This window comes from Streptomyces sp. NPDC008139 (assembly GCF_042957025.1).
Taxonomy (GTDB): domain Bacteria; phylum Actinomycetota; class Actinomycetes; order Streptomycetales; family Streptomycetaceae; genus Actinacidiphila.
In genome coordinates this window covers 1-461373 of record NZ_JBIBHM010000004.1, presented here as the reverse complement: position 1 = coordinate 461373, position 461373 = coordinate 1, and the positions used below count along the sequence as shown (strand labels likewise).

At 72.3% G+C, this 461373-nt stretch carries 393 protein-coding genes, 2 tRNA genes and 7 pseudogenes (1 of these 402 only partly in view); 213 read left to right on the top strand and 189 right to left on the bottom strand.

The genetic code is table 11. The features are described from left to right. Positions 1-2525 carry the 5' portion of a tetratricopeptide repeat protein gene (locus ACFZBB_RS10920; RefSeq protein WP_391119993.1) on the bottom strand. It extends 709 nt beyond the left edge of the window, so the window shows 2525 of its 3234 coding nt (coding positions 1-2525); it begins with the start codon at positions 2523-2525; its stop codon lies beyond the left edge, outside the window. 166 nt (positions 2526-2691) lie between these two features. Here ACFZBB_RS10920 and ACFZBB_RS10915 point away from each other — a divergent pair, with 166 nt between their 5' ends. Then, positions 2692-5124: a tetratricopeptide repeat protein gene (locus ACFZBB_RS10915; RefSeq protein ID WP_391119991.1), complete on the top strand. Its 2433-nt coding sequence runs from the start codon at positions 2692-2694 to the stop codon at positions 5122-5124. Positions 5125-5566: 442 nt separating this feature from the next. Here the strand turns inward: ACFZBB_RS10915 and ACFZBB_RS10910 are convergent, their stop codons facing one another. Beyond that, positions 5567-6715, bottom strand: coding sequence for a hypothetical protein (locus ACFZBB_RS10910; protein ID WP_391119989.1), 1149 nt, complete (start codon positions 6713-6715; stop codon positions 5567-5569). Positions 6716-7173: 458 nt separating this feature from the next. On the opposite strand from ACFZBB_RS10910, the gene ACFZBB_RS10905 reads away from it, so the two are divergent. The 4 genes from ACFZBB_RS10905 (at position 7174) to ACFZBB_RS10890 (ending at position 11887) form a co-directional block, all read left to right on the top strand. Beyond that, a complete protein-coding gene (locus ACFZBB_RS10905) occupies positions 7174-9720 on the top strand; it encodes a DUF4118 domain-containing protein (protein ID WP_391119987.1) in 2547 nt (848 codons plus the stop codon). A 44-nt stretch (positions 9721-9764) separates the two neighbouring features. Further along, a complete protein-coding gene (locus tag ACFZBB_RS10900; protein WP_188282663.1) occupies positions 9765-10448 on the top strand; it encodes a response regulator in 684 nt (227 codons plus the stop codon). A gap of 173 nt (positions 10449-10621) precedes the next feature. Continuing rightward, positions 10622-11020 (top strand): OB-fold nucleic acid binding domain-containing protein, encoded by a 399-nt coding sequence (locus ACFZBB_RS10895; protein ID WP_188282613.1) that lies wholly within the window; start codon positions 10622-10624, stop codon positions 11018-11020. A 114-nt stretch (positions 11021-11134) separates the two neighbouring features. Next, a complete protein-coding gene (locus tag ACFZBB_RS10890) occupies positions 11135-11887 on the top strand; it encodes a DUF3159 domain-containing protein (protein WP_391120152.1) in 753 nt (250 codons plus the stop codon). 88 nt (positions 11888-11975) lie between these two features. Here ACFZBB_RS10890 and ACFZBB_RS10885 read toward each other — a convergent pair whose 3' ends face one another. Then, positions 11976-12659: an NAD-binding protein gene (locus ACFZBB_RS10885; RefSeq protein ID WP_391119985.1), complete on the bottom strand. Its 684-nt coding sequence runs from the start codon at positions 12657-12659 to the stop codon at positions 11976-11978. Further along, on the bottom strand, positions 12659-13324 hold the full coding sequence (locus tag ACFZBB_RS10880) for a TrkA family potassium uptake protein (protein ID WP_355338509.1): 666 nt from the start codon (positions 13322-13324) through the stop codon (positions 12659-12661). Before ACFZBB_RS10880 ends, ACFZBB_RS10885 begins: the two co-directional genes overlap by 1 nt. A gap of 244 nt (positions 13325-13568) precedes the next feature. On the opposite strand from ACFZBB_RS10880, the gene ACFZBB_RS10875 reads away from it, so the two are divergent. Together ACFZBB_RS10875 and ACFZBB_RS10870 are read left to right on the top strand one after the other, a co-directional pair. Beyond that, positions 13569-15632 (top strand): amino acid permease, encoded by a 2064-nt coding sequence (locus tag ACFZBB_RS10875; RefSeq protein ID WP_391119983.1) that lies wholly within the window; start codon positions 13569-13571, stop codon positions 15630-15632. Between the two features lie 155 nt (positions 15633-15787). Next, a complete protein-coding gene (locus ACFZBB_RS10870) occupies positions 15788-17119 on the top strand; it encodes a TRAM domain-containing protein (protein ID WP_391119981.1) in 1332 nt (443 codons plus the stop codon). Here the strand turns inward: ACFZBB_RS10870 and ACFZBB_RS10865 are convergent. From ACFZBB_RS10865 to ACFZBB_RS10845, 5 genes are all read right to left on the bottom strand, one after another. Next, positions 17104-17820, bottom strand: a complete 717-nt coding sequence (locus ACFZBB_RS10865; protein WP_391119979.1) for an FCD domain-containing protein — start codon at positions 17818-17820, stop codon at positions 17104-17106. The genes ACFZBB_RS10870 and ACFZBB_RS10865 overlap by 16 nt on opposite strands. Positions 17821-17968: 148 nt before the next feature. Continuing rightward, positions 17969-20737 (bottom strand): fibronectin type III domain-containing protein, encoded by a 2769-nt coding sequence (locus ACFZBB_RS10860; protein WP_391119977.1) that lies wholly within the window; start codon positions 20735-20737, stop codon positions 17969-17971. A 52-nt stretch (positions 20738-20789) separates the two neighbouring features. Then, complete coding sequence (locus ACFZBB_RS10855; protein ID WP_391119975.1) at positions 20790-21716, bottom strand: ABC transporter permease subunit; 927 nt, start codon at positions 21714-21716, stop codon at positions 20790-20792. Continuing rightward, positions 21716-22609, bottom strand: coding sequence for an ABC transporter permease subunit (locus ACFZBB_RS10850; RefSeq protein ID WP_391119972.1), 894 nt, complete (start codon positions 22607-22609; stop codon positions 21716-21718). Before ACFZBB_RS10850 ends, ACFZBB_RS10855 begins: the two co-directional genes overlap by 1 nt. Positions 22610-22757: 148 nt before the next feature. Then, entirely contained in the window at positions 22758-24056 is a 1299-nt protein-coding gene (locus tag ACFZBB_RS10845; protein WP_391119970.1) for an extracellular solute-binding protein, read from the bottom strand. Between the two features lie 183 nt (positions 24057-24239). On the opposite strand from ACFZBB_RS10845, the gene ACFZBB_RS10840 reads away from it, so the two are divergent. The 4 genes from ACFZBB_RS10840 (at position 24240) to ACFZBB_RS10825 (ending at position 27820) form a co-directional block, all read left to right on the top strand. Next, positions 24240-24980, top strand: coding sequence for an FCD domain-containing protein (locus ACFZBB_RS10840; RefSeq protein WP_391119968.1), 741 nt, complete (start codon positions 24240-24242; stop codon positions 24978-24980). Positions 24981-25116: 136 nt separating this feature from the next. Further along, on the top strand, positions 25117-25851 hold the full coding sequence (locus tag ACFZBB_RS10835) for a glucose 1-dehydrogenase (protein ID WP_391119966.1): 735 nt from the start codon (positions 25117-25119) through the stop codon (positions 25849-25851). A gap of 26 nt (positions 25852-25877) precedes the next feature. After that, positions 25878-26729: a fumarylacetoacetate hydrolase family protein gene (locus tag ACFZBB_RS10830; protein ID WP_391119964.1), complete on the top strand. Its 852-nt coding sequence runs from the start codon at positions 25878-25880 to the stop codon at positions 26727-26729. Further along, positions 26726-27820: a mannonate dehydratase gene (locus ACFZBB_RS10825; RefSeq protein ID WP_355338542.1), complete on the top strand. Its 1095-nt coding sequence runs from the start codon at positions 26726-26728 to the stop codon at positions 27818-27820. Before ACFZBB_RS10830 ends, ACFZBB_RS10825 begins: the two co-directional genes overlap by 4 nt. 148 nt (positions 27821-27968) lie before the next feature. Here the strand turns inward: ACFZBB_RS10825 and ACFZBB_RS10820 are convergent. After that, positions 27969-28367, bottom strand: a pseudogene (locus ACFZBB_RS10820) (DUF2785 domain-containing protein); the annotation flags it as partial. A 292-nt stretch (positions 28368-28659) separates the two neighbouring features. After that, positions 28660-29295, bottom strand: a complete 636-nt coding sequence (locus ACFZBB_RS10815; protein ID WP_391119962.1) for a DUF1697 domain-containing protein — start codon at positions 29293-29295, stop codon at positions 28660-28662. A 158-nt stretch (positions 29296-29453) separates the two neighbouring features. Here ACFZBB_RS10815 and ACFZBB_RS10810 point away from each other — a divergent pair, with 158 nt between their 5' ends. The 7 genes from ACFZBB_RS10810 (at position 29454) to ACFZBB_RS10780 (ending at position 37627) form a co-directional block, all read left to right on the top strand. Beyond that, the gene (locus ACFZBB_RS10810; protein ID WP_391119960.1) at positions 29454-30749 is read left to right on the top strand and encodes an AAA family ATPase; all 1296 of its coding nucleotides are present in this window, start codon (positions 29454-29456) and stop codon (positions 30747-30749) included. Beyond that, the gene (locus tag ACFZBB_RS10805) at positions 30746-31096 is read left to right on the top strand and encodes a nucleotide pyrophosphohydrolase (RefSeq protein ID WP_355338553.1); all 351 of its coding nucleotides are present in this window, start codon (positions 30746-30748) and stop codon (positions 31094-31096) included. The genes ACFZBB_RS10810 and ACFZBB_RS10805 overlap by 4 nt, the downstream gene beginning before the upstream one ends. 122 nt (positions 31097-31218) lie before the next feature. Then, a complete protein-coding gene (locus ACFZBB_RS10800; RefSeq protein WP_391119958.1) occupies positions 31219-31623 on the top strand; it encodes a DUF6099 family protein in 405 nt (134 codons plus the stop codon). Positions 31624-31656: 33 nt separating this feature from the next. After that, positions 31657-32580 carry a TIGR03560 family F420-dependent LLM class oxidoreductase gene (locus tag ACFZBB_RS10795; protein ID WP_391119956.1) on the top strand — a complete coding sequence of 308 codons (924 nt, stop codon included), beginning with the start codon at positions 31657-31659 and terminating at the stop codon, positions 32578-32580. A gap of 7 nt (positions 32581-32587) precedes the next feature. After that, a complete protein-coding gene (mmuM, locus tag ACFZBB_RS10790; RefSeq protein WP_391119954.1) occupies positions 32588-33496 on the top strand; it encodes a homocysteine S-methyltransferase in 909 nt (302 codons plus the stop codon). 52 nt (positions 33497-33548) lie between these two features. Then, positions 33549-35087 carry a 3' terminal RNA ribose 2'-O-methyltransferase Hen1 gene (locus tag ACFZBB_RS10785; RefSeq protein ID WP_391119952.1) on the top strand — a complete coding sequence of 513 codons (1539 nt, stop codon included), beginning with the start codon at positions 33549-33551 and terminating at the stop codon, positions 35085-35087. After that, a complete protein-coding gene (locus ACFZBB_RS10780) occupies positions 35084-37627 on the top strand; it encodes a polynucleotide kinase-phosphatase (protein WP_391119950.1) in 2544 nt (847 codons plus the stop codon). Before ACFZBB_RS10785 ends, ACFZBB_RS10780 begins: the two co-directional genes overlap by 4 nt. Before the next feature lie 105 nt (positions 37628-37732). Here the strand turns inward: ACFZBB_RS10780 and ACFZBB_RS10775 are convergent, their stop codons facing one another. Next, a complete protein-coding gene (locus ACFZBB_RS10775; protein ID WP_391119948.1) occupies positions 37733-38629 on the bottom strand; it encodes a hypothetical protein in 897 nt (298 codons plus the stop codon). After that, positions 38626-39663, bottom strand: coding sequence for an SPFH domain-containing protein (locus ACFZBB_RS10770; RefSeq protein WP_391119946.1), 1038 nt, complete (start codon positions 39661-39663; stop codon positions 38626-38628). The genes ACFZBB_RS10775 and ACFZBB_RS10770 overlap by 4 nt, the downstream gene beginning before the upstream one ends. A gap of 177 nt (positions 39664-39840) precedes the next feature. On the opposite strand from ACFZBB_RS10770, the gene ACFZBB_RS10765 reads away from it, so the two are divergent. After that, complete coding sequence (locus ACFZBB_RS10765) at positions 39841-41064, top strand: arginine deiminase (protein ID WP_355338574.1); 1224 nt, start codon at positions 39841-39843, stop codon at positions 41062-41064. Positions 41065-41239: 175 nt separating this feature from the next. Continuing rightward, positions 41240-42238, top strand: a complete 999-nt coding sequence (gene argF, locus ACFZBB_RS10760) for an ornithine carbamoyltransferase (protein ID WP_391119944.1) — start codon at positions 41240-41242, stop codon at positions 42236-42238. Between the two features lie 47 nt (positions 42239-42285). On the opposite strand, the gene ACFZBB_RS10755 is transcribed toward argF, so the two are convergent. Next, entirely contained in the window at positions 42286-42735 is a 450-nt protein-coding gene (locus ACFZBB_RS10755; RefSeq protein WP_391119942.1) for an ATP-binding protein, read from the bottom strand. Positions 42736-42992: 257 nt separating this feature from the next. On the opposite strand from ACFZBB_RS10755, the gene ACFZBB_RS10750 reads away from it, so the two are divergent. Further along, positions 42993-43820, top strand: a complete 828-nt coding sequence (locus ACFZBB_RS10750; protein ID WP_391119940.1) for an enoyl-CoA hydratase family protein — start codon at positions 42993-42995, stop codon at positions 43818-43820. A 2-nt stretch (positions 43821-43822) separates the two neighbouring features. Further along, positions 43823-46249 (top strand): bifunctional salicylyl-CoA 5-hydroxylase/oxidoreductase, encoded by a 2427-nt coding sequence (locus tag ACFZBB_RS10745; protein ID WP_391119938.1) that lies wholly within the window; start codon positions 43823-43825, stop codon positions 46247-46249. A 16-nt stretch (positions 46250-46265) separates the two neighbouring features. On the opposite strand, the gene ACFZBB_RS10740 is transcribed toward ACFZBB_RS10745, so the two are convergent. Both ACFZBB_RS10740 and ACFZBB_RS10735 read right to left on the bottom strand, forming a co-directional pair. Then, positions 46266-47114 (bottom strand): PaaX family transcriptional regulator C-terminal domain-containing protein, encoded by an 849-nt coding sequence (locus ACFZBB_RS10740; RefSeq protein ID WP_391119936.1) that lies wholly within the window; start codon positions 47112-47114, stop codon positions 46266-46268. Between the two features lie 19 nt (positions 47115-47133). Beyond that, positions 47134-48786: an AMP-binding protein gene (locus ACFZBB_RS10735; protein ID WP_391119934.1), complete on the bottom strand. Its 1653-nt coding sequence runs from the start codon at positions 48784-48786 to the stop codon at positions 47134-47136. Positions 48787-49026: 240 nt separating this feature from the next. On the opposite strand from ACFZBB_RS10735, the gene ACFZBB_RS10730 reads away from it, so the two are divergent. Continuing rightward, positions 49027-50160 (top strand): acyl-CoA dehydrogenase family protein, encoded by a 1134-nt coding sequence (locus tag ACFZBB_RS10730; RefSeq protein ID WP_391119932.1) that lies wholly within the window; start codon positions 49027-49029, stop codon positions 50158-50160. After that, complete coding sequence (locus tag ACFZBB_RS10725) at positions 50157-50555, top strand: Rid family hydrolase (protein WP_391119930.1); 399 nt, start codon at positions 50157-50159, stop codon at positions 50553-50555. Before ACFZBB_RS10730 ends, ACFZBB_RS10725 begins: the two co-directional genes overlap by 4 nt. Before the next feature lie 47 nt (positions 50556-50602). Here the strand turns inward: ACFZBB_RS10725 and ACFZBB_RS10720 are convergent, their stop codons facing one another. Next, positions 50603-51754 (bottom strand): enolase C-terminal domain-like protein, encoded by a 1152-nt coding sequence (locus tag ACFZBB_RS10720; RefSeq protein ID WP_391120150.1) that lies wholly within the window; start codon positions 51752-51754, stop codon positions 50603-50605. Between the two features lie 235 nt (positions 51755-51989). Between ACFZBB_RS10720 and ACFZBB_RS10715 the strand changes: the two genes are divergently transcribed. The 6 genes and pseudogenes from ACFZBB_RS10715 to ACFZBB_RS10690 all read left to right on the top strand — a co-directional run bounded on the left by ACFZBB_RS10715 (position 51990) and on the right by ACFZBB_RS10690 (position 58266). Next, positions 51990-52244, top strand: coding sequence for a hypothetical protein (locus tag ACFZBB_RS10715; protein ID WP_391119928.1), 255 nt, complete (start codon positions 51990-51992; stop codon positions 52242-52244). A 130-nt stretch (positions 52245-52374) separates the two neighbouring features. Continuing rightward, positions 52375-53310: a hypothetical protein gene (locus ACFZBB_RS10710; protein ID WP_391119926.1), complete on the top strand. Its 936-nt coding sequence runs from the start codon at positions 52375-52377 to the stop codon at positions 53308-53310. A 146-nt stretch (positions 53311-53456) separates the two neighbouring features. After that, a complete protein-coding gene (locus ACFZBB_RS10705; protein WP_391119924.1) occupies positions 53457-55928 on the top strand; it encodes a molybdopterin-dependent oxidoreductase in 2472 nt (823 codons plus the stop codon). Continuing rightward, a complete protein-coding gene (locus ACFZBB_RS10700) occupies positions 55925-56416 on the top strand; it encodes a hypothetical protein (RefSeq protein WP_391119922.1) in 492 nt (163 codons plus the stop codon). The genes ACFZBB_RS10705 and ACFZBB_RS10700 overlap by 4 nt, the downstream gene beginning before the upstream one ends. A 201-nt stretch (positions 56417-56617) precedes the next feature. Further along, positions 56618-56993: pseudogene (locus ACFZBB_RS10695) on the top strand (iron-containing redox enzyme family protein); the annotation flags it as partial. A 76-nt stretch (positions 56994-57069) separates the two neighbouring features. Further along, positions 57070-58266, top strand: coding sequence for an amidohydrolase (locus tag ACFZBB_RS10690; RefSeq protein ID WP_391119920.1), 1197 nt, complete (start codon positions 57070-57072; stop codon positions 58264-58266). Between the two features lie 491 nt (positions 58267-58757). Here ACFZBB_RS10690 and ACFZBB_RS10685 read toward each other — a convergent pair whose 3' ends face one another. The 4 genes from ACFZBB_RS10685 to ACFZBB_RS10670 form a co-directional block, all read right to left on the bottom strand. Next, entirely contained in the window at positions 58758-59735 is a 978-nt protein-coding gene (locus ACFZBB_RS10685) for a YhjD/YihY/BrkB family envelope integrity protein (protein WP_391119918.1), read from the bottom strand. A 196-nt stretch (positions 59736-59931) separates the two neighbouring features. After that, complete coding sequence (locus tag ACFZBB_RS10680; RefSeq protein ID WP_391119916.1) at positions 59932-61551, bottom strand: FAD-dependent oxidoreductase; 1620 nt, start codon at positions 61549-61551, stop codon at positions 59932-59934. Between the two features lie 120 nt (positions 61552-61671). Beyond that, positions 61672-62142 carry an SRPBCC family protein gene (locus ACFZBB_RS10675; RefSeq protein WP_391119914.1) on the bottom strand — a complete coding sequence of 157 codons (471 nt, stop codon included), beginning with the start codon at positions 62140-62142 and terminating at the stop codon, positions 61672-61674. Positions 62143-62173: 31 nt separating this feature from the next. Continuing rightward, on the bottom strand, positions 62174-62974 hold the full coding sequence (locus ACFZBB_RS10670; RefSeq protein ID WP_391119912.1) for an SDR family NAD(P)-dependent oxidoreductase: 801 nt from the start codon (positions 62972-62974) through the stop codon (positions 62174-62176). A gap of 134 nt (positions 62975-63108) precedes the next feature. Here ACFZBB_RS10670 and ACFZBB_RS10665 point away from each other — a divergent pair, with 134 nt between their 5' ends. Beyond that, on the top strand, positions 63109-63660 hold the full coding sequence (locus tag ACFZBB_RS10665; protein ID WP_391119910.1) for an isochorismatase family protein: 552 nt from the start codon (positions 63109-63111) through the stop codon (positions 63658-63660). 250 nt (positions 63661-63910) lie between these two features. Here the strand turns inward: ACFZBB_RS10665 and ACFZBB_RS10660 are convergent, their stop codons facing one another. Continuing rightward, on the bottom strand, positions 63911-64228 hold the full coding sequence (locus tag ACFZBB_RS10660; RefSeq protein ID WP_391119908.1) for a hypothetical protein: 318 nt from the start codon (positions 64226-64228) through the stop codon (positions 63911-63913). 50 nt (positions 64229-64278) lie between these two features. Between ACFZBB_RS10660 and ACFZBB_RS10655 the strand changes: the two genes are divergently transcribed. Together ACFZBB_RS10655 and ACFZBB_RS10650 are read left to right on the top strand one after the other, a co-directional pair. Beyond that, on the top strand, positions 64279-64494 hold the full coding sequence (locus ACFZBB_RS10655) for a hypothetical protein (protein ID WP_391119906.1): 216 nt from the start codon (positions 64279-64281) through the stop codon (positions 64492-64494). Between the two features lie 361 nt (positions 64495-64855). Beyond that, complete coding sequence (locus ACFZBB_RS10650) at positions 64856-65155, top strand: plasmid stabilization protein (protein ID WP_391119904.1); 300 nt, start codon at positions 64856-64858, stop codon at positions 65153-65155. A 236-nt stretch (positions 65156-65391) separates the two neighbouring features. On the opposite strand, the gene ACFZBB_RS10645 is transcribed toward ACFZBB_RS10650, so the two are convergent. From ACFZBB_RS10645 to ACFZBB_RS10615, 7 genes and pseudogenes are all read right to left on the bottom strand, one after another. Beyond that, positions 65392-66180 (bottom strand): DNA-formamidopyrimidine glycosylase family protein, encoded by a 789-nt coding sequence (locus tag ACFZBB_RS10645; RefSeq protein ID WP_391119902.1) that lies wholly within the window; start codon positions 66178-66180, stop codon positions 65392-65394. A gap of 153 nt (positions 66181-66333) precedes the next feature. Further along, a complete protein-coding gene (locus ACFZBB_RS10640) occupies positions 66334-66459 on the bottom strand; it encodes a hypothetical protein (RefSeq protein WP_391119900.1) in 126 nt (41 codons plus the stop codon). 147 nt (positions 66460-66606) lie between these two features. After that, positions 66607-67173, bottom strand: a complete 567-nt coding sequence (locus tag ACFZBB_RS10635; RefSeq protein WP_391120148.1) for a DUF488 family protein — start codon at positions 67171-67173, stop codon at positions 66607-66609. Positions 67174-67315: 142 nt separating this feature from the next. Then, positions 67316-67480, bottom strand: a pseudogene (locus ACFZBB_RS10630) (ubiquinol-cytochrome c reductase iron-sulfur subunit); the annotation flags it as partial. A gap of 450 nt (positions 67481-67930) precedes the next feature. Next, positions 67931-68155 carry a hypothetical protein gene (locus tag ACFZBB_RS10625; RefSeq protein ID WP_391119898.1) on the bottom strand — a complete coding sequence of 75 codons (225 nt, stop codon included), beginning with the start codon at positions 68153-68155 and terminating at the stop codon, positions 67931-67933. A gap of 295 nt (positions 68156-68450) precedes the next feature. Continuing rightward, positions 68451-68654 (bottom strand): cold-shock protein, encoded by a 204-nt coding sequence (locus ACFZBB_RS10620; protein WP_010982331.1) that lies wholly within the window; start codon positions 68652-68654, stop codon positions 68451-68453. Between the two features lie 487 nt (positions 68655-69141). Next, positions 69142-70671, bottom strand: coding sequence for a UDP-N-acetylglucosamine 1-carboxyvinyltransferase (locus ACFZBB_RS10615; protein WP_355338602.1), 1530 nt, complete (start codon positions 70669-70671; stop codon positions 69142-69144). 320 nt (positions 70672-70991) lie between these two features. Between ACFZBB_RS10615 and ACFZBB_RS10610 the strand changes: the two genes are divergently transcribed. Beyond that, positions 70992-71510 (top strand): hypothetical protein, encoded by a 519-nt coding sequence (locus ACFZBB_RS10610; RefSeq protein WP_391119895.1) that lies wholly within the window; start codon positions 70992-70994, stop codon positions 71508-71510. A 15-nt stretch (positions 71511-71525) separates the two neighbouring features. On the opposite strand, the gene ACFZBB_RS10605 is transcribed toward ACFZBB_RS10610, so the two are convergent. The 3 genes from ACFZBB_RS10605 to ACFZBB_RS10595 form a co-directional block, all read right to left on the bottom strand. Further along, on the bottom strand, positions 71526-72755 hold the full coding sequence (locus ACFZBB_RS10605; RefSeq protein ID WP_391119893.1) for a hypothetical protein: 1230 nt from the start codon (positions 72753-72755) through the stop codon (positions 71526-71528). Further along, positions 72752-73609 (bottom strand): class I SAM-dependent methyltransferase, encoded by an 858-nt coding sequence (locus tag ACFZBB_RS10600; protein ID WP_391119891.1) that lies wholly within the window; start codon positions 73607-73609, stop codon positions 72752-72754. Before ACFZBB_RS10600 ends, ACFZBB_RS10605 begins: the two co-directional genes overlap by 4 nt. A gap of 103 nt (positions 73610-73712) precedes the next feature. Further along, a complete protein-coding gene (locus ACFZBB_RS10595) occupies positions 73713-74309 on the bottom strand; it encodes a hypothetical protein (RefSeq protein WP_391119889.1) in 597 nt (198 codons plus the stop codon). A 363-nt stretch (positions 74310-74672) separates the two neighbouring features. Here ACFZBB_RS10595 and acnA point away from each other — a divergent pair, with 363 nt between their 5' ends. The 14 genes from acnA (at position 74673) to ACFZBB_RS10525 (ending at position 95122) form a co-directional block, all read left to right on the top strand. Beyond that, positions 74673-77387 carry an aconitate hydratase AcnA gene (acnA, locus tag ACFZBB_RS10590; RefSeq protein WP_355338617.1) on the top strand — a complete coding sequence of 905 codons (2715 nt, stop codon included), beginning with the start codon at positions 74673-74675 and terminating at the stop codon, positions 77385-77387. Positions 77388-77872: 485 nt separating this feature from the next. Further along, positions 77873-79270 (top strand): N-acetylglucosamine/diacetylchitobiose ABC transporter substrate-binding protein, encoded by a 1398-nt coding sequence (gene ngcE, locus ACFZBB_RS10585; RefSeq protein ID WP_391119887.1) that lies wholly within the window; start codon positions 77873-77875, stop codon positions 79268-79270. Between the two features lie 81 nt (positions 79271-79351). Further along, positions 79352-80284, top strand: a complete 933-nt coding sequence (locus tag ACFZBB_RS10580; protein ID WP_355338623.1) for a sugar ABC transporter permease — start codon at positions 79352-79354, stop codon at positions 80282-80284. A 13-nt stretch (positions 80285-80297) separates the two neighbouring features. Next, complete coding sequence (locus ACFZBB_RS10575; RefSeq protein WP_188282656.1) at positions 80298-81254, top strand: carbohydrate ABC transporter permease; 957 nt, start codon at positions 80298-80300, stop codon at positions 81252-81254. Between the two features lie 261 nt (positions 81255-81515). Next, positions 81516-82730: an ROK family protein gene (locus ACFZBB_RS10570; RefSeq protein ID WP_188282657.1), complete on the top strand. Its 1215-nt coding sequence runs from the start codon at positions 81516-81518 to the stop codon at positions 82728-82730. Between the two features lie 139 nt (positions 82731-82869). Beyond that, on the top strand, positions 82870-83955 hold the full coding sequence (locus ACFZBB_RS10565; RefSeq protein WP_391119884.1) for a substrate-binding domain-containing protein: 1086 nt from the start codon (positions 82870-82872) through the stop codon (positions 83953-83955). 230 nt (positions 83956-84185) lie between these two features. Continuing rightward, positions 84186-84974: an ATP-binding cassette domain-containing protein gene (locus ACFZBB_RS10560; protein WP_188282659.1), complete on the top strand. Its 789-nt coding sequence runs from the start codon at positions 84186-84188 to the stop codon at positions 84972-84974. Beyond that, positions 84971-86278: a sugar ABC transporter permease gene (locus ACFZBB_RS10555; protein WP_391119882.1), complete on the top strand. Its 1308-nt coding sequence runs from the start codon at positions 84971-84973 to the stop codon at positions 86276-86278. Before ACFZBB_RS10560 ends, ACFZBB_RS10555 begins: the two co-directional genes overlap by 4 nt. 302 nt (positions 86279-86580) lie before the next feature. Then, positions 86581-88506, top strand: a complete 1926-nt coding sequence (gene dxs, locus ACFZBB_RS10550) for a 1-deoxy-D-xylulose-5-phosphate synthase (protein WP_391119880.1) — start codon at positions 86581-86583, stop codon at positions 88504-88506. Between the two features lie 220 nt (positions 88507-88726). Beyond that, positions 88727-90232, top strand: a complete 1506-nt coding sequence (locus ACFZBB_RS10545; protein ID WP_391119878.1) for an amino acid permease — start codon at positions 88727-88729, stop codon at positions 90230-90232. Beyond that, a complete protein-coding gene (locus tag ACFZBB_RS10540; RefSeq protein WP_391119876.1) occupies positions 90233-91780 on the top strand; it encodes a glycosyltransferase in 1548 nt (515 codons plus the stop codon). Between the two features lie 43 nt (positions 91781-91823). Continuing rightward, complete coding sequence (locus ACFZBB_RS10535; RefSeq protein WP_391119874.1) at positions 91824-92690, top strand: thioredoxin domain-containing protein; 867 nt, start codon at positions 91824-91826, stop codon at positions 92688-92690. Between the two features lie 180 nt (positions 92691-92870). Next, on the top strand, positions 92871-94133 hold the full coding sequence (locus tag ACFZBB_RS10530; protein WP_391119872.1) for a peptidoglycan-binding protein: 1263 nt from the start codon (positions 92871-92873) through the stop codon (positions 94131-94133). Continuing rightward, a complete protein-coding gene (locus ACFZBB_RS10525; RefSeq protein ID WP_391119870.1) occupies positions 94130-95122 on the top strand; it encodes an SPFH domain-containing protein in 993 nt (330 codons plus the stop codon). The genes ACFZBB_RS10530 and ACFZBB_RS10525 overlap by 4 nt, the downstream gene beginning before the upstream one ends. Positions 95123-95215: 93 nt before the next feature. Here ACFZBB_RS10525 and ACFZBB_RS10520 read toward each other — a convergent pair whose 3' ends face one another. From ACFZBB_RS10520 to ACFZBB_RS10500, 5 genes are all read right to left on the bottom strand, one after another. Continuing rightward, complete coding sequence (locus ACFZBB_RS10520) at positions 95216-97342, bottom strand: 3-hydroxyacyl-CoA dehydrogenase NAD-binding domain-containing protein (protein WP_391119868.1); 2127 nt, start codon at positions 97340-97342, stop codon at positions 95216-95218. Continuing rightward, entirely contained in the window at positions 97339-98559 is a 1221-nt protein-coding gene (locus tag ACFZBB_RS10515) for an acetyl-CoA C-acyltransferase (RefSeq protein WP_391119866.1), read from the bottom strand. The genes ACFZBB_RS10520 and ACFZBB_RS10515 overlap by 4 nt, the downstream gene beginning before the upstream one ends. A 294-nt stretch (positions 98560-98853) precedes the next feature. Further along, positions 98854-100110: a ribonuclease D gene (locus tag ACFZBB_RS10510; RefSeq protein WP_355338660.1), complete on the bottom strand. Its 1257-nt coding sequence runs from the start codon at positions 100108-100110 to the stop codon at positions 98854-98856. Between the two features lie 215 nt (positions 100111-100325). Further along, positions 100326-100991 (bottom strand): LuxR C-terminal-related transcriptional regulator, encoded by a 666-nt coding sequence (locus ACFZBB_RS10505; protein WP_188280408.1) that lies wholly within the window; start codon positions 100989-100991, stop codon positions 100326-100328. Positions 100992-101238: 247 nt separating this feature from the next. Further along, positions 101239-101871, bottom strand: coding sequence for a DUF3000 family protein (locus ACFZBB_RS10500; protein WP_391119864.1), 633 nt, complete (start codon positions 101869-101871; stop codon positions 101239-101241). Positions 101872-102551: 680 nt separating this feature from the next. Here ACFZBB_RS10500 and hemE point away from each other — a divergent pair. Further along, the gene (hemE, locus tag ACFZBB_RS10495; protein ID WP_391048758.1) at positions 102552-103592 is read left to right on the top strand and encodes a uroporphyrinogen decarboxylase; all 1041 of its coding nucleotides are present in this window, start codon (positions 102552-102554) and stop codon (positions 103590-103592) included. Between the two features lie 4 nt (positions 103593-103596). Here the strand turns inward: hemE and ACFZBB_RS10490 are convergent, their stop codons facing one another. Further along, on the bottom strand, positions 103597-104733 hold the full coding sequence (locus ACFZBB_RS10490) for a DUF4349 domain-containing protein (RefSeq protein ID WP_391119862.1): 1137 nt from the start codon (positions 104731-104733) through the stop codon (positions 103597-103599). Positions 104734-104881: 148 nt separating this feature from the next. Here ACFZBB_RS10490 and hemG point away from each other — a divergent pair, with 148 nt between their 5' ends. Together hemG and hemQ are read left to right on the top strand one after the other, a co-directional pair. Then, complete coding sequence (gene hemG, locus ACFZBB_RS10485) at positions 104882-106294, top strand: protoporphyrinogen oxidase (RefSeq protein WP_391119860.1); 1413 nt, start codon at positions 104882-104884, stop codon at positions 106292-106294. 83 nt (positions 106295-106377) lie between these two features. After that, entirely contained in the window at positions 106378-107130 is a 753-nt protein-coding gene (gene hemQ, locus ACFZBB_RS10480; RefSeq protein ID WP_391119858.1) for a hydrogen peroxide-dependent heme synthase, read from the top strand. Here hemQ and ACFZBB_RS10475 read toward each other — a convergent pair. Then, on the bottom strand, positions 107079-107885 hold the full coding sequence (locus ACFZBB_RS10475; protein ID WP_391119856.1) for a TIGR04222 domain-containing membrane protein: 807 nt from the start codon (positions 107883-107885) through the stop codon (positions 107079-107081). The genes hemQ and ACFZBB_RS10475 overlap by 52 nt on opposite strands. Before the next feature lie 256 nt (positions 107886-108141). After that, positions 108142-108921: a peptidyl-tRNA hydrolase gene (locus ACFZBB_RS10470; protein ID WP_391119854.1), complete on the bottom strand. Its 780-nt coding sequence runs from the start codon at positions 108919-108921 to the stop codon at positions 108142-108144. Positions 108922-108979: 58 nt separating this feature from the next. Here ACFZBB_RS10470 and ACFZBB_RS10465 point away from each other — a divergent pair, with 58 nt between their 5' ends. Beyond that, complete coding sequence (locus tag ACFZBB_RS10465) at positions 108980-110620, top strand: ATP-binding cassette domain-containing protein (protein ID WP_391119852.1); 1641 nt, start codon at positions 108980-108982, stop codon at positions 110618-110620. Positions 110621-110885: 265 nt separating this feature from the next. Here the strand turns inward: ACFZBB_RS10465 and msrB are convergent, their stop codons facing one another. The 4 genes from msrB to ACFZBB_RS10445 form a co-directional block, all read right to left on the bottom strand. Then, a complete protein-coding gene (msrB, locus tag ACFZBB_RS10460) occupies positions 110886-111290 on the bottom strand; it encodes a peptide-methionine (R)-S-oxide reductase MsrB (RefSeq protein WP_355338679.1) in 405 nt (134 codons plus the stop codon). A gap of 10 nt (positions 111291-111300) precedes the next feature. Then, positions 111301-112695 carry a UDP-N-acetylmuramate--L-alanine ligase gene (gene murC / locus ACFZBB_RS10455; RefSeq protein ID WP_391119850.1) on the bottom strand — a complete coding sequence of 465 codons (1395 nt, stop codon included), beginning with the start codon at positions 112693-112695 and terminating at the stop codon, positions 111301-111303. Positions 112696-112971: 276 nt separating this feature from the next. Continuing rightward, positions 112972-113439 carry an indole-3-glycerol phosphate synthase gene (locus ACFZBB_RS10450; RefSeq protein ID WP_355338685.1) on the bottom strand — a complete coding sequence of 156 codons (468 nt, stop codon included), beginning with the start codon at positions 113437-113439 and terminating at the stop codon, positions 112972-112974. Positions 113440-113649: 210 nt separating this feature from the next. Next, on the bottom strand, positions 113650-114411 hold the full coding sequence (locus tag ACFZBB_RS10445; RefSeq protein WP_391119848.1) for a dihydrofolate reductase family protein: 762 nt from the start codon (positions 114409-114411) through the stop codon (positions 113650-113652). A gap of 181 nt (positions 114412-114592) precedes the next feature. Between ACFZBB_RS10445 and zapE the strand changes: the two genes are divergently transcribed. Then, on the top strand, positions 114593-115630 hold the full coding sequence (gene zapE / locus ACFZBB_RS10440; protein ID WP_391119846.1) for a cell division protein ZapE: 1038 nt from the start codon (positions 114593-114595) through the stop codon (positions 115628-115630). Positions 115631-115649: 19 nt separating this feature from the next. Next, positions 115650-116618, top strand: coding sequence for a PPK2 family polyphosphate kinase (locus ACFZBB_RS10435; RefSeq protein ID WP_391119843.1), 969 nt, complete (start codon positions 115650-115652; stop codon positions 116616-116618). A 43-nt stretch (positions 116619-116661) separates the two neighbouring features. Here the strand turns inward: ACFZBB_RS10435 and ACFZBB_RS10430 are convergent, their stop codons facing one another. The 5 genes from ACFZBB_RS10430 to glgX all read right to left on the bottom strand — a co-directional run bounded on the left by ACFZBB_RS10430 (position 116662) and on the right by glgX (position 124829). Beyond that, on the bottom strand, positions 116662-116814 hold the full coding sequence (locus ACFZBB_RS10430; protein WP_223186409.1) for a hypothetical protein: 153 nt from the start codon (positions 116812-116814) through the stop codon (positions 116662-116664). Then, the gene (gene treZ / locus ACFZBB_RS10425) at positions 116811-118577 is read right to left on the bottom strand and encodes a malto-oligosyltrehalose trehalohydrolase (protein ID WP_391119841.1); all 1767 of its coding nucleotides are present in this window, start codon (positions 118575-118577) and stop codon (positions 116811-116813) included. The genes ACFZBB_RS10430 and treZ overlap by 4 nt, the downstream gene beginning before the upstream one ends. 213 nt (positions 118578-118790) lie before the next feature. Beyond that, complete coding sequence (locus tag ACFZBB_RS10420; RefSeq protein WP_391119839.1) at positions 118791-119741, bottom strand: GNAT family N-acetyltransferase; 951 nt, start codon at positions 119739-119741, stop codon at positions 118791-118793. Between the two features lie 273 nt (positions 119742-120014). After that, on the bottom strand, positions 120015-122537 hold the full coding sequence (gene treY, locus ACFZBB_RS10415; RefSeq protein WP_391119838.1) for a malto-oligosyltrehalose synthase: 2523 nt from the start codon (positions 122535-122537) through the stop codon (positions 120015-120017). Positions 122538-122690: 153 nt separating this feature from the next. Continuing rightward, a complete protein-coding gene (gene glgX, locus ACFZBB_RS10410) occupies positions 122691-124829 on the bottom strand; it encodes a glycogen debranching protein GlgX (RefSeq protein ID WP_391119836.1) in 2139 nt (712 codons plus the stop codon). 275 nt (positions 124830-125104) lie between these two features. On the opposite strand from glgX, the gene ACFZBB_RS10405 reads away from it, so the two are divergent. Both ACFZBB_RS10405 and ACFZBB_RS10400 read left to right on the top strand, forming a co-directional pair. Next, positions 125105-126334 carry an SAV2148 family HEPN domain-containing protein gene (locus ACFZBB_RS10405; RefSeq protein ID WP_391120145.1) on the top strand — a complete coding sequence of 410 codons (1230 nt, stop codon included), beginning with the start codon at positions 125105-125107 and terminating at the stop codon, positions 126332-126334. 125 nt (positions 126335-126459) lie between these two features. Then, a complete protein-coding gene (locus tag ACFZBB_RS10400) occupies positions 126460-127167 on the top strand; it encodes an exonuclease domain-containing protein (protein ID WP_391119834.1) in 708 nt (235 codons plus the stop codon). A gap of 496 nt (positions 127168-127663) precedes the next feature. Here the strand turns inward: ACFZBB_RS10400 and ACFZBB_RS10395 are convergent, their stop codons facing one another. Beyond that, positions 127664-128530: a phosphotransferase gene (locus ACFZBB_RS10395; RefSeq protein ID WP_391119832.1), complete on the bottom strand. Its 867-nt coding sequence runs from the start codon at positions 128528-128530 to the stop codon at positions 127664-127666. Positions 128531-128870: 340 nt separating this feature from the next. Between ACFZBB_RS10395 and ACFZBB_RS10390 the strand changes: the two genes are divergently transcribed. Next, positions 128871-129092, top strand: coding sequence for an STAS domain-containing protein (locus ACFZBB_RS10390; protein WP_188280389.1), 222 nt, complete (start codon positions 128871-128873; stop codon positions 129090-129092). Here the strand turns inward: ACFZBB_RS10390 and ACFZBB_RS10385 are convergent. The 16 genes from ACFZBB_RS10385 to ACFZBB_RS10310 all read right to left on the bottom strand — a co-directional run bounded on the left by ACFZBB_RS10385 (position 129051) and on the right by ACFZBB_RS10310 (position 146730). Next, on the bottom strand, positions 129051-130082 hold the full coding sequence (locus ACFZBB_RS10385; RefSeq protein WP_391119830.1) for an RNA polymerase subunit sigma-70: 1032 nt from the start codon (positions 130080-130082) through the stop codon (positions 129051-129053). The genes ACFZBB_RS10390 and ACFZBB_RS10385 overlap by 42 nt on opposite strands. A gap of 258 nt (positions 130083-130340) precedes the next feature. After that, positions 130341-132590, bottom strand: coding sequence for an MMPL family transporter (locus ACFZBB_RS10380; protein WP_391120143.1), 2250 nt, complete (start codon positions 132588-132590; stop codon positions 130341-130343). A 212-nt stretch (positions 132591-132802) separates the two neighbouring features. After that, positions 132803-133555: a CbiX/SirB N-terminal domain-containing protein gene (locus ACFZBB_RS10375; RefSeq protein ID WP_391119828.1), complete on the bottom strand. Its 753-nt coding sequence runs from the start codon at positions 133553-133555 to the stop codon at positions 132803-132805. Further along, positions 133555-134490, bottom strand: a complete 936-nt coding sequence (locus ACFZBB_RS10370; protein ID WP_188282352.1) for an ABC transporter permease — start codon at positions 134488-134490, stop codon at positions 133555-133557. Before ACFZBB_RS10370 ends, ACFZBB_RS10375 begins: the two co-directional genes overlap by 1 nt. Then, positions 134477-135271, bottom strand: coding sequence for an ABC transporter ATP-binding protein (locus ACFZBB_RS10365; protein WP_355338723.1), 795 nt, complete (start codon positions 135269-135271; stop codon positions 134477-134479). Before ACFZBB_RS10365 ends, ACFZBB_RS10370 begins: the two co-directional genes overlap by 14 nt. A gap of 78 nt (positions 135272-135349) precedes the next feature. Then, positions 135350-136495: an aliphatic sulfonate ABC transporter substrate-binding protein gene (locus tag ACFZBB_RS10360; protein WP_391119825.1), complete on the bottom strand. Its 1146-nt coding sequence runs from the start codon at positions 136493-136495 to the stop codon at positions 135350-135352. Between the two features lie 261 nt (positions 136496-136756). Further along, complete coding sequence (locus ACFZBB_RS10355) at positions 136757-138121, bottom strand: GTP-binding protein (protein ID WP_391119823.1); 1365 nt, start codon at positions 138119-138121, stop codon at positions 136757-136759. 2 nt (positions 138122-138123) lie between these two features. Then, entirely contained in the window at positions 138124-139059 is a 936-nt protein-coding gene (gene cysD, locus ACFZBB_RS10350; protein ID WP_391119821.1) for a sulfate adenylyltransferase subunit CysD, read from the bottom strand. Beyond that, positions 139056-139595, bottom strand: a complete 540-nt coding sequence (cysC, locus tag ACFZBB_RS10345; RefSeq protein ID WP_391120141.1) for an adenylyl-sulfate kinase — start codon at positions 139593-139595, stop codon at positions 139056-139058. Before cysC ends, cysD begins: the two co-directional genes overlap by 4 nt. 95 nt (positions 139596-139690) lie before the next feature. Further along, entirely contained in the window at positions 139691-140395 is a 705-nt protein-coding gene (locus tag ACFZBB_RS10340; RefSeq protein WP_188282347.1) for a phosphoadenylyl-sulfate reductase, read from the bottom strand. Continuing rightward, positions 140392-140571 carry a hypothetical protein gene (locus ACFZBB_RS10335; RefSeq protein WP_355338738.1) on the bottom strand — a complete coding sequence of 60 codons (180 nt, stop codon included), beginning with the start codon at positions 140569-140571 and terminating at the stop codon, positions 140392-140394. The genes ACFZBB_RS10340 and ACFZBB_RS10335 overlap by 4 nt, the downstream gene beginning before the upstream one ends. Further along, a complete protein-coding gene (locus ACFZBB_RS10330) occupies positions 140568-142292 on the bottom strand; it encodes a nitrite/sulfite reductase (protein ID WP_391119818.1) in 1725 nt (574 codons plus the stop codon). Before ACFZBB_RS10330 ends, ACFZBB_RS10335 begins: the two co-directional genes overlap by 4 nt. 155 nt (positions 142293-142447) lie before the next feature. Next, a complete protein-coding gene (locus ACFZBB_RS10325; protein WP_355338823.1) occupies positions 142448-142531 on the bottom strand; it encodes a putative leader peptide in 84 nt (27 codons plus the stop codon). A gap of 127 nt (positions 142532-142658) precedes the next feature. Continuing rightward, positions 142659-143210 carry a GNAT family N-acetyltransferase gene (locus tag ACFZBB_RS10320; protein ID WP_391119816.1) on the bottom strand — a complete coding sequence of 184 codons (552 nt, stop codon included), beginning with the start codon at positions 143208-143210 and terminating at the stop codon, positions 142659-142661. 229 nt (positions 143211-143439) lie between these two features. Beyond that, positions 143440-144717: a GAF domain-containing protein gene (locus tag ACFZBB_RS10315; protein WP_391119814.1), complete on the bottom strand. Its 1278-nt coding sequence runs from the start codon at positions 144715-144717 to the stop codon at positions 143440-143442. A 375-nt stretch (positions 144718-145092) separates the two neighbouring features. Beyond that, positions 145093-146730: an acyl-CoA dehydrogenase family protein gene (locus ACFZBB_RS10310; RefSeq protein ID WP_391119812.1), complete on the bottom strand. Its 1638-nt coding sequence runs from the start codon at positions 146728-146730 to the stop codon at positions 145093-145095. Between the two features lie 18 nt (positions 146731-146748). On the opposite strand from ACFZBB_RS10310, the gene ACFZBB_RS10305 reads away from it, so the two are divergent. Together ACFZBB_RS10305 and ACFZBB_RS10300 are read left to right on the top strand one after the other, a co-directional pair. Then, positions 146749-147996 carry a YhjD/YihY/BrkB family envelope integrity protein gene (locus tag ACFZBB_RS10305; RefSeq protein WP_391119810.1) on the top strand — a complete coding sequence of 416 codons (1248 nt, stop codon included), beginning with the start codon at positions 146749-146751 and terminating at the stop codon, positions 147994-147996. A 54-nt stretch (positions 147997-148050) separates the two neighbouring features. Then, positions 148051-148755 (top strand): helix-turn-helix domain-containing protein, encoded by a 705-nt coding sequence (locus ACFZBB_RS10300; protein ID WP_391119808.1) that lies wholly within the window; start codon positions 148051-148053, stop codon positions 148753-148755. Here the strand turns inward: ACFZBB_RS10300 and ACFZBB_RS10295 are convergent. After that, entirely contained in the window at positions 148730-149146 is a 417-nt protein-coding gene (locus ACFZBB_RS10295; protein WP_391119805.1) for a VOC family protein, read from the bottom strand. The two genes, ACFZBB_RS10300 and ACFZBB_RS10295, sit on opposite strands and share 26 nt — an antisense overlap. Before the next feature lie 501 nt (positions 149147-149647). On the opposite strand from ACFZBB_RS10295, the gene ACFZBB_RS10290 reads away from it, so the two are divergent. Together ACFZBB_RS10290 and ACFZBB_RS10285 are read left to right on the top strand one after the other, a co-directional pair. Further along, positions 149648-150892, top strand: coding sequence for a ThuA domain-containing protein (locus tag ACFZBB_RS10290; RefSeq protein WP_391119803.1), 1245 nt, complete (start codon positions 149648-149650; stop codon positions 150890-150892). Between the two features lie 190 nt (positions 150893-151082). Next, on the top strand, positions 151083-151331 hold the full coding sequence (locus tag ACFZBB_RS10285) for a sigma factor (protein WP_355338762.1): 249 nt from the start codon (positions 151083-151085) through the stop codon (positions 151329-151331). Between the two features lie 43 nt (positions 151332-151374). On the opposite strand, the gene ACFZBB_RS10280 is transcribed toward ACFZBB_RS10285, so the two are convergent. The 9 genes from ACFZBB_RS10280 to rhaI form a co-directional block, all read right to left on the bottom strand. After that, entirely contained in the window at positions 151375-152490 is a 1116-nt protein-coding gene (locus tag ACFZBB_RS10280; protein WP_391119801.1) for an ATP-binding cassette domain-containing protein, read from the bottom strand. Next, positions 152487-153347, bottom strand: a complete 861-nt coding sequence (locus tag ACFZBB_RS10275) for an ABC transporter permease (protein ID WP_391119799.1) — start codon at positions 153345-153347, stop codon at positions 152487-152489. The genes ACFZBB_RS10280 and ACFZBB_RS10275 overlap by 4 nt, the downstream gene beginning before the upstream one ends. Then, a complete protein-coding gene (modA, locus tag ACFZBB_RS10270; protein ID WP_391119797.1) occupies positions 153344-154183 on the bottom strand; it encodes a molybdate ABC transporter substrate-binding protein in 840 nt (279 codons plus the stop codon). Before modA ends, ACFZBB_RS10275 begins: the two co-directional genes overlap by 4 nt. Positions 154184-154309: 126 nt before the next feature. Beyond that, entirely contained in the window at positions 154310-154954 is a 645-nt protein-coding gene (locus tag ACFZBB_RS10265; protein ID WP_391119795.1) for an LUD domain-containing protein, read from the bottom strand. Continuing rightward, positions 154951-156444: an LUD domain-containing protein gene (locus tag ACFZBB_RS10260; protein WP_391119793.1), complete on the bottom strand. Its 1494-nt coding sequence runs from the start codon at positions 156442-156444 to the stop codon at positions 154951-154953. Before ACFZBB_RS10260 ends, ACFZBB_RS10265 begins: the two co-directional genes overlap by 4 nt. Then, positions 156441-157265, bottom strand: coding sequence for a heterodisulfide reductase-related iron-sulfur binding cluster (locus ACFZBB_RS10255; protein ID WP_391119791.1), 825 nt, complete (start codon positions 157263-157265; stop codon positions 156441-156443). Before ACFZBB_RS10255 ends, ACFZBB_RS10260 begins: the two co-directional genes overlap by 4 nt. A gap of 61 nt (positions 157266-157326) precedes the next feature. Further along, positions 157327-158832, bottom strand: a complete 1506-nt coding sequence (locus ACFZBB_RS10250; protein ID WP_391119789.1) for an FGGY-family carbohydrate kinase — start codon at positions 158830-158832, stop codon at positions 157327-157329. Positions 158833-159276: 444 nt separating this feature from the next. Further along, on the bottom strand, positions 159277-161331 hold the full coding sequence (locus ACFZBB_RS10245) for a bifunctional aldolase/short-chain dehydrogenase (protein WP_391119787.1): 2055 nt from the start codon (positions 161329-161331) through the stop codon (positions 159277-159279). 303 nt (positions 161332-161634) lie between these two features. Further along, positions 161635-162801: an L-rhamnose isomerase gene (gene rhaI / locus ACFZBB_RS10240; RefSeq protein WP_188282894.1), complete on the bottom strand. Its 1167-nt coding sequence runs from the start codon at positions 162799-162801 to the stop codon at positions 161635-161637. Between the two features lie 299 nt (positions 162802-163100). Here rhaI and ACFZBB_RS10235 point away from each other — a divergent pair, with 299 nt between their 5' ends. The 6 genes from ACFZBB_RS10235 (at position 163101) to ACFZBB_RS10210 (ending at position 169538) form a co-directional block, all read left to right on the top strand. Further along, on the top strand, positions 163101-164621 hold the full coding sequence (locus ACFZBB_RS10235) for a sugar ABC transporter ATP-binding protein (protein WP_355350157.1): 1521 nt from the start codon (positions 163101-163103) through the stop codon (positions 164619-164621). Then, complete coding sequence (locus ACFZBB_RS10230; protein ID WP_391119785.1) at positions 164618-165673, top strand: ABC transporter permease; 1056 nt, start codon at positions 164618-164620, stop codon at positions 165671-165673. Before ACFZBB_RS10235 ends, ACFZBB_RS10230 begins: the two co-directional genes overlap by 4 nt. Further along, positions 165666-166775 carry an ABC transporter permease gene (locus tag ACFZBB_RS10225; protein ID WP_391119783.1) on the top strand — a complete coding sequence of 370 codons (1110 nt, stop codon included), beginning with the start codon at positions 165666-165668 and terminating at the stop codon, positions 166773-166775. Before ACFZBB_RS10230 ends, ACFZBB_RS10225 begins: the two co-directional genes overlap by 8 nt. Before the next feature lie 80 nt (positions 166776-166855). Then, entirely contained in the window at positions 166856-167959 is a 1104-nt protein-coding gene (gene rhaS, locus ACFZBB_RS10220; RefSeq protein ID WP_391119781.1) for a rhamnose ABC transporter substrate-binding protein, read from the top strand. Positions 167960-168040: 81 nt separating this feature from the next. Then, positions 168041-168361, top strand: a complete 321-nt coding sequence (locus ACFZBB_RS10215; RefSeq protein WP_188282885.1) for an L-rhamnose mutarotase — start codon at positions 168041-168043, stop codon at positions 168359-168361. 160 nt (positions 168362-168521) lie between these two features. Continuing rightward, complete coding sequence (locus ACFZBB_RS10210) at positions 168522-169538, top strand: substrate-binding domain-containing protein (RefSeq protein WP_391119779.1); 1017 nt, start codon at positions 168522-168524, stop codon at positions 169536-169538. A 24-nt stretch (positions 169539-169562) separates the two neighbouring features. Here the strand turns inward: ACFZBB_RS10210 and ACFZBB_RS10205 are convergent, their stop codons facing one another. Continuing rightward, complete coding sequence (locus ACFZBB_RS10205) at positions 169563-170504, bottom strand: aldo/keto reductase (protein ID WP_391119777.1); 942 nt, start codon at positions 170502-170504, stop codon at positions 169563-169565. 372 nt (positions 170505-170876) lie between these two features. Between ACFZBB_RS10205 and rsgA the strand changes: the two genes are divergently transcribed. Further along, positions 170877-172034, top strand: coding sequence for a ribosome small subunit-dependent GTPase A (gene rsgA / locus ACFZBB_RS10200; RefSeq protein ID WP_391119775.1), 1158 nt, complete (start codon positions 170877-170879; stop codon positions 172032-172034). A 37-nt stretch (positions 172035-172071) separates the two neighbouring features. Here the strand turns inward: rsgA and ACFZBB_RS10195 are convergent, their stop codons facing one another. The 5 genes from ACFZBB_RS10195 to ACFZBB_RS10175 form a co-directional block, all read right to left on the bottom strand. Further along, entirely contained in the window at positions 172072-172209 is a 138-nt protein-coding gene (locus tag ACFZBB_RS10195; protein ID WP_188282881.1) for a hypothetical protein, read from the bottom strand. 236 nt (positions 172210-172445) lie between these two features. After that, positions 172446-173492, bottom strand: a complete 1047-nt coding sequence (locus tag ACFZBB_RS10190; protein ID WP_391119773.1) for a substrate-binding domain-containing protein — start codon at positions 173490-173492, stop codon at positions 172446-172448. A gap of 192 nt (positions 173493-173684) precedes the next feature. After that, on the bottom strand, positions 173685-174071 hold the full coding sequence (locus ACFZBB_RS10185) for a PPOX class F420-dependent oxidoreductase (RefSeq protein WP_355350185.1): 387 nt from the start codon (positions 174069-174071) through the stop codon (positions 173685-173687). 155 nt (positions 174072-174226) lie between these two features. Then, a complete protein-coding gene (locus ACFZBB_RS10180; RefSeq protein WP_188282878.1) occupies positions 174227-174709 on the bottom strand; it encodes a DUF456 domain-containing protein in 483 nt (160 codons plus the stop codon). Positions 174710-174956: 247 nt separating this feature from the next. After that, positions 174957-175952: a helix-turn-helix domain-containing protein gene (locus ACFZBB_RS10175; RefSeq protein WP_391119770.1), complete on the bottom strand. Its 996-nt coding sequence runs from the start codon at positions 175950-175952 to the stop codon at positions 174957-174959. Between the two features lie 367 nt (positions 175953-176319). Between ACFZBB_RS10175 and ACFZBB_RS10170 the strand changes: the two genes are divergently transcribed. Both ACFZBB_RS10170 and ACFZBB_RS10165 read left to right on the top strand, forming a co-directional pair. After that, on the top strand, positions 176320-179187 hold the full coding sequence (locus ACFZBB_RS10170; RefSeq protein WP_391119768.1) for a protein phosphatase 2C domain-containing protein: 2868 nt from the start codon (positions 176320-176322) through the stop codon (positions 179185-179187). A gap of 86 nt (positions 179188-179273) precedes the next feature. Then, positions 179274-181016: a pyruvate dehydrogenase gene (locus ACFZBB_RS10165; RefSeq protein ID WP_391119766.1), complete on the top strand. Its 1743-nt coding sequence runs from the start codon at positions 179274-179276 to the stop codon at positions 181014-181016. Here ACFZBB_RS10165 and ACFZBB_RS10160 read toward each other — a convergent pair. From ACFZBB_RS10160 to ACFZBB_RS10150, 3 genes are all read right to left on the bottom strand, one after another. Then, positions 180898-181575, bottom strand: a complete 678-nt coding sequence (locus ACFZBB_RS10160) for a hypothetical protein (protein WP_391119764.1) — start codon at positions 181573-181575, stop codon at positions 180898-180900. The two genes, ACFZBB_RS10165 and ACFZBB_RS10160, sit on opposite strands and share 119 nt — an antisense overlap. 203 nt (positions 181576-181778) lie before the next feature. Further along, complete coding sequence (locus ACFZBB_RS10155) at positions 181779-182546, bottom strand: helix-turn-helix domain-containing protein (protein WP_391119762.1); 768 nt, start codon at positions 182544-182546, stop codon at positions 181779-181781. Between the two features lie 153 nt (positions 182547-182699). Continuing rightward, complete coding sequence (locus ACFZBB_RS10150) at positions 182700-184166, bottom strand: hypothetical protein (RefSeq protein WP_391119760.1); 1467 nt, start codon at positions 184164-184166, stop codon at positions 182700-182702. 507 nt (positions 184167-184673) lie between these two features. Between ACFZBB_RS10150 and ACFZBB_RS10145 the strand changes: the two genes are divergently transcribed. Next, positions 184674-185129 (top strand): ATP-binding protein, encoded by a 456-nt coding sequence (locus ACFZBB_RS10145; protein WP_391119758.1) that lies wholly within the window; start codon positions 184674-184676, stop codon positions 185127-185129. An 81-nt stretch (positions 185130-185210) separates the two neighbouring features. Here the strand turns inward: ACFZBB_RS10145 and ACFZBB_RS10140 are convergent, their stop codons facing one another. The 3 genes from ACFZBB_RS10140 to ACFZBB_RS10130 all read right to left on the bottom strand — a co-directional run bounded on the left by ACFZBB_RS10140 (position 185211) and on the right by ACFZBB_RS10130 (position 188502). Beyond that, positions 185211-186278 (bottom strand): DUF2637 domain-containing protein, encoded by a 1068-nt coding sequence (locus ACFZBB_RS10140; RefSeq protein WP_355338847.1) that lies wholly within the window; start codon positions 186276-186278, stop codon positions 185211-185213. Between the two features lie 175 nt (positions 186279-186453). Next, complete coding sequence (locus ACFZBB_RS10135; protein ID WP_391119756.1) at positions 186454-187329, bottom strand: (2Fe-2S)-binding protein; 876 nt, start codon at positions 187327-187329, stop codon at positions 186454-186456. Between the two features lie 189 nt (positions 187330-187518). Continuing rightward, a complete protein-coding gene (locus ACFZBB_RS10130; protein ID WP_391119754.1) occupies positions 187519-188502 on the bottom strand; it encodes an acetylxylan esterase in 984 nt (327 codons plus the stop codon). 279 nt (positions 188503-188781) lie between these two features. Here ACFZBB_RS10130 and ACFZBB_RS10125 point away from each other — a divergent pair, with 279 nt between their 5' ends. After that, positions 188782-189648, top strand: a complete 867-nt coding sequence (locus ACFZBB_RS10125) for an FCD domain-containing protein (RefSeq protein ID WP_391119752.1) — start codon at positions 188782-188784, stop codon at positions 189646-189648. A 265-nt stretch (positions 189649-189913) separates the two neighbouring features. Here the strand turns inward: ACFZBB_RS10125 and ACFZBB_RS10120 are convergent, their stop codons facing one another. Both ACFZBB_RS10120 and ACFZBB_RS10115 read right to left on the bottom strand, forming a co-directional pair. Continuing rightward, complete coding sequence (locus tag ACFZBB_RS10120; RefSeq protein WP_391119750.1) at positions 189914-190666, bottom strand: hypothetical protein; 753 nt, start codon at positions 190664-190666, stop codon at positions 189914-189916. 222 nt (positions 190667-190888) lie between these two features. After that, a complete protein-coding gene (locus tag ACFZBB_RS10115) occupies positions 190889-192550 on the bottom strand; it encodes a PucR family transcriptional regulator ligand-binding domain-containing protein (RefSeq protein WP_391120139.1) in 1662 nt (553 codons plus the stop codon). Positions 192551-192823: 273 nt separating this feature from the next. On the opposite strand from ACFZBB_RS10115, the gene ACFZBB_RS10110 reads away from it, so the two are divergent. From ACFZBB_RS10110 to ACFZBB_RS10085, 6 genes are all read left to right on the top strand, one after another. Continuing rightward, the gene (locus ACFZBB_RS10110; protein ID WP_391119748.1) at positions 192824-193729 is read left to right on the top strand and encodes an FAD binding domain-containing protein; all 906 of its coding nucleotides are present in this window, start codon (positions 192824-192826) and stop codon (positions 193727-193729) included. Then, positions 193720-194196, top strand: a complete 477-nt coding sequence (locus tag ACFZBB_RS10105) for a 2Fe-2S iron-sulfur cluster-binding protein (RefSeq protein WP_391119746.1) — start codon at positions 193720-193722, stop codon at positions 194194-194196. Before ACFZBB_RS10110 ends, ACFZBB_RS10105 begins: the two co-directional genes overlap by 10 nt. Positions 194197-194198: 2 nt before the next feature. Then, positions 194199-196613 (top strand): molybdopterin cofactor-binding domain-containing protein, encoded by a 2415-nt coding sequence (locus tag ACFZBB_RS10100; RefSeq protein ID WP_391119744.1) that lies wholly within the window; start codon positions 194199-194201, stop codon positions 196611-196613. Between the two features lie 135 nt (positions 196614-196748). After that, the gene (locus ACFZBB_RS10095; RefSeq protein ID WP_391119742.1) at positions 196749-198215 is read left to right on the top strand and encodes a solute carrier family 23 protein; all 1467 of its coding nucleotides are present in this window, start codon (positions 196749-196751) and stop codon (positions 198213-198215) included. A gap of 43 nt (positions 198216-198258) precedes the next feature. After that, entirely contained in the window at positions 198259-199455 is a 1197-nt protein-coding gene (locus ACFZBB_RS10090; protein WP_391119740.1) for an XdhC family protein, read from the top strand. 275 nt (positions 199456-199730) lie between these two features. After that, the gene (locus ACFZBB_RS10085) at positions 199731-200846 is read left to right on the top strand and encodes a DNA glycosylase AlkZ-like family protein (protein ID WP_391119738.1); all 1116 of its coding nucleotides are present in this window, start codon (positions 199731-199733) and stop codon (positions 200844-200846) included. A gap of 20 nt (positions 200847-200866) precedes the next feature. On the opposite strand, the gene ACFZBB_RS10080 is transcribed toward ACFZBB_RS10085, so the two are convergent. The 6 genes from ACFZBB_RS10080 to ACFZBB_RS10055 all read right to left on the bottom strand — a co-directional run bounded on the left by ACFZBB_RS10080 (position 200867) and on the right by ACFZBB_RS10055 (position 209474). Then, positions 200867-202858 (bottom strand): sigma-70 family RNA polymerase sigma factor, encoded by a 1992-nt coding sequence (locus ACFZBB_RS10080; RefSeq protein WP_391119736.1) that lies wholly within the window; start codon positions 202856-202858, stop codon positions 200867-200869. A gap of 195 nt (positions 202859-203053) precedes the next feature. Then, positions 203054-204478, bottom strand: a complete 1425-nt coding sequence (locus ACFZBB_RS10075; protein ID WP_391119734.1) for a cellulose binding domain-containing protein — start codon at positions 204476-204478, stop codon at positions 203054-203056. A gap of 54 nt (positions 204479-204532) precedes the next feature. Next, on the bottom strand, positions 204533-206119 hold the full coding sequence (locus ACFZBB_RS10070; RefSeq protein WP_391119732.1) for a family 20 glycosylhydrolase: 1587 nt from the start codon (positions 206117-206119) through the stop codon (positions 204533-204535). 113 nt (positions 206120-206232) lie between these two features. Continuing rightward, positions 206233-206982: a carbohydrate ABC transporter permease gene (locus ACFZBB_RS10065; RefSeq protein ID WP_355339482.1), complete on the bottom strand. Its 750-nt coding sequence runs from the start codon at positions 206980-206982 to the stop codon at positions 206233-206235. Between the two features lie 143 nt (positions 206983-207125). Continuing rightward, the gene (locus ACFZBB_RS10060; protein WP_391120136.1) at positions 207126-208121 is read right to left on the bottom strand and encodes an ABC transporter permease subunit; all 996 of its coding nucleotides are present in this window, start codon (positions 208119-208121) and stop codon (positions 207126-207128) included. 54 nt (positions 208122-208175) lie between these two features. Further along, positions 208176-209474, bottom strand: a complete 1299-nt coding sequence (locus ACFZBB_RS10055) for an extracellular solute-binding protein (protein WP_391119730.1) — start codon at positions 209472-209474, stop codon at positions 208176-208178. Between the two features lie 395 nt (positions 209475-209869). On the opposite strand from ACFZBB_RS10055, the gene ACFZBB_RS10050 reads away from it, so the two are divergent. Further along, the gene (locus tag ACFZBB_RS10050; RefSeq protein ID WP_391119728.1) at positions 209870-210712 is read left to right on the top strand and encodes a UTRA domain-containing protein; all 843 of its coding nucleotides are present in this window, start codon (positions 209870-209872) and stop codon (positions 210710-210712) included. Positions 210713-210781: 69 nt separating this feature from the next. Here ACFZBB_RS10050 and ACFZBB_RS10045 read toward each other — a convergent pair whose 3' ends face one another. Beyond that, positions 210782-211285: an SAV_915 family protein gene (locus ACFZBB_RS10045; RefSeq protein WP_391119725.1), complete on the bottom strand. Its 504-nt coding sequence runs from the start codon at positions 211283-211285 to the stop codon at positions 210782-210784. A 220-nt stretch (positions 211286-211505) separates the two neighbouring features. Here ACFZBB_RS10045 and ACFZBB_RS10040 point away from each other — a divergent pair, with 220 nt between their 5' ends. Beyond that, entirely contained in the window at positions 211506-212090 is a 585-nt protein-coding gene (locus tag ACFZBB_RS10040) for a putative glycolipid-binding domain-containing protein (protein ID WP_391119723.1), read from the top strand. Positions 212091-212120: 30 nt separating this feature from the next. Here ACFZBB_RS10040 and ACFZBB_RS10035 read toward each other — a convergent pair whose 3' ends face one another. The 4 genes from ACFZBB_RS10035 to ACFZBB_RS10020 form a co-directional block, all read right to left on the bottom strand. After that, complete coding sequence (locus tag ACFZBB_RS10035) at positions 212121-213362, bottom strand: MFS transporter (protein WP_391119720.1); 1242 nt, start codon at positions 213360-213362, stop codon at positions 212121-212123. 350 nt (positions 213363-213712) lie between these two features. Continuing rightward, the gene (locus ACFZBB_RS10030; protein ID WP_355338913.1) at positions 213713-215251 is read right to left on the bottom strand and encodes a DHA2 family efflux MFS transporter permease subunit; all 1539 of its coding nucleotides are present in this window, start codon (positions 215249-215251) and stop codon (positions 213713-213715) included. A gap of 256 nt (positions 215252-215507) precedes the next feature. Further along, complete coding sequence (locus ACFZBB_RS10025; RefSeq protein WP_391049584.1) at positions 215508-216155, bottom strand: LysE family transporter; 648 nt, start codon at positions 216153-216155, stop codon at positions 215508-215510. A gap of 134 nt (positions 216156-216289) precedes the next feature. Beyond that, positions 216290-217111 (bottom strand): LuxR C-terminal-related transcriptional regulator, encoded by an 822-nt coding sequence (locus ACFZBB_RS10020; RefSeq protein ID WP_391120134.1) that lies wholly within the window; start codon positions 217109-217111, stop codon positions 216290-216292. A 210-nt stretch (positions 217112-217321) separates the two neighbouring features. On the opposite strand from ACFZBB_RS10020, the gene ACFZBB_RS10015 reads away from it, so the two are divergent. After that, a complete protein-coding gene (locus ACFZBB_RS10015; protein WP_391119718.1) occupies positions 217322-218998 on the top strand; it encodes an AMP-binding protein in 1677 nt (558 codons plus the stop codon). Continuing rightward, on the top strand, positions 218995-220641 hold the full coding sequence (locus tag ACFZBB_RS10010; protein ID WP_391119716.1) for an AMP-binding protein: 1647 nt from the start codon (positions 218995-218997) through the stop codon (positions 220639-220641). The genes ACFZBB_RS10015 and ACFZBB_RS10010 overlap by 4 nt, the downstream gene beginning before the upstream one ends. Before the next feature lie 87 nt (positions 220642-220728). Here ACFZBB_RS10010 and gcl read toward each other — a convergent pair whose 3' ends face one another. From gcl to ACFZBB_RS09990, 4 genes are all read right to left on the bottom strand, one after another. Next, complete coding sequence (gcl, locus tag ACFZBB_RS10005; RefSeq protein ID WP_391119714.1) at positions 220729-222516, bottom strand: glyoxylate carboligase; 1788 nt, start codon at positions 222514-222516, stop codon at positions 220729-220731. 226 nt (positions 222517-222742) lie between these two features. After that, on the bottom strand, positions 222743-223489 hold the full coding sequence (locus tag ACFZBB_RS10000) for a hypothetical protein (RefSeq protein ID WP_391119712.1): 747 nt from the start codon (positions 223487-223489) through the stop codon (positions 222743-222745). Between the two features lie 249 nt (positions 223490-223738). Beyond that, positions 223739-224638, bottom strand: a complete 900-nt coding sequence (locus tag ACFZBB_RS09995; protein ID WP_355338928.1) for a 2-hydroxy-3-oxopropionate reductase — start codon at positions 224636-224638, stop codon at positions 223739-223741. 77 nt (positions 224639-224715) lie between these two features. Then, on the bottom strand, positions 224716-225552 hold the full coding sequence (locus ACFZBB_RS09990) for a TIM barrel protein (RefSeq protein WP_391119710.1): 837 nt from the start codon (positions 225550-225552) through the stop codon (positions 224716-224718). A 733-nt stretch (positions 225553-226285) separates the two neighbouring features. Between ACFZBB_RS09990 and ACFZBB_RS09985 the strand changes: the two genes are divergently transcribed. The 9 genes and pseudogenes from ACFZBB_RS09985 (at position 226286) to ACFZBB_RS09945 (ending at position 243078) form a co-directional block, all read left to right on the top strand. Further along, a complete protein-coding gene (locus tag ACFZBB_RS09985) occupies positions 226286-227332 on the top strand; it encodes a BTAD domain-containing putative transcriptional regulator (RefSeq protein ID WP_391049444.1) in 1047 nt (348 codons plus the stop codon). A gap of 5 nt (positions 227333-227337) precedes the next feature. Next, a complete protein-coding gene (locus ACFZBB_RS09980) occupies positions 227338-229647 on the top strand; it encodes a TOMM precursor leader peptide-binding protein (RefSeq protein ID WP_391119708.1) in 2310 nt (769 codons plus the stop codon). Further along, positions 229644-231782 carry a TOMM precursor leader peptide-binding protein gene (locus ACFZBB_RS09975; protein ID WP_391119706.1) on the top strand — a complete coding sequence of 713 codons (2139 nt, stop codon included), beginning with the start codon at positions 229644-229646 and terminating at the stop codon, positions 231780-231782. Before ACFZBB_RS09980 ends, ACFZBB_RS09975 begins: the two co-directional genes overlap by 4 nt. A 138-nt stretch (positions 231783-231920) precedes the next feature. Then, a complete protein-coding gene (locus ACFZBB_RS09970; RefSeq protein ID WP_391119704.1) occupies positions 231921-233516 on the top strand; it encodes a nitroreductase family protein in 1596 nt (531 codons plus the stop codon). A gap of 125 nt (positions 233517-233641) precedes the next feature. After that, positions 233642-236449, top strand: a complete 2808-nt coding sequence (locus tag ACFZBB_RS09965) for a lantibiotic dehydratase (RefSeq protein ID WP_391119702.1) — start codon at positions 233642-233644, stop codon at positions 236447-236449. Beyond that, positions 236446-237615 (top strand): lantibiotic dehydratase C-terminal domain-containing protein, encoded by a 1170-nt coding sequence (locus ACFZBB_RS09960; RefSeq protein WP_391119700.1) that lies wholly within the window; start codon positions 236446-236448, stop codon positions 237613-237615. The genes ACFZBB_RS09965 and ACFZBB_RS09960 overlap by 4 nt, the downstream gene beginning before the upstream one ends. Positions 237616-239192: 1577 nt before the next feature. Continuing rightward, positions 239193-240107, top strand: a pseudogene (locus ACFZBB_RS09955) (ABC transporter ATP-binding protein); the annotation flags it as partial. 125 nt (positions 240108-240232) lie between these two features. Further along, positions 240233-240994 carry an ABC transporter permease gene (locus ACFZBB_RS09950; RefSeq protein WP_188281751.1) on the top strand — a complete coding sequence of 254 codons (762 nt, stop codon included), beginning with the start codon at positions 240233-240235 and terminating at the stop codon, positions 240992-240994. Next, complete coding sequence (locus tag ACFZBB_RS09945) at positions 240991-243078, top strand: TOMM precursor leader peptide-binding protein (protein WP_391119698.1); 2088 nt, start codon at positions 240991-240993, stop codon at positions 243076-243078. Before ACFZBB_RS09950 ends, ACFZBB_RS09945 begins: the two co-directional genes overlap by 4 nt. Positions 243079-243185: 107 nt before the next feature. On the opposite strand, the gene ACFZBB_RS09940 is transcribed toward ACFZBB_RS09945, so the two are convergent. Then, a complete protein-coding gene (locus ACFZBB_RS09940; RefSeq protein WP_093711265.1) occupies positions 243186-243374 on the bottom strand; it encodes a thiazolylpeptide-type bacteriocin in 189 nt (62 codons plus the stop codon). Between the two features lie 176 nt (positions 243375-243550). Here ACFZBB_RS09940 and ACFZBB_RS09935 point away from each other — a divergent pair, with 176 nt between their 5' ends. From ACFZBB_RS09935 to ACFZBB_RS09900, 8 genes and pseudogenes are all read left to right on the top strand, one after another. After that, a complete protein-coding gene (locus tag ACFZBB_RS09935) occupies positions 243551-245038 on the top strand; it encodes an amidohydrolase (RefSeq protein WP_391119696.1) in 1488 nt (495 codons plus the stop codon). A 22-nt stretch (positions 245039-245060) separates the two neighbouring features. Further along, entirely contained in the window at positions 245061-245330 is a 270-nt protein-coding gene (locus tag ACFZBB_RS09930) for a hypothetical protein (protein ID WP_355338956.1), read from the top strand. After that, positions 245327-245722 (top strand): helix-turn-helix domain-containing protein, encoded by a 396-nt coding sequence (locus ACFZBB_RS09925; RefSeq protein ID WP_391119694.1) that lies wholly within the window; start codon positions 245327-245329, stop codon positions 245720-245722. Before ACFZBB_RS09930 ends, ACFZBB_RS09925 begins: the two co-directional genes overlap by 4 nt. Before the next feature lie 102 nt (positions 245723-245824). Further along, a pseudogene (gene uraD / locus ACFZBB_RS09920) lies at positions 245825-246316 on the top strand (2-oxo-4-hydroxy-4-carboxy-5-ureidoimidazoline decarboxylase); the annotation flags it as partial. A gap of 110 nt (positions 246317-246426) precedes the next feature. Next, positions 246427-246804: a hydroxyisourate hydrolase gene (gene uraH / locus ACFZBB_RS09915; protein ID WP_391119692.1), complete on the top strand. Its 378-nt coding sequence runs from the start codon at positions 246427-246429 to the stop codon at positions 246802-246804. Between the two features lie 5 nt (positions 246805-246809). Next, positions 246810-247748 (top strand): factor-independent urate hydroxylase, encoded by a 939-nt coding sequence (pucL, locus tag ACFZBB_RS09910; protein ID WP_391119690.1) that lies wholly within the window; start codon positions 246810-246812, stop codon positions 247746-247748. An 11-nt stretch (positions 247749-247759) separates the two neighbouring features. Next, the gene (locus tag ACFZBB_RS09905; protein WP_391119688.1) at positions 247760-249130 is read left to right on the top strand and encodes an 8-oxoguanine deaminase; all 1371 of its coding nucleotides are present in this window, start codon (positions 247760-247762) and stop codon (positions 249128-249130) included. 314 nt (positions 249131-249444) lie between these two features. Further along, a complete protein-coding gene (locus ACFZBB_RS09900; RefSeq protein ID WP_391119686.1) occupies positions 249445-250302 on the top strand; it encodes an NAD(P)H-binding protein in 858 nt (285 codons plus the stop codon). Here ACFZBB_RS09900 and ACFZBB_RS09895 read toward each other — a convergent pair. From ACFZBB_RS09895 to ACFZBB_RS09885, 3 genes are all read right to left on the bottom strand, one after another. Continuing rightward, complete coding sequence (locus tag ACFZBB_RS09895; RefSeq protein ID WP_391119684.1) at positions 250283-250771, bottom strand: GNAT family N-acetyltransferase; 489 nt, start codon at positions 250769-250771, stop codon at positions 250283-250285. The genes ACFZBB_RS09900 and ACFZBB_RS09895 overlap by 20 nt on opposite strands. Positions 250772-250847: 76 nt before the next feature. Then, positions 250848-252467, bottom strand: coding sequence for a malate synthase A (gene aceB / locus ACFZBB_RS09890; RefSeq protein WP_391119682.1), 1620 nt, complete (start codon positions 252465-252467; stop codon positions 250848-250850). A gap of 129 nt (positions 252468-252596) precedes the next feature. Next, positions 252597-253262 carry an NTP transferase domain-containing protein gene (locus ACFZBB_RS09885; protein WP_391119680.1) on the bottom strand — a complete coding sequence of 222 codons (666 nt, stop codon included), beginning with the start codon at positions 253260-253262 and terminating at the stop codon, positions 252597-252599. A 118-nt stretch (positions 253263-253380) separates the two neighbouring features. Between ACFZBB_RS09885 and ACFZBB_RS09880 the strand changes: the two genes are divergently transcribed. Both ACFZBB_RS09880 and ACFZBB_RS09875 read left to right on the top strand, forming a co-directional pair. Continuing rightward, positions 253381-255063, top strand: coding sequence for a hypothetical protein (locus tag ACFZBB_RS09880; protein WP_391119678.1), 1683 nt, complete (start codon positions 253381-253383; stop codon positions 255061-255063). 72 nt (positions 255064-255135) lie between these two features. Then, positions 255136-255453 (top strand): DUF5955 family protein, encoded by a 318-nt coding sequence (locus ACFZBB_RS09875; protein ID WP_391119676.1) that lies wholly within the window; start codon positions 255136-255138, stop codon positions 255451-255453. Between the two features lie 440 nt (positions 255454-255893). On the opposite strand, the gene ACFZBB_RS09870 is transcribed toward ACFZBB_RS09875, so the two are convergent. Continuing rightward, positions 255894-256670 carry an IclR family transcriptional regulator C-terminal domain-containing protein gene (locus tag ACFZBB_RS09870; protein ID WP_391119674.1) on the bottom strand — a complete coding sequence of 259 codons (777 nt, stop codon included), beginning with the start codon at positions 256668-256670 and terminating at the stop codon, positions 255894-255896. Between the two features lie 208 nt (positions 256671-256878). Between ACFZBB_RS09870 and allB the strand changes: the two genes are divergently transcribed. Next, a complete protein-coding gene (gene allB, locus ACFZBB_RS09865; RefSeq protein WP_391119672.1) occupies positions 256879-258240 on the top strand; it encodes an allantoinase AllB in 1362 nt (453 codons plus the stop codon). 73 nt (positions 258241-258313) lie between these two features. Here the strand turns inward: allB and ACFZBB_RS09860 are convergent, their stop codons facing one another. The 4 genes from ACFZBB_RS09860 to ACFZBB_RS09845 are packed head-to-tail and all read right to left on the bottom strand — an operon-like array spanning position 258314 to position 262901. Next, a complete protein-coding gene (locus ACFZBB_RS09860) occupies positions 258314-259669 on the bottom strand; it encodes a GH1 family beta-glucosidase (protein ID WP_391119670.1) in 1356 nt (451 codons plus the stop codon). A 19-nt stretch (positions 259670-259688) separates the two neighbouring features. Then, positions 259689-260558, bottom strand: a complete 870-nt coding sequence (locus ACFZBB_RS09855; protein WP_391119668.1) for an ABC transporter permease subunit — start codon at positions 260556-260558, stop codon at positions 259689-259691. Then, positions 260551-261549, bottom strand: a complete 999-nt coding sequence (locus tag ACFZBB_RS09850) for an ABC transporter permease subunit (protein WP_391119665.1) — start codon at positions 261547-261549, stop codon at positions 260551-260553. Before ACFZBB_RS09850 ends, ACFZBB_RS09855 begins: the two co-directional genes overlap by 8 nt. A gap of 11 nt (positions 261550-261560) precedes the next feature. Continuing rightward, positions 261561-262901 carry an extracellular solute-binding protein gene (locus ACFZBB_RS09845; RefSeq protein ID WP_391119663.1) on the bottom strand — a complete coding sequence of 447 codons (1341 nt, stop codon included), beginning with the start codon at positions 262899-262901 and terminating at the stop codon, positions 261561-261563. Between the two features lie 148 nt (positions 262902-263049). Between ACFZBB_RS09845 and ACFZBB_RS09840 the strand changes: the two genes are divergently transcribed. Beyond that, on the top strand, positions 263050-264357 hold the full coding sequence (locus ACFZBB_RS09840; RefSeq protein ID WP_391119661.1) for an ROK family protein: 1308 nt from the start codon (positions 263050-263052) through the stop codon (positions 264355-264357). 95 nt (positions 264358-264452) lie between these two features. Further along, entirely contained in the window at positions 264453-265271 is an 819-nt protein-coding gene (locus ACFZBB_RS09835) for an AIM24 family protein (RefSeq protein ID WP_391119659.1), read from the top strand. 50 nt (positions 265272-265321) lie between these two features. Here the strand turns inward: ACFZBB_RS09835 and aroA are convergent, their stop codons facing one another. The 3 genes from aroA to ACFZBB_RS09820 all read right to left on the bottom strand — a co-directional run bounded on the left by aroA (position 265322) and on the right by ACFZBB_RS09820 (position 268535). Continuing rightward, positions 265322-266557, bottom strand: a complete 1236-nt coding sequence (gene aroA / locus ACFZBB_RS09830) for a 3-phosphoshikimate 1-carboxyvinyltransferase (protein WP_391119657.1) — start codon at positions 266555-266557, stop codon at positions 265322-265324. Between the two features lie 98 nt (positions 266558-266655). Next, positions 266656-267855: a cytochrome P450 gene (locus tag ACFZBB_RS09825; protein ID WP_391119655.1), complete on the bottom strand. Its 1200-nt coding sequence runs from the start codon at positions 267853-267855 to the stop codon at positions 266656-266658. Between the two features lie 56 nt (positions 267856-267911). Further along, positions 267912-268535 (bottom strand): bifunctional 4-hydroxy-2-oxoglutarate aldolase/2-dehydro-3-deoxy-phosphogluconate aldolase, encoded by a 624-nt coding sequence (locus tag ACFZBB_RS09820; protein WP_391119653.1) that lies wholly within the window; start codon positions 268533-268535, stop codon positions 267912-267914. Positions 268536-268973: 438 nt separating this feature from the next. On the opposite strand from ACFZBB_RS09820, the gene ACFZBB_RS09815 reads away from it, so the two are divergent. After that, positions 268974-269324: a hypothetical protein gene (locus ACFZBB_RS09815; protein WP_391119651.1), complete on the top strand. Its 351-nt coding sequence runs from the start codon at positions 268974-268976 to the stop codon at positions 269322-269324. Here ACFZBB_RS09815 and ACFZBB_RS09810 read toward each other — a convergent pair. The 4 genes from ACFZBB_RS09810 to ACFZBB_RS09795 form a co-directional block, all read right to left on the bottom strand. Continuing rightward, positions 269296-270102, bottom strand: a complete 807-nt coding sequence (locus tag ACFZBB_RS09810; protein ID WP_391119649.1) for an arylamine N-acetyltransferase — start codon at positions 270100-270102, stop codon at positions 269296-269298. The two genes, ACFZBB_RS09815 and ACFZBB_RS09810, sit on opposite strands and share 29 nt — an antisense overlap. Before the next feature lie 46 nt (positions 270103-270148). Continuing rightward, the gene (locus ACFZBB_RS09805) at positions 270149-271048 is read right to left on the bottom strand and encodes an aminoglycoside phosphotransferase family protein (RefSeq protein ID WP_391119647.1); all 900 of its coding nucleotides are present in this window, start codon (positions 271046-271048) and stop codon (positions 270149-270151) included. A gap of 113 nt (positions 271049-271161) precedes the next feature. Next, a complete protein-coding gene (locus ACFZBB_RS09800) occupies positions 271162-272709 on the bottom strand; it encodes a lysyl oxidase family protein (protein ID WP_391119645.1) in 1548 nt (515 codons plus the stop codon). A 159-nt stretch (positions 272710-272868) separates the two neighbouring features. Beyond that, entirely contained in the window at positions 272869-273414 is a 546-nt protein-coding gene (locus ACFZBB_RS09795) for a CchlQ (protein WP_391119643.1), read from the bottom strand. 188 nt (positions 273415-273602) lie between these two features. Between ACFZBB_RS09795 and ACFZBB_RS09790 the strand changes: the two genes are divergently transcribed. Beyond that, positions 273603-274736 carry a Rieske 2Fe-2S domain-containing protein gene (locus ACFZBB_RS09790; RefSeq protein ID WP_391119641.1) on the top strand — a complete coding sequence of 378 codons (1134 nt, stop codon included), beginning with the start codon at positions 273603-273605 and terminating at the stop codon, positions 274734-274736. 160 nt (positions 274737-274896) lie between these two features. Here ACFZBB_RS09790 and iolD read toward each other — a convergent pair whose 3' ends face one another. The 5 genes from iolD to ACFZBB_RS09765 form a co-directional block, all read right to left on the bottom strand. Continuing rightward, positions 274897-276762, bottom strand: a complete 1866-nt coding sequence (gene iolD / locus ACFZBB_RS09785; RefSeq protein WP_391119639.1) for a 3D-(3,5/4)-trihydroxycyclohexane-1,2-dione acylhydrolase (decyclizing) — start codon at positions 276760-276762, stop codon at positions 274897-274899. After that, complete coding sequence (gene iolB / locus ACFZBB_RS09780; protein ID WP_391119637.1) at positions 276759-277655, bottom strand: 5-deoxy-glucuronate isomerase; 897 nt, start codon at positions 277653-277655, stop codon at positions 276759-276761. Before iolB ends, iolD begins: the two co-directional genes overlap by 4 nt. Next, positions 277652-278614 carry a 5-dehydro-2-deoxygluconokinase gene (gene iolC, locus ACFZBB_RS09775; RefSeq protein ID WP_391119635.1) on the bottom strand — a complete coding sequence of 321 codons (963 nt, stop codon included), beginning with the start codon at positions 278612-278614 and terminating at the stop codon, positions 277652-277654. The genes iolB and iolC overlap by 4 nt, the downstream gene beginning before the upstream one ends. Positions 278615-279012: 398 nt before the next feature. After that, on the bottom strand, positions 279013-279861 hold the full coding sequence (locus ACFZBB_RS09770; RefSeq protein WP_391119633.1) for a TIM barrel protein: 849 nt from the start codon (positions 279859-279861) through the stop codon (positions 279013-279015). Between the two features lie 60 nt (positions 279862-279921). Beyond that, positions 279922-280962, bottom strand: a complete 1041-nt coding sequence (locus tag ACFZBB_RS09765; RefSeq protein WP_391119631.1) for a Gfo/Idh/MocA family oxidoreductase — start codon at positions 280960-280962, stop codon at positions 279922-279924. A gap of 131 nt (positions 280963-281093) precedes the next feature. Here ACFZBB_RS09765 and ACFZBB_RS09760 point away from each other — a divergent pair, with 131 nt between their 5' ends. The 15 genes from ACFZBB_RS09760 (at position 281094) to ACFZBB_RS09690 (ending at position 294011) form a co-directional block, all read left to right on the top strand. Further along, positions 281094-281927 (top strand): UTRA domain-containing protein, encoded by an 834-nt coding sequence (locus ACFZBB_RS09760; RefSeq protein ID WP_391119629.1) that lies wholly within the window; start codon positions 281094-281096, stop codon positions 281925-281927. A 253-nt stretch (positions 281928-282180) separates the two neighbouring features. Further along, entirely contained in the window at positions 282181-283152 is a 972-nt protein-coding gene (locus ACFZBB_RS09755) for a substrate-binding domain-containing protein (RefSeq protein ID WP_391120132.1), read from the top strand. A 41-nt stretch (positions 283153-283193) separates the two neighbouring features. Further along, positions 283194-284228: an ABC transporter permease gene (locus ACFZBB_RS09750; protein ID WP_391120130.1), complete on the top strand. Its 1035-nt coding sequence runs from the start codon at positions 283194-283196 to the stop codon at positions 284226-284228. Further along, on the top strand, positions 284225-285082 hold the full coding sequence (locus ACFZBB_RS09745; RefSeq protein WP_391119627.1) for an ATP-binding cassette domain-containing protein: 858 nt from the start codon (positions 284225-284227) through the stop codon (positions 285080-285082). Before ACFZBB_RS09750 ends, ACFZBB_RS09745 begins: the two co-directional genes overlap by 4 nt. After that, positions 285079-286218: an ROK family glucokinase gene (locus ACFZBB_RS09740; RefSeq protein WP_391119625.1), complete on the top strand. Its 1140-nt coding sequence runs from the start codon at positions 285079-285081 to the stop codon at positions 286216-286218. The genes ACFZBB_RS09745 and ACFZBB_RS09740 overlap by 4 nt, the downstream gene beginning before the upstream one ends. Further along, positions 286215-286850: a hypothetical protein gene (locus ACFZBB_RS09735; RefSeq protein ID WP_391119623.1), complete on the top strand. Its 636-nt coding sequence runs from the start codon at positions 286215-286217 to the stop codon at positions 286848-286850. The genes ACFZBB_RS09740 and ACFZBB_RS09735 overlap by 4 nt, the downstream gene beginning before the upstream one ends. Positions 286851-286971: 121 nt before the next feature. After that, positions 286972-288243 carry an alpha/beta fold hydrolase gene (locus ACFZBB_RS09730; RefSeq protein ID WP_391119621.1) on the top strand — a complete coding sequence of 424 codons (1272 nt, stop codon included), beginning with the start codon at positions 286972-286974 and terminating at the stop codon, positions 288241-288243. 125 nt (positions 288244-288368) lie between these two features. Continuing rightward, on the top strand, positions 288369-289001 hold the full coding sequence (locus tag ACFZBB_RS09725) for an MBL fold metallo-hydrolase (protein ID WP_391119619.1): 633 nt from the start codon (positions 288369-288371) through the stop codon (positions 288999-289001). Positions 289002-289050: 49 nt separating this feature from the next. Further along, positions 289051-289830: an exodeoxyribonuclease III gene (locus tag ACFZBB_RS09720; RefSeq protein WP_391119617.1), complete on the top strand. Its 780-nt coding sequence runs from the start codon at positions 289051-289053 to the stop codon at positions 289828-289830. A gap of 96 nt (positions 289831-289926) precedes the next feature. Next, positions 289927-290367, top strand: a complete 441-nt coding sequence (locus ACFZBB_RS09715) for a DUF6278 family protein (RefSeq protein WP_391119615.1) — start codon at positions 289927-289929, stop codon at positions 290365-290367. A 175-nt stretch (positions 290368-290542) separates the two neighbouring features. Further along, on the top strand, positions 290543-290794 hold the full coding sequence (locus tag ACFZBB_RS09710) for a TfoX/Sxy family DNA transformation protein (RefSeq protein ID WP_188285422.1): 252 nt from the start codon (positions 290543-290545) through the stop codon (positions 290792-290794). Between the two features lie 8 nt (positions 290795-290802). Then, positions 290803-291546 (top strand): amino acid ABC transporter ATP-binding protein, encoded by a 744-nt coding sequence (locus ACFZBB_RS09705; RefSeq protein WP_188285421.1) that lies wholly within the window; start codon positions 290803-290805, stop codon positions 291544-291546. 17 nt (positions 291547-291563) lie between these two features. Then, on the top strand, positions 291564-292511 hold the full coding sequence (locus ACFZBB_RS09700; RefSeq protein ID WP_391119613.1) for a transporter substrate-binding domain-containing protein: 948 nt from the start codon (positions 291564-291566) through the stop codon (positions 292509-292511). 16 nt (positions 292512-292527) lie between these two features. Continuing rightward, on the top strand, positions 292528-293172 hold the full coding sequence (locus tag ACFZBB_RS09695; RefSeq protein WP_391119611.1) for an ABC transporter permease subunit: 645 nt from the start codon (positions 292528-292530) through the stop codon (positions 293170-293172). Further along, entirely contained in the window at positions 293169-294011 is an 843-nt protein-coding gene (locus ACFZBB_RS09690) for an ABC transporter permease subunit (protein WP_391119608.1), read from the top strand. Before ACFZBB_RS09695 ends, ACFZBB_RS09690 begins: the two co-directional genes overlap by 4 nt. A 22-nt stretch (positions 294012-294033) precedes the next feature. On the opposite strand, the gene ACFZBB_RS09685 is transcribed toward ACFZBB_RS09690, so the two are convergent. Next, positions 294034-295674, bottom strand: coding sequence for a CocE/NonD family hydrolase (locus ACFZBB_RS09685; RefSeq protein ID WP_391119606.1), 1641 nt, complete (start codon positions 295672-295674; stop codon positions 294034-294036). 284 nt (positions 295675-295958) lie between these two features. Between ACFZBB_RS09685 and ACFZBB_RS09680 the strand changes: the two genes are divergently transcribed. The 4 genes from ACFZBB_RS09680 to ACFZBB_RS09665 are packed head-to-tail and all read left to right on the top strand — an operon-like array spanning position 295959 to position 300844. Further along, the gene (locus tag ACFZBB_RS09680) at positions 295959-297833 is read left to right on the top strand and encodes a transketolase (RefSeq protein WP_391119604.1); all 1875 of its coding nucleotides are present in this window, start codon (positions 295959-295961) and stop codon (positions 297831-297833) included. Continuing rightward, on the top strand, positions 297830-299020 hold the full coding sequence (locus ACFZBB_RS09675; protein WP_391119602.1) for a cation diffusion facilitator family transporter: 1191 nt from the start codon (positions 297830-297832) through the stop codon (positions 299018-299020). Before ACFZBB_RS09680 ends, ACFZBB_RS09675 begins: the two co-directional genes overlap by 4 nt. Positions 299021-299040: 20 nt before the next feature. Continuing rightward, a complete protein-coding gene (locus tag ACFZBB_RS09670) occupies positions 299041-300036 on the top strand; it encodes a GDSL-type esterase/lipase family protein (protein ID WP_391119600.1) in 996 nt (331 codons plus the stop codon). A gap of 55 nt (positions 300037-300091) precedes the next feature. After that, positions 300092-300844, top strand: coding sequence for a ZIP family metal transporter (locus ACFZBB_RS09665; RefSeq protein ID WP_355339086.1), 753 nt, complete (start codon positions 300092-300094; stop codon positions 300842-300844). On the opposite strand, the gene ACFZBB_RS09660 is transcribed toward ACFZBB_RS09665, so the two are convergent. Beyond that, the gene (locus ACFZBB_RS09660) at positions 300813-301589 is read right to left on the bottom strand and encodes a hypothetical protein (RefSeq protein WP_391119598.1); all 777 of its coding nucleotides are present in this window, start codon (positions 301587-301589) and stop codon (positions 300813-300815) included. The genes ACFZBB_RS09665 and ACFZBB_RS09660 overlap by 32 nt on opposite strands. Positions 301590-301698: 109 nt before the next feature. On the opposite strand from ACFZBB_RS09660, the gene ggt reads away from it, so the two are divergent. After that, the gene (gene ggt / locus ACFZBB_RS09655; protein ID WP_391119596.1) at positions 301699-303669 is read left to right on the top strand and encodes a gamma-glutamyltransferase; all 1971 of its coding nucleotides are present in this window, start codon (positions 301699-301701) and stop codon (positions 303667-303669) included. A 24-nt stretch (positions 303670-303693) separates the two neighbouring features. Here ggt and ACFZBB_RS09650 read toward each other — a convergent pair whose 3' ends face one another. Together ACFZBB_RS09650 and ACFZBB_RS09645 are read right to left on the bottom strand one after the other, a co-directional pair. Next, a complete protein-coding gene (locus ACFZBB_RS09650; protein ID WP_391119594.1) occupies positions 303694-304260 on the bottom strand; it encodes an isochorismatase family protein in 567 nt (188 codons plus the stop codon). 68 nt (positions 304261-304328) lie between these two features. Then, on the bottom strand, positions 304329-304766 hold the full coding sequence (locus ACFZBB_RS09645) for a MarR family transcriptional regulator (RefSeq protein WP_391049525.1): 438 nt from the start codon (positions 304764-304766) through the stop codon (positions 304329-304331). A gap of 150 nt (positions 304767-304916) precedes the next feature. On the opposite strand from ACFZBB_RS09645, the gene ACFZBB_RS09640 reads away from it, so the two are divergent. The 7 genes from ACFZBB_RS09640 to ACFZBB_RS09610 all read left to right on the top strand — a co-directional run bounded on the left by ACFZBB_RS09640 (position 304917) and on the right by ACFZBB_RS09610 (position 313828). Further along, positions 304917-306554 (top strand): hypothetical protein, encoded by a 1638-nt coding sequence (locus tag ACFZBB_RS09640; protein ID WP_391119592.1) that lies wholly within the window; start codon positions 304917-304919, stop codon positions 306552-306554. A 177-nt stretch (positions 306555-306731) separates the two neighbouring features. Further along, positions 306732-307574, top strand: a complete 843-nt coding sequence (locus tag ACFZBB_RS09635) for a nitrilase-related carbon-nitrogen hydrolase (protein WP_355339104.1) — start codon at positions 306732-306734, stop codon at positions 307572-307574. A gap of 3 nt (positions 307575-307577) precedes the next feature. Next, positions 307578-308936, top strand: a complete 1359-nt coding sequence (locus ACFZBB_RS09630; protein WP_391119590.1) for an aminotransferase class III-fold pyridoxal phosphate-dependent enzyme — start codon at positions 307578-307580, stop codon at positions 308934-308936. Further along, complete coding sequence (gene hydA, locus ACFZBB_RS09625) at positions 308933-310339, top strand: dihydropyrimidinase (RefSeq protein WP_355339110.1); 1407 nt, start codon at positions 308933-308935, stop codon at positions 310337-310339. Before ACFZBB_RS09630 ends, hydA begins: the two co-directional genes overlap by 4 nt. A 28-nt stretch (positions 310340-310367) precedes the next feature. After that, entirely contained in the window at positions 310368-311381 is a 1014-nt protein-coding gene (locus tag ACFZBB_RS09620; RefSeq protein WP_391119587.1) for a TIGR03842 family LLM class F420-dependent oxidoreductase, read from the top strand. A 141-nt stretch (positions 311382-311522) separates the two neighbouring features. Then, on the top strand, positions 311523-312401 hold the full coding sequence (locus ACFZBB_RS09615; RefSeq protein ID WP_391119585.1) for an inositol monophosphatase family protein: 879 nt from the start codon (positions 311523-311525) through the stop codon (positions 312399-312401). Between the two features lie 11 nt (positions 312402-312412). Continuing rightward, positions 312413-313828, top strand: coding sequence for an FAD-dependent oxidoreductase (locus tag ACFZBB_RS09610; protein WP_391120128.1), 1416 nt, complete (start codon positions 312413-312415; stop codon positions 313826-313828). A gap of 307 nt (positions 313829-314135) precedes the next feature. Here ACFZBB_RS09610 and ACFZBB_RS09605 read toward each other — a convergent pair whose 3' ends face one another. Continuing rightward, positions 314136-314933 (bottom strand): DUF4037 domain-containing protein, encoded by a 798-nt coding sequence (locus ACFZBB_RS09605; protein WP_391120126.1) that lies wholly within the window; start codon positions 314931-314933, stop codon positions 314136-314138. A gap of 211 nt (positions 314934-315144) precedes the next feature. Between ACFZBB_RS09605 and ACFZBB_RS09600 the strand changes: the two genes are divergently transcribed. Beyond that, positions 315145-315612, top strand: a complete 468-nt coding sequence (locus ACFZBB_RS09600; RefSeq protein WP_391119583.1) for an SCP2 sterol-binding domain-containing protein — start codon at positions 315145-315147, stop codon at positions 315610-315612. Here ACFZBB_RS09600 and ACFZBB_RS09595 read toward each other — a convergent pair. Beyond that, on the bottom strand, positions 315585-316478 hold the full coding sequence (locus ACFZBB_RS09595) for a TIGR02569 family protein (protein WP_391119581.1): 894 nt from the start codon (positions 316476-316478) through the stop codon (positions 315585-315587). The two genes, ACFZBB_RS09600 and ACFZBB_RS09595, sit on opposite strands and share 28 nt — an antisense overlap. 233 nt (positions 316479-316711) lie before the next feature. Between ACFZBB_RS09595 and ACFZBB_RS09590 the strand changes: the two genes are divergently transcribed. Beyond that, a complete protein-coding gene (locus tag ACFZBB_RS09590; RefSeq protein WP_391119579.1) occupies positions 316712-316855 on the top strand; it encodes a hypothetical protein in 144 nt (47 codons plus the stop codon). A 7-nt stretch (positions 316856-316862) separates the two neighbouring features. Here ACFZBB_RS09590 and ACFZBB_RS09585 read toward each other — a convergent pair whose 3' ends face one another. Then, entirely contained in the window at positions 316863-317366 is a 504-nt protein-coding gene (locus ACFZBB_RS09585) for an NUDIX domain-containing protein (protein WP_391119577.1), read from the bottom strand. Between the two features lie 133 nt (positions 317367-317499). On the opposite strand from ACFZBB_RS09585, the gene ACFZBB_RS09580 reads away from it, so the two are divergent. Further along, the gene (locus ACFZBB_RS09580) at positions 317500-318669 is read left to right on the top strand and encodes a glycerate kinase (RefSeq protein ID WP_391119575.1); all 1170 of its coding nucleotides are present in this window, start codon (positions 317500-317502) and stop codon (positions 318667-318669) included. A gap of 120 nt (positions 318670-318789) precedes the next feature. On the opposite strand, the gene pssA is transcribed toward ACFZBB_RS09580, so the two are convergent. The 8 genes from pssA to ACFZBB_RS09540 all read right to left on the bottom strand — a co-directional run bounded on the left by pssA (position 318790) and on the right by ACFZBB_RS09540 (position 328818). Beyond that, the gene (gene pssA, locus ACFZBB_RS09575; protein WP_355339129.1) at positions 318790-319623 is read right to left on the bottom strand and encodes a CDP-diacylglycerol--serine O-phosphatidyltransferase; all 834 of its coding nucleotides are present in this window, start codon (positions 319621-319623) and stop codon (positions 318790-318792) included. Positions 319624-319660: 37 nt separating this feature from the next. Next, complete coding sequence (locus tag ACFZBB_RS09570; protein WP_355339132.1) at positions 319661-320317, bottom strand: phosphatidylserine decarboxylase; 657 nt, start codon at positions 320315-320317, stop codon at positions 319661-319663. Positions 320318-320510: 193 nt separating this feature from the next. Continuing rightward, on the bottom strand, positions 320511-321722 hold the full coding sequence (locus ACFZBB_RS09565; RefSeq protein WP_391119573.1) for an acyl-CoA dehydrogenase family protein: 1212 nt from the start codon (positions 321720-321722) through the stop codon (positions 320511-320513). A 3-nt stretch (positions 321723-321725) separates the two neighbouring features. After that, positions 321726-322232 (bottom strand): MaoC family dehydratase, encoded by a 507-nt coding sequence (locus tag ACFZBB_RS09560; RefSeq protein ID WP_355339138.1) that lies wholly within the window; start codon positions 322230-322232, stop codon positions 321726-321728. Between the two features lies 1 nt (position 322233). Beyond that, positions 322234-324249, bottom strand: a complete 2016-nt coding sequence (locus tag ACFZBB_RS09555; RefSeq protein WP_355339141.1) for a protein meaA — start codon at positions 324247-324249, stop codon at positions 322234-322236. Then, positions 324246-325622, bottom strand: a complete 1377-nt coding sequence (gene ccrA / locus ACFZBB_RS09550) for a crotonyl-CoA carboxylase/reductase (protein ID WP_355339144.1) — start codon at positions 325620-325622, stop codon at positions 324246-324248. The genes ACFZBB_RS09555 and ccrA overlap by 4 nt, the downstream gene beginning before the upstream one ends. Positions 325623-326021: 399 nt before the next feature. Further along, complete coding sequence (locus ACFZBB_RS09545; protein ID WP_391119570.1) at positions 326022-326813, bottom strand: TetR family transcriptional regulator; 792 nt, start codon at positions 326811-326813, stop codon at positions 326022-326024. Between the two features lie 166 nt (positions 326814-326979). Continuing rightward, positions 326980-328818, bottom strand: coding sequence for a 3-hydroxybutyryl-CoA dehydrogenase (locus ACFZBB_RS09540; protein WP_391119568.1), 1839 nt, complete (start codon positions 328816-328818; stop codon positions 326980-326982). 536 nt (positions 328819-329354) lie between these two features. Here ACFZBB_RS09540 and ACFZBB_RS09535 point away from each other — a divergent pair. Then, the gene (locus ACFZBB_RS09535; RefSeq protein ID WP_391119566.1) at positions 329355-329861 is read left to right on the top strand and encodes an adenylosuccinate lyase; all 507 of its coding nucleotides are present in this window, start codon (positions 329355-329357) and stop codon (positions 329859-329861) included. A gap of 23 nt (positions 329862-329884) precedes the next feature. Here ACFZBB_RS09535 and ACFZBB_RS09530 read toward each other — a convergent pair whose 3' ends face one another. Further along, the gene (locus ACFZBB_RS09530) at positions 329885-330952 is read right to left on the bottom strand and encodes an Rv2578c family radical SAM protein (protein ID WP_391119564.1); all 1068 of its coding nucleotides are present in this window, start codon (positions 330950-330952) and stop codon (positions 329885-329887) included. A 144-nt stretch (positions 330953-331096) separates the two neighbouring features. On the opposite strand from ACFZBB_RS09530, the gene ACFZBB_RS09525 reads away from it, so the two are divergent. Beyond that, entirely contained in the window at positions 331097-331543 is a 447-nt protein-coding gene (locus ACFZBB_RS09525) for an SRPBCC family protein (RefSeq protein WP_355339159.1), read from the top strand. Positions 331544-331746: 203 nt separating this feature from the next. Next, on the top strand, positions 331747-334236 hold the full coding sequence (locus ACFZBB_RS09520; protein ID WP_391119562.1) for a DHA2 family efflux MFS transporter permease subunit: 2490 nt from the start codon (positions 331747-331749) through the stop codon (positions 334234-334236). A gap of 214 nt (positions 334237-334450) precedes the next feature. On the opposite strand, the gene ACFZBB_RS09515 is transcribed toward ACFZBB_RS09520, so the two are convergent. Further along, positions 334451-336157 carry an MFS transporter gene (locus ACFZBB_RS09515; RefSeq protein WP_391119560.1) on the bottom strand — a complete coding sequence of 569 codons (1707 nt, stop codon included), beginning with the start codon at positions 336155-336157 and terminating at the stop codon, positions 334451-334453. 282 nt (positions 336158-336439) lie between these two features. Here ACFZBB_RS09515 and ACFZBB_RS09510 point away from each other — a divergent pair, with 282 nt between their 5' ends. The 7 genes from ACFZBB_RS09510 (at position 336440) to ACFZBB_RS09480 (ending at position 346351) form a co-directional block, all read left to right on the top strand. Further along, a complete protein-coding gene (locus ACFZBB_RS09510; RefSeq protein WP_391119558.1) occupies positions 336440-338959 on the top strand; it encodes a SpoIIE family protein phosphatase in 2520 nt (839 codons plus the stop codon). Positions 338960-339166: 207 nt separating this feature from the next. Then, positions 339167-339889 (top strand): methyltransferase domain-containing protein, encoded by a 723-nt coding sequence (locus ACFZBB_RS09505; protein WP_391119556.1) that lies wholly within the window; start codon positions 339167-339169, stop codon positions 339887-339889. A gap of 97 nt (positions 339890-339986) precedes the next feature. Beyond that, complete coding sequence (locus ACFZBB_RS09500) at positions 339987-340820, top strand: M55 family metallopeptidase (protein WP_188281247.1); 834 nt, start codon at positions 339987-339989, stop codon at positions 340818-340820. Beyond that, on the top strand, positions 340813-342183 hold the full coding sequence (locus ACFZBB_RS09495; RefSeq protein WP_391119554.1) for a M20/M25/M40 family metallo-hydrolase: 1371 nt from the start codon (positions 340813-340815) through the stop codon (positions 342181-342183). The genes ACFZBB_RS09500 and ACFZBB_RS09495 overlap by 8 nt, the downstream gene beginning before the upstream one ends. Beyond that, on the top strand, positions 342180-344174 hold the full coding sequence (locus ACFZBB_RS09490; RefSeq protein WP_391119552.1) for an LpqB family beta-propeller domain-containing protein: 1995 nt from the start codon (positions 342180-342182) through the stop codon (positions 344172-344174). Before ACFZBB_RS09495 ends, ACFZBB_RS09490 begins: the two co-directional genes overlap by 4 nt. A gap of 110 nt (positions 344175-344284) precedes the next feature. Then, positions 344285-345208, top strand: coding sequence for an LD-carboxypeptidase (locus tag ACFZBB_RS09485; RefSeq protein WP_391120124.1), 924 nt, complete (start codon positions 344285-344287; stop codon positions 345206-345208). Positions 345209-345292: 84 nt separating this feature from the next. Then, complete coding sequence (locus ACFZBB_RS09480) at positions 345293-346351, top strand: NAD-dependent epimerase/dehydratase family protein (protein ID WP_391119550.1); 1059 nt, start codon at positions 345293-345295, stop codon at positions 346349-346351. A 301-nt stretch (positions 346352-346652) separates the two neighbouring features. Here the strand turns inward: ACFZBB_RS09480 and ACFZBB_RS09475 are convergent, their stop codons facing one another. Together ACFZBB_RS09475 and ACFZBB_RS09470 are read right to left on the bottom strand one after the other, a co-directional pair. After that, positions 346653-347771 (bottom strand): HAMP domain-containing sensor histidine kinase, encoded by a 1119-nt coding sequence (locus ACFZBB_RS09475; RefSeq protein ID WP_355339181.1) that lies wholly within the window; start codon positions 347769-347771, stop codon positions 346653-346655. Further along, positions 347764-348561 carry a response regulator gene (locus ACFZBB_RS09470; protein WP_391119548.1) on the bottom strand — a complete coding sequence of 266 codons (798 nt, stop codon included), beginning with the start codon at positions 348559-348561 and terminating at the stop codon, positions 347764-347766. Before ACFZBB_RS09470 ends, ACFZBB_RS09475 begins: the two co-directional genes overlap by 8 nt. A gap of 277 nt (positions 348562-348838) precedes the next feature. Between ACFZBB_RS09470 and ACFZBB_RS09465 the strand changes: the two are divergent. From ACFZBB_RS09465 to ACFZBB_RS09455, 3 genes and pseudogenes are all read left to right on the top strand, one after another. After that, positions 348839-349480 (top strand): annotated as a pseudogene (locus ACFZBB_RS09465) (glycosyltransferase family 2 protein); the annotation flags it as partial. A gap of 251 nt (positions 349481-349731) precedes the next feature. Continuing rightward, a complete protein-coding gene (locus ACFZBB_RS09460; RefSeq protein ID WP_391119546.1) occupies positions 349732-350427 on the top strand; it encodes a DUF2064 domain-containing protein in 696 nt (231 codons plus the stop codon). Beyond that, a complete protein-coding gene (locus ACFZBB_RS09455) occupies positions 350424-351098 on the top strand; it encodes a methyltransferase (protein WP_391119544.1) in 675 nt (224 codons plus the stop codon). Before ACFZBB_RS09460 ends, ACFZBB_RS09455 begins: the two co-directional genes overlap by 4 nt. Before the next feature lie 57 nt (positions 351099-351155). On the opposite strand, the gene ACFZBB_RS09450 is transcribed toward ACFZBB_RS09455, so the two are convergent. The 3 genes from ACFZBB_RS09450 to ACFZBB_RS09440 all read right to left on the bottom strand — a co-directional run bounded on the left by ACFZBB_RS09450 (position 351156) and on the right by ACFZBB_RS09440 (position 353338). Further along, on the bottom strand, positions 351156-351593 hold the full coding sequence (locus ACFZBB_RS09450; RefSeq protein ID WP_391119542.1) for a hypothetical protein: 438 nt from the start codon (positions 351591-351593) through the stop codon (positions 351156-351158). 66 nt (positions 351594-351659) lie between these two features. Further along, the gene (locus ACFZBB_RS09445) at positions 351660-352184 is read right to left on the bottom strand and encodes a hypothetical protein (RefSeq protein ID WP_391119540.1); all 525 of its coding nucleotides are present in this window, start codon (positions 352182-352184) and stop codon (positions 351660-351662) included. Beyond that, positions 352181-353338, bottom strand: coding sequence for a molybdopterin-dependent oxidoreductase (locus ACFZBB_RS09440; RefSeq protein WP_391119538.1), 1158 nt, complete (start codon positions 353336-353338; stop codon positions 352181-352183). Before ACFZBB_RS09440 ends, ACFZBB_RS09445 begins: the two co-directional genes overlap by 4 nt. A 189-nt stretch (positions 353339-353527) precedes the next feature. Here ACFZBB_RS09440 and ACFZBB_RS09435 point away from each other — a divergent pair, with 189 nt between their 5' ends. Further along, a complete protein-coding gene (locus tag ACFZBB_RS09435; RefSeq protein ID WP_391119536.1) occupies positions 353528-355003 on the top strand; it encodes a glycosyltransferase 87 family protein in 1476 nt (491 codons plus the stop codon). A gap of 171 nt (positions 355004-355174) precedes the next feature. Next, positions 355175-356425, top strand: a complete 1251-nt coding sequence (locus ACFZBB_RS09430) for a M14 family zinc carboxypeptidase (protein ID WP_355339205.1) — start codon at positions 355175-355177, stop codon at positions 356423-356425. Here the strand turns inward: ACFZBB_RS09430 and ACFZBB_RS09425 are convergent. Beyond that, positions 356394-356969 carry a GNAT family N-acetyltransferase gene (locus ACFZBB_RS09425; protein ID WP_391119533.1) on the bottom strand — a complete coding sequence of 192 codons (576 nt, stop codon included), beginning with the start codon at positions 356967-356969 and terminating at the stop codon, positions 356394-356396. The two genes, ACFZBB_RS09430 and ACFZBB_RS09425, sit on opposite strands and share 32 nt — an antisense overlap. Positions 356970-357141: 172 nt before the next feature. Then, positions 357142-358545: an MFS transporter gene (locus ACFZBB_RS09420; RefSeq protein ID WP_391119531.1), complete on the bottom strand. Its 1404-nt coding sequence runs from the start codon at positions 358543-358545 to the stop codon at positions 357142-357144. A gap of 373 nt (positions 358546-358918) precedes the next feature. Between ACFZBB_RS09420 and ACFZBB_RS09415 the strand changes: the two genes are divergently transcribed. Continuing rightward, entirely contained in the window at positions 358919-359872 is a 954-nt protein-coding gene (locus ACFZBB_RS09415; RefSeq protein ID WP_391119529.1) for a helix-turn-helix domain-containing protein, read from the top strand. Positions 359873-359940: 68 nt separating this feature from the next. After that, the gene (locus ACFZBB_RS09410) at positions 359941-360198 is read left to right on the top strand and encodes a lipopolysaccharide assembly protein LapA domain-containing protein (protein ID WP_391119527.1); all 258 of its coding nucleotides are present in this window, start codon (positions 359941-359943) and stop codon (positions 360196-360198) included. A gap of 78 nt (positions 360199-360276) precedes the next feature. Here the strand turns inward: ACFZBB_RS09410 and ACFZBB_RS09405 are convergent, their stop codons facing one another. Continuing rightward, positions 360277-360768 carry a GNAT family N-acetyltransferase gene (locus tag ACFZBB_RS09405; RefSeq protein WP_391119525.1) on the bottom strand — a complete coding sequence of 164 codons (492 nt, stop codon included), beginning with the start codon at positions 360766-360768 and terminating at the stop codon, positions 360277-360279. Positions 360769-360857: 89 nt separating this feature from the next. On the opposite strand from ACFZBB_RS09405, the gene ACFZBB_RS09400 reads away from it, so the two are divergent. The 10 genes from ACFZBB_RS09400 to ACFZBB_RS09355 all read left to right on the top strand — a co-directional run bounded on the left by ACFZBB_RS09400 (position 360858) and on the right by ACFZBB_RS09355 (position 369223). After that, complete coding sequence (locus ACFZBB_RS09400; protein ID WP_391119523.1) at positions 360858-361670, top strand: exodeoxyribonuclease III; 813 nt, start codon at positions 360858-360860, stop codon at positions 361668-361670. A 276-nt stretch (positions 361671-361946) separates the two neighbouring features. After that, positions 361947-362684 (top strand): Mut7-C RNAse domain-containing protein, encoded by a 738-nt coding sequence (locus ACFZBB_RS09395; RefSeq protein WP_391119521.1) that lies wholly within the window; start codon positions 361947-361949, stop codon positions 362682-362684. Between the two features lie 237 nt (positions 362685-362921). Continuing rightward, positions 362922-363599, top strand: a complete 678-nt coding sequence (locus ACFZBB_RS09390; RefSeq protein WP_391119519.1) for a helix-turn-helix domain-containing protein — start codon at positions 362922-362924, stop codon at positions 363597-363599. Continuing rightward, positions 363596-364141: a dihydrofolate reductase family protein gene (locus ACFZBB_RS09385; protein WP_391119517.1), complete on the top strand. Its 546-nt coding sequence runs from the start codon at positions 363596-363598 to the stop codon at positions 364139-364141. Before ACFZBB_RS09390 ends, ACFZBB_RS09385 begins: the two co-directional genes overlap by 4 nt. 73 nt (positions 364142-364214) lie before the next feature. Beyond that, complete coding sequence (locus ACFZBB_RS09380) at positions 364215-364943, top strand: SRPBCC domain-containing protein (RefSeq protein WP_391119515.1); 729 nt, start codon at positions 364215-364217, stop codon at positions 364941-364943. Positions 364944-365121: 178 nt separating this feature from the next. Then, entirely contained in the window at positions 365122-366156 is a 1035-nt protein-coding gene (locus ACFZBB_RS09375) for a thaumatin family protein (protein ID WP_391119511.1), read from the top strand. A 266-nt stretch (positions 366157-366422) separates the two neighbouring features. After that, positions 366423-367109: an alpha/beta fold hydrolase gene (locus ACFZBB_RS09370; protein WP_391119509.1), complete on the top strand. Its 687-nt coding sequence runs from the start codon at positions 366423-366425 to the stop codon at positions 367107-367109. 141 nt (positions 367110-367250) lie between these two features. Then, complete coding sequence (locus tag ACFZBB_RS09365; RefSeq protein WP_391119506.1) at positions 367251-367613, top strand: DUF1304 family protein; 363 nt, start codon at positions 367251-367253, stop codon at positions 367611-367613. A 5-nt stretch (positions 367614-367618) separates the two neighbouring features. Next, positions 367619-368206, top strand: a complete 588-nt coding sequence (locus ACFZBB_RS09360) for a TetR family transcriptional regulator (protein WP_391119503.1) — start codon at positions 367619-367621, stop codon at positions 368204-368206. A 216-nt stretch (positions 368207-368422) separates the two neighbouring features. Next, positions 368423-369223, top strand: coding sequence for a L,D-transpeptidase family protein (locus ACFZBB_RS09355; RefSeq protein ID WP_391119500.1), 801 nt, complete (start codon positions 368423-368425; stop codon positions 369221-369223). Between the two features lie 328 nt (positions 369224-369551). Here the strand turns inward: ACFZBB_RS09355 and ACFZBB_RS09350 are convergent, their stop codons facing one another. Beyond that, on the bottom strand, positions 369552-370157 hold the full coding sequence (locus ACFZBB_RS09350) for a DUF4291 family protein (protein WP_391119497.1): 606 nt from the start codon (positions 370155-370157) through the stop codon (positions 369552-369554). 284 nt (positions 370158-370441) lie between these two features. Here ACFZBB_RS09350 and ACFZBB_RS09345 point away from each other — a divergent pair, with 284 nt between their 5' ends. Next, positions 370442-370831 carry a DUF4440 domain-containing protein gene (locus ACFZBB_RS09345; RefSeq protein WP_391119493.1) on the top strand — a complete coding sequence of 130 codons (390 nt, stop codon included), beginning with the start codon at positions 370442-370444 and terminating at the stop codon, positions 370829-370831. A gap of 3 nt (positions 370832-370834) precedes the next feature. After that, complete coding sequence (locus ACFZBB_RS09340) at positions 370835-371788, top strand: LLM class flavin-dependent oxidoreductase (RefSeq protein ID WP_391119490.1); 954 nt, start codon at positions 370835-370837, stop codon at positions 371786-371788. Between the two features lie 104 nt (positions 371789-371892). Here the strand turns inward: ACFZBB_RS09340 and ACFZBB_RS09335 are convergent, their stop codons facing one another. The 3 genes from ACFZBB_RS09335 to ACFZBB_RS09325 all read right to left on the bottom strand — a co-directional run bounded on the left by ACFZBB_RS09335 (position 371893) and on the right by ACFZBB_RS09325 (position 374192). Beyond that, a complete protein-coding gene (locus ACFZBB_RS09335; protein WP_391119487.1) occupies positions 371893-372969 on the bottom strand; it encodes a Ca2+-dependent phosphoinositide-specific phospholipase C in 1077 nt (358 codons plus the stop codon). 189 nt (positions 372970-373158) lie between these two features. Beyond that, positions 373159-373482, bottom strand: a complete 324-nt coding sequence (locus ACFZBB_RS09330; protein ID WP_391119484.1) for an AzlD domain-containing protein — start codon at positions 373480-373482, stop codon at positions 373159-373161. Further along, positions 373479-374192, bottom strand: coding sequence for an AzlC family ABC transporter permease (locus ACFZBB_RS09325; protein ID WP_391119481.1), 714 nt, complete (start codon positions 374190-374192; stop codon positions 373479-373481). Before ACFZBB_RS09325 ends, ACFZBB_RS09330 begins: the two co-directional genes overlap by 4 nt. Positions 374193-374271: 79 nt before the next feature. Between ACFZBB_RS09325 and ACFZBB_RS09320 the strand changes: the two genes are divergently transcribed. Next, complete coding sequence (locus ACFZBB_RS09320) at positions 374272-374907, top strand: helix-turn-helix domain-containing protein (protein ID WP_391119477.1); 636 nt, start codon at positions 374272-374274, stop codon at positions 374905-374907. Between the two features lie 69 nt (positions 374908-374976). Here the strand turns inward: ACFZBB_RS09320 and ACFZBB_RS09315 are convergent, their stop codons facing one another. Beyond that, entirely contained in the window at positions 374977-376167 is a 1191-nt protein-coding gene (locus ACFZBB_RS09315) for a hypothetical protein (protein ID WP_391119474.1), read from the bottom strand. 148 nt (positions 376168-376315) lie between these two features. Between ACFZBB_RS09315 and ACFZBB_RS09310 the strand changes: the two genes are divergently transcribed. Further along, positions 376316-377074: a crotonase/enoyl-CoA hydratase family protein gene (locus ACFZBB_RS09310; protein WP_391119471.1), complete on the top strand. Its 759-nt coding sequence runs from the start codon at positions 376316-376318 to the stop codon at positions 377072-377074. An 86-nt stretch (positions 377075-377160) separates the two neighbouring features. Then, on the top strand, positions 377161-377679 hold the full coding sequence (locus ACFZBB_RS09305) for an AAA family ATPase (protein WP_391119468.1): 519 nt from the start codon (positions 377161-377163) through the stop codon (positions 377677-377679). A 51-nt stretch (positions 377680-377730) separates the two neighbouring features. Here the strand turns inward: ACFZBB_RS09305 and ACFZBB_RS09300 are convergent, their stop codons facing one another. Then, on the bottom strand, positions 377731-378225 hold the full coding sequence (locus tag ACFZBB_RS09300; protein ID WP_391119465.1) for an anthrone oxygenase family protein: 495 nt from the start codon (positions 378223-378225) through the stop codon (positions 377731-377733). 369 nt (positions 378226-378594) lie between these two features. Here ACFZBB_RS09300 and ACFZBB_RS09295 point away from each other — a divergent pair, with 369 nt between their 5' ends. From ACFZBB_RS09295 to alc, 3 genes are all read left to right on the top strand, one after another. Beyond that, positions 378595-379647 carry a cupin domain-containing protein gene (locus ACFZBB_RS09295; protein ID WP_391119462.1) on the top strand — a complete coding sequence of 351 codons (1053 nt, stop codon included), beginning with the start codon at positions 378595-378597 and terminating at the stop codon, positions 379645-379647. A 122-nt stretch (positions 379648-379769) separates the two neighbouring features. Continuing rightward, positions 379770-380693 (top strand): LysR substrate-binding domain-containing protein, encoded by a 924-nt coding sequence (locus tag ACFZBB_RS09290; RefSeq protein ID WP_391119459.1) that lies wholly within the window; start codon positions 379770-379772, stop codon positions 380691-380693. Between the two features lie 60 nt (positions 380694-380753). Then, on the top strand, positions 380754-381971 hold the full coding sequence (gene alc, locus ACFZBB_RS09285; protein WP_391119455.1) for an allantoicase: 1218 nt from the start codon (positions 380754-380756) through the stop codon (positions 381969-381971). 88 nt (positions 381972-382059) lie between these two features. Here the strand turns inward: alc and ACFZBB_RS09280 are convergent, their stop codons facing one another. The 4 genes from ACFZBB_RS09280 to ACFZBB_RS09265 are packed head-to-tail and all read right to left on the bottom strand — an operon-like array spanning position 382060 to position 384674. Beyond that, positions 382060-382689 (bottom strand): hypothetical protein, encoded by a 630-nt coding sequence (locus ACFZBB_RS09280; protein WP_391119453.1) that lies wholly within the window; start codon positions 382687-382689, stop codon positions 382060-382062. Then, on the bottom strand, positions 382686-383111 hold the full coding sequence (locus tag ACFZBB_RS09275; protein WP_391119451.1) for an ankyrin repeat domain-containing protein: 426 nt from the start codon (positions 383109-383111) through the stop codon (positions 382686-382688). Before ACFZBB_RS09275 ends, ACFZBB_RS09280 begins: the two co-directional genes overlap by 4 nt. 9 nt (positions 383112-383120) lie before the next feature. Then, positions 383121-383831 (bottom strand): hypothetical protein, encoded by a 711-nt coding sequence (locus ACFZBB_RS09270; RefSeq protein WP_391119449.1) that lies wholly within the window; start codon positions 383829-383831, stop codon positions 383121-383123. Positions 383832-383864: 33 nt separating this feature from the next. Then, a complete protein-coding gene (locus tag ACFZBB_RS09265) occupies positions 383865-384674 on the bottom strand; it encodes a maleylpyruvate isomerase family mycothiol-dependent enzyme (protein ID WP_391119447.1) in 810 nt (269 codons plus the stop codon). Between the two features lie 274 nt (positions 384675-384948). Between ACFZBB_RS09265 and ACFZBB_RS09260 the strand changes: the two genes are divergently transcribed. Further along, on the top strand, positions 384949-387012 hold the full coding sequence (locus ACFZBB_RS09260; RefSeq protein ID WP_391119444.1) for a DUF5107 domain-containing protein: 2064 nt from the start codon (positions 384949-384951) through the stop codon (positions 387010-387012). 60 nt (positions 387013-387072) lie between these two features. On the opposite strand, the gene ACFZBB_RS09255 is transcribed toward ACFZBB_RS09260, so the two are convergent. Then, a complete protein-coding gene (locus ACFZBB_RS09255) occupies positions 387073-388068 on the bottom strand; it encodes a 2-dehydropantoate 2-reductase N-terminal domain-containing protein (protein ID WP_391119441.1) in 996 nt (331 codons plus the stop codon). A 147-nt stretch (positions 388069-388215) separates the two neighbouring features. Here ACFZBB_RS09255 and ACFZBB_RS09250 point away from each other — a divergent pair, with 147 nt between their 5' ends. Next, positions 388216-389286, top strand: coding sequence for an RNA ligase (ATP) (locus ACFZBB_RS09250; protein WP_391119438.1), 1071 nt, complete (start codon positions 388216-388218; stop codon positions 389284-389286). Between the two features lie 107 nt (positions 389287-389393). On the opposite strand, the gene ACFZBB_RS09245 is transcribed toward ACFZBB_RS09250, so the two are convergent. After that, on the bottom strand, positions 389394-390032 hold the full coding sequence (locus ACFZBB_RS09245; RefSeq protein WP_391119435.1) for a GNAT family N-acetyltransferase: 639 nt from the start codon (positions 390030-390032) through the stop codon (positions 389394-389396). Between the two features lie 138 nt (positions 390033-390170). On the opposite strand from ACFZBB_RS09245, the gene ACFZBB_RS09240 reads away from it, so the two are divergent. Continuing rightward, positions 390171-390602, top strand: coding sequence for an SseB family protein (locus tag ACFZBB_RS09240; protein WP_355339313.1), 432 nt, complete (start codon positions 390171-390173; stop codon positions 390600-390602). 91 nt (positions 390603-390693) lie between these two features. On the opposite strand, the gene ACFZBB_RS09235 is transcribed toward ACFZBB_RS09240, so the two are convergent. Continuing rightward, entirely contained in the window at positions 390694-392160 is a 1467-nt protein-coding gene (locus ACFZBB_RS09235; protein WP_391119432.1) for a phosphatase PAP2 family protein, read from the bottom strand. Between the two features lie 261 nt (positions 392161-392421). Between ACFZBB_RS09235 and ACFZBB_RS09230 the strand changes: the two genes are divergently transcribed. From ACFZBB_RS09230 to ACFZBB_RS09220, 3 genes are all read left to right on the top strand, one after another. After that, entirely contained in the window at positions 392422-393093 is a 672-nt protein-coding gene (locus tag ACFZBB_RS09230; RefSeq protein ID WP_391119430.1) for an HAD-IA family hydrolase, read from the top strand. Between the two features lie 139 nt (positions 393094-393232). After that, positions 393233-394546 carry an aminotransferase class I/II-fold pyridoxal phosphate-dependent enzyme gene (locus ACFZBB_RS09225; protein ID WP_391119427.1) on the top strand — a complete coding sequence of 438 codons (1314 nt, stop codon included), beginning with the start codon at positions 393233-393235 and terminating at the stop codon, positions 394544-394546. Between the two features lie 272 nt (positions 394547-394818). Further along, complete coding sequence (locus tag ACFZBB_RS09220) at positions 394819-395835, top strand: MBL fold metallo-hydrolase (protein ID WP_391119426.1); 1017 nt, start codon at positions 394819-394821, stop codon at positions 395833-395835. 56 nt (positions 395836-395891) lie between these two features. Here the strand turns inward: ACFZBB_RS09220 and ACFZBB_RS09215 are convergent, their stop codons facing one another. Next, the gene (locus tag ACFZBB_RS09215) at positions 395892-396518 is read right to left on the bottom strand and encodes a VTT domain-containing protein (protein WP_391119424.1); all 627 of its coding nucleotides are present in this window, start codon (positions 396516-396518) and stop codon (positions 395892-395894) included. Continuing rightward, positions 396515-397321, bottom strand: coding sequence for an MBL fold metallo-hydrolase (locus tag ACFZBB_RS09210; protein WP_391119421.1), 807 nt, complete (start codon positions 397319-397321; stop codon positions 396515-396517). Before ACFZBB_RS09210 ends, ACFZBB_RS09215 begins: the two co-directional genes overlap by 4 nt. Before the next feature lie 275 nt (positions 397322-397596). Between ACFZBB_RS09210 and ACFZBB_RS09205 the strand changes: the two genes are divergently transcribed. Further along, positions 397597-399651 carry an alkaline phosphatase family protein gene (locus ACFZBB_RS09205; RefSeq protein ID WP_391119419.1) on the top strand — a complete coding sequence of 685 codons (2055 nt, stop codon included), beginning with the start codon at positions 397597-397599 and terminating at the stop codon, positions 399649-399651. Positions 399652-399893: 242 nt separating this feature from the next. Here the strand turns inward: ACFZBB_RS09205 and ACFZBB_RS09200 are convergent, their stop codons facing one another. Next, entirely contained in the window at positions 399894-400625 is a 732-nt protein-coding gene (locus tag ACFZBB_RS09200; protein ID WP_391119416.1) for a methyltransferase domain-containing protein, read from the bottom strand. Positions 400626-401088: 463 nt separating this feature from the next. Here ACFZBB_RS09200 and ACFZBB_RS09195 point away from each other — a divergent pair, with 463 nt between their 5' ends. Next, the gene (locus tag ACFZBB_RS09195; RefSeq protein ID WP_391119413.1) at positions 401089-401841 is read left to right on the top strand and encodes an SLATT domain-containing protein; all 753 of its coding nucleotides are present in this window, start codon (positions 401089-401091) and stop codon (positions 401839-401841) included. Positions 401842-401894: 53 nt separating this feature from the next. Here the strand turns inward: ACFZBB_RS09195 and ACFZBB_RS09190 are convergent, their stop codons facing one another. After that, entirely contained in the window at positions 401895-403721 is a 1827-nt protein-coding gene (locus ACFZBB_RS09190) for an AMP-binding protein (protein WP_391119411.1), read from the bottom strand. A 321-nt stretch (positions 403722-404042) separates the two neighbouring features. Next, positions 404043-404912, bottom strand: coding sequence for a LysR substrate-binding domain-containing protein (locus tag ACFZBB_RS09185; protein WP_391119409.1), 870 nt, complete (start codon positions 404910-404912; stop codon positions 404043-404045). A 235-nt stretch (positions 404913-405147) separates the two neighbouring features. On the opposite strand from ACFZBB_RS09185, the gene ACFZBB_RS09180 reads away from it, so the two are divergent. Further along, entirely contained in the window at positions 405148-406203 is a 1056-nt protein-coding gene (locus tag ACFZBB_RS09180) for a bile acid:sodium symporter (protein ID WP_391120122.1), read from the top strand. Then, positions 406118-406651, top strand: coding sequence for a DUF664 domain-containing protein (locus tag ACFZBB_RS09175; RefSeq protein WP_391119407.1), 534 nt, complete (start codon positions 406118-406120; stop codon positions 406649-406651). The genes ACFZBB_RS09180 and ACFZBB_RS09175 overlap by 86 nt, the downstream gene beginning before the upstream one ends. 89 nt (positions 406652-406740) lie before the next feature. Here the strand turns inward: ACFZBB_RS09175 and fdhD are convergent, their stop codons facing one another. After that, positions 406741-407586 carry a formate dehydrogenase accessory sulfurtransferase FdhD gene (gene fdhD, locus ACFZBB_RS09170; protein ID WP_355339355.1) on the bottom strand — a complete coding sequence of 282 codons (846 nt, stop codon included), beginning with the start codon at positions 407584-407586 and terminating at the stop codon, positions 406741-406743. Positions 407587-407663: 77 nt separating this feature from the next. Between fdhD and ACFZBB_RS09165 the strand changes: the two genes are divergently transcribed. The 5 genes from ACFZBB_RS09165 to ACFZBB_RS09145 all read left to right on the top strand — a co-directional run bounded on the left by ACFZBB_RS09165 (position 407664) and on the right by ACFZBB_RS09145 (position 411117). After that, positions 407664-408017 (top strand): chorismate mutase, encoded by a 354-nt coding sequence (locus ACFZBB_RS09165; RefSeq protein WP_391119403.1) that lies wholly within the window; start codon positions 407664-407666, stop codon positions 408015-408017. Positions 408018-408140: 123 nt separating this feature from the next. Further along, positions 408141-408806: an NAD(P)H-binding protein gene (locus ACFZBB_RS09160; protein WP_391119401.1), complete on the top strand. Its 666-nt coding sequence runs from the start codon at positions 408141-408143 to the stop codon at positions 408804-408806. Positions 408807-408956: 150 nt separating this feature from the next. Continuing rightward, a tRNA-Leu gene (locus ACFZBB_RS09155) sits at positions 408957-409041 on the top strand. Positions 409042-409177: 136 nt separating this feature from the next. After that, positions 409178-410191: a DUF5954 family protein gene (locus tag ACFZBB_RS09150; protein ID WP_391119399.1), complete on the top strand. Its 1014-nt coding sequence runs from the start codon at positions 409178-409180 to the stop codon at positions 410189-410191. A 212-nt stretch (positions 410192-410403) separates the two neighbouring features. After that, positions 410404-411117, top strand: coding sequence for a DUF4232 domain-containing protein (locus ACFZBB_RS09145; RefSeq protein WP_391119397.1), 714 nt, complete (start codon positions 410404-410406; stop codon positions 411115-411117). Positions 411118-411270: 153 nt separating this feature from the next. Here ACFZBB_RS09145 and ACFZBB_RS09140 read toward each other — a convergent pair whose 3' ends face one another. Next, positions 411271-411849: a TetR family transcriptional regulator gene (locus tag ACFZBB_RS09140; protein WP_391119395.1), complete on the bottom strand. Its 579-nt coding sequence runs from the start codon at positions 411847-411849 to the stop codon at positions 411271-411273. Positions 411850-411935: 86 nt separating this feature from the next. Here ACFZBB_RS09140 and ACFZBB_RS09135 point away from each other — a divergent pair, with 86 nt between their 5' ends. Further along, positions 411936-412817: an NAD-dependent epimerase/dehydratase family protein gene (locus ACFZBB_RS09135; protein WP_391119393.1), complete on the top strand. Its 882-nt coding sequence runs from the start codon at positions 411936-411938 to the stop codon at positions 412815-412817. A gap of 114 nt (positions 412818-412931) precedes the next feature. Here ACFZBB_RS09135 and ACFZBB_RS09130 read toward each other — a convergent pair whose 3' ends face one another. From ACFZBB_RS09130 to ACFZBB_RS09115, 4 genes are all read right to left on the bottom strand, one after another. Then, the gene (locus ACFZBB_RS09130; protein WP_391119391.1) at positions 412932-413783 is read right to left on the bottom strand and encodes a helix-turn-helix domain-containing protein; all 852 of its coding nucleotides are present in this window, start codon (positions 413781-413783) and stop codon (positions 412932-412934) included. Next, the gene (locus tag ACFZBB_RS09125) at positions 413780-414556 is read right to left on the bottom strand and encodes a helix-turn-helix domain-containing protein (RefSeq protein ID WP_391119388.1); all 777 of its coding nucleotides are present in this window, start codon (positions 414554-414556) and stop codon (positions 413780-413782) included. Before ACFZBB_RS09125 ends, ACFZBB_RS09130 begins: the two co-directional genes overlap by 4 nt. A gap of 333 nt (positions 414557-414889) precedes the next feature. Then, a complete protein-coding gene (locus ACFZBB_RS09120; protein ID WP_391119386.1) occupies positions 414890-416554 on the bottom strand; it encodes an ATP-binding cassette domain-containing protein in 1665 nt (554 codons plus the stop codon). Positions 416555-416956: 402 nt separating this feature from the next. Then, a complete protein-coding gene (locus ACFZBB_RS09115; protein ID WP_391119384.1) occupies positions 416957-419155 on the bottom strand; it encodes an SNF2-related protein in 2199 nt (732 codons plus the stop codon). Between the two features lie 242 nt (positions 419156-419397). Between ACFZBB_RS09115 and ACFZBB_RS09110 the strand changes: the two genes are divergently transcribed. Beyond that, positions 419398-419808, top strand: coding sequence for a Rid family hydrolase (locus ACFZBB_RS09110; RefSeq protein ID WP_391119382.1), 411 nt, complete (start codon positions 419398-419400; stop codon positions 419806-419808). A gap of 43 nt (positions 419809-419851) precedes the next feature. Next, on the top strand, positions 419852-420643 hold the full coding sequence (locus ACFZBB_RS09105) for an aminotransferase class IV (protein WP_391119380.1): 792 nt from the start codon (positions 419852-419854) through the stop codon (positions 420641-420643). A 57-nt stretch (positions 420644-420700) separates the two neighbouring features. Here the strand turns inward: ACFZBB_RS09105 and ACFZBB_RS09100 are convergent, their stop codons facing one another. Both ACFZBB_RS09100 and ACFZBB_RS09095 read right to left on the bottom strand, forming a co-directional pair. Next, entirely contained in the window at positions 420701-421594 is an 894-nt protein-coding gene (locus tag ACFZBB_RS09100) for a PfkB family carbohydrate kinase (protein WP_391120120.1), read from the bottom strand. A gap of 137 nt (positions 421595-421731) precedes the next feature. After that, complete coding sequence (locus tag ACFZBB_RS09095; RefSeq protein WP_391119377.1) at positions 421732-422688, bottom strand: pseudouridine-5'-phosphate glycosidase; 957 nt, start codon at positions 422686-422688, stop codon at positions 421732-421734. 115 nt (positions 422689-422803) lie between these two features. On the opposite strand from ACFZBB_RS09095, the gene ACFZBB_RS09090 reads away from it, so the two are divergent. Next, positions 422804-422877 (top strand) — tRNA-Met (locus ACFZBB_RS09090). Between the two features lie 87 nt (positions 422878-422964). Here the strand turns inward: ACFZBB_RS09090 and ACFZBB_RS09085 are convergent. Beyond that, on the bottom strand, positions 422965-423240 hold the full coding sequence (locus ACFZBB_RS09085; RefSeq protein WP_391119375.1) for a DUF6343 family protein: 276 nt from the start codon (positions 423238-423240) through the stop codon (positions 422965-422967). A 117-nt stretch (positions 423241-423357) separates the two neighbouring features. On the opposite strand from ACFZBB_RS09085, the gene ACFZBB_RS09080 reads away from it, so the two are divergent. Both ACFZBB_RS09080 and ACFZBB_RS09075 read left to right on the top strand, forming a co-directional pair. Beyond that, the gene (locus tag ACFZBB_RS09080) at positions 423358-424293 is read left to right on the top strand and encodes a GNAT family N-acetyltransferase (protein WP_391119372.1); all 936 of its coding nucleotides are present in this window, start codon (positions 423358-423360) and stop codon (positions 424291-424293) included. Further along, a complete protein-coding gene (locus ACFZBB_RS09075; RefSeq protein ID WP_391119369.1) occupies positions 424271-424864 on the top strand; it encodes a DUF1349 domain-containing protein in 594 nt (197 codons plus the stop codon). The genes ACFZBB_RS09080 and ACFZBB_RS09075 overlap by 23 nt, the downstream gene beginning before the upstream one ends. A 43-nt stretch (positions 424865-424907) precedes the next feature. Here ACFZBB_RS09075 and ACFZBB_RS09070 read toward each other — a convergent pair whose 3' ends face one another. The 6 genes from ACFZBB_RS09070 to ACFZBB_RS09045 form a co-directional block, all read right to left on the bottom strand. Further along, positions 424908-425522 carry a TetR family transcriptional regulator gene (locus ACFZBB_RS09070; RefSeq protein ID WP_391119367.1) on the bottom strand — a complete coding sequence of 205 codons (615 nt, stop codon included), beginning with the start codon at positions 425520-425522 and terminating at the stop codon, positions 424908-424910. A 124-nt stretch (positions 425523-425646) separates the two neighbouring features. Then, complete coding sequence (locus ACFZBB_RS09065; protein WP_391119365.1) at positions 425647-426837, bottom strand: acyl-CoA dehydrogenase family protein; 1191 nt, start codon at positions 426835-426837, stop codon at positions 425647-425649. Next, a complete protein-coding gene (locus ACFZBB_RS09060; protein WP_391119363.1) occupies positions 426834-428831 on the bottom strand; it encodes a biotin carboxylase N-terminal domain-containing protein in 1998 nt (665 codons plus the stop codon). The genes ACFZBB_RS09065 and ACFZBB_RS09060 overlap by 4 nt, the downstream gene beginning before the upstream one ends. Before the next feature lie 101 nt (positions 428832-428932). Beyond that, positions 428933-430522: a carboxyl transferase domain-containing protein gene (locus tag ACFZBB_RS09055; protein ID WP_391119361.1), complete on the bottom strand. Its 1590-nt coding sequence runs from the start codon at positions 430520-430522 to the stop codon at positions 428933-428935. Next, entirely contained in the window at positions 430519-431334 is an 816-nt protein-coding gene (locus tag ACFZBB_RS09050; protein WP_391119359.1) for a TIGR03084 family metal-binding protein, read from the bottom strand. Before ACFZBB_RS09050 ends, ACFZBB_RS09055 begins: the two co-directional genes overlap by 4 nt. Positions 431335-431758: 424 nt before the next feature. Further along, on the bottom strand, positions 431759-432724 hold the full coding sequence (locus ACFZBB_RS09045; RefSeq protein WP_391119357.1) for an acyl-ACP desaturase: 966 nt from the start codon (positions 432722-432724) through the stop codon (positions 431759-431761). A 416-nt stretch (positions 432725-433140) separates the two neighbouring features. Here ACFZBB_RS09045 and ACFZBB_RS09040 point away from each other — a divergent pair, with 416 nt between their 5' ends. From ACFZBB_RS09040 to ACFZBB_RS09030, 3 genes and pseudogenes are all read left to right on the top strand, one after another. Continuing rightward, positions 433141-434781 carry an ATP-binding cassette domain-containing protein gene (locus tag ACFZBB_RS09040; protein WP_391119355.1) on the top strand — a complete coding sequence of 547 codons (1641 nt, stop codon included), beginning with the start codon at positions 433141-433143 and terminating at the stop codon, positions 434779-434781. Between the two features lie 157 nt (positions 434782-434938). Continuing rightward, complete coding sequence (locus ACFZBB_RS09035; RefSeq protein WP_391119353.1) at positions 434939-435331, top strand: hypothetical protein; 393 nt, start codon at positions 434939-434941, stop codon at positions 435329-435331. A gap of 195 nt (positions 435332-435526) precedes the next feature. Further along, positions 435527-435763 (top strand): annotated as a pseudogene (locus ACFZBB_RS09030) (zinc-binding dehydrogenase); the annotation flags it as partial. Positions 435764-435905: 142 nt separating this feature from the next. Here ACFZBB_RS09030 and ACFZBB_RS09025 read toward each other — a convergent pair. Beyond that, positions 435906-438029: a putative Ig domain-containing protein gene (locus ACFZBB_RS09025; protein ID WP_391119351.1), complete on the bottom strand. Its 2124-nt coding sequence runs from the start codon at positions 438027-438029 to the stop codon at positions 435906-435908. A gap of 286 nt (positions 438030-438315) precedes the next feature. Here ACFZBB_RS09025 and ACFZBB_RS09020 point away from each other — a divergent pair, with 286 nt between their 5' ends. Then, entirely contained in the window at positions 438316-439131 is an 816-nt protein-coding gene (locus tag ACFZBB_RS09020; protein ID WP_391119348.1) for a helix-turn-helix domain-containing protein, read from the top strand. 224 nt (positions 439132-439355) lie between these two features. Next, the gene (locus tag ACFZBB_RS09015) at positions 439356-440246 is read left to right on the top strand and encodes a DMT family transporter (RefSeq protein WP_391119345.1); all 891 of its coding nucleotides are present in this window, start codon (positions 439356-439358) and stop codon (positions 440244-440246) included. Between the two features lie 118 nt (positions 440247-440364). Here the strand turns inward: ACFZBB_RS09015 and ACFZBB_RS09010 are convergent, their stop codons facing one another. Beyond that, complete coding sequence (locus ACFZBB_RS09010) at positions 440365-441573, bottom strand: DNA glycosylase AlkZ-like family protein (protein ID WP_391119342.1); 1209 nt, start codon at positions 441571-441573, stop codon at positions 440365-440367. Positions 441574-441611: 38 nt separating this feature from the next. Further along, positions 441612-442394, bottom strand: coding sequence for an enoyl-CoA hydratase-related protein (locus ACFZBB_RS09005; RefSeq protein ID WP_391119339.1), 783 nt, complete (start codon positions 442392-442394; stop codon positions 441612-441614). A gap of 355 nt (positions 442395-442749) precedes the next feature. Here ACFZBB_RS09005 and ACFZBB_RS09000 point away from each other — a divergent pair, with 355 nt between their 5' ends. Then, entirely contained in the window at positions 442750-443220 is a 471-nt protein-coding gene (locus ACFZBB_RS09000) for an ATP-binding protein (protein WP_391119337.1), read from the top strand. Positions 443221-443337: 117 nt separating this feature from the next. Here the strand turns inward: ACFZBB_RS09000 and idi are convergent, their stop codons facing one another. Continuing rightward, positions 443338-444000, bottom strand: a complete 663-nt coding sequence (gene idi / locus ACFZBB_RS08995) for an isopentenyl-diphosphate Delta-isomerase (protein WP_355339441.1) — start codon at positions 443998-444000, stop codon at positions 443338-443340. 55 nt (positions 444001-444055) lie between these two features. After that, entirely contained in the window at positions 444056-445096 is a 1041-nt protein-coding gene (locus tag ACFZBB_RS08990) for a cation diffusion facilitator family transporter (RefSeq protein ID WP_391119335.1), read from the bottom strand. Between the two features lie 369 nt (positions 445097-445465). Here ACFZBB_RS08990 and ACFZBB_RS08985 point away from each other — a divergent pair, with 369 nt between their 5' ends. The 15 genes from ACFZBB_RS08985 to ACFZBB_RS08915 form a co-directional block, all read left to right on the top strand. Next, positions 445466-447397, top strand: coding sequence for a DUF5941 domain-containing protein (locus tag ACFZBB_RS08985; RefSeq protein ID WP_391120118.1), 1932 nt, complete (start codon positions 445466-445468; stop codon positions 447395-447397). Next, entirely contained in the window at positions 447394-448149 is a 756-nt protein-coding gene (locus ACFZBB_RS08980) for a phosphocholine cytidylyltransferase family protein (RefSeq protein WP_355339445.1), read from the top strand. The genes ACFZBB_RS08985 and ACFZBB_RS08980 overlap by 4 nt, the downstream gene beginning before the upstream one ends. Continuing rightward, entirely contained in the window at positions 448137-449198 is a 1062-nt protein-coding gene (locus ACFZBB_RS08975; protein WP_391119333.1) for an iron-containing alcohol dehydrogenase, read from the top strand. The genes ACFZBB_RS08980 and ACFZBB_RS08975 overlap by 13 nt, the downstream gene beginning before the upstream one ends. Next, entirely contained in the window at positions 449176-449955 is a 780-nt protein-coding gene (locus tag ACFZBB_RS08970; RefSeq protein WP_188282694.1) for a CDP-alcohol phosphatidyltransferase family protein, read from the top strand. Before ACFZBB_RS08975 ends, ACFZBB_RS08970 begins: the two co-directional genes overlap by 23 nt. A 44-nt stretch (positions 449956-449999) precedes the next feature. Next, positions 450000-450845: a glycosyltransferase gene (locus ACFZBB_RS08965; RefSeq protein WP_355339541.1), complete on the top strand. Its 846-nt coding sequence runs from the start codon at positions 450000-450002 to the stop codon at positions 450843-450845. Positions 450846-450925: 80 nt separating this feature from the next. Next, a complete protein-coding gene (locus tag ACFZBB_RS08960) occupies positions 450926-451855 on the top strand; it encodes an ABC transporter permease (RefSeq protein ID WP_391119331.1) in 930 nt (309 codons plus the stop codon). Next, positions 451842-452651: an ATP-binding cassette domain-containing protein gene (locus ACFZBB_RS08955; protein ID WP_391119329.1), complete on the top strand. Its 810-nt coding sequence runs from the start codon at positions 451842-451844 to the stop codon at positions 452649-452651. Before ACFZBB_RS08960 ends, ACFZBB_RS08955 begins: the two co-directional genes overlap by 14 nt. Before the next feature lie 306 nt (positions 452652-452957). Then, positions 452958-453848: a squalene synthase HpnC gene (hpnC, locus tag ACFZBB_RS08950; RefSeq protein ID WP_391119327.1), complete on the top strand. Its 891-nt coding sequence runs from the start codon at positions 452958-452960 to the stop codon at positions 453846-453848. After that, on the top strand, positions 453845-454789 hold the full coding sequence (hpnD, locus tag ACFZBB_RS08945) for a presqualene diphosphate synthase HpnD (protein WP_391119325.1): 945 nt from the start codon (positions 453845-453847) through the stop codon (positions 454787-454789). The genes hpnC and hpnD overlap by 4 nt, the downstream gene beginning before the upstream one ends. 144 nt (positions 454790-454933) lie before the next feature. After that, positions 454934-456346 carry a hydroxysqualene dehydroxylase HpnE gene (hpnE, locus tag ACFZBB_RS08940; protein WP_391119322.1) on the top strand — a complete coding sequence of 471 codons (1413 nt, stop codon included), beginning with the start codon at positions 454934-454936 and terminating at the stop codon, positions 456344-456346. Beyond that, complete coding sequence (locus ACFZBB_RS08935) at positions 456343-457413, top strand: polyprenyl synthetase family protein (protein ID WP_188282688.1); 1071 nt, start codon at positions 456343-456345, stop codon at positions 457411-457413. The genes hpnE and ACFZBB_RS08935 overlap by 4 nt, the downstream gene beginning before the upstream one ends. A 108-nt stretch (positions 457414-457521) precedes the next feature. Continuing rightward, complete coding sequence (gene shc, locus ACFZBB_RS08930) at positions 457522-459549, top strand: squalene--hopene cyclase (protein ID WP_391119320.1); 2028 nt, start codon at positions 457522-457524, stop codon at positions 459547-459549. Positions 459550-459552: 3 nt separating this feature from the next. Further along, positions 459553-460155 (top strand): 1-hydroxy-2-methyl-2-butenyl 4-diphosphate reductase, encoded by a 603-nt coding sequence (locus ACFZBB_RS08925; protein WP_391119318.1) that lies wholly within the window; start codon positions 459553-459555, stop codon positions 460153-460155. A gap of 5 nt (positions 460156-460160) precedes the next feature. Continuing rightward, positions 460161-461189 (top strand): adenosyl-hopene transferase HpnH, encoded by a 1029-nt coding sequence (hpnH, locus tag ACFZBB_RS08920; RefSeq protein ID WP_391119316.1) that lies wholly within the window; start codon positions 460161-460163, stop codon positions 461187-461189. Between the two features lie 7 nt (positions 461190-461196). Continuing rightward, the coding region (locus tag ACFZBB_RS08915) for a flavodoxin-dependent (E)-4-hydroxy-3-methylbut-2-enyl-diphosphate synthase (protein WP_391120116.1) at positions 461197-461373 on the top strand (177 nt) is incomplete at its 3' end.

The following is a 461373-nucleotide window of genomic DNA, read 5'->3' as shown; positions in this document are numbered from 1 at the left end:
CGGGTGAATGATTCCAACGCGTTCCTGTGGTCACCCATGTGGAGATAGGCGATCGCCAGATTGTTCAGAGTCCTGGCCCGGTTCCACCGGTCGTCGCCCCTCAGTTCCAGCGATTCCTTGAGGATGGTCACCGCCGCCTCGCACTCACTCACATGCCAGTGCAGAACGCCGAGTTGGTTGAGCGCCTCGGCTGTGGTCGCGTCGTCACCGGCGTCGCGGGCCAGGGCGAGGGCGCGCTCGGCCGCTTCTGCGGACCGCGGGTACTTGCTGGCGCGGGCGTGGACCGCCGCGAGGGAGAGAAGGGCGCGGGACTCGGCTCGGGGGGAGGCGGAAGCGTTCCAGTGGGCGACCGCTGCCTGGTGCATGACGACCGCCTCGTGCCAGTAGCCCTCGGACTCGGCGAAGTCGGCCAGTGCGTGCGCGAGCCACGCGGCTTCGGCGGTGTGGCCCACCCGACGCGCGTGCTGCTCGATGGAGAGCAGGCACTCCATCTCCTCGTCGAGCCAGCCGTGGGCCGCGGCGGCGTCCGGGAAGGTGGGGACGAACACCTGGTGGGCCGGTGCGGGCAGGTCGAGGCGGAAGCGGTGCGGGCGCAGCAGGCGGTCGGCGCGGTCGGCGGTCCGCAAGGCGTACTCGGTGAGACGCAGAAGCGCGTCGGCGTTGGCCGCCTTCTCCGACTCGGCCAGCAGCGTGGCGTACTCGGCGAGCAGGTCGTGGAAGCGGTAGCGGTTCGCCCGCGGTTCCTGCAGGAGATGGCACTCCAGCAGGTCCTCGATCAGCCGCTCGGTGCGGTCCAGCGGTTCGTCGATGATCGCGGCGGCGGCGTACGCGCCGAAGTCGGGGCCGGGATGGAGGCTGAGGCGGCGGAAGGCGGCACGCTGTGGTGCGGACAGCGCGTTGTAGGAGAGTTCGAATGCGGCGGCCATCTCCTGGTGGCCGTCCCGTATTTCGAGCAGACCACCGGGTCGGCGGGACAGGCGCTCGATGAGATGGCCGAGATTCCAGGAGGGCCGTGCCTTGAACCGGCTGGCCACGATTTCCACCGCGAGCGGCAGCAGCGCGCAGCGCTTGACCACTGCCTCGATCTTGACCGTGTCATTCGCGCGTTCCGGTCCGACAAGCCGCCGGAACAGGCCGATCGCGTCGTCGAGCGGGAGAACATCCACGAACATCGGCCGTGCGGACGGGAGTTCGGTGAGGCGGTGTCTGCTGGTGATCAGTACGAGTGAGGCGCTGTCGTCCGGAAGAAGCGGTACGACCTGCTCCGAATTCTGTGCGTCGTCGAGGACGATGACCGCACGTTTTCCCGTGAGAACCGTCCGCCACAGCGCGGTACGTTCCGGAAGATCGTGCGGAATCTCACCCGGCGGGATACCGAACGCGCGCAGGAGCGCGGTCAGTCCCGCCTCGGGCGTCATCGGCGGCCGGGACGCCGAGTGGGTGTGGAGGTCGATGAAGATCTGCCCATCCGGGTACCGGTCGCCGAGCCGGTAGGCGGCATGGAGCGCCAGCGCGCTCTTGCCGACGCCCGCCATGCCGGAGATGGCCTCGATGGTGATGACCGATCCCGCGGTCCCGAGCGCCGCGTCCGCGGTGAGAAGGCGGTTCAGTTCGCCTTCCCGGCCGACGAGTTGCTGGCGGCGGGGCAGATTGCGCGGGCCGCGGACGGCGGGTGATCCCGTGGACTCCTCCGGGCGCAGATCGGGGACGAGTTCGCGCAGCGGAGCCTGGCGGAGAATCAGGCCGTGGGTGTGGGTGAGGCGTTCGCCGGGGTCGGTACCGAGCCGGTCCTGGAGCAGCCGCCTGGTGCGTTGGAACGCCGCGAGCGAGTCGGCGTGCCGGCCGCTTCCGTAGAGCGCCACCATCAGGTGCCGGGCCAGCGTCTCGTCCATGGGATGGGCCTCGGTCAGCTCCGTCAGTTCGGATACCACGTCAGCGAACTGCCCTAGCCTCATGCGCAGTTCGAGCTTTGCGTGGGTCGCCATGAGCCGGCGTTCCGCCATCGCGGTACGCGCCGCGTGCGCCCAGACCCCGGGCAGTCCCGCCAGGGCCTCGCCGACCCACAGGCTCTCCGCGCCCTCGAACAGGGCCAAGGCTCGGGCGTCCCTCTCCGCGTCCTGGCCGGGGCCTGAACCGGTGCCCGCCGCCGCACCGGTCTCCGGGTCGTGGACGGCCCTGGCGTCGCCGGACAGCCGCAGATACCGGTGCCAGTCGATGATCTCCGGATCGGCTTCCAAGGTGTACGAATGCGCGCGCAGCGTGATGACGGCGTCAGGGCGCCGGCCGGTCGCTTCGGCCGCGTCCCGTATGACGCGGCGCAGCCGGGAGATGTAGGTGTGGAGATTCGCGCGCGCGTGCTCCGGGGGTTCCTCGTCCCACAATCGGGTCGCCAGGACATCGCGGGCGACCGGCCGACCGACGTCCAGGGCGAGTGACGCGAGGAGACAGCGTTCGCGGTCGGATCCGAGTCGCGGGACAGTCCCGTTCGCTGATAACTCGACCGCCCCCAGGAGATGAATCTCCATCGTCGCCCCCACCCGTCACACCGTCTCGAAATGTGAGCATGACACGACGGTGCGTCACCGTGCCATACCACCCCGGCCCGTTGCAGGGCGGAAATAGCTCATACTGTGCGCGGGTGACAACTTCATCTGATATATGCGGCCAGTTGGAGCGACGGGGGACCGAACCGTGGACGCGATCACTCTCGACGCCATCGAAGGGGCATTGAGCCGCGCGAGTACGACGGCCCGTGCCACGGCCGCCGCCCTCTTACCGGACCCGCCCCCCGAGTTACCGGATCAGGCGACCGGCGAGGGCGGGTTGGCGCGGGCACTGCTGGACGCGGTCTCAAGGAATCCGGCGCTCCTTCGCGACCTGGCCCACTGGATGGCGGTGGTGGAGGCCGAGGCGCCGCGCGAGGTCTCGACCGTCCGCGTCGACCACCGCAACACGGTCGTCGGCGGCGACCACCGGGCGGGTATCGTCCAGGCCGGCACGGTCGGCGACATCCACTGGCACGCGGCGCCCGCTTCCGTGCCCGTAGCGCTGCCTGTGCCGCGGCAGTTGATCGCGGGGCCTCGGCGGCTCGCGGGCCGCGAACGCGATCTCGAGGCGCTGGACGCGTTGCGCCTCGGCGCGGAGCGGCGGGACGGCCCCTTGGTGGCCGTCGTCAACGGGCCCGCCGGTGTGGGCAAGACGGCTCTGGTGTCGTACTGGCTGCGAGCGCAGGCCGACGACTTCCCCGACGGGCAGCTCTACGCCGACCTGCGCGGGCACGCCCCCGAAGGCCCTGCCGATCCGTCGGAGGCGCTGGGCATGTTCCTGCGGGCCTTCGGGATGAACTCGATACCTTCCGATCTCGCGGAGGCCGCCGCGCTGTGGAGGTCGGTCACCGCGGGCCGACGCCTGATCCTCATGCTGGACAACGTCATCTCCGCGGCGCAGGTCAGGCCCCTGCTGCCGGGCGCGGAGCCGAGCATCGTCGCGGTCACCAGCCGAAGGCGGCTGACCGGCTTGGGGCTTGAGGGCGCCGTTTTCCAGCCTCTCGGCTTCCTCGACGACGACGCGTCCGCCGAGATCCTGCGCCAGCGGCTCGGCGCGCGGCGGGTCGCCGCCGAACCCGCCGCCGCCCGCCGCGTGGTGGACCGGTGCGGCGGCCTGGCACTCGCGGTCTGCGTGGCCGCCGCACGGATGGCCGCCCGCCCGGGACAGCCCCTGGCCGCGACCGCGGAGGCGCTGGACCGCGGGGCGGAACGGCTGACCGTGCTGCGCGTCGGAGAGGGGATCGCCGTGCAGAGCGCCCTCGATGCCTCCTACCGGTTCCTCAGAGAGGATTCCGCGGCCCTGTACCGGTTGCTCGGGGTGCTGCCCTTCGCCGAGTTCACCCCGGAACTCGCGGCGGCGGCGGCCGGTCTCGGCCGTACCGACGCCGAACGGCGGACCGACGCGCTGGCGGAGGTGAGCCTGCTGGAGGAACTCGGCGACGAACGGCACCGCTTCCACGACTTGGTGCGCCTGCACGCCCGCGGCCTCGCGGAGGCGCGCGACCCGGAGCCGGTCCGGACGGCCGCCGTACGCCGGGCGCTGGAGTGGTACCTGGCGACGGCGACGGCCGCGGAGGAGCTGATCAGCCCGTCCCACCGCACCCTGGACCGCGACTACGAATTCCCGCCGGACGCGGAGCCGGGACCCCGTTTCGTCACCGAGAAGGCGGCGCTCGGGTGGCTGGGGCGGGAGCAGCGCCACCTCATGACCGCTCTGCGCACGGCCCTGGACGCGCGGTGGAACGGTCTGGCCTGGCAGCTCGCCGACGCGATGTGGCCGCTCTTCCTGCGGCTGCGCCCGTACGACCTGTGGGTGGAGGCGCACCGGCTGGGGCTCGACGCGGCGCGCCGGGACCGGCACGCGCAGGGGGAGCTGCGAATGCTGACGTCCGGCGGGGCGGGGCTGCGTAACTCGGGCCACCCGGAGGAGGCCGTGCTCTGGTTCGGCCAGGCGCTGGACCTGGCGCGCCTGCACGGCGACCGGTACATGGAGGCCCAGGCTCTGCACGGCATCGGGCAGTCGTACCACCTGGCGGGACGGCTGGACGAGGCCGTGGGACCGTTCGCCGAAGCGCTGGGGATCAGGGAAGCGATCGGCTACCGCAGAGGGGCGGCGCTGTCCCGGCTGTGCCTCGGCGATGTCGCGCTCTCCGGAGGGCGGCCGGGCGACGCGGTCGAGCCGCTGCGCCGGGCACGGGCCGACCTGCTCACGGCGTCGGACCCGTACGACGCCGCCAGGGCGCTGGCGCTGCTCGGCCGTGCGCTCGGCGAGGTCGGTGAGACCGACCTCGCCGAACGCCATCTGCGCAAGGCGGCGGAGGAGTTCCGCGACCGCGGCTCCGCGCACTGGGAAGCACGGTCGTGGGAACTGCTCGGCCTCCTGTACCGGCGGTCGGACCGCCCGGACGACGCCCGGCAGGCGTTCGAGCGGTCACTGGGGCTCTACGAGAGCGTCGGCGCCCCGGACGCGGACCGTCTGACCGAGCGCGTCGCCCACTCCGGCGGCGCTACCGGCACCTCGCCACCCGAGTCCCCAGCCCTGTCGTCCGACGGGCCCCCCGGCCCCGGCGCGAACTGAACCGAGCCGAGGCCGTGCACGAGCAGCCCCACCGGCAGGTCCACCGGAAGGCGGGCCACCAGCCAGGCGTGCAGGAGTGAGCCGACCGCCGCGACCGCGGGCCACGCGCCCGCGGTTCGCAGGCCCGCCCGCGCCGTCAGCGCCAGCGGGGGAGCGGTGGCACAGACCGCCACGCAGCGACCCTGCCCGTACCCCACGCAGACCACCCGCGCTCCGGGACTCCCGCGGAGCACCGCCCCGGCCCGATCGGCCGCGGCGGCCATGGTGGCGGCTTCCTCGGCGTCCCACAGGACGTCGGCGCAGTGCCGCCAGTGGGCATCGTGCCCGCCGTCCAGCCGGGCGCTCACATGCTCGTCGGTGAAGGCGGCGAACGGCGGGGAACCGGCGTCATCGGGCCGGGGAATCCGCAGCATCACCCGTACCTGACGGTGGCCGGACGGCGTCACCACGTGTCACCTCCCCGTACCGTCGCGGTCGGCAGCGGCTCCGGAAGCGGCAGCCGTCTGGTGGACGGCTCGTGCGCGGGTTCGCCCAGTCCCAGGAACCGGTACAGCAGACCTCTCATGTTCTGGTTGAAGCGGCCGGGCTCCGAGGAGATCCGGGTGGAGATGTCGCGGTACGCCCTCGGTTCGTACCGGCCCTCGGCGTAGGCGAGTTGACGGGACAGCGGGTGGGTCGGCGACAGGGCGGGCGCCACGGTCGCCAGCACCGCGGCGGGCGAATGGGGATTGACGTCCTGCTCGACGAATCTGGCCATCACGATCGGGACGTCGCACATCGTCGCGTAGAGCGTCACGGATCCGTGGTCGCCGATGACGAAGTCCGAGGCGATCACCAGCGGGCGCCAGTCGGTTTCCGGGCCGATGAGCGGGACGGCGCCCAGACCGTTGTCCGTGAGCCAGGCCCGCACCTGCCAGCCGCCGTGCCCGGCCCACACATTGGGATGCAGCAGCAGGGCCTTGCGGTAGCCGTCCTCCGGGGCCAGTTCGGTCAGCAGGCGCGGCAGCAGTGCCTCCAGCCGGTTGAAGCTCGACCCGAGGCCCCAGGTGGAACAGACCAGCACCAGCTTCTCCCCGTCCCGCAGGCCCAGCGCCCTGCGGTACTCGTCCCGGCGCCCCAGGCTGCGCGCGATCCGGTCGTAGGAGGCGTCCCCGACCACCTCGGCGATGGGCAGCGCCTCGGGGCAGGACCGCGACAGCAGCGCCAGGTCGTCGCGGTGGGCGAGCGCGTACGCGCAGGGCACGACGCGGTCGCCCCACATCAGGTAGTTCCTGCCGAGCCCGCCGACAGCGCGCTGCGGCCCGTCGCCCGGACGGGACAGCTTCATGTGGCCCGCCCCGTGCGGGACACGGACCAGGGGACCGCGCAGCCGCTCCATCCCCTGGGAGCCCGCGGCGAGGACGAGGTCGAATTCGGTGGCGACCGCCTTGGCCCAGGGCAGCACCTGGGCGTCCAGGGCCTCGAGGAAGCGGCGAACTCCCGGATTGAAGGCGTGCGGTGCCATCGTGAACATCACGTGGACCCGCAGATCGGAGCGGAGCAGCTCGAACACGTCCTGGAGCCGTTGCCCGTAAACCAGGGTGTGGACCACGACCAGGACCTTTTTGCAGCCGGACAGTGTGGCCCACTGTCCGGGATCGCGTATGACCGGGCCACTCGGCCCGCTCACCGTTGACATGGGTGAAACCCCCCGTCGGAACGACGTTCAACGACCGGTGCCCGGCCGCAGGAAGCGGCTTGCCCGGGGCGTCTGGCGGAAGGCATGCCAAACCCTTGCCGAAACCTTGCCCGGCAGGCCGGGGGACGGGCGGACTTGGGACCCGGGGGGAGCGAACGGGCCGCGACGGCGCGAAGTCCGCGCCCGGCGCAGCGTTCTCCGGGTCACGCTCGCGACAACGGCCCGGCCCCGCTCCGGGCGTCAAGACGCCGTCAAGGTCGCCCCGGCGGTGGCCGCGCGCCCGGAATATCCCGTTGCGCGGTTCTAGAGTCGGAGGGTGCGCCTGCCGGGCCGTCCGGGCGAAGGGGGCGGCGGAGCGGGACGATGGAGACATGGCACGCGGGAAGCTGCGCATTTATCTGGGGGCGGCACCTGGTGTGGGGAAGACCTACGCCATGTTGTCGGAGGCGCATCGGCGTGCGGAGCGCGGTACGGACGTGGTGGTCGGGTACGTGGAGCACCACAGGAGGCCGCGGACCGAGGTGATGCTGGCGGGCCTGGAGGAGATCCGGCGCAAGGAGATCGACTACCGGGGGACCGTGTTCACGGAGATGGACGTGGACGCGGTGCTGGAGCGGGCGCCCGAGGTGGTGCTGGTCGACGAGCTGGCGCACACCAATGTGCCCGGGTCGCGGAACGCGAAGCGGTGGCAGGACGTCGAGGAGCTGCTGAAGGCCGGGATCCACGTGGTCTCGAACGTCAACATCCAGCACCTGGAGTCACTCGGTGACGTGGTGGAGTCCATCACCGGGGTGAAGCAGCGCGAGACGGTGCCGGACGAGGTGGTGCGCAGGGCCGACCAGATAGAGCTGGTCGACATGTCGCCCCAGGCGCTGCGCCGCCGGATGGCGCACGGCAACATCTACGCCCCCGACCGGGTCGACGCGGCGCTGTCCAACTACTTCCGCCCCGGCAATCTGACCGCGCTGCGCGAGCTGGCGCTGCTGTGGACCGCGGACCGGGTCGACGAATACCTCCAGCAGTACCGGGCCGACCACCGGATATCGGCCGCGTGGCAGGCCAGGGAGCGGATCGTGGTCGGCCTGACCGGCGGCCCCGAGGGCCGCACGCTGCTGCGGCGGGCGGCCAGGATGGCCGCCAAGGGCTCGGGCAGCGAGATCCTGGCCGTGCACATCGTGCGCAGCGACGGCCTGGTGTCCGGCTCGGCCAAGGAACTGGCCGTCCAGCGGGCCCTGGTCGAGGACCTGGGCGGATCCTTCCACCACGTCATCGGCGATGACGTGCCGGACGCGCTGCTGGACTTCGCGCGCGGCGTCGACGCCACCCAGATCGTGCTCGGCACAAGTCGCCGCAAGGCGTGGCAGTACGTGTTCGGGCCAGGCGTCGGCAGCACTGTGGCCCGCGACTCCGGCGACATCGACGTCCACATCGTCACCCACGAGCACGCCGCCAAGGGCCGCGGACTGCCCTCCGCGCGGGGCGCGAAACTCGGCCGCTCCAGGGTCGTGGCGGGCTGGCTGACCGGCGTCGCGGGCCCCGTACTGCTCGCGGTGCTGCTCACCCGCTGGCACCCCGGCATGAGCCAGGCCACCGAGATGCTGGTCTTCCTGACCATGACGGTCGCCGCGGCCCTGATCGGCGGACTGCTGCCCGCGCTGGCCGCGGCCCTGGTCGGCTCGCTGCTGCTCAACTACTACTTCACGCCGCCGACGCACTCCTTCACCATCGCTCAGCCAGAGAACATCATCGCCATCGCGATCTTCATCGTCGTCGGCGCCGCCGTCGCCTCCGTGGTGGACCTGGCCGCCCGCCGCACCCAGCAGGCCGCGCGGCTGCGCGCGGAGGCCGAGATCCTGTCGTACCTGGCGGGCAGCGTCCTGCGCGGCGAGAGCTCGCTCGAAGCGCTGCTGGAACGGGTCAGGGAGACCTTCGGCATGGACGCCGTGGTGCTGCTGGAACGGGACGACGAGCACGCGGCCTGGCACTGCGCCGCGAGCGTCGGCAGCACCCCCTGCGTACGGCCCGAGGACGCCGACGTGGAGGTGCCCGTCAACGACCGGCTCACCCTCGCGCTCACCGGCCGCGTCCTGCCCGCCTCCGACCGCCGCGTGCTGTCCGCGTTCGCCGCGCAGGCCGCCGTGGTGCTGGACCGCAAGCGGCTGACCGACGAGGCGGCCAAAGCCAGGGAGCTGGCCGAGGGCAACCGGATACGTACGGCCCTGCTGGCCGCCGTCTCGCACGACCTGCGCACCCCGCTCGCCGGGATCAAGGCGTCGGTGTCCTCGCTGCGCTCCGCGGACGTCGCCTGGTCGCCGGAGGACGAGGCGGAACTGCTGGCCGGGATCGAGGACGGCGCCGACCGCCTGGACCACCTGGTGGGCAATCTCCTGGACATGTCACGGCTCCAGACCGGCACCGTCTCCCCGCTGATCCGCGAACTCGACCTGGACGAGGTGGTGCCGATGGCGCTCGGCGGCGTCCCCGAGCAGAGCGTCGCCCTCGACATCCCCGAAACGCTCCCGATGGTCGCCGTCGACCCCGGCCTGCTGGAGCGCAGCGTCGCCAACGTCGTCGAGAACGCCGTCAAGTACAGCCCGGAGAACGAGAAGGTGCTGGTCGCCGCCAGCGCGCTCGGCCACCGCGTCGAACTGCGCGTGGTCGACCGCGGCCCCGGCGTACCCGAGAGCGCCAGGGACCACATCTTCGAGCCGTTCCAGCGGTACGGGGACGCGCCGCGCGGCAACGGGGTCGGCCTCGGCCTCGCGGTGGCGCGCGGCTTCGTCGAGGCGATGGGCGGGACACTGGTCGCCGAGGACACACCCGGCGGCGGCCTCACGATGGTGCTGACGCTGCCCGCCGCGCACGGGGTCCCCGGAGCGCCCGGCGTTCCCGACCGGCCCGCCACGGCCGTCTCATGACCGAGCAGAAGAGCGCACAGAAGAGCGAACAGAAGAGGACGCACATGTACCGGGTGCTCGTGGTCGACGACGAGCCGCAGATCGTCCGCGCCCTCGTCATCAATCTGCGGGCCCGCGCCTACGAGGTCGACGCCGCGCACGATGGCGCCACCGCGCTGCGGGTCGCCGCCGCCCGCCACCCCGACGTGGTCGTCCTCGACCTCGGGCTGCCCGACATGGACGGCGTCGAGGTGATCCGCGGCCTGCGCGGCTGGACCCGCGTGCCGATCATCGTGCTGTCCGCCCGGCAGGCGTCCGACGAGAAGGTGGAGGCGCTGGACGCGGGCGCCGACGACTACGTCACCAAGCCGTTCGGCATGGACGAGCTGCTGGCCCGGCTGCGCGCCGCGGTCCGCCGCGCCACGCCCACCGGACCCGACGACGACGCCGCCGTCATCGAGACCGAGTCCTTCACCGTCGACCTGGCGGCGAAGAAGGTCAACAGGGACGGCGCGGACGTACGCCTCACCCCGACCGAGTGGCACCTGCTGGAGGTGCTGGTACGCAGCCCCGGCCGGCTGGTCAGCCAGAAACAGCTCCTCCAGGAGGTCTGGGGGCCCGCCTACGGCACCGAGAGCAACTACCTGCGGGTCTACATGGCACAGCTGCGCCGCAAGCTGGAGGCCGACCCGGCCCGGCCCCGGCACTTCATCACCGAACCGGGCATGGGGTACCGCTTCGAGCAGTGACCGGGTTCCGAGCCCGACCGGGATCCGGGCAGTGACTGGGTTCCGAGCAGTGACCGGGTTTCGGGCGGCGACCGGGTTTCGGGCGGCGACCCGTTCCGGCAGTGACCCGGCTCTCCCGGAGCCGCCCCTTCGGGGCAATGACCAGGCTCTGACTGGCCGGTACCCTGGGGAATATGAGTGGTGCCATCCGTTCGGACCGACCCGCGGGACGTTTCCGCCGCATGCTCGACCGCCTGTCCTCCTCGCAGGAGGAGCTGCACTCCGAGGAGCTGCAGAAGGACGCCCTGGCCGTCGGCTGCACGAGGATCTGCGACTGCTCCGACCGCCAGATAGTGTCCGTCACCGGTACGCTGCGTACGGTCACCCTCCGTCCCCGGGCCGGTGTGCCCGCGCTGGAGGCGGAACTCTTCGACGGGTCCGCCGCGCTGGACGTGGTCTGGCTCGGCCGCCGCAGTATCAGCGGTATCGAACCCGGCCGTCGGATCATCGCCTCCGGCCGGATCTCCATGAACCGGGGTCGTCCGGTGCTGTTCAACCCCAAGTACGAACTGCGTCCGGTCGGACAGGAGTAACAGGTGGCGTCGATCGACAACACGGATCAGACGGTCCGCGCGGATTCCCGGCCGCCCGGCGGGAGCACGGACAGTACCGGGACCGACGAGGTCACCGGCGAGGCCGCGGGCGGGATCACCGACGAGTCGCGGGCGGTCACCGAGGCCGCGCTCTTCGACGCCTTCGGCGGGCTGCGCGGCATGGTGGAGACCACCGTGCCCGGCCTGGTCTTCGTCGCGATCTACACGGTCAACAAGGACCTCAAGAGCTCGGCCATCGCCGCCCTCGCGCTGTCGGTGCTGATGGGCGTGGCGCGGCTGGCCCGCAAGGACACCCTCAAGCACGCCTTCAGCGGGGTCTTCGGCGTCGCCTTCGGCGCGGTCTTCGCCATGATGTCGGGCAACGCGAAGAACTTCTATCTGCCCGGCATGCTCTACACGCTCGGCCTGGCCGTCGCGTATCTGGTCTCCGCCGCCGCGGGCTTCCCGCTGCTCGGCCTGATCCTCGGGCCGATCTTCAAGGAGAACCTGTCCTGGCGGAAGCGTAATCCCGGACGGCTGCGCGCGTACACCAAGGCGAGCTGGGCCTGGGGCCTGATCCTGCTGGCCAAGTCGGCGATCCTCTTCCCGCTGTACTGGTGGGGCAACGCGACGCAGCTCGGCTGGGTCAAGGTCGCGCTCGGCATCCCGCCGTTCCTGCTGTCGGTGTACCTGACCTGGATCTTCCTGGTGAAGGCGCCGCCGCCGATCGACGTGATCGCGGAGATGGAGGCGGCCGAGGCCGCGGAGAAGGCCGAAAAGGCCGAAAAAGCCGGAATGGCAGAAAGCACGGAAAAGGCCGAGCAGGCGGGCACGACGGGGAAGTCCGCCAAGCACGCCAGGCCGTGACCCGCGCGTCCGTACGGCATGCGAAGGGGGCGGCCCCGGACCTCACCGAGGTCCGGGGCCGCCCCCTTCGCGGGTCGTCAAGGAGCGACTACTCCGTGGCGGCGCCGCCGTCGCCCTGGAGCGACAGCAGATCCTCCAACTGCTCCTCCCGGTGCGGCGCGGCCACGAACAGCAGCTCGTCACCGGCCTCCAACGCGTCGTCCTTGGACGGCGTCAGCACCCGGTTGCCGCGGATGATCGTGACCAGCGAGGTGTCCTGCGGCCACTCCACGTCGCCGACCCTGGTGCCGACCAGCGCGGCCTCCTCCGGCAGCGTGAGCTCCACCAGATTCGCGTCGCCCTGGCTGAAGCGCAGCAGCCGGACGAGATCGCCGACGCTCACGGCCTCCTCGACCAGCGCCGACATCAGCCGCGGGGTGGAGACGGCGACGTCCACGCCCCACGACTCGTTGAACAACCATTCGTTCTTGGGGTTGTTGACCCGGGCGACCACCCGGGGGACCCCGTACTCGGTCTTCGCCAGCAGCGAGACCACCAGATTGACCTTGTCGTCACCGGTGGCGGCGATGACCACGTTGCAGCGCTGGAGCGCGGCCTCGTCCAGCGAGGTGATCTCGCAGGCGTCGGCCAGCAGCCACTCCGCCTGCGGGACCCGCTCCACAGAGATGGAGGTCGGGTTCTTGTCGACGAGCAGCACCTCGTGCCCGTTCTCCAGCAGCTCGCCGGCGATGGACCGGCCGACGGCCCCCGCCCCGGCAATGGCGACCCTCATCAGCGCGCCTCCTCGGGACCCTTGGCGAATGCCGCCTCGACCTCGGCGACCCCGTCGGTCCGCATCATCACGTGCACCAGGTCGCCCTCCTGGAGGACGGTCTGGGACGTCGGCACCATCGCCTCGCCCAGCCTGGTGAGGAACGCCACACGGACGCCGGTCTCCTCCTGGAGCGTGCTGATCTTGTGCCCGATCCACGCGACCGACGTGTGCACCTCGGCGAGCTGTACGCCGCCGCTCGGGTCGCGCCACAGCGGCTCGGCGCCGGACGGCAGCAGCCGCCGCATCATCTGGTCGGACGTCCACCGCACGGTGGCCACGGTGGGGATGCCCAGGCGCTGGTACACCTCGGCACGGCGCGGGTCGTAGATCCGGGCCGCCACGTTCTCGATGCCGAACATCTCACGGGCCACCCGGGCCGCGATGATGTTGGAGTTGTCGCCGCTGCTGACCGCCGCGAAGGCTCCCGCCTCCTCGATTCCGGCTTCGCGCAGCGTGTCCTGGTCGAACCCGACTCCGGTCACCCGGCGCCCGCCGAACCCGGAGCCCAGGCGGCGGAAGGCCGTCGGGTCCTGGTCGATCACCGCGACCGTATGACCTTGCTGTTCGAGGGAGTGCGCGAGAGTGGAGCCCACTCGCCCGCATCCCATAATCACGACGTGCACGACCGTCCTTCCGGCTGTCAAACGTTGTGGCCGGGCTCTTGTGGAGCCCCGCGGAGCACTGTTGGTCAGCACAAGCGTCTCAGACCGCGGCCAAAGCTACACACGCGTGCGGCGGGCGAGAAGGTTGCGCCGACCGGACGCACAACTTCCCCACCGAAGCCGTACCCCGCCCGTCACCAAGTCCCCCACAGTCCTTAGGGCAGTGGGGGGAGCGGCCGTATTGACGATCCCTTAACATCGCGGGGTGTCCAAACTGACCGACCTGCCGAAACGGATCCTGATCGGCCGGGCGCTACGCAGCGACAAGCTGGGGGAAACGCTCCTCCCCAAGCGGCTCGCGCTACCCGTCTTCGCCTCCGACCCGTTGTCCTCCGTCGCGTACGCGCCGGGCGAGGTCCTGCTCGTCCTGTCCATCGCGGGGGCCTCGGCCTACCACTTCAGTCCGTGGATCGCCGTCGCGGTCGTCGTGCTCATGTTCACAGTGGTGGCCTCCTACCGGCAGAACGTCCACGCCTACCCCTCCGGCGGCGGCGACTACGAGGTCGCCACCACCAACCTGGGGCCCAAGGCCGGACTCACCGTCGCCAGCGCGCTGCTCGTCGACTACGTCCTGACCGTCGCCGTCTCCGTCGCCTCCGGAATCGAGAACCTCGGTTCCGCCGTCCCCTTCTTCGCCGACCACAAGGTGCTCGGCGCGGTCGGCATGATCTTCCTGCTGATGGTCATGAACCTTCGCGGGGTGCGCGAGTCCGGCAGCATCTTCGCCATCCCGACCTACGCGTTCGTCGTCGGCGTCTTCTGCATGATCGCCTGGGGTATCTTCAAGATCGCCACTGGACACGACATGCAGGCGCCCACCGCGCACTACACCATCCACGCCGAGACCTCGGGCATCGGCGGCTTCGCGCTGATCTTCCTGCTGCTGCGCGCCTTCTCCTCCGGCTGCGCCGCGCTCACCGGTGTCGAGGCGATCAGCAACGGCGTCCCGGCGTTCAAGAAGCCCAAGTCCAAGAACGCCGCGACCACGCTCGCCGCGATGGGCCTGCTGGCCGTCACCATGTTCTGCGGCATCATCGCGCTGGCCATGAACACCAAGGTGCACATGGCCTCCAACCCGGCGACCGACCTGCTGAACAACGGCGTCCCGGTCGGCTCCGGCTATACGCAGGACCCGGTGATCGCGCAGGTCGCCGAGGCGGTCTTCGGCCACAATTCGATCCCGTTCATCTTCCTGGCCGCCGTCACCGCGCTCGTGCTCTTCCTCGCGGCGAACACCGCGTACAACGGCTTCCCGGTCCTCGGCTCGATCCTCGCCCAGGACCGCTATCTGCCGCGCCAGCTCCACACCCGCGGCGACCGCCTCGCCTTCTCCAACGGCATCGTGCTGCTCGCGGGCTTCGCCGCCGTCCTCGTCTACATCTACGGCGCGGACTCCACCCGGCTGATCCAGCTCTACATCGTCGGCGTCTTCGTCTCCTTCACGCTCAGCCAGACCGGCATGGTCCGGCACTGGAACCGGCACCTGCGCACCGAGACCGACCCGGCCAAGCGCCGCCACATGCACCGCTCCCGCGCCATCAACACCTTCGGCGCCTTCCTCACCGGCCTGGTGCTCGTCATCGTGCTGCTGACGAAGTTCACCCACGGCGCCTGGGTCGCGGTGCTCGGCATGATCGCCTTCTACGCGCTGATGACCGCGATCCGCGGCCACTACACGCGGGTCGCGGACGAGATCGCCGCCGAGGACGAGCCGGGCGACGACTACGTGCGCCCGTCGCGCGTGCACTCCATCGTGCTGGTCTCCAAGCTGCACAAGCCCACCCTGCGGGCGCTGTCCTACGCCAAGCTGATGCGCTCCGACACCCTGGAGGCGCTCAGCATCAACGTCGACCCCGACGACACCAAGGCGCTCCAGACCGAATGGCAGCGCCGCGGCATCGACGTACCGCTGAAGGTCCTCGACTCGCCGTACCGCGAGATCACCCGGCCGATCATCGAGTACGTACGGGGCTTGCGCCGCAGCAGTCCGCGCGATGTGGTCAGCATCTACATCCCGGAGTACGTGGTCGGCCACTGGTACGAGCACGTGCTGCACAACCAGAGCGCGCTGCGGCTCAAGGGGCGGCTGCTGTTCACCCCCGGTGTGATGGTCACCTCGGTGCCCTGGCAACTGGAGTCCTCCGAGGTCGCCAAGGCGCGTGCCAGGCGCCGCGCGGACTGGAACGCGCCCGGTGCGATCCGCCGCGGTCCGGTCGGTCCGCCGCGCCGCGACAGGGAGCACACCGGCAACGGCGGACGCCAGAAGTGACGCCCGGCCCGCGGCCCCGGTCCCGGCCGGGGCCGGGACCGGAATTCCGGCCGGGCGCGGGCACGTAGACTGGAGGGCTTGTCCCCTCGGACACCCCGGCACGCTTGGGGCCCGTCCCCGCGCACCCCACTTTGAAGCTCAGGAGCACCGCCCCCATGCAGACCGAATCCGCACCGTCACTGGTCGGCCAGGAGTACGAGGTCGAGGTCGGCCAGGTGGCGCACGGCGGCCACTGCGTCGCGCGCACCGACGCCGGGCAGGTGCTCTTCGTCCGGCACGCGCTGCCCGGCGAGCGGGTCGTCGCGCGGGTCACGGAGGGCGAGGAGGGCGCGCGGTTCATCCGGGCCGACGCGGTGAAGGTGCTGACCGCGTCCAAGGACCGGGTCGAGCCGCCGTGCCCCTTCTCCGGGCCCGGCCGCTGCGGCGGGTGCGACTGGCAGCACGCGGCGCCCGGCGCGCAGCGCCGCCTCAAGGCGACGGTCGTCGCGGAACAGCTCGAACGGCTCGCCGGGCTCACCCCGGAGCAGGCCGGCTGGGACGGCACCGTGATGCCCGCCCCCGGCGACAAGGTCGCCAAGGGCGAGGTGCCCGCGTGGCGGACCCGCGTGCAGTACGCGGTGGACGCCGAGGGCCGCGCCGGACTGCGCAAGCACCGCTCCCACGAGGTCGAGGTGGTCGACCACTGCCTGATCGCCGCCCCCGGCATCAGCGACCTCGGCGTCGAGGACCGTACGTGGCCGCAGATCGCCTCCGTCGAGGCCATCGCCGCCACCGGTTCGAACGACCGTCAGGTCATCCTCACCCCGCGCCCCGGCGGGCGGCTGCCGATCGTCGAGCTGGACCAGCCGGTGTCGGTGCAGCGGATCGGCGAACGCGACCACGCCGTGCACCGCGTCCACGGCCGCCCCTTCGTCCGGGAGCGCGCCGCGGGCCGCACCTGGCGCGTCGGCGACGGCGGCTTCTGGCAGGTCCACCCGAAGGCCGCCGACCTGCTGGTGGAGGCCGTCATGCAGGGCCTGATGCCGCGCAAGGGCGACATGGCGCTCGACCTCTACTGCGGGGTCGGCCTCTTCGCGGGCGCGCTCGCCGAACGCGTCGGCGACCAGGGCGCCGTCCTCGGCATCGAGTCGGGCAAGCGCGCCGTCGAGGACGCCCGGCACAATCTCCAGGACTTCGACCGCGTCCGCATCGAGCACGGCAAGGTCGAGCAGGTCCTGCCCAAGACGCGGATCGACGAGGCCGACCTCATCGTCCTCGACCCGCCGCGCGCCGGCGCGGGCAAGCAGACCGTCCGCCAGCTCGCCGCCCTCGGCGCCCGCCGCATCGCCTACGTCGCCTGCGACCCCGCCGCCCTCGCCCGCGACCTCTCCTACTTCGCCGAAGCCGGCTACCGCTCCACCACCCTGCGCGCCTTCGACCTCTTCCCGGTCACCCACCACGTGGAGTGCGTCGCGATCCTCGTGCCCGACCGTCAGTCCGTGAAGTAGTCGGGGTACTGCTCGCGCAGGGAGACGCCGTAGCGGCGGACGCGGCTCACGTGGTCGCTGAGCAGGCGCCTGCCGCCGGTGACGTCGGCGGCTTCGAGGGCGTCGACGATGGCCGTGTGCTCGGCGACCAGGGCGCGGACGGTGTCGGGGTCGGGGAGGCTGAGGCGGCGCAGCCGGTCGAGCTGGAGCTTCATCGGCTGCATGACGGTCCAGACGCCGTGGTAGCCGCTGATCACGAAGATCTGCTCGTGCAGGGCCTCGTCGGCGTCGAAGAATCCGGCGAGGTCCTGTTCCGCCTCGCAGCGGACCTGTTCCGCCAGCAGGGTGCGGCACACGCCCAGGCGGCGGTCCGGCGCGGCGCACGCGACGGCGAAGGCGGAGATCTCCAGGCTTTCGCGGACGAACCGCGCTTCCTCGACGTCGCGCAGGCTGATCTTCGCCACGGTGGTGCCGACTTGGGGGATGACGGTCACCAGTCCGTTGTCCACCAGGCGGGCGATGGCCTCGCGCACCGGGGTCCTGCTCACCTGGAGCCTGGCCGACAGGTCGGTCTCGGACAGCGAGGCGCCGGGCGCGATGCGTAACGTCCTGATCGCCGACACCAGTTCTTCGTAGACGCGGTCGGAGGTGCGGGCGCGACCGCGGACGACCGGACGCAGCGGGGAGCCGCCGCCGCGCGCTTCCGCTGGGGGGTTGTTCAACGATCGTTCCACCCTCGCAAGATTTTCGGGCCAAACTCCTCGTCAGGATATCGGGATTGGTCCGTCGGGCAGCGGGTCCCTCGCACACCGCGGCCGGCCGGGTCCCGCGACCCGGCCGGCCGTGTGTCTCATCGATGCGACGCGGCCCTCAGCGCTTCGCGCGCTGCGTGCCGGGCGTCACCGTCCACTGGTCGAAGTCGTACGCGACCGACTCGTCGCCGACGGTCGCGGTGAACGTCGAGCCGAGCTTGTCCTGCTGGAGCCACGGCGTGTCGAACAGCTTGAAGCTGTCGTAACCGATCGCCTGGCCGTTGACCAGGTGGGTCGCGCCGGGCGCCTGGGACGCCTTGTCGTAGGTGAGGTCGAGGTCGTCCCCGGCCAGGCTGTGGTAGACGACGCGCGGGGTGGCGTCGTTCACGTGGCTGGTGTCCAGGCTGGTCTGCGTGGTCAGCGCCGTCGCGAAGGCGTCGAGGTCGGCGTACGCGGAGGCGTCGGCCGTCTCCAGCACCCACGCGTTGGTGTCGGCCTGGCTGCGCAGGATGTCGTAGGTGTAGCCGAGCGTCGCGGTCGGGTGGATCTGCGTCGTCGTCTTCACCTTGTTCGACGGGTCGTTGGGCGTCTGGTGGTACCAGGTGCCGGGCTTCGCCAGCTTGAACGCGAAGTACATCGGCCCGGTGTTGACGACCGTCCAGCCGTCCACCTGCTTGCGCTCCACGATCGAACCGTTGTCGGGGAACATCGCGTTGACGTAGTTCGACGTCTGGTCACCCGACGACTTGTAGATGCCCAGCGCCGTCGGACCGTCCTGCATCACCCGGTGGTTGTCGGGCTGGTCGTACGACCCGATCTGCGCCGTGCCCTGGTCGAGCGAGATCCGGAACAGCGGATTCGCCGCGTTGGACTGCCAGCGCAGCACCATCGGCATGTCCTCGATCCAGTTGTCGACCCTGCGGTACTGCGTCTCGGTGGCCAGTCCCCAGGTGGGCCGCACATAGCTGGTGCGGTAGACGTCCATCGCGTTGCCGCCGGAGTTCTGCAGATTCGACTTGTACGCGCTGTACGACTTGTCGGTCATCTGACCGATCTGCACCGCGAGCGGCGGCGGCGTGTAGGACGTGCCGGACCAGGCCAGCATGCCCACGTACTCCAGGTCGGGCCGGTACGCCGACGGCGCGGTGTTGTCCGACTCGCCCACGCCCTGCTGCGCCCGGTGCTCCCCGAAGTACGTCCAGGCGAGCGTCGTGTGGTCCGCGGACCGCCAGGTCGGGTCGTTGGCGGAGGCCAGGTCGCCCTTGGCGCGGCTCTCCGACGAGATCAGGTAGCCGTTGTCCCAGTCGTTCGCCCACTCGAACCACATGACGTCCATGGCCATCTTGACCTCGGAGCGCAACTGCTGGTCGTCGGACCACTGGTAGATCGCGTTCAGACCGACATACGTCATGATCGTGTACTCGGGGCTCTCGTACTCGGCCCAGCCGCGCCGCACCCCGGCGTTGACCATCTCCTCGATGTTGGCCTTGCTGCTCGCCTTGAGCGCCGCTCCGGAGTTGCCGTTGAGGTCGGCCACGTCCGGGAAGTACTGCCCGACCAGATAGCCGGTGACGTACGTGCTCATCCGCAGGTTCTCGGTCTGCGGGAGCTTCTGGTAGCCGTACTTGGCGAAGTACGCGCGCACGTCCTGGAGCATCGCGGGGCTGAACTGGTCACCCGCCATCAGGTACGTGTACATCTTCGCCATGATCTTGTACTGCTCGTAGTCGTAGCCCTGGTAGAGCTTGTCCAGCTTGCCGAGGTTGGCCGCGACGTTCTGGTGGTCCACCAACTGCGCGGTGTACTGCGCCACGTTGATGGGGCCGTCCTCCTCCTTCATGGCCTTCGTCCGGTCCCACAGCCACTGCGTCCGGGTCTGCTGGGTGCCGGGGTACGGGGCGGGAGCCGCGGGTACGTACGTGGCGGTCGTGACGTGCACGGGGGTGCTCAGCGGGCTGACGTGGCCGAACGCGTCCTTCGCGCGCACCGCGAAGTCGTAACCCGTGCTCGGCATCAGCCCGGTGACGACCGCGGAGGTGCTGGAGCCGCTGACCGAGGAGGCCAGGTAGCCGTCGCGGTAGATGTCGTAGCCGCTGACCCCGGTGTCGTCGGTCGAGGCGTTCCACAGCAGCGGGACGCTGTCCGAGGAGGCCGTCCCGGCGTGCAGGGACGTCGGCGTGGTGGGCGGCGCGCTGTCGGACACCGCGCCTGCGTCGTACACACCGACGTTGTCGACGTCGATCGCCTCGTCGGTGCCGCCGGTGTCGACGCGTACCTGGAAGCCGAGTTCGACGGTCGTCACGAGCCGCTGCCCGCCGTTGGGCACCACGGTGAAGCGGTACTCGGGGATGTCGCTGTCGTCGACCGTCGCCAGGGCGCCCGACGTGCTCTTGTACGCGGCGGTGCCGGTCAGGCTGACGGCCGGTACGGCGAACCGCGGCACCAGGACGTTGTCGGCGTTGCCGAACTGGATCTCCGCGTAGATGTCCTTGGCGACGGGCTTGCTGCTGGCCGCGGCGCGCTTGAGGTCGAACTTCAGGACGAACTGCTCGGCCGGGCTGCCGACCGGCGCTCCGTAGACGGCGTTGACGCGGCTCACCAGCGAGCCGGTGGAGAACCGGTGGTAGAAGTAGCTGGCGAGGTTGGTCCCCTCGGAGGCGTCGCGCAGTTCGAGCGCGTTGTTCCCGCCGACGCTCACGATCTGCTGGCTGCCCCCGCCCGAGGCGGTGGACATGGTCAGCGGACTGGCGCCGCTGTCCATCGTGGTGTCCATGTCCGCCGCGAGCAGGTTGACCTGTGGGTCGTCGGCGGCGACGGCACCTTGGGACGGTGCCGCGAGGAGCACGATGACGCACGCGGACGCCATGGCTCCGTACAGGACTCTCATTGATCATCCTTTCGTTGGCACTGGCTGACTTGCTGACCGTTGAACCGACCGGCTACTTGACCGACCCCGCGACCAGGCCCTTGCTCCAGAAGGACTGCAAGGACACGAACATGGCGACGACGGGCACGACCGAGAGCAGCGCGCCCGTGACGACGGTCGCGTAACCGATCGGATAGCCCTGCATCTCACGCCAGCCGACGAGCCCCACGGTCACGGGCTGGAGCGATCTGTTGGCGAGCATGAGCGAGGGGAGCAGGAAGTTCGTCCAGATCGCGACGAACTGGAACAGGAAGATCGTCACCATCGCGGGCGCCATGATCCGCATCCCCATCACGAAGATGCGGAACTCGCCCGCCCCGTCGATCCGTCCGGCCTCGATCAGCGCGTCCGGGATCGACGACGCGGCGTAGATCCGGCTCAGATACACGCCGAAGGGGCTGACGATGCTGGGGATGAACACCGACCAGAAGGTGTTGATCACGCCGGTGTGGCTGAAGAGCAGATACAGCGGAACGGCGAGTACGGGGGCGGGCAGCAGGACGGCGGCGAGCACCGTGCCGAAGACCGCCTCACGGCCGGGGAAGGAGAACTTCGCCAGCGCGTAGCCGCACATTGTGGCCAGCAGCGTGGAGACGACGCCGCCGCCGACCGCGTACAGCAGCGAGTTCAGCAACCAGCGGGAGTAGATGCCGCCTTGGGCCTCGAACAGCGTCTGGACGTTGTCCCAGAGGGCGAAGTGCGCGCCGAACCAGAAGCCGTTGCCGGAGAACAACTCCCCGCTGCCCTTGGTGGCGGAGACGATCAGCCACCACACCGGGAGCAGGAAGTAGAGGGCGAACAGGCCCATGACGGCCAGCACGAACATCCGCGAGGCCGGGTTCACGGTCGTCAGCGGGCTTCCCGAGGCGCGCTTGGGCCCCGGTCGCGGCTTCGGGGGAGTCGGCGTGGTGGGCGCGGGTGATTCCACGGTGGCGGTCATCAGTCGGTCCTCTTGGCCGACGCGCGGAAGACGGCGACGGAGAGCACACAGATCAGCGCACCGAGCACCACCGACTGCGTGGCCGCGTAGTTGAAGTTGTTGGAGGAGACCGACCGCAGCGTGGCCATGATCGGCGTGTAGGTGGAGGACAGGTTCGGCGCCACGGACTTCATGGTCGCGGGCTCGTTGTAGAGCTGGAACGTGCCGATGATCGAGAAGACCAGGGTCATCAGCAGCGCCGGGCGGATCTGCGGGACCTTGATCAGCCACGCGGCCCGCCACCCCGTGCAGCCGTCCATCGCGGCGGCCTCCATGGTCTCCTCGGGGATCGCCTGGAGCGCCGCGTACAGCAGGATCGTGTTGTAGCCGGTCCACGCCCAGGTGAGGATGTTCGCGATCGAGAACGGCAGCGCGGCGTCGGTGACGAAGCTGGCGTGGACGCCGATCGAGTCGAGCGCGCGGGTGATCGGGCTCAGCGACGGCGCGTACAGGAACGACCAGACCAGTCCCGCGATCACACCGGGCAGCCCGTACGGGACGAAGTAGGCGAGCCGGAAGAACCGGCCGCCCTTGATCGCCGCGGAGTCCAGGAGAAGGGCGAGTACGAGCGCGATGCCGAGCATCACCGGCACCTGGATCACGCCGATGAACGCCACCCGTCCCAGCGAGGCGAGGAAGTCCGCGTCGTGGAACACCTCGACGTAGTTGTCGAAGCCCGCGAAGACGGTCTTCGAGCCGCCGAGCCCGAGGCCGGAGCGCTTCACCGAGAACAGGCTCTGCTCCAGTGAGTACGCGGTGGGGATCAGGTAGACGACGACGAAGAACAGGAGGAAGGGCAGGACGAACGGCGCGGCCCGGCGGAGCTCGCGTAGTCGGCGCCGTTGAGTCGTCACGGAGGACACGGTCACCTTCTCTCTGAAGGAACGTGGGTGCTGGGGGACTTGTCGGGGCGAGGGCGAGGGCGAGGGTGAGGGTGAGGGTGAGTCAGGGGCGGGGGCGGCGGATTCGCGGCCCCCGCGCGGCCCTACTTCCTGGCCCCTGCTAATTGACCGAGAAGCCCTGGGACTTCAGCGCCTTGAGCGTGTCCTTCTGGGCGTTGCCGAGCGCGTTCTCGTACGTGGCCTTCTTCGTGTGCACCTTGCCGAGGCCGTCACCGAGCGTCGTGGCCGAGATCGACATGATCGGCCCCCACATCCAGCCGGAGTTGACCTTGGCCGACTCGGTGCGGAACAACTGGTAGACGGGCTGGCCGCCGTAGTAGCTCTGCGGGGCGTCCAGTGCGGGGTTGGTGAGCCCGGACTTGGACGCGGGCAGGATGGCCGCGGAGGCGATGAGGTTCGACACCGACTCCTTGTCCGTCGACATCCAGGTGGCGAATTCGGTCGCCTCCTTCGGGTGCGAGCAGTCCTTCATCACGGCCGTGGCCGATCCGCCGGAGTTCCCGACCGTGTCGGTACCGGCCCATCGGGGCATCGGCGCGACGGCCCACTTGCCCGCGGAGCCCGAGGCGTTGTCCCGGATCAGGGACGCCGACCAGACGGGACCGACCTCGGCCCAGACCGTCCCCTTGCTCCACGCGGAGTACAGCGCCGCGTCGAAGGCGGGGTACGAGGCGAGCAGCCCCTTGTCGTACAGGCCTTGCCAGTAGTCGCCGACCTTGCGGTTGGCGGCGCTGTCGAACGACACGGACCACGCGTCGTTCTTCACCCCGAACCAGGGGGCGCCGCCCTGCCACGCGAACCCGGCGTAGAGATAGGGGTCGGTGGGCAGGTTCATGATCCGCGACGCCGGGTCCGCGGCCTTCACCGCGGCGGCGGCGGCCGTGAACTCGTCCCAGGTCTTGGGCAGCGCGATGTGCGCCTTCTTGAACAGGTCGGCCCGGTAGAACATCGCCATCGGCGCGGTGTCCACCGGTACGCCGTACGCCTTGCCGTCGACGCCGACGTTGCCCCACACCCAGTCGGGGAACTCGCTCCTGCCGTCCTTGACGTACGTGCTGACGTCCTGGAGCACGCCCGCCGCGAGGAAGCTGGAGAACGTCTCGTACCCGACCTGGGCCAGGCAGGGCGCCTTGCCCGCCTTGGCGGCCGTGAGCATCTTGTCGTAGCCGCCGGCGCCGCCGTTGGTGATGGCCTCGTACTTCACATGGACGTCGGGGTGCGTCTTGTTCCAGAGCGCGACGGACTTCTCGTAGCCCGCGGCCCAGCCCCAGAAAGTGATGTCCGCCGGGCCGCCGGTGTCCGCCTTGGAGCTGCCGCTGCCGTTGCCGCCGCCGCATCCGGTCAGCGCGAGGCTGAGCGCGGCGAGGACCGCGGCGGTGGTGAGTCTTGCCCTGCGCATGATCATGGCGACCTCTCGGTTTGCTGCTGTACAGCGCGGTTCGTGTCTTCGTGCCGTGGTGATGGGGGGCGTTGGCGGGGGCGATGAGGGGGCGATGGGGGAGCGGACATACCGCCGCGGACGACACCGGGTAGGCGACCGGGATACTTGCATACAAGAATACTGGCATGCAAGGATTCGGACGTGAATCCTCCCCGACCAGCACGCATCCAGGAGCAGGCACCCCTCGGCCCCGCCGGAGGGCTGTCGCCGATCACCCGGGACCGCACGCGGAACCGCGCCTCCGACCACGTCTACGACGAGTTGGTCTCCGCGATCCGCAAACTGCGGCTCGCCCCCGGCTCCTCCCTGTCGGAGACGGACATCGCGGAACGGCTGCACGTCAGCCGTACGCCGGTCCGGGAGGCCATCGCCCGGCTCGCCGACACCGGCCTCGTCCACGTCGTGCCGCAGGTCGGCACGCAGGTCGGGCTGATCCGGCTACGCGACGTCGAGGAAGCGCGTTTCGTCCGCGAGAGTCTGGAGGTCTCGGCCTTCGAGGCGGCCTGCGGCAATCCGGCGCTGGACGTCGGCATCCTCCGCGACCTGCTCGAACAGCAGGAGCACGCCTATCGCACCGCCGACTACGACACGTTCTTCCAGGCCGACGAGGCCCTGCACAGCGCGATCTTCACCCTCAGCGGCCACCCCGGCGCCTGGCAGGTCGTCCAGCGGATGAAGCTGCAACTCGACAGAGTGCGCCGGCTCGCCCAACCCGACACCGCCACGATGCGTGACCTGATCGACGAACACCGACTGATCGTCGACGCGTTGGAGTCCCGCGACATCGCGGGCGGGCGCGCCCTGATCAGCCGTCACGCCAGACGCGCGCTCGAACGCGTGCCAGGGCTGCGCGCGCAGTATCCGCACTACTTCACGGCATGACCGCGCGCGGCGGCGTACGACCGGGGGCGGGGACGTACGACCGCGCGGGGCAGCGTCGTATGACCGCCCAATAACGTGCACGACCGCGCATGACAGCCAGGTGCACCGAATCACCGCGACGAAAGGACAACCCCACGTGAACAGGTTCGCCGGACGGACGGTTCTCGTCACAGGCGCCGGTTCCGGCATCGGCCGCGAGATGACGCGCCAGTTCGTGGCGGAGGGGGCGGCCGTCTACGCGGCGGACCTCGACCCCGCCGACGTACCCGACGGCGGCATCCCGCTCACCGTCGACGTCACCGACCCCGACTCGTTCGCCGCGGCCGTCTCCCGGGCGGTGTCGGAGACCGGCGCGCTGCACGTGCTCTGCAACAACGCGGGCCTGGCCTCCAGCACCGACACCCTGGCGTGCAGCGTCGAGGAGTGGGACGCGACCTTCGCGGTCAACACCCGCGGGGTGTTCCTCGGCACCAAACTCGCCCTGCCGCACATGCTCGCCCAGGGCGACGGCGCCATCGTCAACACCGCCTCCGCCGCCGGACTCGTCGGGCTGAAGGACCGCGCCGCGTACTGCGCCAGCAAAGGCGCCGTGATCGCCTACAGCCGCCAGGTCGCCGTGCAGTACGCGGGCACCGGCGTGCGCTGCAACTCCGTCTGCCCCGGCACCGTCGACTCCCCGTGGGTGGGCCGCCTGCTCGCCGCGGCCGACGACCCCGAGCAGGCCCGCGCCCAACTCGTCGCCCGGCAGCCGATGGGCCGCCTCGGCACCCCGGCCGAGGTCGCCGCCGCCGCCCTCTACCTCGCCTCCGACGCCGCCGCGTTCATCACCGGCACCGAGCTGGTCATCGACGGCGGGCTGCTCGCCGGCTGACCATCCCTACCACCGAACGGATCACCGTGAAGCTCATGCGTGTCGGCCCACCCGGGGCCGAACGGCCCGTCGCCCTGCTTCCCGACGGCCGCCACCTCGACCTGTCCGCGCTCACCGACGACATCGACGGCGCCTTCCTCGCGGGCGACGGCCCGGACCGGCTGCGCGACGCGATCGAGGCGGGCGGCCTGCCGGCCGTCGACGTCACCGGGCAGCGCGTCGGCCCGCCTGTCGCCCGCCCCGGCGTCGTGCTCTGCGTCGGCATGAACTACGCGGCGCACGCGGCGGAATCGGGCGCCGCACCGCCCCGGGCGCCGGTCGTCTTCTACAAGTCACCGCACTGCGTCGTGGGACCGGACGACGAGGTCCTGCTGCCGCGCGGCTCGGCCAAGACGGACTGGGAGGTCGAGCTCGCGATCGTCATCGGACGCCGGGCCCGCTACCTCGACTCGCCCGCCGACGCCCTGGCCCACGTGGCGGGTTACACGATCTCCAACGACGTGTCCGAGCGGGCCCTGCAACTGGAGACCAGCGGCGGCCAGTGGTCGAAGGGCAAGAGCTGCGAGACGTTCAACCCGCTGGGTCCCTGGCTGGTCACACCGGACGAGATCGCGTCCCCACAGGCGCTCGGCCTGCGCTCCTGGGTCAACGGCGAACCCCGCCAGGCGTCCGGCACCAAGGACATGATCTTCGACGTCGCCACGCTGATCCACGACCTGAGCCAGTTCACCGTCCTCGAACCGGGCGACGTCATCAACACCGGCACGCCCGAAGGCGTCGCGCTGTCGGGCCGCTTCCCCTACCTCAAGGAGGGCGACACCATGGAGTTGGAGATCGACGGGCTGGGCCGCCAGCGGCAGCGGGTCGGCCAGGCATGACCATACGACTCTCGCTCGGACACATCGACACCTACGACGCGCGGGTGGCGACCTTCGCGCGCCAACTCGGTCTCACCGGCGTCCAGCTCCACACCCCCGACCTGCTGCCCGGCGAGGACGGCTTCTGGAGCGAGTCCGAACTGCGGGCCCTCAAGGACCGTTGCGAAGCCGACGGCCTCGCGATCGACGGCCTGGAGAACGTGCCGCTCGCGCACTTCTGGAAAATCCAGCGCGGACTGCCGGGCCGCGACGAACAGATCGAGAACTACCTCAGAACCATCCGCAACCTCGCCGCCGTGGGCATCGACCTGCTCGGCTACAACTTCCTCGCCACGTACGTCTGGCGCACGGACATGGCGGCGGCGGGCCGCGGCGGCGCCAAGGTCAGCGCCTTCGACCTGGCGGACGTCTCCCGCGGCAACGCGCTCGCCGGATACCGGCTCACCCCCGACCACCCCGTGGACGAGCCGGCCACGGCCGACCGGATGTGGGCCAACCACCAGTACTTCCTCGACGCCGTCCTGCCCGTCGCCGAGGAGGTCGGCGTACGGCTGGCCCTGCACCCCGACGACCCGCCCGTCGACGTGCCGTTGGGCGGCATCGCCCGGATCTTCACCTCGCCCGCCGCCATCGGACGGGCCCGCGACCAGGCGGGCGGCAGCCCGTCCTGGGGCCTGAACCTCTGCCTGGGCACGGTGTCGGAGATGGCGGGCGAGGAGAGCGTCAACGAGGTCATCGACCTGCTGGGGCCGTCCATCTTCTACGTCCACTTCCGGGACGTCCGCGGCACCGTGCCTCGCTTCAGCGAGTGCTTCCTCGGCGAGGGCAACTTCAACCCGGCGCGGGTCATCCGCCGTCTTGAGGACTCCGGATTCGACGGGTTCCTCATCGACGACCACGTCCCGGCGATGATCGGCGACCTCGACACCTGGGGCGACATCTCCTCCGAGGCGTACTGCAGCCGCGGCCGGGCCCACGCGATCGGCTACCTGCAAGGCGTCCTGAACGGCCTCGGGCTCGACCAGCCGGAGGCCCGCCCGCGGGCCGGCCGCTCGGCGACGGTCGGCCGGCAGCCTCAGGCCAGCCAGTAGTACGGCAGGCGCAGGAGGCCGGCGACGCGTGCGGCGACCTCCGCGCGTGCGGCGGGACGCCCTCGTCGGCGATGCCGCGTATCAGGTGCAGATGGAGCGACTGGAGGGTGGCGAAGGTGTTGAACGCCCAGACCGAGACCGCGCCGGGTTCGCCGCCCTCCAGCGCCTTGTGAACGACGGCCAGCCAGTCGGTGGCCTCGTCGGCCGTGAGTCCGGGGGCCTGGAGGATACGGGTGAGCGCGCTGGCCAGCCGCGCGTCCTCCAACTGCGCGTAGCGGTAGTCGGTCTGCTCGGCCGTCATCCTGCGGGCGCACAGCTCCGGCAGGCCGGTGCGGCGCTCCAGCAGGCCGGTGCCGCGCTCCGGCAGGGCCTTCGCGAACGCGGCGGCGATGTCGGCGCCGTGCGCCACGGCGTGCAGCCACCCCCGCGCGTCGTCCCAGCCGCGCGTGTCGCGCTCGGCCGGATACCAGGCCGAGAACCGCGCGTACCAGCGCTCCGCCGCCTCTCGCGGTACGAGCCCGGGCTCGGCGTCGCCCCGCGTCAGCACGGAGCAGATGATCAGCGGCGCGAAGGCGCTGGCCTGAACTTCCGGGTGGGCGAGACGGCCGGCCGCGTCGTCCCCGAGTGTTTCGAGGACGGTGTCGAGACGCCCCTCCCTGATCCAGCGGGCAGCGCCGGTATAGGCGTGGTCGTCGCGCGTCCCGGGGTCCGGGGTCCGGGGACGTCAGCATGGCGGACAGCTCGGCGGCGAGCCACGGCGCGGGGACGCTCTCGGGGAAGGGGAATCCGTCGGCCGCGACCGACGTCCAGTCGACACGATCGGCGTTCATGGCAGCAGGCTATTCCTCGCTCATCGCCACCAGTTTGGTGACCGTGTTCCAGTTGCGGGTGGACGCCGTCAGGCCGAGGCGGCGGTCGGAGAACTGGGCGGCCAGCTTGGAGTTGTGCACGCCGCCGGGGAAGTGGCCGTAGATCTCGCTCCGTCCGGGACGGAATTCGTCCGGCGCGTACGCCGCCGCGTCGATCGCGGCCAGCTTGTCGAGGGGGACGGGGCCCGACAGGAACGTCACCATGAAGCGCGACGGATTCACCCCGTCCATCGGGAACGGGTTGGCGTCAACGACCCGCCGGAGGTCCGCGCCGGTACGGATCAGGCAGGCGACGGTCAGACCCAATTCGTCGCTGATCCGCTGCTCCAAATCCGCCGCCAGCCGCCCCGGATCGGCCTGCGCGTGGGTGAAGACGGCGTTGCCGCTCTGGAGATGGGTGCGGATGTCGGCGGCGCCGATGGAGGCCAGCAGGTCCCTGAGGGTCTGCATGGGCAGCTTGTTCTTGCCGCCGACGTTGATTCCGCGCAGCAGCGCGACGTAGCGGGTATCCGTATCTGTATCCGTGGTCGTGCTCTTACTGGTGCCGGTCTTGACCTTGGTCTTGGTCTTGGTGTTGGTCATGGTGCCGGTGGCCTTGGTCGTCACGATCGCCACGCTAGCGGCCGGCACTGACAATCGGTCGATTCCGGGGGGTGCCGGGGCAAGCGCGGCGTCGCGCGAATCATGCGCGATGTCCCTCGTTCGGAGGACGGTACGGTCGCTGGAACGGTTCGGCAGGCCGGGGCCTGGTTACGTTCGCGCATATGACCAGCATCCATGACAGGCCCGTCGTCACCGAACTGCGGCTGTCGGCCTTCAAATCGCACCGGGGCGCGTCGTTCGGGCTCGGGCCGCTCACCCTGCTCTGCGGGGGCAGCGGCACCGGCAAGTCGAGCGTGCTGGAGGCGCTGGCCGCGCTCGGTCGGCTGGCCTGCGGGGACGGGCTCGACGAGGTCTTCGAGTCCGTGGTGCGCGGTGGCGCGGCGGCGTGCGTACCGCAGGACGCGCAGCCCGACCCGCAGGGACGGCGCGGCTTCCGGATCGGCTGCACGGTCACCGGCCCGGTGGGTCCCGTGCGGCTCGACGTCGCCGTCCAGGCGGAGCCCACGCTGCGGATCGTCGGCGAGCGGCTGACCGGCGCGGGCGAGACGCTGCTGACGACGGCGCTGCGCGACCCGGAACGCCCCACCGTGCAGGCCGCCTGGCACACCGCGGGCCTGGTCGCCGTCACCCGTGCGCCGCTGCCCGACGACCGCCTCGCCACGGCCCTGTTGCCGCTGCGCGTCGCCGGACGCACCGACGGGCAGCGCCTGGTGCTGGCCGCCGCGGAACAGGTCGTGGTGGCGCTGCGCGGGGTCTTCCCGATCGCACCGCGCCCCGAGCTGATGCGCGGCCCCGTCCCGGTCGGCGACGGACGGCTGCGCGCCTCCTGCGACAATCTGTCCGCTGTCCTGGCCAGGACCGAAGGCGAATGCGGCACCCGGCACGCGGCGCTGGTCAACGCGGTGCGCGCGGTGTGCAGTCCGCCGGTGGAGGGGATCACGGCGCTGGCTGCGGGCGCCGCCGCGAGCAGGGGTGCGGGCGGGCGTACGTGCGCCGGTCCGCGTACCGGTGCCGGTACGGCGGAGGGCGCCCGCGCGGGCGGCGGGTCGGTGGCGGAAACGGCGCGGGCGGTGGACTCCGTGATCGCCGCGGTGGACCGAGGCCCGCTCGGCCTGGTCCCGGTGGACCGCCTCGGCGACGGCGAACTCCGCTTCCTCGCGCTGGCGTTGGTGCTGCTCACCGGCCCCGGAGTGCTGGACGTCGACACGAGTACGGAGCTGCTGCCCGCCAGTCAGGTGCTGACCGTGCTGGGCGACGGCCTCGACCACGGCCTGGACCGTCGTCAACTGAGCGAACTGCTGCGGCTGGCGGGCCCGGCGGCGGAACGCGGGCACATCCGGCTGCTGGGCACGGTCCAGGACGCGAGCTTCGCGGAGGGGATCGGCGGTGTCTCGGTCACCGCGCTCGGGGTCCCGAGGCCACGCCGCCGCGAGGATGCGGTAGACCAGTCGGGGTGACCGAAGAAACCGACGCACCCGATCTCGCGGCGCTCCAGCGCCGCCTCGCCTCCTTCGCCGCGGCCCGGAACTGGCAGCCGTTCCACACGCCCAAGAATCTCGCCGCCGCGCTGAGCGTCGAGGCCGCGGAGCTCCTGGAGATCTTCCAGTGGCTCACCCCGGAACAGGCGGCGGAGGTGATGGCGGACGACGGGACCGCGCACCGGGTCCGCGACGAGGTCGCGGACGTGCTGGCGTATCTGTTGCAATTCTGCGAAGTGCTCGGCATCGACGTGCTGGCCGCGCTGGCGGCGAAGATCGACCGCAACGAGCTGCGGTTCCCGCGGGCCGATCCCTCGTCCGGGTGACGAGGTTTTCCACAGGCGCCGAGTTGTCCACAGATCTCCCGAGGAGCCTTTCCGCACCCGCGAAATTCTGTCACTCTGAGTAACGGCGAAGGGATCGCCGCAGCACAGAGGGGGTGCGGGACATGGACGCAGCGCGACTGGTGGCCCAGGCGGAGCGAGTGATGAGCCGATCGCCGCAGCCGGACGACGTCATCGCGGAGGCATGGCAGGCGTTCGAGCTGACCGAGGCCGTGGGACGGCTGCTCACCGCCGATCACGAGCGGCCGGTGGTCCGCGCCGGGCCGGGACCGGTGGTGGGCGCGTCAGGCGGCGACCCGCCGCGGGCCGCACGGCTGACCGGGGTGCGCGACCCGCACGGCACGCTGCGGGCCCTGCGCACGCTGCTCGGCGAGATCGGCCTGTCCCTGGTCGCCATCACCTGCACGGCGGAGGACGAGGCGGCGTACTGGAACTGCATCGAAGCGCTGGACGCGGTGGACGAGGCCAAGGACCGCGTGCGCGCGCTGACCGTGGAGGTGGACCGTTGACGGAGATCGCCGTGATGGGGGCAGGATGGAGGAATGGATCTGCGAATCTTCACCGAGCCCCAGCAAGGTGCCGAGTACGACACCCTGCTCACCGTCGCGAAGGCGACCGAAGACCTGGAATTCGACGCCTTCTTCCGCTCCGACCATTACCTGAAGATGGGCGACGGGACCGGACTGCCGGGACCCACGGACGCGTGGATCACCCTGGCCGGACTCGCCCGCGAGACCAGCCGGATCAGGCTCGGCACCCTGATGACGGCCGGCACCTTCCGGCTCCCCGGTGTGCTGGCGATCCAGGTCGCCCAGGTGGACCGGATGTCGGGCGGACGGGTCGAGTTCGGCCTCGGCGCGGGCTGGTTCGAGGAGGAGCACACGGCGTACGGCATCCCCTTCCCGAAGGAGAAGTTCGCCCGCCTTGAGGAGCAACTGGCCATCGTCACCGGCCTGTGGGAGACCCCGGTCGGCAAGACCTTCGACTACGACGGGACGTTCTACCAGCTCAAGGACTCGCCCGCGCTGCCCAAGCCCGCGCAGGCGAAGGTCCCGGTGCTGATCGGCGGCATGGGCGCCAAGCGGACACCGGAACTGGCGGCGCGCTACGCGACCGAGTTCAACATCCCGTTCGCCTCGGTCGAGGACAGCGGCCTCCAGATCGGCCGGGTGCGCGCGGCGGCGGAGGCGGCCGGGCGCGGCCCCGGCGACCTGGTGTACTCCAACGCCCTGGTGGCCTGTGTCGGCAAGGACGACGCCGAGGTGGCCCGCCGGGCCGCCGCGATCGGGCGGGAGGTGGACGAGCTGAAGGCGAACGGGCTGGCGGGCACGCCCGCCGAGGTCGTCGACCGGATCGGGCAGTTCGCGGAACAGGGCTCCAGCCGCTTCTACCTCCAGATTCTCGACCTGTCCGACCTCGACCACCTGGAGCTGATCTCGTCCCAGGTCAGGACCCAGGTGAGCTGAGGCCGCGATGCCCACGACCCCGCCCGCACCGCTCTTCCCGGCCGCCGCCGGGAGGGCACTGGTCCTGGACGGCGGGCTGTCCAACCAACTCGCCGACCAGGGCTGCGACCTGTCGGACCCGCTCTGGTCCGCCCGGCTGCTCGCCGACGCCCCGGAGCAGATCGAGGCCGCGCACACCGCCTATGTGCGGGCGGGGGCCCGGGTACTGATCACCTCCAGCTACCAGGCCACCTACGAGGGGTTCGCCCGGCGCGGCATCGGGCGGGCCGAGGCGTCCGCGCTGCTGACCCGCAGCGTGGAGCTGGCCCGGCGGGCGGGCGCGGGCCGGACCGACGTGCGGGTGGCGGCGTCGGTTGGGCCGTACGGGGCGATGCTCGCCGACGGCAGCGAGTACCGCGGGCGGTACGGGCTGAGCGTGCGGGAGCTGGAGCGCTTCCACCGGCCGCGGATCGAGACCCTGGCGGCGGCCGGTCCCGACGTGCTGGCCCTGGAGACGGTGCCGGACACGGACGAGGCCGAGGCCATGTTGCGGGCGGCGGAGGGGACCGGCGTGCCGGTCTGGCTCTCCTACACCGTCGACGGCGACCGTACCCGGGCCGGGCAGCCCCTGGCGGACGCCTTCGCGGTGGCCGCGGGCCGCGACGAGGTGATCGCGGTGGGCGTCAACTGCTGCGCACCCGCCGACGCGGACCATGCGGTGGAGGTGGCGGCGACGGTCACCGGCAAGCCCGTCGTCGTCTACCCCAACAGCGGTGAGCGCTGGGACGCCGACCTCCGCCGCTGGGACGGCGCCGCCACCTTCTCCCCGGCCCGCGTGACCGCCTGGGAACGGTCGGGCGCCCGCCTGATCGGCGGCTGCTGCCGAGTGGGCCCGGCCCGGATCAGCGCCCTGTCGAAGGTGCTGGGCAGGCTCTAGCGCCGGGAAAATCCCCTGGTCGGGGGGCGGGCGGAAGGGAATACTCGGGGAGGTGTTCCTGACGATCTCCACCACCGGCACCGCGGCTGCCCCAGCTACTGACCTGGGGTTTCTGCTGCACAAGCACCCGGAGAAGGCGCAGACCTTCTCCACCTCCTACGGCAACGCGCACGTCTTCTATCCCGAGGCGTCGATCGAGCGGACCACGGCCGCGCTGCTGTTGGAGATCGATCCGCCCGCGCTGGCGCGCCGGGGGAAGGGCAAGGGCAAAGGCCGGGGCGGCGCGCCCGACGCCGCGCTCGCGCAGTATGTGAACGACCGGCCCTACGCGGCCTCGTCGCTGCTCGCGGTGGCGCTGCGTACCGTCTTCTCCAGTGCGTTGCGCGGCGAGTGCCGCACGATGCCGGAGCGGGCGGCGGCGCCGCTGCCGCTGCGGATCGAGGTGCCGGTGCTGCCCGCCCGCGGCGGCCCCGCGCTGGTGGCCGGGCTGTTCGAGCCGCTGGGCTGGCGGGTCGAGGCCGAGCCGGTGGCGCTGGACACGCGGTTCCCCGAGTGGGGCGACTCACGGTACGTACGGCTGGTGCTCGAAGGGGAGCTGCGGCTGGCGGACGCGCTGCGGCAGATCTATGTGCTGCTGCCGGTGCTCGACGACGCCAAGCACTACTGGGTGTCGGCGGACGAGGTGGACAAACTGCTGCGGTTCGGCGAGGGGTGGCTGGAGGAGCACCCGGAGCAGAAGCTGATCACCAGCCGCTATCTGGCGCGGCGTTGGGCGCTGACCCGGCAGGCGATGGAGCGGCTTGAGCTGGCCCGGCTGGCGGACGCCGACGACATCGAGGTCGAGGCCATCGACAACGCGGTCGAGGACACCGTCGGCCCGGACGGCGAGGAGGCGGAGGAGCGGCCGACGCCGCTGGCCGTTCAGCGGCGCGAGGCGATCCTCGGGGCGCTGCGCGACGCAGGGGCCACGCGCGTGCTCGACCTGGGCTGCGGGCAGGGCCAGTTGATGGGCGCGCTGCTGAAGGACGTGCGGTACACGGAGATCGTCGGCGTCGACGTATCGGTGCGGGCGCTCGGCAGCGCGGCGCGGCGGCTGCGCCTGGACCGGTTGAGCGAACGGCAGGCGGCGCGGGTCACGCTGTTCCAGGGCTCGTTGGCGTACACCGACGCGCGGCTCAAGGGCTACGACGCGGCCGTGCTCAGCGAGGTCGTCGAACACCTCGACCTGCCGCGGCTGCCCGCCCTGGAGTACGCGGTGTTCGGCTCCGCCCGGCCGCGGACCGTGGTCGTGACGACGCCGAACGTCGAGTACAACGTGCGGTGGGAGTCGCTGCCCGCGGGCCATGTCCGGCACGCCGACCACCGTTTCGAGTGGAGCCGCGAGGAGTTCCGCGGCTGGGCGGCGACGGTCGCCGCCCGGCACGGCTACGACGTCGCCTTCACCCCCGTCGGCCCCGACGACCCCGAGGTCGGCCCGCCCACCCAGATGGCGGTCTTCACGATCGCCGCACCCACGACCGACACCCGTCACACGACCACGAACACGAGCACGAACACGACCACGACCACCGGCAAGGAGGCGGCGGCATGACCGCACCGCGCACGCTGCCCGTCACCGACCTGTCCCTCGTCGTCCTGATCGGCGCCACCGGCTCCGGCAAGTCCACCTTCGCCGCACGGCACTTCAAGCCCACCGAGGTGATCTCCTCCGACTTCTGCCGCGGCCTGGTCAGCGATGACGAGAACGACCAGAGCGTCAGCGCCGACGCCTTCGACGTCCTGCACTACATCGCGGGCAAGCGGCTCGCGGCGGGCCGCCGCACCGTCGTGGACGCCACGAACGTGCAGGTGGAGAGCCGCAGGGAGTTGATCAAGCTGGCCCGCGAGTACGACGTGCTGCCGATCGCCGTCGTCCTCGACGTACCCGAGCAGGTCTGCGTCGCGCGCAACGCCGAGCGCCCCGACCGGGCCTCTCTGCCACGCCACGTCGTGCAGCGGCACCAGCGCGAACTGCGCCGCTCGCTGCGGGGCCTGGAGCGCGAGGGCTTCCGAAAAGTGCACGTCCTGCGCGGCACCGAGGAGATCGACTCCGCCGAGATCGTCACCGAGCGCCGTTACAACGACCTGACGCACCTCACCGGCCCGTTCGACATCATCGGCGACATCCACGGGTGCAGTTCCGAACTGGAGACGCTGCTGGCCGAGTTGGGCTACGTCGACGGCACGCACCCCGAGGGGCGCACCGCCGTCTTCGTCGGCGACCTCGTCGACCGCGGCCCGGACAGCCCCGGTGTGCTGCGCCGCGTCATGGGCATGGTCGAGGCGGGCACCGCGCTGTGCGTGCCCGGCAACCACGAGAACAAGCTCGGCCGCTACCTCAAGGGCCGCCAGGTGCAGCACACCCACGGACTGGCCGAGACCATCGAGCAGTTGGAGCGCGAGGACGCCCGCGACCCGGAGTTCCGCAAGCGGGTCGCGGCCTTCATCGACGGTCTGATCAGCCACTACGTGCTGGACGGCGGCAAGCTGGTGGTCTGCCACGCGGGTCTGCCGGAGAAGTACCACGGCCGAACCTCGGGCCGGGTCCGCTCGCACGCGCTGTACGGCGACACCACCGGCGAGACCGACGAGTTCGGCCTGCCCGTGCGCTACCCGTGGGCCGAGGACTACCGCGGGCGCGCCGCCGTGGTCTACGGCCACACCCCGGTCCCGAACACGTCCTGGATCAACAACACCATCTGCCTCGACACCGGGGCGGTCTTCGGCGGCAAGATGACCGCGCTGCGCTGGCCCGAGCGCGAGATCGTGGACGTACCGGCCGAGCGGGTCTGGTACGAGCCCGTCAAGCCGCTCGTGGTCGAGGCGCCCGGTGGCCATGACGGGCGCCCGCTCGACCTCGCCGACGTCACCGGGCGGCGGATCGTGGAGACCGGGCAGATGGGACGGCTCGCCGTCCGGGAGGAGAACGCGGCGGCGGCCCTTGAGGTGATGAGCCGCTTCGCCGTCGACCCGCGCCTGCTCGCCTACCTGCCGCCGACGATGTCGCCCTGCGCGACCTCGCGGCAGGAGGGCTGGCTGGAGCACCCGGCGGACGCCTTCGCCGACTACCGCGAGAGCGGTGTCGCCCAGGTCATCTGCGAGGAGAAGCACATGGGCTCCCGCGCGGTCGTCCTGGTCTGCCGTGACGAGTCCGCCGCGCGGGAGCGCTTCGACGCGGCCGAGGGCACGACCGGTGCGGTGCACACCCGTACCGGGCGGCCGTTCTTCGACGACGGGGCCGTCACCGAGGAGGTGCTGGCCCGGCTGCGCGCGGCCGTCACGGCGGCCGGACTGTGGGACGAGCTGTCCACGGACTGGCTGCTGCTCGACGCCGAGCTGCTGCCCTGGTCGCTGAAGGCGTCCGGCCTGCTGCGCAAGCAGTACGCCGCCGTCGGCGCCGCGGGCGGCGCGGTCTTCCCCGCCGCCCTCAGCGCGCTCGAAGCCGCGGCGGCTCGCGGCACCGACGTCGCGGACCTGCTGGGCAGACAGCGCGAACGGGCGTCGGACGCGGCGGCGTTCACCGACGCCTACCGCCGGTACTGCTGGACCACCGACGGGCTCGACGGCGTACGTCTGGCGCCGTTCCAGCTCCTCGCCGTCCAGGGCCGCAGCCTCGCCGCGCTCCCGCACGACGAGCAGTTGGCGCTCATCGACCGGCTGGTCGAGGCCGACCCCACCGGGCTGCTCAGGACCACCGGACGGCTGCTGGTCGACACCACGGACGAGGAGTCGGTCGCGGCCGGAGTGCGCTGGTGGCTCGAACTGACCGGCGCGGGCGGCGAAGGCATGGTCGTCAAGCCGCTCGCCGCGCTGGTCCGCACCGAGAAGGGGCGGCTGGTGCAGCCGGGCATCAAGTGCCGCGGCCGGGAGTATCTGCGGATCATCTACGGTCCCGAGTACACCCGTCCGGAGCACCTGGAGCGGCTGCGGTCCCGTTTCCTCGGCCACAAGCGCTCGCTCGCCCTGCGTGAGTACGCGCTCGGCCTGGAGGCGCTGGACCGGCTGGCGGCCGGCGAACCGCTCTGGCGCGTCCACGAGGCGGTCTTCGCCGTACTGGCGTTGGAGTCGGAGCCGGTCGACCCCCGGCTGTGACGCCGTGAGTTGTGCCCGTCATACGGTCGGGTCATACGGTCGGGCCGCCCACACCCCTCCGGTGGGCGGTCCGACCGGGCTCCATCCCCGTGTGCCGAACCGGTCCTACCCCAGCAGCCGCAGCGCCGTCGCCGACCGGCCGAGGCGTACGGTCTGACCCCAGGTCAGCTCCAGCGCGTCGGACTCCATGCCGTCGCCGAAGGCGACCAGACGGTCGGACTCGACGGTCAGCCGGAGCCGGTCGGCCGCGGCCAGCACGCCCGCGACCTGCGAAGTGCCGGTCGCGGGGGAGGGCCAGGCCTCGCGGACGAACCACAGCAGCCGCGGCTCCGTGGGACCCGGCAGCGCCAGGCCGCTGCCGCGTTCCTGCCACAGCGACCGCAGCCAACCCGTGGCACCCGTGCCTGTACCCACCAGAACGCCCGATGACGCCTGGGCTTCCGCGGGCGCGGCGTCGTCGTCGGGCCCGAGCCGGTAGCGGGCGGTCTGGTGTCCCGGCGGTCCGAGGTAGATCTCGTTGAGCGCCAGCAGCCGCTGTGTGTCGTCGGCGACGGCTTCCACCATGGTCAGTTCGTCGGCCCGGCCGCCGCGCGCGGCGGAGTCGAGCAGCTTGCCCGCGTCGCCCGCCCGGTGCCGTACGAGCACGCCCGGATTACGGCCGGGGTCGGTGTCGATCCCCACCACCGGCTGTCCCGCCAGGTACTTGGCGGCGTTGGCGACCAGCCCGTCCTGGCCGATCACCACGACCACGTCCTCCGGTGCGAAGAGGAAGCGGTCCAGATCGGCCCGCTCCACCCGCGCCTGCCGCCACCGCAACGGCACCGCCGCGGCCACCTCGGCGAGCGCGGCCCGCCCGCGCTGATGGCGTTCGCGCACCTCCTGGATGCTCCGGCCGCGCGAGGAGAGGAAGAACGCCGCCTGGCCGTGGGTACCGTGCCGGGCCAGCAACTCCTCGTACTCGCTGACCCGGTGCACCAGCACCGCGCGCGGGGCGAGGCTCACCGCCCCTCACCACCGGAGCCCGGGACCGCGCCGCCGCCGCTGGGGCGCCCGAGCCGTTCCACCAGGCCGGTGAGCAGGTCGGGGGTGAGCGTGAGGCTGTCGATCCGCGGCAGATTCTCCGCGGCCCGGTTGAGCGCCAGCGCGTGCAGCGTCGCCGGATCCACGTCGCCGTGCACCCGCAGCCACCCGGCCTGTGCCTCGGCGCGCGCCGTACCCGCCTCGCGCGCCGCCTCGGCCTTCGCGCGGGCGAGGCGGACGAGCCGGGCGGCCTCGGCCTCGGCGCGCACGGCGTCGGCCGCCGCGTTCTCCTCCGCCTCGCGGCGCGCGTTCGTACCGTGCTGCTCGACCAACTGCTCCTCGCGCCGGGCGAGTTCGATTCGGCTGGCCAACTCGTTCTCGGCGATGGCCCGTTCGCGCTCGACGGCGACGGCCCGCCGCTCGTACGTGGCCCGGTCCGCCTCCTGCTGGATCTGCTCGCGCGCGGGTGTCCGCAGCGCGCGCTCCACCTCGGGCTCCGGCCGGATCGCCACCACGCGCACGGCGACGACCTCGATGCCGGTGGTGGCCAGTCGCGGCTCGGCGGCGAGCCCGTCGGCGATCCGCTGCCGTACCGCCGCCACGCCGTCGACCAGCGCGGACGCCAGCGCGGTACGGGCCAGGACGTCGAGCGCGTGCTGCTGGGCGGTCTCGGTGAGCAGGGTGGCGAGCTGCTCCAGCGGGGCGCCGCGCCAGATCCCGGTGTCGGGGTCGATGGAGAAGTCCAGGCGCTCGGCGGCGGTGGCCGGGGCGCTGATCCGGTACGTCACGGTCGACTGCACGCTGACGTCCTGGAAGTCGGAGGTCCTGGCATGGAAGGACATCGCCAACTCGCGGTCGTCGACCGGCACTTCGGAGAGGGCCGCGGTCAGTGAGCGGTACCAGAAGCTGAGGCCGGGCCCGTCGTGCACGAGCGCGCCGCGCGAGTGGTGGCAGATGTGCACGGTGGGCGCTGAACGCAGATGGCGCCAGCCGAAGCGCCTGGTGATGTCGGCCATGGCGGGACCTCTTTTCGTCAGTGCGACGATATCGAGCGATCCTCTTATCGTCAAGAGGACGAGATGGGGGAGTTCGGCGTACCCGCCGGGGTGCGGGGGCGCGGGCTGACAGGGCGCGCGCGGCGCGTCCTGCCGCCGGGGCGCGTGAATCGCGGGCGCGATGGTCAGGATGGAGGCATGGGATTCCACGTCGACTCCGAGACCGGGCGGCTGCGCCGCGTCATACTGCACCGCCCCGACCTCGAACTGAAGCGCCTGACCCCCAGCAACAAGGACGCGCTGCTCTTCGACGACGTTCTGTGGGTGCGCAGGGCCCGCGCCGAGCACGACGGCTTCGCGGACGTGCTGCGCGACCGGGGCGTCGAGGTCCACCTCTTCGGCGACCTGCTGCGCGAGTCGATGCTGGTGCCCGAGGCCAAGAAGCTGGTCCTCGACCGGGTCTTCGACGCCAAGGAGTACGGCCCGTTGGCCACGCCCCATCTGCGGGAGGCGTTCGACCGGTTGGGGGTCGTGGAGCTGACCGAGGCGCTGATCGGCGGCATGACCAAGCGCGAATTCCTGGAGCGCTTCGCCGAACCCGTCTCCGTCCGCTTCCACGCCATGGACCTGGACGACTTCCTGCTCGCCCCGCTGCCGAACCACATCTTCACCCGCGACACCTCGGCCTGGGTCTACGACGGCGTCAGCATCAACGCCATGCGGTGGCCCGCCCGGCAGCGCGAGACGGTGCACTTCGAGGCGATCTACCGGCACCACCCGCTGTTCTCCGGCGGCGGCTTCCACGTCTGGTCCGAGGGGCAGGCCGACTACCCGTCCACCATCGAGGGCGGCGACGTCCTGGTCATCGGCAGCGGCGCCGTGCTGATCGGGATGAGCGAGCGCACCACCCCGCAGGCCGTGGAGATGCTGGCGCAGGGGCTGTTCGAAGCCGGCTCCGCGCAGACCATCGTGGCCCTGGACATGCCGAAGCGGCGGGCCTTCATGCACCTCGACACGGTGATGACGATGGTCGACGGCGACACGTTCACGCAGTACGCGGGGTTGGGGATGCTGCCCTCGTACACCATCGAGCCGGGCTCGGGCGCGGGTGACCTCAAGGTCACCGACCACTCGCCCGAGCACATGCACCGGGCCATCGCGGCGGCCCTCGGCCTGGACTCCATCGACGTGCTCACCGCGACGCAGGACGTGCACGCCGCCGAGCGCGAGCAGTGGGACGACGGCTGCAACGTCCTGGCCGTGGAGCCGGGCGTGGTCGTCGCCTACGAGCGCAACGCGACCACCAACACGTTTCTGCGCAAGCGCGGCGTCGAGGTGATCGAGATCCCGGGCAGCGAGCTGGGCCGGGGCCGGGGCGGCCCGCGCTGCATGAGCTGCCCGATCGAGCGGGACGCGGTCTGAACGCCCGATCGGAGCTGAGGGGCGGCCTGAACGCCTGGTCGGGGCGGGGCGGAGGCTGAGCGCCTGATCTCGGCGGGGTGCGTGCGCGGCACGGGAGGGGTCTGTATAAGAATGCCGATCTGCGTATAGACTTCCAGTCTTGTTCGTCCCGCCCCCCCGACCTAGGAGTCCCCGCATGGCCGTCGACCTCAAGGGCCGCCACTTCCTCAAGGAGCTGGACTTCACGCCCGAGGAGTTCCGCCACCTGGTGGAGCTGGCCGCGGAGCTGAAGGCGGCGCAGAAGGCGGGCACCGAGGAGCAGCGGCTGCGCGGCCGTAACATCGCGCTGGTCTTCGAGAAGACCTCCACCCGTACCCGGTGCTCCTTCGAGGTCGCCGCCGCCGACCAGGGCGCGTCCACCACCTACCTCGACCCGTCCGGCTCGCAGATCGGACACAAGGAGTCGGTCAAGGACACCGCCCGCGTGCTGGGCCGGATGTTCGACGGCATCGAGTACCGGGGCAGCGGCCAGGACGTCGTCGAGGAGCTGGCCGCCCACGCGGGCGTCCCCGTGTGGAACGGCCTCACCGACGACTGGCACCCCACCCAGATGCTCGCCGACGTCCTCACCATGACCGAGCACAGCGCGAAGCCGCTCACCGGCATCGCATATGCCTACCTCGGCGACGCCCGCTCCAACATGGGCAATTCGCTGCTGATCACGGGCGCGCTGCTGGGCATGGACGTACGTGTCGCCGCGCCCGCCAATCTGTGGCCGCGGGAGTCCGTGGTCGCCGAGGCCCGCCGCCTCGCCGAGATCTCCGGCGCCCGCGTCACCCTCACCGAGGACGTCAGCGAGGCCGTGCGCGGCGCCGACTTCGTCCACACCGACGTGTGGGTGTCGATGGGCGAGCCGAAGGAGGTCTGGGACGAGCGGATCGCGCTGCTCGCGCCGTACGCCGTCACCGCCGACGTCCTCGCCGCCACCGGCAACCCGGACGTGCGCTTCATGCACTGCCTGCCCGCGTACCACGACCTGGGCACCGCGATCGGCCGCGAGATCCACCAGCGCACCGGGCTGACCTCGCTGGAGGTCACCGACGAGGTCTTCGAATCCGACCGGTCGGTGGTCTTCGACCAGGCGGAGAACCGTATGCACACCATCAAGGCGGTCCTGGTGGCGACGCTGGCCTGAGCCCGGTGCCGCCCCGGTCCTGAGCTCACGCCCGGCCGCCCCGGCGCTCAGTGCAGGGTGAACCAGACGGCCTTGCCGGTGCCGGTCAGCCGACAGCCGGAGTCCGCGCTCAGCGCGCGGATCAGGATCAGGCCGCGGCCGTGCTCGGCCAGCTCGTCGTGGCACGGGGGGTCGGGCTGGGCGGGGATCAGGAGATTGAGGCCGACGGGGAACTCCAGGCCCTGGTCGTGGACCTCGACCTGGAAGCCGTGCGGAAGCAACTCCACGAACAGCTCGATGGCGCCCGGCGGGGTGTGCTCCACGGCGTTGGCGACGACCTCGGCGGTGAGGAGTTCCGCGGTGTCGGTGTCGGGGCCGATGTCCTGACCGAGTTCGACCAGGACGGTACGGACCATGGCGCGCGCCAGCGGGACGGCGGCGGGGGAGTGCGGCAGGTCGATCCGCCAGACCGTCGGCCGGTCGGGGAACTCGCCTGCGGTACGGGTGGGGCTGGTCATCGCTGCTCCGATCCGGACGGGGCGGGGGTTCGCTCACCTCGATGTCCTCCACCTTAGGAATCGGACAATACGGTCAGCAGAGGCGTCCGGAAGGAGGCCGTAGGGACCAAAGGCCCGTGAGCGGACGGACTTCCTGCCCGTACCCGGCGCGCGCGCCGTTCTCGTCCGCCCCGTGTTCGCGCCCCCGCCCCCTCCTTGTCTCGCCCTCCTGACGACAGTCACAAACAGGTGATAGCGTCGAGACGAGGAGGCCGCGCATGAGTCCGTATCCCAGCTCCGCGAGCCCCACCGGCCACTGGCGCCATCTGCGCGTCGACCGGGCCGAGGGCGTCGTCACCGTCACCTTCGACCGGCCCGAACGGCTCAATGCACTGACCTTCGGCGCCTACGCCGACCTCCGCGACCTGCTGGCCGAGCTGGCCAGGGAGGGCGGGACCCGCGCCCTGGTCCTCGGCGGCGCGGGCCGCGGTTTCTGCTCGGGCGGCGACGTGGACGAGATCATCGGCGCCACCCTGGCCATGGGCACCGGCGAGCTGCTGGAGTTCAACCGGATGACCGGACAGGTCGTCCGGGCGATCCGCGAGGCGCCCTTCCCGGTGATCGCCGCCGTGCACGGCATCGCCGCGGGCGCGGGCGCGGTGCTGGCCCTCGCCGCCGACTTCCGGATCGTGGAGCCCACCGCCCGCTTCGCCTTCCTGTTCACCCGCGTCGGCCTGTCGGGCGCCGACATGGGCGCCGCGTATCTGCTGCCCCGGCTCGTCGGGCTCGGCCACGCCACTCGACTGCTGATGCTCGGCGACAGCGTCGACGCGGCGGAGGCGGAGCGGATCGGCCTGGTCAGCCAGCCGGCGCCGGAGGGCGGCGCCGACGAGGCCGCCGCCGCGCTCGCCCGCAGGCTGGCGGCGGGCCCGGCGCTGGCCCACCAGCAGACCAAGGCGCTGCTCACCGCCGAGTTGGACATGCCGCTGGGCGCCGCCGTCGAAATGGACGCCGCGGCCCAGGCGTTGCTCATGACCAGCAGCGACTACGCCGAATTCCACGCCGCCTTCACCGCGAAGCGCGAGCCGAAGTGGGAAGGCCACTAGCGATGCCGGGCGGTCACCGGACCGCGGGCGCCCGCCGTCCCGAGCGCGTCGCCGTCATCGGCGGCGGCCCCGGCGGCCTCTACGCCGCCGCGCTCCTCAAGCGCCTCGACCCGGACCGCACGGTCACGGTGTGGGAACGCGGCGCGCCCGAGGACACCTTCGGCTTCGGCGTCGTCTTCTCCGACGAGACCGTGGGCGGCATCGAGAACGCCGACCCGGCCGTCCACGCCGCCATGCGTGAGGAGTTCATCCGCTGGGAAGCGATCGACATCCGGCACCGCGACCGCCTCACCCGCTCCGGCGGCCACGGTTTCGCGGCCCTCGACCGGCGCCGGCTGCTCGCGCTGCTGTACGAGCGCTGCCGCGATCTCGGCGTGGACGTCCGCGTCCGCACCCCGGCCCCCTCCGCCGCCCGACTCGCCCTCGACCACGACCTCGTGGTGGCCGCAGACGGCGCCCACAGTGCCACCCGCGCCGCGCACGCCGACGTCTTCCGCCCCCGCCTGACCACCCACGGCTGCCGTTACATCTGGCTCTCCGCCGACCTCCCGCTCGACGCCTTCCGCTTCGAGATCCTGGAGACCCCGCACGGTGTGATGCAGGCCCACGCCTACCCGTACCGGCCGGGCGCCAGCACCTTCGTCGTCGAGATGACCGAGGACGTCTGGCGGCGCGCGGGCTTCGACCGCGAGGCCGCCGAGGCCGCCCAGGGTGCTGTCGGCGCTGTCGGCGCGGAGGTCACAGCGAACGGGCCCGATACGGAAGCCGCCACCGCCGCCACCATCGCCGCCTGCGAAAAACTCTTCGCCCGCCTCCTCGACGGCCGCGCCCTGCACGCCAACCGCTCCCGCTGGCAGCCCTTCACCACCGTGGTCAACGAGCGCTGGCGGCACGGCCGTACGGTCCTGCTCGGCGACGCCGCCCACACCGCGCACTTCTCCATCGGCTCCGGCACCAAGCTCGCCATGGAGGACGCGCTGGCGCTCGCCGCTTCCCTGCGCGAACAGCCCGACACCGAAACGGCCTTGGCCGCGTACGAGAGCGAGCGGCGGCCGGTGGTGGAGAGCACGCAGCGGGCGGCGCTGGCCAGCCTGGAGTGGTTCGAACGGCTCGGCAGCTACGTGGACCAGCCGCCGACACAGTTCGCGTTCAATCTGCTGACCCGCAGCCGCCGCGTCACGCACGGCAATCTGCGGCTGCGCGACCGGGAGTTCACCGACCGCGTCGAGCGCGGCTTCGGGGCGCCGCCCGGCACACCGCCGATGTTCACCCCCTTCCGGCTGCGCGGCCTGACACTGCGCAACCGCGTCGTCGTGTCACCGATGGACATGTACGTGGCGCGGGACGGCGTGCCCGGCGACTTCCACCTCGTCCACCTGGGCGCGCGGGCGCTCGGCGGGGCCGGTCTGGTGATGACCGAGATGGTCTGCGTCAGCCCGCGCGGCCGGATCACCCCCGGCTGCACCGGCCTGTGGAACGGCCAACAGGAAGCCGCCTGGCGGCGGATCACCGACTTCGTCCACCAGCAGGGCGGCGCGGGTGCGAGCGGCGCCGGCGGAACCGGCGCTGGTGGGACCGGCACCGCCATCGGCCTCCAACTCGGCCACAGCGGCCGCAAAGGCTCCACCCGCCTCATGTGGGACGGCATCGACCAGCCGCTCCCCGACGGCAACTGGCCGCTGGTCGCCCCCTCGCCGCTGCCGTACCGCGAAGGCGTCAACCAGGTGCCGCACGCCCTGCGCGCGGACGAACTCGCGCAGATCCGCGACCAGTTCGCGGCGGCGGCCGAGCGCGGCGCCCGCGCCGGTTTCGACCTGCTCGAACTGCACTGCGCCCACGGCTATTTGCTCTCCTCCTTCCTGTCCCCGCTGACCAATCACCGCACCGACCGCTACGGCGGCGACCTCGCGGGGCGGCTCCGCTTCCCGCTCGAAGTCCTGGACGCGGTACGGGAGTCGTGGCCGTCCGGCCGGCCGCTGACGGTACGGATCTCCGCCACCGACTGGGCGCCGGGCGGCGCCACGGGAGACGACGCCGTCGCCGTCGCCCGCGCGCTGGCCGAGCACGGCGCCGACGCCGTGGACGTCTCCACCGGCCAGGTCGTCGCCGACGAGCGGCCCGCCTTCGGCCGCTCCTACCAGACGCCGTACGCCGACCGGATCCGTAACGAGACGGGCCTGCCGGTGATCGCGGTCGGCGCCATCTCCTCCTGGGACGACGTCAATTCCCTGCTGCTCGCGGGCCGCGCCGACCTCTGCGCGCTGGCCCGCCCGCACCTGTACGACCCGCATTGGACACTGCACGCCGCCGCCGACCAGTCCTACGAAGGCCCCGGCGCGCCCTGGCCCACCCCGTACCTCGCGGGCCGCCGCCCGCCGCCCACCGGCCGTACGGACGCGCCGAAACCCCGCCTGGCGCTGGACTCCTGAGCACGACGGGGCCGGGCTACTGGTCCGCCACGAACCGCGCCCCCTGGTCGCGCAGCAGCACATGCAGGGCCGTGAACACCGCCGCCGAGCGGATGCCCGGCCAGTCCGCGGGCAGCAGCGCCGGGGGCAGGCCGGGGTCGGCGTACGGCAGGCGCCGCCAGGTGTCGAGCGCCCGCAGATAGTCCCCGAAGGCCCGCTCGGGCGAGGGCTCCCCGGCCCCGGCCTCGGATTCAGCCTCGGCCCCGGACTCGGCCGACCACCTCCCCAGCACCGGCTCGTGCGCCGCCAGGAACGTGTGGTGCAGCGCGGCCAGCGCGTCCAGATCCCACCAGCGCCGTACCGCCTCCTCGGTCGCGGTGAAACCGAGGTGCGCGCCGCGGAACAGGTCGACGTACGGGGCCAGTTCGAGCCGCCGCAGCACGTGCCGGGTCTCCTCGTGCAGCGCGCCGGGCGCCACCCACACACCGGGCGCGGCCGTACCGAAGCCGAGTCCGGCCAGCCGGGACCGCAGCAGATGCCGCTTGTGCCGCTCGGACTCCGGCACCGAGAAGACGGCGAGCAGCCAGTCCTCCGGGTCGGGATCGGGCGCGGCGCCGACCCCGTAGATCCGCCCGTCGCCGTCCGCGAGCAGCAGCCGCGCGTCGTCGGACAGCGTGTACGCGGCGGCCCCGCCGACCCGGTCGGGCACGAGGTGGCCGCGCCGCTTGAGCCGGGAGACCGCGGACCGAACCGACGGCGGGTCCACGCCCACCGCCCCCATCAGCCGGATGAGCGCGGCCACCGGCACCCGGCCCGCCAACTCCGCGCGCCCGTAGGCGCCGTAGAAGGTGAGGATCAGGGAACTCGGTGTGTGCTGCTCGGTCACATGATCACCCTAGGGCGTCTCAGTCCAGGTCGCGCAGCCGGAAGCGCTGGAGCTTGCCGGTGGGCGTACGGGGGAGCGCGGCCACGAAACGGATCTCGCGCGGCGCCTTGTACGGCACGATCACACTCTTGGCGAAGTCCCGAAGCGCTCCCGCCGCCCGGTCCCCGCCGTCCACGCCCTCGCGCAGGACGACGAACGCCCGGACGATCTGCCCGCGCTCCTCGTCCGGCACCCCGATCACCGCCGCCTCCCGCACGTCCGGGTGCCGCAGCAGCGCCTCCTCGACCTCGGGCCCCGCGATGTTGTACCCGGCCGAGATGATCATGTCATCGGCGCGCGCCACGTAGTGGAAGTAGCCGTCGGCGTCCCGGACGTAGGTGTCGCCGGTCAGATTCCAGCCGTCGCGCACGTACTCCGTCTGGCGTTCGTCGGCCAGATACCGGCAGCCGGTCGGCCCGCGCACGGCCAGCAGCCCCGGCTCGCCGTCCGGCACCGGCCGCAGGTGCTCGTCCACGATCCGCGCGGTGTAGCCGGGCACCGGCAGGCCGGTCGCGCCGGGCCGGGCCGCGTCGTCGGCGGCGGAGATGAAGATGTGCAGCAGCTCCGTCGCCCCGATCCCGTTGATCAGCCGCAGTCCGGTCCGCTCGTGCCAGCCCATCCAGGTCGCGGCGGGCAGATTCTCCCCCGCGGACACGCAGCGGCGCAGCGACGATACGTCGTACGACGGCAGGTCGCCGAGCATCGCGCGGTACGCGGTCGGCGCGGTGAACAGCACGCTGACCCGGTGCTTCTCGACCGCCGCCAGCAGCTCCTGCGGCCCGGCCCGCTCCAGCAGCAGCGAGGACGCGCCCGCGCGCAGCGGGAAGACCACCAGGCCGCCGAGTCCGAAGGTGAAGCCCAGCGGCGGGCTGCCGGCGAAGACGTCCTCGGGCACCGGGCGCAGCACCCGCGCGGAGAAGGTGTCCGCTATGGCCAGCACATCGCGGTGGAAGTGCATGCAGCCCTTGGGACGCCCGGTCGTGCCCGAGGTGAAGGCGATCAGCGCCACGTCGTCCGCCGAGGTCGGCACCGCCTCGTACGTCTCGGCGCGCCCCTCGGCCAGCCGCAGCAGATCGTCGTCGCCGGTACCGCCGTACGGGGTGATCCGCAGCCCCGGCACGCGCGCCGCCGTCAGCTCCTCCAGATACGCGGCGTCGCACAGCGCGTGCGAGACGCGGGCGATCCGGCCCACCTCGGCCAGTTCATGCGCTCTCTGCGCGGCCAGGACGGTGACGGCCACCGCGCCCGTCTCCAGCACGGCGAGCCAGCAGGCGACCAGCCAGGGGGTGGTCGGGCCGCGCAGCAGCACGCGGTTGCCGGGGACGACGCCCAGCTCGTCGGTGAGGGCGTGCGCGATCCTGGCGGTCGTCGCGCGCAGTTCGGCGTACGTCCACTCCGAGCCGTCGGGCAGCCGGAGGCAGGGGGCCTCGGGGCGGCCGGTGGCGAGGAGTTCGGCGGCGCAGTTGAGCCGATCGGGGTAGCGGAGACCGTCGTCGGCTCCGGGGCCTTCACCGAGGGCGTCGCGGTCGTCGCGGTCGTCGCCGTCGAGGCGGTCGAGGCGCGGCCACTGCTCGGGCGGCGGAAGGTGATCGCGCGCGAAGGTGTCCACATGGGCTGACGGCAGCAGGTCCATGGCGACAGTGCCCCTCGACGAGTAAGCATCCAGCGGACGATTTCAGCGTAACGTGTTGATGACGGCAGTCAACAGGACGCGATAAAGCTGGGAGGCGGGGCGATGGAGGACGGGGTTTCCGGCGGTGCGGATTCCGACGGTCCGGCGGCCGGGGAAGGAGCCGTGGGCGGCGCCGGTGGGGGCGGCGGCGCTGGTGGTGGCTGCGGCGTCGGTGGAGGCGGCGGCGTCGGTGGCACCCGTGTGGCGTTCACCCTCGATCCGGCACGGGCGGCCTGGGCGGACCGGATCAGGGCGCTCGCGGCGGAACGACTGAAACCGCTGGCCGAGGCCGGTGAACCGGGCCGCGTCAACCGGCCGCTGCTGGCCGAACTCGGCGCCCTCGGACTGCTGGCCCGCGTACTGCCGGGAGACGGCGCCCCGGTCTCCGCCCTCGATCTCTGTGTACTGCGGGAATCGCTGGCGCGCGAGTGCACCGAGGCCGAGACCGCCCTCGCCCTTCAGGGCCTGGGCGCCCACCCGCTGCTCACCGCGCCCGCCGTCGCCGCGCGCTGGCTGCCCGAGGTGACCTCGGGCCGGGCCGTGGCCGCCTTCGCGCTCACCGAACCGGGCGCGGGCTCCGACGCGGCGGCGCTGTCCCTGGCCGCCGAGCCGGACGGCGCGGGCCGCTGGCGGCTGACCGGCGAGAAGTGCTGGATCTCCAACGCGCCCGAGGCCGACATCCTCACCGTCTTCGCCCGGACGGCCCCTGGGCCGGGCCCCGGCGGCAGCGGCGCGCGCGGTGTCACCGCCTTCGCCGTCCCCGCCGACCGCCCCGGCCTGACCGGCGAACACCTCGACATGCTCTCGCCGCACCCCATCGGACGGCTGGTCTTCGACGGCGTCCCGGTCGGCGCCGACGACCTCCTCGGCGTGCCCGACCACGGCTTCCGTACCGCCATGGCCACCCTCGACCTCTTCCGGCCCAGCGTCGGCGCCTTCGCGGTCGGCATGGCGCAGGCCGCACTCGACGCGGCCGTCGCGCACGCGGGTGAACGCACCGCGTTCGGCGGCCCGTTGAAGGACCTCCAGGCCGTCGCGCACCCGCTCGCCGAGATGGCCACCCGCACCGAGGCCGCCCGGCTGCTCGTCCACGCGGCGGCCACCGCGTACGACACCGGCGCCGCCGACCTGACCGCCCGCGCGGCGATGGCCAAGCTCTACGCCACCGAGACCGCGCAGTACGTGGTCGACGCCGCCCTCCAGATCCACGGCGCCCGCGCACTGCGCCGCGGCCACCTGCTCGAACACCTCTACCGCGAGGTGCGCGCCCCGCGGATCTACGAGGGTGCCACCGAGGTCCAACGCACCATCATCGCCAGGGAGTTGTACCGATGAGCCTGCGCCGTATCAACCCCGCCGAACTCTCGCCGCCCACCGGCTTCTCGCACGCCGTCACCGCCACCGGCCGCAGCCTGGTGATGCTCGCGGGCCAGACCGCGCTGGACTCCTCCGGCGCGGTCGTCGGCGGCGACCTGCCCGCCCAGTTCGAGCGCGCCCTCGCCAATCTGCTGACCGCCCTGCGCGCGGCGGGCGGCACCCCGGCCGATCTCGCCCGGCTCACCGTGCACACCACCGACGTCGCGGCGTATCGCGCGTGCGCCGCCGAACTGGGCCGGATCTGGCGGGAGTCGGCGGGCCGGGACTATCCGGCGATGGCGGTGATCGGGGTGGTCAGACTCTGGGACGAACAGGCCCTGGTGGAACTGGACGGCATCGCGGTGCTGCCGTAACGCCCTTCTTCGCGTAACTCCCCTGCTGGCCTCAGGACTTGGCGGCACTACGCGTCCACGCCGGTCCGGTAGCTCTCACGCGTCCAGGCGCGGGCCCGGTCGGTGAGGGTGAAGCCGAGGCCGGGGCGGTCGGACAGGTGCATACGGCCGTCCCGGATCTCCAGCCGCTCGTTGAACAGCGGCTCGAGCCACTCGAAGTGCTCGACCCACGGCTCGTGCGGGTAGGCGGCGGCCAGGTGGAGGTGGATCTCCATGGCGAAGTGCGGGGCGAGTTGCAGCCGGTGGTGGTCGGCCAGCGCGGCCAGCTTGAGGAACTGGGTGATCCCGCCGACGCGCGGCGCGTCCGGCTGGATGATGTCGCAGGCCCGCGCGTCGATCAGCGCCACGTGCTCCGCGACACTGGCCAGCATCTCCCCGGTGGCGATCGGCGTGTCCAGCGCGGCGGCCAGCGCGGCGTGCCCCTCCGCGTCGTACGCGTCCAGCGGCTCCTCGATCCAGGTGAGCCCGAACGACTCCAGCGCCCGCCCCAGCCGCGCCGCCGTCGGCCGGTCCCACTGCTGGTTGGCGTCCACCATCAGCGGTACGCCGTCGCCGAGATGGGCCCGTACCGCTGCGAGCCGCTTGAGGTCCTCGGCGCTGTCCGGCTGCCCCACCTTGATCTTGACGCCGCCGATGCCGCGCTCCAGCGAGGCCGTCGCGTTCTCCATCACCTGCTCGACGGGCGTGTGCAGAAAGCCGCCGGAGGTGTTGTAGCACCGCACCGAATCCCGGTGCGCGCCCAGCAGTTTGGCCAGCGGCAGCCCCGCCCGCTTCGCCTTCAGATCCCACAGCGCGATGTCGAACGCGGCGATCGCCTGCGTGGCCAGGCCACTTCGGCCCACCGAGGCGCCCGCCCACACCAGCTTCCCCCACAGCCGTCCGATGTCGTTGGGGTCCTCGCCCACCAACTCCCCGGCCACCTCCCGCGCGTGCGCGAACTGCCCCGGACCGCCGGCCCGCTTGGAGTAACCGAACCCGATCCCCTCGTGGCCGTCCTCCGTCCCGATCTCCGCGAAGAGCAGCGCGACCTCCGTCATCGCCTTCTGCACCCCCGTCAGCACCTTGGCGTCGCTCACCGGCACCGCCAGCGGCAGATAGACGGACGACAATCTGACCGACCGGATCCGGTCACCGGCGGACGGCATCGACACCACGGACATCTCCTCGATCACATATATAAACGACAAGCGCATCCCTGAACGCGCCCAGCATACGGCCGGTCCCCGCTTCCCCACACCCGATGAGTTCGACCGGCCCGCCCAGTCGTACCCAGTACATGAACCCCTACAGAGAGACCGCGCCTCCGAGCTGAACGCGGACCGTGCCCGGCAAGCGATCGTCGGGCACACCCGACGCCTGGCGGAATCAGCCGCCGCGGCCGGGCCCGGGACCGCCGTGCCGACGGCTCCGAAGTGGACGGAGTTCTTCCGGCGTGCGGACATGGAGGACACCAAGATCGGGCGGGGCAGCAAGGACGACCCCGCGCAGGTGGCCCGGCAGGGCTTCGAGGCGCTGATGAAGGAGAAGAGCATGGTCGTCGCGGGATCAGCGAAGACGAAGGCCCAGGGCCACGCCAATGCGGTCCTGCCGGACAGCGCCAAAGCGCAGGCGCACCGGAAGATGGCTGAGCCGGGCTCGGCGGACGATTGAGCGGAATCGTCCGCCAGGGTGTATTCGGTGGGTCTCGGGCCGGGGATCACTGTCGACGCCGTTTCCTGGCCCAGGCAGTGGGTACCCGGCGCCCATGGAGCTTTCTCGCCGGTCGGTTTCCGGCCGTACGGTGCCGCTGCTCGCGGAAGGCTACGGATGGCTGCCGAACCTCATGCGGCGCAGCGGCGGCTCACCGGTCGAGGCCCGGCTCCTGGGCAGGCGGGCGGTGGGTCTGCGGGGCCCGGACGCGGTGGAATTCTTCTACGACGAAAAGAATGTGCGCCGCCACAACGCGGTTCCCGAACCCGTGGCGGGCACCCTGTTCGGCAAGGGCGCCGTGCACACCCTGGACGGCGATGAGCATGCCGCTCGCAGGGCCATGTTCCTGTCTGTGCTGACCGGCCCAGCCCGCATCAGGGCGCTGGTCGACGACGTGACGACCGCCTGGGACGAGGCGGTGACCACCTGGCCGCACCGCTCCCGGATCGTGCTCTTCGACCAGGCGGCCGAGGCACTGACCGCAGGGGTCCACCGGTGGGCCGGCGTACCGCTGGAGGCGTCGCAGACCGGGCGGGGCGCCGATGATCTGGTCGCGATGGTGGACGGTTTCGCCACGCTCGGCCCGCAGCACTGGCGGGCGCGCCTGGCCCGCGGACGCCAGGAGGCCCGACTGGCGGACCTGGTGAAAGGGGCGCGCGGCGAGACAGCCGACGCGGCAGAAGGGTCCCGTACTCGCGGTGGTGGCCGGCCACCTGGACAACCGCTGCCGCCTGCTGGAACCGCAGACGGCAGCAGTGGAACTGCTCAACATCATCCGGCCTACCGTCGCGGTGAGCTGCCGGCCGACCCGAACGAGCTGATTCCCCAGGGCGGCGGCCCGGTCACCGGCCACCGCTGCCCCGGCGAGCCGGCGACGGTAGGACTCCTGGAAGCCCTCGTGGTCCGGCTGGCGCGCCTGGACTACCGCGTCACGCAGCAGCGTCTGGACATCTCCCTGCGCCGCATTCCCGCCCGCCCGCACAGCGGATTCGTGATCACCGACGTCAAGCACGCCGAGCCGACCTGACCACCCTGGACCCGTCGGCCACGCGGAGCGGAACCTCCCGGCCCGGCGGGGCCGTGACCGACCACACCGATTTCGGTTGCCACGCGCCGACCACATGCGGTTGGTAGGCGGCGATGGCGGTGCACACCAACGTGAGGAGTGTCCTGATGGGCCGGGACCGGATCGCAGAGCCGTGGGGCGCGCGTACTCCCTACGGGCGCGGGCAGCGGTGGCCGACGCGTGTCGACACCCACCTGGAGGAGGGCGTCGCCGTCGGTGACGTCGACCGGTGGGTGCAGACCGCGTCGCTGCTGCACTCCAACGGGGACGCCATGGACATCGCGGTCCGCGAAGGCCGGATCGTCGGCGTGCGCGGCCGGCCGGACGACCGCGTAAATCACGGCCGGCTCGGGCCGAAGGACCTGTTCGGGTGGCAGGCGAACGCTTCCCCCGACCGTCTGCGACGTCCGCTGGTGCGCGAGGGCGGCCGGCTTGTCGAGTGCGATTGGCCCACGGCGATGGGGCGGGTCGTCGCCCGCTCCCAGGAACTTTTGGACGAGCACGGCCCTGGCGCGATCGGGTTCTACACCACCGGTCAGCTGTTCCTGGAGGAGTACTACACCCTCGCGGTCATCGCCCGCGCCGGTATCGGGACCAACCATCTGGACGGCAACACCCGGCTGTGCACCGCCACCGCTGCCGAGGCGCTGAAAGAGTCGTTCGGATCGGACGGGCAGCCCGGTTCGTACACCGACATCGACCACGCCGATACCCTGGCCCTGTTCGGCCACAACGTCGCCGAGACGCAGAGCGTGCTGTGGATGCGCATGCTGGACCGCCTCGACGGCCCCCGGCCGCCCCGGCTGGTGTGCGTCGACCCGCGACTCACCCCGGTCGCACGCCGGGCGACCGTGCATCTCGCCCCCAGGGCCGGCACGAACGTGGCGTTGCTGAACGCCCTGCTGCACGAGATCATCCGCACCGACCGAGTCGATCACGCGTATGTCGAGGCGCACACCGTGGGCTACGAGGAACTGCGGGCCCTGCTGAAGACGTGCAGCCCCCGGTGGGCCGCGGACATCTGCGACGTGCCCGCTCGTGCCATCGAGCAGGCCGCGGAGATCCTGGGCACGGCCGAGCGGCTGACCTCGACCGTTCTGCAGGGCGTCTACCAGTCACACCAGGCGACCGCCGCGGCTGTTCAGGTGAACAACCTGCACCTGGTCCGCGGCATGCTGGGCAGCCCAGGCGCGGGCGTGCTGCAGATGAACGGGCAGCCCACCGCGCAGAACACCAGGGAATGCGGGGCCAACGGTGACCTGCCCGGCTTTCGCAACTGGGAGAACGACGAGCACATCGCCGACCTGGCCCGCGTGTGGAACGTGGAACCGTCCGACATCCCGCGCTACGGGCCGCCCACGCACGCCATGCAGATGTTCCGCTACGCCGAGCAGGGCACCATCGGCATGCTGTGGATCTCCGGCACCAACCCGGCGGTCTCGCTGCCTGAGCTGGGCCGCATCCGCGCGATCCTCGGCCAAGAGCGGCTCTTCACCGTCGTGCAGGACCTGTACCTCACGGAGACCGCTCAGCTGGCCGACGTCGTCCTTCCGGCGGCGACGTGGGGGGAGAAGACCGGTACGTTCACCAACGCCGACCGGACCGTGCACCTGTCCGACAAGGCGGTCGAACCTCCCGGCGAGGCCCGCCCGGACCTGGACATCTTCCTCGACTACGCCGCGCGGATGGACTTCCGTGACCGGGACAAGAACCCGCTGGTCTCCTGGCACGACCCGCAGACGGCCTTCGAGGCATGGAAGCGGTGCAGCGCCGGGCGCCCCTGCGACTACACCGGAATCACCTACGACAGACTCCGCGGTGCCAGCGGCATCCAGTGGCCCTGCACCGAGCAGGCCCCGGACGGAACCGAACGCCTTTACGCCGACGGGGTCGCCTGGGCGCATCCGGACACGGCGGAGACGTACGGCAAGGACCTCGTCACCGGGGCATCGGTCACCGCGGTGGAGTACCGGTCCCTCAACCCGGACGGGAAGGCGGTGATCAAAGCCGCCGAGTACCTGCCGCCCCACGAACCGCCCTCAGCCGACTACCCGCTCCAGTTGACGACCGGTCGCACGCTGTACCACTTCCACACCCGGACCAAGACCGGACGGGCACCGCAACTCGACGCCGCAGCCCCGGACGTGTGGGTCGAGGTATCCGCGGCAGACGCCTCGGCCGCAGGCCTCTCGGAAGGAGACCTCGCCGAGGTCGCGACCCCGCGCGGCGCCGTGCACGCCAGGACACGTATCAGCCGGATCCGCGACGGGCTGCTGTTCCTGCCCTTCCACTACGGCTACTGGGACACCGCCCCCGGGTACGGGCCGGGGGCGGGCAGCGCGGGAAGGGCCGCGAACGAGGCCACGATCACCGACTGGGACCCGGTCTCCAAACAGCCGCTGTTCAAGACCTGCGCCGCCCGGCTCCGGCTGATCGCCCGTGGCGACGGCCCCGCCCCCGCGCCCACCACCACCGCCTCGGCGCCGCTCACGCCGGACAGCGTCCCGCCCACCACCGGCGGAACCGCCGCCCTCACGGACGAGCACCTTCCCGGCCACGATGCGGAGGACCGGCGATGAGCGGCATCACAGTGACCTTGCGCGCCCTCCATCAGGGCGAGAACGCACTCGCCCACGAACTGGCGGCGACGGCAGAACGACACACCGCGGAGCACGAGGTCCACCACGTAGCCCTCGACCTCGCGAACTGGTCCGCCCAGCACGGTGCCGTGCTCGCCTCCACCGCGAAACGCTACGGCCTCCAGCTGTCGGGCTCGCCCGACCACAACCCCGAAGGGCTGCCCGCCACGGCGCGCGAGAGGACCCCGGAACTCTTCGGGGGCTCCCCTCAACCAGGCATCGTGCTCTTGCGGGACCTGCGCGACCTCCACCTGGCGGCCACCGAGAACTCCCTCTACTGGGAGATGCTGGGACAAGCAGCCCAAGCCACCAAGGACCAGGACCTGCTGGGCGCCGTCTCGGACTGCCATCCGCAGACACTGCGGCAGATCCGCTGGACGAACACCATGATCAAGGTCCTGTCTCCCCAGGTGCTGTCGGCGCTGTAGCCGGGGGCGGTGTCTCGGCCCTGGCGAGGGAGAACGCGGATCCGACGGAACGCGTCAGGAAGCGGGGTAGGGAGCGGGGTAGGGAGCGCTGCGCAGGCGGCGGCCCAGGTGGGCGCTGTCGGCGGCGAGCGTCTTTTCGCGGATGCCCGGCCAGGCGTCGCCCTCGCCCGCCGCGGGACCCGGTCCCCGCTGTGGGCGCGGGCCCCGGCCGCCGCCCTCGCCACCGTCAACATGATGACCCTGTTCGGGTTGCACCGGGCGCTGCGCGGCGCGCTGGCCGGCCATTCGTCTGCGTCGAGGTCACCTCCTCCCCCGGCTCCCGCCGCCTCGCCGCGGCCATGCGGCGGACCGGGGCGGGCCCGCGGCCGAGCACTTCTACGCCGAGCACGTCGAGGCCGACGCCGTGCACGAACAGGTCGTACGCCGCGAGGTCATCGGCGGCCTGCTCGCCGACGAGCCGCACCTGGAGCCGGACGTGGCCTTCGGCGCGGACGCCACCGTCCTCCTGGAGGACCGGCTGGGCACCCATCTTCTGAGCGCGTGGCGGGCGGGCCGTTCGGCTTTGCGGACCGGCTGACCCGCAGACGGGAACAGGCTCCCGTGTCGGGTAGGCGGGTACGGAGCGGTCCCGACAGCGACTACAGGAGGCATCCGTGGACAGTGGCGAGGATCTGTACGGCGAGGCGGAGCGCGCGGTCGACACCAGGGCGGACGCGTTGTGGGACGTTGCCCTCCGCCTGCACCGCTGCCCGGAGATCGCCTACCAGGAACATGCCGCGGCGCGACTGCTCGGCGACGAGCTCCGTGCCGGGGGCTTCGAGGTGACCACCGGTGTCGCGGGAATGCCCACCGCCTTCGTCGCGCGCGGCGGAGCAGCGTCCCGGCCTGGGGTGGCGCTGCTGATGGAGTACGACGCGCTGCCGGGGCTCGGCCACGCCTGTGGCCACAACCTGATCGCGGCCGCGGGCCTGGGCGCCGCGCTGGCCGCGCGGGAGGTGGCGGGCGCGGCCGGAACGGTTTTGGCGGTCGGCTCGCCGGCTGAGGAGAGCGGCGGCGGCAAGGTGGCGCTGGCGACGGCAGGGGTCTTCGACGACGTCGATGCGGCGCTGATGGTGCACCCGGGTGTGCGTGACCAGACCTGGGCGCCGCTGACCGCCCAGGCGCAGGTCCGGGTGCGGTTCTACGGCCGCTCTGCCCACCCCACCGGCAATCCGGGGGAGGGCGTCGACGCGCTGGCCGCGCTGGTCGAGACCTTCACCATGCTGGGCGCGCTGGGCCGCCGCTTTCCACCGGGATCCCATGTGCAGGGCATCGTCACCCAGGGCGGCGTCGCCACCAACATCGTGCCCGACCTGGCCGAGGGGCTGTTCGGGTGCCGCGGACTCACCGTGGACGCGCTGGCGGACGTCATCGGCGACGTGACGCGCAGCGCGCGGGCAGCCGCTGCTTTCCTCGGCGCGCAAGTCGAGGTCGAGCGGGTCGGAACGGGCTACGAGCACTTCCGCAACAGCGAGCCGCTGGCCGCGCGCTTCGCCCAACACATCCGGCGCGCCGGCCGAGTCCTCCAAGAGCCTCCTGCCGGAACCTTCCTCGGGTCTTCCGATATCGGTGACGTCAGCGGCCGGGTGCCGGCCATCCACCCCTTCCTGGCCATCATGGACGCCGACAGCTCCGACCACACCGCGCCCTTCGCCGAGGCGGCGGCGAGCGAACGCGGCCGACGGGCCATGCTGGACGGCGCCAAGGCCCTCGCCTGCCTGGCGGTGGACACCCTGACCAGTGCCGAGGTACGGGAAGAAGCCTGGCGCTTCTTCCACGAGCACGAGCCGGTGGCGGCCACCGGGCGGTAGAGAGTAGGCGCGTAAGTCCGTTGGTTGCGGGTCCGGCCCGTTGTGCGTCGTTTGCCGCCATCTGTTCGGGGCAGTCGTGGCCGGAGGGGAGTACGCAGCCGATGGGCTCGCCTGTCAGGTTGCCGGGTCGTCCGTGGATGAGCGAAGCGAGGCAGCCCGCGTGCGACCGTCTGACACGGCAAGCGGGACGTCCAGGTGGACAACGTCCCCGACCCGGTCATTCAGGAGGACCCGGCCGGAGCGGGCTGCGGGAGGGGAGCAAGGTCACGCCGCCCGTCGTCGGCCTGGTCGGGCGCCTGCGCGCATGGGGGAGTGCCTGGAACGACCGGGCGTCCGCACGCTTCAATCAGTAGGGAATTCAAGCGTTCGCCTGCATGCCCGCGCCGTCCTGAGCGCCGTCGCCCAGCGATAGCGCTCGGCACGGGGAGTCAGCCTTCGTCGCCGGGGGAGGCTTGCGACGCGCCTTCCGGCGTGAGTGCCACCGTCAGATCTCAGAGTTCGCGGTCGTCACGCGGCTCGACGTACGGCTCCTCCTCTGAGGGGTGGCCTCCCTCAATGGCCCGAGTGCGTTCGGTCTCCGCGTTGAATTCCAGGCCCAGGAGTAGTGCGATGTTGGAGATCCAGAGCCAGACGAGAAAGATGATGATGGCCGCAAAACTGCCGTAGGTTTTGTTGTAGCTGCTGAAATGGGCCACGTAGACGGCGAAGGCAGCGGATGCGACGAGCCAGAGGCCGACGCTCAGCAGGCTGCCGCGGGTCACCCATCTGAAGCCGTGCCGGACGTTCGGCGCCGCCCAGTGCAGGACGGCGACCACGAGCGCGAACAGGACGACCATCACGGGCCATTTGGCGAAGTTCCATACAGTGACCGCGGTGTCGCCCAGGCCCAGGACGCCTCCCGTCCTGCGGGCCAGCTTCCCGGTGAAGACGATGCCCACCGAGACGGCGGCGAGTACGACGACGATGAACACCGTAATCGCGAAGCGGGTCGGCAGCGTCTTCCATACCGGGCGGCCCTCGCCGATGTCGTAGACGGTGTTGCCGGCTCGCATGAAGGCGGCGACATAGCCGGACGCGGACCACAGTGCGACGACGATGCCGACGACCAGGGCGATCACTGCCGACCCCTGGTTGTTCTGCACCTGCTTCACGATGCTGGTCAGAACGGTGCGTACCGGCCCGGGAGCGAGGGTGGCGATGTTGTCGGTCAGCGACCTGACCGCCGAGGGGCCCAGCAGGCCCACGATCGACACCAGCGCCAGTATGGCAGGGACGATCGCCAGTACTGCGTAATAGGTGAGCGTCGCGGCCAAGTCGGCTAGATTGTCGGCCTTGTACTCCTTGAGTGTGCGACGCAAGATCCCGCGCGAGGCCCCCTTCGGTAGATTCGACGGCTTCGCGGGTGCTGTCTCCGCACGATGCGCGCCTTCGGGAGCACCGTCGCCGCGCTCCGGGCTGTCCTCCGCCATCGTTCACCCTCCTGGCGCAACCGCATTCCGAGCCCACCTGAGTCGTTCGGTGGCCGACGATTCGCTGCGCGCGTCGACCCACAGGCGATGCCGATTCCTTCTCATCAGATAGTCGGGGACCGAACTCCGCAACCGTGGTCGGCCACCGGAGCCGCCCCTCGGGGCTCCGCATGCCGATCGCGCGGTCCGGAGGGGATCAGGTGCAGGTCGGTGCGCGCCGGGCCAGGACGCGTTGGACGGTGCTGATGGTGGTTCGGGTGGCGGGACCGTGCAGGGCGGCGCCGGCGGCGTTGGCGCCGGGAGCGCCGTGCACGCCACCGCCCGGATGGGCGGACGAGGAGGCGAGGTAAAGGCCCTTGATGGGGGTCTCGGGGCGGCCGCTGCCGGGAGTGGGGCGGAAGAAGAGCTGCTGGTGGATGGCGGAGGTGCCACCGTTGATGGCGCCACCGCCGAGGTTGGAGTCCAGGGACTGCAGCGTTGTCGGGGCGAGGATGCGGCGGTTCCGGATCAGCTTGCGGAAGCCGGGGGCGTACCTCTCCACCTGGGCCTCGACACGGTCGGCCATGGCTTCCTGGTCCCGCCTGTCCCAACTCCCGGTGATGCCGTCGTGCCCTGCGTCACCTTTGACGTGCTGCGGGACGTGGGTGTAGGCCCACGCGGACTCGGTGCCCTTGGGGGAGCGGGTGGGATCCGTGGTGGTCATCTGCCCGACCAGGGCGAAGGGTCGGTCGGGGACGTGCTGGGTGGCAATCTGCGCGGCGAAGCGGGTCAGATCGTCCACCCCGTCGGCGATATGGACCGTGCCCGCGGCGGACGCCTGCCCGGCCGTCCACGGCACCGGGCCGTCCAGCGCCCAATCGATCTTGAACGTCGAGAAGTCCCACTGGAATCCATGGCGCAGGTCCATAAGCAACTGCGCGGGCAGGTGCTCGGCGGCGACCAGCCGGGTGAACAGGGCCGGCGCGGACACATCGGCCAGTACCGCGCGCCGGGCCCGCACAGCGCCACCGTTCGCGGTCCGTACGCCGACCGCCCGCCCGCCGCGCACCACGACCTCCGTGACGCGTTCACCGCACCGCACGCTGCCGCCGCGCCGTTCCAGGCGGCTGACCAGCGCCGTGGTGAGGGCGGAGGCTCCACCGACCGGAACGGGGAAGCCGTGGGACTGGGCGAGCATGCACATCAGCCAGCCGAAGCCGCCGCCGATCGCGGACTCCGGGGCCAGGTCCGCGTGCAGCGCGTTGCCCGCCAGGAGCAGCCGACCGCCTTCACCGTCGAAGTGCTCCTCGCCGAGCCGGCGGACCGGCAGCAGCATGGTGCGGACCAGCCGCAGCCCGCCGGCCGCCCGCACCTTCGCGAGCAGCTTCAGACCGGAGCGGAGCGGCGGGAAGGGGGCGAACAGGCAGCCGATGAGATCCTCGCCGATCCGCTCCCACAGGTCGTGCAGTTCGCGCCACGCCTGGCCGTCACCGGGCGCGAACGCCTCCAGACTCGACGCGGTCACCTCGAGGTCGCGATCCAGCACGGCACACCGGCCGTCCGGCAGAGGATGGGCGAGCACGCTCGGTGCGTGCGCCCAGCGCAGTCCCTCGTCCTCCAGGCGGAGAGCGCTCAGCACGGGGGAGGCGGCGGCCAGCGGGTAGAACGCGCTGAAGACGTCGCTGACGAAGTCCGGGTCGACACCCCGGTCGCTGCGTACCGCCCCGCCCGGCTGCCGCTGTTCTTCCAGCACCTCCACCGTCCAGCCGGCGTCGGCCAGCACGTTCGCTGCGACTAGGCCGTTGGGCCCCGCCCCGATGACCACGGCGTCCGCCATGAAGCACTCCTGACTCTTCCATCTCCGGTCCAGCGGTCCCGCCGGCCGGGGCTCAGCCGCCCGCGGGCCCAGCTGCTGGTCGGGGCCAGGGGCGTACGCGACCCGTCGGGGTGATCGGCATCAGGAGCCCAGGTGCTCCGGCCCCGGATCGCGCGGTGCGGACTGTTCCACCACGTCCGCCAGCCGCTTGAGCATGCTGCGGTGCCTCACCTGCATGAACGCGTCCACAGCGACGTTGTGGAGCGACCCTGCCGCGCCCCGCAGCGGATGCTCATCGAGAACGACCAGGCTGTCCTTGTCTCCCCACGGCCGCACATCCAGAGCGATCCTGGCGGTACCGAGCAGACCGCTGTCCGCTTCCAGCTCCAGCAGGTGTGGTGCCTCGCTGCGGCGCACGACGGTGCGGCCGCCGCCCTTCCACGGGCCCAGCACCACCTGGTAACCGAGGTCGGAACCGACCTGCGGCCAGTCACCGCGGCCCGGTACGGAATCGGCCACGCCCACCACCCAGTCGGGGTAGCGCGTCGGCTCGGCCAGCACGTCCCATACCTGCTGTGGGGACCGCTCGATCAGTTGGTGCCGAACCGCCATTGCCCCTCCTAGGGGAGTCCGTCCTCCGCGCTCAGGCGCCGCACGGAGGATCTGCGAGCCTCTGGCCAGCATAGGAAAGGTCATCCGGTACCGCCGCCGGAGATCCCCAACCCGAGTGGCGACGAGCGACCCCCCGGCAGCCTGCCGGCCGCGCTCTCACCGGCCGCCCGCTCCGAGCAGGCCCGTCGGCCGCAGCGTCCCCCCGGGCGGACATCTTGGGCAGTCTTCTGCGGGCCGTGCGGGTCACCGCCGCGGGCACGGCCGCGCGCCCGACTTGTATGGCTCTGAGCCAGCCGGGCATGTAGACCGCGCCTGAGCGCCGCTCGGCGGCAGTCGCCAGCCGCGCGGCGACGGCAGGCCCCCGGCCGACATCGCGTGCGGGCCACGGCAGACCGGCCCGCAGTTCACGCATGACGGCGTGTTCGTTCGCGCTGCGTGTCAGCTCGGTGTCGATCCGGTTGAGGTACGCGATCCCGACCGCCACATGCCGGGGGGCGAGTTCGGCCTGGAGGGCGCGTGCGAACGACTCGAACCCGGCTTGGGCGGCGCTGTACGCGCTCATCAGGGGTGACGGGGCCAGCGAGGCCAGGGAGGCGACCTGGAGGTAGTAGCCCTGGTGGGCAAGGAGGTGTGGCAGAAACGTCCGGGCCGTGACGGCGCTGCCCACCAGGTTGACCCCGGCGACGCGTCGCCATGTCGCGGGATCGGATTCGGCGAAGGGGCCGCCCTCGGCGACACCGGCGTTCGCGACGACCACGGAAGCGGTGCCAAGCCGTTCGGCGACGTCGGCCGCGGTGCGGCGCATCGCAACGTCCTCCGAGACATCCACCACCCAGCAGGCGGTACGTCCCGGCCCCTCCCCGCAGCGCCCGCGTCGGTCCTGGAAGCGGTATCTTCTGGACGGCGCTGAGCGCAGCCCCGCCGTGTGGACTCGTGGAACAGGCGTCGGCGAGCAAGGATGGCGATATGGGCCACAACAGCACCGCGACGTGTGCGCTCGTCGTCGTCGACATGATCAACGCGTACGGGCATCCCGACGCGGAACTGCTGCTGCGGTCCGTCCGTGACGTTCTGCCAGGGGTGCGGACCGCCATCGACTCGGCCCGAGCCGCGGGCGTCGACGTGATCTACGTCAACGACAACTTCGGCCGCTGGCGGTCCCACCACCAGGAACTCCTCGACATGGCACTGCAGGGCCCACACGCGGACCTGGTCAAACCTGTGGCGCCCGACGAAGACGCCCTTTTCGTTGTCAAGGCCCGGCATTCCATCTTCTACCAGACGCCTCTGGAGTACCTGCTCCAGCAGAACGGGATCGGCCACGTCGTCCTCTGCGGGCAGGTCACCGAGCAGTGCATCCTCTACTCCGCGCTCGACGCCCACATCCGGCACTTCGACGTGACGGTCGTCGAGGATGGCGTGGCCCACATCCACGCCGACCTGGCTCAGGCGGCGCTGCGGATGATGGAGCGCAATATGGGGGCTCAACTGCGGAGCGCCGAGGACCTGCCCTTCTGAGGACGGGGGCGGGCGGCGCCAGGATTCCCGTTCGGACCAACGCTCAGGGGCCGAGAGCCATGCCTTCCTTGGAGCGATCGGTCCGGTGGGACGGGGGCGCCGCCCCCTCACGAGCCGCGTGGCGCACTTTCAGTGCCGTTCCCCTTCGGGCGCCGGGTGAGCGAGCCCGGTGCGTGATGTCCCCCGCGTGGCCCCTGAACGCGCGGCGTGATCCGGTGGGCGTGCGGGACCTGCCGTCACTGTGAGGGCCTCACTGATCGGCGCTGGGCACCTTCAGGGGATCGCGGGGCGCGGTCGGCTTGGCGGCGGCGAGCTGCTCTCCCAGGTCGGCCAGGCGGTTGCGTCCCAGGGCGGCCCTGCCCTGCGGGAACCACTCCTGTTCCTCCTCCGGGAGCTGACCGGCGGCATCGGCGTGGACAGGGTCATCGACGCGGTGGGCGGCGACGCGCAGGCTCCCGCTCGCGGTCCCGCAGCCCGCCAGGCCGCCGAACGCGCCGACCAGGACGAACGCGAGCGGGAGCCTGCGCGTCGACCAAGCAGCCCCGCAGAGCCATCCCAGCGGCGACACCTGGATGCCGGGCGACGCCCGTCACAGGCGGCCCGCTGGGCGTGCGGGCGGTGGCGAAGGCCGGCACGATCGGCACGGTCGGGGTGTACCCGCCGCAACTGGACAGCTATCCGTTCGGCGAGGCCTTCATGAAGAACCTGACCCTGAAGTCCGGCAACTGCCACCACCGGGCCTACCTGCCGCACCGGGTCTCGCTCGTCGCCACCGGCGCTCTGGACCCGGCCCCGCAGGCCAACCGCTGGCCGGATATCGAGGACGTGATATAGGCGTACGCCTCCTTCGACCGCCGCGAGTCGGGCTGGACCAAGGTCGCCCCGGACTTCGGCGGCGAGGGCCGGATGCCGCCCGCCTCCGGCGAGCACGCCGGCTCGGGTGCCGCCACAACCGCGGGCGCCGCAGGACCCGAGGCCACCGGCTGACCGCCACCTCCGCGTCGCGTGTGTGCCAGTCTCCGTGCGGGTCAAGCGGACAGAGAGAACACACGCACGGGAGGCGAACGATCATGAACGAGCAGCAGGCTGCTCGGCCGACCCACATACCGATGGCCCGTCAGAGCGATGGCCGCAGGAGAGCCGACCGCGTCCGGACCTGACTGCCCGCCCGGGTCGAGCCGGACAGCAGGGAGAGGTGGCGCTATCCCGCCGAGGACCAAGGCGCCGTCGAAACCGGGGGGCCTCGGAGCGCCGCGCCAAGGAGATCGCGGCGCGGACCGTGAACAAAGAGCGCGCCCGTTCGGGTGGGTCCAGGATGTCGAGCCGCACCTCCACCAAGGCCCCGCCGTCCTCCTCCCAGCGCGGCGGCGAACGCTCGCACCGCGGCGCCCAGGGTCCCACTAAGGACCAGCTCTACGAGGAGGCCAAGAAGAAAGACATCGAGGGCCGCTCCAGCATGAACAAGCAGGAACTCCGCGAAGCCGTCGGCCGCTGAGTCACGCTCGTGCCGCCACCGAATCATGCGGAACGAGTGCAGCGCGCCAACGGGGCGAAGTACGACGCGAGCGGCCGGATGGCGCCGACCATCCATCCCTCGGCCGCGCTCAGGGTAGAGGACCGGCAGGCCGTGCAGACCGCCTCGTCACGATCTGCGGGGGGCCGCCCGCCTGTGCACCCTGAGACGGCAGCCCAGGCCCGGGCCGCGGTCCTGGGGCGTTCGGGACCGCGCGATCACCGTTCGGGCTGGCAGTACGGACACCACACGCTCGTTCTGCCTGCGAACTTTCCCCGGAGCAGCGAGCTGCCGCAGCGTGGACACTGCAGCGTCTTTGCTTCGCGATGCCCCGTGAGCCAGGAGCGCCGGGCGGGGACTCGTTGCGCCCGGACCGACAGGTGGAGGACCTGGCGCATGGTGGAGTACAACCGATCGACATCCCTGCCGCTCAGTTGGTTCGCGGCTGTGGCGGGGTGGAGGTGCGCGCGCCAGAGGATCTCATCCGCCAGTAGGTTGCCGAGGCCGGCGAGCGCCGACTGGTCCATCAGCACGGCTTTGACCTTCGCCCGTCGCACGCCCAACTCCCCCCGGAAGTACTCACGGCCCACCGCCAGAGCATCGGGCCCTTGCCCGGCCAGGGCGCGTTCCGCAGCTGCCTGCGAGGTGGCAAGGCGCAGACCCTGGAGTTTGCGCTGGTCCCGGTAGCGCAGCTCGAGGCCGCCGTCGAGAAGGACTCGCACGCGGTCGTGCCGGTGCGGCGGATCCGTGGAGGGGGAGCACAGCAGCTGCCCGGTCATTCCGAAATGCAGCAGCACCACCGCCCCGCCCTCTACCCGTGCGATCAGCCATTTGCCGCGGCGCTCGACCGCGACAAACCTGCGACCCTCCAAAGCGCGGGCAAAGCGGGGCGCGCTCACTCCACGCAGAACCCCGGCATCGGCCACCTCGACCTTCTTGATCTGCCGACCCCGGCCGCACGAGTCAAGGGTCCGGCGAAAGCCCTCGACGTCAGGCAGTTCAGGCACCGCGCGCTCCTTCCGGACAAGCCGCCTCGCCTCCAGCACCTCAATCCCGCCGCGCGGACGGATGACCTGAGCGAGGCACCCGACCCGTCGGTTCGACCGGCTCAGGCGTAGTCCTTGGACTGGCGGGGGTCCTCGGGCGCGTCGTCAGCACCCTCATCGGGAGAAGTTCAGCCCCTTGGGGGTCGGCACGCTCTCGTCGACCGTGCGCCTGCCTTCCTCCCCGCCCCCGCCCTCGCGATCCTCGTCGTCATGCCGCGCGTCGTCATCCTTGCTGGTCATACCTGCCATCCCTTCTCCTGGTCCTCGCACAAGGTGCGCCTTTCCTGCGGCAGCCCCACGAAAACGTCCCGCGACAGGCGCCCGTGCCCGCGCAGCGGGACCGTTTTCTCGGCCCCGGCACGACGGTGGCGGAGGCCGCGCGGTCCGTCAGTTGCGGGAAGAAGCGGCGGTGTCGTCGTAGACGAGCAGAGCGTCGTCGCGCAGTCGTGCACCGGGTGTCGGGCGGTGCGCGGTGAGCCGCCCACCCGGCATCAGGTGGAGGACCGGGACCCCGCGGGCCAGGAGGGCGAAGTCGGCGATGAGGCGGCGGTGGCAGCGCCACCACACGGCCTCGCTGCACATGACCGCCGTTCTCCGGTCAGCGGCTTGCGACAGCAAACGGTCCATCGCGGCAAGGAAGAGCGGATCGCGGGTGTATCCGGCGTAGCCCCTGAAGGATTCATTACGCCACACGACGTCGGGCGAGTCGGCCGCAGGACGGCGGAAGCCGCCGAGGTCCTTCTCCCAGCGGTAGCCGATCCCGTACCCGGGCAGCCACTCCGCCAGCCGTTCTCGGCCGACGTCGGAATTGCGCCGGCTGCCCGGTGCGGTACGGACGTCCACGACGGCGGCGATCCGGGCGCCGAGCAGAAGGCCGGCCAGCTCGGCACGACCCGCGGTGCTGTGGCCGACGGTGATCAGCGGATGAGCAACCACCTCTTCATGGTCCGCCATTCCCGACCAGAGTGCGCTGTGAGCGACGAGATGCCTTCGGCACAGAACACCGAAGGGGCCGCCCTTCTCAGCCGGAGCCACCGACTCCCCCACGGCCACCACGTCCATGGCGGGGCGGGACGTGAACCCGCATACGCCCGGGTCAGGAGTCCGTGGTGCGTGACTCAAGCGGACGTACGGCCGGGCCTTGCAGGACGGTGCCGTCCACGTCGGAGCGGGATCCGTGGCAAGGGCATTCCCAGGTGGTCTCGGCGGCGTTGAACGCCACCAGGCAGCCGAGGTGGGAGCAACGTGCGGAGACGGCGTGCGGCCTGGTAGGCGAGGTCGCCCAGGGCAACGGCCGCCAGGTCCCGGTCTCCGGCCTGGTGCGCAGCGTGAACGGCGGCCTGCCAGTGCCGTTGGGCCGCTGCGTGCTGTCCGGCGTCGAACCGCATCCAGCCGGCCAGGTGCGCGAGGTCGGCTGCCACGGTGTGGAGCCTGCAGTGGATAGCGGCGGGGTAGTTGTCCTGCTCGATGAGGTCGATCGCGGTGTCCAGGTGAGCGTCGACCAGCGTGCGTAACTGCGGGGACGGTCCCGAGGACAGGGCCCGCAGTTCGCCTGCGCGTGCCTCCAGCCAGGACAGCAGCTCCAGGTCGGTCCGCTGGCCGTCGAGGGCGCGGGCCAGGCGGCGCGGCTCCACACCGGCCCATCCGGAAGTAGCAACGCATCGAGCGCCGAGGGAAGCGCTATGCGTGCGGATACGTCAGTTGAGCAGCGTCAGGAGCGGTCGTCCTGTTCGCGTGCTCTCCGCTTCCTGGGCCGAGGGCGTAGGCGGTCGTAGAAGTTCAGGCCGGCCGTAGCCGCGGCGAGGATGATCATGAGGATGGAGAAGATCCGCAGGGCGCCGTGACCGGTGATGGCCTGGTTGGCGAACCAGATTACGGAAACGCTGGTAAGGACGCCGGCGAGAGCCTTGCGAAGGAGATCCATGAGCAGGGTCAACTTCCCACGGGAGCGAGGCGCTGGAGGCTGCCAGCTCGTGAGAGCTTAGGCGGGTGGCTGGATCATCCTGGACGATGGCCCGCATCACGGTCGGGCAGCGTAGGAAAATGGTGGCATCGGATGCGGCAGTCGAGACACGCGGGAATGGGGCCTTCCCCGGTGCCGTGATGGTGGCCGGTCCTCGGACCGGGTCAAGGTCGTTCGTCCTCGGCTTCGCCTGCGGGCGCCTCCACCTTGACCCGGTCCTGCGGCCGGCGAACGCGGCACCTGTCCGGGGAAGGCCCCTTCAGGCATGCTAGGCGGGGGTGATGTTCTCCGCCTGGGGGCCCTTCTGGCCCTGGGTGACGTCGAAGTTCACCTTCTGGCCTTCCTGCAGCTCACGGAAGCCGGAGCTGGCGATGTTGGAGTAGTGGGCGAAGACGTCGGGGCCCCCGCCGTCCTGCTCGATGAAGCCGAAGCCCTTCTCCGAGTTGAACCACTTGACGGTTCCGCTGGCCATTTTGCCCTCCAAGGGGGACTCGAGTTCGGTTCCCGCACCGTGCGGGGACCGTAGGTGATCGCCGTGGCCCTCAGAGACTCTGAACAGCACAATCGCCCGTGCGCATCTCACGGGCGACCGGTACTTCGGAACCAAGACAGCTGGCTCCGACGCTACACCGGCAGCGCGCCCTCAGCGGACCATGCCCGTGCTCGAACTCCGGTGTGCCTGAACGCTGGTGGCACACCGTCACCCGGACCTGCGCCCGCGCCCAGGTGAGGCCCAGGGGAACGGGACAGCGGAACGGACTTCCTGCCCCGCGCCGGTGCACGGGGCAGCGCCGCGATCGACACGATCTTTGCGCAAAGCAGACGGTGAGTTGGGCCTGACGAGCGTGGCCTGACGGCCGCTGTGGGCGCAAAGTCCCTGAGTAGTCCCTGAGCTGCCGCCGCACCCCGCCCCGACCCGCTCAACAGCAGGTCAGACGGGGCGCGGTGGCATTCGCGTGTCAGATGTCGCGGAAGATCTCGATCTGGGCGCCGATGGAGTTGAGGCGCTCGGCGAGGTCTTCGTAGCCGCGGTTGATGACGTAGACGTTGCGGAGGACGGAGGTGCCTTCGGCGGCCATCATGGCGAGCAGGACGACGACGGCGGGGCGCAGGGCCGGCGGACACATCATCTCGGCGGCGCGCCAGCGGGTGGGGCCCTCAACCAGGACGCGGTGCGGGTCGAGAAGTTTGACGGCCGCGCCGAGGCGGGTCAGCTCGGTGAGGTAGATGGCGCGGTTGTCGTAGACCCAGTCGTGGATGAGAGTCGAGCCCTGGGCGGTGGCGGCGATGGCCGCGAAGAAGGGGACGTTGTCGATGTTGAGCCCGGGGAACGGCATCGGGTGGATCTTGTCGATGGGGGAGCGCAGCTTGGACGGGCGGACGGTGAGGTCCACCAGCCGGGTGCGGCCGTTGTCGGCGCGGTACTCGGGAGTCAGCTCGTGGTCGAGCCCCATCTCCTCCAGCACGGCCAGCTCGATCTCCATGAACTCGATCGGCACCCGCCGGATCGTCAGCTCGGACTCGGTGACGACGGCCGCGGCCAGCAGGCTCATCGCCTCGACCGGGTCCTCGGACGGCGCGTAGTCCACGTCGCGGTCGATCGAGGAGACGCCGTGCACGGTGAGCGTCGTCGTACCGATGCCGTCGACGCGGACGCCCAGCTCCTCCAGGAAGAAGCAGAGGTCCTGGACCATGTAGTTGGAGCTGGCGTTGCGGATGACGGTGACGCCGTCGTGCCGGGCGGCGGCCAGCAGCGCGTTCTCGGTCACCGTGTCGCCGCGCTCGGTCAGCACGATCGGCCGGGTCGGGGTGACGCTCCGGTCGACCTCCGCGTGGTACGTGCCGTCCGTCGCGGTGATGTCCAGGCCGAAGTGGCGCAGCGCGTTCATGTGCGGCTGGACCGTACGGGTGCCGAGGTCGCAGCCGCCCGCGTACGGGATGCGGAAGCGGTCGGTGCGGTGCAGCAGCGGCCCGAGGAACATGATCACACTGCGGGTGCGCCGCGCGGCCTCGGTGTCCATCGAGTCCAGGTCGAGGCTGGCGGGCGGCACGATCTCCAGGTCGTTGCCGTCGTTGATCCAGCGGGCGCGGACGCCGATGCTGCCCAGCACCTCCAGGATCCGGTAGACCTCCTCGATCCTGGCCACCCGGCGCAGCGTGGTGCGCCCGGCGTTCAGCAGGGTCGCGCACAACAGGGCCACGCAGGCGTTCTTGCTCGTCTTGACGTCTATGGCGCCGGACAGGCGACGCCCGCCGACCACCCGCAGATGCATGGGGCCCGCGTAGCCGAGGGAGACGATCTCGCTGTCCAGCGCCTCGCCGATGCGGGCGATCATCTCAAGACTGATGTTCTGGTTGCCGCGCTCGATACGGTTGACTGCGCTCTGGCTGGTCCCGAGAGCCTCGGCGAGCTGGGACTGTGTCCAGCCCCTGTGCTGCCTGGCGTCCCGGATGAGCCTGCCGATACGTACGAGGTAGTCGTCGGTCATATCGCCGAGGCTATCTCACATATGAGATGCGGCAACCGCAGATCGGCCGTCCGTGACGGACCCCACTCCGGTCGCGTGCCATCCGGCGTACGCCAGCGCGTACCGCCCGTGCCCGCACCCGCGACCGCCATCACCGTACTCGCGGGTGACGGCCGCGCAACCCGGACGCGCAACCCGGAGCGCTGCCCGGCCGCGCAACCCGGAGCGCTGCCCGGCCGCGAAACCCGGCCCCACAACCCGACCGCGCCGCCCCGGCCCCCGCGACCCGATGCGCACGCCCCGGCCACGCGCCGCCGCGGGCGTACGGCACACTTCCGATCATGCTCACGCCCCTGCGTTCCCCACGGCCCACGCGGCCCCGGCCCGCGCACCGCGCGGCCGGTGCGGGACTGGCCGTCGCCGTACTCGCCCTGGCCGGAGCGCTCGCCGGGTGCGGCGGCGGCGCGGGCCCCTCGCAGGACCAGCCGAAGCTGCCCTTCGGCTGGTCGCCGAGCGGTCCCTCCCGGACACCCCCGACCTGGGCGGAGACGACGGGCGCCGCGGCCACGCGGGGTACGGGATCGCCCTCGGCCGGCTCGACGTTCGCCCTCACGGCGCCGCCGGCCCGCGCGGGCGCGACCGCGGTGACGCCCAGCGTGAGCGGGAACGCGCGCACGTGCCCGACCCCCGGACACCCGTATCGCGTGTGCGGCCACTACAAGCTGGTCTGGCCGACGGTCGACCCGTCCGCGCCGTGCGTCGACAGCGACCAGGGGGTCCACGGCGGCAAGACGTATGTGTGCGTTTACGGCTACTGGGTGGAGCTCCCGAAGGTCCCGGCACCGGCCACGCCGACGTAGCGCGGACGCTGCCCGCTACCGCCCGTGCGGTACGAAGATCCGCTCGTCGTCGGCCGCGCCCCGCGGCGCCGGAACGCCGCGGCGTGCCACCCGCCGCGGCGTACGCGGCAGGACCACGGCCAGCAGGCAGCACACTCCCATGCCGAGCAGCCCGGTGATGACGCCGAGCTTGGTGGCCAGGGAGACCTGCGGCAGGACGAACACGGCGATGTCGAGGCCGAAGGACGCGGCGCTCACCACCGTCAGCGCCGCCGCGACACGGTTCAGCCGGGCGTCCAGCGCCTCCGCGCGCTGCGAGGACGCGGCCAGCAGGGAGTTGCTGACGTAACCGAGGAGCTTGTCGGCGCGCTCCTGGGTGTCGTCGAGCCCGATCACCTGACGCGCGGAGAGATAACTGGCCCGGTGCGCCTGCGTCGACTCGATCCGGTAGCCGTCGAGATGGTGGAAGTCGGCCCACAGACCGTCGAGGAACCGCCGGAAGGCGTGCACATCGGCGGTCTCGGGGTGGCCGTGCGCCAGGTCGGCCAGCACCCACCTCCCGGCGACGAGCGCGCCCACCAGCAGTGACTGCTGCGCCACCGCGATGTCCGTGGGCTCGGTCATGGTCAGCAGATCGTGCAGCGGCGTCGCCGGATCGCGGTCCCAGGCGTACGTGTACGGCAGCAGGATCCGGCAGTCGGGGCCCGATATCAGCGCGGGGACCCGGGCGTCGGCCGCCCACGGCGGGTCCCGCGTCACGAAGTGGCAGTTGTAGCGCGCCGATTGACGGTCGATCGGCGAACCCGTCCCGGCCAGCGCGAGATCGGGCCGCAGCGCGATCCCCTGGACTAGACCACTGGCGACGGCCGCGGCCAGCACCGCCGTCAGGATCGGTGCGTCCGCCTCCCGCAGGGCCTGGTTGACGGTCGCGTCGAGCGCGTCGAGGTCGTGCAGCGCCATCCGCCGCAGATCGGCCTCGTGCCGCAGCGCGTAGACCACGAGCACCGTGCCCGCGGTCAGGATGCGCGCGTGGCAGGCCACGATCTCCGTGCCCGGCAGGCTGATAGCCGGTCCGACCATGCCGGTCAGGTCCATCTCGATGGTGGTGTCCGGGTTGTACGCCAGCGACCGCAGGCCCCCGACTACCGGCCGTAACTCACCGTGGCCCGGCACCGCGACCAGCTCCAACGAGCTGACGGGGGAGCGGTGGTGGAGCGGATACGCCCGGCTCTGGAGGTGCAACACCTCGCTCGCGCCGCCGCTCATGCCGCCGCGCCCGCGCGGCCGGTGCCGGAGCCGGGGGTCCAGGAGACCGCCACGTACTCCGGGATCAGGTCGGACTCGCTCACCGACACCCCGCCCAGATAACGGCGTTGCAGATCCTCGGGGCCCCGGTCCTCGATCGCCGTGCCCAGCAGCGACTCCAGCTCGTCGTGGGTGAGATGGCTCGCGTCCGCGGGCACCGACCTGCGCAGGAACCAGTCGCGCTGCTCGGCCAGGACGCGGCAGCCCGCCGCCGCCGCGGGCCAGTAGCTGACGGCGGTCACCGCCGTCGTACCGAAACCGGCGCCCAGCGTCACCACCGACCGTGCCGCGTCCCCCGGCAGATAGAAGACGACGCCCTCCGCGACGTACGCGATCGGCCGACCGGCCGCCAACTCTCGCGCGGCGGCGGTCACTTCGGCGCGGCCCTCCGCGCTGTTCAGATCGGCCGCGAGATGCCGCACCTCGCGCTCCGGCGCGACACCGGACGCCGTCAGCTCCGCCGCCCGCCGCCGCTTGGCCGCCGCCATCTCCGGCAGGTCCACCTCCAGCGCCGCGGGGAACGGCAGCAGCCAGGGATACGAGGAGAAACCGGCCCCGCACACCACGAGCACCGTGTCCGGGTCGGCGCGCAGCGCCCGCGCGAGGGTGTCCGCGATGTAGCGTCCGCGCAGCGACACCACCAGGTCGTCGTGCGGGTACACCTCGTCGGCGAACTCCCGCCACAACTCCCGCACCGCGGGCCGGTCACCGTCCGGAATCCACGCGCCCGCCAAGGGATCCTCGGCGAGACCGGGCTTGCGCGCCCGCGACTCGTTGACCAGATACGCGGTCAGTTCGACCCCACCATGCTGCATGACCCGTAGACCCCCGAGTGTGTGACGTTGCGTCACCCACCTTGGTATCACGTCCCGTTGCCGTTGTGGATCTCCCCGTCGGCCGTACGACGGGTCCCGCGGGTCAGGCGCGTCGCCGCGCCAACTCCGCTTCCCTGGCGTCGAGATACGGGCCGAGGTCGGTCACGGTCGCCAACCGGACCTGTCCGATGGGCACTTGGTGCCCGACGACGGTGACCGTGACGGATTCCGCATCCGCGTCCGCATCCGTATCGGTATCCGTCGCCGCCTCGATCCGCGCCGCCCACCACGTCCCCTCCGTCAGCACATCGGCCGCCCGCGGCGCACCGCCCACGACGACCTCCGCCCGCGACATACGGCCCGCCCCGGCCTCCCGCGCCGAGGGGTCCTCGTCCGCCCGCGGGTACCCGTCCCGCTCCAGCCGCAGCGACTCGGCCAGGCTCACCGGCGCGGCGTCACGTACCGCGCTGGTCACCCAGAGCGCCGCCTCGTCCTGCCCCGACCGTCCGTGCCGCACGGTGATCCGCTGCCATACGTCGTCTCTCCTGTGGCCCTCGGCGAACCACGCCGGTTCCGGCGCGGGACCGGTCGCCGCGAACACCCGGAAAGGCGGCGCCCCGCGCAGCGCGGCCATCCGCCGCGCCGCCTCGGCCAGGACCTCCGCGACCCTCGCGCCCTCGTCCTCCGTCGCGTACCGCATGAGGACATTGTCCCGGCACCCGTCAAGCGGGCACACCCCCGCGCGAGGCCCCGCGCCCTGTCCCGCGTCCGACCCGCCGCATGGCGCGCCCCGTCCGACCCGCCCGCCCGTCCGACCCGGCGCGCGCCACGCCGCCGTCCCCGGCGGGCCGGGCATGACCCAGCGGCGGTCATGTACTAGAGTTATCTCGACATCGAGATATCTGCTGAGGCGTACGACGACCGCACCGCACGAGGTAAGGGTTACCTAACTAGAGCCCACCTTAGCGGACCGGCCGGCGGGCATGTCACCGACATGCGGCCGGGCGGGGGACCGCGGTGGTACGCGCGCAATGACGCAAGACGACGCATGAAGGAGACTGTCGTGTCGGCGAACAGCTTCGACGCCCGCAGCACGCTGCGCGTGGGCGACGAGTCGTACGAGATCTTCCGGCTGGACAAGGTGGCGGGCGCGGCCCGGCTGCCGTACAGCCTGAAGGTGCTGCTGGAGAACCTGCTGCGTACCGAGGACGGCGCGAACATCACCGCCGACCACATCCGGGCGCTGGGCGGCTGGGACTCCCAGGCCCAGCCGAGCCAGGAGATCCAGTTCACGCCGGCCCGCGTGATCATGCAGGACTTCACGGGTGTGCCCTGCGTCGTGGACCTGGCCACCATGCGCGAGGCCGTCAAGGAGCTCGGCGGCGACGCCGCCCGGATCAACCCGCTCGCCCCGGCCGAGCTGGTCATCGACCACTCGGTGATCGCCGACCGCTTCGGCACCGCCGACTCCTTCGCGCAGAACGTGGAGCTGGAGTACGGCCGCAACAAGGAGCGCTACCAGTTCCTGCGCTGGGGCCAGACCGCGTTCGACGAGTTCAAGGTCGTCCCGCCCGGCACCGGCATCGTTCACCAGGTGAACATCGAGCACCTGGCCCGTACGGTCATGGTCCGCGGCGGCCAGGCGTACCCGGACACCCTGGTCGGCACCGACTCGCACACCACCATGGTCAACGGCCTCGGCGTGCTCGGCTGGGGCGTCGGCGGCATCGAAGCCGAGGCCGCGATGCTCGGTCAGCCGGTGTCGATGCTGATCCCGCGGGTCGTCGGCTTCAAGCTGACCGGCGAGCTGCCCACCGGCACCACCGCCACCGACCTGGTGCTGACCATCACCGAGATGCTGCGCAAGCACGGCGTGGTCGGCAAGTTCGTGGAGTTCTACGGCGAGGGCGTCGGCGCCACGTCGCTGGCCAACCGCGCCACCATCGGCAACATGTCGCCGGAGTTCGGCTCCACCGCGGCGATCTTCCCGATCGACGAGGAGACGCTGAAGTACCTGCGGCTGACCGGCCGGGACGCGCAGCAGGTCGCGCTGGTCGAGGCGTACGCCAAGGAGCAGGGCCTGTGGCTGGACCCGGCCGCCGAGCCGGACTTCTCCGAGAAGCTGGAGCTGGACCTCGCCACGGTCGTCCCGTCGATCGCCGGGCCCAAGCGCCCGCAGGACCGTATCGTCCTGGCGAACGCCTCCCAGCAGTTCGCCCGTGACGTGCGCAACTACGTGACCGACGACGAGGAGGCGGGCAAGGAGTCCTTCCCGGCCTCCGACTCCCCGGCCACCCACAACGGCGTGCCGACCAAGCCGACCGTGGTGACCGCCCCCGACGGCAGCACGTACGAGATCGACCACGGCGCCGTCACCGTCGCCGCGATCACCTCGTGCACCAACACCTCGAACCCGTACGTGATGGTCGCCGCCGCCCTGGTCGCCAAGAAGGCGGTCGAGCGCGGTCTGACCCGCAAGCCGTGGGTGAAGACGACGCTGGCGCCCGGCTCCAAGGTCGTCACGGACTACTTCGACAAGGCGGGCCTGACCCCGTACCTGGACAAGCTCGGCTTCAACCTGGTCGGTTACGGCTGCACCACCTGCATCGGCAACTCGGGCCCGCTGCCCGAGGAGGTCTCCAAGGCGGTCAACGAGGCGGACCTCGCGGTCGCCGCGGTGCTCTCGGGCAACCGCAACTTCGAGGGCCGGATCAACCCGGACGTTAAGATGAACTACCTGGCGTCGCCGCCGCTGGTCGTCGCGTACGCCATCGCGGGCTCGATGAAGGTGAACATCACCGAGGACGTCCTCGGCACCGACACCGACGGCAAGCCGGTCCGCCTCCAGGACATCTGGCCGACCGAGGCCGAGGTCAACGACGTGGTCGCGTCCGCGATCGGCCAGGACATGTTCAACGAGTCCTACCGCGACGTCTTCGCGGGCGACGCGCAGTGGCAGGCGCTGTCGATCCCGACCGGCGACACCTTCGAGTGGGACCCGCAGTCCACCTACGTCCGCAAGCCCCCGTACTTCGAGGGCATGACGATGGAGACCACCCCGGTCACCGACATCGAGGGCGCCCGCGTCCTGGCCAAGCTCGGCGACTCGGTCACCACCGACCACATCTCCCCGGCCGGCGCGATCAAGGCCGACACCCCGGCGGGCAAGTACCTCACCGGACACGGCGTCGACCGCCGCGACTTCAACAGCTACGGCTCGCGCCGCGGCAACCACGAGGTCATGATCCGCGGCACCTTCGCCAACATCCGGCTGCGCAACCAGATCGCGCCGGGCACCGAGGGCGGCTACACCCGCGACTTCACCCAGGCGGACGGCCCGGTCGCCTTCATCTACGACGCCTCGCGCAACTACATCGAGCAGGGCGTGCCGCTGGTCGTCCTGGCGGGCAAGGAGTACGGCTCCGGCTCGTCCCGCGACTGGGCGGCCAAGGGCACCGCGCTGCTCGGCGTCAAGGCGGTCGTCGCGGAGTCCTACGAGCGCATCCACCGCTCCAACCTGATCGGCATGGGCGTGCTGCCGCTCCAGTACCCCGAGGGCGCCTCCGCGGCCTCCCTGGGGCTCACGGGCGAGGAGACGTTCGCCATCTCCGGCGTGACCGAGCTGAACGACGGCACGACCCCGCGCACGGTGAAGGTCACCACCGACACCGGCGTGGAGTTCGACGCCGTTGTCCGGATCGACACCCCCGGAGAGGCCGACTACTACCGCAACGGCGGCATCATGCAGTACGTGTTGCGGTCGCTGATCCGCAAGTAACGATCAAGTGACGTTCCGCTACGGCGGATACGTAGAAGAAACCGCAGGCGGGCCGCGTTCCCCTCAGGGGAGTGCGGCCCGTCCGCTTATGTCCGTACATGCAGACCGGCTCGGCCCGGCTCGGCCTTCACTACTTGAACGCACTTCCGTGACAGTGGTGTTGACTAGTGAATACAAGATCCGGCGCGCTCGGGATCGGTGAGACATCCCACGTTTCGCGGAGGTCTCAACTCGGGAAAGCTTGCCGCCCAAACCCTCATTCGATCTTGCCCTGCCGACTGCAAGTGGACTATACCTGTCGGCGTCCAAGGAACCCGCTCACAGCGGGGCGGGGCGGGGGGGAACGTCGGGCAGAAACACCCGGCGGCCTACGGTGACGTACCCCTCCTCGATGGATGCACGGCATCACTCAAGCTTCAACTGTTCGCGGTCGTCGGCGGATTCCGCTGCACCGCATGAGTCCTGATGAGAGCGAGGACTTGAGCATGGGATCCGAAATGAACCGCCGGGATCTGGTCAAGCGTTCCGCGGCGCTTGGCCTCGTAGCCATTCCGTCGGCCGGTCTGCTGAGCGCCTGCGCGTCCAGCGGCGGTGACAGCAGTAGCGACAAGCCCACCAAGAGCGCGACTGCGGCCTCGAAGGACAACCCCTTCGGCGTGAACGACTCCACGGCCCTCGACATCGTCATCTTCGACGGTGGTTACGGCCACGACTACGCCACCGCGCTCGGCAAGCTGTACGAGTCCAAGCACCCGGGCTCCAAGTCCAGCGTTCTGCCCACGCAGGACATCGCCGGCAAGCTCCAGCCGCGCTTCAACGCCGGCAGCCCGCCGGACGTCATCGACGACTCGGGCGCCCAGCAGATCAAGCTGGACGTCCTGCAGAAGAGCGGTCAGCTCGCGGACCTCACCCCGCTGCTCGACGCGCCCTACATCGACGACCCGAGCAAGAAGATCCGCGACGTGCTCCAGCCCGGCACGATCGAGACCGGCACGCTCGACGGCAAGATGTACTCGCTGAGCTACATCTACACCGTGTTCGGCCTGTGGTACTCGGGCAAGCTGTTCAAGGACAAGGGCTGGACCGAGCCCAAGACGTGGGCCGACTTCATGTCCCTTTCCGCGGAGATCAAGAAGGAGAAGATCGCGCCCTTCTGTCACCAGGGCAAGTACCCGTACTACATCAACGTCGCGATCATGGACCTCATCGCCAAGAACGGCGGCCTGGAGCTCCAGAAGCGCATCGACACGATGGACCCGACGGCCTGGGACGACCCGGCCGTCAAGGCGGGCATCGAGGCGGTCTACGAGATCGTGGACAAGAACTACCTGCTGCCCGGCACCAACGGTCTGACCCACATCGAGTCGCAGACCGCGTGGAACCAGTACAAGGCCGCCTTCATCCCGTGCGGCTCCTGGCTGGAGAACGAGCAGATGAAGGCCACTCCGAGCGACTTCGACATGAAGTTCATGCCGATGCCGTCGCTCACGGGTGACAAGCTGCCCTTCGAGGCGATCCGGGCGGGCGCGGGCGAGCCGTTCATCGTCCCGGAGAAGGCCAAGAACAAGGCCGGCGGCCTGGAGTTCCTGCGCATGATGCTGACGAAGGAGGGCTCCGGCAAGTTCGCCGCCGCCGCCAACTCCCTCACCGTCCTCAAGGACGGCGTCGGCTCCGACGTCCAGCTCCGTCCGGGTACCGCGTCGACCGTGACCGCGCTGACCGCTGCCGGTGCGAACACGTTCAACTACAACTACCCGAACACCAACAGCGAGTTCGATGTCGCCCTGCAGAACCTGAGCGGTGAGCTGATGGCCAAGCGCCTCACCCCCGCCCAGTGGATCTCGAAGGCCAAGGCGCTCGCGGCCAAGGCCAAGAAGGCCTGACCCAGCGACGTCGTGCGGTGCGGGGGCCGGAATCCGTCCGGCCCCCGCACCGGCATAGCCCCTCGATCAGGAGCAGGATCCATGCAGCATCGCAAATACCCCTTCATTGTGGGCTTCCTCATCGTCCCGATCGTCCTGTATGTGACGTTCGTGATCTGGCCGTATCTCCAGACGATCGGCTACTCGCTCACGGACTGGAAGGGCGAGTCCCAGACCTTCAACTTCGTGGGCCTGGACAACTACACGACCCTGTTCCACGACTCCGTCTTCAGGACCGCGTTGTGGCACAACATCCTGCTGCTGATCTTCCTGCCGGTGATCACCATCCTGCTGGCGCTGTTCTTCGCCTTCATGGTGAACGTGGGCGGTCGCAGCACGGCGGGCGGTGTTCAGGGCGTCCGCGGCGCCGGGATCTACAAGGTCGTCTACTTCTTCCCGCAGGTCCTGTCGGTCGCGATCCTGATCGTGCTGTTCGGCGCGGTCTACCGCAGTGACTCGGCCGGTCTGCTCAACGGCGTCCTGGTGAAGCTGCACCTGGAGGACGCCAACAACCCCATCGAGTGGCTGAACGACCCCAACCTCGTGCTCTGGTGCCTGCTGGCGATCCAGGTCTGGGCGGGCGTCGGCTTCTACCTCGTGCTGTTCTCCGCGGCGATGCAGTCCATCCCCAAGGACATCTACGAGGCCGCGCTGCTCGACGGCGCGGGCCGCTCGCAGACCTTCTTCAAGGTCACCCTCCCGCTGCTGTGGGACAGCGTGCAGACCTCGTGGGTGTACATCTCGATCTTCGCGATGGACTTCTTCGCCCTGGTCTCCGGACTGACCCCCGGAACCGGCTACGGCGGTGGTCCCGACCACCACAGCGAGGTCATGGCGACCTACCTGATGCGCAACTTCCTGTCCTTCGGCAAGAGCGGTTACGCCTGCGCACAGGGCGTGATCATCATGCTGGTGACCTTGATCGTTTCCGCTGTCACGCTGCGGGTCTCCCGCCGTGACCGCATCGAGTTCTGAGCGGGGAAGCACCATGACCTCACCCATCACCGAGGCGCAGTCCGGCGGACTGCTGGGCCAGGTACCCGCTCAGGGCGGGCCCGGCAAGAAGCGCAAGGGCAAGGGAGCGGAGGAGGCCGGCTACGACGGAGCCGGCGGCCGGGTGCTCAACGTCTTCTCGCACGGCTTCCTTGCGGTCTGGGCGATCATGATCATCCTGCCACTGGCATGGATCATCCTCAGCTCGTTCAAGAACAACAGCGAGATCGGCTCCAGCGCGTGGTCCTGGCCCTCGCACTTCACCTTCGGCGCGTTCGGCCGCGCCTGGGACAAGGGCATCGGCGACTTCTTCCTGAACACCGTGATCGTGATGGTGTTCTCGGTGCCGCTGACCATGCTCTTCGGCTCGATGGTCGCCTACGTGCTGGCCCGGTACGAGTTCCCCGGCAACAGGTTCATCTACTTCCTGTTCGTCGGCGGCGCGATGTTCCCGTACTTCCTCGCGCTGGTCCCGCTGTTCTTCATGGTGAAGAACCTCGGCATGCTGAACACGTACCAGGGTCTGATCCTGGTGTACGTCGCCTACTCGCTGCCGTTCACGACGTTCTTCATGCACTCGTTCTTCAAGACGCTGCCAACGGCCATCCATGAGGCGGCGGTGCTCGACGGCGCCTCGCACACCCGGACGTTCTTCCAGGTGATGGTGCCGATGGCCAAGCCGGGCCTGCTGAGCGTCGGCATCTTCAACGTGCTCGGGCAGTGGAATCAGTACATCCTGCCGGTCACGCTGATGCAGCCGCAGACCAGTACCGACAAGGACCACTCCATGCTGGCCCAGGGCCTGGTGAACCTCGCGCTGTCGCAGGGGTACTCGGGCGACTACCCGGCGCTGTTCGCCGGCATGGTGATCGCGATGCTGCCGGTGCTGGTGGTGTACCTGTCCTTCCAGCGCCAGGTCCAGGCCGGACTCACTGCGGGCACCCTGAAGTAGCCCACGGCGGCGCCCCGAAGCGTCGTTGAGCAGGCCGTACGCCGCGAGGAGCGGCTCCGCGAAGCCGCGGAGCCGCTCCTCGGCGTTGGCGACCGATTCGCATAACGGTGTGGCTCTCCCCCTTGACGGGACATCACCCCAAACACTCAACTTAGAGTTCACATGTTGTAGACGACGGGGTCTCACCGATGTGGCAGGTACGACATCGGTCCGGGTCCCCGTCCGTGCGGGCAGCCGGGACGCTCCGGCTGCCGGGCAGGAGTGGATGTCGTGGTCGAGACTCCGGGATCGCAGTCGTCGCTGCACCGGGCCAACCTGGAACGCGTCGTGCGTGCCGTACGGCTGGCCGGGTCACTCACCCAGGCGGAGATCGCGCGCAGCACCGGCCTGTCGGCCGCGACGGTCTCCAACATCGTCCGCGAACTGCGGGACAACGGCACGGTGCAGGTGACGTCGACCTCTTCGGGTGGTCGGCGGGCCCGCAGCGTGGCGCTGTCCGGTGACGCCGGCATCGTCGTAGGAGTCGATTTCGGCCATTCGCATCTCCGGGTCGCGGTCGGCAATCTGGCCCATCAGGTGCTGGCCGAGCAGTCCGAGCCGATCGACGTGGACGCCTCCGCCTCCCAGGGCTTCGACCGCGCCGAGCAACTCGTCGCGCGGCTGGTGGAGTCCACCGGGATCAACCCCGACAAGGTGCTCGGGGTGGGTCTGGGCGTGCCGGGGCCGATCGACGTGGAGTCCGGGACGCTCGGGTCGACCGCGATTCTGCCCGGCTGGAGCGGTATCAACCCCCGTCAGGAGCTGACCGACCGGCTCGGTGTGCCCGTCCAGGTGGACAACGACGCGAATCTGGGCGCACTGGGCGAGTTGGTCTGGGGCGGCGGCCGGGGCGTGAAGGACCTGGCGTACATCAAGGTCGCCAGCGGAGTCGGCGCGGGCCTGGTGATCGACGGCAGGATCTACCGCGGACCGGGGGGCACGGCGGGTGAAATCGGCCACATCACCCTCGACGAGTCGGGTCCGGTGTGCCGGTGCGGCAACCGCGGCTGCCTGGAGACCTTCACCGCCGCGCGCTACGTGCTCGAACTCCTGCGCGGAAGCCACGGAGACGGCCTGACGGTCCCGAAGATGGTGCAGCTCGCACGCGAGGGCGACCCCGGCTGCCGTCGCGTGATCGGTGACGTGGGCCGCCACATAGGCATGGGTGTGGCCAGTCTCTGCAACCTCTTGAACCCCAGCAGGGTCGTGCTGGGCGGGGACTTGGCCGAGGCGGGGGAGCTGGTGCTCGGCCCGATAAGGGAGTCCGTGTCGCGGTACGCGATCCCCAGCGCCGCCCAACGGCTGTCCGTGGTGCCCGGGTCGCTGGGTGCCCGCGCGGAGGTTTTGGGAGCACTTGCCCTGGTGCTGAGTGAGATGGGTGACTCTACACTTTTGGATGGAAATGCCCCGGTTGATACACCCGCCTTTTCGGCATAACTGAGCGTTCACACAGCTAACGAAACGGGTCGTTGCCATCTCGTTAAGTGTTTACTTCTTGACGGCATGGCGTCAGCCGGAGTTGACTCACGAGCACCTCGGCCGCGGTGTTGCGGCCCTGTCAGGGAGGCAACCTCACATGAACGCAATGACGCGTCGAATCGCCGTCGGGACGGTCGCTGTTTCGATCGCGCTCACGATGGCCGCTTGTGGCAAGGCGGGCGACAAGTCGTCCGACAGCAGCAGCAAGGACAAGACCATCGGCCTGCTGCTCCCGGAGAACGCGACCACCCGGTACGAGAAGTTCGACCGGCCCCTGATCGAGGCGAAGGTCAAGGAGCTGTGCTCCGACTGCAAGGTCGACTACGCCAACGCCGCCGGTGACCCCGCCAAGCAGGCGCAGCAGGTCAGCAGCATGATCGCCAAGGGCGTCAAGGTTCTCATCCTGGACGCGCAGGACTCGGTCGGCATCCAGTCCTCGGTCCAGGCCGCGGTCGACAAGGGCATCAAGGTCGTCGCGTACGACCGCCTCGCGCAGGGCCCGGTCTCGGCCTACGTCTCCTACGACAACGAGAAGATCGGCGAGCTCCAGGGCCAGGCGCTCCTCAACGCCATGGGCGCCGAGGCCAAGCCGACCTCGAAGATCGTCATGATCGACGGCGACCCGGCCGACCCGAACGCCGCCTCCTTCAAGGCCGGCGCCCACAAGATCCTCGACGGCAAGGTGAACATCGCCTACGAGCAGTCGGGTCTGTGGAAGGACACCGTCGCCAACCAGAAGGTCACCGCGGCGATCACCCAGCTCGGCAAGGCCAACATCAAGGGCGTCTACTCGGCCAACGACGGCATGGCCGGCGGTATCGCCACCGCCCTCAAGGGCGCCGGCATCAACCCGCCGCTGACCGGCCAGGACGCCGAACTGCCCGGCATCCAGCGGATCCTCGCGGGCACCCAGGCCGCGACGATCTACAAGGCGTACCAGCCGGAGGCCGACGCCACCGCCCAGATCGCGGTCGCGCTGCTCGAGGGCAAGGACTTCAAGGACGTCGCCGACACCACCGCCAAGAGCGGCTCGGGTCAGACGGTCCCCGCCCACCTCATCGGCGCCGTCGCGGTGACCAAGGAGAACATCAAGGACACGGTCATCAAGGACAAGCTGTACACCGTGGCCCAGATCTGCACCGCCGAGTTCGCCCAGGCGTGCAAGGACGCGGGCATCCAGTAGTACCCAGGGCCTCGGCCCGCCCCCGAAAGACCTGTCCGGTGCCCCGCCCCAACCATTCCACCCCGCTGCCGGGGCGGGGCACCGGACGGAAACGCTTCCGGGGTAGAGCGTTCGGGGAAGGGGTATGAGCCCGTTCCCCGTTGACTGATGTCATCCCAGTGCTTTATTGCACGTCCCCCGCGGCTGTCCCCCCAGTACGCGGTATCCCCGCCGGTCAGGCGGCGAAGGAGATGGTTCACGTGTCCGCTACGCCCGTGCTGGCGTTGCGCGGAGTCTCCAAGCGATTCGGTGCGGTTCAGGCCCTCACCGATGTCGAGTTGGAGGTCCACGCCGGAGAAGTTGTCGCCCTGGTGGGCGACAACGGAGCCGGTAAGTCCACACTGGTCAAGACGATCGCCGGTGTGCACCCCATCGACGAAGGCGTCATCGAATGGGAGGGCAAGGCGGTCAGCATCAACCGGCCGCAGGACGCCCAGAGCCTCGGCATCGCCACCACGTACCAGGACCTCGCGCTCTGCGACAACCTCGACGTGGTCGGCAACCTCTATCTCGGACGGGAGATCCTCCGGGTCGGAGTGCTCGACGAGGTCACGATGGAAAGGCGTGCGCGCGAGCTGCTCAACACGCTGTCCATCCGGATCCCCAGCGTGCGGATCCCGATCGCCAGCCTCTCCGGCGGTCAGCGGCAGGTCGTGGCCATCGCCCGCGCCCTGATCGGCGAGCCCAAGGTCGTCATCCTCGACGAGCCCACCGCCGCCCTCGGCGTCGAGCAGACCGCCCAGGTCCTCGACCTGGTCGAGCGGCTGCGCGAGCGCGGCCTCGGCGTGATTCTCATCAGCCACAACATGGCTGACGTGACGGCGGTCGCGGACACCGTCCACGTGCTGCGCCTGGGCAGGAACAACGGGTCCTTCCCGGTCAAGGGCACCACGAACGAGCAGATCATCGCGGCCATCACCGGAGCCACGGACAACGCCGTGACCCGCCGTCAGTCGCGCAATGTGGAGGCGGCGAAGTGAGCGACAAGACCACCCTGTCGAAGGCCGACGAGGAGCCGCCGGCCGCTCCGGCCGACGAAATGGCGCCGCCCGCGGTCGAGGTCATCGACCCCCGGCTGCTGGTCCGCCAAGAGGGCTTCAAGGGCTACATCACCGAGTTCAAGCGCAAGCTCAAGGGCGGTGAACTGGGCTCGCTGCCCGTCATCGTCGGCCTGATCATCATCTGGACCGTGTTCCAGCTGAAGGACAGCCTGTTCCTCAGCTCGACCAACATGGTCAACATCAGCTACTTCCTGGCCGCCACCGGCATGATCGCGGTCGGCCTGGTCTTCGTGCTGCTGCTCGGTGAGATCGACCTGTCGGTCGCCTCGGTCAGCGGTCTGTCGGCCGCGATCTTCGCGATCTTCTCCACCACACACGGCATGAACATGTGGCTGGCGATGATCCTCACGGTCCTCACCGGCATCGGCATCGGCGCGATCCACGGCTTCTTCTTCGCCAAGATCGGCGTCCCCGCCTTCGTGGTCACCCTCGCGGGCAACCTCGGCTGGAACGGCCTGATGCTGTGGCTGCTCGGCTCCACCGGCTCGCTGTCCATCCAGGACAAGGGCCCGATGCACATCCTGGGCCAGCGCTCCTTCTTCATGGACCAGGACATCGCCGGCGCCTACATCCTGGCGACCGTCGGTGTCGTCGCGCTGCTCGCCGGTTCGCTGATCGAGCAGACCCGCCGCCGCAAGGCGGGCGTCCCGTTCCGCCCCACCAGCGAGATCGCGCTGCGCACCGTCGCCCTGGCCGTCGTGGCCTACGTGGCCGCGTACGTGCTCAACAAGTCCGCCGGTGTGCCGAACGCCCTGGTGATCTTCCTGGTCGCCCTGGTCATCTGCGACTTCGTCCTGCGCCGCACGCCCTTCGGCCGCAAGGTCTTCGCGGTCGGCGGCAGCATCGAGGCCGCCCGCCGCGCCGGTATCAACGTGGCGCTGATCCGGATCGCGGTCTTCGCGATCTCCGGCGGCTTCGCCGCCATCGGCGGTCTCTTCCTGGCCGCCCAGACCTACACCGCGACGCTCGCCGCCGGTACCGGCAACCTGCTGATGCTGGCGATCGCCGCCGCGGTCATCGGCGGCACCAGCCTCTTCGGCGGTCGCGGCAACGTCTGGTCGGCGCTGCTCGGCATGCTGGTCATCCAGTCCATCCAGACCGGACTCGACCTGCTCAACATGAACACCTCGATCCAGTACATGATCACCGGCGCCGTTCTGCTCGCCGCCGTGGTCATCGACTCGGTCTCGCGCCGTACGCAGAAGACCTCCGGCCGCGCGTAGCGGCACCGCGTACGACGGCGGCGCGCGTAACGGCTCGTAACAACGCGGGCGGACACGCGCACCGCGGCAGCACCTCGAACCGCCGGGCGGACCTGGAAATCCAGGTCCGCCCGGCGGTTCGCCGTTGCCGTGCCGTGACATACATCGCACAGGGCGGCCGACAGCCTTGGAACCGGAAGATTAGACTCGTCGGATCGGCCGTATCGAAGCGATCCGGCCGTGTCGGCGACCACGTCGGCAAACCGTGGGACAGACCTTCGACAGGTGCCGACAGGTACCGACGGCAGCAGAGGGAGGAACGGGTGGCAGTGCTGACCCGTATCAACGGACCGCGCGACCTCGACCGGCTCAGCCAGCAGCAGCTCGTGGAGCTGGCGGGGGAGATCCGTACCTTCCTCGTCGACGCGGTGTCCAAGACCGGCGGGCACCTCGGCCCCAACCTCGGTGTGGTCGAGCTGACCATCGCCCTGCACCGCACCTTCCACTCGCCCGTCGACCGGATCCTCTTCGACACCGGCCACCAGGCGTACGTGCACAAACTGCTCACCGGACGCAAGGACTTCGCGAAGCTCAAGAGCAAGGGCGGCCTGTCCGGCTACCCGTCGCGCGCCGAGTCCGAGCACGACGTGATCGAGAACAGCCACGCCTCCACCGTCCTCGGCTGGGCCGACGGTCTCGCCAAGGCCAACGAGGTGCTCGGCCGCACCGACCACGTGGTCGCCGTGATCGGCGACGGCGCGCTCACCGGCGGCATGGCCTGGGAGGCGCTGAACAACATCGCCGCCGCCCAGGACCGCCCGCTGATCATCGTCGTCAACGACAACGAGCGGTCCTACGCGCCGACCATCGGCGGCCTCGCGGACCACCTGGCGACCCTGCGCACCACCGACGGCTACGAGCGCTTCCTGTCCCGTACCAAGGACCTCCTGGAGCGCACCCCGCTGATCGGCCAGCCGCTCTACGAGACGCTGCACGGCGCGAAGAAGGGCCTGAAGGACTTCATCGCCCCGCAGGGCATGTTCGAGGACCTCGGCCTGAAGTACGTCGGCCCGATCGACGGCCACGACGTGGAGGCGCTGGAGTCCGCGCTGCTGCGCGCCAAGCGGTTCGGCGGCCCGGTCATCGTGCACTGCATCACCGAGAAGGGCCGCGGCTACAAGCCCGCCGAGCAGGACGAGGCCGACCGCTTCCACGGCATCGGCCCGATCCACCCCGACACCGGTCTGCCGGTCGCCGCCGCGGGCGCCGACTGGACGTCCGTCTTCGGTGACGAGATGGTCGCGCTCGGCAAGGAGCGCGACGACATCGTCGCCATCACCGCCGCGATGCTCCAGCCGGTCGGCCTGGAGAAGTTCGCCAAGGCGTTCCCCGACCGGGTCTACGACGTCGGCATCGCCGAACAGCACGGCGCGACCTCGGCCGCGGGCCTGGCAACGGGCGGACTGCACCCGGTCTTCGCGGTCTACGCGACCTTCCTCAACCGCGCCTTCGACCAGGTCCTGATGGACGTGGCCCTGCACAAGTGCGGTGTCACCTTCGTCCTGGACCGGGCGGGCGTCACCGGCAGCGACGGCGCCTCGCACAACGGCATGTGGGACATGTCGATCCTCCAGGTCGTGCCGGGACTGCGGATCGCCGCCCCGCGCGACGCCGACCAGGTACGCGCCCAGCTCCGCGAGGCCGTCGCGGTGGACGACGCGCCGACCGTGGTGCGCTACTCCAAGGGCGCGGTCGGCCCGGCCGTCGCCGCCGTCGGCCGGATCGGCGGCATGGACGTGCTGCGCGAGCCGTCCGAGGGCGAGCGCCCCGACGTCCTGCTGGTCTCGGTCGGCGCCCTCGCGCCGATGTGCCTGGAGATCGCCGGTCTGCTGGACGCGCAGGGCATCACCACCACCGTGGTCGACCCGCGCTGGGTCAAGCCGGTGGACGAGGCGCTGCCCGGCCTGGCCGCCAAGCACCGCGTCGTGGTCACCGTCGAGGACAACGGGCGGGTGGGCGGCGTCGGTTCCGCCGTCGCGCAGGCGCTGCGCGACGCGGAGGTGGACGTGCCGCTGCGCGACTTCGGCATCCCGCAGCGCTTCCTCGACCACGGCTCCCGCAAGGACGTGATGGCCGACATCGGGCTCACCGCGCCGGACATCGCCCGCCAGGTGACCGGCCTGGTCGCCACCATCGACGGCCGCTTCGCGGACGACGCGGACCACGCGCGCGAGATCGCCCGCGACTGATCCCACCGCCCGCCCGCCCCTCGCCGGGGACACGGCGGCGCACCCGTACGACGCGGGGGTCCACCCATATGGGTGGACCCCCCTCTTCCATCGGCGTACGCGTAGGCGCGCCTATTCGGGTGAGACGGACCTCCGGAGTGCAGTAACGCAGTAGCGGCTGCCGACCGACGGAATCGACCGGCCGAACCGACCGGCCGCCGGACGATCTGGAGGTGTGACGGTGGACACCGACACGCGTGACGACACGGCCCCCCGACCCCGGGGGGTGTTCCGCACCAAGAGCATCGAACAGTCGATCGCGGACACCGAGGAGCCGGAACACGGCCTGCGCAAGGAGCTGTCCGCGCTCGACCTGATCGTCTACGGGGTCGGCGTCATCGTCGGCACCGGCATCTTCGTGGTCACCGGCTCGGTAGCCAAGGACTACGCGGGGCCCGCCGTCGCGCTCGCTTTCGTCGTCTCCGCGGTCGTCTGCGGCCTGGCCGGGCTCTGCTACGCCGAGTTCGCCTCGACCGTGCCGGTGGCCGGATCGGCGTACACCTTCAGCTACGCCTCCATCGGCGAACTGCCCGCCTGGATCATCGGCTGGGACCTGATCCTCGAACTGGCGCTGGGCGCGGGCGTGGTGGCGGGCGGCTGGTCCGGCTACATGGCCAATCTGCTGTCGCACTTCGGCATCGACATCCCCAAGGTCCTCACCCACGACGGCGGCGGCTTCGGCTTCGACCTGCTGGCCGCGGTGCTCGTGCTGGTGCTCACCGGCATCGTGATGGCCGGAATGAAGCTGTCCGCGCGGGTCACGACGCTGATCGTCGCCGTCAAGGTGACCGTGGTGCTGCTGGTGATCTTCGCCGGGCTGTTCTTCATCACCGGCAGCAACTACCACCCGTTCCTCCCGGCGTCGAAGGCCAACACCGGCAGCGGCTCCGACCTGCACGCGCCGCTGGTGCAGATGATCTTCGGCTTCACCCCGTCCTCGTTCGGCGTGATGGGCATCTTCTCCGCCGCCGCCGTGGTCTTCTTCGCCTTCATCGGCTTCGACATCGTCGCCACCGCCGCCGAGGAGACCAAGAAGCCGCAGCGGGACATGCCGCGCGGCATCCTCGGCTCGCTGGTGATCTGCACCGTGCTGTACGTGGCGGTCTCGCTCGTCGTCACCGGCATGCAGAAGTACTCGGAGCTGGACACCACCGCGCCGCTGGCGTCCGCCTTCAAGTCGGTCGGCGCGCCCTTCTGGTCCGGTCTGATCAGCTTCGGCGCGGCCGTCGGCCTGACCTCCGTGGTGATGATCCTGCTGATGGGGCAGACCCGCGTGTTCTTCGCGATGAGCCGCGACGGGCTGCTGCCGCGCGCCTTTTCCCAGGTGCACCCGAAGTTCGGCACCCCCTACCGCACCACGGTGCTGCTCGGCGTGATCGTCGCGCTGATCGCCGGATTCTTCACCGTCGGCGAACTGGAGGAGATGGTCAACGTCGGGACGCTCTTCGCGTTCGTCGTCGTCGCCATCGGCGTCGTCGTGCTCCGCCGCACGCGCCCCGACCTGCCGCGCGCCTTCCGCGCCCCCTGGGTGCCCGTCCTGCCGGTGGCCTCGGTGTGCGCGTCCCTGTGGCTGATGCTCAACCTCAGCGTGGAGACCTGGCTGCGGTTCGCCGTATGGATGGTGATCGGCTTCGTCATCTACTTCGGCTACGGCCGCTCCCACAGCAGGCTGGGCCGCGGGCGCTAAGTGCAGCCGACGAGCGCGGTACTGGCGGCGCGGCCGGCCGTACCCGCGGTTGCCCCCGGCCGCCGCGACCGGCGCTACTGGTCGCGGCTGGCCGCGCTGCTCGCGGTGCTCACCGTCCTGCTGCGCCTGCCGTCCTTCGCCCGCCCGGTGTGGAATCCCGACGAGGGCTATCTGGCCGTCCAGGCGCGGCTGCTGGCGCACGGCGGCGTGCTGTACGACACGGTGGTCGACCGCAAGCCGCCGCTGCTGCCGTGGCTGTACCAGGGGCTCTTCGCGGTCTTCGGCGACGGTTCGCTGTGGCCGCCGCGCGCGGCCGCGCTGCTGGCGCACCTGGCGACCGCGCTGCTGCTGGCCGCGGTCGCCCGCCGCCGCTGGGGCGACCGCCCGGGGGCGGCGGCGGGTGCGGGATATCTGCTGCTGTCGATCGGCCTCGCCCCCGAGGACACCCTGGCGGCCACCTTCGAGGTCTTCATACTCCCGTGGACCGCCGCCGCCGTCTGGTGCGCCGACCGGTCCCGCTGGGGACTGGCGGGCGTGGCCGTGGCGGGCGCGGCCCTGACCAAGCAGACCGGCGCGGTGATACTGCTCCCGGTGGCCTGGACGCTGTGGCGGGCGGCGCGGGCCGGACGCGCCCCGGCGCTCGCGGGCGCGCTGCGGCTCTGCCTCGGCTTCGCGCTGCCGGTCGGCGCCGTGGCCCTGCTGACCGGACCCGGCCGCTTCCTGTTCTGGACGGTCACCGGCTCCGCCGAGTACGTCTCGCCGCGCGGCGCCTGGCTGACCGGGCTGAGCCGGGCGGTGGGCGGCGCCAGCGTCCTGGCGGTGGCCGCCGCCGGGATGCTGCTGGCCGCGGGCGCCGCCTGGGCGCTGCGCCGCCGCCCGGTCCCCGCCGACCTGTGGGTGTGGCTGGCCGCCTCCGGGGTGGCCGTGGTCTCCGGCTTCCAGTTCTACGGCCACTACTTCCTCCAGATGGTGCCGCCGCTGGTGCTGATCGGCGTGGCCGCCGTCCGCGCGCTGCCCCGGCTGCGCGCCGCCGTCACCTGCTGGACGGCCCTGGCCTGCGCCGGATTCCTGGTCTGGGACCTGGCCGCGCCGAGCCGCGAGCTGGATCACGCGGTCACCGTCGCCGCCGCGGTCCGCGCGCACACCGCGCCCGACGACCGCGTCCTGGTGTGGGGCATACACCCCGAGACGTACTGGTTCGCCGACCGGCGGCCCGCCAGCCGCTATCTGACCGCGGGCTTCCTCACCAACTTCAGCGGCGGGCGCGGCGGGGTCCGGGTGGGGGAGCGGTACGCGGTCCCTGGCGCCTGGCGTGCCTTCGGCGCGGAATTCTCCGCGCACCCGCCCGCGCTGGTGGTCGACGACTCCCGCGGCGCCCCGTACGCGATCTCGCGCACGCCGACCCTGCGTGACCTGCTGGGTTCCGGCTACCGGCGGGTGGCGACGGTCGACGGCGCGGTCGTCTGGGCGCGCGAGGCCGCAGGACCGGCCGGGCGCGTCGGCGCCCAGGGGGGACCGGCTGGACGTGGCGCATGGGGACGATGGTAAAAAGGCGCGAGAGCTGGTGCGGCAATATCGAGGTGGCGTTGTCATGACGGAGTCCAAGGGACCCGGGAACCAGGACCGTGCGAAGGACGGGGGGAGCAAGCCCAAGCGCAAGTCCCTCCTGGACCGGGTACGGCCCTACGCGGTCGGCACGACCGCGATCGTGGTGGTCTTCGGCGGGTCCGCGCTGATCGGCCAGCACGTACGCAGCACCAAGGACGACAAGGTGCGCGAGCCCTCGGGCGTCATCGCCGCGCCCATCGTGCCCACGGGCCCGGTGGACACCGCGTCGCCCAGCCCCAGCGCCACCCCCACGGGCCCCAAGCTCGGCCTGCCGGTGCGGCCGTCCGTGCCGGTCACGGTCACGATCTTCGTGGACCTGCGCAGCCCCGACTCCAAGGCGTTCGCCGACGAGTACCAGGCCACGCTGACGCAGTTGCTGACGACCGGCCAGGCGGAGCTCCAGTACCGCCTGGTGACCGCCTCCGACCAGCAGTACGGCGGTGAGGGCTCCAAGATCGCGGCCAACGCGGCGGCGTGCGCGCAGGACCAGAGCCGCTTCACGCAGTTCATGAAGGAGGTCTGGAAGCACCAGCCGGACCCGAAGAGCGACAGGCTGACCCACCTGAACTTCCTGAAGGAACTGGCCGTCAAGGCCGGGAAGATCAAGCTCAGCAACTTCGAGCCGTGCCTGGAGCAGGGCGACCACAACGGCTGGGTGCAGCAGTCGCAGAACGACTTCGCGAAGTCCGACCTCGGCTCGATCCCGGTGGTGGAGATCAACGGCACGCCGGTCAAGGACGTGCACTCCACGCTGACCCCGCAGAAGCTGCGCAAGATGGTGCTCGCCGAGGCCAAGCGCGTGATCGCGGTGCAGGCCACGCCGTCGGACACGCCCGCGCTGCTGGGCTGACGGACTGTCGGATTTCTCCGGCCGCTCCGTCTTCCTCACCGTTGTAGCTCCGCTGTCCCGCCGCTCCCCGCGGTCGGGTGTTTCGTGCCCTTGAATCATCGGTATGTCAGATTTCGTCAACTTTTAGGCGAAATCGGGTACTGAAGGCATGTGACCCCCGATCACGGAGGAGTGGTGCGCATGTCCATACCGGTGTTCGATGACGTCGAACCGCTGCCCGCCTGCGGTTGCGAGGAGTGCGCCCGCCGGCGCCTCACCGACTCGATGGCGCGCGACACCGGTGGACCGGCCACCGGCGCGACGACCCGTGTGGTGGTCGTGGCCGCCGCCGCGGGCGCCGCGCTGGGCAGCGCCGCCGGAGCGGTCGCCGCCGTGCCCCTGCCGTCGGAGGCCACCGCCTTCACCACGGGCCACGCCGCGCTCGCCGCCGCCCCCGCCACGGTCCCGGCCGCCACCCCCCTGCGGCTCACCCGCGACCAGATCATCCAGCGCGCCCGCACCTGGGCGGACGCCAAGGTGCCGTACAGCATGACCGCGTACTGGAAGGACGGATACCGGCAGGACTGCTCCGGCTTCGTCTCCATGGCCTGGGGGCTGGGCAGCAGCGCCTGGACCGGCAATCTGGCCAGCTACGGCGTCCGGATCAGCAAGGACGAGCTGATGCCCGGGGACATCCTGCTCTTCCACAACGCCGCCGACCCCGAACACGGGTCGCACACGATCATCTTCGACGGCTGGGTGGACGACGCGCACACCGCGTACACCGGCTACGAACAGACGGTCCCGGCCACCCGGGTCCGGACCACGCCGTACGCATACTGGTCCAATTCTGGGAAATACATTCCCTACCGGTACAAGTATCTGGCGGGTGGCAGCAGTTCGGGATCGGGGTCCGGTGGGTCGTCGGGTTCCACTGCCTTTCCCGGCACGTCCGCCTTCGGCCCCGGCGCCGACAACGCCAACGTCACCCGGCTCGGCACCATGCTGGTCGGCCGCGGCGCCAGCTCGTACTACAAGGTCGGTCCCGGACCGAAGTGGAGCGAGTCCGACCGTGGCGCGACCAGCGCCTTCCAGCGCGCCCAGGGCTGGTCGGGCAGCGACGCGGACGGGCTGCCCGGCCCCACGACATGGTCGTATCTCGTCCAGGACAAGGGCCGCGACATCTCCGGCGCCCCGCGGGCCTCCGGCGGCACCCCCGCCAAGGCCCCGGCCTACCCCGGCGCGGGCGCCTTCCGGCCCGGCCAGACCAACGACTCGGTACTCGCCCTCGGCAAACGGCTCGTCGCCAAGGGCTTCGGCAAGAACTACAAGGCGGGCCCCAGCCGTACATGGGGCGAGGCAGACCGGCGCAATGTCGAGGCGTTCCAGCGGTCCCTGGGCTGGACCGGGCGCGACGCGGACGGCTACCCCGGCCCCGAGACCTGGAGACGACTGTTCACGTGACGACATCTTCCACCGCCGCCGGGACGGGTCTGCCGGAGCAGACCCGCCCGGCCGCGCACAGCGGCGGCACCGAAGGCCACCCCGCCGCCGCCACCCCGCCGGAGCTCGTCGAACGGCCGGGGCCCTGCCTGCCCGGCTGGACCGCGACCGCCGTCGTACTCGCCGCGACCGCCGGCGTCTGCTGGCTGCTGTGGCGCGCCGGCGTCCTGCCCGCCGACGTCGCCGGCCGCCCCCTGCTGCCGCCCCCGCCCGGCGGCGGCTCCGCCAGCGGCCTGTGGAGCGGAGTCCTGCTGCTCGCCGCGGTCGCCGCCTTCGCCGCGGGCGGCCTCACCAGAGGCCGCAACGGCAGCGTCTGGGTGCTCACCCGGCACGGCTCCTACCGCGGCACGGTCCGCCGCACCGGCCTGCTCTGGATCAGCCCGCTGCTCACCCGCCGCAGGATCGACGTGTCCCTGCGGCACTGGCGCAGCCGCCCGATCGACGCGGTCGACGCCAACGGCACCCCGCTCCAGGTCAGCGTCCTGCTGGTGTGGCGGGTCAGGGACACCGCCAAGGCGGCCTTCGCCGTCGACGACCACAACCTCTTCCTGCGCGAGCAGGTCGAGGCCGCCGTCGCGCTGGCCGTCTCCCGGCACCCGGCCGACGACTTCCGCGGCGCCGCGCCCACCCTGCGCGACAGCGAACGGCTTGGCGACCACCTCACCAAGCTGATCGCCGCCGACCAGCGCCCGGTCGGCATCGAGGTCTTCTCGGCCACCCCGGTCCGCCTCGACTACGCCCCCGAGGTCGCCGCGGCCATGCGGCGCGCCCAGATCGCCGCGCTGGACGCCAAGCACCGCAGAGCCGTCCTCGACGACGTCCTGGCCACCGTCGCCGAGACCGTCCGCGGCATCACCGAGCGCGGCCTCGTCCAGCTCGACGACTACGAACGCAAGGCGCTGGTACGGGACCTGACGGTGGCGCTGTGCACGACCGTGCCGAAGAAGTGAGCCGCGCCGGGACCCGCGTGAGCTGAGCCGGAACGGCGAAGCGCCGGACCGCCCCGACGTTCCGGGGCCGTCCGGCGCTTCGCCGCGTCCGTCCTAGGCGGGGACGCTCGCCACGCCCGGCGCCAGGAACGGCTTGCCGTTCACCCGCTGGGACACGCCCTCGCGGTCCAGATACGGGGTGACGCCGCCCAGGTGGAAGGGCCAGCCCGCGCCGGTGATCAGGCACAGGTCGATGTCCTGCGCCTCGGCCACCACGCCCTCGTCCAGCATCAGGCCGATCTCCTGCGCGACGGCGTCCAGCACCCGGTCGCGCACCTGCGCCTCGGTGAGCACCGAGTCGCCCTGCTCGAGCAGCGCGGCGACCTCGGGGTCCAGCTCCGGCACGCCGGAGTCGTAGACGTAGAAGCCGCGCTTGCCCGCCTTGACCACGGCCGCCAGATTCTCCGAGACGGTGAAGCGGTCGGGGAAGGCGCCGTGCAGCGTCTCGGAGACGTGCAGACCGATGGCCGGGCCGACCAGTTCGAGCAGCACCAGCGGCGACATCGGCAGCCCGAGCGGCTCGACGGCCTTCTCCGCGACGGCGACCGGCGTGCCCTCGTCGATGACGTTCTGGATCTCGCCCATGAAGCGGGTCAGGATGCGGTTGACGACGAACGCCGGGGCGTCCTTCACCAGTACCGCGGTCTTCTTCAGCTTCTTCGCCACGCCGAAGGCGGTGGCCAGCGACGCGTCGTCGGTCCGCTCGGCGCGGACGATTTCCAGCAGCGGCAGCACCGCGACCGGGTTGAAGAAGTGGAAGCCGACGACCCGCTCCGGGTGCTCCAGCTTCGAGGCCATCTCGGAGACCGACAGCGAGGAGGTGTTGGTGGCCAGGATCGCGTCCGGGCGCACCACCGCCTCCAGCTCCGCGAAGACCTGCTGCTTGACGCCCATCTCCTCGAAGACGGCCTCGATGACGAAGTCCGCGTCGCCGAAGGCGGTCGCCTTGTCCAGGTGACCGGAGACCAGCGCCTTGAGGCGGTTGGCCTTGTCCTGGCCGACGCGGCCCTTGGCGAGCAGCTTGTCGATCTCGCCGTGGACGTAGCCCACGCCCTTGTCGATCCGCGCCTGGTCGATGTCGGTCAGCACGACCGGCACCTCCAGGCGGCGGGCGAAGAGCAGCGCGAGCTGCGAGGCCATCAGGCCCGCGCCGACCACGCCGACCTTGGACACCGGGCGGGCCAGCGACTTGTCGGGCGCGCCCGCCGGGCGCTTGCCGCGCTTCTGCACCAGGTTGAAGGCGTAGATGCCGCTGCGCAGTTCGCCGCCCATGATGAGGTCCGCGAGCGCCGCGTCCTCGGCGTCGAAGCCCTGCCGCAGATCGCCGTTCTTCGCCGCGGCGATGATGTCCAGCGCGCGGTACGCGGCAGGGGCCGCCCCGTGCACCTTGCTGTCCGCGACGGCCCGGCCGCGGGCCACGGCCTGGTCCCACGCCTCGCCGCGGTCCACCTCGGCCCGGTCCACCTCCAGCTCGCCCTTGAGGACGGCCGCGGTCCAGGCCAGCGACTGCTCCAGGAAGTCCGCCGCCTCGAACAGCGCGTCGGCGATGCCCAGTTCGTACACCTGGGCGCCCTTGAGCTGACGGTTCTGGTTGAGCGAGTTCTCGATGATGACGGTGACCGCGCGGTCCGCGCCGATCAGGTTCGGCAGCAGTACGCAGCCGCCCCAGCCGGGCACCAGGCCGAGGAAGACCTCGGGGAGCGAGAAGGCGGGCAGCGACGCGGACACCGTGCGGTAGGTGCAGTGCAGACCGACCTCGACACCCCCGCCCATGGCCGCGCCGTTGTAGTACGCGAAGGTCGGCACGGCCAGCGACTGGAGCCGCTTGAAGACCTCGTGGCCGCTCCTGCCGATGGTCAGCGCCTCGTCACGCGTCCTGAGCACCTCGACGCCCTTGAGGTCGGCGCCGACCGCGAAGATGAACGGCTTGCCGGTGATGCCGACGCCGGTGATCGCGCCCTCCGCCGCCTCCTTCTCGACCTGGTCGAGCGCCGCGTCCAGGTTGGCCAGCGACTGCGGGCCGAAGGTGGTCGGCTTGGTGTGGTCCAGGCCGTTGTCCAGCGTGATCAGCGCGAAGCGGCCCGCGCCCGGCAGCTCCAGGTGCCGCACCTGGGCCTGGGTGACGACCTCGCCGGGGAACCGCTCGGCCGCCCCCTTCAACAGCTCGGTGGTGCTGCTCACTTGGTGCCTCCGTCGAAGTGGGGGTTCTCCCAGATGACCGTGCCGCCCATGCCGAAGCCGACGCACATGGTGGTGATGCCGTAGCGCACGTGCGGCTGCTCCTCGAACTGCCGGGCGAGCTGCGTCATCAGCCGCACACCGGAGGAGGCCAGCGGGTGGCCGTAGGCGATGGCGCCGCCGTACTGGTTGACCCGCGGGTCGTCGTCGGCGATGCCGTAGTGGTCGAGCAGCGAGAGCACCTGGACGGCGAACGCCTCGTTGATCTCGAACAGGCCGATGTCGCTGATCGACAGACCGGCCTTGGCCAGCGCCTTCTCGGTCGCCGGGATCGGGCCGATGCCCATCACCTCGGGCTCGACGCCCGCGAAGGCGTACGAGACCAGGCGCATCCGTACCGGCAGGTCCAGTTCCCTGGCGACGTCCTCCGCGGCGAGCAGCGAGGCGGTGGCGCCGTCGTTGAGACCGGCCGCGTTGCCCGCGGTGACCCGGCCGTGCGGGCGGAAGGGGGTCTTGAGGCCCGCGAGCTGCTCCAGCGTGGTGCCCGGCCGCATCGGCTCGTCCGCCGTCGCCAGGCCCCAGCCGGTCTCCCCGGTCTCGGGGGTGGTGCGGCGGATCGCGATCGGCACCAGGTCCTGCTGGATCCGGCCGTTGGCGTACGCCTTCGCGGCCTTCTCCTGGCTGCGGACGGCGAATTCATCGGCGCGCGCCTTGGTGAGCTGGGGGAAGCGGTCGTGCAGATTCTCCGCGGTCATGCCCATGAACATCGCGGACTCGTCGACGAGCTTCTCCGAGACGAACCGCGGGTTGGGGTCGACGCCCTCGCCCATCGGGTGCCGTCCCATGTGCTCGACGCCGCCGGCCACCACGACGTCGTACGCGCCGAAGGCGATGCCGCCGGCCGTGGTCGTCACGGCGGTCATCGCGCCCGCGCACATCCGGTCGATGGAGAAACCGGGCACGGTGGTCGGCAGCCCGGCGAGGATGCCCGCCGTCCGGCCCAGGGTCAGGCCCTGGTCGCCGATCTGCGTGGTCGCGGCGACCGCGACCTCGTCGATCCGCGCCGGGTCCAGATCCGGGTTGCGCCGCAGCAGCTCCCGGATGCACTTGATCACCAGGTCGTCGGCCCGGGTCTCGTGATACATGCCCTTCGGGCCCGCTTTGCCGAACGGGGTGCGGACGCCGTCAACGAATACGACGTCCCTTCCGGTACGAGGCACGGTGGGTCTCCCTCTTCGACGATGTGGAACGCGGCGCTGAAGCACGCTTCCTACGGCTCGCCTCACATGCTACTCGCCGGTAACTCATGTGCACAGCTTCCCTCGCGGAAGCGGCGCAGCTCACATCGCACGGATGTTACCGAAGGTTACCTCTGTGGCGGGAGACCCTGAGGGAGCGTCGCGGGCCGGTCGGCCGTTCGACGCGGAACCGCTGACCGCGGACCACCGACGCAGAACCACGGACGGGGAACCGCGACTGCGGACCGCCGGCGGCGGACCACCGCCCCCGGCGGGCTATTCGCCCGGGGGCGGGTCCGCCGGGCGGGCGGTCAGCGCGACTGTCAGCAGCGGGGTGGTCAGCTCGACCTGCCAGGGGCGGGCGCCCATGTCCGCGAGCTGGGCGGCCACGACCTCCTCGCTCGCGTTCGCCGGAGGCGCCCAGCACAGCCGTCGCACCGTGTCCGGGGTGATGAGATTCTCCTGGGGGAGATTCAGCTCCTCGGCCAGCGCGCTCACCGCGGCGCGCGCCGCGGAGAGCCGGGCGGCGGCGACCGGGTCCTTGTCCGCCCAGGCGCGCGGCGGCGGGGGGCCGGTGTACGCGGCGGCGGGCTGCGGCAGCTCCCGCTCGGGCAGCGCGCGCGCCCGGTCGATCGCGGACTGCCACTGGTCGAGCTGGCGGCGGCCCATCCGGTGCCCGAAACCGGGCAGGGCGGCCAGCGCGTGCGCGTTCGGCGGGCTCTCCAGCGCCGCCGTCACGATCGCGGCGTCGCTGAGCACCCGGCCGGGGGAGACGTCCCGCTCACGGGCGGTACGGTCGCGCGCCAGCCACAGCTCGCGCACGACGGCGATCTGCCGACGCCGCCGCACCTTGTGCATGCCCGAGGTCCTGCGCCAGGGGTCGACGCGCGGCGCGGCCGGCGGGGCGGCGGCGATGGCCGCGAATTCCTGGAGCGCCCACTCCAGCTTCCCCTGGGTGCGCAGCTCCTCCTCCAGTGCGTCGCGCAGATCCACCAGCAGCTCGACGTCGAGCGCGGCGTACCGCAGCCACGGGTCGGGCAGCGGGCGGGTGGACCAGTCCACCGCCGAGTGGCCCTTCTCCAGTGCGAAGCCCAGCACGTTCTCCACCATCGCGCCGAGGCCGACCCGGGCGAACCCGGCCAGCCGCCCGGCCAGTTCGGTGTCGAACAGCGAGGTGGGGTGCATGCCGATCTCGGACAGGCACGGCAGATCCTGGGTGGCGGCGTGCAGCACCCACTCGGTGCCGGTCAGGGCGTCGCCCAGGGTGGACAGGTCGGGACATCCCGTGGGGTCGATCAGCGCGGTCCCTGCTCCGGCGCGGCGCAACTGGACCAGATAGGCCCGCTGCCCGTAGCGGTAGCCGGAGGCGCGCTCGGCATCGACGGCGACCGGACCGGAACCCGCGGCGAAAGCCGCGACGACATCTGCGAGAGCCTCCGGGCTGGCGGTCACCGGCGGGATTCCCTCGCGCGGGTCCAGCAGCGGGACCGGCGCCGGGCCTGCTTGGGTTGCGGTCTCTCTGGCGTCGGTCACTTGTTAAGGGTAGCCGGGTACGGCGTGTCAGGTGGAGATCCAACGGACAGGGCGTACCGTACGTCGCCGCCGGGTCCGTGAGCGGCGGGGCCGCGGCACCGCCACGACGGCCGACGCGCTCGCGTATACGGCGGGCGTACGCGCGGATACGGGCGCGCGTATACGAAACGACCCCCGGCGGAACGTTCCGCCGGGGGTCGCTCACGGCCGGAGCCTCAGTGGATGATTCCGGTGCGCAGGGCCACCGCGACCATGCCGGCGCGGTCCCCGGTGCCCAGCTTCCTGGCGATCCGGGCGAGGTGGCTCTTGACGGTCAGCGCCGAAAGGCCCATGGAGACGCCGATCGCCTTGTTCGACTGGCCTTCCGCGACCAGCCGCAGCACCTCGACCTCGCGGCCGGACAGCTCGCGGTAGCCGCTGGGGTGGCCGGGGGCGCCCGGCGGGCGGCGCTGCATACGGGCCGCGGTGGCGCCCAGCGGCGCCAGTCCCGGCCGGGTGGCGAGACCGCCGGGGCTGTTGCGGGTGCCGGTCACGACATAGCCCTTCACCCCCCCGGCAAGCGCGTTGCGCACGGCGCCGATGTCGTCGGCGGCGGAGAGTGCGAGGCCGTTGGGCCAGCCTGCCGCGCGGGTCTCGGCGAGCAGGGTGAGGCCGGAGCCATCGGGGAGATGGACATCGGCGACGCAGATGTCGCGGGGGTTACCGACCCGGGGACGGGCCTCGGCGATGGACGAGGCCTCGATCACGTCGCGAACCCCGAGAGCCCACAGGTGTCGGGTGACAGTGGAACGGACGCGGGGGTCGGCTACGACGACCATGGCCGTCGGCTTGCTGGGGCGGTAGGCGACCAGGCTCGTGGGCTGCTCGAGAAGAACGGACACCGGGCCTCCTGTGGCAAAGGGGACTGAAACGGTCACAATCTCCTTCGGCAGCAATTGCTCCGGCCTTTAGGGAAAGATCACGATTTATTGAGGATCATTTCCGGCAATTCGGACGAGAAATCGAACATGCGAGAAGGGAGTGCGCTGCGCGATACGCCGGGGAGTGCGCGGGGGCGCGCCATTGGGGGCGCGTGACGTCACCGCAGGCCGGGGCGGTGCGCCGACTTACGGAAGCGGTCTGACGGACTCAGGTACGGCGCTTCGGCATCGGCACCACGCCGCTGCCCCCGCGCACCAACGGCTCCGGGCCCTCCGACGGGGGCAGACCCGCGCACGCGCACAGCAGGTCGCACCATGCCGCCAGGTGCGCCGCCACCTCGGGCGCGCCCCCCGCCCGCTCCCTCGGCGTCCACGACGCCCGGATCTCGATCTGCGTGTCATCCACCCGGTCCGCCAGCGCGCCGAAGTAGTGCGACGACGCCCGCGAGACCGTACCGCTCGGGTCGTTGTACGCCGCCCCCCGCGCCGCCAGCGCCCCGGTCAGCCAGGACCAGCTCACCTCGGGCAACAGCGGATCCCCCGCCATCTCCGGCTCCAACTCGGCCCGCACCAACGTCACCAGGCGGAACGCGCCGTGCCACGCCTCATGCCCGTCCGGCTCGTGCAGCAGCACCAACCGCCCGTCGGCCAGCTCCTCGCCGTCCGCCAGCACCGTCGCCTCCAGCGCGTACGCGTACGACGCCAGCCGCTTCGGCGCGGCCGTCTCCTCGATCCTGACCTCCGGCCTCACCCGCACCGAGCGCAGGGTGTCCACCAAGCGCCGAAAGGGGAGGGGGGCGTCGTCACTGCCGTCGCCGAGGTGCCCGTGAACCGCTGCCATGCCCGGAAGACTAAGCCGCCGATGCCCTCCGGGCTCGGAACAACACCCTTATTGCCCCTCGGGGCGCCTTCCCGCTCCCCGCGAGGAGCACCCTTGCGCCCGCCGCGCGCCCCAACCCCGCGGCTGCGCGGCGGCGTTCGCCGCTGGGGTGGCCGTGGGGGGTGAACGTCCGGAGCGCCGTCTTGCGTCAGCTCAGCGTCACGGCGAACCGTGCGTGGGAGCCGTCTTTCCTATGCTCACCGCGATCCCCTTTTTTTGCCGCCCTCTCGCCTCCGGCGGCTTGGATCCGGTGTCGACGGTCTCCCCCAGACTTCGTCCGGGGGTGCCCCCACTTCGACGGTCGCTCGTTCCTCGCTCCCTGCTCATCGTCGCTTTCGACACCGGCGCCGCCTTTGGCTCGCTGGCTACCGGCGAACCCACCTGCGCAGCGGTGCCGTAGGGGCGCAGCCCCTCGCGCAGTCGCACCCTGGCGGCGGACCCCACCTGCGCAGCGGTGCCGTAGGGGTGCAGCCCCTCGTGCAGCCGCACCCTGGCGGCGGACCCCACCTGCGCAGCGGTGCCGTAGGGGTGCAGCCCCTCGTGCAGCCGCACCCTGGCGGCGGGCCCCGGCGCGCAGACGTGCCCTGGGGGCGCAGCCCCCTTGGCGGGGGTGGTGGGGGAGACGTGGGAGGATTCTCGGCGTGAGTGCGCACCAGCAGACCGCTGCTTCCCCGTTCATCCGCGCCTGTCGGCGCGAGCCCGTGCCGCATACGCCGGTGTGGTTCATGCGGCAGGCCGGGCGTTCGCTGCCCGAGTACCTGAAGATTCGCGAGGGCGTCGCGATGCTGGACTCGTGCACGCGGCCCGACCTCATCGCCGAGATCACGATGCAGCCGGTGCGGCGGCACAAGGTCGACGCGGCGGTCTACTTCAGCGACATCGTGGTGCCGCTCAAGGCGATCGGGATCGACCTCGACATCAAGCCCGGCGTGGGCCCGGTGGTGGCGGACCCGATCCGTACGCGGGAGGACCTGAAGCGGCTGCGGGCGCTGGAGCCCGAGGACGTCGGTTACGTCACCGAGGCGATCGGCCTGCTGACGGCCGAACTCGGCGAGACGCCACTGATCGGATTCGCGGGCGCGCCCTTCACCCTGGCCAGCTACCTCGTGGAGGGCGGCCCGTCGCGCAACCACGAGCGGACCAAGGCGCTGATGTACGGCGACCCCGAGCTGTGGCGTGACCTGCTGGACCTGCTCGCCGACATCACCGTGGGCTTCCTGAAGGTGCAGATCGAGGCGGGAGCGAGCGCCGTCCAGGTCTTCGACTCGTGGGTGGGGGCGCTCGCTCCCGTCGACTACCGGCGCTACGCGATGCCCGCGTCCGTGAAGGTCTTCGACGCGGTCGAGGACTACGGCGTCCCGCGGATCCACTTCGGCGTCGGCACCGGCGAACTGCTCGGTCTGATGGGCGAGGCGGGCGCGGACGTCGTCGGCGTCGACTGGCGGGTGCCGCTGGACGAGGCGGGCCGTCGGGTCGGTCCCGGCAAGGCGCTCCAGGGCAACCTCGACCCGTCGGTGCTCTTCGCCCCGACGGCGGCCGTCGAGGCGAAGGCCCGGGAGGTGCTGGACGCGGCCCCGGCCACCGGCCATGTGTTCAACCTCGGCCACGGTGTCCTGCCCAGCACCGACCCGGACGCTCTCACCCGTCTCGTCGACTTCGTGCACACCTCGACCGAGGTGTGACGGCTCAGTCCGTCGGCGGCTCCTCCTCGCGCTCCGGCGCGTCCGTACCCGCCGGGGCCGTGGACGGCGTGCGCTGCGGGTGGACCGGGGGGTACGAGGACGGGCTCCACGGACGCGGCGCCATCGTCGGCGGCTCCTGCCGGGGCCAGCGGCGGCGCACCAGCCGGTAGCCGATGAAGCCGGCCAGCGCGACCACCAGGAACGGCAGCACGGCCGACAGGACGACCAGCACACCGCGGATCGTCACGTAGAAGGCGTGCCAGCCGCCGCCCAGCGCGTGGCCGACCTGCGTCCAGAAACCGTCCTCGGGCTTCGGCTTCGCGGCGACGTGCTTCACCGGCGGCTCGACCAGCCGCAGCGTCACCGTGGCCAGATCCGTCCGCTCCCGCAGCGCCGCCTGCTGCGCCTGGAGGGACTCCAAGTCGGCCTCGCGGGTGCTCAGTTCGCGCTCCAGCGACACCACGTCGCTGAGCGAGCCCGCCTGGTCCATCAGCTTGCGCACCCGCGCCACACTGGCCTGCTGCGACTTGATCCGGCTCTGCACGTCGACCACCTGGCCGGTGACGTCCTCGACGCCGACCTTGCGCTCCATCAGCGTGCCGAGCCCGGCCAGCCGGGTCAGCAGACCGTCGTACGCCGCGGGCGGCACCCGGAGCTGGATTGTCGACTGCTCGTGGCCCCCGGCGTCGACCGAGGTGTCCTCGGTGCCCCCGTAACCGCCCGCGTCGGCGACCATCGCGCGGGCCTTGTCGAGCGCGTCGCCGACCTTCGGGGTGCGGACGGTCAGGTGGGCCGTACGGACGAGGTAGCTGGGCGCGGACGGTTTGGCGCTGTTGCCGGTGGTGGCGGCCTTGTCCGACGCGGAACCGGGCGTACCGGAAGGCGCGTTCCCGGCGTCCGTACCGCTGTCGCCGTTCTTCATCGAGTCGCTGCCGCTGCCGCTGCCGCTGTCGTCCTGGCCGCGGGCCGCCGGGGCGGCGGCCTTGTCGGAAGCGCCGCCGCTTTCGCTGCTGCACCCGGCGACCGCGAGCGAGGCGGCCAGCAGCAGCGCGGCCGGGACGGCGGCCGGCCGCCGCCGTCCGCGCCGGCCGGCGTGGTGTGCGCGCCCGGTGCGCGGCGCTCCGGGTCTGTGTGTCCTCACGTCAATTCCCCCCAGGTGCAAGCCTCGTGAGGCCCGCCTAGTGACCTGTAGTGACAGTTGGACGTAGACGGTCCGCAGCGGGTTGCGGTCCCCCGGTAGCGATGGGATCACGTTCGGAACTCGGAACGGAGTCTGAGACAGTGGACGCATGAGCCAGACGCACAACGGCACGGGCGCTCCTGAACACGCGATCGTCATCGGCGGCGGAATCTCCGGACTCGCCGCGGCGCACCGGCTGGCGGGCGCGGGCGTCCGCGTCACGCTGCTGGAGGCGTCGTCGCGGCTCGGCGGCAAGCTGTACGCCGACGAGATCGCCGGGGTGCCGGTCGACCTCGGCGCCGAGTCGATGCTGGCCCGCCGCCCCGAGGCGATCGCCCTGGCCCGCGAGGTCGGGCTCGGCGACGACCTGGAGCCGCCCGCGGTGCTCGGCGCCGCGCTGTGGACGCGCGGCAAGCTGCGGCCCATGCCCAAGGGACACGTGATGGGCGTGCCCGGCGACCTCGGGCCGCTCGCCTCGTCCGGTGTGCTGTCCGCCGCCGGTCTCGCCAGGCTCCCGCTGGACCACGTACTGCCCCGCACCGAAATCGGCGACGATGTCGCGGTCGGCACCTTCGTCGCCGCCCGGCTCGGCCACGAGGTCGTGGACCGGCTCGTCGAACCGCTGCTCGGCGGCGTCTACGCGGGCAACGCCTACGAGATCTCGCTGCGCGCCGCGGTGCCGCAGCTCTTCGAGGCCATGCGCACCGGGCGCTCCCTGATCGAGGCGGCCCGCGACATCCAGCGCCGGGCCGCAGCCAGGGCGGGCGGGGCGGGACCGGTCTTCAACGGCATCCGCGGCGGTGTCGGACGGCTGCCGCTCGCGGTCGCCGAGGCGTGCCGCGCCGCGGGCGTCACCATCGAGACGGACGCGCCCGTACGCGAACTGCGGCGCACGCCGCACGGCTGGCAGGTCGGCCTCGACGGCCGCGCGCTGGAGGCCGATGCCGTGGTGCTCGCCGTGCCCGCGCCCACCGCGGCCCGGCTGCTCGCCGCCGAGTCGCCCGCCGCCGCGGCCGAACTGGACACCGTCGAATACGCGGGCATGGCGCTGGTCACCATGGCCTTCCGCCGCCGTGAGATGACACGGCTGCCCAACAGCAGCGGCTTCCTCGTCCCGCCGGTCGACGGCCGCACCATCAAGGCGTCCACCTTTTCCAGCCGCAAATGGGGCTGGCTCGGCGAGGCGGGCGGCGACACCGTCGTCCTGCGCACCTCCATCGGCCGCCACGGCGACGAGGCGGACCTCGCCTGGGACGACACCGACCTCGTCCGCCTCTCCCGCGACGACCTGGAGGCCGCCGTGGGCCTGCGCGCCGCCCCGATCGCCGCCCGCGTCACCCGCTGGACCGCGGGTCTGCCCCAGTACCCGGTCGGCCACCTCGCCCGCGTCGCCCGCGTCCGCGAACACCTCACCAAGCTCCCCGCCCTTGCCGCCTGCGGCGCCGCGTACGACGGCGTCGGCATCCCCGCCTGCATCGCCGGAGCCCACCGCGCCGCGGCCGAGCTGCTGCCGCGGGGCTGAACGGCTCCGCGCCGGGCGGCCCGCAGGGCGTCGTGGGGGACCCTGGTGCCGGGAGCATCGGGGGGCGCGGGAGAATGGGGGGTATGACCGACTCGACTGCCGACCGCGCTTCCGATTCCGCCGACGCCACGTCGGCGAAGGCCCCCAACGCGGGGAAGAAGGCCAAGGACCTCAACGAGGTCATTCGCTACACGCTCTGGTCGGTGTTCCGACTGCGCGACACCCTGCCCGAGGACCGCAGCGGGTTCGCGGACGAGGTCGAGGAGCTGTTCGCGCAGCTCGCCGCGAAGGACATCACGATCCGCGGGACCTATGACGTCTCGGGGCTGCGGGCCGACGCCGATCTGATGATCTGGTGGCACGCCGAGACGGCCGAGGAGTTGCAGGAGGCGTACAACCTCTTCCGCCGCACCAAGCTGGGGCGCGCGGTGGAGCCGGTGTGGTCCAACATGGCGCTGCACCGCCCGGCGGAGTTCAACAAGTCGCATGTTCCGGCCTTCCTCGCCGATGAGACGCCGCGCGAGTGGGTCAGCGTCTATCCCTTCGTGCGCTCCTACGACTGGTACCTGCTGCCGGACGAGGACCGCCGCCGGATGCTCGCCGACCACGGCAAGATGGCCCGTGGCTACCCCGACGTGCGGGCGAACACCGTCGCGTCCTTCTCGCTCGGCGACTACGAGTGGATCCTGGCCTTCGAGGCCGACGAGCTGTACCGGATCGTCGACCTCATGCGGCACCTGCGCGCCTCCGAGGCCCGCCTGCACGTCCGCGAGGAAGTCCCCTTCTACACCGGTCGGCGCCGCGAGATCGCCGACCTGGTCGCGGGCCTGGCCTGACGCAGCAGCGCCCGTATCGCGGGGTCGCGCAGCGTGCGCGGCCCACGGGCGGCCAGGGCCGACAGCGGCGGCGCGTCCCGGGGTATCGCCCGGAGCGCCTCCTGCCCGGCCGGGGCCGCCCACCGCGTGTACGGATAGACCTCGACGCGCGCCACCGCCCAGCAAGCCCCCGTCAGCAGCAGCGGCAGCACGTACCAGAGCAGCGCGGGCGTCCCGTCCGGCGCACGGACCGACCCGTTCAGCGCGACGGTCGCCACCGCCATCGCCAAGGTCAGCCCGGTGGCGCCGCGCACCTGCCGCACGCCCGCCGCGAGCCGTTCGCGTGCCGCCGCGGGAACCCCGAGCCCGGCGGCCACCAGCCGTTCGCCGAGTGCGCGTACGGCCTCCGTCCCGGCGTGCGCCGTACGTATCGCGGCCAGCGGAGCCTGGCCGTCGGGGCCGGCCGACGCGAGCAGTGAGCGCTGCACCTCGTGCAGGCCGTCGAGGCCGCCGCCTTCCTCCGGCGCGATGACCGTGACCCAGCCGGTGTGGGCGAGCAGCACCCGCCGCTCACCGGCCAGCGCGACCAGCGCCGTGTCGGTCACCCGCCGCGGGCCTCCGGCCAGGAACGCCGTTTCGTACAGCCCGAGTTCGACGCCGTCCGTGGCCCGCCGTTCTCCGGGCGCTCCACCGGCTGCGGCGACCCCGGCCAGGCACAGGCGCGCGCCGGCGGCGGTCGCCGCGGCACACGCGACGAGCAGCAGAAGAATCCACATGAGAGATTTGTACCGGACTCCGCCGACACCGCGTTCTCGGCCTGTGGATAACTCCGCGGGCGGGTTAGGGCGTGTCCGCGAAGTCGCTCCCCCAGACTCCGTCCGGGGGTGCCCCACCGCCCGGAGGGCGGGGCCGGCGGTGTCTGGTGCGTGCGATCGGCAATGGCGGTGGGGGCACCCCCGGACGGAGTCTGGGGGAGTGCGTGCCAGGCGCCGCAAGCCAGACGAGACTTTGCGGACAGGCACAAGGGCCTGGTCAGGGCGTGCCGGGGGCGGGATGCGCGCGCAGGGACGGGTGGTCGGCGACGACGGTGGCGGAGCCCGGGGCGACCTCGGTGAAGCCCGCGTCGCGGACGACGGGGAGGGAGGAGGCGCTCAGGCGGGTCCACAGGGCGGGGGAGGGGGTGCGGACGGCCAGGGGGAAACCGGCGGCGCGCCAGGCGTCGCGGTCGGCGTCCGACAGCTCCCACCAGGCGAGTTGGGCGCCGTGTCCGGCCTGGGCCATGGCCTTCCCGGCCGACATGGTGACGTCGGGATTCATCCACAGCACGGGGCGCGGGTCGCCGGGTTCGAGCGGTGACGGCGGCTCCGGGTCGTCCAACTCCGTGCCGGAGACCTGGAGTTTGGCCAGTTCCTTCGGCCAGCCGTCGAGCGGCACGGGCGGGTAGACCCGCACTTCGGCGGGCGGCACATCGGCCGTACCCGCTTCCGTGTCCGACCCCGACGCGGACCCCGATCCCGATCCCGTCACCGTGATGCCCGGCAGGGCCGCCGCCCGCCGCCACTCCGCTCCGCGCGCCCGCCGTACGACCTTGCGGATCCTGGCGTCCTGCCAGTCCCGTACGGCCTGCGCCCACTCGCCGTCGTCGGCCGTCGCGCGCTCGTCGCAGAGCAGGGTGAGGACGGCGCGCGCCGCCGTCTCCAGGGCGTCGGTACGGGCCGGGGGCGCGTCGCGCTCGATACGGACGACGAGTGGGAGGACGAACTGGGGTGCCGCGTCGCGGTCGGCGGCCTGGTGCTGGAAGGGGCTGGTCACCGCCCCAGTCTGCCACCCGTCCTCGACGGCCCGGCGGCCGTGGGCGAGGATGGCGGACGTGCGCGACACCACCCGTGAAGAGGGCCAGGGGACTTCGCAGGTCCCGGACATCCCCGGCATCCGGCTGGACGGCGTCGGACGCCGGTACGGCCTCGGCGGTCCCTGGGTGCTGCGCGATGTCACCCTCGACCTGCCGCGCGGCGGGCTCGTCCGGATCGAGGGCGCCAACGGCACCGGCAAGACCACGTTGCTGCGGCTGCTCGCGGGCGTGGACCGGCCCAGCGCGGGCCGGATCAGCGGGCGACCGGCCACCGCCACCGCGTACGTGCCGGAACGTTTCCCGGCCGCACTGCCCTTCCCCGTCCTGCGCTACCTCACCCACCTCGGCGCCGTACGCGGCCTGCCCCGCGACCAGGCCCGCGACCGCGCCCGGCACTGGCTCGACCGCTTCGGCATCACCGGCTACGCCCGCACCCCGCTCGACGAACTCTCCAAAGGCACCTGCCAGAAGGTCGCCGTCGTCCAGGCCCTCCTCGCCGACCCCGAACTCCTCGTTCTGGACGAAGCCTGGACCGGCCTCGACCACGAGTCCCGCACCCTCCTCGACACCGCCTCGCGCGAGCGCGCCGCCGCCGGAGCCACCGTCGTCTTCGTGGACCACGACCCGCGGCGCCTGGCCGACGCTCCGACGCTCGTGCTGCGTGTCACACCGGAGGAAGTGACGACGGTACGGCGGGCGCCGCAGCCGTGGGCGTCCGGGCCCGGCTACCGCAAGCCGGTCGTCCACATCGAGGCCACGGGGGCCGGGGAAGTGCCGTCCGTCCCAGGGGAATTGAGCCGGAACGGCGCCGGGGCGGTGCGGATCGCGGTGCCCCAGGAGGAGTCGGACGCGGCGCTGCGGGCGCTGCTGGACGCCGATCCGCCGTGGCATGTGGCGTCGGTGCGTACGGAAGCGACGGCGGCCACGCCGGAACCGGTGGCGCCCGCCGATGTCGTCGTGCCGAGGCCCCGGCGGGCGGTCGTCGGCGCGCTCCTGCGCTACCAGGCGGATCTTCTGCTGCGCTCGCACCGCTGGCTGCCGCCGCTGCTCTTCTACGGCGCGGTGATGGCCATCGGGGTGGCCGGGGGCGAGCCGCTGCTCGGCTCCCTGGGATACGAGGCGGCGCTGCTGCTGCCCTTCGCGGCCTGGATGGTACGGGTCTGCGTGACGAACGAGCCGGGCGCGGCGCGGGCGTGCGTGGCCTCGGCGGTGGGCGCCGGGCGGGCCCAAGTCGGCTCTCTGGGAACGGCGTTGGGTGCTTCCGCGCTGGTGGGAACCGTCGGGACGGGCGTCGTGGTCGCGGTCAGCGGCGCGCACTCGGACGATTTCCGCACGTCGGTGGCGGTCGGGCCCGCCGCCGTGGCCGGACTGCTCGCGGCGGCCGTCTCCGTACTCGCCGGGTGCGCCGTGGGCGCGGTGACCAACCCTCCGCTGGTACGCGGCGGCGGCTGGTCCGTGCTGTGTACGGTGCTCGCCGCCGGGGCGCTTCTGGTGGCCTCGGGCTCGCCGGCCAATGCCGCTGTCGCGGGGCTGGTCACCGGGTCGCGCACCGGTGCCGTGCGCTATCCGCTGCTGCCTCTTGCCGTCGCGGCCGTCCTTGCCGCGGCTGCCGCCGGGCTCTCCTGCCGTTTTGTCTCCCGCCTCGGCGACACGAGGTGAGGCCGTGAGGGGGGTGCCCCCCGGGCTCTGAGCCGTCGAGGCTGTGGCCTTGACCAGGCCGTGGCTCCTCGCCCTGGACGGCGGGCACGGGCACCCCGCGGGTGGAGCCGGTGCCCCTGCGGGACGGGCGGCCAAGGGGGCGTCTTGCTGTGGGCTGCGCCCCTTCGGGGCCCGTCCCGCCGTGGGGGCTTGTCGCGCAGCGCAGTCCCCGCGCCGCTGAAAGCCTGCCCCCCCCCGCCGGAGGCGCACGGCACCCCCGGAGGGGTTACTCCGTGGGGGTCAAGGTCAGGGAGATGGAGTTGATGCAGTAGCGCTGGTCGGTCGGTGTGCCGTAGCCCTCGCCTTCGAAGACGTGGCCCAGGTGGGAGCCGCAGCGGGCGCAGCGGACCTCGACGCGGGTCATCCCGAGGGTGCGGTCCTCGATGAGTTCGACGGCGTCGGTGTCGGCGGGGTCGTAGAAGGAGGGCCAGCCGCAGTGGGACTCGAATTTGGTGTCGGAGCGGAAGAGCTCGGCGCCGCAGGCACGGCAGGCGTAGACGCCGGTCGTCTTCGTGTCGGTGTACTCGCCGACGAAGGGCCGCTCAGTGCCGGCTTTGCGCAGGACCGCGTACTCCTCCGGCGACAACTCGGCGCGCCACTGCTCGTCGGACTTGCTGACTTCGTAGGACATGGAGGTCTCCTCAGCTGCCGAGGCGGGCGAGAATCAGGGGACCGAGGTCGGTCACGTCGCCCGCGCCCATGGTGAGAACGAGATCACCCGGCTTCGCCATTCCTGCGACCACGTCCGGTACCGCCTGCTTGTCGTGTTCGGCGGTCACGTCGGCACCCGCCGCGCGGGCCGCGTCGATGATGAGTGCGCTGGTCACGCCGGGGATCGGGTCCTCGCGGGCGGGGTAGATGTCGAGGACGACGGAGGCGTCGGCGAGGGCGAGGGCGGCGCCCATCTCGGTGGCCAGCTCGCGGGTGCGGCTGAAGAGGTGCGGCTGGAAGACGACCAGGACGCGGGCGTCCCCGGCGGCGCCGCGGATCGCCTCCAGGTCGGCGGCCATCTCGGTCGGGTGGTGGGCGTAGGAGTCGATGACCTGGACGCCCCCCGCCTCGCCCTTGAGCTGGAGGCGCCGCTTGACGCCGGTGTACTTCGCGAGGGCCGAGGCCAGATTCCGGGTCGGGGCGCCGATCGCGGTGCCCGCGGCGAGCGCGGCGACGGCGTTGTGCGCGTAGTGGCGGCCTGGCACCGAGACGGTGAAGGTCAGCGGGCGGCCGTCGATGACGACGGTGACCTCGCTGGTCAGCCCGCGCGGGTTGATCTTCGTGATGCGTACGTCGGCGGTCTCGGCCTCGCCGACCGTCACGATGGTCAGACCGCCGATGTCCCGTACCCGCTTCGTCAGCTCGACGGCGCCCGGCTGGTCGGCGGAGATCACCAGCGTGCCGCCGGGGCGGATCTTGCCGACGAAGGTCTCGAAGGAGTCGTAGATCTCGTCCATCGAGGCGTAGTTGGCGTGGTGGTCGAGCTCCACGTTGAGGATGATCGCGACCTCGGGCGCGTACGTGTGGAAGCTGCGGTCGCTCTCGTCGGCCTCCGCGACGAAGATCTCGCCGCCGCCGTGGTGCGCGTTCGAGCCGGGCGCGTCCAGGTCGCCGCCGATCGCGTACGACGGCTCGCTGCCGAGCGCCGTCAGCGCGACCGCCAGCATCGAGGTGGTGGTGGTCTTGCCGTGGGTGCCCGCGACCGCGATCGGCCGGGTGCCCTCCATCAGCGCGGCCAGCGCGTCGCTGCGGTGCACGACGGGGACGCCGCGCTCGCGGGCCGCCGCCAGCTCCGGATTCTCCGGGCGGATCGCGCTGGAGACGACCACCGAGGTGGCGTCCTGCGCCAGGTGCGCCGCGTCGTGGCCGATGTGCACGGTCACGCCGAGCGCGCGCAGGGCGCCCGCCGTCTCCGACTCACGTGAGTCACTGCCCGCCACCCGCGCCCCGCGCTGCGCGAGGATCTTCGCGATCCCCGACATTCCGGCGCCGCCGATGCCGATGAAGTGCGGTCGGTCCATGGCGGGGGGAACGGACGGGCTCATACGGAGGTCTCCCGGAGATGTGCGTGGTTCGTTTATTGACCGGGTCCTGATTCTCGCACCTCCGGGCGGGCGGACGACTCTGCCCGCGCGCCCGTGGCACCTCCCGCCGGCGCTGACCGCGCGCTCGTGGCACCTCTCGTCGGCGTTGACCGCGCGCCCGTGGCACCCCCGCCCGGCGAGACGTTTCTGCAAGGGGTGCCCGGGACACACGACGCCCGAGCCGCCGGGCGGCGCGGCGCCGCCTCATCGTGCTCGGCGCCTCATCGTGCGCTGCGCCTAATCGTGCTCGGCGAAGAGCTTCAGCACCGGCACCCCCACCTTGTGCCGCGCCCGCGACGTCCAGTCGCGGTGGAAGAACTCCTCCACGAAGTGCGGCGCGGTGAGCACGATGACCTCGTCGGCGTTGGTCTCCTCGACGACCGTGCGCAGCAGGTCGAGCGGGTGCTTGTCGACGATCCGGCCCACCGCCTCCGCGCCGGAGGCGCGCAGCGCCTCCAGGGAGTGCGCCAGGGCCCGCTCCGCGACCGGGGTGGCGTCGTCGCCCTCCGGTTCGCGGTCCTCGTGCGCGGCGTCATCCAGATAGCCGAGCGCCACGTCGTCCACGGCCCGCAACAGCCGGTCCTGGTCGCCGCGTGGCTGCATGAGCACGACGAAGGAGACCTGCTCGTCGCCGTGGAGAGAGGTGACGAGCTCCACGTCGGCCGGTGCGAGCGGCTTCTCGATCATGAGTACGGTCGTGAACACGGACGCGTCCTTCTTTCTCGTGCTTCGTCGGGGCCACCGGGCCGGCGTTGGAACAATCCTGCCCCGATCTTCGCGGGGCACTCGGGTAAGTGTTCCCGCGCGGAGCGAAACGGAACGAGGGAATCCGCTTTTTTCGGGTGCGGTTCCATCGTGCGGCGCGCCGCTGGTCAGGTGGGTGGCATGAAATGTGTCGGTGGGATGGGCGGGCGGTCAGGCCCGGACGTAACGGGTGAACAGGAAGCCGTCCTCCTCCAGGACGGAGCGCGGGACGAGGCGGGCCGGGCCCGGCACGTCGGGGCCGTGCATGATCCGGGGCGCGTCGCCGCCCCCGAGCACCGGGGCGACGGTCAGGCACAGTTCGTCCAGCGTGCCGGCCGCGGCGAACTGCGCGAGGACTCGCGGGCCGCCCTCGTGGAGCAGCCGCGTGTGGCCCAGCGCGGCCAACTCGCGCACCGCGCGGACCGGGTCGACGCCTTCGCCGTCGCCCGCGACGACCACATGGGCGCCCGCCGCGCGGGCGGCGGCGACGCGGTCGGCGGGCGGCGACGCGCCGGTCAGCACCAGGGTGGGGGTGACCGGCGCGGTGAACAGCGGTGTCGTGAAATCCAGATCGAGGCCGCGGCTGATCACCGCGACGGCGGCGGCCGGGGTCTGACCGTCCGCCGCCCTGCGCGCCGCGAACACCTCGCGGGCCCTCGCGGGCCGGTAGCCCTCCAGGCGAACCGTTTCCGCACCCACCAGCACCACGTCGGCCAGCGCGCGCAGCACGCCGAAGACCCGCATGTCCGCCTCCGACGACAGCGGCGCCGACCTGCCGTCGTACCAGGCCGCGCCGTCCAGCGACGACACCATGTTGGCCCGGAGGTACGGGCCCGCTCCCCGTTCGGGGTACGCGTACGCGTCCGCCAGACCGAGCGGTGTCTCCAGCCCGGCCGAATCGTTCGCTCCCGCTACGGGATAGAGCCGTCGCATCCCCGAAGTCTCCCACGCCGCGCCGCTACGGGCCGGTCGGCGCCCTCGGGCCGCCGCCCCCGTACGCGTGGGGTCGGACACATGTCGGTGGGGGCGGAACCGGGAGGCACTACGCTGGTGAGCTGTGTCGACCTCTGTCGTTTCGTCTGGGAGTGCCGCGATAGGCGGCGATGGCGGGCCCGTGTCACTCAGCGCGCGCACGCCGCATGTGCCGGTGGAGCGGTTGGTGGCGGAGATGGTGCCGCCGCCACGGTTCGACAGCGTCAGGTTCGAGACCTACGTGCCCGACCCGAATCAGCCCAGCCAGGCCGCGGCCGTACGGGCCCTGGCCGGTTTCGCGGCGTCGCTGACGGCCGCGCGGACGCCCAAGCGGTGGTTCCGGCGGGAGGCGCCCGCGCCCGGCGGCCCCGGCGGGGTCTACCTCGACGGCGGTTACGGCGTCGGCAAGACCCACCTGTTGGCGTCGCTGTGGCACGCCACCCCGGCGCCCGCCGAGCGCAAGGCGTTCGGCACGTTCGTGGAGCTGACCAATCTGGTCGGCGCCCTCGGCTTCCAGCACGCGGTCGCGGCGCTCAGCGGCCACCGGCTGGTCTGCATCGACGAGTTCGAACTGGACGACCCGGGCGACACGGTGCTGGTGTCCACGCTCCTCGGCAAGCTCGCCGACGCGGGCGTACGGCTGGCGGCGACGTCGAACACGCTGCCCGGCAAGCTCGGCGAGGGCCGCTTCGCCTCCGCCGACTTCATGCGGGAGATCCAGGGACTGTCCGCCCGCTTCACCAGCCTGCGGATCGACGGCGAGGACTACCGGCACCGCGGCCTGCCCGAGGCGCCGACCCCGCACACCGACGAGCAGGTCACCGCAGCCGCGGCCGTCACGCCCGGCGCCGCGCTCGACGACTTCGGCGCGCTGGCCGCGCACCTGGCCACCGTCCACCCCAGCCGCTACGGCGCGCTCTGCGACGGCGTCGGCGCCGTCTTCCTGCGCGGCGTGGAACCCGTCACCGACCAGGCGACCGCGCTGCGCCTGGTGGTGCTCGCCGACCGGCTCTACGACCGCGAGATCCCCGTGCTGGCCTCCGGCGTGCCCTTCGACCGCGTCTTCGGCCAGGACATGCTGGCGGGCGGCTACCGCAAGAAGTACTTCCGCGCCGTCTCCCGGCTCACCGCGCTCGCACGGGACGCCGAGAAGCTGACCGGCACTGGCGGAGACCGCTGATCCGGCGCAGGATCGGTGCATGGCCAAGAGCGGCGGCAAGGGCAAGGGCAAGCACGGCGCCGAGCACGCGCACGTGGACCATCACGCGCACGAGGACGACCGGGGCGGCAAGCACGCCGACGCCGCCGCCAAGAAGGCGCAGAAGGACCCGGGCCTGCGCTCCCTGCTGCGCGTTCCGCCCGGCGGCGGACCGGTCAACCTGCGGGCGTACGACACCTCCGCGACCCCCGGCGGCCCGCGTGACAAGGCGACGGCCCTGGCCGCGACCGCGGAGCTGCGCGCCCGGCTGGCCGAACTCCAGGAGCGGCTGTGGGCGCAGAGCACCGCGGGCGCCCCGCACTGCGTGCTGCTGGTGCTCCAGGGCATGGACACCTCGGGCAAGGGCGGCACCGTCAAGCACGTGTCCTCCGGGCTGAACCCGTCGGGCATCCGCGTCACCGCGTTCAAGGCGCCCACCGAGGAGGAGCGCCAGCACCCCTTCCTGTGGCGCATCCGCCGCGCGCTGCCCCGCCCCGGCGAGCTGGGCGTCTTCGACCGTTCGCACTACGAGGACGTGCTGATCGCCCGTGTGCGCGATCTCGTGCCGCGCGCCACCTGGAGCCGCCGCTACAGCGTCATCAACCGCTTCGAGCAGTCGCTCGCCGACGACGGCGTCACCGTCGTCAAGGTCTTCCTGCACATCAGCTACGACAAGCAGCGCGAGCGGCTGCTGAAGCGGCTCGACAACCCGGACAAGCACTGGAAGTTCAACCCCGGTGACATCAGCGAGCGCGCGCTGTGGCCCGCGTACCAGAAGGCGTACGAGGTGGCCCTGGAGCGCTGCTCGACCGACGCCGCGCCCTGGCACGTGGTGCCGTCCGACCGCAAGTGGTACCGGAACTGGGCGGTCGCCAAACTGCTGCTCGAACACCTCGAACTGATCGACCCGGCCTATCCGAAGGCCGACTTCGACATCGAGGAGAGCCGTGTCGCGCTCCTCAAGACCTGACCCGCGTGCCCCGGTCCTAGCTAGCGACCCGCTTGCCCCGGTCCTAGCCGGAGCACGCGGTGCGCTGCGCCTCCTGCCACTCGCACACCGGGCAGTACGTCGCGCCGCGGGTGCTCGCCGGATACTCGGTCGGCTCGCCGCACAGCACGCAGTCCGCGAGGGCTTCCGCGTCGGGCGTCGGGGTCGTCTGTGTCACCCGTTCACCGTAGCGCGGGCGCGCAGCACGGCGGCCCCGCGGGGCGGAAGCTGGACGGCCGCGTCCGGGCCCGGCAGCACCTTGCACGACGGCCGGGCCAGCACCACCTCGCACGGCACGTCCAGCGGCACCCGCGCGGGCGCGTCGGAGAAGTTCACGACCGTACGGAAGGGGCCGCGGGCCAGCCGCAGCGTCCGGCCGCCCGCGGTCGCCGCGACCGTGTCGAGCTGGGGATCGGTCAGGGCGGGCTCCGACCTGCGCAGCGCGATCAGCCCGCGGTACCACTCCAGCAGCTCGCGGTGCCCCGCCTTGTCCGGCTCGGCCCAGTCCAGGCACGAGCGGTCCCGGGTCGCGTGGTCCTGCGGATCGGGCACGTCCTCCTCCGCCCAGCCGTGGTCGGCGAATTCGCGGCGCCGCCCGCGCGTGATGGCCGCGCCCAGCTCGGGGTCGTCGTGGTCGGTGAAGAACTGCCAGGGCGTGCCCGCGCCCCACTCCTCGCCCATGAAGAGCATCGGGGTGAACGGCGAGGTCAGGACGAGGGCCGCGGCCACGGTGAGCTGGTCAGGGGCGAGCCGGTCGCCGGTCGCGCGGTTGCCGATCTGGTCGTGTGTCTGCGCGTAGCCCAGCAGCCGGTGGGCGGGCGCGGCGGCCCGGTCCAGCGGGCGGCCGTGGTGCCGGCCGCGGAAGGAGGACCAACTGCCGTCGTGGAAGAAGCCCCCGGTGAGTGTCTTGGCCACCGCGGCGGGCCCGGCGGCGGCGAAATCCGCGTAATAGCCCTGCGCCTCACCGGTGACGGCGGCGTGCAGGGCGTGGTGGAAGTCGTCGCTCCACTGGGCGTGCAGGCCGAGGCCGCCCGCCTGGCGCGGCGCCGTCGTCCGCGGGTCGTTCAGATCGGACTCGGCGATCAGGAACAGCGGGCGGCCGAGCGCGGCTGACAGCCCGTCCACGGCCGTCGACAGCTCCTCGAGGAAGTGCAGGGCGCGCGTGTCGACCAGCGCGTGGACGGCGTCGAGCCGCAGCCCGTCGAGCCGGTAGTCGCGCAGCCACGACAGCGCGCTGCCGATCAGGAAGTCCCGCACCTCGTCGGAGCCGGGCGCGTCCAGATTGACCGCGTCGCCCCAGGGGGTGTGGTGCCGGTCGGTGAAGTACGGGCCGAACGGCGGCAGATGGTTGCCCGACGGGCCCAGGTGGTTGTGGACCACGTCGAGGACGACGCCCAGGCACTGCTTGTGCGCCGCGTCGACAAATCGCTTCATTCCCTCGGGGCCGCCGTACGGCTCGTGCACCGCCCACAGCGACACCCCCTCGTACCCCCAGCCGTTGGTGCCGGGGAACGGGCACACCGGCATCAGCTCGATATGCGTGATGCCCAGCCGGGCCAGGTGCGGCAGCCGCTCGATCGCCGCGTCGAAGGTGCCCTCGGGAGTGAACGTGCCGACGTGCAGTTCGTAGACCACCGCGCCGGGCAGCGCGCGGCCCGGCCACGGCACCGTCCAGGCGAACGCGTCGTGGTCGACGACGGCGCTCGCCCCGTCCGGGCCCTCCGGCTGGCGGCGCGAGCGCGGATCGGGCAGCGGCGGACCGCCGTCGAGCAGATACGCGTACCGCGTGCCCTGCCCGGCGGACACCTCCGCGCGCCACCAGCCGGCCCGCGCCGGGTCGGGGCCGAGGCTGTGCCGTGTGCGGTCGTCGATCAGGATCTCCACCTGCTGGGCATCCGGCGCCCACACCTCGAACAGCACCCACGGCTCCCGTCTCGTCATCCGGTTCGTTCAGCGTCTTCGGTCTTCCGCGCGGCCGTCTTCCGCGCGGCAGTTTTCGGTAAAGCGGTTTTCTGTACGGCGGTCTTCTGTACGGGCGCCCCCGAGGCCGTTCCTCGCGGGTGCCCGGGGCCGTGGCCGCGCCACGGACCCCGGGCACATGCATGCCCACGGAACGGCCTCCCGCATCACCGCGAGCGGATCAGCGGTGGAACATCACACTCCGTCCGGGACGAAGTCGATCCGCTCCTGAACGATCGGATACCCCGCCTTCGCGAAATTCCGCGCCATCGGGACATTCGTCCGGTCGGTGGCCGCCGCGACCTTGACCGCGCCGCGGTCGACCAGGTCGTGAGTGCACTCGACCAGCAGGTCGTACGAGTAACCGCGGCCCCGCTGCTCGGGCACCACGGCGATGAAGCCGATGCACGGGCCGCCCGGATTGCGCGCGGGCACGTGCAGCCCGGCCACCTCGCCGTCCGGGGTGTACGCCACCCGCCGCCAGTCGGCGGGCGAGGGGAACCAGTCGAAGAAGCCGATGGTCTCGTCGAGGGCGGCCTCCAGGCCCTGTTCGGCGATCATCCGGCGGTCGTGGGCGTCGAGCGTGCCCTCCATGATGCGGGCCATGACGGCCCGGAAGGCGGTGTCGTCCGGCTCGGGCCGGTACTCAAGACGCCCGGTGCGCGGCGGCAGCGGGCAGTCCGCCGTCCACTCGTAGCGGTACCGCTCGACCAACTCGCGGAGCCCCGCGGCCTCGACGGCCGCCGCGCGGCTCCGCGCCGCCGCCGTCACGTCGGGGCGCTCGCGCCAGTCGGGCGGCAGCAGCAGGCTGTACTCGGTGTTCAGCGGCGCGGCGCGCAGCAGTTCGGTGGCCGCCTCGGCTTCGCCCTCGGCGAAGTCGAACCAGTCCAGGGCCAGCGGCTCGCTGTCCTCGGGCTTGGCCCACCACGCGGCCCGCGCGACGACCTTCGCGCCGCGCAGCGCGATCCACGACCACTCGGGCCGGTACTCGCCGCCCGCGTCGAGGGTCGCGAAGGACTGGCCGAGCAGGGCGCGGCCGACGAACGCGTCGCCGGTGCCGGTACGGGTGCCGGATGCCGTCTCGGCAAGGGAGTTGAACAGGGCGGACTCGCCCGCGACCAGCGGGCGGAAAACCAGATCGGACATGGTGAAGCGATTCCTTCGGGAGTTCGACGGAGCGCTCCCGGGACCATCTCCCCGTGGATCTACGGACGCCCTGCGGAGGGGCGGGAGCGCGGCACAGTGATGTACGTCATCGCTCTCGCCTCCTTCTCGTCCGGCCATGGGCGTGATCAGCACCCTAGGCGGGCGACGGCCGACAAGGCCACCGGTTTTACGCGGCGGCCTTGTCGGGACGTCGACGCGGGTGCGCGGGAGCGGGCGTGGGCGGCTCAGCCCGCCGGGCTCACCTCTCCGCGCTCACTCCTCCGGGGTCAGCAGGGCCACAGGGCTGCGGCCCAGCAACTCGGCCAGCGGGGCCGCGCCCTCGTACGTCCCGCCGCCCAGGCGGTCGTGCCAGCGGCCCGAAGGGAGCGGCAGCGACGCCTCGCGCCAGCCGCCCGCCGCGGCGAGGCGGGCGGAGAGCCGGGTGACGACGGTGAGGGCGGAGCCGCCGCGCAGGAAGGCGAGGCAGTGGTCACCGGCCGGACCCTGCGCGACGAGGGGGATGTACGAGGCGGTGGGGCCGTACCACTCGGGGCGGTCGCGCCGCAGCCGGAGCGCCACCGCGGTCAGCCGCAGCTTGGCCTCGTCGAAGGAGCCCGGCGCGGCGCCGTCCAGCAGGCGGTCCAGGGTGCGGTCGACGCCGAACCGCTGGGTCCCGCCGACCGGCCCGTTCATGGGGCCGCGGTTGTCCGGGTCGACCAGGGTGTACACCGGGAATTCGGTGTTCTGGTAGACGTCGGGCACCCCCGGCATCGTCAGGTGCACCAGCGCCGCGCCGAGCGCGTTGGCATCGGCGTACGGGGCGAGGGAGTTGACGAATTCGCCGACGTCGTGGACGCCCGCGCCGCACGGGCCCTGCTCGGTGAAGTCGGTGACGGCCTTCTCGTACGCCTCGTCCTGCTCGGTCCACGAGGTGTGCAGGCCCGCCTCGCGGACCGCCTTGAGCGCGGCGGGCACCAGCCGGTCCGGCTGGCAGAAGCCGAGGCCGACACCGGTCTGGAAGACGGTGTACGCGGTGTGCCGGTCGGGCGCGGGCGCGTCGTCGGACCGCTCGGCGCGGGCCTCGCGGGCGCCCATCCACTCCCGCCAGGCGTCGGGGAGTTCGGACAGGACGGCCAGCCGCAGCCGCAGGTCGGCGCTGCGCTTGGTGTCGTGCGTGGACAGGACGGTGCCGGTACCGGGGTGGTCGCGCTGAATCCGCGCGCAATAGGCGTGGAATTCCTCCGGGGCCGTCGCCGGATGCGCCGGGCTGCGGCCGACCTCGCACAGCGACAGCAGCGGCGAGTAGCGGTAGAAGGCGGTGTCCTCGACGGACTTGGCGTGCAGCGCGGAGGCGACCTGCGCGAAGCGGACGGCGAAGTCGTCGGCGTCCTCACCGGGCACCGTCGCTCCCTCGGCCGGGCGGCCGAGTGCCAGGTCCCGCAGCAGGCCGATCGCCGGTGCGAGCCGCCAGCCGGCGCTTTCCGCCGCCCTGGAGGCGGCCTTGGTCACCATCATGGTGTCGCCGGGCGTCGCCGTGGTGCGGGGGCGTACGTACGGGCGGTAGACCGGGATACGGACCAGCAGCTCGCGCAGCGCCTCCTCCAGCACGGCCGTCGCATAAGGCGCCGTGTAAGGGTCGGTCTCCAGGTGCTCGGCTGTTACCGGCCCGGCCGCCCCCTCGGCCCCGCCGCCCGTGCCAGGGTGCTGGGCCCGCTGCGCGCTCGCCGCCAGGCGGGAGACCTCCGCGGCGAGGTCATGACCGACGATGCGGTGGGCGGCGCGCCGCGCGGTCGGCTCCCACCGGCCGCCGCGGCTGTCCTCGACGCCGGTGAACTCCCGGTAGAAGCCGGTCACTTCGGCGACGCCCGCCGGGTCGGTGAACAGCCCGTCGATCCGGTCGAGCGCGTCGTACCCGGTGGTGCCCGCGCACGCCCAGTCGGCGGGCAGCGCCTCGTCGCGCTGGAGGATCTTCTCCACCACCGTCCACCGCCCGTCGCCGGCCTCGGCCAGGCGGCGCAGATAGCCCGCCGGGTCGGCGAGTCCGTCCGGGTGGTCGATCCGCAGCCCGTCGGCGACCCCTTCGCGCAGCAGCCGCAGCACGGTCGCGTGGGTGGCCTCGAAGACGTCCTGCCGCTCGACGCGGACCGCGATCAGGTCGGAGATCGTGAAGAAGCGGCGGTAGTTCAGCTCGGTGCGGGCCTGGCGCCAGTACGCCAGCCGGTACCACTGCGCCTCCACCAGCTCCGGCAGCGGCAGATTCTCCGTGCCCGGCCGCAGCGGGAACCGGTGGTCGTAATAGCGCAGCACCTCACCGCCCGCGCGCTTGTCGGAGACCACCGAGAGCTGCCCGAGGACGTCGGGCAGGGGGTCGCCCAGCACGGGCAGCAGCACCTTGCCGCCCAGTGCGGCCCAGTCGATGTCGAACCAGTCGGCGTACGCGGAGCCGGGACCGTCGCGCAGCACCTCCCACAGCGGGCCGTTGAGGTGCTCGGGCGCGGGCACCGCCATGTGGTTGGGGACGATGTCCAGGATCAGGCCGAGGCCGTGCTCGCGGGCGGTGTGCGACAGCGCCCGCAGGCCCTGTTCGCCGCCCAGCTCCTCGCGTACCCGGGAGTGGTCCACCACGTCGTAGCCGTGGGTGGAGCCGGGCACCGCTTCGAGGATCGGCGACAGATGCAGGTGCGAGACGCCGAGCGAGGCCAGGTACGGCACGTGCGCGGCGGTGTCGGCGAAGGTGAAGCCGGGCTGCACCTGCACCCGGTAGGTGGCGGAGGGCGTCACGGGAAGTCCGGTCATGAGGTCTTCTCTACCCCGGATTCGGCCGGGAAGCGGCCGAACGCGCCCGGGTCTCCCCGGACGCCGTCCGTATCGCCGAAAGCGGCCCGTCCTTCCCCGTGGCAGGCCGGCCGCGCCGCCGACACGCGGGGCACCGGCCGCGCCGCCGGGCCGCTACAGCGCCGGCCGCTGGAGCACCACCATGCTGCGGTCGGCCAGCTCCACCCGGTCCCCGGCCTGTACGCGCTGGCCGGTGCCCGGCGGGACGCCCTCGGCCAACCGGGTGTCCACCACGAGCTGCCACTCCATGCCGTGGTTGACCGGGACCACGAACTCCTGCGGCTTCGGCGCCGCGTTGACCATCAGCAGGAACGAGTCGTCGGTGACCGGCTCGCCGCGCGGCCCCGGCTCGGAGATCGCGTTGCCGTTGAGGAAGACCGACATCGACCTGGCGTGCGCCGCCTGCCAGTCGCGCTGCGCCATCTCCTGCCCCTCGGGCGTGAACCAGGCGATGTCCGACAGTTCGTCGTGCGTGCCCTCGACCGGCCGCCCGTGGAAGAAGCGCCGCCGCCTGAACACGGCGTGGTCGCGCCGCAGCCACACCATCGTGCGCAGGAACTCGTGCAACTGCTGCGCCTCGTCGTTCGGCCCGCCGTCGTCCGGCTTGCCGGGCCAGGACACCCACGCCAGTTCGTTGTCCTGGCAGTAGACGTTGTTGTTGCCCTTCTGGGTGCGGCCGAACTCGTCGCCGTGCGAGATCATCGGCACGCCCTGCGAGAGCATCAGCGTGGCGAGGAAGTTGCGCATCTGCCGCCCGCGCAGCGACCGCACCTTCTCGTCCTCCGTCGGCCCCTCCGTGCCGCAGTTCCACGACCGGTTGAAGCTCTCGCCGTCACGGTTGTTCTCGCCGTTGGCGTCGTTGTGCTTGTCGTTGTACGACACCAGGTCGCGCAGCGTGAAACCGTCGTGGCAGGTGACGAAGTTGACCGAGGCCAACGGGCGGCGGCCGTCGTCCTGGTAGAGGTCGGAGGAACCGGTCAGCCGGGAACCGAACTCGGCCAGCGTGGCGCTCTCGCCGCGCCACAGGTCCCGTACCGTGTCGCGGAACTTCCCGTTCCACTCGGTCCACAGGGGCGGGAAGTTGCCCACCTGGTAGCCGCCCTCGCCGACGTCCCACGGCTCGGCGATCAGCTTCACCTGCGAGACCACCGGGTCCTGCTGGACCAGGTCGAAGAAGGACGAGAGCCGGTCCACCTCGTGGAACTGCCGGGCCAGCGTGGCGGCGAGGTCGAAGCGGAAACCGTCCACGTGCATCTCGGTGACCCAGTACCGCAGGCTGTCCATGATGAGCTGGAGGACGTGCGGACTGCGCATCAGCAGGCTGTTGCCGGTGCCCGTGGTGTCCGTGTAGTACCGCTTGTCGCCGCCGAGCCGGTAGTACGAGGCGTTGTCCAGACCGCGCAGCGACAGCGTCGGCCCGAGGTGGCTGCCCTCGGCCGTGTGGTTGTAGACCACGTCCAGGATCACCTCGATCCCGGCCCGGTGCAGCGCGCGGACCGCCGTCTTGAACTCCAGCACCTGCTGCCCGCGGTCGCCCAGCGAGCAGTACGAATGGTGCGGCGCGAAAAAGCCGATGGTGTTGTAACCCCAGTAGTTCGCGAGGCCCGCGTCCACCAGACGGTGGTCCTGGATGAACTGATGCACCGGCATCAGCTCCAGTGTCGTCACCCCGAGTTCCACCAGATGGCCGATCACCGCCGGGTGAGCCAGCGCCGCGTAGGTGCCGCGGATCTCCTCCGGCAGACCCGGGTGAGTCATCGTCAGGCCCTTGACGTGGGCCTCGTAGATGATGGTCTTGTGATAATCGATCCGCGGAGCGCGGTCGTCGGCCCAGTCGAAGTACGGATTCACCACGACGGACGTCATGGTGTGCGGGGCGGAGTCCAGATCGTTGCGCGAGTCGGGCTGTCCGAAGCGGTAGCCGTAGACCGCCTCGTCCCAGTCGATGCTGCCGCTCATCGCCTTGGCGTACGGGTCGAGGAGCAGCTTCGCGGAGTTGCAGCGGTGGCCGCGGGGCGGGTCGTAGGGCCCGTGCACCCGGAAGCCGTACCGCTGACCCGGCATCACCCCCGGCAGGTAGGCGTGCCGTACGAAGGCGTCCGCCTCGCGCAGCTCGACGGCCGTCTCCGACCCGTCGTCGTGCAGCAGGCACAGCTCGATACGGGACGCCACCTCGGAGAAGACGGCGAAGTTGGTGCCCGCGCCGTCGAAGGTGGCACCCAGGGGGTACGACTGACCCGGCCAGACTTGCATCTCGTGACTCTTCCACTCCCGGACCGGGAGAGCGCGGACCGATTCCGCGCACCCGGCCAGATTCGTTGCCGAATTCGTTGCCGAAGGTGCATCCTCCCACCTGGTCCACCCCAGGGTGACAAAGCCACAACAGCCAGCTACCGCAAGGGTGATGAGCTTGTCCGGTAGTAGTCAAGTAGGGTCAACAGGGCTGCGGGGCACCCTGCACCGCAGTACCCTTCCTTGATCGTGGACGGGGGTGGGAGGCGGGTGGCGTGGAGACGTCCGGAGGTCTGATGCTCCCGGGTGGTGGAGATCAGGAGGACCGTCAGGTCGCGGACGGTGCCGCCGCTGAGGCGGTGCAGAGCGCGGTCACCCTCGCCCAGCCGCTGGAGATCGGAGCGGAGCTGGACTGGGGCGCGGAAGCCTGGTCGGAGGTGCGCACGCGCGCCACGCGCGCCGGGCGTGCCTACGTATGGCTGAACCTCGTGGAACAGCGCCTGCGCTCCGTCGTCAACGCGGTGCTGCGCCCGATCTACGAGCCCGTGCACGGCGAGGAGTGGGTGGTCGCCGCGGCGGGCCCGGCCGGGCACGAATGGGTGCAACGGGCCGTCGCCGTACGGGAAGTGAGCCGCCGTAAGGGCTTCTTGCTCGACCCCGCCGACGACAATGTGCTCAGCTTTCTGACGCTGCCCCAGCTACGCGAACTGGTCGTCCAGCACTGGCCGTGCTTCGAGCCGTACTTCGACGACCGCCGTGACCTCGAACTCGCCCTGGACGAGCTGGAGGTGGCCCGGCACGTCGTCTCGCGCAACCGGGCGCTGTCCAGGACCGTCCTGGACCAGGCCGAGCGGGCCGCCGCCAAGCTGCTGGAGCTGCTGGGCGCGGGACCCGCCCGTACGGCCGCGCAGCGGCTGCCGGTGGACGCCGTCGAGGACCTGGTCGCCGACCGCTACTCCGACGTCATCGGCGTCTACCCGGACCGGGTGCGGCTGCAACGGCAGCTCCCCGTCGAGGACTTGTTCTCCGGCGCGCGCCGGCTCGACGCGATAGGCATCGGCCTCAATCTGCTGGTGCAGAACTACTCGGGGCGGCGCCTGGTGCGGCTCGCCGAGTCCGGCTGCCGGGTCAGACTGCTCTTCCTCAACCCCGCGAGCAGCACGGTCCGCCGCCGCGAGCGGGAACTGGGCCTGGGGCGCGGTGAGCTGGCCAGGTCGGTCGAGATGAACATCATGCACATGCGCCGGGTGCGGGCCCGGCTGCGGGACCCCGACGCCTTCGAGATCCGGGTCTTCGACGAGACCCCGCGCTTCACCGCCTACCTCGTCGACGGCGACACCGGCGACGGCCTGGCCGTCGTGCAGTCCTATCTGCGGCGGGCCCGCGGCATGGAGGTGCCGGTGCTGCTGCTGCGCGGCGGGTCCCGGCAGGTGGTCGCCGAGGAAGGGCCCGCGGAACACGGGCTCTTCGAGGTCTACCGCGAGGAGTTCGAGGGCATCTGGACGGATTCCCGTCCCGTGTCGTGACCTCCGGGGGAGGGGCGGGGACGCCCCGGTAAACGGAACCCCGCCGTCCGGCGCTGTCAGTGGTCCGCGCGATGATGGCAGGGCACACGGGGGTTACGGGGAAATGGGTGGGAAGGATGCTCGCCATGGCATGGCATGAGGAGCTGTTGGTCGGGTTCGACCTGGAGACGACGGGGACGGATCCGCGCCAGGCGCGGATCGTGACCGCGGCGGTCACCGAGGTGAAGGACGGGGAGCCGGTACGGCACCGGGCGTGGCTGGCCAATCCCGGCGTCGCCATTCCCGAGGAGACCACCGCCATCCACGGCATAAGCACCGCCCGCGCGGCGGCCGAGGGGCGCCCGGCGCCGGAGGTCGTCGCCGAGATCGCCGACGCCCTGCGGGGGTACTGGGCGGCCGGGGTGCCCGTCGTCGTCTACAACGCGCCCTTCGATCTCACCCTTCTGGACGAGGAGTTGCGGCGGTACGCGCTGCCGCCGCTGGCCGTTCCCGGTGCCCGCCCGGGGCCCGTGCTCGACCCGCTGGTGATGGACCGCGCCCTCGACAAGTACCGGCGCGGCAAGCGCACCCTGGAGGCCGCCTGCGGCGTCTACGGTGTCGTCCTCGACGGCGCGCACGAAGCGGGCGCCGACGCCCTCGCCGCCGTCCGCGTCGCCCGCGCCCTCGCCGCCCGCTACCCCCAGGTCGCCGACGCCGACCTCTGGGACCTCTACGACGAGCAGCGCGGCTGGTACGCCGACTGGGCCGAGGACTTCGCCTCCTGGCTCCGCCGCAAGGGGTCTGCCGACGCCTCCATCGACCGCGCCTGGCCGCTGCGCGTCTCCGCCGCCTGACCCCTCCGGGGCGGTCCCCCGCCAACGCGCGTCCCGCCCCCCACACCCCTCCGCGTGCCATCGGCCCCTTGCCGTCGCGATTCCCCGGCCCCGCCGCGCCGGAGCCCGCGCTTGGGGTGAGTTCGGCACCGCCGGATCCCGCCGTTTCGCGTCCCGCCGCGGCGGCGGATTGGGGAAGGCACTGCCTCTTCGGCTCACCTGCGTGAGCGGTGAGCGGCTCTCCGGGCCGGGGCTCGTGCTTGGGGAAGGCGCTGCCTTCCCCGCGTCCGGTGGGCGAACGGGGTCCGGCCAACTGGCCGCTGCCGCACGGCAGAGAGCTGGCGCGGGGACGGCGGCTGGCCGAATGGCTGCCGGATGGCGGGATGCGGAAGGCGCTGTCTCCCGGGCGGACCGGTCAACTGGGTGTCGTGCGGAGGGTGACGGGGTGGGGGAAGGCGGCGCCTTCCTTGAAGACCGCCGCGGCGGCGTGCCGGGCCACCGGGGGCGGCGGGCGGGGTTAGAAGGAGTACCAGCGGACGGTGGGGTCGGCGGCTCTCAGGGAAGCGACCCGGCGGCGGAATTCGTTGAGTGCGGCCTGGCTGGCGGGGGCGTGCTGGGCGACCCAGGCGCAACTGGCGGTCTCGCGGGCACCGCGCAGGACGGTGATGCCGGGCCACTCGGTGACGTCCCAGCCATAGGCCGCGGTGAAGGCGTCGTACGCCGCCGCGGGCACCCCGTAGCGGTCACGGCTGAGCGCCTGGACGACGAGGTCGTGCTCGCGCAGGTCGGAGGAGAAGGTCTCCAGGTCGACCAGGACCGGCCCGTCGGGCCCGATGTGCACGTTGCGCGGCAGCGCGTCCCCGTGGATCGGCCCGCGCTCCAGGTGCGGTACGAGCTCGGCCGCGGCGGTCGCGAAACCGTCGCGCCGATTGCGCAGATACGCGGCGTCCGCCGGATCGATCGCGTCCCCGGCCAGCCGCAGCCACCGCTCGACCCCGCCGAGCAGCTCACGCGGCGGCAGCCCGAAGTCCGGCTCGGGCAGCGCGTGCACGAGCAGGAGCAGCGGCGCCACATCGGCGGGCTCCGCGGGCCGCAGCGGATCGGGCAGCCGCTGCCAGTACGTGATCGGATGGCCGTCCACCAGCCGCACCTCGGACTCCGCCGAGCGCACGGCAGGCACATCGTGCTTGGCCAGCCAGTCGGCGGTGCGGACCTCGCGCCGTGCCCGCTCCAGCAGGTCGGCGCTGCGGCCGATCTTGATCACCAGACGCCCGGCGGCGTAGACCGCGTTCTCGCCGAAGGCGAGCAGCTCGGCCTCGTGATGCCCGGCGGCATCCAGCACCGCCCGCGCCCGCTCCCGCGTGAACACCCTCGTGTCCGCCATGCCGAAACCCGAACCCTTCGCCGAATCGCCCGCAGTCCCGAATCGTCCACTGTCCCGTACCGCCGCGCCCGCCCGCGCCCCCCGTACGCCCCCGCCGTGTCACGCGCCGCCCCACCGACGTGCCGCTTTCCGTACCGCATATGCCGACAGCATCGGTCAACGGCGCGGAACTAGGCCAGTGTCGCATCCGCGCGCCCCCTGAACGCGCGTCACCGGCTGAGAATGCGCCGTGAATACGCCCGAATACGTCGGGCGCGGAGCGATGATTCCTGGCCGTCCGGCCGGTCGGTATCCATGAAGGCCCGTCCGGGGGCCAGGTCCAGGAGAGGCGGAGAAGACTGTGACGGCGGCACCCGGCCCGACGGAGCCCCTGGTCGTGGACGTGACCGGGCTCCCCGGCGGCGCGCCCGGCACCATCGGCGCGCTCGCCCGGCTGGGGCTGGCCGCGCACAGGACCGGGCACACCGTGCGGTTGCGCGGCGCCACCGCGGAACTCCGCGAATTGCTCGAACTCGCCGGGCTAGCGGGGCAGTTCGAGTGGGAGGCCGAAAAGCGGGAATAGGTGCGCGGTGTCGAGGAACGCGTTGATGCCGGTGATCCGGCCGTCGGTGATCTCCAGCACCTGGAGCGCCCACGGGTGGTGGCCGCCCTCCGGGCCGTTCGACCGGTACTGCCCGAAGCCGGGCGATCCGTTCGCCCACACGGGCAGCAGCCGAGAGCCCTTGCACTCGATACCGGTGCCGAGGAACCAGTCGCGTATGTCCTGGTGACCCTGGAGCCAGAGCGCGTACGGCGGCATGGACAGCGTGACGTCCTCGTGCAGCAGGGCGGTCAGCGAATCGAGGTCGTAGCGCTCGAAGGCGTCGACATAGCGCGCGAGCAGCTTCTCCTGCGCCTCGTCCATCGGCGCCGCCGCGGCAGCCTTGGCGTAGTCGGCCCCCGCCGTGCTCACCCCGGCCTCGCTGAGCGTGGCGCGGGCGCGCTGCAACGCGCTGTTGACGGACGCCACCGTCGTACCGAGCAGTTCCGCGGTCTCGCTGGCCTTCCAGGCCAGCACCTCGCGCAGGATCAGTACGGCCCGCTGCCGGGCGGGCAGGTGCTGGAGGGCGGCGACGAAGGCCAGCTTGATCGTCTCGCGGGAGACCACGACATCGGCCGGGTCGCCGGAGGACGGCAGGGCGCGGATGTCGGGCACCGGCTCGATCCAGACGCTCTCCGGGGAGGCGGCGGGCAGCGTCGCGTCGGCGTGCGACGCGGGGGACAGGTCCATCGGGCGGGCCCGGCGCTTGCCCGCGTTGAGACTGTCCAGGCACACGTTGGTCGCGATCCGGTACAGCCAGGAGCGGAACGAGGCCCGCCCCTCGAAGCCGCGCTGCCCGCGCCACGCGCGGACCAGCGTCTCCTGCACGGCGTCCTCGGCCTCGAACACCGAGCCGAGCATGCGGTAGCAGTAGCCGGTCAGCTCTGCCCGGTGCTCCTCAAGACGGAGCTCCACCTCGTCGGCAGCCAGGGCGGTACCGCTCCCGGCGCTTTCGCTCTCTCTCACGGTCACGCTTTCCACACTAGGCCCGCCCACTGACAACGAGCCCGGAAAAGGGGCCCGGAGCAACGCCCGGGACGCGCCGGAGCCCCCGTCCCGGGCGGGACAGGGGCTCCGTGACCTGCGGAGAAACGCGGGGTCCGAAATTTCCGAGGTAATTTTCGCGCCAGGTCGAGGCGGGCCGGGCCGGACCCCGGGAACAGGTCCCGGGGTCCAGCCCGGCCCCTGGCCGGAGATCAGACCCGGTCGGGGATCAGACCGGGTCGGGGATCAGACCCGGTCGGGCACCTGGTCCCGGTACGACTCCTCCGGCAGCGCGGCGACCGGCGGCGGGGCCAGGGTCGACTCGTCGTGCGTCATGTCGGGCAGCCGGTGCATCCAGCGCGGCAGGTACCAGTTGCGCTCGCCGAGCAGGGTCATCACGGCCGGGAGCAGCACCCCGCGGATGACGGTCGCGTCGATGAGCACCGCGAAGGCCAGGCCGACACCCATCTGCTTCATGCTCTGCATGGACAGCGTCCCGAAGATCGCGAACACGGCGACCATGATGACGGCGGCGCTGGTCACGACGCCCGCGGTGGTGGTGATGCCGTGCTCGATCGCGCCGCGGGTGCTCATCCCGCGCACCTTGGCCTCGCGGATCCGGGAGACCACGAACACGTGGTAGTCCATGCTCAGCCCGAACAGGATCACGAAGAGGAACAGCGGCAGCCAGGCCACCACCGCACCCGTACCGGTGGCGCCCACCAGCGACGCGCCCCAGCCGTGCTGGAAGACCGCGGACAGGATGCCGTAGGCCGCGCCCACCGAGAGCAGATTCAGCACGATCGAGGTCAGCGCGATGGTCAGCGACCTGAAGGACAGCAGCATCAGCAGGAAGGCGAAGACGGTCACGAAGGCGAAGACCGGCAGCACACTGCTGGTGATCTTGGCCGTGAAGTCCATCGACCCGGCCGTCCCGCCGGTCACCGGCGCCTGGAGGCCGTCGACCTTGCCGAGCGTGTCGGGCCGTACGTGGTCGCGCAGCGTCCGCACGTTGTCCTGGGCCTTGGCGCGGTCGCTGCCGCCGGCCAGCGGTACGTCGATCTGGGCGACGTTCTGCGCGGCGTGCACGGTCAGGGTGACCGGGCCCTTGCTGGCGCCCGAGGACACCGCCTCGGCGCGGAAGGCGGCGATGGCCTTCTTGACCGCGGGGGCGTTGATGTCGTCGGCCTTGACGACCACGTTGGCCTGGTCGGGACCGCCGGGGAACGCCTCGTTGATGTGCTCGTAGGTCTGGATGATCGGCAGCTTGCTGCCCAGTTCCTGCGGCATCGACAGATTCGCGGTCTTCATGCCGAAGGCGGGGAGCGCGATGACCAGCAGCGCGCCGCCCGCCATCACCGTGGCGGTCTTGGGGTGGCTCAGCACCGGGCCCAGGACGGTCTTCCAGAAGCGGCTGCTGGGGTTGGCGGCGCGCCGGGCGGTGTTCTTCCGGCCGCGGTTCAGGAACGGGATGCGGCCCTTCTCGACCCGGTGGCCGAGCAGCGACAGCAGCGCGGGCAGCACGGTGACCGAGCCGAACATCGCGATGGCGACGACGATCATCGTGGCCAGGCCCATCGCCTTGAAGTCACCGATGCCGGTGAAGAGCATGCCCGCCATGGCCACGATCACGGTGATGCCGGAGATCAGGATCGCCCGCCCCGAGGTGGCCGCCGCGATCTTGATCGCGGTCTGTCCGTCGTGCCCCGCGGCCCGCTCCTCACGCTCGCGGCGCAGGTAGAACAGGCAGTAGTCGACGCCGACGGCCAGGCCGACCAGCAGCATCACGGAGTTGGCGGTGTCGCTCATCGGGATGATGTGGCTGACCATCGCCACCACACCGCCCGCGGCCATGAACGCCGTCATCGCCAGCGCCACCGGCAGCAGCGCCGCGACCAGCGCGCCGAACGCGATCAGCAGGATGCCCAGTGCCACGGGCACGGCGGAGAACTCGGCGGTCTTGAAGTCGCTGCCGAAGGCGTCGTTGAGCACCTTCCCGCCGCTCGCGTCGCCGAATTCCTCGATCCGCAGGTCCGTGTGCTGTGACTGGACCTTCTTCACCGCGTCCATGACCGGCTGCACCTTGTCGGGCGCGTCGTCCGCCAGGCCGAGCATGTCGAAGCGGACCAGCGCCGAACGCTGGTCGGCGGAGACGGCCTTGGTGTCATAGGGCGAGGTGACCGCGGTGACCTTGCCTGTGCCCTTGACCGCGGTCATCACATCGGCGACCGCGGTACGGAAGGCCGGGTCGGTCGCGTGACCCGAGCCCTTGGCCTGGATCAGCACCATCTCGCCCGCCGCGCTCTTGAGCCCGGCGTTCTCCTTGATCGTGGCGGCCTGGTTGATCTCGCCGGACATCGACTTGTCCTGGTCGAGGTCGACCCGGCCCGCCGACTGTCCGATGAACATCGCCAGGATGACGAAGAGCAGCCACCCGCCCACCGCCGCCCAGCGGTGCCGGGCGCTCCAACCGCCCATAGCCGCCGCGATGCCCATCCTGCTGCCGTGTGCGCCTGAGCGACTCACGGTGTCCCCCTTGAAGGATCGTCATGGGTGGCGGCCTGACCTGGTGATCCGGGGCCGCTCCGTACGCCTATGACGCTATGGGGACTCGGGGTGCCGACCCATCCGGCCTGCTGGTGACTTCCGGGAGGGCGGGCTCCCCCTCAAGGGTGGGGACAACCCCACCATGACCGGGAAGTTGGCCCTTACACCGACACCAGTCGGCGCGCGGGCAGCAGCGCCTCGTCGTACCGGCGCAGCAGCAGTTCGGCCAGCTCCGGCGCGGCGCCGAGCACCGGCGCGAGCAGGTCGGCGCCCGCCTCCCGCGCGCCGCGGGCGATCCGGTCGGGCAGGAAGCCCGGCGCGATGACGTACGGGGCCACGGCGATCCGGCGGACGCCCTCGGCGCGCAGCGCGCGTACGGCGTCCTCGGTGCGCGGCAGGGCGGCGGAGGCGAACGCGGGCCGCACGGCGCGCCATCCGGTGCGCCGCCACTCCCGCGCGATGGCGGCGATCACCGCCCTGGCCTCCGGGTCGGTGGAGCCCGCGGAGGCCAGCACGACACCGGTCGAGGCACGGTCGCCCGGCCGCAGCCCGGCCTCCGTCAGCCGCCGCTCCAAGGTGGCGACCAGCAGCGGCGACGGGCCGAGCACGTCGGCCTGCGTGATCCGCAGCCGGGAGGGGGCGTCCCGCAGTACGGCGGGGATGTCGGCCTTGGCGTGGAAGGCGCGGGTCAGCAGCAGCGGAAGGGCGACGGTCTCCCGTACGCCCTCGGCCGCGAGCCGTTCCAGCACCTGGGGCACCGAGGGGGCGCTGAAGTCCAGGAAGCCGGTCTCGACCCGCAGACCCGGCCGCGCCGCCCTGACCCGCCGGGTCAGCGCGCGCACGGTCTCGGCGTGCCGCGGGTCGCGGGAACCGTGCGCGATGACGACCAAGGGGGGCCGGGCGGCGGGGCGCACTACTGCTGGGCCCCGGCGGTCAGGCCGCGGCTGCGCAGCACCCAGCGCTCCAGCGGGCTGAAGATGATCTGGTCGATGGCGATGCCGACGAACAGGATCAGCAGGATGCCGAGGAAGACCCCGGCCATGTCGGAACCCTCGCGCATGTTCTCCAGGTAGCGGCCGAGGCCGACGCCCAAGTCCGGTGAGGACGCGATGAGTTCGGCGGCCATCAGGGAGCGCCAGGAGAACGCCCAGCCCTGCTTGAGGCCCGCGACGTAACCGGGCAGCGCGGCGGGCAGCAGGATGAACCAGGCGCCGCGCAGGCCGGTCGCGCCGATGGTGCGGCCCGCGCGCAGGTACAGCGGCGGCACCTGGTCGATGCCGGACACCAGGCCGTTGGCGATCGACGGCACCGCGCCCAGCAGGATCACCGTGTACATCGCCGAGTCGTTGATGCCCAGCCAGATCACCGCGGCGGGCACCCACGCCACCGACGGCAGCGACTGGAGCCCGGACAGGATCGGGCCGATCGCCGCCCGTACGAACGGCACACGGGCCACCAGCAGGCCCAGCGGGGTGCCGATGGCCAGCGCGGCGACGAAGCCGAGCAGGCCGCGCTGCACGCTGGTCCAGATGATGGAGAGCAGGTCGCCCTCGTTCCACCGCTCGGACAGCGCCTGGCCGACGGCGTGCGGGCTGGGCAGCTTCGTCGGGTCGGAGAAACCGCCCCACACCGCGAGCTGCCAGACCACCAGCACCAGCAGGATCGCGGTGACCGGCGGCAGCACCTTCTTGAACAGGATCTCCCAGAAGGGCGCCCGCCGGACCTCGACGGTCTCCAGCGCGTCGAGGCCCGCTTCGAGCCCTGACAGGTCGTGCCGGTCCGCGGCGCCCGGCTCGTCCGTCTTCCCGAGCGGGACGGCGCCTTGCGCGGACGTCTCAGTGCTGGCCATGGCGGCGGATCTCCCCACGCAGTTCTTCGGTGATCTCGACGGACAGGTCCGCGACGGCCGCGTCCTCGATACGGCGCGGCTGCGGGATGTCGATGGTCCACTCACGGGCGATCCGCCCCGGCCGCGACGACATCAGCACGACCCGCTCGGCGAGCCGTACCGCCTCCCGCACGTTGTGCGTCACGAACAGCACCGACAGGTCGGTCTCGGACCAGATCCGGGTCAGCTCGTCGTGCAGCACATCGCGGGTGATGGCGTCCAGCGCCGCGAACGGCTCGTCCATCAGCAGCAGTTGGCTGTCCTGCGCGAGCGCGCGGGCCAGTGCCACGCGCTGCCGCATACCGCCGGACAGCTCGTGCACCCGCTTGCCGTACGCGCCGCCGAGCCGTACGAGGTCCAGCAGCCGCTCGGCCTCGGGGCGGCGCTCCTCACGGGGTACGCCCCGCAGCCGCAGGGCCAGTTCGATGTTCTTGCCCGCCGTCAGCCACGGGAACAGCGCGTGTTCCTGGAACATCAGGGCGGGGCGCCCGCCGGGCGCCGCGATGGCGCCCGCGGACGGCTTGTCGAGTCCGGCGACCAGATTGAGCAGGGTGGACTTGCCGCACCCCGAGGCCCCCAGGAGGCAGACGAACTCACCGGGCCGCACGTCGAGCGTGATGTCGTCCAGCACGAGTTGCCGGGCGCCGGGCCTGCCGAACGCCTTCGACACATGGTCGAGCCGCGCGGCGTACGCCTCGGGCTCCGCGGTCTGCGCGTCGGCACTGGTGAGGGTGTCGGCCATGGGTGTCACCTCCTGGGGTCCTACGGGGGCGGGTGCGGTTGACGCCGTTACGGGTCGTCGGGGGTGTCGCGGGCGGGGCTACTGAGCGCCGAGCCCCGCGGCGTCCACCGTCGGCTTGCCGTCCGCCGTGAGCACCTTGTTGAGCAGCGTCAGGTCGTACAGCCCGTTGAGCTTCGGCGCCTTGAGCAGACCGGCGTCCACGGCGTGCTGCGCCTCCTCGCCCGCGGTCTTCGCCAGCGGGTCGTCCAGCACCTGGATGGACTTCCAGGCCGGGTCGAGGACGTTGGCCGGAAGCGCCTTCTGCGTCAGCTTCTTGAGCTGGTCGTTCGCGTCCGCCTTGGCCTTGTCGGAGTTGGCCGCGATCCACGCGTTGGTGTTCACCGAACCGCGCAGCACCGCCTCGACCACGTCCGGGTGCGCCTTGAGGAACTTCTGCGACACGATCACATTGGTGATCACGAACTTGTTGTCGGGCCACAGCGTGCTCTCGTCCAGCAGCACCTTCGCGCCCTCGGCGACCAGCTTCGACGCGGTGGGCTCCGGCACCCACGCGCCGTCGATGGAGCCCTGCTTGTACGCGTCGGGGGTGATCTTGTTGTCGGTGCGGACCACCGACACATCGCCCTTGCCGCTCTGCGCGTCGACCTTCCAGCCCTTGGACTTGATCCAGTTCAGCAGCGCCACGTCCTGGGTGTTGCCGAGCTGCGGGGTGGCGATCTTCTTGCCCTTGACGTCGTCCAGCGACTTGATCTTGTCGGGGTTGACGACGAGCTTCACACCGCCGGACGCCGAACCCGAGATGATCTTCAGGCTGGCGCCGTTCGACTTGGTGTAGCCGTTGATCGCGGGGGAGGGGCCGATCCAGCCGATGTCGATGGAACCGGCGTTGAGCGCCTCGATCTCCTCGGGGCCCGCGTTGAAGGTCAGTTCCTTGACCGTGGTGGCGCCCAGTTCCTTCTGGAAGATGCCTTCCTTGAGGCCGACCAGCGGGGTGGCGTGCGTCAGGTTCGGGAAGTAGCCGATCCTGACCTGGTCGGCGGAGAGCTTCTTCGCGTCGGCACCGGCACTGGCGGCCGGCGCGGTCGTCGCGTCACTCGACTTGTCGTCGTTGGAGCCGTAGCCGCAGGCGGCGAGAGCGCCGAACAGGATCGGCAGGGCGGCGGCCGCGGCGGTGAGTCTGCGGCGGCGGAGGGCGCGGGATACGGGACGGGACTGGGCAGACACGTGGGTGTCCTCTCGTAAGGCCCGGCGTGTCGCGCTCGTTGTCAGGGCGCGGCCGGAAGTTCGTCAGGTCTTCGAAAGCGGTGCAACGGGGGCCGCTGTGCGCGGCGCTGGGGTACGGCGGCGGTCACGGCGTGCCCGTGGTCCGCGGCCGGGCGCGTCAGCCCACACATCGTGCGACCCCGCCCGTACCCGCGCCGAGCGAGCCGCTGCCGACGCGGCCGCCCTCCTTCGCGAAACCCGAGAAGGCATCCTGAGTCATCGTCAGAAGTCCCAACCCTCGTCGTCGGCCGCGCCACCCGCGGCCGGATCCGTCTTCTCGGCGAACGCCTCGCCCGCCATGCCCGCGGTCAGCGTCGTACCGTCCGCCGGGTCGATCAGCAGGAAGGAACCGGTCAGCCGGGAGTCCGCGTACGCGTCCACCGGCAGCGGCTCCGCGGTGCGCAGCAGCACCGCTCCGATGTCGTTGACCTCCAGCTCGGCGGGCTCGTTGTCGTGCGCGAGACCGTGCGAGAGGTCGATCCGGTACGGCAGGCCCTTGACGATCGCCTTCACCGTCCGGGTGGTGTGCTTGAGCAGTACGCGGTCGCCGATCCGCAGCGGACGCTCGTGCAGATGGCACACCGTGGCCCTGATGTCCTGGGTGATCGCGGGCGCCGTCGCGGTCGGCGCGATCATGTCGCCGCGCGAGATGTCCAGGTCGTCGGCGAGCAGCACCGTCACCGACTGCGGCGCCCACGCGGTGTCGACGGCCTCACCGAGCGCGTCGATCCCGGAGATCGTGGTGGTACGGCCCGACGGCAGCACCGTCACCGCGTCGCCGACGCGCAGCAGCCCCGAGACGATCTGGCCCGCGTAACCGCGGTAGTCCGGGTGCTCCGCGGTCTGCGGCCTGATCACGTACTGCACGGGGAACCGCGCAGGGCAGCCGGTCAGGTCGTGGCTGACCGGGACCGTCTCCAGGTGCTCCAGTACGGTCGGGCCGCCGTACCAGTCCATGTGCGCGGACGGCTCGACGACATTGTCACCGGCCAGCGCGGAGATCGGGATCGCGGTGATCTCCGGGACGCCCAGCGAGGCCGCGTAGGAGGTGAACTCCTCGGCGATGGCGGCGAACACGGGCTCCGCGTAGTCCACCAGATCCATCTTGTTGACCGCGAGCACCACGTGCGGGACGCGCAGCAGGGCCGCGACGGCCCCGTGCCGCCGGGTCTGCTCGATCACGCCGTTGCGGGCGTCGACCAGCACCACGGCCAGCTCCGCCGTCGAGGCGCCGGTGACCATGTTGCGGGTGTACTGCACATGGCCCGGGGTGTCGGCGAGGATGAACCGCCGCCGCGCGGTGGCGAAGTAGCGGTAGGCGACGTCGATGGTGATGCCCTGCTCGCGCTCGGCCCGCAGGCCGTCGGTGAGCAGCGCCAGGTCCGGGGCCTCCTGGCCGCGGCCGAGCGACGCCCGCTCGACCGCCTCCAGTTGGTCGGTGAGCACCGACTTGGAGTCGTGCAGCAGCCGCCCCACCAGCGTGGACTTGCCGTCGTCGACGGAGCCCGCGGTGGCGAAGCGCAGCAGCGTGGTGGCCGACAACTGCTCGGCGGTGAGGGGGTTGGTGGGACCCGTGGTGGCGGTCATGGTTAGAAGTACCCCTCGCGCTTGCGGTCTTCCATCGCGGCTTCCGACATCTTGTCGTCGGCGCGGGTCGCGCCCCGCTCGGTCAGCCGGGAGGCGGCGATCTCGGTGATCACCGCGTCGAGCGTGGTGGCGGCGGAGTCGACGGCGCCCGTGCAGGACATGTCGCCGACCGTGCGGTAGCGCACCTGTCGGGTCTCCACCGGCTCACCGGCCTTCGGGCCGCCCCACTCACCCGCGGTCAGCCACATCCCCGACCGGTTGAACACCTCGCGCTCGTGCGCGAAGTAGATCTCGGGCAGCGCGATCTTCTCGCGGGCGATGTACTGCCACACGTCCAGCTCGGTCCAGTTGGACAGCGGGAAGACCCGTACGTGCTCGCCCGGCGCGTGCTTGCCGTTGTAGAGCTGCCACAGCTCGGGGCGCTGGCGGCGCGGATTCCACTGCGAGAACTCGTCGCGCAGCGAGAACACCCGCTCCTTGGCCCGCGCCTTCTCCTCGTCGCGCCGACCGCCGCCGAACACCGCGTCGAAGCGGTGCTCCCTGATGGCATCGGTCAGCGGCACCGTCTGGAGGGGGTTGCGGGTGCCGTCGGGGCGCTCGCGCAGCCGCCCGTCGTCGATGTACTCCTGCACCATCGCGACATGCAGCCGAAGGCCGTGCTCGGCGACCGTACGGTCCCGGAACTCCAGCACCTCGGGGAAGTTGTGCCCGGTGTCCACGTGCAGCAGCGAGAACGGCACCGCTGCGGGCGCGAACGCCTTCAGCGCCAGGTGCAGCATGACGATCGAGTCCTTGCCGCCGGAGAAGAGGATCACCGGCCGCTCGAACTCGCCCGCCACCTCCCGGAAGATGTGCACGGCCTCGGACTCCAGCGCGTCCAGGTGCGAGAGGGCGTACGGGCTGTCCGTGCTTCCGGAGTGCGCGACGGCGGCGGTCATATGGTGAGCCCCTTCTCGACAAGCAGCGCGTGCAGTACGGAAGCCGACTCCTCGACCGTGCGGCCCTGGGTCTCGATCCGCAGATCGGGGTCGGCCGGGATCTCGTACGGGTCGTCCACGCCGGTCAGACCGGTCAGTTCACCCGCGGCCTGCTTGGCGTACAGGCCCTTGACGTCACGCACCGAGCAGACCTCGACCGGTGTCGCGACATGCACCTCGACATAGCCGGTGCCCTGCTGCTGGTGGCGCTTGCGGACGGCCTCGCGGCTGTCGGCGTACGGCGCGATGACCGGGACGAGCGCCAACACGCCGTGCGAGGCGAGGAGTTCGGCGACGAAGCCGATGCGCTGCACATTGGTGTGCCGGTCCTCGCGGCTGAAGCCGAGGCCCGCGGAGAGGAATTCGCGGATCTCGTCGCCGTCGAGCACCTCGACCCGGCGGCCCTGCGCGCGCAGCCGCTCGGCGAGCGCGTAGGCGATGGTGGTCTTGCCCGCGCTCGGCAGACCGGTGAGCCAGACGGTGGCGCCGGTGGTCATCCCCAACTCCTGACTGGTCGTCACTGCCTCGGTCGTCACCGCGCCGGTCTGCGTGGGGCCGGTCTTCGTGGCACCGGTCCCCGCCTGACCGGCCGTCACAGGTGGATCCCGCACTCGGTCTTGCCCAGGCCCGCCCAGCGGCCGGCGCGGGCGTCCTCGCCCTCCAGCACCCGGCGGGTGCACGGAGCGCAGCCCACCGAGGCGTAACCGTCCGTCAGCAGCGGGTTGGTGAGGACACCGTGCTCGGCGACGTACGCCTCCACGTCGTCCTGCGTCCAGCGGGCGATCGGCGCGATCTTGACCTTCCGCCGCTTCTCGTCCCAGGACACCACCGGGGTGTCGGCCCGGGTCGGCGACTCGTCGCGGCGCAGGCCCGTCGCCCACGCCTCGTAGCCGCGCAGACCCTCCTCCAGCGGAGCGACCTTGCGCAGCGCGCAGCACCGGTCGGGGTCGCGGTCGTGCAGCTTCGGCCCGTACTCGGCGTCCTGCTCGGCGACGGTCTGCCGCGGGCTGATCGTGATGACGTTGACGTCCATCACGGCCGCGACCGCGTCACGCGTGCCGATGGTCTCGGGGAAGTGGTAGCCGGTGTCGAGGAAGACCACGTCCACGCCGGGCAGCGCCCGCGAGGCGAGGTGCGCGACCACGGCGTCCTCCATCGAGGACGTCACGCAGAACCGCGGCCCGAAGGTGTCGGCGGCCCAGCGCAGCACGTCGAGCGCGGACGCCTCCTCCAGGTCGCGGCCCGCCTGCTCGGCCAGGGTGCGCAAGTCCTCGGCGGTGTGCTGTGCGGTGGTCACGAGGCGCCTCCATGCGGGGAGTTGGCGGTCGTTCCCCTGGACAGCAGCCCGAGGAACTTCAGCGTGAATGCGCGATTGCAGGCGTGGCATTCCCACGCACCGTGGCCTTCCTCGGACGGACGCAGGTCCTCGTCCCCGCAGTAGGGGCAGTAGAACGGCGCGGCCCGCTCGCTCATGACAGCTCCTCCGCGGAGGCGCGCGCCGCCCACTGCGCGAAGCGCTCGCCGTCGGTGCGACCGGCCTGGAAGCGGGTGAGCACACGCTCCACGTAGTCCGGCAGCTCCGCCGAAGTGACCTTCAGACCGCGGACCTTGCGGCCGAAGCCCGCCTCCAGGCCGAGGCTGCCGCCCAGGTGCACCTGGAAGCCCTCGACCTGCTCGCCGTCGGCGTCGGTGACGAGCTGCCCCTTGAGACCGATGTCCGCGACCTGGATACGGGCGCAGGAGTTGGGGCAGCCGTTGATGTTGATGGTGACCGGCTCGTCGAAGTCCGGCAGCCGCCGCTCCAGTTCGTCGATGAGCGAGGCGCCGCGCGCCTTGGTCTCCACGATGGCGAGCTTGCAGAATTCGATTCCGGTGCAGGCCATGGTGCCGCGCCGGAAGGGCGACGGCGTGACCTGGAGGTCCAGCGACTCCAGACCCGCGACCAGCGACTCGACCCGGGACTCCTCGACGTCCAGGACGAGCATCTTCTGGTCGACGGTGGTCCGCAGCCGGTCGGAGCCGTGCTCGGCGGCCAGTTCGGAGATCTTCGTCAGCGTCGCGCCGTCGATCCGGCCGACCCGCGAGGCGAAGCCGACGTAGAAGCGGTCGTCCTGCTGCCGGTGCACGCCGATGTGGTCGCGCCACTGCTGCACCGGCTGGTCGGGCGCCGGGCCGTCGGTCAGCTCGCGCTTGAGGTAGTCGTCCTGGAGCACCTGGCGGAACTTCTCCGGACCCCAGTCGGCGACCAGGAACTTCAGCCGGGCGCGGGCGCGCAGCCGTCGGTAGCCGTAGTCGCGGAAGATGCCGATGACGCCCGCCCACACCTCGGGCACCTCGTCCAGCGGCACCCAGGCGCCCAGCCGCACACCGAGCTTGGGGTTGGTGGACAGCCCGCCGCCGACCCACAGGTCGAAGCCGGGGCCGTGCTCGGGGTGCCGGACGCCGACGAAGGCGATGTCGTTGATCTCGTGCGCCACGTCCAGCAGCGGCGAGCCGGAGACCGCGGTCTTGAACTTCCGTGGCAGGTTGGAGAATTCCTTGCTGCCGATGTAGCGGTCGTGGATCTCGTCGATCGCGGTGGTGCCGTCGATGATCTCGTCCTCGGCGATGCCCGCGACGGGCGAGCCGAGGATGACGCGGGGCGTGTCGCCGCACGCCTCCATGGTGGACAGGCCGACCGCCTCCAGGCGGCGCCAGATCTCCGGTACGTCCTCGATCCGGATCCAGTGGTACTGGATGTTCTGCCGGTCGGTGAGGTCGGCGGTGCCGCGGGCGAACTCCTGCGAGATCTCGCCGATCACCCGGAGCTGGGCCACGGTCAGCCGGCCGCCGTCGATCCTGACCCGCATCATGAAGAACTCGTCGTCCAGCTCCTCCGGCTCCAGGATGGCGGTCCTGCCGCCGTCGATCCCGGGGCGGCGCTGCGTGTACAGCCCGTACCAGCGCATCCGTCCGCGCAGGTCGGCGCCGTCGATGGACTGGAATCCGGCCTTGGAGTAGATCGTCTCAATGCGTGTCCGCACATTGAGACCGTCGTCGTCCTTCTTGGTCTGCTCGTTGCCGTTGAGCGGCGTGAAGTGCCCCATGGCCCACTGGCCCTCACCGCGGTGCCGTCCGGCCTTGCGGTGCGACGCGGCAGCCCCGGCGGCGGCGTCTCCGGCCGGAGTCTGGGGCAGGTCAGGGGTGGAAGCCATGGCGATGCGTCCTTCGGGCAGGCTCGAATACGGTCGATTACGCGCGGGAGCACCCTATGGCCTGGGAAAACGCAGGGCTGTGAAACACAGCGAGGCGGCCGGGGACTCCCGGGCATCCACGACGACGGGGATGGCGGGGAGCGGAGCTAAGTCGGTCAGACCGCCGGACAGATGGCGCTGGACACGCGGCAGAAGTCGACGTGCGGCCGACCTACCAAGGCGATTCCAGTGCGTGACATGACGAAAGCGTGGCATGCGGGTCTCCGGAGAGTCCACCGCCATCCATTATGTGGACCAGATAATCTCACCAGGTGAGAAACTGTGGCGTCGGTCACGCCCCGCCCGGCGCGACCGTCGCGCGGACGGTCACGCGCCCGGTGGAGTGGACGGGGAAGCGGCGACCGTCGTGTCGAACACCCGGAAGCCGCGCCGCCGGTAGTTGTCCAGCGCGTACGGCCCGTCCAGCGAGCAGGTGTGCACCCACACCCGCTCGGTCGGTTCCCTTCCCTCCCAGCGGTCGCCCAGGTCCCAGGCCCGCTCGGTGCCGAAGGACAGCAGATGGCCGCCGAGTCCGCGGCCCCTGGAGTCCGGCAGCAGCCCGAAGTAGACGATCTCCACCACGCCCGCGTCCTGCGCCCCCAGCTCCACATAGCCGGCGGGCGTGCCGTGCTCGTACGCCACCCACACCTCGGTGCCGGGCCGCGCCAGATGCGCCCGCCACTGCTCCGGCGGCCACGGCAGCCGGTCCCGCCACTCGCAGTCCGCGCCGACCGCCGTATACAGAAAGCGCCCGAACTCCGCCGACGGGACCTGCGACCGCACGATCCGGACACCCGAAGCCTCGGGCGGCACGGCCGCGGCCCGCAGCTCGTCGGGCGAGGTCAGTTCGAGGGACCAGGTGGTCACGGGCGTACTCATACGGCCCACCCTAGGCGGTGCGGCCGGGCGCCCCGGGCCCGCCCCGGACGCCGCGACCGGGCACCCGGTGGCCGGATCTCACCCCCGTCCCGCGCCCGTACCGCGCTCCGCGCGCCCCCACGGCGCGGACACGTCCTCCTGACGGCCGCGCCGCCGACTCGTTTCGATGGTCATCACACGGATGCGGCCGGGCACGTACGGTGACCGACCGCGCCCGGCGGCCGTACGGTCAGCGGCGCGCGGCCAGCACCGCGGGCGCGAGCGAGTGCGGGAGGAGGTCCAACGGGTGGTGCGGACGGACGAGTTCGACATTCACCCCGTCGGCGAAGCGGTACGGCCGGTGCGCCAGCACGCCCGCCAGATTCCGCCGCAGCCGGGACAGCTCCGCGCGCACCGTCACCGTACGGCTCGGATCGCCGAACAAGTCGGCGGCCAGCTCGGCCGCGGTCCTGCCGCCGCGGTGCACCGCGAGCACGAACAGCAGTTCCGCGTGGCGCGGACTGAGCTGCTGCGCCCAGCTCCCGGCCGCGCCGCTCACCGTCACCATCCAGTTGCGCGGACGGCTCACGTCCAGCACCACCTGGCTCGCGCCCGACGCCCGCTCGCGGCTGCCGAGCCGGACCAGCCAGCCGCCCGGCAGCGGCTCCACCGAGCACAGGCCGAGCGAGGGCAGCCACATCTGCCCGGCGCTGACGGCCGCGGGCAGTTGCAGCCGGTCCGGCGGCGCCATCCCGGCCACCGCGGCCACCCAGCCGTTGGGGTCGACGGCCAGCGCCTGGCCCTCCATCCGGGCCAGCAGCGGCGCGGCCACCGACCGCAGCCGCTCGACCGCCGCCCAGTGCCTGGCCCGCAGTTCGCCCTCGGCGACCCTGGCCACCGCGGAGACCAGCGACAGATTCGCCGGGTGCGCGGTGGAGGCGGGACCGGTCACATTCACCACGCCCAGCAGCCGTCCGTCACGCGGATCGTGCAGCGGGGCCGCGGCGCAGGTCCAGCCGTGCAGATTGCGCACGAAGTGCTCGGCCGAGTGCACCTGGAGGGGGGTGCCGGTCACCAGCGCCGTACCGATCGCGTTCGTGCCGACCGCGTCCTCGGCCCAGCTCGCGCCCTCGGCGAAGCCCAGCCGGTCGGCGAGGGACTTGCGGGACGCGAGGCTGCCGTCGCGCCACAGCACCCGGCCCTCCGCGTCGGTGACGATCATGATGTGCCCGGCCACGTCCGCGACCGCGTGCAGACCGTCGCGCAGCAGCGGCAGCAGACCGCCGAGCGGGGTGGACTGCCGCCGGTACTCCAGCTCGTCGGCGCCCAGCAGCCCGTCGTTGCGACCGGTGTCCGGGTCCAGGCCCCGGCTCAGGGCGCGTGTCCATGACTCGCCGATCACCGGCCGCGGCGGCTTCGGCGGCACATCACCCGCAAGAGTGGCTTCCCGGACCGAGGCCAGCAGGTGCGCGGACGCGCGGGCGTCCATCGCGTCCCTCCGGCCGACCTGGATCGGAAAGTGTGTCACGTCGCCCCCGCCCTGCGTGCTCTCCGTCTTCCACTGCCCATGGTGCCGCCGTACGGGCCCGGCCGTCGCGATTTCCCTCCCCTCCACAGGAGGTCCCCACACGACCTGACGACCTGTGCAACGGGCTGCAACCATTGCGAGCGTACGCGACTTCGACGGAGAGTGACGCGGCGTCACCGGCGCGCGGCAGCCCCCCGCCCGCGCAGCCGGGACGGTCGGCCTGACGGCCCAACAGACCGGGGGTGGTGCCGAGTCGGCGCGGCGCCACCCTCCGTGGGCGCGGCGGCGGAAACCTTTCTGCTCCCCCTTCGGGGGGCGAGCGGAGGGACAGCCGCTGCCGCGCCGTTTTTCGTTCTGTCGCGGCGGGCGAGCGCCTTAGGACTGGACCGGTCGGGCGCGGTCGACGATCGAGGACAGGTCCAGGGTGTGGGGGAGGGTGCCGAAGGTGGCGCCCCAGTCGTGGCCGAGGCGGGAGGCGCAGAAGGCGTCGGCGACCTCGGGGGGCGCGAAGCGGACCAGGAGGGTGCCCTGGAGGACCAGCGCCATGCGCTCGACGATGCGGCGGGCGCGGGTCTCGACACCGTCGAGGTCGGCGAGTTCGCCGAGGAGGTCCTTGACGGCGCCGTCGAGGCGGTGGTCGGCCCCGCGGGCCAGGCCCAGCTCGGCCAGGAAGGCGTTGAGGGCCAGCGGCTCCCGCTGGAGGACGCGCAGCACGTCGAGGGCCTGGACGTTCCCCGAGCCCTCCCACACCGAGTTCAGCGGCGACTCGCGGAAGATCCGCGGCATGCCGGACTCCTCCACGTAGCCGTTGCCGCCCAGGCACTCCAGCGCCTCGGCCGCGACGACCGGACAGCGCTTGGTGACCCAGAACTTGGTGACGGCCACCGCCAGCCGCCGGAAGTGCCGCTCCTGCTCGGTGTCCGCGTCGCAGGCCGCCGCCAGCCGCAGCGCCGTGGTCGTCGCGGCCTCCGACTCCAGCGCGAGGTCCGCCAGCACGTTGCGCATCAACGGCTTGTCGACCAGCGGCCCGCCGAAGGCGGTGCGGTACGTGGCGTGGTGCACGGCCTGCGCCACCGCCTGCCGCATGAGGGCGGCCGAGCCCAGCGCGCAGTCGAGACGGGTCGCCGCGACCATCTCGATGATGGTGGCCACCCCGCGCCCCTCGTCGCCGACCCGCCGCGCCCACGTACCGCTGAACTCCACCTCCGAGGAGGCGTTGGAGCGGTTGCCGAGCTTGTCCTTCAGCCGCTGGATCGCGAAGACGTTACGGGTGCCGTCCGGCAGCACGCGCGGCAGCAGGAAGCAGGTCAGCCCTCCCGGCGACTGCGCCAGGACGAGGAAGCCGTCCGACATCGGGGCGGAGCAGAACCACTTGTGCCCGGTCAGCGCGTACGCGCCGTCCTCCGCCAGCGGCTCGGCGTGCGTGGTGTTGGCCCGTACGTCGGAGCCGCCCTGCTTCTCCGTCATGCCCATTCCGAACAGCGCGCCCGGCTTCTCGCCGCCCGCGACCAGTCGCGGATCGTAGACCCGCGACCCGAGCCGCGGTTCCCACTCGGCGGCCAACGCCGGGTCGGTGCGCAGCGCGGGCACCGCCGCGTGCGTCATCGACACCGGACAGCCGTGCCCGGCGTCGACCTGCGACCAGACCAGGAACCCGGCGGCCCGCCTGAGGTGCCCGTCGGGCCGCGACCAGGCGTCGGTGAGACCGGCGGTGACCGCGTGCCCGAGCAGCCGGTGGTACGAGGGGTGGAAGTCCACCTCGTCGATCCGGTTGCCGTAGCGGTCGTGGGTGCGCAGCACGGGCGAGTACGCGTTCGCCTCCTCGCCCCAGCGCTGTGCCTGGGCGGATCCCGCGGCCTTGCCCAGCTCGCTCAACTCGTCCGTGATCTCCGCGAGCCCGGCCGGATCGGCGTGGCGGGCCACGGCCTCCACGAGGGCGCTGTCGGTGCTGTACACGTCATGGCCGACCAGCGGCGGAGCCTGATTGGTCACCGTGTGAGTGAGGGTGCTCATGGCAGCTAACGTAAGGGGGTGCAAGCAGCCGAAGAAAGAGGCCATCGTCGCCCGAGCAGGTGGCGCCGGGCTCGGGTGGTGTACCGCAACGTCTCCAAGCGCAAGGTCGCTTGGCTGCTGCTGAAGGACACCGTCAACTCCTGCATGGAGTACCGGGTGACCGGCCTCGCCGCCGAGGCGGCCTTCTTCGTCCTGCTGTCACTGCCGCCGCTGCTGCTCGGCCTGGTCGGCGCCCTCGGCTACGTCGACACCGTCATCGGCCTCGACACCATCGACCACATCCGGCACAACATCCTCACGGCGTCCTCCACCGTGCTCTCCGACAAGGGCGTCAACCAGCTCGTCAAACCCCTGGTCGACGATGTCTTCCACGGCCGCCGCCCGGACCTGATCTCGCTCGGCTTCCTGATCGCCCTGTGGTCGGGCTCCCGCGCGGTCAACGTCTTCGTGGACACCATCACCATCATGTACGGCCTGGAGGGCCGCCGCGGCATCGTCAAGACCCGGCTGATGTCGCTGGTGCTGTACGTCGTCGCGCTGATACTGGGCGCCGCCGTACTGCCGCTGGTCGTCGCGGGACCCGACGCGGTGGTCGACATGCTGCCGGGCGGCGAGGGCGCGGTCGCGGTGCTGTACTGGCCCGCCGTCCTGCTCGCCACAATCGCCTTCCTCACCACGCTCTACCACGTGTCGGTGCCGGTGCGCTCCGCCTGGTACGAGGACGTGCCCGGCGCGCTGATCGCGCTGTTGATGTGGGTGGTCGGCAGCTTCGTCCTGCGGATCTACCTCACCCACACCGTCGAGGGACCGACGATCTACGGCTCGCTGGCCGCGCCGGTCGCCGTCCTGCTGTGGATCGGCGTGTCCGCCTTCGCCGTCCTGGTCGGCGCGGCCGTCAACGCGGCCGTGGACCGGGTGTGGCCGTCGCTGGCCACCGCCGCGGCCCGCGAGGAGAACGCCAGGCTGCGGGAGGCCGCGGCGGCCGAGGTCGTCGCGCATGCCGCCGCCCGCAGGGCCGCGTACGCCGGCGACGAGGACGGCGATCCCGACGACGACCCGCCCGCCGAATACCCCGAGCGGTGGGCGGAATTCCTGCCGCACGCCGATGTGCGGTCCCGGCTGCGCCGCCGCCCCGACGTACCGCCGATGGCTCCGGCGCCCCCGCCCGCCCGGCACTCGGCCCCGCACCGCTCGGCCTCCCGGCCCGCGCCTCCGCCGCCCGCCGCGGGCCCGCCGCCGATGCCGCCCTTCCCGCCTGAGCTGTGACGCGCGGGGCGGCTCGGCGGGACCGGCGGCCGGGTCGCGGTGCACCATGGAGGCATGTACGAGGAACGTGCCGCCGCGGTGCCGGGCGTCACCGTGTGGACCCGTGAGAACGGCGGCGGGTCCTACCGCGTGCTGCCCGACGGCTGCATGGACCTGATCTGGTACGACGGCGGCCTGCTGGTCGCGGGCCCCGACACCCGCGCGTTCGTCGCCGACGATCCGCCGGGCGGCTCGTACGCGGGACTGCGGTTCGCGCCGGGGCTCGGCCCGCTGATGCTGGGAGTGCCGGCCCGCGAGCTGCGCGACCGCAGGGTGCCGCTGGACGCGCTGCGGCCTGCGGCGCGCGCCGGACGGCTGGCGGACCGGCTGGCGGACCGGCTGGGCGGCCGGGACGCCGCCGCCGTCCTCGACGCCTGGGCGGTGGCGCGGCTCGGCGCGGCAGGGCCCGTCGATCCCCTCCCCGGCGGCGTCGCCAGGGCGCTGGCCGCGGGCCGCCCGGTGGGCGTGATCGCGGCCGAGACGGGCCTGGGGGAGCGGCAGTTGCGCCGCCGCTGCGAGGCCGCGTTCGGCTACGGGCCCAAGACGCTCGGCCGGGTGCTGCGGCTGCAAGGGGCGCTGGAGCTGGCCCGCCGGGGCACCGCGTTCGCGGAGGTCGCGGCGCTCGCGGGCTACGCCGACCAGGCCCATCTCTCGCGCGAGGTCATGTCGCTCGCGGGCGTGCCACTCGGGCGGCTCATCCGCCCGACGGCTCCGGCATAGCGGCGAAGAGGTCGACGGCGTTGCCGTCCGGGTCGTACACGGCCGCGTAGCGCTGGGCCCAGAAGGCGTCCCACGGCTTGAGGTGGCCCGTGTGCCCGGCCTCGGTCAGCTCCGCGTAGGCCGCGTCCACGCCCTCGGGGGCGCCGCAGTCGAAGGCCAGCGACATACGGGAGCCGGTGGCGGGCGACCAGCCGGGGTCGAAGGAGCGGACGGTCTCCACGGTGTCCCAGGCCAGCCGCAGACCGCCGGGGAGCGTGACCTCGACGTGCGGCTCCCCGTCCGCCGCCGCGGGCAGCTCGATGCCCAGGCGTCGGTAGAAGGCGAGCGAGGCGGCCATGTCCGCGACGACGAGGCCGATCAGATCGATACGGGGCGTGATGGGTGTGTTCATGCCGTCCACGCTAGGCGGGCCGGGCGCCGGGTGTCTTGAACGAAACGGACACCCGGCACCCGACCTGCGGCCCCCCGGCCCCCGCCGGGGTTGTGAGCGTCGCCGCGGTCGCGCACCGTGCTCCGCGGGCGATGCGGTCCGAAGGATCCGATGAGGCCGATGAGAACTGATGAAGGCCGGATGGGGCCGATGGGGCCGGATGAGGCCGATGGGGTCGGACGGGGCCCGACGGGGAGGAGTACGGGCCAGTGGTAAGGGGGAGGTATGCGGTGGTGCGTGGAAGGAAAGCTTCTTGTCCGTTGGTTCGGAAGGATCGCCCCACCGGGCCGCCGCGTCAAGGGCTGGGTCAAGGAAGTGAACGAAAAACAACTCACCCCCCGGTCAACACTGTTACTAGGTCAAGGATTCGACCGCGAGTCATTGACATGAACATAGTCTGGACCTTTCAATCGCGGTACAGGCGCACGTCCCCCACCGTCGCGCACAAGGAAGGTCCCCCACATGATCAGATCCCGTACACAAATACCCTGGTCGCGCACCCTGTTGAGGCTGTTCGCGCTGTTCGCCGTGGTGCTCGGGGTACAGGCGGGGCCCGCGCACACCGCGCAGGCCGCCGACTTCAAGGTGATCGCCTTCTACGACGGCACGTACGACGCCGCCCACATCAACTTCGTCCACGAAGCGAACGCGTGGTTCCCGCAGCACGCGGCGCAGTACGGCTTCTCCTACACCTCGACCAACGACTGGAGCCAGCTCAACACCGCCAACCTGGCCCAGTACCAGGTGGTCATGTTCCTCGACAACGCCCCGCAGACCGCGGCCCAGCAGAGCGCGTTCCAGACCTACATGAACAACGGCGGCGGCTGGATCGGCTTCCATGTCGCGGCCTACAACGACGCGTCGTCCAACGGCTGGTCCTGGTACCACCAGACCTTCCTCGGCACCGGCACCTTCAAGTCCAACACCTGGGGGCCGACCGCCGAGACGCTGAAGATCGAGGACCCGAACCACCCCGCCACCGCGGGCCTGCCCGGCACGATCGCCTCGTCCGTCAGCGAGTGGTATAGCTGGCAGAACGACCTGCGGCAGAACCCGAACATCGACATCCTGGCCTCGATGGACCAGTCGACGTTCCCGATCGGGACCGACCCCAACCAGACCTGGTACAGCGGCTATTACCCGATCGTGTGGACCAACAAGAACTACAAGATGGTCTACAACAACTTCGGGCACAACGCGATGAACTACGACACCAACACCGCGCTGTCGTCCACCTTCGCCAGCGCCCAGCAGAACCAGTTGCTGATCCAGGAGATCCGCTGGGCGGCGGGCCAGAGCGGCCCGGTCACCCCGCCCCAGGGCGGCCCGACCGGCGCCATCCAGGGCTATGGCGGCAAGTGCGTGGACATCGCGGGCGCCAGCAGCACCAACGGCGCGGCCGTACAGCTCTACGACTGCAACGGCACCAACGCCCAGACCTGGGCGGTCGGTTCCGACGGCACACTCAAGGCCCTCGGCAAGTGCATGGACGTCACCTCGGCGGGCACGGCCAACGGCACCAAGGTGCAGCTCTACGACTGCAACGGCAGCGCCGCCCAGAAGTGGACGCGCAGCGGGAGCACGCTGGTGAACGCCGGGTCGGGCAAGTGCCTGGACGCGACGGGCCCCAGCAGCGCCAACGGCACCCGGCTCCAGATCTGGACCTGCGGCACGGGCGCCAACCAGCAGTGGACGCTGCCGAGTTGATCCCCCGGCCGGGCTGATCTCCGCGGCCGGCCGACACCCGAGCGGAGCCGGGCCGCGGCCCGGCTCCGTACTCGTACGCCCCACGCCCACCTGAGGCCACATCCACCCCGGATGAACGCGGCGCGCGCCGGTCGCGTATTACTCCCACAGGGGTTGCGGCGTGCGCCGCCCCCGGGGGAGGGGACGACCGGTGACACCGGAAGAACGCGAAACCGGGCAGCACACCGAGCACTACGAGATGCTGGTGTCGTTCGCCCTCGGCCACGTGCGCGACCGAGCACAGGCCGAGGACGTCGCCCACGAGACGCTGCTGCGCGCCTGGCTGCACCTCGGCCGGATCGAGCCGGGCAGCGCCACCGTCCGCGCCTATCTGCTGACCATCGCCCGCAATCTGCTGGCCGTGACACCGGGGGCCGGTTCGCCGCCGAACTCCCGCTGAGGGCCGCCGCGTCGGTACCGCTGAGCCCCGCCGCCCGGCCGGCTCACGCGGGATAGGCGTGCGTCTGGGCCGCCTTGACCGTCGCCCACACCTGCGCGCCCTCGTGCAGGCCCAGTTCGGCCACGGACACCGCCGTCAGGTCGGCGGTCAGCGGCAGTTCGTCGGCGCTCCCGGTGAGGGCGACACGGATCTGGTCGCCGTGCGACTCCAGGCCGCAGATCCTGGCCCGCCAGGTGTTGCGCGCGCTGGAGTCCGGCCGGTCGGTGGAGAGCGTGACCGCGCTCGGCGGGAAGGCCACGAAGGCGGGCCCCGTCAGCTCCTCCGTGGCGGTCACGGTCAGCTCGGGACCGAGCCGGACCGTGTGCCCCTCGGCCTCGCCCCGGTAGAGATTGAGCCCGACCAGCCGCGCGATGTAGTCGGTACGCGGACGGCGGGCGATCTCCGCGGGCGTGCCCTCCTGCACCACCCGCCCGTGCTCGATCACCACCAGCCGGTCGGCCAGCACCATCGCGTCCAGCGGGTCGTGCGTCACCAGCACCGCCACCGCCTCGAACGCGGCCAGATGGCGGCGCAGCTCCGCCCGTACGTCCAGCCGCGCGCGGGCGTCCAGCGCCGCCAGCGGCTCGTCGAGCAGCAGCAGCCGCGGCCCGGTCGCCAACGCCCTGGCCAGCGCCACGCGTTGGGCCTGTCCGCCGGACAGTCGCCGCGGCTTGACGCCCGCGTGGTCCGCGAGCCCCATCCGGTCCAGCAGATCCGCCGCCCGCGCCCGCGCGTCCGCCTTGGACGCGCCGTGGCAGCGCGGCCCGAAGGCGACATTGTCCAGCGCGGTCAGATGCGGGAAGAGCAGATAGTCCTGGAAGATCACACCGACCGGCCGGTCCTCGGCCGGCACCCGTCGCCGTACCGCCGGTTCCTCCAGCGTCCGTCCGTCGAGGCGCAGATGGCCGCCGGACAGCGGGGCGAGACCGGCCAGCGTACGCAGCGCGGTGGTCTTGCCCGCGCCGTTCGGACCGAGCAGCGCCAGCACCTCGCCGGGCGGCACCGACAGCCGTACGTCCAGCCGGAAGGCGCCGCGGTCCAGGACGAGACGCGCGTCGAGGCCGTCGGTGTCGTCCTCGGCGCCCCGCACGTCGGGCCCGTCCCCCTTGTCGAGTCTCATGACGCGGCCGTCCAGCGTTCGCGCAGCCCGGCCAGGACCGCGACGGAGACCGCGAGCAGGACGAGGCTGAGCGCGATGGCGGCTGCCGGATCGTCCTGGAGCGCCAGATACACCGCCAGCGGCATTGTCTGCGTACGGCCGGGGAAGCTGCCCGCGAAGGTGATGGTGGCGCCGAACTCGCCCAGCGCCCTGGCCCAGGCCAGCACCGCGCCCGCCGCGACACCCGGTGCGATCATCGGCAGGGTGACCCGGCGGAAGGCGGTGAACCGCGAGGCGCCCAGCGTCGCCGCCGCCTCCTCGAACCGCGTGTCGGCCGCCCGCAGCGTCCCCTCGACGGTGATCACCAGGAACGGCATCGCCACGAACGTCTCCGCCACCACCACACCGGCCGTCGTGAACGGCAGCGTGACGCCGAACGCCGAGTCGAGCCAGCGCCCCACCACACCGTTGCGCCCCAGCGCCAGCAGCAGCGCCACACCGCCGACCACCGGCGGCAGCACCAGCGGCAGCGTCACCAGCGAGCGCACCAGACCGCGGCCGGGAAACGTCGTACGGGCCAGCAGCCACGCCAGGGGCACCCCGAACACCAGCGACACGGCGGTCGCCGTCGTCGCGGTCTCCAACGACAGCCGCAGCGCCGTCCACACCTCGGAACTGGTGAGCTGCGACGGCAGGCTCCGCCACGGCGCCCGGATCAGCAGTGCCAGCAGCGGCAGCAGCAGAAAGACGAGCGCGATCAGCGCGGGCAGCAGCAACGGCAGCGGGACACCGCCGCGGCTGCGCACGAAGCGGCGCCGCGGCCGGTGCCCGGGAAGTCCCGGACCGGCCGCGGCGTCCCGCCGCTCCGGACCGGTCACGGGTTGAGGAAGCCCGCCCCGGTGAGCACCTTCTGGCCCTCGGCGGACCGCACCAGCGCGATGAACGCCTGCGCGGCCGTCCCGTTGGGCGCGTTCTTCAGCTCCACGATCGGGTATGTGTTGATCGCCTTCGCCGACTCGGGGAAGTCCACGCCCTGCACCTTGCCGCCCGCGGCCTTCACGTCGGTCTTGTAGACCACCGCCGCGTCGACCTCCTTCAGCTCCACCTTCGTCAGCGCGGCCTTCACATCCTGCTCGTAGCTGACCGGCGTCAGCTTCAGCCCGCTGTCGGTCAGCGCCGTCTGCGCGGCGGCCCCGCACGGCACGGTCTTCGCGCACAGCGCGACCTTGAGACCGGACTTCGTCAGGTCCTTCAGCGACGCGATCTTGTCCGGGTTGCCGGGCAGCGTCGCGATCTCCAACTGGTTGCGCACAAAGGTGGCGGGAGTGCCCGCCGCGTCCTTGGCGTCGGTGACGATCTTCATCGTCTTCGTACTGGCCGCCGCGAAGACGTCAGCGGGCGCGCCCGAGGTGATGCTGGCCGCGAGCACGTCGCTGCCGCCGAAGTTGAACGTCACCTTCGTGCCGGGGTACGCGGTCTCGAACTGCTTGCCGAGCGTCGTGAAGGACTCCTTCAGCGACGCCGCCGCGAACACGGTCACGGAACCGGTGACCTTCGGCGTGGTCGCCGACGCGGAAGCGGAGGACGAGGCGGAGGGGGACGACGACGAGGCGTCGGAACCCTTGTCCGAGGACGAGCAGGCAGTGAGCGCCAGCAGTACGGCGGCGCCGCCGACGGCCGCCACCATGCCGCGGCGCCGTTCGGTACGGATCATCACAGGAACTCTCTCTCTGCCGCGCACCAGGTCATTGTGACGATCATAGTGACGCATCTGCGAGGGATAAGTCTCCTGGCGCATTGCATAAGCCGCACGATCCAGCCGTCCGCCTTGTTTGTGCGATCACACAACCATGATGACGTCCAGGGTGCGGGGGCCGTGGACGCCTTCGACGCGGTCGAGTTCGATGTCGCTGGTGGCGGAGGGGCCCGAGATCCAGGTCTGGGGCAGGGTGGGGTCCAGGCGGGGGAGGGCCTGGGGGACCGAGGCGACGATCTGCGCGGGGGTGATGACGCAGATGTGGTGGTCGGGGACGAGGGTGATCCGGCGGCGGCCCTGGTCGGGGGAGGTGTCGAGCACGATGGTGCCGGTCTCGGCGATGGCCAGCGCGCAGCCGGTGATCACGGTGTCGATCGCGTCGAGGTCGTAGGTGGTCTGCTCGGGCCGGTCGGTGTGCCGCTCGGTGTCCGGGCCGATCGCGTCGAGCCAGTGCGCGGGCAGGCCCTGCGGGGTGACGACGCTGCGGCTGCCGTGCTCGGCGATCAGCCGGGCGACGGTCGCGGGCAGTCCGGCCTCGTCCGTGTGGTGGACGTGGGCCCGGTAGTCGGTGAGGTTCTCCGCGAGCAGGGTCGCGGTCTCCTGCGGGGTGCGGTCGGCGTGGGTGTGCAGGTAGTCCCTGGTGAGGGGGGTGTCGTGCGGGCGGTCGTCGCGGGGGACGTCCGCGAGGGCGTTGCGGATGCGGGTGAGGACGGTGTCGCGGGAGGTCACTGGCCGTTCTCCTGGGTCTGCGGGTGGTCGGCCGGTTGGTTTTTCTGCCACCAGTCGCGGAAGGTCTGTGGGGGGAGGGTGGGGAGGTCGCGGGTGGCGGTCCACGCCTTGCCGGGTCCGGGGAGTCGTTGTGGGTGGAGGCGGCGGGTGCGGGTGGCGAGGCGTTGGCCCTGGCGCATGACGCCCGGGTGGTCGAGTGCCCAGCGGGCGGCGCGCATGGTGGCGCGTTCGGCTGCGTGCCCCTTCGCGGGCTTGATGGTGACGCGTTTGCCGTCCTGGGTGGTGGTGGCGCCTTCGGCGACCCGCTCACGCAGGTGCACCAGCACTTCGGGGATGTTGATGGCGACGGGGCAGACGTCGTAGCAGGCGCCGCAGAGGGTGGAGGCGTAGGGGAGGGAGGCGTCGAGTGGGGTGGTGGTGGTGCGGAGTTGGGGGGTGAGGATGGCGCCGATGGGGCCGGGGTAGGGGGAGCCGTAGGCGTGGCCGCCGGCGCGTTCGTAGACGGGGCAGACGTTGAGGCAGGCGGAGCAGCGGATGCAGCGCAGGGCTTGGCGGCCGGTGGTGTCGGCGAGGGTGTCGGTGCGGCCGTTGTCGATGAGGACGAGGTGGAAGTTTTTGGGGCCGTCTGTGTGGGTGGTGCCGGTCCACAGGGTGGTGTAGGGGTTCATGCGTTCGGCGGTGGAGGAGCGGGGGAGGGTCTGGAGGTAGATTTCCAGGTCCTGGAAGGTGGGGATGACCTTCTCGATGCCGACGACGGAGATGAGTGTTTCGGGGAGGGTGAGGCACATGCGGCCGTTGCCTTCGGATTCGACGACGACGAGGGTGCCGGTGTCGGCGATCATGAAGTTGGCGCCGGAGATCCCGACTTTCGCGCGGAGGAACTTCTCCCGCAGGTGCAGGCGGGCGGCTTCGGCGAGGTCGGCGGGGGTGTCGGTGAGGTTGTCGGGTGCGGGGCGGCCCCAGGTGGCCATCTGGGTGTGGAAGATGTCGCGGATCTGGTGGCGGTTTTTGTGGATGGCGGGGACGAGGATGTGGGAGGGGAGGTCGTTGCCGAGCTGGACGATGAGTTCGGCGAGGTCGGTTTCGTAGGCGGTGATCCCGGCGGCGGTCAGGGCGTCGTTGAGGCCGATTTCCTGGGTGGCCATGGATTTGACTTTGACGACTTCGGTTTCGCCGGTGTCCTGGACGAGGCCGGTGATGATGCGGTTGGCGTCGTCGGCGTCCAGGGCCCAGTGGACGGTGCCGCCGGCGGCGGTGATGTTCTCCTCGAGCTGGAGGAGGTAGTGGTCGAGGTGGCGCAGGGTGTGGTCCTTGACGGCGGCGCCCGCTGCGCGTAGTTGGGGCCAGTCGGCGAGTTCTCCGATGGCTTTGGCGCGTTTGTCGCGGATGGTGTGGGTGGCGTGGGTGAGGTTCGCGCGGAGCTGGGTGTCCTTCGTGGACGAGGCGGCGGCCTTCGGGAACGACGGCAGACCCAGATACGTACCACTCATCGGACCACTCCTCCATTGCGCGCGCCGCCGCCCGTGGCGACATGGACCGGAACCCCGGCGGTCGGGACCGTCAGCGGATGCTCCCGCGTACTGGCCAGGATCTCCGCGATGTGCACCGGGCGGATGGCGGTGCGCTGCCGGGACATCGTGCCCTCCAGGTGCATCAGGCAGGAGTTGTCGGCCGCGCACAGCACGTCGGCGCCGGTCTCCTCCGCGTGCCGCACCTTGTCCGCGGCCATCGCGGCCGAGACATCGGGATTCTTCACGGCGAAGGTGCCGCCGAAGCCGCAGCACTCCTCCGCACCCTCCAACTCCCGCAGCTCAAGCCCCTTCACAGCCTCCAACAGCCGCCGGGGCCGCTCACCGAGCCCCAGCATCCGCAGCCCGTGACAGGTGGGGTGGTACGTCACCGTGTGCGGGAAGTACGCGCCCACATCCGTCACCCCCAGCACGTCCACCAGGAACTCCGTCAACTCGTACGTCCTGGGCACCACGTCGGCCAGCGTCTCGCTCAACTCGTCGCCGCGGCCCTCCTCCCGGGCCCGTTCGCCGAGGCGCGGGTAGATGTCCCGCACCATCGCCGCGCAGGAGCCGGACGGCGTGACCACGTAGTCGTATCCGGCGAAGACCCGCGCCTGGCGGCGCGCCAGGGGCTCCGCCTCGTGCCGGTAGCCGGTGTTGTAGTGCGCCTGGCCGCAACACGTCTGCCCCATCGGGAAGTCCACCTCGACGCCGAGCCGCGTCAGCAGCGCGACGACGGCCTGGCCGGTCCGTGGATAGAGCGTGTCGTTCACGCAGGTGAGAAACAGGGCGGCACGCATCGCGGCTCCCTCGGGGTCGTGCGGGCGGATGGCGGACGGCGGTTGGGCGGATGACGGGAAGTCAGGGGGCGGCGAGGGTGCCGGAGATACGGGCGTCGGCCGCGTCCCAGGCGCGCAGGTCGCCGCGCGGCTCGTACCGGCGCAACTCCTGCGTGTCGGCCACCAGTTGCCGCATCTGGGCCAGATCGCCGACGAGGCCGTGGGTGCGGGCCTGGACGAGGATGTTGCCGAGCGCGGTCGCCTCGGTGGGCCCGGCGATCACCGGCAGCCCGGACGCGTCCGCGGTGAGGCGGCACAGCAGTTCGTTGCGGCTGCCGCCGCCGACCAGATGGATGTGGGTGATCTCCCGGTCGGCCAGTTCGGCGGCCTTGCGCAGCACCCTGCGGTGCGCGAGCGCCAGGCTCTCCAGCACGCAGCGGACCAGCGCGCCCCGGCTCTCCGGCGGGCGCTGCCCCGTACGGACGCAGTAGTCCGCGATGGCCGCGGGCATGTCGGCCGGTGCCAGGAACTCCGGCGCGTCCGGGTCGATCACCGCGCCGAACGGCTCCGCGCGGCCCGCGTCCGCGAGCAGCGACGCCAACTCGGAGGGCTCCCCGCGCGCGGCCCACACCCGACGGCACTCCTCCAGCAGCCACATCCCCATGATGTTCCTGAGATAGCGGAACGTGCCATCGATCCCGCGCTCATTGGTGAAATTCGCGGCCCGCGACGCCGCGCTGAGCACCGGCGCGTCCAGTTCGAGCCCGGCCAGCGACCAGGTGCCGCAGGAGATGTACGCGGAACCCGGCGCGGTGGCCGGTACCGCCGCCACCGCCGAGGCCGTGTCGTGCGAGCCCACCGTGGTGACCCGCGTCCCCGCCGTCAGACCTGTCGCCGCCACGATGTGCGGCAGCAACTCCCCTGCGCTGTCGCCGGGTTGCCGCAGCGCCGGCAGCAACGCCGGGTCCAGGCCGATCCGGTCGGCGAGGTCCCGCGACCACTCGCCCGTACGGGCGTCCAGCAGGCCCGTCGTCGAGGCGTTGGTGACCTCCGCACCGACACTGCCGGTCAGCCAGTGCGTCAGCAGGTCGGGGATCAGCAACAGCGTCCGCGCGGCGGCCAGTTGGACCGTGTCCCGCGCCGCCGCGAGCTGGAACACGGTGTTGAACGGCAGATGCTGGAGGCCGTTGGCCGCGTACAGCTCCTGCGCGCCGATCTCGTCCCGCACCCGCGGCGCCACCTGCGCCGTACGGCTGTCCCGGTAGTGGTACGGGATCCCCAGCAGCGTGCCGTCCGCGTCGAGCAGGCCGTAGTCCACCGCCCACGTGTCCACGCCGACGGACGCCACTGCGGCGCCCGACCTCGCCGCCTCGCGCAGTCCGTCCAGAACGCCGGTGAACAGGCCCGGCAGGTCCCAGTGCAGCCCGCTCGGCAGCCGCACCGGCACATTCGCGAACCGGTTCACTTCCGTCAGGGCCAGTGTCCCGCCGCCCACCCGGCCCACGACGACGCGGCCGCTCGTCGCGCCGAGGTCCGCCGCCGCGAACACGCCTGCGGCTGGGCTTGCGAATGGGGGTTCGCCGATCATGCCTCTCCTTATACGGCCACTCCTGCGGAGTGCGGTGCTTCATTCTTCCCGCCCCGCGCCCCGGGACGGCTCTCCTACCGGGTCGGTAGGCCGACTTCTTTTAGGGGCGCCCCCATGCGGCTCCTTTGCCGGGGGCGGCAGGCCGATCTTTTCGGGGCGCGGCCCGGGGGCGGTGTCCTTGCGCTTGGCGTTGCGCCGATCTTTTCGGGGCGCGGGGAACTGCGCGCTCAGCCACGACGCTCCCGCAGGTCACCACCGGCCCCGGAGGGGCAATTCGGTGGTGTCCCGACCACCGGCCCGGTGGGGGCTTGTCGCGCAGTTCCTCCCCCAGCCTTCGGCCGGGAGGTGCCCCCAGCGCCCCTGACGGGGCACGTCCTGCGCAGGGCGAACGCATGGGTCGTGCCCTTAAAAGCCGGCCCTGCGCAGGGCGGACGCACCGACGGCCTACCGGAGGAAGGCGGCTGCGACGCCCGCGTCGACGGGGATGTGAAGCCCGGTCGTGTGGGTCAGCTCCCCGCCGGTGAGGGCGAAGACGGCATTGGCGACGTGCTCGGGAAGAACTTCCCGCTTCAAGAGCGTCCGCTGGGCGTAGAACTCGCCGAGCTTGGCCTCCTCGACGCCGTAGACGGCCGCCCGCTTGGCGCCCCAGCCACCGGCGAAGATGCCGGAGCCACGGACGACCCCGTCGGGGTTGATGCCGTTGACACGTACCCCGTACTCGCCCAACTCGGCGGCGAGGAGCCGCACTTGGTGGGCCTGGTCGGCCTTGACGGCCGAGTAGGCGATGTTGTTGGGCCCGGCGAAGACCGCGTTCTTGGAGGCGATGTAGACGATGTCGCCGCCCAGCTTCTGCTCGATCATGACGCGCGCGGCGGCGCGGGAGACGAGGAAGGAGCCGCGGGCCATGATGTCGTGCTGGAGGTCCCAGTCCTTGGCGGTGGTCTCCAGGAGCGGCTTGGAGATCGAGATGCCCGCGTTGTTGACGACGAGGTCGACCCCGCCGAAGGCGAGCAGCGCGTCGGCGAAGGCCGCCTCGATCTGCTCCTCGGAGGTGACGTCCACGGTGACCGCGACGGCCTTGTCGGGACCGCCCAACTCCTCGGCCACGGCGGCGGCGTTGTCCGCGTCGAGGTCCGCGACGACCACGCAGGCGCCCTCGGCGACCAGCCGCTGGGCGATGGCCTTGCCGATGCCGGACCCGGCACCGGTGACGAGCGCGATCCGGGTGGCCAGCGGCTTCGGCTTCGGCATCCGCCGCAGCTTGGCCTCCTCCAGCTCCCAGTACTCGATACGGAACTTCTCCGACTCCTCGATCGGCTTGTACGAGGAGACGGCCTCCGCGCCGCGCATCACGTTGATGGCGTTGACGTAGAACTCGCCCGCGACGCGCGCGGTCTGCTTGTCCTTGCCGTAGCTGAACATGCCGACGCCCGGCACGAGGACGATCGCCGGGTCGGCGCCGCGCATGGCGGGGGAGTCGGGCGAGGCGTGCCGCTCGTAGTAGGCGGCGTACTCGGCGCGGTACTCCTCGTGCAGCGTGCGCAGGCGGGCCTCGGCCTCGTCGAGGGCCGTGCCCGCGGGCAGGTCGAGGACCAGCGGGCGGACCTTGGTGCGCAGGAAGTGGTCCGGGCAGGACGTGCCCAGCGCGGCCAGCCGCGGGTGCTCGGAGCGGGACAGGAAGTCCAGCACCTCGGGGGAGTCGGTGAAGTGGCCGACCTGCGGCCGGTCCTGGGAGGCGATCGAGCGCAGCAGCGGTGCCAGCGCGGCGGCCCGTACGCGCCGCTCGGACTCCGGCAGCGGCTCGTACCCGTCGAGCACCGCGCCGAACGGGTCGGCCTTGCCGCGCTCCTGGAGGAAGGTCTCCGCGGTGCGGATGATGTGCAGCGAATTGCGTTCGCACTCCTGCGAGGTGGCGCCCCAGGCGGTGACGCCGTGCCCGCCCAGCACACAGCCGATCGCCTCCGGGTGGGCCTCCTTGACCGCCGCGATGTCCAGCCCGAGCTGGAAGCCGGGGCGGCGCCAGGGCACCCACACCACGGTGTCGCCGAAGCACTCCTTGGTCAGCGCCTCGCCGTCGGCCGCGCACGCCAGCGCGATACCGGAGTCCGGGTGCAGATGGTCCACGTGCGCCGCGTCCACCAGGCCGTGCATCGCGGTGTCGATCGACGGCGCCGCACCGCCCTTGCCGTGCAGGCAGTAGTCGAAGGCGGCGACCATCTCGTCCTCGCGCTCGACCCCCGGGTAGACCTCGGTGAGGGCGCGCAGCCGGTCCAGGCGCAGCACCGCGAGACCGGAGCCGGTGAGCGTACCGAGGTCGCCGCCGGACCCCTTGACCCACATCAGCTCGGTGTCGGCCCCGGTCACCGGGTCGGGCGCGGTGCCCTTGGCGGACGTGTTGCCGCCCGCGTAATTGGTGTTGCGCGGATCGGATCCGAGCCGGTTCGAACGGCCGAGCAGCGCCCCGACCGTGCTGTCGTCGGAACTGGAGGCGGAAGCCATGCGGTGTCCTTCGGAGGAATGAGTACGGGTGCGGGTGTGACGAGCTCGACCGGCTCGGAGGCTCCACTGCGCGTCGCGAAGCCGGTCGGCCGCGTGGGCTCGCCGTCAGGAGGGTCGGCGAGTGAACCGAAGCGGAGCGGTCGCTGTCGAAAGGTGGGGGTACCCCCAGGCGAAGCTCTGGGGGAGCGCGCAGGTTGTGAGGAACGAGCAACCGAGCACGATCGACTGTCGACAGCGACTAAGCGCAGCGGAGGTGAACCGAGCCTTGAAAAACTGGCGCGGTGAACCGAGCCTTGAAAAAAATCAGGCGCCCCAGCCGGCCTGTTCGCCGCCGACGCGTTCCGAGGTGATGCGGGTGGCCCAGCCGGAGCCGCGGTAGGCGGCCATCGGGTCGGGGTCGAGACCCAGTTCGGTGCGGACCTCGGCGAGCAGCGGCCGGACGTCGGTGTTGTAGGCGTCCATCAGTACGGCGTTGGCCTCCAGCACGTCACCGGCGCGCTGGGCTGCGCCGAGAGCGTCGAGGTCGACCAGCAGCGCCTTGGCGGTGGCCTCCTGGACGTTCATCACCGAGCGGATGATCGCGGGGATCTTCGCCTCGATGTTGTGGCACTGGTCGAGCATGAAGGCGACGCCGGTCTCCTGCTTCAGGCCGCCGTTCTTGGCGACCTCGTGCATGATCCGGAAGAGCTGGAAGGGGTCGGCGGAGCCGACCATGAGGTCGTCGTCGGCGTAGAAGCGGGAGTTGAAGTCGAAGCCGCCGAGCTTCTTCTCGCGCAGCAGGAACGCGACGATGAACTCGATGTTGGTGCCCGGCGCGTGGTGGCCGGTGTCCACGACGACCTGCGCCTTGTCGCCGAGCTTGAGGCAGTGCGCGTAGGAGGTGCCCCAGTCGGGGACGTCCGTGGTGTAGAAGGCGGGTTCGAAGAGCTTGTACTCCAGCAGCATCCGCTGGTCGTCGCCGAGCCGGTCGTACACCTGGGACAGCGCCTCGGCGAGCCGGTCCTGGCGGGCGACGATGTCGTCCTGGCCCGGGTAGTTGGTGCCGTCCGAGAACCACAGCTTCAGGTCGCGCGAGCCGGTGGCGTCCATGATGTCGACGCACTCCAGCAGGTAACTGACGGCCTTGCGGCGGATCGCGGGGTCGGCGTTGGTGACCGAGCCGAGCTTGTAGTCGTCGTCCTGGAAGACGTTGGAGTTGATCGCGCCCAGGGTCAGGCCGCGCTCCTTCGCGTACGCGCCGAGCGCCGCGTAGTCGTCCACCAGGTCCCAGGGGATGTGCAGGGAGACGATGGGCGCGACGCCGGTGGCCGCGTGCACCTGGGCGGCGTCGTCCAGCTTCTCGTACGGGTTACGCGGCACGCCCTCCTGCCTGAACACCTTGAAACGGGTGCCCGAGTTGCCGTAGGCCCACGAAGGGGTCTCGATCCGCTGGGACTTCAGCGCCGCCTTCACGGCCGACAGGTCTGTCATGGCAACCTCTGTGAATCGTTTCATTTGACGGCTCACCTTAAAGGCGACACTGCGCCATGTCAATGGTCATGACGAGAACCCGATAGCGGGCCGGTCGCCGTTATTGAATCGTGTCACATGAGCCGGACGCACTGCTAGAGGGTCTCTTTCCAGCCGCGATTGGCCGTCTGTCGGGGGTTGATCTCCGGAAATGGCTTCCACGGACTCTTGACGGCCTGATCAAGCGGGGCTAACGTCCCGGCAACTCCATTGAAACATTTCACCCCGCGGCGCAAGACCGGGAGATCCAGGAGACATCAATGACCGACCCCGAACCGGAACGGACTCCGGTCCTCGCGCTGGAGGGGGTGAGCAAGTCCTTCGGCGCGGTACGGGCACTGCGCGACGTCTCACTGCGGCTGTACGCGGGTGAGGCGCACGCCCTCGCGGGGGAGAACGGCGCCGGCAAATCGACCTTGATCAAGGCACTGGCCGGGGTGCACCGACCGGACACCGGAACGGTACTGCTCGACGGCGCGCCGGTGGTGTTCCACGGCCCGGCCGACGCGCGCGACGCCGGTGTAGCCGTCATCTACCAGGAGCCCACGCTCTTCCCCGACCTCTCCATCGCCGAGAACATCTTCGTCGGCCGCCAGCCGCGCCGCTCGCTCGGCCGGGTCGACCACAAGGCCGTGCACAAGGCCACCGAGCAACTCTTCAAGCGGCTCGGCGTCGATCTCGACCCCGACCAGCCAGCCCGCGGCCTGTCCATCGCCGACCAGCAGCTCGTCGAGATCGCCAAGGCGCTCTCCTTCGACGCCCGCGTACTGATCATGGACGAGCCCACCGCCGCCCTCACCGGCAGCGAGGTCGCCCGACTCTTCGGCGTCGTCAGGGCGCTGCGCGAGGACGGCGCCGCCGTCCTGTTCATCTCGCACCGGCTGGAAGAGGTCTTCGCGCTGTGCCAGCAGGTCACCACCCTGCGGGACGGCGCCTGGATCGCCAGCGAGCCGGTCGACGGACTCACCGAGGACGACCTGGTCCGCCGGATGGTCGGCCGTGACCTGGACGAGCTCTACCCCAAGCAGGACGCCAAGGTCGGCGACGTCGCGCTGAGCGTGCGCAGGCTGACCCGTGAAGGCGTCTTCACCGACGTGTCCTTCGACGTCAGGCGCGGCGAGATCGTCGGCCTGGCAGGACTCGTCGGCGCCGGGCGCAGCGAGGTGGCCCGCGCCGTCTTCGGCGTGGACCGCTGGGACGCGGGCGAGGTCGAGGTCGACGGCCGCCCGCTGAAGTCCGGCGCCCCCAGCCTCGCCATGGCCGCGGGCCTGGCCCTCGTACCCGAGGACCGCCGCGAACAGGGCCTGGTCATGGAGATGTCCATCGAGCGCAACATCAATCTCACCGGCTTCAAGGCCACCACCCGCGCGGGCCTGATGGACCGCGGCGCCGAGCGCAGCCGCGCCGTCGACTGGGCCATGCGCCTCCAGGTGAAGTACGCCCGGCTCGCCGATGTCGTCGGCACGCTGTCCGGCGGCAACCAGCAGAAGGTGGTGCTGGCCAAGTGGCTGGCCACCGACCCCCGGGTGCTGATCGTCGACGAGCCCACCCGCGGCATCGACGTCGGCACCAAGGCCGAGGTGCACCGGCTGCTCTCGCAGCTCGCCGCCGACGGCCTCGCCGTCCTGATGATCTCCTCCGACCTCCCGGAGATCCTCGGCATGGCCGACCGTGTCCTGGTGATGCACGAGGGCCGGCTGGCCGCCGACATCCCGCGCGCGGACGCCACCGAGGAATCCGTCATGGCAGCGGCCACCGGCCGCGGAAGGAACGCGGCATGACCATGACCGCCAAACCGGCGTCGGCCGCGCCGCCGGACACCGCCTCCGCCGGCGGCCTCCTCGACCGGGTGCTGAAGGTCAGGGAACTGGCCATCCTCGTCGTCCTGGTGCTGATGCTGCTGGCCACCCAGCTCGACAACAGCGCCTTCCTGTCCCAGCAGGGCATCAAGGACCTGCTGCTCAACGCGACCATCCTGGTGCTCGTCGCGGTCGGCCAGGCCATGGTGGTGATCACCCGGAACGTCGACCTGTCGGTCGGCTCCACGCTGGGCATCACCGCCTTCGCCGCGGGCGAGTTCCTGCGCGGCGGCGGCAATCCGCTGGTCGCCATCCTGATCGCGGTCGCCCTCGGCGCCGGATTCGGCATCGTCAACGGCCTGTTGGTCAGCCTCGGCCAGGTGCCCGCGCTGGTCGTCACCCTCGGCACGCTCTACATCATCCGCGGCCTGGACTCGATCTGGTTCGGCTCCAAGCAGATCACCGCCGCCGACCTCCCGTCGGGCTTCGGCAGCTTCGGACACGACGGCCTCGGCGCCGTCCCGTATCTCGCGCTGCTCACTGCGGTCGTGCTGATCATCGCCGCGTACTACCTGCGCAGTTACCGCAGCGGACGCGACCTGTACGCGCTCGGTTCGAGCCCGGAGGCCGCGCGGCTGGCCGGTGTGCCGGTCCGCAAGCGCATCCTCACCGCCTACATCGTCTGCGGCGCCCTCGCGGGCCTGGCGGGCGCTCTCTACCTCGCCCGCTTCGGCAATGTCGACTCCGGCACCGGCAGCGGCTACGAACTCACCGTCGTCAGCGCCGTGGTGGTCGGCGGCGTCGCCTTCACCGGCGGCTCCGGCAGCCTGTACGGCGCCGCGCTCGGCGCCCTGCTGCTGACCTCGATCAACAGCGTGCTCCCCTCGATCGGCGTCAGCTCCGTATGGGTGCAGGCCATCGACGGCGTCCTCCTGCTGCTGGCCATCGCCGTCGACCGGGTGGTCGCGCTGCGGGTCGCGGCGGTGCTCCGTAAGCGGGCCGCACAGACAAGGAGTGCGACAACTCATGCCTGAGCCAACGAAATCCACCGGTCCGGCGAAGGCCGCGAAGCCGTCCGCCGGTACGAAGCCGTCCGCGAGCGCGAAGCCCGCCACCGCAGGCCGTACGGCCACCGGCTGGGCGCGGGACGCGTTCCGCTGGGACACCGTCGTCGGAGCCCTGCTCGTCGTCCTGCTGCTCTGCTCCTTCTCCCTGGTCGACAACTTCGGTAACGCGCTGAATCTGTCGTTCCTGATCGGCAACACCCTGCCGATCGCGCTCATCGCGCTGCCGATGACGATGCTGGTGATCTCCGGCGAGATCGACCTGTCGGTCGGCTCCACCGCGGGCCTGTCCGGCGCCGTCATGGGCAAGCTGTGGAACGACGGCATGGCCATCGAGATGATCATCCCGCTGTGCATCCTGCTCGGCGTGGTCTGCGGCCTGGTCAACGGCCTGCTGGTGACCCGGCTCGGACTGCCCTCGCTCGCCGTCACCATCGGCACCCTGGCCGCCTACCGCGGCATCGCGCAGATCGTGCTCGGCTCCAACTCGGTGACCGACTTCCCGCAGCAGTACCTGGACTTCGGCTCCGCGCGGATCGGCGGCACCTTCATCCCGCAGGCCGCCATCCCGTGGGCCGTCCTGCTGGTCATCGCGGTCGTCGTCCTGCACGCCACCCCGGTCGGCCGCTCGCTGTTCGCGGTCGGCGCCTCGCAGGAGGCCGCGCGCTTCGCGGGCATCCGCACCAAGCGGCTGAAGCTGTCGATGTTCGTCGCCACCGGCACGATCTCCGCGCTCACCGGCGTCTTCTGGGCCCTGCACTACGCCAGCGCCCGCTACGACAACGCCACCGGCCTCGAACTGTCCGTCATCGCCGGTGTGCTGCTCGGCGGCATCGACTTCGACGGCGGCAAGGGCACGCTGGGCGGCGCGATCGCCGGAGTGTTCCTGCTCGGCGCGCTCCAGAACGTGATGAGTCTGATCAACGTCTCCGCGCAGTCCCAGATCCTGATCACCGGAGTCCTGCTGGTGATCTCGGTACTGGCACCGCGGGTGGCCCGGCAGGTGGGCAGGGCGCGAGCCCGGCGCAGAACCGCCGACGCGCCACCACCGGCCGCACTGGCCGCCACCTGACCCCCCGCACCACGCACGTCGTCCGAACACCCTCACCTGGTCGTCACCTGCCGCGAGTGCGGCATCGAAAGGACACCCGCATGTCGTACAGAACCGCCCCCGCCCGTCGCGCCGCGGCCGCGGTCGCCGTTGTCGCCGTCGTCGCGCTCAGCGCCGCTGCCTGTGGCGGCACCACCAAGAAGTCCAGCTCGGACTCGGAATCGGCCTCCGCCGGATCCGGTACGAAGGCGTCGGCCTCCGCCGACCCGAACGCGCCCGTCAAGAAGGGCCTGACCATCGCCTACCTGCCCAAGCAGGTGAACAACCCGTACTTCACCATCTCCGACAACGGCGGCAAGAAGGCCGTCGAGGCGCTCGGCGAGAAGTACAAGGAGGTCGGCACCAGCAGCGGCACCGACACCGCGGGCCAGGTCAGCTACGTCAACACCCTGACGCAGCAGCAGGTCAGCGCCATCGCGGTGTCCGCGCAGGACCCGGGTGCGCTGTGCACCGCGCTGAACCAGGCCCGCAAGAACGGCGTCAAGGTCGTCACGTACGACTCGGACACCAACACCAACTGCCGTGACGCGTTCGTCTCGCAGGCCAGCGCGGAGGACCTGGGCCGTACCGAGGTCCAGTTGATGGCCAAGCAGATCAACAACAAGGGCCAGATCGCGATCCTGTCGGCGGCCCAGACGGCCACCAACCAGAACACCTGGATCGACTTCATGAAGGACGAGCTGAAGAAGCCGGAGTACAAGGACATCCAGCTCGTCAAGGTCGCCTACGGCAACGACGACGCGCAGGCGTCGTTCCAGCAGACCCAGGGCCTGCTCCAGCAGTACCCGAACCTGAAGGGAATCATCTCCCCGACCACGGTCGGCATCAAGGCCGCGGCGCAGTACCTGAGCGGTTCCAAGTACAAGGGGAAGGTCCAGCTCACCGGCCTGGGCACGCCCAACGACATGCGCGCGTACGTCAACAACGGCACCGTGCAGTCCTTTGAGCTGTGGGACCCGGCCAAGCTCGGCGCGCTCGCGGGCTACACCGCCGTCGCGCTGGCCTCCGGCCAGATCACCGGCGCCGAGGGTGAGACCTTCACCGCGGGCGACATGGGCACCTTCACCATCGGCAAGGACAGCGTCATCGTCCTCGGCAAGCCGACCGTCTTCGACAAGGCGAACATCGGCCAGTTCAACTTCTGAGCCGACGGCACTACCCAGTAAGGCAGTTGGACCGCCGGCCCTGTGGGTCCGGGCCGGCGGTGTGCGGAAGGAAATTCTCAAGTGCGGCGCGTCTGCTTTGTGTTGAAGGTCCGTCAGGAACGGCTGGACGAGTACCGTGCCAGGCACGCGGACGTCTGGCCGCGGATGCGTGAGGCGCTGTCCGCCGCCGGCTGGCACAACTACTCGCTGTTCCTGCGCGAGGACGGCCTGCTCGTCGGCTATCTGGAGACCGAGGACTTCGAGCGGGCGCGCGCCGCCATGGACGGTACGGAGGTGAACGCCCGCTGGCAGGCGGAAATGGCGGGCTTCTTCGAGGAGTTGGACGGCGTCGCGCCCGACGCGGCGATGGTCCCGCTCACCGAGGTGTTCCACCTTCCGTGAACATGAGAGGTTGGAACGATTCAGTTCGTGCCCGGATCAACCAGCACGCACTGTGCTTGAATAAGTTCAATGCGTTGACTCCGGGTGAACGTCGAGCACGTCGCGCCGACGCCGGATGAGCGTTACGAGGAGCCCTGCCTGCGGCGGGCGGGACGGAGCAGTGGAGCCCATGGTTGGGATCAAGGACGTGGCGCGGCAGGCGGGTGTCTCGGTCGGGACCGTCTCCAATGTGATCAACCGCCCGGACCTGGTGTCCGAGGAGACCAGGACCCGGGTGCAGTCGGTCATCAGCCGCCTCGGCTACATACGGAGTGAGTCCGCCCGCCAACTGCGGGCCGGGGCAAGCCGTATCGTCGCGCTGCTCGTCCTCGACATGGGCAACCCCTTCTTCGTCGACGTGGCCAGCGGCGCCGAGCGCGCCGCCCGCGCCGCCGGACTCGGCGTCATGGTCTGCAACAGCGCGCAGAGCACCAGCGAGGAGGTCGAGTACCTGTCGCTCTTCGCCGAGCAGCGGGTGCGCGGCGTGCTGGTCACTCCCGCCGACGCGACCGGACACAGCCTCAAGACGCTGCGCGGCCAGGGCATTCCGTACGTCCTGGTCGACCGGGTCTCGGCGGACGTCGCCGTCTGCTCGGTCTCGGTGGACGACGTCGTCGGCGGACGCCTCGCCGCCCAGCACCTGATCGCCGCGGGACACCGCTCGATCGTCTACGTCGGCGGCCCGCCCGAACTCCCGCAGGTCCGCGACCGCCGCGCCGGGGCGCTCGCCGCGCTGGCCGAGGCCGGACTGCCGCCCGAGTCGCTGACCGAGGTGTCCGCCGAGCGGCTGGACGTCTCGGCGGGCCGCGACGCCGGAGCCCGGCTGCTCGGCCTGGCGCCCCGGCCCACCGCCGTCTTCTGCGCCAACGACCTGCTGGCCCTCGGCGTCCTCCAGGCGGTCTTCGCCGCCAGGATCGCGGTCCCCGAGGAGATGGCCATCGTCGGTTACGACGACATCGAATTCGCCGCCGCCGCGGCGGTACCGCTGACCTCGGTCCGGCAGCCCGCCGTCGCGATGGGGCGGCTCGCCGCCGAGATGCTGCTGGAGGAGACGGCGGACCCCGAGGGCCACGAGCACCGCCAGGTCGTTCTCCAGCCGGAGCTCGTCGTGCGCGGCTCCAGCCTCGGGGCGCGCTGAGGGAGTCCGGCCGCGCGCCCCGCGTTACGTGAGCGGGGCGTCGTTCGGCCGGGTCGGGACGGCGTCCAGCGCGGCGAGGGTCGCGGCGTCGAGCGTGAGCGCGCCCGCGGCCACGTTCGCTTCGAGGTGGGCGGTGTTCGACGTGCCCGGGATGAGGTGGACGTTCGGCGCGTGGTGCAGCAGCCAGGCCAGGCCGACCTGGGAGGGCGTGGCGCCCAGCGCCCGCGCCGCCGCGATCACCGCCGGTTCCTCGGTCACCTTCGGCAGGCCGGGGAAGGCGCTGCCGAGCGGGAAGTACGGCACCCACGCGATGTCCTGCGCGGTGCAGAGGGCCAGCATGTCCTCGTCGTCGCGCGCCACGAGGCTGTACGCGTTCTGCACGCACGCGATGCCCGCCGGGATCGCCCGGCGCAGATTGTCCAGGCTCACGCTGCTCAGCCCGATCGCGCCGATCTTGCCCTCGTCGCGCAGCGCCACCATCGTCGCGAGCTGGTCGTCGAGTTCGACCACCTGGTCGCCCTCGGCCCGCAGGCCCGGCCCGACATCGGTGCGGCGCAAGTTGACCAGCGGGATCCGGTCGAGGCCGAGGCTCGCGAGGTTGTCCTCCACGGCCGCCCGCAACTCCTCGGGCTTCTGCGCGAGTCGCAGGTGCACCGGGGCGCCGGAATCCGGTGTGGCCCCCACCTTGCTGGCGACCAGCACCTCGTCCTCGGACCTGACCGCCTCGCGGATCACCCCGTTGACGAAGCCGTCGCCGTAGAACTGCGCCGTATCGACGTGGTCCACCCCGAGTTCGACCGCCCGCCGCAGTACGGCGACCGCGGCGGCCCGTCCGGCCCGCTCCGTCAGTTGCATCGCCCCGTACCCGACCCGCGACACCGTCCGCCCGGCCAGCGCCCCCGCCCCTCCGGCCCGCCGCACCCCGCCGGCCGTCGTCCCGTCCGAGGTCATCCCGCTGGAAGCCATGAGCATCCCGTTCCCGTGCGACACCAGAACAAGCGGAGGTCACTCCGCTTCTCCGACCGTACCACTGCCGGAGATCCCTCCGCTTTGCTCCGGCGCTCTCTGCCCGCCCACGGCGGCGGGCATTAATTCGGTGGCGGAGGCGGTGGGGGAGGGGCTACGGTCCCTGGTGTTGGAGCGGGAGCCGCAGAAGTGGCTCGCCGCTGTCGGCTCGTGAGTACGGCCAGGAGGTGTGACTCGATGACTGCCTTTGTGATGGGCGCTGCCCAGATGCGGAAGTTCATTCAGTTCACCTCTGTGGTCTCCGGCTGACCTCTCTTCTTCTGCCGCGCCGATCGGACGCGCGGTGCCGGGGCCCTGTTGGAAGGGTTTCCCTTGTCTTTCTCGTCTTCTTCCTTTTCTTCCCTCTCGTCGTCGTCCTCTTCTTCGTCCTCGCTCGTCCCGTACGGCTGGGACTCGCTGCTGGACGACGCCTTCTCGGCGTACGCGGCGGACGGACTGGTGCCCGCGCGGATCGTGCGGGTCGACCGGGGGATGTGCGACGTCGTCGTCCCCGACGGCGCGGACGGTCTGGTGACGGTCCGCGCCGACACCGATCCGGTGCACTCGCCGGATCCGATGCTCGTGGCGTGCACCGGGGACTGGGCGGCGTTCGACCCGGACCCGGCGCAGCCGAAGGGCCCGTCGGTGCGGGCGCTGCTGCCGCGCAGGACCGCGATCGTCCGGTCGGCGTCGTCCAAGCGCTCCGAGGGCCAGGTGCTCGCGGCCAATATCGACCACGCGGTGATCGCGGTGTCGCTGGCGGCCGACCTCGACCTGGGGCGCCTCGAACGCTTCCTCTCCCTGGCCTGGGAGAGCGGCGCGCAACCGGTGGTCGCGCTGACCAAGGCGGACCTCGTGCCGGACACCACCTATCTGCTGGAGGACGCCGAATCGGCGGCGCCCGGAGTGCCGGTCCTGGTGGTGAGCGCCACGACCGGCGAGGGGATCGAGGAGCTGTCGGAGCTGCTGGCGGGCGGCACCTCGGTGCTGCTCGGCCAGTCGGGCGCGGGCAAGTCCACGCTCACCAACGCCCTGTTGGGGCGCGAAGCGCAGGAGGTGCAGGCCACCAGGGACTCCGACGGCAAGGGCCGGCACACCACGACCACGCGTGACCTGCTGCCGATGCCGCAGGGCGGAGTGCTGATCGACACACCGGGGCTGCGCGGGGTCGGCCTGTGGGACGCGGAGTCCGGGCTCCACCAGGTGTTCTCCGAGATCGAGCAACTGGCCCGCGACTGCCGCTTCCAGGACTGCTCGCACCAGTCGGAGCCGGGCTGCGCCGTCCTGGCAGCGCTGGAGGACGGCACCTTGCAGCACCGCCGTCTGGAGAGCTACCGCAAGCTGCTGCGCGAGAACGCGTGGATCGCCTCACGCACCGACCAGCGGCTGCGCTCCGAGATGCGGCGCGAGTGGAAGCAACGGACCGCGGCGGGCCGGGAGATGTACGAGCGCAAGCGCGGCGGCGGCGGCGGCCACCGCCGCCGGTCCTGAACCCGGGTCCCGTACGGCCGACCGTACGGGGCGGACCCTATCCTGCGCCGCCGCCAGGACCCTGCTGGTGGCGGCGCCGCACCGCGATCGGACTGCCCGCACTCCAGAACGAGCCGACGACACAGGCGACCACGAGCACGACGATCACGACGCCGAGAATCACGCTGTATGCCATGTCGGACCTCCTCGCCTCCGGCACGGCCTTCACCGTGCCCTCACCTTCGCTACCTGTTCGTGACCTTCCCTTCGCCCGACGTTCCCAACCCACAGGTGGGGGACCGGTGTTCGCGTGTGGGTTCGATCCGATGAAGTGACGGTATGTCAGGCGGAGTGGGGCGGTGCCGAGTGCCCTCGGACGTGCGCGGCGCGGTGCTCAGGGGGAAGCGTGGTGCGCGGGCCGGGATTCGGCGCTCAGGCGGAGGCGCGGACCACGAGGTGCGTCGGCGTGACGATGGAGGACAGGGCGGGGACGCTCTGCGGGCCCGTCGGCGGCGCCACCGCGCGCAGGAGGAGGCGGGCCATGAGGCGGCCCATTTCCTCGATGTCCTGGCGGACGGTGGTCAGGGGCGGGTCGGTCCATTCGGCGACGGAGACCATGTCGTCGAAGCCGACGACGGCGATGTCGTCGGGGACGCGGTGTCCTGAGGTGCGCAGGACGCGCAGGGCGCCGGAGGCCATGACGTCGGAGGCGGCGAAGACGGCGTCCAGGTCGGGGCAGCGCTGGAGGAGTTCGGCCATGGCGCGGGCGCCGCCCTCGGGGGTGAAGTCGCCCTCGGCGATCATCCGCGGGTCGGTCTCCGGCAGCACGTCACGGAAGCCGTCGAGCCGGTCCACCGACGCCGTCTGGTCAAGTGGTCCCGCGATGTGGGCGATCCGGCGGCGGCCGATCCCCAGCAGGTGGCGTACCGCGTCCCGCGCGCCGCCCCGGTTGTCGCAGTCCACGTACAACGTGCCGTGGTCGCTGTCGAAATCGGTCCAGCCGGGTCGCCCGCCGATCACCGTGGGCACCCCGGCCCTGCGGGCCAGCACGGGCAGCGAGTCGTCGGTGTGCAGCGAGAAGATCAGCGCGCCGTCCACGTGACCGCCCGCCAGATAGCGGCCCACCCGCTCGTAATCCGCGGCCCCCTCGGTCAGGAGCAGCACCAACTGGTTGTCCCGCGCGGTGAGTTCCTTGCTGATCCCGCGCACCTGCTGCGCGAAGAACGGGTCGGTGAAGAACCGCGTCTCCGGCTCGGCGACCACCACCGCGATGGCGTCGTTGCGCCGCGTCACCAACGTACGGGCCGCCTGATTGGGCACATACCCCAACTCGTCCACGGCCTTGCGCACCCGCTCCACCAGCGGCGCCCGTACCCCTTCGCTGCCGTTGACCACCCGTGAGGCGGTGGCACGCGACACCCCGGCCCGCGCGGCGACGGCCTCCAGCGTAGGACGCGGCGCGAAGCTCGGGTCGGACAAGGGACGTCTCCTTCGCGCGGAAATAACAGAAAACCGGGGGCCGGTACGCGCACAGCGTAACGGGTCCCCCGGCGCGGCGTGAGAGCGCTCTCTGTGTCGGTTCGGCAGGTGAGACGGGTGTGCCTTGTGTGCGCCTTGTGCGGGCCGGGCGGCCGTCGGGCAAGCGACGCCCGGCAGGTCCGGCGCGCGGGGTCAGTCCTCCAGGCCCCAGCCGATGATCGAGTACGGGTGGATCCGGATCAACTCGTCGCTCATCTGCGCGCCGAGGTCGTGCGGGCCCACGACCTGCTCGGCGGTGCCGCGGATCTCGACCCCGCGCACCGTCCACGGGTCGGTGCCCGCGATGTCGTCCACGACCAGCGACACATAGTGGTTCGCCGCCACATTGCGCCACTTCTTCGTGGCGCCCATCGTGTAGCCGCCGATGTCGACCGTGCCGTCCGGGCGCAGGAAGTAGCCGACCGGATTGGCCTGCGGACGGCCCTGCGCGTCCACGGTCGCCAGCCGCCCGAGGCGCTGCGTGCGCAGATAGCGCAGCTCGGCCTCGGTCAGCGCTGTCCTCGGTGTCTTGATTGCCATGCCTTCACCCTCACACGGGTGAGCGCACCGGGCCATTGGACCTTTGACCTATCCGGGACATAGGCCGAGTGGGGACACGCGGTCGTACGGCCATACGTATGTCCGTACGACCGCACACCCCGTACGCCTCCCCCTGCGCGCGGTGCCGGTGCCGGTCAGCCCGCGATCACCGCGCCCAGCCACGCGCCCGCCACGACGAGGCACGCCAGGAGTTCGACCAGGACGGAGCCGCCCACCGCGCGCATCGCGGTGCGGGTCGCGGTCCAGGCGGCGCGGTGGCCGCCGAGGCGTACGCGCTCGGTCGCGTAGATCGTGCCGACGAAGCCGAGGACCGCGCCCAGCACGGGGATCAGGAAGAAACCGGCGATGGCGAAGGAGCCCGCGACCAGCACGGTGTGCCAGGTGATGCCGGAATCGCGGATCCGGCGCGCCGGGAGCAGCCACACCACCACCTGGACGACGGCCAGCAGGCCGGTCGCCCCGGCCAGTACGCCCCAGGTCAGGCTCGTGTGCTCCTGCGTCGCCCACCACATGACGGCGGCCCAGCAGAGCAGCGTCCCCGGCACGCCGGGGGCCAGCACACCGACGAGTCCGAGCAGCATCACCGCGCCGATCAGGCACACCTGTGCGGTCCCCATGAGTCCACCCTGCCCGATGACGCGCCCGTCCGCCGGGCGGATCACCCTCGGGGCGCAAGGCGAGACCTGTCCGAGACCCGTAGGACCACTCGCGTACGCCGCTCGTACGCCGCTCGGACGCCGTTCGTACTCCGCGGCTACGTCGTCGGTCCGCCGCGCCGTCAACCGTCCGGTGGCGCGCTCACCCTTCCGGCGGGACCGTCGGCCCGGTCGCCGGGCATCGCGTCCGCCGCGTACGGCCCCGCGCTCATATGTCCGTGTCGCCGCGCGCCACCCAGCCGCGTTCGTAGGCGTGCCAGCCGAGCTGGAGGCGGGTGGTGACCTCGGCGATCTCCATCAGCCGTTTGACCCGGCGCTGCACGGTGCGCAGCCCGAGGTCGAGCTGCTTGGCCGCCGAGGCGTCCGTCAGACCGGCCAGCAGCAGCGAGAGGATGCGCAGGTCGGTGCTGTCCGGCGCCTCGGGGGACTCCTCGGCCACGGTGCCCGTCCCGTCCAGGCTCAGCGGCATCCCCTGCCGCCACACTCCCTCGAACAGCCCCATCAGCGACTCCAGCAGCCCGCTGGCGTGCACGACCAGCGCGGCGGGCTGGGCGAGGCGGCGGGTCAGCGGCACCATCGCCAACGACCGGTCGGCCACCACCAGTTTGGTCGGCACCCGGTCCACCACCCGCACCTGTTCGTTCCTGCCGAGCGCGGCGGACACCTCCGTGAAACCGCTCGGGCTCGTCACGACGGAACGTTCCAGCACCACGCGGTACGTGACGCCGCGTCGGGACGCCTCCTGCTCGGCGTCGTTCTCCGTACCGGTGATGGCCACCGGGCGGTCGGTGACCAGCGCGCAGACCTCGCTCTCCGCGCCGAACTGGAGTTGCAGGAAGCGCTGCGCCACCGCGTTGGCGCCGGTGACCACCTCGACCAGGTCGTGCACGGCCGGTTCCGTCGCCTCCGCGCGGAACTCGGCGGCCAGGACGGCGGCGGCCAGCTCCGCCTGCTCCAACTCGTGCCGCTGCCGGGTCAGCAGCGCCGACAGCGCCACGGCCGGTGGCGCGGCGACCCAGCGACCGGGCCGCGCCGACGACTGCGCGACCAGTCCGTGCCCCTCCAGCCTGCGCAGGATGCGGCCCGCGTCCTCCTCGTTCAGCCCGAGGCGGTGCGACAGGTCGCCGACCTCGGCCGCGCCCAGGCCGACCAACGCCCGGTAGGTCGATTCCTGCACTTCGTCCAGACCGATGGCGCCGAGCACGGAGCCCCCTCCCTGCGGTGGTGGTGACGGTGGCGGAAATGAGCCACGGCGGTTTCCCGCCTTGGTCATCTTGTACTCCCGCAGGTCCGCTCTGCCAGTGTGATCGACACCGAGCTTTGCGGAGAGCTTCACGGGGAGCTTTTCGGTGGCTTCGCGGGAGGCGGGACGGAAGGCGCCGGGGACGGTTTCCGTGGCAGCCCCCGGAAGAAGTCTCGGACGCGTCCGAAGGTCTCGGTGCGGTCCCCGGAGGATCTTTCCCGAGGTCCCGGCCGGGGACGGCGACTCCGCCGGGCGGCCCTGCTGTGGGGGCGGGGCCGGCCCGGCGGTTCCACGTTTCCCGGCGGCCCGCGCGGTGGACAATAAGGGCATGAGCCAGCAGGGGGACTCCCACAGCAGCCAAGAGGACGACTGGTGGCGTCAGTTGTACGACGACGACGCGGCCACGCCGTCCGCCACGCCGGATTCCGTCGACGCGCACTTCGATACGGCGCTGGACGCGGTGACGCCTCCGCCGCCGACGCCGGCCGCCGACACGTTGCGACTGCGTCGGCCCACTCCGCCGCCTCCGCCCCCTTCCTGGCCGGGGCCGCCGCGCACGCCGGGTGCGCCTCCGGCGCCGGTTCCGACCACGGTGCCGGTCTCGGCTCCGGAGCCCGCTTCGGTGTCGATTCCGGCTCAGCAGGACGCGTCGCCCGAAGTACCGGCCGACGAGGTGCCGGTCGACGAGGTGCCGGTCGACGAGGTGCCGGTCGAGCCGCCGGTCGAGCCGCCGGTCGAGTCCTCGGCCGAACCACCCGCCAAGCCGACGATCGCCGCGCCGGACGCGCCGCCGGTCGATGACCCTCCCGCGTGGGACGCCTGGTCGGCCGAGCCGACCTTCGGTACGGCGCCGCCGCCACCGGAAGAGGCTCCGGAGGCCGGAGCGCCCGAGTCCGCGCCGCCGCCCCCGCCGGAGCAACGCCCTTGGGACGCCTGGTCGTCCGCTCCCACCTTCGCGGAACGCCCCGAGCCGTCGGCCCCCGCCCCGGAGCCCCGCGAGGCGCCGCGCCCCGCGTCCGACTCCTGGTGGACCCGCTCACCTTCGGCCGCCCCCGAGCCGGCCTCAGCTCCGGAGCCCGTCGCCGAAGAGCCGGAGGCGCCGGAGGGCGATACGCCCGGAGCCTCGTGGGACGCCTGGTCGGCCACCCCGACCTTCGCCGTCGAGGACCCCGCACCCGCTTCCCTGGACGAGCCTGCCCTCTGGCCCCGCACCGCCTGGCAGGCCCCGACCCCCGAGACAGCCGAACCGGCACCGGCCGAGCCGGACGATTCCGGACCGCCGTCGCCGACCGACTCGGCACTCGACCAACTCCCGGCAGCCCGCCGCCCCGCGCCCGAGCCGCCCCCCTCCGACAACTCCTGGGCCGCCCCCGAGCCGGACCGCCCCGAGGCCGAGCCCCGCCGCCCGCCTACCGCCCCGACCGGCGCGGCGGACCCCAACTACCCCTGGCCGCCCGCCCCGACCACGCCGAGCACACCCCCGAGCCCGCAGACCGCCCCGCCCGGACCGGACCCCGATCGTTCCCCTTCGGCGGCCCAACCACCCGCCCCTGCGACACCGGACGAGCCCGCCCAGCCAATTCCGCAGCAGCAGTCCGCCCCGCCCGAGCCTCGCCGTCCGTGGGCCCCCCCGACCCAGGCGGAGCCCGCCCCGCCGGGTCCGTCCCCGCAGGCGGCTGACGCCGACCCTGCCCCGGCCGACCGCGAGGCCCCCGCCGCCTCCCCGGAGCCCGGCTCTCCGTGGGCTGTCCCGCCCGGGGCGGAGGTCGATCGCTCCTGGGCTGCCCAGCCGCCCGCCGTACCGGAGCCCGATCAGCCCATTCCCCCGCAGCCGTCCGCCCCGCCCGAGCCCCGCCGTCCATGGGTGGGCCTGACTGCCATGGGCGTGCCGACCGCAGCGCAGAACGATCAGCCGGGTCCTTCTCCGGAGGCACCCGCCGCCGAGGCCGCCCCGGCCGAGCCCCGCCGCCCGTGGGTCGCCCCGGCCGAGGCGGAGCCCGCCCAGCCGGGTCCGTCCCCGCAGGCGGCTGACGCCGAGTCTGTCCCGGCGGCGGCGGGCGAGTCCGACGTATCGGGGCCCGATCAGCCCATTCCCCCGCAGCCGTCCGTCTCGGTCGAGCCCCGCCGTCCTGGGGTGGGGCACGCGGTCGTTGGCGTGCCGGTCGGCGGGCGGAAGGAGCAGGTGGGGGAGCGGGACGGTGCCGCGGCCGGGACTGGGCCGACCGAGGGCGCCGGGAAGGGTGCCGACTCGGCGGCGGGGTGGGGGCGGGAGACGGGGTTCGTGGAAGGGGAGGTGCGGTGGGCGCCGGAACTGCCGCCCGGGTGGGTGGCGGCGGTGGGGGCGCGGGACGAGGTCGCGGAGCCGGAGGTGGTGGGCGGGGGGCCGCCGACGTACGCGGCGGAGCCGACCGCGTGGCCGGAGGCGGAACCGGACGACCTCGGCACCCTGGTGGCGGACACGGTGCTGGACGGCGCGCGGTACGGCCGCATGACGGTCCGGACGGTGTCGCTGCGCGGCGACTCGGCGCGGTACCGGGGCCAGCCCCGCAGGGACGCCCTGCTCACGGCACGCTTCGGCAGCGGCGACGAGGCGCTGCTGCTGGTCGCGATGGCCAGCGGCGCCCGCGCGGCGGACGACGCGCACAAGGCGGCGCAGGACGCGGTGCGGTGGATCGCGGGCGCGGTCGGCCGGAGCAGGAACCGGCTCTCTGACGACCTGCGCGCGGCCCGCAGAGGCTCGCTCAAGTCGGGCCTGCACCGGCTGACCGACCGTTGCTACGGACGCCTGCGGGCCCGCGGCGAGGATCTGGGCCTGGACGAGGGCACGTACACCGCCTCGTTGCGCTGTCTGCTGCTGCCCGCGGACCCGGAGTGCCGGACCCGGCTGTTCTTCGGCGTCGGCGACGGCGGACTGTTCCGGATCAGGGACGACACGTGGCAGGACCTGGACCTGGCGCCGGACGAGACGGCGGCGCCGTTCCGCTTCCGGGCCACCGTCGCCCAGCCCGGCGACGCGCTGGTGATGTGCAGCGGCGGCCTCGCGGAACCGCTGCGGGGCGAGCCCGCGCTGGCCGTCCACCTGGCAGGCCGCTGGGGCGCGGGACCGCCCGGCATGGCCGCGTATCTGGCCGACGCCCAGACCCGAGTCAAGGGCTACGCCGACGACCGGACGGCGGTGACCGTCTGGGACGCGTGACCGGGCGCGCCCCGGCGGTCCCGGATGCGGGGCCACCCACTTCCCGGTGAGATGAGAGGAGTCACCGACGAGGACAGGTGGGCCCGATGGCGAAGCAGACCGTGGCCGAGCAGTTCATCGACGTACTGGTGCGCGCGGGCGTACAGCGCATGTACGGGGTGGTGGGCGACAGCCTCAACCCCGTCGTGGACGCCGTACGCCGTAACCGTTCCATCGAATGGGTGCACGTACGCCACGAGGAGGTCGCGGCCTTCGCGGCGGGCGCGGAGGCCCAGCTCACCGGCAAGCTCGCGGCCTGCGCCGGCTCCTGCGGCCCCGGCAATCTGCACCTGATCAACGGCCTGTACGATGCGCACCGCTCGATGGCCCCGGTGCTGGCGCTGGCCTCGCACATCCCCAGCAGCGAGATCGGCACCGGCTACTTCCAGGAGACCCACCCCGACCAGCTCTTCCGCGAGTGCAGCCACTACAGCGAGCTGATCTCCAACCCGGCGCAGATGCCGCGCGTCCTCCAGACCGCCATCCAGCACGCGGTGGGCCGCGGCGGCGTCAGCGTCATCAGCCTGCCGGGCGACATCGCCGCCCAGGCCGCGCCGCAGCGCAGCATCGAGCACGCCCTGGTCACCCGCCGCCCCACCGTCCGCCCCGGTGACGCGGAACTCGACGTCTTCGCCCGGCTCGTGAACGGCGCCAACAAGGTCGCCCTGTTCTGCGGCAGCGGCACCGCGGGCTCGCACGACGAGGTGATGGCCTTCGCCGAACGTGTCAAGGCCCCGGTCGGCCACGCCCTGCGCGGCAAGGAGTGGATCCAGTACGACAATCCGTACGACGTCGGCATGAGCGGTCTGCTCGGCTACGGCGCCGCGTACGAGGCGATGCACGAGTGCGACCTGCTGATCCTGCTCGGCACCGACTTCCCGTACAACGCCTTCCTGCCGGACGACGTGACGATCGTGCAGGTCGACGTGCGGCCCGAGCACCTCGGGCGCCGCTCGAAGCTGGACCTGGCGGTGTGGGGCGACGTCGGCGAGACGCTGCGCTGCCTGACGCCGAAGGTGCGGGAGAAGTCCGACCGCAAATTCCTCAACCGGATGCTGAAGAAGCACAGCGACGCGCTGGAAGGCGTCGTGAAGGCGTACACCCGCAAGGTCGACAAGCACGTGCCGATCCACCCGGAGTACGTGGCGTCGGTGCTCGACGAAGAGGCCGCGGACGACGCGGTGTTCACCGTCGACACCGGCATGTGCAATGTGTGGGCGGCGCGTTATCTGACGCCCAACGGCAAGCGCCGCGTCATCGGCTCCTTCACGCACGGCTCGATGGCGAACGCGCTGCCGCAGGCGATCGGCGCGCAGTTCCTCGACCGCCGCAGGCAGGTGGTGTCGATGTCGGGCGACGGCGGCTTCACCATGCTGATGGGCGACTTCCTGACGCTCGTCCAGTACGAACTCCCCGTCAAGGTCGTGCTGTTCAACAACTCCTCGCTCGGCATGGTCGAACTGGAGATGATGGTCGAGGGGTTGCCCGCGTACGGCACCACCAACCACAACCCGGACTTCGCGGCCATCGCCAACGCCGCCGGGGCGTACGGCGTCAGGGTCGAGAAGCCGAAGGACCTGCGGGACGCGCTGCGCGGCGCCTTCCGGCACAAGGGGCCCGCCCTGGTCGACGTCGTCACCGACCCGCACGCCCTGTCCATCCCGCCGAAGATCACCGGCGAGCAGATCGGCGGCTTCGCGCTGTCGGTGGGCAAGGTCGTGCTGGACGGCGGCGTCGGCAAGATGGTGCAGCTCGCGCGCTCCAATCTGCGCAACGTGCCGCGCCCGTAGCCCCGTTCGGCTCCGTTATGACCAGGACCGCGCCCGCCTCCGGCGTTCGCCTGCACTCCGAGCGTCGTCTCGTTCGCGTTCGCCTCCTCGCCGCGTCGGCGACGTCCGTCTGGTCGGTCAGCGACTCCTCGGTCTTGTGGGTCGACGTCTCGGACTGCTCGGCGGTCCGCTCCACCAGCGTGCGGCGGGTCGCGGTCTCCACGACCTCGACGGTGCCGCCGGGGCTCAGCCACAGATGGCCGACCGGCGTACCGAGAAAGGTGTCGAACTCGAAGAAGTACGCGCGGAAGAGATTGATCAGGCCGACCGGCGACAAGATGCCCTCGATCGGCGGCGCGGGCAGCGAGAGCGGGGCCGAGTCCGCCTTCCCGACGGTCAGTTCACCGGCCGCGGGGCCGCTGAACAGCGCCCGGTCCAGATCCGCGCCGAGCGCCGCGCCCAGCCTGCTGGTCGCCCCGTATCCGAGCCAGCCCCGCAGCGTCTGGTAGACGCCGAACAGCTCGCTCGCGTACGGGTACGTGCGCTCGGCGGCCGAGCCCTGCACGGTGTGCGTCCACACCTGGTACCAGGTCCCGGGTGCCGGGCGTGGTCAGCGGTGTCCTGCCGGTGAAAGTGGCGACGAGCGCCTTGAGCGTGGCCCCCGGAGTCGTCGCAGGGCGCGGGCGCCGTCACGTACTGCTGTCGCACGCGGTGCCGGTCGCACGTACCGCTGTGGACCGCAGCGTGAGACACGGGCGGGAGCGGTGTCAGCCGGTGTTCCGCTCAGCGGGCCGGAACGTTCGGGTGTTCGGGCGGGACGGCCGGAGAGGGGGCGGAAGCGGGGGAGTGAGAGGGGGAGGGCGCGCGGCGCAGGGCGGCGCCGACGACGCGCGAGGTCCGGGTCAGCGCATCGGCGAGCCTGCTGAGATCCCGGCGCGGCGGCACCACCGCGCACAGCGAGGCGATCACGTCGCCGCGCGGCCCGTACAGCGGCACGGCGGCGCAGCACACCCCCGGCGACAGTTCCTCGTGGTCGAAGGCGGCGCCCCGCTCGCGGATCTCGGCCGCCGCCCACCGCCAGGACGCGGGCATCGGCCCGATCGGCAGGCCGGGCGGCGCGGTGGCCACCAGCACCTTGCCCGCGGCCGTCGACCAGGGCCACATCAGGCCGGGCCGCAGCGGCACCGCGTCCCCCAGCTCGCCCGGCACCCCGGCCACCGCCATCGCCTGGCCCTCGCGCAGCACACTGATCCCCACCGTCGCCCCGGTGGTCCGGGCCAGCCGCCGTACGGGCCCGGTCGCGGCGGCCAGCAGACCCGGATAGGGCTGCCAGGTACGGCCCAGCCGGAAAACCCGGGCGCCCATGCGATAAACGCCACCGGACCGCTCCACGGCGCCGAGCGCGATCAATTGATCGAGTAATCGGTGTGCGCTGGATTTCGGGAGGCCGCTTTCCGCGGCCAGCGTCGTCAGGCCCGCCTCGCCGACCTGCTCCAACGCTTCGAGCAGCGCGAACGCGCCCTCCAGCACACCCCGACCGGCACGTTCCACCGGCTCGCCCCCCGTCCTGGTCCAGCGGTTGCCCAGACAATCAGCCGTCGCTATACAGCCGATAATCTCGGACGCGTCCCGGGCGGCACAGTCATACTTTTACGCCGGACGGGTACCGCGGAACAGAACAGGGGGCCGATGGAGGAAAAGCCGTCAACTCTGGATCAGATCGAACTCCTCCCACTGCCCGATGGCCGCCCGATTCGCGATCAGCGCCGCCGCGCCCCCGTTCTCGGCCGTCACGTACTGGTTGTTGACCCGCGCCCGCAGGCTGACGCTCCCGTCGCCGTTGCGCACGAGCTGGAACTGCTCCCAGGTGCCGACCGCGTCGACCTTGGCGATCAGCGGCGCCGCGCCCGCGTTGTCCGCCGTCACGTACTGGCCGTTGGCGTGCGCGTTGGCGACCGCGTGCAGCTTCCCGTCCGAGCCGACCTTCTGGTAGTTGAGCAGGAAGGTCGCCGACGACTTCAGCAACGGGTAGTACGTGCGCAGGAAGTTGATGTCGCCGGTGGCCAGGTACTGCTGCCAGATGAACAGGCTGATCTCGGCGCCCGAGGTGATGTTCAGGGCGTTCCAGTTGGGGCTGCCCGGCTGGCTGCACGCCGCGTTGGCACCGCTGCCCGGGTCGCCGCCGACGCCCGCCTGGCTGCCCGGCACGGTGCCGCGCATCGAGGCGGCCTCCATGTACAGGTACAAGGTGCGCAGCGTCTCCATGTACTGCGCGGTGCCGTCGGCCGAAGTCGCTTCAAGGACACCGGAGTTGGCCCAGAAGCCGGACCACCAGGACTTCTGGGAGGACAGCAGCGAGGACTCGGCGGCGGTCGCGTCGGAGCCGAGCAGATTCGCGGCTGTGGTCGCCGCGTTGCCGCCGGTCCAGGTCGGGGCGCCGAGGATCACCCGGTAGGAGCCGTCGGCGTTGGGGGTGAACGTGACCTTCACCTGGGTGGAGTTGACCACCGAGGCGGTGACGTTGCGACCGCCCGCGGAGAGCGCGGCCAGCGAGCCGAAGGTACGGCCCGAGGAGCCCGCCTCCTGGTTGTCCACCCAGGTCTCGGCGAGCGTGCCGACGGTGCCCGAGACGGCGGCCTGCGGACCGCGGCCCGACCACAGGCTCAGCGTCACGGTCTGCTGGGCGCCCGGATCGGCGCCGGTGACGTCCACGATCAGTTCGTCCTTGGTCGCCGACACCCAGGACTTGAGGATCATGCCGCCGCCGGACTCGGTGAGCACACTGGTGTAGACGTCGAGCGAGCCCTTGAAGTCGCTCGCGTTCGTCAGCGCGGACAGGCCCGGAATCTGCACCTGGCCCGGCGACTTGCGGCCCGGCAGGGTGTCGGCGCGGTTGAGCTGCGCGGTGAAGCCGCCCGCGGCCCAGGCGGCGGCGCCCAGCGAGCCGTTGCCCAGCGGCAGCGACTGCGCGGCGGCGGTGTTCGGCGAGCCGAGCACGATGTTCGAGCGGCGGATCACATTGGGGGTGTCGACATGGAAGCCGCCGTTCTGCCAGGCCGTGGTCGCGGTCGCCGCCGCGGCCGGCGGGGCGGCGGCGGGGACGAGCAGGCCCGCGGTGAGCAGGCCCGCCGCCAGAAGTGCGGTGGTGACGAGCGCGGGTGGTCGGATCATTCGCCGACGTCCGAGTTTTCCTTGCGGTGGGTACACGGGCCCCTCCCGAGGCAACGGGACGACAACACAGGCGCAACACCCAAGAGACACATGGGATGAGTGCGCCACAGAGTGAGGCCGTGACCGCGTAGTGTCAAGGATTTTCACAACGCTGACTCGGTTATACATCGGACCTCTTCAGGGAGCGGAGGTCAGAGTGCCTGCCTGGGTCGAGAATCCGCGACGGCCGCAGCGCGATCCGCAGACCTCCGATGTGACGTCGGCCGCGACGGGAAGGGGACCGGAGAGGGCCCGCCGGACACCCGCCCGCCGACCGCCCGCCAACCGCCGGGCACCCGCCCGGCAGTGGCCCGGCAGCTTCGGCCGGCGGGCGCGGCGGGCGCGGACCCCGGCGCATCCGGGACACATCAGGGGATCACGCGCGCAGGACTGGAACCTGTGGGGCTGGGAATGCCTATCGGCAAGAAAGTTCGACCGGGGAATCGCGGCGGCGACCGGAGCGGGGCCATGGAAGAGCCCGAAGCAGGGGAACTGGGGGATCAGACGGACATCACGGGGCAGATACTGCGGCATACGGTGCGGCACGCGGACCTCCCGGCCGTGGCCGAGGTGCGTCGGCTGCTGCGCGAGCATCTGCGGGACTGGGGAGTGCCCGTGCTCTGCGACACGGCGGAGCTGCTCGCCACCGAGCTGGTCACCAACGCACTCCAGCACACCACCGACGGGGCGGTGCTCACCGCCACACTCGTCCCCGGACGGACGGCCGGGGAGCGGCTGCGCGTCGAGGTCTACGACGACCTCGCGCGGCACCCGAGGCTCCCGGCTCAGGCGACCGCCCCCGAGGACCACGGCACTTCGGGCCGCGGGCTGCTCCTCGTGCAGTCCCTGGCCGACGCCTGGGGCGCGCACTCACGCGGCAAGGGCAAAGTCGTCTGGTTCGAACTCGACGCCCGCCGCGCGTGACAGCGCCCACGGGGCGGGGACCCGGGTATCTCTCCCCATGCCCCACCACCCGTGGGCGGCAGTCGACAACCAGCGTTCGGATCAGCCGAATTGGCGTTCCATTTCCTCCAGCTTGCGTTCCAGGGAGTCCAGTCGGGGGAGGGTCATCGTGTCGTCCTCCGCCGTCAGGTCGATGGTGAAGGGGGCCGCGGCGTCCTCGCGTACCGGCTGGAGCGCCGGACGGGCGCGGACGGGGAGTTCGGCCGCGTGGGCCTCTATGGCAGGCTCCGATGCGGCCTGGCCGCTGCCGCCCGCGGCACTGGCCGCCGGAGGCAGTTCGACCTGACGGCCGCCCCGGCCGCCACCACGCGGCCAGTTCCTGTGCTGCCGGTTGAGCGCCTTGACGCGCGCCCGCTCCAGGCGGTCGTGGTCACGGCGGCGCATCACGTTCTGCTCGCGCTCCCGCTTGTCCTCCCGGACCTCCTCGACCGCCTCGTCCAGCGTGCGTACGCCTTCGAGGAGCATCAGGGACCAGGCCGCGTACGTCTCACGCGGTGCCCGCATCCACCGCACCATGCGGATCTGCGGCAGCGGACGCGGTACGAGCCCCTGCTCGCGCAGCGCCGCCCGGCGGGTCTGCTTCAGCGCGCGGTCGAAGAGGACCGCGGCCGAGAGCGACATCCCGGCGAAGAACTGCGGAGCACCGGCGTGGTCGATACCGCGCGGCGCGTGCACCCAGTTGAACCAGGCGGCGGCGCCGGCGAACAGCCACACCAGCATGCGCGAGCCGAGAGCCGCGTCACCGTGGCTGGCCTCACGCACGGCCAGCACGGAGCAGAACATCGCCGCGCCGTCCAGGCCGAACGGGACCAGGTACTCCCAGCCGCCGGTCAGGTTGAGGTTCTCCCGGCCGAAGCCGACCAGGCCGTGGAAGGAGAGGGCCGCGGCCACGGCGGCGCAGCAGAAGAGCAGCACGTACGAGGCGCTGCCGTATATCGCCTCCTTGCGGCGACGGCGCTCCTCACTGCGCTCCCACGAGTCCACCTGGGCGCCGTCGGCGCTGCTCGAACTCGCCTTGCGGTTGCGGAAGACGAGGACGCAGGCCACGAGGACGACCAGGCCGATGGCCCCCGAGAGCGCCCAGTCCAGCGAAATGTCCGTAAGTCTCATGTGCGATTCCTAGTGTCGCTTCCGTCGCGCTCGGGCCGCGGGACGGCTTACGAGCGACATCTTTGCGAAGAGCGCGGATGACTGGAGAGGTTATGGCCCAAGAGCACGCCTTTGGATGGATTGCTCGAACTTCCGTGCCACAGCAACTCAGTTGAGCGAGATCGTAGCGTGATCGTCAGGCCGCCGAGACCAGCCGCCTGATCCGGTCCGCGTCGCAGGTCCGCGGGCAGGTGGTGCAGGCATCGGCCGGACTGATCGTATAGAACCGGCAGCAGGTGAGCCGGTCCCGGGTCCGGTCGACGGGCGGTGACGGTACGTCAGTACCGGTCGGGACCGTCAGTTCGCGGAATGCGGCGCCTCCCGCATACGGCGTAGTGCCACCGGGCAGCAGCGCGGCCAGCTCCGCCGCGGCCCGCTCCTCCTCGCCCAGCAACTGCCCCACGCGCCAGAGCCCTTCGGTGATCTCGTCGGTCGCCATGCCCCACAGCGCACGCGGTCCGCGCCGCAACCGCGGCCCGAATCCCTCCAGCAGCGGCGCGAGATGCTCGGCCAGCGCGGCCCGCAATTCGTCGCGCAGTGCCGCCTCGTCCGGCACGACGCGGGCGTGGGGGAGCGCCGCGGCCGGGTCGTCCGGCAGGCAGGCGAAGGAGCGCGGCCGTACGGTCATCCGGCCCGCCGCGCGGTGGAAGGACACGTCGGTGACCGCCAGCCGCGGCACCCGGCGGCTGAGGAACCACGGCACGGTGAAGAGCAGGCACGCGGGCCACGCGTAGCGGTGCAGCGCCAGCGCCGCCGCCACGTCGGGCCGCGGGCGGCGGCCGTGGTCGGCCGTGACCTGGGCGGCGACGGTGTCCGTGAGGGCGTCCGCCGCCGCGCCGCCGTCCGCCAGTTCGCGCGCCCCGACCCAGCCGGGGCCGTGCGGCGTCGGCCGGGTCACGTCGGTCACCTCGGTCACGACGAGGCCGGGGAAGACCTCGGCGAGCCGGTCGTACGCCATGGTCAGTGGCGAGCCGGTCGGTGCGGCGGGCGGCAGGTTTCTGGACACGGGCATGCGGCTCACCATCGGGTGTTTCGAGCGACACGAGATCGTTACGAGGTAAGCCTTACCTTACTCATGGAGAAGGGTCCCTGAGCAAGCCGGCGTGTTTGCCACTACGGCATTCGGGGGAAAGGCGCGCCCGCACGCCCCCCTCCGGACCGCCCCGGCCGCCGCCCGCGCCGGGCGTGTCGCGTCGGTCCGCTACCGCTGGGCCTCCAGGTCGCGGAGCCAGTGGAGTTGGGTGGTGCGGTGCTCGGCGGAGCCGCCCTCGTGGCCGTTCCAGGGGTAGACGCTGATGTCCTTCGTGCTGCCCGACCAGTGGTTGTACGAGGCGAAGACCGTCGACGGCGGGCAGACCTGGTCCATGAGGGCCACCGAGTACAGCACCGGCGCCGTCGCGCGGGCGGCGAAGTTGAGGCCGTCGAAGTACGAGAGGGTCGTGAACACGTCGTCGTCCGTGCCGCGTTGGGTCGCGAGGAACAGCACGATCTCCTGGTACGGGTCCCGGTCGGTGATGGTCAGCGCGCGCCGGAAGTGCGACAGGAAGGGCACGTCGATCAGCGCCGCGGCGACCCCCGGGTGCAGTCCGGCGACAGCGGTCGCGATGCCGCCGCCCTGGCTGCCGCCGGCCACGTACACCCGCCCGGCGTCGACGGCGGGATGGGCCGCCGCCACGTCCACCGCGCGGACGGCGTCGGTGAAGACCCGGCGGTAGTAGTACGCCTCCGGGTCCAGGATGCCGCGGGTCATGAAGCCGGGGGCCTGCGGGTTGCCGCCGCCGTGCGGGTCCGGCGTCGAGCCCGCGCTGTTGCGGCCCACCGCGCCCTGGCCGCGGGTGTCCACCACGAGCGTGGCCCGGCCGGTGGCGGCCCACACCAGATGGTCGTGCGGCAGGCCGCGCCCGCCGCCGTACCCGATGTACTGCACCACGCACGGCACCGGGCCCTCCGCGCCGCGCGGCACCACCAGCCAGGCGGATATCGGGTGGCCGCCCCAGCCGGAGAAGGTCGTGTCGAAGACGTCGACCGCCGTCAACGCGGTGTCGACGGGCAGGAATTCGGCGCCGGGAGCCGATCGCGCCGCCTCGTCGAGCGTGCGTTTCCAGAAGGCGTCGAAGTCGTCGGGCTCGTGGCGCTCCGGCCGGTACGAGCGCAGTTCTTCAAGGGGCAGATCGAACAGGGCCATGCGGACTCCATGGGCGAGAGCGAACCGAGAGTAAACAAGGTCGCACAAGAATAAACGAGACCGCACGCCTGGTCGGCTTCGCCGGCCCGGTCCGTTCTCTAGGACTGGTCCCATGGCGGTGTGGGATAAGGCCGTTGGACCAGTCCACTCATGGTTCCGGAAGCTGACGTTGGACCTGTCCAACGTCAATGTGTCGCACAGAATCCGGTGCGGGGAATTTCCGTCGGCGGGCGGTGACCGGCGCGCGTGCGGCGCTCCGCGTGATACCCCGTAGGGGTAATGCGCGGGCGGCCGGGGGCACCACCGCCGCGGGTTACGCTTACCGCACTGCGCCACCCGAGTGGCGTCACCAGGCGCTGGTCACCGGTCACGGCCAGGACGCCGGTCACGCTCACGGAGTACGGAGAGGGACGCCGCGTGGAACGAGCCGCACCCGGGGGCGCCGAGCAGGTACGCGGCGACCACCCGCACGCCGGGCAGTCGGAGCTGCCCGCGCCGCGGCGCATGCCCGAGCGGCTGTCCGTACGCGACCAGGTGCTCGGAGCGCTGCGGCACGCGCTGGTCAGCGGTGAGCTGCCGCCCGGCACCGTGCACTCCGCGCCGGCCCTCGCCGGCCGCTACGGCGTCTCCGCCACGCCCATCCGCGAGGCCATGCAACTGCTGGCCCGCGAGGGCGCCGTCGAGGTGCTGCCCAACCGCGGCTTCCGGATCACCGAGCGCAGCGCCCGCGACCTGGCGGAGCTGGCCGAGATCCGCGCCCTGCTCGAGGTGCCCGTCGTCCTCCGCCTCGCCCGCAGCGTCACCGCCGACCAGTGGGAGGCGCTGCGCCCGCTGGCCGAGGCGACCGTGACCGCCGCCGCCCTCGGCGACCGGGCCGCCTACGCCGAGTCCGACCGCGCCTTCCACCGCGCGATGCTGGGCCTGTCGGGCAACCTTCAGCTCGTCTCCGTCGCCGACGAGCTGCACCGCCGCGCCCAGTGGCCGCTGGCCGTCCCGCGCCCGCCGCACGCGGCCCGCCCGGCCCCGGCGGAACTGCTCGCCGACGCCACCGAGCACGCCGTACTGCTCGACGCCCTCGTCGCGGGGGACATCGACACCGTCGAGGCGCTGGTCAGGGAGCACTTCTCGGGCGCCGTCCGCGGCTGAGCCGGTCGAGACGGCCGAAGACGCCCGCGTACGCCGGTGAGCGGGTCGGCCATGGTCCGGGGGAGGGCCGCCGCCACCGGCCCATGGTCCGGGAGGGCCGCCGCCACCGGCCGGTGGTCCGGAGAGGACCGAACCGCCCCGCCGGGGCCGGTGGTGGCCTGAGGTCGCGTCCCGGCCGGGGCGCAGTTCCCCGCGCCCCTTAAAAGCAGCTCTTGCGCCGGGACGCCGCGGAGATCCACACGACAGGCCCTGCGAGTCAATACACCTAGGCCGCCTTGAAGGCCGGGGCGAGCCAGGTGGGGACGCCGTCCAGGAGGGCGTAGAGGCGGGCGGCCTCAAGGCGGAGCCGTGCGGCCTCGGGCTCGTCCTCGACATCGGCCAGGGCGAGGAGCGCGGGCGCCGTGCCGACGAGGTGCCCGAGGGAGACGCGGATGCGGAGGGACTCCGCGAAGCCGTGCCGGGCCTCGGCGATCTCGCCGTCGGCGGCGGCGAGCCCGGCGAGGTGACGCCAGGTGAAGGAGGTCAGGAAGACGTCGCCGTGGGCGACGGCGCCGGCGTGGGCGCGGCGGTAGGCGGCGCGGGCGGCAGCCGGATTGGCGGCGATGTTCTCGGCGACCAGGCCGCGCCGGAAGTCCAGCAGCGGCCTGCCGGGAGAGGCGGGGGACAGCAGCGCGGCGGCGCGGCCGAACGCGGAGCTGGCCTCGTCGGCGCGGTCGCGTACGGAGAACAGCGTCGCGCCGTACGCGAGGTACCCCCGTTCGGAGGCGGCGGCGCCGCGCTCCTCGTCGGTGCCCGCCAGCGCTTCGGCGGCGCGCAGCGCGTCCTCCGCCTCGGACCAGCCGTCGAGGTGGTAGAAACACCCCTCGACCAGCAGTTCCGCCCTCCGTAGCGCGGCTCCGGCGTGGTCGGCGCAGAACGGCGCGAGCAGTGTCGCCGCCTCCGCCCAGCAGCCGCGAGCCCGCAGCCGCCATACGTCCGGTTCCCCGACCACCGATTCCGACAGGGCGGTTTCCGCCACAGTCTCTCCCCCAAGCGCGTCGTCGAGCGAGTGCGAGTTCCTGCTTACGTGCAGTGGCCGAAGTCCAACATGGCGCGGGGGTCCACGCCAAGGGGTTGGAGATCACCTTTTGTGAACGGGATCACTAATGCCTGTTCGGCAGGTCGGACGGTCCAACAGGTGAACTTGTGAAGGAGATTCGACGGCCTCTTCGGCGGGCGCGCCGCCCGCCCCGCCGTACCGTCAGCTCATCCGCAGCGCGAGGAAGAAGTCCAACTTGTCCTCAAGACGGGACAGATCACGCCCCGTCAGCTGTTCGATCCGCCCGATCCGGTACCGCAGCGTGTTCACGTGCAGGTGCAGCCGGGTGGCGCAGCGCGTCCAGGAGCCGTCGCACTCCAGGAACGCCTCAAGGGTCGGGATGAGGTCGGCGCGGTGCCTGCGGTCGTACGCGCGCAGCGGGTCGAGCAGCCGGGCGGTGAAGGCGCGGCGCACGTCGTCGGGGACGAAGGGCAGCAGCAGGACGTGGGAGGCCAGCTCCTCGTGCCCGGCCACGCAGACCCGGCCGGGGCGGGCCGCGGCCACCCGGCGGGCGTGCCTGGCCTCCTCCAGGGCGCCGCGCAGCCCCTCGGCGGACTGCACGGCGGCGCTGACGCCGATGGTCAGCCGTCCGTCGTCGGCGAGCCCGCGGCCGAGCGGGCCGCGCAGCACGTCGAGCAGCCGGTGCGCGTGCAGGGCCGCGGGGGAGTCCTCGCCGCCCTCCTGGGCGCCGGGGACCGGCGGGGGCAGCGGTACCAGCGCCATCGCCTTGTCGTCCAGGTGCGCCACCGCGATCCGGTCCGTCGCCTCGGCCCCGGCCGCCGCCGGGTCGACCAGCACTTCCTCCAGCAGGTCCCGCGCCACCGGTCCCGGCGCCAGGTCGCCGCCCGCCCAGTCGACCCGGGCGACCACGATCTGCCACTGCGGGGCGTCGCCCGCGCCCGGCACCAGGACGGGCGCCGCGGCCCGCAGCCGGGCGCCGATCTCGGCGGGCGGCGCTCCGCCGCGCACCAGCTCGAAGACCTCCGCGGCCAGCCGCCGCCGTACCGTACGGGCCGCGTCCCGCCGCTCCCGCTCCACCGCGATGAGCTGCGTGACGCCGTGCAGCAGATCCAGGCGCTCCGCGGGCCACTCTCCGGCGTCCGCCTCGACGGCGAGGAACCAGTCGGACAGTACGGTCGCCCGTACGTCCTCAGCCCCCGCGCGGACCGGGAAGAGCGAGTAGATCCGGCCGCCCTGGACGGCGACGCGGTGCGGTGCGGGCCGGGCGGTGCGGGCGGCGGCCTGCTGGGCGCCGGCCAGCTCGGCGCGGACCGAGGCGGCCAGCGAACGCCCCGAGCCGCCGATCTCCCGGCCGACCGCGGACAGCACCCAGGCGCGCAGGTCCAGGTCGCTGCCGAGCAGGTCGAGCACGGCGTCGGGGCCGCCGCCCGCGGGCCCTGACGACATCAGCCGCCGGTGCCGGTCCACGACCGCCGCGAGATCACCCGCCCGGCCGCTGGAGACCTGCCGGACCACGTACTCGGTGACGGTCGCGAAGGCCACCGTCTCGTCCACCGCGAACAGCGGCAGCCGGTGCCGGGCACAGGCGGCCACCAGATCCTGCGGGATCGTGCTCAGCCCCGCCTCGCCCGCCGCGAGCGCCGCCACCCCGGCTCCGGCCAGCAGCCGGACGAAGGGCTCGCAGTCGCCGGGGCCGCGCCGCCAGGCCAGACCGGTGAGGACCAGTTCGCCGCCGGTCAGATAGCGGCTGGGGTCGCGCAGGTCCGTGGTCATCACCCCGCGGACCGTACGGTCCAGCTCGTCCTCGCCGCCGAGCAGCCGCAGGCCGAGGGCCTCGGTGTCCAGCAGTGCGCGCAGCCGCATAGTCGTCGCCTTGTCCTCTGCCGGTTCGTGGTCGCGGTCCCGGCCGTCGTCGCGGGAGTCCGGGGTCGCAGTGTCGAACACCGGTGTTGCGGGTGGGCTGCCGCGAGGTTTCGGAGCGGACCCTTTCGGAGGAATCTACAAGACCCACCCCTTGGCCAGCCAACCGCTTCATGTTTTCGGTGACTGCACCCGGACGGCCCCACAGCCGTGTACTGGGGCCACGCCGCGTGTACAGGACATGAACAGCCCACTCGGATTCGAGAAGAGAACCCCATGGAATTCCTGCGCCCCGCCAGCTGGGAGGAAGCGCTCGCCGCCAAGGCCGAGCATCCCTCCGCTGTGCCCATCGCGGGTGGCACGGACGTGATGGTCGAGATCAACTTCGACCACCGCAGGCCCGAGTTTCTGCTGGACCTGAACCGCATCGGTGAGCTCCAGGAGTGGGAGGTGGCCGAGGACACCGTCCGGCTCGGCGCCTCCGTCCCGTACACCCGGATCATGGAGAACCTCAGAGCCGAGCTGCCCGGCCTCGCGCTGGCCAGCCACACCGTCGCCTCCCCGCAGATCCGCAACCGCGGCGGTGTCGGCGGCAACCTCGGCACCGCCTCCCCGGCGGGTGACGCCCACCCGGCGCTGCTCGCGGGCGGCGGCGATGTCGAGGCGCAGTCCGTACGCGGCACCCGGCTGATCCCCATCGACGACTTCTACCGGGGGGTGAAGCGCAACGCGCTGGAGCCCGACGAGCTGATCCGCGCCGTACGGCTGAAGAAGGCGACCGGGCCGCAGCAGTTCTCCAAGGTCGGCACCCGCAACGCGATGGTCATCGCGGTCTGCGCCTTCGGCCTGGCCCTGCACCCCGAGACCCGCGAGGTCCGCACCGGCATCGGCTCGGCCGCGCCCACCCCGATCCGGGCGCGGACGGCCGAGGAGTTCCTGGCCGCCGCTCTGGACGAGGCCGGGCTGTGGGAGAGCCGCGGGGTGCTCCCGCCCGCCGTCGCCCGGCAGTTCGCGGAGCTGGTCTCCGGGGCCGCCAACCCGATCGACGACGTCCGCGGCACCGCGTCCTACCGGCGGCACGCGCTGGCCGTCATGGCCCGCCGCACGCTCGGCTGGTCCTGGGAGCAGTACCGCGGCAACGAGCCCCACGAGCTGGACGACAGGAGCAAGCCATGCGCGTGACCTTCACCGTCAACGGCGGTCCGCAGGAAGCCGACGACGTATGGGAGGGCGAGAGCCTGCTGTACGTGCTGCGCGAGCGGATGGGCCTGCCCGGTTCCAAGAACGCCTGCGAGCAGGGCGAATGCGGCTCCTGCACGGTGCGCCTGGACGGCGTGCCGGTGTGTTCGTGTCTGGTCGCCGCGGGCCAGGCGCAGGACCGCGAGGTCGTCACCGTCGAGGGCCTGGCCGGTGAGGGCGGTGAACTCTCCACCGTCCAGCAGGCGTTCGTGGACGCGGGCGCCGTCCAGTGCGGCTTCTGCACCCCCGGACTGCTGGTCGCCGCCGACGAGTTGCTCGAACGCGTTCCCGAGCCGTCCGACGGCGACATCCGCGAGGCGCTGTCCGGCAACCTGTGCCGCTGCACCGGCTACGAGAAGATCCTCGACGCCGTACGCCTGGCCGCAGCCCGTACCGAAGGAGCGGTGTGAGCATGCCCAACACACCCGCGTCCGGGGCCGGTTCGTCCGTCACCCGGACACCCACCAGCCTCACTCAGGGCGCCGCCTCCAAGGGCGGCATCGGCGAGTCCACGCTGCGCCCCGACGGCATCCTGAAGGTCACCGGCGAATTCGCGTACTCCTCGGACCTGTGGCACGAGGACATGCTGTGGGGCTACACGCTGCGCAGCACCGTCGCGCACGCCGAGATCCGCTCCATCGACACCTCGCAGGCGCTGGCCACCTCGGGTGTCTACGCGGTGCTCACCTACGACGACCTGCCCACCGAGGTGAAGAACTACGGCCTGGAGATCCAGGACACCCCGGTCCTCGCCCACGGCAAGGTCCGCCACCACGGCGAGCCGGTCGCGCTGGTCGCCGCCGACCACCCGGAGACCGCGCGCCGCGCCGCCGCGAAGATCCGGGTGGAGTACGTCGACCTGCCGGTCATCACCGACGAGGCGTCCGCCACCGCGCCCGGTGCCGTCCTGGTCCACGAGGACCGCGACGACCACCACATCGGCCATGTTCCGCACCCCAACATCGTCCACCGCCAGCCCATCGTGCGCGGCGACGCGGACGCCGCGGCGGCCCGCGCCGACGTGGTCGTCAGCGGCGAGTACGTCTTCGGCATGCAGGACCAGGCGTTCCTCGGCCCCGAGTCCGGCCTGGCCGTGCCCGGCGAGGACGGCGGCGTCGACCTCTACGTGGCCACCCAGTGGCTCCACTCCGACCTGCGGCAGATCGCGCCGGTCCTCGGGCTGCCGGAGAAGAAGGTCCGGATGACGCTCTCCGGCGTCGGCGGCGCCTTCGGCGGCCGTGAGGACCTGTCGATGCAGATCCACGCCTGCCTGCTGGCGCTGCGCACCGGCAAGCCCGTCAAGATCGTCTACAACCGCTTCGAGTCCTTCTTCGGCCACGTCCACCGCCACCCCGCCAAGCTCTGGTACGAGCACGGCGCGACCCGCGACGGCAAGCTCACCCACATCAAGTGCCGGATCGTGCTGGACGGCGGCGCCTACGCCTCCGCCTCCCCGGCCGTCGTCGGCAACGCCGCCTCCCTGTCGGTCGGCCCGTACGTCGTCGAGGACGTCGACATCGAGGCGCTGGCTCTCTACACCAACAACCCGCCCTGCGGCGCGATGCGCGGCTTCGGCGCGGTCCAGGCGTGCTTCGCCTATGAGGCGCAGATGGACAAGGTCGCGGCCGAACTCGGCCTGGACCCGGTTGAGTTCCGCCAGCTCAACGCCATGGAGCAGGGCACGCTCATGCCGACGGGCCAGCCCGTCGACTCGCCCGCGCCGGTCGCCGAACTGCTGCGCCGGGTCAAGGCCCGCCCGCTGCCGCCCGAGCGCCAGTGGGAGGTGGCCGGGGGAGCCGCCGACGTACGCGCGCTGCCCGGCGGCCTGTCCAACACCACGCACGGCGAAGGCGTCGTACGCGGTGTCGGCTACGCGGTCGGCATCAAGAACGTCGGCTTCTCCGAGGGCTTCGACGACTACTCCACCGCCCGGGTGCGGATGGAGGTCATCAACGGCGAGCCGGTCGCGACCGTGCACACCGCGATGGCCGAGGTCGGCCAGGGCGGTGTCACCGTGCACGCCCAGATCGCCCGCACCGAACTCGGCGTCACCCAGGTCACCATCCAGCCCGCCGACACCCGGGTCGGCTCGGCCGGTTCCACCTCCGCCTCCCGGCAGACGTACATGACCGGCGGCGCGGTGAAGAACACCTGCGAAGCCGTACGCGAGAAGGTGCTGGAGGCCGGCCGCCGCAAATTCGGCACCTACCACCCGGCGTGGGCCACCGCCGAACTCCTGCTGGAGGGCGGCAAGGTCGTCACCGACGGCGGCGAGGCGCTGGCCGACATCGCGGACGTTCTGGAGGACGAAGCCGTCGACCTGGAACTGGAGTTCAGGCACCGCCCGACCGTCGCCTTCGACCTGCGCACCGGGCAGGGCAACGGCCACGTCCAGTACAGCTTCGCCGCGCACCGCGCGGTGGTCGAGGTCGACACCGAACTGGGCCTGGTCAAGGTGGTCGAACTCGCCTGCGCCCAGGACGTCGGCAAGGCGCTCAACCCGCTGTCGGTCGTCGGCCAGATCCAGGGCGGCACCACGCAGGGTCTGGGCGTGGCGGTGATGGAGGAGATCATCGTCGACCCCAAGACCGCCAAGGTCCGCAACCCGTCCTTCACGGACTACCTGATCCCCACGATCCTCGACACGCCGACCATGCCGGTCGACGTGCTCGAACTCGCCGACGAGCACGCGCCTTACGGCCTGCGCGGCGTCGGCGAGGCGCCCACGTTGTCGTCCACTCCCGCGGTCCTCGCGGCGATCAGGAACGCGACGGGGCTGGAGTTGAACCGGACCCCGATCCGGCCGGAGCACCTGACCGGAACCTAGGCGGCCGGGGGGCTCCCGCCCCCCGGTCCCCTTTCTTGTTCGTCTCGGGCCGTCCCCCGGGTCGTGCAGGCCACGCAGATCCCAAATCCCGTACACCGCGTACGAGTGCCCCTGTGAACCTTGGGAGTTGGCACCATGACCCAGACGCCAGTAGAGCCGCGGACGGCGGCGGAGGACGCGGGCGAAGGCTCGCGACAGCCCGCCGGGAGATCCTGGCTCGACCGGTACTTCCACATCTCGGCCCGAGGCTCGTCGATCCCCCGCGAGGTCCGCGGCGGCATCACGACCTTCATGGCGATGTGCTACATCCTGCTCCTCAACCCGCTGCTGCTGTCGGGACCCGACATCGCGGGGCACAAGCTCAGCCACGCCGCGCTGATCACCGCGACGGCGCTGGCCGCCGCCGTCTCCACCCTGCTGATGGGCTTCGTCGGCAAGGTGCCGCTGGCGCTCGCGGCGGGGCTGAGCGTGGCCGGGGTGATCTCCACCCAAGTGGCTCCGAACATGACCTGGCCGCAGGCTATGGGTATGTGCGTGATCTACGGCGGCGTCATCGTGCTGCTGGTGGTCACCGGGCTGCGCGAGATCGTCATGAACGCGATACCGCTGGCGCTCAAGCACGGCATCACCATCGGCATCGGCATGTTCATCGCGATGATCGGCCTGGTCAACGCCGGTTTCGTCGGCAAGGGCGACCCGCACGGCACGGCCCCGGTCGCCCTCGGCGCGGGCGGCCAGCTGCGCGGCTGGCCCGTGCTGCTCTTCTGCGTGACCCTGCTGCTGATCTTCATGCTCCAGGCCAGGAATCTGCCGGGCGCGATCCTGATCGGCATCGTGGCCGGCACCGTCCTGTCCGTGATCGTCAACGCGGCGGGCAATCTCACGGCGGCCGACTGGGGAGGCAGCGCGCCCAAGCTGGAGGGCAGCGCGGTCTCGATGCCGGACTTCGGGCTCTTCGGCCATGTCGAGTTCGGCGGCTGGGGCTCGATCGGCGGTATGACCGTCGGCGTCATCGTTTTCACTCTGGTGCTCGCCGGGTTCTTCGACGCGATGGCCACCATCATCGGCGTCGGCACCGAGGCCCGGCTCGCCGACGACAAGGGCCGGATGCCGGGCCTGTCCAAGGCGCTGTTCATCGACGGCGCGGGCGGCGCGATCGGCGGCGTCGCGGGAGCGTCGGGGCAGACCGTCTTCATCGAGTCCGCGACCGGCGTCGGCGAGGGCGCCCGCACCGGCCTGTCCTCGGTCGTCACCGGCGTCCTCTTCGCGCTCGGCCTGTTCTTCACCCCGCTGGCCCAGATCGTGCCCGGCCAGGTCGCCGCCGCCGCGCTCGTCGTGATCGGCGCGATGATGATGAGCAACGCCCGGCACGTCGACTGGTCCGACCGCGCCGTGGCCGTACCGGTCTTCATGACCGTCGCCCTCATGCCGTTCACCTACTCCATCACCGCGGGAGTCGGCGCCGGCGTCGTCTCGTACACCGCCATCAAGGCCGCGCAGGGCAAGTGGCGCGAGCCGGGCGTGTTCATGTGGATTCTCACGGCCGTCTTCGTCGTCTATTTCGCCCTGCACCCGATCGAGGGCTGGCTAGGCGTCAAGTGACCGCCGGGAAGAGCGAGTTGTAGGAAGAAGGAGCTGGAACGCCATGCTGGACATCGCTGACGAGTTGTACCGCTGGTGCGGTCTCGGGCGTCCGTTCGCCGTCGCGACGGTCGTCGCGACCGGCGGCAGCGCCCCGCGCCAGCCCGGTGCGGCGCTCGCCGTCGACGGCGGCGGCGACGCCATCGGCAGCGTGTCCGGCGGGTGTGTGGAAGGCGCGGTCTACGAGCTGTGCCAGGAGGTGCTGGCCGCGGGCCCCGACGCGGCTGCGGTCCTCCAGCACTTCGGCTACTCCGACGAGGACGCCTTCGCCGTCGGCCTGACCTGCGGCGGCGAGATCGACATCTTCGTGCAGCGGATCGATCCTGCGGTACGGCCCGAGGTCGTCGCGGCGCTGGCCGCGGCCGTCTCCGGCGAGGCGGCGGCGGTGGCCCGCGTGGTCGCGGGCCCGGCGGAGCTGCTGGGCCGGGCGCTGCTGGTGTCCGAGGCCGGGTCCGGGGGTGGGTCCGCAAGCGCGTCCGACCGCTCGTACGCGGGCTCGCTCGGTGACGACGAGCGGGACCGTACGGCGGCGGCCGAGACCCGCGCGCTGCTGGCCGCCGGGCGCACCGGGACCGTCGTGATCGGCGCGGACGGCAGCCGCTGCGGCGCGCCGCTCACCCTGCTGGTCGAGGCCAGCGTGCCGCCGCCGCGGATGCTGGTCTTCGGGGCGATCGACTTCACGTCCGCGCTGGTACGGGCGGGCAAGTTCCTCGGCTACCACGTGACGATCTGCGACGCGCGGCCGGTCTTCGCCACCGCCCGCCGCTTCCCCGAGGCCGACGAGGTGGTCGTCGACTGGCCGCACCGCTACCTGGAGGCCGAGGCGCGGCAGCGGCGGCTGGACGGCCGTACGGTGGTCTGCGTCCTCACCCACGACGCCAAGTTCGACATCCCCCTGCTGGAACGGGCGCTGCGGCTGCCGCTGGCCTACATCGGCGCGATGGGCTCGCGCCGCACCCATCTCGCGCGCCTGGACCGGCTGCGCGACACCGGGGTGACCGAACTCGACCTGGCCAGGCTCCACTCGCCGATCGGCCTCGACCTCGGCGCCCGCACGCCCGAGGAGACCGCCCTGTCGATCGCCGCCGAGATCGTCGCCCACTCGCGCGGCGGCTCCGGCGCCCCCCTCACCGGCGCCCGCACCCCGATCCACCACGAGCCCAAGCCCCCGTCCCGCCGCCTGGGCTCCCCGGCCGCGTAGGACCCGTACCCCGACCGTATTTGGTCCAGACCATTGACCGCTCCGGGCGCGACCGTGCAGGATCGGCGGCAGGCGGCAGGCGGCAGGCGGCAGGCGGCAGGCGGCAGGCGGCAGGCGGCAGGCGGCAGGCGGCAGGCAGCAGGCGGTGGGCCGCCGGGCTCAGAACCGGGCCGCCCACCGCACGCCGTACCCGCTTCGCCGGGCTTCACTTTGCTTCGCCGCACCGGCGCCGTCACGGACAGTTGCTGTCCGCGATGGGCCCTAGCGTAGGAGCCATGCCCAAGCCGCTCGACCGCCGCACCCTCAACCGGACCCTGCTCGCGCGCCAGCTGCTGCTGGACCGGCGGCGGACGGCCGCCGAGGACGCCGTCGCCCATCTGCTCGGACTCCAGTCGCAGCACCCCACCTCGCCCTATCCGGGCCTGTGGACCCGGCTGACCGGCTTCCGGTTCGACGAGTTGGGCACGCTGCTCACCGAACGCGCGGTGGTGCGCGTCGTCTTGATGCGCGGCACCGTGCATCTGGTGACGGCGGCGGACGCGCTGCGGCTGCGGCCGTGGATCCAGCCGATGCTGGACCGGGGATTTCGCGGCTCGCAGTGGGCGGCAGGGGCCGCGGGCGTCGACCGCGCGGAACTGGTCGCCCACGGCCGCGAGGCGCTGGCCGAACGGCCCCTGGGACCGGCCGAGTTGCGTACCGCGCTGAGCGCCCGCTGGCCCGACGCGGACCCCGCCTCGCTGATCAACGCGCTACGGGTGTGGGCGCCGCTGGCACAGGTGCCGCCGCGCGGGCTGTGGGGCGCGAGCGCCCAGCCCGCCTACGCCCTGCTGGACGACTGGCTGGGACAGCCGATGGCCGACCCCGCCGCGACCGCCGCGGAACCGGCCGCGCTGGTCCGCCGCTACCTGGCCGCGTACGGCCCCGCCACCCCCGCCGACATGCAGAAGTGGTGCGGACTCACCGGCCTCAGGAAGGTCTTCACCGCGCTGGACTGCCGGACCTACACCGCCGAGGACGGCAAGGAGCTGTACGACCTGCCGGACGCGGAACTCACCGACCCCGCCACCGAGGTCTCCGCGCGCTTCGTCGCCGACTTCGACAATCTGCTGCTCTCGCACGCCGACCGCACCCGCGTCCTCGCCGACGAGCACCGGCCGCGGGTGATGACCGTCAACGGCATCATCCGCGGCACGGTGCTGGTCGACGGATTCGTCGGCGGCACCTGGCGGTTCGAGCGCGCCAAGGACACCGCGGCCGTCGTCGTCGCGCCCTTCGCGCCGCTGCGCCCGGCCGACCGGGACGCGCTCGACGCGGAGGGCCTGCGGCTGCTGGCCGCCTCCGACCCGCGGGCGCGGACGCCCGAGGTGCGGTTCGAGCGACCCGCGGGGTGAGGCGGCGCGCTGACGACCGCTCAGCGCGCCGCCTCGAACGCCCGCCCCGCCGCCGTCTCCACCGGACCGCTGTGGAACAGCCCGCTGCTCGGCTTGTTGTCGTCGGCGGGCAGCCCGAACCAGGCGTACCGCTGGAGCCACGGCAGCCCGTCGAGCATCTTCGTCGCGGCCGTCACGAAGGCGGCCTGCTGGCTGTCGGTCGGGAAGCGGACGCCGTTGGCGAAGTCGATCAGCGCGAATTCGGTGAGCCAGATCGGCTTGTTGTACCGGTTGTGGACCGCCGTCAGATACGACTTGAGCTGGGAGACCGCGTTCGGCGTCGTGAAATCCCCGCCGTACCAGTGCAGGGCGATGAAGTCGACGCGGTAGCCGCGCTGTTGAGCCCCCGACATGAACCGGTCGAGCCAGCCGCCGGCCGTGTCGCCGCCGTAGGCGACCGCGGGACTGCCGAGCACCTTGCCGTTCGCCATCAACTTCGGCCACAGCGACAGCGCCTGATCCACCGTCATGTTCGCCTGGCCGCCCATGTCCGGCTCGTTGAAGCCCAGCAGGTACGGACCCGCCGCCTTCGCCTGCGCCAGTGCCGTCGGACTCGCGCTGTCACCGCCCCAGATCATCGGCACGAAGCCGGGTCCGCTGATGCCGCCGTGCGTCGTGGACCACGTGTAGTACCAGCCCGCGCCCGACCGGTCGAGCGCGGTGTTCACACCGGGGAAGGACCACACCCCGACGCCCTTGCGGACCGAGGAGACCGGCGCGACCGGCGGCGGCGCCGCGGCCGGCGGCGCGTGGGTCGTCGGCGTGGGCTTGCGCGGCGGCTTCGTCGTCGGCTTGGCGCCGGTCCTCGTCGCGGACGGCGTGGGGGAGGGGGAGGCGGTCGTGGCGGGCGCCGAGATCGTCACCGAAGGACGGATCGGCGTGCTGTCGGCGGCCGGGGTGCCGGCGGACCGGTCGGCCGACAGGTGCACGGCCAGCAGCGCTCCGGCCGCCACCGCCGCGACCGCGCCCATCGCGGCGGCCGGGACGCTCAGCGGACCGTGCAGCAGCCTGCCGCGGATTCCCCGGGGCGCACCGCTCCGCCGTGGGGGGCGGTGTCGCGGAGCGGTGCGCGGGGCCGCCGATTGGGGAGCGGCCTGGGAGGGGGGTATCGGGGAGTGCGCGGGCGGCGGGCCCGCAGGGCCGGTGTGCGGGGGCGCCGCCGGGGCGTGCCCGCCGAAGGGCGCGCCGAACGGCATCCCGAGCGGCACCGGCAGCAGCGGCAGCCCGCTGAGCAGCCGGTCCATCGGCAACAGCGTCCGGCCGCGCTGCCCGCAGTCCGGGCAGCCGCGGATGTGCCGGGCGAAGCGCTTGCGCCACAGCGGGCTCGGCACACCGTCCCAGCCGCCGGTCACATGGGTGAGACCCGCGCAGCCGCCCGCGTCGCCGAGCGCGCGCACCACCGTGCGCGAGGTTTCGAGCTGTTCCTTCATCCGCTGGACCTTCACCGCGGCGTGCTGCCGGGTCAGGCCCAGGGCGTCGGCCAGCTCCGAGCGGCCGAGGTCGCCGGTCTCCTCCAGCCACCACAGCGCGAGCAGCGTACGGTCGTCGCGGTCCAGCCAGCGGGTGGCCTCCGCGATCTCCCGGCGCTGGTCGGTCAGCCCGAGTCGCAGGATCGTCACGGCGGCGAAGTCCGAGGCCGGGTCCGGTATCAGCTCCGCCGCGTCCAAAGCGGTCTGCTGGTGCCACGCCGCCTTGCGGGCCTGCTCGCGGTCGCGCACCTGGCGGACCGCGATGGCCACCAGCCAGGAGCGGAACGCCGCCGGGTCGCGGAGGTCGGACAGGCCGCGGACCACCCGCAGCAGCGTCTCCTGCACCACGTCGTCCACGTCGTCGTGCCCGTCAAGGGCGCGCCCGACGATGTTGTAGACCAGCGGCAGGCACTCCGCGACCAGCCGGTCGAGTGCCGCCTGGTCGCCCGCCCGCGCGGCACTCACCAACGCGGGGTCGGGACCGACCCGGTCGCCTGCGCGCATGCTGCTCACACTCCGTCCTGGCCCGGACTCCGGCCGGGTGACACGTATCTGCCCTCGGACAGGAGACGCTGCCACGACCAGGGGGATAACAGAAACCCGCCGGCCCCCCGGACTTCCCGCGCGGGGAGGTCCGGGGGGCCGGCGACCGGACGGCGGGCCGGGCCCCCGGTCCGGGGGCCCGGCCGCGCCACCGGATCAGGAGGACGGCACGGTGTCCGTGAAGGTGGTGCCCGCCGTGCGGTAGGCCGCGACCTGGGTCTGCACCTGGGCGGGCGTCAGCACCTGGTCCTTGAGGAAGTACACGTAGTCGACCTGCTGGTTGTACGAGCGCGGGGTGTTGCTCGTCTGGCCCGCGAGGTCGATCAGCCAGTGGTTGAAGTCGATCCACTGCGGCGTCTCGGGCAGGTACGGCTCGCCGTGCTGCGCGACCTGGTTGCCGTCGATGTAGTAGGTGATGTTCGTGTTGTCGATGGTGATCTGGAGGTTGTGCCAGCCGTCGAGGCTGCCGTACTGCTGGCCGTGGGTGTTGACCGCGTTCCACGGGTCCGGGTTGTAGGTCTCCCAGGACGTCTCGTACATGATGTTCTGCGTCTCGCCCCAGCCGCCGTTGGGCAGGTACTCGAAGTCCTGCTCGCTGTAGTCCGGGTCCATCGGCGCGTTGAGCGGCGTGAAGGTGAAGAAGGTCTGGTTGACGTGGTCGCCGTCGGGGCCGCCGGTCGGTGTGTCGTTGAACTTGACCCGGGCCGCGTAGGTGCCGTTCTTGAACTTCCTTGCGGTGGTCTGGAGTTCGGTCTCCTTGGTGCCCGCCGCGGTGCCGTCGGTGGTGAGCCGCAGATTCATCACCTTGTTGCTCGCGCCGTCGGCGACGAAGGTCACGTCCTGCGGCGACCAGGTGGCGCCGGCCACACCGGGGCCGCCCTGACCGGACTTGACCGTCCAGCCGTGCTGCTGCACGGCCGGGTCGGAGCTGGAGGTGTAGTTGAAGTCGTCGAACATCGCGGGACCGGTCGGGTTGCCGGTCGGCGGGGTGGTCGGGGGAGTGGTGGGCGGGTTGGTCGGGTCGTTGCCCGCGGGCGCGGTGCCCCAGACCACGGCGCCGCTCTTCTGCACCGTGACCTTGTTCCAGTTCGCGTACGCCGTCTGCGAGCCGTTGAAGGAGTAGTCGTCGGACTGCGTGAGGGTCTGCCAGTCGGCGCGGTAGAAACGCAGTTGCATGTCACCGGTGTTCTGACCCGGCGTCAGCGAACCCGCGCCCGAGGTGAAGCCGATCTCCAGGTAGCGGTCCGCGGTGGCCGTCGGATTGGCCAGCGTCCCGAAGGTGCCGGTGATGTTGCCGCAGCCCTTGACCGCCCACGAGCACGCGAAGCGGTAACTGACGTTCGGGCCATCGGACTTGAAGTAGTACCGCACGGTGACGGTGTTCAACGGCACCGTGGTGCTGCCGGTGTTGGTGACCTCCAGCCACGGCTCCGACTGGTCGGCGGTGGCGCCGGAGGCGCTGGTGCGGTACTGCGCGCTCAGCGAGTCCTGCGCCGCCGAGGCGGGCATCGCGGTGAGCGCGGCGCAGGCGAGACCGGCCGCCGTACAGACGGCCATCGCCGTACGGACGCGGGTCGACATGCGGAACTTTCCTGACACGGTGATCCCTTTCCAGAGGGGGGTGATGGTGCGGGACTACTGGGAGATGGTCCGGGGAGAGGTGGTGCGGGAGGTGGCTCGGGGGGCGTGCGGCGGGACCGCGGGGTGCGGGATCGTCCGGTGGGCGATACCCAGCGCCGCCAGCCGGTCCTCGTGCCGGAGCAGGGCGGGCAGGAAGTCCGTCGACCAGTCGCCCGCCGGATTCCAGGCGCGGTCGGCGAGCGCGCACAGCCGGGGGAAGGCCAGGTACTCGGCGTGCTCAGCGGTCGGCACGAATTCGCTCCAGAGTTGCGCCTGCGTGCCCAACACCCGCGCCGCCGCGGCCGGTTCCCAGTCGGCGGGTACGGTCTCGCCGCCGTGCACGGCCCGCAGGTCGACGACTCCGCCCGCCTGGCCGAGCGGTTCACCCGGCTGTTCGGTCTGCGGGTAGTCCAGATACGTGGAGCGGTGCGGCGCCATGATCACGTCATGGCCGCGCCGGGCGGCGGCCAGCCCGTGGGCGGTGTCGCGCCACGGCATCACGGTGAACTCCGGCGGCAGCGTGCCCGAGTCCTCCGCCCAGCACAGCGGACGCCGTCCCGCCTCGATCAGGAAATCGCCGATCCGCCCGAGAAACCAGCCGCGCAGGTCCTTGGGCGCGGCCAGGCCCAGCTCCGCCGCGCGCCGCCGCGCCGCCGGGCTCTCCTCCCACTCGGTGACCGGGCACTCGTCGCCGCCGATGTGCACGTACGAGGAGGGGAACACGTCGAGCACCTCGCCGAGCACGCTGCGGCAGAAGTCCAGCACCTCGTCGTGGACGCCGAGGATGGTGCGGCACACACCCCACTCGGTCCACACGTCCAGCTCGCGCCCCGGCACGTTCCCCAGGTGCGGATAGGCCGCCAGCGCCGCGCGGGTGTGCCCCGGCATCTCGATCTCCGGCACCACCGTGACGCCGCGCTCGGCCGCGTAGGCGACCAGCGACCGCAGTTCTGCGGTGGTGTACGCCCCCGCGTGCGGCAGGTCGTCGAACCGGCCGCTGCCCGAACGCCCGATCATCGAGCGGGACCTGGCCCCGCCGACCTCGGTGAGCCGGGGGTAGGCGGCGACCGGCATCCGCCAGCCCTGGTCGTCGGTCAGGTGCAGATGCAGCACGTTCAGCTTGTGGAACGCCAGCAGGTCCACGAAGCGCCGCAGGAACGACACCGGCTGGAAGTGCCGGGCGACGTCCAGCATCATGCCGCGCCAGCCGAACCTCGGCACGTCGGTGACCTGCACGCACGGCATGCGCCAGGCGACCCCGCTCGCCGGGCGCTCCGACAGGGCCTGCGCGGGCAGCAGTTGACGGATCGTCTGCACACCGTGCAGCAGCCCGGCCGGCCTGGCCGCCCGCAGCAGCACCGCGTCGGGCCCGACGGTCAGGCCGTAGCCCTCCGCGCCGAGACCGCCGAGTTCGGGGTCGAGCGCGAGCACCACCCGGCCGGTGGGGGAGGGCCGCAGCGGCAGCCCGGTGGCGGGCGCGAGCAGCGTACGCAGCAGGTCCGCCGCGCCCTGGGCGCCGTCGCTCGCCCGTACGGACGTGGTCTCTTCGAAGGTGAAGTGGCCGGGGATACGGGCGAGATGGGAGGGGTGCGGAATGATCACAGCGGCTCCAGTGGGGGCGGCGGGGGTCGGCGGTCGACGGCGTCGAGCGAGGTGACCCGGGAGCGGGCGTGGGGAGCGGTCGCGGGCAGGGGGCGCGGACAGCGGTCGCGAGGTCAGCCCTTCACGGCGCCGGCGGTCATTCCGGTGGTGACCCGGTTCTGCAGGACGAGGAAGACCAGCAGCACGGGCAGCATGAACAGCGAGGAGGCGGCCATCGTGGCGCCCCAGTCGGTACCGAAGACATTGCTGAACGAGGAGAGCCAGACCGGCAGCGTGCGGGCGTCCTGGTTCTTGATGATCAGCGTGTTGGCGAAGGCGAACTCGTTCCACGCCGTGATGAAGCCGAACAGCGACGTGGACAGCAGGCCGGGCGCGAGCAGCGGGAAGGTGACCCGGCGGAACGCCTGCGGCCTTGTGCAGCCGTCCACTTGGGCGGCCTCCTCCAGCTCCACCGGGATCGCCGCGAGGAAGCCGCGCAGCGTCACGATCGTGAACGGCAGCGTCGTCATGAAGTAGACCAGCGTCAGCATCGACAGCTTGTCGAGCATGTCGGTGTCCCGCGCGATCACGTACATCGGGATCAGCAGCGCCTCCCACGGTGCCATCTGCGCGGTGAAGACCAGCAGGATGAAGGCCCGCCGGCCGCGCCAGCGCATCCGGCCGACCGCGAAGGCCGCCAGCAACGCCACCACCAGTGACATCAGCACCGCGCCGAGCGTCACGGTCAGGCTGTTGCGCCAGAAGGTGCCGAAGCCGTCGGCGTGCATGGCCGTGCGGAAGTGCGCGAAGGTGGGGTGCAGCGGCAGGAAGGACGGGGTGTCGGCCTGGATGGCGGTGGTCGGCTTGAAGGCCGTGATCACCATCCAGTAGACGGGGAAGGCGGCGACCGCCAGCGTGAACAGCGCGGCCAGATTGAGCGGCAGCCGCCGCAGGGACCCGCGGCCCGGCCGGTTCCGACGGCCCGCGCCGCCCGCGCGCGGGGCCTTACCAGTCGCGGTGAATGTGGTCACTGCGCGCCCTCCTCACGGAACATCCGGCGCAGGTTGAAGACCAGCACGCCGAGCAGGATCAGGACGGTCAGCGTGGAGACCGCGGACCCGAGGTCGTACTTGTGCAGGGACTGCGCGATCTGGAAGGCGTAGACCGGCAGCGTGGTGGTCGCCCCGTTGGGACCGCCCTCGCTGATCACCCAGATCTGGGCGAAGCACTTGAAGCACCAGATCACCTCAAGGGAGGTGATCAGCGCGAACAGCGGGCGCAGCATGGGGAAGGTGACCAGCCGGAAGGTCTGCCAGGCGCCCGCGCCGTCGATCCTGGCCGACTCGTACAACTCCGCCGGGATCGTGGTCAGGCCGCCGTAGAGGGTCAGCGCGGCGAACGGCACGGACTGCCAGACCACCAGGGTCACCAGGATCGCGAAGGTCGAGCCGCCGTGCGCGAACCAGGTGTAGTCCCGGTACGACTCGAAGCCCAGCTTTACCAGTAGCCAGTTGACCACTCCGAAACGGGACTGGAACAGCCACTGGAAGATCGTGGTGGCCGCGATCACCGGAGTGGCCCAGGCCAGGACCAGACCGCTCATCACCGCGAGCCGCATCCGCTTGCCGAGCTTGACGAGCATCAGCGAGACCAGCGTGCCGAGCACCATGATCAGCACGACGTTCAGCCCGGTCCACCACAGGGTGCGGCGGACCACCGTCCAGAACTCCGGATCATCCAGCACCGTACGGTAGTTGGCGAAGCCGACCCAGGTGGCGCCGCCGCGGATCAGCTCGCCGAGGCCGAAGTGCTGGAACGACATGACGGTGTTTCTGACCAGCGGGTAGACCAGCAGGAAGGCCGTGCCCACCACGGTGGGGGCGACCAGCAGATACGGCCAGACCGCGGCGAGCGGGCGGCGGCGGCGCCGGCGTTCGCGGGGTGGCGGTGGCGGATCCGCGACGGCCGGCCGTGAGGCGGCGTTGGGAGCGGTGAGCACGGCGGTTCTCCTCGGGACGCTGATCGGACGCTGTCGGGCGGACGCGGATCAGATGGGGAGCGGGCGGGGCGTGGCCGGTCAGGAGGCGGTGTTGAGGGCCTTGGTGACGGCCGCCGAGGCCGTCTTGCCCGCCGCGTCCGGGTCGCTGCCGGTGAGCACCTGCGTCATGTACTGCTTGATCGGGTTGTTGGCCTCGACCGCCGCCCAGTTGGGCGAGTTGGGCGTGGCATGGCCGTTGGCCGCGCCGACCGCCATCACCGAGGCGCCCTCGTTGCCCGCCAACACCCCCGCGAGCGAGGTGCGGTTGGGCACGTAGCTCATCTCCTTGGCCATGTCCGTCTGCCACTTGGCGCCCGCGAGCGCCTTGACCACCTCGTAGGCGAGCGCCTGGTGCCGGGACGCCTCGGGGATCACCAGGTCGGAGCCGCCGGTGAAGACCGCGCCCGGCTTGTCGGCGGTCTTGCCGGGGATCGGGAAGAAGCCGATCTTGTCCTTCATCGCCGGATTGGCCTTGACGATGGCGTCGGCGCCGCCGGGCACCGAGATGATCTGCGCGCTCTTGCCCTTGGCGAAGACGTCGGCCTGGAGCGGCTTGGCCTCGTCGGAGTCCTTCGGGCCCTTGCCGAGCGCCTGGAGCCGCTTGTAGAACTCCATGCCCGCCTTGGCCTGCGGGGTGTCCAGCGCGCCCTTCCAGTTGTCGCCGTCCTGGACCGCCAGGTCGCCGCCCTCGTCCCAGATGAATCCGGCCAGCGCGTACCAGGTCTGGCCCGGCAGGTAAATGCCGTCGTTGCCACCGGTGTTGAGCTTGGTGGTGTCCTGGATCCACTCGTCGCGGGTCTTGGGCGGCGCGGCGATGCCCGCCTTCGAGAAGAGGTCCTTGTTGTAGATCACGACGCGGTTGGCCGCGTACCAGGGGATGCCGAACTGCTTGCCGTCGATCTTGCCGGGGTCGGCGAGGCCGGGAATCCAGTCGGCGCCCTGGAGGTCGGTCACCTTGTCGGTGAGGTCCTTGACGCCGCCGCTCGCCGCGTACTGCGCGACCTGCGTGTTGCCGACCTCCATCACGTCGGGCGCGTCGTTGCTGGCCAGCGCGCTGGTGATCTTCTGGCCTATGCCGTCCCACTCCTGGATCTGGATGTCCAGGGTGGTGCCCTTGTGCCCGGCCTCGAAGTCGGACCTGAAGCGGCTGAGGAAACCGTCGGACATGCTGCCGCGCATGATCCACACGGTGAGCTTGGCGGGGGCCGGCGTCTTGGCGGAACCGCCGGTGTCGCCGGAGCCGCCGGAGCCGCCGGATCCGGAGGAGGAGCCGCACGCGGAGAGCGCGGCGACGGCGAGGACGAGCGCCGCGGCGCCGGGAACGAGTCTGGATCTCACGGGGATGTCACCTCGGGCAGGGAGCGAACAGGACTTACCACTTGCCAACTGGTCTGGTGCTGGTCAGTGAAAATGGCATAGACCACTGAGCGCGTCAAGAGTTCGCGCACCCGTCGACCGCCGAACCGCCGCCCGCCGCGCACCCGCCACACGCAGGCCGTATGCGAATGAGGCCCCCGAAAGCCAGGTGGCAAGGAGTGCTGGCATACTGGTCAGCATCTGGATAACCTCAGCTCACCAGCACGTCACATGAACGCACCGGCACGTCCCCCGAACTCACCAGCACGTCGCATGAACCCACCGGCACGTCCCCCGAACTCAGCAGCACGTCATACGAACTCACCCGCACGACGGCGGCACACCGGTGACCCGTCGGCGGCAGGAAGGTGCACCCCATGGCCAGCGAGCCGCCGCGCTCGGCGCTGAAACGCGAACGGGTCCGCGACTACCTGATGGAACTGGTCGAGTCGCGCGCCCCCGGCGACCCGATCCCGTCGGAGCGCACCCTGTGCGAGCAGCTCGGCGTCTCCCGCCCCACGCTCCGCTCCGCCGTGGACGAACTGGTCACCACGGGACTGCTGCTCCGCGAACACGGCCGCGGCATGTTCGTCGCCCGCGCCAAGATCACCCAGGAGCTGGCGCTCGACGGCCAGGCGCACCGCCTCCCGCAGGCGTCCGGCACCTGGGCCAGCCGCGTCCTGGAGTTCACCACCGTGCGGGCGGGCGCCCGCGTCGGCCGCAAGCTGCACATCTCCCCGGCCGCCGAGATCACCTACATCGCCCGGCTCCGGCTGGTCGACGACGAGCCGATGGCCATCGAATACCTGCACGTCCCGGCCGACCTCGTGCCCGGCCTGCACGCGGCGGACATGGAGTCCGGCGACTTCTACGACTTCCTGCGCGCCCGGCACGGCGTCCACGTCCACGAGGCCGTCCAGTCCATCGAGCCCACCGTGACCAACGACGAGGAGGCCCGGCTGATCGGCGTGCCCGTCCTGTCACCGGCGCTGCTCTTCGAACGGCTCACCAAGGACGCCACCGGCCGCCCGGTGGAGTACGTCCACTCCGTCTACCGCGGCGACCGCTACCGGATCGTCTCCCGGCTGGCCCTCGGCGACGCCGCGCCCGCGACCGCGCAGTCCGCCGACCGGCACCACCCGGGCATCCCGCCGGGCGACCTCGCGGGGCGCGGGGACGTGACGGCGCAGATGGTGGGGGAGGTGCAGCCCGCGGGCTGAGGCCGGGGGGTGTACCCGCGGAGGGACGCCGCGGCGCCCGTGACGTCCCAGAGCGTCTCGAACGGCGAACTACGGTGCCAGGCCCGCCGGTTGCTGGCGTATGCCGTCGCCGCCCTCGTCCTCCTCGGCGGCGCCCGCCGCGACGCCGTCGGTGCCGCGCCGCGGGCAGGGGCGGCCCGCCGCCGGATCGGTCCAGGAAGCCGGGGGGCGGGCGGTCAACAGCGGGTCGACGGTCAGATGGCGGGCGCCCAGCGGCTCGGCCATCGCGCGGAGCGCGCTCTCCGAGAGCTTGATCCACGGCTGGGTCGGCCCCAGCACCGAGCGCAGCCGCTGGTCACTGGTGAAGGCGACCGCCGTCCTGCTGCCGACGGGCGTACGCCACAGCCGTACGACATAGCCCGCAGGCCCCTGTCGCACCGGCACATACAGCGGCCCTTCCGGTACGGGCACGGATTCCGCGGTCGGCGAGACCGGCCCGAGGGGTGTCTCGCGGGCCGTCGCAGGGATCGTCTGCTCGTGGGGCTGTCCTTCGGGAGTCCGGTCACCGGGTCCGTCGTGCTGGCTCACGTGCATGCAGCCACCGTAACCCGGCCGCCGGACGCGCATTCGGCGAGGTCGAGGCGTGGACACCGCGCCGACCGGGCCCGCGCGTCGCTTCGGCCGCCCGCCCGCCCCGCGCCCGGCACCCGCCGATCGAGTGACGCGTCCGCCGGTCACGGCCCGGACCGCCGTCCTCCATTTGTCCTCGACACGCATATGGCGTCCGATCCGGGGCGAACGTTACGTTTGCGCCATGACAGCGCCGAACACCGTACTCACCTGGCAGGTCGAGGAGACCGGCGGATACGAGACCGCGTGGGTCGAACTGGCCGCCGGACGGCTGCGCGCGCACGGCCGCGCGGTCGGACTGAAGCCCGAACCGTACTGGCTGAGCTATGAGTTGGACACCGACGCCGGGTACGTGACCCGGCGGCTGCACGTCACCTCGCACACCGTCGACGGCACCTACGACCTCGAACTGCGCCGGGACGAGCGCAGCCGCTGGACGGCCAACGGGCAGGTCGTCCTCGCGCTCGACGGCGCCCTCGACTGCGACCTCGGCATGTCGCCGCTCACCAACACGATGCCGGTGCTGCGGCACCAACTCCACCGCGACGAAGGCCATCAGGACTTTCTGATGGCCTTCGTCCCCGTCCCGACCCTCGCCGTCCGCCCCTCCATCCAGGGCTACACCCACCTGACCCCGCTGATGTCAGGGGCACGGCTCGGCTACGCCTCCGGCACGTACCGCAGCGAGATCGACGTGGACGCCGACGGTCTGGTCGTCCACTACGAGGGCCTGGCCACGCGTCTCAACCGGGCGGCCCCCAAGCTCTGAGGGCCCGCCCGCCGCCCCGCGGCCGGGCGCTCAGACGCCTCCGCCCTCCTTCGCGAGCACGGGGCCCTCGGCCCCGCCCTTCGTCCGCCGCGCCCAGCCGATCGCGACGGCCGCCAGCAGCGGCGGGACCGCAGCCAGGAGGAAGCAGAGCGTCAGCGGCACGCCGGCGACCAGCAGCGCGGCCAGGGCGCCACCGGCCGAAGACCCGGCGTTGACGGCCGAGTTGACCCAGGTGGTGGCGCGGGTGGTGGCGCCGTCGGGCGCCGCGCCCGCCGCCGCGAGATAGGCGGTCGAGAGGATCGGCGCCGTCAAGGTGCCCGCGGCGGCGACGCACAGGCCGAACACCGTGAGTACGGGGGCGGCGGCCGTGACCGAGACGAGCGCGGCCAGGACGAGGAGCAGGCCGGGGAGCCGGGCGGCGGCGGGCAGCCGCCAGGAGATCCGGCCGTACAGCAGGCCGCCGAGCGCGCTGCCCGCCGACTGCGCGGCGAGGATCCAGCCGACCGCCGAGGGGTGGTGGTGCCGGTCGGCGAAGGCGATCACGAACAGCTCCACGCAGCCGAGGCAGCAGCCGATCCCGGCGGCGGCGTACGCGGCCCTGCGGACACCGCCGCCCTTCTCGCCGAACAGCCGCAGCCGCTCGGCCGCCGAAGCGGTCGACTTGTGGCGCGGCGGCAGCAGCCGGGCGGCGGGGGAGGTGACCATCGCGAGCGTGCCGCAGCCGATCAGGGCGCCGGAGAGCACCAGGCCGTTCACCGGGTGCACGGCCACCACGAGCAGCGGCCCGCTGAGGAAGATCAGCTCCTCCGCGACCGTGTCGACGCTGAACGCCCTTTGCAGCAGCGCCTCGTCGGGCGTCAGCGCGTCCCACAGTGCGCGCATCGTCGGCCCGAGCGGCGGACACAGCGCCCCCGCCGCGCCGCTGAGCCCGGCGAACGCCCACAGCGGCGCACCGGGCTCCCGTACGGCCGCGGCCAGGACGAACAGGGTCGTGGCGAACGGCAGCGCCAGCGTGGTCAGGCCCCGCCTGGCGCCCCAGCGGTCCACGAGCGCGGCCCGTGCGGGGCCGAGCAGGACGGACACGGTCGCGAAGAGCGTGGCCAGCAGCCCGCCGCGCGACAGCGACCCGGTGGCGGAGGTCAGGGACAGGACGAGGGAGAGCGAGACGACGCCGTAGCCGAGGCGTCCGAAAAGGGCCGCACCGAAGGTGCGGCGGGCATGGGGAAGGCGGAAGACGGCAGCGTAGGACGCAGCCTGGACAGGCGCGGACATGGTGGTGATCCTCGGGTTTCCGGGGGAAGGCGGGCGGTTTCGCGTATGCCGCGCAGCGCCGTCAACCCGCCGTCAGGGCGGGGCCGGTCGTCTGTGGGCGCTTACCGCTGCCTAGACACGGTGGGGGAGGATCATGCGCCGCACCCTACCCGTCGGACAGGGTGCGGGAAAAGAGAGACCGGCCGCCCGGCCTGTGCGCACGGGGGCGGCGCACGGGCCGGGCGGCCGGTCGGGGGGCCGGGGGCGCCGGGTGTCCCGTCCCCACGATGACCCGGCGGCCCGGTCCCCTTGACCCCGGCCCACTACCGCTCACTGTGGGGCCGGGGGGCTTGGGGAGCCCGGAGGCTTGCCTACATGTGGACGGCCTGGACGGTGGTGTCGCCCTGGCTGGGACGGCCGCTGCGGTACATGAGGGCGGCGAGGACGAAGCCGACGGCGAAGAGGCCCGCCGACCACCAGTAGGCGGTGGAGTAGCTGTGGAGTTGGGCCTGCGCGGCCACGGCCGGGGACGGCTTGTGGCTGGACAGGTAGCTCGTCGCGGCGCTGGCGGCCAGCGTGTTGAGCAGCGCCGTACCGATGGAACCGCCCACCTGCTGCATGGTGTTGACGGCCGCGGAGGCCACACCCGCGTCGTCGGCGGCGATCCCCGCGGTGGCCACGCTCATGGCGGGCGGCAGGGCCAGGCCGATACCGAAGCCGATGACGAGCAACTGCGGCAGGACGTGCGCCGCGTAGGTGCTGTTGAGGTCGAGGACGGTCAGCCAGGCCATACCGGCACCGGCCATCGCCATGCCGAGCGGGACGATCGGGCGGGGCCCGAACCGCGGCATCAGGTTGTTGGTGGCGATCTGCGCGGAGACCATCAGCGCGCCGATCATCGGCAGGAACGCCAGACCGGTCTTGACCGGCGTGTAGTGCAGCGACGCCTGGAGGAAGTAGGTCAGGAAGAGGAAGACGCCGAACATCCCGGCGCCGGAGATCGCCAGCATGATGAAGGACGCGCCGCGGTCACGGTCGAGCAGGACGCGCAGCGGCAGCAGCGGGTGCGCGGCCCTGGTCTGCCACCAGGCGAAGGCGCCGACCAGCACGCCGCCCGCGACCAGGAAGCCCCAGGTCATCGGGGAGCCCCAGTGGTGGGTCTCGGCGTTCGAGAAGCCGTAGACCAGGCCGAACAGACCCGCGACGACCATGACCGTGCCGGGGACGTCGAGCTTGGGGCGGTCGGCGGGAGCGCCCTTGCGCAGGAAGGCCATGCCGCCGACGAAGGCGAGGACGGCGAAGATCAGGTTCACGTACAGCGTCCAGCGCCAGCTCAGGTGCTCGGTGAGCACACCGCCGAGCAGCAGGCCCACACCGCCGCCCGCGCCCGCGATGGCGCCGTAGATGCCGAACGCCTTGGCGCGTTCCTTGGCGTCGGTGAAGGTCGTGTTGAGCAGCGACAGCGCGGCCGGCGCGAGCAGGGCGCCGAACAGGCCCTGGAGGGCGCGGCCGGTGACCAGCACCTCGAAGTTCTGCGCGGCGCCGGCGAGGGCGGAGGCGCCCGCGAAGCCGACGACGCCGATCAGGAAGACGATCTTGCGGCCGATGAGGTCGGCCAGGCGTCCGCCGAGCAGCAGCAGGGAGCCGAAGGCGAGGGAGTACGCGGTGACGATCCACTGCCGGTTTCCGTCGCTGAACCCGAGGGCGTTCTGGGCGGACGGCAGGGCGATGTTCACGATGGTGGCGTCGAGGACGACCATGAGCTGGGCGAGCGCGATGACGCTCAGCACCCACCAGCGGTGGTTCGCCTTCTCGGTCTTCTGCACCGGGCCCGTGGGGCCCGCGCCGAGGGGCCCTGAGGCCGCGGCGGAGTCGCCGACGTGCGCGTCGGCGGTGGACTGGGATGACATGAGGCGGGACTCCTGAGGAGGAACGGGACGGGCAGGAACCGACCGGAACCGCTGCATGAACGAAACGGTTTCGTACTCCAACGACGGTACGACCCGACCTATCGAAACGCAAACGTTTCGTTGCCGCGTGCCCTGTGCCTCTGATCACATCGCCCGATGTACCCGTCCCACCAGGCGCGACGGCCGGGCGGGAGGGGTGAGGGCGCTGGTCCACTGCGCGCGTACATGTCATATCCGGCGCGCCGCGGCCTCCGTGCTACTGGTCGGCGCGCCCCGTGACCGCGACCGTCACGCCCAGGCCGATCATCGCCAGACCCCCGGTGCCGCCGACCGCCGCCAGCCGCCGCGGCGAGCGGGCGAACCAGGTACGGGCCGCCGACGCGGTCAGCGCCCAGACGCTGTCGCAGATCAGCGCGATCACCGTGAACACCAGCCCGAGCAGCAGCATTTGCTCGTGTACGTGCCCCGCGCCCCGGTCGACGAACTGCGGCAGCACGGCCGCGAAGAACACCATCGTCTTCGGATTCGTCACGCCGACCACGAACCCCTCCCAGAGCGTACGGAGATCCCCCCGGGCGGCCCCGGCCGGTTCGTCCGCGCTCATCGCCGCCGACAGCGCCCCCCGCTGCCGGAACGCCTTCACCCCCAGATAGACCAGATACGCGGCGCCCGCCAGCTTCAGCGCCACGAACACCGTCACCGACCGCGCGACGATCTCCCCGAGCCCCACCGACACCGCCGTCACCAGCACATACGCGCCCGTGGCGTTCCCCAGCACACTGCCCAGCGCGGTCCGCCGCCCATGGGCGAGCGCCCGGCCGAGCACGAACAGCACGCTCGGACCCGGAATCAGCACCAGCACCAACGACATCGCCGCGAACCCGGCCAACCGGTCGACCGACATCCCGTCCCCCTCCACGCCTCGACTCCCGCCGTCCGCGCCGTCGGCGCGCCGTCGGCGCGCCGCCGGTCCGACGAGCGTAACCGCGGGCCCCCGGCCGAGGCTCCCCAATAACGCCGCCGTTCATCCGCCCGAGGTCAGGGCAGCAGGCCCTCGCGGCGCGCCGCGACCACGGCCTCAAGACGCGTGTGGGCACCCAGCTTCCGCATCGCGGACCGCAGATAGCTCTTCACCGTCTCGGGCCGCAGCCGCAGCCGCGCGGCGGCCGCCGCGTTGGTGGCGCCCGAGGCCACCGAGGCCAGCACGTCCAGCTCGCGCGGGGTCAGCGGCGCGGGGCGCGGGACCCGCGACGCCGCGCCGGAAGGGACCGCGGCCGAGGCCAACCGGGCGCAGGCGGACAGCAGTTCCTGCCGCAGCCGCACATCGGGGATGCGCGTGGCCAGCGCGCGCAGTTCGAGATGCGCCTCGCGCACCTGCTCCCAGGCCCGGGGGTCGGCGGTCAACGGCTGCTGGCAGAAGGAGAGCAGCCGCTGGGCCTCGTCCCGTACGGCCAGCGCCTGCTCCAGTTCGCGGACCGCGTCGAGGGCGACGGACAGCGGACGGTCGCCCAAGGCATACGGCTGCCGCAGCGCGCCGTACAGCACCCCGCGCACCCGGCGGCGGACGACGACGGGCACCGCGAGCACCGAGCGCAGCCCCTCGGCGGCGACGGGCGGGTCGTACTCGTGGCTGATCACGCGGGACGAGCCGTAGTCGGTGACCGAGCAGGGCCGGACCGTGGCGAGGGCCTTGCCGCCCAGACCGTTGCCGGTGGTGATGGCGAGGCCCCGCAGCGACTCGGTGTCGGTACCGGACATCTCGGAGATACGGAACTGCCGGGCGCCGTAGCCGCCCGCCTGGCCCGCGGCGCCGGTCACCAGCCCGCCGAAGGCCACAGGCAACAGCCCCGACCTGCGCATTCGCAGCAACGCGGCCCGTACCTCGACCGCCTCGCCCCGCTGACCGTCCACCCGATCCACCTCCTCGCCCCCGACCGTCCACCCCGGCCAGGAGCCCGTGACTCCCGGCCGGACGGAATCGGACACCGGCTCTCACCCCCGTCCGGGGGTAGTGAGACCCAGGTCACTACCGCACGATGCTACCGAGGGGTCCATCGATGAGGAGGACAGATGGCGGCAACGGACGCGACCGGTGCTTTCCGGGCCGCCCGTGACTTCCTGCTGCGGCACCGTGAGGACTACCAGGCGGCCCGCGAGGGCTTCCGGTGGCCGGAGCCCGAGGAATTCAACTGGGCGCTGGACTGGTTCGACGCCATCGCGAAGGGCAACGACCGCACCGCGCTGTGGATCGTCGAGGAGGACGGCACCGAGGTCAGGATCTCCTTCGCGGAGATGGCCGAGCGGTCCGCGAAGGTGGCCAACTGGCTGCGGGCGCGAGGCGTCCGCGCGGGCGACCGGGTCCTGGTGATGCTCGGTAACCAGGCGGAGCAGTGGGAGACCGCGCTCGCCGCCATGAAGCTGCGGGCCGTCGTCATCCCCGCCACCCCGCTGCTCGGCCCCGCCGACCTGCGCGACCGTATCGACCGCGGCGCCGCCCGGCACGTCGTCGTACGCGCCGCGGACACCGGGAAATTCGCCGAAGTCCCCGGCGGCTACACGCGGATCGCGGTCGGCGGCGCCCTCGACGGCTGGCTCCCCTACGAGGACGCGTACGCGGCGGACCCCGGCTTCGTACCCGAAGGACCGACCCCCTCGGGCGACCCGCTGATGCTCTACTTCACCTCGGGCACCACCGCCAAGCCCAAGCTGGTCGAGCACAGCCACCTCTCGTACCCGGTCGGCCACCTCGCCACGATGTACTGGATCGGGCTGCGGCCCGGCGACGTCCACCTCAACATCTCGTCACCCGGATGGGCCAAGCACGCCTGGTCGAGTCTGTTCGCGCCGTGGAACGCCGAGGCGACCGTCTTCGTGCACAACTACACGCGCTTCGACGCCGCCCGGCTGATGGCCGAGATGGCACGCGCCAGGGTGACCAGTTTCTGCGCCCCGCCCACGGTCTGGCGGATGCTGATCCAGGCCGACCTCAGCGCGCTCGGCACCCCGCCACGCGAGGCGGTCGCGGCCGGTGAACCGCTGAACCCCGAGGTCATCGAGCACGTACGGCGGTTGTGGGGCGTGCTGATCAGGGACGGCTTCGGGCAGACCGAGACCGCCGTGCAGGTCGCCAACAGCCCGGGCCAACTGGTCAAGGCCGGCTCCATGGGACGGCCGACGCCCGGCTACACGGTCGCGCTCGTCGACCCGGTGACCGGCGAGCCCGGCGACGAGGGCGAGATCTGCCTCGACCTGCGCCAGGGCCGGCCGGTCGGCCTGATGACCGGGTACGCGGGCGAGCCCGAGCTGACCGCCGAGGCGATGGGCGGCGGCTTCTACCGCACCGGCGACATCGGCTCGCGCGACGCCGACGGCTACATCACGTACATCGGCCGCGCCGACGACGTCTTCAAGGCGTCCGACTACAAGATCTCGCCCTTCGAGCTGGAGAGCGCGCTGCTCGAACACGAGGCGGTCGCCGAGGCGGCGGTCGTGCCCGCGCCCGACGAACTGCGGCTGGCCGTACCGAAGGCGTACGTCGTCCTCGCCGAGGGCTGGGCCCCGGACGGAGAGACCGCCAAGGCGATCTTCGCGCACTCGCGGGCCGTCCTCGCCCCGTACAAGCGCATCAGGCGGCTGGAGTTCGCCGACCTCCCCAAGACCGTCTCCGGCAAGATCCGCCGCATCGAGCTGCGCGAACGCACGATGCACGACGGGAGCGGCGAATTCCACGAGGAGGACTACAAGTGAGCGCGGCGGGCGGCCCGGCGGCCCGGAGCGCCGAGCCCTCCTACGCGCACGGGACAGGGGAGACGCCGTTGCTCGGGGACACCATCGGGCGCAATCTCGACAGGGCGATCGCCGCGCACCCCGCACGCGAGGCCCTGGTGGACGTGGCGAGCGGGCGGCGCTGGACGTACGCCCAATTCGGCGCGGACGTCGACCGGTTGGCGCGCGGACTGCTCGGCCGCGGGGTGATCAAGGGCGACCGCGTCGGCATCTGGGCGGTCAACTGCCCCGAGTGGGTGCTGGTGCAGTACGCCACCGCGCGGATCGGCGCGGTCATGGTCAACATCAACCCGGCCTACCGCGTGCACGAACTCGACTACGTCCTGCGGCAGTCCGGCATCGAGGTGCTGATCTCCTCCACCGGCCACAAGACCAGCGACTACCGCGGGATGGTCGGCGAGGTGCGCGCCAACTGTCCGCTGCTGCGCGAGGTCGTCTTCATCGGCGACCCGACCTGGGACGCCCTGCTGGCCGCCGCAGACGGTGTGTCCGAGGATCAAGTCGCCGCCGTCGAGGCCACGTTGAGCTGCGACGACCCGATCAACATCCAGTACACCTCGGGCACCACGGGCTTCCCCAAGGGTGCCACGCTCTCGCACCACAACATCCTCAACAACGGCTATTTCGTGGGCGAGACGGTCGGCTACACGCAGGAGGACCGGGTCTGTCTGCCGGTGCCCTTCTACCACTGCTTCGGCATGGTGATGGGCAACCTCGGCATCACCACGCACAGCGCGTGCATCGTCATCCCGGCCCCCTCCTTCGACCCGGCCGCGACCCTGCGCGCCGTCCAGGAGGAGCGCTGCACCTCGCTCTACGGCGTCCCCACGATGTTCATAGCCGAGCTGGGACTGCCCGACTTCGCCGACTACGACCTGTCGTCGCTGCGGACCGGCATCATGGCCGGATCGCCGTGCCCGGTCGAGGTGATGAAGCGGGTGATGGCCGAGATGCACATGGCCGAGGTGTCCATCTGCTACGGGATGACCGAGACCTCGCCGGTCTCCACCCAGACCCGGATGGACGACGCCCTCGAACACCGCACCGCCACCGTCGGCCGGGTCCTGCCGCACCTTGAGGTGAAGGTCGTCGACCCGGTCAGCGGTGTCACCGTGCCGCGCGGCGAGCCCGGCGAACTGTGCACCCGCGGTTACTCGGTGATGCTCGGTTACTGGGAGGAGCCGGAGCGCACGGCCGAGGCGGTGGACGCCGGGCGCTGGATGCACACCGGCGACCTCGCGACGATGCGGGACGACGGCTATCTCGCCATCGTCGGCCGGATCAAGGACATGATCATCCGCGGCGGGGAGAACGTATACCCGCGGGAGATCGAGGAGTTCCTGTACACCCACCCGAAGATCTCCGACGTGCAGGTGGTCGGGGTGCCCGACGAGCGGTACGGCGAGGAGATCCTGGCCTGCGTGATCCCGCGCGACCCGGCCGACCCGCCGACCCTCGCCGAGATCAAGGACTTCTGCGCCGACCGGCTCGCGCACTTCAAGGTGCCGCGTCACCTGCGGATCATGGACGCCTTCCCGATGACGGTCAGCGGCAAGATCCGCAAGGTGGAGCTGCGGGAGGACTTCAAGCCCGAAGGAGCGTGACCGGCGGGCCCGAAGCCGCGTGACGGCCGGGCCGTGACGGCTCGGACCGCCGGCCCGTGGAGCTGAGACCCGGCGGGCCCGTGGAGCTCAGACCCGCAGCGGCATGACCGCCGTGGGCGCGTGGCCCGGCTCGGTGGCCAGCTCCTCGAATTCCACGACATTGCTGATGTCGGCCGTCGTGCTCATCGAGATGTTGGTGATCCGCTCCAGGATCGCCTCGACCACCACCGGCACCCGGTACTCGGCCGCCAGCTTCTTGGCCTGCTCGAACGCCGCGCCCAGCTCGGCCGGGTCGGTGACCCGGATCGCCTTGCAGCCCAGGCCCTCGACCACCTTGACGTGGTCGACGCCGTAGACGCCCAGCTCGGGCGAGTTGACGTTCTCGAACTCCAGATTGACCTGGAAATCGATGTCGAGACCGATCTGCGCCTGCCGGATCAGCCCCAGGTACGAGTTGTTCACCAGCACGTGCACATACGGGATCCGGTGCTGCGCGCCGACCGCCAGCTCCTCCAGCATGAACTGGAAGTCGTAGTCGCCGGACAAGGCGACGACCTGCGCGTCCGGGTCCGCGGTGGCGACACCGAGGGCGGCCGGGATGGTCCAGCCCAGCGGGCCCGCCTGGCCGCAGTTGATCCAGTGCCGGGGGCGGTAGACGTGCAGCATCTGCGCGCCCGCGATCTGCGAGAGGCCGATGGTGGTGACGTATCGCGTCTCGGGGCCGAAGGCCCGGTTCATCTCCTCGTAGACGCGCTGCGGCTTGATCGGGATGTCGTCGAAGTGCGTACGCCGCTGCAAGGTCGCCTTGCGCTCCAGCGTGGAGTCGATCCAGGCGCGGCGGTCGGGCAGCCTGCCCTCGGCCTTCAGCTCGCGGGCGACCTCGACGAAGAGCGCGAGCGCGGCCTTGGCGTCCGAGGCGATGCCGTAGTCGGGGGCGAAGATCTTGCCGATCTGGGTGGGCTCGATGTCGACGTGCACGAAGGTGCGGCCCGCGGTGTAGACGTCGAGCTTGTAGCCGGTGTGGCGGTTGGCCCAGCGGTTGCCGATGCCGAGGACGAAGTCCGACTCCAGGAACGTGGCGTTGCCGTACCGGTGCGAGGTCTGGAGGCCGACCATGCCCGCGTTCAGCTCGTGGTCGTCGGGGATGGCGCCCCAGCCCATCAGGGTCGGGATGACGGGGGTGCCGGTCAGCTCGGCGAATTCGACCAGCAGGTCGCTGGCGTCGGCGTTGAGGATGCCGCCGCCCGCGACGATCAGCGGGCGCCGCGAGGCCAGCAGCATCGCGAGCGCCTTCTCGATCTGGGCGCGGGACGCGGCGGGCTTGTAGACCGGCAGCGGCTGGTACGTCTCCGGGTCGAACTCGATCTCGGTGAGCTGGACGTCGATCGGCAGGTCGATCAGCACGGGTCCCGGACGGCCCGAGCGCATCAGGTGGAACGCCTGCTGGAAGACGCCGGGGACCTGCGCGGCCTCCAGCACGGTGGTCGCCGCCTTGGTGACCGGCGCGGCGATCGAGGCGATGTCGACGGCCTGGAAGTCCTCCTTGTGGATCACGGAGGTCGGGGCCTGGCCGGTGATGCACAGGATCGGGACGGAGTCGCCGGTCGCCGAGTACAGGCCGGTGATCATGTCGGTGCCCGCGGGGCCCGAGGTGCCGACGCACACCCCGATGTTGCCGGGGCTGGTGCGGGTGTAGCCCTCGGCCATGTGCGAGGCGCCCTCGACGTGCCTGGCCAGCGTGTGGCGGATGCCGCCGGACGCCTTGAGCGCCGCGTAGAAGGGGTTGATCGCGGCCCCGGGCACGCCGAAGGCGACGTCGACGCCCTCCAGCTTGAGGATCTCCACGGCCGCGCGGGCGGCGGTCATACGAGGCATGAGGTCCCTCTCCTGCTTCTGTCGGCGACTACTTTCCTCCACGCTTTCCGCTATGTGGAAAAGTAGTTCTGCGATATGGAATGAACGTAAGCCGTGCCAGTGCGCGCGTCAAGAGGCGTCCCGGGCAGCGAAAAGGCGCCCGGCGCGCGGGAATTCGCGCTGCCGGGCGCCTCGGGGCGCCGTGAAGGGCGTGGGTCAGCCGGGGGTGCCGGAAAGGGGGGACGGGTCAGCCGGAGATGCCGGGGCCCGTCCTGATCAACTCCTCCGCCGCGTCGTTCACCGGCTGCGGGGTGCCGGTCAGATCCATCACGAACAGCGGTACGCCGAGCTGGTCGGCGCGCAGCCGCGCGTCGTGCGCGTAACCGGCCAGTGAGAAGAAGGCCCCCACCGCGTCCTCGTTGGCGCAGTTCAGCCAGAGGCACTCCACATCACGGGCCGCGGTGGGCTGCGTGGTCGGGTCGACCTGGGCGACCAGCCCGTCCCCGCGCAGGTCGATGCCGTTGGCCGTACGGTCCCCGGCCAGCCGTATCCCGCCGAAGCCCAGCCACTTCAGGAACTGCGCGGCGGCGGTCAGCGCGTCCCTGCCGGTCCTGATCGTGACCGGCCGGAAGGGCGGCCGGTCCGTCGGCGGCGGCGGAACCTGCCCGGTGGGCTCGGGCGGCGAATCCGCCTGACGCGCCCCCGCGGGCATGGCCCCGGCCTCCTGCGCGGCCTCGCCCGCCACCGGCAGCCGGATCAGGGCGCCGCAGGCACAGTCGAACTCCGGCTTCGGCCACTCGTCGGCCCGGCCGCAGTCGGGACACCGCAGCCGTACCCACGAGTCGTCCCACGTCTTGTGCCCGATCTGCTCGGGCGCGCCCCCGGACAGCACCGGGAGCGCGAGCGGCGCACCGCACGCGCACGGGAAGGTGGGCGCGGTGTACGTGTGCTCACGGTCGCAGGCCGGACAGCGCACGAGCACCCTCTCTGCCATGTGGACAACTCCCGGTCTGCGGCGGCGGAATGTGCCTATGACAACGTGCACATCCCATAGTGCAGGAGTTTGCCGCACCTGGACCACGGCCGGGAGCACTCCCCGTACGCCAGGGCATGACGGCCCTGTGTTTCGAGCGCGCGCTCGAAAAGAAGTAAGAGGGTGGTACCGCCCGGCGGTGCGTTTGGGCGCGACAGGACAAGTCACGCACCACCGGGCGGAGTTCATGGGGTCAGGACATCGGGTGTGTCAGTCCTCGACCGGGAGGCCGGACAGCCGCTCCACACCGCGCAGCAGCGCGGAGTGGTCGAGACCGCCGTCGCCCTGGGCGCGCAGCGAGGCCACCAGGTTGGCCACCACGGAGCCGACCGGGAGCGCGGCGCCGACGGTACGGGCGGCGTCGGTGACGATGCCCATGTCCTTGTGGTGCAGGTCGATCCGGAAGCCGGGCGCGAATTCGCGCGCGAGGAAGTTGTCCTTCTTCCGGGTCAGCACGGTGGAGCCGGCCAGACCGCCGTTGAGCACCTCAAGGGCGGCGTTCAGGTCGACGCCGGACTTCTCCAGGAAGACCACGGCCTCGGCGCACGCCTGGATGTTGACCGCGACGATCAACTGGTTGGCGGCCTTCACCGTCTGCCCCGCGCCGTGCGGGCCGCACAGGATCACCGTCTTGCCGAGCGCGTCCAGCAGCGGCTTGGCCTCGTCGAAGTCGGCCCGCTCACCGCCGACCATGATCGACAGTACGGCCTCGACCGCGCCCGCCTCGCCGCCGGACACCGGGGCGTCCAGCACGCGGATGCCCTTGTCCGCGGCGGCCTTCGCCAGGTCCACCGAGGTCTGCGGGGTGATGGAGGAGGTGTCGATGAGCAGCGCCCCCGACCGCGCGTGCGCCAGGATGCCGTCCTCGCCGTACGCGATGGCCTCCACCTGCGGCGACGCCGGGACCATCGTGACGATCACATCGGCGTCCCGTACGGCCTCGGCGATCGACCCGGCGGCCGTGCCGCCGTTGGCCGCCAGCCGCTCCAGCTTCGCCGCCTCCAGGGTGTAACCGGTGACGTCGTATCCGGCCTTGATCAGATTCTCGGCCATGGGGGAGCCCATGATGCCGAGTCCGATCCAGGCGACCTTGGGAAGGTGGGTGCTCATGGGGTCCTCTCAGGGGATGGTGGGGTACGGGAGCGCGGCCCGCGCGTCGGGGACACGCCTCTCCTCGCCTGGCGGGCCTACGGGCGTGGCTGCCTGCCGGGAATCCAGCCGAAGGCGCTGCCCGAGCCGTCGGCGCCCGGCTTGTACTCCAGACCGGTCCAGCCGGTGTAGCCCGCCTTCCGCAAGCGGCCCAGCAGCTCCTCCAGCGGGAGGGTGCCGGTGCCGGGGGCGCCGCGGCCCGGATTGTCGGCGATCTGGACGTGCCCGGTCCTGTCGGCGTAGCGGTCGATGACCTCGGGCAGGTCCTCGCCGTTCATCGACAGGTGGTACAGGTCCAGCAGGAAGCGCGCGTTGTCCAGGCCGGTGGCGGCGTTGACCCGGTCGATGACCTCGACCGCGGCCGGGGCGCTGACCAGCGGACAGCGCGGTGACTCGTGCGCGTTCAGCGCCTCGACGAGCAAGGTGGCGCCGACTCGGTGGGCGGCGCGCGCGGCCAGCACCAGGTTCTCCAGCGCCAGCCCGTCCTGGACCGCGGGGTCGACGCCGTCGACCCGGTTGCCGTACAGCGCGTTCAGCGCGGTGCAGCCGACGGACGCGGCGAAGTCCGCGGCGACGTCGATGTTGGCGCGGAAGCGGTCGGACTCGGCGCCGGGCACCGACAGCGCGCCGCGGTCGGGCCCCGGCAGCTCGCCCGCGTAGAAGTTCAGGCCCACGAGTCGGGTCCCGGCCGCTTCGAGCGCGGACCGCAGCCCGTCGAGCCGGGCCTGATCCGGCGTGGGGTCGTCGGTCCACGGCCACCACAGCTCGACCGCGTCGAAGCCCGCCGCGGCGGCGGCCGCAGGCCGCTCCAGCAGCGGGAGTTCGGTGAACAGGATCGAGAGGTTCACATCGAAGCGCGCGTCGGTGAAGCTCACTAGTGTGCGCTCCTTCCGTATTGCGGAAGTTACTTTCTGTCTTGTGGAACATTGAATCAGTCCCTCAGTGGCTGTCAAGTCTCCGCGGCCCCGTCCGCCGCCGGTCCGCACCCGACCGCCCGTCCGGACCTTCTCCCGTGCGCGCGTCCGCGTGAGATCCGGCCGGCGGCGCCCCTCCGCAGCTCAGGCCGGGCGCGGGTGTCACGGAATGGCGCTGGTCTATTCCTCTGGCGAGCGCGCCCGATCAAAATCCGACAGAAACCTGACACGTAAATCAAAGTCGACCCCGGGGTGACGGGCATAAAGCCGCCCGGTGAGGGGTAAGGAGAATGCCGCTTTACGCTCCCGCAATACTGCGAAGTATGTCCGATTGCTCGCATCCGTACCGGAGGGATACGGTCCGGTGTGTCCCGATTCCGGGAGCGAGTTCACATTTTGGGTACACCGACCCCATCTAACAGACCGGTAACCCGGTGTCACGTGATTTTTCCCTGGACAAGGCAAAGAGTGCTGCCGTACTGTCCTCGGTGACCGCCAATAGGTATGACCCTCAGGGGGATTCTGCCTCACTCCGGCCCACTCCCGCCGGGTGTGACAGCGGTCGTAACGGGGCAACGGGGATGGTGGATTGGTGGTCTGGTCCAACGCGCTCGAAAATAGTGCAGGATTACCAACGGCAAAAGGCGATACGCCGCCGCAGGTAGTCCCGCAGACGCGATTCACGGTACTCGGAATGCTGGCCGTCACCGACGGCAGCGAATCCGCGGTGCTTCAGCCGTCGCGGCCCGCCGCACTCCTGGCCGCATTGCTGCTGAATGCCAATTCCGTCGTCTCCGCCGACTTCCTGCAACGCGTCATCTGGGGCGAGGAGACTCCCGCCCAGGCCAAGTCCGCCCTGCACAGTTGCGTCCTGCGATTGCGCCGGCTGTTCGGCAAATACGGGATCGCGGGCAACACCATCGAAGCCGTACCCGGTGGATACCGGCTCACGGCGGACGCCGCGACCCTCGACCTGGTGCAGTTCCGCGAACTCCTCGACCAGGCGTACGCCACCGAGGAGCCCGACGCCGAATTGCGTCTGCTGCGCTCGGCGCTCGCCCTCTGGCAACCGCCGCTGCTGGCAAACGTCCCCTCCGACCTGCTGCACCGCGACGAACTGCCCCGGCTGCACGAGGAATGGCTGCGCGCGATCGAGCGCGTCTTCGACCTCGAACTGGCATGCGGGCGGCACCGGGAGGCGGTGGCCGAGATCTGGCCGACGGCCCGCGCCCACCCGCTGCACGAGCGGTTCACCGAGCAGTTGATGGAAGCGCTGTACCGCGTCGGCCGCCGCGCCGAAGCGCTCGCCGAGTACCGGCGGGTCAAGAACCACCTCGCGCAGGCCCTCGGCGTGGACCCTGGACCCGCGCTGCAACGCCTCGAACTGGCCATCCTGCGCGGTGAATCCGAGCAGAGCCCGCCGCCGCAGGGCCGGCCGGTGACCCGCGGCGACCCGCGCCCGGCGGCATCCGGAGGCCCGGCGGCGGTCCGTGACGCGGGCGCCGACCCGGTCGCGGGCGAACCCGTCGAGGGCGGTCGCGTCCTGGACAGCCTGGTCGGCGCGGGACTGCTCGAAGAGGGCCCGCGCGGTCTCTACCGGATGCACGAACTCCTGCGGGTGTTCACCCGCGCAGCGGCGGCCGACGGGGTCGGCGGCGCCGCTCCCCCCGGACGTACCGGGCACACCCCCACCCCATCGCAGCGGCCGAGCGCCGTGGAACTGCATCCTACGGAGGCGTGACTGACATGGTGTCACCGTATGACGAGATCGCCGACACCCGGCCGCGGATCCGCCGGGACGTGCTCTACACGCAGACCCCGACCGGCGTGCACTTCCACAACGCGCGCGGCGGCTTCAGCGTCGTCATGCCCTCCGCCTACCGCTTCGCGACGCTGATCGTCCCGCACCTGACCGGCGACCACACGGTGGCCGCGCTCTGCCAGGGCCTCGGCGACAAGCAGCGCGAGATGGTGGTACGGCTGGTAGGCACGCTCTACGCGCGTGGTTTCGCCCGCGACGCCGTCCCCGCGCGGAGCGACACCGAACCGCTCGACCCCGCCGTCACCGAGCGCTTCGCCGCGCAGATCGACTACGTCGACCACTACACCGACGGCGCCGCCGACCGCTTCCGGCGCTTCCGGCAGGCCCGCGTGGCCGTACTCGGCGACGACGCCCTCGCCCGCTGGGCCGTCCTCGGCCTCGTCCGCAACGGCTGCGCCGCCGTCGCCGTGCCGCGCGCCGTCGACAGCCCCGGCAACCGCTTCGCCGAAGTCCTCGACGAGGCACGGGCGTTGCGCGCCGAGAACTGCCCGGTCGAGCTGGACTGGCTGGACGGCCCGGCCGACGCGGAGGGCGCGCCAGGCACGTACGGCTGGGAACACCTCGACGGCTACGACACGGTCCTGGTCACCGGTGAACGAGGCCCCCGGCAGATCGCCCGGCTCCTCGACGCGGGCCTGCCCGCCGGCCGACTGCTGCTCCCCGCCTGGACGTTCGGCGAGTCCGTCGTCATCGGCCCGCTCATGGCGACCGACACCGCCGGTTGCTGGACCTGCGCCGCGCTGCGGCTCGGCGCCAACGGCGAGGCGGGCGCCGCGGCCGACCTGTGGAGCGCGGTCGCTCCCGCTGGGCCCCGCGACAGCGCCGCCCCCGTCGTCGGCGGACCGCTCGCCGCGATGATCGGCAACCTCCTGGCGTACGAGGTCTTCCGCCGCACCACCGGCGTCCTCCCGGCCGAGACGGAGAACCAACTCCTCGTCCAGGACATCGACTCGCTCGACACCGTCGCCGAACCGCTGCTCCCGCACCCGCGCTGCCCGCACTGCGGTACGGCGGCGGCCTCGGAGTCGACCACGGCCTCGGATGCGGCTTCCGCGGGCACCCCGCTCGAACTGGCCTCCCTGGCAAGCGAGTCGGCGGCCGAGGTCGGCGCCGCCGCGTCGCCGCTCGGCGGACCCGTCTCGGACGGCGCGGGCGAGGAGGACGCCGCGCAGGCCGCCCTCGCCGAGATCACCGGACGGTCCGTCCTCGTCCAGCGCAGGACGGGCGTCTTCCAGGCGTACGCCGACGAGGAGTGGGCGCAGACGCCCCTGAAGGTCAGCACCGTCGTGCTCGGCACCGGGCACCGCGCCCGGCGGGAGATCACCGCCTTCGACGTCCACCATGTCGCGGGCGCCCGGCTGCGCGCGCTGTACCGGGCGGCCGAGGTCTACGCGGAGCACGTCGTGCCCGTCCAACAAGCCCTGTCCGGAGCGGAGTTGGAGGCGGCGCGCGGCAAGTGGCGGTCCGTCGATCCGGCCGCGCTGAGCATCACCAGCGGACTCGGCACCGCGGCCGGACTGGTCCCGCGCTGGTGCGCGGCCACCTCGCTGCTCAGCGGCGAGACGCTGCTGGTGCCCGCGGCGGCGCTGCGGCCGTTCGGCCCCGACAACCGCGAGCGGATCGTGGAGGCCACCTCCGCGGGCACCGGCGCGGGCGGAACCCCGGCCGAGGCCGCCACCCGAGGTGTGCTCACCGCGCTCGCCCACGACGCGCTGCGCCGTGCCGTCGGCGGATCGCTCGCCGTACAGCACGTCCGCACCGCCGAGTTGGAGGGCGCGGACGCCGAACTCACCTTCCTCGCCCGCTCGGCCGCCGGGCTCGGCGTCGACCTGGAGATCCTCGACCTCGGCGCCCATGAGGAGCGCGTCCTGCCGGTCGTGCTGGCGCGCGCCGCCGATCCGGCGACCGGACAGGCCCGTTGGGCGGTGGCGGCGGGAGTGCGCTGGCGCGACGCGGCGCTCGACGCCGTACGCGACCTGCTCGGCGCCGTGCAGGTCGGCGGCGCGCCCGACGCGGGCGACCCGCTGCTGGCCGACCTCGCCCCCCGCGCCGTCGCGGTGACCGCCGAGACCCGCGCCGACCTGGCCGCCGCCACCGACTGGCCCACGGTCGCCGACCGCCTGCGCGCCACCGGCCGCGACCTGCTGACCGCCCCCACCCACGCCCCCGACCTGGCCGCGGGCCGCGTCCACACCAACCGCGTCCTGCTCACCACCGCCCCGGACCGGCCATGACCACGGATCTCCTCGCGGACGCGTGCACGGCCCTGGCCGATCGCCTCACCGCCGGCCTGGCGGCCCACGCGCCTGTCGCCGACCCAGGCGCCGGGCCCGCCGCGACCGGTACGCCGGTGGCGGCCGGCGCGCGCGGTCAGTCCGGTGGCGTCGCCGGCACGGAAGACCGTGCCTCGGCGCGGGCCGTACCGACTGTGGACGTCGGCGCGGTCGGCGCGCACGGTCAGTCCGGTGGCGTCGCCGGCACCGCCGGTCCGGCACCGGCGCGGGCCGTACCGGCCGTGGTGGTCAGCGCGCTCGGTGTCCGTGACGAACTGACGTTGCCCGCAAGCGACTTCGACGGTCCGTCGACCGAGGCGGTCGGCGTACACGTCTACGGGCACCACACCGTCGTCGGTCCCTTCGCGCCCGGCGGCCGGGCGGGGTGCGGGCGGTGCCTGGCGCGGCGGTGGCAGAGCGTGCGGGCGCGGGCGCTGCGGGAGGCGCTGGAGACGGGTACGGGCACGCGCGCCGCGGGACGGCCGCCGCGGGCCACGGCCTTCGGGGTCGACGGCCTCGCCGCGCTCATCGCGGCCCACCACGAGCGGGGCGGGGCGGGAGGCGGGCGGACCGGCGGCGACAGCCGTCTGCCGTACGCGTTCCTGGTCGACATGGAGACCCTGCGCGTCACCCGCTTCGCCTTCGTGCCGGACGCCGAGTGCCCCCAGTGCGGGGAGCGCGCCGCCGATACGGCCGAGGGTGCGCGGATCGGCTTCGCGCCGTCGCCGAAGCCCGCGCCCGACGTGTTCAGGGCGCGGCCGGCGGACGACTACGACGTGCCGTTCGAGGCGTTCGTGAACCCGGCGGCGGGCATGCTCGGCCCCTCGGTCGTGCCCGATCTGATCTCGGCCTCCACGTCCTCGACGGTCGGCTCCTTCCTCCTGCGGTCCGGCGACTACTTGCGCGAGTGCTTCTGGGGCGGCCACACCCCGCGCTACCGCTCCAGCGAACGCGTCGGCCTGCTCGAAGGACTTGAGCGATTCGCCGGGATGCGCCCGCGCGGCAAACGGACGGACGTCACCGCCGCGTACAGCGAACTCGCCAGCGGCGAAGCCGTGTTGGACCCGCGCACCTGCGGCCTGTACACCGACGACTTCCACCGTGCCGAGCCCGGCGTACGCCCCTTCGACCCCGAGCGGCCGATCCCATGGGTCTGGGGCTGGTCGCTGCGCGACCAACGGCCGGTGCTCGTACCGGAGATCCTGGCGTACTACCACGCGCCCGGCGGCTTGGAGAACCGCTTCGTACAGGAGAGCTCCAACGGCTGCGCGTCCGGCGGGAGTCTGGCCGAGGCCGTGTACTTCGGACTGATGGAGGTCGTCGAGCGCGACGCGTTCCTGCTCGGCTGGTACGCGAAGGCGCCGCTGCCCGAGATCGACGCGAGCGGCAGCGGCAGCCCCGAGACCCGCGCGATGATCGACCGGCTTGCGATGTACGGCTACCGGGCCCGGTTCTTCGACACCCGCGTCACCTTCCCGATCCCGGTCGTCACGGCCGTCGCGGAACGGATCGACGGCGGCCTCGGCCGGCTCTGCTTCGGCGCGGGCGCGGGCCTCGACCCGGAGGCGGCGCTCGCGGCCGGACTGTGCGAGATCGCCACCGACGCGGTCAACCTGCGCCGCAGGACCGCCCGCGACGAACCGCGACTGCGCGCCCTGGCCGCCGACTTCGACCGCGTCCAGGTGCTGCACGACCATCCGCTGCTCTACGGGCTGCCCGAGATGGCCGCCCACGCCGACTTCCTGCTGCGCGGCGACGACCGGCCGCGCGTGGCGCTGGGCGACCTCACCACGACCGGGGTCGGCGCCGTACCGCCCGCCGATGACCTCGCCGACGACGTCGCCGCCTGCGTCGAGGCGGTCGCCAAGGCCGGGTTCGACGTCATCGCCGTCGACCAGACCATGCCGGAACAGCGGGCGCTCGGCTTCCACACGGCCGGAGTCATCGTGCCGGGCCTGCTGCCCATCGACTTCGGCTGGCGCCGCCAACGCGCACGCCATATGAGCAGGACACGGACCGCGCTGCGGGAAGCGGGGCTGCGCGAGCGGGACTTGACGGCCGACGAGCTCAACCAGGCGCCGCATCCGTTCCCTTGAGCCGCCCGCCGCCCGCCGCCCGCCGTCCCCGCAGCTTCACGGAGACCCCGACCGAGCCCCGAGCCCCGACCCGAGACCCCGACCGAGCCCCGAGCCCCGAGACCTGAGCCCCGACCGTCGACCGAGAGAGGAACGCCCGTGGGATTCGCCCATGAGTACGCGACCGCCATCGTCCGGCGGGGCCGGTATCCCATGGAACCCGCCGACTTCGTGCCCGACTGGGCGGACCGGCCGAGGAAGGGCAAGCACTTCCCCGGCGCGGAGACCTTCCCGCTCCCGCGCGACGAGGCACCGGCCGAAGCCACCGTCCAGCAGGGCCTGTTCGGCCCGCGCGGCACCGGCGCCTTCACCCTGCCGCTGCTCGCGGGGATGCTCCAGGAGTCCTACGGCCTGGTCGGCAGGCGTCTTGCCGTACAGGCCAACTCCGACCTCGGCACCCTGCCGATGTACACCCAGGCCAACTGGTCGCGCGGCACCGCCTCGGGCGGCGGCCTCTACCCGATCGGCGTGCACTGGGTCAGCGGCCCCTCCGGTCCGCTCACACCCGGCGTGTACTACTACTCGACGCCCCACCACCACATGCGGCGGCTGCTCGCAGGGGACGCCACGGCGGAGGTCCGCGCCGCGCTCGGCGGCCGACTCGGCGCGGACTGCGACCAGTTCCTCGTCCTCGGCGTGCGCTTCTGGCAGAACGCCTTCAAGTACAACAGCTTCAGCTACCACGTCGTCACGATGGACATCGGCGCGCTGCTCCAGACCTGGCGGATCTGGGCGCGGGCCCGCGGACTGCACATCGGCGCCGCGCTGTGGTTCGACGAGGCCCGGCTCGGACGGCTGCTCGGCCTCGGCCAGGACGAGGAGGGCGTCTTCGCCGTCGTACCGCTGACCTGGGACGGCGCCCCGTCGGCGGCCCCGGCGCTTCCGGCCGGCGACCCGCCGACCGCGCCACGGGTCCGCCACGCCGACCAGGAGCGCTCCCGCACCACCATGACGTTCGAGACCGTACGCCGGATGCACGCGGCGACTCTCGACGGCGCCGCGGACCGGCCGGCCCCCGGAACGCTGGACACCGCGCTCGCGCTGCCCGTGCCCGAGGGCGGCGAGCGGACCGCGCTGCCCGCCCCCCGGCCCCTCGACACCCCCGTCGGGCAGGCGCTGCGGGCCCGGCGCAGCAGCTTCGGCCGCTTCCAGGCCGTCCGCCCGCTGCCCGCCGACGCGCTGTCGACCGTACTGGCCGCGGTCGACGCGGCGAGCAGCCTCGACACCGACACCGAGACCCCCGGCGCCCCGCCCCTCAGCCGCGCCTACGTCTTCGTCAACCATGTGGCGGGCATCGCGCAGGGCAGTTACCTCTACGACCGGGAACACCGTTCGCTGCGGCTGGTCAAGGCCGGGGCGCCGGGCGAATTCCTCCAGCGCAACTACTTCCTCGCCAACTACAACCTGGAGCAGGCCGGGGCGGTGATCGTGCCCGTCGCCCGCACCACCGCCGTGCTCGACGCGGTCGGCGACCGCGGCTACCGGCTGGTCAACGCCGTGATCGGCGCCGTCTCGCAGGCCGTCTACACCGCGTCCGCCGCGGCCGGGCTCTCCTGCGGCGTCGCGCTCGGCTTCGACGCGATCTCCTTCACCGAGGAGTTGGCGCTCGACCAGACCGGCGAAGTGCCGCTGCTGATCATGATGATCGGCCACGAACGGCCCCGCCCGGCCGACTTCCGCTACGAGATCGCCTGACCCGGCGGCAACGGCCGCTGACGGCAGCCGAGTCCGAAACCCCGCACGACCCCGCACGACCTCACACGGCCCCGGGGGCCCGAGGACCGCAGGGGCCTTACGACCGCAGGACAGAAAGGAGCGGCATGAGCGTGATCGCCGACGCGCAGGACACCGAGGCGCCACGGAGTTGGCTGCTGCACCGCCGCTTCATGCTGCGGGTGGCGGGACTGCCGGTCGAGGCCGTCCACCGGCTGCGCTGCCCCGACACCCGGCGCTGGGCCGACCGCGTGCTCGCCGCCGAGGAGCGACTGGCCGCGCTCGCCGCCGAGTTGAGCGACCCGCTGACCGTCCTGGTCAAGGCCACCGAGGACGACACCGAGCGGCGCGCGGTGCTCGCGCTGCGCCGCCAGGTCCATAACGACCGGCTGCCGCGCGATCCGGACGCCGTACGGGACCTCGCCGCCGCGCTCGGCGGCCCGACCGGCGAACTCCTCACCGACTGGTTGGAGTCCCGGCTCGGGCTTGAGCAACTGCGCGGCGACGGAGGTCCGTTGCTCGACCGGGACCTGGCCGCGAGCCGCGCGGAGCTGCGCGGCCTCGCAGGCGAGGAGCGGCTGCGGCTCGCCCTCGCCCTGGCCTCGCCGACGCTGGACGGCCAGCTCGACGCGTTCATCGCCGACCGCGCCGCCGTACCGGACAAGCGGACCAGGAAGAAGGAGCGCTCGCTGCTGGCGTACCTCTACAGGACCGCCTGCAAGACCAGCCCGTTCAGCACCTTCACCGCGGTCGCCGAGGGCCGGTTCCGCGAGGTCGGGCCGGAGGTGCGGACCGGCGGCGACTGGACCAGCCACCCCCGGCTGAACGTCGTGGTGCTCGCCAGGCTCGCCGAGCTGATCGGCGCCGACGACACGCGGCGCGGCGACCTCCCCGTCGCCCTGTCGGCGGGCTGGGAACTGGACGAGAACCGGATCCGCTACGTACGCCGCTCGGTCACCGCGGGCGACGACAGCGCCGCCGTCAGCTTCGACGCGGCCCACGACCGGCTCTTCTTCCTGCGCCACAGCGACATCCTGGAGCGGATGATCGCCCTGTTCCACGGCGAAAAGCCCGTCAGATACGCCGAGTTGACGGCCTGGCTCGCGGCGGAGACCGGAGCGAGCCGGGACGAGGCGGCGCACTACGCCGCGACCCTGCTCGACCTCGGCATCCTCCAGATGACCGGCCTCGCCACCGATGTGCACGCCCCCGACCCGCTGCGGTCCTTCCAGAGCGCCCTGCGCGGCCTCGGCCGCGACTGGGCCGACGCCGTCGCCGACCGGCTCGACGCCCCGGCCGCCCGCGTCGACGCCTGGGCCACCGCCGACGTGCCCACCCGGCGCGCGCTGCTCGCCGGGCTGCGCCGTGACCTGACCGCCCTCCAGACCGAATTGGGCGCCGCCGCGCCGTCGTTGCCGCAGACCCTGCTCTACGAGGACGTCCGCGAGGACGCGGTCGAGGCCGACGTCACGCAGTGGACGGAGCTGGCCGCCGCGCCGCTGCACGCCCTGACCGGCATGCTGCCCGCCTTCGACGTGGCCCTCCCGCAGCGCCTGGTCCTCAAGGGCTTCTTCCTGGCCCGCTACGGCCGCGGCGGCCGGTGCGACGACCTGCTGCGGCTCGTCCACGACTTCCACGAGGACATCTTCACGCAGTACCTCCAGTTCACCTCGATGAAGTCGCCCTGGGCGGCCGACGGCGGCCACGCGCCGGAGGAGAACTGGCTCGGCATGCCCGAGGTCACCGCGGTGGACCGGGCCCGCGCCGAATTCACCCGCCGGATGCGCGACGCCTGGGCCGCGTATGCGGCGACACCCGGCGGCGAACTGCGCCTGGACGAGGACACGGTGGCCGCCGTCACCGCCGAACTCGCCCCGCTGGGCACGTCTTTCGCCCCGCACAGCCACTTCCTGCAACTCGCCCGCCGCCCCGAGGACCCGCTGGTGGTGCTCAACAACTCCTACGGCGGCCTGTCCTTCCCCTTCACTCGCTTCACGCACTGCTTCGACGCGGCGCCTGAGAACGGCGACGCGGCGGCGGACGGCGGCGACGCCGCACCCGGCGGCCTCACCGACCGGCTGCGCGAGACCCTGCGTGAATGGCAGCCGCCCGGCGCGGTGTTCGCCGAGATCACCGCCGGGTCCGCCACCACCAATCTCAACCTGCACGGACGGCTCACCGACCACGAGATCGTCTGCCCCGGCGAGAGCAGCACCGTGCCCGCCGCCGGCCGGATCGACCTGGACGACCTGTACGCGGAACACGACCCGGTCGACGACCGGCTGGTGCTGCGGTCCCGGCGGCTCGGCCGCGAGGTCGTCCCGCTCTACCTCGGCTACCTCGTCCCGATGGTGCTGCCCGAGGTGCCGCGCACGCTGCTGCTCTTCTCGCCGACCTCCCGCGCGGCGGTCGACGTGTGGCGCGGCGTACCCGCGGGTCCCGAGCGCGACGGCGTCACCGCGCGGCCCCGGGTCCGCTTCCGGAGCCTGGTGCTGCACCGCAGGTCGTGGACGGCGGCGCCCGGCGCGCTGCCCGCCCGCGAACCGGGCCTGGACGAGGCCGGGTTCTATCTGCGCTGGCAGCGCTGGCGGCGCGACCACGGGCTGCCCGACCGGGTGTTCGCCACCGTCCACGAGGAGAAGGCCGACGACGCGAGCGGCTTCGGCGCGGTCTTCGGCGGCTCCAAGCCGCAATTCGTCGACTTCGACAGCCCGTTGTCACTGATCGCGCTCGACGGGCTGACCGGCGGCGGCCGTACCAGGACCGTCTTCGAGGAAATGCTGCCGGGCGAGCAGGAGTTGCACGTCCGCTCCCCGCGCGGCCACCACGTGGCGGAACTGGCCGTCGAAATCGTCCCCCGCGCGGCGGAACCGGCCGCGGCGGGCCACCACGGAAGGCAGGACAGCTCCGTATGACCACCTCCGGGGCGCGATCCGCCCCCGTCACCGGCCCGCGCCCGACACCGCGGTCCGCGCCCGAATCCGCGGCCGTGCCCGCACCGGCAGGCGCTTCGGGGCGCGGCGACTGGCAGGCGTTCCACGTCTTCTACGCCGCCAGCCCCCGCCCCTTCCTGCTCCAGTGCGTGCGCCCGCTGGTCGAAGGGCTCACCCGCGACGGCCTGTTGAGCGGCTACTTCTTCATCAACTACTGGCTGGAGGGCCCGCACATCAGGGTGCGGCTGCGCCCCTCGTCACCGCAGGCCGCACCCGTGGTGACCGCGCGCGCCACCTCCGCCGTCGACGCCTTCCTGCGCAAGCGCCCCGCGCTCTACGAGGTCAAGGGCGGCTTCCTCGCCGACCTGTACAACACCCTCTTCGAGCTGGAGTTCCCCGGCGGTGAGCGCAACGGCCTGGTCGACGAGGAGGGCCGCATGCGCCTGCGGCCCAACAACTCCTTCAGCCCCGAGCCCTACGAGCCCGAGTACGGGAAGTACGGCGGCCCGGCCGGGGTCGAACTGGCCGAGTGGCACTTCCAGCGCTCCAGCGACCTGGTCATCGACGCGCTCGCCACCATGAACCTGCACTTGCGGACCGTACTGCTGGGCGTATCGGCCCAGTTGATGATGACCATGTCCGGGTGCCTGCTGCGCGACGACACCGCGCTGCTGGAATTCCTCGACCGGTACCACGAGTTCTGGAACTCCGCCTTCTCCGGCACCAACTACACCGCCCAGGACGGCTACGACCGCGCCTACGGCACGATGGAGGCGCTGCCCAAGCGCTTCCAGGAGATCCGCGCGGCGGTCGCGGAGCCCGCGCCCGAGCGGCTGCCGAAATTCCTCGCCGGGTGGGCCGAACACTGCCTGGAGCTGCGCGAACGCGTCGTGGCCCTGGCGGACGGCGGCGACCTGGTCTTCCGCTCCTGGGACGGCACCCGCGACCTGCCGGTCACCGACCCCGGCCAGGCGCTGCCGATGCTGCTGTCGCCGTACATGCACATGACCAACAACCGGCTGTCCGTCACCGTCCGCGACGAGGCGTTCCTGTCGTACGTCCTGGCCCGCGCGCTGCGCGAACCCCGGACGCCGCCCGGCGCCGAGTCCGACGACCGGTCCGAGCCGCAGCCCTCGGCGGCGCCATGACCACCGGCGGCCTGCTCGAACTGCGGCCCGCGCTGCGCCCCGGCATCCTGGTCGGCCCCGCCCTGATGCGCGGCCCTGCCCTCGTCCATCTGCTCAAGGACCCGGTCACCGGGGTACGGCTCGAAGTCGGCGCCAAGGAGCACTTCATCATCGCCCGGCTCGACGGCAGCCGGTCGCTCGCCGAGATCGGCACGGAGTACGCGGACCGGTTCGGCGCGCGGCTCGGCGACGCGCAGTGGCAGCAGATGCTGCGGCTGCTGTCGACCCGTCAGCTTCTCGACGGCGGCGGCCGGGCGGTCGTCATGCCGGTCGCCGCCAGTGCCCAACCGGCTTTCAAGTCAACGCTGTTGAGCGGGAAGACGCGTATGGTCGCGGACGCCCCCGCGCTCATGGACACCCTGCACGGTGCCACCGCCTTCGCCCGCAGGCGCGCCGTCCTGCTCCCGCTGCTCGCGCTGGCCGTCGCCGTCCTCGCCCTCGTCGGCCTCCGCTTCGGCGAACTGGCCGACCAGACCCGGCGCCTGTACGACCAGCCGGTCGCGCTCGCCGCCGTCGGCTGTGTGCTGTGGGTCAGCCTCGGCCTGCACGAACTGGCCCACGGGCTGGTCGCGCGGGCGTACGGGCTGCGGGTCGGGGAGATCGGGCTCCGCCGGGTCTGGGGCTTCATGACGTACCTCTACTGCGAGGTGCACGACGTCCAGTTCCTCGACCGGCGCGGGCGTCAGGTCGCCGTCGCGGCGGCGGGCGCCGTCATGAACCTCCTCTTCCTCGCGCCCTTCTGGCTCGTCTGGGCCCTTCTGCCGGAACACGCCCAGGCCCTCCCCTTCTTCGGCGGCCTCATCCTCCTCGGCACCGCCATGGCCCTTCTCAACCTCCTCCCGCTCCCGCCGCTCGACGGCTACAAAGCCCTCGGCTACACCCTGGGCACGCTCCAACTGGCCACCGAGAGCCGCCAGTTCCTCGGCGTGACCGCGCGTGCCCTGCTCGGGCGGAGGGCCGACTCCGGCGGGGACGGCGCGGCTGCCGCTGCCGCGACGACAAGCCGGCCCGGCTCGGGCCGGAACGCCCGCGCGCGGCTCGCCGCCTACCCCACGCGGCTGCGCGTCATCTACGGCGGATACGCCGCGTGTTGCGCGGTGCTGGCCCTGGCGGCGCTCGCCGTGGCCGGACTGCTGTGCCGCGCGGCGCTGCCGGACGACTGGCGGACCTGGACCCCGTACCTCCCGGTGGCCCTGGTCGCCGCGGCCCTCCTCCTGCGCCTGCTCGGCCTGCGCGCCGCGGCCATGCGCGAGGGGGCGCTCGCGCGTCGGACGCCGGGGGAGACGGCTGACCTCCGGCCGGGCAGCGGCTCCGAGACGACCGTCTCGGGCACCGTCGGCGCGGGAGTGTCGGCACCCACCGGTTCACCGGCCGGGCGGCGGGAGTCCGCGGCCGACGGGGCGCGACCGTCCGGCGTGGCGCACGCCCTGCCGTCGTCCGCGACGACCGCCTCGGGCGCCGCGGGCGCGGCGGCGGGCGCGAAGGACTTTGAACGGCCCGCGTCAGCGGGGACACCTCAGGAGCGGGAGAAAGGCGACATGAAACGAACCGCACGTCCGACGGGGCCGGCGATCGAACTGGTCGGGGTCAGCAAGCGGTACGGCGAGGTGCACGCGCTCGACGGGGTGTCGCTGACGGTCGAGCAGGGCGAGTTCTTCGGCGTTCTCGGGCCCAACGGGGCCGGAAAGACCACGCTCGTGGAGATCGTGGAGGGGATGCGGAAGGCCGACGCGGGCAAGGTCGCCGTGTTCGGCCAGAGCCCGTGGCCGCGGAACATCGCGCTGCTGCGGCGGATCGGGGTGCAGACCCAGGCGTCGGCCTTCTTCACGCGGCTGACCGCGTGGGAGCACCTGGAGACGGTCGCCGCGCTCCAGGGCGTGGACCGCGCCGCCGCGCGGCACGCGATGGACCTGGTCGGGCTGCGGGACAAGGAGCGCAGCCGGGTCGACGACCTGTCGGGCGGCCAGCGGCAGCGCCTGGCGCTGGCCACCGCGCTGGTCCACGAGCCCGACCTGATCTTCCTCGACGAGCCGACCGCCGCGCTCGACCCCGAGGCGCGCCGCGCCCTGTGGTCGGTGCTGCGGGACCTGCGGGGCGAGGGCCGCACCATCGTCTACACCACGCACTACCTGGACGAGGCGGAGGCGCTGTGCGACCGGGTGGCGATCATCGCCGACGGCCGCGTGGTGGCGCTCGACAGCCCCGGCTCGCTGATCAGGTCGATGGCCGCGCCCGCGCGGCTGCTGATCCCCGCAGGCCGGATCACGCTCGACCAGGCGCGCGCCGTCGAGGGCGTCGACCGGGCGTTCCTTGAGGGCGCCGAGGTCGTCGTCGAGACCCGGCACGCCAACCGGGTACTGGTCGCGCTCGGCGAGTTCGTCGACATGGACGCGATCCAGACCAGGACCGCGACCCTGGAGGACGCGTATCTGCGGCTGACGGGACCGGGAGCCGGGGGAGCCGGAAAGGCGGAAGCCTCGGGCCCCGACACCGGGACCGGCCCCGACACCGGGACCGGGACCGACCTCGACACCGGGACCGCCACCACGACGGCCGCCGTCGGAACGGAGCACCGTCCATGACCACCACCACCGCCTACTCCGCGCTGACCAGGGCCACATACCTGGCGTCGATACGCGACCGCACCACCGTCTTCTTCACCTTCGCCTTCCCGCTGGTCTTCCTGGTCGTCTTCGGACTGCTCTTCCGCGGCCAGTCGGTCGACGGGGGCCTGGCGTACATCAACTACGTGGCACCCGGCGTGCTCTCGTGGGGCGTCGGCAACGCGGCGCTGTTCGGCCCGGCCTTCGCGCTGATGCACTGGCGGCGCGACGACATCCTGCGGCTGATCTGGCGTACGCCGACGCCGCTGCCCACCGTCCTCGCCTCGCGCTTCGTGGTCGCCGTCGTGGTCGGCCTGTCGCAGGCGGTGCTGTTCACGGCGGTCGCGCTGCTGCCCTTCTTCGGCCTTCACCTGGACGGGAGTTGGCCGCTCGCGCTGCCGCTGCTGGTCTTCGGCGTCGCCGCCTTCCTGGCGATGGGCCTGGTCGTCGGCAGCCTCGCCGACACCCCGGAGGCGGTCGCCGCCATCGCCAACTGCGTGATGGTGCCGATGGCGTTCCTGTCCGGCTCCTTCTACCCGGCGGACCTGCTGCCCGGCTGGATCCAGACCATGTCGTGGGTGCTGCCGCTGCGTTACCTCGACCACGGACTCACCGATGTGCTGGCGGGGCGCGCCGACTTCGCCTCGCTCGCCGTCGACTGCGGCGGCCTGGCCGCATTCACCGTCGTCTTCGGGCTGATCGCCGCCCGCACCTTCCGCTGGAGCAACCGGACATGAGCCTCGACACCGCGGTACGGCCCGCTCACGTGCCCGAGGTCCCCGGGCAGACGCCGCTGGAGTCCGCGGGCCGCGACCTGGAACGGCGGCTGGCCGCGCGGGCCGCCCGCGCCACCGCGCCCGCGCCCAGGACCGCCGTCGTCGGCGGCACCGACGTGCTGCGCCCGGAACCGGCCGAGACCGCAGGGCAGCGCGCCCGCGCCACCGTGCACCTGACCGCCGACGCCGTGCTCATCGGCCCCTGGGGAGGCTCGCCCGCCGAGGCCGCCTGTGGCACCTGCCTGGCCATCCGCTGGCAGCGGCTGCGCACCCGTACCGAACGCGAAGCGCTGGAGACGGGCCTCGCCCGTACCGCCGCCGGGCGCTGGCCCGTGCTGCCCGACTTCACGGTCGACGCGGTCTGGGCCCTCTACGAACTGACCCTCGGGCGGAAGGCGGGGACCGGTTCAGAGACCGGGGCCGGAACCGGCGGCCACGACCTGCCCCGGGTCACCCGGTACGACCTGGAGACCGGCCTCGTCCAGACCGTGCCGCTGCTCGCCGATCCGCTGTGCCCGCACCCGCACGGCGCACCGCCCGCGACGACCGCACCGACCGGCCCCGACCTGCCAGCAGCCGACGCAGCGGGCCGCCACGTATCCGGTACCGGCCCGTTCGGGCCCCACCCGTCCGGGCCCCGATCCTTCCTCGCCGCCGGGCCGGAGGCCGAGCCCTTTCCCGTCTCGCGGCACAAGCCCACCCCCGACAGCTACCGGCTGCGGTCACCCGGCGCGTACGCCCTGCCGACCGCCGCGCTCGCCAACCCCGTGTGCGGTGTGCTCGGCGCGGGCACCTGGAGCGATGTCACCTCGCCGACCACCGCGCCCGTCGCGGGCAGCGTCTTCATGCGCGGTTACGCCGGCCTGACCGACGTCACGTGGAGCGGCCAGGCCAACTCCTTCGCGCACAGCAGGGACTTGGCGTTCCTCGAAGGGCTGGAGCGGTACGCGGGCACCCACCGCAGGGAGACCGGCGGCATCGTCACCGACTCGTACGACAACCTCGGCGACGCGGCCCTCGACCCGCGCGACTGCGGGCTCTACACGCCGGAGACCTACGCCGCCGACCCGATGATCGCGCCCTTCGACCCGGCGCGGCCGATCCCGTGGGTACGCGGCTGGTCGCTGCGCGACGAGCGGGAGGTGCTGGTCCCGGCCCGGCTGGTCTACTACAGCGCGGGCACCGCCGCCGACCACTTCGTCTTCGAGTGCTCCAACGGCTGCGCGATCGGCAGTTGCCTGGAGGAGGCCGTGCTGTTCGGCCTGCTCGAACTCATCGAGCGCGATGCGTTCCTGCTCGGCTGGTACGGCAACGCCCGGCTCACCGAGATCGACCTCGGCTCCTGCCGCAGCCCGGTGGTGCGCGCCATGACCGACCGCGCCGCGCTGTGCGGCTACGACGTGCACGCCTTCGACAACCGCATCGACCTCGCCGTGCCGGTCGTCACCGGCCTCGCCGTCCGCCGCGACGGCGGCCCCGGCACGCTCGCCTTCGCCGCGGGCGCCGCCTTCGACCCGGAGACCGCGGTGGAGTCGGCGGTCTCCGAGATCCTGACGTATCTCCCGCACCTGCCACGGCAGGTGACGGAGCGTCCGGCCGAACTGGAGGCGATGGCCGAGGACTTCGACCTCGTCCGCCGACTCCCTGACCACGCGGCCCTGTTCGGCCTGCCGCGGATGAGGGAGCACGTCGGCAGTTACCTGGAGCCGCCCGCCGTAAGGCCGTTGGACGAGGTCTACGCGCGGTGGGAGCGGGACCGGCCGCGCGGGCTCGACCTGCGCGACGACGTCCTGTGGTGCCGGGACGAACTGGCGCGCGCCGGATGCGATGTCGTCGTGGTCGACCAGTCCACCCCGGAGCAGCGGCGGATGGGCCTGCGGACGGTCTGCACGCTCGCGCCCGGGCTGCTGCCGATCGACTTCGGCTGGCCCCGGCAGCGCGCGCTGACCATGCCCCGGCTGCGTACCGCGCAGCGCCGTGGTGGCCTGCGCCCCGACGACCTGCGCGACGACGAGGTGCGCCGCGTGCCGCACCCGTTCCCGTAGGAATCCCAGAGGAATCTTCGAGGCAACCGACGATGACGACGCCGCGACATGACTACTCCGCGGACCGGGGAGGCCGGTCCGCGGAGCGTGAAGCGGGTGGTGGCTCGTCAGGCGGTGCAGCTCGTGGTGCTGGTGGTGCTGGAGCAGGTGCTGGTGCTGGAGCAGCTCGTCGACGAGCCGAGCATGACCTCGCTGGCGTCCGAGTAGTCGGTGATCTCGAAGGTCTCCGACTCGAGCTCCAGGATCTCCTGGGCCAGGGAGGCGAGCGGCGTGTCCAGCTTGGAGATGTCAGCCATGATGACTCCTTCTCAGCAGGGAGCGCGGTCCGCGACGGACCGGCCCCATCTTTCTACGCGCGTCCACTGGCGAATCACCCTGCCGCCCGCTGTCATCCCGCTTGCACCGCCCGCCGCCCCTGTCACGTGACCCGCATTCCGGCACCCCCGCCCCCGACCCCCGCCCGGAGCGCCCGATGAACCCGCCGACCGGACCCGCGCCCGTATCCGGACCCCCCTCCGTACCCACGTCCCAAGCCGCACAAGGAGCCGGACCCGTACCCACGTCCGGACCCCCGCCCGTATCCGCGCCCGTCTCAGGAACCGTCTCCGACGCCGTCCTGACCCGCGCCGCCGAGCTGTATCTCGACCTGCACCGGCACCCCGAGCTGTCCGGGTCCGAGGAGCGCACCGCCGCCCGCTTCGCCGCCGCGCTCAGGGCCGCCGGACTGCGCGTCGAGCGCGGCGTCGGCGGCCACGGCGTGGTCGGGGTGCTGGCCAACGGCCCCGGCCCCGTCGTCATGCTCCGCGCGGAGCTGGACGCCCTCCCCGTACGCGAGAACACCGGCCTGGCGTACGCCAGTTCCGCCACCGCCGCAGGACCCGACGGCGCCCCCGTCCCCGTCATGCACGCCTGCGGCCACGACATGCACCTGGCGTGCGCGGCGGGCGCGGCGGCGTCGCTCGCGGGGGCCGCCGACCGGTGGCAGGGCACGCTCGTCGTCGTCGGCCAGCCGGCCGAGGAGACGCTCAGCGGCGCCGCCGCCATGCTCGCCGACGGCCTCTACCGGCGCTTCCCCGTGCCCGACGACGTCCTCGCGCAGCACGTGGTGCCGCTGCCCGCGGGCATGGTCGCGCACGCGCAGGGCCCGCTGCTCGCGGGCAGCGTCACCCTGGAGATCGTGCTGTACGGCCGCGGCGGCCACGCCTCCACACCGCAGTTCGCCGCCGATCCGGTGATCACGGCGGCGGCCGTCGTCCTGCGCCTCCAGACCGTCGTGTCCCGTGAGACGGGTCCCGGCGAGCCGCTGGTGCTCACGGTCGGCTCGGTACGGGCGGGCACGCCCGGCGCGGGGAACGTCATCGCGGACTCCGCGACCCTCCAGGTGACCGTGCGGGCCTTCTCCGACGCCGCGCTCGACCGGGCCGTGGCCGCCGTCCACCGGATCGCGCGCGCCGAGTCCGCCGCCTCGCCCGACCCGCAGCCGCCCGCCCCCGACCTGCGCGTCCTGTCCCGTTCCTGCCCCACCGTGCCCGACGCCGAGCTGACCACCGCCGTGCGCCGCGCCCACGAGGCCGCCTTCGGTCCGCAGCGCGTCACCCGCTGGCAGCCGTCGACGGCCACGGAGGACTTCGCGCTGTACGGCGACGCGGGCCGCGCGCTGCACGGCGTGCCGGGGATACGCACCGGCTACTGGATGCTCGGCGCGGTCGGCCCCCGGCAGTGGGTCGAGGCGGGCCGCGGCGACACGGACACGGCCGGACGGCTGGCGGCGCTGCCGCCGAACCACTCGCCGCGCTTCGCCCCGCATCCCCGCCTCACCCTCGAAGCGGGTATCGCGGCGATGGCTGTGGCGGTACAGGCCCGTATGCCGTCGGTTAAGGTCGCATCGACCGCGTCGAGCGTATCGACGACGCCGTCCCGGCAGGACCGTCCGGCAGGGCGGGGGACGGCGGGCACGTAGCGCAGCCACCCGAGGGGCCCTGGTGAGACTGAGGCTGGAATTCACGACCGAGCCGTTCGACCTGGACGAGCCGCCCGAGCACGCGGTGGTGGCCCGCGAGGTGGTCGAGGGCGCGTCGCTCGACGCGGTGGACGTCGGCCCGTTCGGCAACACCGCCGAGGGCGAGGCCGACGCGGTCGTCGCGTCCGTCGCGGAGCTGCTGCGGCGCACGCTGGCGGCGGGCGCCACCCGGGTGTCGCTCCAGGTCAACGTGGTCGCGGCGGCCGGGCGGGCGCAGGAGGACGGCAAGTGACGGGCACCGGGGTGCACCCCTTCGCCGCGGCGGTGAAGCCGCTGGTGGACGCGATGGGCGCGGAGATGGTCGCGCCGGACGAGGCGCGCGGCGACGACGTGGTGCTGAGCTGGGAGGGCGAGGAGGTGGTGGCCGTCAGGCTGCCCCATCTGGCCGACTCCCTCGACCACCTGCTGGCCGACCTCGAACGCCGGCACGGCTCGCTGCCCGCCCTGGGCCGCAAGGACAAGCAGACCGTCGTCCGCATCCTGGAGGAGCGCGGCGCCTTCTCCGTGCGGCACGGCGTGGAGACCGTCGCGTCCGCGCTCGGCGTCAGCCGCTTCACCGTCTACAACTACCTGAACAGGGAGAACGCTCTGAACAGCGAGAAGAGCGCCCGCGAGAGCGAGTGACCGGCCGCTGTTTCCTCTTCCGTCCGCTCCCGGACGGCTTTGTTACCGGAAGTTTTCAACAAACTGTTGACGTCGTACGGCGGCGGCTCTTAGCTTGCGACTGTGACTTCCAGCGCATCGCCGGGTCTGTCCCGGCTCAATGAGGCCACCTCGTCAGCGGCGTCCGCGCTGCTCCACGAGGTGTGCGCCAGTACGGCGTGGGCCGCCGCGCTGGCCGCCGGACGGCCGTACGACCGCCTCGACGACCTGCTCGCGGCGAGCGACACCGCCATGGCGGCGCTCACCGCGGACGACCTCGCGCAGGCGATGGCCGGACACCCGCCGATCGGCCGCCCGACCCCGGGCGACGCCACCTCGGCGCGGGAGCAGAGCGGGGTCGGCGCGGCCGAGCGCGAGGAACTGCTCGCGCTCAACCTGGCCTACCAGGACGCGCACGGCCATGTCTTCCTGATCTGCGCCACCGGCAGGACCGGTGAGCAGATGCTGGCCGCCCTCAAGGAGCGGATCGGCAACGACACGGACACCGAACGCGAGATCGTCCGCGCCGAACTGGGAAAGATCAACCGCATCCGGCTCACCCGCCTCGCCGGAGCCGGAGCCGGAGCCGGAGCCGGACCCGGGACCGGACCCGGACCCGGAACCGGGACCGGAGCCACCGCCGGACCCGGAGCCGCACGCGAGGCCGCGTCCGAAGGAGATCCCTCATGACCGACACGTCGGTGTCCACGCACATCCTGGACACGAGCGTCGGCCGCCCGGCGGAGGGCGTGCCCGTCCATCTGTCGGTGCGCGCCTCGTCCGGCGAGATCTGGTCGCCGCACGGGTCGTCGAAGACCGACGGCGACGGCCGCTGCAAGGATCTCCCGGCCCTGCCGGAAGGCACCACCCACGTACGGCTGCACTTCGACGTGGAGCCGTACCTCACCCGCCAAGCCAACGCACAGCAGGACGCCCCCCGCGCAAGGGACAGCGGAGCTTTCTTCCCGGAGGTGGCGATCGTCTTCGCCGTCAGGCCGGGCGAGCACTATCACGTACCGCTGCTGCTCAATCCGTTCGGCTACTCCGTATACCGAGGGAGCTAGCACCGATGACCGCCACTTCCCGCCCGTCCCACCCGGTTTTTCTCGGCCAGAACCAGTACGGCAAGGCAGAGAACCGCGTCGTCAAGATCACCCGCGACGGCGGCACGCACCACATCAAGGACCTGAACGTCTCGGTCGCGCTCTCCGGCGACATGGACGACGTGCACCTGTCCGGCTCCAACGCCAACGTGCTGCCGACCGACACCACCAAGAACACGGTGTTCGCCTTCGCCAAGGAACACGGCATCGAGTCCGCCGAGCAGTTCGGCATCCACCTCGCCCGGCACTTCGTCACCAGCCAGGAGCCGATCAAGCGGGCGCGGATACGGATAGAGGAGTACTCCTGGGAGCGGATCGCCGCCTCCGAGGCGGGCTCCCGTTTCATCGGCGCCGACGAGATCCAGCACTCCTTCGTCCGCAAGGGCCAGGAAACCCGCACCACCGAGGTCAGCTACGACGGCGAGAACTGGCAGGTCGTCTCGGGCCTGAAGGACCTGGTGGTCATGAACTCCACCAACTCCGAGTTCTGGGGCTTCGTCAAGGACGAGTACACGACCCTCAAAGAGGCGTACGACCGCATCCTCGCCACCGAGGTCACCGCTCGCTGGCGTTTCAACTGGACCAGCGACGAGCGGCGCGCCCCGCAGTGGGAGAAGGCGTACGGGCAGGTCCGCACGGACCTGCTGGAGGCGTTCGCCGAGACGTACTCGCTCTCGCTCCAGCAGACCCTCTACGCGATGGGCTCGCGGGTCATCACCAGCCGCTCCTACGTGGACGAGGTCCGGCTCTCGCTGCCCAACAAGCACCACTTCCTGGTCGACCTGGAGCCGTTCGGCCTCAAGAACGACAACGAGGTCTATCTCGCGGCCGACCGTCCGTACGGCCTCATCGAGGGCACCGTGCTGCGTGACGGCGCCGAGCCCCGCATCCCGGTGACGGACTGAGAGGCACCACCATGAGCAACCGCATCGTCATCGAGAACTGCGGCGTCGCGACCGTCGACGCCGACGACACCGAGTACGCCACCGGGCACGTCGTCGTCGCGGACAATCTGATCGAGTCCGTCGGAGCGGGCCCCGCACCGGCCGGCCTGGAGAACGTCACCCGCCGGATCGACGGCACCGGACACCTGGTCACCCCCGGCCTGGTCAACACCCACCACCACTTCTACCAGTGGATCACCCGCGGCCTCGCCCAGAACAGCAACCTCTTCAACTGGCTGGTCGAGCTGTACCCGACCTGGGCGCGGATCGACGAGCCGATGGTCTACGCGGCGGCCTCCGGGTCGCTCGGCGTGATGGCCCGCGGCGGCGTCACCACCGCGATGGACCACCACTACGTCTTCCCGCGCGGCGCGGGCGACCTGCTCGGCGCCGAGATCCGGGCCGCCGCCGAACTGGGCGTGCGCTTCACCGCCGCCCGCGGCTCGATGGACCGCGGCAAGAGCGACGGCGGACTGCCGCCGGACTTCGCCGTGGAGACCACCGAGGGCGCGCTGCTCGCGACCGAGGAGGCCATCGACACCCACCACGACGCCTCCTTCGGCTCGATGCTGCACATCGCCGCCGCGCCCTGCTCGCCCTTCTCGGTCTCCACCGAACTGCTGCGCGAGGCCGCGGTGCTGGCCCGCCGCAAGGGCGTCCGGCTGCACACGCACGGCAGCGAGACGGTGGAGGAGGAGAAGTTCTGCCACGAGCTGTTCGGCATGGGCCCGACCGACTACTTCGAGTCCACCGGCTGGCTCGGCGACGACGTGTGGATGGCGCACTGCGTCCACATGAACGACTCCGACATCGCCGCCTTCGCCCGCACCGGGACCGGCGTCGCGCACTGCCCGTCGTCCAACGCCCGGCTCGCCGCGGGCATCGCCCGGGTGCCCGACATGCTCGCCGCCGGGGTCCCGGTCGGCCTCGGCGTGGACGGCACCGCGTCCAACGAGTCCGGTGAACTCCACACCGAACTGCGCAATGCCCTGCTCATCAACCGCCTCGGCGGCGGCGAGAAGGCGCTGAACGCCCGTCAGGCCCTGCGCCTGGGCACGTACGGCGGCGCGCGCGTGCTCGGCCGTACCGCCGAGATCGGCTCCCTGGAGGCCGGGAAGCTCGCCGACCTCGTGCTGTGGAAGCTCGACGGCATCGCGCACGCCTCGATCGCCGACCCCGTCGCCGCGCTGGTCTTCGGCGCCGCGGCCCCGGTCACCCTGTCGCTGGTCAACGGCGTGCCGGTGGTCGAGAACAACCGGCTCACCCGCGCCGACGAGGACGCCGTCGCGCGGCTGACCAGGACCGAGGCGCAGCGCCTCGCGCGGATCGCGGGCCTGGCGTAACACCGTGGCCACCGCCGCGAAAGCGACCGGTCGGGGAGGGACGGCCCCCGACCGGTAGCCGGGCCCTGTCCTGACACGGGTCCGGCGACACCGCCCCCGGACCGTGGGACCACGGTCGGCCCCACGGCCCCGGGGGCGGCGCCTCCCCGAAACCACAGCCCGCACCCCGGCGCGCGCGCCGGGCCGGGTGCCACGGCGGGTACGCGACGACCTCCCGCTCCGCGCCGTTTACTATGCGTTCAGCCGGACGTCCGCGCCCCGCCGGGTGCGGGGCGCGGCAGGCAGGATCCCGCCACAGCCAGAGGTGAGCGCCCGTGAGCCCGACCGAGCCCGTATCCGCCGAAGGCTCCGCCGCCGAGCCCGGCACGGGGGCCGTCACCCTGGTCACCGGCGGCACCGGCACCCTCGGCCGCGCGCTGGTCGACCGGCTGCTCGCCCTCGGCCGCCCGGTACGCGTGCTCAGCCGCGGCCCGCGCGGGGCCGACGACGCGCGGCCGTGCGAGTGGGCGGTCGGCGACCTGCGGACCGGCGTCGGCATCGACGGCGCGCTCTTCGACGGCGTCGGCACGATCGCGCACTGCGCGACCACCAACGGCCGCGGCGACGTCGAGGCCACCGAGCGGCTGACCGGAGCGGCGGTGCGCGCGGGCGGCGACCCGCACCTGGTGTACATCTCGATCGTCGGCGTCGACCGCGTCCCGCTCGGCTACTACCGCGCCAAACTCGCCGCGGAGACCGTCGTGGAGGAGTGCGGGCTGCCGTGGACGGTGCTGCGCACCACGCAGTTCCACGACCTGGTGGCCCGGCTCACCGTCGCGCAGCGGCGGCTGCCCGCGATCCTGACGCTGTCCGGAGTGAGCTTCCAGCCGGTCGACGTCACCGAGGTCGCGGACCGGCTCGCGGACCTGGCCGGAGGCGAACCCCTGGGCCACGCACCGGACTTGGGCGGTCCGCAGATCCGCAGCGCCGCCGATCTGACCCGCGCGACCCTGCGCGCGGCGGGCCGCCGCAGGCTTGTCGTACCGCTGCGGCTGCCCGGCGCCCTGGCGGGCGCGCTGCGCGCGGGCGGCAATCTGACCCCCGATCACGCCGACGGCCGGATCACCTACGACTCCTGGCTCGCCGCCCGCACCCCGCCCAGGAAGCCGGGGATCACAGCGCCCGGTGCATGACGTGCAGGCCGACATAGCCCAGACGCGGATGCCGGAACCCCTCGGGGACCGTACCGATCACCCGGAAGCCCAGTGACTCGTACAGCTTCACCGCGTACGTGTTGGACTCCACCACGGCGTTGAACTGCATGGCGCGGAAGCCCTCGCGCTCCGCCCAGCGCAGCGCCTCCTCGCACAGCGCGCGACCCACACCGCGGCCGGAGTGCGCGGGGTCGACCATGAAGCTGGCGCTGGAGACATGGGCGGCGTTGCCGCCCTGGTTGGCGTTCATCTTGGCGGTGCCGAGCACCGTGCCGTCGTCGCTGACGGCCACGACCGTCCGCGCGGGCGGCGCGAGCAGCCAGTAGTCCCTGGCCGTCGCCTCCGGGATGTCCGTCGGATAGCTGAAGGTCTCGCCGTCCGCGCAGATCCGCCGCAGGAACGGCCAGATCCGCGGCCAGTCGGCCTCGGTCACATCACGGATGAGCATGCGGAGCAGCATGAACGGCCGCCGGCGCCGGGTGCAAGCGCGTTTCGGCGCGGCGGCCGTTCCCGGGCGCCGGGGCTCAGTCCGCCAGCAACTCGTAGGCGGGCAGCGTCAGGAAGTCGACGTACTCCGCGTCGAGCGCCGTGCGCAGCAGCAGCTCATGGGCCTCGGTCCACTTGCCCGCCGCGAACGCCTCGTCGCCGATCTCCTCGCGGATCGCGGCGAGTTCGTCGGCGGCCACCCGCAGCACGAGGTCGTGGGTCGCTTTCTCGCCGTTCTCGAAGACGACCCCCGCGTTGATCCACTGCCAGATCTGCGAGCGGGAGATCTCGGCGGTGGCGGCGTCCTCCATCAGGTTGAAGATCGCCACCGCGCCGAGGCCGCGCAGCCACGCCTCGATGTAACGGGTGCCGACCTGCACCGCGTTGCGCAGCCCGTCGAAGGTCGGCTTCGCGTCCAGCGAGGCGATGTCGATCAGCTCGGCGGCGGTGACGTGCACGTCATCGCGCAGCCGGTCCTTCTGGTTCGGCCGGTCGCCGAGGACCGCGTCGAAGGAGGCGCGGGCGATCGGCACCAGGTCGGGGTGCGCGACCCACGAGCCGTCGAAACCGTCCCCGGCCTCACGGTCCTTGTCCGCCCTGACCTTCTCGAACGCGACCTTGTTGACCTCCGCGTCGCGCCGCGACGGGATGAAGGCGGCCATCCCGCCGATCGCGTGCGCGCCGCGCTTGTGGCAGGTGCGCACCAGCAGTTCGGTGTACGCACGCATGAACGGGGCCGTCATCGTCACCGCGTTGCGGTCCGGGAGCACGAAACGGGCGCCGCCGTCACGGAAGTTCTTGACGATGGAGAAGAGGTAGTCCCAGCGGCCCGCGTTCAACCCCGAGGCGTGGTCGCGCAGTTCGTACAGGATCTCGTCCATCTCGTACGCGGCGGTGATCGTCTCGATCAGCACGGTCGCGCGCACGGTGCCCTGCGGGACGCCCACGTAGTCCTGCGCGAAGACGAACACGTCGTTCCACAGCCGGGCTTCGAGGTGCGACTCGGTCTTGGGCAGGTAGAAGTACGGGCCCTTGCCGAGGTCGATCAGCCGCTGGGCGTTGTGGAAGAAGTACAGGCCGAAGTCGACCAGGCCGCCGGGGATCTGCTCGCCGTCCACGGTGAGGTGGCGCTCCGGCAGGTGCCAGCCGCGCGGGCGCATGACGACCGTGGCCAGGTCCGCCGGGTCGCCGAGCGCGTACGTCTTGCCCTCGGGGGAGGTGAAGTCGATCCTGCGCTCGTAGGCGTCGATCATGTTGACCTGGCCGCCGATGACGTTCTCCCAGGTGGGGGCGGAGGCGTCCTCGAAGTCGGCGAGCCAGATCCGCGCGCCGGAGTTCAGCGCGTTGATGGTCATCTTGCGGTCGGTGGGGCCGGTGATCTCCACCCGGCGGTCGTCGAGCGCGGCGGGCGCGGGGGCGACCCGCCAGTCGCCGTCCCGGATGTGCGCGGTCTCCGGGAGGAAGTCGAGGGTGCCGGTGCGGGCGATCCCGGCGCGCCGCTCCTGGCGGCGGGCCAGCAACTCGGCGCGGCGGGGCGCGAAACGGCGGTGCAGTTCGGCGAGGAACACCAGCGCCTCGGGGGTCAGCACCTCCTCCGCGCGGGGGACGGGTCCGGCGGCCTCGGAGACGACGGCCGGAGACGGCGCTGATGCGGGCATGCTGTCACTGCTCCAGAGTGCGAGTGTGCCTGGCGCCCGCCGGGGTGCGGGACTGGCACCGGGTGCCAGGGCCGGTCCGAGGTACGGGCGGTTCTGCAAGGTGGAGTATAGATTTCACAGTGCGGAAGTTCAACGCTTTGTGGCACGGGGTGCAGCCGCAGGGTCCGCCCGGTCCGGGGCGGGCCGGAGAAGCCCCAGGTCGGCGGGGGTGTCGATATCGGCCGGGTCGCCGATGTCACCGCACTCCACGAGCACGGTGTGGTCGGCGTGCTCACGCAGATACGTACGCGCCCCGCGGTCCCCGGTGGCGCTGCCCGCGACCCCGGCCCAGCGGGCGCCGCCGATCAGCACCGGGTGGCCGCGCCTGCCGTCGTACACCGCGGAGGCCAGGGCCGACACCAGGGCCTCGCCTCCACCGGCCGCCGCCAGCACGCGGGCGACGGCAGCCGCGCCCACGCCGGGCTGGTCCACCAGGGTGATCAGCGTCGCGGCCGGGGCGTCGGCCGACGCCGCGAGCGAGGCGAGCCCGGCCCGCAGCGAGGAGCCCATGCCCTCCTCCCAGCGCGGATTGCGCACCACCACGCAGCCGGAGAGGTCGGCGCGCTCCGCCACCTCGTCGGCCGCCGCGCCCAGCACCACGTGCACCGGGCCGCAGCCGCCCGCGCGCAGCACCCGTACCGCGTGCTCCACCAACGGCCGCCCCTCGTACGGCAGCAGCGCCTTCGGCCGCCCGCCCAGCCGCCGCCCGCCACCGGCCGCCAGCAGCAGTCCGGCTACCTCGCCCTTTGTGTGCATAACTCCTGCATACCGTGACGGGACCAGGGCCGAACAGGCCGCGGTCGGCATGGCGTGTTCCGGTATCGTCGGCGTGAGGGCCGGAAGGGGCGGTGACCGGCCGAGGGAACGGGGACTGATGGGCGCTCAGCACTTCCAGCCGCTGACGGCCGAGGATCCGACCGGCGTCCCGGGCTACCGGATCAGCGCGCGGCTCGGCGGGCGCGTCTACCTCGCGCACGCGCCGGGCGGCATACCGGTCGCGCTCCGCCTGATCGACCGGCTCCCGCCCGACGTGCACGCCCTGCGGCAGGTCCACGGGCCCTACGTCGTCCCCTTCGTCGACGGCGGCACCGACGACCCCGGCGCGGGCCCCTGGCTCGCCACCGCCTACGTCCCCGGCCTCTCGCTGCGCACCGCCGTCACCACCACAGGGCCGCTCCCGGTCCCCAGCGTCCTGCGGCTCGTCGCCGGAATCGCCGAAGCGCTGCGCACCATCCACCACCGCGGCCTCACCCACGCCGCCCTCACCCCCGCCCACGTCCTCCTCGCCGCCGACGGCCCCCGCGTCAAGGACTTCGCCCTGACGGGTGTGGCCGCATCCGATACGTCAGCCGCCGGATCCGTTGCCGCGGAGGGCTCGCCCGCCGAGGGGCCGGTGCCCGTCTCGCTCATGGGGGAATCCGTCGCCGACGAGCCGCCCGCCGCGGCGGCGTTCTTGGCGCCCGAGCAGGTGGCGGGGAAGGCCGGGGGGCCCGCGGCCGACGTGTTCTCGCTGGGGCTGATCGCCGCGTACGCGGCCGTCGGAGGGGCGGCCGTCGGGGGCGGGGAGGCGGATCTCAACGAGCTGCCGGGGGAGCTGCGGGAGATCGTGACGCGGTGCCTGATCAAGGACCCCGCGCTGCGGCCGTCACCCGCGCAGATCATCGCGATGTGCGCGCAGGCGGCGCCCGACGCGTCGCGGCGGCGGGCGGACCGGTGGCTGCCGCCGGCGCTGCTGGCGGCGATCGTTCCGGCGATGCCGCCGCCCGCGCCGCCGATACCGGTGGCGCCGCCGACCGGGCATCCGGGATCGCTGCACTACGGGTGGGCGCGGCCGACCGCCGGGCACGTACCGTACCGCCCCCACCTGCCGCACTTGCCGCACCTCCCGCGCCCGCCCGCCCGGCGCCGGGGCGGCACCGTCCTGGCGGCGGTCGCCGCCCTGGCGGTCGTGGCCGCCGTCGGGGCCGTCCTCCTCGACCGCTCCGACGACGACCACCGCGCGAGCGGCGCGTCCACCGCGCCCGCCGCGGCGCCCACCACCTCGCCGCCGGACTCCGGCGCCGGTGGCGGGGACGCGACCGGCGCCCCCGAGCAGCCGAGCGGCATCCGTTACGCGGGCATACGGCTCCCGGCGGGCTCGGGCCTTTCGCTGACCCAGGACCCGCCCGTGGTGCTCCCCGGCCCCTTCACCGGGGACATCGGCTTCACCCCGGAGCCCGAGGCGTTCGGTACCGACCCCGCCCACGGCACCGTCGCCCTGCTGGACCCGGCCGCGCCCGACACCCTCGCGGGCTGCCGCGGCGCCGCCGCAAGCCCTTCCATCCCACGGGACTCGGTGAGCGCGGGCTCGCGCGTCTGCGTACAGTCCGCCGACGGCACGGTCGCACTGGTCGTCTTCCGCACGCTGACGCCGGAGGGCGCTCCGGCACCCAGTGCCAGTCTGGACGTCACCGTGTGGCGGACCGAGGGGCGCAGCGCCGAGGCCAACCAGGACGGCATTCCAAACCCACAAGCGCTCGGCACAGTGAGTTTGGCGCATTTTTTGAAGACCGTATAGCGCGACCGGCTCCGCTTCGCGTTAACTGATCGGCCCCGGAGGCCACGTCGGAGAACCGGGGGCGGAGTGGGTGTGAGGCAGAAGTACGCGGTGGGGGAGACACAGGTGGTCGGTGCGCCGGGGGCGGCGGAATTACGGGCGGCGGTGGCTCGCGTTCAACGGGAACTCGCGGCGTATCGCCCGGCGTTGCCGGACCGCGCCGTCGCGGAGGACGAGCTGGCCGTCCTGGCGCGGCTCGCCGCGCAGCCGGCGCCGGCCGCGATACGCGACGCCGAGGCCGTTCGGCACTCTCTTTTACTCGTCGCCGCCGCTCTCGGTTCGGTCAGCGCCCTGACCGAACCGCTCGCGGAGCTGCACGAAACGGTGGAGCGCGCGACGCCGACGTGCTGACGTCGCGGGTGCCGTCCTGTGCGGGTGCCGCCTGTTCGTGGGTCGGTCCCGGTCCGGGGCACCTCCTCGGGCGACGAACCTGCGGGCACCTGCGCCTGCTTCTGGCGTTGCCCGTTCGTCCCCCTGCGGGGGCACCCCGGCCCGTCCCCTCCCGACCGTCGTCGGCCGCCGGTCCGTTGTGATCCAACCGGCGGACCGTCAGTTGCCGATGGGCCGGAGAGGACGGTGCGGGGTGCCCCGCAGAAGTGCGTCGACCGGTCTGCTGTGGCTGAGGGGGAGACGAGTAGCGAGCCGCCGACTGGCCCGAGGGGACGGTGCGGGGTGCCCCCGCAGAAAAGCGGTGACAAGAAGGGCGCCGAATACGCCAGGGCCCGGCAGCCGCATTTCGAGGAGGTGCCCCGGACCGGCACCGACCCATGGACAGGCGGAGGCGGTGCGCCTCAGGAGGACGGCGACGGCGCCGTGGTGGTGGCCAGGGCGAGCGACAGGGCCTGGGCCACGTCATGGAGGACGGGGATGATCTTGTCGGTGGCGGATTCGGTGACGCGGCCGGCCGGGCCGGAGATGGAGATGGCGGCGGCGGTGGGGGAGTTGGGGACGGTGACGGCGAGGCAGCGGACGCCGACCTCTTGTTCGTTGTCGTCCACGGCGTAGCCCATCGCGCGGATGCGGCCGAGTTCGGTGAGGAAGTCGTCCGGGTCGGTGATGGTGCGGTCGGTGGCGGCGGGCATGCCGGTCCGGGCGAGCAGGGCGCGTACCTCCTCCGGGGGAACGTCGGCGAGCAGGGCCTTGCCGACGCCGGTGGAGTGGGGGAGGACGCGGCGGCCGACCTCGGTGAACATGCGCATGGAGTGGCGGGAGGGGACCTGGGCCACGTAGACGACCTCGTCGCCGTCGAGCAGGGCCATGTTGGCGGTCTCGCCGGTGGCCTCGACCAGTTCGGCGAGGTAGGGGCGGGCCCAGGTGCCGAGCAGGCGGGAGGCGGTCTCGCCGAGGCGGATCAGGCGGGGGCCGAGTGCGTAGCGGCGGTTCGGCTGCTGGCGGACGTATCCGCAGCTCACGAGGGTGCGCATCAGGCGGTGGATGGTCGGCAGCGGGAGCCCGCTGCTGGAGGACAGCTCGCTGAGCCCCACCTCGCCGCCCGCGTCCGCCATGCGCTCCAGCAGGTCAAAGGCCCGTTCGAGGGACTGGACGCCCCCGGCGCGGTCAGCAGACACGTGCGATCCCCTCGGCAAGGTCGGCGTTCGTCGGCAATCATGGCGGTGCGCAGTGCGCGAAGGCGTCGGCGGCCAGGTCACCAGCCGTGCCGACGGTGTTGCGAAATGCGGTTTCCGCTCTGCGGAAGCTTACACGCCCTTGACGGTGTGCGGGATCTTCCTGCACATTGCGTTTCAACGAATTGTTGAAGGTGTGGTGGGAGGGTACGTGAAGGACGCGGAGGAACTGATCCTGCGCTCGCGGCGCGTCGTGACGCCGGAGGGCGAACGGCCCGCGGTGGTCGCCGTCAGCGGCGGAGTGATCAGCGCGGTGCGGCCGTACGAGGCCCCCGACCCGGCCGGGGCACGCGTGGTCGACCTCGGCGACGACGTCCTGCTGCCCGGCCTGGTCGACACCCACGTGCACATCAACGACCCCGGCCGCACGGAGTGGGAAGGCTTCGCGACGGCCACCGCGGCGGCTGCGGCGGGCGGCATCACGACGCTGATCGACATGCCGCTCAACAGCGTCCCGCCGACCACCACCACCGCGCATCTGACGGTCAAGCAGGACACCGCGCGCGGCCGGGTGCACACCGACGTCGGCTTCTGGGGCGGCGCCGTCCCCGGCAACGTCAAGGACCTCCAACCCCTGCACGACGCGGGCGTCTTCGGCTTCAAGTGCTTCCTGCTGCACTCCGGCGTCGACGAGTTCCCGCAGCTCGCCCCGGCCGAACTGGAGGAAGCCCTCACCGAGTTGACCCGGTTCGACGCCCTGCTCATCGTGCACGCCGAGGACCCGGGGCTGATCGACGGCGCCCCGCGGCGCGGCGGCCCGCACTACGCCGACTTCCTCGCCTCCCGGCCGCGCGCCGCCGAGGACACCGCCATCGCCGGTCTGATCGCGCTGGCCAAGCGGCTCGGCGCCCGCGTCCATGTGCTGCACCTGTCCTCCTCCGGGGCGCTGCCGCTGATCGCCGCGGCCAAGCGCGAGGGCGTCCGCGTCACCGTGGAGACCTGCCCGCACTTCCTCACCCTGACCGCGGAGGAAGTCCCGGACGGGGCAACGGAGTTCAAGTGCTGCCCGCCGATCCGCGAGGCCGCCAACCAGGACGCGCTCTGGCGGGCGCTGGCCGACGGCACCATCGACTGCGTGGTCTCCGACCACTCGCCGTCCACCGTCGACCTCAAGCGCAAGGACACCGGCGACTTCGCCGCCGCCTGGGGCGGCATCTCCTCGCTGCAACTCGGCCTGCCCGCGATCTGGACCGAGGCCCGGCGCCGCGGCCACACCGTCGCCGACGTCGCCCGCTGGATGTCCGCGGGACCCGCCCGGCTCGCCGGACTCACCGCCAAGGGCGCCATCGCTGTGGGCTACGACGCCGACTTCGCGGTCCTCGCCCCCGAGGAGACCTTCACCGTCGACCCGGCCCGCCTGCTCCACCGCAACCCGATCACCGCCTACGCGGGCAGGACCCTGCACGGTGTCGTACGCGGTACCTGGCTGCGCGGCGAGCGGATCGCCGACCACGGCGCGGTGACCGGCGAGCCCGTCGGCCGGCTCATCGAACGGCCGGCCGACGGGAGTTGAGGCCCGTCAGGGGCGGGCGCGCGGAAGGGGTGCCGCATCCCCGGGACGGCACCCCTCATCCGCGACCGCGATCTCAGGCCGCGCGCCGCACCCGGCGCCGGTGGGCGGCGATGATGTCCGCGTAGCGGCGACCACTGCCCTTGATCGTGCGCTTCTGCGTGGGGTAGTCGACGTGCACCAGACCGAAGCGCTTGTCGTAGCCGTACGCCCACTCGAAGTTGTCCAGCAGCGACCAGGCGTAGTAACCGGCCAGCGGCACCCCGCGGCGGATCGCCCTGGCGCAGGCGGCCAGGTGCTCCTCCAGGTAGGTGGCCCGCTCCGGGTCGTCGACCTGTCCGTCGGGACCGACGGTGTCGTGGTAGGCGGAACCGTTCTCCGTCACGAAGATCCGGCTCGCGCCGTACTCCTCGGAGAGCCGGACCAGAAGCTGCTCCAGGCCGTCGGCGTTGACCTCCCAGTCCATCGCGGTCCGCCGGACGCCCGGCAGGTACACCGACTTGGCGTACGGCGCGGGGCCCGTCGGGTCGTCCGTGATGACATTGCGGAAGTAGTAGTTCAGACCCAGCCAGTCCAGCGGAGCGGCGATCGACTCCAGGTCGCCGTCCTTGATCGGCAGGTCCACGCCGTACAGCTCCACCATGTCCTGCGGGTAGCCGCGGCCGTGGATCGGGTCCAGCCACCAGCGGTTGGTGTGTCCGTCCGCGCGCCGGGCGGCGGCCACGTCGGCGTCGCGGTCGGTGGCGGGCTCGCACGGGCTGAGGTTGTTCACGATGCCGATCCGCAGATCGGAGTGGGCCGCGCGCAGCGCCTGCACGGCCAGGCCGTGGCCGACGTGCAGGTGGTACGAGGCGCGGACCGCCGCCGTCAGGTCCGTCCAGCCGGGGGCCATGGTGCCCTCCAGGTGGCCGATCCACGCCGAGCACAGCGGCTCGTTGAGCGTCGCCCAGTCCTTGACACGGTCGCCGAGCGCCTGCCCGACGACGGCCGCGTACTCGCCGTACCGCTCGGCGGTCTCCCGCTCGGGCCAGCCGCCCCTGTCCTGCTGCGCCTGCGGCAGGTCCCAGTGGTACAGCGTGGCGTTGGGCGTGATGCCCGCTTCGAGCAGGGCGTCGACCAGCCGATCGTAGAAGGCGAGTCCGGCGGCGTTGACGGCGCCGGAACCCTGCGGGATCACCCGCGGCCACGCGATCGAGAAGCGGTAGGAGTCGAGGTCCAGAGCGCGCATCAACTCCAGGTCCTCGGGCCAGCGGTGGTAGTGGTCACAGGCGACGTCGCCGGTGTCGCCGCCCGCGACCTTGCCGGGGGTTCGGGAGAAGGTGTCCCAGATGGACGGGGCCCGGCCGTCCTCGTCCACCCCGCCCTCGATCTGGTAGGCGGCGGTGGCCGCGCCCCAGACGAAATCGGCGGGAAGAGAGCTGAGGTCGTTCACAAGCAGCCTTTCGGTGGGGTCACTTGACGGCGCCGGCGGTGAGCCCGGCGACGAGGTAACGCTGGAGGAGGAGGAATCCGGCGACCACCGGCACACTCACCACGAGCGACGCGGCCATGACCTGGTTCCAGTACACGTCGTTCTGGCTGGCGTATCCGCGCAGACCCACGGCGAGCGTCCTGGTCGAGTCATTGGTCATGACGGACGCGAAGAGCACTTCGCCCCACGCCGTCATGAACGCGTAGACGCACACGGCGACGATGCCGGGGATGGCGGCCGGCACGACGACCCGGAACAGCGCGCCGAGCGGGCCGCAGCCGTCCACCTTCGCGGCCTCGTCGAGGTCGCGCGGGATGGAGTCGAAGTACCCGACCAGCATCCAGATGGAGAAGGGGAGGGAGAAGGTCAGATACGTGATGATCAGGCCGAGCCTGCTGCCGTAGAGCTGGATGCCCGTGCTGTTCCCGATGTTGACGAAGATCAGGAACAGCGGCAGCAGGAACAGGATGCCGGGGAACATCTGCGTCGAGAGCACCGTGACGGTGAAGAACCGGCGGCCGGGGAAGCGGTAGCGGCTCACGCCGTACGCCGCGAAGATCGCGATGACCACCGAGAAGAGGGTGGCGCTCACCGACACGATCAGCGAGTTCATGAAGTAGTGCCCGAGCGGCACGGTCTTCCAGATGTCGACGTACGGCCGCAGGGTGAGGCCGTTCGGTATCCAGTGGAACGTGCCCTGCACGTCCTGCAACCGCTTCAGCGACGAACTGAGCATCACGTACACGGGAGTGAGCACGAAGAGCAGCAGCAGGGTCAGAACGACCCGGCGGGTCCACAGGAAGGACTTCGGGGAGGCCATCGGCGACGGCTGCACGGGGATCCTAGGCATCGACTTCCCGCTTCCGTGTGAACAGCAGGTAGAACGCGGTCACCACGAGCAGGAAGAGCAGCAGGAGCACGGACATCGCCGAGCCCGAGCCGAAGTTCCAGGTGATGAACGACGACTGGTAGATGTGGATGGAGATCAGGTCGGCCGCGTGCGGTGCGGAGTTGCCGAAGAGCACGAACGGCGTGTTGAAGTCGTTGAACGTCCACAGGAAGAGCACCAGGACCAGTACCTGGTTCACCGGCCGCAGCGACGGCAGGGTGATCTTGCGGATCTGCTGCCAGATGCCCGCGCCGTCCATCGCCGCGGCCTCGTACAGCTCGCGCGGGATGTTCTGCAGACCGGCCATCAGGCACAGGAACGCGAACGGCCAGGACTTCCACACCGACACGATGACCAGCGCCCAGAAGCTGTTGTCACCGATCAGCCAGAACGGCTTGTTGGAGGTGAGGTGCAACTGGTCGTGCAGTACGTGGTTCACCAGGCCGGTGTCCTGCTGGAACATGAACGCCCAGGTGATGACGGCCGCGTAGACCGGGAGCGCGTACGGCACCAGGAAGATCGCGCGCATGATCGCCCGGCCGCGGAAGGCGTCCTGCATGAGGATCGCCGCCGCGGTGCCGATCAGCCAGGACAGGCCGACCGACAGGACGGTGAACATGACGGTCACCCAGAACGAGTGCAGCAGCGCCTCGCCGACGGGCTGGTTGAACTTGACCGCCATGCGGTAGTTGTCGAGACCGGTCCAGGGCGCGCTGCCCCAGTCGCGGATGAAGAACTGGGTGAGCCCTTTGAAGCTGATCACGATGCCGACGACCATCGGCACCAGGTGGATCAGCAGTTCCAGGATCAGTGCGGGGAAGAGCATGAGGTACGGCACGCCGACACGGCGCAGCCGAGCGGGAATACGCGGCCGGAGCCGGCCCCTTCCGACGGGCTTGCCGTCGGAGGGGCCGGCCTCGGGAGCGCTCCGAGGAGGGGCAGTGGCAGTCATGGAGCCGATCCTTAGGAAGCGGGCATCTGCTGCTGCGCCTTGGTCAGCGCGGCCTTGACGGAGTCGGTCGAGACGTCCTTGCCTGCCGCGGCGTCCGCGAACAGGTCCTTGACCGCGGTACCGACCAGGGTCTCGAACTGGGCCTCGTTGGCGACCTGCGGCAGCGGGGCGGCGGAGCTGCCCAGCACGCTCGCGAGGGTCTTCAGGTCCGGGGTCTGGAAGGCGGGGTCGCTCTGCGCGGCCTTGACCGGCGGCAGCGAACCGTACGTCGAGTTGAGGGTCTTCTGCTCGGCGTCGCTGGTCATGAAGTTGACGAGCTTCAGGGCGCCGTCGATGTTCTTGGAGTTCTTGAAGACCGCCAGGTTGATACCGGCGACCATCGAGGTCACACCGGCGTCGCCGGTCGCGCCCGCCTGGAGCGTCGGGACGGGAACCACGCCGTACTGGTCGGGGTTCATGCCGTGCGACTTGATCGAGGTGGCGGCGGACTGCCACATCATCATCGCGGCCTTGCCGGTGGCGAAGTCGGTGATGGTCTGGTTCTGCGCGTACTCCGCGTTGCCCTTCGCGGCGATCTTGTCCTTGGCGATGAAGTCGACGTACTGCTTCACCGCGGCGACGTTGTTCGGGCTGTCGAAGGTCGCCTTGCCGGACGCGTCGAACCAGTCGGAGCCCCGCTGCTTGGCCAGCACGAAGGCGTGGTGGATGTTCTCGGAACCGTTGCCGCCCTCGACCGCGAGGCCGTAGTGGCCGTCCTTGGTGAGCTTCTTGCCGTCGGCGACCAGCTCGTCCCAGGTCTTGGGCGGGTTGGCTATGCCGGCGTCGGCGAACATCTTCTTGTTGTAGTACAGGCCGTACGCCATCGAGTACAGCGGCACCGCGGCCGGGTCCTTGCCGGCCGCGCCGGCGGCGGCGATCGACGCGGGCGCGAACTTGTCCTTGCCGCCGATCTTCGCGAAGGTCGCGTCGTCGAAGGGCAGCAGGGCGCCGGTGGCCTGGAGGGAGGCGGACCAGGTGTTGCCGATGTTCAGCACGTCGGGACCCTGGCCGGAAGTGGCCGCCGCGAGGATCCGGTTGAGCAGGTCGGACCACGGGATGACCTCCAGCTTGACCTTGATGCCGGTCTGCTGGGTGAACTTGGCGAGTTCGGGGGTGAGCACCTGCTTGTCGTTGTCCAGGCTGGTGCCCTGGTTGCTCGCCCAGTACGTCAGCGTCTTGCCGCCGCCGCCCGTGTTGGTCTTGCCGCCCTTGTCGCTGCTGTCCGAGCCGCCACAGGCGGAGATGGTGAGACCGAGCGCGGCCACGAGGGCAGTGGCCGCGAGGAGTCTGCTGGAGGTGCTGGAGGTGCGCATAACGGGTCCCTCTCAGAGGTGGGTTCGCTTCAGGAAGTGAACAGCGCCTGTGCCTTAATTCAGGCCGTGATTTAACTTGTGAGAAAAGGTGGCGTCAAGACCCCGTGCAGCGATAGATTCACGCCGGACGAGACGGGAGGGCGACAAAGTGGCTGAACGCGGCAAGCGAACAGTGCGTGACCTGCGGCGGGGCAACCGTGCATCGCTTCTGCGTCATTTGTATTTCGAGGGACCCCTCAGCCGCCAGGAGTTGGGCCGGGACACCGGCCTCAGCGCCGGGTCGATCAGCAACGTCGTCGGCGAGCTGATCGCCGACGGCATGGTCGAGGAGGCGGGTGCCGTCGAGTCCGACGGCGGTCGGCCGCGCATCCTGCTCCAGGTCTCCGCCGGATACGGATACGTGGTCGGCGTGGACGTCGGCGAGACCCGCGTCAGGGTCGAGCTGTTCGACCTCGCGCTGACCGAACGGGCCGCGGCCGACCTGCCGTTGTCCGACAGCGGCCACGACGTCGACCACGTCGTACGGCTCGCGCTCGAAGGCATCGAGTCCGTGGTCCGCGAGGCCGGGATCGACGACAGCGAGGTGCTCGGCGTCGGCATCGGCGTCCCCGGCATCGTCGAGCAGGGCGACAACGCGCCCGGCGAGGGCGACGGCGTCGTCGTGCACGGCCAGACCATCGGCTGGGAAGCCGTCCCCTTCGGCCGCCTGCTGCGCGCCGGGACCGCCCTTCCGCTCTACATCGACAACGGTGCCAAGACCCTCGGCCAGGCCGAGATGTGGTTCGGCGGCGGACGCGGCTCGGGCAACGTCGTCATCGCCCTCATCGGCTCCGGCGTCGGCGCGGCCGTGGTCGCCGACGGCACCCCGTACCGCGGCGCGAGCAGCAGCGCGGGGGAGTGGGGCCACACCACGCTGCGGGTCGGCGGGCGCACCTGCCGCTGCGGCTCACGCGGCTGCCTGGAGGCGTACGTCGGCGCCGAGGCGCTGCTCGGCCGCTGGCCGTCGGCGCCCACGGGGGTCAGCGAGGAGACCGGCCTGGCCGCGCTCATCGCCGCCGCCGACCACGACCCCGAGGCCGGGGGACTGCTCGCCGAGGCCGCCGAATACCTCGGCGCCGGGATCGCCGACCTGATCAACCTCTTCAACCCGCAGCGCATCGTCATCGGCGGCTGGGCGGGCCTGCTGCTCGGCCCCCGGCTGCTGCCCACCGTCCGCGAGGTCGCCGCCGCGTACTCCCTGCACCACCCCTGCGCGCAGACCTCCATCGAACTGGGCAGGCTCGGCGCCGACGCGGTCACCGTGGGCGCCGCGACACTGCCGCTGGCCCGTTTCCTCGACGCGGGCGGCGAGCGGACCGTACGGCTGCCCGCGCAGCCCGCAGGGCCCGACGGCGGCGGCCCGGCACACGGCGGCCCCGCTCCGGCGCGGAACCGGATCGCGCGGGCGATACGTTGACGGTGAGGCACTGGTGGTGTGCCGCGCCGGGGCTACGCTCGGGCCGGCGGCCACCCGCCCGCCGCACCTTGGCCCGTCGTCCTAGGAGTACCGCTGTGACCCTCCAGCAGCAGATCGTCGGCAACGCCATGCAGATGGCCGTCTGCACCCTCAGCCAGGGCCAGACGGTGTACTGCGAGGCGGGGAAGTTCCTGTTCAAGACGGCCAACGTGTCGATGGAGACACGGCTGGGCGGCCCCGGCTCGGGCGGTTCAGGTTCAGGTTCCGGGTCCGGCGGCTCCGGTGTGGGCGGCATGCTCCGGCAGGCCATGGGCACCGCCATGCAGGTCGGCCAGCGCGCCCTGGCAGGGGAGTCGCTGGCCTTCCAGTACTTCACCGCCTCGGGCGGCGAGGGCACCGTCGGCTTCGCCGGTGTGCTCCCCGGCGAGATGCGCGCCCTCGAACTGACCGGCTCACGCGCCTGGTTCGCGGAGAAGGACGCCTTCGTCGCCGCCGAGTCCACCGTCCAGTTCGGCATCGCCTTCGCGGGCGGACGCCAGGGCATGAGCGGCGGCGAGGGCTTCGTCCTGGAGAAGTTCACCGGCACCGGCACGGTGATCATCGCGGGCGCGGGCAACTTCATCGACCTCAACCCCGCCGAGTTCGGCGGCCGGATCGAGGTCGACACCGGCTGCATCGTCGCCTTCGAGGAAGGCATCCAGTACGGCGTCCAGCGCATCGGCGGCCTCAACCGCCAGGGCGTCATGAACGCCGTCTTCGGCGGCGAGGGCCTGTCCCTGGCCACCCTCGAAGGCAACGGCCGGGTCATCCTCCAGTCCATGACGATCGAAGGACTCGCCAACGCCCTCAAGAAGTCCCAGGGCGGCGACAAGCAGGGGCCCACCGGCGGTCTGTTCTCCACGCACGCGGGCTGACCCCGGCCGCCGCCGTTCCGGCCGGGGCGGGGTCCGGCACGGAGCGTCGGTCACACGCCCCAGTCGGCGCGCACCGAGGCGAAGAAGGAGTGGAAGTCGGGGAAGGTCTTCTTGACGCAGCCCGGCTCGTCGAAGGTGGTGCCCGGCGTGCGCAGCCCGGCGACCGCGAAGCTCATCGCGATGCGGTGGTCCCCGTGGCAGGCGATCTCGACGGGCGCGGGGGTCCCCGGCGCGATCTCGATCCAGTCGCGTCCCGTGGTGACGGTGACACCCTGGCGCCGCAGATTCTCCGCGCACGCCTCCAGCCGGTCGCATTCCTTGACGCGGGTGTTGTAGACGTCCTCGATACGGACCGGCCCGTCGGCGAAGGGCGCGATGGCCGCGAGCGTCGGCATCGTGTCCGAGATGTCCCGCATGTTGACGGTGAGACCGCTCAGGCGGCCCGTGCCGGTGACGGTGGTGGCGTCCGGGCCGATCTCGACGTCGGCGCCCATCCGCCGCAGGACGTCCACGAAGCGCAGGTCGCCCTGGAGGGCGTCGGCGCCGAGCCCCGGCACGGTCGCGGTGCGGCCGGACAGCGCGGCGGCGGCGAAGAAGTAGCTGGCCGTGGAGGCGTCGGGCTCGATCGGGTAGTCGACGGCGCGGTAGCCGCCCGGCGGCACCACGAAGGTCGCGCCCTCGCGCGCCACCTCGACGCCGAAGCGCCGCATCATCGCCAGCGTGATCTCCACATAGGGCGCGGAGACCAGGTCCGTGACGTGGATCCGCAGCCCCTCGTCCATCAGCGGCCCCGCGAGCAGCAGCGCCGTCAGGAACTGCGACGACAGCCCCGCGTCCAGGTCGATCGCCCCACCCTTGAGACCGTCCGCGACCACCGTCAGCGGCAGATGCCCCTCGGCCTCCTCGTGCGTCAGGTCCACGCCCAGCGAGCGCAGCGCCGTCGTGAGCGGCGCGACCGGGCGGCGGCGCATCTGCGCGGACGCGTCGAAGCGGTACGTGCCGTGGCCCGCGGCGGCCAGCGCGGGCAGGAAGCGGGCCGCGGTGGCGGCGTCACGGCAGTACACGTCGGCCTCCGGCACGGCGGGCCCCGACGGGCGGCCGGTGATCCGCCACGCCTGCGGGTCACGCTCGACGCGGTACCCGAGCCGGGTCAGGCCCTCCGCGAACCCGTCGGTGTCGTCCGACAGCAGCGGCCGGCGCAGCACAGTGGTGCCCTCGGCGGCGGCGGCGAGAAAGAGCGCCCGGGCGGTCACCGACTTGGAACCGGGGACGGCGACGACTGACACGGGGTGCCTCCTGGCAGGTAAGGGGCGCGCGCGTACGGCTCGGCCGCCGCCGTGATTCTAGAGGCTGCCCCCGCAAGGGCCCTGTCCGGGGAGAGCTGTCAGAAGGTCACCGGGAGGCGGTGCACACCGCGGATGAGGAGGCCGGGGCGCCAGGTGAGGGCGGCCGGGTCGGCGGCGAGCGCCAGGCCGGGGCAGCGGTCGAGCAGGGTCCTGACGGCGATCCGGCCTTCGAGCCGGGCCAGCGGCGCGCCGAGGCAGTAGTGGATGCCGTGGCCGAAGGCGAGGTGCCCCTGCGGGGAGCGGCGGATGTCGAACGTGTCGGGCGCCGGATAGCGGCCGGGGTCGCGGTCGGCGGACGCGAGGGCGATCAGGACGGAGTCGCCCGAGGGGACGCGTACGCCGCCGATCTCCAGGGACTCGCGGGCGAACCGCCATGTCGTGGTCTCCACCGGACCGTCGTAGCGCAGCATCTCCTCGACGGCGCCGTCCAGCAGTCCGGGGTCGGCGCGCAGGGCGGCGAGCTGGTCGGGGTGCCGGAGCAGGGCGAGGACGCCGTTGGCGATGAGGTTGACGGTCGTCTCGTGCCCGGCGACCAGCAGCAGGAAGGCCATGCCCACCAACTCGTCGGACGAGAGCCGGTCGCCGTCCTCGTACCGCGTACGGATCAGCGCGCTCAGCAGGTCGTCGCGCGGCGCGGTGCACCGCTTGTCCTCGATCAGCTCGACCAGGTACTCCGACATGGCCTGGACCGCGTCGGCCTCGGCCTCGGGGCCGGTGGGGCCGACGATCTCGTTGGACCAGCCGCGGAACGCCTTGCGGTCCAGATCGGGCACGCCGAGCAGTTCGCAGATGACGGTCATCGGCAGCGGGAAGGCGAGGGCGTCGACGAGGTCGGCGCTCCCGCCGGGCAGCATCGCCTCGACGAGGTCGTCGGTGATCGCCTGGACCCGCGGGCGCAGCGCTTCGACCCGGCGCGGGGTGAACTCCCGTGACACCAGCTTGCGCAGCCGGGTGTGCCGGGGCGGGTCGGCGTCCAGCATGTGGCTGGCGAAGCCGCCCGAGACGTCGCCGCCGGGCAGCAGCGACTGCCAGTTCTTGCTCAGCCGGGTGTCGGCGAGCGCGGCGCGCGCCTCGTCGTGCCCGACGACCAGCCACATCGCGCCGGCGTCCGCCGTCCGGACGTGGTGGACGGGGCCGCGCTCGCGCAGCCGCGCGTAGACGGGGTACGGGTCGGCGGTGAAGTCCTCCCCGTACGCGCGGGCGTAGACATGCAGATCCACCGTCTCCGGTGTGCTCACAGCTCCCCCTCGGGTCCGCGTCCCCCACGGACCAGCCTAACCAGGAAGCACGGCGTTCAGGCGGTGTCCGCCAGCCGTTCCAGGAGCTCGGTCAGCCGTTTCGTCACGGTCTCGCGGTCGCCCGACGTCAGCGCCGAGCCCATGCCGACCGCGACGGCGCCCGACGCGACCCACGCGGGCGCGTCGGCCACGGTGATGCCGCCGCAGGGCAGCAGGGCCGCCTGCGGCATGATCGCCAGCACGTCGGTGACCCACGCGGGGGTGAACGAGGTGGCCGGATAGAGCGTCAGCGCGTCCGCGCCCAGCTCCATCGCCCGCACCACCTCGCCGGGCGTGGCGACCCCGGGGAACACCGGTACGCCGTACCGGTGGCCGGTCTTCAGCACGTCCTCGTCCAGGCTCGGCGACAGCAGGAACCGCGCGCCCGCGTCGATCGCCATCCGCGCCGACACCGCGTCCAGTACGGTCCCCGCGCCGATCACCGCGTCGTCCCCGACCTCGCGCACCAGCGTCGTCACCGCCTCCAGCGCGAAGGGCGTCGTCAGCGAGATCTCCAGCGTCGTCAGCCCCGCGGACAGCAGCGTGTCCGCCGTCGCCGCCGCCTGGTCGTAACTCTCGCTACGGATCGTGGCGAACACCCGCTGCGCCAGTGCGGCTCGCGTGGTCTCCCAGCGGTACACGGCGTATCGCCGTCCTTCCTGAGGCTGCGGGCTGCTGCGCGGGCGCACCGAAGCGCGCGGGCGCGAACGGACCGTGCGCCGGTGGGGCGGTGCACGCGATCAGCACGGTACCGGCAGCCGCCTCGCCTTTCGGCGGGGGTGGGGGCAGCTGTCACCGCAACGTGACATGAGAGGAGCATGAGACCTGCGGTAAGCCTGCCCCCCATTCCGCCCCGCACCCACCCCCTCCCAGGGCGCGCCCTCGTACCCCCACCTCGCGACGGTGGAGGCGCCCATCTTTCAGCGCGCGGCGTCCCTCAAAGCCTGGACCTGCGCCGGCGGAACGCACCTTCCTGTGCCCCAGAAGGGGGCGGCTCGCCGGGGGGAACGGTTTTGCGGGGAGAGGACGGCGCCGGCCGTAGCTTCGGGGGAGGAGAAGCCGACCTTGGGAGGGGCCGAATGCGCACGCGTACCGCCGCCGTCGCGTTGACGACGAGCCTGCTCGCGGCAGCGACGTGTCTGCCTGACGGAAGCGCCGCAGCCGCGACCGGCAGGTTCTCGTACACGTTCATGACGCGGCAGGGGCCGCTGACCAGTGTGTTGACCGACCCGCCGAGCGGTCAGTGCCTCGTGCTGCCGGAGGTGATCGGGCCGAGGGCGTACGGGGCGGCGTACGCGCCGTGGAACGAGACGGGGGAGACAGTGCGGGTCTATACGGGGGCGGACTGCACCGGCGGGTACGCGACGCTGCGCCCGCACAGCCGTCGCGCCCCGGAGCAGGTCACGCTGCGGGCGGTGTGGGTGGGGTGACGGCGGGCTCTCGGGGGAGGTCGAGCGAGAAGTGCGTGCGGTAGGCGGCGAGCACGGCCTCGGCGTCGGGGAGTTCGCGCTCCTCGCGCGTGCCGGAGGCAGTGAGGACGAGGGTGCGCCCGCTGAGCGTGGCGCGCCCCTCGGGGGTGAGGCGGGAGCAGATGAGGGACGTGCGGAAGTGCGAGACGGGCGAGGTGCGCTGCCACCAGCAGGTGGCCTCGAAGTCCGCCAGCAGCCGGGGCCGCCGTTCCAGCAGATACTGCGGCTCACCGTCGCGCACGACGACAAGATCCCCCGCGTCCGAGTGGGCGTCGGCGTCGGCGATCCGGAACACCCCTCCCGGATCGCCCTGTTCACCCCGCTCGGCGTAGCGCAGCGGAAAGTGACTGTGGCGGCCGAAGCCGACATCGGCCAGCCACGTCTCGCCGTCCGCCGTCCGTACCCGCAGCGCGAGATGGTCGTACGGCGGCCCGACGCGGCCGTCCTTCCCGTACACCCGCGCGGCCAGCAGCTCCACCCCGTAGCCGAGCGAGCGCAGCAGCGCGCTGAAGGCGCCGTTCAACTCGTAGCAGAATCCACCCCGTCGGTCCGTGACGACCTTCTCGAAGAGCGCGGGCTCGGTGAGCACGATGTCCTGGCCGAGGTGGATCGACAGGTTCTCGAAGGGGACGGTGAGCTGGTGCCGCAGGTGCAGATCGCGCAGCCCCGCCGCGTCGGGGACGGCGGGCCGTTCGGCCCCGATGCGCTGGAGGTAGGCGTCGGCCTGCGAGGAGTCCATGCGCTCCTTTATACGTCCGCACGTCGAGGCATCGGGATCCCGGCCCTCAGGCGAGCAGGTCCGCCAGGACATCCGTGGCCCGCACCACCCAGTCCGGATCACCGTGCCGCCGCCCCCACACCGCGGCCGTCACCGCGCGGTACTGCGCCCAGCGGCGGGCCCGGTCGCGGTCGATCCCGGCCGCGTCGGCGAAGACCGCGACGCGGCGCAGCAGGGCCGCCTTGAGGTCGGGCGCCGCCAGCAGGTCCTCGTAGCGGCCACGCAGCAGCGTGGCCGTGTCGTACGCCGGGTCGCCGACGTACCCCTTGGGGTCGATGGCCAGCCACGGCTCGCGTGCGGAGGCCAGCACATTGGTGAAGTGCAGGTCGCCGTGGACGAGGGTGTCCGGCTGGTCGGGGCCCAGCTCCGCGAGGGTGGCGAGCGCGGCGTCGACCGTACGGGCGGGCAGCGGCTGCGCCAACTCGGCGAGGTCCGCGCGCAGTTCGGCCGCCCAGGTCTCCGCCTGGTCGCGCAGCCTGGGCAGTTCGGCGGGCGCGGGCACGGCCAGCCGCCGCGCCAGGGCGCCCGCGAGGGCCACCGCCTCGTCCACGTCGGGGACTTCGGCGAGCGAGCGCGGCTCGGCCCGCTCCAGCAGCATCGCGAACCGCGCGTCGTCGCGCGCGTACAGCCGGACGGCGCCGCGCCCGCGCCACACGGCGAAGGCGTCCGGCTCGTGGACGTTCCCGGGGTGCGGGAAGGACACCTTGAGGACGGCGGACCGGCCCTCGCCGTCGCGTACCGGCAGCACCACGCCGACCTGCCCGTGGACGACGGCCGCCTCCGGAACGCAGTCCCAGCGCTGGAGCAGTTCGTCGACGAGCGTCGGCAGCCCGGCGATCCACTCGCGGCCCCGGTCCGCCTCCCGCGCCACCGTGCCGCGCGCGAAGTCCTCGGGAATCTCGACCATCACGTCACCCTAGGGCCTGCGGCCCGCGCGCGAAGGACGCGAAGGACGCGAAAGAGGGGCCCGGCCGCGAGGAGGGGAGGCGGCCGGACCCCGGATGGTCAACACGCGCTGGATCAGGGCGCGTTGACCAGCTCGTACGCGGGCACCTTGACCGTGCGGTGCCCCGGCGTGCCGCCCAGGATCACCTTGCGCAGCGCCACGTTGTTGCCGTAACTGCTCTCCTTGAGCCGGTGGTCGGGGTTGGCGATCACCTGGATGTAGTACGTGCCGTTCGCCAGCTTGCTGATGTCGAAGGACTGGCCGGGGCGGTACTGCGAGTACGTGTCGCCGTTGCCGACGTCCAGCACCTCGCGCACCGACAGCGCGCTGTGCTCACCGCAGGCGGTCGCCAGATCGGTGTTGTTCGGGTGCCAGTTGGCGTTCTTCACCGTGTAGTCGATGGCGTCGGTGTTGGCCAGGCAGAACGCTTCCTTGCCGCTGCGGACGATCAGCTTCTTGTCGGAGCTCAGCAGCCGGTAGCTGGCGAAGTCCGAGAAGTGCCAGTGCTGGTGGCCGACGCGCGGGTCCCACTCCATGGTGCCGGTGGGCGTGTAGCCGACCTGCTTGCCCTTGGCGTCGTAGAAGTACTGGTAGGCGTCCATCTTCTCCTTGCCGGGCGTGCGGAAGCCGTCCACGACCAGCGGCGCCGGGCCCGCGTCCCACACGGTGGCGCTGAAGGCCAGGTAGTCGGTGCCGGTGGCCGGGGTGTCGCCCTCACCGCCGTCGCTGCCGTCGGTGATCGCGATGCCGTACGCGGGCAGCGCCCGCAGGTCCGGCTTCGGCACGTTGGACGGCACGCCCGCGGCGCCCGTCGGCCGGTGCGCGTCGGCCCTGAGCGTGCGCGGCACGGAGCCCGCGCGCGGCTGTCCGCCCGGCAGCGCGGCCGACATCCGCGACCGCGCCGCGCCCGACCCGTCCTGCACGGTCCGCACGGTCACCTTCACCGTCGGCTGGTCGTTCGGGATACCGAACACGTCCCGGTACTTCTTCGCCACGGAGATCTTCGCGGTGTACGTGCCGGCCTTCAGGTCGACCCCGCCGTCCGGGCCGATGCCCTGCGAGGCCGCCGCCGCCCAGCCCTTCTGGACGCCCCACACCGAGCCGAGCGTGAACGGGTTGTCGGAGCAGCCGTCCGGGTACGGCGAGGTGGCCGGGGCGTCCGGACGGATGCGGCCCGACGCGGAGTTCGGGCAGAAGGTGTCGCTGGTGCTCGCGACCTTCACGCCCTTGCTGTTGGTGATCGTCACCTGGAGGAAGCCCGGCAGCCCGGCGAAGTCCTTGACCAGCCCGGCGGGCAGCTTCTTCGTGACCGTCTTCGAGCCGCTGTGCGTCACCTGCGCGACGACCACCGGGTCCTTGTACGACTTACGCGTCACGCGGAGTTCGAACGGCGCCTTGTCGGCGGTGAGGTACGCGCCGAGGTCCAGGTAGACGCCGGTGTCGCCGTCGTAGCGGTCAGCGGTGATCGAGGTGGAGGCGGCCACCAGCTTCAGCTTGGGGGTCACGGGCGTCGCCGCTCCGGCGCCGGGTGCGGCGCCGACGCCGCCCGCGACCACGGCGAAAACCGCCGCGGCCACGAGAGCCGAGCGCCTGAGACGTCGGCTGCCTTGGGTATGCGTCATCGAATTCCTCGCGTCCAGGTGCGGTTGGGTCTACCTGCGAACAGGGACGCGAGCGCGCACAGGTTGCCGCGCGGACGAAAGAACGCCAATTTCTGTCCGGATAATGCCTTTACGGCATGTCGGGTGTCCGTGGGCCGCGCCGGGTGCCCGTTTCCGGAATCAGCTCGCGCCGAGCGCGGTCCGGCAGATCGGGCACCGGTCCTTGCCGTCCCACTCGGACCAGCCGAAAGCCTCCGGTGAAAGGGAAAGACCTTCCAACTCCCTGCGCACGGCGACCCGGTAGGTCCACACCGCGCCGAGATAGGGGTGATAGACCTCGTGGAAGGCGACGGACGTCGAAGCGGCCCCCGCCGCGACCGCCCGCTGAACGGCGCGCAGGTGCTCGAACATCGCCTGGCCCGCGCCCGCGACGGCGGTGGAGGCGTCGATGAAGAGCCGCTCGCGCGCCTCGTAGATCCCGGCGTCGTCGAGCGCGGCACGCGACGCGGCGTCCACGTCCGGCTCCGCGCCCGGATTCTGGGCGATCCGGCGCAGGCCCGCGTGGCAGACCCCGGTGGCGCTGATGAAGTCGATGTAGACCGCCCGGCGCCGCGCGTCGGTGCCCCGCCCGTCCTCGTGACGGCGGCGCAGGTGGTCGGCGAGCACGGTGCCGGAAATGGCGATGCCACCGCCGCTGAGCGTCGCGACGAGCGTTCCCCAGTCCACATCTGCCCCCAGTGATGTTCCGCGCCGCCGGTCCCCGTGCCGGACCCGGCGGAATTCCGCCGCCGGTCCCGGAGATGATCACGAAATCGGCACCGGAAATCTACGCGTGGACGCGGACTTGACCAAGTCATGACGATTTGGTGGGGCCGCCACGCGAACGTACTGACCGGTACGTTCGTATTTCTGGTATGACGCTCCCGCAGACGAAGCCCCCATTGCGCAAATACCGCGACGTGGCACCGGAGGAGGACGTCCCCACCACCCGCACGACCGGACTCGACCCGGACTTCTGGTATCCGCTCGCCCGGTCCCGCGCCCTCAAGAGCGGCAAGACGCTGGCCGTGAAGTACGCCGGGACGGAGATCGTCCTGGTCCGGCCGGAGAAGGGCGCGCCGTACGCCCTGGAGGACCGCTGCGCCCACCGCCAGGTCCCGCTGAGCATGGGCGTGGTGAAGGACGAGCGACTGCTCTGCGGCTACCACTGCTGGACGTACGACCGCACGGGCGCGTGCGTGAACATCCCCTATCTGGACCGGAAGCGGAAACTGCCCAACGGCGTGCGCAGTTACGCGTGTCGCGAGGCGTACGGATTCGTCTTCGTCTTCCCCGGCAATCAGGAACTGGCCGAGGTCACGCCGATGCCGGAACTGCCCTCGTACGCCGACCGCCGGTACAAGACGCGCGTGCTCGACCGGGACATCGCCTGCCACTACTCGTTCATGCACGAGAACCTGATGGACATGAACCACCAGTTCCTGCACCGCAGTCTGATGGGCCGGATCCGGGCCAAGCTGCTGGACGTCCGCGAGGGCGAGGACTGGCTGGAGGCCGACTACTCCTTCTCGCGCACCGAGGGCAAGCAGTCCCTCGGCGAGCGCCTGATCATCGGCAGCGGCAACGACGACAAGTACGCGGACCTGATGACGATCCGCACCGGCTACCCGTACCAGACGCTGCGTTACTGGACCGACGGCAAGCGCGAGGAGCCCCCGGCCCTCGACCTCTGGAACGCCTACATGCCCACCGACCGGGCCCAGCACCACAATCACACCTACGGCCTGATCATGATCCAAAAGCCCCCGGTCCCCGGCGTGATCCACCTGCTGTGGCCGGTCATCACGCTCTTCACCGAGGGCATCTTCGGCCAGGACCGCGTCATCGTCGAGGCGGAACAGCGCGCCTACGAGACGCAGGGCGCCGACCTCAACAACGAGGTCTTCCCGATCATCCAGTCCCTCAAGTCGCTGCTCGCCCGCAAGGGCGTGCCGATCCCGGCCGCCGCATGCGGCGGTCCGGCCCAGGGCCCCTCGGACACGCCCTAAGGCGTGTCCGGCGGATCACGAACGGCCCCTTCAGCGCCTGGCACGCACGCCCGCCGCGTTGCCGGAATACCCGAATAGCTCCGCTATGAGGCCGTCCCGGCGCCTTGCGCTCGCACGCGCCAGGCGCCGCCTGGACCGCCCGTGATCCGCCGGACACGCCCTAGAGGCGGGGCCGGGTCCCGGGTGCCGGGCGCGCCCGGTCGTACGCCTCGCGGGCGGCCCGCGTGGCCGGGCGGTCCGACACCTCGGCGACCGGGACGTCCCACCACGCCTCGGCGCCGGGTCCGGGCCGCGCGGGGTCGGTCTCGACGTACACGGCCGTCGCCCGGGGCGACTCCCGGGCGGCGGCCAGCGCGGCGCGCAACTCCTTGGCCGTACAGGCGGTGAAGACCTCAAGGCCCAGGCTGGCGGCGTTGGCCGCGAGGTCCACCGGCAGCGGCTCGCCCGCGAAGGACCCGTCAGGGGCGCGGAACCGGTAGGCGGTGCCGAAGCGTTCGGCGCCGACCTGCTCGGACAGGCCACCGATGGAGGCGTATCCGTGGTTCTGGACAATCACCACATTGATCGGGACGCCCTCCTGGACGGCGGTCACGACCTCGGTCGGCAGCATCAAGTACGTGCCGTCGCCCACGAGCGCGAACACCTCGCGGTCGGGCGCCGCCAGCTTCACGCCGATCGCGGCCGGGATCTCGTACCCCATGCAGGAGAAGCCGTACTCGACGTGATACTGCCCCACGTCCCGTGCGCGCCACAGTTTGTGCAGGTCACCCGGCAGGGAACCGGCCGCGTTGACCACCACGTCCCGGTCGTGCAGCACCGCGTCCAGCGCCCCGACGACCTCGCTCTGCGACGGCGGTCCCTGGCCGTCGCCGTCACCGAAGGCCGCGTCCGTACGGGCGCGCCAGTCGGCCAGCGCGCGGCGCGCGTCGGGGGTCCGCGCGGGTGCCTGATGGCCCGTCAACTCGGCGGCCAGGGCGGCGATCCCGGCCCGCGCGTCGCCGACCAGCGCCAGTCCGGCCATCTTGTGGCCGTCGAAAGAGGCGACGTTGAGACTGACGAAGCGCGCGTCGGGCGCGAAGAGCGCACCGGACGCCGTGGTGAAGTCCGTCCAGCGGGTGCCGACGCCGAGCACCACGTCGGCCTCCCGCGCCGCCGCGTCGGCGGGCGCCGTACCGGTGTGCCCGATGCCGCCGAGCGCCTGCGGATGGTCCCACCGCAGCGCGCCCTTGCCCCCTTGCGTCTCGGCCACCGGAATGCCGGTCGCCGCCGCCAACTCGGCCAGCGCGGGCGCCGCTTCGGAGATCCGCACCCCGCCGCCCGCGACGATCAGCGGCCGACGCGCGCCGCGCAGCAGGGCGGCGGCCTCGGCCACCGCGTCCGCGTCCGGCACGGGCCGCCGCACATGCCAGACCCGCTCGCGGAACAGCTCGTCCGGCCAGTCGTACGCCTCCGCCTGCACGTCCTGCGGCAGCGCCAGCGTCACCGCGCCCGTGTCGACGGGGTCGGTCAGCACCCGCATCGCCTGGAGCAGCGAGGCGGGCAGCATCTCGGGCCGCCAGATCCGGTCGAACCAGCGCGACACCGGCCGCAGCGCGTCATTGACGGTGATGTCGTACGCCCACGGCACTTCGAGCTGCTGGAGCACCGGGTCGGCGGGGCGGGTCGCGAAGACGTCACCGGGGAGCAGCAGCACCGGCACCCGGTTGATCGTCGCGAGCGCCGCGCCCGTGACGAGATTGGTCGCGCCGGGACCGATCGACGTCGTGCACGCCATCGCCGAGAGCCCGTGCCGGGTCCGGGCGTAGCCGACGGCCGCGTGCACCATCGCCTGTTCGTTGCGCCCCTGGTGGTACGGCATCGCCTCAGGACCGGCCGCCAGCAGCGCCTGGCCGACCCCCGCGACATTGCCGTGTCCGAAGATGCCCCACATCCCGGCCACCGACCGGTGGCGCACGCCGTCCCGCTCGGTGAACTGGACGGACAGGAACCGGACGAGGGCCTGTGCGACGGTCAGTCTGACGCTCATACGGTGCCGCCCTCCTGCTTCGTGACCGGCGCCTCGTACAACGGCAGCCGGGGGTCGGGGAGTTGGTCCGCCCATGACGCGCGGACCCACGCGTGTGCCGGGTCGTCGCTGATCAGCCAGGCCCGTTCGGCGCCGGGGCCCGCCATCACGTTCAGGTAGTACATGTCGTAGCCGGGGACCGCCATGCTCGGGCCGTGCCAGCCGTCGGGGATCAACACCGCGTCGCCGGTGCGGACTTCGGCGAGGACGTCGGTGGCACCGGCGGGGGAGGGGTAGACGCGCTGGTAGCCCAGCGCTGCCGGGCCGCCGCCGAATTCGTAGTAGTAGATCTCTTCGAGGACCGACTCGTGCGGGCCCGCCTCGTCGTGCTTGTGCGGCGGGAACGACGACCAGTTTCCGCCCGGCGTCAGCACCTCCACCGCGATCAGCCGGTCGCAGGCGAAGACGCCCGCCGCCGCGAAGTTGTTGACCTGGCGGCTCGCGCCGCCCGCTCCGCGCAGCTCCACCGGCACCGCGGAGGCCGGGCCGTACCGCGCGGGCAGCCGCCGCTCGCAGCGCGCCCCCGCCAGCGCCAGGCGGCTGCCGCCGGGGCTCACGACGGTGACCTCCGCGTCGCGCGGCACATACGCGAAGTCGCTGACGCCGGTGAACACGCTGACGCGGCCGCGCAGTTCGAAGGCGGCTTCGGTGCCGTCGGCCTGCGTCACCGTCACCGCGCAGCCGCCCGCCAGCGGCAGCACGATCCACTCGCTGTCCCCGGCCGCGAAGCGGCGCAGGGCGCCCGGCGCCAGGGTCAGGGTCCGCAGGGACGAGTACGACCAGCCCGCGACGGCCGGATCCACCCACAGGTCGAAGCCGTCCTTTTCCGTGGTGCCCGCGGCCAGATGGGTCACTGGGGCTCAACTCCTTCGGCGGGCGCGGTGGGCGCGGCGGGCGCGGTGGGTGGCGCGGGCTCGCGCAGCAGCTCGTCGATCTCCCGGCGGGTCGGCATCGCGTCGGCGCACGCCAGGCGGGAGGCGACCAGGGCGCCGGCCGCGTTCGCCGCCCGGAGCACGTCGGGCAGCGGCGCCCCGGACAGCAGGCCCGCGCACAGGGCTCCGCCGAAGGCGTCACCCGCCCCGAGGCCGTTGACGGCCTTCACCGGGACCGGCGGCACCGAGTGCTGCTCGCGGGCGGTTCTGCCCAGTACCCCGGCCGGGCCCTGCTTGACGACCGCCGTCCGCACGCCGTGCCGCAGCAGCAGCCCGGCCGCCGTCTCCGGGTCGCGGCTGCCGACCGCGATCTCCGTCTCGTCCAGATTGCCGACGGCCATCGTCGCGTACGACAGCGCGCGGGCGTACAGCGCGGGGGCCTGCGCCGGGTCCTCCCAGAAGCCGGGGCGCCAGTCCAGGTCGAACCACACCTCGCCGCCCTCGCGGGCGTCCAGCGCCGCGAAGACGGTCGAGCGCGTCGGTTCCACCGCCAGGGCCGAGCCGGTGATCCACAGGGCCCGCGCCGTCCTGACCGCCGCGCGGTCCAGCGTGTCCGGTTCGAGGCACTGGTCGGGCGCGACCGGGCGCCGGTAGAAGTAGATCGGGAAGTCGTCGGGCGGGAACAACTCGCAGAACACGACGGGGGTTTGCACCCCGGGCACGGTCGTGACCAGCTTGTCGTCCACGCCGAAGCCTTTGAGCGCCGTGCGGACGTACGTGCCGAACGGGTCGTCACCCACGCCCGTCAGCACGGCCGTTCGCAGCCCGAGGCGGGCCGCTGCCACCGCCACGTTTCCGGCCGTCCCGCCGAGCGATTTCGCGAACGTCCGCACCTCCGCGAGCCCCACCCCGCTCTGCTCGGGATAAAGGTCCACCCCCACCCGCCCCAAGGTCACCACGTCATACGCCCCGCCCCCGGGAGGGTTCTCTCCCCCGCCCGCCCGCCCCTGTGTCCTCAATCGCCCAACGGGCTCAGAGAGTTGGGGCGGCGAGGCGAGGGGATCTGGCTGGGCGGATTGGGGCGGAGAGGGCACCGGGTCTGGCTGCGGGGGTTGGGAGGGAGGGGGAGCGGGGTGCGACTGCGGGGGGCAGGGGGGAGACGGGGTGTGGCTCGGCTGCGGGGGCTGGGATCGGGATGCGGCGGGGCGCGACTGAGCGGGGTGGGGTGGGGCGTTGCCGGCGGCGGGCGGCCGGTGAGGGCGGGTCACGTCGGCCTGGGTCGCGCGCCCGCTTGCGCGCGCATTGTTCGCAAGGGGCTGGCTCCCGTCGGTGGGGGGTGTCATTGGTGGGTGAGCCAGTGGAGGGAGGCGCGGATGGCGGGGAGGGGGCCTTGGCCGGGGGGTGGGGGGGCGGTGAGGACGGTGTCCTGCTCCATGACGTACCAGCCGGGGTAGCCGGCGGATTCGAGGTGGGTGATGAGGGCGGTGAGGTCGAGGCCGCCCTGGCCGAGGGGGCGGTAGAGGCCCTGCTGGACGGCGGAGGTGTAGGTGGTGCGGCCGCCGCGGACGGCGCCGGCGGCGGCGGGGTCGACGTCCTTGAGGTGGACGTGCGTGACGCGGGAGGCGGCCCGGCGCGCGAGGGCGACCGGGTCGGTGCCGCCGATGAGGAGGTGCCCGGTGTCGAGGCAGAGCCCGATCCGGCTGCCGTCGAGGACGCGGTCGACCTCGGCGGGCCCTTCGACGACGGTGCCGACATGGGGGTGGAGGGCGGCGGTGACGCCGAGCGAGGCGGCGAGGTCGGTGACGGCGTCGAGCCGGTCCAGCAGGGTGCGCCAGCCGTCGGCCGACACGGCGGGACGTTCGTCGTAGCCGTCGAGCCCGGTGGCCGCGGCCAGGACGAGCGTGCGGGCGCCCGCGGCGGTGAAGCGGTCGAGGTCGGCCCGGATGTCCGGCAGCGGATCGTGGCCGGGATCGTGCAGCACGGCGGGCACGAAGCCGCCGACCGCGGTGACGCCGTGGGCGGCCAGCAGCGGCCCCGGCAGAAAGCCGTCGGGCCCGAACTCACTGGCGGAGATGCCCAGCTCCGTCATCTCCGCCAGCACCCGCTCGGGCGTCAACTGGTGCCCCCAGCCGGGCACTTCGCACACACCCCAGGAAATCGGCGCCCCCGCGATCCGCTCCCGCTTCATGCCGTCACCACCTCCGGTGTCCCGTGGACCCGCCCCGCGGGCGCCGCCGTCCTGCCCGGCTCATGCCACCACTCCGCTCACGTCGCCCTCACACACGCGCATGCCCACGTCGGCGACCGTCACCGGACGTCTCTCGCGGCGCGAGACCTCGCACGCCTCGGCGACGAGCAGCGCGCGCAACGCCTCACGACCCTCGCAGGGATTCGGCTCAAGGCCGCGTACGACGCGCAGGAAGGCGGCCAGTTCGGCCCGGTAGGCGGCGGCGAACCGGTCGAGGAAGCCGGGCCAGGGCGCCGGGGGCAGGGCCGCGACCGCGACCGGCTCCATCGAGCGCAAGGGCGTCCGCGGGCCGACGCCCACCGCGATCTGGTCGTCGGTCCCGGCCAGTTCCATCCGGACGTCGTACCCCGCGCCGTGGTAGCGGGTCGCCGTCGCCGTCGCGAGGACACCGCCCTCCAGGGTGAGCAGCGCCGCCGCGGTGTCGGCGTCGCCCGCCGCGCGGAAGAAGTCGTCGCCGCCGTTGGCACCCGTCGCGTACACCTCGGTGATCTCCCGGCCGGTGACCCAGCGCAGCACGTCGAAGTCGTGGATGAGGCAGTCGCGGTAGAGGCCGCCGGAGAGCGGGACGTATGCGGCCGGCGGCGGCGCCGGGTCAGAGGTGACGGTGCGCACGGTGTGCAGCCGGCCCACCCTGCCCGCCCGTACGGCCTCGCGCGCCGCGCGGTACCCGGCGTCGAAGCGCCGCTGGAAGCCGATCTGGAGCACGGCTCCCGCGGCCTCGACGGCGTCGAGCGCCGCCACCGTACCGGCGAGGTCGAGCGCCACCGGCTTCTCGCAGAAGGCGGGAATCCCGGCGCGGGCGGCGCGGGTGATCAGCGCGGCGTGCGACGCGGTGGCGGAGGCGATGACGACGGCGTCCGGCGCGCTGTCGAAGAGTGCGTCCACCGAAAGGGCCGCGCGCCCGCCGACCGACGCGGCGACCTGCCGGGCGCGCCCCGCCTCGGTGTCGGCGACCGTCACCTCGTCGACGTCCTCGTGGGCGGCCAGCGTGGCGGCGTGGAAGGAGCCGATCCGCCCGGCGCCGATGAGTCCGATCCGCATAGCTGCTACTTGCCCCTTCACCGCGGGAGACGTGCGCGCTGTCCCAACCTCCCGCGCCGCCCGCCCCCTGTCAACGCTTTGTCCGGACATAAGGACTTCCGGTGATCATGGGGGGCCGATACGCTCCCTCCGTGCCCAAGCAGGAGCCCACGCACGCACCCCCACACGAACCAGGTCGCGAATCCGTGCCGCCCGGCCGTGGGCGCCCGCAGGCGCGGCCCGTCCAGCGCGATCTGCGGCTGGCCGTCGACCGCGCCAGCCCCGTACCGCTGTACTTCCAGCTCGCCCGGCAGCTCGAAGCCGCCATAGAAGAGGGCGCGCTCGCCCCCGGCAGCCTGCTCGGCAACGAGATAGAGCTGGCCGCGCGGCTCGGCCTGTCCCGGCCGACCGTCCGGCAGGCCATCCAGTCGCTGGTCGACAAGGGTCTGTTGGTGCGCCGCCGGGGCGTCGGCACCCAGGTGGTGCACAGCCATGTCGCCCGCCCGCTGGAACTGAGCAGCCTGTACGACGACCTGCTCGCCGCGGGTCGGCACCCCAGCACCCAGGTGCTCGCGAACGCCCGCGGGCCCGCGCCCGCCGCGGTCGCCGCCGCCCTGGGCCTGCCGGAGTCCTGCCAGGTCGCCGTCGTGCACCGGCTGCGCCTCACCCACGGCGAGCCGATGGCGTACCTGTGCAACTACCTCCCCTGCGACCTGCTGGAACCGGCCACCGGCGAGCTGGAGACCAACGGCCTGTACGCGCTGATGCGGCACCACGGCATCACCCTGCACAGCGCGGAGCAGACCGTGGGGGCCCGCGCGGCCACGGCCGAGGAGAGCAGGCTGCTGGCCGAGCCGCCGGGCGCGGCGCTGCTGACGATGCAGCGGACCACGTACGACGACCGGGGCCGCGCGATCGAGTTCGGCTCCCATCTGTACCGGGCCTCGCGCTATACCTTCGAGTTCCGGCTGCTGGTCAGAGCCTGAGGCAGGACCGGTGCGAAGACGCCCGCCGACCGCGTACGGACCCCCTCGCCGCCCCCGTGGAGGCCCCTTCTACCGCACCCCCGCCAACCCGCCGCACCGGCCCGCCGGGCATCGCGCCGTACCCCTTGACGGATACTTGGGCCGCCGGGATGGTCGCTCGCAACACTCTCATCCCGGCAGTAACAGGAACCGCAGGGAAAGGCAGGGCCTCGTGGCGATGGCAAGGGCGGGAACACGGGTGGTGGGCGCGCTGATGGCGGCGGTGCTCGGCGCGGTCTGCCTGGCCGGGTGCAGCAGCACCGGCGGCAAGCGCGCGGAGGACCGGGCCAAGCAGGCCGCGGCCAACGGCTCCGCCGTCAACACACCGCACTGGACCTTCGCGATGGTCACCCACTCCGGCGCGGGCGACACCTTCTGGGACATCGTCCAGAGCGGCGCCAAGCAGGCCGCCGACAAGGACAACATCAAGTTCCTCTACTCCAACAGCGACCAGGCCAACGAGCAGTCGCAGCTCGTCCAGGCCGCCATCGACCAGCACGTGGACGGGCTGATCGTCACACTCGCCAAGCCCGACGCGATGAAGGCCGTCGTGCTCAAGGCGGAGAAGGCCGGTATCCCGGTCATCACGATCAACTCCGGCTCGCAGGAGTCCAAGGAATTCGGCACGCTCGGCCACATCGGCCAGGACGAGACCATCGCGGGCCGCGCGGTCGGCGACGAGCTGAACAAGCGCGGCAGGAAGCACGCCCTGTGCGTGCTCCACGAGCAGGGCAACGTGGGCCACGAGCAGCGCTGCGCGGGCGCCAAGGCCACCTTCTCCGGGACGATGGACAACCTCTACGTCGACGGCACGAACATGCCCGACGTGCAGTCCGCCGTCCAGGCCAAGCTCCAGGCCGACAAGAGCATCGACTCCGTCGTCACCCTCGGCGCGCCCTTCGCGGCCACCGCGGTCAAGGCCAAGGACCAGGCGGGCTCCTCCGCCGAGGTCGACACCTTCGACCTGAACGCGCAGGTCGCCGCCTCCCTCAAGGCGGGCACCATCGGCTTCGCCGTCGACCAGCAGCCGTACCTCCAGGGCTACGAGGCGATCGACCTGCTGTGGCTGTACCGCTACAACGGCGACACCCTCGGCGGCGGCCAGCCCGTCCTGACCGGGCCGCAGATCGTCACCAAGGACGACGCGGAAGCCCTGCTGTCGTACACCAAGCGGGGCACCCGTTGAGCGGGCAGGGCACGCGCACCCCGGACGGCGGCGCCCCGGACCTGCTGGTGAGCCCGGTGGACGATGAGCGGCTGGCGCCGAGATCCGTCGTGCGCGCCCTGCTGGCCAGGCCCGAGCTGGGCTCCGTCGTCGGCGCGGTCGCCGTCTTCGTCTTCTTCTCCGTCGTCGCCGACGCCTTCCTGCGGGCATCCAGCCTCGGCACGGTGCTGTACGCGTCCTCCACGATCGGCATCATGGCCGTCCCCGTGGCGCTGCTGATGATCGGCGGCGAGTTCGACCTGTCGGCCGGTGTCCTGGTGACCAGCTCCGCGCTGGTCTCCTCGATGTTCAGCTACCAGATGACCGCGAACGTCTGGGTCGGCGTCGGTGTGTCGCTGCTGGTGACCCTCGCCATCGGCTTCTTCAACGGCCTCCTGCTCGTGCGCACCAAACTGCCCAGCTTCATCATCACGCTGGGCACCTTCCTGATGCTCACCGGCCTCAATCTGGGCTTCACCAAGCTCATCAGCGGCACCGTCTCCACCAAGACGATCGCCGACATGGAGGGCTTCCCGACCGCCCGCGACCTGTTCGCCTCGCACTGGACGATCGGCTCGGTCGACCTCCAGGTCACCATCTTGTGGTGGCTCGGCCTGGTCGCCGTGGCCACCTGGGTGCTGCTGCGCACCCGCGCGGGGAACTGGATCTTCGCCGCGGGCGGCAACGCGGACGCGGCCCGCGCGGTCGGCGTCCCCGTCGCCCGTACCAAGATCGGCCTGTACATGGCGGTCGCCTTCTGCGCCTGGATCTCGGGACAGCACCTGCTGTTCTCGTTCGACGTGGTGCAGTCGGGCGAGGGCGTCGGCAACGAGTTCCTGTACATCATCGCGGCCGTCATCGGCGGCTGCCTGATGACCGGCGGATACGGCAGCGCCATCGGCTCGGCGGTCGGCGCGTTCATCTTCGGCATGACCAACAAGGGCATCGTGTACGCCCAGTGGAATCCGGACTGGTTCAAGTTCTTCCTCGGCGCGATGCTGCTGCTCGCGACGCTGCTGAACGCCTGGGTCCGCAAGCGGGCGGAGGCCGCGGCATGAGCGCAGAACCCGTCCTCGACAAGGTCCCCGCGCCCGCCGGCGCCCCGCTGGTCGAGCTGACCGACGTCTCCAAGTCGTACGGGAACGTCCGCGCGCTGCGGGACGTCTCCCTCGAAGTACGTGCCGGGGAGATCACCTGCGTCCTCGGCGACAACGGCGCGGGCAAGTCCACCCTCATCAAGATCATCGCCGGGCTGCACCAGCACGACACGGGCAGATACGCCATCGAGGGCGAGGACGTACGGCACAGCTCGCCGCGCGAGGCGCTCGACCGCGGCATCGCCACCGTCTACCAGGACCTGGCGGTGGTCCCCCTGATGCCGGTCTGGCGGAATTTCTTCCTCGGCTCCGAGCCCACCCTCGGCCGCGGCCCGCTGCGCAGGCTCGACGTGTCCGCCATGCGCGCCACCACCCACCAGGCGCTGCTGCGGATGGGCATCGACCTGCGCGACGTCGACCAGCCGATCGGCACCCTGTCCGGCGGCGAGCGCCAGTGCGTGGCCATCGCCCGCGCCGTGCACTTCGGCGCGAAGGTGCTGGTCCTGGACGAGCCGACGGCCGCGCTCGGCGTCAAGCAGTCGGGTGTGGTGCTGAAATACGTGGCCGCCGCGCGCGACGCGGGGCTCGGTGTGGTACTCATCACGCACAATCCGCACCACGCGTATCTGGTCGGTGACCGGTTCATTCTGCTCAAGCGAGGCGCGATGTCGGGCAGCCACCTGAAGAAGGACATTACGCTGGACGAGCTGACCCGAGAGATGGCCGGGGGCAGCGAGCTGGACGAGTTGACCCACGAACTGATGCGCCGGACGACCACCACGCCACCGGCGACCGACCCGGAGACCTCCGCTTGAGTGCCAATCGTGAACGTGTGTACCGCGGCGGCGCCGCCAGGGCGACGGTGCTCCAGACCGTCGGCCGCCGCGAGAGGCGCTCGCATCTGACCGCGCCCCGCGTCCCCACCGTCGGTATCGACATCGGCGGCACCAAGGTGATGGCCGGGGTGGTCGACGCGGACGGGGTGATCCTGGAGAAGATCCGCACCGAGACGCCCGACAAGTCCAAGAGCCCCAAGGTCGTCGAGGACACCATCGTCGAGCTGGTCCTGGACCTGTCGGAGCGGCACGACGTGCACGCGGTCGGCATCGGGGCGGCGGGCTGGGTCGACGCCGACCGCTCGCGGGTGCTCTTCGCCCCGCACCTGTCCTGGCGCGACGAGCCGCTGCGCGACCGGCTAGCCGAGCGCCTGCTGGTCCCCGTCATGGTCGACAACGACGCGAACACCGCGGCCTGGGCCGAGTGGCGCTTCGGCGCCGGGCGCGGCGAGGCCGACCTGGTGATGATCACCCTCGGCACCGGCATCGGCGGCGCGATCCTGGAGGACGGCCAGGTCAAGAGGGGCCGCTACGGCGTCGCGGGCGAGTTCGGCCATATGCAGGTGGTGCAGGGCGGCCACCGCTGCGCCTGCGGCAACCGCGGCTGCTGGGAGCAGTACAGCTCGGGGAACGCGCTGGTCAGGGAGGCCCGCGAGATGGCTGCCGCGGATTCCCCGGTCGCCTACGGGATCATCGACCGGGTCGGCGGCAGCATCAGCGAGATCACCGGGCCGCTGATCACCGAGCTGGCCCGCGAGGGCGACGCGATGTGCGTCGAGCTGTTCCAGGACATCGGCCAGTGGCTGGGCATCGGCATCGCCAACCTCGCCGCCGCCCTCGACCCGTCCTGCTTCGTCATCGGCGGCGGCGTCAGCGCCGCCGACGGCCTGCTGATCAACCCGGCCAGGGACGCCTTCCGGCGCAATCTCACCGGCCGCGGCTACCGGCCGGAGGCGCGGATCGCCAAGGCCGAGCTGGGCCCCGAGGCCGGTATGGTCGGCGCCGCCGACCTGGCCCGGCTGGTCGCCCGCCGCTTCCGCCGCGCCACCCGCCGCCGCGTCGAGCGGTACGAACGCTACGGCCGCGTCTACGGACGGCAGGGAGCCCAGTCGTGACCACCACACCCTTCGACCAGGACACCCTGGAGCCGGGCCCCGAGTCCGACGGGGGACCGCCCGCGGACGGCGACGCGGGCCGGGCGCGGCTCGCGCCTCCGCCGCGGAACCCGCCGCGCTGGGTCCGCTGGACCGTCGTCCCGCTGCTCGTCCTCGTACCGATCGGGTACGTGCTGATCTCCGCCGAGCAGAGCCGGGACAGCGGGGTCACCAAGCAGAAGGAGGCGGCCCTCAGCCATCTTGAGCTGGCCGTTCCGACCATCCTCCAGCGGCAGATATACCAACTGCCCTTCCCCGACGGCACCACGGGCCCCGGCTACCTGGAGACCAACTCCTGGGACACCAGCGCGCTGTACGTCCAGTTCACCACCACCTCAGGCGGCCTGGACACCTTCCTCGCGCAGGTCGGCAGCGCCCGGAACGTGCTGCGCGGGGGCAAGGACGCGATCACCGCCGCGCAGGCCAGGACGGCGGGCTGGAACTTCCTCACCGGCCGCACGTATGTGGGCATCAGCATGCACCAGGCCGGCGACAAACCGGACCGCAACATCGTGGTGGACCTCACCGACCCGGACGTCCCCACGGTGTACGCGGTCTCCACCGTCAACTTCCGGCACGGCTTCAAGGGATGACGGCGGCGGGGCGCCGATGTCAGGGGCGATGACAACGATGGCCCATGACAGCCCTCGCGGGCCCGCGGAAGCGGGCCACTCGGATTTCGGAAGCACACACTCCACTCGGTAGCGTGAGGCGATGAGCGACTCGACCGACGGCGATCTGGACCCGCGGCCCCCCCTTCAGCACCGCTTCGACGGCCCCGCCGACGCCCCCGTCCTGATCCTGGGCCCGGCCCTCGGCGCCACCTGGCACATGTGGGACCGGCAACTCCCGGCGCTCACCGAGCAGTGGCGGGTGCTGCGCTACGAGCTGCCGGGCCACGGCGGCGCGCCCGCGCACCCCGCGGCCTCGGTCGACGACCTGGCCGCCCGGCTGCTCGCCGTCCTGGACGACGAGGGCGTCGACACCTTCGGTTACGCGGGCTGCTCGCTCGGCGCCGCCATCGGCGCCCGGCTCGCGCTGCTGCGCCCCGACCGGGTCGCCGCGCTCGCCCTGGTCTCGGCCGCCGCGCGGTACGCCACCGCCGACGTGTGGCGGCAGCGCGGCGTCGTGGTCCGTGCCAACGGCCTGGACCGCACGGCGCTGGCCAGCCCCGAGCGCTGGTTCACCGGCCCTTTCCTCGCCACCCAGCCCGCGATCACCGACTGGGCCGTGCAGATGGTCAGGACCACCGACGCGGACTGCTACATCGCCGGGTGCGAGGCGCTGGCCGCCTTCGACATCCGGGACGCGCTCGGCAGCATCAAGGTGCCGACGCTGGTGGTGGCGGGCGCCGACGACACCGAGACCCCGCCCGCCGACGCCCGGCTGCTGGTCGCCGGAATACCGGACGCCCGGCTCGCGGTCGTCCCGGCCACCGGCCACCTGGCGCCCGTCGAGGAGCCCGTGGCCGTCGGCGACCTGCTGGCGACGCACTTCGGCAGCGTGTGGACCGAGCCGGTGTCCGTGTCGACCGGCTCCGTCGCCGTACCCCCGGCCCCCGTCGTACCGCCGCAGGCCGTCGCCGCGCCGCCCGCCGCGGTGGCGCCCGACACGTACGAGGAAGGGCTGCGGATACGGCGCGAGGTGATCGGTGACGCGGAGGTCGACCAGGCGCTGGCCCGCGCCGAGGACTTCGGCGCCGACTTCGACAGCTTCCTGACCCGCTACGCCTGGGGCGAGGTCTGGTCGCGGCCCGGCCTCGACCGGCGCACCAGAAGCTTCGTGACGCTGACCGCGCTGACCGCCACCGGCAGGCTGGAGGAGCTGGCCGACCACACCAGGGCGGCGCTGCGCAACGGCCTGACCCCGGCGGAGATCGAGGAGGTCCTGCTGCACACCGCGCTCTACTGCGGCCTGCCCGCCGCCAGGGCCGCCGTGGACACCGCGCGTACGGTGATCCGGCAGGAGACCGGGGCGCACCCGTAGCAAGATGGAGGCGTATCGGAAAACGCCCAGCATCCGAAGATCCAGCACCCGAGACGCCCAGCACCCGAAAAGCCCTGCACCCGAGTACCAGAGAAGCCCAGAACGCGCTGCCGAGGACGGACCCTGTGAAGCTCACGAAGAAGCGCCACGCCTGCATCCGGCTGGAGAAGGACGGGCGCACGCTCGTCATCGATCCGGGCACCTTCAGCGAGGAGGACGCGGCGGTCGGCGCCGACGTCATCCTGGTCACGCACGAGCACCTGGACCACTTCAACGCCGACCGGCTGCGAGCCGGGCTCGAAGCCAATCCGGGCGCGGAGCTGTGGACCCTGCGCGCGGTGGCCGACGAGGTCTCCGCGGCCTTCCCCGGCCGCGTGCACACCGTCGGCGACGGCGACACCTTCACCGCCGCGGGCTTCGACGTCCAGGTGCACGGCGAGCTGCACGCCGTCATCCACCCGGACATCCCGCGGATCACCAACGTCGGCTACCTGATCGACGGTTCGCTCTTCCACCCCGGTGACGCGCTGACCCTGCCCGGCGCCGCCGTGGACACCCTGCTGCTGCCCGTGCAGGCCCCCTGGAGCAAGATCTCCGAGGTCATCGACTACGTCCGCGAGGTCAAGCCGCGCCGCGCCATCGACGTGCACGACGCGCTGCTGACCGACCTGGCCCGGCCGATCTACGACACGCAGATCGGCGGCCTCGGCGGCGCCGACCACGTCCGGCTGGCGCCGGGCGAGAGCACGCAGGCGTAGCAGCGCCGCCACCGGGTCGCTGTCGGACCCACCGGTTAGGTTGGGGAGCATGCGCATCGCGACCTGGAACATCAACTCGATCACCGCCCGCCTTCCGCGGCTGCTCGCCTGGCTGGAGAGCAGCGGCACCGACGTCCTGTGCCTCCAGGAGACCAAGTGCACCGCCGAGCAGTTCCCGCGCGACGAGCTGCGCGAGCTGGGGTACGAGTCGGCGGTGCACGCCACCGGCAGGTGGAACGGGGTGGCGCTGGTCTCCCGTGTGGGCCTGGAGCACGTGGTCGAGGGCCTGCCCGGCGGACCCGACTGGGAGGGCGTGCACGAGCCGCGTTCGGTCTCCGCGACCTGCGGCGCCGTCCGTCTCTGGTCGGTCTACGTGCCCAACGGCCGTGAGGTCGACCACCCGCACTACGCGTACAAGCTCCAGTGGTTCGAGGCGCTGCGCACCGCCGTCGCGCAGGACGCGGCCGGTCCGCGGCCCTTCGCGGTGCTCGGCGACTTCAATGTCGCGCCGGTGGACGAGGACGTGTGGGACCTGTCGGTCTTCGAGGGTCAGACGCATGTCACCGCCCCGGAGCGCGCCGCGCTGGCCGCCCTGCGCGAGACCGGCCTCACCGATGTGATGCCGCGCCCGCTGAAGTACGACCGCCCGTACACGTACTGGGACTACCGGCAGCTCGCCTTCCCCAAGAACCGCGGGATGCGGATCGACCTGGTGTACGGGAACGAGCCGTTCGCCAAGGCCGTCGGCGACGCGTACGTGGACCGCGAGGAGCGCAAGGGCAAGGGCGCCTCCGACCATGCGCCGGTCGTGGTGGACCTGGAGGTCTGACCGGGGGCCGCCGCGGCGCGCGGGGGCGCTCCGGCCGGCCGTTCCCGGCACGCGCGCCTGTGGTCGCGGCGGCACGGCAGGTGCGACGCTGACCACATGGACATCCCCCTGATCGGCAAGTGGCGCAGAAGACACGGCGTCGCCCGCGGTTTCGCCGTGTACACCGACGGCGCCCCCGACGCGACCGGCGTCGCGGAACTGCTCGGCGAGTGCGAACTGCTGCGCGCCCGCGCCGCCGACGACGGGGTGGACCTGGACGACACCCCCGAATCGCTCGCGGCCCTCGACCAGTTGGCGCCGAGCTGGCGGGACGACGAAGAGGTGCTGTCGGACCTCGGCAACGACGCGGGCCTCTACCTCGGCACCGTCATGGTGCTCACGGTCCCCGACGCGGCGTGGGAGATCCTGCCCAACGGCCATCCCGTGGTGCGGCTCGCGTCCGGCCGCGAGATCGACACCGTGGCGATCGGCCACGCCTGGGCCGAGAGCGGCAGCCCAGAACTGTCCCAGGTGCTCGCGGAGTCGTCGGAAGACTGAGCCCGTACGGCGGTGCGGCTGTCACCCGATCCAGTGGTCGTCACCACACAGTGGGGTGCGGTCCAGGGCGTGTCACCACGCGATGGCCGCGCAGGGCACTAGAGGACGTGCATGATGGCGCCGAAGGTCCCCCTTTTCGCACCAGTCCCCACCAGCTCGGTACCGGAGGCACGACGTGGACTCCCTTCAGCAGCTCCCGAACATCGGGTCGGTCCTGGCCGACCGCCTGCGCCGCGCGGGCGTCGACGACGCGGGCGAACTGCGACGGCTGGGCTCCGGCCGCGCCTTCGAGAAGATCCGGCCCGAACTGCCGGAAGACGCCTGCACGCACACGCTGCTCGCGCTGGAGGGCGCGCTGCGCGGCATGCGCTGGACCGCGATCCCGCAGACCGAACGCGACACCCTCGTCCATCGCGTGCTGGGCTGAGCGCGCGGATGACCCGGGAACCCCTGATCGTCCTGCGCGGGGTCAACAAGCACTTCGGCCCGCTGCATGTGCTCAAGGACATCGATCTGACCATCGGCCGCGGCGAGGTCGTCGTGATCATCGGTCCCTCGGGTTCCGGGAAGTCCACGCTGTGCCGGGCCATCAACCGCCTCGAACCCGTGGAGTCGGGCACGATCACCATCGACGGCGTGCCGCTGCCCGCCGAGGGCCGCGAGCTGGCCCGGCTCCGCGCCGATGTCGGCATGGTCTTCCAGTCCTTCAACCTCTTCGCGCACAAGACCGTCCTGCAGAACGTGATGCTCGCGCCGGTCAAGGTGCGCGGCCGGGGCAAGGCCGAGTCGGAGCGGCAGGCCCGCGAACTGCTGGACCGGGTGGGCCTGGTGGGGCACGAGGACAAGTTCCCCGCGCAGATGTCCGGCGGCCAGCAGCAGCGGGTGGCCATCGCCCGCGCACTGGCCATGAACCCCAAGGCGATGCTCTTCGACGAGCCCACCTCGGCCCTCGACCCCGAGATGATCAACGAGGTGCTGGAGGTGATGCGGCAGCTCGCCGAGGAGGGCATGACCATGGTCGTGGTCACCCACGAGATGGGCTTCGCCCGGTCCGCCGCGCACCGGGTGGTCTTCATGGCGGACGGCCGGATCGTCGAGGACCGGGTGCCGGAGGAGTTCTTCACCGCGCCGCGCAGCGAGCGCGCCAAGGACTTCCTCTCCAAGATCCTGCACCACTGATCAGCACCTGGACCGCCATGCGACGCACTCACCGGCCCGCCCGTCCGGCGCGCCCGGCAGCCGTGGCCTGTCTCGTGGCGCTGGCCGCGGTGACCGGGCTGGCCGCGCTGACCGCTGTGACCGGCTGCGGCAAGCAGGGCAGCCCGCCCGCCAAGGGCCCCCGCGCCGACGCCCTGCCCGCCTACCGGGTCAACCGCGACTTCTCGCTCCCGGCCTCCGCCACCTGGTCGGCCGCCCACCGGCGCGGCAGGCTCGTGGTCGGCGTCAAGGACGACCAGCCGTATCTCGGCGAGCGCGACCCGGCCACCGGCACGTACTCCGGTTTCGACATCGAGATCGCCAAGATGATGGCCGCCTCGCTCGGCTTCGCGGCCGACCGCGTGCAGTACAAGCCGATCGCCTCCGCCAACCGGGAGACCGCCCTGAGCAACGGCCAGATCGACTACTACGTGGGCACGTACACCATCAACGCCCTGCGCAAGAAGCAGGTCGGCTTCGCGGGCCCGTACTACATGGCCGGGCAGGGCCTGCTGGTGCGCAAGGACGAGAAGAACATCAACGGGCCGCAGGACCTGAAGGGCAAGAAGGTCTGCTCGGCGGCCGGTTCCACCCCGATCCAGCGGATCGAGCGCGACTACCCCGACGCCACGCCGGTCACGTACGACACGTACTCGGTGTGCGTGGACAATCTGCTGACCTACCAGGTCGACGCGGTCACCACCGACGACTCGATCCTGCTGGGCTACGCGGCCAAGGCGCCGAACGAGATGAAGCTGGTCGGCAAGCCGTTCTCGAAGGAGCCGTACGGCATCGGACTCGCCAAGGGCGACACGGCGCTGCGGGGCGCGCTGGACGACGCGATCGTGGCGCACGAGCGCGACGGCGACTGGAAGAAGGCGTACGCGGCGACGCTGGGTCTGTCCGGGGTCCCGGCGCCCGTACCGCCGCCGGTCGACCGGTACTGAGGGGGAGACACACCGCGTGAACGTCCTGACCGACAACTACTCGCTCTTCGGCAAGGGCCTGTGGGGCACCGTCCAGCTCACCCTGCTCGCCGGGGCGCTCTCGCTGGTCGTCGGGGTGATCGTCGCCGGATTCCGGGTGTCGCCCGTCAAAGCGCTCCGGGCGTTCGGCACCGCCTGGGTGACGGTGCTGCGCAACACCCCGCTGACGCTGCTGTTCTTCGCGGTGCTGCTCGGCCTGCCGCGCTTCGGACTCGTGCTGCCCTTCCGGGTGTTCGCGATCCTGGCGCTGGGCGCGTACACCTCGGCGTTCATCTGCGAGGCGGTCAGGGCCGGGATCAACACCGTGCCGCTCGGCCAGGGCGAGGCGGCCCGCAGCCTGGGCATGACCTTCACGCAGACACTGAGCCTGGTGGTGCTGCCGCAGGCCGCCCGCGCGGTGATCTCGCCGATCGGCTCCACGCTGATCGCGCTGGCCAAGAACTCCGCCATCGCCGGGTCCTTCTCGGTCACCGAACTGCTCGGCACGTACAAGCCGCTCAACGAACTGGGCTACAGCATCGTGTGGACCTTCGTCTGGATCGCCGTCGGCTATCTGATCGTCACCCTGACCATCAGCGCGGTCTTCAACGTGCTGGAGCGGAAGCTGGGGGTCGCGCGATGAGCGGAAGCAGCGCGCTGTACGACATTCCGGGGCCCAAGGCGCTGGCCAGGCACCGGCTGTACGCGTGGCTCACCACGGCGGTGCTCGCGGCGCTGGTCGGCTTCGTCGTCTACAAGCTGGTGGACACCGGGCAGTTCTCCGCCGTGAAGTGGCGGCCCTTCGAATACGCGGGCATCCAGCGGCTGTTGCTCAAGGGCCTGGCCAACACGCTGAAGGCGTTCGGCTGGGCGGCGGTCCTCTCGCTGGTCTTCGGCGCGGTCTTCGCCGCCGGACGGCTCTCGGACCACCGGCCGGTGCGCTGGTTCAGCACGCTGGTGGTGGAGTTCTTCCGCGCGATGCCGCTGCTGGTGATGATCTTCTTCATCTTCATCGCCCTCAAGCTGGAGCCGATGACGGCCCTGGTCATCGGCCTGACGCTGTACAACGGCTCGGTGCTCGCCGAGGTGTTCAGGGCCGGTGTCAACGCCGTGCCGCGCGGCCAGGGCGAGGCCGCCGTCGCGCTCGGCATGCGCAAGACGCAGGTGATGGCCCAGGTGCTGGTGCCGCAGGCGGCCCGCGCGATGCTGCCCGCGATCGTCAGCCAGCTCGTGGTGGCCCTCAAGGACACCTCGCTCGGCTACCTCATCACCTACGAGGAGTTCCTGTACGCGGGCAAGCTGATCGCCACCAACCTCGACTACGACCTGCCCTTCATCCCGGTCGTGATGGTGATCGCGCCGATCTACATCGGCATGTGCATGCTGCTGTCGTGGTTCGCCAACTGGCTGGCGCACCGTGAACGGCACAGCCCCAAGGCCAAGGACGTGCCGGTCACGGTCGCCACACCGCCGGAGATCTGAGCCCGAAGTCCCGCTCAGCGGTTCACCTGTCGTCGAGCGGGACCGACAGCGTCGAGGGGTCGCCGGCCGGGGAGGAGAAGCCCACCGTCGCGAACGCCGGATTCTCCCCGATGTAGAGCGGGTCGACGGTGTCGACGACCAGCGCGAGCCGGTGCCCCGCCGGTACGTCGTACGCCGTCGCCTGGAGCGCGATGTCGGTGCCGAACGCCTTCCCCGGCGTCTTCCCGATCCAGGTGTACGGCGCGTGCGCGACGAGCTTGCCGGTGCCGAGTGCGTCCACGTCGTAGAGGTACGCGACCACCGTGCCGTTGGCCGCGGACGGGGTGAGCGTGGTGTGCAGCACGCTCGTGCCGCGCACGTGCTGGGCGGTGGCGTACGGCTGCGACTGCCACACCCCGGCGAAGGCGCGCGGCAGCAGCGGGATCGACGCGGTGGGCGGGGCCTTGGCGAACTGGTCGAGCAGGCTGGACAGGAAGATGACACCGCCGTCGGCGCCGGAGTCCACGCCGGTGCCGATCGTGGTGTGCCAGCCGGTGCCCGCGTCGCCGCCGAGCGCCCCGGTGCGCGCGCCCTTGGCGCCCAGCGCCAGCTTCTCGGTCCGCGACGGCACCGAGGACCAGTCGGCGTACCCCTCGTAGGCCCCGGTGGAGCGGGAGGTGAGCTGGACCGGCGGCTGGCGGTCGATCCCGTTGTCGGTGCCCTTCAGATAGTGGTCGAGCCAGGCGCGGGCGTCGGTCCAGGTGTCGTTGGGCAGCCCGAGCAGTCCGGTCGCCTCCGCGGTGGCGTGGTCGCCGGGCCGGAACTCCAGCCGCTTGGGGCCGGTCAGCCTCTCGTAGAAGTCCGCGTACTGGTTGGGCGGGAAGAGGCTGTCGCCCCAGGCGTTGGCGAGCATGACGGCGGTGTGGTTGGCGTTGAGCCGGTCCACGTAGGTCAGCGGGGAGCGGAGCTTCGCCCACGCGATCATGGTGTCCTCCGACGCCAGATTCGCGCTGAGGAAATTGGCGAGGATCGACTGGAGCTCGGCGCTGGGGCGGCCGGTCAGATACGCGGAGCCGCCGAGCAGGGCCGCCGCCTGGAGGTGCGGGGTGCGGCCCTGGTAGATCGACTCGACGAGGTCGGCCCAGCCGCTGAGCGCGGCCACCGCCTTGATCCGCGGGTCGTGCGCGGCGCCCAGCAGCCCGATCCCGGCGCCGTACGAGACACCGGCCATGCCGATCCGCGCCGGGTCCGCCGGGGTGTTGGCGAGGGTCCAGTCGATGACCTTCGAGACGTCGGCGACGTCCGGCGGGCCCGCGGTCTCGATCTCGCCGCCGGAGAGCCAGAAGCCGCGGCTGGTGTAACTGACCACGACATAGCCGGAGTCGGCGAGCAGTTTCTCCTGGGCGAGGTACTCCAGGTCGTTGATCGCCCAACTGCTGGGCAGGACGACGACGGGGTAGCGCTGCGAGCCGTCGTATCCGCCGGGGGTGTAGACGTTCGCCTTGAGGGTGATGCCGCCGGAGCCGGGGATGTCGACGAAGCGCAGGGCCGACGCGGCGGCCGGGGCCGCGGCGGCGGACACCTTCGGTACGGGGGCAGGGGCCGCGGTCGCGGCGGGGGCGAGGCCGAGGGCCGTGGAGGCGAGCAGCGCCGCGCCGACGACACCCGCTGTGGTTGCTCTCATGGACTGCTCCTGACACGCCGGATGCAAAGTGACTGGAGAGTAACCACGCGGGCTTACCGAAGGTAACTCGCGTGCATGTTACGCACGGGTAACGATTGATGGGGAAGGTGCGACACCAGGGGCGCGACAGACCGCGCCGCCGCCCCGTTTGTCCGGCCCCGGGCCGGGCAGCCGCACCGCGGGGGGACAGCGGCCGAAAGCGGGGGAGAGCAGGAAGAGCGGCACACACGGGAGCGGGTGGCGGCACGAGGCGGCCACCACGCCACGAAGGGAGAGACGCCGCCATGAACGACGTCACCACGCACGACACCGAACCGGTCGACACAGCCGAGCTCACCGAACTCGCCCAGCAGTTGCGGGTGGACGCGGTACGCGCCGCCGACGCCGCCGGGTCCGGCCACCCCACGTCGTCGATGTCCGCGGCCGATCTGGCCGCCGTCCTCTTCGCCCGCCATCTGCGCTATGACTTCGACCGCCCCGACCACCCCGGCAACGACCACCTGATCCTGTCCAAGGGCCACGCCTCACCGCTGCTCTACGCCGCCTACAAGGCCGCGGGCGCGATCACCGACGAGGAACTGCTGACCTTCAGGAAGCTCGGCAGCCGCATGGAGGGCCACCCCACGCCCCGGCTGCCCTGGGTCGACGTCGCCACCGGATCGCTCGGCCAGGGGCTGCCGATCGGCGTCGGCGTCGCGATGTCCGCCAAGCGCCTGGAACACCTGCCGTACCGCACCTGGGTGCTGTGCGGGGACAGCGAGCTGGCCGAGGGCTCGGTGTGGGAGGCGTTCGAGCACGCCGGCATGGAAGGGCTCGACAATCTCACCGCGATCCTCGACGTCAACCGGCTCGGCCAGCGCGGCCCCACCCGGCACGGCTGGGACCTGGGCGCCTACACCCGCCGTATCCGCGCCTTCGGCTGGAACACCGTCGAGATCGACGGCCACGACATCGCCGCCGTGGACGAGGCGATGACCACCGCGCGCACCAACCGCGGCGCGCCCACCGCGATCATCGCCAGGACCCGCAAGGGCCGCGGCGTCGCGGCCGTCGAGGACCGCGAGGGCATGCACGGCAAGCCGCTGCCGGACGCCGAGGCCGCGATCCGCGAGCTCGGCGGCGTACGCGACCTGCGGGTCCACGTACGGCGCCCGCCGCACGCCGAGCGCCGCGAGCGCGGCGGGGACCCGGCCGCCGCGCTGCCGGAGTACCGGATCGGCGAGGACGTGGCCACTCGTACCGCCTTCGGTGAGGCGCTGGCCGCGCTCGGCACCCGGCGCGAGGACGTCGTGGTCCTGGACGGCGAGGTCGGCGACTCCACCAAGGCCGAGCTGTTCTCCAAGGAGCACCCCGAGCGGTACGTGGAGTGCTACATCGCCGAGCAGCAGCTCATCGGCGCCGCGGTCGGCTTCGGCGTACGCGGCTGGACTCCGTACGCGGCCACCTTCGCCGCGTTCCTGACCCGCGCGCACGACTTCCTGCGGATGGCCGCGGTCAGCCGCTCCGACCTCAACGTCGTCGGCACGCACGCGGGCGTCGCGATCGGCGAGGACGGCCCGTCGCAGATGGCGCTGGAGGACCTGGCGATGATGCGCGCGGTGCACGGCAGCACCGTGCTGTACCCCTGCGACGCCAACCAGACGGCCAAGCTCGTCGCCGCGCTGGCCGACCGCACCGGCGTCGGCTATCTGCGCGCCACCCGCGGGGCCACCCCGGTGATCTACGGGCCCGAGGAGGACTTCCCGATCGGCGGCAGCAAGCTGCTGCGCGAGCACCCCGAGGACCAGGTCACCCTCATCGGCGCGGGCGTCACCCTGCACCAGGCGCTGGCCGCCGCCGACCGGCTCGTCGCCGACGGCATCCGCGCCCGCGTGCTCGACCTCTACTCGGTCAAGCCCGTCGACACCCAGGCGCTGCGCGCCGCCGCGCGGGACACCGGCCGCTTCGTCACCGTCGAGGACCACCACCCGGAGGGCGGCCTGGCCGACGCGGTCCTGGAGTCCTTCGGCAACGGCCACCCGATGCCGCTGCTCACCCGCCTGGCCGTCCACACCATGCCCGGCTCCGCCACCCCCGAGGAACAGCTCCACGCGGCGGGCATCGACGCCGACGCCATCGCCGCCGCGGCCCGGACGCTGATCGGGCACACGCACGAATGAGTGGAGAGCCCACCCTGACCAGCACCGACCAGAACCTGACCGGCGACGACCCGGGGCCTTCCGGGCACACCGGAAGGGGCGAGACTGCGACCGGCGACACGGAGGCAGGCGGTACGGAGACCGGCGCTACGGAGGTGAGCGGTACGGACACCGGTGACACGGACACCGGTCGTGCGGCGTCCGGACCGCCGAAGCCCGGCGCGGACGACGCCGGCGGCGAGCGCGACGAGGGCACCAAGGGCGCGGTGCTCGTCGCGCTCGGCGCCAACCTGGTGATCGCCGCCGCGAAGACGGCCGCGGGCCTCTTCTCCGGATCGCCCGCGCTGCTCTCGGAGGCCGCGCACTCGGTGGCGGACAGCCTCAACGAGGTCTTTCTGCTGCTGTCGCTGCGCCGCAGCCGCCGCGCCCCCGACAGCGACCACCCCTTCGGCTACGGCAAGGAACGCTACTTCTGGTCGCTGCTCGCCGCCGTCGGCATCTTCGTGCTCGGCGGCTGCTTCTCCTTCTACCAGGGCATTCACGCGCTCGGCGGCACGGAGGACGAGTCCCGCAGCGGATACGTGGCGGGTCTGGCCGTCCTGCTGATCGCGCTGCTCGCCGAGGGCGGTTCGCTGCTCAAGGCGGTGGTCCAGGCGCGCCGGTCCGACGAGGGCGCCGACGACCCGGCGCTGCGGACGGTCCTGGCCGAGGACAGCACCGCCGTGATCGGTGTGCTGTTCGCCGCCGCCGGCATGGTCGTCCACATGACGACCGGCAACGCGCTGGGCGAGGCCATCGCCTCGATGGCGATCGGCGCCCTGCTGATGGTCGTCGCGTTCACCCTCGGCCGCACCGCCCACCACCAGCTCATCGGCGTCTCGGTCGACGCCGAACTGCGCGACGGCATCCGCGAACTGCTCCTGGGGCAGACGGAGATCGACACCGTCGAGGAACTGCTGACCATGCGGCTCGGCCTGGACTCCACCCTGGTGGCCGCCAGGATCGACCTGGTGGCCGGCCTGGACAGCGAGCGGGTCGAGGAGGTCAGCCTGCGCATCCGGCGCGACATCCACGCCAAGTGGATCACCGCCGACCGGGTGTTCCTCGACATCACCGACGCCGGAACGGAACGTGAAGCCCGAACGACGCGGGAGCGACGGGCCATTGACAGCGATGGCGGCACACCCGAGCCTGATCATCGTCAATGACGACACCAGGGGAGGGCTCGATGGCCGCAGGTCTGGGCAACGGAAACGGCACCACCGGCGACAGGTTCACCGCGGCCGGGAGCGTACGGGGCAGGACGTCCGGCAGGCGCACCGCCGTCACCGTGGCCGCGGCCCTCGGCGGGGCGCTCGCGCTCACCGCCGCCACCGTCTCGCCCGCGGCGGCCCACTCAGGAGGCCGCCCGCCCTCGCACGGGCACCCGGCACCGGCCGTCCACTATGTCGCGCTCGGGGACTCGTACACCTCAGGCCCGGCCATCCCCACCCAGGTCGACGCCAACTGCGCGCGCTCCGACCGCAATTACCCGTCGCTGGTGAACGACGCGAACGTCTTCGCGTCGTTCACCGACGTGAGTTGCGGCGGCGCCACCACCGCCGAGATGTGGAAGCCGCAGGGCACCAACGGCCCGCAGCTCGACGCCGTCCACCGGGACACGACGCTGGTCACCGTGCAGATCGGTGGCAACGACGTCGGCTTCGGGCCGATCATCGCCACCTGCGCGGGGCTGAGCGTCACCGACGTCACGGGCAGCCCGTGCAAGGACCACTACCGGGCCACGGGCGTCGACCAGCTCACCGTGACCATCCTCCAGACGGCCCCCAAGATCGCCCAGGTGCTGCGCGCGGTCCACAGCAGGGCGCCGCACGCGGAGGTCGTCCTGGTCGGCTACCCCGACCTGCTGCCCGACGACGGCGTGGGCTGCTTCCCGTCCGTGCCCTTCGCGGCCGGGGACTTCCCGTATCTGAGGGACGTGGAGAAGAAGCTCAACGCGATGCTGCGGGTCGAGGCACTGCTCGGCGGGGCGCGCTACGTCGACACGTACAAGCCGACCGTCGGGCACGACATGTGCAAGGCGCCCGCCGACCGCTGGATCGAGCCGCTGGCCCCGGCGTCACCCGCCGCGCCCGCGCACCCGAACGCCAAGGGCGAGCAGTCGATGGCCCAAGCGGTGCTGAGGACGGTCGGGACGGGACACCGCGCCGGTCACGGTCGGTAAGGCTCAGGGGTACCCCTGAGTCGCGGGCGCGCCGGGCGTCATGGATCATGACCTCATGCCGGTCCTGATAGCCGCGTGCGCGTTCGCGATGACCTTGGTGGGCGGGTTCGTCGCCCAGCGCATCGGCGACCGCAGGCACCTCGTCCTCGGCCTCGCGGCCGGTCTGATGCTGGGCGTCGTCGGCTTCGACCTGCTGCCCGAGGCGCTGGACATGCAGCCGCGGGACGTCTTCGGCGTCCCCGCCGCGCTGCTGATGTTCGTCGCCGGCTTCCTGGCCCTGCACATCGTCGAGCGGTCGGTGGCGATCCACCGGGCGCACGAGGGCGAGTACGCGCCGCACGCGCACGGCCACGGGCACGCCCACGCCCCGGTCAAGGGCATCGGCCTCACCGCGGGCGCCGCGCTCGTCGGGCACAGCGTCATGGACGGCTTCGCGATCGGCGCGGCCTTCCAGGCGGGCAGCACCGTCGGCATCGTGGTGGCCATCGCGGTCGTCTCGCACGACTTCGCGGACGGCTTCAACACGTACACGATCACCCGGATGTACGGGAACGACCACAGCAGGGCGCGGCTGCTGCTCGGCGCCGACGCGCTGGCGCCGGTGGCGGGCGCCGCGGTCACCCTCGCCTTCACCATCCCGGCCGGTGTCCTCGGCCTCTACCTCGGCTTCTTCGCCGGTTTCCTGCTCTACCTGGCGACCTCGGACATCCTCCCCGAGGCGCACAGCCCGCACCCGTCGACCTCGACGCTGCTGTGCACGGTCGGCGGAGCGTCCCTCATGTGGCTGGTGATCGGTCTGGCGGGCTGACCTTGCCGCCCTTGGGCGCCTTCGGCGCCGTCGTCGCGGCCTTGGTGACGTCCGCGACCAGCTCCACCACGTCGGAGCCGTACGCCTGCGAATTGACCACCTTCAGCAGCAGGCAGAAGGTCGCGTCGGCGCCGTGCTTGCGGGCCAGCCGCACCTGGTGCCTGGCCAGATAGCGGACGGCGGCCTGGTTGGCGATGCCGCGCTGGCCGGAGGAGAGGAAGACCGGGCGGTCGTTGCCCGAGTCGCGGGCGGCGGCCAGCCGGGCCAGCAGCACGTACTCGACGGCGCCCTTCTCCATCAGGTACGTCTCGCCGCCGACGCTGATCGCGCCCTGCTCGGGACCAGGCGCCGGGTCGGTGTCGATCTCGACGCCCGGCAGCATCGAGCGCAGATGCGCGGCCAGCCGGAGGTTGGCGGCCGGGCCGCCTATGCAGAATTCGGTGCGCGCGCCGAAGCCCTGCCAGGCCGTGTCGTGCGCCAGCACCTCGGCGTGCGCCCCGCACTCCTTGATCACCGCGGCCAGTTCCAGCAGCGCGAAGGCGTCGTGCCTTGCCAGGCTCCAGCCCCGCGAGCCGGGGTCGCGCGGCACCACCAGCAGGCACTCGGAGTCCTTCGGCAGGCCGAAGAAGCGCTGCTTGCGCTGGAGCCTGCGGCTGAGCAGGTAGGTGCGCGCGAACCAGCCCAGGGCGGCCCCGATAGCGAGGGCCACCAGGCCCAGGACGAGATTGCGGAGGTCGTCGCTCATGGCGCGGCATCGTAGCGGTGTTCGACCCACCGCGGGGATACGCGGTCCTGACGGGACAGGAGAGGTGAAGTTACTCTTCCGGGACGCCCGTTGAGTGGAGGACTCCGCAATGCGACGCACAAGTGACAGCAGTGGTGGCGACACCGGTCTCCGTAGCGGTCCGGGCGGCAGCCCCGGCGGCGCTCGGGACAGGGCCGCGGGCACGCGTTCGGACAGCGGACCGGACGGCGGTCCGGGCGCGTCCCGTACGGCCGTCCGCGGGTCCCGCGTCCGCAGGACCGCCGTACGCGCGGTCGCCGCGCTCGCCGTCACCGCGGCGGTGGCGGCGGTCACCGCCGCGGCGCCCGCCCGGCACGGCGGCCCCGCGCATCCGCCCGGCTCCGCGGCCAAGACCCCGCTGGCCGTCGGCTACGGGGGAGCGGTCGCCAGCGTGGACGCCGACGCGTCGGCCGCCGGCATCGAGGTGCTGCGGCGCGGCGGCAACGCCGTGGACGCGGCCGTCGCCACCGCCGCCGCGCTCGGCGTGACCGAGCCGTACTCCTCGGGCATCGGCGGAGGCGGCTACTTCGTCTACTACGACGCGCGGCAGCACAAGGTCTCCACCATCGACGGCCGCGAGACCGCCCCGCGCAGCGCCACCGACCAGCTCTTCGTCGAAAACGGCCAGCCGCTCGCCTTCGCCGACGCGGTCACCAGCGGGCGCGGTGTCGGCGTGCCCGGCACCGCCGCCACCTGGCAGACCGCCCTGGACTCCTGGGGCAGCCGTTCGCTCGGCGACGTCCTCAAGCCCGCGGAGCGGATCGCCCGCGACGGCTTCACCGTGGACGCGACCTTCAACTCCCAGACCGCGGCGAACCAGGACCGCTTCAAGGACTTCCCCGCCACCGCCGCGCTCTTCCTGCCCGGCGGACGGCCCCCGGCGGTCGGCTCCACTCTGCGCAACCCCCAACTGGCGGCCACGTACAAGGAGTTGGGCCGCAAGGGGATCAACGCGATCTACCGCGGGGACATCGGCGCGGACATCGTCAGGACCGTACGCAAACCCCCGGTCGACCCGGCGTCCACCCGCGTGGTGCGCACCGGTGACCTGACCGCCGCGGATCTGGCCGCGTACCACGCCAAGACCCAGGCGCCGACGCACACGTCCTATCGCGGCCTCGACGTGTACGGGCCCGCGCCCTCGTCGTCCGGCGGGACCACGGTGGCCGAGGCGCTGAACATCCTGGAGCACACCGACCTGGCGCACGCCGGACAGGCGCAGTATCTGCACCACTACATCGAGGCCAGCCGGATCGCCTTCGCCGACCGGGGCCGCTGGGTCGGCGACCCGGCGTTCGAGCAGGTGCCGACCGCGGGGCTGCTCTCCAAGGGCTTCGCCGCCTCGCGCGCCTGCCTGATCAAGGACGACGCGGCGCTCACCAGCCCGCTCCCGCCCGGCGACCCGGCGCACCCCACCCCGTGCGCCACCACCGGCAAGGCCGCGCCGACCACCTACGAGGGCGAGAACACCACGCACCTGACGGTGGCCGACAAGTGGGGCAACGTCGTCGCGTACACCCTCACCATCGAGCAGACCGGCGGCAGCGCGATCACCGTGCCCGGCCGCGGCTTCCTGCTCAACAACGAGCTGACGGACTTCTCCTTCGTGCCCGCCAGTCCGGCCGTGCACGACCCGAACCTGCCGGGGCCCGGCAAGCGGCCCCGCTCGTCGATCTCGCCGACGATCGTGCTGAAGAACGGCCGGGTGGACTTCGCGGTCGGCTCGCCCGGCGGCGCGACCATCATCACCACCGTGCTCCAGGTGCTCACCGAACACGTCGACCGGGGCCTGCCGTTGGTGGACGCCATCGCCGCGCCGCGCGCCAGTCAGCGCAACGCGGCGGCGACCGAACTCGAACCCGCCCTGTGGGACAGCCCGCTCAAGGCCCAACTCGAAGCCCTCGGGCAGCACTTCACCCAGAATCCGGAGATCGGCGCCGCCACCGGTGTGCAACGGCTCTCCGACGGCCGGTGGTTGGCCGCGGCGGAGCCGGTACGGCGCGGCGGCGGGTCGGCGCTGGTGGTGGTTCCTACGCGCTGACCTGCCTCGACGCGGCTACTCCGCTCAGGCGGCCGGGGCGGCGGGCAGCAGGGCGATGATCTCGTCCGTGCGCGCCGTCTCGGCCAGCCGCGGGAAGATCTTGGCGAACGCGTGCGCGTGCGACTCGGCGTCGGTGTCGGTCACCGCGTCGGCGGCGACCGTCACGTGGTAGCCGTGTTCGTGCGCCGCGCGGGCGGTGGACTCGACGCCGATGCTGGTCGATATGCCGGCCAGCACGATCTGCGTGACCCCGCGGCGGCGCAGCTCCAGGTCGAGAGCGGTGCCGTAGAAGGCGCCCCACTGGAGCTTGGTGATCCTGATGTCGCCGTCCTGGACATCCAGTTCGTCCACCAGCTCCGTCCAGTCGGCGGGCAGCGAACCGCTCATGGCCGGGCCCTCGTTGCGTCCTGGCGGGCCCCCTGCCACGTTCACCAGCACGACCGGCAGCCCGCGCTCGCGGAAGGCGGCAGCCAGCTTCGCGCTGCGCGCGACGATCTCCTGGGCCGGGTGCGCGGTGGGCAGCGCGACGATGCCGCGCTGGAGGTCGATGACGACAAGGGCGGTGCGGGAGTCGATCGTTGTGGCGGTCATGCGGGTAACTCCCTGTGCGGTGAACGGCGTTGCCGTGCTGGTCCGGTCGCGGGGTTCTTGCTGTGCGGTCACGCCTTGACCAGGCGCTGGAGGATGCCGAGCGCCTCGGTCAGTCGCCGCTGGTCCTCGGCGGACAGCTCGGTGCCGATCGCCTCGGCGAGCCAGCCGCGCCGGGCCCGGCGGCCGGTGCCGCGCAGCCGGACCCCTGCCTCGGTGAGGGAGAAGACGACCTGACGGCCGTCGGTGGGGTGCGGCGAGCGGGCGACGAGACCGCGTTCCTCCAGGGCCGCGAGCGTCATCCGCATGGACTGCGGCCGGACGATCTCGGCGCGGGCCAGGGCGGCGGTGGTCGCCGGACCCTCGCTGCCGATCCGCCCCAACACCGAGACCTGCGAGGGCGTGAGCGCGCCCTGCGCCGAGGCCGACGCGGTGCGCAACCGGCGCTGGAGCTGCGCGATCACCGTGGTCAGCTCGTCGGCGACCCGCGCCTGGTCCTGAGTGGGCATGGTTGCACCGTACGACGTCGACAGGAAAACTTGCAAGTTTGACTGTCGAAATCGTCCGTCGTTGAAAACTCCCCGTAGCAGCGCCGTAACACTGTGGGTGTCGAATGCCCACCGGGCGCGGGGAGCGGGGGCGGCGGATGCGAGGGTGTGATGACAACGGAACTGGCCGGTGCGGCAACGGAGTTCACGTTCTACTTCCGGTCGATGGTGGCGGCGCTCGGGGACCGTCCCGGCTGGTACGGGGTGTTCGCGGGGCGTGAGCCGGAGGCCGCGCACGCCTACGAGGGCGGCGCGGACATACCGCCCTGGGACGTCGTCGGAGCCGTCCTGCACGATCTGGCCGCCGCCGTCCGGGCGCCGCTCGACGAGGCGGAGGTGTCCCGTGCCCGGGTCCTGCACCGCGCCGCCGTCGCGGAGCGGGACGCCGCGCCCGGCGCGGAGAGCGCGCTCCGCCTCCGGCTCGAAGTGACCTCGCGGGCCCGCGACATGGCGCTGCTGCGCGAGCGCGAGGCGGCCCGCGCCCTCGACCGGGCCCCCGCCGATCCGGCGGGAGCCGCCACCGCCCGGCTCGCCAATATCCTCGCCTGGGCCCGCGACGACCGTGAGCGGGCCGCCGCCCGCTGCGACGAACTCCGCGCCCGGCTGGCCGCCTTCGCCGCGCCCCCGGCCGTCGACTGGTTCCGCCAGACGCCCGAGCGTCATCCCGCCGCCCAGCCGTCTCCGGCCCCCGAGCGTCATCCCGCCGCCCAGCTCTCCCCGCCCCCCGAGCGCGACCCCGCCGCCCAGCCCTCCCCGCCCCCCGAGCGCGACCCCGCCGCCCAGCCCTCCCCGCCCCCCGAGCGCCATCCCGCCGCCCAGCTCTCCCCGCCTCCAGAGGGCGACCCCGCCGCCCAGCACTCCTCGCCCCCCGAGCGCGACCCCGCCGCGCCCGCCGCCCGTACCGCCTCCTGGGCCCGCGACCCCCGCCCCGAGGAAGCCGCGCAGGCGCAGCCGGCCAAGGCGGCCGGCGCGCGCACCAAGGGCGCCTTCCGCCCGCGCGGCGCACGCTTCGCCGGGGCCTTCGAGGAGGCCCCCGGCGCCGAGGAAACGCCCCTGGAGCGGTCGGTGCCGCGCGGCGCGCGTTTCGCGGGCGCCCCCGCCGCCCCGGCCCCGCAGGCGGAGACCGCCCAGGGACCCGTACGCGCCACCCCGCGCGGCGCGCGCTTCGCCGGCGCCCCGGAGAGCGCGGAACCGCGCCAGGCGCGGCCCACCGTCGACCCGCGCTGGCTGGCCGAGGCGCGGCAGGAGGCCGCGCGCCTCGGCGAGCTGCGCCGTACCGGCCAGAGCGGCGCCGCCTACGTCGTCATCTGCGAGGCGGCGGAAGGCCCGGCGCCCCGACTGCCCTACCTGCTCAGGGAGTTGGAGCGCACCGAACTGGCCGCCGATGTGGCCACCCTGCTCTGGGAGGTCGCCGCGCTGCCCGGCGCCCCGCTGGCCGCAGCCGCCTCGGAACTGGCCGCCGCGGGCCGTACCGGCGACTGCCGCACGCTCCTGCACCAGGCCGCGTCGCGCCCGCCCGCCGACCTGGCCACGATCGCGGGCGACCTGGCCGACGCGGGGCGCCACGAGGAGGCGGGCGAACTCCTGCGGACGCTCGCCCGGGCGCGTCCGCCCGAGGACGCCGCGGCCGTGGTCAGAGCCCGCCCCGGCCTGGCCGCTCCCGTCCTGGACGCCGCGGAGGCCGTCTCCAAGTCCCGCCGCCGCGACATCGCGGCCGCCCTGCGCCGGGCGGGCCTGACGGGCGGCTGACGCGGGCGCGCGCCGCCGAACGGGTTCCCCGAGGGTGAAACGTGATCGTCTTCGCCCGGTAACGGTAGCGGTCTTGCCACAGTGGGTAGGGCGCTTCTACGTTCTTCCCCACGGCTGGGATCTACGGGCGTAGAACGGGACTACCGGCGTGAAGCTGCCACGTCTGAGGAGCTGCTCATGAGCAATGTCGTGCGTGCCGCGCTCGTCCAGGCCACCTGGACCGGCGATACGGAATCGATGATCGCGAAGCACGAGGAACACGCCCGGGCCGCCGCCGCGCAGGGCGCGAAGGTGATCGGCTTCCAGGAGGTGTTCAACGCCCCCTACTTCTGCCAGGTCCAGGAGGCCGAGCACTACCGGTGGGCGGAACCCGTCCCCGACGGGCCGACCGTCCAGCGGATGCGGGCGCTGGCCCGCGAGACCGGCATGGTCATCGTCGTGCCGGTCTTCGAGATCGAGCAGCCCGGCGTCTACTACAACACCGCGGCCGTGATCGACGCGGACGGCACCGTCCTCGGCAAGTACCGCAAGCACCACATCCCGCAGGTCAACGGCTTCTGGGAGAAGTACTACTTCAAGCCGGGCAACCTCGGCTGGCCGGTCTTCGAGACCGCAGTCGGCCGGATCGGCGTCTACATCTGCTACGACCGCCACTTCCCCGAGGGCTGGCGCGCCCTGGGCCTCGCGGGCGCCCAGATCGTCTACAACCCGTCGGCCACCAGCCGCGGCCTGTCGGCGTACCTGTGGAAGCTGGAGCAGCCCGCGGCGGCCGTCGCCAACGAGTACTTCATCGCCGCGATCAACCGGGTCGGCCGCGAGGAGTACGGCGACAACGACTTCTACGGCACCAGCTACTTCGTCGACCCGCGCGGCCAGTTCGTGGAGGGCACCGCCTCCGACACCAAGGAGGAACTGCTGGTCCGCGACCTGGACCTGGACCTGATCGACGAGGTCCGGCAGACCTGGGCCTTCTACCGCGACCGCAGGCCCGACGCCTACGGCGACCTGACGGAGGGCTGAGCGATGGCCACCGCGACCGAGAGCGCGCACGCCGCGCTGCACGCCCGCCACCGCGCCGTCCTGCCCGACTGGCTGGCCACGTACTACGCCCGGCCGATCGAGCTGACGCACGGCGAGGGCCGCCACGTCTGGGATGCCGAGGGCAACCGCTACCTGGACTTCTTCGGCGGCATCCTCACCACGATGACCGCGCACGCGCTGCCCGAGGTCACCGCGGCCGTCGCCGAGCAGGCCGGGAAGATCCTGCACTCCTCGACGCTCTACCTCAGCCGTCAGGCCGTGGAGCTGGCCGAGCGGATCGCCCGGTTGTCCGGCATCCCCGACGCCCGGGTCTTCTTCACCACCTCGGGCACCGAGGCCAACGACACGGCCCTGCTGCTGGCCACCACCTACCGCCGCTCCAACCAGGTGCTGGCCCTGCGCAACAGCTACCACGGCCGCTCCTTCACCTCGATCGGCATCACCGGCAACACCGCCTGGTCGCCGACCAGCCTGTCCCCGCTCCAGACGCTGTACGTGCACGGCGGGGTGCGCAGCCGCGGGCCGTACGCGCATCTGACGGACGCCGAGTTCACCGCCGCGTGCGTCGCGGACCTGGAGGACATCCTCGGCCAGGCCAACGGCACGGTCGCCGCGCTGATCGCCGAACCCGTCCAGGGCGTCGGCGGCTTCACCTCGGGCCCCGACGGGCTGCTCGCCGCCTTCAAGCGGGTTCTGGACCGGCACGGCATCCTGTGGATCACCGACGAGGTGCAGACCGGCTGGGGCCGTACCGGCGACAACTTCTGGGGCTGGCAGGCGCACAGCGGCTCCGGCGCGCCCGACATCCTCACCTTCGCCAAGGGCATCGGCAACGGCATGTCCATGGGCGGTGTGGTGGCCCGCGCCGACGTGATGAACTGCCTGAACGCCAACTCCATCTCCACCTTCGGCGGCAGCCCGATCACCACCGCGGGAGCGCTGGCGAATCTCACCTACCTCCTCGACCACGACCTCCAGGGCAACGCCCGCCGGGTCGGCGGCCTGCTCAAGGCCCGCCTCACCGCCGTCTCCGCCGGCCTGGGCATCGTCCGCGAGGTGCGCGGACGCGGCCTGATGCTCGGCGTCGAACTGGTCGAGCCGGGCACCGACACCCCGTCCCCCGCGGCGGCCTCCGCCGTACTCGAAGCGGCCCGCGCGCACGGCCTGCTGATCGGCAAGGGCGGCCTCGCGGGGAACGTCCTGCGGATCGCCCCGCCGCTCTCGCTCACCGTCGCCGAGGCCGAGGAAGGCGCCGACCTGCTGGAGACGGCCCTGAAACAGGCGCAGAGCGAACTCGCGGACCAGGCACCGGGCGAATCCGAAGGAGGGACTGCGCAGTGACCGCGACCCGTACCGTGATCCGCGGCGGCCTCGTCATCACCGCCGCCGACGAGATGCACGCCGACGTCCTGATCGAGGGCGGCAGGATCGCCGCCCTCGCCGCCCACGACAGCGACACCGCGGCGGGCTGGACCGCCGACACCGTCATCGACGCCACCGGGAAATACGTCATCCCCGGCGGCGTCGACGGGCACACCCACATGGAGATGCCGTTCGGCGGCACCACCGCCTCCGACACCTTCGAGACCGGCACCCGCGCCGCCGCCTGGGGCGGCACCACCACCATCGTCGACTTCGCCATCCAGGGCGTCGGCGCGTCGCTCCGCTCGGGGCTCGACGCCTGGCACGCCAAGGCCGACGCGCAGTGCGCCATCGACTACGCCTTCCACATGATCGTCTCCGACGTGAACGAGCACTCGCTCAAGGAGATGGACATCCTGGTCGAGGAGGGCGTGACCAGTTTCAAGATGTTCATGGCCTACCCCGGCGTCTTCTACAGCGACGACGGGCAGATCCTGCGCGCCATGCAGCGCGCCGCGGGCAACGGCGGCCTGACGATGATGCACGCCGAGAACGGCATCGCGATCGACGTCCTCGTCCAGCAGGCCCTCGAAGCCGGGAAGACCGACCCCCGGTACCACGGCGAGGTCAGGCACGCCCTGCTGGAGGCCGAGGCCACCCACCGCGCCATCCAGCTCGCCCGCGTCGCCGGCGCCCCGCTCTACATCGTGCACGTCTCCGCGCAGCAGGCCGTCGCCGAACTCACCGCCGCCCGCGACCTGGGCCTCAACGTCTTCGGCGAGACCTGTCCGCAGTACCTGTTCCTGTCCACCGACAACCTCGCCGAACCCGGCTTCGAGGGCGCCAAGTACGTGTGCAGTACGCCGCTGCGCCCCCGCGAGCACCAGGCCGCGCTCTGGCAGGGCCTGCGCACCAACGACCTCCAGGTGGTCTCCACCGACCACTGCCCGTTCTGCTTCACCGGGCAGAAGGACATGGGCGTCGGCGACTTCTCCAAGATCCCCAACGGCATGCCCGGCGTGGAGAACCGCATGGACCTCCTCCACCAGGGCGTCGTGGACGGGCACATCAGCCGCCGCCGCTGGATCGAGATCGCCTGCGCCACCCCGGCCCGGATGTTCGGCCTCTACCCGCGCAAGGGCACCATCGCGCCGGGCGCCGACGCCGACGTGGTGATCTACGACCCGCACGCCGAGCAGGTCATGTCCGCCGAGACCCACCACATGAACGTCGACTACTCCGCCTACGAGGGCAAGCGGACGACCGGCCGGGTCGAGACCGTGCTGTCCCGCGGGGTGCCCGTGATCGAGGACCGGTCGTACGTGGGCCGGGCCGGTCACGGCCAGTACACGCCGCGCGGCATCTGTCAGTACCTGATCTAGCCCTCAGCCTCACAGAAGGAGCGGCGCCATGGACTTCGGCCTCGTGCTGCAGACCGATCCACCCGCCTCGAACGTCGTCGGCCTGATGCGCCGCGCCGAGCGCAACGGCTTCACGTACGGCTGGACCTTCGACTCCGCCGTGCTGTGGCAGGAGCCGTTCGTCATCCACAGCCGCATCCTCGACCACACCGACCGGCTCAAGGTCGGCACGATGGTCACCAACCCCGGCACCCGCACCTGGGAGGTGACCGCCTCCACCTTCGCCACCCTCAACTCGATGTACGGCAACCGCACGGTCTGCGGCATCGGCCGCGGCGACTCGGCGATGCGGGTCGCCGGGCGCAAGCCCAACACCCTCGCGCGGGTCGGCGAGGCGATGACCGTCATCCGCGATCTCGCCGAGGGCCGCGAGGCCGTGGTCGACGGCACACCGCTGCGGCTGCCATGGGTCGAGAACGGCGAACTGCCGGTCTGGATGGCCGCGTACGGCCCGAAGGCGCTGGCGCTGACCGGCGAGAAGGCCGACGGCTTCATCCTGCAACTCGCCGACGTCTACCTCACCGAGTGGATGGTGAAGGCGGTACGGGACGCGGCCGAGAAGGCGGGCCGCGACCCGGCCTCGGTCACCGTCTGCGTCGCCGCGCCCGCCTACGTCACGGCCGACGACTCGCCCGAAGCCCTCGCGCACGCCCGCGAACAGTGCCGCTGGTTCGGCGGCATGGTCGGCAACCACGTCGCCGACCTCGTCAGCCGTTACGGCGAACACTCCGACCTGGTGCCGGAGGAACTGACCGAGTACATCGCCCAGCGGCACGGCTACGACTACGCGCACCACGGCCGCTCGGGCAACCCCGACACCGCCTTCGTGCCCGACGAGATCGTGGACCGCTTCTGCCTGATCGGCCCGGTCGACCAGCACCTGGACAAGCTGCGGGCCCTGCGGGACCTGGGAGTCGACCAGTTCGCCGTCTACGACATGCACGACGCGAAGGAGGCGACGATCGACGCGTACGGCGAACACATCATCCCGGTGCTGGGCTGAATCGCGCGGCCGGGTCCCTGCGCGTGGCTGACCTGGGGGAGCGGGCCCGCGGCGGCGCCGCCGCGGCTGCCCGCACCGGTGGGACGGCCGTTGTCCCCAGGGTGGGAACCGCGCGGCGCCAGGGTCTGATTGGATGGCGGCATGGGCAATGAGGTCGGTGCGGTATCGGGTGACGCGGCGGGCGCGGACGGCGTCGGCGACGGCGTGGACGACGCACTGCTCGCCGCCGTCGAAGACGTGATCAGAGCGGTGGTCGCCGCCGAGGTGGTGCCGCGCTGGCGGCGGCTCGGCGACGACGACATCTCGCGCAAGAGCGGCCCGTACGACCTGGTCACCACCGCCGACCGGCGCGCCGAGGAACGGCTCACCGAAGAGCTGGCCGCGCTGCTGCCCGGCTCCGTCGTGGTCGGCGAGGAGGCGGTCAGCGCCGACAGCGGCGTACTGGAACGGCTGGGCGGTGACGACCCGGTGTGGGTGGTCGACCCGGTCGACGGCACCTCCGCCTTCGTCCGCGGCGAGGACGGCTTCGCCACCCTGGTCGCCCTCGTGCGCGACGGCGTACCGCTCGCCTCCTGGACGTACGCCCCGCAGCGCGGCCTGTTCGCCACCGCGCGGCGCGGCCGGGGCGCGCATCTGGACGGCGAGCGGCTGCACACCCGCACCCCCGAGGCGGGCGAGCCGCTGCGGCTGTCCACCTCCAACCCGGTCTACCGCACCGGCTACGAACGCGACGCCCTGACCCGGCTGGACGCCTCGGGCGCGGTCTGCACCCCCTGCACCTGCGCGGGCCTGGCCTACCTGGACGTGGCCCGCGGCGCGATCGACGGCGTCGCCTTCTTCTGGGAAGCGCCCTGGGACCACGCGGCGGGACTGCTGCTCGCCACCGAGGCGGGCGGCGTCAGCCGTACGGCGTCCGGCGCGCCCTTCTCGATCCCCGGCGGCAACGAACTGCCCTTCACCCTCGCCCGCGACGAGGCCACCGCACGGCAGGTCACCGAGCTGATGGCGGCCGGAAGGTGAGCCGCGCGGTGGTGGCCGACGCCGTCGTCGTCGGCGCGGGTCCCAACGGGCTGACGGCGGCGGTGGAGTTGGCCCGCGCCGGGCTCTCCGTGCAGATCTACGAGGCCGCCGACACCGTGGGCGGCGGCGCCCGCACCGAGGAGCTGACGCTGCCGGGCTTTCGGCACGACCCCTGCTCCGCCGTGCACCCCTTCGGCATCGGCTCGCCCGCCTTCGGCGCGCTGCCGCTCGCCAAGCACGGCCTGGAGTGGCTCCAGCCGGAAGTCCCGATGGCGCACCCGTTCCCCGACGGCACCGCCGTCGTCCTCGCCCGCACGGTCGGCGAGACCGCGGCCTCGCTCGGCGCGCGCGACGCGGGCACCTACCGGCGGCTGCTCGCGCCGTACACCGGTCACTGGGACACGCTCGCCGCGGACTTCTTCCGGCCGCAGTGGGCCGGGATACCGCGTGACCCGTATCGCTTCCTCCGGTTCGGCCTGACCGGCACGCCGCCCGCCGCCGTCCTCGCCCAGCGCTTCCGCGACCCCAAGGCGCGGGCGCTGATCGCCGGGCTCGCCGGGCACGCGATCACCCGGCTCACGCAGCCGTTCACCGGGGCGATGGCGATGATGTTCGCGCTCGCCGCGCACGAGAACGGCTGGCCGGTCGCCCGCGGCGGATCCCAGGCCATCTCCGACGCGCTGGCCGGGCACCTCACCGAACTGGGCGGCGTCATCCGCACCGGTGTCACCGTCCGCAAGCTCGACGAGTTGCCGCCCGCCCGCGCCTATGTCTTCGACACCTCGCCGACCGCGCTCGCCCGGATCGCCGGGCTCGGCGACGCGTACCGCGGCTACCGCTACGGCGCCTCCGTCTTCAAGATCGACTACGCGCTGGACGGGCCGGTGCCGTGGGCGTCCCCCGACGCGCGGCGCGCGGGCACCGTGCACATCGGGCCCAGCTACACCGAGATCGGCGACGCCCTCAACCGGGCCGTGACCGGGCGCCCGCCGCAGACGCCCTTTCTCATCACCGCCCAGCCGTCCGTGATCGACCCCTCCCGCGCCCCCGAGGGCAAGCACGTCTTCTGGGCCTACGGGCACGTCCCCCACAACTGGCACGGGGACGCCACCGATGCCGTCGAGCGCCAGATCGAGCGCTTCGCGCCGGGTTTCCGTGACCTCGTCCTCGCCCGCGCCGTCACCGGGCCCGCCGGTCTCGCCGCCCGCAACGCCAACTATGTCGGCGGTGACATCGCGTGCGGCGCCTACTCCGGACTCCAGTCCGTCATCCGGCCGCGCCTCGCCGCCAATCCCTACACCACCATCCGCCCCAACCTCTTCCTCTGCTCCTCCGCCACCCCGCCCGGCCCCGGCGTCCACGGCATGCCCGGCCACCACGCCGCCCGCGCCGTCCTCCACCACCTCCGCCGCGCCGCCCGCCGCTAACCCCGCGGCGCGGCGCCTGTGCCGTGGACGGCACGCCGCGTTTTTAGGGGCGCGGCGCCTGGGTGGTTTCTCAACCAGGGCGGCACGCGGATCTTTTAAGGGGCGCGGGGAACGGCGCGCCCAGCCACCGCCGGGCTTTCAGCCCGAAAACACACAGCAACTGCCGTGCTGGGGCTGGCATTCACAGCTCGCCACCGTTGGTGGCTGGGCGCGCAGTTCCCCGCGCCCCTAAAACAGGCCCTGCGCCAGCCCGGCGCACATCCCCGCACCCCGCCGTGCGCACGGAGCGGACGGGGCACGGTCCGGGTCAGGGGAGGGGGAGGCCGCGGCGGGCCTCGTGGATCAGGCGGGCCGCCGAGGCCACGGTGGCGGAGAGCTCCTCGGCCGAGAGCCCACTGCGGCCGAGAAGAACGCCGACCTCGTCGGCGAACCCCGCGGGAGCCCCGGAAAGCACCGCAGCCGCGGGAAACGCCCCCTTCTCGTTCAGGCACCACACCCGGTGCCAGGCGTGCAACGCCTGCGCGAGGACACCGAAGGCCCGCGACAGGCAGAGGGACACGTGAACGTGATCCCCCTTGACGGCCGACTTCGCGGCGGCGGCCACCGTGAACTCCGCCTCCCACGCGGCCTCGACCAGCGCCCGCCGCAACGCCTCGGGATACACCCGCGTCTCGGCCCTAAGCGCCGCCAACTCCCCGTCGGTGTCGGTGAGTACGTGCCCGAGTGCGACCTCGCCCGGATAGCAGGGCGACCAGAAGCCGAGCGGGTGCCCCGGCTGGATACCGACCTCGTAGCGGCCCTCGCGGCAGTCCTGCCACACCCGCCGGACGCGGTCGACGTCCCGCAGGATCCAGTCGACGGCGACCCCGTCCACGCGCAGCCACGCCCCGGCGTTGACCCATGGCCCCCACCCGCCCGGCGCGGCCACCTCCACCGGTTCCCCGGTGAACTCCCGCGCGAGCGCGGCCAACGCGGCCACGTCCGGCTCGCCCCGGTAGTACAACCCGAGGTCCCAGTCCGAGTCCGCGCGGTGCGTCCCGCGCGCACGGCTGCCCCCGAGCAGCACCCCGACCACCCCCGGCACCTCCCGAAGGGCTTGGGCCATGGCGACCACGGGAACGTCCGGCGCGGCGGCGAGGACGTCGGGCAACGGCGGCTGATCAGCATGCACGCCGTGACGGTACGGGAAGGCGGTTCGGCCCCGCGCGCCTATTTCCGCTGCCCGCGCGGTGCCCGAGGCGACGCCTTGCCACGGTGCCGCACCGTACCTATCCTTACTCACCAGTAAACTTACTCTGGAGTCAGGAAGGCCCGACATGGCGGCGCTCGACGACATCGACCTCGAACTCCTCGACTTCGGCACGGTCGAGCCGAAGGAATTCGCGCGGATCGTACGGGATCTTCCGGCCCGCCGGATCGCGGAGTTCATGAACGGAGCGCAGCGCCGACGGGTCCTGGACGAGGTCTTCCACCGGATGGGCACCCTCTTCAAGCCGGAGTCGGCGGGCCGCCGCGACGCCCTGATCCGCTGGCGGATCACGGCGGGGGACGAGGCGCCCGACGTCTACGAGACGCACATCGCGAACGGCGCCTGCGCCGTCACGGCCGAGGACACCGGACGTACGCCGCAGCTCACCCTCACGATGGCCGCGCCGGATTTCCTCAAGCTGGTCTCGGGCAACGCCTCGGGCCCGGCGCTGTTCTTCACCCGGAAGCTGAAGGTGCAGGGGGACATCCGGCTGGCCGGCGGCCTGACCTACTTCTTCGACATCCCCAAGCCCTGACCGCTCGCGGCCGCGTACGCCCGTACGGCCGCGACCGCCGCCCGCTCGTACGGTCGCGGCTGCGCGTGCGGGCCGAGCACGGCGCCGGTGACCAGCCGGAACAGCAGGGCACGGACGAGGAGTTGGGCCCACGCGTCGGGGTCGGGGACATGGCCGTCCCCGGCGGGGCCGAGCGCGAGGACCGCGGGCCCCGCCCCGTACCAGAGCAGCGCGTCGACCACCACGACGGCTGCCGCCCAGTCGGCGGGGTACCAGTACGGCGGCCAGTCGATGACCGCGGGCGGCAGGCCGTCCGCGAAGAGCACATTGCCCAGCAGGTCGCCGTGCACGACCTGCGGCGCCGGTGCGGCGGACGGGTCGAACGGGCGCCGCTCGGCAGCCAGTTGGGCGACGAGCGCGGCCACCTCGGCGCTACCGTCGCTCCCGTCGAGCGGCAGTTCCTCCCATGCGACCCGGGCCGCGTACGACCACGGACCCTCGCGCGCGTCGAGGAAGCCGGGCCGCGGTACGTCCGCGAGCGCCGCGTGGAAGGCGGCGGCCGTCCGCAGCACATCGGCGGGCCGCCCCGGGTCGGACCGGCCGGCCACGTACTGCCACGCCTCCCAACCCTCCGCCGTCCAGCCGCCGTTCGCCGCCCGGACCGGCCGCGCGACCCGGAAGTGCGGGGACGCGGGCAGCGCGGTCAGCACCTCGGCCCGCCACGCGGTCTCGGCCGCGAGCCCGGTCGGCTTGAGCACCACCTCGCCGTCCCGCCAGGTCTGCCCCTGCCCGCCCGGCAGCGGCACCGGCCGCCCCGGCGCGCCGAAAGCCGCGAGCACGGCGGCCGACGGCGGGGCCGACCCGGACGGCTGCGTGGATTCGGTCATGGGGCAGGATCCTAGGTCCGGGGTCGGGACCCGGCGACGGATATACCGCGTGGCGGCACGAGCCGGACGGTCCCCCTCGCCGCTGCCGCGCATGCGATGTGTGTGCGCGAGGGCGAAGTGGGGGCTCCCTCCTGGCGTTGACGTGGCGGCCTTTGCGCCCGCACCTCTGCGGAAGGACGCGCCCCTGGCGGAGCACGTTCCGCGCAGGACCGGCCCATAGGGGGTGCACACCCTTGAAAAGCCGCACGGTCTTTCTCCCGGTGCGACGGGACGGCTGGACGGTGCGACGGCACAAGCGCCGCAGGCGAACTCGCCTCGCCGACCCGGCCCCCGACCTCGGCCACGTCCCCTACGCGCCGCACCGCACCGCCGGTTGACGTGACGTCAGTTGACGCCCGCCCGGTGGCCGTTCTCCAGTTCCACAGGACCGGCGCCCGCGGCGAGCGCGACCAGGGCCGCGTGGACACGGCGGGCGGCGCCCGGCGAGAAGTAGGAGTCGATCTCGTCGGCCGGGACCAGCTTCCAGGAGTCCAGTTCCTTCTCCTGGAGCCGGACCGCCGCCAGCCGCGTCTCGTCCAGCACGCCGCCGTCGTAGAGGTAGCTGGCCAGCGGCGGCCTGCCGGGACCCGTCACCCAGTCGACGGCGAGCAGCGGGCCCGGCTCGATGTCCAGACCGATCTCCTCCGCGCTCTCCCGGCGGGCCGCCTGCCGCGGCGTCTCGTTCAGATCGGACTCGATGGTGCCGCCCGGCAGCGTCCAGGTCCCGTCGTCGCGGTAGTTCGGCTCGACGATGAGGATCCGGCCGTCGGCGGACCTGAAGAGGGTGTTCGCCCCCGAAATGATCTTCGGCAGCCCTGCGATGTACGTGGCGAAGTCGGTCGTCGTCATGCCGCCAAACCTACGGCCACGGGCCGCGCGGCGAACTCGCGAACCGGTGATCTCGCGGTGACACAGCGCGGTGCCCATGGGCAGGCGGGCCCGGCCGGGATAGGGTCCCACCGGCGCGATGTTCCGTTTTCGGATGGGGAGTACGACAGTGTCCGACGCTGCAACAAGATCCACGGGACGTGTGCTGATCGCCGCGGACAAGTTCAAGGGCTCGCTGACCGCGGTGCAGGTGGCCGCGCATGTCGAGGCGGGGCTGCGCAAGGGCGCGCCCGGTGTGACCGTCACCTCGGTACCGGTCGCCGACGGCGGTGACGGCACCGTCGAGGCCGCCGTCACCGGCGGTTTCGAGCGGCGCACAGTACGTGTCACCGGACCGCTGGGCGAGCCGGTCGACGCCTCGTACGCGCTGCGTGACCGTACCGCCGTGGTCGAGATGGCCGAGGCGTCCGGCCTCCAGCACCTGCCGTCCGGCGTCTTCGCGCCGCTCACGGCGACCACGTACGGGACCGGCGAGCTGCTGAAGGCCGCGCTCGACGCGGGCGCCCGCACCATCGTGCTGGGCGTCGGCGGCAGCGCCACCAACGACGGCGGCGCGGGCATGCTCAGCGCGCTCGGCGCCCGGCTGCTGGACCGCGACGGCGCGCCCGTCGCGCCCGGCGGCGGCTCGCTGGCCGCCCTCGCCACCGCCGACCTGTCCGGGCTCGACCCGCGGCTGGTCGACACCGAGATCGTCCTCGCCAGCGACGTCGACAACCCGCTGCTCGGACCCAAGGGCGCCGCCGCCGTCTACGGGCCGCAGAAGGGCGCCTCCGAGGCCGACGTCGCCACGCTCGACGCCGCCCTCGGGCACTACGTCGACGTCCTCGCCCTCGCCGAAGGCCCGACCGCCTCCGCGGCGGCCGACGCCCCTGGCGCGGGCGCCGCGGGCGGCATCGGTTACGGGGCCCTCGTCGGCCTCGGCGCCACCTTCCGGGCCGGTATCGACGTCATGCTCGACGTCCTCGGCTTCGCGGCCGCCCTCGACGGCGTCGATCTCGTCATCACCGGCGAAGGCTCCCTCGACGAGCAGACCCTGCACGGCAAGGCGCCGGTCGGCGTCGCCCAGGCCGCCCGCGCCCGTGACATCGACGTCGTCGCCGTCTGCGGCCGTCTCGCGCTCAGCCCCAGCGCCCTCGGTTCCGCCGGGATCCGCCGCGCCTACCCGCTCTCGTCCCTCGAACCGGACCCGGCCGTCTCCATCCCCAACGCCGGTCCGCTCCTCGAACAGCTCTCCGCCGAGCTGGCCCGCGACTTCCTGACCTAGCCAGCGCCAGCCTCAGCCTCAGCCCCAGGCGCAGGCGCGCGGAAACGACTGCGGCCCCTCCGCCGAGAGCGGAGGGGCCGCAGGCCGTAGGAGCACCAGGGATTCACCCCGGTGGACATGTCAGCGCAGAGCGTCCGCCCTGGCCTCACGACGATTGGCCCGCATCGTATTGACGCGACGCGTGGTCGCGAAGCAGGGGATGACCGCCGCGGCCACGCACTGGAGGGCGGCGCCCGTCTGGAGGAGCAGGTGGCCGCCGGGGACGTCGAGGGTCCAGGCGGTCAGGCAGCCCATGCTGATGAGGATCCAGCCGAGGGTGATGACGGCGAGGCGTCCGCGCGGCTTGGGGTACTCCACGCGGCTCACCATGAGCCAGGCGACACCGACGATGGCGACGACGGTGGGGATGAAGGGCAGCTCCAGCAGGACGACGGAGACGACCGTCATCGCCCCGAAGGGGCTGGGCATGCCCTGGAAGACACCGTCCCTGATCGTGGTGCAGGAGAAGCGGGCGAGCCGCAGCACCACGGCCAGGACGACCATCACCGCGGCGGCGGCCGACACCTTGCCGTGGGCGTCGTCGGCGACCAGACCCCAGACGACGACGAAGTAGGCGGGCGCGAGGCCGAAGCTGATCAGGTCGGACAGATTGTCCAGCTCGGCGCCCATCGCGGAGCTGCGCAGCTTGCGCGCGACCAGCCCGTCGAAGAGGTCGAAGACGGACGCGAGCAGCATGAGCGTCACCGCGGTGGCGGCGCTGTGCTTGGACATGCCGCCGACGGTGGTGCCCATCAGGTGCGGGACCAGGACTCCGGTGGTCGTGAAGTACACGGCCATGAAGCCACAGATCGCGTTACCGAGAGTGAGCGCGTCGGCGATGGACAGCCGGGTGGACAGCGGAAGGTCGGCTACCTCGTCCTCCAGCTCGGTGACCCAGTGCGACTGCGCCTGCACCGGAGTGTGAGTGTGGGCCTTTGCCTGCGTGTCGGGTTCAACCACGGTCAAGGCGAGTCACCCCAGCCGTGGTGGTCTGCCCGACCTCGACGTCGGGCTCGATGCCCTCCGGCAGGTACACGTCGACCCGTGAGCCGAACCGGATCAGGCCGATCCGCTCGCCCTGTTCCACCTTGCAGCCGCGCGGCACGTACGGAACGATCCTGCGCGCCACCGCGCCGGCGATCTGCACCATCTCGACATCGCCGATCTCGGTGTCGAAGTGCCAGACCACCCGCTCGTTGTTCTCGCTCTCCTTGTTGAACGCCGGTACGTATCCGCCGGGGATGTGCTCGACGGAGGTGACCGTGCCCGCGAGGGGCGCGCGGTTCACGTGGACGTTCAGCGGGCTCATGAAGATCGCGACGCGGGTACGCCCGTCCTTCCACGGCATGATGCTCTGCACCACACCGTCCGCGGGACAGATCACACGGCCCTCGGCGATCTCGCGCTCGGGGTCGCGGAAGAACCACAGCATGCCCGCGGCGAGCGCGGTGGCGGGGACGGCCACCGTCGCCCAGCGGCCTGAGCGGCGCGCGCGGACAAGGCTTACCGCCGCGGTGGCGACGGTCGGGAGGAGCCACGGCGACGCTCCGCGCGCGAGTCGTACGCCGACAAGGCCGTCGCGTGGTGCAGAGGAATGGCTGTGGGGCATGGAAGACCTTCGTAGCGGAGGGTGCCGCGAATTACTTCTGGGGACGGCGGCTTTAACCCGATGGTATCGGTTGACACGGGCAACTCGGCAAGCTCAAGGGCGAGTCGATGGCTGGTTCCCGTGCCGCGACGACTCACGCAGTGTGACCTTCCCCTCGGGTAAATATCAATAAATACGGACATTCTTCCTTCGGCTATCCCTGGAGACGATACTCCTCCAGCAGTCGCCGCCCGATGATCATTTTCTGGATCTCGGCGGTCCCCTCGCCGATCAGCAGCATCGGCGCCTCCCGGTACAGCCGCTCGATCTCGTACTCCTTGGAGAAGCCGTACCCGCCGTGGATGCGGAACGCGTCCTCCACCACTTCCTTGCAGAACTCCGCGGCCAGGTACTTCGCCATCCCGGCCTCCAGGTCGTTGCGCTCGCCCGAATCCTTCTTACGTGCGGCGTTGACCATCATCCGGTGCGCGGCCTCCACCTTGGTGGCCATCTCGGCGAGCTTGAACTGGATCGCCTGGTGCTGTGCGATGGGTTTGCCGAACGTGTGCCGTTGCTGTGCGTAGGCGATGCCCAGTTCGAACGCCCGCTGTGCCACACCGCAGCCGCGCGCGGCCACATTGACCCGGCCGACCTCGACGCCGTCCATCATCTGGTAAAAACCCCGGCCGCTCTGTCCGCCGAGCACCCGGTCGGCCGGAACCCTTACGTCCTGGAGGATCAGCTCCGTGGTGTCGACGCCCTTGTAGCCCATCTTGTCGATCTTCCCGGGCACGGTGAGGCCGGGGACCGAGGCGTTGGCGCCGAAGCCGGGCTCCTTCTCGATCAGGAAGGTCGTCATCGACTTGTGCGGCGGCGCGTCCTGCGCCTGCCCCTCGTCGGTCCTGCACAGCACCGCGACCAGATGGGACGAACCGCCGTTGGTCAGCCACATCTTCTGGCCGTTGATGACGTACGCGTCCCCGTCGCGTACGCCCTTGGTGCGGATCGCCGACACGTCGGAGCCCAGTTCCGGCTCCGACATCGAGAATGCGCCGCGCACGTCGCCCGCCGCCATACGCGGCAGGAAATGGTCCTTCTGCTCCTGTGTGCCGTGCTGCTTGATCATGTAGGCGACGATGAAATGGGTGTTGATGATGCCGGACACGCTCATCCAGCCGCGCGCGATCTCCTCGACCGTCAGCGCGTACGTCAGCAGCGACTCGCCGAGGCCGCCGTACTCCTCGGGAATCATCAGGCCGAAGATGCCCAGTTCCTTGAGCCCTTCGACGATGTCCGTCGGATATTCGTCGCGGTGCTCCAACTCCGTGGCGACCGGCAGGATCTCCTTGTCCACGAAGGAGCGGACGGTGGAGAGGATCTCCTCCTGGACGTCGGTCAGCCCGTCGGTCTGCGCGAGGCGGCTCATGACTCAGCTCTCTCCCAGCTCGGGACGGCCGGGCTGTTCCCCGCCGCGCTCCTTGATGTACGTGGCGGTCGGCACCAGCACCTTGCGGCGGAAGACGCAGACCAGGGTGCCGTCCTGCTTGTAGCCCCTGGTCTCCACCTCGACGATGCCGCGGTCGTTCTTCGACTTCGACGGGCGCTTGTCGAGCACCGTCGTCTCGCCGTACACCGTGTCGCCGTGGAAGGTCGGCGCCACGTGCTTCAGCGACTCGATCTCCAGATTGGCGATGGCCTTGCCCGAGACATCGGGCACCGACATCCCGAGCAGCAGCGAGTAGATGTAGTTGCCGACGACGACATTGCGGCCGAAGTCGGTTGTCTTCTCCGCGTAGTTGGCGTCCATGTGCAGCGGATGATGATTCATCGTGAGGAGGCAGAAGAGATGGTCGTCGTACTCGGTGACGGTCTTTCCCGGCCAGTGCTTGTAGATCGCACCGACCTCGAACTCCTCGTAAGTGCGGCCGAACTGCACGTCATACCTCCAGCTTTTCCAGCTTGTTCGCGAGCCGGATCTCGTCCACGATCCGGCCGATGATCCCGGTGATTCCGAAGTCCTTCGGGGTGAAGACGGCCGCCACTCCGGCCTCGATCAGCGCCTTGGCGTCCGCCGAGGGGATGATCCCGCCGACGACCACCGGGATGTCGTCCACCCCCGCCCCGCGCAGCCGCTCCAGCACGTCCGGCACCAGAGCGGCGTGCGAACCGGACAGGATCGACAGACCCACGCAGTGCACGTCCTCGGCCACCGCCGCCGACACGATCTGCTCGGGTGTCAGCCTGATCCCCTGGTAGACCACCTCGAAACCGGCGTCGCGGGCGCGTACGGCGATCTGCTCGGCGCCGTTGGAGTGCCCGTCGAGACCCGGCTTGCCGACCAGCAGCCGCAGCCGTCCGCCGCCCAACTCCTTGGCCGTCTCAGCGACTTTGCGCCGCACCTCGGCCATCGGGCTGCCCTCCTCGGCGGCCACCGCGACCGGCGCGCCGCTGACCCCGGTCGGCGCCCGGAACTCACCGAACACATCGCGCAGCGCCCACGACCACTCGCCGGTCGTCACCCCCGCCCGCGCGCAGTCCAGCGTCGCGGGCATCAGATTGTCGGTGCCCGCCGCGGCCGAGCGCAGCGCGGTCAGCGCCTCCTGTGCGCGCGCCTCGTCACGCGCCACCCGCCAGTCGTGCAGCGCGGCCACCACCCGCGCCTCGTTGGCCGGGTCGACGGTCATGATGGCCGTGCCGAGGTCGGCGGTCAGCGGACTGGTCTCGGTGGACTCGTAGACGTTGACGCCGACGATCTTCTCCTCGCCGGACTCGATCCGGGCCCGGCGCTCGGCGTGCGAGGACACCAACTCCGACTTCAGATAGCCCGATTCGACCGCCGCCATGGCGCCGCCCAGCTCCTGGATGTGCTCGATCTCGGCGGTGGCGAGCGCCACCAGCTCCTCGACCTTCGCCTCGATCACATGGCTGCCGTCGAAGATGTCCTCGTACTCCAGCAGGTCGCTCTCGTGCGCCAGCACCTGCTGGATGCGCAGGCTCCACTGCTGGTCCCAGGGTCGGGGCAGCCCCAACGCCTCGTTCCACGCCGGGAGTTGCACCGCGCGGGCGCGGGCGTCCTTGGACAGCGTGACGGCCAGCATCTCCAGCACGATCCGCTGGACGTTGTTCTCCGGCTGCGCCTCGGTCAGGCCGAGCGAGTTGACCTGCACGCCGTAGCGGAAGCGGCGCTGCTTGGCGTTCTCGATGCCGTACCGCTCGCGGGTGACGGTGTCCCAGATCCTGCCGAAGGCGCGCATCTTGCACATCTCCTCGACGAAGCGCACGCCCGCGTTCACGAAGAAGGAGATCCGCGCGACGACATCGCCCCTGCGCTCCTCCGGGACCTGCCCCGAGGCGAAGACCGCGTCCAGGACGGCGATCGCCGTGGACATCGCGTAGGCGATCTCCTGGACCGGTGTGGCCCCGGCCTCCTGGAGGTGGTAGCTGCAGATGTTGATCGGGTTCCACTTGGGGAGGTGGTTGACCGTGTACGTGATCATGTCGGTGGTCAGCCGCAGCGACGGGACCGGCGGGAAGACATGCGTCCCCCGTGACAGGTACTCCTTGACGATGTCGTTCTGCGTCGTGCCCTGGAGCGCGGTGAGGCCCTCCTCGCCGAGTCCCTGCTCCTCGGCGACCACCTGGTAGAGCGCCAGCAGCCACATGGCGGTGGCGTTGATGGTCATCGAGGTGTTCATCCGCTCCAGCGGGATGTCCTGGAACAGCCGCCGCATGTCGCCGAGATGGGCGATCGGCACGCCGACCCGGCCGACCTCGCCGCGGGCCAGCACGTGGTCCGCGTCGTAGCCGGTCTGGGTCGGCAGGTCGAAGGCGACGGACAGGCCCGTCTGGCCCTTCTCCAGATTGCGCCGGTACAGCTCGTTGGACGCCTCCGCGGTCGAGTGCCCCGCGTAGGTCCGCATCAGCCACGGCCGATCCTTCTGACGCCCTGTCATCGGGCGTCCCCGGCAGGGGAGTCGGGGACACCGGACGTCGCGTCACGGAACAGGTTGATCGAGGGCAGGTGCTTCGCTCGCAGCTCCGGGTCGGTGACGCCCATGCCCTCCTCGGGGGCCAGCGCGAGGACGCCGACCTTGCCCTGGTGGAGATTGCGGTGCACGTCGTACGCCGCCTGCCCGGTCTCGGCCAGCGTGTACGTCCGCGACAGCGTCGGGTGGATCTTCCCCTTGGCGATCAGCCGGTTGGCCTCCCACGCCTCGCGGTAGTTGGCGAAGTGCGAGCCGACGATCCGCTTCAGGCTCATCCACAGGTAGCGGTTGTCGTACTCGTGGGTGTAGCCGCTGGTGGACGCGCAGGTGACGATCGTGCCGCCCTTGCGGGTGACGTAGACCGAGGCGCCGAAGGTCTCGCGACCGGGGTGCTCGAAGACGATGTCGACGTCCTCGCCGCCGGTCAGTTCGCGGATCCGGGCGCCGAACCGCTTCCACTCGCGCGGGTCCTGGTGGTGCTCGTCCTTCCAGAACCGGTAGCCCTCGGCACTGCGGTCGATGATCGCCTCCGCGCCCATCGCCCGGCAGATGTCCGCCTTCTGCGGGCTGGAGACGACACAGATCGGGGTGGCGCCGCCGGCCAGCGCGAACTGCGTGGCGTACGAGCCGAGTCCGCCGCTCGCGCCCCAGATCAGCACGTTGTCGCCCTGCTTCATGCCCGCGCCGTTGCGCGAGACGAGCTGGCGGTAGGCCGTGGAGTTGACCAGTCCGGGCGCCGCGGCCTCCTCCCACGTGAGGTGCTCCGGCTTGGGCATGAGCTGGTTGGACTTGACCAGCGCGATCTCGGCGAGGCCGCCGAAGTTGGTCTCGAAGCCCCAGATCCGCTGCTCGGGGTCGAGCATCGTGTCGTTGTGCCCGTCGGCGGACTCCAACTCCACGCTCAGGCAGTGCGCGACGACCCGGTCGCCGGGCTTCCAGGCGTTGACCCCGGCGCCGGTGCGCAGCACGACGCCCGCCAGGTCGGAGCCGATGACGTGGTACGGCAGGTCGTGCCGCTTGGCGAGCGGCGACATCCTGCCGTAGCGCTCGAGGAAGGAGAAGGTCGAGACCGGCTCGAAGATCGAGGTCCAGACCGAGTTGTAGTTGACCGAGCTGGCCATCACCGCCACCAGGGCCTCGCCGGGCCCGAGTTCGGGCAGCGGGACCTGGTCGAGGTGGAGCGAGGTGCGGGGGTCCTTCTCGCGGGTGGTGAGTCCGGCGAACATCTCGGCCTCGTCCTTGCGGACGGTGACGGCGCGGTAGGACTCCGGCAGCGGGAGGGCCGCGAAGTCGGCGGCCGAGCTGTCCGGCGCGAGGATCGCGTCCAGGATTTCCTTCATGGTGTCTGACCTCCGGCGAAGCGTGCTGCTGCGTTGACGCTCGAGGGAACGCAGGGGCGGATGGCTGGGGGTGCCGTCGTCGGTCCGGCGGGTACGGCGGTGGAACTGACCATGTGCGCGGTGGCGCGGGGATACCTGTGACGCAGGCGGGTCCGGGCCTTGGGGACAGTCGGCGTACGCGGGATATCCGTACGCCGGCCGCCCGGACTACCGTCACGGTATGGCACGCAGTGCCAGTCGTAAAGACACTGCGTGCCAAAAAGTTGTCCCACGTGTCACCGGGACGCCACAAACGAGCGGCAGCGGCCGACCGGGGTTCCGGTCGGCCGCTGCCGTGGTTGCGGGTGCGGTGGGGCGGGCGCTCGGGCGCCGGGCGGGCGCCGACGGCACCCGGGGCGCTCAGGCGCGGCGCAGGGCCTGCTCTATCGTCCGCAGAATCTCGGCCGGGGAGGCGTCGGTGCGGGCGACCGCGACCACCACCTCACCCTGCCGCGACACGGTCGCCGCAGGCTCCACCGCGACCCGCGACGGTATCCGGCCCGCGCCGATGCCGCTGCCGAAGGTGGCCTTGATGACGTCGAAGGCGTGGTTGAGCTGCGCCTCCACATCGCCCTTGCCGTCATTGCGCAGCCAGCGCCGCAGGACGTGATTGTGCGCCGCGACCACCGCGGAGGCGGCCACCTCGGCCAGCAGCGGGTCGTCGTCGCCGTCCCGGTGCGCGCCCTCGTCGAAGTGGCCCAGCAGATAGCGGGTGAACAGCCGCTCGTACCGGGCCACCGAGGCGATCTCGCGCTCCCGCAGCGTCGGCACCTCGCGGGTCAGCCGGTACCGCTCGACCGACACCTCCGGCATGTGCGCGTACATCCGCAGCACCTCGGTGATGCCCCGGCACACCGTGTCCAGCGGGTGCTCGTACGGCTCCGCGGAGTCCAGCACCGCCTGCACCCGTACCAGCGTGTCGTCGTGGTCCGGGAAGATCGCCTCTTCCTTGGAGCGGAAGTGCCGGAAGAACGTACGGCGCGCCACCCCGGCCGTCGCCGCGATGTCATCGACCGTCGTGGCCTCGTAACCCCGCTCGGCGAACAGGTGCATGGCCGCCGACGCGAGGTCCTGGCGCACCCGGTGGCGCTGGGCCGCGGCGCGGCGGCCGTTCGCGGTCTCAGGTGGGTCGGACTTCGCGGGCTGGGACATGTGGGGAACGTAACACGGCGCGGCCCCCCGTCCGGCGGCCGGGGGGAAACGTCCCCAGTCCGCCGGACGGCCGTGGTCCGACCTGCGCTCAAGCCCGCCGGACGGCGCGCCGCCGGTGTCGGCGCGGCGCTCGGTGCCGTGCCCTGTTCCGCTGCCGGGGCGCGCCTCAGCGCCGGGCATACTCGCGGAAGCCGCGGCCGGTCTTACGGCCAAGGCAGCCCGCGGACACCAGGTGTTCCAGCAGCGGCGCGGGCGCCAGGCCCGGATCGCGGAACTCCTCGTGCAGCACCTGCTCGATCGCCAGCGACACGTCCAGGCCCACCACGTCGAGCAGCTCGAACGGGCCCATCGGATAGCCGCCGCCGAGCTTCATCGCCGCGTCGATGTCGTCCACGCTCGCGTAGTGGTCCTGGACCATCTTCACCGCGTTGTTGAGGTACGGGAACAGCAGCGCGTTCACGATGAAACCGGCCCGGTCGCCGCAGTCCACCGCGTGCTTGCGGACCGCGCCGCACACCTGGTGCACCGTCGCCCGCACGTCGTCCGCGGTCAGCACCGTGTGCACGACCTCGACCAGCTTCATCGCGGGCGCCGGGTTGAAGAAGTGCATCCCGACGACGTCCTGCGGGCGCCCGGTGGCCCGCGCGACCGCGACCACCGGCAGCGACGAGGTGGTGGTGGCCAGCACCGCGCCCGGCTTGCAGACCTTGTCGAGCGTCTGGAAGAGCTGCTGCTTGACGGCCAGATCCTCCGCCACCGCCTCCACCACCAGGTCGGCGTCGGCGAAGGAGTCGTACGAACCGGACGGCGACACGCGCGCCACCGCCGCGTCCCGCTGCTCCTGGGTCAGCCGGCCCTTGGTGACCGAGCGGTCCAGCGACTTCGCCAGCCGCGCCAGCGCCGATTCCGCCTTCTCCTGGGTACGGGCGGCCACCACGACGTCGAAGCCCGCTTTCGCGAAGACCTCGGCGATACCGGTCGCCATCGTGCCGGAACCCGCGACGCCCACCGCGCGCACCGGCCGCCCGGCCGGCCGGGCGTCCCCGGCGCCGGGAGTCTCCGCGTCCGGCACCACGACCGCGCTGCCCGGCGCCTGGTAGCTGTAGAAACCGCGGCCCGACTTACGGCCCCGCAGCCCGGCCGCCGTGAGCTGCTTGAGCACCGGCGCGGGCGCGTGCAGCCGGTCGTGGGACGCCTCGTACATCGCCTCGAGGACGGTCGTGGCGGTGTCGACGCCGATCAGGTCGAGCAGCGCCAGCGGGCCCATCGGCAGCCCGCAGCCCAGCCGCATCGCCGCGTCGATGTCCTCGCGGGTGGCGTACCGCGCCTCGTACATCGCCGCCGCCTGGTTGAGATAGCCGAAGAGCAGGCCGTCGGCGATGAAGCCCGGCCGGTCGCCGACCGGCACCGGCTCCTTGCCGAGGCTCAGCACGAGGGCGGTGACGGCCGCCGTGGTCTCCGGCGACGTCAGGACCGTCGACACGACCTCGACCAGCTTCATGGCGGGCGCGGGCGCGAAGAAATGCAGCCCTAGCACCCGATCGGGGCGGGAGGTCTCGGCCGCCAGCCGGGTCACCGACAGGGCATTCGTGCCGGTCGCCAGGATCGCGTCTGGCTTGGCCAGCCGGTCCAGCTCCGTGAAGACCTCGCGCTTGATGTCGTAGCGCTCGTCGACCACCTCGATCACCAGATCCGCCTCGGCGGCGGCCCGCAGATCGGGAAACGTACGGAAGCGGGCCAGCGCGTCGCCGCGCTCCGCCTCGGTGCTCCGGCCGCGCTCCACGGCGCGCGCCGTGGAACGCTCCAGCGCCGTGACCGCGCGGCGCGCCGCGCTCTGGTCGATGTCGATGCCGATCACCTCGTGACCGGCGCGGGCCATGACCTCGGCGATGCCGGTGCCCATGGTGCCCAGGCCCACGACGGCGACGGTCGCCAGGGGCGTCGCGCTCGCGGCGGGGGGTGAGGATGCGGTTGCTGACGATGAGGGTGTGGACGGACGGTCCATCGCGTGACTCCAGACGCTGGGGAGACCGGGGCGCGCCACGCGCGCACACGGCTGAAGGAGTGAGGTGGAGTCGCGGGCCGGAAGTGCAGGGGTGCGTGCCCGCGCGAAGAGATGGGCGAGCCCTGTCCCGGGGCCGCGCCGCGATGATGCCGAACCGACGAATGTTCCCGTCCACGGCGGCTGCGTCACCGACCACCATGCACGTCCCCCGAGCGTAACCGGCGAGTAACTTCCCCGCCAGTCCTGTGCCCATGTGATCTGCGCCGCCCCCATCTGAGCGCCCCGCCCCCACCGGCCGGTGGTCCGGCGACAACCGATCTGTCCCGCCGGGGCGGGTGGTGACGTGCGGGAGCGTCGTGGCTTGTCGCGCCCACGCGGCGGCAGCCGCAGATCAGACACAGCCCCGCGCCCCTGAAAGGATCGGCTCGCCGCCCGGGCGAAAAGCGGTGCGCCCCGTCAGGTGCGCGGGGTGACGTGCGGGGAGGGCTTCGGCTCAATCGCCCGGTAACGGGCAACTCGGCTCCTACAGTGGGGAGATGGACGTCGAGACCCGTGAACGCCTCGCTCGCAAGCTCACCGCCGTGGGTGAACCGTTGGAGGTGAGGGAGGCGGCTGCCGTGGAGTTGGCGGAGGCGGGAGACCGGCGGGCGTTCGAGACGCTGGCGTTGTTGTTGAACTACCGCGACGAGTCGCGGGCGAGCCGCGCCGCCGAGGCGCTGGCGCGGCTGGCGGACCCGCGGACCGGGCGGGCCGCCGCCGCGCTGGCCACCAACGAACTGCGGGTCGCGTACGCGCTGCCCGCCATCCGCCTCCTGGTCCGGATGCGGGCGCCCGAGGCCGTACCGGCCCTCACCGCCACCCTGGAGCAGCTGCTCGCCCGGCCGACCCCCGCGCCCCACGAACGCATCGCGCTGGCCTGCGTGGAGGGCCTGGGCGCACTGTGCGCGCGGGAGGCGCCCCCCGCCGCCCGGCACGCGCTGCGCGCCGCGACCGCCCACCCGCCACTGGCCCCGGCCGCCCGCGCGGCGCTGGCCGACGCCTAGGGCCTGTCCGAACCCGCACGAGGTCATAGCAGCGTGAGCTGGGTGTTTTCCGCGGCAGGCCGTGCTGCGGGCACCTGGTCGCCGGACAGACCCGCCTCCGGCTCGCCCGGCTTCCGGAAGCGCCGCGTGCCCTCGCGATGCGCAGGCCCGCAGCCGAACTCCGTGGCGAATTCGTGGACTTGGCGGGTGACCCGGCGCTGGTACCACGTCGGGGCGTACGCGCCGCCCGCGTACATCGTCTCGTAGCGCCGTACGAGATGCGGGTGGTGCCGGCCGAGCCACGCCATGTACCACTCGCGGGCGCCCGGCCGCAGATGGAGGACCAGAGGCGTGATCGAGGCGGCGCCCGCCGAGGCGATGGCGCGGACGGTGGCCCGCAACTGCTCGGGGGAGTCGCTGAGGAAGGGCAGGACGGGTGCCATCAGCACGGTGGGCGGCAGCCCGTTCGCCCGCAGGGTGCGGCAGACCGCCAGCCGGGTCTCGGGGGAAGGCGTACCCGGTTCCACGCTGCGCCACAGCTCGCCGTCGGTGAAGCCGACCGACAGGGCGATGGACACATCGGTGACGCCGCTGGCCTGCCGCAGCAGTTCCAGGTCGCGGAGGATCAGCGAGCCCTTGGTGAGGATCGAGAAGGGGTTGGCGCGGTCGCGCAGCGCGGCGATGATGCCGGGCATCAACTGATACCGGCCCTCCGCGCGCTGGTAGCAGTCCACGTTCGTGCCCATCGCGATGTGCTGGCCCTGCCAGCGCGCCGACGCCAGCTCCCGGCGCAGCAGCTCCGGCGCGTTGGTCTTCACCACGATCTGCGAGTCGAAGTCGATCCCGGTGTCGAGATCGAGATAGCTGTGCGTCTTGCGGGCGAAGCAGTACACGCAGGCGTGGCTGCACCCGCGGTACGGATTGACCGTCCACTCGAAGGGCATCCGGGACGCACCCGGCACCCGGTTGATGATCGACTTCGCCCGTATCTCGTGGAAGGTGATGCCGCGGAAGCCCGGCGTGTCGAAGGTCCGGGTGACCGCGTCGGCGCCGAACAGCGCGGGCGCGCCACCGGCCGCCGCGTCGTCGCCGCTCAGATGGTCCCAGCGCATCGCGCCCTCCTCCGGTTGTTTCCGGCCGGCCGTCTCCGGTCGCCCGTCCGTCCACAATAGAACACAGATTCGATAAGTGCGTGTGGTTGGCTTGTGCGGCGCGCCGGGAAGGCGCGCGACCTGGCACGGACCTGAGGAGAAGTCATGGCGCTGGTCGAGGCCACCACGGAGCGGATCGTCGACGCGGAGCCGGAGCGGGTGTACGCCGCCGTCGCCGACTACGCGGGCACCCGCGGCCGGGTGCTCCCTGAGCAGTTCAGCGAGTACGAGGTCCGGGAGGGCGGCCACGGTGCGGGCACCGTCGTCCACTGGAAGCTCCAGGCCACCAGTAAGCGGATCCGCGACTGCCTCTTCGACGTCTCCGCGCCCGCCGCGGACACGCTGGTCGAGACCGACCGCAATTCGACGCTCGTGAACACCTGGACGGTCACCCCTTCGGGTGAGGGCCGCAGCAAGGTGGTCGTCGTCACCACCTGGCAGGGCGCGAGCGGCGTCGGCGGCTTCTTCGAGCGCACCTTCGCGCCCAAGGGCCTCGGCCGTATCTACGACGCGCTGCTCGCCTCGCTGGCCGCCGACGTCGAGAAGAAGTGAGGCGCCGAGCGGAATGGGGCTGAGCGGAGTGAAGTGAGGGGAGTGAACCGCGGGGGAGTGAAGTCCCTTACGGTGCCGCTGGTTTCGTGATCGTTCACTGATACGGGTGGTTTCGCGTACTTCCCGAGAATCGTCGCGCTTGCTCGTCGTTGTCGCTTAATGCGGGAAACGGTGGCCAGGCAGGCGCGACGAGGGGAGTGGCAGTGGGTGGCAGCACGCTGATCGAGCGTCCGGCGGCCGTGGACGACGAACGGCCGGGGGAGGGGACCGGGGGCGCGGCCGAGGAGGCGGGCGGCGCCTCGGGACCGCCCGGCGGCAACGGCGCCGCGGTCGACCTCACACCGCGCCGGGTCCGGCTGGTCTTCGTCGGCCTGATGCTGGCGCTGCTGCTGGCCGCGCTCGACCAGATGATCGTGGCCACCGCCCTGCCGAAGATCGTCGGCGAGCTGCACGGCCTCGACAAGATGTCCTGGGTCGTCACCGCCTATCTGCTGGCGTCCACCATCGGACTGCCGATCTACGGCAAGCTCGGCGACCTCTTCGGCCGCAAGATCGTCTTCCAGTTCGCGATCATGACCTTCGTCATCGGCTCCGCGCTGGCCGCCTGGTCGCGCACCATGGACGAACTCATCGCCTTCCGCGCCATCCAGGGCATCGGCGGCGGCGGACTGATGATCGGCGTGCAGGCGATCATGGCCGACATCGTGCCGCCGCGGGAACGCGGGCGCTACATGGGCCTGATCGGCGCCGCCTTCGGTCTCGCGTCGGTCGCGGGACCGCTGCTCGGCGGCTTCTTCACCGACCACGCCTCCTGGCGCTGGTGCTTCTCGATCAACGTGCCCTTCGGCCTGGTCACCCTCGTCGTGATCAGCCTCGTGCTGAAACTCCCCAAGCCCGCCGTCCGGCCCCGTCTCGACGTGCTCGGCGCCCTGCTGCTCGCCGTCGGCTCCACCTGCCTGGTGCTCGTCACCACCTGGGGCGGCTCCAAGTACGGCTGGCAGTCCCGGGAGATCCTCGGCCTCGGCGCGGGCGCCGTGGTCAGCGCGCTGCTCTTCGTGCTCGTCGAGCGGTTCGCCGCGGAACCGGTCATCCCCTTGCGGCTGTTCCGCGACGGGGTCTTCAACACCACAGCCCTGATCGGCGGGATCGTCGGCATCGCCCTGTTCGGCGCGGCCAGCTATCTGCCGACCTTCCTCCAGATGGTCGACGGCGCGAGCGCCACCGGATCAGGGCTCCTCATGCTGCCGATGATGATGGGCGTCGTCCTCGCCTCCATCGTCGGCGGGCAGTTGATCAGCAGGACAGGGCGCTACAAGATCTTCCCGATCATCGGCGGCGCCCTGTCGACGGCCGGCATGTATCTGCTGTCGCTGATGGACGCCGACACCCCGCAGGCCGAGTACAGCGTCTACATGGCCGTACTCGGCCTCGGCATCGGCCTGATGCTGCCCGTGCTGGTGCTCGCCGTGCAGAATTCGGTGCGCCCCACCGACATCGGCGCGGCCACCAGCGCCAACAACTACTTCCGGCAGATCGGCGGTTCGGTCGGCGCGGCCGTCTTCGGCACGCTCTTCGCCGACCGCCTCGCCAAGCGTCTCGCGGTCGAACTCCCCAAGGGCGCCCACCTGCCCGACGCCCAGTCGGTCACCCCCCAACTGGTCCGCACACTCCCTGCGGCTGTGCGCGACGGGTACGTCAACGCGTACGCCGAGGCCATGCCGCGGATTTTCCTCTACCTGGTGCCGGTGCTCGCGCTCGGCTTCCTCTTCGCCTTCCTCCTCAAGGAGAAACCCCTGGTGACCCAGCACGGCCCCGCTTCCCCGACGACCACGTACGACGGCGACACCGCCACCGACACCCTCACCGGCGCCGACGGCGCGCCCGGCTTCACCGTGACCGACTCGGCCGTGCCGGGCGCCCGCAAGAGCTATACGGGCGGTGTGCCCGTGTGCGGCACCGTCCAGCACTCCGACGGCAGTTCCGTCGGCCGCGCCGCGCTCACCCTGATCGATGTCACGGGGCGGCAGATCGGCCGCGGCGCGACCACCGAGGACGGCCGGTACGCGCTGAGCACCCCGGGCAGCGGCAGCTATGTGCTGATCGCCGCCGCGGGCGGCCACCAGCCGCAGGCCGTCAGCATCACCGTCGCCGACCGCCCGGTCGAACTCGACGTGGTGCTCGGCGGCGCCGGACGCCTGGCGGGCGCCGTGCGCACTGCGGACGGCACCCCGGTCAGGGACGCCATCGTGACCCTGACCGACATCCGCGGCGACGTCGTGGCGACCTCCCGCAGCGGACGCGAAGGCGCCTACGTCCTGAGCGAGTTGGTGGCGGGCGAGTACACGCTGGCGGCCAGCGCGCCCGCCTTCAGGCCCGCCGCGCTGCCGGTGTCGGTGCAGGCGTCGCGGGAGACCCGGCAGGACGTGGAGTTGGCGGGCGGCGCGGTGCTGCGCGGGACCGTACGCGCCCCCGGCGGGCGGCTGGTCGAGGACGCGCGGGTCACCCTGCTGGACGCGGCGGGCAATGTCGTGGACTCGGTCACCACCGGCCCCGACGGGCACTTCCGCTTCGTGGACCTCGCCGCCGGTGAGTACACGGTGATCGCCGCCGGTTACCCGCCGGTCGCCACCGTCCTCCAGGTCGCGGGCGGCGGCAGGACCGAGCGGGACCTCCAGCTCGGACACGCCGACTAGGCCGCACCGGACCCGCCGTACCCGCCGACGAGGACGGCGCCGCAGCCGTATCCGCCGGGGACGCGCGGCCGTATCCACCGCCGTACGGAACGGGCAGTGACCCTTACTCCACAAGAGTGAGAGTCACTGCCCGTTGTCGTTCCCGGTCACCGCGGCCGTCGAGCGCCGGTCGGCCGGTCGGACAGCAGGCCGTTCAGGACGGACAGCCGGCCGGTCAGCGCCCGGCCGGTGTCGCGCCCTCCGGGCTGCCGCTGCCGTCCACGTCGTTCTTGTTGCACTGCGTGCCGCGGATCAGCGCGTACGTGCCGCCGATCCGGTACGTGCCGGGCGAGGGCGCGTACAGCCGCGTCCAGTCGCCGTCCTGGATGAGACAGCCGTGCTTGTTGTCGTTGGCGCCCTCGATGCCCAGCACGGGGGACCACGGGATGCGCAGGATCACCGAGCCGCTGGTCGGCATCGTCACGGTCAGCTCGGCCGGACTCGCCTCGTCCACGATCGCGGGCGGATCGGCCAGCGGATCGGCGTTCGCGACCTTGTAGAGCTTCCAGTAGTCGTCGTGCCAGACCGGCGTCAGCCAGCTCTGGCCCGCCGCCACGATCTTCGCCTCGGCCACCGCCGCGCCGTCCGGGGTGTCAGACGGCAGCACCACGTATCCGACGCTCCAGCGCTGGAGCCACTGCCGGTAGGTCTCCGCGGTCAGCGTGCCGTCGTAGAAGAGCGGATTGCGCTCGACGTCCGCCTGCCGGTTCCAGCCGCGCGCCAGGTTGACGTGCGGGGCCAGGCCCGACGCCTCCCAGTGCGAGCGCAGCGGTACGACCTCGACCCGGCCCTTGTCCGCGCGCACCTTGGTGAGCTGCGCGATCAGCGGCGCCGCGTGCTCGACCGTGGACGAGGGCGCCGAGGTGTTCACCAGGTCCACCACGGGCTTGGAGACCTGCCAGCCCGCGACGCCCAGGAAGGCCAGGTACAGCATCAGTGCCATCCGGCCGCCCCTGGTCCACGTCATGGCCACGATCAGCAGCACGGTGCCGCCGAACAACAGGGCCAGCCGCTCCACATTGCTGCCGATCGGCGACGGGATGACGTACGTCAGCGCGACACCGGCCGCGTAGATCCAGCTCCCGGCGCGTACGACACGCCACTCGCGCGGCACCACCAGGGCGATCGCCACGGCCGTGGCGAAGGGGATGATGGCGAAGAACCACTTGAAGGGCTGCACCCCGTAGAAGGGGAAGAGCAGCGAGGTCGCGCCGACCACCAGGGGCGGGCAGACCGCCATCACATACGAGTCCTTGCGGCGCCCCGTGAGGAACAGCGCCGCCGCGACCACCAGGATGAAGAGCCCCGCGACCGGGCTGCACATGGTGGCCAGCGCGCCCATCAGCGTGGCGGTCAGCAGCCGCGGGCTGCGGCGCGCGCCGGCCGGCGGGTCGGTGGGGAACAGCAGCAGCGTGGCGATCAGACCGAAGAGGACGCCCAGCGCGAAGGTGACCCGCCCGGAGAGCACGTCACCCCAAAGAGCGAACGCCGTCCACAGCGCGGGCAGCATCGGGCGCTTGATCCGGGCCCGGATCAGCAGTAGCGTCGCCGCCGTCGTGGACAAGGTGCCCGCGATCACGGCGGTGGTCCGCACCCCGAGCCCGGCCATGATGTACGGCGACAGAATGCTGTACGACGCGGGGTGCATGCCGCCGTACCAGGACAGGTTGTACGAGGCGGAGGGGTGGGCCCTTATGAAGTCCGTCCAGGCGTACTGCGCGGCCATGTCGCCGGAGTCCTTGGCCAGGAAATAGGCCCAGATCACATGCAGGACCGCGGCGAGCACCGTGGCGGCCACGACAGGATTGCGCAGGTCGACCCGCCGGAAAAGGGCCCCCGGTCCCCTCATGGCGGTCCAGCGCGCAGGCTGCCAGGTGGTCACGTGGCCTCTTCCAGTCGCGGATGCGGTGCGCCCCGGCCGGCATCCCTTCCGGCGAGGGGGTCGAACTCCACCGACTTGAGAGAGTTCGAACAGAGGGTTTGGACGCTAGCACGGGCAGTTTGGTTGCTCGCGCGCGGGCGTGCGCCCGGATTCGTACTTTCCCTCCCCTGGCACCCGGACCGGTCGTACCGTGGTTAACGGCATCGTAGATCTTGTGCCGGGGCGGTTCCCACCGCATTCCGGCCCCGGACCGCGGGGCCGAGGGAAGGAGCCCGACGAACCATGGACCGCCGTCAACCGCCGGAGCCGTCCGGACGTATCCCGCTCGCGGTGATCGTCGTGGACGCCGCCGGGCTGGTGTCGCACTGGAGTACGGGTGCGCGCCGGCTGTTCGGCTGGACACGGGAAGAGGCCGTCGGGCGGAACGCGCTCGACCTCTTACCGGTGGGCGGCGCACTCGACGTGCCCCCGGACGCCGCCCTGGGCGCCGGCACGGCGGGCACCGCGTACCCGTACGACGTCACCGGGCCCGATCTGGAGTCCTCGCTGGCCGGTGCCAGCTCCTACCCGACGGCGGGCCGCGCCCGGTTGTACGACTGCGTGCGGCGTACGGACGGCGACGGCGACGGGCGCGTCCCCCTGGACGTGCTGTGGTGGGCCTACCCGCTGGTCGGTCCGGGCCCCGAGCGGCTGCTCGTGCTGGCCACCGACGCCTCCTCCGCGGCCGGTTCCTCTTCCTCCGCCGCTGCCGGGACGCCCTCCGCGATGACCGACCCCGACGCGGCGGAGACCGACAGGTCGGGGGCGGCGGACTGCTCGGAGCGGATAGCGCCCGGCTTCGCGCTGCACACCGAATTCCCCGGCTCCGACCAACTGGCCAAGCAACTGCCGGAGATCCTGCCGAGCATGAATCCGCTGGAGAGCGGGCGGATCGTGGCGCAGGTGCTGGAACTGGGCTATCCGGTGCTGGAGATAAGCCAGCACGACCGGGTGCCGGTCACCCCGGACTGGGGCGTGCCGCGCCGGGCCGAGCGGCAGGCCAGACGGCGCGCCGCCGAGGCCGCCGCGGCGGCCGACCCGCAGGCCGTCCCGGCCGACGAGTTGGCGCCCGACCTCGAATACGCCGCGGTCCGCGAGCACCTCGAATTCCTCAACGAGGTGAGCGGCCGGATCGGCACCTCGCTGGATCTGGCCAGGACCATTCAGGAAGTCAGCGCGGCCGTCGTGCCGCGCTTCACTGATGTGGCGGGCACATATCTGCGCGAGCAGGTGCTGGCTGGTGAGGGCTTCCCCGACGGGCCGCCCGATGTCACCACCATGTGGTACCGCGTGGCGGTCGAGCACACCGACGAACCGGGCCGCTGGGACGACGTGGTGCCGGTCGGCGAGTCCATGCCCTTCCCCGCGCAGACGCCGTTCTTCCAGTGCATGACCACCGGCGATCCGGTGCTGGTGCCGCGGATCAGCGAGCCGATGGGCGACGCGATCGCCGCGCAGTTCCCCAAGCGCGACATCAGCCCGCTGATCAACAACCGCTCGATGCTCGTCGTCCCGCTGAAGGCGCGCGATGTGGTGCTGGGCTTCATGATCCTGCTGCGCCACCGCGAGCGGGCGGTGTTCACCGACATGGACCGGGTGACGGGCGCGGAACTGGCCGCCCGCGCCGGGCTCGTCCTCGACAACGCGCGCATGTACACGTATCAGGAGAATGTCGCCGACACCCTCCAGGACAGCATGCTGCCGCACATCGCGCCGCGGATGCCGGGGTGTGACGTGGCGACCCGCTATCTGCCGGGCGAGCGGCTGGGCCGGGTCGGCGGCGACTGGTTCGACAGCATCAAACTGCCTGGCTCGCGGCTGGCGCTGGTCGTCGGCGACGTGATGGGACACGGGCTGAACTCGGCCGCGATGATGGGCCAGTTCCGTACCGCCGTGCAGACCATGGCCGGGCTCGACATGCCACCGGCCCAACTGCTGCGCAATCTGGACGACCTGGCGCAGCGGCTCGGCGAGCAGTATCTGGCGACCTGCCTCTACGCGGTCTACGACCCGGTCGAGTCCGATCTGCTGATCGCCAACGCGGGACACATCCCGCCGGTGCTGGTCCGCGCCGTCGACGGCCGCAGCGAGCTGCTCGACGTGCCCACGGGCGCGCCGCTGGGCGTCGGCGGGGTGCCGTTCGAGACGGTACGGGTGCCGGTCGCGCCCGGCGACCGGCTCATCCTGTGCACCGACGGCCTGGTGGAGGTGCGCGGCCAGGACATCGGCACCGGTCTGGCCGCGCTGTGCGAGAGCGCCGCGCACCCGGCCGCGTCGATGGACGACGCCTGCGACACGATCATCCGCGCGCTCAACCCGCGCGGCGGTCGCAAGGACGACGTGGCGCTGCTGATGGCCCGGCTCAACGGCATCCCGCGGCACGACGTGATGACCTGGGAGCTGGAGCCGGACCCGCGCGAGGTGGCGCGGGCCCGCGGCCTGGTCCGCGAGACGCTGCTCGGCTGGGACCTGGCGGAGATCTCGGAGACGGCGGAGCTGCTGGTCGGCGAGGTGGTCACCAACGCGGTGCGGCACGCGCACACCCGGCGGATCGGGCTGCGGCTCGTCCGCGCGGGCGCGCTGCTGTGCGAGGTGACCGACGACGACCACGCCGTTCCCGTCCTGCTGAGCGCCGGGCCCGACGACGAGGGCGGGCGCGGCATGCGGATCGTCAGCAGGCTCGCCCGCGAGTGGGGCACCAGCCGCTTCGCGCAGGGCAAGTCCGTCTGGTTCGAGCAGCCGCTGCCGGGCCGGAGCCGCTGATCCGGTCGGCGCCGTCGATTCCGTCCGAGGCGTTCAATACGCCGCTGCCGTCGATTCCGTGCGAGGCGCTGATCCCGTCGGCGCCGTCGATTCCGCCCGGGCCGTTGACTCCGAAGTGACGGTCCGGTAGCTCCTGATGCGGGCACGGTCGGCGGCCGTGCCTGTGTCTTTTTCTCCGATCGCGGTCCTGGGGAGTGGTGAGTACGCGTGAACGTGTCCAGCGGGTATGAGCAGGCGTGGGAGAGTTTCTGGCAGGACGCGCCCCACGAGCCGGGCGGAGTCTTCTGGGACTCCGACCCCGAGCTCGCGGCGGAACAGCACTACCCGCACTTCCGGGCGTACTTCGACCCCGGCCTTCCGGTGGTGGACCTCGGCTGCGGGAACGGGACGCAGACCCGCTTCCTGGCCGAGCGGTACGACCGGGTGGTCGGCGTGGACCTCTCGCGGGAGGCGATCGACCGGGCCAGGCGCGACGATCCGCACGGGGTGGCGCAGTACCAGCGGCTGGACGCGGTGGACACCGACGCGGTGGAGCGGCTGCACGAGGAGATCGGCGACGCCAACGTCTACATGCGCGGGGTGCTGCACCAGTGCGAGCCGGAGGACCGCGGGCGGCTGGCGGACGGCATAGCGGTGCTCACCGGGCACCGCGGCCGGGCCTTCGCACTGGAGCTGGCGGAGGCGGCCAAGCCGGTGCTGATGGGGCTCGCGCAGGGGCCCGCCGGGCCGCCGCAGAAGCTCGGGGCGATCTTCGCGCACGGCATCGCGCCCGGCGAGGTGTCGGACGCGGCGCTGCCCGAATTCTTCCGGGCCGCCGGGCTCGAAGTGCTGGCCGACGGTGAACAGCCCCTGGTGACAACGGAGTTCAGGGTGGACGGGACACGCATAGAGATACCGTCGAAGTGGCTGGTGGCGGGCCGTACCGGCTGATTCCCCCGCCCGTTTCACTGGTCTGGACCACTGAAGTTATCCACAGGCCGGGCCCGGCCCTGGTGCGCCCTCCGGCCGCCGCGTAACGTGACGCAACATGAAGATCCTGATCTCGGCGGACATGGAAGGCGCGACGGGTGTCACCTGGCCCGCCGACGTGCTGCCCGGCAGCGAGCAGTGGCAGCGCTGCCGCCATATGTTCACCTCCGACGTCAACGCCGCCGTCGCGGGCTTCTACGACGGCGGCGCGGACGAGGTGCTGGTCAACGAGGCGCATTGGACCATGCGCAATCTCCTGCTGGAGAAGCTGGACGAGCGCGCCCAGATGCTCACCGGCCGCCACAAGGACCTGTCCATGGTCGAGGGTGTCCAGCACGGAGACGTGGACGGCATCGCCTTCGTCGGCTACCACACCGGTGCCGGGACCGAGGGCGTCCTCGCCCACACCTACCTCGCCAACTCCATCACCGGCGTGTGGGTCAACGGCGTCGCCGCCAGCGAGGGCAGGCTCAACGCGCTGGTCGTCGCCGAGTACGGCGTCCCCGTGGTGCTGGTGACCGGCGACGACAGGACCGGGATCGACGCCGAGGGGTACGCGCCGCAGGCCCGTACCGTCGCGGTGAAGGACTACGTGTCGCGTTACGCGGCCGTCTGCCGGCCGCCCGCGCGCACCGCCGCCGACATCAGGGCCGCCGCCAAGGACGCCGCCGCGCTGGCCGTGCGCCACGAGCCCGCGCAGGCCGGGCCCTTCACCGTCGAGCTGGAATTCGACGCCGTCCACCTGGCCGGGGCCGCCACCGTGGTGCCCGGCGTGGAGCGGACGGGGGAGCGGCGTGTCGCCTACACGCTGCCCACGATGTACGAGGGCATCAGGGCCTTCAAGGCGGTCACCACACTCGTGTCGCAAGCGGTGGAGGAGCAGTATGGCTGAGCGGACCGCCGAGCGAGACGTCCGGCACGACGCCGTGGACGCGCGGGCACTCGACGAGGTCGTGACCTTCACGTCCGACCTCATCAGGATCGACACCACCAACCGCGGCGGCGGCGACGGCAACGAACGGCCCGCCGCCGAATACGTCGCCCGGCAGCTCTCCGACGCCGGGATCGAAGCGCAGATCGTGGAATCCGCGCCCGGCCGCGCCAACGTGCTCGCCCGGATCGCGGGCAGCGACCCGGCCGCCGACGCGCTGCTCGTCCACGGCCACCTGGACGTCGTGCCCGCCGAGGCCGCCGACTGGACCGTGCACCCCTTCTCCGGCGAGATCAGGGACGGCGTCGTCTGGGGCCGCGGCGCCATCGACATGAAGAACATGGACGCGATGGTGCTCGCCACCGTCCGCGCCTGGGCCCGTACCGGACACCGCCCCACCCGCGACATCGTGCTCGCCTTCACCGCCGACGAGGAGGACAGCGCCTCCTACGGCTCCGGCTTCCTCACCGAGAAGCACGCCGACTTCTTCGAGGGCTGCACCGAAGGCATCAGCGAATCCGGCGCCTTCACCTTCCACGCCAGCGACGACCTGCGGATCTATCCCGTCGCCGCGGGCGAGCGCGGCACCGCCTGGCTCAAGCTCACCGCGCACGGCAAGGCGGGCCACGGCTCCAAGGTCAACCGGGACAACGCGGTCAGCCGACTGGCCGCCGCCATCGCCAGGATCGGCGAGTACGACTGGCCGGTCCGGCTCACCGCCACCGTCACCGCCGCGCTCACCGAACTGGCCGCGCTCTACGGCGTCCCCGCCGACCAGGCAGCCCTGGACGACGTCGACACCCTCCTCGAACGGCTCGGCGCGGCGGCCGACCTGGTCAGGCCCACCGTCCGCAACAGCGCCAACCCGACGATGCTGCAAGCCGGTTACAAGGTCAACGTGATCCCCGGCTCCGCCACCGCCTACGTCGACGGACGCATGCTGCCCGGCGCCGAGGACGAGTTCGCCGCCACGATGGACCGGCTCACAGGACCCGACGTCGACTGGGAGTTCCACCACCGCGAGATCCCGCTCCAGGCCCCGGTCGACTCCCCGACCTACGCCGCGATGCGCGAGTCGCTGGAACACTTCGACCCGCAGGCGCACGTCGTGCCCTACTGCATGTCCGGCGGCACCGACGCCAAGCAGTTCTCCCGGCTCGGCATCACCGGCTACGGCTTCTCACCGCTGCGGCTGCCCCCCGGTTTCGACTACCAGGCGCTCTTCCACGGCGTGGACGAGCGGGTGCCCGTCGACGCGCTGCACTTCGGCGTCCACGTCCTCGACCGCTTCCTGCGCGCCACGGGAACGGAGGCCGGAGCGTGACCACGACCACCGGGAGCACCACCCCGCACGGCGCCTGGCCCTCACCCGTCGACGCCACCACGGCCGCCGCACACGACGGCAGCCCCGAATACGTCGGCATCGTCGGCGACGACGTCTGGTGGACCGCGCCCCGCCCCGCCGAAGGGGGCCGCCGCGCGCTGATCCGCCGCAGGCCCGACGGCACCGAGGACTGCCCGCTGCCCGCGCCGTGGAACGTCCGCAGCCGCGTCATCGAATACGGCGGCACCCCCTGGGCGGGCGCCGTCGTGGACGGCGCCCCGCTGGTGGTCTTCGCCAACTTCGCCGACCAGCGGCTCTACGCCTTCCGCCCCGACGAGCCGCAGACCCCGCCGCGCCCGCTGACCCCGGTCGGCGCCGTCGGCGGCGGACTGCGCTGGGCCGACCTGACGCTGCACCGCGAGCGCGGTGAGGTCTGGGGAGTCCTGGAGGAGTTCACCGGCGACAGGCCCACCGACGTACGCCGCGTGCCCGCCGCCGTACCGCTCGACGGCTCCGCCGCCGACGACCGCGCGGCCGTACGCGAACTGGCCGCCGCCACCCACCGGTTCGTCACGGGACCCCGCTTGTCGCCCGACGGCACGCGGGCCGCCTGGACCGCCTGGGACCACCCGCTGATGCCCTGGGACGGCACCGAACTGCGGATCGCCGACGTCACCGCCGACGGCACCTTCACCGCCGCCCGCACCCTGATCGGCGGTCCCGAGGAATCGGTCACCCAGGTCGGCTGGGCGGCCGACGGCACTCTGCTCGCCGCCACTGACCGCACCGGCTGGTGGAATCTGCACCGGGTCGACCCGGCCACCGGCGAAGCCGTCAACCTCTGCGCACGCCAGGAGGAATTCGGCAACGCGCTGTGGAAACTCGGCCACCACTGGTTCGCCCCGCTCGACGACGGCCTGATCGCCGTCCTGCACGGCGTCGGCGCCCTGCGGCTCGGCCTGCTCGACCCCGCTACCGGCGAGGTCACCGACGCCCCCGGGCACTGGACCGAGTGGAATCCGACCCTCGCCGCGTCCGGCAGCCGCGTCATCGGCGTCGCGGGCAGCGCCCGCACCTCGTACGAACTGGTCGAACTGGACGTCAAGACCGGCCGCACCCGCGTCATCGGCAGCGCGCACCACGACACGGTCGACCCCGCCTACGTGCCCGAGGCCCTGGCCAGGACGTTCACCGGCCCCGGCGGGCGCGAGGTGCACGCGCAGGTCTACCCGCCACGCAATCCGCTGGTCACCGCCGAGGGACCCGCGCCCTACGTCATCTGGGTGCACGGCGGACCCACCAGCCGCGCCGCGATGGTCCTCGACCTGGAGATCGCCTACTTCACCTCCCGCGGCATCGGCGTCGCCGAGGTCAACTACGGCGGCTCCACCGGTTACGGCCGCGCCTACCGCAACCGGCTGCGCGAACAGTGGGGCGTGGTGGACGTCGAGGACTGCGCCGCCGTCGCCGAAGGGCTGGTCGCCGAAGGCGTCGCCGACCCCGCGCGGCTGGCCATCCGCGGCGGCAGCGCCGGCGGCTGGACCAGCGCCGCGGCCCTGACCACCACCGACACCTACGCCTGCGGCACCGTCATCTATCCGATCCTCGACCTGCGCGGCTGGTCGCGGGCGGGCGGTGAGACGCACGACTTCGAGTCGGAGTACCTGGAGTCGCTGATCGGGCCGCTCGACGAGGTGCCCGAGCGCTACCGCGACCGCTCGCCCGTCCACCACGGCGACCGGATAGACGTGCCGTTCCTGCTGCTCCAGGGCTTGGACGACGTGATCTGCCCGCCCGTGCAGTGCGAGCGGTTCCTGGAGGCCGTCGCCGGACGCGGCATCCCGCACGCGTATCTGACCTTCGAGGGCGAGAGCCACGGTTTCCGCCGCCTGGACACCATGGTCACCTGCCTGGAGGCCGAACTCGCCCTCTACGGGCAGGTCTTCGGCTTCACACCGGAGGGCGTCGCGCCGCTGGAGCTGCACACATGACGGATGGTTCTTCCGCTGCTGCCGCCTCCTCCGCTTCCGCCGCCGACGCCTTCGCCGGACGGGGCTCCGGGGGCGGACCGCGGCAGGCGGCCGATCCGGTCCGCGTGCCGGTGCCCGCGCTGATCCGCCCCCGGCGGCTGGTGCCCGGCGACCGGATCGGCGTCGTGGCGCCCAGCGGCCCCGTACCGCGCGAACGCCTCGACGCGGGCCTCGACATCCTGCGGAGCTGGGGCCTCGACCCCGTTGTGGCACCGCACGTCCTGGACGACCACCCCTCCGGTTACCTCGCGGGCACCGACCGGGACCGCGCCGACGACCTCCAACAGGCGTGGTGCGACCAGTCGTTGGCGGCCGTGCTGTGCGCCCGCGGCGGCTACGGCGCGCAGCGCATGGTCGACCTGCTCGACTGGGACGCCATGGGCGCGGCCACGCCCAAGGCGTTCATCGGCTACAGCGACATCACCGCGCTCCACGAGGCGTTCGCGACCCGGCTCGGCCTGGCCACGCTCCACGGCCCGATGGCGGCGACCGAGACCTTCCTCAAGGACGGCCCCACCCAGGACCACCTGCGGCGCACCCTCTTCACGCCCGACGAGACCCTGACGCCGACCTCCCCGACCGCGCGCACCCTCGTACCGGGCCGCGCGGCCGGGGTCACCCTCGGCGGCTGCGTCAGTCTGCTCGCCTCCGACCTCGGCACCCCGTACTCCCGCCCGTCCGCCGCGGGCGGCATCCTCGTCCTGGAGGACATCGGCGAGGAGCCGTACCGACTCGACCGCATCCTCACCCAACTCCTGCGCTCCGGCTGGCTCGACGGCGTCGCCGGAATCGTCCTCGGCTCCTGGCAGGACTGCGGCCCCTACCCCGCCGTCCGGTCCCTGATGACCGACCTCCTCGGCGGCCTCGGCGTACCGATCGTCGAGGAATTCGGCTTCGGCCACTGCGAGTCCACGCTGACCGTGCCGCTCGGGGTGCCCGCGGTGCTGGACGCGGACGCGGCGACGCTCACGTACGAGGTGCCCGCGCTGGTGTGAGGCGGCACGGGGAGTTCTTACGGAGCGCTGACGCCCCGGCCGGGCCCGGCCCATCGGCCCGGCCGGGACCGTACGGTCGGGCCCATGCTGGTACTTGTCACGGGAGGCGCGGGCTTCATCGGCTCGCACGTCGTCACCGCGCTGCGCACCGCCGGACACCGGGTACGGGTCCTCGACGCGCTGCTGCCCGCCGCCCACCGGGCCCCGCCGCCGCCCGTGCCCGACGGCGTCGAATGGCGACACGGCGACGTCCGCGACCGGGCCGCCGTCGAGGAGGCCCTGCGCGGGGCCGACGCGGTCTGCCACCAGGCCGCCATGGTCGGTCTCGGCAAGGACTTCGCCGACGCCCCCGACTACGTGAGCTGCAACGACCTCGGCACCGCCGTGCTGCTCGCCGCCATGGCCGACGCGGGCGTACGGTCGCTCGTCCTCGCCGGGTCGATGGTCGTCTACGGCGAAGGGCGTTACGAGTGCGCGCGGCACGGCGTCGTACGGCCGGGGCCGCGGCGGGTCGCCGACCTCGACGCGGGCCGCTTCGAGCCGCCGTGCCCCCGCTGCGGCGAACCGCTCGCGCCCGGTCTCGTCGACGAGGACGCGCCCGCCGACCCCCGCAATGTCTACGCCGCCACCAAGCTCGCCCAGGAACACCTCGCCGCCGCCTGGGCCCGCGCCGCCGACGGCCGGGCCGTCTCCCTGCGTTACCACAACGTCTACGGGCCCGGCATGCCCCGCGACACCCCCTACGCCGGTGTCGCCGCCCTCTTCCGCTCCGCCCTCGCCCGCGGCGAGGCCCCCGCCGTCTTCGAAGACGGCCGCCAGCGCCGGGACTTCATCCACGTCGCCGATGTGGCCGCCGCCAATGTCGCCGCCCTCACCCGGCTCGGCGAGCTGCCGCCCGGCGGCCTGCGCCCCTACAACATCGCCACCGGCACGCCGCGGACCGTCGGCGAGATGGCCACCGTGCTGTCCGCCGTCACCGGGGGGCCCGCGCCCCGCGTCACCGGGGCGTACCGGCTCGGCGACGTCCGCCACGTCACGGCCTCCGCGGCCCGCGCCCACCACGAACTCGCCTGGTCCCCCCGCATCCCCTTCACCCAGGGCGTCACCGATTTCGCCCACGCCCCCCAACGCCCTTCGACCTAGCCGGCCAGGACCCCCCGTCCCGCAGGTGGGTGCGCCCCCGGGCGCGCGGCCCCCAGCACGTTCCCCCTGCGCAGGGCCAGGACCTCACGGTCGAGGACGTGGTGCGCTGGCTTCGCGCCGGGCCTGGTCTTTCAGGGGCGCGGGGAACTGCGCGGCCCGCCTCCACCGGCCGGTGGTCAGGGGACAACCGATCTGCCCCGCCGGGGCGGGTGGTGACCTGCGGGAGCGTCGTGGCTGAGCGCGCAGTTCCCACCGCCGCTACGGGGCGCAGGTCCCCGGCAGAGTGAGGTCGTTGGGGGCGTTAGAGGGGGGCGGCGGGGAGGACGACGTCGAAGCGGCAGCCGCCGGGGACGTTGTGCACGGCGGCACGCCCATGGTGGGCCTCGACGATGCCACGGACGATGGCGAGCCCGAGCCCCGCCCCCGCCGGAGGCGTCCGAGCCCCGGTCCCGCGCCACCCGGTGTCGAAGACGCGGGGAAGGTCGTCGGCGGGGATGCCGCCGCAGCCGTCGGTGACGGAGAGCACGACGGAGCCGGAAGCGGCGTCGCGCCGAGCGGAAACGGCGACGGTGCCGTCCGCGGGGGTGCGGTGGATGGCGTTGGCCAGGAGGTTGGCCAGGACCCGCGTCATCTCACGGCCGTCGACCTCCACCGGCACCGGCTCGACCCCGTCGCCGACCAGCCGTACACCGTGCTCGCGCGCCAGCGGATTGGCGCCCGCTATGGCGTCGCCGACGAGGTCGTACATCGACATGCGGGTGGGGGAGAGGGCGAGAACACCCGCCTGGATGCGGGAGAGTTCGAAGAGGTCGCCGACCATGCCGCTGAGCCGGTCGACCTCGGCGCGTATCTGCTTGTGGTAGCGGGCCGGGTCCTCCGCTATGCCGTCCTCCAGCGCCTCCGTCATCGCCCGCAGCCCGGCGAGCGGCGTCCGCAGGTCGTGCGAGATCCACGCGACCAGCTCGCGGCGCGACGCCTCAAGGGCGCGCTCGCGCTGGCGCGAGTCGGCGAGCTTGGCGCTGGTGACAGCCAACTCGCGGCCGAGTTCGGCGAGTTCGGCCGTGGGAGCGTGCGCGGGAGCGGCAAAGGCGTCGCCGTCGCCGAAGGCCCGCGTGGCGGCGGCCAGCGCGCGGCTGCCCGCCACGACCCGCCGCCCCAACAGCAGCGTGACGCCCAGCGACACCACGGCCGCCATCCCGCACACCGTCGTGACCACACCCAGGTCGTGCTGCGACAGGAACATCGCCCACGCCACCGACAGCGTCCCCGCGAGCATCGCCGCCACCGTCACGACGGCGACCACGGCGAGCGACAACGCCACCGACCGGTGCCGCAGCAGCCGCAGCGCGACCGCTCCGAGCACCCCGGCCGCCCCCGCCCCGGCCGCCGCGTAGGCGGCGATGAGCACCACGTCACGCATCGTGCCCCCCGCCCGAAGCCGGGGCCGCGCCCATGTCCCCGTCGCTCACCGGGTCGTCCGCGGGGTCGGACGGGTCGAAGCGGTAGCCGACGCCCCACACGGTGGTGATCAGACGGGGCCGGGCGGGGTCGGCCTCGATCTTCTCGCGGAGGCGGCGGACGTGGACGGTCACGGTGGAGAGGTCGCCGAATTCCCAGCCCCAGACGCGGCGCATGAGTTCCTCGCGGCCGAGGACGCGGCCCGGGTGGTGGAGGAAGAAGGCGAGGAGGTCGAATTCGCGGATGGTGAGGGGGAGTTCGGCGCCGTGGCGGGTGGCGCGGCGGGCGGCCGGGTCGAGGGCGAGGGAGCCGGAACGCAGCCACGCGCCGGGGGCGGAGGCGGGGTCGGGCGGGCTCCCCGCGCGGCGCAGGACGGACTCGACGCGGAGCACCAGCTCGCGAGGGCTGAACGGCTTGGTCACGTAGTCGTCCGCGCCGACTTCGAGCCCGAGGATGCGGTCGTCCTCGTCGCCACGGGCGGTGAGCATGACGACCGGCACGGGTCCGTTCTCGCGGATACGGCGGCAGACCTCGAGGCCGTCCATGCCGGGCAGCATGAGGTCGAGGACGACCAGATCGGGCCGGAGAGCGGCGGCGCGGGCGACGGCGGAGGGGCCGTCGGCGACGCGCTCGACGGCGAAGCCCGCCCGGTCGAGGTAGCCCGCGACGACCTCGGCGACGGTCGGGTCGTCGTCCACGACGAGGACCCGGCGGCGCGGGGCCGGGGCGGCGGGCACAGTGGCGCTGGTCATGCTGTCGAGTCTGACACCCGCCACGGACAGTGACGCCGGGCCGGAGGGCGGGGAGCGGTGCCGTCCGTGTTTCGTAAGGATCGCGGGTCCGTTATGTCCCTTGCGTCTCCGTAGGGTGATCCGTGTGACCAAGCCATCGCCCACCGTGGCCGGCGTCCCCGGTATCACCGGTGACGTCCGGTCCGGCGTCCCGACCGACCTCCGCCCGGACGTCCGCCCCGATGTCCGTTCCGGCTCCCGCCCCGGCCCCCGTCCCCCCGCTGTCGCGGACGTCGTCCTGCCGTGCCTCGACGAGGCCGCCGTCCTGCCCTGGGTGCTGGACCGCGTCCCGCCCGGCTGGCGCGCGATCGTCGTGGACAACGGCTCCACGGACGGCTCCGCCCGGATCGCCGCGGAACACGGCGCGTACGTCGTGCACGCGCCCGTACGCGGCTTCGGCGCCGCCTGCCACGCCGGACTGCTCGCCGCGACCGCCGACATCGTCTGCTTCTGCGACTGCGACGGCTCCCTCGACCCGGCGCTGCTGCCGACCGTGGCGGGGCCGGTGCTGGACGGCGCCGCCGACCTGGTGCTCGGCCGCCGCCGCCCCACCACCTTCCGCGCCTGGCCGCCGCACGCCCGGCTGGCCAACCTCCAACTCGCCCGGCTGCTGCGCCGCCGCACCGGTCTGCGCCTGCACGACCTCGGCCCGATGCGGGCCGCCCGCCGCGAGGACCTGCTCGCGCTCGCCCTCACCGACCGCCGCTCCGGCTACCCGCTCCAGATGGTGGTCCGCGCCGCCGATGCGGACTGGCGGATCCGCGAGACCCCCGTCCCGTACGCGCCGCGCACCGGCCGCTCCAAGGTCACCGGCACCTGGCGCGGCACCTGGTACGCGGTCCGCGACATGACGGCGGTGCTGAACGAGAGAGCCGGTCGCGAGAAGATCGGCGACGAGAGAGCCGGTGGCGAGAAGGCCGGCGACGAGAGAGCCGGTGGCGAGAAGGCCGGTGACGAGAGAGCCGGTGGCGAGAAGGCCGGTGGCGAGAAGATCGGCGACGAGAGAGCCGGTGGCGAGAAGGCCGGTGACGAGAGAGCCGGTGGCGAGAAGGCCGGTCACGCGACGGTCGGCAGCGAGTCGGCCGGTCACGCCACCGCAGGTAACGACCCGGCGGTTACGGCGGGTGCTCGATGAAGGCTGCGACGACGCTGCTGGTGATCGCCAAGGCGCCGGTGGCCGGGCGCGTCAAGACCCGTCTGACGCCGTACTGCACGGCCGCCGAGGCCGCCGTCCTGGCCGAGGCGGCGCTCCGGGACACGCTGGCCGTGGGTCTCGAACTCCCCGTTAGCCGACGGGTGTTGGTCCTGGACGGCGCTCCGGGACAGTGGCTGCCGGACGGCTACGAGGTCGCACCGCAGACCGGCGGCGGCCTGGACGAACGACTGGCCGGGGCCTTCGCCCTGTGCAAGGGACCCGCGCTGCTGGTCGGCATGGACACCCCTCAACTCACCGCCGCCCTGCTGGAGTCGGTGCTGCGGCCGGACGCGTGGGACACCCACGACGCCCTCTTCGGACCCGCCGCCGACGGCGGCTTCTGGGCACTCGGCCTCGCCGAGCCCGCCCGCCCCGACCTCCTCCTCGGCGTCCCCATGTCCACCCCGCACACCGGCACCGTCCAGCGTGCCCGCCTCACCTCCGCCGGACTCCGCGTCCACGACCTCCCCTGGCTGCGGGACGTGGACACCCCGTCCGACGCCGCCGACGTCGCCGCCCTGGCACCGGCCACGCACTTCGCCGCGGCCTGGCGCCGCCTCGCCACCATGAGCCGTCCCGCCGCCGCCACGTCGCCCGCCGCTCCGGCCCCGGCCGCCGGTGCCGCCCGGTGACCACCTCCGTACCCGTCGCGCGGCCCGCCACCGCGACCACCTGGGGCGGCGATCCGTACGCGCGCGCCCTGGTCAGCGGGCGCGGGCCCCTGTTCCTGCGGCGGGAGGACGGGTGGCTGCTGCCGCTCGAGGTCGAGCGCTGGTGCGCGCCGCCGGACGCCGCCGACCGTACGATGCTGCGCCGTTGCCGTGGACCGGTGCTGGACATCGGCTGCGGTCCGGGACGGCTGGTGGCCGCCGTCGCCGGGTACGGGGTGCCGGTCCTCGGGCTCGACGTGAGCCCCGCCGCCGTGGCCCGCACCAAGGGCGCGGGCGGCGCGGTCCTGTGCCGCTCGGTCTTCGACCGCCTTCCCGCGGAGGGTCGTTGGGGCACCGCGCTGCTCGCCGACGGCAACATCGGCATCGGCGGCGACCCGCACACACTCCTCGCGCGCGTCCGTGAACTCCTCGCCCCCGGCGGCCGGTTGCTCGCCGAGGCCGCGCCGCACGAGGTGGACGAGCGGGTGACCGTACGCGTCGAGGACGCCCACGGACGGCAGGGCCGCGACTTCCCGTGGGCCCGCCTCGGCCCCCTCGCGTTGCGCGCCGCCGCGCGCGCCACCGGCTGGTCGGTGGCGGAGGAGTGGTCGACGTCGGGCCGCCGCTTCGCCGCTCTGGTCAGCGTGCGGTAGCCGCGCATCCGCGTCCGGCGGCACCGGCAGCCGTGTCCCCGCGCGGGGCCGGGAGCGTCAACCCGGCGTCAGTGCGGCCTCCATGACCCGGTAGCGGCCGGACGGGATGTCGTTGTCCATACGGATCCGCAGCGTGCCGGGCTCACCCGCGTCGACCGCGATGCGCCAGATCCACCCCTCGGCGTACTCGCCCTCGACGTCGATGCCGTGCGGGCCGGGCGTGCCGTGCATCACCAGCGGGGCGGGCTGCTGGTGCCAGGAGTCCGCCCACAGCGCGGTGAGCCGGGTGTTCTCTTCGGTCGCGCCGACGGTGAGCATGCCGTCCTGCGGTCCGTCGTCCGGGTGCTGCCAGGTGTAGGTGACGCAGGCCAGGTGACCGGCGGCGCCGAGGACGACCCGGGCGCCGGCGGGGGCCTCGTGGAAGGGGTCGGTGGGCATGAGCCGGAAGCCGGACCGTCCGTGCCAGGCGCCGGGGACATCGGGGAATACCGTCATGCCCCCATCCTGGACTCCCCGTGGCCGGGCCGCTCGAAGGCGCGGTCCCAGGGCCGGAGCACAAGGTCACCGGCGGCGCCCGCGCGCCGTGCGTCCCGCCGCGGCGGCCCCCGCCGTCCCGGCCGCTCTCAGCCGTAGACCCGCACCGCGTACTCTCCGCCCCAGCTCGCGCCGCCGCGCCCATCCCCGGCGGCCGACCGCCCCGCACAGGGCGAGGGCCAGGACCGTACCCACCGCGATCGCGAGGCCGCGCGGATAGTCCAGGGGGAGGACGGACGGGTTGGCGGTCGGGCGGGGGCGCAGGAGCACGGGCAGGGCGATCAGGACGAGGCTGCCCGCGAGGACGAAGGGCCACCGCGGACGGAGGCCGGGGCGGGTGGCGGCCAGGGCGCCGAGCGCGAGGACGGCGGGGACCAGGACACCGTCGTGGAGCACGACGGCGCCCACGAGCCACTCCACAACCGCGGGCCAGCCATAGATGTGAGGGTCCGTCAGGAGCAGCGTCGCGCCGAAGGCCATAGCGGCGAGGCCGACGGCGCCGACGCCGTACCGCAGGAGGGTCTTCGGGCGTACGGCGGTGGGGCGTCTCATGTCAGCACCTCAAGACGGGTGACCCATTTGGTCTGGAGGACGCCCGGCCGGTTGGGGGCGATGATCCGGGCGGGGAAGCCGTGGTCGGGGGAGAGGACGTCGCCGTTCAGGGACAGTGCCAACAGGGTCAGCGGGTCACGGGCGTAGAGGTCGCCCATCTCCATCACGGCGTAGGCGCCGTGCTGTTGGAGCGAGACGACGCGGACCCGTGCGTGGTGCGGGGCGCCCGCGCGGTCGAGGAGGTCGCGGATCCGGATGCCCGACCAGTGCGCGTTCTTGCTCCAGCCCTCGACGCAGGCGATCGGCAGCACGACGGAACGCTGTGGCAGCGCGCGGAGTTGAGGCAGCGTCAGTTCGTACGGGCGCGGGCCGCGTACGGTCAGACGCCAGTCGGCCAGGCGCGCCGCCGTGATGCCCGCGGCGGCGGCCGTACGGTTCACCGGCAGGTGCTGCGGGCCGTGGTCGGGGTGGCGCGGGGCCAGCAGGTCGAGGTCCTTGAGCGGTGTGAGGCTCTGCCCGACGGTCGTGACCGTCACGGCGCCGACCGCCGCGCCCACCGTGGCCAGGAAGGCCCGCCGCTCCGGGCCGTCGGCGGCGGGCAGCCGCAGCGTGCCCGGTGAGCGGCGCCACCAGTGGGCCGTGATCTCCGGCGCCTTCACCGCGATGTGCAGCGCCAGCGCGCCCACCACGACCCACGCCAGCGCCCAGTGGGCCGGGCGGAAATTCCACGGCCAGGGGTACCACTGCACGGTGTTGAGCAGGCCGGTGACCAGTTGCAGCAGCGTCGCCGCGACCAGGACCAGGATCGACAGCCGCTCGAGGCCGTGCAGCACGGAACGCAGCGGCGGCCAGGCGAACAGCCGCGGATAGACCGTCCACAGCTTCGCCAGCACCAGCGGGATCGCGGCGATGCCGGTCGCCACATGCGTGCCCTGGGTCAGCCGGTAGCCCCAACTCGGGCGGCTGGGGAGGTGGTTCACCGCCCAATTCGGCGGCTGCTGCAAATAATGGCTGACCAGCCCGGTCACGAAACAGACGACCAGCGCCGCTCCCAGCACCCGCCCCAGCGACACCGCCGTACGCGCGTCGTGCAGCCGCCCCCTGAACGCGCCCTCCCGCAGCGGCCCCACCCGCGCCCACGCCGGAAACAGCACCTCCGCGGGCCGAGCGAGAGGCTTCGGGGCCTGCGGGGCGGGCCGTTCGGGAGGCGGAGGAGGTGTATCGGTCATGAGGCCATCTCACCCCCGCCGAGGCCCCCGCAGGAGCGCGCGACTCCTTACGGAACGCGTACGTCGCAGCGGTGCGACTCCCGCTCGCCACGACCGGATGCGAGCGTGTGACCTGTGGGAATCCGTACCTCGCTCCTCGCCGCCCCCCGCCGGGCCGCCGCCGGCACCACCCGCCCAAGCGGCGCCGACACCGCACCCCCGAGCCGCGACCGACCGGCGACCGCCCTCGTCGCCCTGCTCCTCACCGCCCTCGTCGCCGTCGTTGCGGCGACCCTCGCCGTCGGCGGCACCGAAGGCCGTCCGGACCGCCTGCCGTACTGGTACGCCGCCGCGTGGGCCCTCTTCGCGGCAGCCCTCCTCGCGCTCCGCAAGGTGCCGCGCCGCGCCGCGACCGTCCTCGTCGCCGCCGGAGGCGTCGCGCTCGCCCTGACCGGCCTGGCCACGGCGCCCCGCACCAGCAACGACATGTACCGCTACGCGTGGGACGGCGCGGTGCAGGCTTCGGGTGTCTCGCCGTACGCGTACCCGCCGAACGCGCCGGAGCTCGAACGGCTGCGGGAGCCATGGCTCTTCCCCCGCCAGGTGGACGGCCGCTGCGCGGACTGGACGCAGATCCCTACCACCGCCGGTGACTGCACGCGGATCAACCGGCCGTCCGTGCACACCATTTACCCGCCCGTCGCCGAGGGCTGGTTCCTCGCCGTGCACGCGCTGTCGCCGCCGGGCACCCGGTACAAGCCGATGCAGGCCGGCGGCGCGCTGCTGGCCGCGGCGACCACGGGCGCGCTGCTCCTGGCGCTGCGGCGGCGCGGCGCCGACCCGCGCCGCGCCGCCCTGTGGGCGTGGTGCCCGATCGTGCCCGTGGCGGCCGTCAACGACGCGCACATCGACACCCTCGGCGTGCTCCTGACCGTCCTCGCGCTCGGCGCGACCGCGCGGCCCGTGCGCCGCGGCGCGCTGCTGGGCGCCGCCGTCGCCGTGAAGCTGCTGCCCGGCCTCGCCGTGCCCGGCGCGCTCGCCCGCCGCACCCCGCGCGAGGCGCTCCGCGTCCTGTTCCCCGCCGTCGCCGTAATCGTTCTCGCCTATCTGCCGTACGTCGTCGCGTCCGGCGGCGGGGTGCTCGGCTACCTGCCCGGCTACCTCCAGGAGGAGGGATACGAGCCGGGCAGCGTACGCCGCTTCGCCCTGCTGCGGCTGGTGCTTCCGGACGGTGCGGCGGGCCCGGCCGCGATCGCGGCCGTCCTCGCGGTGGTGGTGTACGTACTGCGGCGTGGCGACCGGAACCGGCCGTGGAGCGGCGCCCTGCTCGTGACCGGCACCGCGCTGCTGCTGACCTCACCCTCCTACTACTGGTACGCGCTGTCGGTCGTCGCCCTCGTCGCGCTCGACGGCCGCTGGGAGTGGCTGGCCCTGCCGCTGGCCGGACTCGCCCTCTACACCGGGAACGCGATGGGCGCCGGTGCCCATGGAAATGTGCTCCAGGCAACCGCGTACGGAGCCGCCGCACTGATCGTCGTCGCGGGCGCCGTTGTGCGCCGGAACACCTGCGGTAGCACCGTTGACACCCTGCCGTCGCCGTGTCGTACTTAGTGCTTGCCCGGCCGTTCAGCATTGGCCCCTTCGGCACCCGCGATACGCGCACGTTCTGTGCCGCCGTCACCGAAGCCGCCCGACGGCCGCGGTGGACGGGGTCATGGGGGCTGTACCCGACGTCGTCACGCAGTCGCAGCCAGTACGCGCTTCGGCTTCTGGGGGAATGCGGTGGCGAGAGAGCACTATCCGACGACGGCCGAAGTCATCCAGGGCGCACGGCTGTTGACATTGCGATATCCGAGACTGTGCCGTCTGCGGGCTGTCGGCCGGTCGCGGGCCGGGCGGCCCCTGCTCATGCTGACAGTGGATCAGGCGGAGGGCGGGAGCGAGCGGAACGCGCTCGTGGTGGCGGGACCGCACGCCAACGAGGCGGCGGTCGGCGGTGCCACGGTGCTCCGGCTCGCGTACCAGCTCGCCGCCGAGCGCGAGGGCGGCCACGGCGACGGCACCGCCTGGCACTTCCTGCTCTGCATCGACCCGGACGGCGCGGTGCTCAACGAGCCCTGGCTGTGCGGGCCTTACACCTTGCGCGGCCACTACGAGCACTTCTTCCGGCCGTGCGCGGCGGAACAGCCCGAATGGCTGCCGCCGCCGGGAGCCCCGGACGCGTCGCTCCCCGAGACCCGCGCGCTGCTCGGCGTACTGGACGCGCTGCGCCCGGTGTTGCAGTGCTCGCTGCACGGCATCGATGTCGGCGGCAGCTTCGTGCAGCTCACCAGCGACATCCCCGGCGTGCCCGCGCGGATCGGCAAGTCGGCCGCCGAGCTGGACATCCCGCTGGAGAGCGGGTCCTCCGACGCCTTCCAGTGGCCGAGCCCCGGACCCGGCGTCTACGTGATGCCGCCGGACGGCGACCCCGCGACCGTCGGCGACGGCGCCAACTCCACCTGGGCCCACGCCCGCCGCTACGACGGTGTCACCGCCGTCGTCGAAGTGCCCATGTGGGCCTGCGACCGTACCGCCGACATCTCCCCGCACCCAGCGCCCGACCACGCGCTGCGCGTCGCGGGCGCGGCACTGCGCCGCGACCTGCCCCGGGTCGCCCGGGTCCTGGACAACCTCGACCCGCGCCTGGTCGGCGCGGACTCCCCGATGCTGCGCACCGTCAAGGAACTCGTCGGCATCGGCCCGCGGCTGTCCGCCGACTGGGACCCCGCCGTACGCCCGCCCGGCGCGCTCCCGCTGCCGCCGATGACCACCGCGCGCGTCACCAGCATCGAGGTCTACGCGCAGCGCGTCCCGCTGCGCGCCGCCGCGATGCTCCGCCGGGTCGCCGACGTTCCCCGCGTCACGCGCCTGGTGGACGAGTGGTGCGCGGCGTACGAGAGCGCCTACCGCCCGCGCTGGGTGCCGATCGCCGACCAGGTCGAGCAGCAGGCGCGCAGCGTCATCGCGGTGTACGAAGAGCTGCGTACATGACCACGTCCTTCAACTCCCCGCCGACGCGCGCCCAGTCGCGCAGCAGCCCCTCGCGCTGGTAACCGGCGCTCTCCGCGGTGCGCAGCGAACCGGTGTTCCACGGCTCGGCGTACAAGTCGAGCCGGGCGATGCCCAGTTCGTGCAGGCCCCACTCGGTGATCGCCTTCAGTGCCGAACCGGCGGCGCCCGCGCGGCGCGCCGAGGCGAGCACCCAGTAGCCGACCGTGGCGCGGTCCGCGCTGAGGATGTCGAGCCCCACGTTGCCGACCGCGCACCCGTCGGACGCCCGCGCGATCACCATCGGGTAGCGGCCCGCCGCCGGCCGTCCCCACTGCCGCTCGACGAAGGCGATCCCCTCGGCGTCGCTGTAGACCGGCGGCACGGTCGTGATCAGCGGAATCAGCGGGTCCGTCGACGCCTCGCGCACCGTGTGCAGGTCGGCCATCGACCACGGGCGCAACGTGTAGTCGCCCGCCCCGAGCACCGGCGGTTCCCTGAGGTCGGTGAGGACGTCCCTGCGGTCCGAGCGGTGGCTGTGGTCCATGCGTCCGATGCTGCCAGCAGGGGGCGCGGCGGGCGAGTCCACGACGGACGTACGGGGCACGGGCACGCGGCCGTGCCGCGCCACCGGTCCCTGCCCGTGTCCCCGTGCCGCGCCACCCGTCCCTGCCCCCGTGCCCCGCCACCCGTCCCTGTCCCCGCGCGCCCCCTCCCCGTCACCCCCGCGCGCGGACGGGTTCACGCCCCTTCGGCGACCGCAGGAACACCGCAGAGGCCACCGCTCCCGCCGTCACCAGGGCCGCGTTGACCAGTACGGCGAGCGAGATCCCGCCGAGGAGTACGTGCGGCGCCGCCGACGAGGCCGCGCCCGCGCGGGCGGTGACGACCGCGCTCATCACCGGGATGCCCAGCGTGATGCCGACCTGTTGCGTCATCGTGGCGAGGCCGGTGGCCAGACCCTGCTCCTCGTCCGGCAACCCGGACGTCGCGGTGACCATGAAGCCGACGATCGCCAGCATGTTGCCGACACCGCCGACGAAGGTCGCCGCCAGCAGGAGCCCCAGCCACCCGCGGCCCTCCCCGAGCGGCACCAGCGACGCGGTGGCGACCGCCTGGACCCCGCCGCCCGCGATCAGCGTCGCCCGCGTCCCGATCCGGCCGATCACCCGCGCCCCCAGCACCCCGCCCACGACGGTGCCCGCCCCCAGCACACCGAAGGCGAGACCGGTCGCGAGCGCCGAGAACCCCAGCACCTTCTGGAGGTAGAGCGTCATCAGGAAGACCAGCGACGTCTCCGTCACGAAGGCGATCAGCCCGGCCGCGTTCCCCCACACCACCGACCGGCGGCGCAGGATCCGTACCGGTACCAGCGGCGCCGGGGTCCGCCGCTCCACCGCGACGAAGGCGGCCAGCAGCGCCGCGCCCACCGGCAGGACGGTCAGCGTCACCGGGGAGAGCCAGCCGCGCTCGCCCGCCGACGTGAAGCCGTAGACGACGGCGAGCAGCCCGCCGGTGACGGTCACCGCGCCGGGCACGTCGAGCCGTGGCCGCGCGACGGGGCGGCTCTCGGCGATCAGCGCGGGCGCCGCGAGCAGCACCACGGCGACCACCGGCACATTGACGAAGAACGCCCAGCGCCAGCTCAGCAGGTCGGTCAGCACCCCGCCGAGCACCGCGCCCGCCGTGAAACCGGCCGACATCAGCGCCCCGTTCAGACCGAGCGCCCGGTCGCGCAGCGGCCCCTGCGGGAACGACGTGGTCAGCAGCGCCATCCCGGCCGGGGTCACGGCCGCTGTCGCGAGCCCCTGGGCGACCCGCGCCGCCAGCAGCATCGCCGGATCCGTCGCCAGCCCGCCGGCCAGCGACGACACCCCGAGCACCGCCATCCCGGCCAGGAACACCCGGCGCCGCCCGAACAGGTCCGCGACCCGGCCGAACAGCAGCGTGAAACCGGCGGCGGCCAGCGCGAACGCCGTCGCGATCCACTGGAGATTCGCCAGCGAGAAGCCGAGACCGCGGCCGACCACCGGCAGCGCCACGTTAAGGATCGAGAAGTCCACCGCGATCATGAACTGCGCGCCCAGCAGCAGCATCAGCGTCCAGCGCTGCCGCGCGCTCATCGGCGGCGGGCCGGACCTCGGGGCGGTGTCCGGTGTCCCGGTCCCGTCCGTCCGCGCTCTCCCCGTCCGGGCCGCGCGGCCCGCGCCCGCCGTCGGCGCGGGTGCGGATGTGGGTGTGGGTGTGGGTGTGAGTGCAGGTGTGGATGTCGGCGTGGGTGTGGGTGTGGGTGCTGGTGTCGGTGTCGATGGCGTCATCCTGCGGCCCTCCATAGCGGTGGTGCGGTCACCACGGAAGGCTCGTCGGCGGCGCGGTCCGTACCCAGACCCCCGTTCTTCGTACGCGGGCGGCACCTACGCGGGCCGTACGTACGTGGGCGGTGCCTACCACCGGCAGGGTCAGGCTCCGCGCCGGGCGCCGGGGCAGACTGGACGTATGGACGGCACCGCGCGCACCCCCTCCGCACTGGGCGAATTCCTCCGCACCCGGCGGGCGCGGCTGCGCCCCGAAGACGTCGGCGTCGTCCCGTACGGTGCCCGGCGCCGCGTACCGGGCCTGCGCCGCGAGGAACTGGCCCAGCTCGCGGGCGTCAGCGTCGCGTACTACACACGGCTCGAACAGGGCCAGAGCGCCAACGCCTCGCAGGCCGTGCTCGACGCGCTCGCCACCGCGCTGCGGCTCACCGACGACGAGCGCGCCCACCTGCGCCACCTCGCGCGCCCCGGCCGCGCGGGACGCCGCGCCCCGCAGCGGGCCGAGACCGTACGGCCCGCGACGCGGCAGCTCCTCGCCGCCATGGACGCGGTGCCCGCCGTCGTGATGGGCCGCCGCTACGACATCCTGGCCTGGAACGCGCTCGGCCACGCCCTCACCGCGGGCCACCTCGACCCCGACGCGCCCGACCGCCCGGCCGACCGCCCCAACGCCCAGCGGATGCTCTTCCTCGACCCGCACACCAGGGAACTGCACCCGCACTGGGACGAGGAGGCCAGGCGCGCCGTCGCCTCCCTGCGGCTGGCCGCGGGCGAGGCGGCCGACGACCGCGGATTCGCCGAACTCGTCGGCGAGCTGTCCATGAAGAGTCCGGAATTCGCCGCCCTGTGGTCCCGTCACCCGGTCAGCAACTGCACCACCGGCACCAAGACCTTCCACCACCCCGTGGTGGGCCGCTTCGACCTCGCCTTCGAGATGCTGCGGACCGCCGACGGCTCGGGACACCGCCTGCTGCTGTTCAGCGCGGCGCCCGGCACCCCGGACGAGGCGGCGCTGCGCCTGCTGGCGGCGAGCACGCAGGCGAGTACGCAGGCGAGTACGCACGGGAGCCCGTACGCGAGCACGCAGGTGAGCGCACAGGCGCGCACATCGGACGCACTCACCCGTTCGGAGTAGTTCGCAGCCCGCCCCGGCGCCTCCGCACCGATCATGAACGCAGGGGGACAGCGCCGAACCGGGAGCAGGTGAGCGTGGTGACCACCGAGAAGCCGCCGAGCGACAGCAGGTTCGGTTCGCTGATGACCCCGGGCCGGGTGACCGTGGCCGTGCTCGCGGTCCTCGCCCTGATCTTCATCTTCGAGAACACCCGCGACGTCAAGATCCGGCTGCTGATCCCCGAGGTCACGATGCCGCTGTGGATGGCGCTGCTCGGCTGCTTCATCGTCGGCGCGCTGGCCGGGATGTACCTGCGGCGCGGCGGCCGCAACAGGGGCGGGCGCTGACGCCGCGACCTCGTGCGGGGCGCCGCGATCCGTGGGGTACGCGCGGGTGCGGTGCGATCAGCGGCTTAGATCAGCGGCTTATGGTCCCGGCGGCGCGACCAGCGGCTTGCCGAGGCACACACTCAGCTCGTCGTGCCGGTAGTAGCCGAATTTCGGCACCGGCAGGTAGCCGCACGAGCGGTACAGCGCGATGGCCTCCGGCTGCCGCTGACCGGTCTCCAGCACCATCCGGGTCCGGCCCGCCGCCGCGGCCGTCCGCTCCAGCTCGGCCAGGATCGCGCGGGCGAGACCGCGCCCGCGCGCCCGTGCCACCACGAACATCCGCTTGATCTCCGCGTCGCCGTCCGCGTGCCCGTCGGGCGAGTCGTCCTGGGCGCGCCAGCCGCCACTGGCCACGGCGTGCCCGTCCTCGTCGTAGGCCAGCAGGTACAGCCCGCGCGGCGGGTCGAAATGGGCCGCGTCCATAAAGGTCGAGTCCCCGTCGCCGTACCGCTCCACGTACTCCTGCTGCACCAGGTCGTTGAGCTTCACCGCGTCGGGGTGGTCGTAACGCGTCGTTCTGATCTCCACGCCCGATATCGTACGTGCGCGGTCGTACGTACGTGCGGACGGGGGATACCGAAGCGGTCCCGCCGACCGGCCCCGGTATCGTCCAGCGCATGTCGACCACCGTCACCACCGTGAACGTCAACGGACTCCGCGCCGCCGCCAAGAAAGGCTTCCTGACCTGGCTGGAGGAGACCGGCGCCGACGTGGTCTGCCTCCAGGAGGTCCGCGCGGAGCCCGACCAGCTCACCGTCGAGCTGCGCGACCCGGCGGGCTGGCACGCCTTCCACGCGCCCTCCTCCGCCAAGGGCCGGGCCGGTGTCTCGCTGTACACCCGCGAGGAGCCCAGCGCCGTCCGCGTCGGCTTCGGCGCCACCGAATTCGCCGCCGCCGGGCGCTACCTGGAGGTCGACCTGCCCGGCACCGGACCCGGTCTGACCGTCGGCAGCCTCTACCTCCCCTCCGGCGAGGTCGGCACCGAGCGCCAGGCGGAGAAGGAGCGCTTCATGAAGGACTTCGCCGTCCACCTCGACGCGCTCCGCGACCACGCCGCCGAAACCGGCACCCATGCCCTCGTCTGCGGCGACTGGAACATCGCGCACCAGGAAGCGGATCTGAAGAACTGGCGGGGCAACCGCAAATCCGCCGGCTTCCTCCCCGAGGAACGCGCCTGGCTCACCGAACTCTTCGGCCCCGGGGGCTGGACCGACGTCGTCCGCCGCCTCCACCCCGACGTCGAGGGCCCCTACTCCTGGTGGTCCATGCGCGGCCAGGCGTTCGACAACAACACCGGCTGGCGCATCGACCTCCAGGTCGCCACCGAAGCCCTCGCCGCCGCGGCCACCACCGCCGTCGTCGAGCGCGCCGCGAGCTACGACCAGCGCTGGAGCGACCACGCCCCGGTGACGGTCACCTACGACATCTAGGGCCTGTTGCGTGGATCTCCGCGGCGTCCCGGCGCCCGGCACGCACATCCGCCGCGTTGGCGTGGGTCGACGACGCTCCGCGTCGCCTCCCTCCTCCGCCTTGCATCCGCACCCACCGGACACCGCTCCTTCCCCACCGAGATCCACACGACAAGCCCTAGACCACGGCGGCGCGGGGCGCGCGCATCACACCCCCCAGTTCCACCGTCTTCAAAACACTTACGAGCGGCGCGGAACTCCGTGGCCGGGCCCGGTGGGCGATGGCATGCTGAGTCCGTGAACGGACCGCACATCACCGTCAGCATCCCGGCTGAGCTGCACCTCTTCGTGGCCGCCGACCGGCGCCGCGAGGAACCCGGCGCCGTGGTCACCGACGGCACGTCGTCGCTCGGGCACGTCGTGGAGTCGCTGGGCGTGCCGCTCACCGAGGTCGGCGCGCTGTCCGTCGACGGCCGCGACGTCCCGAACGCGCACGTCCCGGCGGCGGGCGAGGCGGTACGGGTCCACGCGGTCGTACGGCCGCAGGAGGTGCCGGGCGCGCCGCTGCGCTTTCTGCTCGACGTCCATCTCGGCACGCTGGCACGGCGGTTGCGGCTGCTCGGGGTCGACGCGGCGTACGAGAACGAGGACATCGGCGACCCGGCGCTCGCCGCGCTCTCCGCGAGCGACCGCAGGGTCATGCTGACGCGCGACCGGGGCTTGCTGCGCCGCCGCGAACTGTGGGCGGGCGCGTACGTCTACAGCGACCGCCCGGCCGACCAACTGCGCGACATCATCCAGCGGTTCGCGCCCGACCTCGCGCCCTGGACCCGCTGCGTCGCCTGCAACGGCCTGCTGACCCCCGCCGACAAGGAGTCCGTCCGCGACCGCCTGGAGGGCGGCACCGAACGCTCCTACGACGTCTTCGCCGCGTGCGCCTCCTGTGGCCGCGTCTACTGGCGCGGCGCCCACCACACCCGCCTCGAAGCCGTCGTCGCCGAAGCACTCCGCGACGCCGCCCCCACCCGGCACTGACCTCACCCGGCACTGACCCCGCGTGGCACTGACCCCGCGTGGCACTGACCCCGCGCGGCACTGACCCCGCGCGGACCGGCACTGCCCCCCGGAACCGCTGGTGGGACCGACCGGTGCCCCCATGGGACTGGCCAGTGCCTACATCAGGCTGACCGATACCCACGCCGAAGGCCGCGCCCGCCCACCGACAAGAGAATGCGTCTGGACAAAAAAAGTTTTCGGTGAGACGCTGAAGCCATGTTGGACGTGAGCGTGATCGAGAACCCCGAAGCGGCGGCGACGTCGCTGGACCCGATACGGTCCCGGCTGCTGGCCGAGCTGGCGGCGGGCCCGGCGTCGGCGACGATGCTCGCGGCGAGGGTGGGGCTGCCGCGGCAGAAGGTGAACTACCACCTCAAGGCGTTGGAGAAGCACGGCCTGGTCGAGCTGGCGGGCGAGCGCAAGAAGGGCAATGTCACCGAGCGGCTGATGCGGGCGACCGCGGCCTCGTACGTGATCTCGCCGATGGCGCTGGCCGCCGTGCAGCCCGATCCTGCCCGCTTCCGCGACCAGCTCTCGGCGCGCTGGCTGCTGGCCGTCGCCGCCCGGCTGGTCCGGGACGTCGGCACGCTGATCACGGGCGCCGACCGGGCGCGGCAGCGGATCGCGACCTTCGCGCTCGACGGCGAGGTCCGCTTCGGCTCGGCGGCGGACCGCGCCGCGTTCGTGGACGAACTGACCCGCGGCATCGCCGCGCTGGTCGCCAAGTACCACGACGAGGAGGCCGAGGGCGGGCGTCCGCATCGGATCGTCGTCGCCCTGCACCCCACGGTGAAGACCCCCGAGGCCCCCGCCGTCACGAGCGGTGGCGCCGATGCCGCCGCTGTCGAACCGGCCGTCGGCCGGCCCACCACACCCCCTGAGGAAGCGTCATGAGGAAGCTTGTCGTCAGTGAATTCCTGTCCGCCGACGGAGTCATGGAGGCGCCCCACGAGTGGCACGGCCCGTACTTCGACGACGACATGGCCGGCGCCGTGTCGTCCCAAATGGACGCGTCCGACGCCCTGTTGCTCGGCCGCACCACCTACGACGGCTTCGCCGCCGCGTGGCCCGCGATGGCAGGCCAGCCCGGCGGCGACCACATGAACGGCATCGCCAAATTCGTCGTCTCCAGCACGTTGGAGAAGGCCGAATGGAACAACTCCACCGTCCTCAGCGGAGATCCGGCCGCCGCCGTCCGTGAGCTGAAGCAGCGGGACGGCGCGAACATCACTGTGATGGGCAGCGCGACGCTCGTGCAGTTGCTGCTCGGGCAGGGCCTGGTGGACGAGTTCGACCTGCTGGTGCACCCGATCGTGGTCGGCCGCGGCAAGCGGCTGTTCCAGGACGGTCTGCCGCAGACCCCGTTCACCGTCGTCTCCTCCGAGCTGTTCGCGTCCGGCGTCCACCACGTCGTCTACGCGCCGCGGAAGGCGTAGGGCCGGTCCGGCCTTCCCGCACCCGCACGGCCCCCGTCCACGTATCCCCTGGAGCAAGGAGCTCTGAACAACCATGTCCAAGCACTTCGAGATCGTCCGTGAATTCGAGGTCGACGCCAGCCCGTCGCAGGTCTGGGACGCCATCACCACCGGTACCGGGGGCTGGTTGTGGCCCATGGAGTACGAGCCCAAGGAGGGCGGCGCGGCGCCGTTCGGCGGGACCGTGGTCGCGTGGGACCCGCCGCACCGGCTGACCGGGCGCACCGAGGACGCCGAGGGCATCTCGGTGCAGACCTTCAACCAGGTCGACCACCTCATCGAGCCCCGCGAGGGCGGCGGTTCATGGGTGCGGTACGTGCACAGCGGCATCATCGTCGAGGACTGGGACAACCAGTACGACGGCGCTAACAAGCACACCGACTTCTACATGCACACCCTGCGGGAGTACCTGCGGTACTTCACCGGCCGCATCGCCGTCTTCGGCGGCGCGGAAGGCCCCGAGGCGTCCGGCGCGCCCGACGCCTTCGAGACGGCGGCCCGTGCGCTCGGGCTGGCGGACGACGCGGCCGAGGGCGGGACCGTACAGGTCGAACTGCCGGGCGCGGGACGGGTGGAGGCCGTGCTCGACTTCCGCAACCCGTACTTCATCGGGCTCCGCACCGACCAGGCGATGTACCGCTTCTTCGGCCGCAACCACTTCGGCGCGACGGTCGGCGTGAGCGTGCACGACTTCGCGCCGGGCGCCGACGCCGAGCGGATCGGCGCGGACTGGACGCGCTGGCTCGCCGGGGTCTACGCGTAACGCCCCCTCCCGCGGCCGGAGTCGGGCCTTCGCCGTACCGGAAATCCGTTATCCCCGCCGCTCACCGGCCGTCTCCTGATCGCCGGTGAGTCGGCATGTGCGGGACGGACGTGATGCGCTGGCCACAGGCATCAACGGTATTGACGGCGGCTACGGCGGCCACGGCGCGGAGGAAGCGATGGGACGCAGAGCTCGGCACGGCGGGCGATCACGGCGCGGTGCCGTGTCGGCGGCGGTGGCGCTGGCCGTCGCGGCCCTGTGCGTGGCGGTCTGGGTGGTCTCCGGCCAACGGCCTGGCGGCGGTTCGGCCGACACCTCGGCCACGGCGGGCGCCGCGCCCGTATCGGCGGGTCAGGTCACGACCACGGCCGCGCCGTCCGTGACACCGACCGTCACCGCCTCCGCGACGACCGCCGCCGAGAAGCCGAAGCCGACCGCTTCCCGGCAGCCCGCGCGGCCGACCGCGTCGCGCACCGCCGCGCCGCCCGCCGGTACGAAGCTCCCACCCCGTTCCGGCACCAGGGTGTTCACCTTCGTCAACGACGTGGACCAAACGATCTGGCTCGCCTCGGGTGAGCAGACCGCCCGGCCCGCGCTCACCACCACCGGCTGGGTCCTGCGCCCTGGGCAGACCCTCAGCGTCCGCGTGCCCGACCACTGGAACGGCCGCTTCTGGGGCCGTACCGGCTGCTCCTTCGACGCCTCGGGCCGCGGCCACTGCGAGACCGGCGACTGCGACGGCCGCTTCCAGTGCCCTGGTTACGGGGTGATCCCGGCGACGCTGGCGGAGTTCAACCTCAATTCGTGGGACGGGATGGACTTCTACGACGTCAGCCTCGTCGACGGCTCCAACCTCCCGATGTACATCAACCTCGTCGGCGGTACGACGAAGGACCCGATCTCGGCGAACGGCTGCTCGGCCGCGGGCTGCACCCACGCCGTGGACTGTCCGGCCGCCCTCCAGGTGAAGCCCGGTGGCCGGGTGGTCGGTTGTCAGTCGCCCTGCGGGGTCTTCGACACCGACCAGTACTGCTGCCGCGGCAAGTGGGCGCCGCGCTCGATGTGCCTGCCCGACCAGTGGCCGGTGAGGTACGCGGACGTGTTCAAGAAGGCCGAGCCGTTCGCGTACTCGTATGTGGACGACGACGCGACCAGCACCTTCACCAGCCGGGGCGAGGCCGGGTACCGGATCACTTTCGGGCTGAGCCGCTGAGCCGGTGAGGCACCCGAAGGGCCCGACCGACCGGCCGGGGACGACGTACCGACGCCGTATGTCAGGGCGGAGTCGGGGGCGGGAAGGGCGGCGGTCGTGACCGGCGCCGGGACGACGACGCGGGCGGCGCGGAAACCGCCGTCGTCGGCCCGGCCGACCGGGGACGGCCGCCGCCGATCCGCGATGAGTTTCGGCCGCGCCCGCGGTCCTATGGGGAGCAGCGGGCCCGTGTCCTGGGCGCGCCCCGACGAAAGCAGGCGTGAACGATGGCGACCTTCGTACTCGTCCCCGGCGCGGACGGCCGCGCCTGGGGCTGGCACCGGCTCGTACCGGAACTGCGCGCCCGCGGGCACGAGGTGGTGACGCTCGACCTGCCCGAGGACAGCGCCGCCGACCTCGACGCCTACGCGGACGCGATCGTGGCGGCGTGCGGCGATGTCGACCGGCTGGCCCGGCCGCTGGTCCTCGTGGCGCTGTCGCTCGCCGGATTCTCCGCGCCGCTGGCCTGCGAGCGGCTGCGCGCCGACCGGCTCGTACTCCTCAACGCGATGGTGCCGCTGCCCGGCGAGACGGCGGGGGAGTGGTGGGACCACACCGGCCAGCAGGCCGCGCGCGAGGCGTACGCGCGGGAGGAGGGACGCGACACCGCGTTCGACGTGCGCGTCGACTTCTTCCACGACGTGCCGCGGGAGATCACCGAGGAGGCCATGAACTCCGCCCCGTCGGGCGGCGCGCCGGAACCGGTCTTCACGCAGCCGTGGCCGCTGACGGCGTGGCCCGATGTGCCGACCCGCTTCCTCCAGGGCGCGCAGGACCGATTCTTCCCACTGGAATTCCAGCGGCGGCTGGGCAAGGAGCGGATCGGCGTGGACGTGGAGGAACTGCCGGGCGGGCATCTGCTCGCGCTGAGCCGGCCGCGCGAGTTGGCGCAGGCGCTGGTGCGGGACGTGTGAGCCGCGTGCGGCCGACCGCGTAACGGCGGCTGCCCGGCGCAGCGACTTCCCGCCAGGGAGAGGGCCTTCCAACTTCCTGTACAGTTGTCCAGGAAGTCCGAGAGCGGGAAGTCCGGTCAACGGAAGGCGTGGTGCACGGTCGTGAAGGTCGTCGCGGGAATCCTGGTCGGCGCGGTCGCCGCCTTCCATGTGTACGCACTCGTGCTGGAGATGTTCCTGTGGCGCGGTCCGCGCGGCCGGGCACTGCACGGGCTCGACGACGAGGGCGCCAGGATCACCGCGCCGCTCGCCGCCAACCAGGGCCTCTACAACGGCTTCCTGGCCGCCGGACTCGTCTGGGGCCTGATCGCCTCCGACCCGGTGGGCTTCCAGGCGCGGGTGTTCTTCCTGTGCTGTGTGATCCTGGCGGGTGCGTACGGCGCGGCGACCGCGTCCCGCAAGATTCTCTTTGTGCAGTTCGCGCCCGCGGTCGTGGCGCTGGTGGCGGTGCTTGTGACTGGATGAGGGGTGTGATCGCTACGGGTGAGGTGAGCGGGGGGCGCGCGACGTCCGATCCCCGTACGCTCAGGACCCGCGCCCGGCTGCGGGCCGCGCTGCTCGACGAGTGCGCGGAGCGCCCGCTGGACCAGGTCAGCCTGTCGGCGGTGGCGCGCCGCGCGGGGGTCGGCCGGGCGACCCTGTATCTGCACTACGACGGTCTCCAGGCGCTCGCGGTCGACGCCTGCGCCGACGTCGTACGGGAAGCGGTCGACGCGCTGCACGCCTGGACCGCGCCGCCGGGGCCCGACGCGCCGCCCGCGCCGCTCGCCGAGTTCCTCGGCGTCGTGGCCGGGCGGGCCGACCTTTACCGCGGTCTGATCGCGGAAGGCGGCGGCGGCCCGCTCGGCGCGCTCCTGCACGACGAACTCCGCGCTCGTTCGTTCGCCGACCGCACCCGCGCAGGTGCCCCGTCGCCCGCGCTCGCCGCCTCCGCCACCGCGGCCGTGTTCACCGGTCTGCTCGCCGACTGGCTGCACGGCCGTCTCGATCTTTCGCCGGACGCCTTCGCCGCTCACGTGTGGCGGTTGCTGGTCGCGATCCACCGCGCCGTCCGCTGAGTGTGCGCTGACGCCCGGTCAGGGCGTACGGTGTGCGCGGCGGGTGCGGAACGTGGGGGATATGCGGGGCAAATCGGGCGAGAGGTAACCCTGGGTGGTGCATATGGGTCTGAGTTTGCGAGGATCGCCGGGATGACTTCCGCTCCCGCGGGCTCCTTCGCTGAGAGCCGCTCCACAGAAGGCCGTGGCCGACACCGCCAACGGCGTCAGAAACATGTGCTGCGACGGAGGGCCGGAATCGGCGCCGCAGCGTTCGTCGTACTCGCGGTCGTCGGTGCCGGATATGTGGTGATGGACCGGCACGGCGCGGGTTCCGCCGCCGCGGACAGCGGCAGGAACAGCGGCCCCGGGCACGGCCGGGCGGCGGCGCCCAGCGCGTCCGCCAAGGCCGTGCGCCCCGGCACCCTGAGCGTCAAGGACGAGGCGCCCACCGTGATTCCGGGCCTCGGCCCCAAGACCCGCTCCGCGATCCCCGCCGCCACCCGGCAGGTGCTGGTGGCCTCGGGCAAGGCCAAGAATTCCGCCGACTCCACCGTCACCCTGTGGTCCCGTACCGCCGACGGCCACTGGAGCGCGGGCGCGGCCTGGCCCGCGCACAACGCGCTGCGCGGCTGGACCGACAACCACCATTCGGGCGATCTGCACAGCCCCATCGGCGTGTTCACCCTCAGCGACGCGGGCGGCTTCGACGCCGATCCGGGCGCCAAGCTGCCGTACCACCACTCGTCCGCCTTCCGCGCGGGCGGCGTCGGCTTCGACGGCGAGCCGCTGGACGCCGCCTTCGACTACGTCATCGCCATCGACTACAACCGGGTGCCCGGTACGTCCCCGCTCGACGGCACCCAGCCGCTCGGTGCCAGCCGTGGTGGCGGCATCTGGGTCCACGTCGACCACGGCGGCCCGACGCACGGCTGCGTCAGCGTCTCCGCGGCGCACATGGTCGACCTCCTGCACACGTTGGCCCCGGCGGACCACCCGGTGATCGTGATGGGCGACCACGCCTCGCTGTCGGCGTAGTCCTCTCCCGGTCTCCGCGCCTGCTGACGGATCGCCGAGGCCGCGCATCCGCACGCCCGCCCTGCTCAGCGCGTGACCTCACGGCGCTCCCGCATGCGGCGGGCGTGGCCTTCGGTGTCCGGTGCGCCTTCGCAGCCGGGGAGTTGGGTCCGCCGGCCGAACCACAGGTCCGAGGGACCCAGCGTTCGCAGAGTTCGACGGCGCGGGGGACGCCCGCCAGCGCACCGCGAATTGCGCCACCATGCCGACGGTGACCAGCCCGAACACGACCGAGAAGACCCACAGGGCGACACCGTCGTCCCTGGCCCCGCCCACCGCCTCCCACGGGTCAGACACCCGAACTCCCGCCCACCCGCTCCGGCAGCCCGCCCACGACGTCATACGCCCGCTCCTCCGGCACCAGTCGCTCCGCCCCCTCGACGTCCCCGACCCCGACCAAGCGGTGCACCTCCCGCGCCAGCGGCGTCACATCCCTGATCCCCACGATCCACGTGTCCGCGTACTCCCGCACCGCCTCACCCGACAGCCCGAGTTGCAGCGACCGGTACGGCAACGGCCGCAGCCGCACGTCCCGTTCGGGGTCCCACTGCACCCGCGCGGGAGCGCGCTTGAGCTGCCGACGCCACGCGTCCCGGTCGGCGTGCACGTCAGGGGAGTAGTGGGACAGACACGCGTGCCGAAGCGCCCACTCGAATCCGTCACGAGTGATCTCCACGGCGAGCACCGTCTCCTGCCCCGCCTTGGCGGCCCAGCCGCAGCGGTACATCATCCACAGGAACGACGGCTTGATCCACGTCATGCGGTCCCGGCTCCAGGCGGCGGGGAAGCGGCCGTCGCGGGCGGCGGGGAGGCCGATCGCGGGGGCGTAGGCCTGGTAGACGGTGATCGTGGTGGGGGTGTGGAGGGCGCGGACGCGCCGGGCGGGTTCTCGCATGGGGACACAGTGCAGTGGAGGCGGTGGGGGTGGCCAGCGAATTGTGGAGCGGGGAGGCCCGGCGAAGGAGGTGAGGGGAGGGCGGGGGCAGGGCGTTACTCCCTGGGGAGTACGGGTGGGGGCGGGGCGGGTTGACCGGGGGAGTACGGCAGAGGCATACCGCCGGGCGATGCGGCGCGGCGGCGTGCGGGGGAGTCTGGTGAGGCACCCCGGACCGGCAGACGGGTGGCCGGGAGTCCGGCCTCCGCCGGGGCTTTCGCACCCGCTCGCGAGGAGGCACGGCCATGGAAGACGAGCAGGAGCTGACGGACTTCGCGCGCCGATGGACCGAGGCGGAACGGCGCGGTGACGTGACCGCGCTGGACGCGCTGCTGACCGACGACTTCAGCGCGGTGGGACCGCGTGGCTTCGTCCTCGACAAGAAGCAGTGGCTCGACCGCTACGCCTCCGGCGCGCTCGTCCACGACGCCTTCACCTGGGCCGAGGTGACGATTCGTCAGTACGGGCGGGCGGCCGTCGCCACCGGGGTGCAGGGCCAGCAGAGCGACTTCGACGGGCGGGACGCGGACGGGTACTTCCGGGTGACGCAGACGATCGTCGAGACCGACGGCGTATGGCGGTTGGCCGCGCTTCACCTCAGTCCGACCGGCGACCGTCCGGGACCGGAGGCGTAGACCATGCGGATCAGTATCAGTGTCGCCCACGACGCCTGGCCCGAGGGACCGCGGGGCTCCGCACGGCAGTTGGAGCGGGTCGTCGCCACCGCCGACGAGATCGGGCTCGACACGGTGTGGGTCGCGGACCACCTGACGCGGACCGACCCGACGCGCTCACCGGACGAGGCGGTCCTGGAGGCGTACACGACGCTGGGACTCCTCGCGTCGCGCAGTGAACGGGTGCGGCTCGGCGCCATGGCGAGCCCGGTCGGCAACCGCGCGGCCGACCTGCTGATCAAGGCGGTCACGACGCTCGACGTCCTGTCCGGCGGCCGGGCCTGGCTCGGCATCGGCGCCGGATACGCCGACCACGAGGCCGCCGCGATGGGGCCGCCCGCGCCCGGCGCCCCCGAACGCTTCGAGCGGATGGAGGACGTGCTGCGGCTCGCGCACCGGATGTGGTCGGGCGAAGACAGCCCCTTCCGCGGCGCGCACTGCGACCTGGCCAGGCCGTACGCCAGTCCGCTGCCGCTCAGCGGCCCGCACCCGCCGGTGCTGATCGGCGGAAACGGCGAGGCCCGGATGCTGCCGCTGGTCGCGCGGTACGCCGACGCCTGCAATCTGCTCGACGTGCCGAACGGCGGCGCCACCATCCGCCGCAAGCTCGACATCCTCGCCGTGCACTGCCGCAAGATCGGCCGCCCGCTCGGCGACATCGACACGTCCGTCAGCGTCAGGCTGCGGCCGGAGGAGTCGGCGGACGAACTCGTCGCGCACTGCCGCCACTTCGCCGGTCTGGGCATCGGGCACGTGGTGCTGATGCCGGGCGGCCCGTGGACGGAGGCGTCGACGCGGACGCTGGCGGCGGCGCTGCCCGCGGTCCGCGGCCTGCACCGGGAGGAGGCGGCCGGGACGAAGGCCGCCCACCTCGACACTCACCGGGCGCCCGCGTTCGGCGGCGTCGTCCCCGTCTGAGCGGGACGGGAAACGCCGGCGGAGAAGGGAACGGCACCCCACGGCCGGCGGTCGCCGTGGGGTGCCGGTGTGCGCGGCCGCGGCCGGCCCCGGAACCAGGGCCGTCAGCCGTTGCCGCGCGGCAGGACGAGCGACTGGATCTGGGGAAGCCCCTTCCAGTCGTTCGAGGCGATCGTCGCGTGAGCCGCGGCGAGTTGGGCGATCCGCGCCTGCGCGTCGGCCGGGGACGGATTCACGTCGTCCAGGGCGGGCGCGACATTCTGCGAGTCGGTCATCACGAGCAGGTAGTGCCGCGCGTCGTACCAGTTCGTGTCGACGTTGAGGAACGCCGAGGCGTCACCGTCGAAGATCACGAACCACGGGCGCAGCGAGGCGTCGGAGTACCGCGAACGCGGGTCGCCCGACTGCACGTTGTGCACGGTCGGGAAGACCTGGGCGGTCGAGACGTGCCCCTTGAGGTAGCTCGCGTACTCGACGTCCGTCCACAGCGTGTCGGTCGGGTTGTTCTCCTCGACGGTGCCGGGGATGATCTCCAGGATCACCTTGCCCGCGAGCTGCTGCCGCGTCGGCCAGTTGCCCGCCTGGGCGGCCTCGTCGAGCGTGCTGTAGCTGCCGCCGCCGGGCTTGGCCAGCAGGTCGGACGGCTTGAACACCAGGCTGCCGAGGTGCGCGCTGATCGACTGGTCCAACTTGGCAGGGCTCATGCCGAGGTTGGCCTGGAAGCCCGCCTTCATCTCCAGCTTGATCATCAGCGGCGCGTGGCCGGGGTGCGCGCCGAGCCAGACGCGTACGTCGTCCAGGCAGCTCTCCAGGTCCTTGTTCGCGCCGCCCGTGTAGAGCTGCGACGGCGAGGACGCGTCCACGCAGTTGTTGCCGTTGCTGGTCAGGCTGGAGTGGCTGACCTTCCACTCCTGGGTGAAGAAGTCGTCCCACACGTCCAGTTCGATCAGCGACGTGCCCGTGTCCAACGCCTGGGCGAGGTACGGGAAGGCGGCGGGGTCGTAGGTGTTGTGCAGGCCGGACGTCGTGGCGCCCGAGAACGGCAGGGAGCCGGTGTCCGCGGCGGACGCGGATGCGCCGCCTCCGGCTCCGGCGACGGTGAACGCCAGGCATGTGGTGAGCACGCCGAGCAGCGCCGTGCGCAGTCGTAGGGAAACTCGTCGGGACAGCGGACCGGTCACGTGTCCTCCAGTGGGGGGTGTCTCTCCGTCCGGACGGTGACTGCCGAGCGTGAATCGACGGAGACATGTCACGTAACACGATCTGGAATCCGGCTGTCAGCTACGAATCGAGCCGATCTTCAACGCAATTGACGCCACGTCAGGGGCGGTTCGGTACGTTGTGGGGCCCGCGTCACGTCCGTACCGCTTTCAGTTCGCGCCCAGCAGTCGCAGCGCCGCCGTGGTCGCCGCGGCGGCGAGCACCACCACGAGGAAGGGCGCCCGGCGCCACGCGCACAGACCGCCGACGGCGACCCCGGCCGGGCGGGCGACTCCGGCGAAGCCGTGGCCCTCGGTGAGGCCGGACGTGGCGACCAGGGCGGCGAGCAGCACGACGACGCAGAGCGCCATCAGCCGTTCCAGGCGCGGCGAGAGGGTGACGCGGGCGCGCAGCACGGGCCCGGCGAAACGGAAGGCGAAGGTGCCCGCGCCCAGGGCGACGGTGGCGAGCAGCAGGCTCGTCCCCGTACTCATCGTCCCGCTCCGGTCCGCACGGCGGAGTCCGGCTCCTCGCGAGGACCGCCCGCCCGCGCCGCGCCGACCCCGGCAAGGGCGAGCAACACCGGCAGTCCGGCGGGCAGATACGGCGTCGCGACGAGCGCGATCACCACTCCGGCCAGCGCTGCCCTGCGCGTCGCGGAGTCACCGAGGGACGGCAGCACCAGGGCCAGCAGCACGGCGGGGAAGGCCGCGTCCAGCCCGAAGGCGTCGGTGTCGCCGACCGCGCCGCCGCCGACAGCGCCCAGGACGACACCGGCGTTCCAGCAGACGAACAGCCCGATGCCGCACGCCCAGTACGCCGCCCGCCGCCGTTCCGGCTCGCGCTGGGCGAGGGTGAAGGCCACGGTCTCGTCCGCCATCAGATGGCTGCCCGCGATGCGGCGGAGCGGCCCGGCGCCGAAGACGTCGCCGACCGCGAAGCCGAACGGTACGTGCCGCGCGTTCACGAGCAGGCCCGCGACGACCGCCGCCACCGGATTGCCGCCCGCCGCGACGATGCCGATGAACATGAACTGCGACGCGCCCGCGAAGACCACCACCGACAGCAGCATCGGCAGCCACACCGGCAGGCCGAGCCCCACGGCGATGGCGCCGAACGACACCCCGACGACGGCATCGGCGACGCAGACCAGGGCGATGTCCTGCACCAGGTCCTTCTCCGGAGTTCGCCATATCGAACGCATCGCCGCCTATAATGAACGGAGCGAGGGTCGTTCGTCAAGGCGAACGAATGGACTTGTTTGGCGAACGAAGGGTGTGGCGATGGTGGCGGACAAGGGGGCGCACGCGTCAGGGGAGCGAGGGGAGCCGGGACGCGGCGCGGACGAGGGCGGACGGGAGCGGCAGAGCGGGCGGGCCCCGCTGGCGGCCATCGCGGAATCCCTCCAGCGCGAGCGCCGCCGCGCGGGCCTGTCCCTCGCCGAGGTCGCCCGCCGCGCGGGCATCGCGAAATCCACGCTCTCCCAGCTCGAATCGGGCACCGGCAACCCCAGCGTCGAGACCTTGTGGGCGCTGAGCGTCACCCTGAACGTCGCCTTCGCCCAGCTCGTCGACCCGCCCCGCCCCCGCGTCCGCGTCGTCCGCGCGGGCGAGGGCGTCGCCTTCGCCGCCGAGCGCGCGGATTACGTGGCCACGCTCCTCGCCTCCTGCCCGCCGCACGCGCGCCGCGACCTCTATCTGGTGTCCGTACAGCCCGGCACCGCCCGCGAGTCCGACCCGCACGCGCCCGGCATGATCGAGCACGTGGTGCTCAGCACTGGCCGCGCGCTGGTCGGCCTCACGGACGATCCCGTCGAACTCCACCCCGGTGACTACATCGCCTATCCGGGCGACGAGCCGCACATCTTCCGCGCGTTGGAGCCGGACACCCTCGCGGTGCTCGTCCAGGAGCACCACTGACGCTTGACGCTGCCCTGAGTCAACTCCGTGTGCAGCGCCCGTGGTCGCGGCGCGTCAGCCCGCGGAGCGTCAACGCGGCCGTGTGCAGGGTGCCTTGCGTGCGGAACTGGAACAGCCGCCAGTCGCCTGCCGTCGGAGGCTCGGCGCGGAAGGCCAGTTGGGGCCGCCGTGATCGCCGTTCACCGCCGTCGTCGGATGCAGGTGCGCGAACGCCAGATCGCCGGTGTGGAACGCGGCCAGGTGCGCGTACGTCCCCAGGTACGGCTGGAGATCGGTCACCGGGCGGCCGTTCCTGGTCGCGGTCACGGCCGGCGGATGCGCCATGCCCGCCATGCCCGCCATGGCGGCGCCCTTCACCGTCACCGTGTAACCGTCCACCTTGGCGCTGGTCTTGGGCGCGGGCAGCGGCACGGGCGACGAGGCGGCGCCGGGGGCCGTGACCGTACGGCTCAGGACGACGTCCGTCCCCTTGCCGGGGCCCGCGTCCGGCGTGAAGGACGCGAAGAACCGCCACGCGCCGCCCGCGAGCGCCGCCAGCCGCGCCGTCCAGGTGCCGTCCTTCGCCATCCCCGGACGCACGTGCTGGAAGCCGGTGAGATCGGACCGGACCGCGTAGAAGCGCATCCGCTGCGTCTGGTCGAGCGCGAAGGCCGTCAGCGGCCTGCCGTCGGGCGCGGTGACGGAGAAGCGGTACGTGGCGGGCGCGCCGGTAGGCAGCCGTGCGTCGGGGGAGACCAGGCGGTAGCCGTCGCGGCCGGCGGACAGGCCGTTGGCGGCGGCCGGGGCGTCCATGCCGTTCATGGAGGGCGTGGACGGCGTGGAGGGTTCCGAGGGCATGGACGCGGTGGGCGAGACGGCGCGGTGCCGGAGGCGGCCAAACCCGCGCCTGCCCACGGCAGTACGGCGAACGCGACCTGCGTCCAGCCGGTGAGCGGTGCCCGCGCGCGTACGGGCGTGGCCCAACAGGTGCCGCCGGAGCCGCTCTTGGCGACGTGGGGGGGCGGGGGCATGCGGCCGTACGTGCGGAATCGAGTGGGTGGTCGCGGCGATGGTCGCGTCAGCAGGCACGGCAGCGAACATCCGCGCGCTGTCCATGTCCGTGCCCATGTCCATGGTCATGGGCACGCCGTGGCAGCCCTCGCTCGCGGAAGCCGGTGCGCCGTGCATGAAGAACAGCCCGAGCAGGACCGCGGACACCGTCAACAGCCGGGGCGTACGCGGTCGGCGCGCGTGTGCCGTACCGTCGCCGTCCGCTGTCACCCGGTTGACGATATACCCCCAGGGGGTGTCTTGCTCAGGCGGGTGCCCGCGTGTTAACGCTGCGGGTACGCGGTTCATGCACGATGCCCGCGACACATGGACACGTAAACGCGTAAACACGCAGACGACCGACCGGAAGGCGCGAGAGATGTCCGTACGCAGCGAGCGCGAAGGCGCCGTCACCACCGTGGTGCTGTCCAGGCCGGAGGCCCGCAACGCGGTGGACGGGCCCACGGCCGCCGCGCTCGCGGACGCCTTCCGTGCCTTCGACGCGGACGAGGAGGCGGCCGTCGCCGTCCTCTGGGGCGAGGGCGGCACCTTCTGCGCGGGCGCGGACCTCAAAGCGATCGGTACCGCCCGCGGCAACACGGTCGCCGACGACGGCGACGGTCCGATGGGGCCGACCCGTATGCGGCTCGGGAAACCGGTGATCGCCGCCGTCTCCGGGCACGCCGTCGCGGGCGGCCTCGAACTCGCGCTCTGGTGCGACCTCCGCGTCGCCGAGGAGGACGCCGTGTTCGGCGTCTTCTGCCGCCGCTGGGGCGTTCCGCTGATCGACGGCGGCACCGTACGGCTGCCCCGGCTGATCGGCGCGGGCCGGGCGATGGACCTCGTCCTCACCGGCCGTCCGGTCGACGCCGCGGAAGCCCTCGCCATCGGCCTTGTCGACCGCGTCGTCCCGCCCGGCACCGCCCGCGCCGCCGCCGAGCGACTCGCGGCCGAGATCGCCGCCTTCCCCCAGACCTGCCTGCGCGAGGACCGGCTCTCCCTGCTGGAGCAGGAAGGTCTGCCCGAAGAGGCCGCCCTGGCCGTGGAGTTGGCGCACGGCCGGATCTCCCTGACCGAGGCGGCGGCGGGCGCCTCCCGCTTCGCCTCCGGCGAGGGCCGCCACGGATCGTTCACCTGACGCCGAACGCCCGCCGTAGGCGCCCACGCCGTAGTCCTGTCGGGGGTCCCCGGAGGGCCGCCCACGTGCCCGTTATGCTCGCGAGCGTGATCGTGTGGCTCAACGGCACCTTCGGCGTCGGCAAGACCACGACGTCCCGGCCGCTCACCGAACTCCTCCCCGACGCGCGGATCTTCGACTCCGAGACGGTCGGCTGCATGCTGCGCCCCGTCCTCGCCTCGGTCCCCGTCGCCGACTTCCAGGACCATCCGCCGTGGCGCGCGCTCGTGGTCGAGACGGCCGCGCAGATCCTCGGCTACGTCGGCGGGACGCTGGTCGTACCGCAGTCGGTGCTGGTGCGGGCGTACTGGACCGAACTGCGGGACGGGTTCGCGAAGTCCGGCATTCCGCTGCGGCATTTCGTGCTGCACGCCGACCCGTCGACGCTCGCCGCGCGGATCGACAACGACCCCGAGGGGACCGGCATCAGGCGCTGGCGGCACGACCACGTCGCCCCGTACGCCGACGCCCTCCCCTGGCTGCGCGAGGAGGGCGAGATCGTCGAGACGGCGGATGTCGCCCCCCACGAGGTGGCGCGGCGGATCGCGACCGCGGTGACCGCCTAGGGCGTAACGGCCGCGAGGCCGTGCGCCGTTCGCCCGTCGGCCCGGCGAGGGTCATCCCCGGCCCAGCCGCAGGGCCCAGGCCAGGCAGCCGAGCGCGGCGGTCGTGGTCAGGACGCGGGCGACGTTCCAGCGCAGCCAGGCGGACTCGAACTGCTCGCGGACGGCGGCGAGATCGTGGATCTTCGACGGGTCGCCCGCGGCGGCGAGCTTGTCGTTGAGCGGGACGTTGAAGCCCATGGTGACGACGAGCGAGGCGGCGTAGAGGACCACCCCGGCGATGATCCACGGCAGCGCGGGCCGTCCGTCGCCGCGCCAGTGCAGCGCCGCCGCGATCCCGCCCAGGACCAGGGCGCCGCCGAAGGCGAGGCTGAACCAGCCGTTGAGTATGGCCACGTTGACGCGTTGCATGGCCTCAACGAACGTCCGGTCGTCCGAGGCGGCGAGGCCCGGCATGACGGCGACGGAGAAGGCGAAGTACAGGCCCGCCATCAGGCCGGTGGCGAGCGTGGCGGCGAGCAGCACGAGACTGCGGATGTCGCCGGACATAACAACTCCTCTGGATTCTCGGGGACGAGCGGTCGGGTTCCGACCCGACTCGGGGCGCTGGTAGGCGGGTTGGTGGTCACGACCGGACCGGTCCTGCGGAAGCGGCTGCTCCCAGCGCGGCTGCCGCTTCGGGTCCGCCGCGCCGCCGCCGGACACCGGCTGAGGCGGCGGCGTGCCGTACGGCCGCGCCGCGAACTGCTGGTGCGGAGCCTGCTGAGGCGGCTGTCGAGGCGCCCGCTGAGGTGTCCGGTCGCGGGGCGCGGTGTGCGCGTTCGGTGTCATGGCCTCAGTGAAACGGCGGCGAGGTCGGCGGGACCATCGTCCAAAAGCTCACCCCCATGCGCGGGCGTCCAGTCCTAGGCTGGGCGCATGGACGCACTGGCGAATCTGCTGGACGGGCCGCGGGCCCGAGGCGCCTTCCTGCTGCGGTCGATCCTCACCCCGCCCTGGTCGCTGCGGATCGAGGACCGGGCGCCGCTGACGCTGGCACTGATGGTGCGCGGCGACGGCTGGGTGGTGCCGGACAAGGGCGACCCCGTACGGCTGTGCCCCGGTGACATCGCGGTGATCCGCGGCCCGGAGCCGTACACAGTCGCGGACGCGCCGGCCACCGAGCCGCAGATCGTCATCCGTCCCGGGCAGGTCTCCGCGACCCCGCAGGGCGTCGAACTGTGCGAGGAGATGGACCTGGGGGTGCGGACGTGGGGTGATGTGCCGCCCGAGGCGCTGGGTACGGTCGGGGCGCCGGGACCGGTGCGGTCCGTGTCGGGAGCCGTCGGCGTCGGCGCAGGTCAGAGGGGCGCCGGGACCGCCGAGGACTCCGTAGTGATGATCACCGGGACGTATCAGATGCGCGGCGAGATCAGCCAGCGGTTGCTCTCCGCCCTGCCGCACGTCCTGGTCATGCCGGGCGACGCCTGGGCCAGCCCGCTGCCCGCACTGCTCCGCGAGGAGATCGTCAGGGACGAGCCGGGGCAGGAGGTCGTCCTCGACCGGCTCCTCGACCTGCTGCTGATCGCGGTGCTGCGTGCCTGGTTCTCCCGCCCGGAGGCCGGTGCGCCCGCCTGGTACGTCGCCCAGGGTGACCCGGTCGTCGGCCCCGCGCTGCGCCTGCTGCACGACGACCCCGCGCACCCGTGGACGGTCGCGGCGCTGGCCGCCAGGACCGGCGTCTCCCGCGCCTCCCTCGGCCGCCGCTTCACCGATCTCGTCGGCGAACCGCCCATGTCGTACCTGACCAACTGGCGGCTCTCCCTCGCCGCCGACCTGCTGCGCGAGCCGGACGCCACCATTGGCGCCGTGGCCCGCAAGGTGGGATACGGCAGCCCCTTCGCGCTCAGCGCCGCCTTCAAGCGCGTACGCGGCATCAGCCCGCAGCAGCACCGCGAGGGTGTGGTGGCGGAGGGGAGCGCGGCGTCCTGATCCGTCCGGCGGGCGCGAGGGGGCCTTCGGGGGCGCGTACGGGCGCCTCGTGCGAGTCCTGCGTCCCGCGCACCGTTCGGTTTGAGCCGGGGTATCGGGCCTGAATTGTTTAGGCTGGCTGCATGAAGGACTGGGATCTCCGCAAGCTGCAAATCCTCCGCGCGCTGCGCGACACCGGTACGGTCACGGCCGCCGCGGGCGCGCTGCGGATGACCCCGTCGGCCGTCTCGCAGCAACTGGCCGCGCTCTCCAAGCAGATCGGCACACCGGTGATGGAGGCGCGCGGTCGCGGCGTACGGCTGACCGGCGCCGCGCACGTCCTTCTCAGACACGCCGAGGTTGTCTTCGCGCAGCTCGAACGCGCGGGCGCCGAACTCGACGGGTACGCGCAGGGCGAGGTGGGCGTCGTGAAGGTCGGCGCCATCGCCACGTCCATCACGCGCCTGGTGGTGCCCGCCGCCCGGCTGCTGCGCCGCGACGCGCCCGGCATCACCTTGTCGGTGCGCGAGGCGGAGGCCGCCGAGGTGTACGAGGAGCTGGCCGCCGGTGACGTCGATCTCGCGTTGTCGCTGGCCGTGGACGCGCCGACGGCCCGCGACACGCGCTTCGTGATCGCCCCGCTGCTCACCGACCCGCTGGACATCGCGCTGCCCGCGACGCATCCGCTGGCCGCCGCGCCGGGGCTGCGACTGGCCCAGCTCGCCGAGGACCCGTGGATCTTCGGCAGTCGCGGGCCGTGGCGCGAGATCACCCTGGCGGCCTGCGCCGAGGCCGGATTCGTGCCGGAGCAGGCGCACGCCGCCGCCGACTGGCCCGCGATCTTCGCTCTGGTCGCGGCCGGAATGGGGATCGCGCTGGTGCCGCGGATGTCCGCGTCCGGCGCCCTGACCCAGGACCTGGCGGTACGGCCGCTGGACGTGGACCGGCCGCGGCGCCGGATCGTGGGCGCGGTGCGCGGCGGCTCGGAGGACGCCCCGCTGCTGCGGCGGACGCTGGGGGCGCTGCGGCGGGCCGCAGAGCTGGACCCGACCATGCAGTTGGACTGAACAATGGCTTCAGTAAGTTTCGATGGACGTGAAGGGTCGGGTCGGCCGAGAGTAGAGGGCATGACGACGACAGAGACGCATGAGACGACGGCAGCGGGATCAGCGCCGGGGACGGCACCGGCTGGGGGAGCGGTGGCAGGCGCGGCGGCCGGGACGGGGTCCGGCACTTTCACGGACCTGACGGCCTTCACGGGTGACGCGCTTCCTTACGGCGGCGGGAATCCCTTCGCGGACTACCGCCGCGTGGAGCTGCCCTTCGCGGGTCTCGCGGACCTGGCCGACCGCAGGCTGGGCGCGGGGGTGGTCGCCGCCAATGACGAGTTCTTCGCCGAGCGGGAGAATCTGCTGGTGGCCGGGCCCGCGGTCTTCGACCCCGAGCGCTTCGGGCACAAGGGCAAGATCATGGACGGCTGGGAGACGCGGCGCAGGCGGGGGGCGTCCGCGCAGGTCCCGCACCCCGATCCGGCCGACCACGACTGGGCGCTGATACGGCTGGGGGCGCCGGGCGTGATCCGCGGCCTGGTGATCGACACCGCGCACTTCCGGGGCAATTACCCGCAGGCGGTGTCGGTGGAGGCCACCGCGCACTCGATGTCGGCGGCGCCCGAGGATCTGCTCGACCCGGCGGTGGAATGGACCGAGCTGGTCCCGCGCACAGCGGTCGGCGGGCACGCGGAGAACGCGTTCGCGGTGCATGTGGAGCGGCGTTTCACCCACCTGCGCCTGCGGCAGCACCCCGACGGGGGGATCGCCCGGCTGCGGGTCTACGGCGAGGTGGCGCCCGACCCGGGGTGGCTGGCCGAGCTGGGCACCTTCGACCTGGTGGCGCTGGAGAACGGCGGCACGGTGGAGGACGCCTCCGACCGCTTCTACTCCCCGCCCGAGCACACCATCCTGCCCGGCCGCTCCCGGAAGATGGACGACGGCTGGGAGACCCGCCGCCGCCGTGACACCGGGAACGACTGGATCCAGTACCGGCTCGTGGACCAGGGCGTGATCCGCGCCATCGAGATCGACACGGCCTATCTCAAGGGCAATGCGGCGGGCTGGGCGACGCTGTCGGTCCGCGACGGGGAGGACGGCGAGTGGATCCCGCTGCTGCCGCGGGTCAAGCTCCAGCCGGACAGCGTGCACCGCTTCCTGGTCAACCCGATACCGGCCACCCACGTCCGGATCGAGATCTTCCCCGACGGCGGCATATCCCGGCTGCGGCTGCACGGCTCGCTGACCGAGCGCGGCGCGGCCAGCCTGGCCGAGCGGACGGAAGCCATCAGCTAGCGCGAGGCCGCCGTCGGACAGGCCCCCCGGGGGAAGGGGGACCCGTTCGGCAGGGTCTTCTGCGGGAGGGTCTTCTGCGGGAGGGTCCTCAGCGGGCGGGGCTGAGGATCTGTTCCGACCAGGAGACCAGGTGCTCGAAGAGGCCTGTCCTGCGGCGGAGTACGGCCCGGGGGTCGTGGTCCACGTCGTAGGCGGCGGAGCCGACCCGGCCGCCGACGGCGAGGCGGGTGAGCATCAAAGGGGCGAGCCAGCAGTATTTGGCGGCGCCCGTGGCGGCCACCGAGCGGCGCAGCTCGTCCTCGCCCAGGGCGGCCCCGGCATCGCGGGCACCGGCCAGATAGCCCTCGATGACGGCGGCGGAGATCTCCGGCAGCAACTCCCCTGGTATCAGGCCGTCGGCGACACAGTCCGGGATGAGGTTGGCGATGTCCTCGCCCACGGCGCCTTCCCCGACGAAGGCCCAGTCGAGCAGGACCGTACGGCCGCCGGTCGGTCGGGCGGCCGGGGCGCCGGGGGAGTGCGCGGGGGAGTCGTCCTGGGCGATCAGATTGAGCGGCCAGACATCGAGGTGGCACAGGGTGCGGGGGCCGGTCACCCGCCAGATGCCGTCGGTGGCCTGGTTGTCCTGGTTGTGGGTGAGTTCGGTGTAGGACCAGGTGGGTGCCGCACCGCCGAGGGCCGGGGCCACGCAGGCGGGGACGAGCGCCGCGGGGGTCACTGGGCGCCGAAGAGCTTCAGCAGCTCGTCCTTGCCGAACATCCGGGCCGTGTCGACCGCGGACGGCACGCCCGCGGCCGGGTCGGCGCCGCCGTCGACCAGGGCGGTGATGACGTCCTGCTCGCCCTTGAAGACGGCACCGGCCAGTGGGGTCTGGCCCCGGTCGTTGGCACGGTCCGGCTCCGCACCGCGGGCCAGCAGCGCCCGCACGGTCTGCCCGTGACCGTGGTAGGCGGCGAGCATCAGCAGGGTGTCACCGCGGTCGTTGGTGAGATTCGCGGGGACTCCGGCGTCGATGTAGGCGGCCAGTTTGTCGGTGTCGCCCTGCCGGGCGAGGTTGAAGACCTGGGCGGCGAGCTGAAGCAGCTCGGGGTCGTGAGCGGGCTCGCTCTCGGCGGCGGGATCGGGCGTCGGCTCGGTCATGATCCCAGCCTACGCAGCGGGGCACTGTCCGTTGAAGAAGGAGATCACCACGCGTTGCGGCGCGCCCTGGCCGACCTGGACGTCCACCGGGACGCAGGCGTGGCCGTCACCGGCGACGAAGAAGCCGCCGATGAAGACGACGGGCCGCGTCGGACAGGCGTCGAAGGTGATCGCGGGGGCCGGGGTGGACCCGAAGGCACGGCCGTACTCCAGTCCGGCCTTGGCCCGCTGCTCGGCGCCGATGGTCAAGGTGACCGTCGCCTCGGTCCGTATAAAGGCGGCGACCTTGTAATGCCAGCCGTCGGAGTTGTGGTAGCCGTGGCCGGTCTGGTCGCCGTCGGCCAGGGCGCGCAGACCCGTCCAGGTGAGGGGACCCACCGTCACATCGTCCTTCGCGGTGGCCGGTGCGGCGGGAGACGAAGCGGAAGCAGAGGAAGAAGAGGAAGGGGAGGTGGGTGCGATGGTGGTCGAACCAGTGGATTTCGCGGGGCTGTTGCCCGTGGTCACCTCGGTGGCGGAGCCGCCGGGCGAGCGCACGGCTTCGACGCACGCCACCGGGCGAGGGTGCTCGATGCTGCCGACCGGGGGCGGTGCCTCGGTGGTGACGCGGGCGGAGTCGGTGGCGGCGGGCCGGTGCGTGGAACCGCCCGAGGAGCAGGCGGACAGCAGGGCGATCACCCCCAACGCCACACCGGACGCTCGTATCCCGCGACCAGACATGCGCATCACTCCCTCACGCAGGACGGTACGTGGTCAGCCGAGCGGCGGCCAGACCACCAACTGCCGTACCAGCGCGGGGTCTCCGGTCAGCCGGAGCGTGTCGCCCCCGTCCCAGGGGGCCCTGCGGTACAGCGCCAGCAGCAGATCGCTGGCGGGACCGGAGAGGGTGGCACCGGGCTCCGGGCCGTCGCCGGGGCCGCCGCGGACCGCCGAGGCACCGGTGGTGTCGAGGATCAGAGTCCAGGCCGGGCCCTCGTCGGTGACCAGCGCGACACGGGCCGGTGCGTGCGGCCAGCCGTCCATCGAGCCGAAGCCGACGTGCAGGAATTCATCCAGGGCGTCGGCGGCGAGGGCGGGCGGCAGCGGTTTGGTGACCCCCGCGGCCTCCTGCGCGTCGCGGGCGTGGACGGCCGCCTCCTGGACCTGGTGGCGGGCGACGGAGCCCGAGGTCGCCGCGTTGCCCGACTCCGCCCACCAGGTCCAACAGCCGGTGTCGGGACCGGCCGTACGCAGGGCGTCGAGCAGCAGCACCGTCGAGGCGGCCGACCAGGACGGCAGGTCGTCCCCCGGCATGCGGTCGCCGAGCACCCCGTCCGACGGCGGCCGGACGGCGGGGCCCGCGGCGACCGTCGCCGCCCAGAAGCGCTGCACCTGGCCGACATGCGTCAGCAGATCCCGGACTGTCCAGTCGGGGCAGCCCGGAATCCGGGCCTCGACGGGTGCGGCCTGCGCGGCCTGCGCGGCCTCGCGCAGGACGGTGGACCGCTCCTCGATGAGTTCGAGCCAGTCGGTGAACCGGAGTTCGGGCGAGGCCGGCGTCTGCGAGGAGCGCGAAGTCGTCATGGCCACCGTTGTAGCAGCGACCACCGACAATGCCCCCGGTCCGGCGGCCGGGACAGGCCGCGGGCTCCATGTCCGGTGCGGTGCGCGGAAGATCGAGAAGGCCGCGCCTGGCCGGTCCCGCGGCCGAATTTGTGGCCGGATTTCTGACCGATTCCACAGGTTTTGCCCAACCCTGACCACGGCGGGCTCTGTTCACCGCGACGGGAAACCTGTTCCATGGTCATCAGACGGCCGCCGCGACCGAAGGCGGCCACGTGTGCCAGAAGAGGTGGCCTTGCCTACGACCGTGCGGCGTACCGCTGTGAGCATTCCGGCCGCGGACCTCGGCCCGGAGAACCCGCTGCCCGCATTGCGCCCGCTCGACGAGCTGCACCGGCTGGACCTCAAGGACCGCGAGGGACTGCCCGCCGACATGGCCAGGCAGCTCGGCTACGCGCCGCTGCGCTCCGTGCTGCCGGTCCGCGTCCTCGACGGCTACGGCCGCGACCGCGCCCCGGCCGCCCTCGACGCACTCGTCATCGAGAACGACCGCATCCGCGCCACCGTGCTGCCCGGCCTCGGCGGCAGGCTGTACTCGCTGGTCCACAAGGCGACCGGACGTGAACTGCTCTACCGCAACCCGGTGTTCCAGCCCGCCGCGTTCGCGCTGGCCGGTGCCTGGTTCTCCGGCGGCGTGGAGTGGAATCTCGGCGCCACCGGCCACGCCGCCCACACCTGCGCCCCGCTGCACGCCGCCCGCGTCCCCGCCCCGGACGGCGGCGAGATGCTGCGCCTGTGGGAGTGGGAGCGGCTGCGCGACCTGCCCTTCCAGATCGACATGTGGCTGCCCGCCGACTCCGACTTCCTCTACGTCGGCATCCGGGTCCGCAATCCGCACGAGCGCACCGTGCCCGCCTACTGGTGGTCCAACATCGCCGTCCCCGAGACCGACCGCACCCGGGTGCTCGCCCCCGCCGACGCCGCCTGGCACTTCGGCTACAGCCGCACCCTCAGCCATGTGCCGGTCCCCGCGCCCGACGGAGCCACCGACATCACCTACACCACCCGCTCCGAGCACGCCGCCGACTACTTCTTCGACGTGGCCGACACCGACCGCCGCTGGATCACCGCGCTCGACGGCGAAGGACACGGCCTCGTCCAGACCTCCACCGACCTGCTGCGCGGACGCAAGCTCTTCCTGTGGGGCCACGGCCGCGGCGGGCGGCGCTGGCAGGAGTGGCTGACCGAGCCCGGCACCGGCGGCTACCTGGAGATCCAGGCCGGCCTCGCCCGCACGCAGCTCGAACACATCCCCATGGCCGCGGATTCGGAATTCTCCTGGCTGGAGGCGTACGGACCGCTCGCCGCCGACCCCGCGCTCGTGCACGGTGACGACTGGACCGCCGCGCGCGCCGAGGCCGGGGGACGACTCGAGGCCGCACTCCCGCGCGCCACCGTCGACGCCGCCTACACCGCGTGGCTGGCGCACGCCGACACCGACCCCAAGGACCTGCTCGCCACCGGCTCCGGCTGGGGCGCTCTCGAAAGCGAGCGCGGCCACTTCCACCTGCCCGGCACACCGTTCCCCGCCACCACGCTCGGCGACCCGCAGAAGCCCTGGCTGGAACTGCTGCTCGCCGGGATCTTCCCGAGACCCGCCGCAGACGCACCCCCAGGACCCGCGCTCGTCTCCCCGGAGTGGCGCGAACTGCTGGAGTCCGCCGACACCTATCCCGGCAACGAGTGGTTCCGCGACTACTACCTCGGCATCGCCCAGTGGGCCGCGGGCGACCGCGCGCAGGCCGTGCGCAGTTGGGAACGGTCGGTCGCCGCCCACCCCTCGCCGTGGGGTCTGCGCGCCCTGGCCGTCGCCGAGGCCGACGCGGGCCAGACCGACCGCGCCGCCGACCGCTACCTGGCCGCGTACGACAGCCTGCGCGCGACGTTCACCGCGCTCCCGGACCGCCCGGACGTCCGGCGCGCCCTGATCGTCGAGGCCGTGCCCGTCCTGCTCGCCGCAGGCCGCGCCGCCGACGCCGAACGCGTCCTCGCCGATCCCGACCCGGCCCCGGAGGATGACCGGCACGGCCCGGACTGCGGGCGGCTACGGCTGCTGCGCGCGCAGACCGCGCTCGCCCGCGGCCAAGTCGCCGAGGCCCGCGCGCTGTTCGACGAGGGCTTCGTCGTCGAGGACCTGTACGAGGGCGCCGAGGCGCTGACCGACACCTGGTACGCCATAGCCGAACGCCTTGTCGCGGGCGGCGGCCCCGTCACCGACGACATCAGGACCCGCGCACGCGCGGAACACCCGCTGCCCGCCGCGTACGACTTCCGGATGCGGCCGGAGACGGTGCCGTAGGGAGCGGGCGGTCCCGGGCGCACGGCTACTGCGGCCGACGTCCGTTGGCCGCCGCGCCGCCTACGCCCGGCTCGCGGCGACCAGCGCCGCCGTCTCGTCCGCCGTCAGGTCACCGGGGCGGCGGCCGTCGCGGGCAAAGGAGTTGGCGGTACGGCGCAGCGCCTCGTTGACGGGCGTCGGCACGCCGAAGCGGCGGCCGAGCAGCACGATCTCGCCGTTGAGGTAGTCGGCCTCGATGGAGCCGGTGCCCCGGGTGAGGCTCTGCCAGGACGAACCGCCGCCGCGCTCACCGCCGTTGACGGGCAGCAGCTCCACCCGGTCGCCGCGCACGCGGGCCTGCTCCTCCTGGCTGACGTGCGTGACACCGGCCGCGTCCAGCACCGCGACGCCTTCCGCCCGGGCCCGCTGATACACCTCGAACAGCGGCCCCTCACCGATCGGACCGGACACCGCCTCCAGGGAGTTGCCCAGATTCGACAGCAATTTGCCGTACTTCCACGCCATCACGTCCTGCGAGACCGGCGCCGCGAAGCCCGAGCCCTCAAGGTCGGCGGCGATCCGCCGCGTCGTGTCGTCCGCGCCCGACGGATAGCGGCCCAAGGTCAGAATCCCGGACAGCGGCGCACCCGGCGCCTGCACGACACCCGGCTCCAGGTGGGAGGCCGGCAACCAGACGCACATCCCGTGCACGTTCGCGAAGCGGCGCAGCGCCAGCCGCTCGTTCTCGACCCCGTTCTGCGCGCACACCACGGCGGGACCGGCGCCGTCCGACCCGACCCCGTACCCGTCCCACCGCGTCAGCACCGACGCCGTGTCCTGCGTCTTGACGCCCAGCACCAGGACGTCGTCGGGCCGCGCCCGCAGCGCCTCCGGGCCGTCCGCGACGGGCACGGGCAACGTCAGCGTGCGGTCCGGCAGTTCGAGCCGCAGCCCCCGCTCGCGCAGCGCGTCGAGATGCCCGCCGCGCGCCACCAGGACGACCTCGTGGCCGCCGTCGAACAGCCGCCCGCCGATCGTGCCGCCGACCGCTCCCGCTCCGATGATGATGTATCGCACACCAAGACACTCGCACACGCCCGCACCGGTCCCTCCACCGCACCGCGCGGAAAACCGGTGGCCGGGCGCCCGCGCCCCCCGCCACAGTGATCGTCGGGGAGAACACCCGACCACCACCATCCGACCACCGCATACGGGGGGACCGTCATGTCCACATTGCGCGTGACCGCGGAGCGGCTCACCATCCTCGACCACCCCAACGCCGACGCGCTCGAACTGGCGCAGGTCGGCCTCTACCGCGCCGTGGTCGCCAAAGGCGCCTACCGCAGCGGTGACTTCGCCGTCTACATCCCGGAACAGGCCGTGCTGCCCATGCCGTTGATCACCGAGCTGGGCCTGACCGGCAGGCTGGCCGGAAGCGCCGCGAACCGCGTCAGGGCGGTCCGGCTGCGCGGCGAGCTGTCGCAGGGCATCGTCTGCCGGCTGGCCGCGCTCGACGGTACGGACCTGGAGCGCGCCGCCGCCGGGGGAGCGGACTTCGCCGAACGGCTCGGCATCGTCAAATGGGTGCCGCCGGTGCCGGTGTCGATGAGCGGCGACGTGGAGTCGGCGCCCGACCTGCTGCCCTGGACCGATATCGAGAACCTCAAGCGCTACCCGGACATCTTCGCGCCCGGCGACCCGGTCACCGTCACCGAGAAGCTGCACGGCACGGCCTGCTGCCTCACCTACTATGCGGGCAGCGGCACTGTGCACGTCACGTCCAAGGGCCTCGGCGGACAACGCCTCGCCCTCACCGAGACCGACCGCAATCTCTACTGGCGCGCCGTCCTCGGCCACGGCCTGCCCGCCGTCGCGGCCCGGCTCGCCGAGCGGCTGGGCGCCGACCGGATCGGCGTCTACGGCGAGGTGTACGGCAGCGGCGTGCAGGATCTCGGCTACGGCGCGGACGCCCGTGTGCAGGGAGCGCCCGGCTACGCGGCGTTCGACGTGTGCGCGGACATCGGCGGGCGGGTGCGCTGGCTGGACGCCTTCGCGCTGCTGGAGGGCGAAGTGCCGCTGGTGCCCAAGCTGTTCGAGGGCCCCTTCGACCAGGAGGCGGTGCTGGCGCTGGCCCAGGGCACGGAGACGGTCTCCGGCCGCGGCCTGCACCTGCGCGAGGGCGTCGTGGTGCGCACGGCCGACGACCGGTACAGCGACGTCCTCGGCGGCCGGGCCATCGCCAAGGTCGTCAGCGACGCCTACCTGACCCGCAAAGGCGGCACGGAGTACGAGTAGACCGGCCCCCGCGTGACCGCCGACCGCCGACCGAAGGCCGCCGACCGCCGACCGCCGACCGTGGGCCGACGCCCTTCCCCTGAACAGCGTCGGCCCACCCCGGCCCGTCAGCCCGCCCCGACCCGTCCGGCCCCCGCCTCCGCGCCGCCCTCCAGCCGCGCCCGCAACCGCCGCTTCGCCTCCGGCCACTCCTCGGCCAGCATCGAGAAGAAGACGCTGTCGCGCCACGTCACACCGTCCGAGCGCAGCCGGTGGCGGCGCCAGACCCCCTCGCGGACCGCGCCGAGCCGCGCGATGGCCCGCTGCGACCTGACGTTGAGATGATCCGTCTTCCAGCAGATCCGCCCCATGCCCAGCTCCTCGAAGGCATGGCCCATCAGCAGCAGCTTGGCCTCGGTGTTGACCGGGGTGCGCCAATGGGCGCGGCCGTACCAGGTCCAGCCGATCTCCAGCCGCTCGTCCCTGGCGCTCACGTCGTGGTACGTCGTCCAGCCGACGGCCCGGCCGCCCGCCCGCTCCACGACGGCGAAGGCGAGACCGCCCGCGGCCTCCGCGTCGGCGGCGACCCGTACCGCGAGATCGCGCAGCTCGTCCTCGGTGTGCGGCGGCTCCACCGGCAGCCAGCGCCACACCTCCTCGTCACCGCCGCCCGCGGCGAACAGATCGGGCACATGGCCGGGAGCGAGCGGTTCGAGGCGGACGAAACGGCCTTCGAGCACCGTGTGAGCGGGGGTTCTGGCAACCATGGACGCACCGTAACCAGCGGCCAGAGGGTCCTGGCAACGCGATTTCACCTCGTGGACCGCATGCTCTCGGCTCAGCCGGGTACGTGCGGGGGATCCGAGCACCGTTGACGCCAGAAGCGGCGAGAGGAACCAGAAGCGATGACCGACATCACCCCCGACGGCCTCGACCCGGACAGCGGCCTGCCCCCGGCGCAGCGCGCGCTGCGCGAGATCGCCCACGGCAGCGAGAACGTCGTCGCCCTCAGCACGCTCGCGGTCAGCGAAGTCCTGCTGCCGGTGCCGGGCGTGGACGAGGACCCCAACGGCGGCGAGCCTCCCCGGCAGATCCAGCTCCCGGTGTACGAACAGGAGGACGGCCGCCAGCTCGTGCCCGTCTTCACCTCCGAGACTCGGATGGCGGAAGCGCTGCCGACGACCAGCCGCTACCGGCTGGTCCAGCTCGCCGTGCTCAGCGGCGCCTGGCCCTCCGACGAACTGATCCTGTCCATCGACACCGGCAGCCCCGACTCGCTGAGCATCTCGGGCGAAGGCGTCCGCGCCCTGGCCGGGCTGGTCGGCGGCCAGAACTGAGCGCCGCCCGCGTCGTCAACCCCGCCCCAGCCGCCTGCGCGGCCTCCGGGCAGGCACCGGCGCTCGGCCCCGGCACGCCCCCCGGGCCCGGTCAGCCCCGGTACACCACCAGCCCGCCGGGCACCTTGTCGAGCAGCAGCTCACCGGGCGCGGGTGCCACCTCACCGTCGTAGGCGAGGTGGACGCCCTCGCCGGGCAGCCGCAGCCGCAGCCGCCGTACGGTCGCCGACGTGTACACCGGCGACCGGGTCAGCACCCCGGTGAGGGCCGCGCCCAGCAGCCGGGTACGGGCGAAGGGCCCGCCGTCCACGATGCGCACGTCCAGCACGCCGTCGTTGAGGTCACGGCGGCGCACCGGGGCGAGCCCGACGCTGGAGTAGCGGCAGTTCCCCGCGAAGATCAGCCACACCGAGCGCGGCCGTCCGTTCACCTCGATGTCCACCGGCTCGCAGGTCCGCAGGACGTGCACGGCGGCCAGCACACTGGCGGGCCAGCTCCCCACCCGCCGCGACCAGCGCTCCCGTACCCGTACCAGCTCCGGGTACGACCCGATGCTGAAGGTGTTGAGGAAGGGCGCGGACTCGCTGTACGGCGAGTCCAGGCTGGTGTGCCGGGCCACGTCCACATTGGCCGCCCTGCCCGCCGCGACCGCCTTCGCGGTGTCCTCGACGGTCTCCAGGCCGAGGTCGAGCGCGAAGTGGTTACGGGTGCCGCCGGGGAAGACCGCCAGCGGCAGCCGGTGGCGCAGGGCGACGGCCGTGGCCAGGCACACCGTGCCGTCACCGCCGCACACCCCGAGCGCCCCGCCCTGCTCCACGGCCGTGCGCGCCGCCTTCTCCAGCATCTCCAGCAGGTCGTCGTCCTCGGTGCACTCGCCGACCGACGCCTCGGGCAGTGCGGCGGCGATCCGGTCGACGGGCGCCGACAGCAGCGGCGGCGGCCCCGACGCGGAGTTCACCACCACGTGCAGCCCGCGGCCCTCGGGCAGCGACGGCACCTGCGCGTCGGCGCCCGGCTCCGGCTTGCCCGGCGCGGGTGGCACCAGGGCGCGTACGACGGCGGCGGCGCCAAGGCCCAGGGCCGCGCCCGCCACCACGTCACTCGGATAGTGCACTCCGGTGTAGATCCGTGAGAAGGCCACGCTCGCGGCGAGCGGCGCGATCACCAGGCCCCAGCGCGGCGACTCGATCGCCATACCCGCGGCGAAGGCGGCGGCCGAGGCCGCGTGGCCCGAGGGGAACGACGAGGTGATCGGCTGGCGGTGCAGCCGCCGTATGACCGGGACGGTGTCGAGTATCGGCCGCGACCGCCGTACCGCGCCCTTGCCCGCGGTGTTGACCGTCAGCGACGCCAGCGCCAGCGAGCCCAGGCCGCGCGCCGCCGCCCGGCGTCCGCTCCTGCCGCCGGTGGCCGCGACACCCGCGGCGACGGCGAACCACAGCCGGCCGTGGTTCGCGGCACTGCTCAGCCGGGGCAGCACCGGCTCCGCGCCCGGCCAGTGGCGCTCCGCCACCTCGGCGAACAGCGCCTTGTCCCAGTTCTTCCAGGGATACGTCATGCGGGCCGGTTACCCACGCCCGGCCGCGGCACACCGCCTGTTCAACGCCGTTGCCGTTCCGTCACGGACGGCCGCCCGCGTATCCGCCGGAACCGCACCCGCGTAGCCGCCCGCGTATCCGCCGGGACCGCACCCCGCGTACTTGCCCGCGTACCCACCGGTACCGCACCCGCGTAGCCGCCCGCGTATCCGCCGGGACCGCGCTCGCACCGCCGCCCCCGTGTCCGCCGTCCACCGGCGCCGCCGCTGTAGTCTCACCGGGTGAACGAAGCTCACCCGCACGCCCCTTGGCCAGAGCCGGAACTCGTGATCTTCGACTGCGACGGTGTGCTGGTCGACAGCGAGAAGATCGCGGTGAAGGTGGACGCGTTCGTGCTCGCCGCGATCGGCTGGCCGCTGAGCGAGGCCGAGATCGTGGAACGCTTCGTGGGCCGCTCCTACCGCGACATGACCACCGCCATCGAGAAACACCTGGGCCGCTCCCTGCCCGAGGACTGGGACGCCCCCTACCGGCACCTCTACCAGGAGGCGTTCGACGCCGACCTGACCGAGGTCGACGGGATCACGCACGCCCTGGACGCGCTCACCCTGCCGAGCTGCGTCGCGTCGAGCACCAGCCACGAGGGGCTGCGCCACACGCTTGGCCTCACCGGTCTCTACGAGCGTTTCGAGGGCCGGATCTTCAGCGCGAGCGAGGTCGAGCACGGCAAGCCCGCCCCCGACCTCTTCCTGCACGCGGCCCGCAGCCTCGGCGTCGAGCCCGCGCGCTGCGTGGTCGTCGAGGACAGCCGGTACGGGGTGGCCGCCGCCCGTGCGGCGGGCATGCGCGCGTACGGCTACTGCGGCGGACTCACCCCCGCGGGCTGGCTCGAAGGCCCTGACACGACGGTCTTCGACGACATGCGCGACCTGCCCGCACTGCTGCTGCGCTGAACGCGGGGCGCGCCGCCTCCTCCTCACCCGCGCGCTCGGCCGTCGGCCGCTCCACCGGCCGGTCTGTCGGATGCGGACCGCGCCGCCGCGGGAGAAAGTGGGCCCCAGGGGTGCCCACCTACGCAGCGGAGGTAACCGGATGCGGCTCGGCCCGCGGTACGACCTGCGACCCGACTCGGGACTGCCGCTGCCCGCGTACTGGCGGGAACGGACGGCCGCCGCCCGGCCCGGCGCCGAGGTCCCGGGCGGCGGCCCGCGGCTGCTCGACGCCGCCTGCGGCTACTGGGCCCGCCGCGGCCTGCCCTGCCGCGCGGGCCACGTGCTCGCCGCGCCCGGCGCGGAGCCGCTGCTGTTCGCGCTGCTCGCCGCCGTCGACGGCGACCCGGTGCTGGCCCGCCCCGCCCCCGCGTGGCAGGCCCCGGTGGCCCGGCTGCTCGGCCGCCAGGTGCACACCGCGCCCACCCCGCCCGAGGGCGGCGTGCCCGACCCCTTCGCACTGCTGGAGACCGTACGGCGGGCGCGCGCCGCGGGCGCCGACCCGCGGCTGCTGGTGCTGTCCGCAGCCGACGACCCGACCGGCACCGTGACCGCGCCCGAGCTGCTGCACGAGACGTGCGAGGCCGCGGCGGAGGCGGGGCTGCTGATCGTCTCCGACGAGACGTACTCCGACACGCTCCACCACCGCGACACGGTGCTGCTCAGCCCGGCCGAGATGCTGCCCGACCACACCGTCGTCCTGGCCGACCTGGGCGCCACGCTGGTCCCGGCCGCGGTGCCCGCCGCGCTCGCCCGTTTCCCCGCCACCGCCCACGGCGCGGCCTGGCGGGAGCGGGCCCTCGACGTACTCGCCGCGCTGCGCGCCGTGCTGCCCGCGCCGGTCGCCGCCGCCACCGGATACGTCCTCACCGAGCCCGCGGAGGTCACCGACCGCGCCGCCGCGGCCAACCGGCTGCACGCGCGTACCGCCGCTGCCGCCTTCCGCGCGATCACCGGCGCGGGGGCGACCTGCCGACCGCCGCGCGCCGGTTTCCAGCTCTATCCGACGCTGCCCGCGCCCGGCCTGGACGCCGCCGCGCTGGAGGAGCGGCTGACCGCGGCCCTCGGCTACCCCGTACTCGGCGGCCACCGCTTCGGCGACGACCCGGACGAGCCGCGCGTGCGGATCAGCACGGGTCACCTGCACGGCGCCACCGAGGACGAGCGCCGTGTCGCGCTGGCCGCGCCCGACCCGCTCGCCGTCCCGCATGTGGTCGCCGCGCTGGCCGCGTTGGCCGTCGCCGTCAGCGGCCACGCAACCGGGTACCCCGCGGCCGGGTCGGGCCCCGCGGGCGGGGCGGTCGGCCAATCCGCGGACATCGGCCAATCCGCAGACATCGGTGAATCCGCAGACATCGGTGAATCCGCGGACATCGGCGAATCGGCGGACACCGGATCGCGGGGGCGTGGGACCTGACCTATTTTTTGGGTAGGTCGTTGAACGATGATCGGGGATCCGGTGGGTGCGAGCGGTGTTGGGGACGGCCGGGCGGGCCACACGCGCCTCGCCCACCCTCCCCACACCATGTGCCGCGGCCACGGGTCCTGCCGGTCCCGTCGGGCTTCCCGGCCCGGTCGGAACCGCCGGGGCCGCCGCCCTGGCTCGAACCGCCGGGGCCGCCGCCCCGGCCCGCTGTTGCCCGGCGAGTGTCGCCGACGGCGCCGAGACCGTGACGGATGGGAGTCCCGATGACCGATCAGCGCGAGCGCACCCTCGCCGAGAGCGAGAGCACCCTCGCCGGTCCGCGTCCGCTGGGCGAGTTGAGGACCTGGCCCACGTCGTTCGCCGACCGGCTGACGGACCCGCTGCCGGGGCTGCGCGACGTCCTGCGCTCGGTAAGGGAGCGCAGCATGCGCCCGCCGGCCGCCGCGCTCGCGCAGGTGCCGTCGCTGCCGGTCGAGCGCGGACCGCTGCCCGCGACGAGGGCGGGCACGGTCAGCCTCACCTGGGTGGGACACGCGAGTTGGGTGATCGGCATCGGCGGGCTGACCGTGCTCACCGACCCCGTGTGGTCCCGCCGGATCCCCGGCACCCCGGCCAGGGTCACCCCGGTGGGCGTGCCCTGGGAGACGCTGCCCCCCGTGGACGCCGTCGTCATCAGCCACAACCACTACGACCACCTCGACGCGCCGACGCTGAAGCGGCTGCCGCGCGACACCGCGCTGTTCGTGCCCGCGGGCCTGGCCGCCTGGTGCCGCCGCCGCGGCTTCACGCGGGTCACCGAACTCGACTGGTGGGAGGCGGCGGAACTGGGCGGTGTCCGCTTCGACTTCGTCCCCGCGCACCACTGGAGCAAGCGCACGCTCACCGACACCTGCCGCTCGCTGTGGGGCGGCTGGGTGCTGACCGACGGCTCGGGGCAGCGCGTCTACTTCGCCGGGGACACCGGCTACGGCCACTGGTTCCGCGAGATCGGCCGCGCCCACCCCGGCATCGACCTCGCGCTGCTGCCGATCGGCGCCTACTCGCCGCGCTGGATGCTCAGCACCGTGCACACCGACCCGGAAGAGGCCGTACGCGCCTGCCTCGACGTGGGCGCGACCGCGATGGCGCCCATGCACTGGGCGACGTTCCTGCTCTCCGCCGAGCCGCCGCTTGAACCGCTCACCCGGCTGCACGCCGCGTGGGCCGCGACCGGCCGCCCCCGCGACGACCTGTGGGATCTGCCGATCGGCGGCTCGCGGGTGCTGTCCGGCACGCCGTAAGGGCAGGCCCGGCGGCCTGACCGCGGGACGGGCCGCCCCCGCTTGCGGCGCGCGGCCTACTTGCGGCGCAGCCGCCGCACGACCATGGGTCCCGCCGCGAAGGCGAACGTCAGCCCCACCGCGAGCGCCACCCCCTGCCACGGCTCGGGGAACAGCGACCCGCCCAGGACGCCGACCAGTTGATACGCCGCCGCCCACACCAGACAGGCCGGGATGTCGCCGCGGACGAACCGGCGCAGCGACATCTCGCCCAGCAGGCACGCCACCATCACCGGGATACGGCCCGCCGGGATCAGCCGGGACAGCACCAGGACGGCCGCGCCGTGCGCGTCCAGCCGGTTCTGCGCCTTCTCCAGCGTCGTGTTGTCCACCCGGTCCTGGAGCCGGTGCAGCCAGCGCGAGCCGTTGCGGGACCGCACCCCGCGCAGGCCGAGCCAGTACAGCGCCACGTCGCCGAGGAAGGCGGCGAAGGACGACACGAGGAACACCCCGAGCAGCGCGAGCGGCGGTTCCGACTGGTGGAAGGCGACGACGGCCGCGCTGGAGACCACCGCGCCGGTCGGCACCACCGGCACCAGCGAGCCGAGCGACACCAGCAGGAACAGCGACGGATAACCTATCGCCTGCTGAGTGGTCTCGGACGCGGGGGAATTGGCGGCGGCCGACGCCAGGAAACCGATCACCCGCGGCTCTCCCGCCCGGCGTCCTCGACCAGCACCGACTGCCCGTGGTCGAGCCGGTGCACCGACACCCGAGGGGCCAGCCGGGCTGCGATCCGCACGAACTCCTCGCCGGGCGTGTGGAATTCGTGCGGCCGTACCGCGTCCATGCCGATCGGCCAGAATGTGCCGTAGTGCACCGGCACCGCGGCTCGGGGCGCCAGATCGGCCAGCACCCGCGCGGCCCGCGCCGCGTCCAGATGCCCGTGCCCGAGGAACGGGCCCCAGCCGCCGACCGGCAGCAGCGCCACGTCGCAGGGGCCGACCGCGTCGGCCAGCCCGTCGAACAGCCCGGTGTCCCCGGCGAAGTACGTGCGCGCGGACCCCTCCATCACATAGCCGAGCGCGCGGGAGCGCTCCGGCCCGTACGGCAGCCGCCGTCCGTCGTGCGCGGCGGGCACCGCCCTGACCGTCAGCTCCCCGCCGTCCGCGCCGCGTACCAGGAGCGAGTCGCCCGCGCCGACCTCCACCAGTCGCAGCCGGTCGCGCAGCCGTCGCAGCCCCGGCACCGCGGCGACCGCGCCGCGCGGCAGGATCACGGTGGTGCCCGCCGCCAGCCGCCGCACCGAGTCCAGGTGCAGGTGGTCGGCGTGCAGATGAGAGATGAGGACGGCGTCGGCCGCGGTCGCCGACGCGGGCGGTACGGCGCCGCGCCGCCTGCGCAGATGGGCGAGCCGCCGGGTGAACAGCGGGTCGGTGAGCACCCGCACCCCGGAATCCCGCAGGGTCACCGTGGCATGACCCCACCACGTGATCTCCACCGCCACCGCGCCCGTCCTTTCCCGGCATCCGTCCAGGGCGCCCGTATCGCACACACGCGTCGCACCTACCCGGTCAGGGGACTCGTACCGCGCCTGCGCACACCCTCGCAGGCCCGAGCGTATGCCTTGCCGACGGCCGGGCCCGGCGCGCGCCCCGACGGGGCGCCGGGCCGCGGCGGGCCGTATGGCACTGTGGAGGTGTGCCGCAGCCTGCGAAGAGACGGGAACGGGCCGTCGGCCGGAGCGTGGTGAGGGCCGTCGGCCGGGTGCTCGCTGTGTGGATGGTCTCCAGCGCGACCCTGGCCGTACTCGCGTGGGTGCTCCCCGACTTCCGCCTCGAAGCTCCCAACGGCGACAGCCCCACCCAGATCGCGGTGACCTCGGCGATCGGCGCGGGCGCCTTCGGGGTGCTGAGCGCGCTCGTGTGGCCGCTGCTGGTCCGCGCCCTGCTGCTCGTGCCCGCCCTCGTGCTCGGCGCCCTGGTCTTCTTCCTCAACGGCTCGCTGCTGCTCGTCGCCCTGCGCTTCACCCCCGACGGCCGCGGCCAGGTCGCCCCGGCCACCGCCGTGGTGATCGCCGCCGTGATGTCCGCGACGTCCTCCGCCACCAGCACCGCCCTCGCGGTACGGGACGACGCCGCGTACGGCCGCAGGCTCGCCCGGCTCGCGGGCCGCAGAACCCGCGCGAGCGACCCGCCGCTGCCGACCACGCCCGGCACGGTCTTCCTGCAACTCGACGGCGTCGGCCACGACGTGCTGCGCGACGCCCTCACCTCCTCGCCGCCCGCGATGCCGACCCTGGCCGGCTGGCTCGGCACCACCCACCGGCTCACCCCGTGGCGCACCGACTGGAGCAGCCAGACCGGCGCGAGCCAGCTCGCCATCCTGCACGGCACGAACCACGACGTGCCCGCCTTCCGCTGGTTCGAGAAGGAGACCGGCCAGCTGATGGTCTGCAACCGGCCCTCCAGCGCCGCGGAACTGGAGCGCCGCGCGGTGGCCCGTACCGGCTTTCGCGGACTGCTCGCCGAGGACGGCGCCAGCCGCGGCAATCTGTTCACCGGCGGCGCGGAACAGTCCGCGCTGGTGATGTCGGTGGCGGCCCGCCGCGACAAGTTCAGCCGCTCCAGATCCGGCTACTTCGCCTACTTCTCCGACCCCGCGAACGCGGTGCGCACCGCCTGGTCGTTCAGCGCCGAGGTGTGCCGCGAGATCGGGGAGTCGACGGCGTCGCGGCTGCGCAGGGACCGGCCCCGGATCAAACGCGGCGGCCTCTACCCGCTGCTGCGCGCCTTCGCCACCGTCGTGGAGCGGGACGTGGCCGTGGCCGCCGTCATCGGCGACATGCTGGCCGGAAGGACCGCCGTCTACGCGGACCTCGTGGCGTACGACGAGGTCGCCCACCACTCGGGCCCGCGCAGCAAGGACGCGCGCAAGGTGCTGGGCCGGCTCGACCGCTCGGTGGCCCTGATCGCCGACGCCTCGCGGTACGCGCCCCGGCCGTACCGCATCGTCCTGCTGTCCGACCACGGGCAGAGCGAGGGCGAGACCTTCGAGAGCGCGTACGGGGTGACCTTCCGCGAACTGGTGCGGGCCGGTTGCGGGCTGGCCGGGACCGAACGGCAGGCCAGGCGGCGGGCGGCGCGCGGCGCCGAGGCGCGGGCGGCGGCCCGCACCGCGCTGCGCCGCCCCGAGCAGGGGCGGCGGGCGCGGGAGGAGGCCGAGTGCGCGGGGCCCGCGTCGCAGCCGGTCGTGCTGGCCTCGGGCAACCTCGGGCTCGTCGCCTTCCCCGAGATCGAGGGGCGGGCCACGCTGGAGGAGATCGACCGCCGCTCGCCCGCGCTCCTCGACGCGCTCACCGGGCACCCCGGTATCGGCTTCGTGCTCGTGCACAGCGCCGAGCGCGGCCCGCTCGTGCTGGGCCCCGACGGCTCGCAGCGCGAGCTGGCCACCGGGCGGATCAAGGGCGACGACCCGCTCGCGCCCTTCGGCGAGGGCGCCGCGGACGCCGTGCTGCGGGCGGACGGCTTCCCCCACATCGCCGACCTCATGGTCAACTCCGCCTGCGATCCGCGCTCCGGAGCCGTGCACGCCTTCGAGGAACAGGCCGGTTCCCACGGGGGCCTCGGCGGCCCGCAGAGCCACCCCTTCCTCCTGACCCCCGTCGAACTCCCCGTGCCGCCCGCCACCCTCGTCGGAGCCGAGGCCCTGCACTCCCTGCTGCGCACATGGCTCACCCCGCCGCGCCCCGCCTCACGTCATGAGGAGCGGCCCGGCGAGGAGCGATCCCGCGAGGAACCGGCCCACGAGGAACCGACCCGCGCGACGACGGCGTGAACCGACCTGACACCGCCGCCGGTCAGGCCGTGGCGCCGCCGTCGATGACCAGGTCGGTGCCCACGGTGGAGGTGGCCGCGGGGGAGGCGAGGTGGAGGACGGCGGCGATTTCGCCGACCTCGGCGTCACGCACGAGGCGGCGGAGGCGTGGACCCTCGCGAGCCTGGCCGACCTCACCAAGCAGTGACCGGCACGGCCGCCCGGCGCCGGCCGGCCCTCCCCGGCCGCTCCGCCGTCGCCCCTCAGCTCTCCTTGCGCAGCGCCAGCAGCCGGTACACCGGGTCGGGGCGCGGCACCTGCTGGCCGGGAAGCAGCGCCAGCCGCCGCACCAGCGCGCAGGCCTGCTCGTCGTCCAGCGCCAGCGCCGACGCGTAGTAGCCGCGCTCCAGATCCCCGGCGGTGCGCTCGGGGGAGCGGCCCTGCCCGTGGCCGGTGAAGCGCGCCTCGCCCGCCCTGCGCAGCCCGTGCTCCGAGGCGACGGCCAGAATCCGCGGGGCCGCGTCGTACGCCTTCCGCACCCGGTACGGCGCCAGCAGTTCGTCCACGTCGCTGTTCATGTCGTGGCCGGAGTCCTTGTCGACCGTCGTCACGAACACCCCGCCGGGCCGCAGTACGCGGGCGCACTCGGCGACCACCGCGGGCACGTCCGGCAGCAGGTGCAGCAGCCACACCGCGCTCACCGCGTCCAAGGACGCGTCGGCGAAGGGCAGCCGATGGCAGTTGCCCAGCACCACCGAGGCGCCGAGGCGTTCGGCGGCCACCTGGGCCATGCCCTCGGAGGAGTCGACGCCGAACACCCGCAGTCCCGGCCGGTCGAGCAGCCCGGTGACCAGACCCGTACCGCAGCCGATGTCCAGCAGTGTGCCCGCGCGTTCGGGCACCAGGGCGAGGATCGCGCGGGCCGCTGACCGGGCCCGCGGCACACCGCCGCGCGTGGCGTCGTAACGCGCCGCCTCCACGTCGTAGTCCAGCATATGGGAAATGCTAGAGGCCCCAGGTGAACAGGGGTTCACCCGGGACCTTGCGCGCCGGTTACGTGGTGAGGCCAGTGTTACGTCTGGCCGAAGGGTCCGGATCCGGCCCGAGGCGGGTGCCGTTGTCCGGATTCACCGGTTCCGCGCGGCCGGGCCCGACCGGCCCGAGCGCGGCGCGATCCAGCGCACCGCAGGTGCCGCCGACCGCCCGGCCCCCGCACGGCGCGGACGGGCGCGGCGGGAACCGGACACCGCGATGGCTCGCGCACGCCCTTCGGCCCCAAGTCCCGTCAGCGCGCCGCACGTTTCCGTATACGCGGCACGCGGCGGTCCTCGGGCTCCGTGGGGGACCTGCGGGGCGGCGGGTGCGGAATCCCACGGCTCGGCGCTGAACTCGCCCTGAGAAACGGCGCGTTACCGCGACCGGACGTGACGGCGGCGCGGCAGCCGATAGCCTCGCCGGATGACTGAGCTGGACGGCGGCGGTATGCCGACAGGCGCGTCCGGGACCGGGCGGCGGCAAGGGCAGGCCCGCGATCTGGGCGGCAGGCCCTTCCCCGACATCGCGGTCGAAGGACCGGACGGGCAGCGCGAGGCGCTGGCGCGGCTGCGCGCCTGGGCCGAGCAGGAGGCGCAGGACGCCATCGACTGGTACCAGCGCGACAAGCGGCGCAAGCGCACCGCCTCCCGCACGCTCCAGGGGCTGGCCATCGCCTTCGCGGTGGCCGGTACGGCGGTGCCGCTGGCCACCGCGGCGAGCGGCGGCTCCGGGCAGGGCTGGGGATACGTCCTGCTCGCCCTCGCCGCGGGCTGCAAGGGCTTCGACCACTTCTTCGGGCTGTCGGCGGGCTGGATGCGGGACATCACCGTCGCCCACGCGCTGCGCGGCGAGCTGAACGCCGTACGCCTCGAATGGGCCGCCGACGTGCTGCGGGCCGGGCCGGGAGGAGCCGCCGCCCGTACCTCGGGACCGCTCGAACCGGCCGAGGTCGAGCGCCAGTTGGCCCTCATCGCCCGGCTCGTCACGACGGTGCGCGGCCACGTCGAATCGGAGACCGTCGACTGGCGTACGGACCTGAGCGCGCGCTTCCGGCAGCTCAACGAGGCGGACGGCGGCCTGTCCGGCGCGGCGGTACCGGCCGCACCCGGCGGACCGGGCGCGTCCGGTGGCGCGCTCCCCGACGGCGGTTCCGGCGACCGGCGGCCCCTGGCGTAGGGCGGGCCCTGACGTTGGCTCCCTGACGTGAGTCCGGCGGCCGGGCTTCCGCCTCAGCCCCGGTAGAGCGCCTCGATCTCCTGCGCGTACGCGTTCTCTATCGCCCGCCGCTTCAGCTTCAGCGACGGCGTCAAGGTGCCGCGCTCCTCGGAGAACGGCGCCGCCAGGATGCGGAAGGTGCGGATCGACTCGGCCTGCGAGACAAGGGTGTTCGCGGCGACCACGGCCCGCCGGATCTCCGCCTCCAGGTCCGGGTCGTGCACCAGCTCGGTGGCGGGCAGATTCGGCTTGCCGCGCATCCGCAGCCAGTGCTCGACGGCCTCCCGGTCGTAGGTGATCAGCGCGGCGACGAAGGGCCGGTTGTTGCCCACGGCCACGCACTGCGCGACCAGCGGATGCGCCCGCACCCGCTCCTCCAGCGCGACCGGCGACACGCTCTTGCCGCCGCTGGTCACCAGGATCTCCTTCTTGCGGCCGGTGATCGTCAGATAACCGTCCTCGTCGAGCGCGCCCAGGTCCCCGGTGGCGAGCCAGCCGTCCCGCAGCACTTCCTCGGTGGCCTTGGCGTTGTTGAGATAGCCGTGGAAGACCTGGCCGCCGCTCAGCCAGATCTCGCCGTCGTCGGCGATGGCCACGGTGGTGCCGGGCACCGGCTGGCCGACGGTGCCGAAACGCGTCTGCTCCGGCGGGTTCGCGGTCGCGGCGGCCGTCGTCTCCGTCAGGCCGTAGCCCTCGTAGATCGTGACGCCCGCGCCGGAGAAGAACAGGCCGAGCCGCCGGTCCATCGCCGAGCCGCCCGAGATCCCGTGCCGCACCCGGCCGCCGAGCGCGTCGCGGACCTTGCTGTAGACCAGCTTCTCGTAGAGCTGGTGCTGCATCCGCAGACCCGTGCTCGGACCTGGCCCGGTGCCGAAGGCCCGCGCCTCCACCGCCTCCGCGTACCGCACCGCGACGTCGACTGCCTTCTCGAACGGCCCGAGCCTGCCGCCCGCCTCCGCCTTGCGGCGCGCGCCCTGGTAGACCTTCTCGAAGACGTACGGCACGGCCAGGACGAACGTCGGCCGGAAGGCGGCGAGGCTCGGGATGAGTTCGGCGGCCGTCATGCTCGGCTGGTGGCCGAGCCGGATCCGGTGCCGTACCGCGGCGACCTCCACCATGCGGCCGAAGACGTGCGCCAGCGGCAGGAAGAGCAGTGTGGACGGCTCCTCGCCCGGCTTGCTCTGGAAGACCGGCTCCCAGCGGGCCACCACGTTCTCGGTCTCCGCCATGAAGTTGGCGTGCGTGAGGACACAACCCTTGGGCCGCCCGGTGGTGCCCGAGGTGTAGATGACGGTGGCGACGGCGTCGGGCGTGACGGCGAGGCGGTGCCGCTCCACGACGTCGTCGCCGATCTGCCGCCCGGCCTCCGACAGTTCGGTCACGCAGTCGGAGTCGAGCTGCCACAGCCGGGTCAGCGCGGGCAGCTCGTCCACGGCCGCGCCGATCGTCATGGCGTGGTCCTCGTGCTCCACGACCGCCGCCACCGCGCCCGAGTCGTGCAGCATCCACCGCACCTGCTCGGACGAGGAGGTCGGATAGACCGGTACGGACTGGGCGCCGATCGCCCACAGCGCGAAGTCGAACAGCGTCCACTCGTACCGGGTACGGGACATGATCGCGACCCGGTCGCCGAACCGTACGCCCTCGGCCAGCAGCCCCTTGGCCACCGCGAGCACCTGGTCGCGGAATTCGCTCGTCGTCACGTCCTGCCAGACGCCGTCCTCGTCCGCGCGGCCGAACACCACCTTGTCGGGGGCCTGCCGTGCGTTGCCGAACACGGCATCCGCCAAACCTCCGGCCTGTGGCGTCGTGGCCATGGGGGGGACGGTGAACTCGCGCAACGGGTGCTCTCCTCAGACCGCACAGTGCGGGGCCCGTAAGCTATCCGATCCGCCGCACGGGCGGGAGGGCCGTGGCAGGCCCGTGTTATCGGACATCTGTGCTGGTGACGGGCGTATGACCGCGTCTCACAAGGGAGTCGTGCCCACGCGGCCGTATCCGATGCTTCCGCCGCCGTACTTTTATCTCCACCAAATCTGCGCCGACCGGTCACTGGCGCTCCACTGTCCCAGGGGTCACGTGCGCCCCGCGCCCGGTGGTGCCTGCGGCTCCGCGTCCGGCCCCGTGTCGTCCGGCCCCGCGTCATCCGGCTCCGTGCCTGGTCAGGGCAGCGGCTTGTGCAACCGGTCGCCGCCCGCGAGGATCGCCGCGGCCAGCGCGTCGGCCGCGTCCTGGGCGCGGGCCTGCCGCCGCCCGTGCAGCAGGACGAAGTCCACCGCGCCCAGCTCCGGCAGCCCGGACCGGGCGGGCAGTCGTACCAGTCCGGCGGGCACCAGGCCCTGCGCGTGCGCCATCACGCCGAGGCCCGCGCGGGCCGCCGCGACCAGACCGCTGAGTGAGGCGCTGGTGCACGCCACCCGCCAGGCCCGCCCGTCGCGCTCCAGCACCTCCAGCGCGCGGGCGCGGGTGATGCCGGGCGGCGGGAAGGCGATCAGCGGCACCGGACGGTCCGGGTCCAGGCGCAGCCGCCCGCCGCCGATCCACACCAGCTTGTCGCGCCACACGAGTCGCCCGGGGCCGTTCGGCCCCTGCCGCTTGGCCAGGCACAGATCGAGCCGTCCCGCGTCGAGCCACTGGTGGAGGGTGCCGGACAGCTCGACGGTCAGCTCCAGGTCGACCTCGGGGTGCTCGCGCCTGAAGCCCTCCAGGATCTCCGGCAGCCGGGTCAGCACGAAGTCCTCCGAGACGCCGAAGCGCAGCCGTCCGCGCAGCCGGGTGCCGGTGAAGAAACCGGCCGCGCGCTCGTTCGCCTCCAGGATCGTCCGGGCGAAGCCGAGCATCGCCTCGCCGTCCTCGGTCAGCTCCACGCCGTGGGTGTCGCGGGCGAAGAGCCGGCAGCCCGCCGCCTCCTCCAGGCGCCGCACATGCTGGCTCACCGTGGACTGCCGCAGCCCCAGCCGCTGCGCGGCCTGCGTGAAGCTCAGCGTCTGCGCCACGGCGAGGAAGGTCCGCAGCTGCACGGGATCGAACATGCCCGCAAGCCTAGTCCGGCTATCGCGTTCCGTGATGACAGTGAGTACGGCAACCGGGCTTCCCGATCGCCGACGCCCCGACGATGCTGGAGCGGTGCCATCAGATACCGCGCCGCAGGACCCGACAGACACTGCGCCGCAGGACCCGACCGATACCGCGCCGCAGGCCGTGACAGATACCGCGCCGCGGGCCGCCGCGACGGACTCCGCGCCGCGGGCCCCGAAGCGGTCGAGGCTGCTCAAGCGGCTGCCCGTCGACCCGTACATCGCGGCCCTGCTCGCCACCGTCGCCTTCGCCGCGCTGCTGCCCGCGACCGGGACCGCCGCGCACACCGCGAGCCATGCCACCAACGGCGCGGTGGCGCTGCTCTTCTTCCTCTACGGCGCCCGGCTGTCCACCGGCGAGGCGCTGACCGGGCTGCGCCACTGGCGGCTGCACCTCACCGTGCTCGCCGCCACCTTCGTCGCCTTCCCGCTGCTGGGCCTGGCCGCCCGCGGCCTGGTCCCGTACGTCCTGGCGCCGCAGCTCTACCCCGGCTTCCTCTTCCTGTGCCTGCTGCCGTCCACCATCCAGTCCTCGATCGCGTTCACCTCGATCGCGCGCGGCAACGTCGCCGCCGCCATCTGCGCCGGGTCCTTCTCCAGCCTGGCCGGGATCGTCCTCACCCCGCTGCTGGCCGCGGCCCTCATCGGCGGCGACTCCGGCGTCGACGCGCACGCGCTGCTCGACATCTCCCTCCAACTGCTCGCGCCCTTCGTCGCCGGGCAGGTGCTGCGCCGCTGGATCAACGGCTTCCTCACCCGGCACCGCAAGGTGCTCGGCTACGTCGACCGCGGGTCGATCCTGCTGGTCGTCTACACCGCCTTCAGCGCGGGCATGGCCGAGGGCATCTGGCACAAGGTCCCGGTGCCGCGGCTGGCGGAACTGCTCGCCCTTGAGGCGGTGCTGCTCGCCCTGATGCTCGGTCTCACCTCCTTCGGCGCGCGACGCCTCGGCTTCGGCCGCGCCGACCGGATCACCATCGTCTTCGCCGGGTCCAAGAAGAGCCTGGCGTCCGGACTGCCCATGGCCACCGTGCTGTTCGGGTCCGGCGCCGGGCTCGCCGTACTGCCGCTGATGCTCTTCCACCAGATGCAGCTCATGGTCTGCGCGGTGATCGCGAAACGCTGGGCACGGCAGCCGGACCCGGAGGTAGCGTGGCGCGATGACCAGGACGACGACGCCACGCGACCAGCCGGACCCACCGCCGCTCCGTGGCGACCTGCGCCCGCCGGGGCTGAACGCGGATGAGCCGACGACGCTGCTGAGCTTCCTCGACTATCTGCGGGAGGCCGTCGTCGCCAAGGCGGAAGGCGTGCCCGACGAGGTCGCGAAGGCGCCGGGCGTCACCTCGGGCACCAGTCTCCTCGGCCTGGTCAAGCACCTCACGGCCGTCGAGTTCAACTGGTTCGTCTGGGCCTACGAGGGCGCCGACCTCCCGCCGCTGGACGACGAGATCCCGCCGTCCGACGACGAGAGCGGCGCCGAACTGATCGCCGCCTACCGCGCCGCCGTCCGGCGCAGCAACGAGACCGTCGCCGCCTGCGCCGACCTCGAACGCCCCGGCGCCCGCTCCCTGCGCGAGACCCCGCCGCCGTCCCTGCGCTGGGTGCTGGTCCACATGATCGAGGAGACCGCACGGCACGCGGGCCACGCCGACATCATCCGCGAACGGTACGACGGGGACGTCGGCCGCTGACGGCCCTGTTCAGGGGATCACCCGGTGACCCGGTGACCCGGTGAGCCGGTGAGCCGGTGAGCCGGTGACCCGAAGACCTGGTGACCCGGTCACCCGGTGTGCTCTGCCGCGAGCGCGATACGGGACTCGCCCGCGTACACGTTCATGGAGTTGCCGCGCAGGAAGCCGACGAGGGTGAGACCGGACTCCGCGGCCAGATCGACGGCGAGCGAGGAAGGGGCGGAGACGGCGGCCAGCACGGGGATGCCCGCCATCACGGCCTTCTGCGCCAGTTCGAACGAGGCGCGGCCCGAGACCATGAGGATGTGTCCGGCCAGCGGCAGCCGGCCCTCGCGCAGCGCCCGGCCGACCAGCTTGTCCACCGCATTGTGCCGCCCCACGTCCTCCCGCGCGTCCAGCAGTTCGCCGTGCTCGTCGAAGAGGGCGGCGGCGTGCAGCCCACCGGTGCGGTCGAACACCGCCTGCGCGGCGCGCAGCCGGTCGGGCAGCGAGGACAGCAGCGCCGGGGTGAGCCTGGGGGAGTCCGGATCGGTGATCGGCAGCCGCGTGGCCGTACGCACCGCGTCCAGGCTGGCCTTCCCGCACAGCCCGCAGGACGACGTCGTATAAACGTTCCGCTCCAGCGAGATGTCCGGAAGCGGGACGCCGGGCGCCAGCTGGACGTCCACGACGTTGTACGTGTTCACGCCGTCCGCGGTGGCGCCCGCGCAGTACACCACCGACCTGACGTCGTCGGCCGCGGCGAGCACGCCCTCGCTGACCAGGAAGCCGGTGGCCAGCGCGAAGTCGTCGCCGGGTGTGCGCATGGTGATGGCGAGCGGCTTGCCGTTCAGCCGGATCTCCAGCGGCTCCTCGGCCACCAGCGTGTCCGCGCGGTGCCCCGCCACGCCGTCCCTGATCCGCAGTACGCGGCGCCGCTCGGTGACCCGTCCCATGCCTCAAGAGTGACATAGGTAGGGTGATCGGGAACTCGCCGCCGAGCACCACGGACCGACCAGGATGGCAGACCGAGATGAGCGACCAGCCGACCGCCGAGCACTCACTGGTGAGCGACGAGGAGGCGTTGGAAAGACTCCGCGCCCTGCGCGGCAGCATCGACAACCTGGACGCGGCGCTGGTGCACCTGCTCGCCGAGCGCTTCAAGTGCACCCAGCAGGTCGGTGAGCTGAAGGCCGCCCACCACCTCCCGGCCGCCGACCCGGCCCGCGAGGCCGACCAGATCGCCCGGCTGCGCCGCCTCGCGGAGGACGCCAAGCTCGATCCGGCCTTCGCCGAGAAGTTCCTCAACTTCATCATCGACGAGGTCGTACGGCACCACCGTGCCATCGCCGCCCGTCCGAAGCAGGCCCCGAACAACGGTTCCTGAACGGCCCCCGTGAACGGCCGCTCCTGACCCTGCGTCAAGTGCCCGGCGCCCGCACCCCGAAACCCGGTGGTGGGGCGCCGCGTTGAACCTGGCACAGCACACGCACACACAGGGAGCCACCACATGAAGCTCACGATCTTCGCGGCGACCGGGGGGATCGGCCGGCTCCTGGTCGACCAGGCGGTCGACGCGGGACACGACGTGACGGCCGTCGTCCGCAATCCGGCGCGACTCACCCGGGACGTCCACTCCGTCACCGCCGACCTCACCCACCCCGACGCCGACGCGCTGCGCGGCGCCGTCGAGGGCGCCGACGGCGTCCTGTCCGCCTTCGGCCCCAGCTCGCGGGCCCAGACCGGCATCACCTCGGTCGGCACCCGCGCCATCGTCGAGGCCATGCAGGCCACCGGCGCCCGGCGGATCGTCGTCGTCAGCGCCGCGCCTGTCTCCACCACGCCGTCGCCCGGCCGCCCGAACCCGCCCAAGCGCGACCCGGGCGAGGGCCCCCTCATGCGCTACGTCGGCGCCCCCGTGGGCAAGCTCTTCCTGGGCAAGCACTTCGCCGACCTCGCCCTCATGGAGGACATCCTCCGCGACAGCGGCCTCGACTGGACCTCCGTCCGTCCGCCCCGCCTCACCGACAAGCCGCTCTCCACCACCTACCGCACCGCCGTCGACCAGAACCTCCGGGGCGGCGCCCTCGCCTCCCGCGCCGACGTCGCCCACTTCATGCTCCACGCCCTCTCCGACCCCGCCACCGTCAAGCAGGCCATCGGCATCGCCACCTGAACCCCCACCCGCCCCCACCTGCTCCGCAGCGTCCGTCCGGGCCCCGCACCCGGCCGGACCGCCCGCCGCAATCCCAGGTGAGAAGCACTCCGAATCCTTGGTATCGTTGACCCCGTCACCACGACCCCGCGGGTCGCGGTGCCACACCCGGTCCGGGTGGCGGAATGGCAGACGCGCTAGCTTGAGGTGCTAGTGCCCTTTATCGGGCGTGGGGGTTCAAGTCCCCCCTCGGACACACATTGTTTTCCTGACAAGGCCGCCTTCGGGCGGCCTTTTTCAGCCCCCTGTTGACAACGATGTCGCGCGCGTGTGGTGTGCGGTATCAGGCAATTCGCTGACAGCCGCCGCTCGGGTGTGGGGACAATGGCTCCATGAGCGGGGACGAACCCACAGCGTCAGAGAACCTGATCATGAACGTCCAACTAGGCGGCCACCCCGTCGAATTGGCCGCCGAGGCAGACCGCAGAGACGCCGCGCAGCGGTACGGGCACTACATCGTCCGCGGCCCGCTCTTCGCCCTGGCGGCGTGCGAACCGGGCGACGTCGGATGGCGGTTGCTGACCCCCATGACGGACGGCTTCCCCCAGGCGTCGCGCGACGCCCTCAACTCCCGCCTCTGGTTCCGGGCCAAGGAGGACACCGACGACCCGGCGCTGCGCCGGGAGCTGCTGTCGGCGGTCGACCGTCTGGAGTCGGAACCCCTCGACGAGCTGACCGTGGCCGGGACCCGCTACCGGGTCGTCCGCGGCGACGAGTTCTTCTACACCCACGACGGCAAGGTCGAGCCGCCGCGCCCCACCGACCCCGATCCCGCGGTCCTGGACTGGGACGACCGTGCCGCGGACCCCGAGCTGGACGGCCACGTCGTCATCGACCACGCCGCCGCGACCGGGGTGATGGCGAGCGCCGAGCGCCTCGCGCTGCGCGACCTGCACTACCGCAGCCTCCGCTACCCCGCCGACGTACGGGCAGACTCGCGGTCCGCGCTGCGGACGCATCCGGGAGTCGTCCTGCTCCCGGCGGCGTTCCGGGTGGTCGAGCGGACGGACGTCGGCTGGGAACCGGCGATCAACATCCTGGCCACCCCGCACGCCGCCCGCCGCGCCCTGGCCGACGCGCTGACCACCATGTGGCCCCGGATGTACGAGCTGGACGCGGCCGAGGAGGCCGACTACGCCCGCGCCGCCGAGGCGTTCCGCGCGGCCGGCCGGGCGAACGAACTCGAGGTCGGCGGCCGGCAGTTCTCCGTGGCCCGCGTCGCGCGGCTGATCCGGGTCGGCGCCGACGGCCCCGAGCCGCCCCGCCCCTCCGACGTCGACCCGTACGGCCCGTCGAAGATCCACCCCACGATGGACGAGCACGGGAACATCACCTACGACGACTGACCACCGGCCCGGTGCGGCGACGTGCCCACCGGGCCGCCGGGGATTCGTGTGACGGATGCGACGACCGCATTCCGTCTGTCTTGATCATGCTTCTCGCGTGTCACGGGGGCGTCCCGGTGGGATTCCCCGCGCAACCGCCACCCCTGCCAGGTGCCTCCATCAGCGCAGAAGGTCCGCGACGGGCGGGCCGGCACCCGACTTACGGAGTAGCAATGCGCAGCAGCAAGAGGCTCTCGGTTCTCGCCCTCGTCGTCGTGGCCGCCGGAATGTCGCTCACGGCCTGTGGCCCCGACGACTCCAGCGCCTCCGGCACGACGGCGTCGCCCAGTGGCCCCGGCGCCACGTCGTCGCCCAGTGCCGCGCCCGGCCAGGACAGCTCCTCCGGCGGTTCCGGTGACGGCTCCGGCAGCGGTTCCGACAGCGGCTCCAGCGGCGGTTCGAGGGACGGCTCCGGCGGTACGACCGGAGGCTCCGGGTCGTCGAACGGCGGCTCCTCGAACGGCGGGTCGGCGGCGGGCACGATGTGCAAGACCTCGAACCTGGCCATCTCGGCCGAGCACGGCATCTCGGGCGAGGGCATGGAGCTGATCCACTTCAAGAACACCGGCTCCAGTTCCTGCACGATGCACGGCTTCGCGGGCATCGACCTGAAGAGCGGCACGGACACCGTGAACGTCGCCCGCCGCCCCGGCAGCGAGGTGCCCACCGTCACGCTGGCTCCCGGCGAGCGCACCGAAGCCGTCCTGTACTACCCGTTCAACAACAGCGGTGGCAGCGGCTACACGTTCACCACGATGACCGTCACGCCGCCCAACGAGACCCACTCCACGAGCGTCGGCGCGACCATCAACATCCCGCTCGACAACCCCGACGAGAACGTCCAGACCACTCAGATCCACATGAACGCGGTCGGCGCGGGCAAGTGACCGCACTCCAGCGAGCAGGCAGCCGCACCGCACCGGAGTCCCGGCCGTGACACGGGCCGAGTCCGCAGCCGCACAACCTCCTGGCGTCGGCCCGGCAGACCACATCTGCCGGGCCCGCCCCGTTTCCGGGTCCGGCCTGTTTCTGTCTCTGGTTCAGCCCAGCGACGCGCTCGCCGCGCGCAGCTCATCGAGGGCCGTGACGAGGTGCCCGCCCAGGTCGTCCTCGGCGTCGCGGTCGCCCTCGGACCAGACCGCGTAACCCCGCTTGAAGGCGAGGAGGCCGAGTTCGCCCGCGAGGGCGGCGGTCGGGCCGGGAATCCCGCGTGCGGCCAGGGCGGTGGTCATCGCGTTGGCGAGGCTGACGCTCTTGAGCGCGTCACGTTCCTGGAGCTCGGCGCTGGCGGCGACGGCCGCCTTGAGGCGGGGGGCGAAGTCGCGGTTCATGGGGCCCATCGCGGTCGAGGCGCGGGCGAGACCGGCGGCGACCGCCTCCAGCGGGCTGGCGTCCGCGGGCGCCTCGGCGATTCCCTCGGCCAGCAGCCGGCTCAGCGTCTCCTGCCCCGCCACCAGCAGCTCGCGCTTGTCGGGGAAGTGCCGGAAGAAGGTGCTCTTGGTGACCCCGGCACGCTCCGCGATCTGCGTGACGGTCGTGGCGTCGTAACCCTGCTCGGTGAACAGGTCGACGGCGGCCACGACGAGGCGTTCGCGCGCCCCTGGTTCCCACCGGCTCATGAGGTCATCCTATCTGATGGGACTCTTGTCCCATCGGTCTGTTACGGTGATGGGACAAGAGTCCCGTCACTTGTGGGAGTGTTTCCATGCGCGTCTTCGTCACCGGCGGCACCGGTCTGATCGGCTCCGCCGTCGTCGCCGAACTGCTCGGCAACGGCCACACCGTCCTCGCACTCACCCGTTCCGACGCCTCCGCGCGAGCCGCCGAGGCGGCCGGGGCCGAGGCGATCAGGGGAGATCTCGCCGACCTGGACGCCCTGCGTACCGGCGCCGGGCGCGCCGACGGGGTGGTCCACCTGGCGTTCGCCAACGACTTCAGCAGCGCCGAAGCGGTCGCGAACGCGGTCGCCGAGGAGACCGCCGCCCTCGCGGCTCTCGGCGAGGCGCTCGTCGGCAGCGACCGCCCCTTCGTCACCGCCTCCGGCACGCCCTACGTGCCGGGCCGCCCCTCCGTCGAGAGCGACCCGGTGCCGACCGAGGGACCCGTCGGCGGTCGCGGTCGCGCGGTCACGGCGGTCCTGGACCTGGCCTCGCGCGGGGTCAGGAGTTCGGCCGTGCGCCTGCCGCGTACGGTCCACAACGAGGGCGCGGGCGGCTTCGCCGGTCTGCTGACCCACATCGCGCGCCGGAGCGGCGTCTCCGGCTACCCGGGCGACGGCACCCAGCGCTGGCCCGCCGTGCACGCGCTCGACGCGGCGGTGCTCTTCCGCCTCGCGCTGGAAGGGGCGGAGGCCGGGACCGCCTGGCACGCGGTGGCCGACGAGGGCGACCAGGTACGGGACATCGCCGCGGTCATCGGCCGCCGGCTGAACCTGCCGGTCGAGTCCGTGCCCGCCGAGACGTACGGCACTCTCGGCCCGATCTTCGCGGGCGACCAGCCCTCGTCCAGCGCCCACACCCGCAAGGTGCTCGGCTGGGAGCCGAAGCACCCCGGTCTCCTGGAGGACCTGGAGAACATCCAGCCCTGAGCGGGCGGCGGCCCTGTCGGCTTCCCGGCCCGAGGAGCGTCAAGGCACTCAGCGACCTCGGCAGCCTCAGGGCTTCCGGGTCTCAGGGTTTCCGGGTCTCGGGGGTTTCGCGTCTCAGCGCCGGAAGGACGTGCCGGGACCGCTCGACGGCCGGAAGGTCGCCTGGAGGCCGGTGAGGTCGCTGCCGTCGACCATGGGCGTCACGAGCGGGCTCTCGGTGTCGTACGTGTCGGTGACCTCGGCCCGCTGGGGCGCGTCGCCGGGGACCGACACCTGGAGCACGTCGCCGACGCGGGTGTGCCAGGCCAGGGCCCAGGCGGCATGGCAGCGCTCGCTGTAGACGAGTTCGAGCCGTGCGCCGCCGGGGGCGCGGTGCCTGCCGAGGATCTTCTCCTGGCCGGGCATCGCGCAGCCCATCGTCATCGCCTCGCGGCCCGCGCACGCGTGGGCTTCGCACGCGGCAGCCGGTGGCGCGGCGGAAGCGGTCGGCGACGCGCTCGTCCCGGCGGACGTACGGTGCAGGGCCGTCAGGGAGGCCGCGACCGTGAGTCCGACCGCGCATACGGCGGCGGGGATCGCCCACTGCCGCCGCCTCCGTCCTTGTGCCGGTCCGGGCGGGACGGAAGGGGGCGCGGAGGGCTCCCGCTCACCGGCCGGTGCCGGTGCCGGTATCGCGGTTGCCGGGGGTGCCGGTCGGGCGGCCCGGCGGCTCCACTCCTGGTCGGCCAGCTCCCACAGCGCCACCAGACGGCCCGGCGGCTCCCGCGCGGTCGCGCACAGGGCCTCGACGGCTTGGCGCGGGGGCAGTTGCTTGCCGTTGAGGTAACGCTCCCAGGAGGACTTGCTGTACGGGGTGCGGTCGGCGAGCGCGGCCAAGTTGAGGCCGGTCAGGGCTCTGAGGTCGCGCAGTGCCCCGGCCAGTCGTGCGCAGGCGGGTCCCGCGGCGGGCGGTGCGGTGTCCGTCATTTGCGCAGGACCCGCCAGGTGTCGGGGCCCACCGTGCCGTCGGGAGCCAGCCCCGCCTTGTCCTGAAGGCGCTTGACCGCCCGCGTGGTGTTCGGACCGTAGACGCCGTCCACCCCGCCGGGGTCGAAGTTCCGGTAGCCGAGCAGGCATTGGGCCTCCACGACGTCCCATCCCGGCTGGGAGAGCAGCGCGGTGCTGGTGGTGCTGTAACCCGCGTACAGCAGCCCCTTCCGACGCTTCACCGCGCACGGATACGTCTTTCCCGGCTGGTAGGCGAAGGCCCCGCGGGTCGGCGCGGCCCGGGAGTCGCTCTCCCAGGGCTCCGCGATCAGCAGCCCGGCGATCAGGCCGGCGAGGGCCACGACGGTCAGGGCGCCGATCAGCGCCGTACGTCGGGTGCGCCGGTTTCCCTGATCCGCCGACCCCGTGTCCTGCTCCGACCCCGGTTCCGCCTCAGGGCCCGGCTCCGATTCCAGCAGGTCGGCGGCCTGTGGCGTCCCCGTCTCCCGCTGCCACATCTCCTCGGCCACTTCGCGCAGTGCCAGCAGCCGTGCCGGGTCGGCGCCCGCCACGCGGGCCAGTTCCTCCACCGCCTGCCGGGGCGGCAGCGCCCGCCCGTTGAGGTAGCGCTCCCACGAGGAGCGGCTGTAGCTCGTCTTGGCCTGGAGCGACGCCAGGCTCAGCCCGCTGTGATCCTTGAGCGCGCGTAACTGGATGAACAGCCTCCGTGCCCGCTCGTCGAGCGCGTTCGGTAATTCCTGCCAACGCGGCATGTTCCACCCCATCGCGTCAGTTCGTCTGATCGGTCATCAGGATCATCGTGTTCTCCGTGACGCCGCCGCAGGTGGACTTTCGGCCACTTTCCCGCCGGGACACCTCCCGGCGCTTCCCGGCGACACCTCAGCCGTAAGGCCGTTGACGCAGGTCAGCGGGTCGGGTGTCCCGCGAATCCGTCAGTTCGGGGCCGCGCCTGGCGGCCGGTACCGGTTCCCCCGCAAGCTCGGTGACGCAAGCCGGGCGGCGCGGTCCACCCCGCGCCGCCCGGCTTGCGCCCGTCCTGGTTTGTGCCTTTCCCGTTCTGTGCCTGTCCCGGTTGATGCCCGTCCCTACGCCTCGGCCGCTCCGAGCAGTCCCCACACCTCGTTGGCGGTGGTCTCCTGGAGCTCGTCCGTGACGAGGAGCCAGCGCGTCACACCGATCGACTCCAGGAACGGCAGATCGTGGCTGGCGACGAGCAGGGCGCCTTCGAAGGAGTCCAGGGCGCCGGTGAGTTGACGCAGGCTGGCCAGGTCGAGGTTGTTGGTGGGCTCGTCCAGTATGAGGAGTTGGGGCGCGGGAGCGGCGAGCATCGTCGCGGCGAGCGCGGCGCGGAAGCGTTCACCGCCGGAGAGGGTGCCCGCGCGCTGCTCGGCCCGCGCGCCCTTGAAGAGGAACCGCGCGAGCTGGGAGCGGATGTGGTTGTCGGTGACGCCGGGCGCCCGCCGGGCCACATTCGCCGCGACGCTCAACTCCTCGTCCAGCACGTCGAGTCGCTGCGGCAGGAATCGCAGCGGTACGTGTCCGACCGCCTCGCCGGACAGCGGCGCCAGCTCACCGGCGAGGGTGCGCAGCAGGGTGGTCTTCCCCGTCCCGTTGCGTCCGACCAGCGCGACGCGCTCGGGGCCGCGTAGCTCGAAGGTGCCGTCGAGCAGCCGGCCGTACCGGGGGCGCAGCGCGCGCAGGCTCAGGACCGTACGGCCGGCGGGCACGGCGGTGTGGGGGAGGTCGACCCGGATCTCGGCGTCGTCACGGACCGCGTCCGCGGCCTCCTCGCGCCGCTCGCGCGCCTCGTCGAGGCGGTCCTCGTGCACGCCGCGGAGCCTGCCCGCCGACTCCTGCGCCGACCGCTTCTTCTCGCCCGCGACGATCCGCGGCGCCCGCCGCTGCGCGTCCAGCTTCTTGTCCTGCTTCTGGCGCCGTGCCACCTTGATCTGCGCCTCCTCCAACTCCCGCTTCTGCCGCCGTACATCGGCCTCCGCGGCCCGCAACGTCCGCCCGGCTGCCTCCTGTTGCGCGGCCAGCGCCTCCCGGTACGCCGACCAGCCGCCGCCGTACCAGTTCACGGAACCCGACCGCAGTTCGGCGATCCGGTCCACGCGCTCCAGCAGTTCACGGTCGTGGCTGACCACGACCAGCACGCCGGAGCGCCAGGAGTCGACGGCCTCGTAGAGCCGCCGCCTGGCCACCAGGTCCAGATTGTTGGTGGGCTCGTCGAGCAGCAGCACATCGGGGCGCTCCAGCAGGAGCGCGGCCAGCCGCAGCAGTACGGTCTCGCCGCCGGACATCTCGCCGACGGCCCGGTCGAGGCCGATGTCGCCGAGACCGAGCGTGCCGAGCGTCGCCAGCGCCCGCTCCTCGACGTCCCAGTCGTCGCCGACCGTCTCGAAGCGCTCCTCGCCCACGTCACCGGCCTCGATCGCGCGCAGGGCGGCGCGCCGCTCGGCGATGCCGAGCGCCTGGTCGACGCGGAGGCCGGTGTCGAGCGTGATGTTCTGCGGCAGGCAGGCGAGGGTGCCGCCGACGCTCACCGAGCCCCGCGCGGGGCGCAGTTCGCCGGAGAGCAGCCGCAGCAGCGTGGACTTGCCGGTGCCGTTGGTGCCGACGAGCCCGGTACGGCCGCGGCCGATGGTCAGGGACAGGCCGTCGAAGACGGGCGTGCCGTCCGGCCACTGGAAGGACAGCCCCGAGCAGGTCAGGGACGCGCCGGGCGGGGTGGCGGTGGGATGGGCCATGGTGGGTCTCGCAGTCGAAAGCGCGGTGGATGGGGGGCTTCGTATGCGAGCACCACGCGGCGACCGGGCCGGACAGAGGGAGGGTGCGGGCCTCCGTGAGGTGACGGACGGCCCAGGGCACCGAGGTCGCATCTGCGCGGACGTCACGGCGCGGCGGGAACGCCGACTGCCACGTGACGCGTATACGGCGAAGCGAAGGCCGTACCGCGCGATGATCGCGGACCTCAGATGCGCAACGTCCACCTCTATCGGAGACAACAGGACCTGATCACGGTACCGCAGAGGTCCGGCGCGACGAACGCGATTTACGGCCCCCGGCCCCCGGGCCCCCGCGGCCTCGGCCTCCCGGCGACGCTCGACCCCCCTCGGGCGCCCTTTACGGCGCCGTGCCGCGCGCCCCCGTCACTTGGTGAGGGACAGCCTCATCTGCTCCTCCTCCACGATCCGCCGCGCGAGCGACTGCTCCGAGATGTCGACCGCGTCGGGAGTCGACTCCGCGAGGTCGCTGCGGCGCGCGTAGGCGTCGAAGAGCACCTGCTTGGTGCCGAGGATGTCGAGCATGCGCTGGTCGACGCTGTCGGCGATCAGCAGCCGGTGCACGCGCACGTGGCGGATCTGGCCCATGCGGTGGGCACGGCCGATGGCCTGGGCCTCCAGGGTCGGTTTGACCTGCGGTTCGCAGAGGATCACCACCGAGGCGGCCTGCATGTTCAGCCCGGTGCCGCCCGCCTGGATCTGGCTGAGCAGCACCGCGTGGCCGGGCACGGCCGCGAAGGCGTCGACCATCTCCTGGCGCTCGGTGGCGGCGACCGCGCCGGTCAGCGGGCCGAAGGCGGCCGGGCCGAGCGCGTCGTGCACGGTGGTCAGCACGTCGCGGAAGAAGGAGAAGACGACGACCTTCAGCTCGTTCTCCTCGGCCTCCTTCACCAGTTCGCGCAGCCGCTGGAGCTTCGCCGAGCGATGGGGCGCCGCGTAGGCGGCGCGCCGCATCGCCATGAAGTTCCCCTCCGCGACCGCCGTCCGGTAGGCGGCCAGATCCGTACGGCTGAACTCCTCCCACTCGTCGGACTGCGCCAGCTCCGGCAGTTCGGTGAGCACGTCCTGCTGATTGCGGCGCAGATAGGCCGGGGCGACGGCCCTGCGGAACGCCTGCGAGCCCGCGACCGCGTCGCTGTGCCGGATGTGCGGCAGCAGATCGGGTTGGAGGTGGTGCACCAGACTGCGGAATTCCTCGACGCGGTTCTCCATCGGGGTGCCGGTCAGGAACAGCACGCGGTCGGTCCTGGCCGTCCACAGCGCGACGGTCCGCGACCTGCGCGTGTCCGGGTTCTTCACGTAGTGCGCCTCGTCCACGACGAGCATCCCCAGCGGCACCCCGTCGGGCACGTCCAGCGAACTCAGCGCGTCGTACGTGGTGACGGCCACGCCGCCGTCCCGCACCCAGTCGGTCAGCGCCGCCTTGCGGTACGGGCCGTGCAGCCGGTACGCGTCCAGGGCGCTGCGCGACTCGATCTCCCGCGACCAGTTGACCAGCACGCTCGCCGGGCAGACGACGAGGAAGTGCGTACGGCCCTCCGCCCGCAGGTGGGCCAGGGCCGCGATGGCCTGGATGGTCTTGCCCAGGCCCATCTCGTCGCCGATGATCACCCGCCGCTGGGCCAGCGCGAAGCGCGCGCCGAACGCCTGGTAGCCGCGCAGCGACACCCGGCGGTGCGTGTCGTCAAGACGCTGTCCGCGCACCCGCTCGGAGACCGACGACGGCAGGAAGCCTTCCGCCGCGTCGATGTCCGGGGCGAGTTCTGCGATCTCCGCGAGCAGGACGGTGTACTCCGACGGCCTGACCTCGAAGTCCAGCCACGCCTCGGCGGCGTGCGCCGCCGGGCGCAGCAGGTCGGTGCTCGCCTGGGTCAGCAGCAGCCCGGTGCCGTCGGCGGTGTGCTCCGCCAGCAGCTCCTCGATCCGCCGCACGGCGTCCTGCGCGCGCAGCCGCCCGCGCCTGCCCGCCAGCAGCATCCGCAGCCGGGCGCCCGCCGGGCGGGCGGCGGCCAGCAGCGGTGTCAGCTCGGCGTCCACGCGCGCGGCGGTCTCCACGGCCCGCGGAATCTCGGGACCCGCGTTGACCAGCCGGTTGAGCGCCATCACCAGGGCGGTGGTGTCCGGGTCGTCCCGGTCGGCCGGATCGATACGGACGGCCACGTGCTCCTCGGCCGCCGACGCGATCTGGCGCGCCGCCGCTATGGCCTGGTCGGCGCTCTGCGCGCCGACCCCGGGGACCAGCCGCAGCTCGTACGACCGGGCGCCGAAGACCTTGCCGACCGTGTCGTACCCGGCCTGTTCCATGGCGCCGAGGCGCAGCCTGCCCTCGGTGACGTCCTTGAGCCGGGCGACCGGGATGCCGTCCAGCTCGCGGCGGACCCGTACCTCCCGCAGCGGGATCAGCGCGGCCCGCACGTCCGCCCGCACTCGTGTGTGGTCCGCGGTGACCGTACGAGCCGAGGCGACGAGCTTCGCGGCCTGGCCGGACACCTTCCGCGCCTGCCTGCCGACCGGCGCCTGCCGCGCACCCGCCTCTTCCTGTCCGACACCCCCGTCCGCGTCCATGGCTCCCCGTCTCCCGCCGATTCCGATGCCGATCCCGATGCGGCCGATGCGCGTGTCACCACGGATGCCGGTCCCGTCCGCTGCGGCACATGATTCCACCCGCCACCGACACCGCGACGGCCCCCGCCCAAATCTCCGGTGGCCGGACGGCCCGGACTCCCGGACCGCCCGAGCCACCCGCGCGGTGCGGGAGCCGAAAACGGGTGGGCGAAGGCCCCCGCGCCCCGGCAGACTCACCACCCATGAGCGCCCACATCACCCGTGTCAATCCTCCCGCCCTCCACCAGACCCCCGGCTACCACCACATCACCGTCGTCGAGGCCGGGCGGACCGCCTACCTCGCCGGTCAGTGCCCGCTCGACGCCGAGGGCCGGATCGTCGGCCGCGGCGACTACGCCGCCCAGGCCCGCCAGGTGGCCGCCAATGCCCTGACGGCGCTCGAAGCCGTCGGCGCCGGGCCGGGCGACGTCGTGCGCTCGGTCATCTACGTGGTGAGCGACGACCGCAAGGCGCTGTCCACGGTGTGGGACGCACTGAACGCCTCGCCGCTGGGCGGCGCCTTCGACACCGCGAGCACCCTGCTCGGAGTGGCACAGCTCGGCTTCACCGCGCAGTTGGTCGAGCTGGATCTGACAGCCGCGCTGGCCGGTTGACGGGCCTGTGTGCCGGAAGGGCGGGCGTGCCTAGGGTGAGGTCATGACGCAATCACCGTTCATCGAGATCGACGGCCGGGCCGCGACGGTGGAGGCCATCGCGCCCGCGCTCGGCGGCTACGGCCACTTCACGGCGATGCAGGTACGCGGCGGAAAGGTGCGCGGCCTGGCGTTCCACGTCGAACGCCTCGACGGCGCCACGCGGGAGCTGTTCGGCGCGGGCCTGGACGGCGAGCGCCTACGGGCGCACGTACGGCACGCGCTGGCCGGGTCGGGCCGCGCGGACGCCTCCGTGCGGGTCAACGTCTTCCAGCCGGTGGAGGGCGCCGACGAGCCGGTGGCCGTCATGGTCGCCGTCCGACCGCCCGCCGGTGTCGAACCCGGCCTCAAGCGCCTCAAGTCGGTGCCCTACCAGCGTCCGGCCGCTCACCTCAAGCACGTCGGCGGCTTCGGGCAGGCGTACTTCGGCCGCCAGGTGGCCGCCGAGGGGTACGACGAGGCGCTGTTGGCCGGTCCCGGCGGCGAGATCGCGGAGGGCGCCATCACCAACGTCGGCTTCATCGACGGCGACACCGTCGTCTGGCCGGACGCCGCCCCGCATCTGCGCGGCATCACCCTCCAGATCCTGGAGCGTGAACTCGTACGGGCCGGTGTCCCGCAGGACCGCCGCCCGCTGCGGCTCACCGACGTGGGGTCGTACGACGGCGCCTTCCTGGCCAACTCGCGCGGCACGGCGTTCATTTCGGAGATCGACGGCGTGCCGCTGCCGACGCGAGCCGAACTCCTGGCGCGGGTGGCGGAGTTGTACGAGTCCGCGCCGTGGGACGCCATCTGACGGCGCCGGTCGGGGCGGTCCGCGACGTGACGGCGGGGCGCGGACCGACGGCGGCGATCACGTCTCCGGCCGCCCGCCGACCACGGTCACCGCCTCCGCTCCGGTGCGGCAGCCCGCCGCGAGCGACGCGGCGAGGTCCGCACCCGCGAGCCGGGCGGCCAACAGGCCGCCGGTGAAGGCGTCTCCGGCGCCCGTGGTGTCCACCGCAACGGCCGCGACGCAGGGCACCCGTACCGTCACCTCGCCGTTCACGGCGGCCAGCGCGCCGCCCGCGCCGAGGGTGACCACGACCGTGCCGCCGCCGCGCGCCGCGCTCAACTCGGCCGCCGCGCGGGCCGGTTCGGGCGCACCGGACAGCAGGGCCGCCTCCGCGTCATTGGGCAGCAACAGATCCGTACCTGCCACGTCGGCCAGGAAACGGGCCACGCCCGCCTCGCGCAGGAAACCGGCGGAGGCCGGATCGACGCTCACCGGCAGCGACCGGGCACGCGCCGCCTCGGTGACCACGGCCGCCAACTCGCGTCCCCACTCGGAGAAGTAGAGATAGCCGGAGAGGTGGACGTGCCCCATGCCGTCCAGCAGCGCCTCGTCCCAGTCGGCGGGTCCGAGCCGGAAGGCGGCGCCGCTGTCGGTGACCAGGGTCCGTTCGGCCGCCGCGTCGACCAGGGCGATCACCACGGCAGTCGGCGCCTCGCCGTCGACCCGCAGCACCGGCTCCACGCCCGCGGCCTCCAGCGCGGCGCGGTGCCAGTCGACGGAGTCGGCGCCAGCGCGGGCCAGTAGCCGCACCCGCGCGCCCCGACCGGCCGCCCAGCAGGCCACGTTGGCCCCCGCGCCGCCCGGCCGCACCGCGATCCGGGCGGCGGTGTCGGTGTCGGCGGCGAGGGGCCGCGCGTGCCGCGCCACCACGTCGGTGACGACATCGCCGACGACGAGGAGTCCGGGAGGCACCGGCTCTACGGCGGCGGGTCCGGCGCTGTCGGACGGACTCGTGCCGTCCGACCGTCCCGTGCCGTCCGACCGTCTTATGTCGTCCGCCGGTCCCGTGTCGTCGCCCGTCCCGATGCCCGGTCCGGCGCTGTCGCCGGTCATGCGCGCTGCGACCAGCGCACCGCGATCCCGGCCGCGAGCCGGACGTTGCCGCGTACGGCCGCGAGGTTGGACTCCAGGGACGCGCCGCCGGTGTGCTCGGTGAGGTAGCCCAGCAGGAACGGCGTGATGGCCTGTCCCGTGACGCCCCCGGCCTCGGCGGCGGCGAGCGCGTCCGCCAGCACCCGGTCGTGCAGCTCCGGGTCGAGCTGAAGCTCCCGCGGCACCGGATTGGCGACGATCAGCGCCGAGTCGTGCCCGCCCAGCGCGTCCTGCGCGGCCATCACGTCCGCGACCTGCTGAGCGGACTCGACCGTCCAGTCCACGGGCTCACCGGAGTCGCTGAGGTAGAAACCGGGGAAGCGGTCGGTGCCGAAGCCGAGTACGCCGATGCCCAGGGTCTCCAGCCGCTGGAGCGTGGCGGGCACGTCCAGGATCGACTTCACGCCCGCGCACACCACCGTGATCCGCGTCCTGGCCAGCAGCCCCAGGTCGGCGGACTCGTCCTGCACGGTCACCCAGTCGCGGTGCACCCCGCCGAGGCCACCCGTACCGAATACCCGGATCCCGGCCCGCGCGGCCAGGAACGCCGTCCCCGACACGGTTGTCGCCCCGCTCGCACCCGCCGCCAGCGCGGGCGCCAGGTCCCGGAACCCCAGCTTGCGCAGCGACGCGTCCTCGGCGACCCGCTCCACCTGCTCCTTGGTGAGCCCCACCCGCGGCACCCCGTCGAGTACCGCCACGGTCGCGGGCACCGCGCCCTGCTCCCGGACGATCTCCTCCAGCTCGCGTGCCACCCGCAAATTGCGCGGCCGTGGCAGGCCGTGCGCGATGATCGTCGATTCCAGCGCCACCACGGGCGCGCCGCTCGCGACGGCGTCCCGCACCTCGTCGGAGAGCGTGACGGCCGGGATTGCGTTCGCTGCCGCGTTCGGTCCTGATCCAGATGTGCTCATGATCCCTACCTGGCGCGGCGGCGCCTCCGCCAAACCTCCCGGCGCCCTGTGCGCGCGGCGGGCATCGCATCAATTTGGTGTGAGCGCCGGCACCCCGTAGGGTGGTGTTCATCGACGCGGGGTGGAGCAGCTCGGTAGCTCGCTGGGCTCATAACCCAGAGGTCGCAGGTTCAAATCCTGTCCCCGCTACTGAAGAGGAAGGGTCCGGCACTCAGGTGCCGGGCCCTTTCGCTTGCCCCGGGCGCGTGCCTGGGCCCGCGGTCGCCGGACCGGTCCTCAGTGCTTTCCCGCGTGCGGCGCCGCCGGGCGGTACGGCGGGGTCGTGCGGCTCGGCTGGTAGCGCGAGCCCTGCCGCATGCGGCGGACGACCAGTACGGCGTCGATCGCGGCCAGCAGCGCGACGGCGGCCAGTACCGCGGCCCAGGCCGGCAGACCGGCGAGCGCGAAGCCCACGGCCGCCGCGGTGCCCCAGACCACACCGCACAGCGCGAGCCCCAGCCGCAGCCGCAGCGGGCTGCGCGCCTGGACGGGTTCGTATCCGCTTCTGCGCATCCGTGTCATCTCCCTCACCTCCAGCATCCACCTCGGACGGGCCGGGCGGGAGCCTCTGCCCGGGTGGGCCGAAAAATCGGGGGCGGTACGCGGCGCCGCCGCGTAGGGTGCGGGACCGTGAAGGTGATCATCAGACAGTACGGTCCGGCGGACGCCGAAGCCGTCGCCGCCGTGGTCCGCGAGACCGTCCCGTACATGGTGACGACCGCGCGGACCGTGCACGCGCAGGTCACGGACGCGCCCGAGAGAATGCGCTTCCTGATGCTCGTCGCGGAGACCGGCGACGGCCGGATCGTCGGCAGTGCCAGGGCCGGGCTGTTCGCGGACAACGACACCCCCGGAATGGCCTTCGTCAATCTGAACGTGCGCGCGGGGGAGCGCGGCCGGGGCATCGGCAGCGCCCTGCTGGCCGCCGCCGAGTCCCATGTCGCCGGCCTCGGAGCGGGCACCGTCTACGCGTGGGCGATCGACGAGCCCCCGGCGCACGCCTTCGCCGCCCGCCACGGCTACCGGCGCGGCCGGTCCGCGAGCTTCCTGCGCCTCGACCTCACCCCCGGCGCCCCGCTGCCCGACGTGCCCCCGCTGCCGCCCGGCGTGCTGCTGCGCCCCGCGTCGGACTACGCCGCCGACCCGCGCCCGGTGTACGAGGCCGACGCCGAGACCATCGAGGACGAGCCGGGCGATGTCGCCACCGGCGTCCCCGGCTACACGGACTGGCGCGCCACCTCCTGGGACCGGTCCGACTACGACCACGACCTGACGACGGTCGCCGTCGTGGACGGTGTGGTCGCCGCGGTCGTCAACGTCCAGACCGACGGCCACGACCGCTACTGGTCGGGGGGCACCGGCACCCGCCGGGCCTTCCGGGGCCGCGGACTGGCCAAGGCCGCCAAGGCCCACTCCCTGCACCGAGCCCGCGCCGCGGGCTACACCGAGGCGTTCACCAGCAACGACGACGGCAACGCCGCGATGCTGGCCGTCAACCGGTGGCTCGGCTATCGATCCTGTGGCAACGAATGGCGGTACTTCCGTGACCTCTCCGATCGACCATGACATCCCCTGGTCCGACGCGACCTGGCTCAACCCGCCCGCCGAGGCCGTCGCCGACAGCACCGGTCTGCACGTCACCGCCCACGAGGGCAGCGACTTCTGGCGCACCACCAGCTACGGCTTCGTCCGCGACGACGGCCACGCCCTGCTCACCCCCTTCCCGTCCGGCACCGCCATCGAGGTCACCTTCGTCGCCGACTTCACCGAGCTGTACGACCAGGCCGGTGTCCTGGTGCGCGTCGACGCCGAGTCCTGGATCAAGGCGGGCGTCGAGATCTCCGACGGTTCGCCCCAGGTCGGCGCCGTCGTCACCCACGGCACCTCCGACTGGTCCCTCGCCCCGGTCCCGGACTGGGCGGGCCACGAGGTGACCGTCCGGGTCAGCCGCTCGGGCGACGCCGTGACCGTCCGCGCCCGCCGCGCCGACGACCCCTGGCGCACCATCCGCCTGGCCTGGCTCGACCCCGCCGCCGACGCCCGCGCGGGTCTGTTCTGCTGCGCGCCCCAACGCCCCGGCCTGCGCGTCCACTTCACCCGCCTCTCCTCGGGACCCGCCGACACCTCCCTGCACTGATCCCCGCCCCCAACCTCAGGTCGGGCACCGACTCCGGCCGCCGCTAGGGCTGTTCGCGCAGGACCGTGTCGAGGACGCGGGACCACTGGCGGACGATTCCCGCGCGGCGGGCGGAGTCGTCGCTGAGGAGGTTGGCGAGGCCGAGGCCGCGGGCCATGTCGAGGGTGGCCTGGACGGTCTCCCTGACGCCGGGCAGGGATTCGTCGGCGCCGAGGAATTCGACCGCCAAGCGGTGGGCCTCGCGGCCGATCCGGGACTCCAGCGCGGCGACGCCAGGACGGAGCTGTTCCTCGTCGGAGGCGGCCACCCACAGGTGCAGGGCGGCCCGGAACAGCGGGCCGGTGTGGACCGCGACGAGCATGTCGACGACGGCGTAGGTGCGGTCCTGGCCCGCGCGGGGGAGGGCCAGGGCGCGCTCTCTGACGGCGCTGACCCACTCCTCGGCCATGTGCGCGATGGCCGCGGTGAACAGCTCCTCGCGGGTGCGGAAGTGGTGCTGGGCCGCCCCTCTGGAGACACCGGCGCGGGCGCACACCACGGCGACGGTGCTGCCCGACCAGCCGTGCTCGGCGAGGCACGAGACGGCGGCCTCCAGTATCCGCCGACGGGTGGCGCGGCTGCGGTCCTGTTTGGGGGATCGGTCGGTCACCAGGTCCATGACGGGTCCGGCCGTTCGGTGCGGGCGGCGGCGCCTTCTGAGGTCTGCGCGCCCGCGCGGAAGGGCGCTGCGGCGCGGGTGCGAAGTGGTGCGGTGGTCACGGGCGCCTCCTCGGCGGCTGTCGTTAGTAGGACTTCGGCAGTCCCAGCGTGTGGTGCGAGACGAAGTTGAGGATCATCTCCCGGCTGACCGGGGCTATCCGGCCGACACGGGACGCGGTCAGCAGCGAGGCGAGACCGTACTCGGCGGTGAGGCCGTTGCCGCCGAGGGTGTGCACGGCCTGGTCGACGGCCTTGGCACCGGCTTCGGCCGCCGCGTACTTCGCCATGTTCGCGGCCTCGCCTGCGCCCATGTCGTCGCCCGCGTCGTAGAGGTAGGCGGCCTTCTGCATCATCAACCGGGCCAGTTCCAGCTCGATGTGGGCCTGGGCGAGCGGGTGCGCTATCGCCTGGTGGGAGCCGATGGGAGCCTGCCACACCTGCCGGGACTTGGCGTACTCGACCGCCTTGTCCAGGGCGTAGCGGCCCATCCCGATGGAGAAGGCGGCGGTCATGATCCGCTCCGGGTTGAGCCCCGCGAAGAGCTGGAGCAGTCCGGCGTCCTCGTCGCCGACGAGCGCGTCGGCGGGCAGCGCGACATCGTCGAGGAAGAGCTGGAACTGCTTCTCGGGCGCGGCCAACTCCATCTCGATCTGCCGGAATTCGAAGCCCGGTGTCTCCCGGTCCACGATGAACAGGCAGGGCTTGAGCTTGCCGGTGCGGGCGTCCTCGGTGCGGCCGACGATCAGTGTCGCGTCGGCGATGTCGACACCGGATATGAAGACCTTCCGGCCGGTCAGCCGCCAGCCGCCGGTGTCGGGGTCGCGCCGCGCGGTGGTGGTGATGCGGTGCGAGTTGGACCCGGCGTCCGGTTCGGTGATGCCGAAGGCCATCCGCAGCGAGCCGTCGGCGATCCCCGGCAGCCAGCGCCGCTTCTGCTCGTCGGTGCCGAAGCGGGCGATGACCGTGCCGCAGATCGCGGGGGAGACGACGAGCAGCAGCAGCGGGCAGCCCGCCGCGCCCAACTCCTCCAGAACGATGGACAGTTCCGCCAGACCGCCGCCCCCGCCGCCGTACTCCTCAGGCAGGTTGACCCCGAGGTATCCGAGGCCGCCCGCCTCCTGCCACAACTCGTCGGTGTGCTTGCCCGCACGTACGGTGGCCGAGAAATATTCGCGACCGTAGCGGCGGGCGAGATCCCCGACGGCCTTGCGCAGGGCGCGCCGCTCGTCGCTTTCCAGCAAGGCGCTGTCGAAGGTTCCCTGAACGGTGCTCATGGCGTGGTTTCCTCCTTGACGACGGCGAGTACGGCGCCGACGTCGACCTGTCGGCCGACCTCGGCGGTGAGCTCCGTGAGTGTCCCGGTGGCGGGAGCGGCGATCACGTGTTCCATCTTCATCGCTTCGAGCCAGAGCAGCGGGCGGCCTTTTTCGACCCGGTCGCCCGGCGAGAATTCACCTATCCGGATGACCGTGCCGGGCATCGGCGCAAGCAGCGAACCCTGCGGGGTCAGATCCTCCGGGGCGGTGAAGCGGGGCAGGGCGGTCAAAGCGCATGACACGAACGGGGAATCGACGAACACCCGTTCGGCGTAAGCGGCGACGTCGAACACCCGCCGCACACCGTCGATGTCGAGTACGACACGCCGGGCCGACGCCGATACCAGCCGGACCCCGTCGGCGCCGGTGGCCTCCAGACCGGCGCGGCCGAGCCGGTAACCGACCTCGTACTCCCGGCCGTCCGGCTCGCTGCGGAAGCGTTTCACCTGCGGCTGCGACGGAACGTTCCGCCACCCGCCGAGCCGGACCGGCACCGGCCCGCGCGCCGACGTACGCCCGGCCGCGTCGGCGAGTGCGGCGGCCAGCGCCGCGAACCGCACGGGATCGCCGTCCGTGTCGGCCGGGTCCGGCGCGTCCGTGGCCCCAGCCGACGCCCCGATGAGCGCGTCCAGACGGCGTTCCAGGAAGCCGGTGTCCAGCCGGGCGGCGGCGAAGTCCGGGTGCCGCAGCACCCGTACGAGCAGGTCGCGGTTGGTGACAGGGCCGTGCAGCCGGGCCCGCTCCAGCGCGTACGCGAGACGGCGCACGGCCTCGGCGCGGGTCGGCGCCCAGGCGATCACCTTGGCGAGCATCGGGTCGTAGTGGACGCCGATCGTCTCGCCGCCGCTCACCCCCGCGTCCAGCCGCAACCCCGCGTCGAGCCCCGGCTTCACGGCGAATTCGGCGTCCACGCCCGGCAGTTCGAACAGATGCAGCGCGCCCGGCTGCGGCTGCCAGCCGCGGGCCGGGTCCTCCGCGTAGAGCCTGGCCTCGACCGCGTGGCCGTGCGGCCGCGGGGGCGAGGGCGGCAGCGCGGCCCCCTCGGCGACACGGATCTGGAGCGCCACGAGGTCGAGTCCGGTGACGCACTCGGTGACCGGATGCTCCACCTGGAGACGGGTGTTCATCTCCAGGAAGTACGGACGCCCGTCCCGCGCGACCAGGAACTCCACGGTGCCCGCGCCCGTGTAGCCGATCGAGCGCGCCGCGCGGGCGGCGGACTCGTGCAGCGTACGGCGCACCTCGTCGCCCAGACCCGGCGCCGGGGTCTCCTCGATCACCTTCTGGTGCCGCCGCTGGAGCGAACAGTCGCGCTCGCCCAGCACCCACACCGCGCCGTGCGCGTCGGCCAGCACCTGCACCTCGACGTGCCTGGCCCCTTCCGCGTACGGCTCGACGAACACCTCGCCGTCACCGAAGGCGGCCGCGGCCTCCGACCTGGCGGCGGCCAACTCGCTCTCCAGCGCGACCAGTTCGCGTACGACCCGCATGCCGCGACCACCGCCGCCCGCGGACGCCTTCACCAGCAGCGGCAGGTCCGCGGCCGTGACCCGCGTCGGATCGAGCGCGGAGAACAGCGGTACGCCCGCCGCGGCCATCAACTCCTTGGCCCGCGTCTTGGACCCCATCGCCTCGACCGCGTCCGGCGGCGGACCGATCCACACCAGCCCCGCCGCCTCGACCGCACGCGCGAACTCCGCGTTCTCCGACAGGAATCCATAGCCCGGATGCACGGCGTCCGCGCCCGCCGCGAGCGCCGCCGCGACCAGCAGATCGGCCCGCAGATACGTGTCGGCGGGCGCGTTCCCCGGCAGCCGTACCGCCGCGTCGGCCTCCGCGACGTGCGCCGCGTCCGCGTCGGCGTCCGCGTACACCGCCACCGTGGCGATGCCGAGCGTGCGGCAGGTACGGAAGACGCGGCGCGCGATCTCGCCCCGGTTGGCCACCAGCACGGAGCCTATGTCCTTGTGGCGCACCGGAAATGACTGCCCGTCAGCGGTGCAGCCCCCGCTCGGCGAAGCGCTGCTCGAATCGGTCATCGGAAAGGGACCCCTCACATCCGGAAGACGCCGAAGCCGCCCCTGGCGCCCTCGATCGGCGCGCCATGGACGGCGGAAAGGCACAGGCCGAGCACCGTACGGGTGTCGCGCGGGTCGATCACGCCGTCGTCGTAGAGCCGTCCCGACAGGAACATCGGCAGCGACTCGGCCTCGATCTGCTGCTCCACCATCGCCCGCAGCGCGGCGTCGCCCTCCTCGTCGTAGGGACGGCCCTTCGCCGCCGCCGACTGCCGGGCCACGATGGACAGCACCCCGGCGAGCTGCGCGGGACCCATCACCGCGGACTTGGCGCTCGGCCAGGCGAAGAGGAACCGCGGATCGAAGGCCCGGCCGCACATGCCGTAGTGCCCGGCGCCGTAACTCGCCCCGATCAGCACCGAGATGTGCGGTACGCGCGAGTTGGCGACCGCGTTGATCATCAACGCGCCGTGCTTGATGATGCCGCCCTGCTCGTACTCGCGGCCCACCATGTAGCCGGTGGTGTTGTGCAGGAAGAGCAGCGGAATGTCGCGCTGGTTGGCGAGTTGGATGAACTGCGCCGCCTTCTGCGACTCCTCGCTGAACAGCACGCCCTGCGCGTTGGCGAGAATCCCGACCGGATAGCCGTGCACCTCCGCCCAACCGGTGGCCAGGCTCGGCCCGTAGAGCGGCTTGAACTCGTCGAAGGCCGAGGCGTCCGTGATCCGCGCGATGACCTCGCGGGGGTCGAAGGGGGTGCGCAGATCGCCGGGCACGATGCCCAGCAGCTCCTCCTCGTCGTACACGGGGGGCAGCGGGTCAGGACGCGGATCGGGCCCGGATTTACGCCAGTTGAGGCGGGCGACGACGCGCCGGGCGGTACGCAGCGCGTCCGGCTCGTCCCGTGCGAAGTAGTCGGCGAGGCCGGAGCGCCGGGCGTGCATGTCGGCGCCGCCGAGCGACTCGTCGTCGCTCTCCTCGCCGGTCGCCATCTTCACCAGCGGCGGCCCGCCGAGGAAGACCTTGGACCGCTCCTTGACCATGATGACGTGGTCGGACATGCCGGGGATGTACGCGCCGCCCGCCGTCGAATTGCCGAACACCACGGCCACCGTGGGGATTCCGGCCGCCGACAGCCGCGTCAGGTCGCGGAAGAGGGCGCCGCCGGGGATGAAGATCTCCTTCTGGCTGGGCAGGTCCGCGCCGCCCGACTCCACCAGGCTGATCACCGGCAGGCGGTTGGCGAAGGCGATCTCGTTCGCCCGCAGCGCCTTCTTCAGCGTCCACGGGTTGCTGGCGCCGCCGCGCACCGTCGGGTCGTTGGCCGTGATCAGGCACTCCACGCCCTCGACCACGCCGATGCCGGTCACGAGGGAGGCGCCCACCGCGAAGTCGCTGCCCCAGCCGGCCAGCGGCGACAGTTCGAGGAACGGTGTGTCCGGGTCGAGCAGCAGCTCGATCCGCTCCCGTGCCAGCAGCTTTCCGCGATTCCGGTGCCGCTCCTGGTACTTGTCGCCGCCACCGGCCAGCGCGGCGGCGTGCCCCGCCTCGACCTCGGCCAGCCGTTCCAGCATCGTGGCCCGCCGTTCGGCGAAGTCCGCTCCGCGTATGTCGACCTGGGTCATGACGTGCTCCCCTCCGCGACGCCGCGCGGCGGCCGTCCCTTGCCCGGCGGGCCCGCGAATGCCTGCACGATCGACAACCACGCGTCCGCGTCCGGGCCTTGGGCCCGTACCGCCACGTCGTCGCGGTGCCTGCGCCGCACCGCCAGCAGGCAGAAGTCCAGTGCGGGGCCGGTCACGCGCTGCTCGGCGTCGTCCGGGCCGAAGGTCCACAAGGTGCCGTCGGGCGCCGTCAGTTCGAGGCGGAATTCCGTGCCGGGCGGGGTGCGGCCGTGCACCGCGAAGGCGAAGTCCCGTGCCCTGAAGGCGATTCGGGCGACGTGCCACAGGCGGTGGGTCGGTGTGCGCTCGACGCCGAGCGCGTCGGCGATGTCCTCGCCGTGGGCCCATGTCTCCATCAGGCGGCCCGTCGCCATCGACGCCGTGCTCATCGGCGGCCCGTACCAGGGGAAGCGGCTGCCCGGCGGTTCGCCGGTCAGGGTCGCCCATAGCCGGGCTCTGCCCGACCGCCACCTCTCCAGCAGCTCCGGCGGCGCCAGCATCGCGCCCTCCCGGGCGCCGTCCTCCACATACGAGTCCAGCCGCGCCGCCGCGTCGCCGACCTCGCGGGCGAACGCCTCCGCGTCCTTGACCGCCAGCAGCGCCTGGGCGTCCGTCCAGGCCAGATGCGCGATCTGGTGCCCAACGGTCCAGCCTTCGGCCGGTGTCGGCCTCGCCCACTCCTCGGGCTTCAGCCCGGCCACCACGTCGTCGAGCGCGTCGCTCTCCGCTCTCAGATCGGCCAGGACGGTACGGACGGACTGCGGATCGGCCATGGCCACGAGGGTGGCAGGCAGGGCCCGCAACAATCAAGCATGCGTGCATGATTGTTTCCCGCCCCCACCGGGTCGGTGTCACTGCGACAACCCGAGCCGAGCCCCGTCAGGGGTGCGAGGAACTGCGTGGCGAGCCCCCACCGGGTCGGTGGCCCTGCGACAGCCGAAGTGCCCCGCTGGGGGCGGTGGCGACGCGCACCTCGTCCCTGGCTGGTCGCGCAGTTCCTCCCCCAGCCTCCGGCCGGGAGGTGCCCCCAGCGCCCCTGAAAAGACCGGGCGTACCGCCCAGGCCCCATACGGCCCTCGGGAGCCGCGCCCCTGAAAAGACCGGGCGTGCCGACCTCGGTAAGACAGCCGTGCAGGGCCGCGCCCCAGAGCGATCACCTTCGGGAGGTGGACGTCGTAGGGCGCGGCCCGAGGGGGATTAGGCGCGGGCGGCGCGGCGGGCGAGAAGGGCTTCGCGGCGCTCGTCGAAGCGGGTGGCCTGCTCGTTGAGGCCGCCCATGAAGAGGCCGAGCTCCTGCTGGGCCTGGAGGCCCTCGGGGCCGAGACCGGAGATCTCCAGGACCTTGAGGTGGCGCAGGACGGGCTGGAGGACGTCGTCGTGGTGGATGCGGAGGTTGTAGATGCCGCCGATGGCCATGCGGGCGGCGGCCCGCTCGAAGCCGGGCATGCCGTGTCCCGGCATGCGGAATTCGACGACGACGTCACGGATGGCGCGCATGGCGAGGTCGGGGGCGAGCTCGAGGGCGGCGGCCAGGAGATTCCGGTAGAAGACCATGTGCAGGTTCTCGTCGGTGGCGATCCTGGCGAGCATCCGGTCGCACACGGGGTCACCCGACTGGTGTCCGGTGTTGCGGTGCGAGACGCGGGTGGCCAGCTCCTGGAAGGCGACGTACGCCACGGAGTGGACCATGCTGTGCCGGTGGTCGTGCTCGAAGCCCTCCGACATGTGCTGCATGCGGAACCGCTCCAGCTCGACCGGGTCGACGGCGCGGCTGGTCAGCAGGTAGTCGCGCATGACGATCGCGTGCCGACCCTCCTCGGCGGTCCAGCGGTGCACCCAGGTGCCCCAGGCGCCGTCGCGGCCGAAGAGTGTCGCGATCTCGTGGTGGTAGCTGGGCAGATTGTCCTCGGTGAGCAGATTGACCACGAGGGAGATCCGGCCGACGTCCGTGACCTTGGACTGCTCGGGGGCCCAGGCTTCGCCCTCCATTATTCCGTCGAAATTGCGGCCGTCGCTCCACGGGACGTACTCGTGGGGCATCCACTCCTTGGCCACGCCGAGGTGCCGGTTGAGCTCCCGCTCGACGACCTCCTCCAGCGCGTAGAGCAGCGTCGCGTCGCTCCAGACGTCGGGTTGGGCACGGTCGGGCGAGGTCAAGGTCACGGGGGCTCCTGGGGACGGGCGAGGGGACGGACATGGGACGGGGGTGTACGGGACCCGCACGGGCTGTACGGATCGTACGGACGTACGTACGCGACATGCGGTCGGTCGGTCGTACGGCGCCGCGGACGGATCCACGGGCACATACGCACGGCCTACGGGTGCAACGGAGATTCGCACCTACGCCTACGTAAGTTACGCAACCGTAGGTTAAGGCGGCGTAAGAAGGCAACCAGCCAATATGGCTGCACCGGCCACCCACCTCACGTCGAGCCGGACCCGGCGGCACGGCGAGCCCCGGCGACAGCCCTTGGCCCGACCGGAGGCAAGCCCTCCGCCGACCGGAGGGTAAGCCTCCGCCGTCCGCCGTGGAAGCCTTTCGCCCGCCTCCCGTCGCACCCGATAAACTCCGCTCTCTTATGAGTGCCACTCTCGTCGCCAAGAATCTCGCCGCCGGACACGGCGACCGTGTCCTGTTCTCCGGCCTGGACCTGGTCGTCGCCCCCGGCGACGTCATCGGTCTGGTCGGCGCCAACGGCGCGGGCAAGTCCACACTGCTGCGGCTGCTCGCCGGGCTCGACACGCCGGAGGACGGGACGCTGCGGCTCAGCCCGGCCACCGCCACCGTCGGGCATCTGCCGCAGGAGCCCGAGCGGCTGCCGGGCGGGGAGAGCGTGCGGGAGTTCCTGAGCCGCCGCACCGGGGTCACCGCCGCCCAGGCGGCCCTGGACGCCGCCACCCAGGCGCTGGTGGACGAGGCTCCGGGCGCGGACGACGCGTACGCGACCGGACTCGACCGCTGGCTGGCGCTCGGCGGCGCCGACCTGGACGAACGCGCCGAGGAGGCCGCAGCCTCGCTCGGCCTCGGCGTCGACCTGGACCAGCCGATGTTCTCGCTCTCCGGCGGCCAGGCCGCCCGCGCGGGACTCGCCTCGCTGCTGCTCAGCCGCTACGACGTCTTCCTGCTGGACGAGCCCACCAACGACCTCGACCTCGACGGCCTGGAACGGCTGGAGAAATTCGTCGGCGGCCTGCGCGCCGGTACGGTCCTGGTCAGCCACGACCGCGAATTCCTCACCCGCACCGTCACCCGCGTGGTGGAGCTGGACCTCGCCCAGCAGCAGGTCAGCACCTTCGGCGGCGGCTACACCGCCTATCTGGAGGAACGCGAGACGGCCCGGCGACACGCCCGCGAGGAGTACGACGAGTACGCCGACACCAAGGCCGGACTCGAAGCGCGGGCGCGGATGCAGCGCGGCTGGATGGACAAGGGCGTCAGGAACGCCATGCGCAAGGCGCCCGACCACGACAAGATCGCCCGCAAGGCGCGCGCCGAGGGCAGCGAGAAACAGGCCGCCAAGGCCCGGCAGACCGACCGGATGATCGAGCGCCTGGACGTGGTCGAGGAGCCGCGCAAGGAGTGGGAACTGCGGATGGAGATCGCCGCCGCGCCCCGCTCGGGCGCCGTGGTGGCCACCCTGCGCGGCGCCCGCGTGCGCCGCGGCGACTTCGCCTTCGGGCCGGTCGACCTCCAGATCGACTGGGCCGACCGGGTGGCCATCACCGGCGCCAACGGCTCGGGCAAGTCCACCCTGCTCGCCGCGTTGCTCGGCCGCCTCCCGCTGGACGAGGGCCACAGCGCGCTCGGCCCCGGCGTCCTGGTCGGCGAGGTCGACCAGGCCCGCGGCCTCTTCCGCGGGCAGGAACCGCTCCTCGACGCCTTCCGCGCCCCGGCGCCCGACATGGATCCGGCCGAGATCCGTACGCTTCTCGCCAAATTCGGCCTCAAGGCCGCCCATGTGCTGCGCCCCGCCGCGACCCTCTCGCCCGGCGAGCGCACCCGCGCCGCGCTGGCGCTGCTCCAGGCCCGCGGCGTCAATCTCCTGGTCCTCGACGAGCCGACCAACCACCTCGACCTGCCCGCGATCGAACAGCTCGAAGCGGCGCTGGCCGCGTACGAGGGCACGCTGCTGCTGGTCACCCACGACCGGCGGATGCTGGACGCCGTGCACACGACCCGGCGCGTCGAGGTCGCCGACGGCCGCATCACCGAGCGCTGAGCGAACCCCCGAGCGCGCCTGGGCCCCCATTCCCCGAGGCGGCCCGCGCCGCGTCCCCGACGGCGCCCCCGGACCTCCGAGCGGGAGGGAACCCGGTGGCGTCCGGCTGCGTCCCATCCATGACCGGACCCCGAACCGGCCGCCGGAGGAGGACACGATGCGCGCTCGGACACTGGCCGCTGCCGCCGCCGTACTGCTGGTGGCTGGTTGCGGATCCGCGAGCGGCGTACGTGTCGGGTCGCCCGATCCGAGCGACAGCAGCACCCGGCCGGTCTGCGGCGACGTCACGGTCACGCCCGGCGGCGGGGCCGAAGGCCGCGAGGTCTGCCTGAGCGTCGGCAGCACCCTGCGGGTCACCACCGCCCCCGGCGACCGGCCGCCCGGCGAGCGGGGCGCCGCCCTCTCCGAGATCTCTCCCGGCGTCTACCGAGGCGCGCGGGTGGGCACCGCCGAACTGAGCGGGTTCCGGCACGCCTGCCCCGGCGCCACCCCCGGTGTCATGTCCTGCCATGCCATCGCGGGGTGGAAGATCACCGTCGACGTACGGTGATCGGCACCATCGCGGGACCCCGGGTCGGCAGTGGGGGCCGGCCCGGGTCCCGCGATTCCTTCGGCGCTGCGGCGCAGTTGACCCGGTCAGTCTTCGGCGTAGCACGCCGGCGCGGCTGACGCCGGTCAGTCTTCGGGGCGGCTCGGTCGGGCGGCGGGCGACAGGCCGTCCATCAGCAGGTCCAGCAGGCGGCCGGCCAGGGAACTCGGCGTCCCTGACGGTCGCATCTGCGCCATCGCCGCGCAGGTCGACGGCGTGCCCGCGGCCAACGGCGCGAACGCGGCTCCCGGCGCTCCGGAGGAGATCGCCCGCCTGGTCGCGGCGGGCCGGATCCGGGTGCCGATCGCGGAGACCTTCCCGGTCGAGCGGATCCGCCGCGCGGCCGAGCTCCAGGCCGGCAGGCATGTGCGGGGCAAGGTCGTCATCGACCTCCAGCGCCTGGCAGTGGCGACGGCGAACGCTGTGCCGTCGCCACCGATGCGGCGGGGAGGGCTTCCCGCCCCTGAGGAGCCGGGGCGGGAAGCCCTCTCGTCGCCGGGTGTCGCCGATCCGGAGGACCCCGGCGGACAACGGACTAGCTGATGTTGACCGCCGCGTCGTCGATCAGGAACGACGTCGCGAGGCTGGAGTCCTCGGTGCCGGTGAACTTCAGGGTGACCGTCTGTCCCGCGTAGGACGACAGGTTGACCGACCGCTGCACGTAGCCGGTGCCCTTGTTGAGGTTGGAATACGAGGCCAGCGTGGTGCTGCCCGCGGCGACGGTGAGCTTGTCGTACGCCGTGGTGGTGCTGGTCTCCTGGCTGCTGACGTAGAGGTAGAAGGTGAAGGTGGCGTTGGTGCAGGAGGCGGGGATCGTCACCGACTGGGAGAGCGTGTCGGTGTGGGTGGTCCCGTAGCCGTTCAGCCACGCCTTGTACGAGCCGCTGTGGGCGGGGGCGCCGGTGCTGTTGTCGATGACGCCGGAGGACGTCGTCCAGCCGGTGTTGCCGCTCTCGAAGCCGGGGTTGGTCAGGAGCTGCGCGGTGGTGCAGCCGCCGCCGCCCGACCCGGTGACCGTCCAGGTGAAGGACGCGCTGCCGGAGGCGCTGGTGGTGTCCGTGGCGGTGACGGTGACGTTGTACGTGCCCGCCGCCGTCGGGGTGCCGCTGATCAGACCGGTGGAGGAGTTGATCGACAGACCGGTCGGCAGGCCGGAGGCGCTGTAGGTGAGGGTCTGGCCCGAGGCCGAGTCGCTGGCGCTGATCTGGAGCGAGGCCGCGGTGTTGACCGCGGTGGACTTGGCGCCCGGGTTGGTGACCGTCACCGTGTTGCCGCCGGTCGAACCGCCGTTGGTGAAGGCGGCCGTGCCGTTCGGCGTGCCCAGTCCGGTCGGCCCGTCGTATCCGGCCTTCGCGGTGCACAGGTAGGAGCCGCCGCACGAGCCGTTGGAGCCGCTGGTGACGTCGTTCAGCGAGCCGGTGTGGGAGTACGGATAGGAGGCGGGGGTGGTCCCGGCCGCGGGGGTGCCGGCCAGGGCGTAGACGGAGGCGATGATCGGCGACGAGGCGCTGGTGCCGCCGTAGACCTGCCAGCCGGACGCCTGGTAGCTGTCGTAGACGGCCAGGCCGGTGGCCGGGTCGGCGACGGCGGAGACGTCGGCGATGGTGCGGTTGGCGCAGCCGGTGTCGGTCTGCCAGGTCGGCTTGGCGTCGTAGGCCGAGCAGCCGGAGCCGGTGCCCTCGGTGCTGGAGGTGTTCCAGACGGACTCGGTCCAGCCGCGGGTGGTGCCGCTGGCCCGGCTGAGCGCGGTGCCGCCGACGGCGGTGACGTACTTGGACGCGGCCGGGTACTCCGCGCCGTAGCCCTCGTCGCCGGAGCTGACGGTGATGGCGACGCCCGGGTGGTTGAAGTACTGCGAGTCGGCGGTGGTGTCGGAGGAGTCCTCGCTGCCGCCGTAGCTGTTGGAGACGTACTTCGCGCCCTGCGTGACCGCCTGGTTCACCGCGGTGCCCAGGTCGTCCATGCTCGCCGAGGTGGCCTCGACCAGCAGGATGTGGCACTGCGGGCAGACCGCGCTGACCATGTCCAGGTCGAGCGAGATCTCACCGGCCCAGCCGGAGTCGGCGCTCGGCAGCGACGTGGTCGAGCCGTTCTGGTTGATCTTCTTGAAGCAGCCGTTGGCCGTGGTGCAAGCCGGCAGCCCGTACTGCGCGCGGTACGTGCTCAGGTCGGCCGCGGCGTTGGGGTCGTCCTGCGCGTCCACGATCGCGACGGTGGCGCCGGCGCCCGCGGACGACGGCAGCGCGTACGCGCTCTGGAGGTCGGTGGGGCCGTAGCCGGAGGGGGTGGCGTTCGGGGTGATGCCGAGGTGGTGGACGACGTCGGTACGGGTCAGCGCCATGCAGGCCATCTGGCCCTTCTTGGCGGGGACGGCGCACAGACGCTGGGTGGGAGCGGCCGACGACGCGGACGCGGACGCGCCGGACGACGTGCTCGCGGCCGTGCTCGACGACGCGGAGGTGTGCGACGACGCGGCCGTGCTCGACGACGCGGAGGTGGCTGCCGCGCCCGACGCCGGGGTGCTGGCGACGGACGGCGCCGCGGTGGCCAGCAGACCGCCGGTGACGAGAGCCGCCGCCGACAGTACGGCTACCGCCGTGCGGCGGACGGCCCGTCTGGCCCGGCCGGGGTGTGACGACTTCAATGAACTGCCCTCCATGGGGGGATCGGCTCCCGAGGGCGTCCGCCGCCGACCTTCATGTCAAGGTCATGACAACCGATCATGCGACGGCGACGCCTGGGACTTCGTGTGGCGCACGTTCACTGGTGATCCGGATGTCATCTACTGCCGACTGCCACCACCTTGAGTGGTGACCGATGCTGAACGTAGTGACCGAGGGCCCAAGTAACTACCGGCCAATGGCAAAGAGTTGCCCTCGGATCGGCCTGGATCCGACCCCGGCTCGCTTCCGCAAGTCGATCTCCGCCGTATACGTTGTGGCGCCATGGAGACGGAGGAAGAACCGGTCAACGACCTTGTCGCGCTGGGTCTCGCGCGGTACGAGGCGCGGGTCTATCTCGCCCTCGTGCGACGCGAGTCGTACACCGCCGCGGAGGTCGCGCGGGCGGCCGACGTACCCCGGCAGCGGGTGTACGACGTGCTCGACACGCTGGTACGGCGGCGGCTGGCCACCGCGCACCCCGGCCGGGTCGCCACCTTCTCGGCCGTCGCGCCGGAACTGGCCGTCGCCCGCCTCATGGCCCTTCAGCGCGAGACCCTCGAACGCCTCGACCGCGTCTCCTCCGCGCTGACCGCCGCCCTCGTCCCGGTCTGGGCCGACGGCCGCACGCAGACCGTGCCGATCGACTACGTCGAGATCCTGCGCGACCCCAAGTCGATAGCCGAGGCGTTCACCGACATCCAGGGCCAGGCCAAGACCGAACTGCTGAGCTTCTGCAAACCGCCCTTCGTCGCCCCGGCCGCGAACACCCCCGGCATCAAGGTGGTACGTCGGCTGCGCCGCTCGGGCGGCTCGGTGCGGGCGATCTACACCCACGACTCGCTCGACGACACGGAGGTGCTGGAGAACGTGCGGCGCTTCGGCGCGGCGGGCGAGGAGCACCGTTTCACCTCCGAGCTGCCGCTGAAGCTGGTGGTCGCCGACGCGTCGCTGGTGCTCTGCGACATGCCGGACCCGGTGGCCGGGACCGGCGCGACGACCGCGCTCTACATCGAGCACCCGGCGCTCGCCGCGTGCCTGCGGCTGGCGTTCCTCACCGTGTGGGAGAGCGCGGAAACGGTTCCGAACGCGCGGCCGTGACCCGTACGGCGGCTGCGGGCGCCCTGTCGGCCAGCTGTTGTCGGCCGTCGGCCGGCTGTCCGAAGGCCGGCCGGCTCCCGTGGGACCGCCGTCCGCGAGCTGTTCGTGAGCTGTCGGTGAGCTGTCGGTGAGCTGTCCGCGTCGCTGTCCTGAAGGCGACGCGGACCTGTGGCGAAGCCCACGGAACCCCTCGATCCCGCGGTCAGTGCCTATACAGTGACCGCGTGGCCGTGTTCCTGCTGGGAGTCAGTGCCGCGTGCTGCCTCGGCCTCGGTTTCGTGTTGCAGCAGCGTGCGGCCGCGCGTGCCTCGCTCGCGGACTTCCTGTCCTTCCGGCTGCTGCTGCACCTGGTACGGATGCCGGACTGGCTGCTCGGTGTCGGCCTGATGGTCTGCGGCCAGGTGCTCGGGGCCGTCGCCCTCGTCTACGGCGAGGTCTCCCTGGTCGAACCGCTCACCGCCACCAATCTGCTCTTCGCCATGGCGCTCGCCCGCTGGCTCACCCCACGCCAGTCCCTCGGCCTCAGCGGCTGGGGCGGCGTCGTCCTGCTCGCCCTCGGCGTGACCGCCTTCATCGTCGCGGGCCAGCCGGAGGGCAGCGCGGCCGAGGCGGGGGCGCTGCGGCACTGGCTGGTCTTCGGCATCGTCGCCGGGCTCGCGCTGCTGCTCACCGGCGCGGCCAAGCGGCTGCAGCCGTCCTCCGAGGCCACGCTCCTCGCGCTGGCCGCGGGCCTGCTCTACGGACTCCAGGACGCCCTCACCCGGATCTGTAGCCAACTGGCCGGTGACGAGGGTGTGGCCGCCCTCGCCGTGCACTGGCAGCCGTACGCCATCGCCGTCATCGGCCTCACCGGCATGCTGCTCGTCCAGAGCGCCTTCGAGACCGCCTCGCTGCGGATGTCGCTGCCCGCGCTGACCGCCGCCCAGCCGCTGGCCGGAATCGCCTGCGGCATAGGTTTCCTCGGCGACCGTCTGCGCGTCACCCCCGGCGCCCTCGCCTGGGAGGCCGCCGGTCTCGCCGCCATCACCATCGGCGTGATCCTCCTCGGCCGCCACCCGGCCATGCCGCCGGGCGCCGCGGACCGCGTGCCGGTGGGCGCGACCCGTATGCGCTGAAGCCTTCCGCTGAGCCATGAGGGAGACGCCTGCAACCCTTGCGTCAACTCCGTCGCGGACCGTGTACCGGTGCGACCCGTATGCGCTGGGCGTTCAGCCGGGCCGGTCATGGGGACGCCTACAGTCCCTGCGCCCACTCCCACGCGGTCTCCGTGCCCAGGAAGCGGCCGATGTCGGCGACCTCGGCCGTGATGCCGGCGGCGACCGGGGCGGGGAGGGGGCCGGTCAGCGGTTCGACGCGGAGGGTGAGACGGCGGCCCTGCCAGGTGTGGCGCCAGGTGGCGACCACCGCGCCGTCGCGCAGCACACAGGGCATGAGCATGCCGCCGCCCGTGGCGATACGGGTCGCGAAGGCCGGGTCGAGCAGGGCGTCGCGGTCCTGGTAGCCGAGCAGATACGGGTCGAAGTGCCCGGTCAGCCGTACCCGTGGCCGGTCCGCGGGCCGCGCCGGAGGCGGCGCCGTGCCGGCCGCGGCCCACAGCGGCTCGCCGTCCGGGCCCGCGACCTGCGCGAGCCGGTCCGCCGCCGCGCGGTGGCCGCGCCTGGCCTGGCCCGGGGCCAGCCCGGACCAGCGCGCGAAGTCGGCGACCGAGGCGGGGCCGTAGGCGGTGGCGTGCCGGACGGCCAGTTCGGCCAGCGCGTCGTCACCGGTCGGGCCGTCGTCGGGGACGTCTTTCAGCCACCGCTCACGCAGGACATACGTGGACACGTCGCCCGCCGCCTCGGGGCCGCGGCACAGCACGCCCCTGGCCGCCGCGAAGAGCACGAGGTGCGCCGGGGCCTGACCGACCGGGTCCACGGCCACCCCCTCCGCCGCGAGGAGGTCGACCAGTTCGGCGCGCGGTACGGGCGGCCGGTCGGCGAGCACCCGCTCCAGGGCGGGCAGCGCCCGCTCGCACAGCTCCTCGTCGAGGCCCAGCCGGGCGCGGCGCCCGCGGTACGCGTCGGCCGCGCGCGGGCCGAGCAGCGCGGTCAGCCAGCGGACGTCCTCGGCCGCCACCGCGTGCAGGGTGCCGCGCATCAGCCAGGTGCGGACGACGGCGCGGCGGTCCGCGCCGCACGCCGTGTCCACCTCGGCCGCGGTCGGCGCGCCGTCCGTGCCGCCGGTCCGCGCCCTGACCTGGAGGCGGCACGCCTTCGCGTCCTGCGCCTGGAGACCGGCCGAGAACCGGACGGCGTCCGCCACCGTACGATCGCTGCCGCTGCCGCTGCCGCTGCCGCTGCCGCTGCCGCCCGCCCCGTCGCCCGCGCCGTCGCTTCCGTCCTCTGTCAGGCCCTGGGAGCGGGCCCGCCAGCGGCGGACCTCGGCCGTCGTGAGCCGTGCCATCGACTTCGTTCCTCCGCTCGGTCGGCCGCGCAATGGCTTCAGTCCGCTGCCGGGGTCCAGGTGAAGCGCGGCTCGCGGCGTTCGAGGAAGGCGGCGACGCCCTCGACGGTGTCGCCGCTGAGGGCGGCCTGCCGGGCCCAGTGGGCGGCGCGGACCGCGTCGTCCGACGCGTCCGCCGTCGCGGTGAACTCCTTCGCGGCGGCCTGGGTGAGCTGCGAGCGCGACCTCAGCACCCCGGCGAAGTCCGTGACCCGCTTGTCCAGCTCGTCCTCCGGCAGCACCTCGTCCACCAGGCCGGTGCGCAGCGCCCGCTCGTCGTCGATCAACTCGGCCGAGAACAGCAGGTGTTTGGCGGTGCCGGGCCCCGCGAGCCGGACCAGGCGCCGGGTGGAGGCGGCGCCGTAGACGATGCCCAGGCGCGCGGGCGTGATCCCGAAGCGGGCGCCCCGCGCGGCGAAGCGCAGGTCGCAGGCGACGGCGAGCTGGCAGCCGCCGCCCACGCAGTAGCCGCGTACGGCCGCGATCGTCGGCTTGGGGAAGGCGGCCAGCGCCTCCTCCGCGGCCATGGCGGCGGACTGCGCGCCGCTCGACGAGTCGGGGTCGGCGAGGTCGGTGATGTCGGCGCCCGCGCAGAAGGTGTCGCCCGCGCCGGTGAGGACCAGCACGCGGACGGCGGGATCGACCGCGAGGTCTTGGAGGAGTCCCGGCAGCGACTGCCACATGGCCGTCGTCATCGCGTTGCGCCGGGCCGGATTGCTGATCGTCACGGTCGCGGTGCCGTCCGCGGCGCTGACGAGCAGCCCAGGGCCGGAGGTGGACATGCGTGCTCCTTCACGGGGGCGACATGCGCTGGCCGGTGCCGACAGATCCTATCGACCGGCGCGCGGACGGCCGGGGGCACACGGCGCCCGCGCCCGGACGCACCGGCACGCCGGTGCACGTGCAGATGATCTCGGTCGACGAGTTCGGGAAGCGTCCGAAGACTGCCGCGAATCGATCGAAAAAACGAAGTCGGCGATCGTTTCCTGTCAAAAATTACAGAAAGGTGCGGACTTACGGTTACCTGCCTGCTCGGCTCCCGCAGTTACGGACACTCGACCTGTGAGGCGGAAGCTGCCGGGGCTGTCGGCAGGGGCCGCGGGGACACGTCACGCGAAAGCGACGGTGGGTGCGGCCATGGAGGTGCGCGGGAGCGTCCCGCCCGATCAGGCTCCGGCTCCGGCTCCGTACGAGGGGGTGTGGCGGTTCACCGCCCCGGCTCTCGACTCGTCCGTGCCCCCGGTGCGGCGCGGGGTGCGCGCCCTCATCGCCGACCAGGGGGTGCCGATCGACGAGGACCTCCTGTACGGACTGCTGGTCATCGTCTCGGAACTGGTCACCAACGCGGTGAAGCACGCGGCCGTGCTGTCGCCCGAGATCACCGTCGAGGTCGCGGTCGGCGCCGACTGGATCAGGATCGCCGTCGAGGACAACCACCCGTACCGCCCCAGAGCGCTGGAGGCCGACCACGGGCAGACCGGCGGGCGCGGGCTGCTGCTGGTGAAGACGATCACCGCGGAGGCGGGCGGCCAGTGCGACATCGCGCAGACCGAGACCGGCGGCAAGGTGATCTGGGCGGCGCTCCCGCTGCGGACCACCGCTCTCTGAAACCCCGGCCCGTCCTGCGCTGACCTGCCTGCCCGTCCTGCGCTGACCTGCTGCCGGCCCGTCCCGCGCTGCCCTGCCCGTCCTGCCCGGTGCCGGACGGGGACCGCCGGACGGGGGCTACCAGCCCGCCGTACCGCCGGTGACCTCGCGCACGGTCGGCAGCGCCGCGTCGAGCACCGTCTGGAACCACGCCGAGAAGGGTCCGTCCGCGCGCAGCCGCGCCAGCTCCTGCGGGCCCACGAACGCCGTGTCGTCGATCTCCTCGGGGTCCGGCCGCAGCGCGTCGCCGATCAGCCCGACGAACAGGTGGTTGTACTCCTGCTCCACCAGACCGGAGGCCGGGTCCGGGTGGTTGTAGCGGACCGTGCCCGCCTCGCGCATCAGCACCGGCGCCGCGCCCAATTCCTCGGCGGTGCGCCGGGCCGCGGCCACGAACGGCTGCTCACCGGGGTACGGGTGCCCGCAGCAGGTGTTGGACCAGACACCGGGGGAGTGGTACTTGCCCAGCGCGCGGCGCTGCAACAGCAGCCGGCCCTCGCCGTCGAAGAGGAACACCGAGAAGGCGCGGTGCAGGCGTCCGGGCGCCTGGTGCGCGGACAGCTTCTCCGCGGTGCCGATGGTCCGGCCGTCCTCGTCGACGAGTTCGAGCAGGATCGGTTCCGCCACGGCTTGACCCGCCGGGGTCTGCTCGGCATCTGCCAGGGTCTGCGCGGCAACACCATTGGGCGACGGTACGGCGGTGGGGGAGCCGGGTCGGCCGGTGGCAGGACTGGTGGGCATGTCCATCCTTCGCTTTCGACGACAGGCCCTCAGTCTGCCTCACTTCGCGTCCCGCTCAGTGGCAGAGCCGTGCCTCGTGCTCCGCGTGCCCGACCGGCTCCAACTGGAAGGTGCAGTGCTCCACATCGAAATGCGTGCCGAGGCAGCCCTGAAGGTCGTGCAGCATCTTCTCGTAGCCGACCGCCTCCAGGACCTCCTGGCTGACCACCACGTGTGCCGACAGCACCGGCATCCCCGAGGTGATCGTCCACACATGCAGATCGTGCAGGCCCTCCACACCGGGCAGCCCCTCGATGTGGCTGCGGACATCGCCCATGTCAACGCCCTTGGGCGCGGCCTCCAGCAGGACGTCGACGGCCTCGCGCAGCAGCTTCCAAGTGCGCGGCACGATCATCAGACCGATCAGCAGCGACGCCACCGGGTCGGCCTGCCGCCAGCCGGTGGTCATGAACACCACGGCCGCCACGATCACCGCGAGCGACCCCAGCGCGTCCGCCATCACCTCGAGGAAAGCGCCCCGCACATTGAGGCTCTCGCGCTGCCCGCGCATCAGCACAACGAGTGACACGGAGTTCGCGACCAGGCCGATCGCGCCGAAGACGACGGTGCCGCCGCCGTCGATGTGCTGCGGGCTGATCAGCCGCCGTACGCCCTCGTAGAAGATGAACGCGCCGACGCCGAAGAGCAGCACCGCGTTGAGGACCGCCGCCAGGATCTCGGCGCGCGCGAAGCCGAAGGTGCGGCGCTCGCTGGCGGGGCGGTTGGCGATGTGGATGGCGAGCAGCGCCATCGCGATACCGGCCGCGTCGGTCGCCATGTGACCGGCGTCGGCGAGCAGCGCGAGGGAGTCGGTGACCGCGCTGCCGACCACCTCGACCGCGAGCACGAAGAGCGTGATGCCGAGCGCGATCCGCAGCCGGCCGCGGTACGCGGAACCGGCCGTGCCGTCGGCGCCCGGCCGCAGACCGTGGCTGTGGTCGTGACCGTGGCCCTTCCTCCGGCCGCCGTCGCCGCCGTCCTCCCGCTCGCCGTCGCGCTCCTGGCCGCCGCTGCGCGTGCGACCTTCGCCGTGGCCGTGCGCGTGGCCTGACCCCATGGCCGCGTCCCCCTCTCGTCGGACCGCCGTGCCATCCGGTGTGCGGCGGTCAGTCAACACCGGTTACCCACCGTGGGCAAGCCGGTACTGGAGACCGTTGTCATGTGCGGTGACCTGCGGTGATGAGGCGCGCAGAAGGGGCGCGGGGAACACCGCCCACCTCACCCGTACGGGTGAGCGCGTCCGTCGTTTGTCCGGGCGCCCGTGATCAACGATGATGATCACGCCGGGCACGCCAAGTTCAGGCGAACGGGCGGTGAACGGTGGCGGACGTGGATCCGATAGCCTCTGCCGTCGTGCCTGGCCCGGACTTGCCGACCGCGGCTCGTACAGGCAAGCCCTTCGCACGCATCCAGGGAGTGAGTTCCTCTGTCGACCGCCATTCTCACCGGCCCGCCCGCCGCGGGATCAGCGTCGCCGCTCGCGGACGACCTGCGGGCGCTGGGATTCCAGGTGGTCGAGGCGGACACGCCCGTCGCCGTCGCCGCGCGGCTCGCCCAGGTGCCCGCTGCCGACCGGGTCGCCGTCGTCGACCGCCGCTTCGTCGGCCACCGGCACGCGCTGCGCCTGGCCCTGACCGACCCGCGCTTCGACACCGCCGCGATTCCGGGCGCCGTGTCCGCGAAGGCCGCAGGCCGCCAGGCGCTGACCGCCGCGGTCACCGGGCTGACCGCGCAGGGCGGCGCCACCGTCCCGTCGCAGACCGCTCCCTCCGTACCGGCCTCGTCCGTATCGGCCTCCGCCGCCCCCGGCGGCACCCTGCTGTCCGCCGCCGACGGTGACACCGCCCCCGCCGCCCGCGCGGCCACCCTGCCCGGCATCGTCCCCGACGCGCTGGCCGCCGCCCTCGACGCGCAGGGCGCCGCCCCGCACCGCCCCGAGCTGGGCGTCCTCGTCGCGGCCGTCCCCGCCGACACCGCCGAGCGCACCGCGACGGCCGAGGCCGTCGCCGCCGTGGACGAGGAGGCGGTACGGCTGCGCAGCGCGGTGAAGTCCCGCGACGGCTTCTTCACCACCCACTGCATCAGCCCGTACTCGCGCTACCTCGCCCGCTGGTGCGCCCGCCGCGGCCTCACCCCGAACCAGGTCACCACCGCGTCGCTGCTGGTCGCGCTGATCGCCGCGGGCTGCGCGGCCACCGGCACCCGGACCGGATACGTCGCGGCGGGCGTCCTGCTGCTCGCCTCGTTCGTCCTGGACTGCACCGACGGCCAGCTCGCCCGCTACTCCCTCCAGTACTCCACGCTCGGCGCCTGGCTCGACGCCACCTTCGACCGGGCAAAGGAGTACGCCTACTACGCGGGCCTCGCGCTCGGCGCCGCCCGCGGCGGCCACGACGTATGGGCGCTCGCGCTCGGCGCGATGGTCCTCCAGACCTGCCGCCATGTCGTCGACTTCGCCTTCAACGAGGCCAACCACGACGCCACCGCCAACACCAGCCCCACCGCCGCGCTGTCCGGCAGGCTCGACAGCGTCGGCTGGACGGTGTGGGTACGGCGGATGATCGTGCTGCCGATCGGCGAGCGCTGGGCGCTGATAGCCGTGCTCACCGCGGTCACCACCCCGCGCGTCACCTTCGTCGTCCTGCTGGTCGGCTGCGGCCTCGCCGCCTGCTACACCACCGCGGGCCGCGTCCTGCGCTCACTCACCCGCAAGGCCCAGCGCACCGACCGGGCCGCCCAGGCGCTCGCCGACCTCGCCGACAGCGGGCCGCTCGCCGAGGCCGGGGCCCGGATACTGCGCCCGCTCGCCGGTCGTATGCCGTCCTTCGCGGCGCCCGCGGTCGCCCTGCTCGGCGCCGCCGCGGTCACCGCCACCGCCGCGCTCTCCTCCCGGGGCAGCTGGTGGCCGCCGCTGGTGGCCGTGGTCTACGTCCTGACCTCGTCCTTCGCCGTCTCCCGGCCGCTCAAGGGGGCCCTGGACTGGCTGGTCCCGCCGATCTTCAGGGCCGGTGAGTACGGCACGGTGCTGGCCCTCGCGGCCGTCTCCGGGGTAAACGGAGCGTTGCCCGCTGCTTTCGGCCTGGTGGCCGCGGTCGCCTACCATCACTACGACACGGTGTACCGCATCCGCGGCGGCACCGGGGCGCCGCCGCGGGCCCTGGTGCGGGCGGCCGGCGGACACGAGGGCCGCACCCTGGTGGTCGCCCTCCTGGCCGCCGTCGCACACCACACAGGCTTCACGGTCGCGCTGACGGTGCTCGCCGCGGCGCTCGCGCTGCTGGTCCTCACCGAGAGCGTCCGCTTCTGGGTGTCCGCAGGGGCTCCCGCTGTACACGACGAAACAGGAGAACCCGCATGATCGGCCTCGTGCTGGCGGCCGGCGCCGGAAGACGCCTGCGCCCCCACACCGACACCCTGCCCAAGGCGCTGGTGCCGGTCGTCGGTCCCGAAGGGGCTGCGGACAGCCTGACCGTCCTGGACCTCACCCTGTCCAACTTCGCGGAGATCGGCCTGACCGAGGTCGCCGTCGTCGTCGGCTACCGCAAGGAAGCGGTCTACGCGCGCAAAACGGCGCTGGAGGAGAAATACGGCCTCACCCTCACCTTGATCGACAACGACAAGGCCGAGGAGTGGAACAACGCCTACTCCCTCTGGTGCGCGCGCGACGTCCTCAGGCACGGGGTGATTCTGGCCAACGGCGACACCGTGCACCCGGTGTCGGTGGAGAAGACCCTGCTGGCCGCGCGCGGCGGCGGCAAGCGGATCGTTCTGGCCCTGGACACCGTCAAGCACCTCGCCGACGAGGAGATGAAGGTCGTCGCCGAGCCCGGCAGGGGAGTGCGGCGGATCACCAAGCTGATGGACCCGGCCGAGGCCACCGGTGAGTACATCGGCGTCACCCTCATCGAGGGCGAGGCGGCGGCCGAGCTGGCCGACGCGCTCAAGACCACCTTCGAGCGCGACCCCGACCTGTACTACGAGGACGGCTACCAGGAGCTGGTCAACCGCGGCTTCACCATCGACGTCGCCCCGATCGGTGACGTCGCCTGGGTCGAGATCGACAACAACGACGACCTCGCCAAGGGGCGGGTGATTGCGTGCCAGTACTGACCAGGCTCATCCCCTCCCCGGTCGTCGTCGACATCAGGGGCGGCGCGATCGCCGACCTGGCCGTACTCCTGGCCGATCAGCGGATCTCCACCTCCGGCAAGCTCGCCTTCGCCGTCAGCGAGGGCTCCGGGCTCAAGCTGCGCGACCGGCTGGCCCCCGAGCTGCCCGGCGCGGACTGGTACCCGGTGCACGGCGGCACCATCGACGCGGCCGTGAAGCTCGCCGACTCCATGCGCGGCAAGCGCTACGACGCGGTCATCGGCCTCGGCGGCGGCAAGATCATCGACGTCACCAAATACGCCGCCGCACGGGTGGGCCTTCCCATGGTCGCCGTCGCCACCAACCTCTCGCACGACGGCCTGTGCTCACCGGTCGCCACCCTGGACAACGACAACGGGCGCGGCTCCTACGGCGTCCCGACGCCGATCGCGCTGGTCATCGACCTCGACGTGATCCGCGAGGCGCCCGCCCGCTACGTCAGGGCCGGCATCGGCGACGCGATCTCCAACCTCTCCGCGCTCGCGGACTGGGAGCTGTCCCACCGCGAGAACAGCGAGCCGATCGACGGCCTGGCCGCGGCGATGGCCAGGAGCGCCGGCGAGTCCGTGCTGCGGCACCCCGGCGGCATCGGCGACGACGACTTCCTGGTCACGCTCTCCGAGGGCCTGGTGCTGACCGGCATCGCCATGTCGATCAGCGGCGACACCCGCCCGTCGTCCGGCGCGTGCCACGAAATCAGCCACGCCTTCGACCTGCTCCACCCGCAGCGGGCCGCCGCCCACGGCGAGCAGGTCGGCATCGGCGCCGCCTTCGCGATGCACCTGCGCGGCGCGCGCGAGGAGTCGGGCCTCATCGCCGAGACCCTGCGCCGCCACGGACTGCCCGTTCTCCCCGAGGAGATCGGCTTCACGGAACCGGAGTTCGTCGAAGCGGTGCGCTACGCGCCGCAGACCCGCCCCGGCCGCTTCACGATCCTGGAACACCTGGACCTCTCCGCCACCGAGATCAGGGACGCATACGTCGACTATGTCAAAGCCATCAGTAGCTGAACTGCGCCCGGTCGTTCACCCCCCCGGGGTCAAGGACCGCCGCAGCGGCGAACACTGGGCCGGCCGGCTCTACATGCGTGAGCTGTCGCTGCGCATAGACCGGCACCTCGCGCCCACCCGCGTCACGCCCAACCAGTTGACGTACCTCATGACCGTCTTCGGCGTCCTCGCCGCCCCGGCGCTGCTGGTGCCCGGGATCGCGGGCGCCGTCCTCGGCGTGCTGATGGTGCAGCTCTACCTGCTGCTGGACTGCGTGGACGGGGAGATCGCCCGCTGGAAGCAGCAGTTCTCGCTGTCCGGCGTCTATCTCGACCGCGTCGGCGCCTACCTGTGCGACGCCGCCGTCCTGGTCGGCTTCGGGCTGCGCGCCGCCGACCTGTGGGGCAGCGGCCGGATCGACTGGCTGTGGGCGTTCCTCGGCACCCTCGCCGCGCTCGGCGCGGTGCTGATCAAGGCCGAGACCGACCTCGTCGGGGTCGCCCGGCACCAGGGCGGGCTCCCGCCGGTCAAGGAGGCGGCGTCCGAGCCGCGCTCCTCCGGAGTGGCGCTGGCCCGCAAGGCCGCCGCCGCGCTGAAGTGGCACCGGCTCGTGCTGGGCGTCGAGGCGTCCCTGCTCATCCTGCTGCTCGCGATCGTGGACCAGGCGCGCGGCGACCTGTTCTTCACCCGGCTCGGCGTCGCCGTGCTGGCGGGCATCGCGCTGCTCCAGACCCTGCTGCACCTGGTCTCCGTCCTCGCCTCCAGCAGGCTGAAGTGAGCACGCAGGGGACGCCGCTGCGCGTCGGCGCGGTCATCATCACCATGGGCAACCGCCCCGCGGAGCTGAACGACCTGCTGGACTCGGTCGCCAAGCAGCAGGGCCCGCCGGTGACGGTCGCCGTGGTCGGCAACGGGTCACCGCTGCCGCCGCTGCCCGCCGAGGTGCGCACCGCGGAGCTGCCCGAGAACCTGGGCATCCCTGGCGGGCGCAACGTCGGCATCGAGATGTTCGGCCCCGGCGCCGAGGAAGTGGACGTCGTCCTCTTCCTGGACGACGACGGGCTGCTGCCGGGCGACGACACCGCGGAGCTGGTCAGGCGGGCCTTCGAGGCCGACCCCGAGCTGGGCATCATCAGCTTCCGGATCGCCGACCCCGAGACCGGGCAGACGCAGCGCAGGCACGTCCCCCGGCTGCGCGCCGCCGACCCGATGCGGGACTCGCGGGTCACCACCTTCCTGGGCGGCGCGTGCGCCGTGCGCAGCCGCGTCATCCAGCAGGTCGGTCCGCTGCCCGCCGAATTCTTCTACGCGCACGAGGAGACAGATCTGGCCTGGCGCGCTCTTGACGCGGGTTGGCTGATCGACTATCGGCATGACATGGTGCTGTTCCACCCGGCGACCTCACCCGCCCGGCACGCGGTGTACCACCGGTTGGTGGCCCGTAACCGGGTGTGGCTGGCCCGGCGTAATCTGCCCTGGCCGCTGGTCCCGGCGTACCTCGGCGTCTGGTTCGCGCTGACGTTGGTGCGCAGGCCGTCCGGGCCGGCGCTGCGAGCGTGGCTCGGCGGATTCCGTGAGGGATGGACAACCCCCTGTGGCCAACGGCGGCCGATGCGCTGGCGGACCGTCTGGAGGTTGACCCGGCTAGGCCGACCCCCGATCATCTGACAAGCTCGGACCTGAGAGCATCAGGCGCAGCCCGGGATTCCCCTGCCCCGGCGCGCACCTTGAGGACGAAAGTGTCAACTGTGAGCGAGACAACGCACAATGGTGCGGTCGCCGTCGGTGTCCCCCCGGCACCCACGGCCGATGACGGCCTCAGCCCCGCCCAGGTAGCGGCCAAGTACGGCTTGTCCGTCAGTGGCGCCCGGCCCGGCCTGGTGGAGTACACACGGCAGCTCTGGGGCCGTCGACATTTCATCAACGAGTTCGCCAAGGCGCGCACCCAGGCGCAGTACACCCAGGCCCGCCTCGGCCAGCTCTGGCAGGTGATGACGCCCCTGCTGAACGCGGCGGTGTACTACCTGATCTTCGGCCTGCTGATCGGCACCAGCAAAGGCATCGACAACTTCATCGCCTTCCTGGTCACCGGCATCTTCATCTTCACCTTCACGCAGTCCTCGGTACTCAGCGGCGTGCGGGCGGTGTCCGGCAACCTCGGTCTGATCAGGGCGCTGCACTTCCCGCGCGCCTCGATGCCGATCGCCTTCACGCTGATGCAGCTCCAGCAGCTCATCATGTCGATGTTCGTCCTGCTGGCGATCGTGCTGATGACCGGTGAGGTGCCGAACGCCTCCTGGCTGCTGATGTTCCCCGCGCTGATCACGCAGTGGGTCTTCAACACCGGCCTGGCGCTGATCGTGGCGCGGCTGGGCAGCAAGATGACGGACCTGGCGCAGCTCATGCCGTTCATCCTGCGCACCTGGATGTACATGTCCGGCGTCATGTACAGCATCGAGAAGCTGACCAGCACCGCGCCGCACTTCGTACGCATCCTGCTCGACATCAACCCGGCCGCGGTCTACATCGATCTGATGCGCTTCGCGCTCATCGACAGCGTGACCTCCTCCCAGTTGCCGCCGCACGTGTGGGCGTCCGCGGTCGGCTGGGCCGTGCTGGTGGGCGTCGGCGGCTACGTCTACTTCTGGAAGGCGGAGGAGCAATATGGCCGTGGCTGAGCAGCAGAGCGTCGAGAGGGCACAGCAGCCCTCCGACAGCCGCGTTCCCACCGTGATAGTGGACGACGTGCACATCGTCTACACGGTGCACGGCGCGGGCACCGGCAAGGGCAGTGCGACCGCCGCCCTTGGCCGGCTGATCTCCCGCAAGGGCTCGCCGAACGTCCGCCGGGTGCACGCGGTCAAGGGCGTCAGCTTCACCTCGTACCGCGGTGAGGCGATCGGCATCATCGGTTCCAACGGCTCCGGCAAGTCGACGATCCTGCGCGCCATCGCGGGTCTGCTGCCGCCGGAGAGCGGGAAGATCTACACCGACGGCCAGCCGTCGCTGCTGGGCGTCAACGCGGCGCTGATGAACGACCTCACGGGTGAGCGCAACGTCATCCTGGGCGGTCTGGCCATGGGCATGACGCAGGAAGAGGTGCGCCGCCGCTACCAGGGGATCGTCGACTTCTCGGGCATCAACGAGAAGGGCGACTTCATCTCACTGCCGATGCGGACGTACTCCTCCGGCATGGCGGCGCGCCTGCGGTTCTCGATCGCGGCGGCCAAGAACCACGACGTGCTGATGATCGACGAGGCGCTGGCCACCGGCGACCGCGCGTTCCAGCGCCGGTCCGAGGCCCGGATCAGGGAGCTGCGCAAGGAAGCGGGCACGGTCTTCCTCGTCAGCCACAACAACAACTCCATCCGCGACACGTGCGACCGCGTGGTGTGGCTGGAGAAGGGCGAGCTGTTGATGGACGGTCTGACCGACGACGTGCTCAAGGCGTACGAGGAGTACACCGGCAAGTAGCGTTCCCGGCCTGCTCGCAGGCGTACGAGGTCCCCGTCGGACGATCCGGCGGGGACCTTGTATTTCAATCCCACCACGTGTCACGCCCCCGGCGTACGCCGCAGCATCACCGGTCGTAAGCTGTACCGGTGCTGGGAGCCTGGAGATGATCGAAACCGCTGACCGACACCCGGGTGCGACACCCGGTGCGGCGTGTCCGAAATGGGAAGTTTCTGCTGGGCGGTGTAGAACGGGGGGTGTGGCGGCCATGATGATCGGGACCATCCTGCTCCGGGGCACGCTCGCCGCCTGTGTGCCGGGAAGAGCATGGTGACCGGGGACGCCGAGTCCCGGGCCGTCCTGGACAAGGCCGCGCGCGAGAACTTCCCCGTGGCACCGGTGTTCCTGCCGCGTGCCTGGCGCCGGGACCTGATGGCGGTGTACGGATTCGCCCGGCTGGTCGACGACATCGGCGACGGCGACCTGGCGGGGGGCGGCCGGGAGGACGCGCTGCGACTTGGACTGTCCGCCGACTCCGCCGACGACCGGCTCGCGATGCTGGACGCCTTCGAGGCCGACCTCAACCGCGTGTTCGACGGCACTCCCCGGCACCCGCTGCTGCTCGCGCTCCAGCCCACCGTCCGCCGCCACGACCTCAGCCCCGAGCCCTTCCTCGGTCTGATCGCCGCCAACCGGCAGGACCAGCAGGTGCGGCGCTACGCGACCTACGACGACCTGCTGGCGTACTGCGAATTGTCCGCCAATCCGGTCGGCCGGCTGGTGCTGTCCATCACCGGCACCTCGACGCCCGAGCGCGTCCGGCGCTCGGACGCGGTCTGCACCGCGCTCCAGATCGTGGAGCATCTCCAGGACGTGGCCGAGGACCTCGGCCGCGACCGGATCTATCTGCCCGCCGAGGACATGAAGCGTTTCTCGGTGGAGGAGGCCGATCTCGCCGCCGCGACGGCCGGCGCACAGGTGCGCGCCCTGGTCGCGCACGAGGCGGAACGCGCCGGATACTTGTTGGATGAAGGTACCCCCCTGGTGGGCAGCGTCCGTGGCAGGCTCAGGCTGCTGCTCGCCGGATTCGTCGGCGGCGGCCGTGCCGCGCTGAAGGCGGTCGAAGCGGCGGGGTACGACGTACTGGCGGTATCGCCGAAAGCCACCAAGCCCAGCCTGCTGCGCGAGGTGGGGTCGACATTGCGAAGAGAGGGGTGAGCCGGACCGTGAACGGTTCCGCCCACACGTCCGGTCCCGTGCTCGCGGCCTACCGCTACTGCGAGGCTGTGACCGGCCACGAGGCCCGCAACTTCGCGTACGGCATCCGCCTGCTGCCCGCCCCCAAACGGCAGGCGATGTCCGCGCTGTACGCGTTCTCCCGCCGGGTCGACGACATCGGCGACGGTGAACTGCCGCCGCAGGAGAAGGCCGAGCGGCTCGACGGCACCCGCGCGCTGCTCACCCGCGTCCGCGCGGGAGAGGTCGCGGAGGACGACACCGACCCGGTCGCGGTCGCGCTCGCCGACTCCGCGCGCCGCTTCCCGCTGCCGCTCGAAGGGCTCGACGAACTCATCGACGGCGTCCTGATGGACGTCCGCGGCGAGACCTACGAGACCTGGGACGACCTCGCCGTGTACTGCCGTTGCGTGGCCGGCGCGATCGGACGGCTCTCGCTTGGCGTGTTCGGCACCGCGAATGGGCACGATCATGCGCGTGCCGCAGAATATGCCGACACGCTCGGCCTCGCCCTGCAACTCACCAACATCCTGCGGGACGTCCGCGAGGACGCCGCGAACGGACGGACGTACCTGCCCGCCCAGGATCTCGCCAAGTTCGGCTGCGCGGCCGGTTTCCACAGCGATACCGCGCCGCCCGGCTCCGACTTCCCCGGTCTGGTGGAATTCGAAGTACGGCGCGCCCGCGCCCTGTTCGCCACCGGATACCGGCTGCTCCCGATGCTCGACCGGCGCAGCGGCGCCTGCGTCTCGGCCATGGCCGGGATCTACCGCAGGCTGCTCGACCGGATCGCCGCCGACCCCGGGGCCGTCCTGCGCGGCCGGGTGTCACTGCCCGGACGGCAGAAGGCGTACGTCGCCGTCCGCGGCCTCGCCGGGCTCGACGCCCGCAGTACCGCCCGCTCCCCACGAGGTGACGCGTGAGACCGTCCCGCGACGGCGCGGGTCCGCGCGCACGGCACGGGGCACGGTACGCGAACGACGAGGCAACCACCGGGACACGTACGGCGTCACTGCCAGCAACGGTTCGCCGCGCTGGACACGGCGGGGCCGAAGGGGGGAGGACGCATGACCACGCATGAGCGGATCACCACCGACGGCGGTGGCATGCGCACCGCCGTCGTGGTCGGCGGCGGACTCGCCGGTACGACGGCCGCGCTCGCGCTGGCCGACGCCGGGGTGCGCGTCACCCTTGCCGAGGCCAGACCCCGACTCGGCGGCCTCGCCTTCTCCTTCAAACGCGGCGAGTTGACCGTCGACAACGGCCAGCACGTCTTTCTGCGCTGCTGCGACGCCTACCAGTGGTTCATCGATCGGATCGCGGCCCGCGACCTGGTGACCCTTCAGGACCGGCTGGACGTACCGGTGCTGGAGGCCGACACGCTCCGGCTGGGGCGGCTGTCCAGGACCGCGCTGCCGGTGCCCATGCACCTGGCCGCGAGCCTGGTCCGCTACCCGCATCTGAGCCTGCGTGAACGGGCCTCGGTGGGCCGCGCCGCGCTCGCGCTGGGCCGCCTCGACCTGGACGACCCGGCCCTGGACCGTACGGACTTCGCGAGCTGGCTCAGCGCGCGCGGGCAGTCGGCGCGCACCATCGAGGCGCTGTGGGACCTGGTCGGTGTGGCCACGCTCAACGCGCGGTCGGCCGACGCCTCGTTGGGCCTGGCCGCGAAGGTCTTCAAGACCGGACTGCTCTCCGACCCGGGCGCCGCCGACATCGGCTGGGCCTCGGCGCCGCTGGGCGACCTGCACGACGGCCGGGCCCGCGCCGCGCTGGACGCCGCGGGCGTACGCACCATGCTGCGCTCCCGTACCACCGGCATCAAAGAGGCGGCGGACGGCGGCTGGCATGTCTCGATCGAGACCGGACCGGGACGTGGCGAGCAACTCGACGCGGACATCGTGGTGTTGGCGGTCCCGCAGCGCGAGGCACACGGCCTGCTGCCCGCCGGATCGCTCGAAGATCCGGAAAAGCTCTTGCGCATCGGTACCGCTCCGATCCTCAATATGCATGTGATCTACAACAGACAGGTGCTCCGACAGCCGTTCTTCGCGGCACTCGGCAGCCCCGTCCAATGGGTCTTCGACCGCACCGTCAGTTCCGGGCTCACCGGCGGCGGTCAGTACGTGGCCGTGTCCCAGTCGGCGGTGGAGGACGAGATCGACCTCCCCGTGGCCGAGTTGCGCGCCCGCTACCTGCCCGAGCTGGAACGGCTGCTGCCCGCGGCCCGCGGCGCGGGCGTCCGCGACTTCTTCGTCACCCGGGAACGCACCGCGACCTTCGCGCCCACTCCGGGTGTCGGGAGCTTGCGGCCCGGTCCGGTGACCCGCGCCCCCGGCCTGTACCTGGCCGGGTCGTGGACCGCCACCGGCTGGCCCGCGACCATGGAGAGCGCGGTGCGCAGCGGCCTGCACGCCTCCCGAGAAGCGTTGTCCGCGCTCGGGATGCCATTCGACAACGGCGTCCTGGAGGCGGCATGAGTGCTATTGGTGCAACCAGAGGAGAGAACGTGACCGCCACCGGCGTCATCGAACTGCTGGAAAACGGCCGCATCCTGACCACACCCGTACTGCGCGCGGCCGTGGCCCGCCTCGCACCCCCGATGGACACCGTCGCCGCCTACCACTTCGGCTGGATCGACGAGGCGGGCCGCCCCGCGGACGGCGACGGCGGCAAGGCCGTACGCCCGGCGCTGGCCCTGCTGTCCGCGGAGGCCGCGGGCGCCTCGGCCGAGACGGGCGTACCCGGCGCCGTCGCCGTGGAACTGGTGCACAACTTCTCGCTGCTGCACGACGACCTGATGGACGGCGACGAGCAGCGGCGGCACCGCGACACGGTGTGGAAGGTGCACGGTCCCGCCCAGGCGATCCTGGTCGGCGACGCGCTCTTCGCTCTCGCCAACGAGCTGCTGCTGGAGCAGGGCACGGTCGACGCGGGCCGGGCCACCCGCCGGCTGACCACCGCCACCCGCAAACTGATCGACGGTCAGGCGCAGGACATCTCCTTCGAGCACCGCGAGCGGGTCACCGTCCAGGAGTGCCTGGAGATGGAGGGCAACAAGACCGGCGCGCTGCTGGCCTGCGCGTCCTCCATCGGCGCGGTGCTCGGCGGGGCTTCGGAGTCCGACGCCGACGCGCTGGAGGAGTACGGCTACCACCTGGGGCTCGCCTTCCAGGCGGTGGACGACCTGTTGGGCATCTGGGGCGACCCCGCGGCCACCGGAAAGCAGACCTGGAGCGATCTGCGGCAGCGCAAGAAGTCGCTTCCCGTGGTCGCCGCGCTCGCCGCGGGAGGGTCCGCGTCGGAGCGCCTGGGTGAACTGCTCGCGGCGGACGCGAAGAATCCTGAAACCGGTGCCTTCAGCGAGGAAGAGTTCGCTATGCGCGCGGCGTTGATCGAAGAGGCCGGTGGACGTGAGTGGACCTCCCAGGAGGCCAGGAGGCAGTACGCGACCGCCATCGCCGCGCTGGACAAAATGGATATGCCGGAACAAATTCAACGTAAGCTCGTTGGTCTCGCGGATTTTGTGGTGGTCCGCGAGAAATAAAGAGAACAACAGAACGAAACGTGGAGCGCTAACGTCGCCGGTCCCTCTTATGTGACGGCCGACGGCCGCCCCAACACCGCAGATAGTCTCAACTGCAAAGGGGAAGCCATGACAGCGACGACCGATGGCAGTCCAGGGACGCCAACCCACCGGACACCTTCGGCCAGCAGCACCTCGGAGCCGGACCCTGTTCCAGCCGACGGCACCGAGGCGGCGGCGCAGCGTGCCGTGCAGCGCGCCGCAGACCACCTTCTGGCACGGCAGCACCCCGACGGATGGTGGAAGGGCGACCTCGAAACGAACGTGACGATGGACGCCGAGGATCTGTTGCTCCGACAGTTCCTCGGTATCCAGGACGAGCAGACCACCGCGGCCTCCGCCCGGTGGATCCGCTCGCAGCAGCGTGAGGACGGCGCCTGGCCCACCTTTCACGGCGGGCCGGGCGACGTGTCGGCCACCATCGAGGCGTATGTCGCGCTGCGACTCGCCGGGGACTCCCCGGACGAGGCGCACATGGCACTCGCCGCCAAGTGGTCGCGCGGCGAAGGGGGAGTGGCGGCCAGCCGGGTCTTCACCCGCATCTGGCTGGCCCTGTTCGGCTGGTGGAGCTGGGACGACCTCCCGGAACTGCCGCCCGAGATCATCTACCTGCCCAAGTGGATGCCGCTGAACATCTACTCGTTCGGCTGCTGGGCGCGGCAGACCATCGTGCCGCTCACCGTCGTCGGAGCCCACCGCCCGGTCCGCCCGGCGCCGTTCGGCATCGACGAGCTGCACATCAACCCCGAACAGCCCAACCCCAAGCGGCGCAGAGCCTCCATCAGAACCTGGGACGGCGTCTTCGAGCGGCTCGACCAGGTGCTGCACGTCTACCGCCGCTTCAGCCCGCGCATGGTGCGGCGCAGCGCCATGCACGCCTGTGCCCGCTGGATCATCGAGCGTCAGGAGGCCGACGGCTGCTGGGGAGGAATCCAGCCACCCGCCGTCTACTCCGTGATCGCCCTGCACCTGCTGGGCTACGAGCTCGACCACCCGGTGGTCAAGGCCGGTCTCGACTCGCTGGATCGTTTCGCCGTGTGGCCCGAGGAGGGCGTCCGGATGATCGAGGCGTGCCAGTCCCCGGTCTGGGACACCTGCCTCGCCGCCATCGCGCTCGCCGACGCGGGCCTCCCCGCGGACGACCCGGCGCTCGTCAAGTCGGCCGAATGGATGCTCGGCGAGCAGATCACCCGGCCGGGCGACTGGTCCGTGCAGCGGCCCCAGCTCGCCCCGGGCGGCTGGGCGTTCGAATTCCACAACGACATCTATCCCGACATCGACGACACCGCCGAGGTCGTCCTCGCCCTGCGCAGGATCGACCACCCGGACCGGGCGCGCGTCGACTCCGCGGTGGAGAAGGCCGTGCGCTGGAATGTCGGGATGCAGTCGCGGAACGGCGCGTGGGGCGCCTTCGACGCCGACAACACCAGCAGGTTCCCGAACCGGCTGCCCTTCTGCGACTTCGGCGAGGTCATCGACCCGCCGTCGGCCGACGTCACGGCGCACGTGGTGGAGATGCTCGCCGCGCTCGGTCTCGAGAACGACGAGCACGCCCGCCGCGGCATCGAGTGGCTGCTGGCGGAACAGGAGGACAACGGCGCCTGGTTCGGCCGTTGGGGGGTCAACTACATCTACGGCACGGGGTCCGCCGTCCCCGCGCTGGCCTCGGCCGGTCTGCCGTCGAGCCACCCGGCGATCCGCAAGGCGGTGAGCTGGCTGGAATCGGTGCAGAACAACGACGGTGGCTGGGGCGAGGACCTGCGCTCCTACTCCGACCGGGAATGGGTGGGCCGCGGTGCCTCCACCGCCTCGCAGACCGCGTGGGCGCTGATGGCGCTGCTGGCGGCGGGCGAACGGAACGGTGACGCGGTCGCTCGCGGGGTGCGCTGGCTGACCGACACCCAGCTCCCCGACGGGTCGTGGGACGAGCCGTACTTCACCGGTACGGGCTTCCCCCGCGACTTCTCGATCAACTACCACCTCTACCGCATGGTCTTCCCGCTGACCGCCCTCGGGCGATACGTCCGCGACGAGCCGTTCGGTACCGCGGGTGCCCCGGCCGTCACCGCCGGAACTACCGCTGGAAAGGGGGCCTAGTTCGTGGGCCGTACAGGACCGCCGCTGCTGGTGGTGTGCGCCCTGCGCATCGAGAAGGTCGCGCTGCGCAGGGGAGCGGCCCGGAACGCCGCCGAAAGGGTCACCGTGCTCAGGACCGGCATGGGACCCACGGCCGCCGACCGGGTGGTCCGTGAGGCCCTGCACCAACCGGAGCTGCGCGGCTCGGCCGTCCTCACCACGGGCTTCTGTGCCGGGCTCGCGCCCGGCATGCGCCCCGGTGACGTCGTGGTCGCCGAGGACGGCCACGAGAGCGAGGCGCTCGCCGCCGCGCTCAAGGCGGCCGGTCACACCGTGCACACCGGCCCCCTCGCAGAATCCGACCATGTCGTGCGGGGCGCCGAGCGCACCGCATTGGCGGCGACCGGTGCCATCGCCGTGGACATGGAATCGGCCGCGATGCGACGCGCCGCGCTCGCCGAAGGCGCGCGCCACATCGCGGCGGCCCGAGTCGTCGTCGACACGCCCGAGTTTGAACTCGTACGTGTCGGAACGCTTCGCACCGGGATCATCGCATTCCGGGTGCTCAGAGATCTTGTTCCTGCCTTTCTTGATTGGCACCGCACTACCGTGCTCCCCTGGAGGTGAGCTAGATGGCTATGCCGCTCCGTCAGACCATCCGTGTCGCGTCGTACCTCTTCGAACAGAAAATGGTCAGGCGCCGCGAAAAGTTCCCGCTCATCGTCGAGCTCGAACCGCTCTTCGCCTGCAACCTCGCGTGTGAGGGCTGCGGCAAGATCCAGCACCCCGCCAATGTGCTGAAGCAGCGCATGCCGGTGGCCCAGGCCGTCGGCGCGGTGCTGGAGTCGGGCGCGCCGATGGTGTCCATCGCGGGTGGTGAGCCGCTGATGCACCCCCAGATCGACGAGATCGTCCGGCAACTCGTCGCGAAGAAGAAGTACGTCTTCCTCTGCACCAATGCCCTTCTGCTGCGCAAGAAAATCGAGAAGTTCACACCTTCTCCTTACTTTGCCTTTACCGTTCACATTGACGGTATGCGCGAGCGGCACGACGAGTCCGTGGCCAAGGAAGGCACCTTCGACGAGGCCGTGGCCGCGATCAAGGAAGCCCAGCGTCGCGGTTTCCGGGTGACCACGAACTCCACTTTCTTCAACACCGACACGCCGCAGACGATCATCGAGGTGATGAACTACCTCAATGACGATCTGAAGGTCGAGGAGATGATGCTGTCTCCCGCGTACGCCTACGAGAAGGCGCCCGACCAGGACCACTTCCTGGGCGTGGCGCAGACCCGTGAGCTGTTCAAGAAGGCGTTCGACGACGGCAACCGGCGCAAGTGGCGGCTCAACCACAGCCCGCTCTTCCTGGACTTCCTGGAGGGCAAGGCGGACTTCCCCTGCACCGCGTGGGCGATCCCCAACTACTCGCTCTTCGGCTGGCAGCGCCCCTGCTACCTGATGGCCGACGGGTACGTGGCCACGTACCAGAAGCTCCTGGACGAGACGGACTGGGACAAGTACGGCCGGGGCAAGGACGACCGGTGCGACAACTGCATGGCGCACTGCGGTTACGAGCCCACGGCCGTCATGGCCACCATGGGCTCCCTGAAGGAGTCCATCCGCGCCGCCCGTGAGACGGTCGCCTCCAACAGGGCGAAGTGACCTGACGATGACAGCAGTCGAGCCGGTCGCGCTCGGCCTGCCCTCCCTGCCGGCCCGGCCTCTGGCGACGCGTCGTGTTTCGCGTCGTCTCCAGGTCGGGTCGGTCCCGGTGGGCGGGGACGCGCCTGTTTCCGTCCAGTCGATGACGACGACCCGTACCTCTGACATCGGTGCCACTCTTCAG

Coding starts and splice junctions, on each gene's coding strand:
- ACFZBB_RS10125 (WP_391119752.1), top strand. CDS start 188,782: ATGCGCGGGCGGCCGGGGGCACCACCGCCGCGGGTTACGCTTACCGCA.
- ACFZBB_RS09565 (WP_391119573.1), bottom strand. CDS start 321,722: ATGAGCCGCCTCGCGCAGACCGACGGGCTGACCGACGTCCAGGAGGAG.
- ACFZBB_RS10250 (WP_391119789.1), bottom strand. CDS start 158,832: ATGATCGGCGAACCCCCATTCGCAAGCCCAGCCGCAGGCGTGTTCGCG.
- ACFZBB_RS10170 (WP_391119768.1), top strand. CDS start 176,320: ATGAGCCAGCAGGGGGACTCCCACAGCAGCCAAGAGGACGACTGGTGG.
- ACFZBB_RS10905 (WP_391119987.1), top strand. CDS start 7,174: ATGGCACGCGGGAAGCTGCGCATTTATCTGGGGGCGGCACCTGGTGTG.
- ggt (WP_391119596.1), top strand. CDS start 301,699: ATGCGACGCACAAGTGACAGCAGTGGTGGCGACACCGGTCTCCGTAGC.
- ACFZBB_RS10600 (WP_391119891.1), bottom strand. CDS start 73,609: ATGCAGCATGGTGGGGTCGAACTGACCGCGTATCTGGTCAACGAGTCG.
- ACFZBB_RS08990 (WP_391119335.1), bottom strand. CDS start 445,096: ATGGGGTCAGGCCACGCGCACGGCCACGGCGAAGGTCGCACGCGCAGC.
- ACFZBB_RS09400 (WP_391119523.1), top strand. CDS start 360,858: ATGTCGACCACCGTCACCACCGTGAACGTCAACGGACTCCGCGCCGCC.
- ACFZBB_RS09940 (WP_093711265.1), bottom strand. CDS start 243,374: ATGGCTGACATCTCCAAGCTGGACACGCCGCTCGCCTCCCTGGCCCAG.
- ACFZBB_RS10130 (WP_391119754.1), bottom strand. CDS start 188,502: ATGGCCCTGTTCGATCTGCCCCTTGAAGAACTGCGCTCGTACCGGCCG.
- ACFZBB_RS09905 (WP_391119688.1), top strand. CDS start 247,760: ATGAGCAACCGCATCGTCATCGAGAACTGCGGCGTCGCGACCGTCGAC.
- alc (WP_391119455.1), top strand. CDS start 380,754: ATGACGACGACAGAGACGCATGAGACGACGGCAGCGGGATCAGCGCCG.
- ACFZBB_RS10030 (WP_355338913.1), bottom strand. CDS start 215,251: ATGTCATCCCAGTCCACCGCCGACGCGCACGTCGGCGACTCCGCCGCG.
- ACFZBB_RS10025 (WP_391049584.1), bottom strand. CDS start 216,155: ATGTCGGTCGACCGGTTGGCCGGGTTCGCGGCGATGTCGTTGGTGCTG.
- ACFZBB_RS09980 (WP_391119708.1), top strand. CDS start 227,338: ATGGTGTCACCGTATGACGAGATCGCCGACACCCGGCCGCGGATCCGC.
- ACFZBB_RS10900 (WP_188282663.1), top strand. CDS start 9,765: ATGTACCGGGTGCTCGTGGTCGACGACGAGCCGCAGATCGTCCGCGCC.
- ACFZBB_RS09770 (WP_391119633.1), bottom strand. CDS start 279,861: ATGAAGCGGGAGCGGATCGCGGGGGCGCCGATTTCCTGGGGTGTGTGC.
- ACFZBB_RS09660 (WP_391119598.1), bottom strand. CDS start 301,589: ATGAGCGACGACCTCCGCAATCTCGTCCTGGGCCTGGTGGCCCTCGCT.
- ACFZBB_RS10620 (WP_010982331.1), bottom strand. CDS start 68,654: ATGGCCAGCGGAACCGTCAAGTGGTTCAACTCGGAGAAGGGCTTCGGC.
- ACFZBB_RS09640 (WP_391119592.1), top strand. CDS start 304,917: ATGACAACGGAACTGGCCGGTGCGGCAACGGAGTTCACGTTCTACTTC.
- ACFZBB_RS10105 (WP_391119746.1), top strand. CDS start 193,720: ATGCGCGTGACCTTCACCGTCAACGGCGGTCCGCAGGAAGCCGACGAC.
- ACFZBB_RS09115 (WP_391119384.1), bottom strand. CDS start 419,155: ATGGACGCGGACGGGGGTGTCGGACAGGAAGAGGCGGGTGCGCGGCAG.
- ACFZBB_RS10310 (WP_391119812.1), bottom strand. CDS start 146,730: ATGAGCACCCTCACTCACACGGTGACCAATCAGGCTCCGCCGCTGGTC.
- ACFZBB_RS10420 (WP_391119839.1), bottom strand. CDS start 119,741: ATGTCCGATCTGGTTTTCCGCCCGCTGGTCGCGGGCGAGTCCGCCCTG.
- ACFZBB_RS10595 (WP_391119889.1), bottom strand. CDS start 74,309: ATGCGGTACGCGACGGAGGACGAGGGCGCGAGGGTCGCGGAGGTCCTG.
- ACFZBB_RS09345 (WP_391119493.1), top strand. CDS start 370,442: ATGGAAGACGAGCAGGAGCTGACGGACTTCGCGCGCCGATGGACCGAG.
- ACFZBB_RS10100 (WP_391119744.1), top strand. CDS start 194,199: ATGCCCAACACACCCGCGTCCGGGGCCGGTTCGTCCGTCACCCGGACA.
- ACFZBB_RS09375 (WP_391119511.1), top strand. CDS start 365,122: ATGGGACGCAGAGCTCGGCACGGCGGGCGATCACGGCGCGGTGCCGTG.
- ACFZBB_RS10135 (WP_391119756.1), bottom strand. CDS start 187,329: ATGCCCGTGTCCAGAAACCTGCCGCCCGCCGCACCGACCGGCTCGCCA.
- rhaI (WP_188282894.1), bottom strand. CDS start 162,801: ATGACAGACCTGTCGGCCGTGAAGGCGGCGCTGAAGTCCCAGCGGATC.
- ACFZBB_RS09005 (WP_391119339.1), bottom strand. CDS start 442,394: ATGTCCACCTCCGGCCCTGGGCTGCTCGTCAGCGCCGCGGACGGCACC.
- ACFZBB_RS10195 (WP_188282881.1), bottom strand. CDS start 172,209: ATGGCATACAGCGTGATTCTCGGCGTCGTGATCGTCGTGCTCGTGGTC.
- ACFZBB_RS10435 (WP_391119843.1), top strand. CDS start 115,650: ATGGCCAAGAGCGGCGGCAAGGGCAAGGGCAAGCACGGCGCCGAGCAC.
- ACFZBB_RS09815 (WP_391119651.1), top strand. CDS start 268,974: ATGCGCACGCGTACCGCCGCCGTCGCGTTGACGACGAGCCTGCTCGCG.
- ACFZBB_RS10575 (WP_188282656.1), top strand. CDS start 80,298: ATGACCTCACCCATCACCGAGGCGCAGTCCGGCGGACTGCTGGGCCAG.
- glgX (WP_391119836.1), bottom strand. CDS start 124,829: ATGCAAGTCTGGCCGGGTCAGTCGTACCCCCTGGGTGCCACCTTCGAC.
- ACFZBB_RS09530 (WP_391119564.1), bottom strand. CDS start 330,952: ATGCGCTGGGACCATCTGAGCGGCGACGACGCGGCGGCCGGTGGCGCG.
- ACFZBB_RS10765 (WP_355338574.1), top strand. CDS start 39,841: ATGGGATTCCACGTCGACTCCGAGACCGGGCGGCTGCGCCGCGTCATA.
- ACFZBB_RS09730 (WP_391119621.1), top strand. CDS start 286,972: ATGAGCGACTCGACCGACGGCGATCTGGACCCGCGGCCCCCCCTTCAG.
- ACFZBB_RS09240 (WP_355339313.1), top strand. CDS start 390,171: ATGACCGACATCACCCCCGACGGCCTCGACCCGGACAGCGGCCTGCCC.
- ACFZBB_RS09805 (WP_391119647.1), bottom strand. CDS start 271,048: ATGGTCGAGATTCCCGAGGACTTCGCGCGCGGCACGGTGGCGCGGGAG.
- ACFZBB_RS10665 (WP_391119910.1), top strand. CDS start 63,109: ATGGGCCACAACAGCACCGCGACGTGTGCGCTCGTCGTCGTCGACATG.
- ACFZBB_RS10405 (WP_391120145.1), top strand. CDS start 125,105: ATGCTCCCGGGTGGTGGAGATCAGGAGGACCGTCAGGTCGCGGACGGT.
- ACFZBB_RS10330 (WP_391119818.1), bottom strand. CDS start 142,292: ATGGCTTCCACCCCTGACCTGCCCCAGACTCCGGCCGGAGACGCCGCC.
- ACFZBB_RS10755 (WP_391119942.1), bottom strand. CDS start 42,735: ATGACCAGCCCCACCCGTACCGCAGGCGAGTTCCCCGACCGGCCGACG.
- ACFZBB_RS09225 (WP_391119427.1), top strand. CDS start 393,233: ATGCGGCTCGGCCCGCGGTACGACCTGCGACCCGACTCGGGACTGCCG.
- ACFZBB_RS10165 (WP_391119766.1), top strand. CDS start 179,274: ATGGCGAAGCAGACCGTGGCCGAGCAGTTCATCGACGTACTGGTGCGC.
- ACFZBB_RS10180 (WP_188282878.1), bottom strand. CDS start 174,709: ATGGGGACCGCACAGGTGTGCCTGATCGGCGCGGTGATGCTGCTCGGA.
- ACFZBB_RS09985 (WP_391049444.1), top strand. CDS start 226,286: ATGCTGGCCGTCACCGACGGCAGCGAATCCGCGGTGCTTCAGCCGTCG.
- ACFZBB_RS09810 (WP_391119649.1), bottom strand. CDS start 270,102: ATGGACTCCTCGCAGGCCGACGCCTACCTCCAGCGCATCGGGGCCGAA.
- ACFZBB_RS09165 (WP_391119403.1), top strand. CDS start 407,664: ATGAGCGACCAGCCGACCGCCGAGCACTCACTGGTGAGCGACGAGGAG.
- ACFZBB_RS09350 (WP_391119497.1), bottom strand. CDS start 370,157: ATGCGAGAACCCGCCCGGCGCGTCCGCGCCCTCCACACCCCCACCACG.
- ACFZBB_RS09275 (WP_391119451.1), bottom strand. CDS start 383,111: ATGACCGAGCCGACGCCCGATCCCGCCGCCGAGAGCGAGCCCGCTCAC.
- ACFZBB_RS10045 (WP_391119725.1), bottom strand. CDS start 211,285: ATGCACGTGAGCCAGCACGACGGACCCGGTGACCGGACTCCCGAAGGA.
- ACFZBB_RS09600 (WP_391119583.1), top strand. CDS start 315,145: ATGGCGGCGCTCGACGACATCGACCTCGAACTCCTCGACTTCGGCACG.
- ACFZBB_RS10040 (WP_391119723.1), top strand. CDS start 211,506: ATGACAGCGCCGAACACCGTACTCACCTGGCAGGTCGAGGAGACCGGC.
- ACFZBB_RS10280 (WP_391119801.1), bottom strand. CDS start 152,490: ATGAGACTCGACAAGGGGGACGGGCCCGACGTGCGGGGCGCCGAGGAC.
- ACFZBB_RS09615 (WP_391119585.1), top strand. CDS start 311,523: ATGGGCAATGAGGTCGGTGCGGTATCGGGTGACGCGGCGGGCGCGGAC.
- ACFZBB_RS09880 (WP_391119678.1), top strand. CDS start 253,381: ATGGGCGCTCAGCACTTCCAGCCGCTGACGGCCGAGGATCCGACCGGC.
- ACFZBB_RS08980 (WP_355339445.1), top strand. CDS start 447,394: ATGATCGGCCTCGTGCTGGCGGCCGGCGCCGGAAGACGCCTGCGCCCC.
- ACFZBB_RS10810 (WP_391119960.1), top strand. CDS start 29,454: ATGACCAGCATCCATGACAGGCCCGTCGTCACCGAACTGCGGCTGTCG.
- ACFZBB_RS10675 (WP_391119914.1), bottom strand. CDS start 62,142: ATGGCGGTTCGGCACCAACTGATCGAGCGGTCCCCACAGCAGGTATGG.
- ACFZBB_RS09050 (WP_391119359.1), bottom strand. CDS start 431,334: ATGGCCGATCCGCAGTCCGTCCGTACCGTCCTGGCCGATCTGAGAGCG.
- ACFZBB_RS10745 (WP_391119938.1), top strand. CDS start 43,823: ATGCCGGGCGGTCACCGGACCGCGGGCGCCCGCCGTCCCGAGCGCGTC.
- ACFZBB_RS09220 (WP_391119426.1), top strand. CDS start 394,819: ATGACCGATCAGCGCGAGCGCACCCTCGCCGAGAGCGAGAGCACCCTC.
- ACFZBB_RS09635 (WP_355339104.1), top strand. CDS start 306,732: ATGAGCAATGTCGTGCGTGCCGCGCTCGTCCAGGCCACCTGGACCGGC.
- ACFZBB_RS09800 (WP_391119645.1), bottom strand. CDS start 272,709: ATGACGCATACCCAAGGCAGCCGACGTCTCAGGCGCTCGGCTCTCGTG.
- ACFZBB_RS09790 (WP_391119641.1), top strand. CDS start 273,603: ATGACGCTCCCGCAGACGAAGCCCCCATTGCGCAAATACCGCGACGTG.
- ACFZBB_RS10365 (WP_355338723.1), bottom strand. CDS start 135,271: ATGGCCGACACCCTCACCAGTGCCGACGCGCAGACCGCGGAGCCCGAG.
- ACFZBB_RS09620 (WP_391119587.1), top strand. CDS start 310,368: ATGGACTTCGGCCTCGTGCTGCAGACCGATCCACCCGCCTCGAACGTC.
- ACFZBB_RS10845 (WP_391119970.1), bottom strand. CDS start 24,056: ATGCGCAGGGCAAGACTCACCACCGCCGCGGTCCTCGCCGCGCTCAGC.
- ACFZBB_RS09320 (WP_391119477.1), top strand. CDS start 374,272: ATGGTGGCGGACAAGGGGGCGCACGCGTCAGGGGAGCGAGGGGAGCCG.
- ACFZBB_RS10725 (WP_391119930.1), top strand. CDS start 50,157: ATGAGCCTGCGCCGTATCAACCCCGCCGAACTCTCGCCGCCCACCGGC.
- ACFZBB_RS10260 (WP_391119793.1), bottom strand. CDS start 156,444: ATGAGTGGTACGTATCTGGGTCTGCCGTCGTTCCCGAAGGCCGCCGCC.
- ACFZBB_RS10150 (WP_391119760.1), bottom strand. CDS start 184,166: ATGATCCGACCACCCGCGCTCGTCACCACCGCACTTCTGGCGGCGGGC.
- ACFZBB_RS09160 (WP_391119401.1), top strand. CDS start 408,141: ATGAAGCTCACGATCTTCGCGGCGACCGGGGGGATCGGCCGGCTCCTG.
- ACFZBB_RS10245 (WP_391119787.1), bottom strand. CDS start 161,331: ATGGCTTCCGCCTCCAGTTCCGACGACAGCACGGTCGGGGCGCTGCTC.
- ACFZBB_RS09065 (WP_391119365.1), bottom strand. CDS start 426,837: ATGAGCACCGTTCAGGGAACCTTCGACAGCGCCTTGCTGGAAAGCGAC.
- ACFZBB_RS09205 (WP_391119419.1), top strand. CDS start 397,597: ATGGTCTCCAGCGCGACCCTGGCCGTACTCGCGTGGGTGCTCCCCGAC.
- ACFZBB_RS09755 (WP_391120132.1), top strand. CDS start 282,181: ATGGCGGCGGTGCTCGGCGCGGTCTGCCTGGCCGGGTGCAGCAGCACC.
- ACFZBB_RS09685 (WP_391119606.1), bottom strand. CDS start 295,674: ATGAGAGCAACCACAGCGGGTGTCGTCGGCGCGGCGCTGCTCGCCTCC.
- ACFZBB_RS10035 (WP_391119720.1), bottom strand. CDS start 213,362: ATGTCCGCGCCTGTCCAGGCTGCGTCCTACGCTGCCGTCTTCCGCCTT.
- ACFZBB_RS09855 (WP_391119668.1), bottom strand. CDS start 260,558: ATGCCTAGGATCCCCGTGCAGCCGTCGCCGATGGCCTCCCCGAAGTCC.
- ACFZBB_RS08965 (WP_355339541.1), top strand. CDS start 450,000: ATGGGCAACCGCCCCGCGGAGCTGAACGACCTGCTGGACTCGGTCGCC.
- ACFZBB_RS09270 (WP_391119449.1), bottom strand. CDS start 383,831: ATGTCTGGTCGCGGGATACGAGCGTCCGGTGTGGCGTTGGGGGTGATC.
- ACFZBB_RS10320 (WP_391119816.1), bottom strand. CDS start 143,210: ATGAGTACGCCCGTGACCACCTGGTCCCTCGAACTGACCTCGCCCGAC.
- ACFZBB_RS10735 (WP_391119934.1), bottom strand. CDS start 48,786: ATGGACCTGCTGCCGTCAGCCCATGTGGACACCTTCGCGCGCGATCAC.
- ACFZBB_RS09540 (WP_391119568.1), bottom strand. CDS start 328,818: ATGGACCGTCCGTCCACACCCTCATCGTCAGCAACCGCATCCTCACCC.
- ACFZBB_RS10770 (WP_391119946.1), bottom strand. CDS start 39,663: ATGGCCGACATCACCAGGCGCTTCGGCTGGCGCCATCTGCGTTCAGCG.
- cysC (WP_391120141.1), bottom strand. CDS start 139,595: ATGACCACCGGCGCCACCGTCTGGCTCACCGGTCTGCCGAGCGCGGGC.
- ACFZBB_RS10885 (WP_391119985.1), bottom strand. CDS start 12,659: ATGAGGGTCGCCATTGCCGGGGCGGGGGCCGTCGGCCGGTCCATCGCC.
- ACFZBB_RS09235 (WP_391119432.1), bottom strand. CDS start 392,160: ATGACGTATCCCTGGAAGAACTGGGACAAGGCGCTGTTCGCCGAGGTG.
- ACFZBB_RS10855 (WP_391119975.1), bottom strand. CDS start 21,716: ATGACCGCCACCGTGGAATCACCCGCGCCCACCACGCCGACTCCCCCG.
- ACFZBB_RS10335 (WP_355338738.1), bottom strand. CDS start 140,571: ATGAGCGAGCGGGCCGCGCCGTTCTACTGCCCCTACTGCGGGGACGAG.
- ACFZBB_RS09025 (WP_391119351.1), bottom strand. CDS start 438,029: ATGGAGGGCAGTTCATTGAAGTCGTCACACCCCGGCCGGGCCAGACGG.
- ACFZBB_RS09580 (WP_391119575.1), top strand. CDS start 317,500: ATGGGGAGTACGACAGTGTCCGACGCTGCAACAAGATCCACGGGACGT.
- shc (WP_391119320.1), top strand. CDS start 457,522: ATGACAGCGACGACCGATGGCAGTCCAGGGACGCCAACCCACCGGACA.
- ACFZBB_RS10535 (WP_391119874.1), top strand. CDS start 91,824: ATGACGGAGTCCAAGGGACCCGGGAACCAGGACCGTGCGAAGGACGGG.
- ACFZBB_RS10500 (WP_391119864.1), bottom strand. CDS start 101,871: ATGGCAGCGGTTCACGGGCACCTCGGCGACGGCAGTGACGACGCCCCC.
- ACFZBB_RS09425 (WP_391119533.1), bottom strand. CDS start 356,969: ATGGACCACAGCCACCGCTCGGACCGCAGGGACGTCCTCACCGACCTC.
- ACFZBB_RS09110 (WP_391119382.1), top strand. CDS start 419,398: ATGAGCGCCCACATCACCCGTGTCAATCCTCCCGCCCTCCACCAGACC.
- ACFZBB_RS09330 (WP_391119484.1), bottom strand. CDS start 373,482: ATGAGTACGGGGACGAGCCTGCTGCTCGCCACCGTCGCCCTGGGCGCG.
- ACFZBB_RS10065 (WP_355339482.1), bottom strand. CDS start 206,982: ATGGTGATCACGGCCTTCAAGCCGACCACCGCCATCCAGGCCGACACC.
- ACFZBB_RS09570 (WP_355339132.1), bottom strand. CDS start 320,317: ATGCCCCACAGCCATTCCTCTGCACCACGCGACGGCCTTGTCGGCGTA.
- ACFZBB_RS09085 (WP_391119375.1), bottom strand. CDS start 423,240: ATGCGCAGAAGCGGATACGAACCCGTCCAGGCGCGCAGCCCGCTGCGG.
- ACFZBB_RS09290 (WP_391119459.1), top strand. CDS start 379,770: ATGAAGGACTGGGATCTCCGCAAGCTGCAAATCCTCCGCGCGCTGCGC.
- ACFZBB_RS10615 (WP_355338602.1), bottom strand. CDS start 70,671: ATGACCGACGACTACCTCGTACGTATCGGCAGGCTCATCCGGGACGCC.
- modA (WP_391119797.1), bottom strand. CDS start 154,183: ATGATCCGTACCGAACGGCGCCGCGGCATGGTGGCGGCCGTCGGCGGC.
- ACFZBB_RS10255 (WP_391119791.1), bottom strand. CDS start 157,265: ATGCGTGCCGCCCTGTTTCTCACCTGCGTGAACGACACGCTCTATCCA.
- ACFZBB_RS09325 (WP_391119481.1), bottom strand. CDS start 374,192: ATGCGTTCGATATGGCGAACTCCGGAGAAGGACCTGGTGCAGGACATC.
- ACFZBB_RS10400 (WP_391119834.1), top strand. CDS start 126,460: ATGGCATGGCATGAGGAGCTGTTGGTCGGGTTCGACCTGGAGACGACG.
- hpnH (WP_391119316.1), top strand. CDS start 460,161: ATGGCTATGCCGCTCCGTCAGACCATCCGTGTCGCGTCGTACCTCTTC.
- ACFZBB_RS09700 (WP_391119613.1), top strand. CDS start 291,564: ATGCGACGCACTCACCGGCCCGCCCGTCCGGCGCGCCCGGCAGCCGTG.
- ACFZBB_RS10780 (WP_391119950.1), top strand. CDS start 35,084: ATGACCGCACCGCGCACGCTGCCCGTCACCGACCTGTCCCTCGTCGTC.
- ACFZBB_RS10020 (WP_391120134.1), bottom strand. CDS start 217,111: ATGCGCAGGTCGGGGCTGTTGCCTGTGGCCTTCGGCGGGCTGGTGACC.
- ACFZBB_RS10610 (WP_391119895.1), top strand. CDS start 70,992: ATGCTCACGCCCCTGCGTTCCCCACGGCCCACGCGGCCCCGGCCCGCG.
- ACFZBB_RS10870 (WP_391119981.1), top strand. CDS start 15,788: ATGCAGACCGAATCCGCACCGTCACTGGTCGGCCAGGAGTACGAGGTC.
- uraH (WP_391119692.1), top strand. CDS start 246,427: ATGACCGACACGTCGGTGTCCACGCACATCCTGGACACGAGCGTCGGC.
- ACFZBB_RS10205 (WP_391119777.1), bottom strand. CDS start 170,504: ATGGCTTCCAGCGGGATGACCTCGGACGGGACGACGGCCGGCGGGGTG.
- ACFZBB_RS09300 (WP_391119465.1), bottom strand. CDS start 378,225: ATGTCCGGCGACATCCGCAGTCTCGTGCTGCTCGCCGCCACGCTCGCC.
- ccrA (WP_355339144.1), bottom strand. CDS start 325,622: ATGAAGGAAATCCTGGACGCGATCCTCGCGCCGGACAGCTCGGCCGCC.
- pucL (WP_391119690.1), top strand. CDS start 246,810: ATGACCGCCACTTCCCGCCCGTCCCACCCGGTTTTTCTCGGCCAGAAC.
- ACFZBB_RS10110 (WP_391119748.1), top strand. CDS start 192,824: ATGGAATTCCTGCGCCCCGCCAGCTGGGAGGAAGCGCTCGCCGCCAAG.
- ACFZBB_RS09385 (WP_391119517.1), top strand. CDS start 363,596: ATGAGGAAGCTTGTCGTCAGTGAATTCCTGTCCGCCGACGGAGTCATG.
- hpnE (WP_391119322.1), top strand. CDS start 454,934: ATGACCACGCATGAGCGGATCACCACCGACGGCGGTGGCATGCGCACC.
- ACFZBB_RS10015 (WP_391119718.1), top strand. CDS start 217,322: ATGGCGGCAACGGACGCGACCGGTGCTTTCCGGGCCGCCCGTGACTTC.
- ACFZBB_RS09650 (WP_391119594.1), bottom strand. CDS start 304,260: ATGACCGCCACAACGATCGACTCCCGCACCGCCCTTGTCGTCATCGAC.
- ACFZBB_RS09245 (WP_391119435.1), bottom strand. CDS start 390,032: ATGGTTGCCAGAACCCCCGCTCACACGGTGCTCGAAGGCCGTTTCGTC.
- ACFZBB_RS10235 (WP_355350157.1), top strand. CDS start 163,101: ATGACCGACCCCGAACCGGAACGGACTCCGGTCCTCGCGCTGGAGGGG.
- ACFZBB_RS09105 (WP_391119380.1), top strand. CDS start 419,852: ATGACGCAATCACCGTTCATCGAGATCGACGGCCGGGCCGCGACGGTG.
- ACFZBB_RS09390 (WP_391119519.1), top strand. CDS start 362,922: ATGTTGGACGTGAGCGTGATCGAGAACCCCGAAGCGGCGGCGACGTCG.
- ACFZBB_RS10075 (WP_391119734.1), bottom strand. CDS start 204,478: ATGTCGACCCGCGTCCGTACGGCGATGGCCGTCTGTACGGCGGCCGGT.
- ACFZBB_RS10395 (WP_391119832.1), bottom strand. CDS start 128,530: ATGGCGGACACGAGGGTGTTCACGCGGGAGCGGGCGCGGGCGGTGCTG.
- ACFZBB_RS10680 (WP_391119916.1), bottom strand. CDS start 61,551: ATGGCGGACGCCGTGGTCATCGGGGCGGGGCCCAACGGCCTAGTCGCA.
- ACFZBB_RS10445 (WP_391119848.1), bottom strand. CDS start 114,411: ATGCGACGGCTCTATCCCGTAGCGGGAGCGAACGATTCGGCCGGGCTG.
- ACFZBB_RS10750 (WP_391119940.1), top strand. CDS start 42,993: ATGAGTCCGTATCCCAGCTCCGCGAGCCCCACCGGCCACTGGCGCCAT.
- ACFZBB_RS09380 (WP_391119515.1), top strand. CDS start 364,215: ATGTCCAAGCACTTCGAGATCGTCCGTGAATTCGAGGTCGACGCCAGC.
- ACFZBB_RS10295 (WP_391119805.1), bottom strand. CDS start 149,146: ATGAACACACCCATCACGCCCCGTATCGATCTGATCGGCCTCGTCGTC.
- mmuM (WP_391119954.1), top strand. CDS start 32,588: ATGCCCACGACCCCGCCCGCACCGCTCTTCCCGGCCGCCGCCGGGAGG.
- ACFZBB_RS10685 (WP_391119918.1), bottom strand. CDS start 59,735: ATGGCGGAGGACAGCCCGGAGCGCGGCGACGGTGCTCCCGAAGGCGCG.
- ACFZBB_RS09895 (WP_391119684.1), bottom strand. CDS start 250,771: ATGCTCATCCGTGATGTGACCGAGGCCGACTGGCCGCGGATCTGGCCG.
- ACFZBB_RS09200 (WP_391119416.1), bottom strand. CDS start 400,625: ATGCTGGACTACGACGTGGAGGCGGCGCGTTACGACGCCACGCGCGGC.
- ACFZBB_RS09525 (WP_355339159.1), top strand. CDS start 331,097: ATGGCGCTGGTCGAGGCCACCACGGAGCGGATCGTCGACGCGGAGCCG.
- ACFZBB_RS09950 (WP_188281751.1), top strand. CDS start 240,233: ATGACCACCACCACCGCCTACTCCGCGCTGACCAGGGCCACATACCTG.
- ACFZBB_RS09010 (WP_391119342.1), bottom strand. CDS start 441,573: ATGGCACGGCTCACGACGGCCGAGGTCCGCCGCTGGCGGGCCCGCTCC.
- ACFZBB_RS10145 (WP_391119758.1), top strand. CDS start 184,674: ATGGAAGAGCCCGAAGCAGGGGAACTGGGGGATCAGACGGACATCACG.
- ACFZBB_RS09690 (WP_391119608.1), top strand. CDS start 293,169: ATGAGCGGAAGCAGCGCGCTGTACGACATTCCGGGGCCCAAGGCGCTG.
- ACFZBB_RS09765 (WP_391119631.1), bottom strand. CDS start 280,962: ATGCGGATCGGACTCATCGGCGCCGGGCGGATCGGCTCCTTCCACGCC.
- ACFZBB_RS09000 (WP_391119337.1), top strand. CDS start 442,750: ATGGAGGTGCGCGGGAGCGTCCCGCCCGATCAGGCTCCGGCTCCGGCT.
- ACFZBB_RS09675 (WP_391119602.1), top strand. CDS start 297,830: ATGAGTGGAGAGCCCACCCTGACCAGCACCGACCAGAACCTGACCGGC.
- ACFZBB_RS10050 (WP_391119728.1), top strand. CDS start 209,870: ATGGCCAGCGAGCCGCCGCGCTCGGCGCTGAAACGCGAACGGGTCCGC.
- ACFZBB_RS09265 (WP_391119447.1), bottom strand. CDS start 384,674: ATGACGACTTCGCGCTCCTCGCAGACGCCGGCCTCGCCCGAACTCCGG.
- ACFZBB_RS09535 (WP_391119566.1), top strand. CDS start 329,355: ATGGACGTCGAGACCCGTGAACGCCTCGCTCGCAAGCTCACCGCCGTG.
- ACFZBB_RS09125 (WP_391119388.1), bottom strand. CDS start 414,556: ATGCCGCGTTGGCAGGAATTACCGAACGCGCTCGACGAGCGGGCACGG.
- ACFZBB_RS10860 (WP_391119977.1), bottom strand. CDS start 20,737: ATGAGAGTCCTGTACGGAGCCATGGCGTCCGCGTGCGTCATCGTGCTC.
- ACFZBB_RS09475 (WP_355339181.1), bottom strand. CDS start 347,771: ATGCGTGACGTGGTGCTCATCGCCGCCTACGCGGCGGCCGGGGCGGGG.
- ACFZBB_RS10000 (WP_391119712.1), bottom strand. CDS start 223,489: ATGGCAGAGAGGGTGCTCGTGCGCTGTCCGGCCTGCGACCGTGAGCAC.
- ACFZBB_RS09055 (WP_391119361.1), bottom strand. CDS start 430,522: ATGACCCAGGTCGACATACGCGGAGCGGACTTCGCCGAACGGCGGGCC.
- ACFZBB_RS09960 (WP_391119700.1), top strand. CDS start 236,446: ATGACCACCTCCGGGGCGCGATCCGCCCCCGTCACCGGCCCGCGCCCG.
- ACFZBB_RS10580 (WP_355338623.1), top strand. CDS start 79,352: ATGCAGCATCGCAAATACCCCTTCATTGTGGGCTTCCTCATCGTCCCG.
- hemG (WP_391119860.1), top strand. CDS start 104,882: ATGAGCCAGACGCACAACGGCACGGGCGCTCCTGAACACGCGATCGTC.
- ACFZBB_RS09150 (WP_391119399.1), top strand. CDS start 409,178: ATGAGCGGGGACGAACCCACAGCGTCAGAGAACCTGATCATGAACGTC.
- ACFZBB_RS10475 (WP_391119856.1), bottom strand. CDS start 107,885: ATGTGGATTCTTCTGCTGCTCGTCGCGTGTGCCGCGGCGACCGCCGCC.
- ACFZBB_RS10895 (WP_188282613.1), top strand. CDS start 10,622: ATGAGTGGTGCCATCCGTTCGGACCGACCCGCGGGACGTTTCCGCCGC.
- ACFZBB_RS09645 (WP_391049525.1), bottom strand. CDS start 304,766: ATGCCCACTCAGGACCAGGCGCGGGTCGCCGACGAGCTGACCACGGTG.
- ACFZBB_RS09340 (WP_391119490.1), top strand. CDS start 370,835: ATGCGGATCAGTATCAGTGTCGCCCACGACGCCTGGCCCGAGGGACCG.
- ACFZBB_RS10325 (WP_355338823.1), bottom strand. CDS start 142,531: ATGTCACGCACTGGAATCGCCTTGGTAGGTCGGCCGCACGTCGACTTC.
- ACFZBB_RS09095 (WP_391119377.1), bottom strand. CDS start 422,688: ATGAGCACATCTGGATCAGGACCGAACGCGGCAGCGAACGCAATCCCG.
- ACFZBB_RS10095 (WP_391119742.1), top strand. CDS start 196,749: ATGACCCAGACGCCAGTAGAGCCGCGGACGGCGGCGGAGGACGCGGGC.
- rhaS (WP_391119781.1), top strand. CDS start 166,856: ATGTCGTACAGAACCGCCCCCGCCCGTCGCGCCGCGGCCGCGGTCGCC.
- ACFZBB_RS09585 (WP_391119577.1), bottom strand. CDS start 317,366: ATGACGACGACCGACTTCGCCACGTACATCGCAGGGCTGCCGAAGATC.
- ACFZBB_RS09135 (WP_391119393.1), top strand. CDS start 411,936: ATGCGCGTCTTCGTCACCGGCGGCACCGGTCTGATCGGCTCCGCCGTC.
- ACFZBB_RS09705 (WP_188285421.1), top strand. CDS start 290,803: ATGACCCGGGAACCCCTGATCGTCCTGCGCGGGGTCAACAAGCACTTC.
- ACFZBB_RS10080 (WP_391119736.1), bottom strand. CDS start 202,858: ATGCGCGCAGGCGACCGGGTCGGTCCCGACCCCGCGTTGGTGAGTGCC.
- ACFZBB_RS09250 (WP_391119438.1), top strand. CDS start 388,216: ATGTCCACATTGCGCGTGACCGCGGAGCGGCTCACCATCCTCGACCAC.
- iolD (WP_391119639.1), bottom strand. CDS start 276,762: ATGAGCGTCAGACTGACCGTCGCACAGGCCCTCGTCCGGTTCCTGTCC.
- ACFZBB_RS09420 (WP_391119531.1), bottom strand. CDS start 358,545: ATGAGCGCGCGGCAGCGCTGGACGCTGATGCTGCTGCTGGGCGCGCAG.
- ACFZBB_RS09070 (WP_391119367.1), bottom strand. CDS start 425,522: ATGGACCTGGTGACCGACCGATCCCCCAAACAGGACCGCAGCCGCGCC.
- ACFZBB_RS10720 (WP_391120150.1), bottom strand. CDS start 51,754: ATGTCCGTGGTGTCGATGCCGTCCGCCGGTGACCGGATCCGGTCGGTC.
- ACFZBB_RS09595 (WP_391119581.1), bottom strand. CDS start 316,478: ATGACCGAATCCACGCAGCCGTCCGGGTCGGCCCCGCCGTCGGCCGCC.
- ACFZBB_RS09175 (WP_391119407.1), top strand. CDS start 406,118: ATGACCAGGACGACGACGCCACGCGACCAGCCGGACCCACCGCCGCTC.
- ACFZBB_RS09480 (WP_391119550.1), top strand. CDS start 345,293: ATGCTGGTACTTGTCACGGGAGGCGCGGGCTTCATCGGCTCGCACGTC.
- ACFZBB_RS09295 (WP_391119462.1), top strand. CDS start 378,595: ATGGACGCACTGGCGAATCTGCTGGACGGGCCGCGGGCCCGAGGCGCC.
- ACFZBB_RS10560 (WP_188282659.1), top strand. CDS start 84,186: ATGGTTCACGTGTCCGCTACGCCCGTGCTGGCGTTGCGCGGAGTCTCC.
- ACFZBB_RS09885 (WP_391119680.1), bottom strand. CDS start 253,262: ATGCACACAAAGGGCGAGGTAGCCGGACTGCTGCTGGCGGCCGGTGGC.
- ACFZBB_RS10380 (WP_391120143.1), bottom strand. CDS start 132,590: ATGGGCATCGCGGCGGCTATGGGCGGTTGGAGCGCCCGGCACCGCTGG.
- ACFZBB_RS09415 (WP_391119529.1), top strand. CDS start 358,919: ATGGACGGCACCGCGCGCACCCCCTCCGCACTGGGCGAATTCCTCCGC.
- ACFZBB_RS09545 (WP_391119570.1), bottom strand. CDS start 326,813: ATGTCCCAGCCCGCGAAGTCCGACCCACCTGAGACCGCGAACGGCCGC.
- ACFZBB_RS09680 (WP_391119604.1), top strand. CDS start 295,959: ATGAACGACGTCACCACGCACGACACCGAACCGGTCGACACAGCCGAG.
- ACFZBB_RS10115 (WP_391120139.1), bottom strand. CDS start 192,550: ATGCGGCTGCGCGCACTGCTGGACACCGAGGCCCTCGGCCTGCGGCTG.
- ACFZBB_RS09495 (WP_391119554.1), top strand. CDS start 340,813: ATGGCTGAGCGGACCGCCGAGCGAGACGTCCGGCACGACGCCGTGGAC.
- ACFZBB_RS09470 (WP_391119548.1), bottom strand. CDS start 348,561: ATGACCAGCGCCACTGTGCCCGCCGCCCCGGCCCCGCGCCGCCGGGTC.
- ACFZBB_RS09670 (WP_391119600.1), top strand. CDS start 299,041: ATGGCCGCAGGTCTGGGCAACGGAAACGGCACCACCGGCGACAGGTTC.
- hemQ (WP_391119858.1), top strand. CDS start 106,378: ATGACCGACTCGACTGCCGACCGCGCTTCCGATTCCGCCGACGCCACG.
- ACFZBB_RS10700 (WP_391119922.1), top strand. CDS start 55,925: ATGAGCGGCATCACAGTGACCTTGCGCGCCCTCCATCAGGGCGAGAAC.
- ACFZBB_RS09195 (WP_391119413.1), top strand. CDS start 401,089: ATGACTGAGCTGGACGGCGGCGGTATGCCGACAGGCGCGTCCGGGACC.
- ACFZBB_RS10800 (WP_391119958.1), top strand. CDS start 31,219: ATGGACGCAGCGCGACTGGTGGCCCAGGCGGAGCGAGTGATGAGCCGA.
- treZ (WP_391119841.1), bottom strand. CDS start 118,577: ATGACGAGACGGGAGCCGTGGGTGCTGTTCGAGGTGTGGGCGCCGGAT.
- idi (WP_355339441.1), bottom strand. CDS start 444,000: ATGCCCACCAGTCCTGCCACCGGCCGACCCGGCTCCCCCACCGCCGTA.
- ACFZBB_RS09035 (WP_391119353.1), top strand. CDS start 434,939: ATGCGCGCTCGGACACTGGCCGCTGCCGCCGCCGTACTGCTGGTGGCT.
- ACFZBB_RS10225 (WP_391119783.1), top strand. CDS start 165,666: ATGCCTGAGCCAACGAAATCCACCGGTCCGGCGAAGGCCGCGAAGCCG.
- ACFZBB_RS10635 (WP_391120148.1), bottom strand. CDS start 67,173: ATGGCGGACCATGAAGAGGTGGTTGCTCATCCGCTGATCACCGTCGGC.
- ACFZBB_RS09995 (WP_355338928.1), bottom strand. CDS start 224,638: ATGAGCACCCACCTTCCCAAGGTCGCCTGGATCGGACTCGGCATCATG.
- ACFZBB_RS09140 (WP_391119395.1), bottom strand. CDS start 411,849: ATGAGCCGGTGGGAACCAGGGGCGCGCGAACGCCTCGTCGTGGCCGCC.
- ACFZBB_RS09605 (WP_391120126.1), bottom strand. CDS start 314,933: ATGGCCCAAGCCCTTCGGGAGGTGCCGGGGGTGGTCGGGGTGCTGCTC.
- ACFZBB_RS09845 (WP_391119663.1), bottom strand. CDS start 262,901: ATGCGCACCTCCAGCACCTCCAGCAGACTCCTCGCGGCCACTGCCCTC.
- ACFZBB_RS10300 (WP_391119808.1), top strand. CDS start 148,051: ATGTACGAGGAACGTGCCGCCGCGGTGCCGGGCGTCACCGTGTGGACC.
- ACFZBB_RS10530 (WP_391119872.1), top strand. CDS start 92,871: ATGTCCATACCGGTGTTCGATGACGTCGAACCGCTGCCCGCCTGCGGT.
- treY (WP_391119838.1), bottom strand. CDS start 122,537: ATGACCGGACTTCCCGTGACGCCCTCCGCCACCTACCGGGTGCAGGTG.
- ACFZBB_RS09040 (WP_391119355.1), top strand. CDS start 433,141: ATGAGTGCCACTCTCGTCGCCAAGAATCTCGCCGCCGGACACGGCGAC.
- ACFZBB_RS08955 (WP_391119329.1), top strand. CDS start 451,842: ATGGCCGTGGCTGAGCAGCAGAGCGTCGAGAGGGCACAGCAGCCCTCC.
- ACFZBB_RS10795 (WP_391119956.1), top strand. CDS start 31,657: ATGGATCTGCGAATCTTCACCGAGCCCCAGCAAGGTGCCGAGTACGAC.
- ACFZBB_RS09630 (WP_391119590.1), top strand. CDS start 307,578: ATGGCCACCGCGACCGAGAGCGCGCACGCCGCGCTGCACGCCCGCCAC.
- ACFZBB_RS09555 (WP_355339141.1), bottom strand. CDS start 324,249: ATGACAGGGCGTCAGAAGGATCGGCCGTGGCTGATGCGGACCTACGCG.
- ACFZBB_RS10230 (WP_391119785.1), top strand. CDS start 164,618: ATGACCATGACCGCCAAACCGGCGTCGGCCGCGCCGCCGGACACCGCC.
- ACFZBB_RS09935 (WP_391119696.1), top strand. CDS start 243,551: ATGAACCCGCCGACCGGACCCGCGCCCGTATCCGGACCCCCCTCCGTA.
- ACFZBB_RS09850 (WP_391119665.1), bottom strand. CDS start 261,549: ATGACTGCCACTGCCCCTCCTCGGAGCGCTCCCGAGGCCGGCCCCTCC.
- ACFZBB_RS09720 (WP_391119617.1), top strand. CDS start 289,051: ATGCGCATCGCGACCTGGAACATCAACTCGATCACCGCCCGCCTTCCG.
- ACFZBB_RS09745 (WP_391119627.1), top strand. CDS start 284,225: ATGAGCGCAGAACCCGTCCTCGACAAGGTCCCCGCGCCCGCCGGCGCC.
- ACFZBB_RS09715 (WP_391119615.1), top strand. CDS start 289,927: ATGGACATCCCCCTGATCGGCAAGTGGCGCAGAAGACACGGCGTCGCC.
- ACFZBB_RS10370 (WP_188282352.1), bottom strand. CDS start 134,490: ATGGCCAGCACTGAGACGTCCGCGCAAGGCGCCGTCCCGCTCGGGAAG.
- ACFZBB_RS10565 (WP_391119884.1), top strand. CDS start 82,870: ATGAACGCAATGACGCGTCGAATCGCCGTCGGGACGGTCGCTGTTTCG.
- ACFZBB_RS09945 (WP_391119698.1), top strand. CDS start 240,991: ATGAGCCTCGACACCGCGGTACGGCCCGCTCACGTGCCCGAGGTCCCC.
- ACFZBB_RS09310 (WP_391119471.1), top strand. CDS start 376,316: ATGTCCGTACGCAGCGAGCGCGAAGGCGCCGTCACCACCGTGGTGCTG.
- gcl (WP_391119714.1), bottom strand. CDS start 222,516: ATGCCTCGTATGACCGCCGCCCGCGCGGCCGTGGAGATCCTCAAGCTG.
- ACFZBB_RS09185 (WP_391119409.1), bottom strand. CDS start 404,912: ATGTTCGATCCCGTGCAGCTGCGGACCTTCCTCGCCGTGGCGCAGACG.
- ACFZBB_RS09510 (WP_391119558.1), top strand. CDS start 336,440: ATGGACCGCCGTCAACCGCCGGAGCCGTCCGGACGTATCCCGCTCGCG.
- ACFZBB_RS09370 (WP_391119509.1), top strand. CDS start 366,423: ATGGCGACCTTCGTACTCGTCCCCGGCGCGGACGGCCGCGCCTGGGGC.
- ACFZBB_RS10140 (WP_355338847.1), bottom strand. CDS start 186,278: ATGAGACTTACGGACATTTCGCTGGACTGGGCGCTCTCGGGGGCCATC.
- ACFZBB_RS09120 (WP_391119386.1), bottom strand. CDS start 416,554: ATGGCCCATCCCACCGCCACCCCGCCCGGCGCGTCCCTGACCTGCTCG.
- ACFZBB_RS10090 (WP_391119740.1), top strand. CDS start 198,259: ATGCTGGACATCGCTGACGAGTTGTACCGCTGGTGCGGTCTCGGGCGT.
- argF (WP_391119944.1), top strand. CDS start 41,240: ATGGCCGTCGACCTCAAGGGCCGCCACTTCCTCAAGGAGCTGGACTTC.
- ACFZBB_RS10290 (WP_391119803.1), top strand. CDS start 149,648: ATGATCAGATCCCGTACACAAATACCCTGGTCGCGCACCCTGTTGAGG.
- ACFZBB_RS10185 (WP_355350185.1), bottom strand. CDS start 174,071: ATGGCAATCAAGACACCGAGGACAGCGCTGACCGAGGCCGAGCTGCGC.
- ACFZBB_RS09130 (WP_391119391.1), bottom strand. CDS start 413,783: ATGACGGACACCGCACCGCCCGCCGCGGGACCCGCCTGCGCACGACTG.
- ACFZBB_RS10355 (WP_391119823.1), bottom strand. CDS start 138,121: ATGACCGCCACCACGGGTCCCACCAACCCCCTCACCGCCGAGCAGTTG.
- fdhD (WP_355339355.1), bottom strand. CDS start 407,586: ATGGGACGGGTCACCGAGCGGCGCCGCGTACTGCGGATCAGGGACGGC.
- ACFZBB_RS09500 (WP_188281247.1), top strand. CDS start 339,987: ATGAAGATCCTGATCTCGGCGGACATGGAAGGCGCGACGGGTGTCACC.
- ACFZBB_RS10085 (WP_391119738.1), top strand. CDS start 199,731: ATGCCCAAGCCGCTCGACCGCCGCACCCTCAACCGGACCCTGCTCGCG.
- msrB (WP_355338679.1), bottom strand. CDS start 111,290: ATGTCCTACGAAGTCAGCAAGTCCGACGAGCAGTGGCGCGCCGAGTTG.
- cysD (WP_391119821.1), bottom strand. CDS start 139,059: ATGACCGCCGCCGTCGCGCACTCCGGAAGCACGGACAGCCCGTACGCC.
- ACFZBB_RS09975 (WP_391119706.1), top strand. CDS start 229,644: ATGACCACGGATCTCCTCGCGGACGCGTGCACGGCCCTGGCCGATCGC.
- ACFZBB_RS09445 (WP_391119540.1), bottom strand. CDS start 352,184: ATGAGACGCCCCACCGCCGTACGCCCGAAGACCCTCCTGCGGTACGGC.
- ACFZBB_RS08970 (WP_188282694.1), top strand. CDS start 449,176: ATGTCAAAGCCATCAGTAGCTGAACTGCGCCCGGTCGTTCACCCCCCC.
- ACFZBB_RS08935 (WP_188282688.1), top strand. CDS start 456,343: ATGAGTGCTATTGGTGCAACCAGAGGAGAGAACGTGACCGCCACCGGC.
- aceB (WP_391119682.1), bottom strand. CDS start 252,467: ATGCCCGCATCAGCGCCGTCTCCGGCCGTCGTCTCCGAGGCCGCCGGA.
- ACFZBB_RS10640 (WP_391119900.1), bottom strand. CDS start 66,459: ATGACCAGCAAGGATGACGACGCGCGGCATGACGACGAGGATCGCGAG.
- murC (WP_391119850.1), bottom strand. CDS start 112,695: ATGAGCCCGTCCGTTCCCCCCGCCATGGACCGACCGCACTTCATCGGC.
- ACFZBB_RS09665 (WP_355339086.1), top strand. CDS start 300,092: ATGCCGGTCCTGATAGCCGCGTGCGCGTTCGCGATGACCTTGGTGGGC.
- ACFZBB_RS09460 (WP_391119546.1), top strand. CDS start 349,732: ATGAAGGCTGCGACGACGCTGCTGGTGATCGCCAAGGCGCCGGTGGCC.
- ACFZBB_RS09450 (WP_391119542.1), bottom strand. CDS start 351,593: ATGACGGTATTCCCCGATGTCCCCGGCGCCTGGCACGGACGGTCCGGC.
- ngcE (WP_391119887.1), top strand. CDS start 77,873: ATGGGATCCGAAATGAACCGCCGGGATCTGGTCAAGCGTTCCGCGGCG.
- ACFZBB_RS10825 (WP_355338542.1), top strand. CDS start 26,726: ATGACCATACGACTCTCGCTCGGACACATCGACACCTACGACGCGCGG.
- ACFZBB_RS09145 (WP_391119397.1), top strand. CDS start 410,404: ATGCGCAGCAGCAAGAGGCTCTCGGTTCTCGCCCTCGTCGTCGTGGCC.
- ACFZBB_RS10605 (WP_391119893.1), bottom strand. CDS start 72,755: ATGAGCGGCGGCGCGAGCGAGGTGTTGCACCTCCAGAGCCGGGCGTAT.
- ACFZBB_RS09965 (WP_391119702.1), top strand. CDS start 233,642: ATGAGCGTGATCGCCGACGCGCAGGACACCGAGGCGCCACGGAGTTGG.
- hpnC (WP_391119327.1), top strand. CDS start 452,958: ATGGTGACCGGGGACGCCGAGTCCCGGGCCGTCCTGGACAAGGCCGCG.
- ACFZBB_RS10705 (WP_391119924.1), top strand. CDS start 53,457: ATGGGCCGGGACCGGATCGCAGAGCCGTGGGGCGCGCGTACTCCCTAC.
- ACFZBB_RS09020 (WP_391119348.1), top strand. CDS start 438,316: ATGGAGACGGAGGAAGAACCGGTCAACGACCTTGTCGCGCTGGGTCTC.